General features: G+C 67.5%; 461 protein-coding genes, 14 tRNA genes and 1 CRISPR repeat array (2 of these 476 cut by a window edge). Of the genes, 255 read left to right on the top strand and 220 right to left on the bottom strand.

The genetic code is table 11. The features are described from left to right. A protein-coding gene (locus tag E4P24_RS14425; protein ID WP_188148622.1) for a hypothetical protein crosses the window boundary here: on the top strand, positions 1 to 456 show its 3' portion. It extends 255 nt beyond the left edge of the window; only the last 456 of its 711 coding nucleotides appear in the window; the start codon falls outside the window, past its left edge; its stop codon occupies positions 454 to 456. A gap of 58 nt (positions 457 to 514) precedes the next feature. Then, a complete protein-coding gene (locus E4P24_RS14420) occupies positions 515 to 748 on the top strand; it encodes a hypothetical protein (RefSeq protein WP_004044682.1) in 234 nt (77 codons plus the stop codon). Positions 749 to 829: 81 nt separating this feature from the next. Here the strand turns inward: E4P24_RS14420 and folD are convergent, their stop codons facing one another. The 4 genes from folD to glyA all read right to left on the bottom strand — a co-directional run bounded on the left by folD (position 830) and on the right by glyA (position 4,033). Then, a complete protein-coding gene (gene folD, locus E4P24_RS14415) occupies positions 830 to 1,723 on the bottom strand; it encodes a bifunctional methylenetetrahydrofolate dehydrogenase/methenyltetrahydrofolate cyclohydrolase FolD (protein ID WP_188148621.1) in 894 nt (297 codons plus the stop codon). Positions 1,724 to 1,822: 99 nt separating this feature from the next. Then, positions 1,823 to 2,392 (bottom strand): VIT1/CCC1 transporter family protein, encoded by a 570-nt coding sequence (locus E4P24_RS14410; protein ID WP_004044680.1) that lies wholly within the window; start codon positions 2,390 to 2,392, stop codon positions 1,823 to 1,825. Beyond that, on the bottom strand, positions 2,392 to 2,691 hold the full coding sequence (locus tag E4P24_RS14405; protein ID WP_008605461.1) for a DUF211 domain-containing protein: 300 nt from the start codon (positions 2,689 to 2,691) through the stop codon (positions 2,392 to 2,394). The genes E4P24_RS14410 and E4P24_RS14405 overlap by 1 nt, the downstream gene beginning before the upstream one ends. Before the next feature lie 97 nt (positions 2,692 to 2,788). After that, entirely contained in the window at positions 2,789 to 4,033 is a 1,245-nt protein-coding gene (gene glyA, locus E4P24_RS14400; RefSeq protein WP_188148620.1) for a serine hydroxymethyltransferase, read from the bottom strand. 366 nt (positions 4,034 to 4,399) lie between these two features. Here glyA and tbsP point away from each other — a divergent pair, with 366 nt between their 5' ends. Both tbsP and E4P24_RS14390 read left to right on the top strand, forming a co-directional pair. Further along, positions 4,400 to 5,227: a transcriptional regulator TbsP gene (tbsP, locus tag E4P24_RS14395; protein ID WP_004061260.1), complete on the top strand. Its 828-nt coding sequence runs from the start codon at positions 4,400 to 4,402 to the stop codon at positions 5,225 to 5,227. A gap of 49 nt (positions 5,228 to 5,276) precedes the next feature. Beyond that, entirely contained in the window at positions 5,277 to 6,965 is a 1,689-nt protein-coding gene (locus E4P24_RS14390; RefSeq protein WP_188148619.1) for a YcaO-like family protein, read from the top strand. Between the two features lie 237 nt (positions 6,966 to 7,202). On the opposite strand, the gene E4P24_RS14385 is transcribed toward E4P24_RS14390, so the two are convergent. From E4P24_RS14385 to E4P24_RS14375, 3 genes are all read right to left on the bottom strand, one after another. Further along, on the bottom strand, positions 7,203 to 8,321 hold the full coding sequence (locus E4P24_RS14385; protein WP_188148687.1) for a DUF63 family protein: 1,119 nt from the start codon (positions 8,319 to 8,321) through the stop codon (positions 7,203 to 7,205). 134 nt (positions 8,322 to 8,455) lie between these two features. Next, positions 8,456 to 8,926 carry an Lrp/AsnC family transcriptional regulator gene (locus E4P24_RS14380; RefSeq protein ID WP_004044674.1) on the bottom strand — a complete coding sequence of 157 codons (471 nt, stop codon included), beginning with the start codon at positions 8,924 to 8,926 and terminating at the stop codon, positions 8,456 to 8,458. Positions 8,927 to 9,041: 115 nt separating this feature from the next. Beyond that, positions 9,042 to 9,839: an inositol monophosphatase gene (locus tag E4P24_RS14375; protein WP_188148618.1), complete on the bottom strand. Its 798-nt coding sequence runs from the start codon at positions 9,837 to 9,839 to the stop codon at positions 9,042 to 9,044. A 91-nt stretch (positions 9,840 to 9,930) separates the two neighbouring features. On the opposite strand from E4P24_RS14375, the gene E4P24_RS14370 reads away from it, so the two are divergent. Beyond that, positions 9,931 to 10,200: a hypothetical protein gene (locus E4P24_RS14370; protein ID WP_004044672.1), complete on the top strand. Its 270-nt coding sequence runs from the start codon at positions 9,931 to 9,933 to the stop codon at positions 10,198 to 10,200. Positions 10,201 to 11,044: 844 nt separating this feature from the next. Here E4P24_RS14370 and E4P24_RS14365 read toward each other — a convergent pair. Beyond that, positions 11,045 to 11,128 (bottom strand) — tRNA-Leu (locus tag E4P24_RS14365). Positions 11,129 to 11,259: 131 nt separating this feature from the next. Here E4P24_RS14365 and E4P24_RS14360 point away from each other — a divergent pair. Together E4P24_RS14360 and E4P24_RS14355 are read left to right on the top strand one after the other, a co-directional pair. Beyond that, complete coding sequence (locus E4P24_RS14360) at positions 11,260 to 11,745, top strand: DUF309 domain-containing protein (RefSeq protein ID WP_188148617.1); 486 nt, start codon at positions 11,260 to 11,262, stop codon at positions 11,743 to 11,745. Positions 11,746 to 11,864: 119 nt separating this feature from the next. Further along, positions 11,865 to 12,731 (top strand): succinylglutamate desuccinylase/aspartoacylase family protein, encoded by an 867-nt coding sequence (locus E4P24_RS14355; RefSeq protein ID WP_115861702.1) that lies wholly within the window; start codon positions 11,865 to 11,867, stop codon positions 12,729 to 12,731. Between the two features lie 87 nt (positions 12,732 to 12,818). On the opposite strand, the gene E4P24_RS14350 is transcribed toward E4P24_RS14355, so the two are convergent. Both E4P24_RS14350 and E4P24_RS14345 read right to left on the bottom strand, forming a co-directional pair. After that, the gene (locus tag E4P24_RS14350) at positions 12,819 to 13,268 is read right to left on the bottom strand and encodes a UPF0179 family protein (protein WP_004061267.1); all 450 of its coding nucleotides are present in this window, start codon (positions 13,266 to 13,268) and stop codon (positions 12,819 to 12,821) included. Positions 13,269 to 13,292: 24 nt separating this feature from the next. Next, entirely contained in the window at positions 13,293 to 13,673 is a 381-nt protein-coding gene (locus tag E4P24_RS14345) for a DUF5820 family protein (RefSeq protein ID WP_004061268.1), read from the bottom strand. Between the two features lie 559 nt (positions 13,674 to 14,232). Between E4P24_RS14345 and E4P24_RS14340 the strand changes: the two genes are divergently transcribed. From E4P24_RS14340 to E4P24_RS14315, 6 genes are all read left to right on the top strand, one after another. Then, entirely contained in the window at positions 14,233 to 16,305 is a 2,073-nt protein-coding gene (locus E4P24_RS14340) for a PrkA family serine protein kinase (RefSeq protein WP_006601555.1), read from the top strand. A 2-nt stretch (positions 16,306 to 16,307) separates the two neighbouring features. Further along, on the top strand, positions 16,308 to 18,581 hold the full coding sequence (locus tag E4P24_RS14335) for a PrkA family serine protein kinase (protein WP_049896334.1): 2,274 nt from the start codon (positions 16,308 to 16,310) through the stop codon (positions 18,579 to 18,581). Next, complete coding sequence (locus E4P24_RS14330; protein ID WP_004044665.1) at positions 18,572 to 19,891, top strand: YeaH/YhbH family protein; 1,320 nt, start codon at positions 18,572 to 18,574, stop codon at positions 19,889 to 19,891. Before E4P24_RS14335 ends, E4P24_RS14330 begins: the two co-directional genes overlap by 10 nt. Next, on the top strand, positions 19,888 to 21,897 hold the full coding sequence (locus E4P24_RS14325) for a SpoVR family protein (RefSeq protein WP_188148616.1): 2,010 nt from the start codon (positions 19,888 to 19,890) through the stop codon (positions 21,895 to 21,897). The genes E4P24_RS14330 and E4P24_RS14325 overlap by 4 nt, the downstream gene beginning before the upstream one ends. Before the next feature lie 8 nt (positions 21,898 to 21,905). Continuing rightward, positions 21,906 to 22,454 (top strand): hypothetical protein, encoded by a 549-nt coding sequence (locus tag E4P24_RS14320; protein ID WP_008605649.1) that lies wholly within the window; start codon positions 21,906 to 21,908, stop codon positions 22,452 to 22,454. 104 nt (positions 22,455 to 22,558) lie between these two features. Beyond that, the gene (locus tag E4P24_RS14315) at positions 22,559 to 24,070 is read left to right on the top strand and encodes a DASH family cryptochrome (protein WP_188148615.1); all 1,512 of its coding nucleotides are present in this window, start codon (positions 22,559 to 22,561) and stop codon (positions 24,068 to 24,070) included. Here the strand turns inward: E4P24_RS14315 and E4P24_RS14310 are convergent. Both E4P24_RS14310 and E4P24_RS14305 read right to left on the bottom strand, forming a co-directional pair. After that, positions 24,067 to 24,498, bottom strand: coding sequence for a disulfide bond formation protein B (locus E4P24_RS14310; RefSeq protein ID WP_004061283.1), 432 nt, complete (start codon positions 24,496 to 24,498; stop codon positions 24,067 to 24,069). The two genes, E4P24_RS14315 and E4P24_RS14310, sit on opposite strands and share 4 nt — an antisense overlap. 254 nt (positions 24,499 to 24,752) lie before the next feature. After that, entirely contained in the window at positions 24,753 to 26,129 is a 1,377-nt protein-coding gene (locus tag E4P24_RS14305) for an MgtC/SapB family protein (RefSeq protein ID WP_115802774.1), read from the bottom strand. 187 nt (positions 26,130 to 26,316) lie between these two features. Between E4P24_RS14305 and E4P24_RS14300 the strand changes: the two genes are divergently transcribed. Continuing rightward, positions 26,317 to 26,952, top strand: coding sequence for an RDD family protein (locus tag E4P24_RS14300; protein ID WP_115861704.1), 636 nt, complete (start codon positions 26,317 to 26,319; stop codon positions 26,950 to 26,952). 4 nt (positions 26,953 to 26,956) lie between these two features. Here the strand turns inward: E4P24_RS14300 and E4P24_RS14295 are convergent, their stop codons facing one another. Both E4P24_RS14295 and E4P24_RS14290 read right to left on the bottom strand, forming a co-directional pair. Next, positions 26,957 to 28,609 carry an ATP-binding protein gene (locus E4P24_RS14295; RefSeq protein ID WP_004061289.1) on the bottom strand — a complete coding sequence of 551 codons (1,653 nt, stop codon included), beginning with the start codon at positions 28,607 to 28,609 and terminating at the stop codon, positions 26,957 to 26,959. Between the two features lie 322 nt (positions 28,610 to 28,931). After that, positions 28,932 to 29,285, bottom strand: a complete 354-nt coding sequence (locus E4P24_RS14290) for a winged helix-turn-helix domain-containing protein (RefSeq protein ID WP_004044657.1) — start codon at positions 29,283 to 29,285, stop codon at positions 28,932 to 28,934. A gap of 153 nt (positions 29,286 to 29,438) precedes the next feature. Here E4P24_RS14290 and E4P24_RS14285 point away from each other — a divergent pair, with 153 nt between their 5' ends. Then, positions 29,439 to 30,017 (top strand): response regulator transcription factor, encoded by a 579-nt coding sequence (locus E4P24_RS14285; protein ID WP_004044656.1) that lies wholly within the window; start codon positions 29,439 to 29,441, stop codon positions 30,015 to 30,017. Positions 30,018 to 30,098: 81 nt separating this feature from the next. Here E4P24_RS14285 and E4P24_RS14280 read toward each other — a convergent pair whose 3' ends face one another. The 8 genes from E4P24_RS14280 to E4P24_RS14245 all read right to left on the bottom strand — a co-directional run bounded on the left by E4P24_RS14280 (position 30,099) and on the right by E4P24_RS14245 (position 38,599). After that, entirely contained in the window at positions 30,099 to 30,560 is a 462-nt protein-coding gene (locus E4P24_RS14280) for a hypothetical protein (protein WP_008605297.1), read from the bottom strand. Positions 30,561 to 30,660: 100 nt separating this feature from the next. After that, entirely contained in the window at positions 30,661 to 32,211 is a 1,551-nt protein-coding gene (locus E4P24_RS14275) for a bacterio-opsin activator domain-containing protein (protein WP_115861706.1), read from the bottom strand. A 64-nt stretch (positions 32,212 to 32,275) separates the two neighbouring features. Further along, positions 32,276 to 33,286, bottom strand: a complete 1,011-nt coding sequence (locus tag E4P24_RS14270; RefSeq protein WP_115803311.1) for a HAMP domain-containing sensor histidine kinase — start codon at positions 33,284 to 33,286, stop codon at positions 32,276 to 32,278. Positions 33,287 to 33,487: 201 nt separating this feature from the next. After that, positions 33,488 to 33,961: a DUF3592 domain-containing protein gene (locus E4P24_RS14265; RefSeq protein ID WP_223173937.1), complete on the bottom strand. Its 474-nt coding sequence runs from the start codon at positions 33,959 to 33,961 to the stop codon at positions 33,488 to 33,490. Between the two features lie 292 nt (positions 33,962 to 34,253). Next, a tRNA-Glu gene (locus E4P24_RS14260) sits at positions 34,254 to 34,328 on the bottom strand. Positions 34,329 to 34,414: 86 nt separating this feature from the next. Further along, positions 34,415 to 36,400, bottom strand: coding sequence for a 3-hydroxyacyl-CoA dehydrogenase/enoyl-CoA hydratase family protein (locus E4P24_RS14255; protein WP_188148614.1), 1,986 nt, complete (start codon positions 36,398 to 36,400; stop codon positions 34,415 to 34,417). A gap of 141 nt (positions 36,401 to 36,541) precedes the next feature. After that, positions 36,542 to 37,123, bottom strand: coding sequence for a DNA-3-methyladenine glycosylase (locus E4P24_RS14250; protein ID WP_163489559.1), 582 nt, complete (start codon positions 37,121 to 37,123; stop codon positions 36,542 to 36,544). 114 nt (positions 37,124 to 37,237) lie between these two features. Next, positions 37,238 to 38,599 (bottom strand): RimK/LysX family protein, encoded by a 1,362-nt coding sequence (locus tag E4P24_RS14245; RefSeq protein ID WP_004061299.1) that lies wholly within the window; start codon positions 38,597 to 38,599, stop codon positions 37,238 to 37,240. 131 nt (positions 38,600 to 38,730) lie between these two features. Here E4P24_RS14245 and E4P24_RS14240 point away from each other — a divergent pair, with 131 nt between their 5' ends. The 8 genes from E4P24_RS14240 (at position 38,731) to E4P24_RS14205 (ending at position 44,967) form a co-directional block, all read left to right on the top strand. Next, positions 38,731 to 39,756 carry a succinylglutamate desuccinylase/aspartoacylase family protein gene (locus E4P24_RS14240; RefSeq protein WP_004061300.1) on the top strand — a complete coding sequence of 342 codons (1,026 nt, stop codon included), beginning with the start codon at positions 38,731 to 38,733 and terminating at the stop codon, positions 39,754 to 39,756. A 109-nt stretch (positions 39,757 to 39,865) separates the two neighbouring features. After that, positions 39,866 to 40,261: a succinate dehydrogenase, cytochrome b556 subunit gene (sdhC, locus tag E4P24_RS14235; RefSeq protein ID WP_004043053.1), complete on the top strand. Its 396-nt coding sequence runs from the start codon at positions 39,866 to 39,868 to the stop codon at positions 40,259 to 40,261. Continuing rightward, a complete protein-coding gene (locus E4P24_RS14230; protein WP_004043052.1) occupies positions 40,261 to 40,632 on the top strand; it encodes a succinate dehydrogenase hydrophobic membrane anchor subunit in 372 nt (123 codons plus the stop codon). The genes sdhC and E4P24_RS14230 overlap by 1 nt, the downstream gene beginning before the upstream one ends. Beyond that, positions 40,632 to 41,513 (top strand): succinate dehydrogenase/fumarate reductase iron-sulfur subunit, encoded by an 882-nt coding sequence (locus tag E4P24_RS14225; RefSeq protein WP_004061303.1) that lies wholly within the window; start codon positions 40,632 to 40,634, stop codon positions 41,511 to 41,513. Before E4P24_RS14230 ends, E4P24_RS14225 begins: the two co-directional genes overlap by 1 nt. Positions 41,514 to 41,568: 55 nt before the next feature. After that, the gene (locus E4P24_RS14220; protein ID WP_115802780.1) at positions 41,569 to 43,416 is read left to right on the top strand and encodes an FAD-binding protein; all 1,848 of its coding nucleotides are present in this window, start codon (positions 41,569 to 41,571) and stop codon (positions 43,414 to 43,416) included. A gap of 146 nt (positions 43,417 to 43,562) precedes the next feature. Further along, positions 43,563 to 43,660 (top strand) — tRNA-OTHER (locus E4P24_RS14215). Positions 43,661 to 43,882: 222 nt separating this feature from the next. Then, the gene (locus E4P24_RS14210) at positions 43,883 to 44,101 is read left to right on the top strand and encodes a helix-turn-helix domain-containing protein (RefSeq protein WP_004043049.1); all 219 of its coding nucleotides are present in this window, start codon (positions 43,883 to 43,885) and stop codon (positions 44,099 to 44,101) included. Positions 44,102 to 44,547: 446 nt separating this feature from the next. After that, on the top strand, positions 44,548 to 44,967 hold the full coding sequence (locus E4P24_RS14205; RefSeq protein WP_004061307.1) for a hypothetical protein: 420 nt from the start codon (positions 44,548 to 44,550) through the stop codon (positions 44,965 to 44,967). 32 nt (positions 44,968 to 44,999) lie between these two features. Here E4P24_RS14205 and E4P24_RS14200 read toward each other — a convergent pair. Continuing rightward, positions 45,000 to 45,073: transfer RNA gene (locus tag E4P24_RS14200), tRNA-Thr, on the bottom strand. 11 nt (positions 45,074 to 45,084) lie between these two features. Then, entirely contained in the window at positions 45,085 to 45,621 is a 537-nt protein-coding gene (locus E4P24_RS14195; RefSeq protein WP_004043047.1) for an N-acetyltransferase, read from the bottom strand. 328 nt (positions 45,622 to 45,949) lie between these two features. Here E4P24_RS14195 and E4P24_RS14190 point away from each other — a divergent pair, with 328 nt between their 5' ends. From E4P24_RS14190 to E4P24_RS14175, 4 genes are read left to right on the top strand one after another with little or no spacing between them, the layout of a single operon-like run. Continuing rightward, the gene (locus tag E4P24_RS14190; protein WP_004061308.1) at positions 45,950 to 46,888 is read left to right on the top strand and encodes a branched-chain amino acid ABC transporter permease; all 939 of its coding nucleotides are present in this window, start codon (positions 45,950 to 45,952) and stop codon (positions 46,886 to 46,888) included. Then, entirely contained in the window at positions 46,885 to 48,252 is a 1,368-nt protein-coding gene (locus E4P24_RS14185; protein WP_004061309.1) for a branched-chain amino acid ABC transporter permease, read from the top strand. Before E4P24_RS14190 ends, E4P24_RS14185 begins: the two co-directional genes overlap by 4 nt. Next, positions 48,245 to 49,108 (top strand): ABC transporter ATP-binding protein, encoded by an 864-nt coding sequence (locus E4P24_RS14180; protein ID WP_004061310.1) that lies wholly within the window; start codon positions 48,245 to 48,247, stop codon positions 49,106 to 49,108. Before E4P24_RS14185 ends, E4P24_RS14180 begins: the two co-directional genes overlap by 8 nt. Continuing rightward, positions 49,105 to 49,866 carry an ABC transporter ATP-binding protein gene (locus E4P24_RS14175; protein ID WP_006601538.1) on the top strand — a complete coding sequence of 254 codons (762 nt, stop codon included), beginning with the start codon at positions 49,105 to 49,107 and terminating at the stop codon, positions 49,864 to 49,866. The genes E4P24_RS14180 and E4P24_RS14175 overlap by 4 nt, the downstream gene beginning before the upstream one ends. Before the next feature lie 33 nt (positions 49,867 to 49,899). On the opposite strand, the gene E4P24_RS14170 is transcribed toward E4P24_RS14175, so the two are convergent. Together E4P24_RS14170 and E4P24_RS14165 are read right to left on the bottom strand one after the other, a co-directional pair. Next, a complete protein-coding gene (locus E4P24_RS14170; protein ID WP_188148613.1) occupies positions 49,900 to 51,117 on the bottom strand; it encodes a hypothetical protein in 1,218 nt (405 codons plus the stop codon). A 120-nt stretch (positions 51,118 to 51,237) separates the two neighbouring features. Then, a complete protein-coding gene (locus tag E4P24_RS14165) occupies positions 51,238 to 52,554 on the bottom strand; it encodes an ABC transporter substrate-binding protein (protein WP_115802783.1) in 1,317 nt (438 codons plus the stop codon). Positions 52,555 to 52,740: 186 nt separating this feature from the next. Here E4P24_RS14165 and udk point away from each other — a divergent pair, with 186 nt between their 5' ends. Continuing rightward, positions 52,741 to 53,436, top strand: coding sequence for a uridine kinase (gene udk / locus E4P24_RS14160; protein ID WP_115802784.1), 696 nt, complete (start codon positions 52,741 to 52,743; stop codon positions 53,434 to 53,436). Positions 53,437 to 53,472: 36 nt separating this feature from the next. On the opposite strand, the gene E4P24_RS14155 is transcribed toward udk, so the two are convergent. Then, positions 53,473 to 53,793, bottom strand: coding sequence for a DUF5785 family protein (locus E4P24_RS14155; protein WP_004061318.1), 321 nt, complete (start codon positions 53,791 to 53,793; stop codon positions 53,473 to 53,475). A 134-nt stretch (positions 53,794 to 53,927) separates the two neighbouring features. Between E4P24_RS14155 and E4P24_RS14150 the strand changes: the two genes are divergently transcribed. After that, positions 53,928 to 54,659 carry a GNAT family N-acetyltransferase gene (locus E4P24_RS14150; protein WP_004043038.1) on the top strand — a complete coding sequence of 244 codons (732 nt, stop codon included), beginning with the start codon at positions 53,928 to 53,930 and terminating at the stop codon, positions 54,657 to 54,659. A gap of 198 nt (positions 54,660 to 54,857) precedes the next feature. Here the strand turns inward: E4P24_RS14150 and E4P24_RS14145 are convergent. The 5 genes from E4P24_RS14145 to E4P24_RS14125 form a co-directional block, all read right to left on the bottom strand. Continuing rightward, positions 54,858 to 54,941, bottom strand: a tRNA-Ser gene (locus E4P24_RS14145). Positions 54,942 to 54,987: 46 nt separating this feature from the next. After that, positions 54,988 to 55,743 (bottom strand): hypothetical protein, encoded by a 756-nt coding sequence (locus tag E4P24_RS14140; RefSeq protein ID WP_004061319.1) that lies wholly within the window; start codon positions 55,741 to 55,743, stop codon positions 54,988 to 54,990. Between the two features lie 82 nt (positions 55,744 to 55,825). Then, on the bottom strand, positions 55,826 to 56,461 hold the full coding sequence (locus tag E4P24_RS14135) for a uracil-DNA glycosylase family protein (RefSeq protein WP_115802785.1): 636 nt from the start codon (positions 56,459 to 56,461) through the stop codon (positions 55,826 to 55,828). 217 nt (positions 56,462 to 56,678) lie between these two features. Further along, positions 56,679 to 57,008 carry a hypothetical protein gene (locus E4P24_RS14130; RefSeq protein ID WP_004043035.1) on the bottom strand — a complete coding sequence of 110 codons (330 nt, stop codon included), beginning with the start codon at positions 57,006 to 57,008 and terminating at the stop codon, positions 56,679 to 56,681. Next, complete coding sequence (locus tag E4P24_RS14125) at positions 57,005 to 58,045, bottom strand: Mrp/NBP35 family ATP-binding protein (protein WP_188148612.1); 1,041 nt, start codon at positions 58,043 to 58,045, stop codon at positions 57,005 to 57,007. Before E4P24_RS14125 ends, E4P24_RS14130 begins: the two co-directional genes overlap by 4 nt. A 180-nt stretch (positions 58,046 to 58,225) precedes the next feature. Between E4P24_RS14125 and moaA the strand changes: the two genes are divergently transcribed. The 3 genes from moaA to E4P24_RS14110 all read left to right on the top strand — a co-directional run bounded on the left by moaA (position 58,226) and on the right by E4P24_RS14110 (position 60,882). Further along, complete coding sequence (moaA, locus tag E4P24_RS14120; RefSeq protein WP_008576166.1) at positions 58,226 to 59,188, top strand: GTP 3',8-cyclase MoaA; 963 nt, start codon at positions 58,226 to 58,228, stop codon at positions 59,186 to 59,188. Positions 59,189 to 59,240: 52 nt separating this feature from the next. Continuing rightward, complete coding sequence (locus tag E4P24_RS14115; protein ID WP_188148611.1) at positions 59,241 to 60,158, top strand: universal stress protein; 918 nt, start codon at positions 59,241 to 59,243, stop codon at positions 60,156 to 60,158. A gap of 253 nt (positions 60,159 to 60,411) precedes the next feature. Then, positions 60,412 to 60,882: a zinc ribbon domain-containing protein gene (locus E4P24_RS14110; RefSeq protein ID WP_004061325.1), complete on the top strand. Its 471-nt coding sequence runs from the start codon at positions 60,412 to 60,414 to the stop codon at positions 60,880 to 60,882. A gap of 77 nt (positions 60,883 to 60,959) precedes the next feature. On the opposite strand, the gene E4P24_RS14105 is transcribed toward E4P24_RS14110, so the two are convergent. Beyond that, positions 60,960 to 61,307 carry a co-chaperone YbbN gene (locus E4P24_RS14105; RefSeq protein WP_004043030.1) on the bottom strand — a complete coding sequence of 116 codons (348 nt, stop codon included), beginning with the start codon at positions 61,305 to 61,307 and terminating at the stop codon, positions 60,960 to 60,962. Between the two features lie 206 nt (positions 61,308 to 61,513). On the opposite strand from E4P24_RS14105, the gene E4P24_RS14100 reads away from it, so the two are divergent. The 14 genes from E4P24_RS14100 to E4P24_RS14035 all read left to right on the top strand — a co-directional run bounded on the left by E4P24_RS14100 (position 61,514) and on the right by E4P24_RS14035 (position 68,954). Beyond that, positions 61,514 to 61,598: transfer RNA gene (locus E4P24_RS14100), tRNA-Ser, on the top strand. A 23-nt stretch (positions 61,599 to 61,621) separates the two neighbouring features. Then, positions 61,622 to 62,125: a 30S ribosomal protein S13 gene (locus E4P24_RS14095; protein WP_188148610.1), complete on the top strand. Its 504-nt coding sequence runs from the start codon at positions 61,622 to 61,624 to the stop codon at positions 62,123 to 62,125. Continuing rightward, entirely contained in the window at positions 62,122 to 62,649 is a 528-nt protein-coding gene (locus E4P24_RS14090) for a 30S ribosomal protein S4 (RefSeq protein ID WP_004043028.1), read from the top strand. Before E4P24_RS14095 ends, E4P24_RS14090 begins: the two co-directional genes overlap by 4 nt. Continuing rightward, positions 62,646 to 63,038, top strand: a complete 393-nt coding sequence (locus E4P24_RS14085; RefSeq protein WP_004043027.1) for a 30S ribosomal protein S11 — start codon at positions 62,646 to 62,648, stop codon at positions 63,036 to 63,038. The genes E4P24_RS14090 and E4P24_RS14085 overlap by 4 nt, the downstream gene beginning before the upstream one ends. A 6-nt stretch (positions 63,039 to 63,044) precedes the next feature. After that, on the top strand, positions 63,045 to 63,824 hold the full coding sequence (locus E4P24_RS14080; protein WP_163489555.1) for a DNA-directed RNA polymerase subunit D: 780 nt from the start codon (positions 63,045 to 63,047) through the stop codon (positions 63,822 to 63,824). Positions 63,825 to 63,968: 144 nt separating this feature from the next. Beyond that, positions 63,969 to 64,053: transfer RNA gene (locus tag E4P24_RS14075), tRNA-Leu, on the top strand. A gap of 26 nt (positions 64,054 to 64,079) precedes the next feature. Next, entirely contained in the window at positions 64,080 to 64,430 is a 351-nt protein-coding gene (locus tag E4P24_RS14070; RefSeq protein ID WP_004043025.1) for a 50S ribosomal protein L18e, read from the top strand. Beyond that, positions 64,427 to 64,864: a 50S ribosomal protein L13 gene (locus E4P24_RS14065; RefSeq protein ID WP_004061328.1), complete on the top strand. Its 438-nt coding sequence runs from the start codon at positions 64,427 to 64,429 to the stop codon at positions 64,862 to 64,864. Before E4P24_RS14070 ends, E4P24_RS14065 begins: the two co-directional genes overlap by 4 nt. Beyond that, positions 64,858 to 65,256, top strand: coding sequence for a 30S ribosomal protein S9 (locus E4P24_RS14060; RefSeq protein WP_004043023.1), 399 nt, complete (start codon positions 64,858 to 64,860; stop codon positions 65,254 to 65,256). The genes E4P24_RS14065 and E4P24_RS14060 overlap by 7 nt, the downstream gene beginning before the upstream one ends. A 12-nt stretch (positions 65,257 to 65,268) precedes the next feature. Next, the gene (locus tag E4P24_RS14055) at positions 65,269 to 65,463 is read left to right on the top strand and encodes a DNA-directed RNA polymerase subunit N (protein ID WP_004061330.1); all 195 of its coding nucleotides are present in this window, start codon (positions 65,269 to 65,271) and stop codon (positions 65,461 to 65,463) included. Next, positions 65,460 to 65,636 (top strand): DNA-directed RNA polymerase subunit K, encoded by a 177-nt coding sequence (locus E4P24_RS14050; RefSeq protein ID WP_004043021.1) that lies wholly within the window; start codon positions 65,460 to 65,462, stop codon positions 65,634 to 65,636. Before E4P24_RS14055 ends, E4P24_RS14050 begins: the two co-directional genes overlap by 4 nt. Positions 65,637 to 65,640: 4 nt before the next feature. Continuing rightward, entirely contained in the window at positions 65,641 to 66,840 is a 1,200-nt protein-coding gene (eno, locus tag E4P24_RS14045; RefSeq protein WP_004043020.1) for a phosphopyruvate hydratase, read from the top strand. Beyond that, on the top strand, positions 66,837 to 67,619 hold the full coding sequence (gene rpsB, locus E4P24_RS14040) for a 30S ribosomal protein S2 (RefSeq protein ID WP_004043019.1): 783 nt from the start codon (positions 66,837 to 66,839) through the stop codon (positions 67,617 to 67,619). The genes eno and rpsB overlap by 4 nt, the downstream gene beginning before the upstream one ends. Before the next feature lie 174 nt (positions 67,620 to 67,793). After that, complete coding sequence (locus tag E4P24_RS14035) at positions 67,794 to 68,954, top strand: rhodanese-like domain-containing protein (protein ID WP_188148609.1); 1,161 nt, start codon at positions 67,794 to 67,796, stop codon at positions 68,952 to 68,954. Positions 68,955 to 69,011: 57 nt separating this feature from the next. Here the strand turns inward: E4P24_RS14035 and E4P24_RS14030 are convergent, their stop codons facing one another. Then, positions 69,012 to 69,830 carry a VOC family protein gene (locus E4P24_RS14030; RefSeq protein ID WP_188148608.1) on the bottom strand — a complete coding sequence of 273 codons (819 nt, stop codon included), beginning with the start codon at positions 69,828 to 69,830 and terminating at the stop codon, positions 69,012 to 69,014. A 111-nt stretch (positions 69,831 to 69,941) separates the two neighbouring features. Between E4P24_RS14030 and E4P24_RS14025 the strand changes: the two genes are divergently transcribed. Further along, positions 69,942 to 70,904, top strand: a complete 963-nt coding sequence (locus E4P24_RS14025; protein ID WP_004061336.1) for a zinc-dependent metalloprotease — start codon at positions 69,942 to 69,944, stop codon at positions 70,902 to 70,904. A gap of 11 nt (positions 70,905 to 70,915) precedes the next feature. Here E4P24_RS14025 and E4P24_RS14020 read toward each other — a convergent pair whose 3' ends face one another. Together E4P24_RS14020 and E4P24_RS14015 are read right to left on the bottom strand one after the other, a co-directional pair. Beyond that, on the bottom strand, positions 70,916 to 71,143 hold the full coding sequence (locus tag E4P24_RS14020; protein WP_004043015.1) for a hypothetical protein: 228 nt from the start codon (positions 71,141 to 71,143) through the stop codon (positions 70,916 to 70,918). Between the two features lie 101 nt (positions 71,144 to 71,244). Beyond that, positions 71,245 to 71,829, bottom strand: a complete 585-nt coding sequence (locus tag E4P24_RS14015) for a hypothetical protein (protein WP_115802792.1) — start codon at positions 71,827 to 71,829, stop codon at positions 71,245 to 71,247. 138 nt (positions 71,830 to 71,967) lie between these two features. Between E4P24_RS14015 and E4P24_RS14010 the strand changes: the two genes are divergently transcribed. Beyond that, complete coding sequence (locus tag E4P24_RS14010) at positions 71,968 to 74,622, top strand: AAA domain-containing protein (RefSeq protein ID WP_188148607.1); 2,655 nt, start codon at positions 71,968 to 71,970, stop codon at positions 74,620 to 74,622. Positions 74,623 to 74,668: 46 nt separating this feature from the next. Here the strand turns inward: E4P24_RS14010 and E4P24_RS14005 are convergent, their stop codons facing one another. Further along, entirely contained in the window at positions 74,669 to 77,425 is a 2,757-nt protein-coding gene (locus E4P24_RS14005) for an ATP-dependent helicase (protein WP_188148606.1), read from the bottom strand. Between the two features lie 133 nt (positions 77,426 to 77,558). Here E4P24_RS14005 and E4P24_RS14000 point away from each other — a divergent pair, with 133 nt between their 5' ends. Further along, positions 77,559 to 78,305: an MBL fold metallo-hydrolase gene (locus E4P24_RS14000; RefSeq protein WP_115802795.1), complete on the top strand. Its 747-nt coding sequence runs from the start codon at positions 77,559 to 77,561 to the stop codon at positions 78,303 to 78,305. Positions 78,306 to 78,353: 48 nt separating this feature from the next. On the opposite strand, the gene E4P24_RS13995 is transcribed toward E4P24_RS14000, so the two are convergent. From E4P24_RS13995 to E4P24_RS13985, 3 genes are all read right to left on the bottom strand, one after another. Next, a complete protein-coding gene (locus E4P24_RS13995; protein WP_115861722.1) occupies positions 78,354 to 79,100 on the bottom strand; it encodes an isopentenyl phosphate kinase in 747 nt (248 codons plus the stop codon). Further along, a complete protein-coding gene (mvk, locus tag E4P24_RS13990) occupies positions 79,097 to 80,206 on the bottom strand; it encodes a mevalonate kinase (protein WP_115861723.1) in 1,110 nt (369 codons plus the stop codon). Before mvk ends, E4P24_RS13995 begins: the two co-directional genes overlap by 4 nt. A gap of 159 nt (positions 80,207 to 80,365) precedes the next feature. Then, entirely contained in the window at positions 80,366 to 80,716 is a 351-nt protein-coding gene (locus E4P24_RS13985) for a hypothetical protein (protein WP_004061349.1), read from the bottom strand. A 162-nt stretch (positions 80,717 to 80,878) separates the two neighbouring features. Here E4P24_RS13985 and E4P24_RS13980 point away from each other — a divergent pair, with 162 nt between their 5' ends. From E4P24_RS13980 to E4P24_RS13945, 8 genes are all read left to right on the top strand, one after another. Then, positions 80,879 to 81,943: a M42 family peptidase gene (locus tag E4P24_RS13980; RefSeq protein ID WP_115802799.1), complete on the top strand. Its 1,065-nt coding sequence runs from the start codon at positions 80,879 to 80,881 to the stop codon at positions 81,941 to 81,943. Between the two features lie 116 nt (positions 81,944 to 82,059). Beyond that, entirely contained in the window at positions 82,060 to 82,539 is a 480-nt protein-coding gene (locus tag E4P24_RS13975) for a 50S ribosomal protein L11 (protein WP_004043005.1), read from the top strand. A gap of 305 nt (positions 82,540 to 82,844) precedes the next feature. Beyond that, positions 82,845 to 83,483 (top strand): 50S ribosomal protein L1, encoded by a 639-nt coding sequence (locus E4P24_RS13970; RefSeq protein WP_004043003.1) that lies wholly within the window; start codon positions 82,845 to 82,847, stop codon positions 83,481 to 83,483. Next, on the top strand, positions 83,480 to 84,526 hold the full coding sequence (locus tag E4P24_RS13965) for a 50S ribosomal protein L10 (RefSeq protein ID WP_115802800.1): 1,047 nt from the start codon (positions 83,480 to 83,482) through the stop codon (positions 84,524 to 84,526). Before E4P24_RS13970 ends, E4P24_RS13965 begins: the two co-directional genes overlap by 4 nt. Positions 84,527 to 84,547: 21 nt before the next feature. Beyond that, positions 84,548 to 84,889, top strand: coding sequence for a 50S ribosomal protein P1 (gene rpl12p / locus E4P24_RS13960; RefSeq protein ID WP_004043001.1), 342 nt, complete (start codon positions 84,548 to 84,550; stop codon positions 84,887 to 84,889). Between the two features lie 208 nt (positions 84,890 to 85,097). Continuing rightward, the gene (locus E4P24_RS13955) at positions 85,098 to 86,381 is read left to right on the top strand and encodes a tripartite tricarboxylate transporter permease (RefSeq protein WP_115861727.1); all 1,284 of its coding nucleotides are present in this window, start codon (positions 85,098 to 85,100) and stop codon (positions 86,379 to 86,381) included. 83 nt (positions 86,382 to 86,464) lie between these two features. After that, complete coding sequence (locus E4P24_RS13950) at positions 86,465 to 86,644, top strand: HVO_2753 family zinc finger protein (protein ID WP_004042997.1); 180 nt, start codon at positions 86,465 to 86,467, stop codon at positions 86,642 to 86,644. A gap of 2 nt (positions 86,645 to 86,646) precedes the next feature. Continuing rightward, entirely contained in the window at positions 86,647 to 86,913 is a 267-nt protein-coding gene (locus tag E4P24_RS13945) for an elongation factor 1-beta (protein WP_004042995.1), read from the top strand. A 55-nt stretch (positions 86,914 to 86,968) separates the two neighbouring features. Here E4P24_RS13945 and E4P24_RS13940 read toward each other — a convergent pair whose 3' ends face one another. Both E4P24_RS13940 and E4P24_RS13935 read right to left on the bottom strand, forming a co-directional pair. Then, the gene (locus E4P24_RS13940; RefSeq protein WP_004042994.1) at positions 86,969 to 87,226 is read right to left on the bottom strand and encodes a hypothetical protein; all 258 of its coding nucleotides are present in this window, start codon (positions 87,224 to 87,226) and stop codon (positions 86,969 to 86,971) included. 130 nt (positions 87,227 to 87,356) lie between these two features. Beyond that, positions 87,357 to 88,517, bottom strand: coding sequence for a cystathionine gamma-synthase (locus E4P24_RS13935; protein WP_004061359.1), 1,161 nt, complete (start codon positions 88,515 to 88,517; stop codon positions 87,357 to 87,359). 123 nt (positions 88,518 to 88,640) lie between these two features. Between E4P24_RS13935 and E4P24_RS13930 the strand changes: the two genes are divergently transcribed. From E4P24_RS13930 to E4P24_RS13895, 8 genes are read left to right on the top strand one after another with little or no spacing between them, the layout of a single operon-like run. Then, positions 88,641 to 88,931, top strand: coding sequence for a 50S ribosomal protein L21e (locus E4P24_RS13930; RefSeq protein WP_004061361.1), 291 nt, complete (start codon positions 88,641 to 88,643; stop codon positions 88,929 to 88,931). 3 nt (positions 88,932 to 88,934) lie between these two features. Continuing rightward, positions 88,935 to 89,291 (top strand): RNA polymerase Rpb4 family protein, encoded by a 357-nt coding sequence (locus E4P24_RS13925; RefSeq protein WP_004042989.1) that lies wholly within the window; start codon positions 88,935 to 88,937, stop codon positions 89,289 to 89,291. Between the two features lie 53 nt (positions 89,292 to 89,344). After that, on the top strand, positions 89,345 to 89,938 hold the full coding sequence (locus E4P24_RS13920) for a DUF655 domain-containing protein (RefSeq protein ID WP_004061364.1): 594 nt from the start codon (positions 89,345 to 89,347) through the stop codon (positions 89,936 to 89,938). Positions 89,939 to 89,980: 42 nt separating this feature from the next. Continuing rightward, positions 89,981 to 90,844 carry a 16S ribosomal RNA methyltransferase A gene (locus tag E4P24_RS13915; RefSeq protein WP_115861733.1) on the top strand — a complete coding sequence of 288 codons (864 nt, stop codon included), beginning with the start codon at positions 89,981 to 89,983 and terminating at the stop codon, positions 90,842 to 90,844. A gap of 3 nt (positions 90,845 to 90,847) precedes the next feature. Further along, positions 90,848 to 92,041, top strand: coding sequence for a mechanosensitive ion channel family protein (locus E4P24_RS13910; protein ID WP_115861735.1), 1,194 nt, complete (start codon positions 90,848 to 90,850; stop codon positions 92,039 to 92,041). After that, positions 92,038 to 92,634: a HemK2/MTQ2 family protein methyltransferase gene (locus E4P24_RS13905; protein WP_004061368.1), complete on the top strand. Its 597-nt coding sequence runs from the start codon at positions 92,038 to 92,040 to the stop codon at positions 92,632 to 92,634. The genes E4P24_RS13910 and E4P24_RS13905 overlap by 4 nt, the downstream gene beginning before the upstream one ends. A 59-nt stretch (positions 92,635 to 92,693) precedes the next feature. Beyond that, complete coding sequence (locus E4P24_RS13900; protein WP_006601523.1) at positions 92,694 to 93,704, top strand: vitamin-B12 independent methionine synthase; 1,011 nt, start codon at positions 92,694 to 92,696, stop codon at positions 93,702 to 93,704. After that, a complete protein-coding gene (locus tag E4P24_RS13895; RefSeq protein WP_188148605.1) occupies positions 93,701 to 94,774 on the top strand; it encodes a methionine synthase in 1,074 nt (357 codons plus the stop codon). The genes E4P24_RS13900 and E4P24_RS13895 overlap by 4 nt, the downstream gene beginning before the upstream one ends. A gap of 39 nt (positions 94,775 to 94,813) precedes the next feature. On the opposite strand, the gene E4P24_RS13890 is transcribed toward E4P24_RS13895, so the two are convergent. From E4P24_RS13890 to rpl7ae, 5 genes are all read right to left on the bottom strand, one after another. Further along, positions 94,814 to 95,038 (bottom strand): hypothetical protein, encoded by a 225-nt coding sequence (locus E4P24_RS13890; RefSeq protein WP_115802804.1) that lies wholly within the window; start codon positions 95,036 to 95,038, stop codon positions 94,814 to 94,816. Positions 95,039 to 95,143: 105 nt separating this feature from the next. Next, the gene (gene ndk, locus E4P24_RS13885) at positions 95,144 to 95,608 is read right to left on the bottom strand and encodes a nucleoside-diphosphate kinase (RefSeq protein ID WP_004042970.1); all 465 of its coding nucleotides are present in this window, start codon (positions 95,606 to 95,608) and stop codon (positions 95,144 to 95,146) included. Beyond that, positions 95,609 to 95,809, bottom strand: a complete 201-nt coding sequence (locus tag E4P24_RS13880; protein ID WP_004061377.1) for a 50S ribosomal protein L24e — start codon at positions 95,807 to 95,809, stop codon at positions 95,609 to 95,611. It abuts the gene before it with no gap. Between the two features lie 2 nt (positions 95,810 to 95,811). Then, positions 95,812 to 96,036 carry a 30S ribosomal protein S28e gene (locus tag E4P24_RS13875; protein WP_004042966.1) on the bottom strand — a complete coding sequence of 75 codons (225 nt, stop codon included), beginning with the start codon at positions 96,034 to 96,036 and terminating at the stop codon, positions 95,812 to 95,814. 6 nt (positions 96,037 to 96,042) lie between these two features. Continuing rightward, positions 96,043 to 96,405 carry a 50S ribosomal protein L7Ae gene (rpl7ae, locus tag E4P24_RS13870; protein ID WP_004042964.1) on the bottom strand — a complete coding sequence of 121 codons (363 nt, stop codon included), beginning with the start codon at positions 96,403 to 96,405 and terminating at the stop codon, positions 96,043 to 96,045. A gap of 372 nt (positions 96,406 to 96,777) precedes the next feature. Here rpl7ae and tmcA point away from each other — a divergent pair, with 372 nt between their 5' ends. Together tmcA and E4P24_RS13860 are read left to right on the top strand one after the other, a co-directional pair. Beyond that, complete coding sequence (tmcA, locus tag E4P24_RS13865; RefSeq protein ID WP_188148604.1) at positions 96,778 to 99,042, top strand: tRNA(Met) cytidine acetyltransferase TmcA; 2,265 nt, start codon at positions 96,778 to 96,780, stop codon at positions 99,040 to 99,042. A 78-nt stretch (positions 99,043 to 99,120) separates the two neighbouring features. Beyond that, the gene (locus E4P24_RS13860; protein WP_172795821.1) at positions 99,121 to 99,285 is read left to right on the top strand and encodes a hypothetical protein; all 165 of its coding nucleotides are present in this window, start codon (positions 99,121 to 99,123) and stop codon (positions 99,283 to 99,285) included. A 113-nt stretch (positions 99,286 to 99,398) separates the two neighbouring features. On the opposite strand, the gene E4P24_RS13855 is transcribed toward E4P24_RS13860, so the two are convergent. From E4P24_RS13855 to E4P24_RS13830, 6 genes are all read right to left on the bottom strand, one after another. Beyond that, complete coding sequence (locus E4P24_RS13855) at positions 99,399 to 100,133, bottom strand: GNAT family N-acetyltransferase (RefSeq protein WP_008611747.1); 735 nt, start codon at positions 100,131 to 100,133, stop codon at positions 99,399 to 99,401. 104 nt (positions 100,134 to 100,237) lie between these two features. Further along, positions 100,238 to 100,678 (bottom strand): hypothetical protein, encoded by a 441-nt coding sequence (locus E4P24_RS13850; protein WP_115861741.1) that lies wholly within the window; start codon positions 100,676 to 100,678, stop codon positions 100,238 to 100,240. Between the two features lie 13 nt (positions 100,679 to 100,691). Further along, on the bottom strand, positions 100,692 to 102,356 hold the full coding sequence (locus tag E4P24_RS13845; protein ID WP_008610359.1) for an FAD-dependent monooxygenase: 1,665 nt from the start codon (positions 102,354 to 102,356) through the stop codon (positions 100,692 to 100,694). Further along, the gene (locus E4P24_RS13840) at positions 102,353 to 104,101 is read right to left on the bottom strand and encodes an electron transfer flavoprotein subunit alpha/FixB family protein (protein WP_188148603.1); all 1,749 of its coding nucleotides are present in this window, start codon (positions 104,099 to 104,101) and stop codon (positions 102,353 to 102,355) included. The genes E4P24_RS13845 and E4P24_RS13840 overlap by 4 nt, the downstream gene beginning before the upstream one ends. A gap of 2 nt (positions 104,102 to 104,103) precedes the next feature. Beyond that, positions 104,104 to 104,985: an electron transfer flavoprotein subunit beta/FixA family protein gene (locus tag E4P24_RS13835; RefSeq protein ID WP_188148602.1), complete on the bottom strand. Its 882-nt coding sequence runs from the start codon at positions 104,983 to 104,985 to the stop codon at positions 104,104 to 104,106. A gap of 130 nt (positions 104,986 to 105,115) precedes the next feature. Next, positions 105,116 to 105,445: a ferredoxin family protein gene (locus tag E4P24_RS13830; protein WP_004042948.1), complete on the bottom strand. Its 330-nt coding sequence runs from the start codon at positions 105,443 to 105,445 to the stop codon at positions 105,116 to 105,118. Between the two features lie 167 nt (positions 105,446 to 105,612). Between E4P24_RS13830 and E4P24_RS13825 the strand changes: the two genes are divergently transcribed. Next, the gene (locus E4P24_RS13825) at positions 105,613 to 106,092 is read left to right on the top strand and encodes a DUF456 domain-containing protein (RefSeq protein ID WP_004042946.1); all 480 of its coding nucleotides are present in this window, start codon (positions 105,613 to 105,615) and stop codon (positions 106,090 to 106,092) included. A gap of 30 nt (positions 106,093 to 106,122) precedes the next feature. On the opposite strand, the gene E4P24_RS13820 is transcribed toward E4P24_RS13825, so the two are convergent. The 4 genes from E4P24_RS13820 to E4P24_RS13805 form a co-directional block, all read right to left on the bottom strand. Further along, the gene (locus E4P24_RS13820) at positions 106,123 to 106,782 is read right to left on the bottom strand and encodes a cyclase family protein (protein WP_008605483.1); all 660 of its coding nucleotides are present in this window, start codon (positions 106,780 to 106,782) and stop codon (positions 106,123 to 106,125) included. Positions 106,783 to 106,848: 66 nt separating this feature from the next. Further along, positions 106,849 to 108,561 (bottom strand): glutamate--tRNA ligase, encoded by a 1,713-nt coding sequence (locus E4P24_RS13815; protein WP_188148601.1) that lies wholly within the window; start codon positions 108,559 to 108,561, stop codon positions 106,849 to 106,851. Positions 108,562 to 108,750: 189 nt separating this feature from the next. Next, positions 108,751 to 109,797 (bottom strand): geranylfarnesyl diphosphate synthase, encoded by a 1,047-nt coding sequence (idsA3, locus tag E4P24_RS13810; RefSeq protein WP_188148600.1) that lies wholly within the window; start codon positions 109,795 to 109,797, stop codon positions 108,751 to 108,753. After that, entirely contained in the window at positions 109,797 to 111,149 is a 1,353-nt protein-coding gene (locus E4P24_RS13805) for a ribonuclease J (RefSeq protein ID WP_004061394.1), read from the bottom strand. Before E4P24_RS13805 ends, idsA3 begins: the two co-directional genes overlap by 1 nt. Before the next feature lie 382 nt (positions 111,150 to 111,531). On the opposite strand from E4P24_RS13805, the gene E4P24_RS13800 reads away from it, so the two are divergent. From E4P24_RS13800 to purF, 3 genes are all read left to right on the top strand, one after another. Beyond that, positions 111,532 to 111,762: an LSM domain-containing protein gene (locus E4P24_RS13800; RefSeq protein ID WP_004042938.1), complete on the top strand. Its 231-nt coding sequence runs from the start codon at positions 111,532 to 111,534 to the stop codon at positions 111,760 to 111,762. Next, entirely contained in the window at positions 111,759 to 111,935 is a 177-nt protein-coding gene (locus E4P24_RS13795; RefSeq protein ID WP_004042936.1) for a 50S ribosomal protein L37e, read from the top strand. The genes E4P24_RS13800 and E4P24_RS13795 overlap by 4 nt, the downstream gene beginning before the upstream one ends. Before the next feature lie 377 nt (positions 111,936 to 112,312). Continuing rightward, positions 112,313 to 113,794 carry an amidophosphoribosyltransferase gene (gene purF, locus E4P24_RS13790; RefSeq protein WP_115861747.1) on the top strand — a complete coding sequence of 494 codons (1,482 nt, stop codon included), beginning with the start codon at positions 112,313 to 112,315 and terminating at the stop codon, positions 113,792 to 113,794. A 354-nt stretch (positions 113,795 to 114,148) separates the two neighbouring features. Here the strand turns inward: purF and E4P24_RS13785 are convergent, their stop codons facing one another. Next, positions 114,149 to 114,709 carry a DUF420 domain-containing protein gene (locus E4P24_RS13785; protein WP_004042923.1) on the bottom strand — a complete coding sequence of 187 codons (561 nt, stop codon included), beginning with the start codon at positions 114,707 to 114,709 and terminating at the stop codon, positions 114,149 to 114,151. A 143-nt stretch (positions 114,710 to 114,852) separates the two neighbouring features. Between E4P24_RS13785 and E4P24_RS13780 the strand changes: the two genes are divergently transcribed. The 4 genes from E4P24_RS13780 (at position 114,853) to E4P24_RS13765 (ending at position 118,128) form a co-directional block, all read left to right on the top strand. Then, positions 114,853 to 114,937: transfer RNA gene (locus E4P24_RS13780), tRNA-Leu, on the top strand. A 192-nt stretch (positions 114,938 to 115,129) separates the two neighbouring features. After that, on the top strand, positions 115,130 to 115,651 hold the full coding sequence (locus E4P24_RS13775) for a multiprotein-bridging factor 1 family protein (RefSeq protein WP_004042922.1): 522 nt from the start codon (positions 115,130 to 115,132) through the stop codon (positions 115,649 to 115,651). A 35-nt stretch (positions 115,652 to 115,686) separates the two neighbouring features. Next, on the top strand, positions 115,687 to 116,883 hold the full coding sequence (locus E4P24_RS13770; RefSeq protein ID WP_188148599.1) for a DHHA1 domain-containing protein: 1,197 nt from the start codon (positions 115,687 to 115,689) through the stop codon (positions 116,881 to 116,883). Positions 116,884 to 116,982: 99 nt separating this feature from the next. Next, positions 116,983 to 118,128 carry an acyl-CoA dehydrogenase family protein gene (locus E4P24_RS13765; RefSeq protein ID WP_188148598.1) on the top strand — a complete coding sequence of 382 codons (1,146 nt, stop codon included), beginning with the start codon at positions 116,983 to 116,985 and terminating at the stop codon, positions 118,126 to 118,128. Positions 118,129 to 118,166: 38 nt separating this feature from the next. Here the strand turns inward: E4P24_RS13765 and E4P24_RS13760 are convergent, their stop codons facing one another. Beyond that, positions 118,167 to 118,580: a hypothetical protein gene (locus E4P24_RS13760; protein ID WP_115861749.1), complete on the bottom strand. Its 414-nt coding sequence runs from the start codon at positions 118,578 to 118,580 to the stop codon at positions 118,167 to 118,169. 75 nt (positions 118,581 to 118,655) lie between these two features. On the opposite strand from E4P24_RS13760, the gene E4P24_RS13755 reads away from it, so the two are divergent. From E4P24_RS13755 to E4P24_RS13745, 3 genes are all read left to right on the top strand, one after another. Further along, the gene (locus E4P24_RS13755; protein WP_004042913.1) at positions 118,656 to 119,210 is read left to right on the top strand and encodes an HAD family hydrolase; all 555 of its coding nucleotides are present in this window, start codon (positions 118,656 to 118,658) and stop codon (positions 119,208 to 119,210) included. 209 nt (positions 119,211 to 119,419) lie between these two features. Continuing rightward, positions 119,420 to 119,860 (top strand): hypothetical protein, encoded by a 441-nt coding sequence (locus E4P24_RS13750; RefSeq protein ID WP_188148597.1) that lies wholly within the window; start codon positions 119,420 to 119,422, stop codon positions 119,858 to 119,860. 125 nt (positions 119,861 to 119,985) lie between these two features. Next, positions 119,986 to 120,333 carry a hypothetical protein gene (locus tag E4P24_RS13745; protein ID WP_188148596.1) on the top strand — a complete coding sequence of 116 codons (348 nt, stop codon included), beginning with the start codon at positions 119,986 to 119,988 and terminating at the stop codon, positions 120,331 to 120,333. A 27-nt stretch (positions 120,334 to 120,360) separates the two neighbouring features. On the opposite strand, the gene E4P24_RS13740 is transcribed toward E4P24_RS13745, so the two are convergent. Then, the gene (locus E4P24_RS13740) at positions 120,361 to 121,821 is read right to left on the bottom strand and encodes an RtcB family protein (RefSeq protein WP_115802814.1); all 1,461 of its coding nucleotides are present in this window, start codon (positions 121,819 to 121,821) and stop codon (positions 120,361 to 120,363) included. Between the two features lie 108 nt (positions 121,822 to 121,929). Then, complete coding sequence (locus tag E4P24_RS13735; RefSeq protein ID WP_115802815.1) at positions 121,930 to 122,340, bottom strand: archease; 411 nt, start codon at positions 122,338 to 122,340, stop codon at positions 121,930 to 121,932. Between the two features lie 177 nt (positions 122,341 to 122,517). On the opposite strand from E4P24_RS13735, the gene E4P24_RS13730 reads away from it, so the two are divergent. The 3 genes from E4P24_RS13730 to E4P24_RS13720 all read left to right on the top strand — a co-directional run bounded on the left by E4P24_RS13730 (position 122,518) and on the right by E4P24_RS13720 (position 125,192). Further along, a complete protein-coding gene (locus tag E4P24_RS13730) occupies positions 122,518 to 122,994 on the top strand; it encodes an N-acetyltransferase (protein ID WP_004061415.1) in 477 nt (158 codons plus the stop codon). A 107-nt stretch (positions 122,995 to 123,101) separates the two neighbouring features. Then, complete coding sequence (locus tag E4P24_RS13725; protein ID WP_004061416.1) at positions 123,102 to 124,070, top strand: sugar phosphate isomerase/epimerase; 969 nt, start codon at positions 123,102 to 123,104, stop codon at positions 124,068 to 124,070. 3 nt (positions 124,071 to 124,073) lie between these two features. Further along, positions 124,074 to 125,192 carry a Gfo/Idh/MocA family protein gene (locus E4P24_RS13720; protein ID WP_188148595.1) on the top strand — a complete coding sequence of 373 codons (1,119 nt, stop codon included), beginning with the start codon at positions 124,074 to 124,076 and terminating at the stop codon, positions 125,190 to 125,192. 51 nt (positions 125,193 to 125,243) lie between these two features. Here the strand turns inward: E4P24_RS13720 and E4P24_RS13715 are convergent, their stop codons facing one another. The 3 genes from E4P24_RS13715 to E4P24_RS13705 form a co-directional block, all read right to left on the bottom strand. Further along, positions 125,244 to 126,092 carry a translation initiation factor eIF-2B gene (locus E4P24_RS13715; protein ID WP_004061420.1) on the bottom strand — a complete coding sequence of 283 codons (849 nt, stop codon included), beginning with the start codon at positions 126,090 to 126,092 and terminating at the stop codon, positions 125,244 to 125,246. Between the two features lie 124 nt (positions 126,093 to 126,216). Then, on the bottom strand, positions 126,217 to 126,453 hold the full coding sequence (locus E4P24_RS13710; RefSeq protein WP_006601514.1) for a DUF5822 domain-containing protein: 237 nt from the start codon (positions 126,451 to 126,453) through the stop codon (positions 126,217 to 126,219). A 129-nt stretch (positions 126,454 to 126,582) separates the two neighbouring features. Beyond that, on the bottom strand, positions 126,583 to 127,089 hold the full coding sequence (locus tag E4P24_RS13705) for a type IV pilin (protein ID WP_188148594.1): 507 nt from the start codon (positions 127,087 to 127,089) through the stop codon (positions 126,583 to 126,585). A 159-nt stretch (positions 127,090 to 127,248) separates the two neighbouring features. On the opposite strand from E4P24_RS13705, the gene panB reads away from it, so the two are divergent. Beyond that, positions 127,249 to 128,058 (top strand): 3-methyl-2-oxobutanoate hydroxymethyltransferase, encoded by an 810-nt coding sequence (panB, locus tag E4P24_RS13700; RefSeq protein WP_188148593.1) that lies wholly within the window; start codon positions 127,249 to 127,251, stop codon positions 128,056 to 128,058. Between the two features lie 43 nt (positions 128,059 to 128,101). On the opposite strand, the gene E4P24_RS13695 is transcribed toward panB, so the two are convergent. Continuing rightward, on the bottom strand, positions 128,102 to 128,884 hold the full coding sequence (locus E4P24_RS13695; protein ID WP_115861763.1) for an alpha/beta fold hydrolase: 783 nt from the start codon (positions 128,882 to 128,884) through the stop codon (positions 128,102 to 128,104). Positions 128,885 to 129,135: 251 nt separating this feature from the next. Between E4P24_RS13695 and E4P24_RS13690 the strand changes: the two genes are divergently transcribed. Continuing rightward, a complete protein-coding gene (locus E4P24_RS13690) occupies positions 129,136 to 129,387 on the top strand; it encodes an Hsp20/alpha crystallin family protein (RefSeq protein ID WP_004042888.1) in 252 nt (83 codons plus the stop codon). Next, positions 129,388 to 131,652 carry a CDC48 family AAA ATPase gene (locus tag E4P24_RS13685; RefSeq protein ID WP_004061432.1) on the top strand — a complete coding sequence of 755 codons (2,265 nt, stop codon included), beginning with the start codon at positions 129,388 to 129,390 and terminating at the stop codon, positions 131,650 to 131,652. 285 nt (positions 131,653 to 131,937) lie between these two features. On the opposite strand, the gene bcp is transcribed toward E4P24_RS13685, so the two are convergent. From bcp to priS, 3 genes are read right to left on the bottom strand one after another with little or no spacing between them, the layout of a single operon-like run. Continuing rightward, positions 131,938 to 132,396 (bottom strand): thioredoxin-dependent thiol peroxidase, encoded by a 459-nt coding sequence (gene bcp / locus E4P24_RS13680; protein ID WP_004042885.1) that lies wholly within the window; start codon positions 132,394 to 132,396, stop codon positions 131,938 to 131,940. Positions 132,397 to 132,432: 36 nt separating this feature from the next. Then, positions 132,433 to 133,428, bottom strand: a complete 996-nt coding sequence (locus E4P24_RS13675; protein WP_188148592.1) for a DNA replication protein — start codon at positions 133,426 to 133,428, stop codon at positions 132,433 to 132,435. Then, entirely contained in the window at positions 133,425 to 134,582 is a 1,158-nt protein-coding gene (gene priS, locus E4P24_RS13670) for a DNA primase small subunit PriS (RefSeq protein WP_006601510.1), read from the bottom strand. The genes E4P24_RS13675 and priS overlap by 4 nt, the downstream gene beginning before the upstream one ends. A gap of 125 nt (positions 134,583 to 134,707) precedes the next feature. Here priS and E4P24_RS13665 point away from each other — a divergent pair, with 125 nt between their 5' ends. The 8 genes from E4P24_RS13665 (at position 134,708) to E4P24_RS13630 (ending at position 143,026) form a co-directional block, all read left to right on the top strand. Next, the gene (locus E4P24_RS13665; RefSeq protein ID WP_188148686.1) at positions 134,708 to 135,685 is read left to right on the top strand and encodes an aldo/keto reductase; all 978 of its coding nucleotides are present in this window, start codon (positions 134,708 to 134,710) and stop codon (positions 135,683 to 135,685) included. A 154-nt stretch (positions 135,686 to 135,839) separates the two neighbouring features. Continuing rightward, a complete protein-coding gene (locus E4P24_RS13660; RefSeq protein ID WP_115802824.1) occupies positions 135,840 to 137,390 on the top strand; it encodes a substrate-binding domain-containing protein in 1,551 nt (516 codons plus the stop codon). A 126-nt stretch (positions 137,391 to 137,516) separates the two neighbouring features. After that, positions 137,517 to 138,464, top strand: a complete 948-nt coding sequence (locus E4P24_RS13655; RefSeq protein WP_004061442.1) for a carbohydrate ABC transporter permease — start codon at positions 137,517 to 137,519, stop codon at positions 138,462 to 138,464. 1 nt (position 138,465) lies between these two features. Beyond that, positions 138,466 to 139,425, top strand: coding sequence for a carbohydrate ABC transporter permease (locus E4P24_RS13650; RefSeq protein ID WP_008608161.1), 960 nt, complete (start codon positions 138,466 to 138,468; stop codon positions 139,423 to 139,425). A gap of 2 nt (positions 139,426 to 139,427) precedes the next feature. Then, positions 139,428 to 140,615 carry an ABC transporter ATP-binding protein gene (locus E4P24_RS13645; protein ID WP_006601508.1) on the top strand — a complete coding sequence of 396 codons (1,188 nt, stop codon included), beginning with the start codon at positions 139,428 to 139,430 and terminating at the stop codon, positions 140,613 to 140,615. 115 nt (positions 140,616 to 140,730) lie between these two features. Further along, the gene (locus tag E4P24_RS13640) at positions 140,731 to 140,934 is read left to right on the top strand and encodes a hypothetical protein (RefSeq protein ID WP_004042869.1); all 204 of its coding nucleotides are present in this window, start codon (positions 140,731 to 140,733) and stop codon (positions 140,932 to 140,934) included. Between the two features lie 154 nt (positions 140,935 to 141,088). Next, positions 141,089 to 142,183 (top strand): Gfo/Idh/MocA family protein, encoded by a 1,095-nt coding sequence (locus E4P24_RS13635; protein WP_188148591.1) that lies wholly within the window; start codon positions 141,089 to 141,091, stop codon positions 142,181 to 142,183. 42 nt (positions 142,184 to 142,225) lie between these two features. After that, positions 142,226 to 143,026 (top strand): hypothetical protein, encoded by an 801-nt coding sequence (locus tag E4P24_RS13630; protein ID WP_115891497.1) that lies wholly within the window; start codon positions 142,226 to 142,228, stop codon positions 143,024 to 143,026. A 72-nt stretch (positions 143,027 to 143,098) separates the two neighbouring features. Here the strand turns inward: E4P24_RS13630 and trmB are convergent, their stop codons facing one another. After that, positions 143,099 to 144,160: an HTH-type sugar sensing transcriptional regulator TrmB gene (gene trmB / locus E4P24_RS13625; protein ID WP_004062257.1), complete on the bottom strand. Its 1,062-nt coding sequence runs from the start codon at positions 144,158 to 144,160 to the stop codon at positions 143,099 to 143,101. Between the two features lie 401 nt (positions 144,161 to 144,561). Between trmB and E4P24_RS13620 the strand changes: the two genes are divergently transcribed. Then, positions 144,562 to 145,710, top strand: coding sequence for a mechanosensitive ion channel family protein (locus E4P24_RS13620; protein ID WP_115802826.1), 1,149 nt, complete (start codon positions 144,562 to 144,564; stop codon positions 145,708 to 145,710). A gap of 104 nt (positions 145,711 to 145,814) precedes the next feature. Here E4P24_RS13620 and E4P24_RS13615 read toward each other — a convergent pair whose 3' ends face one another. The 16 genes from E4P24_RS13615 to E4P24_RS13540 all read right to left on the bottom strand — a co-directional run bounded on the left by E4P24_RS13615 (position 145,815) and on the right by E4P24_RS13540 (position 160,730). After that, a complete protein-coding gene (locus E4P24_RS13615) occupies positions 145,815 to 146,222 on the bottom strand; it encodes a universal stress protein (protein ID WP_004042855.1) in 408 nt (135 codons plus the stop codon). An 84-nt stretch (positions 146,223 to 146,306) separates the two neighbouring features. Next, positions 146,307 to 147,686, bottom strand: coding sequence for a bifunctional UDP-sugar hydrolase/5'-nucleotidase (locus E4P24_RS13610; protein WP_115861773.1), 1,380 nt, complete (start codon positions 147,684 to 147,686; stop codon positions 146,307 to 146,309). 127 nt (positions 147,687 to 147,813) lie between these two features. After that, positions 147,814 to 148,026 (bottom strand): dodecin, encoded by a 213-nt coding sequence (locus E4P24_RS13605; RefSeq protein WP_004062268.1) that lies wholly within the window; start codon positions 148,024 to 148,026, stop codon positions 147,814 to 147,816. Positions 148,027 to 148,119: 93 nt separating this feature from the next. Beyond that, entirely contained in the window at positions 148,120 to 148,917 is a 798-nt protein-coding gene (locus E4P24_RS13600) for a winged helix-turn-helix domain-containing protein (RefSeq protein WP_004042849.1), read from the bottom strand. A 100-nt stretch (positions 148,918 to 149,017) separates the two neighbouring features. Then, positions 149,018 to 149,677 carry a hypothetical protein gene (locus E4P24_RS13595; protein WP_006601505.1) on the bottom strand — a complete coding sequence of 220 codons (660 nt, stop codon included), beginning with the start codon at positions 149,675 to 149,677 and terminating at the stop codon, positions 149,018 to 149,020. Further along, positions 149,674 to 150,417: a hypothetical protein gene (locus tag E4P24_RS13590; RefSeq protein ID WP_188148590.1), complete on the bottom strand. Its 744-nt coding sequence runs from the start codon at positions 150,415 to 150,417 to the stop codon at positions 149,674 to 149,676. The genes E4P24_RS13595 and E4P24_RS13590 overlap by 4 nt, the downstream gene beginning before the upstream one ends. A gap of 56 nt (positions 150,418 to 150,473) precedes the next feature. Beyond that, positions 150,474 to 150,818: a hypothetical protein gene (locus tag E4P24_RS13585; RefSeq protein ID WP_013035460.1), complete on the bottom strand. Its 345-nt coding sequence runs from the start codon at positions 150,816 to 150,818 to the stop codon at positions 150,474 to 150,476. 88 nt (positions 150,819 to 150,906) lie between these two features. Continuing rightward, positions 150,907 to 151,155, bottom strand: a complete 249-nt coding sequence (locus E4P24_RS13580; RefSeq protein WP_004042840.1) for a DUF5816 domain-containing protein — start codon at positions 151,153 to 151,155, stop codon at positions 150,907 to 150,909. A 39-nt stretch (positions 151,156 to 151,194) separates the two neighbouring features. After that, positions 151,195 to 151,560: an iron-sulfur cluster assembly accessory protein gene (locus E4P24_RS13575; protein WP_004062279.1), complete on the bottom strand. Its 366-nt coding sequence runs from the start codon at positions 151,558 to 151,560 to the stop codon at positions 151,195 to 151,197. Positions 151,561 to 151,656: 96 nt separating this feature from the next. Continuing rightward, positions 151,657 to 152,937: a histidinol dehydrogenase gene (gene hisD / locus E4P24_RS13570; protein ID WP_188148685.1), complete on the bottom strand. Its 1,281-nt coding sequence runs from the start codon at positions 152,935 to 152,937 to the stop codon at positions 151,657 to 151,659. A 125-nt stretch (positions 152,938 to 153,062) separates the two neighbouring features. Beyond that, positions 153,063 to 154,295, bottom strand: coding sequence for an Nramp family divalent metal transporter (locus E4P24_RS13565; RefSeq protein WP_115802829.1), 1,233 nt, complete (start codon positions 154,293 to 154,295; stop codon positions 153,063 to 153,065). 226 nt (positions 154,296 to 154,521) lie between these two features. Beyond that, a complete protein-coding gene (locus E4P24_RS13560; protein ID WP_188148589.1) occupies positions 154,522 to 155,130 on the bottom strand; it encodes a hypothetical protein in 609 nt (202 codons plus the stop codon). A 71-nt stretch (positions 155,131 to 155,201) separates the two neighbouring features. Next, entirely contained in the window at positions 155,202 to 155,474 is a 273-nt protein-coding gene (locus E4P24_RS13555; RefSeq protein WP_115802831.1) for a hypothetical protein, read from the bottom strand. Positions 155,475 to 155,601: 127 nt separating this feature from the next. Beyond that, the gene (locus E4P24_RS13550) at positions 155,602 to 156,738 is read right to left on the bottom strand and encodes an alanine--glyoxylate aminotransferase family protein (protein ID WP_004062285.1); all 1,137 of its coding nucleotides are present in this window, start codon (positions 156,736 to 156,738) and stop codon (positions 155,602 to 155,604) included. Between the two features lie 165 nt (positions 156,739 to 156,903). Continuing rightward, complete coding sequence (locus E4P24_RS13545; RefSeq protein WP_188148588.1) at positions 156,904 to 160,059, bottom strand: FAD-binding and (Fe-S)-binding domain-containing protein; 3,156 nt, start codon at positions 160,057 to 160,059, stop codon at positions 156,904 to 156,906. Between the two features lie 95 nt (positions 160,060 to 160,154). After that, a complete protein-coding gene (locus E4P24_RS13540) occupies positions 160,155 to 160,730 on the bottom strand; it encodes a flavodoxin domain-containing protein (protein ID WP_188148587.1) in 576 nt (191 codons plus the stop codon). A 148-nt stretch (positions 160,731 to 160,878) separates the two neighbouring features. Between E4P24_RS13540 and thiE the strand changes: the two genes are divergently transcribed. From thiE to E4P24_RS13520, 4 genes are all read left to right on the top strand, one after another. After that, entirely contained in the window at positions 160,879 to 161,511 is a 633-nt protein-coding gene (gene thiE, locus E4P24_RS13535; RefSeq protein ID WP_004062291.1) for a thiamine phosphate synthase, read from the top strand. Further along, positions 161,508 to 162,404 carry a hydroxyethylthiazole kinase gene (thiM, locus tag E4P24_RS13530; protein WP_115802833.1) on the top strand — a complete coding sequence of 299 codons (897 nt, stop codon included), beginning with the start codon at positions 161,508 to 161,510 and terminating at the stop codon, positions 162,402 to 162,404. The genes thiE and thiM overlap by 4 nt, the downstream gene beginning before the upstream one ends. After that, on the top strand, positions 162,405 to 163,244 hold the full coding sequence (gene thiD / locus E4P24_RS13525; RefSeq protein ID WP_115861783.1) for a bifunctional hydroxymethylpyrimidine kinase/phosphomethylpyrimidine kinase: 840 nt from the start codon (positions 162,405 to 162,407) through the stop codon (positions 163,242 to 163,244). Positions 163,245 to 163,335: 91 nt separating this feature from the next. Then, positions 163,336 to 164,133 (top strand): HpcH/HpaI aldolase/citrate lyase family protein, encoded by a 798-nt coding sequence (locus tag E4P24_RS13520; RefSeq protein ID WP_004042805.1) that lies wholly within the window; start codon positions 163,336 to 163,338, stop codon positions 164,131 to 164,133. Positions 164,134 to 164,142: 9 nt separating this feature from the next. Here E4P24_RS13520 and E4P24_RS13515 read toward each other — a convergent pair whose 3' ends face one another. Then, positions 164,143 to 164,889, bottom strand: coding sequence for a class I SAM-dependent methyltransferase (locus tag E4P24_RS13515; protein WP_115861785.1), 747 nt, complete (start codon positions 164,887 to 164,889; stop codon positions 164,143 to 164,145). A gap of 41 nt (positions 164,890 to 164,930) precedes the next feature. Further along, complete coding sequence (locus E4P24_RS13510) at positions 164,931 to 165,815, bottom strand: aldo/keto reductase (RefSeq protein ID WP_188148586.1); 885 nt, start codon at positions 165,813 to 165,815, stop codon at positions 164,931 to 164,933. Positions 165,816 to 165,959: 144 nt separating this feature from the next. On the opposite strand from E4P24_RS13510, the gene E4P24_RS13505 reads away from it, so the two are divergent. From E4P24_RS13505 to E4P24_RS13495, 3 genes are all read left to right on the top strand, one after another. Further along, the gene (locus tag E4P24_RS13505; RefSeq protein WP_004062307.1) at positions 165,960 to 166,949 is read left to right on the top strand and encodes a ring-cleaving dioxygenase; all 990 of its coding nucleotides are present in this window, start codon (positions 165,960 to 165,962) and stop codon (positions 166,947 to 166,949) included. Between the two features lie 162 nt (positions 166,950 to 167,111). Continuing rightward, positions 167,112 to 168,224, top strand: a complete 1,113-nt coding sequence (locus E4P24_RS13500; protein ID WP_188148684.1) for an alanine--glyoxylate aminotransferase family protein — start codon at positions 167,112 to 167,114, stop codon at positions 168,222 to 168,224. 76 nt (positions 168,225 to 168,300) lie between these two features. Next, complete coding sequence (locus tag E4P24_RS13495; protein WP_004042795.1) at positions 168,301 to 168,672, top strand: tautomerase family protein; 372 nt, start codon at positions 168,301 to 168,303, stop codon at positions 168,670 to 168,672. Here the strand turns inward: E4P24_RS13495 and E4P24_RS13490 are convergent. Further along, positions 168,633 to 170,501, bottom strand: a complete 1,869-nt coding sequence (locus E4P24_RS13490; protein WP_115861882.1) for a PAS domain S-box protein — start codon at positions 170,499 to 170,501, stop codon at positions 168,633 to 168,635. The genes E4P24_RS13495 and E4P24_RS13490 overlap by 40 nt on opposite strands. 143 nt (positions 170,502 to 170,644) lie before the next feature. Between E4P24_RS13490 and E4P24_RS13485 the strand changes: the two genes are divergently transcribed. After that, positions 170,645 to 172,003 (top strand): NRAMP family divalent metal transporter, encoded by a 1,359-nt coding sequence (locus E4P24_RS13485; protein ID WP_115802837.1) that lies wholly within the window; start codon positions 170,645 to 170,647, stop codon positions 172,001 to 172,003. Between the two features lie 28 nt (positions 172,004 to 172,031). On the opposite strand, the gene E4P24_RS13480 is transcribed toward E4P24_RS13485, so the two are convergent. Next, positions 172,032 to 172,718, bottom strand: a complete 687-nt coding sequence (locus tag E4P24_RS13480; RefSeq protein WP_006601492.1) for a plastocyanin/azurin family copper-binding protein — start codon at positions 172,716 to 172,718, stop codon at positions 172,032 to 172,034. A gap of 269 nt (positions 172,719 to 172,987) precedes the next feature. Between E4P24_RS13480 and E4P24_RS13475 the strand changes: the two genes are divergently transcribed. The 5 genes from E4P24_RS13475 (at position 172,988) to E4P24_RS13455 (ending at position 177,948) form a co-directional block, all read left to right on the top strand. Then, positions 172,988 to 173,587 carry a hypothetical protein gene (locus E4P24_RS13475; protein ID WP_004042787.1) on the top strand — a complete coding sequence of 200 codons (600 nt, stop codon included), beginning with the start codon at positions 172,988 to 172,990 and terminating at the stop codon, positions 173,585 to 173,587. 14 nt (positions 173,588 to 173,601) lie between these two features. Then, positions 173,602 to 174,255 (top strand): ubiquinol-cytochrome c reductase iron-sulfur subunit, encoded by a 654-nt coding sequence (locus E4P24_RS13470; protein ID WP_004062316.1) that lies wholly within the window; start codon positions 173,602 to 173,604, stop codon positions 174,253 to 174,255. 1 nt (position 174,256) lies between these two features. Further along, a complete protein-coding gene (locus E4P24_RS13465; RefSeq protein ID WP_004042783.1) occupies positions 174,257 to 175,681 on the top strand; it encodes a cytochrome bc complex cytochrome b subunit in 1,425 nt (474 codons plus the stop codon). Positions 175,682 to 175,718: 37 nt separating this feature from the next. Then, entirely contained in the window at positions 175,719 to 176,195 is a 477-nt protein-coding gene (locus tag E4P24_RS13460) for a hypothetical protein (RefSeq protein WP_006601491.1), read from the top strand. A 79-nt stretch (positions 176,196 to 176,274) separates the two neighbouring features. After that, on the top strand, positions 176,275 to 177,948 hold the full coding sequence (locus E4P24_RS13455) for a lipopolysaccharide biosynthesis protein (protein WP_188148585.1): 1,674 nt from the start codon (positions 176,275 to 176,277) through the stop codon (positions 177,946 to 177,948). Positions 177,949 to 178,251: 303 nt separating this feature from the next. Here E4P24_RS13455 and E4P24_RS13450 read toward each other — a convergent pair whose 3' ends face one another. Together E4P24_RS13450 and E4P24_RS13445 are read right to left on the bottom strand one after the other, a co-directional pair. Then, a complete protein-coding gene (locus E4P24_RS13450; RefSeq protein ID WP_006601489.1) occupies positions 178,252 to 178,695 on the bottom strand; it encodes a hypothetical protein in 444 nt (147 codons plus the stop codon). A gap of 42 nt (positions 178,696 to 178,737) precedes the next feature. After that, positions 178,738 to 180,123 carry an NAD(P)/FAD-dependent oxidoreductase gene (locus tag E4P24_RS13445; protein ID WP_006601488.1) on the bottom strand — a complete coding sequence of 462 codons (1,386 nt, stop codon included), beginning with the start codon at positions 180,121 to 180,123 and terminating at the stop codon, positions 178,738 to 178,740. Positions 180,124 to 180,447: 324 nt separating this feature from the next. Between E4P24_RS13445 and E4P24_RS13440 the strand changes: the two genes are divergently transcribed. From E4P24_RS13440 to E4P24_RS13430, 3 genes are all read left to right on the top strand, one after another. Beyond that, the gene (locus tag E4P24_RS13440; RefSeq protein WP_004062324.1) at positions 180,448 to 180,675 is read left to right on the top strand and encodes a hypothetical protein; all 228 of its coding nucleotides are present in this window, start codon (positions 180,448 to 180,450) and stop codon (positions 180,673 to 180,675) included. A gap of 73 nt (positions 180,676 to 180,748) precedes the next feature. After that, positions 180,749 to 181,708: a D-2-hydroxyacid dehydrogenase gene (locus E4P24_RS13435; RefSeq protein WP_004062327.1), complete on the top strand. Its 960-nt coding sequence runs from the start codon at positions 180,749 to 180,751 to the stop codon at positions 181,706 to 181,708. Positions 181,709 to 181,830: 122 nt separating this feature from the next. Continuing rightward, positions 181,831 to 182,091, top strand: a complete 261-nt coding sequence (locus tag E4P24_RS13430; protein ID WP_004062328.1) for a hypothetical protein — start codon at positions 181,831 to 181,833, stop codon at positions 182,089 to 182,091. A 37-nt stretch (positions 182,092 to 182,128) separates the two neighbouring features. Here E4P24_RS13430 and ilvD read toward each other — a convergent pair whose 3' ends face one another. The 3 genes from ilvD to E4P24_RS13415 all read right to left on the bottom strand — a co-directional run bounded on the left by ilvD (position 182,129) and on the right by E4P24_RS13415 (position 185,480). Then, a complete protein-coding gene (gene ilvD / locus E4P24_RS13425) occupies positions 182,129 to 183,883 on the bottom strand; it encodes a dihydroxy-acid dehydratase (RefSeq protein ID WP_115802839.1) in 1,755 nt (584 codons plus the stop codon). A 96-nt stretch (positions 183,884 to 183,979) separates the two neighbouring features. Beyond that, on the bottom strand, positions 183,980 to 184,576 hold the full coding sequence (locus E4P24_RS13420) for a molybdenum cofactor synthesis domain-containing protein (protein WP_188148584.1): 597 nt from the start codon (positions 184,574 to 184,576) through the stop codon (positions 183,980 to 183,982). A gap of 100 nt (positions 184,577 to 184,676) precedes the next feature. Further along, positions 184,677 to 185,480, bottom strand: coding sequence for a winged helix-turn-helix domain-containing protein (locus E4P24_RS13415; RefSeq protein ID WP_115802840.1), 804 nt, complete (start codon positions 185,478 to 185,480; stop codon positions 184,677 to 184,679). Between the two features lie 237 nt (positions 185,481 to 185,717). On the opposite strand from E4P24_RS13415, the gene E4P24_RS13410 reads away from it, so the two are divergent. The 6 genes from E4P24_RS13410 to E4P24_RS13385 all read left to right on the top strand — a co-directional run bounded on the left by E4P24_RS13410 (position 185,718) and on the right by E4P24_RS13385 (position 190,851). Continuing rightward, positions 185,718 to 186,758 (top strand): zinc-binding dehydrogenase, encoded by a 1,041-nt coding sequence (locus E4P24_RS13410; RefSeq protein WP_004042764.1) that lies wholly within the window; start codon positions 185,718 to 185,720, stop codon positions 186,756 to 186,758. Then, positions 186,748 to 187,068 carry a hypothetical protein gene (locus tag E4P24_RS13405; RefSeq protein WP_115861795.1) on the top strand — a complete coding sequence of 107 codons (321 nt, stop codon included), beginning with the start codon at positions 186,748 to 186,750 and terminating at the stop codon, positions 187,066 to 187,068. The genes E4P24_RS13410 and E4P24_RS13405 overlap by 11 nt, the downstream gene beginning before the upstream one ends. 168 nt (positions 187,069 to 187,236) lie before the next feature. Next, entirely contained in the window at positions 187,237 to 187,635 is a 399-nt protein-coding gene (locus tag E4P24_RS13400) for a DUF5802 family protein (protein WP_004062338.1), read from the top strand. Positions 187,636 to 187,731: 96 nt separating this feature from the next. After that, entirely contained in the window at positions 187,732 to 188,661 is a 930-nt protein-coding gene (locus tag E4P24_RS13395; protein ID WP_004062340.1) for a Vms1/Ankzf1 family peptidyl-tRNA hydrolase, read from the top strand. Positions 188,662 to 188,787: 126 nt separating this feature from the next. Beyond that, positions 188,788 to 189,813, top strand: coding sequence for a DUF1611 domain-containing protein (locus E4P24_RS13390; protein ID WP_115802841.1), 1,026 nt, complete (start codon positions 188,788 to 188,790; stop codon positions 189,811 to 189,813). Further along, the gene (locus E4P24_RS13385; protein ID WP_188148583.1) at positions 189,814 to 190,851 is read left to right on the top strand and encodes a dipeptide epimerase; all 1,038 of its coding nucleotides are present in this window, start codon (positions 189,814 to 189,816) and stop codon (positions 190,849 to 190,851) included. A 70-nt stretch (positions 190,852 to 190,921) separates the two neighbouring features. Here E4P24_RS13385 and E4P24_RS13380 read toward each other — a convergent pair whose 3' ends face one another. Together E4P24_RS13380 and E4P24_RS13375 are read right to left on the bottom strand one after the other, a co-directional pair. Further along, on the bottom strand, positions 190,922 to 192,022 hold the full coding sequence (locus E4P24_RS13380) for a hypothetical protein (protein WP_188148582.1): 1,101 nt from the start codon (positions 192,020 to 192,022) through the stop codon (positions 190,922 to 190,924). A gap of 103 nt (positions 192,023 to 192,125) precedes the next feature. Beyond that, complete coding sequence (locus E4P24_RS13375; RefSeq protein WP_115802844.1) at positions 192,126 to 192,956, bottom strand: PspA/IM30 family protein; 831 nt, start codon at positions 192,954 to 192,956, stop codon at positions 192,126 to 192,128. A 54-nt stretch (positions 192,957 to 193,010) separates the two neighbouring features. Between E4P24_RS13375 and E4P24_RS13370 the strand changes: the two genes are divergently transcribed. Both E4P24_RS13370 and E4P24_RS13365 read left to right on the top strand, forming a co-directional pair. Beyond that, positions 193,011 to 193,667 (top strand): dienelactone hydrolase family protein, encoded by a 657-nt coding sequence (locus tag E4P24_RS13370; protein ID WP_006601481.1) that lies wholly within the window; start codon positions 193,011 to 193,013, stop codon positions 193,665 to 193,667. 108 nt (positions 193,668 to 193,775) lie between these two features. Next, a complete protein-coding gene (locus E4P24_RS13365) occupies positions 193,776 to 194,861 on the top strand; it encodes a hypothetical protein (protein WP_188148581.1) in 1,086 nt (361 codons plus the stop codon). Positions 194,862 to 194,915: 54 nt separating this feature from the next. On the opposite strand, the gene E4P24_RS13360 is transcribed toward E4P24_RS13365, so the two are convergent. The 10 genes from E4P24_RS13360 to E4P24_RS13315 all read right to left on the bottom strand — a co-directional run bounded on the left by E4P24_RS13360 (position 194,916) and on the right by E4P24_RS13315 (position 203,335). Further along, positions 194,916 to 195,245 carry a transcription factor S gene (locus E4P24_RS13360; RefSeq protein WP_004062350.1) on the bottom strand — a complete coding sequence of 110 codons (330 nt, stop codon included), beginning with the start codon at positions 195,243 to 195,245 and terminating at the stop codon, positions 194,916 to 194,918. Between the two features lie 84 nt (positions 195,246 to 195,329). After that, positions 195,330 to 195,872 (bottom strand): hypothetical protein, encoded by a 543-nt coding sequence (locus tag E4P24_RS13355; protein ID WP_115861799.1) that lies wholly within the window; start codon positions 195,870 to 195,872, stop codon positions 195,330 to 195,332. Positions 195,873 to 195,887: 15 nt separating this feature from the next. Next, on the bottom strand, positions 195,888 to 196,811 hold the full coding sequence (locus tag E4P24_RS13350) for a hypothetical protein (RefSeq protein ID WP_115802848.1): 924 nt from the start codon (positions 196,809 to 196,811) through the stop codon (positions 195,888 to 195,890). Positions 196,812 to 196,895: 84 nt separating this feature from the next. Then, complete coding sequence (locus E4P24_RS13345) at positions 196,896 to 197,732, bottom strand: hypothetical protein (RefSeq protein ID WP_004062353.1); 837 nt, start codon at positions 197,730 to 197,732, stop codon at positions 196,896 to 196,898. 86 nt (positions 197,733 to 197,818) lie between these two features. Continuing rightward, positions 197,819 to 198,781, bottom strand: coding sequence for a beta-ribofuranosylaminobenzene 5'-phosphate synthase family protein (locus tag E4P24_RS13340; protein ID WP_188148580.1), 963 nt, complete (start codon positions 198,779 to 198,781; stop codon positions 197,819 to 197,821). A 118-nt stretch (positions 198,782 to 198,899) separates the two neighbouring features. Further along, positions 198,900 to 199,634, bottom strand: a complete 735-nt coding sequence (locus tag E4P24_RS13335) for a DUF4397 domain-containing protein (protein ID WP_188148683.1) — start codon at positions 199,632 to 199,634, stop codon at positions 198,900 to 198,902. Between the two features lie 124 nt (positions 199,635 to 199,758). After that, complete coding sequence (locus E4P24_RS13330; protein ID WP_006601476.1) at positions 199,759 to 200,079, bottom strand: NAD-binding protein; 321 nt, start codon at positions 200,077 to 200,079, stop codon at positions 199,759 to 199,761. Further along, entirely contained in the window at positions 200,076 to 200,993 is a 918-nt protein-coding gene (gene guaA, locus E4P24_RS13325) for a glutamine-hydrolyzing GMP synthase (protein WP_004042733.1), read from the bottom strand. The genes E4P24_RS13330 and guaA overlap by 4 nt, the downstream gene beginning before the upstream one ends. Further along, a complete protein-coding gene (gene pyrG / locus E4P24_RS13320) occupies positions 200,993 to 202,642 on the bottom strand; it encodes a glutamine hydrolyzing CTP synthase (protein ID WP_004062357.1) in 1,650 nt (549 codons plus the stop codon). Before pyrG ends, guaA begins: the two co-directional genes overlap by 1 nt. 135 nt (positions 202,643 to 202,777) lie before the next feature. Continuing rightward, a complete protein-coding gene (locus E4P24_RS13315) occupies positions 202,778 to 203,335 on the bottom strand; it encodes a sugar O-acetyltransferase (RefSeq protein ID WP_188148579.1) in 558 nt (185 codons plus the stop codon). An 87-nt stretch (positions 203,336 to 203,422) separates the two neighbouring features. On the opposite strand from E4P24_RS13315, the gene E4P24_RS13310 reads away from it, so the two are divergent. Both E4P24_RS13310 and E4P24_RS13305 read left to right on the top strand, forming a co-directional pair. Beyond that, positions 203,423 to 204,223 carry an aldo/keto reductase gene (locus tag E4P24_RS13310; protein ID WP_115802852.1) on the top strand — a complete coding sequence of 267 codons (801 nt, stop codon included), beginning with the start codon at positions 203,423 to 203,425 and terminating at the stop codon, positions 204,221 to 204,223. Between the two features lie 174 nt (positions 204,224 to 204,397). Beyond that, entirely contained in the window at positions 204,398 to 204,565 is a 168-nt protein-coding gene (locus E4P24_RS13305) for a hypothetical protein (protein ID WP_155821702.1), read from the top strand. A 75-nt stretch (positions 204,566 to 204,640) separates the two neighbouring features. Here E4P24_RS13305 and ppc read toward each other — a convergent pair whose 3' ends face one another. Continuing rightward, positions 204,641 to 207,334 carry a phosphoenolpyruvate carboxylase gene (ppc, locus tag E4P24_RS13300; protein WP_004062362.1) on the bottom strand — a complete coding sequence of 898 codons (2,694 nt, stop codon included), beginning with the start codon at positions 207,332 to 207,334 and terminating at the stop codon, positions 204,641 to 204,643. A 212-nt stretch (positions 207,335 to 207,546) separates the two neighbouring features. Here ppc and E4P24_RS13295 point away from each other — a divergent pair, with 212 nt between their 5' ends. Next, the gene (locus E4P24_RS13295; protein ID WP_004062363.1) at positions 207,547 to 208,392 is read left to right on the top strand and encodes a cytochrome bc1 complex Rieske iron-sulfur protein; all 846 of its coding nucleotides are present in this window, start codon (positions 207,547 to 207,549) and stop codon (positions 208,390 to 208,392) included. Between the two features lie 288 nt (positions 208,393 to 208,680). Here E4P24_RS13295 and samp1 read toward each other — a convergent pair whose 3' ends face one another. Genes samp1 through E4P24_RS13280 form a run of 3 tightly spaced genes read right to left on the bottom strand, consistent with a single transcriptional unit; the run spans position 208,681 to position 211,684 of the window. After that, positions 208,681 to 208,944 carry a ubiquitin-like modifier protein SAMP1 gene (gene samp1, locus E4P24_RS13290; RefSeq protein ID WP_004042720.1) on the bottom strand — a complete coding sequence of 88 codons (264 nt, stop codon included), beginning with the start codon at positions 208,942 to 208,944 and terminating at the stop codon, positions 208,681 to 208,683. A 23-nt stretch (positions 208,945 to 208,967) separates the two neighbouring features. Next, a complete protein-coding gene (locus tag E4P24_RS13285) occupies positions 208,968 to 210,473 on the bottom strand; it encodes a cation:proton antiporter regulatory subunit (RefSeq protein ID WP_188148578.1) in 1,506 nt (501 codons plus the stop codon). After that, entirely contained in the window at positions 210,473 to 211,684 is a 1,212-nt protein-coding gene (locus tag E4P24_RS13280; protein WP_004042717.1) for a potassium channel family protein, read from the bottom strand. Before E4P24_RS13280 ends, E4P24_RS13285 begins: the two co-directional genes overlap by 1 nt. Positions 211,685 to 211,784: 100 nt before the next feature. Here E4P24_RS13280 and E4P24_RS13275 point away from each other — a divergent pair, with 100 nt between their 5' ends. Further along, on the top strand, positions 211,785 to 213,020 hold the full coding sequence (locus E4P24_RS13275) for an NAD-binding protein (protein WP_004062367.1): 1,236 nt from the start codon (positions 211,785 to 211,787) through the stop codon (positions 213,018 to 213,020). A gap of 74 nt (positions 213,021 to 213,094) precedes the next feature. Here E4P24_RS13275 and E4P24_RS13270 read toward each other — a convergent pair whose 3' ends face one another. The 5 genes from E4P24_RS13270 to E4P24_RS13250 form a co-directional block, all read right to left on the bottom strand. Next, entirely contained in the window at positions 213,095 to 214,519 is a 1,425-nt protein-coding gene (locus E4P24_RS13270) for a universal stress protein (RefSeq protein WP_188148577.1), read from the bottom strand. Between the two features lie 9 nt (positions 214,520 to 214,528). Next, a complete protein-coding gene (locus E4P24_RS13265) occupies positions 214,529 to 215,257 on the bottom strand; it encodes a nucleoside phosphorylase (protein ID WP_004042710.1) in 729 nt (242 codons plus the stop codon). 95 nt (positions 215,258 to 215,352) lie between these two features. Further along, positions 215,353 to 215,883, bottom strand: coding sequence for a hypothetical protein (locus E4P24_RS13260; RefSeq protein WP_115802857.1), 531 nt, complete (start codon positions 215,881 to 215,883; stop codon positions 215,353 to 215,355). Positions 215,884 to 215,951: 68 nt separating this feature from the next. Continuing rightward, a complete protein-coding gene (locus E4P24_RS13255) occupies positions 215,952 to 216,869 on the bottom strand; it encodes a carbohydrate kinase family protein (protein WP_004062370.1) in 918 nt (305 codons plus the stop codon). Between the two features lie 120 nt (positions 216,870 to 216,989). Beyond that, positions 216,990 to 217,799 (bottom strand): DUF63 family protein, encoded by an 810-nt coding sequence (locus E4P24_RS13250; protein ID WP_188148576.1) that lies wholly within the window; start codon positions 217,797 to 217,799, stop codon positions 216,990 to 216,992. Between the two features lie 66 nt (positions 217,800 to 217,865). On the opposite strand from E4P24_RS13250, the gene deoC reads away from it, so the two are divergent. Both deoC and E4P24_RS13240 read left to right on the top strand, forming a co-directional pair. Then, a complete protein-coding gene (deoC, locus tag E4P24_RS13245) occupies positions 217,866 to 218,504 on the top strand; it encodes a deoxyribose-phosphate aldolase (protein ID WP_115802859.1) in 639 nt (212 codons plus the stop codon). A gap of 97 nt (positions 218,505 to 218,601) precedes the next feature. After that, positions 218,602 to 219,588, top strand: coding sequence for a calcium/sodium antiporter (locus tag E4P24_RS13240; protein ID WP_115861807.1), 987 nt, complete (start codon positions 218,602 to 218,604; stop codon positions 219,586 to 219,588). A 50-nt stretch (positions 219,589 to 219,638) separates the two neighbouring features. Here E4P24_RS13240 and E4P24_RS13235 read toward each other — a convergent pair whose 3' ends face one another. Together E4P24_RS13235 and E4P24_RS13230 are read right to left on the bottom strand one after the other, a co-directional pair. After that, positions 219,639 to 220,859 carry a PQQ-binding-like beta-propeller repeat protein gene (locus E4P24_RS13235; protein ID WP_115802861.1) on the bottom strand — a complete coding sequence of 407 codons (1,221 nt, stop codon included), beginning with the start codon at positions 220,857 to 220,859 and terminating at the stop codon, positions 219,639 to 219,641. Next, complete coding sequence (locus E4P24_RS13230; RefSeq protein WP_188148682.1) at positions 220,856 to 222,058, bottom strand: PQQ-like beta-propeller repeat protein; 1,203 nt, start codon at positions 222,056 to 222,058, stop codon at positions 220,856 to 220,858. Before E4P24_RS13230 ends, E4P24_RS13235 begins: the two co-directional genes overlap by 4 nt. Before the next feature lie 368 nt (positions 222,059 to 222,426). On the opposite strand from E4P24_RS13230, the gene E4P24_RS13225 reads away from it, so the two are divergent. Continuing rightward, complete coding sequence (locus E4P24_RS13225; RefSeq protein WP_188148575.1) at positions 222,427 to 223,716, top strand: tRNA (N(6)-L-threonylcarbamoyladenosine(37)-C(2))-methylthiotransferase; 1,290 nt, start codon at positions 222,427 to 222,429, stop codon at positions 223,714 to 223,716. A gap of 57 nt (positions 223,717 to 223,773) precedes the next feature. On the opposite strand, the gene E4P24_RS13220 is transcribed toward E4P24_RS13225, so the two are convergent. Then, the gene (locus E4P24_RS13220) at positions 223,774 to 224,223 is read right to left on the bottom strand and encodes a GNAT family N-acetyltransferase (RefSeq protein ID WP_115861813.1); all 450 of its coding nucleotides are present in this window, start codon (positions 224,221 to 224,223) and stop codon (positions 223,774 to 223,776) included. 91 nt (positions 224,224 to 224,314) lie between these two features. Here E4P24_RS13220 and E4P24_RS13215 point away from each other — a divergent pair, with 91 nt between their 5' ends. After that, complete coding sequence (locus E4P24_RS13215) at positions 224,315 to 224,905, top strand: S26 family signal peptidase (protein WP_188148574.1); 591 nt, start codon at positions 224,315 to 224,317, stop codon at positions 224,903 to 224,905. 84 nt (positions 224,906 to 224,989) lie between these two features. On the opposite strand, the gene E4P24_RS13210 is transcribed toward E4P24_RS13215, so the two are convergent. From E4P24_RS13210 to map, 3 genes are all read right to left on the bottom strand, one after another. Further along, positions 224,990 to 225,925 (bottom strand): cation diffusion facilitator family transporter, encoded by a 936-nt coding sequence (locus E4P24_RS13210; protein ID WP_004042686.1) that lies wholly within the window; start codon positions 225,923 to 225,925, stop codon positions 224,990 to 224,992. Positions 225,926 to 226,006: 81 nt separating this feature from the next. Further along, positions 226,007 to 226,576 (bottom strand): HIT domain-containing protein, encoded by a 570-nt coding sequence (locus E4P24_RS13205; RefSeq protein ID WP_115861815.1) that lies wholly within the window; start codon positions 226,574 to 226,576, stop codon positions 226,007 to 226,009. Between the two features lie 80 nt (positions 226,577 to 226,656). Then, positions 226,657 to 227,547, bottom strand: a complete 891-nt coding sequence (map, locus tag E4P24_RS13200) for a type II methionyl aminopeptidase (RefSeq protein WP_013035297.1) — start codon at positions 227,545 to 227,547, stop codon at positions 226,657 to 226,659. 183 nt (positions 227,548 to 227,730) lie between these two features. Here map and E4P24_RS13195 point away from each other — a divergent pair, with 183 nt between their 5' ends. Together E4P24_RS13195 and ppk1 are read left to right on the top strand one after the other, a co-directional pair. Then, a complete protein-coding gene (locus E4P24_RS13195; RefSeq protein ID WP_115802863.1) occupies positions 227,731 to 228,432 on the top strand; it encodes a metallophosphoesterase family protein in 702 nt (233 codons plus the stop codon). Between the two features lie 76 nt (positions 228,433 to 228,508). Continuing rightward, complete coding sequence (gene ppk1 / locus E4P24_RS13190) at positions 228,509 to 230,746, top strand: polyphosphate kinase 1 (protein ID WP_188148573.1); 2,238 nt, start codon at positions 228,509 to 228,511, stop codon at positions 230,744 to 230,746. A gap of 15 nt (positions 230,747 to 230,761) precedes the next feature. Here the strand turns inward: ppk1 and E4P24_RS13185 are convergent, their stop codons facing one another. From E4P24_RS13185 to E4P24_RS13175, 3 genes are all read right to left on the bottom strand, one after another. Next, entirely contained in the window at positions 230,762 to 231,022 is a 261-nt protein-coding gene (locus E4P24_RS13185; protein WP_188148572.1) for a lipoyl domain-containing protein, read from the bottom strand. Positions 231,023 to 231,095: 73 nt separating this feature from the next. Next, positions 231,096 to 232,136 carry an alpha-ketoacid dehydrogenase subunit beta gene (locus tag E4P24_RS13180; RefSeq protein WP_188148571.1) on the bottom strand — a complete coding sequence of 347 codons (1,041 nt, stop codon included), beginning with the start codon at positions 232,134 to 232,136 and terminating at the stop codon, positions 231,096 to 231,098. Continuing rightward, on the bottom strand, positions 232,136 to 233,170 hold the full coding sequence (locus E4P24_RS13175) for a thiamine pyrophosphate-dependent dehydrogenase E1 component subunit alpha (RefSeq protein ID WP_188148681.1): 1,035 nt from the start codon (positions 233,168 to 233,170) through the stop codon (positions 232,136 to 232,138). Before E4P24_RS13175 ends, E4P24_RS13180 begins: the two co-directional genes overlap by 1 nt. A gap of 166 nt (positions 233,171 to 233,336) precedes the next feature. On the opposite strand from E4P24_RS13175, the gene E4P24_RS13170 reads away from it, so the two are divergent. The 3 genes from E4P24_RS13170 to E4P24_RS13160 all read left to right on the top strand — a co-directional run bounded on the left by E4P24_RS13170 (position 233,337) and on the right by E4P24_RS13160 (position 236,683). Beyond that, positions 233,337 to 233,978 carry a dienelactone hydrolase family protein gene (locus tag E4P24_RS13170; RefSeq protein ID WP_188148570.1) on the top strand — a complete coding sequence of 214 codons (642 nt, stop codon included), beginning with the start codon at positions 233,337 to 233,339 and terminating at the stop codon, positions 233,976 to 233,978. 131 nt (positions 233,979 to 234,109) lie between these two features. Continuing rightward, positions 234,110 to 235,921, top strand: coding sequence for a formate/nitrite transporter family protein (locus E4P24_RS13165; RefSeq protein ID WP_188148569.1), 1,812 nt, complete (start codon positions 234,110 to 234,112; stop codon positions 235,919 to 235,921). Between the two features lie 129 nt (positions 235,922 to 236,050). Further along, positions 236,051 to 236,683 carry a DsbA family protein gene (locus E4P24_RS13160; protein WP_188148568.1) on the top strand — a complete coding sequence of 211 codons (633 nt, stop codon included), beginning with the start codon at positions 236,051 to 236,053 and terminating at the stop codon, positions 236,681 to 236,683. Between the two features lie 67 nt (positions 236,684 to 236,750). Here E4P24_RS13160 and E4P24_RS13155 read toward each other — a convergent pair whose 3' ends face one another. The 3 genes from E4P24_RS13155 to E4P24_RS13145 form a co-directional block, all read right to left on the bottom strand. After that, positions 236,751 to 237,179, bottom strand: coding sequence for a hypothetical protein (locus E4P24_RS13155; protein ID WP_188148567.1), 429 nt, complete (start codon positions 237,177 to 237,179; stop codon positions 236,751 to 236,753). Positions 237,180 to 237,248: 69 nt separating this feature from the next. Continuing rightward, positions 237,249 to 238,184: an oxidoreductase gene (locus E4P24_RS13150; RefSeq protein WP_004062390.1), complete on the bottom strand. Its 936-nt coding sequence runs from the start codon at positions 238,182 to 238,184 to the stop codon at positions 237,249 to 237,251. Positions 238,185 to 238,269: 85 nt separating this feature from the next. Then, complete coding sequence (locus E4P24_RS13145; protein ID WP_188148566.1) at positions 238,270 to 239,289, bottom strand: isoaspartyl peptidase/L-asparaginase; 1,020 nt, start codon at positions 239,287 to 239,289, stop codon at positions 238,270 to 238,272. A gap of 118 nt (positions 239,290 to 239,407) precedes the next feature. On the opposite strand from E4P24_RS13145, the gene icd reads away from it, so the two are divergent. Further along, entirely contained in the window at positions 239,408 to 240,667 is a 1,260-nt protein-coding gene (gene icd / locus E4P24_RS13140) for an isocitrate dehydrogenase (NADP(+)) (protein WP_004062392.1), read from the top strand. 114 nt (positions 240,668 to 240,781) lie between these two features. On the opposite strand, the gene E4P24_RS13135 is transcribed toward icd, so the two are convergent. From E4P24_RS13135 to E4P24_RS13125, 3 genes are all read right to left on the bottom strand, one after another. Continuing rightward, positions 240,782 to 241,237: a hypothetical protein gene (locus E4P24_RS13135; RefSeq protein ID WP_008575886.1), complete on the bottom strand. Its 456-nt coding sequence runs from the start codon at positions 241,235 to 241,237 to the stop codon at positions 240,782 to 240,784. Between the two features lie 183 nt (positions 241,238 to 241,420). Then, positions 241,421 to 241,924, bottom strand: a complete 504-nt coding sequence (locus E4P24_RS13130) for a hypothetical protein (RefSeq protein ID WP_115803318.1) — start codon at positions 241,922 to 241,924, stop codon at positions 241,421 to 241,423. Positions 241,925 to 242,168: 244 nt separating this feature from the next. After that, a complete protein-coding gene (locus E4P24_RS13125) occupies positions 242,169 to 242,513 on the bottom strand; it encodes a cupin domain-containing protein (RefSeq protein WP_115861826.1) in 345 nt (114 codons plus the stop codon). A gap of 140 nt (positions 242,514 to 242,653) precedes the next feature. Between E4P24_RS13125 and E4P24_RS13120 the strand changes: the two genes are divergently transcribed. Next, on the top strand, positions 242,654 to 243,193 hold the full coding sequence (locus E4P24_RS13120) for a DUF5817 domain-containing protein (protein WP_008608001.1): 540 nt from the start codon (positions 242,654 to 242,656) through the stop codon (positions 243,191 to 243,193). 50 nt (positions 243,194 to 243,243) lie between these two features. On the opposite strand, the gene E4P24_RS13115 is transcribed toward E4P24_RS13120, so the two are convergent. Together E4P24_RS13115 and hmgA are read right to left on the bottom strand one after the other, a co-directional pair. Continuing rightward, positions 243,244 to 243,393, bottom strand: a complete 150-nt coding sequence (locus tag E4P24_RS13115) for a hypothetical protein (protein ID WP_155821820.1) — start codon at positions 243,391 to 243,393, stop codon at positions 243,244 to 243,246. 211 nt (positions 243,394 to 243,604) lie between these two features. Continuing rightward, the gene (gene hmgA / locus E4P24_RS13110; RefSeq protein WP_188148565.1) at positions 243,605 to 244,816 is read right to left on the bottom strand and encodes a hydroxymethylglutaryl-CoA reductase (NADPH); all 1,212 of its coding nucleotides are present in this window, start codon (positions 244,814 to 244,816) and stop codon (positions 243,605 to 243,607) included. A gap of 151 nt (positions 244,817 to 244,967) precedes the next feature. On the opposite strand from hmgA, the gene E4P24_RS13105 reads away from it, so the two are divergent. The 8 genes from E4P24_RS13105 to E4P24_RS13070 all read left to right on the top strand — a co-directional run bounded on the left by E4P24_RS13105 (position 244,968) and on the right by E4P24_RS13070 (position 254,969). Beyond that, entirely contained in the window at positions 244,968 to 246,602 is a 1,635-nt protein-coding gene (locus tag E4P24_RS13105; RefSeq protein ID WP_115802869.1) for an amidohydrolase, read from the top strand. Positions 246,603 to 246,812: 210 nt separating this feature from the next. Next, the gene (nadA, locus tag E4P24_RS13100; protein WP_004062399.1) at positions 246,813 to 247,970 is read left to right on the top strand and encodes a quinolinate synthase NadA; all 1,158 of its coding nucleotides are present in this window, start codon (positions 246,813 to 246,815) and stop codon (positions 247,968 to 247,970) included. Then, positions 247,967 to 249,574 carry an L-aspartate oxidase gene (locus tag E4P24_RS13095; RefSeq protein WP_188148564.1) on the top strand — a complete coding sequence of 536 codons (1,608 nt, stop codon included), beginning with the start codon at positions 247,967 to 247,969 and terminating at the stop codon, positions 249,572 to 249,574. The genes nadA and E4P24_RS13095 overlap by 4 nt, the downstream gene beginning before the upstream one ends. Next, on the top strand, positions 249,561 to 250,367 hold the full coding sequence (gene nadC / locus E4P24_RS13090; protein WP_008608656.1) for a carboxylating nicotinate-nucleotide diphosphorylase: 807 nt from the start codon (positions 249,561 to 249,563) through the stop codon (positions 250,365 to 250,367). The genes E4P24_RS13095 and nadC overlap by 14 nt, the downstream gene beginning before the upstream one ends. Positions 250,368 to 250,448: 81 nt before the next feature. Next, complete coding sequence (locus E4P24_RS13085) at positions 250,449 to 251,645, top strand: MFS transporter (protein ID WP_188148563.1); 1,197 nt, start codon at positions 250,449 to 250,451, stop codon at positions 251,643 to 251,645. Between the two features lie 99 nt (positions 251,646 to 251,744). Then, on the top strand, positions 251,745 to 252,542 hold the full coding sequence (gene pyrF, locus E4P24_RS13080; RefSeq protein WP_115802873.1) for an orotidine-5'-phosphate decarboxylase: 798 nt from the start codon (positions 251,745 to 251,747) through the stop codon (positions 252,540 to 252,542). A gap of 90 nt (positions 252,543 to 252,632) precedes the next feature. Next, positions 252,633 to 253,223 carry a J domain-containing protein gene (locus E4P24_RS13075; RefSeq protein ID WP_115802874.1) on the top strand — a complete coding sequence of 197 codons (591 nt, stop codon included), beginning with the start codon at positions 252,633 to 252,635 and terminating at the stop codon, positions 253,221 to 253,223. A gap of 141 nt (positions 253,224 to 253,364) precedes the next feature. Then, a complete protein-coding gene (locus tag E4P24_RS13070) occupies positions 253,365 to 254,969 on the top strand; it encodes a GTPBP1 family GTP-binding protein (protein WP_115802875.1) in 1,605 nt (534 codons plus the stop codon). A 44-nt stretch (positions 254,970 to 255,013) separates the two neighbouring features. Here E4P24_RS13070 and E4P24_RS13065 read toward each other — a convergent pair whose 3' ends face one another. The 3 genes from E4P24_RS13065 to E4P24_RS13055 all read right to left on the bottom strand — a co-directional run bounded on the left by E4P24_RS13065 (position 255,014) and on the right by E4P24_RS13055 (position 256,881). Next, positions 255,014 to 255,505: a hypothetical protein gene (locus tag E4P24_RS13065; protein WP_115802876.1), complete on the bottom strand. Its 492-nt coding sequence runs from the start codon at positions 255,503 to 255,505 to the stop codon at positions 255,014 to 255,016. Then, positions 255,502 to 256,434, bottom strand: a complete 933-nt coding sequence (gene mch, locus E4P24_RS13060) for a methenyltetrahydromethanopterin cyclohydrolase (RefSeq protein ID WP_188148562.1) — start codon at positions 256,432 to 256,434, stop codon at positions 255,502 to 255,504. The genes E4P24_RS13065 and mch overlap by 4 nt, the downstream gene beginning before the upstream one ends. A gap of 132 nt (positions 256,435 to 256,566) precedes the next feature. Further along, entirely contained in the window at positions 256,567 to 256,881 is a 315-nt protein-coding gene (locus tag E4P24_RS13055) for an MTH1187 family thiamine-binding protein (RefSeq protein WP_004062408.1), read from the bottom strand. Between the two features lie 103 nt (positions 256,882 to 256,984). On the opposite strand from E4P24_RS13055, the gene E4P24_RS13050 reads away from it, so the two are divergent. The 5 genes from E4P24_RS13050 (at position 256,985) to E4P24_RS13030 (ending at position 259,429) form a co-directional block, all read left to right on the top strand. Beyond that, on the top strand, positions 256,985 to 257,152 hold the full coding sequence (locus E4P24_RS13050; protein WP_155821754.1) for a hypothetical protein: 168 nt from the start codon (positions 256,985 to 256,987) through the stop codon (positions 257,150 to 257,152). Positions 257,153 to 257,244: 92 nt separating this feature from the next. Continuing rightward, positions 257,245 to 258,303, top strand: a complete 1,059-nt coding sequence (locus tag E4P24_RS13045) for a YihY/virulence factor BrkB family protein (RefSeq protein ID WP_115802877.1) — start codon at positions 257,245 to 257,247, stop codon at positions 258,301 to 258,303. A 39-nt stretch (positions 258,304 to 258,342) separates the two neighbouring features. Further along, positions 258,343 to 258,627: a hypothetical protein gene (locus E4P24_RS13040; RefSeq protein WP_006601451.1), complete on the top strand. Its 285-nt coding sequence runs from the start codon at positions 258,343 to 258,345 to the stop codon at positions 258,625 to 258,627. A gap of 76 nt (positions 258,628 to 258,703) precedes the next feature. Next, positions 258,704 to 258,958 (top strand): hypothetical protein, encoded by a 255-nt coding sequence (locus tag E4P24_RS13035; protein WP_188148561.1) that lies wholly within the window; start codon positions 258,704 to 258,706, stop codon positions 258,956 to 258,958. A 180-nt stretch (positions 258,959 to 259,138) separates the two neighbouring features. Further along, positions 259,139 to 259,429 (top strand): hypothetical protein, encoded by a 291-nt coding sequence (locus tag E4P24_RS13030; RefSeq protein ID WP_004062412.1) that lies wholly within the window; start codon positions 259,139 to 259,141, stop codon positions 259,427 to 259,429. Positions 259,430 to 259,970: 541 nt separating this feature from the next. Here the strand turns inward: E4P24_RS13030 and E4P24_RS13025 are convergent. Together E4P24_RS13025 and E4P24_RS13020 are read right to left on the bottom strand one after the other, a co-directional pair. Beyond that, a tRNA-Gly gene (locus tag E4P24_RS13025) sits at positions 259,971 to 260,041 on the bottom strand. A gap of 12 nt (positions 260,042 to 260,053) precedes the next feature. Continuing rightward, positions 260,054 to 260,124, bottom strand: a tRNA-Gly gene (locus E4P24_RS13020). A 289-nt stretch (positions 260,125 to 260,413) separates the two neighbouring features. Here E4P24_RS13020 and E4P24_RS13015 point away from each other — a divergent pair. From E4P24_RS13015 to E4P24_RS12865, 31 genes are all read left to right on the top strand, one after another. Next, a complete protein-coding gene (locus E4P24_RS13015) occupies positions 260,414 to 261,256 on the top strand; it encodes a putative RNA uridine N3 methyltransferase (protein WP_004062413.1) in 843 nt (280 codons plus the stop codon). Between the two features lie 4 nt (positions 261,257 to 261,260). Beyond that, the gene (locus tag E4P24_RS13010) at positions 261,261 to 262,277 is read left to right on the top strand and encodes a 50S ribosomal protein L3 (RefSeq protein ID WP_004062414.1); all 1,017 of its coding nucleotides are present in this window, start codon (positions 261,261 to 261,263) and stop codon (positions 262,275 to 262,277) included. Positions 262,278 to 262,280: 3 nt separating this feature from the next. Next, positions 262,281 to 263,027 (top strand): 50S ribosomal protein L4, encoded by a 747-nt coding sequence (rpl4p, locus tag E4P24_RS13005; RefSeq protein WP_115802880.1) that lies wholly within the window; start codon positions 262,281 to 262,283, stop codon positions 263,025 to 263,027. Next, positions 263,024 to 263,275: a 50S ribosomal protein L23 gene (locus E4P24_RS13000; protein ID WP_004042614.1), complete on the top strand. Its 252-nt coding sequence runs from the start codon at positions 263,024 to 263,026 to the stop codon at positions 263,273 to 263,275. Before rpl4p ends, E4P24_RS13000 begins: the two co-directional genes overlap by 4 nt. Positions 263,276 to 263,277: 2 nt before the next feature. After that, the gene (locus E4P24_RS12995; protein WP_004042612.1) at positions 263,278 to 264,003 is read left to right on the top strand and encodes a 50S ribosomal protein L2; all 726 of its coding nucleotides are present in this window, start codon (positions 263,278 to 263,280) and stop codon (positions 264,001 to 264,003) included. Between the two features lie 2 nt (positions 264,004 to 264,005). Beyond that, positions 264,006 to 264,428: a 30S ribosomal protein S19 gene (locus tag E4P24_RS12990; protein ID WP_004042610.1), complete on the top strand. Its 423-nt coding sequence runs from the start codon at positions 264,006 to 264,008 to the stop codon at positions 264,426 to 264,428. Positions 264,429 to 264,431: 3 nt separating this feature from the next. Beyond that, positions 264,432 to 264,893 (top strand): 50S ribosomal protein L22, encoded by a 462-nt coding sequence (locus E4P24_RS12985; RefSeq protein ID WP_004042608.1) that lies wholly within the window; start codon positions 264,432 to 264,434, stop codon positions 264,891 to 264,893. After that, positions 264,893 to 265,804 carry a 30S ribosomal protein S3 gene (locus tag E4P24_RS12980; RefSeq protein WP_004062416.1) on the top strand — a complete coding sequence of 304 codons (912 nt, stop codon included), beginning with the start codon at positions 264,893 to 264,895 and terminating at the stop codon, positions 265,802 to 265,804. The genes E4P24_RS12985 and E4P24_RS12980 overlap by 1 nt, the downstream gene beginning before the upstream one ends. Beyond that, positions 265,805 to 266,017 carry a 50S ribosomal protein L29 gene (gene rpmC, locus E4P24_RS12975; protein WP_004062417.1) on the top strand — a complete coding sequence of 71 codons (213 nt, stop codon included), beginning with the start codon at positions 265,805 to 265,807 and terminating at the stop codon, positions 266,015 to 266,017. It begins immediately after the preceding gene. Then, complete coding sequence (locus E4P24_RS12970) at positions 266,017 to 266,448, top strand: ribonuclease P protein component 1 (RefSeq protein WP_004042600.1); 432 nt, start codon at positions 266,017 to 266,019, stop codon at positions 266,446 to 266,448. Before rpmC ends, E4P24_RS12970 begins: the two co-directional genes overlap by 1 nt. After that, positions 266,439 to 266,783 (top strand): 30S ribosomal protein S17, encoded by a 345-nt coding sequence (locus tag E4P24_RS12965; protein WP_013035359.1) that lies wholly within the window; start codon positions 266,439 to 266,441, stop codon positions 266,781 to 266,783. Before E4P24_RS12970 ends, E4P24_RS12965 begins: the two co-directional genes overlap by 10 nt. Then, positions 266,783 to 267,181 carry a 50S ribosomal protein L14 gene (locus E4P24_RS12960; RefSeq protein ID WP_004042597.1) on the top strand — a complete coding sequence of 133 codons (399 nt, stop codon included), beginning with the start codon at positions 266,783 to 266,785 and terminating at the stop codon, positions 267,179 to 267,181. Before E4P24_RS12965 ends, E4P24_RS12960 begins: the two co-directional genes overlap by 1 nt. A gap of 1 nt (position 267,182) precedes the next feature. Then, positions 267,183 to 267,539, top strand: a complete 357-nt coding sequence (gene rplX, locus E4P24_RS12955) for a 50S ribosomal protein L24 (RefSeq protein WP_004042593.1) — start codon at positions 267,183 to 267,185, stop codon at positions 267,537 to 267,539. Next, positions 267,536 to 268,279 carry a 30S ribosomal protein S4e gene (locus E4P24_RS12950; protein WP_115802882.1) on the top strand — a complete coding sequence of 248 codons (744 nt, stop codon included), beginning with the start codon at positions 267,536 to 267,538 and terminating at the stop codon, positions 268,277 to 268,279. The genes rplX and E4P24_RS12950 overlap by 4 nt, the downstream gene beginning before the upstream one ends. Beyond that, the gene (locus tag E4P24_RS12945; RefSeq protein ID WP_004042589.1) at positions 268,276 to 268,794 is read left to right on the top strand and encodes a 50S ribosomal protein L5; all 519 of its coding nucleotides are present in this window, start codon (positions 268,276 to 268,278) and stop codon (positions 268,792 to 268,794) included. Before E4P24_RS12950 ends, E4P24_RS12945 begins: the two co-directional genes overlap by 4 nt. After that, positions 268,791 to 268,967 (top strand): 30S ribosomal protein S14, encoded by a 177-nt coding sequence (locus E4P24_RS12940; RefSeq protein WP_004042587.1) that lies wholly within the window; start codon positions 268,791 to 268,793, stop codon positions 268,965 to 268,967. The genes E4P24_RS12945 and E4P24_RS12940 overlap by 4 nt, the downstream gene beginning before the upstream one ends. A 3-nt stretch (positions 268,968 to 268,970) precedes the next feature. Next, positions 268,971 to 269,363, top strand: a complete 393-nt coding sequence (locus E4P24_RS12935) for a 30S ribosomal protein S8 (protein WP_004042581.1) — start codon at positions 268,971 to 268,973, stop codon at positions 269,361 to 269,363. Positions 269,364 to 269,367: 4 nt separating this feature from the next. Further along, on the top strand, positions 269,368 to 269,904 hold the full coding sequence (locus tag E4P24_RS12930; protein WP_004042575.1) for a 50S ribosomal protein L6: 537 nt from the start codon (positions 269,368 to 269,370) through the stop codon (positions 269,902 to 269,904). After that, positions 269,904 to 270,611 (top strand): 50S ribosomal protein L32e, encoded by a 708-nt coding sequence (locus E4P24_RS12925; RefSeq protein WP_004042573.1) that lies wholly within the window; start codon positions 269,904 to 269,906, stop codon positions 270,609 to 270,611. The genes E4P24_RS12930 and E4P24_RS12925 overlap by 1 nt, the downstream gene beginning before the upstream one ends. Further along, positions 270,611 to 271,066 carry a 50S ribosomal protein L19e gene (locus tag E4P24_RS12920; protein ID WP_004042571.1) on the top strand — a complete coding sequence of 152 codons (456 nt, stop codon included), beginning with the start codon at positions 270,611 to 270,613 and terminating at the stop codon, positions 271,064 to 271,066. Before E4P24_RS12925 ends, E4P24_RS12920 begins: the two co-directional genes overlap by 1 nt. Continuing rightward, positions 271,066 to 271,620: a 50S ribosomal protein L18 gene (locus E4P24_RS12915; RefSeq protein WP_004062419.1), complete on the top strand. Its 555-nt coding sequence runs from the start codon at positions 271,066 to 271,068 to the stop codon at positions 271,618 to 271,620. Before E4P24_RS12920 ends, E4P24_RS12915 begins: the two co-directional genes overlap by 1 nt. Beyond that, positions 271,617 to 272,261 (top strand): 30S ribosomal protein S5, encoded by a 645-nt coding sequence (locus E4P24_RS12910; protein WP_008605703.1) that lies wholly within the window; start codon positions 271,617 to 271,619, stop codon positions 272,259 to 272,261. Before E4P24_RS12915 ends, E4P24_RS12910 begins: the two co-directional genes overlap by 4 nt. Then, a complete protein-coding gene (locus E4P24_RS12905) occupies positions 272,261 to 272,725 on the top strand; it encodes a 50S ribosomal protein L30 (protein WP_188148560.1) in 465 nt (154 codons plus the stop codon). The genes E4P24_RS12910 and E4P24_RS12905 overlap by 1 nt, the downstream gene beginning before the upstream one ends. Then, positions 272,722 to 273,219 carry an uL15m family ribosomal protein gene (locus E4P24_RS12900; RefSeq protein ID WP_004042560.1) on the top strand — a complete coding sequence of 166 codons (498 nt, stop codon included), beginning with the start codon at positions 272,722 to 272,724 and terminating at the stop codon, positions 273,217 to 273,219. The genes E4P24_RS12905 and E4P24_RS12900 overlap by 4 nt, the downstream gene beginning before the upstream one ends. Positions 273,220 to 273,222: 3 nt before the next feature. Continuing rightward, positions 273,223 to 274,692 carry a preprotein translocase subunit SecY gene (gene secY, locus E4P24_RS12895; protein ID WP_004062422.1) on the top strand — a complete coding sequence of 490 codons (1,470 nt, stop codon included), beginning with the start codon at positions 273,223 to 273,225 and terminating at the stop codon, positions 274,690 to 274,692. 170 nt (positions 274,693 to 274,862) lie between these two features. Continuing rightward, on the top strand, positions 274,863 to 275,591 hold the full coding sequence (locus E4P24_RS12890; protein WP_188148559.1) for a hypothetical protein: 729 nt from the start codon (positions 274,863 to 274,865) through the stop codon (positions 275,589 to 275,591). 102 nt (positions 275,592 to 275,693) lie between these two features. Beyond that, on the top strand, positions 275,694 to 276,050 hold the full coding sequence (locus E4P24_RS12885; protein WP_008605701.1) for a hypothetical protein: 357 nt from the start codon (positions 275,694 to 275,696) through the stop codon (positions 276,048 to 276,050). Further along, on the top strand, positions 276,047 to 276,988 hold the full coding sequence (locus E4P24_RS12880; RefSeq protein WP_188148558.1) for an alpha/beta fold hydrolase: 942 nt from the start codon (positions 276,047 to 276,049) through the stop codon (positions 276,986 to 276,988). The genes E4P24_RS12885 and E4P24_RS12880 overlap by 4 nt, the downstream gene beginning before the upstream one ends. 69 nt (positions 276,989 to 277,057) lie before the next feature. Further along, complete coding sequence (locus tag E4P24_RS12875; protein WP_004062425.1) at positions 277,058 to 277,549, top strand: hypothetical protein; 492 nt, start codon at positions 277,058 to 277,060, stop codon at positions 277,547 to 277,549. 110 nt (positions 277,550 to 277,659) lie between these two features. Beyond that, positions 277,660 to 278,910 carry a TIGR00300 family protein gene (locus tag E4P24_RS12870; protein ID WP_115802885.1) on the top strand — a complete coding sequence of 417 codons (1,251 nt, stop codon included), beginning with the start codon at positions 277,660 to 277,662 and terminating at the stop codon, positions 278,908 to 278,910. Positions 278,911 to 279,019: 109 nt separating this feature from the next. Further along, positions 279,020 to 279,721, top strand: coding sequence for a hypothetical protein (locus E4P24_RS12865; RefSeq protein ID WP_188148680.1), 702 nt, complete (start codon positions 279,020 to 279,022; stop codon positions 279,719 to 279,721). Between the two features lie 30 nt (positions 279,722 to 279,751). Here E4P24_RS12865 and E4P24_RS12860 read toward each other — a convergent pair whose 3' ends face one another. Both E4P24_RS12860 and E4P24_RS12855 read right to left on the bottom strand, forming a co-directional pair. Continuing rightward, positions 279,752 to 280,153 (bottom strand): universal stress protein, encoded by a 402-nt coding sequence (locus E4P24_RS12860; protein WP_006601445.1) that lies wholly within the window; start codon positions 280,151 to 280,153, stop codon positions 279,752 to 279,754. Positions 280,154 to 280,203: 50 nt separating this feature from the next. After that, positions 280,204 to 280,362 carry a DUF1059 domain-containing protein gene (locus E4P24_RS12855; RefSeq protein WP_158250835.1) on the bottom strand — a complete coding sequence of 53 codons (159 nt, stop codon included), beginning with the start codon at positions 280,360 to 280,362 and terminating at the stop codon, positions 280,204 to 280,206. A gap of 163 nt (positions 280,363 to 280,525) precedes the next feature. On the opposite strand from E4P24_RS12855, the gene E4P24_RS12850 reads away from it, so the two are divergent. From E4P24_RS12850 to E4P24_RS12840, 3 genes are all read left to right on the top strand, one after another. After that, positions 280,526 to 281,533, top strand: coding sequence for a PGF-CTERM sorting domain-containing protein (locus E4P24_RS12850; RefSeq protein ID WP_115891482.1), 1,008 nt, complete (start codon positions 280,526 to 280,528; stop codon positions 281,531 to 281,533). Beyond that, positions 281,521 to 281,886 (top strand): hypothetical protein, encoded by a 366-nt coding sequence (locus E4P24_RS12845; protein WP_004062431.1) that lies wholly within the window; start codon positions 281,521 to 281,523, stop codon positions 281,884 to 281,886. Before E4P24_RS12850 ends, E4P24_RS12845 begins: the two co-directional genes overlap by 13 nt. Positions 281,887 to 281,947: 61 nt before the next feature. Beyond that, on the top strand, positions 281,948 to 283,270 hold the full coding sequence (locus tag E4P24_RS12840) for a phosphoribosylamine--glycine ligase (RefSeq protein ID WP_188148557.1): 1,323 nt from the start codon (positions 281,948 to 281,950) through the stop codon (positions 283,268 to 283,270). Here the strand turns inward: E4P24_RS12840 and E4P24_RS12835 are convergent. Together E4P24_RS12835 and E4P24_RS12830 are read right to left on the bottom strand one after the other, a co-directional pair. Next, positions 283,263 to 284,090 (bottom strand): zinc transporter, encoded by an 828-nt coding sequence (locus E4P24_RS12835; RefSeq protein WP_004062433.1) that lies wholly within the window; start codon positions 284,088 to 284,090, stop codon positions 283,263 to 283,265. The two genes, E4P24_RS12840 and E4P24_RS12835, sit on opposite strands and share 8 nt — an antisense overlap. 75 nt (positions 284,091 to 284,165) lie before the next feature. Further along, on the bottom strand, positions 284,166 to 284,858 hold the full coding sequence (locus tag E4P24_RS12830) for an SDR family NAD(P)-dependent oxidoreductase (RefSeq protein ID WP_188148556.1): 693 nt from the start codon (positions 284,856 to 284,858) through the stop codon (positions 284,166 to 284,168). A 95-nt stretch (positions 284,859 to 284,953) separates the two neighbouring features. On the opposite strand from E4P24_RS12830, the gene E4P24_RS12825 reads away from it, so the two are divergent. Genes E4P24_RS12825 through cruF form a run of 3 tightly spaced genes read left to right on the top strand, consistent with a single transcriptional unit; the run spans position 284,954 to position 288,300 of the window. Next, positions 284,954 to 286,456 carry an NAD(P)/FAD-dependent oxidoreductase gene (locus tag E4P24_RS12825; protein ID WP_004062435.1) on the top strand — a complete coding sequence of 501 codons (1,503 nt, stop codon included), beginning with the start codon at positions 284,954 to 284,956 and terminating at the stop codon, positions 286,454 to 286,456. Beyond that, positions 286,453 to 287,394: a prenyltransferase gene (locus tag E4P24_RS12820; protein WP_188148555.1), complete on the top strand. Its 942-nt coding sequence runs from the start codon at positions 286,453 to 286,455 to the stop codon at positions 287,392 to 287,394. Before E4P24_RS12825 ends, E4P24_RS12820 begins: the two co-directional genes overlap by 4 nt. Before the next feature lie 24 nt (positions 287,395 to 287,418). Continuing rightward, entirely contained in the window at positions 287,419 to 288,300 is an 882-nt protein-coding gene (cruF, locus tag E4P24_RS12815; RefSeq protein ID WP_004062437.1) for a bisanhydrobacterioruberin hydratase, read from the top strand. 53 nt (positions 288,301 to 288,353) lie between these two features. On the opposite strand, the gene E4P24_RS12810 is transcribed toward cruF, so the two are convergent. Continuing rightward, complete coding sequence (locus E4P24_RS12810; RefSeq protein WP_004062438.1) at positions 288,354 to 289,301, bottom strand: DMT family transporter; 948 nt, start codon at positions 289,299 to 289,301, stop codon at positions 288,354 to 288,356. 11 nt (positions 289,302 to 289,312) lie between these two features. Here E4P24_RS12810 and E4P24_RS12805 point away from each other — a divergent pair, with 11 nt between their 5' ends. Next, positions 289,313 to 289,468, top strand: coding sequence for a hypothetical protein (locus E4P24_RS12805; RefSeq protein ID WP_158543170.1), 156 nt, complete (start codon positions 289,313 to 289,315; stop codon positions 289,466 to 289,468). A 4-nt stretch (positions 289,469 to 289,472) separates the two neighbouring features. On the opposite strand, the gene E4P24_RS12800 is transcribed toward E4P24_RS12805, so the two are convergent. From E4P24_RS12800 to E4P24_RS12785, 4 genes are all read right to left on the bottom strand, one after another. Next, positions 289,473 to 290,270 carry a helix-turn-helix domain-containing protein gene (locus tag E4P24_RS12800; protein WP_115802890.1) on the bottom strand — a complete coding sequence of 266 codons (798 nt, stop codon included), beginning with the start codon at positions 290,268 to 290,270 and terminating at the stop codon, positions 289,473 to 289,475. 57 nt (positions 290,271 to 290,327) lie between these two features. Further along, complete coding sequence (locus E4P24_RS12795; protein ID WP_115861850.1) at positions 290,328 to 291,347, bottom strand: phytoene/squalene synthase family protein; 1,020 nt, start codon at positions 291,345 to 291,347, stop codon at positions 290,328 to 290,330. A gap of 168 nt (positions 291,348 to 291,515) precedes the next feature. Beyond that, positions 291,516 to 291,668 (bottom strand): HVO_2523 family zinc finger protein, encoded by a 153-nt coding sequence (locus E4P24_RS12790; RefSeq protein WP_004042510.1) that lies wholly within the window; start codon positions 291,666 to 291,668, stop codon positions 291,516 to 291,518. A 631-nt stretch (positions 291,669 to 292,299) separates the two neighbouring features. Next, positions 292,300 to 292,770, bottom strand: a complete 471-nt coding sequence (locus tag E4P24_RS12785; protein ID WP_004042506.1) for an Lrp/AsnC family transcriptional regulator — start codon at positions 292,768 to 292,770, stop codon at positions 292,300 to 292,302. A gap of 164 nt (positions 292,771 to 292,934) precedes the next feature. Here E4P24_RS12785 and E4P24_RS12780 point away from each other — a divergent pair, with 164 nt between their 5' ends. After that, on the top strand, positions 292,935 to 293,984 hold the full coding sequence (locus tag E4P24_RS12780) for a CNNM domain-containing protein (protein WP_004062441.1): 1,050 nt from the start codon (positions 292,935 to 292,937) through the stop codon (positions 293,982 to 293,984). Between the two features lie 214 nt (positions 293,985 to 294,198). Continuing rightward, a CRISPR array of direct repeats spans positions 294,199 to 295,486; the repeat unit is 30 nt; unit sequence GTTTCAGACGAACCCTTGTGGGGTTGAAGC. Positions 295,487 to 295,543: 57 nt separating this feature from the next. On the opposite strand, the gene E4P24_RS12775 is transcribed toward E4P24_RS12780, so the two are convergent. Further along, positions 295,544 to 295,692 (bottom strand) — tRNA-Met (locus E4P24_RS12775). A 128-nt stretch (positions 295,693 to 295,820) separates the two neighbouring features. On the opposite strand from E4P24_RS12775, the gene E4P24_RS12770 reads away from it, so the two are divergent. After that, positions 295,821 to 296,969 carry a hypothetical protein gene (locus E4P24_RS12770; RefSeq protein ID WP_115802892.1) on the top strand — a complete coding sequence of 383 codons (1,149 nt, stop codon included), beginning with the start codon at positions 295,821 to 295,823 and terminating at the stop codon, positions 296,967 to 296,969. Between the two features lie 33 nt (positions 296,970 to 297,002). Here E4P24_RS12770 and E4P24_RS12765 read toward each other — a convergent pair whose 3' ends face one another. Continuing rightward, positions 297,003 to 297,374, bottom strand: a complete 372-nt coding sequence (locus tag E4P24_RS12765) for a DUF5830 family protein (protein WP_188148554.1) — start codon at positions 297,372 to 297,374, stop codon at positions 297,003 to 297,005. Positions 297,375 to 297,464: 90 nt separating this feature from the next. On the opposite strand from E4P24_RS12765, the gene E4P24_RS12760 reads away from it, so the two are divergent. Continuing rightward, the gene (locus tag E4P24_RS12760) at positions 297,465 to 298,097 is read left to right on the top strand and encodes a TVP38/TMEM64 family protein (RefSeq protein ID WP_115802893.1); all 633 of its coding nucleotides are present in this window, start codon (positions 297,465 to 297,467) and stop codon (positions 298,095 to 298,097) included. A 59-nt stretch (positions 298,098 to 298,156) separates the two neighbouring features. On the opposite strand, the gene gpmI is transcribed toward E4P24_RS12760, so the two are convergent. Next, entirely contained in the window at positions 298,157 to 299,737 is a 1,581-nt protein-coding gene (gene gpmI, locus E4P24_RS12755) for a 2,3-bisphosphoglycerate-independent phosphoglycerate mutase (protein WP_115861852.1), read from the bottom strand. 134 nt (positions 299,738 to 299,871) lie between these two features. Here gpmI and E4P24_RS12750 point away from each other — a divergent pair, with 134 nt between their 5' ends. Both E4P24_RS12750 and E4P24_RS12745 read left to right on the top strand, forming a co-directional pair. After that, positions 299,872 to 300,573 carry a DUF1405 domain-containing protein gene (locus E4P24_RS12750; RefSeq protein ID WP_004042494.1) on the top strand — a complete coding sequence of 234 codons (702 nt, stop codon included), beginning with the start codon at positions 299,872 to 299,874 and terminating at the stop codon, positions 300,571 to 300,573. A 65-nt stretch (positions 300,574 to 300,638) separates the two neighbouring features. Then, a complete protein-coding gene (locus E4P24_RS12745; RefSeq protein WP_004042493.1) occupies positions 300,639 to 301,292 on the top strand; it encodes a metalloregulator ArsR/SmtB family transcription factor in 654 nt (217 codons plus the stop codon). A gap of 3 nt (positions 301,293 to 301,295) precedes the next feature. Here the strand turns inward: E4P24_RS12745 and E4P24_RS12740 are convergent, their stop codons facing one another. Together E4P24_RS12740 and E4P24_RS12735 are read right to left on the bottom strand one after the other, a co-directional pair. Beyond that, on the bottom strand, positions 301,296 to 301,793 hold the full coding sequence (locus E4P24_RS12740; protein ID WP_004042491.1) for a hypothetical protein: 498 nt from the start codon (positions 301,791 to 301,793) through the stop codon (positions 301,296 to 301,298). Positions 301,794 to 301,889: 96 nt separating this feature from the next. After that, positions 301,890 to 302,099 (bottom strand): PLDc N-terminal domain-containing protein, encoded by a 210-nt coding sequence (locus E4P24_RS12735; protein WP_004042489.1) that lies wholly within the window; start codon positions 302,097 to 302,099, stop codon positions 301,890 to 301,892. 255 nt (positions 302,100 to 302,354) lie between these two features. Between E4P24_RS12735 and gatD the strand changes: the two genes are divergently transcribed. After that, on the top strand, positions 302,355 to 303,602 hold the full coding sequence (gatD, locus tag E4P24_RS12730) for a Glu-tRNA(Gln) amidotransferase subunit GatD (protein ID WP_115802895.1): 1,248 nt from the start codon (positions 302,355 to 302,357) through the stop codon (positions 303,600 to 303,602). 4 nt (positions 303,603 to 303,606) lie between these two features. Continuing rightward, a complete protein-coding gene (locus tag E4P24_RS12725; protein ID WP_115891480.1) occupies positions 303,607 to 304,521 on the top strand; it encodes a GNAT family N-acetyltransferase in 915 nt (304 codons plus the stop codon). A gap of 49 nt (positions 304,522 to 304,570) precedes the next feature. On the opposite strand, the gene E4P24_RS12720 is transcribed toward E4P24_RS12725, so the two are convergent. Both E4P24_RS12720 and carA read right to left on the bottom strand, forming a co-directional pair. Further along, a complete protein-coding gene (locus tag E4P24_RS12720) occupies positions 304,571 to 305,608 on the bottom strand; it encodes a PAS domain-containing protein (protein ID WP_115802897.1) in 1,038 nt (345 codons plus the stop codon). A 193-nt stretch (positions 305,609 to 305,801) separates the two neighbouring features. Then, the gene (gene carA, locus E4P24_RS12715) at positions 305,802 to 306,884 is read right to left on the bottom strand and encodes a glutamine-hydrolyzing carbamoyl-phosphate synthase small subunit (protein WP_049921865.1); all 1,083 of its coding nucleotides are present in this window, start codon (positions 306,882 to 306,884) and stop codon (positions 305,802 to 305,804) included. 97 nt (positions 306,885 to 306,981) lie between these two features. On the opposite strand from carA, the gene E4P24_RS12710 reads away from it, so the two are divergent. From E4P24_RS12710 to E4P24_RS12695, 4 genes are all read left to right on the top strand, one after another. Continuing rightward, positions 306,982 to 307,395: an Lrp/AsnC family transcriptional regulator gene (locus E4P24_RS12710; protein WP_004042482.1), complete on the top strand. Its 414-nt coding sequence runs from the start codon at positions 306,982 to 306,984 to the stop codon at positions 307,393 to 307,395. 69 nt (positions 307,396 to 307,464) lie between these two features. Beyond that, on the top strand, positions 307,465 to 308,034 hold the full coding sequence (locus E4P24_RS12705; RefSeq protein ID WP_004062449.1) for an NUDIX domain-containing protein: 570 nt from the start codon (positions 307,465 to 307,467) through the stop codon (positions 308,032 to 308,034). Further along, a complete protein-coding gene (locus E4P24_RS12700) occupies positions 308,021 to 308,440 on the top strand; it encodes a desampylase (RefSeq protein WP_188148553.1) in 420 nt (139 codons plus the stop codon). The genes E4P24_RS12705 and E4P24_RS12700 overlap by 14 nt, the downstream gene beginning before the upstream one ends. A 119-nt stretch (positions 308,441 to 308,559) precedes the next feature. Next, positions 308,560 to 309,258 carry an SDR family NAD(P)-dependent oxidoreductase gene (locus E4P24_RS12695; RefSeq protein WP_115891479.1) on the top strand — a complete coding sequence of 233 codons (699 nt, stop codon included), beginning with the start codon at positions 308,560 to 308,562 and terminating at the stop codon, positions 309,256 to 309,258. A gap of 27 nt (positions 309,259 to 309,285) precedes the next feature. On the opposite strand, the gene kynU is transcribed toward E4P24_RS12695, so the two are convergent. The 8 genes from kynU to E4P24_RS12655 form a co-directional block, all read right to left on the bottom strand. Continuing rightward, positions 309,286 to 310,644 carry a kynureninase gene (gene kynU, locus E4P24_RS12690; protein WP_115861862.1) on the bottom strand — a complete coding sequence of 453 codons (1,359 nt, stop codon included), beginning with the start codon at positions 310,642 to 310,644 and terminating at the stop codon, positions 309,286 to 309,288. Positions 310,645 to 310,698: 54 nt separating this feature from the next. Further along, positions 310,699 to 311,739 (bottom strand): AIR synthase family protein, encoded by a 1,041-nt coding sequence (locus E4P24_RS12685; protein ID WP_188148552.1) that lies wholly within the window; start codon positions 311,737 to 311,739, stop codon positions 310,699 to 310,701. Positions 311,740 to 312,089: 350 nt separating this feature from the next. Further along, the gene (locus E4P24_RS12680; RefSeq protein WP_115802902.1) at positions 312,090 to 313,040 is read right to left on the bottom strand and encodes an alpha/beta fold hydrolase; all 951 of its coding nucleotides are present in this window, start codon (positions 313,038 to 313,040) and stop codon (positions 312,090 to 312,092) included. A gap of 181 nt (positions 313,041 to 313,221) precedes the next feature. Next, on the bottom strand, positions 313,222 to 315,468 hold the full coding sequence (locus tag E4P24_RS12675) for an amino acid permease (protein WP_115802903.1): 2,247 nt from the start codon (positions 315,466 to 315,468) through the stop codon (positions 313,222 to 313,224). Next, positions 315,465 to 315,935 carry a universal stress protein gene (locus tag E4P24_RS12670; protein WP_188148551.1) on the bottom strand — a complete coding sequence of 157 codons (471 nt, stop codon included), beginning with the start codon at positions 315,933 to 315,935 and terminating at the stop codon, positions 315,465 to 315,467. The genes E4P24_RS12675 and E4P24_RS12670 overlap by 4 nt, the downstream gene beginning before the upstream one ends. Before the next feature lie 191 nt (positions 315,936 to 316,126). Next, a complete protein-coding gene (locus tag E4P24_RS12665) occupies positions 316,127 to 316,522 on the bottom strand; it encodes a hypothetical protein (protein ID WP_004042461.1) in 396 nt (131 codons plus the stop codon). Positions 316,523 to 316,613: 91 nt separating this feature from the next. After that, on the bottom strand, positions 316,614 to 317,633 hold the full coding sequence (locus E4P24_RS12660) for a putative sulfate exporter family transporter (protein ID WP_188148550.1): 1,020 nt from the start codon (positions 317,631 to 317,633) through the stop codon (positions 316,614 to 316,616). Next, on the bottom strand, positions 317,630 to 317,776 hold the full coding sequence (locus tag E4P24_RS12655; protein WP_158543169.1) for a hypothetical protein: 147 nt from the start codon (positions 317,774 to 317,776) through the stop codon (positions 317,630 to 317,632). The genes E4P24_RS12660 and E4P24_RS12655 overlap by 4 nt, the downstream gene beginning before the upstream one ends. Before the next feature lie 208 nt (positions 317,777 to 317,984). On the opposite strand from E4P24_RS12655, the gene E4P24_RS12650 reads away from it, so the two are divergent. The 4 genes from E4P24_RS12650 to E4P24_RS12635 all read left to right on the top strand — a co-directional run bounded on the left by E4P24_RS12650 (position 317,985) and on the right by E4P24_RS12635 (position 321,348). Continuing rightward, on the top strand, positions 317,985 to 318,611 hold the full coding sequence (locus E4P24_RS12650) for an adenylate kinase (RefSeq protein WP_004042457.1): 627 nt from the start codon (positions 317,985 to 317,987) through the stop codon (positions 318,609 to 318,611). A gap of 150 nt (positions 318,612 to 318,761) precedes the next feature. Continuing rightward, the gene (locus E4P24_RS12645) at positions 318,762 to 319,679 is read left to right on the top strand and encodes a DUF106 domain-containing protein (RefSeq protein WP_004042456.1); all 918 of its coding nucleotides are present in this window, start codon (positions 318,762 to 318,764) and stop codon (positions 319,677 to 319,679) included. Between the two features lie 218 nt (positions 319,680 to 319,897). Next, positions 319,898 to 320,476, top strand: coding sequence for a (d)CMP kinase (gene cmk / locus E4P24_RS12640; RefSeq protein WP_006601431.1), 579 nt, complete (start codon positions 319,898 to 319,900; stop codon positions 320,474 to 320,476). 2 nt (positions 320,477 to 320,478) lie between these two features. Further along, positions 320,479 to 321,348 carry an RNA-guided pseudouridylation complex pseudouridine synthase subunit Cbf5 gene (locus tag E4P24_RS12635; protein WP_004062460.1) on the top strand — a complete coding sequence of 290 codons (870 nt, stop codon included), beginning with the start codon at positions 320,479 to 320,481 and terminating at the stop codon, positions 321,346 to 321,348. Positions 321,349 to 321,357: 9 nt separating this feature from the next. On the opposite strand, the gene E4P24_RS12630 is transcribed toward E4P24_RS12635, so the two are convergent. Continuing rightward, complete coding sequence (locus E4P24_RS12630; protein WP_004042450.1) at positions 321,358 to 321,642, bottom strand: hypothetical protein; 285 nt, start codon at positions 321,640 to 321,642, stop codon at positions 321,358 to 321,360. A gap of 173 nt (positions 321,643 to 321,815) precedes the next feature. Here E4P24_RS12630 and E4P24_RS12625 point away from each other — a divergent pair. Then, positions 321,816 to 321,886 (top strand) — tRNA-Pro (locus E4P24_RS12625). 452 nt (positions 321,887 to 322,338) lie between these two features. Here E4P24_RS12625 and E4P24_RS12620 read toward each other — a convergent pair. From E4P24_RS12620 to asd, 3 genes are all read right to left on the bottom strand, one after another. Continuing rightward, entirely contained in the window at positions 322,339 to 322,608 is a 270-nt protein-coding gene (locus E4P24_RS12620; RefSeq protein WP_004042445.1) for a hypothetical protein, read from the bottom strand. A gap of 297 nt (positions 322,609 to 322,905) precedes the next feature. Continuing rightward, a complete protein-coding gene (locus E4P24_RS12615; RefSeq protein ID WP_188148549.1) occupies positions 322,906 to 323,427 on the bottom strand; it encodes an HPP family protein in 522 nt (173 codons plus the stop codon). A 111-nt stretch (positions 323,428 to 323,538) separates the two neighbouring features. Continuing rightward, the gene (gene asd, locus E4P24_RS12610) at positions 323,539 to 324,573 is read right to left on the bottom strand and encodes an aspartate-semialdehyde dehydrogenase (protein WP_188148548.1); all 1,035 of its coding nucleotides are present in this window, start codon (positions 324,571 to 324,573) and stop codon (positions 323,539 to 323,541) included. 197 nt (positions 324,574 to 324,770) lie between these two features. Between asd and pccA the strand changes: the two genes are divergently transcribed. Both pccA and E4P24_RS12600 read left to right on the top strand, forming a co-directional pair. After that, positions 324,771 to 326,570, top strand: coding sequence for a propionyl-CoA carboxylase biotin carboxylase/biotin-carboxyl carrier subunit (pccA, locus tag E4P24_RS12605; protein ID WP_115802914.1), 1,800 nt, complete (start codon positions 324,771 to 324,773; stop codon positions 326,568 to 326,570). A gap of 68 nt (positions 326,571 to 326,638) precedes the next feature. Then, on the top strand, positions 326,639 to 327,691 hold the full coding sequence (locus E4P24_RS12600) for a biotin--[acetyl-CoA-carboxylase] ligase (protein ID WP_188148547.1): 1,053 nt from the start codon (positions 326,639 to 326,641) through the stop codon (positions 327,689 to 327,691). Positions 327,692 to 327,747: 56 nt separating this feature from the next. Here E4P24_RS12600 and E4P24_RS12595 read toward each other — a convergent pair whose 3' ends face one another. The 4 genes from E4P24_RS12595 to E4P24_RS12580 all read right to left on the bottom strand — a co-directional run bounded on the left by E4P24_RS12595 (position 327,748) and on the right by E4P24_RS12580 (position 332,005). Continuing rightward, complete coding sequence (locus tag E4P24_RS12595) at positions 327,748 to 328,305, bottom strand: universal stress protein (protein ID WP_188148546.1); 558 nt, start codon at positions 328,303 to 328,305, stop codon at positions 327,748 to 327,750. A 153-nt stretch (positions 328,306 to 328,458) separates the two neighbouring features. After that, positions 328,459 to 329,472: an amidohydrolase family protein gene (locus tag E4P24_RS12590; protein ID WP_115802916.1), complete on the bottom strand. Its 1,014-nt coding sequence runs from the start codon at positions 329,470 to 329,472 to the stop codon at positions 328,459 to 328,461. A gap of 52 nt (positions 329,473 to 329,524) precedes the next feature. Further along, positions 329,525 to 330,748, bottom strand: coding sequence for an HD domain-containing protein (locus tag E4P24_RS12585; RefSeq protein WP_115802917.1), 1,224 nt, complete (start codon positions 330,746 to 330,748; stop codon positions 329,525 to 329,527). A gap of 84 nt (positions 330,749 to 330,832) precedes the next feature. Next, complete coding sequence (locus E4P24_RS12580) at positions 330,833 to 332,005, bottom strand: HD domain-containing protein (protein ID WP_004062504.1); 1,173 nt, start codon at positions 332,003 to 332,005, stop codon at positions 330,833 to 330,835. 126 nt (positions 332,006 to 332,131) lie between these two features. On the opposite strand from E4P24_RS12580, the gene E4P24_RS12575 reads away from it, so the two are divergent. The 7 genes from E4P24_RS12575 to E4P24_RS12545 all read left to right on the top strand — a co-directional run bounded on the left by E4P24_RS12575 (position 332,132) and on the right by E4P24_RS12545 (position 336,913). Then, positions 332,132 to 332,392 carry a hypothetical protein gene (locus tag E4P24_RS12575; protein WP_004062505.1) on the top strand — a complete coding sequence of 87 codons (261 nt, stop codon included), beginning with the start codon at positions 332,132 to 332,134 and terminating at the stop codon, positions 332,390 to 332,392. A gap of 105 nt (positions 332,393 to 332,497) precedes the next feature. Continuing rightward, positions 332,498 to 333,490, top strand: a complete 993-nt coding sequence (gene cofD, locus E4P24_RS12570) for a 2-phospho-L-lactate transferase (RefSeq protein ID WP_188148545.1) — start codon at positions 332,498 to 332,500, stop codon at positions 333,488 to 333,490. Further along, a complete protein-coding gene (locus E4P24_RS12565) occupies positions 333,490 to 334,281 on the top strand; it encodes a tRNA-dihydrouridine synthase (RefSeq protein ID WP_115802921.1) in 792 nt (263 codons plus the stop codon). Before cofD ends, E4P24_RS12565 begins: the two co-directional genes overlap by 1 nt. Continuing rightward, entirely contained in the window at positions 334,281 to 335,141 is an 861-nt protein-coding gene (locus tag E4P24_RS12560) for a triphosphoribosyl-dephospho-CoA synthase (RefSeq protein WP_188148544.1), read from the top strand. Before E4P24_RS12565 ends, E4P24_RS12560 begins: the two co-directional genes overlap by 1 nt. Beyond that, complete coding sequence (locus tag E4P24_RS12555; RefSeq protein WP_188148543.1) at positions 335,138 to 335,836, top strand: DUF447 domain-containing protein; 699 nt, start codon at positions 335,138 to 335,140, stop codon at positions 335,834 to 335,836. The genes E4P24_RS12560 and E4P24_RS12555 overlap by 4 nt, the downstream gene beginning before the upstream one ends. A gap of 24 nt (positions 335,837 to 335,860) precedes the next feature. Continuing rightward, positions 335,861 to 336,049: a 30S ribosomal protein S17e gene (locus E4P24_RS12550; protein ID WP_004042417.1), complete on the top strand. Its 189-nt coding sequence runs from the start codon at positions 335,861 to 335,863 to the stop codon at positions 336,047 to 336,049. A gap of 207 nt (positions 336,050 to 336,256) precedes the next feature. Further along, complete coding sequence (locus tag E4P24_RS12545) at positions 336,257 to 336,913, top strand: glycerophosphodiester phosphodiesterase (RefSeq protein ID WP_004062510.1); 657 nt, start codon at positions 336,257 to 336,259, stop codon at positions 336,911 to 336,913. A gap of 1 nt (position 336,914) precedes the next feature. Here E4P24_RS12545 and E4P24_RS12540 read toward each other — a convergent pair whose 3' ends face one another. The 7 genes from E4P24_RS12540 to E4P24_RS12510 all read right to left on the bottom strand — a co-directional run bounded on the left by E4P24_RS12540 (position 336,915) and on the right by E4P24_RS12510 (position 344,282). Beyond that, positions 336,915 to 337,217, bottom strand: a complete 303-nt coding sequence (locus tag E4P24_RS12540; protein ID WP_188148542.1) for a hypothetical protein — start codon at positions 337,215 to 337,217, stop codon at positions 336,915 to 336,917. Between the two features lie 63 nt (positions 337,218 to 337,280). Next, complete coding sequence (locus E4P24_RS12535; RefSeq protein WP_004042408.1) at positions 337,281 to 337,550, bottom strand: hypothetical protein; 270 nt, start codon at positions 337,548 to 337,550, stop codon at positions 337,281 to 337,283. Next, on the bottom strand, positions 337,547 to 339,091 hold the full coding sequence (locus E4P24_RS12530) for an acyl-CoA carboxylase subunit beta (RefSeq protein WP_004062513.1): 1,545 nt from the start codon (positions 339,089 to 339,091) through the stop codon (positions 337,547 to 337,549). Before E4P24_RS12530 ends, E4P24_RS12535 begins: the two co-directional genes overlap by 4 nt. A gap of 221 nt (positions 339,092 to 339,312) precedes the next feature. Then, positions 339,313 to 340,731, bottom strand: coding sequence for a sodium-dependent transporter (locus E4P24_RS12525; protein WP_004062514.1), 1,419 nt, complete (start codon positions 340,729 to 340,731; stop codon positions 339,313 to 339,315). A 172-nt stretch (positions 340,732 to 340,903) separates the two neighbouring features. Continuing rightward, a complete protein-coding gene (locus E4P24_RS12520) occupies positions 340,904 to 342,241 on the bottom strand; it encodes a sodium-dependent transporter (protein ID WP_006601415.1) in 1,338 nt (445 codons plus the stop codon). Positions 342,242 to 342,500: 259 nt separating this feature from the next. Continuing rightward, positions 342,501 to 343,208, bottom strand: a complete 708-nt coding sequence (locus E4P24_RS12515) for an SDR family oxidoreductase (protein ID WP_188148541.1) — start codon at positions 343,206 to 343,208, stop codon at positions 342,501 to 342,503. A 108-nt stretch (positions 343,209 to 343,316) separates the two neighbouring features. Continuing rightward, positions 343,317 to 344,282 (bottom strand): NADPH:quinone reductase, encoded by a 966-nt coding sequence (locus tag E4P24_RS12510; protein WP_188148540.1) that lies wholly within the window; start codon positions 344,280 to 344,282, stop codon positions 343,317 to 343,319. Positions 344,283 to 344,326: 44 nt separating this feature from the next. Between E4P24_RS12510 and E4P24_RS12505 the strand changes: the two genes are divergently transcribed. The 3 genes from E4P24_RS12505 (at position 344,327) to sucD (ending at position 347,503) form a co-directional block, all read left to right on the top strand. Continuing rightward, positions 344,327 to 345,181 (top strand): hypothetical protein, encoded by an 855-nt coding sequence (locus E4P24_RS12505; protein ID WP_223173930.1) that lies wholly within the window; start codon positions 344,327 to 344,329, stop codon positions 345,179 to 345,181. A 310-nt stretch (positions 345,182 to 345,491) separates the two neighbouring features. Continuing rightward, on the top strand, positions 345,492 to 346,637 hold the full coding sequence (sucC, locus tag E4P24_RS12500) for an ADP-forming succinate--CoA ligase subunit beta (RefSeq protein WP_004042383.1): 1,146 nt from the start codon (positions 345,492 to 345,494) through the stop codon (positions 346,635 to 346,637). After that, the gene (sucD, locus tag E4P24_RS12495) at positions 346,634 to 347,503 is read left to right on the top strand and encodes a succinate--CoA ligase subunit alpha (RefSeq protein ID WP_004062518.1); all 870 of its coding nucleotides are present in this window, start codon (positions 346,634 to 346,636) and stop codon (positions 347,501 to 347,503) included. Before sucC ends, sucD begins: the two co-directional genes overlap by 4 nt. Before the next feature lie 41 nt (positions 347,504 to 347,544). Here the strand turns inward: sucD and E4P24_RS12490 are convergent, their stop codons facing one another. Further along, positions 347,545 to 347,841 (bottom strand): zinc ribbon domain-containing protein, encoded by a 297-nt coding sequence (locus E4P24_RS12490; protein ID WP_188148539.1) that lies wholly within the window; start codon positions 347,839 to 347,841, stop codon positions 347,545 to 347,547. Positions 347,842 to 348,016: 175 nt separating this feature from the next. On the opposite strand from E4P24_RS12490, the gene E4P24_RS12485 reads away from it, so the two are divergent. The 3 genes from E4P24_RS12485 (at position 348,017) to E4P24_RS12475 (ending at position 351,409) form a co-directional block, all read left to right on the top strand. Beyond that, complete coding sequence (locus tag E4P24_RS12485) at positions 348,017 to 350,320, top strand: methyl-accepting chemotaxis protein (protein WP_115802926.1); 2,304 nt, start codon at positions 348,017 to 348,019, stop codon at positions 350,318 to 350,320. A 1-nt stretch (position 350,321) separates the two neighbouring features. After that, positions 350,322 to 350,759 carry a CBS domain-containing protein gene (locus E4P24_RS12480; protein ID WP_115802927.1) on the top strand — a complete coding sequence of 146 codons (438 nt, stop codon included), beginning with the start codon at positions 350,322 to 350,324 and terminating at the stop codon, positions 350,757 to 350,759. Between the two features lie 140 nt (positions 350,760 to 350,899). Next, entirely contained in the window at positions 350,900 to 351,409 is a 510-nt protein-coding gene (locus E4P24_RS12475) for a DUF2062 domain-containing protein (protein WP_115802928.1), read from the top strand. Here the strand turns inward: E4P24_RS12475 and E4P24_RS12470 are convergent, their stop codons facing one another. Next, entirely contained in the window at positions 351,410 to 351,559 is a 150-nt protein-coding gene (locus E4P24_RS12470) for a hypothetical protein (RefSeq protein WP_004042373.1), read from the bottom strand. A gap of 223 nt (positions 351,560 to 351,782) precedes the next feature. Further along, a tRNA-Val gene (locus E4P24_RS12465) sits at positions 351,783 to 351,857 on the bottom strand. Between the two features lie 240 nt (positions 351,858 to 352,097). Here E4P24_RS12465 and trpD point away from each other — a divergent pair. From trpD to trpG, 4 genes are read left to right on the top strand one after another with little or no spacing between them, the layout of a single operon-like run. Then, positions 352,098 to 353,093 carry an anthranilate phosphoribosyltransferase gene (gene trpD, locus E4P24_RS12460; protein ID WP_115802929.1) on the top strand — a complete coding sequence of 332 codons (996 nt, stop codon included), beginning with the start codon at positions 352,098 to 352,100 and terminating at the stop codon, positions 353,091 to 353,093. 1 nt (position 353,094) lies between these two features. Beyond that, a complete protein-coding gene (trpF, locus tag E4P24_RS12455; RefSeq protein WP_188148538.1) occupies positions 353,095 to 353,760 on the top strand; it encodes a phosphoribosylanthranilate isomerase in 666 nt (221 codons plus the stop codon). After that, positions 353,757 to 355,331, top strand: a complete 1,575-nt coding sequence (gene trpE / locus E4P24_RS12450) for an anthranilate synthase component I (protein WP_188148537.1) — start codon at positions 353,757 to 353,759, stop codon at positions 355,329 to 355,331. The genes trpF and trpE overlap by 4 nt, the downstream gene beginning before the upstream one ends. Continuing rightward, positions 355,328 to 355,942, top strand: coding sequence for an anthranilate synthase component II (trpG, locus tag E4P24_RS12445; protein ID WP_004042365.1), 615 nt, complete (start codon positions 355,328 to 355,330; stop codon positions 355,940 to 355,942). Before trpE ends, trpG begins: the two co-directional genes overlap by 4 nt. 97 nt (positions 355,943 to 356,039) lie before the next feature. Here the strand turns inward: trpG and E4P24_RS12440 are convergent, their stop codons facing one another. Further along, positions 356,040 to 356,252, bottom strand: coding sequence for a hypothetical protein (locus tag E4P24_RS12440; RefSeq protein WP_004042362.1), 213 nt, complete (start codon positions 356,250 to 356,252; stop codon positions 356,040 to 356,042). 534 nt (positions 356,253 to 356,786) lie between these two features. Between E4P24_RS12440 and E4P24_RS12435 the strand changes: the two genes are divergently transcribed. From E4P24_RS12435 to E4P24_RS12425, 3 genes are all read left to right on the top strand, one after another. Beyond that, positions 356,787 to 359,888, top strand: a complete 3,102-nt coding sequence (locus E4P24_RS12435; protein ID WP_004062527.1) for an adenosylcobalamin-dependent ribonucleoside-diphosphate reductase — start codon at positions 356,787 to 356,789, stop codon at positions 359,886 to 359,888. A 453-nt stretch (positions 359,889 to 360,341) separates the two neighbouring features. Then, positions 360,342 to 360,770 (top strand): type IV pilin, encoded by a 429-nt coding sequence (locus E4P24_RS12430; protein WP_004042359.1) that lies wholly within the window; start codon positions 360,342 to 360,344, stop codon positions 360,768 to 360,770. Then, on the top strand, positions 360,771 to 361,238 hold the full coding sequence (locus E4P24_RS12425; RefSeq protein WP_188148536.1) for a type IV pilin: 468 nt from the start codon (positions 360,771 to 360,773) through the stop codon (positions 361,236 to 361,238). A gap of 177 nt (positions 361,239 to 361,415) precedes the next feature. Here the strand turns inward: E4P24_RS12425 and E4P24_RS12420 are convergent, their stop codons facing one another. The 4 genes from E4P24_RS12420 to E4P24_RS12405 form a co-directional block, all read right to left on the bottom strand. Beyond that, the gene (locus tag E4P24_RS12420) at positions 361,416 to 361,604 is read right to left on the bottom strand and encodes a hypothetical protein (RefSeq protein WP_004042355.1); all 189 of its coding nucleotides are present in this window, start codon (positions 361,602 to 361,604) and stop codon (positions 361,416 to 361,418) included. Positions 361,605 to 361,657: 53 nt separating this feature from the next. Beyond that, positions 361,658 to 362,218, bottom strand: coding sequence for a DUF1684 domain-containing protein (locus E4P24_RS12415; protein WP_115802935.1), 561 nt, complete (start codon positions 362,216 to 362,218; stop codon positions 361,658 to 361,660). A gap of 60 nt (positions 362,219 to 362,278) precedes the next feature. Next, the gene (locus E4P24_RS12410; protein ID WP_004062530.1) at positions 362,279 to 363,262 is read right to left on the bottom strand and encodes an aldo/keto reductase; all 984 of its coding nucleotides are present in this window, start codon (positions 363,260 to 363,262) and stop codon (positions 362,279 to 362,281) included. A 188-nt stretch (positions 363,263 to 363,450) separates the two neighbouring features. Beyond that, positions 363,451 to 363,717 carry a hypothetical protein gene (locus E4P24_RS12405; protein ID WP_004062531.1) on the bottom strand — a complete coding sequence of 89 codons (267 nt, stop codon included), beginning with the start codon at positions 363,715 to 363,717 and terminating at the stop codon, positions 363,451 to 363,453. A 346-nt stretch (positions 363,718 to 364,063) separates the two neighbouring features. On the opposite strand from E4P24_RS12405, the gene E4P24_RS12400 reads away from it, so the two are divergent. Continuing rightward, positions 364,064 to 364,363, top strand: coding sequence for a hypothetical protein (locus E4P24_RS12400; protein ID WP_004042347.1), 300 nt, complete (start codon positions 364,064 to 364,066; stop codon positions 364,361 to 364,363). Between the two features lie 12 nt (positions 364,364 to 364,375). Here the strand turns inward: E4P24_RS12400 and E4P24_RS12395 are convergent, their stop codons facing one another. The 6 genes from E4P24_RS12395 to E4P24_RS12370 form a co-directional block, all read right to left on the bottom strand. Next, positions 364,376 to 365,311, bottom strand: coding sequence for a DMT family transporter (locus E4P24_RS12395; protein ID WP_004062532.1), 936 nt, complete (start codon positions 365,309 to 365,311; stop codon positions 364,376 to 364,378). A 110-nt stretch (positions 365,312 to 365,421) separates the two neighbouring features. Further along, entirely contained in the window at positions 365,422 to 366,753 is a 1,332-nt protein-coding gene (locus E4P24_RS12390; RefSeq protein WP_188148535.1) for an ABC transporter ATP-binding protein, read from the bottom strand. Further along, complete coding sequence (locus E4P24_RS12385; RefSeq protein ID WP_004062534.1) at positions 366,746 to 367,936, bottom strand: ABC transporter ATP-binding protein; 1,191 nt, start codon at positions 367,934 to 367,936, stop codon at positions 366,746 to 366,748. Before E4P24_RS12385 ends, E4P24_RS12390 begins: the two co-directional genes overlap by 8 nt. A 1-nt stretch (position 367,937) precedes the next feature. Next, complete coding sequence (locus E4P24_RS12380; RefSeq protein ID WP_004062535.1) at positions 367,938 to 369,002, bottom strand: ABC transporter permease; 1,065 nt, start codon at positions 369,000 to 369,002, stop codon at positions 367,938 to 367,940. A gap of 6 nt (positions 369,003 to 369,008) precedes the next feature. Continuing rightward, positions 369,009 to 370,007 carry an ABC transporter permease gene (locus E4P24_RS12375; RefSeq protein ID WP_188148534.1) on the bottom strand — a complete coding sequence of 333 codons (999 nt, stop codon included), beginning with the start codon at positions 370,005 to 370,007 and terminating at the stop codon, positions 369,009 to 369,011. A 3-nt stretch (positions 370,008 to 370,010) separates the two neighbouring features. Then, positions 370,011 to 371,594 (bottom strand): ABC transporter substrate-binding protein, encoded by a 1,584-nt coding sequence (locus E4P24_RS12370; RefSeq protein WP_233506039.1) that lies wholly within the window; start codon positions 371,592 to 371,594, stop codon positions 370,011 to 370,013. Between the two features lie 219 nt (positions 371,595 to 371,813). Here E4P24_RS12370 and E4P24_RS12365 point away from each other — a divergent pair, with 219 nt between their 5' ends. Together E4P24_RS12365 and E4P24_RS12360 are read left to right on the top strand one after the other, a co-directional pair. Next, positions 371,814 to 372,452 carry a hypothetical protein gene (locus E4P24_RS12365; protein WP_004062538.1) on the top strand — a complete coding sequence of 213 codons (639 nt, stop codon included), beginning with the start codon at positions 371,814 to 371,816 and terminating at the stop codon, positions 372,450 to 372,452. A 177-nt stretch (positions 372,453 to 372,629) separates the two neighbouring features. Continuing rightward, positions 372,630 to 373,319: a hypothetical protein gene (locus E4P24_RS12360; protein WP_188148533.1), complete on the top strand. Its 690-nt coding sequence runs from the start codon at positions 372,630 to 372,632 to the stop codon at positions 373,317 to 373,319. Between the two features lie 170 nt (positions 373,320 to 373,489). Here E4P24_RS12360 and E4P24_RS12355 read toward each other — a convergent pair whose 3' ends face one another. Together E4P24_RS12355 and E4P24_RS12350 are read right to left on the bottom strand one after the other, a co-directional pair. Then, positions 373,490 to 375,748: an NADP-dependent malic enzyme gene (locus E4P24_RS12355; protein WP_115802940.1), complete on the bottom strand. Its 2,259-nt coding sequence runs from the start codon at positions 375,746 to 375,748 to the stop codon at positions 373,490 to 373,492. Between the two features lie 131 nt (positions 375,749 to 375,879). Beyond that, on the bottom strand, positions 375,880 to 376,986 hold the full coding sequence (locus E4P24_RS12350) for a Xaa-Pro peptidase family protein (RefSeq protein WP_188148532.1): 1,107 nt from the start codon (positions 376,984 to 376,986) through the stop codon (positions 375,880 to 375,882). Between the two features lie 213 nt (positions 376,987 to 377,199). Here E4P24_RS12350 and E4P24_RS12345 point away from each other — a divergent pair, with 213 nt between their 5' ends. The 5 genes from E4P24_RS12345 (at position 377,200) to E4P24_RS12325 (ending at position 381,090) form a co-directional block, all read left to right on the top strand. Further along, positions 377,200 to 377,991: a COX15/CtaA family protein gene (locus tag E4P24_RS12345; protein WP_188148678.1), complete on the top strand. Its 792-nt coding sequence runs from the start codon at positions 377,200 to 377,202 to the stop codon at positions 377,989 to 377,991. Between the two features lie 278 nt (positions 377,992 to 378,269). Beyond that, positions 378,270 to 379,181 (top strand): basic amino acid ABC transporter substrate-binding protein, encoded by a 912-nt coding sequence (locus E4P24_RS12340; protein WP_115802943.1) that lies wholly within the window; start codon positions 378,270 to 378,272, stop codon positions 379,179 to 379,181. A 43-nt stretch (positions 379,182 to 379,224) separates the two neighbouring features. Next, a complete protein-coding gene (locus E4P24_RS12335) occupies positions 379,225 to 380,055 on the top strand; it encodes an amino acid ABC transporter permease (RefSeq protein WP_004042323.1) in 831 nt (276 codons plus the stop codon). Further along, entirely contained in the window at positions 380,052 to 380,780 is a 729-nt protein-coding gene (locus tag E4P24_RS12330; RefSeq protein WP_004042321.1) for an amino acid ABC transporter ATP-binding protein, read from the top strand. Before E4P24_RS12335 ends, E4P24_RS12330 begins: the two co-directional genes overlap by 4 nt. A gap of 70 nt (positions 380,781 to 380,850) precedes the next feature. Further along, on the top strand, positions 380,851 to 381,090 hold the full coding sequence (locus E4P24_RS12325) for a hypothetical protein (protein ID WP_163489470.1): 240 nt from the start codon (positions 380,851 to 380,853) through the stop codon (positions 381,088 to 381,090). A gap of 36 nt (positions 381,091 to 381,126) precedes the next feature. Here E4P24_RS12325 and E4P24_RS12320 read toward each other — a convergent pair whose 3' ends face one another. The 3 genes from E4P24_RS12320 to E4P24_RS12310 all read right to left on the bottom strand — a co-directional run bounded on the left by E4P24_RS12320 (position 381,127) and on the right by E4P24_RS12310 (position 384,280). Next, complete coding sequence (locus E4P24_RS12320; RefSeq protein ID WP_188148531.1) at positions 381,127 to 382,188, bottom strand: zinc-binding dehydrogenase; 1,062 nt, start codon at positions 382,186 to 382,188, stop codon at positions 381,127 to 381,129. A gap of 88 nt (positions 382,189 to 382,276) precedes the next feature. Next, positions 382,277 to 383,752 carry a replication factor C large subunit gene (locus E4P24_RS12315; RefSeq protein WP_115802946.1) on the bottom strand — a complete coding sequence of 492 codons (1,476 nt, stop codon included), beginning with the start codon at positions 383,750 to 383,752 and terminating at the stop codon, positions 382,277 to 382,279. A 135-nt stretch (positions 383,753 to 383,887) separates the two neighbouring features. Then, on the bottom strand, positions 383,888 to 384,280 hold the full coding sequence (locus E4P24_RS12310; protein WP_115802947.1) for a hypothetical protein: 393 nt from the start codon (positions 384,278 to 384,280) through the stop codon (positions 383,888 to 383,890). A gap of 206 nt (positions 384,281 to 384,486) precedes the next feature. Between E4P24_RS12310 and E4P24_RS12305 the strand changes: the two genes are divergently transcribed. The 3 genes from E4P24_RS12305 (at position 384,487) to E4P24_RS12295 (ending at position 386,535) form a co-directional block, all read left to right on the top strand. After that, on the top strand, positions 384,487 to 385,125 hold the full coding sequence (locus E4P24_RS12305; RefSeq protein WP_188148530.1) for a GNAT family N-acetyltransferase: 639 nt from the start codon (positions 384,487 to 384,489) through the stop codon (positions 385,123 to 385,125). Then, positions 385,122 to 385,769 (top strand): GNAT family N-acetyltransferase, encoded by a 648-nt coding sequence (locus E4P24_RS12300; RefSeq protein WP_008607112.1) that lies wholly within the window; start codon positions 385,122 to 385,124, stop codon positions 385,767 to 385,769. The genes E4P24_RS12305 and E4P24_RS12300 overlap by 4 nt, the downstream gene beginning before the upstream one ends. Before the next feature lie 184 nt (positions 385,770 to 385,953). Further along, the gene (locus E4P24_RS12295) at positions 385,954 to 386,535 is read left to right on the top strand and encodes a hypothetical protein (RefSeq protein ID WP_004062552.1); all 582 of its coding nucleotides are present in this window, start codon (positions 385,954 to 385,956) and stop codon (positions 386,533 to 386,535) included. Between the two features lie 55 nt (positions 386,536 to 386,590). Here E4P24_RS12295 and E4P24_RS12290 read toward each other — a convergent pair whose 3' ends face one another. Together E4P24_RS12290 and E4P24_RS12285 are read right to left on the bottom strand one after the other, a co-directional pair. After that, complete coding sequence (locus E4P24_RS12290) at positions 386,591 to 387,130, bottom strand: GNAT family N-acetyltransferase (protein ID WP_115802950.1); 540 nt, start codon at positions 387,128 to 387,130, stop codon at positions 386,591 to 386,593. An 88-nt stretch (positions 387,131 to 387,218) separates the two neighbouring features. Further along, positions 387,219 to 387,875 (bottom strand): metal-dependent hydrolase, encoded by a 657-nt coding sequence (locus E4P24_RS12285; protein ID WP_115802951.1) that lies wholly within the window; start codon positions 387,873 to 387,875, stop codon positions 387,219 to 387,221. A gap of 140 nt (positions 387,876 to 388,015) precedes the next feature. Between E4P24_RS12285 and E4P24_RS12280 the strand changes: the two genes are divergently transcribed. Together E4P24_RS12280 and E4P24_RS12275 are read left to right on the top strand one after the other, a co-directional pair. Continuing rightward, a complete protein-coding gene (locus E4P24_RS12280; RefSeq protein ID WP_004062555.1) occupies positions 388,016 to 388,723 on the top strand; it encodes a helix-turn-helix domain-containing protein in 708 nt (235 codons plus the stop codon). Positions 388,724 to 388,863: 140 nt separating this feature from the next. Continuing rightward, positions 388,864 to 389,166 (top strand): hypothetical protein, encoded by a 303-nt coding sequence (locus tag E4P24_RS12275; RefSeq protein ID WP_188148529.1) that lies wholly within the window; start codon positions 388,864 to 388,866, stop codon positions 389,164 to 389,166. A 54-nt stretch (positions 389,167 to 389,220) separates the two neighbouring features. On the opposite strand, the gene hmgB is transcribed toward E4P24_RS12275, so the two are convergent. The 5 genes from hmgB to E4P24_RS12250 form a co-directional block, all read right to left on the bottom strand. Then, positions 389,221 to 390,558, bottom strand: coding sequence for a hydroxymethylglutaryl-CoA synthase (gene hmgB / locus E4P24_RS12270; RefSeq protein ID WP_004042308.1), 1,338 nt, complete (start codon positions 390,556 to 390,558; stop codon positions 389,221 to 389,223). Positions 390,559 to 390,620: 62 nt separating this feature from the next. Beyond that, the gene (locus E4P24_RS12265) at positions 390,621 to 393,299 is read right to left on the bottom strand and encodes an Ig-like domain-containing protein (RefSeq protein ID WP_115802952.1); all 2,679 of its coding nucleotides are present in this window, start codon (positions 393,297 to 393,299) and stop codon (positions 390,621 to 390,623) included. A gap of 57 nt (positions 393,300 to 393,356) precedes the next feature. Then, positions 393,357 to 393,944 carry a DUF2150 family protein gene (locus E4P24_RS12260; protein WP_004042306.1) on the bottom strand — a complete coding sequence of 196 codons (588 nt, stop codon included), beginning with the start codon at positions 393,942 to 393,944 and terminating at the stop codon, positions 393,357 to 393,359. A gap of 170 nt (positions 393,945 to 394,114) precedes the next feature. Then, the gene (locus tag E4P24_RS12255; RefSeq protein ID WP_004042305.1) at positions 394,115 to 394,963 is read right to left on the bottom strand and encodes a TatD family hydrolase; all 849 of its coding nucleotides are present in this window, start codon (positions 394,961 to 394,963) and stop codon (positions 394,115 to 394,117) included. Positions 394,964 to 395,069: 106 nt separating this feature from the next. Beyond that, the gene (locus tag E4P24_RS12250; RefSeq protein WP_004042304.1) at positions 395,070 to 395,546 is read right to left on the bottom strand and encodes an NYN domain-containing protein; all 477 of its coding nucleotides are present in this window, start codon (positions 395,544 to 395,546) and stop codon (positions 395,070 to 395,072) included. Positions 395,547 to 395,968: 422 nt separating this feature from the next. On the opposite strand from E4P24_RS12250, the gene E4P24_RS12245 reads away from it, so the two are divergent. Then, positions 395,969 to 396,220 carry a hypothetical protein gene (locus E4P24_RS12245; protein ID WP_004062560.1) on the top strand — a complete coding sequence of 84 codons (252 nt, stop codon included), beginning with the start codon at positions 395,969 to 395,971 and terminating at the stop codon, positions 396,218 to 396,220. Positions 396,221 to 396,340: 120 nt separating this feature from the next. On the opposite strand, the gene tuf is transcribed toward E4P24_RS12245, so the two are convergent. Beyond that, positions 396,341 to 397,603 (bottom strand): translation elongation factor EF-1 subunit alpha, encoded by a 1,263-nt coding sequence (gene tuf, locus E4P24_RS12240; protein WP_115802954.1) that lies wholly within the window; start codon positions 397,601 to 397,603, stop codon positions 396,341 to 396,343. Between the two features lie 412 nt (positions 397,604 to 398,015). Between tuf and E4P24_RS12235 the strand changes: the two genes are divergently transcribed. The 3 genes from E4P24_RS12235 to E4P24_RS12225 all read left to right on the top strand — a co-directional run bounded on the left by E4P24_RS12235 (position 398,016) and on the right by E4P24_RS12225 (position 402,800). Beyond that, positions 398,016 to 398,501, top strand: coding sequence for an Lrp/AsnC family transcriptional regulator (locus tag E4P24_RS12235; RefSeq protein WP_004042301.1), 486 nt, complete (start codon positions 398,016 to 398,018; stop codon positions 398,499 to 398,501). 377 nt (positions 398,502 to 398,878) lie between these two features. Beyond that, the gene (locus E4P24_RS12230) at positions 398,879 to 400,363 is read left to right on the top strand and encodes a proton-conducting transporter membrane subunit (protein ID WP_188148528.1); all 1,485 of its coding nucleotides are present in this window, start codon (positions 398,879 to 398,881) and stop codon (positions 400,361 to 400,363) included. Next, positions 400,353 to 402,800 carry a DUF2309 domain-containing protein gene (locus E4P24_RS12225; RefSeq protein WP_188148527.1) on the top strand — a complete coding sequence of 816 codons (2,448 nt, stop codon included), beginning with the start codon at positions 400,353 to 400,355 and terminating at the stop codon, positions 402,798 to 402,800. Before E4P24_RS12230 ends, E4P24_RS12225 begins: the two co-directional genes overlap by 11 nt. Positions 402,801 to 402,898: 98 nt before the next feature. Here E4P24_RS12225 and E4P24_RS12220 read toward each other — a convergent pair whose 3' ends face one another. Next, positions 402,899 to 403,315, bottom strand: a complete 417-nt coding sequence (locus E4P24_RS12220; RefSeq protein ID WP_004062563.1) for a CopG family ribbon-helix-helix protein — start codon at positions 403,313 to 403,315, stop codon at positions 402,899 to 402,901. 127 nt (positions 403,316 to 403,442) lie between these two features. Between E4P24_RS12220 and E4P24_RS12215 the strand changes: the two genes are divergently transcribed. The 8 genes from E4P24_RS12215 to gcvPB all read left to right on the top strand — a co-directional run bounded on the left by E4P24_RS12215 (position 403,443) and on the right by gcvPB (position 410,463). Further along, a complete protein-coding gene (locus tag E4P24_RS12215) occupies positions 403,443 to 404,099 on the top strand; it encodes an energy-coupling factor ABC transporter permease (protein WP_115802957.1) in 657 nt (218 codons plus the stop codon). Then, on the top strand, positions 404,096 to 404,395 hold the full coding sequence (locus E4P24_RS12210) for a PDGLE domain-containing protein (RefSeq protein ID WP_006601391.1): 300 nt from the start codon (positions 404,096 to 404,098) through the stop codon (positions 404,393 to 404,395). Before E4P24_RS12215 ends, E4P24_RS12210 begins: the two co-directional genes overlap by 4 nt. Continuing rightward, positions 404,392 to 405,204, top strand: a complete 813-nt coding sequence (gene cbiQ / locus E4P24_RS12205; protein ID WP_115802958.1) for a cobalt ECF transporter T component CbiQ — start codon at positions 404,392 to 404,394, stop codon at positions 405,202 to 405,204. Before E4P24_RS12210 ends, cbiQ begins: the two co-directional genes overlap by 4 nt. Next, on the top strand, positions 405,192 to 405,992 hold the full coding sequence (locus tag E4P24_RS12200) for an energy-coupling factor ABC transporter ATP-binding protein (protein WP_006601389.1): 801 nt from the start codon (positions 405,192 to 405,194) through the stop codon (positions 405,990 to 405,992). The genes cbiQ and E4P24_RS12200 overlap by 13 nt, the downstream gene beginning before the upstream one ends. Before the next feature lie 230 nt (positions 405,993 to 406,222). After that, positions 406,223 to 407,314, top strand: a complete 1,092-nt coding sequence (gene gcvT, locus E4P24_RS12195) for a glycine cleavage system aminomethyltransferase GcvT (RefSeq protein ID WP_188148526.1) — start codon at positions 406,223 to 406,225, stop codon at positions 407,312 to 407,314. Positions 407,315 to 407,316: 2 nt separating this feature from the next. After that, complete coding sequence (gene gcvH / locus E4P24_RS12190) at positions 407,317 to 407,697, top strand: glycine cleavage system protein GcvH (protein WP_004062569.1); 381 nt, start codon at positions 407,317 to 407,319, stop codon at positions 407,695 to 407,697. 1 nt (position 407,698) lies between these two features. Beyond that, complete coding sequence (gcvPA, locus tag E4P24_RS12185) at positions 407,699 to 409,042, top strand: aminomethyl-transferring glycine dehydrogenase subunit GcvPA (protein WP_115802961.1); 1,344 nt, start codon at positions 407,699 to 407,701, stop codon at positions 409,040 to 409,042. Next, entirely contained in the window at positions 409,042 to 410,463 is a 1,422-nt protein-coding gene (gene gcvPB, locus E4P24_RS12180) for an aminomethyl-transferring glycine dehydrogenase subunit GcvPB (RefSeq protein WP_115802962.1), read from the top strand. The genes gcvPA and gcvPB overlap by 1 nt, the downstream gene beginning before the upstream one ends. Before the next feature lie 22 nt (positions 410,464 to 410,485). Here the strand turns inward: gcvPB and E4P24_RS12175 are convergent, their stop codons facing one another. The 4 genes from E4P24_RS12175 to E4P24_RS12160 form a co-directional block, all read right to left on the bottom strand. After that, the gene (locus tag E4P24_RS12175; RefSeq protein ID WP_004042289.1) at positions 410,486 to 410,662 is read right to left on the bottom strand and encodes a hypothetical protein; all 177 of its coding nucleotides are present in this window, start codon (positions 410,660 to 410,662) and stop codon (positions 410,486 to 410,488) included. A 175-nt stretch (positions 410,663 to 410,837) separates the two neighbouring features. Then, positions 410,838 to 411,836, bottom strand: a complete 999-nt coding sequence (locus tag E4P24_RS12170; RefSeq protein ID WP_004042288.1) for a metal ABC transporter permease — start codon at positions 411,834 to 411,836, stop codon at positions 410,838 to 410,840. Next, positions 411,833 to 412,702 (bottom strand): metal ABC transporter ATP-binding protein, encoded by an 870-nt coding sequence (locus E4P24_RS12165; RefSeq protein WP_144859274.1) that lies wholly within the window; start codon positions 412,700 to 412,702, stop codon positions 411,833 to 411,835. The genes E4P24_RS12170 and E4P24_RS12165 overlap by 4 nt, the downstream gene beginning before the upstream one ends. Continuing rightward, positions 412,699 to 413,805, bottom strand: coding sequence for a metal ABC transporter substrate-binding protein (locus tag E4P24_RS12160; RefSeq protein WP_188148525.1), 1,107 nt, complete (start codon positions 413,803 to 413,805; stop codon positions 412,699 to 412,701). The genes E4P24_RS12165 and E4P24_RS12160 overlap by 4 nt, the downstream gene beginning before the upstream one ends. A 188-nt stretch (positions 413,806 to 413,993) precedes the next feature. Here E4P24_RS12160 and E4P24_RS12155 point away from each other — a divergent pair, with 188 nt between their 5' ends. From E4P24_RS12155 to E4P24_RS12140, 4 genes are all read left to right on the top strand, one after another. Next, positions 413,994 to 414,233 (top strand): glutathione S-transferase N-terminal domain-containing protein, encoded by a 240-nt coding sequence (locus E4P24_RS12155; protein WP_004062574.1) that lies wholly within the window; start codon positions 413,994 to 413,996, stop codon positions 414,231 to 414,233. Continuing rightward, entirely contained in the window at positions 414,230 to 414,763 is a 534-nt protein-coding gene (locus tag E4P24_RS12150; RefSeq protein WP_004062575.1) for a cob(I)yrinic acid a,c-diamide adenosyltransferase, read from the top strand. Before E4P24_RS12155 ends, E4P24_RS12150 begins: the two co-directional genes overlap by 4 nt. Positions 414,764 to 415,022: 259 nt before the next feature. Further along, positions 415,023 to 415,274, top strand: a complete 252-nt coding sequence (locus E4P24_RS12145) for a hypothetical protein (protein WP_004042283.1) — start codon at positions 415,023 to 415,025, stop codon at positions 415,272 to 415,274. 71 nt (positions 415,275 to 415,345) lie between these two features. Beyond that, positions 415,346 to 415,420, top strand: a tRNA-Val gene (locus tag E4P24_RS12140). Positions 415,421 to 416,337: 917 nt separating this feature from the next. Here E4P24_RS12140 and E4P24_RS12135 read toward each other — a convergent pair. Then, entirely contained in the window at positions 416,338 to 416,625 is a 288-nt protein-coding gene (locus E4P24_RS12135) for a helix-turn-helix domain-containing protein (RefSeq protein ID WP_147298715.1), read from the bottom strand. Between the two features lie 109 nt (positions 416,626 to 416,734). Between E4P24_RS12135 and E4P24_RS12130 the strand changes: the two genes are divergently transcribed. Then, the gene (locus E4P24_RS12130; RefSeq protein WP_147298716.1) at positions 416,735 to 417,556 is read left to right on the top strand and encodes a hypothetical protein; all 822 of its coding nucleotides are present in this window, start codon (positions 416,735 to 416,737) and stop codon (positions 417,554 to 417,556) included. Here E4P24_RS12130 and E4P24_RS12125 read toward each other — a convergent pair. The 3 genes from E4P24_RS12125 to E4P24_RS12115 all read right to left on the bottom strand — a co-directional run bounded on the left by E4P24_RS12125 (position 417,539) and on the right by E4P24_RS12115 (position 420,187). Next, complete coding sequence (locus E4P24_RS12125; protein WP_115802965.1) at positions 417,539 to 419,446, bottom strand: class I SAM-dependent DNA methyltransferase; 1,908 nt, start codon at positions 419,444 to 419,446, stop codon at positions 417,539 to 417,541. The two genes, E4P24_RS12130 and E4P24_RS12125, sit on opposite strands and share 18 nt — an antisense overlap. A gap of 403 nt (positions 419,447 to 419,849) precedes the next feature. Beyond that, complete coding sequence (locus tag E4P24_RS12120; protein WP_013035537.1) at positions 419,850 to 420,038, bottom strand: hypothetical protein; 189 nt, start codon at positions 420,036 to 420,038, stop codon at positions 419,850 to 419,852. Further along, the gene (locus E4P24_RS12115; RefSeq protein ID WP_171810347.1) at positions 420,038 to 420,187 is read right to left on the bottom strand and encodes a hypothetical protein; all 150 of its coding nucleotides are present in this window, start codon (positions 420,185 to 420,187) and stop codon (positions 420,038 to 420,040) included. The genes E4P24_RS12120 and E4P24_RS12115 overlap by 1 nt, the downstream gene beginning before the upstream one ends. Before the next feature lie 499 nt (positions 420,188 to 420,686). On the opposite strand from E4P24_RS12115, the gene E4P24_RS12110 reads away from it, so the two are divergent. After that, a complete protein-coding gene (locus E4P24_RS12110) occupies positions 420,687 to 422,033 on the top strand; it encodes a hypothetical protein (RefSeq protein ID WP_188148524.1) in 1,347 nt (448 codons plus the stop codon). Between the two features lie 83 nt (positions 422,034 to 422,116). On the opposite strand, the gene E4P24_RS12105 is transcribed toward E4P24_RS12110, so the two are convergent. From E4P24_RS12105 to E4P24_RS12080, 6 genes are all read right to left on the bottom strand, one after another. Continuing rightward, on the bottom strand, positions 422,117 to 422,488 hold the full coding sequence (locus E4P24_RS12105; RefSeq protein WP_004042279.1) for a hypothetical protein: 372 nt from the start codon (positions 422,486 to 422,488) through the stop codon (positions 422,117 to 422,119). A gap of 81 nt (positions 422,489 to 422,569) precedes the next feature. Next, positions 422,570 to 423,274, bottom strand: coding sequence for a haloacid dehalogenase type II (locus E4P24_RS12100; protein WP_004062580.1), 705 nt, complete (start codon positions 423,272 to 423,274; stop codon positions 422,570 to 422,572). Positions 423,275 to 423,393: 119 nt separating this feature from the next. Next, positions 423,394 to 425,124 (bottom strand): Ig-like domain-containing protein, encoded by a 1,731-nt coding sequence (locus E4P24_RS12095; protein WP_188148523.1) that lies wholly within the window; start codon positions 425,122 to 425,124, stop codon positions 423,394 to 423,396. A 3-nt stretch (positions 425,125 to 425,127) separates the two neighbouring features. Further along, on the bottom strand, positions 425,128 to 427,299 hold the full coding sequence (locus E4P24_RS12090; RefSeq protein ID WP_188148522.1) for a hypothetical protein: 2,172 nt from the start codon (positions 427,297 to 427,299) through the stop codon (positions 425,128 to 425,130). Positions 427,300 to 427,303: 4 nt separating this feature from the next. Continuing rightward, on the bottom strand, positions 427,304 to 429,430 hold the full coding sequence (locus E4P24_RS12085; RefSeq protein WP_115802971.1) for a type II secretion system F family protein: 2,127 nt from the start codon (positions 429,428 to 429,430) through the stop codon (positions 427,304 to 427,306). Then, positions 429,420 to 431,693 carry a type II/IV secretion system ATPase subunit gene (locus E4P24_RS12080; protein WP_008605598.1) on the bottom strand — a complete coding sequence of 758 codons (2,274 nt, stop codon included), beginning with the start codon at positions 431,691 to 431,693 and terminating at the stop codon, positions 429,420 to 429,422. Before E4P24_RS12080 ends, E4P24_RS12085 begins: the two co-directional genes overlap by 11 nt. Before the next feature lie 387 nt (positions 431,694 to 432,080). Between E4P24_RS12080 and E4P24_RS12075 the strand changes: the two genes are divergently transcribed. After that, positions 432,081 to 433,223, top strand: a complete 1,143-nt coding sequence (locus E4P24_RS12075; protein ID WP_004042273.1) for a CBS domain-containing protein — start codon at positions 432,081 to 432,083, stop codon at positions 433,221 to 433,223. 117 nt (positions 433,224 to 433,340) lie between these two features. Here E4P24_RS12075 and radB read toward each other — a convergent pair whose 3' ends face one another. Next, complete coding sequence (gene radB / locus E4P24_RS12070) at positions 433,341 to 434,030, bottom strand: DNA repair and recombination protein RadB (RefSeq protein WP_004042272.1); 690 nt, start codon at positions 434,028 to 434,030, stop codon at positions 433,341 to 433,343. A gap of 171 nt (positions 434,031 to 434,201) precedes the next feature. On the opposite strand from radB, the gene E4P24_RS12065 reads away from it, so the two are divergent. Then, a complete protein-coding gene (locus tag E4P24_RS12065) occupies positions 434,202 to 434,948 on the top strand; it encodes a hypothetical protein (RefSeq protein ID WP_115802973.1) in 747 nt (248 codons plus the stop codon). A 151-nt stretch (positions 434,949 to 435,099) separates the two neighbouring features. Here E4P24_RS12065 and larC read toward each other — a convergent pair whose 3' ends face one another. Further along, a complete protein-coding gene (gene larC, locus E4P24_RS12060) occupies positions 435,100 to 436,581 on the bottom strand; it encodes a nickel pincer cofactor biosynthesis protein LarC (RefSeq protein WP_188148521.1) in 1,482 nt (493 codons plus the stop codon). A gap of 193 nt (positions 436,582 to 436,774) precedes the next feature. Here larC and E4P24_RS12055 point away from each other — a divergent pair, with 193 nt between their 5' ends. Further along, positions 436,775 to 438,258, top strand: partial view of a CDC48 family AAA ATPase gene (locus tag E4P24_RS12055; protein WP_004042269.1) — the 5' portion only. 748 nt of this gene lie beyond the right edge of the window; only the first 1,484 of its 2,232 coding nucleotides appear in the window; it begins with the start codon at positions 436,775 to 436,777; its stop codon lies off the right edge, out of view.

Raw genomic sequence — 438,258 nt, 5'->3', positions numbered from 1 at the left:
CGCGGGGGCGAACTGCTCCCCCTCGGAGACACCCCGCTCGCGGCCCACGAACTCCTCCACGCGGTCGACGTGGTCGCCCGGTCGAACCGACCCACCGACGACGAACAGCTCTACGTCATCACCCTGCTCCGCCGCGCCGACGAGGGAGCGCGCCCCGACCCCGACGCCGTGCCCGACTCGATGACCGACGCCCGCGGTCTCGCCTACGCCGAGGCCATCGACGCCTACTGTCGCGACCTCTCGACGTGGCTCGACGACAACCCGAACCCCGAGGTCAGGACGACGCTCGAAACCCTCTCGAACCACCGCAAACGCGTCGAGGCGCTCGACGGGGCCGTCTCGCTGTCGGAGTCCGAGGCGCTCGTCGAGGCCGCCCGCGAGATTCACACCGCGCTCGTCGACGACGACCTCGACGCGCTCGCGTCGGCCCGCGACACGCTCGCATCGCTGTTCTGAGGCCGCCGACCGCCGCGTTCACCGAACGTTTTTGCCCCGCGGCGACCCTTCGCAGACGATGACTGCCGGATTCGACATCCACGAGGTTCGCCACCGGGTGAAACTACTCCGCGACGACGGCGACACGATGCTCGTCGAGAACCGCGACGGCGTGGCCTGTCCGGCCTGCGGCGACGACTTCTCGCAACTGCTCATCTCCGACCGAACCGCGCACAGCTTCGACGTGGACGCCGACACCCGATTCTGCGTCCGGCGGGACGGCGACCGACTGCTCGTGGCGACTCACGAGTGAGAAAAATCGGTTTGGCGGGCGTCAGCGCCCGACCGGGAGCCGAATCGGCCTGTGGACGCGGGCTCGCGTTCCGCTCCGAACTCAGGGGAGGTCGACGTCGATGCCCTCGGCCTCGGCGGCCGCCTTCACGGTGTTCCAGAGGAGCATCGCGCGGGTCATCGGGCCGACGCCGCCGGGGACCGGCGTGATGGCGCTGGCCTTCTCCTTCGCGGAGTCGAACTCCACGTCGCCGACGAGTTCGTAGCCCTTCTCGTTGTCCGCGTCGACGCGGTTGACGCCCACGTCGATGACGACGACGCCCTCCGAGAGCATGTCGCCGGTGACGAGTTCGGGGACGCCCGCGGCCGCGACGACGATGTCGGCCTCGCGGGTCTTCGCAGCGAGGTCGTCGGTGCGGGAGTGGCAGACCGTGACCGTGGCGTTGCCGCCCTCGGCCTTCTGGATGAGCAGGTTCGCCATCGGCTTGCCGACGATGTCCGAGCGGCCGACGACGACCACGTCCGCGCCCTCGGTCTCCACGTCGGCGGCGGCGAGGAGCTTCTGGACGCCGTGGGGCGTACAGGGCTTGAAGCGGGCGTCGCCGGCGACGAGGCGGCCCACGTTCTCGGGGTGGAAGCCGTCGACGTCCTTGGCGGGGTCGATGCGGCGGAGGACCGTCCGGTCGTCGACGTGGTCGGGGACGGGCATCTGGACGAGGATGCCGTGGACCTCGTCGTCGTCGTTGAGGTCGTCGACGAGCGAGTACAGCTCGTCGGCGGGCGTCTCGGGGTCGAGTTCGTAGTCGAACGCCTCGATGCCGACCTCCTCGCAGTCGCGCTGTTTCATCGAGACGTACGTCTCGCTGGCGGGGTCGTCGCTCATCAGCACGGTGGCGAGCCCCGGCTTCACGCCGGCCTCGTCGAGCGCGTCGATGGCGTCGGCCAGCCCGTCGCGAATCTCCTCGGCGACGGCGTTGCCGTCGATGATGGTCGTCATTGTCTCAGACAGCGCGCTCCGGGCATTTCAAAGATTCGAATTCGTGCGTATTCTTGGAGACGAGAGAAGCAAAATATACACGTCTGTGGCCATCTGCGGTCACCCGAACAGCAGATTCACGGCGGCCACCGCGACGCCCGCCAGCGCCATCCGCAGGCCGGCGACGTACCACCGCTGTTCCGATATCGACCCCATGTACGCGCCGAACGCAAAGAGGATGGCCGTTCCGAGGCCGACCGAGGCGAGCGTCGCCCACGTCATCGTCAGCAGCGTGCCGACCGCGAGAAACGGGAGGAGCGGGACGACGATGCCGACGAGCGGGCCGAGTCCGCTTGCGGCCGCGTTGATTCCCCGCGCCGCGACCTGGTCGCGTTCGACCGCGGTCCCGCCGAGGTCGGCCAGCATGGCGTCTTCGATGCGCCCGAGTTCGGCCCGCTTTTCAGCGCGCTCTATCTCCCAGACGCTCCAGACGCCGGAGGTCGTCAGCCCCACCGCCGCGCCGACGCCGATTTCGACGACCGTCACCCCGTCCGTGACGCCGGTGAGGTACGCGCCGATGACGAGACCGATGCAGGTCAGCGCGCCGTCGAAGCCGTTCGAGACGAAGTACCGCCGGGAGATGGCGCGGACGCGGTCGTCGCGCAGGAGCGCGCCGAGTCGACCGAACATCACGGCGGTGACGGGTCCTGCGGCTGGTTTCGGTACTCCACCAGCGTCTCGCCGGCGACGACTTCGTCCACCGAGTGGACCGTCCCGCCGAGGTCGCGGACGCGGCGTTCGACCTCGTCGGCGTCGATGGCCTCGCCCTCCACGACGAGCCTGAGGTTCTGCACCTCGCGGTCGGTTTCGAGGAGCGTCGCGTTCACGCCGGCCACGCCGGCCGCGTCCGCGACCTCGCGGGCGACCTCCACCGTCGAGGGGCTGTGCGGTTTCAACACGTCGAGAACGAGCCGACGAATCGGAGCCATATCGGACGGTGATACGGCGGCGCGGCTAATAGTGTTACTCGGGTGAGGGGTTTGAAAAGCCGAACGTCGGGCCGCAGTGGCCGCCTGCGAGCGTCGCTTACTCGTACAGCGGGTTGGCGTCGCAGAGTTCCTGCACGCGCTCGGAGACTTCCGCGAGCACGTCGTCCTCGGGGGCGTCGACGACCTTCACGATGAGTTCGCCGACTTCGCGAATCTCGTCTTCACCGAAGCCGCGGGTGGTGAGCCCGGGCGTGCCGGCGCGGATACCGCTGGGGTTGAACGCCGAGCGCGTCTCGCCGGGGACGGTGTTCGCGTTGAGGACGATGCCCGTCGATTCGAGCGCCTCCTCGGCGGTGCCGCCGGTGAGGTCGGGGTGCGAGTCGCGGAGGTCGACGAGCACGAGGTGCGTGTCGGTGCCGCCGGAGACGACGCTGAGACCGTGGTTTTCGAACGTCTCGGCGAGAGCCTTCGCGTTGTCGACGACCTGCTGGGCGTACTCCTCGAACTCGGGTTCGAGCGCCTCTTTGAAGCCGACGGCCTTGCCGGCGATGTTGTGCATGAGGGGGCCGCCCTGCGCGCCGGGGAAGACGGCGCTGTCGATGTCGGAGGCGTACTCCTCGTCGCACATGATGATGCCGCCGCGACCGGCGCGGATGGTCTTGTGGGTCGAGCCGGTGACGAAGTCCGCGACGCCGACCGGCGAGGGGTGGACGCCGGCCGCGACGAGGCCCGTGATGTGGGCGATGTCGGCGAGGTGGAGCGCGTCAACGTCGTCTGCGACCTCCTGAATCGTCTCCCACTCGACGGCCCGCGGATACGCGGAGTAGCCGGAGACGATGATGTCCGGCTCGAACGCCGCGGCCTTCTCCGCGAGCTGGTCGTAGTCGATGTAGCCGGTTTCGGCGTCGACTTCGTACTGTTCGACGTCGTAGAGCTTGCCCGTGAAGTTCGCGGGGTGACCGTGGCTCAGGTGGCCGCCGTGGGTCAGGTCCAAGGAGAGAATCTTGTCGCCGGGGTCGAGCATGGCGAGGTAGACGCCCATGTTGGCCTGCGTGCCGGAGTGGGGCTGCACGTTGACGTGCTCCGCGCCCCAGAGTTCCTTCGCGCGCTCGACGGCGAGGGTCTCCACGTCGTCGGCGTACTCACAGCCAGCGTAGTAGCGCTTGCCGGGGTAGCCCTCGGCGTACTTGTTCGTCAGCGCGCTCCCTTGGGCTTCGAGGACCGCTTCGCTGACGTGGTTCTCCGAGGCGATCATCGCGAGCGTGTCGCGCTGGCGTTCGACCTCGCCGTCGAGGGCGTCTGCCACGGCGGGGTCGACGTCGCGGACGTGGCTGTAGTCCATACGTAGTATCCGGTCCAATCACGGCATAAATGTGTCCCATTTGGCTACGCCTGCCGGTGTTGTGTTGCACACCCATGTATATTCTGTGGCGTGCTACCGCGAACAGATACACGAACGCGCGAGACCCGCCTCTGTCGTCGTGTCTCCGGGCCGAACAGACGACTCGGGTCAGACCCCGCGGGTGACGACGACGCTCCGACCGAGTCCCTCGGTTCGGAACCGATTTTCCCACCCCACGATAGACGTAAAATTTCTGAAACTAGCAGCTCAATTCGCTCGATACAGCGTTGGTACAACTCGATTTCGAATACGTTCTGCCGGTCGTCTTGCGTTAATATTAAATATATTACCGGCGATATTCAAGCTATGGCTATTCGTTCTAATCTACTCGCTGAGGGGGTAGAAGACATCATCCAGTCCGTCCTCTCCTCGTCGGAAGACGAGGTGTTGGTCGCGAACCCGACCGCCGAGGTCATCGAGGGGCTCGTCGCCGTGGCGACAGACATCGACGGCGACCTCCCGGAAATTCGGCTCGTCGCCGACGAGGGCGTCCTGAAGGACGTGCTCGACGACTTCATCGTCGCCTCGAACGCCGCGAACCTCGTCGCCGACGGCGCGCTCTCGATGCGAACCGCCGCCGACGAAGTCGAGAACACGCTGTTCGTCACGCCGAACTCGGTCGTCGCGCTCGTCGCCGCCGGGGACAAGGTCGCCGGCCTCGTCACCGACGACGAGGCGTTCGTCGAGACGGCGTTCGAAGCTCATCAGGCCCACTGGGAGGACGCTCCCGAGTTCAAGCTCCGGACGCCGCCGCTCGCGCGCGTTCGCGAGACGCTCGGCGAGGACATCAGCGAAGAGACGCTTGCCGACTTCGACGCCGTGCTCGGCTCGCTGTCGTCGGCCCGCGGCGACGGCGACGGCCTCGACGAGGTGACCATCTCGCTGCTCGTCGCCGCCCGCAACGAGGTCCTCCTCTACGATATCTCGAAGTGGGGCGAGGACGTGGGCATCGCCAGCAAGGCGACGTTCTCCCGGACGAAGACGAAGCTCGAAGAGCTCGGCCTCATCGACACCGAGAAAGTTCCTATCGACGTCGGCCGCCCGCGACTCCGCCTGAAGCTCGGCGCGGACGAACTCGTCGCCGCCGGCGCGGACGAACTGGCCGACGAGGCCCAGAAACTGCTCGACGCGTAGCCGACCGCGACCCCCTCGCTTTTTCCCTCCGTCTCCCCTCGTCGCGCGCATGGACATCGGACTCGTCGGGAGCGGCCCCGCCGCCGAGTCGATTCGCGCGGCGTGCGCCGACATCGATGCGACGGTCGCGGAGACGACCCCCGACTCGCTCGGTTCGTTCGACCTCGGATTCGTCGTCGCCGCGGCCGGAAGCGACGCCTTCGACACGGCCGACGAAGCCGCTTCGCGCTGGCTCGCGGTCGAAATCGGCGGCGTCGGCGGACACGCCGTCCCCGACCTCGACGCGGCCGTCTCGGCGTTCGACCCCGAAAGCGCCGACTTCGCGGCCCTCCGGGCGCGGGTCGCGTCTACCACGGAGTCTGAGGGTCGCCCCGGCGGCGACCGTGCGGCCGTTCGACTCGCCGGCGCGGTGGCCGGGCAGCGCGGCATCGCGCTCCTCTCGGGCGACGACGTGGCCGGGACCGTCGTCGAAGTCCCCGGCCCCGAGCGGTCGTTTCTCCCGACTCCGTCGCCGACGGAGCGGGACCGAACTCTCGACCGCGACTTCCGCGCCGTCGAGCTAGACGACGCGCTCGCGCGGGCCGAATCGGCCGTTGACGACCGCGTCGGCATCGTCAGGCAGGTCGGGGAGCGCGAGTCGTTCCCGCTGCCGTACTACGTCGCGCAGACGGCGGACACGACGGTGTACGCCGACGCTCGGGCGGCCGAACTCGCCGGCGGCGCGGCCGCCGGCTGGGACGAGGCCTACATGAAGGCGCTCGGCGAGGCGCTCGAACGCTACTCGGCGGGCGTCTACCGCGCGAGCGAGTTCGCCGTCGCGCCCGCGGCGTCCCGGCCGGCCGCGGTGCCGCCGAGTCGCTTCGTCAGACCCGACTCCTTCCGCGACCCCGACCCCGACGAACCGATTCAGTGGGTCGAAGGCGAGGACCTCGCGACCGGGGCGACCGTCTCGCTCCCGGCGGAGTTCGTCCACTATCCGCCGCCGTCGGAGCGACACAAGCCGTCGATTACGACCGGTCTCGGCCTCGGTAACTCCGGGACCGAGGCGATTCTCTCGGGGCTCTACGAGGTCGTCGAGCGCGACGCGACGATGCTCGCGTGGTACTCGACGTTCGACCCGCTCGGGCTGGACGTGACGGACGAGACGTTCGAGACGCTGGCGGCCCGCGCCCGCTCTGAGTCCCTCGAGGTGACTGCGCTCCTCGTGACGCAGGACGTGGACGTGCCGGTCGTGGCGGTGGCGGTCCACCGCGACGGCGAGTGGCCGAAGTTCGCCATGGGCTCCGGCGCGGACCTCGACGCGAACCGCGCCGCTCGGTCGGCGCTGGCCGAGGCGCTTCAGAACTGGACCGAACTGCGCGGCATGGGGCCAGAGCAGGCAGCGACGCAGGGCGGCGCGATTGCGACCTACGCCGACTTCCCGAAGCCGGCACGGACGTTCGTCTCGCCGGACACGACCATCCCCGCGGACTCGGTCGGTCCCGACGAAACCCCCGAAGGCGCGGCCGAACTCGACGCGGTCGTCTCGGCGGTCACAGACGCCGGTCTCGACGCCTACGCGGCGCGGACCACCCCGCGAGACGTGGCGCGCCTCGGCTTCGAGGCGGTCCGCGTGCTCGTGCCGGCGGCCCAACCGCTGTTTATCGGCGAGCCGTACTTCGCTGACCGCGCCGAGTCGGTGCCGCGAGACCTCGGCTTCGAGCCGCGACTGGACCGCGAGTTCCACCCGTTCCCGTAGCTGGCGGGTCTCGGGGTTCGTGGGCATCGTAGCTGACAGCCGGCACGGGCGGCCGCGCGGCAGGCGGGCCGAATCGAGTCCGCGCGGCGGTGTGCCGGACACCCGCAGGCCGCCGCGCGGCGTGCGTCACAGAATAGCGGCGGTGGCCGCGGCTCGGTACTTGAAGCTTCGTCGGGAGGGGTACGAGGGGTCGGAGCGCGGAAGCGAGCGGCCGGAACAGAGGAGACGGCGGGTCGATTAGACGCCGAACGTCGCGCGGAGCATGTCGCGGCTCCCCGGCCCGAGCCCGACCGCGAGGACGGCGATGAGAAGCAAGATTGCGTAGCGCGGGCTATCCTCGAATATCTGCTCGTCGAACACCCAGACGACGGCCGTCGCGGCCACGAGTTTGACGAGCAGGAACGGCCACGCGTCGCCCGTGACGGCCAGCACCGACTCGGGGAGCGTGGAGGAGGTGAAATCGACGACCGCCTGATTCACCGGGTGCTTCGGGACGAGGTTGTGCCCCGCGCCGAGGTCGGTCATCCAGTTGAGGCCGATGACGTTCGCCACGCCGTCGATGGCGTGGCCCCAGATGACGACGAGGCCGATGTATCCCGTCCCCTCGTTGACTTCGGGGGCGAAGCGCTCGACGAGCCACCACGTCGCCGCGGCGGTGAGCGTCGCGCCGACGAGGATGACGACGAGCACCTGCGGGTAGAACGTCGCGCCCTGCGCGCCGGTGAGACCGGCCCACAGGAGGTAGCCGAGCGTGACCGCGAGCACAGCGAGACCCGCCCCGAACAGGGGTTTCACGTAGTCGTCGACCAGCCCCCGTCGCTCGGCGAGGACGCTCCCGACGACGGCGACGAGGGTGATTGCGAAGACGGTCACGTAGATGACCGGGCTGATGACGAGCGTGTTCAGCGGGTAGGTGATGAGGGCGTCGGCGACGCCGGGGGCGTCGTTGGCGTCCTCGACCACGCGGAACGCGCCGCCGAACAGCATGAACGGGAAGAGGGCGTAGAAGAACCGCGGGCGCTCACCGATGTCGAGGCGGCGGAGGAGGAACACGACGCCCGAGAGGGCGATGACGAGCGTGACCATGTAGCCGACCTCGGAGACGAGCGTGTAGCCGGGGTACGCGACGGGTTCGGCCGCGGCGGTGCACGCCGACGCCGTGTCGAGGTACTGGGTGACGCCGCCCGCGCGAACCGCGCAGACGGCCGAGTTCGCGTCGGCTTGGACGGGTCCCCAGAAGTAGTGCCAGATGAAGCCGTCGTAGACGACGCGAGGGAACGCGAGCGACCCGCCGACGAGGGCGACGAGGATGGCCGCGACGCCGAGCCCCCAGAGGCGCTCGGAGTCGAGACCCATTCGCTCTGCTACCGTTGCCATAGCCGATACCCCGACGGCGGGCCTGTTGAGGGTTCCGGTCTCTCGCACTCCCGGCGCACGCCTCGGCGGGGTGAGTCAGTTCCCGTCGCTGCGAGTCGCCCCCGCGGTGGGGTTCAGTCCTCGTCGTCCGGCTCGCGAATCGGCAACACCGGGTCGTCGTACTCAGTCCCGAGGATGACCATCGTCTGGGACCGCGAGAAGCCGTCGAGTTCGGCGATGTGGTCGAACATGAGCTCGCGCAGGGCGTCGGTGTCCTCGGCGTACACCCGGAGCATCACGTCCCACTCGCCGGTGGTGAGGTTAATCTCTTGGACGCCGTCGATGTCGCGGAGCTGCTGGAGCGCCTCCTTCTCGCGGCCCTGTTTCACCCGGAAGCCGACCAGCGCGGAGGTTCCCAGCCCGACCTGCCGCGGGTCGACGTGGGCGTGGTAGCCCTCGATGACGCCGGCGTCTTCCATCCGGCCGACCCGGTCGTGAACCGTCGCGCTCGACATATCGATTCTGCGGGCGATTTCGCTGAACGGGGTCCGCGCGTCCTCCATCAGAATCCGGAGAATCGCCCGGTCCGTCGCGTCGAGGTCCATGCTATCCTTTCTGATGGGGGGTAACTTCGCACTTGCGGATGGGAATCCGCCCGCGTCGGCGGCGGCGTTCGGCGGCCTCGGCTCGCCGGAATCGGCCGCCCGCTTCGCGCCGGTGCTACCGCCCGTCGATTTCGCGGGCCGCCTCCAGCACCGCGTCGTGGACGTGGCCGTTCGAGGCGACGAGGCCCTCGGAGTCGTGTCGCCACGCGTTGCCGTCGAGGTCGGTGACCGTGCCTCCGGCCATCCGGACGAGGTGCGCGCCGGCGACCGAGTCCCACGGGTTCGCTCGCTTGTTCGTGATGACCCCGTCGAGCGAACCGTCGGCGACGTACGAGAGCACGACCTGCATGCTCCCGTAGCGCCGCAGGTCGCCAAAGCGAGTGACGATGGCGCGGGCCGCGGCGGCGTACTCGTCGCGGGCGTCGTAGTCCCACCAGAACGTCGGACAGACCGTACACGTCTCGGGGTCGTCGCGCTGACTCACCGAGATCTCCTCGCCGTTTCGGGAGGCTGTCTCGTCGTCGGCCGCGTAGCAGTCGTCCAGCGCGGGCAGGTAGTTGGCCGCCGCGACCGGCTCCCCGTCGCGGACGGCGGCGACCGCGGTCGCCCAGACCGGGACGTTGCGGACGAAGTTGTTCGTGCCGTCGATGGGGTCGACGACCCACGCCGGCCCCGACTCGGGAACCGATTTGCGTTCGTCTTCTTCCTCGCCGACGATGGGTTCGTCGGGGAACGCGCCGCGGATTCGCTCGACGACGCGGCGCTGGGCGTCCTTGTCGGCCTGCGTGACCACGTCCGTCTTCCCGCCTTTCGTCTCGACGGCGATGCCGGTTCTGAAGGCGCGCCGCGCGACTGCGCCGCCGTCGCGGGCCGCGCGCTGTGCCCGGTCCGCCCGGGCGTCGAGTTCGTTCATGGGCGTGACAGAACCGGCAGGTGCCTATATCCACCGACCCGGAGGCGACGCGGCCCGGTGGCTTATGTCGATGGGCGGTTTAGCTCGTGGCGTGTCAGACGCTATCGACCTCCCGGCGCGGGTCCGCGAGTCGCTCGCGGACTCGTTCGACGACGCCAGAGCGGCGGTCAGAGCCGGTGACGCCGAAACCGCGCTGGAACACGTCGAGGAAGCGTCTCGGGTGCTCGGCCACAAGGTGCCGCCGAGCCCGCTCAAGGAGAAACTGAAACACGGCGTGGCGGCCGTCGAGCGGACCGCGGCCGACGAACCGCTCGTCGCCTCGGAGTATCTCCGGCTGATGAGTCAGTTGGTGCAGCCGTAATCCGGGCGGAACGTCGCTCCCGTAACGCCGACCCGATGCGTCGCGTCGTCGTGTCGTAAACTGCGCCGCCGCGCGGGACGGCTCGCCCGCTCAGAGGGCGAACAACGGAAAAGCCAGAATCCGCAATTAGAACCCGGACGGAAGACGTTTTCCACAGCCCTCACGACCGTATTCGGCTTGCGCCGACTTCCCGAACTCCGATTCCTCGTGGTCCGGTACTTGGTCTTCCCGCCGCTCGCTCGCAGAGCGGTTACGGGGCTGTTTCGGTTCCTCTTCGGCACTTTGACCTCGTCTTCCTGTTACGAAAGACTCGGTGTTCGCGTCGATTCCATTCCTCCGCACCTTGCGATGCGTACCATCGTCGACGCCTTTCACGTCGCCCGACGGATTCGGTTTGGTCGTCCGGTGCGCCCTTGCGCTTCCGGCAACACTACCGTAGGTCCGATAACATAATGAATGTTTCTGATATTTTCTGAATAGTCGGGGAACGACGATAGTCAGACCGTCCGATAGGTCAGTTGAAGCCGCCGTCAAATGTTGTCATCGGTCGGCTCTCTCCCGGCCATTTTCACCGGAAACGTGGTCTGTTCATGATGAATTGTTCGGGATGTCTCTAGAGACGCGTGGCGTCCCTGCCGCGGCGGCGTGGCCGAACAACTCACCGGAGTAGAAAAGACGGCGTCGGCGGTCGCCCGACCGGGTTTATATGGAACGGCGACCCACCTCGGCGTCCGTGTGCTCGCCCGCGGAAGGTGGACCGCGACTTCACGGCGGCCGCTTACACGCCCGGATTCGAATCCCGCAGGACGCACCCACCGCTCATCGCGTCGTGTTTCGACAGAAGTGCGAGGGGAGGGATTTGAACCCACGGACCCCTACGGGAGCGGATCTTGAGTCCGCCGCTTTTTCCTGACTTAGCTACCCTCGCGCGTACTCAAGTACGACAGGGGGACCGCTAAAACGTTGCGAAACGTCAGACGAGGCCGCCGAACTGCTCGACGACGAGTCCGTGGTGTCGCCACCGATGGAGTTACCGGCCTTCCGGTCGCCCTGACTCACATGGACGAACACACCCGCGACCCGAGCGTCGCCCCGCCGCTCGGTAACCCGACGGGGTGGGACGACGACCTGCGGATGTGGGAGCACGCGACGCTCCGGCGGGCGGTCGAACACGGCGTCCGCCTGTTCAACGCCGGCGACTTCCACGAGAGCCACGACTGCTTCGAAGACGAGTGGTACAACTACGGCGCGGGGACCGCCGAAAGCGCCTTTCTCCACGGGATGGTGCAGGTCGCCGCCGGCGCGTACAAACACTTCGACTTCGAGAACGACGCCGGGATGCGGTCGCTGTTCGAGACGGCGCTGGAGTATCTCAGCGGCGTCCCGAGCGACTTCTACGGCGTCGATGTGGACGACGTGCGCGCGACCCTCCGGGCGGCGCTGGACGACCCGACGGCGCTCCACGGCTGGCAGATAGCCCTCGACGGACACCGCGCGACCGCCTATCCCGCGGACTACGAGTACGTCGAGGAGCTCGACCACTAATCGCGCCAGACCGGGGGTGCCGCAGTTCCGAGGCGACAGTCTCGGCTGACACGTCCGCGGAAGCGGCGCGAACCGGGAGAATCTAAAGGTCCATTAGCGTCCAGTGCTAGGAACCGGCAATGCGAATCTACGAACTCGGTGACGGCACGCCGGAAGTGTCCGTCGTCGGGTCCATCCACGGCGACGAGCCCTGTGGTGCTCGTGCCATCGAGCGATTCGTCGCGGAGGACCCCGACGTCGAACGGCCGGTGAAGCTCATCGTCGCCAACGAAGAGGCGCTGGCGGCCGACGAGCGCTACCTCGACGATGACCTCAACCGGGCGTTCCCCGGCGACCCCAACGCCGAGAGCCACGAACGACGCCTCGCCCACGACCTCGGCCGCGAGGTCCGCGGCACCACGGCCTTCTCGATTCACTCCACCCAGTCGTACGCCGAACCGTTCGCCATCGTGGACGCCGTCGACGCCATCTCCCGGTCGATTCTTCCACGCCTCCCGGTCGACGTGGCCGTCGAGACGAACCACTTCGCGGAGGGCCGCCTCATCGAACACGCCCACACCATCGAGGTCGAAGCCGGCCTCCAGAAGTCCGACGAGGCCGCCGACAACGCCTACTGGCTCATCCGGGCGTTCCTCACCGCGACCAACGTCCTCCCCGCGCCCGCGATTGCGAGCGACGGGGGCAGCGACGGCGGCGCACCCGACGAAACCGAGTCGCAGACCGAAGACGACCGGCTGAAACTCGGCATCCCCGAGGAACACAGCCTCGACGTGTTCCGCCTGCTCGAACGACTCCCCAAGCCGCCGGCCGACCAGTACGAGGTCCACGCGACCAACTTCGAACCCGTCGTCGCCGGCGAGACGTTCGCCCGCGCCGACGCCGAGCAGTTCGTCGCCGACCGCGACTTCTACCCCATTCTCCTTTCGGCGTACGGCTACGCGGACATCTTCGGCTACGCCGGCGAGAAAGTCGGCACGCTCCCGTAGTCGGTCGGTTCTCTCGTTTTCCCCGTCTGTTCGTCGTCCTCCCCGCGAATCAGCGACCGCGTCGGTGGCGCGAACCGCAACGAACGCCTACTCGTCGGCGGGTTCGAATTCGACGAGCGTCAGGTTCCGGTCGAGGTGGCAGTGGTCGTGCGGGGGGTCGCCCAGCACGTCGTGGATGCGGTACTCCTGGTCGAACTCCGCCCCCTCGGGGACGCAGTACTCGTGGCTCGGGCACTCGGTGTGCGGGCAGGGACCTTGCAGGCTGGCCTTGCTCCCGGCGTACGCGCCCTTCGAGGGGACGTTCGCCGTGACCGGGGCCGGTTCGACCTCGACGGCGCGGACGCCCTCGTCGTGGACGGCGCAGTCGAGGACCTGCGTGTTCTCGCGCACGTCGAGGACGCGGTAGCGGACGCCCTCGGTGAGGTTGAGACACTGGCGGCGATACGGACAGCCCTCGCAGGCGCTCGATTCACCGTGGTAGACGAACTCGGTGCCGGGGTCGGTCAGGCGGGCACCGACGAGAGTGACGGAGGTCATAGCGGGGATTCTCCTGCGAGGCGGTTAAGGCTCCCGCCCGGTCAGTTCGTCGAGTTTCTCGAAGTAGTCCTCGCGGGGGACCTGGTAGGCGCTCCGGTAGTCTATCTCGCCGTCGGCAAAGCGCCCGGCGATATCGGTCGCGCCGTCGACGGCCGCCTCGCGGGAGTCGAACTCCTCGACGACGGCCTCGATTTCGGGTTCGAGATAGAGCACCGCGTGCCACGTCTCGGTTCGTATCTGCGTCGCGCCCGGGCGGTTCGCCCGCGACCCGTTCCACACGAACACGGTCGGCATACACTCGGCGGGAAAGGCGCTCTCGTTGAACACGTCCGGGCGAAACGCGAGGATGCGCCGCCCCTCGGGTTCGTCGTTCCAGAGCGTCCACCCGTCGGGCAGGTCGGTCATGGGCGTGCTAGTCCGCCGCGCGTCCTAAGCCTTCCCGCTTCCGTCGCCACCGCCGCTCGGGCTCGACGAGTCGGTCGAGCCGGTCGCCGCGACGCCGGTTCGACGACCGTGGTTCACCTCTCGAACGTGACCGGGCGGCGACGACATGAATCCCAGCCGACCCGATTAACGGGACCGCCAACGGACTGAATCGCTGATTAAATCGCTACACTCCGGGTCGGATTCGGTTGGGAGAGACCGGTACGCATCTGGAAATCCCTGGATTCGAGACAATCAGTTGACCACTTCGGAGAAAGCGTTATATGCTAACGTCTCTCAAACACTATTAGTCTCGGTCCCCGGGCCGAGCGAGCCGTCGCGCATCGCCTGCAAATCGCCGATTCTGTTGCCCGTCGCCGACCCGTCGTGAGCGCGTAGCGGCGGCGACGCACTTCGATTCACCGCCCGCGGTCTGTCGCCGCGGGTCCGTGGCTCTGGGTGTGTCGTCTGCGACCCGCGAACGCGGGCGCGTCGCCCTCGGTCGTCTCCGGACGGCTGGTCCGACGAGGCTCCACGAACAATGACCGGCGAAATTGAAACACTCGCAGACCTGAGCAAGCACTACAAAGACTCCGTGCCCGCGGACCTCCGCGAGGCCAAGAGCTTCGAGTGGTACTTGGAAGAGGTCTACGCCCACCCAAAGATCGCTCGCAACGCCCACCAGCGCGTGGCGGACATGTTCGACTTCTACGGCACCCGTTACGACGAGGACGCGGGCGTCGTGGAGTACCTCATGGCCTCCGAAGACCCCCTTCACGACGGGGAGAACGTCTTCTACGGCCGCGAAGTGCACGAGTCGATACACGAGTTCGTCAACAAGGTGAAATCGGGGGCCCGCGGCCTCGGCCCCGAAAAACGCATCAAACTCCTGTTGGGCCCCGTCGGCTCCGGGAAGTCGCACTTCGACTGGATTGCCCGCCGCTACTTCGAGGACTACACCATGTCCGACGAGGGGCGGATGTACACCTTCCGATGGACGAACCTCGGCGACGTCATCCGCGACCAGGACCCGTCCGACGACGTGGTCAAGTCACCGATGAATCAGGACCCGCTCGTGTTGCTCCCGCAGGAACAGCGCGACGTGGTCATAGAGCAGTTGAACGAGAACCTCGACGCGCCCTACACCATCCGGAACGACCAGGCGTTAGACCCCGCCTCGGAGTTCTACATGGACCGACTGCTGGCCCACTACGACGACGACTTAGAGGAGGTCGTCGAGAACCACATCGAAATCGTCCGGCTCGTCGCCTCCGAGAACAAACGCCAGTGCATCGAGACGTTCGAGCCGAAGGACAAGAAGAACCAAGACGAGACGGAACTCACCGGCGACGTCAACTACTCGAAGCTCGCGGTGTACGGCGAGTCCGACCCGCGGGCGTTCGACTACGCCGGCGCGTTCTGTAACGCGAACCGCGGCATCTTCTCCGGCGAGGAACTGCTGAAGCTCCAGCGAGAGTTCCTCTACGACTTCCTGCACGCCTCGCAGGAACAGACCATCAAGCCGAAGAACAACCCCCGAATCGACATCGACCAAGTCATCGTCGGGCGGACGAACATGCCGGAGTACCGAGAGAAGAAGGGCGACGAGAAGATGGAGGCGTTCAACGACCGGACCAAGCGCATCGACTTCCCGTACGTCCTCGAGTACGAACAGGAGGCCGAAATCTACCGGAAGATGCTCCGGAACGCCGACGTGCCCGACATCCACGTCGAGCCGCACACGCTGGAGATGTCCGGGCTGTTCGGCGTCCTGACGCGCATCGTCGAACCCGACTCCGACACCATCTCGCTCGTCCAGAAGGCGAAGGCCTACAACGGCGAATTGGACGACGGCGACGACGTTGACGTGCGCAAACTCCGCGAGGAGGGCGAGAAGAAAGCCGACATCGCAGAGGGCATGGACGGCGTCTCCGCCCGGTTCATCGGCGACGAAATCGCCGAAGCTATCATGGACGCGACCCACCGCGGCCGGGGCTACCTCTCGCCGCTGTCATCCTTCACCCACCTCGAAGAGAACCTCGAGAACCACGGGTCGATTCCCGAGGAGAACCTCGAACGCTACCACCGCTACCTCGAAATGGTCCGCGAGGAGTACAAAGAGCGCGCCATCGAGGACGTGCGTCACGCGCTCGCCTACGACATCGACGAGATTCGCCGGCAGGGCGAGAAGTACATGGACCACGTCATGGCCTACATCGACGACGCGACGGTCGAAGACGAACTGACGGGTCGCGACCAGGACCCCGACGAGAAGTTCCTCCGCGCGGTCGAAGAGAAGCTCAACATCCCCGAGGACCGCAAGGACGACTTCCGACAGGAGGTCTCCAACTGGGTCTCCCGGCGCGCCCGCGAGGGCACGTCGTTCAATCCGCAGGACAACGACCGCCTCCGCCGCGCCCTCGAACGCAAGCTCTGGGAGGACAAGAAACACAACATCAACTTCTCGGCGCTCGTGAGCGCGAACGAGCTGGACGACGACGAGCGCAACGCGTGGATCGACGCGCTCGTCGACCAGGGCTACTCGCGCGACGGCGCACGGGAGGTGCTCGAGTTCGCCGGTGCGGAGGTGGCGAAGACCGAACTCGAAGGGTGACCATGCGAGACTACATCCGCGAGGCGGACGAGGCGCTCCGCGGCACCTACGAGGAGCCGATGAGCCTCGGCGAGTACGTCGACGCCGCGTTCGAGTCGCCGTCTATCGCCTCCCACGCGTCGAAGTACCTCCTGGAAGCCATCGAGTCGATGGGGACCAGACAGGTGGTCGAACAGGGCGAGGAGAAACAGCGCTACCGCTTTTTCGACGACCCCGCCAACGACGGCGAGCACGCGGTCCTCGGCAACACGGAGGTGCTGAACGCCTTCGTCGACGACCTGCGGACCATCGCCGCCGACCGCGGCAAGGCCGAGAAAATCGTCTGGTTCGACGGCCCGACGGCCACGGGTAAATCCGAGTTGAAACGCTGTCTCATCAACGGCCTCCGGGAGTACTCGAAGACCGACGCGGGGCGGCGCTACACCGTCGAGTGGAACGTCGCCAACGCCGACGACACCCGCGGGCTGTCCTACGGCGGCGAGGTCGACGCCGCCGACGAGGACTGGTACGAGAGCCCGGTCCAGTCGCACCCGCTTTCGGTGTTCCCCGCCGACGTGCGCAAGCGACTGCTGTCCGACCTCAACAGCAGGAACGGCGACCACATCCCCGTCGACGTGGACGAGGACCTCGACCCGTTCTGTCTGGAGGCGTACACCTACCTCGAAGAGGAGTTCCGCCGGGCGGGGAAAACCGACCTCTTCAGCGCCGTCACCGACCCGAAACACCTCCGGGTGAAGAACTACGTCGTCGACGTCGGCCGCGGCGTCGGCGTCCTCCACTCGGAGGACGACGGCTCGCCCAAGGAGCGACTGGTGGGGTCGTGGATGCCGAGCATGCTCCGCGAGCTGAACTCTCGCGGGCGGAAGAACCCGCAGGCGTTCAGCTACGACGGCGTGCTCTCGCAGGGCAACGGCCTCCTCACCATCGTCGAGGACGCCACCCAGCACGCCGACCTGCTCCAGAAGCTCCTGAACGTCCCCGACGAGGGGCACGTCAAACTGGACAAGGGTATCGGGATGGACATCGACACCCAGCTCGTCATCATCTCGAACCCGGACCTCGACGCCGAACTCGACAAGTACGCCGACAGGAACGGCCGCGACCCGCTGAAGGCGCTCAAGCGCCGGCTCAACAAACACGAGTTCCGCTACCTGACGAACCTCTCGCTGGAGGCCGAACTCATCCGCCGCGAACTGACCAACGAGACGAGCGTCTGGACCGACGACCCCGAGGCGATGGCCGACCGCGTCGCCGAGGCCGTCGCACTGGACGTCCGCGAGGGACCGGGCGAGGTCCGTACCCGCGAACTCGCGCCCCACACCGTCGAGGCCGCCGCGCTATACAGCGTCGTAACCCGCCTCGACGACGACGACGTGCCGCGCGACCCGGACCTCGAATTCGACCTCGTGGACAAGGCGCTGTTGTTCGACCGCGGCTACCTGCAAGTCGGTGACCAGCGCCGCGAGGTGTCCGCGTTCGAGTTCGTCGGCGACGCCGAGGGAACCCACGGGATTCCCGTGACGTTCACCCGCGATGTCATCGCTGACTTGCTCCACGACCGCATCGACCGCAGACACCCCGACCTCGACGTGTCGTCGGTGGTGATGCCGACCGACGTGCTCGACGAGATGGTCGCAGAACTCTCGGACGCGCCCGTGTTCTCGCGGGCGGAGTCCTCGGAGTACGAGGGCCGCATCGCGGCCGTCAAATCGTACATCTTCGACCAGCAGGAGGCCGACGTGCTCGACGCGCTCCTCGCGGACAAAGGGGTCGAGCGCGAGACGGTCGAGGAGTACGTCGAACACGTCTACGCGTGGGCGTCCGACGGACAGATAGAGACCGAACGCGGGCCGGTCGACCCCGACCCGCTTCTGATGAAACTGTTCGAGACCGAGCACCTCGGGCGCTTCTCGCCGGACGACTACGAGGGCAACGAGCCCTCCGAGTCGGTCGAGGAGTTCCGAAACGAGAAGGTCATCACCGCGCTCAACCGCTACGCGTGGGAGAACCGCGACGAGGGCTTTACCGTCTCCGACGTGGACCTCACCGAGATTCCGGTCATCCGGACGGTGCTCGAAACCCACGACTGGGAGGACGTGCGCCGGCTGTTTGCCGACCTCGACCCCCGCCAGTGGGACGACCCGCCGGCGAACACCGAGACGGCGCGGGTGAAAGCCCGCACCATCGACGAACTGGTCGACCGCGGTTACACCGCCGCGTCGGCCGAACTGACCAGCCGTGCCGTGATGAAGGAGGTGAGCCACACATGGGACTGAGAGACGACCTCGAACGATTCCGCGAAGTGGGCGAAGAGCGCCGCGAAGACCTCAAGGAGTTCATCTCCTACGGCGACCTCGGCGCGTCCGGGTCGAAAGACATCAAGATACCCATCAAGGTCGTGGACCTGCCGGAGTTCAAGTACGACCGCCTCGACATGGGCGGCGTCGGACAGGGGAAAGGCGGCACGCCCGACGTGGGCCAGCCGCTCGGCCAGCCCGAGCCCGGCGACGGCGAGGGCGAAGACGGCGACCCCGGCGAGGAGGGGGCCGAACACGAGTACTACGAGATGGACCCCGAGCAGTTCGCGGAGGCGTTAGACGAGGAACTCGGCCTCGAACTCGAACCGAAGGGCAAGGAGGTCGTAGAGGAGGTCGAAGGCGACTTCACCGACATCACCCGGAGCGGCCCCCACAGCACCCTCGACTTCGAGCGCCTGTTCAAGGAGGGCCTGAAGCGCAAGCTGGCGATGGACTTCGACGAGGAGTTCGTCCGCGAGGCGATGAAGGTCGAGGGCACCACCGCCCGCGAAGTGTTCGAATGGTGCCGCGAGAACAACATCCTCGTCTCGATGGCGTGGATAGAAGACGAGTGGAGCCGCATCCCGGACGACGAACGCGGGGCGTGGGCCTCCTTCGCGGAGATGGAGGAGAACGTCGAGCGGACGACGGCCATCCAGCGCATCCGCCGGGAAGGGCTCCGCGAGATTCCGTTCCGCCGCGAGGACGAGCGCTACCGCCACCCCGAAGTCATCGAGAAGAAGCAGTCGAACGTCGTGGTCGTCAACATCCGCGACGTGTCGGGGTCGATGCGGGAGACGAAGCGCGAACTCGTCGAGCGCACGTTCACGCCGCTGGACTGGTATCTCACGGGCAAGTACGACCACGCCGAGTTCGTCTACATCGCCCACGACGCCGAGGCGTGGGAGGTCGAACGCGACGAGTTCTTCGGCATCCGCTCGGGCGGCGGGACGCGAATCTCGTCGGCCTACGAGCTGGCCAAGGAGGTCTTAGACGAGCGCTACCCGTGGCGCGAGTGGAACCGCTACGTCTTCGCCGCGGGCGACTCCGAGAACTCCTCGAACGACACGAAAGAGCGGGTCGTCCCGCTCATGCAGGAGATAGACGCGAACCTCCACGCCTACGTGGAGACCCAGCCCGGCGGGACCGCAATCAACGCAACCCACGCCGAGGAGGTCGAACGGAGCCTCGGAGAGCAGGGTAACGTCGTGGTCGCGTACGTCTCGGAGCCCGACGACGTCATCGACGCCATCTACACCATCCTCAGCACGGAGGCGACAGCAGAATGAGTTTCAGACGACACCGCAGAGACGCACAGCGCGAGGCCGCCAGACTCGACGAGCCCGTCCGGGAGGCCGGCGCGCTCGCCAAGAAGCTCGGACTCGACCCCTACCCGGTGAACTACTGGGTGGTCAACTACGACGAGATGAACCAGCTCATCGCCTACGGCGGCTTCCAAGAGCGGTATCCGCACTGGCGGTGGGGGATGACCTACGACCGCCAGCGGAAGACCGACCAGTTCGGCATGGGCAAGGCGTTCGAAATCGTCAACAACGACGACCCCGCGAACGCCTTCCTCCAGGAGTCGAACTCGCTGGCCGACCAGAAGGCCGTCATCACCCACGTCGAGGCGCACTCGGACTTCTTCAAGAACAACCAGTGGTTCGGGCTGTTCTCCGACGAGGGGCAGTTCGCCGCGGCCGCGATGCTCGAACGCCACGCCCAGACCATCGAGCGGTACGTCCAGAACCCCGACATCAGCCGGGACGACGTGGAGAAGTTCATCGACGCCGTGCTCTGTCTGGAAGACACCATCGACCAGCACCGGACCATCCGCGAGGCCGCCGCCGACGAGGACGGCCGCATCCCCGAGGACATCCGCGCCCAGTTGGACAGCCTCGACATCTCCGACGACGTGCGCCGCGAGGTGTTCGACGACGCGTGGCTCGAACAGGTCGAGGAGGCCGAACGCGAGGCCGCGAAGCTCACCGACCCCCGGAAGGACGTGCTCGCGTACGTCCGCGAACACGGCATGCGGTACGACGAGGAGACGGGCAAGGCCGAGGAGATGGAGCCGTGGCAGAAGGACGTCCTCGACATGCTCCGCGAGGAGGCGTACTACTTCGCCGCCCAGAAGATGACGAAGGTGATGAACGAGGGCTGGGCGGCCTACTGGGAGTCGCTCATGATGGGCGACGAGCGCTTCGCGGGCACGGACGAGTTCATCACCTACGCCGACCACCAGTCGCGCGTCCTCGGCTCACCCGGACTCAACCCCTACAAGCTCGGCAAGGAGCTGTGGGAGTACATCGAGAACTCGACGAACCGCGCGGAGGTCGCAGACAAACTCCTGCGCGTGACGGGCGTCACGTGGCGCAACTTCCACGAGACGGTCGACTTCGACGAGGTGCAGGAACACCTCCGGGCGGACCCAGCTATCGACGGCGTCAGCGCCGACTCGCTCGACGAACTGTCCGAACTCGGCCCCGACGACCCGAGAGTCGACCACGAGACGCTCGACAGGGCGCTGTCGGGCGACGACTCGCTCGACCTCGATGCGTACCCGTGGAAGCTCCTCACCTACGAGGGGCTCGCGGAGCGACACTACTCGCTCGTCAAGTCGCAGAACCGCGGGTTCCTCAGCCGGATTCGTCGCTCCGAACTCGAACAGCTCTCGCGGTACATGTTCGACGACGAGGTGTACGACAGCGTCGCGGAGGCCATCGCCGACGTGGACAAGACCGCCGGCTGGGACCGGATGCGCGAGATTCGCGAGAGCCACAACGACGTGACGTTCCTCGACGCGTTCCTCTCCGAGGAGTTCGTCCGCGCGAACCACTACTTCGCCTACGAGTACTCTCAGTCGTCCCAGCAGTTCCGCGTCTCGTCGTCGGAGTACCGCGACGTGAAAAAGAAGCTCCTGTTCCAGTTCACCAACTTCGGGAAACCGACCATCGCGGTGTACGACGGCAACTTCGACAACCGCGGGGAGCTCCTGTTGGGCCACCAGTACAACGGCGTCATCCTCGACATGAAGCAGGCGAAGGGCGTCTTGGAGCGCGTCTACCACCTCTGGGGCCGGCCGGTGAATCTGATGACCATCACGAAGGAGTTCGACGAACACGAGGTCGAAGTCGCCCGGCGACGGGGGCGCGAGCCGACGCCCGAAGAGCGAGCCATCCGGATTCGGTACGACGGCGAGTCGTTCGAGGAACACGACCTCGACCCCGAACTGGAAGCCCGCATCGCCGCCGGCGAGGTCGACTACGACACGAAGCCCGATGACTGGCTCTGAGCGGAGCGATGGACGACGCTGACTCGTCGACTCCGCCCGGAGACGAAGAGCAGGCGGACGACTCGCTCGACGAGGCCGACATCCACGACGTGCTCAGAAACGAGCGGCGACGGCTCGCGCTCGAACGGCTGCGCGACGGTGACGGGCCGGAGTCGGTCGGTGACCTCGCGGAGCACATCGCCGAGATAGAGTCCGGCGAGTCGCCGCCCCCGAAGAACGTTCGCCAGAGCGTCTACATCTCGCTTCACCAGACCCACCTCCCTAAACTCGACTCGCTCCGCATCGTCGCGTACGACTCGCGGGCGAAGACCGTCTCGCTGGGGTCGAGCGCGGCGGAACTCGACTACTTCCTGGACGACGCGGAGCCGACGCAAGCTCCCTTCGCGCTCCTGTCGCTCGCGACCTGTCTGGCTGGACTCGCGCTCCTCGTCGCCGGCTGGATGGGCGTCCCCGTCATCGACCGCGTGGACCCGCGGCTCGTCGCCGGCCTCGCGCTCACCGCCGTCGCCGTCGTCGCCGGCGCGGAGCTCGGATTGCGGACGCGAAGCCGAACGTAGCTCGGAGACACGGTCGCGGTCCGTCCTATTCCACCCGCCCCGATTCCATCAGCCCCGAATCCGCCGTTCGACTCAAGTCACCCCCATCCTAAGCGCCGCCGACGATGTCCGAGTCAACTTCGCTCGCGTGGTTCCGCCGCGACCTCCGCCTGCACGACAACGCGGCGTTCGCGGCCGCCTGCGACGCCGACCGCGTGGTTCCCGTCTACTGCGTGGACCCGCGCGAGTACGGCGACCGACCGTTCGGCGGCCCCGACTCCTTCGACTTCGAGAAGACCGGCGCGCACCGCGCCCGCTTCCGCCTCGAATCGCTGACTGACCTGCGGGCGTCGCTCCGCGACCGGGGGAGCGACCTCGTCGTCCGCGAGGGTCGCCCCGAGTCCGTCCTCCCCGAGGTGGCCGCCGCCGTCGACGCCGACTTCGTGACGGTCCACACGCGCCCGACACCCGAGGAGTCGCGCGTCGAATCGGCGGTCGAAACGGAACTTCGAGACGGCGGCGTCGAACTCCGGCGCTTCTGGGGGCACACGCTCACCCACCTCGACGACCTCCCGATGGCGCTTTCCGACCTCCCGGACACGTACACGACGTTTCGGAAGGCGGTCGAATCGGCCGCCGAAGACGCCGGGACGGGCGATGCAGCAGCCGGCGACGAGCACGCGAGCGACGGCGACCCCGGCGGCCGCGACCCGCTTCCCGAACCGACCGTCCCGCCGCTTCCCGACGACGCGCCCGACGCGGGCGACCTCCCCGCGGTCTCGGACCTCGTCGGAACCGCGGACGCGAACGCCGGCCGCGCTCCCGACGACCGCGGCGTCCTCCCCTTCGACGGCGGCGAGACGGCCGCGCTCGACCGCGTTGAGTCGTACGTCTGGGCGGGCGACCACCTCCGCGAGTACAAGGAGACGCGGAACGGGCTGCTCGGAGCCGACTACTCCTCGAAGTTCTCGCCGTGGCTGAACGAGGGCTGTCTCTCGCCGCGGTACGTCAAGGCCGAGGTGGACCGCTACGAGGCCCGCCGAGTCGAAAACGACTCGACGTACTGGCTCGTCTTCGAACTCCGTTGGCGCGACTTCTTCCAGTTCCAGTTCGCCAAACACGGGAGCGACTGCTTCCGCCGCGCGGGCATCCGCGAGCGGACCGATATCGACTGGCGACGCGACGACGCGCAGTTCGAGCGCTGGGCGGCGGGGAAAACTGGTATCCCTTTCGTCGACGCGAACATGCGAGAACTGAACGCGACGGGCTACATGTCGAACCGCGGGCGACAGAACGCCGCGTCGTTCCTCGCGAACGACCTCCGACTGGACTGGCGACGCGGCGCGGCCTACTTCGAGACGCGACTCGTCGATTACGACCCCGCGTCGAACTACGGCAACTGGGCCTACATCGCGGGCGTCGGCAACGACTCGCGGGACCGCTCGTTCGACGTGCGCTGGCAGGCGACGCGCTACGACGAGGACGCCGAGTACGTGAAGACGTGGCTCCCCCAACTCGACGCGTTACCCGCCGAATACGCTCACGAACCGTGGCAACTCAGCGGGGCCGAACAGGCGTCCTACGGCGTCGAGTTGGGCGTGGACTACCCCGAACCGATGGTCGATTTCTCCGATTAGATGCCCCACGCGTCGTCGGTCTCGCCGCCGACACGGGCCACGGCGACCGCGAGAACCGTCACGAGCGCGAACCCGATGAACGCGAGTCGGGGAATCGTCAGGAGGCCGCCGAGCATCGAATACTGGATGGACGTACACGGGCCGCCGACGGTACAGGTCGCTCCGGGCGCGACTTGCAGGTACGAATGGTAGCCCGAAAGCGCGAGGCCGCCGAGCGAGAGGGGGAGCACCGTCTTCCAGACGTCGGGTCGGTCCTCGACCGCGGCGACCCCGAGCACCACGACGAGCGGGTACATCAGGATGCGCTGGTACCAACAGAGGTCGCAGGGCGTCAGTCCGAGGCCGAGGCTGAAGTAGAGGCTCCCGCTCGTCGCGGCGAGCGCGACGAGCGTTCCCGCGGCGAGCGTGGCGCGCGTCGCGTCCGACACGGTCAGGCGCTCCCGCGACGAGGCGCGCGCCTCGCTCCGCTCGGTCCGTTCGGCTTCGGAGCCGACTGCTGTCGCTCCTCGGGCGGTTCGCCACGGTCTCGTCGAGTCGAGTTGCGTATCATCGCTCGTTGGTCGTGGCGCGACGATAGCCCTCGGCGTACCTCAAGCCATCGGCTCGCCCGGCGAGCCGTCGTCGCTCCGGTCGCACGCCCGCGGCGGTCGCTGGCTGCTCGCGTTGGGGCCGCCAGTCCCGCTCACGGCTGAAAGCCGACGGTAGTGACGATGACGACGCCGACGACGCCGGCGACCACGAGGAGCGCGCTTCGCCGGGCCACCGGCCCGAGAAGCTCCCGGTCGACGCTCGCCGCGAGCGCGACCTTGACCGCGATGCTCGCGGCGGTGCCGGCGAGGACGCCGACGACCGCGGTCGTCCCGCCGATAGTGCCGCCGTCGTAGAGCGTGACGGCGGTCGTAACGACCGAGCCGCTCGACACGAGTCCGCCGAGGAAGCTCGTCACGACGAACCCGGTCGCGCCGAAGTACTCCTGTGCCGCCGCGGAGGCGAGCAACACGAGGAGGAAGAAGACGCCGAATCGGAGGGCGCTTTCGAGGCTGAACGGCGACTCGAACGCCACGTCGAGGTCGACGTTCCACTCGCGGGAGTGCAGCGCGTAGCCCACTCCGGCGAGCGCGACGAGACCGAGTGGAACCCCCACCTCGACCGCGAGTTCCGGGACGAACACGGCGACAAGCGAGAGGTTCCGCAGCGCCATCGCCGCGTCGGCCATCAGAATCGCGGCGGCCGCGAGCGGCCGAATCGACGGGTTTCGACTGGTCCGCCCGGCTATCTCACCGATGACGGCCGTGGAGTTCACCAGCCCGCCGAAAAACCCCGTGATGGCGATGCCGCGCTCGCCGTACCGGCGGATGATGACGTAGTTGACGAAGCCGATTGCGCTCACCGCGACGACGAGCAGCCAGACGGTTCGGGGGCTGACGGCGTCCCACGGACCGACCTGCCCTTCGGGGAGCAACGGGTAGACGACGAACGCGATGATGGCGAACTCGACGGCGCTTCGGACCTCGTCGGTCGTCAGTCGCCGCGCGAATCCGTGGAGTTCTCGCCGCAGAACCAACAGGAGCGACGAGGTGAGCGCGACGACGACCCCCTCGATGACGAAGCCGCTTACGACCGCCGCGCCGACCGCGTAGGCGACCAGAAGCGACGTGGACGTGGTGAGCGAGAGGCTCACGCCGAGGTCGTCTAATCGAGCGGCGCTGTCAGCGGTGCTGTCGTCGTCGCGGCGGGCATCGGACTCGTCGCCGCCTTCGGTTTCGGCGTCGTCCTGCGAGTCGGCTCCGTCGCCCCGCCCGTTCGGCCCGCGGTCGAACAGCCCGCGACTCCCGAGCAACACCGCCTGGACGACCACCAACAGGCCCCCGACCGCCAGAAGGATGTCGCTCCCGACTGCGACGGCGATGCCGCCGAGGAGGCTCGTCAGGGTGAACGTTCGAACGCCGGCGCTCTTTTTCGACCGCTCGCGCTCCAAGCCGAGGAACATCCCTAACGCCGCCGCGACGAACAGGCGGACGATGACGGGGTCGACCTGCGAGGTTAACTCTTCGACCATCACCGAACCCCTGTATCCCCGTGTTCCATGCTATCGTGTGTATTTTAATTGCTATCGTTAAAAACGTGTAAGCTAATTGGATGTGGAGATGGCGGTCGTTCACTCGCCCAACTCCGCTTGCCCCACGCAGTCACGGGGCCGAGGGACACGGACAGCTCTCGGTGGTCGGGTTCGACAGCAGCGCTCAGTGGGCGATTCCACCGACGTGGGCGCACCTCCCGCGCCGGAGAGCACCGTCGTTGACGCGAGCCAGTCCGGGCATCAGTCGAACGCGTCTGGAACGTGGTCGTCTCCCGGCGGCATTTCCGACGGAGAAACACTGCTCTCGGTTGTTTACGCTTTCCAAGCGAAGCACCGTGTAGGCATGGCCGATTCAAACCCTGAGGAGCACTGTGGTATCGGAATCCGAGGCGTCGCGATTGGAATCGATTCGTTCGTGTGGATTGCGCTGCTATTCGTTTCGATTTTGGTCGCAGGAGTGTTCACCGGACAGGTCGAGACAAGCGCACGAGGGCTGAACACGGATTTAGAAGGGGGCTCTGCGTCGATGGCGCTGGGACTGTGGCTCGTTTTGGCGCTCGGCTATCACACCGTCATGGAGTGGCAGTTCGGGAAGACGATCGGGAAGGCGCTCGTGAACATCCGCGTGACGAGTACCGGTGGGGCCGGCCTTACGCTCGGCACCGCCTCGATACGGAACGTGTTACGGCTCGTCGATTGGTTCCCCGGTTTGTACCTCGTCGGCGTCGTCGGGATTGCGGTGTCGGACCGGCAGCAGCGCCTCGGTGACAGGCTGGCGGGGACCACGGTCGTCAGTGCGTGACACGCTACGTGACCCCGTCGTAGAGGCGAATCGTAACGATACTTCCGTCCGGAGTGTTCGGCTGGAACCGAAGCTCGCCCCCCATCTGGGTGACGGCCCAGTTGACGAACCAGAGCCCGATTCCCTGACCGTGTTTGAGTTGCGTCTCGGTCCCAGCAGCGAGAATCTCCTGTTCCCGTTCGGGAAGTCCCGGCCCGTCGTCCGCCACGACGAGTTCAGCCGATGCGTCCGAACGCTCTCGAACCCGGAGTTCGACGGCCGGCGAGTCCTTGTCCGAGTGAATGATTGCGTTTTCGACTAGCTCAGTGAGCACCTGCTGAAGTACCGTTCGGTGAGCGGTGACCGAGACATCGTCGGGGGAGTCAAGCGTTATTTCGGCCGGATTGTCACCGGTTCGGAACTGGTCGGCCACCGATTTCGCAACGCCCGTAAGAGCGACCGATTCCGGTGGTTCGGTACTTGCTGACATGAGTTCCTCGGCCTCTCTGACTTTCTCACTCAGTTCGAGCAGGTCCGTCGTACTGTCTCGGATACCGGTTCGTATCTCTTCGTCATCGACGTGGTCGGCGTAGGCGAGGACGACATCCAAGTCGTTTCGCACGTTGTGACGGAGGATTCGGTTGAGGACTGTGAGCCGCTGTTCACGGGTTCGCCGGTCTGTCACGTCTCGGAAGAGGGCCGTTCTGGCGACCGGGTTGTCCTCCTCATCCGTCGCGGATTCGGTGACCGCGGAGACGCTGTATTGGAACTGTCGGCGGCCCTTCGAGGTCTGGAGTGCGACCGTTCCGGTGGCACCCACGGAGAGGTCCGCCCGTTCGAGCCCGTCGACGACCGAACGAATCGGCGCTCCGATTATCGTCGCTGCCGACCTGTCGAACAACGCCGCGGTCGTCTCGTTCACGTCGAGAACGTGGTCGTCCCAATCGAGGACGAAAATCGCCTCCTGTAAGGTTTCTACCACACGCGTCCGTGCGACGTAATCGGCTTTCGGGAAGCCGGTCATGACGGGATACCGTCGCACGGCAACCGCGAGGAGGACGCCGGCCACGAGCAGGCCAACCGTCGTACTGCCGGGGAGCGTGGCACTGTTCCCCGCGAGGCTGGGCAGGTAGGGCGCTGAAACGCCGCCGGTGAGGATTGCGACGTGTGTGTTCGACACCCTGGCGTGGTTGCCACCGAGGTCAACCAAGAGGTACGTCGCGTACAGGTACAGTGCGAACAGGTACAGGACTTCCGTGCCGATTAGCGAGGCGATCATGTATTCGACGGCCGTCTCCGACGGCCCGACCACGATGGTAAGCCCGCTCAAGAGAACCGGGAGTGCGATTCCGGCGAGCAGCGCGACTCGCTTCCACGTCAGACCGGTTCCACGACCGGTGTAGCTGAGCGCGTACACGACCCAGATACCCGGGATGACCAGTGCGGCCCCGATTTGGCCAAACGACAACAGCGTCGAAAGCACAGCGACGGACGATGCGCCCGGGAGGTCGGACCCGAAGGCGAATACGGCCCACAGCGTCAGCGCAGCGAGGAGCGAGATGAACGGTTCCGCACTGGGTTGCTCCCGAGACTGGAACGCCGTCCATGTGGTCCGGCCAAGGAGAACGACCGCCGCGGCGTTGAGAGCGAGCGCACCTAGTGTCGATTGGAACGCCATTGATTGGGAGTCTCGTGTCAATCTATCGTACAGTATTATGAACTCGGTGATGACGCGTCTCGAACTGCCCGGTGAGCAGTCTCGTTGCGGGTTCACGCGCGGTCGAATCGGACGGATTCCAAGATTCGGTTCGGAAGTGAACTCGCAGTCTGTCTTCGAAGCGAGGCCGATACGCGTTGCGGGACGAGCAGGGAGGGAGAGAGGTGGAGGCCATCCAGTCACCCGTCCGGGGGATGACGGGCAGGTAGGCCGTGTCGCCCGTTGATGATAAGAGGTTTTTCTGCGTTTCTCCGTCTGAAACAGGTGCAAATCGGCTTCTCAGCTACCCCGAGACACTAACCATCGCATCGATGCCGTTCTCGTCGAGGGAGACCGAAAGCGAGGTGGGGACGGCCTCGAACCGCTCTCGATGGTGTCCGTCCTCACAGATGGACATCTCGGTTCGCACGAGCCCTGCGTCGCGAAGGGCGTTGAGGCGGCGGTACGCCGTCGGCCGTGAGACGTCGGCGGCTTCGGCGACATCCCTGCCACACCGGGGTTGCTCGGCGACGGCTTCGTAGACGCGGCGGGTGTACTTGTCACCGAAGAGGTCGAAGAGCTCCGCCGTCGTGAGGTCGTCGGTCTCGGTGCGTTCGAGCGGCTGCTTCGACCTGGATGCTTCGGGGTGGGCGGTCATACGATTGGGGATGGCCCGTGACCTACTGGAGGGATGTGCTAGGAGTGCAGACCGCTCCACGCGGCCGACTCTAGGAGTCCAGACGAGCCTGCGAAGAGAAGGCCATCAGTTATGGGGGCTCAGTCACGACGCCCACGGTAGATAGCGAGACAGATGCCCGGAACTGATGGTGCGGCGGACGTTCGCGCGCTCATCGTGGACGACGAGCGGGAAGTAGCGGACGCGTACGCGTTGCGCTTGCGAGGCTACTGCGAGGTCGAAACCGCATACGGCGGTGAGGAGGCGCTCTCGGTTATCCGCGATTCACCGGTCGACATCGTCCTCTTAGATCGTCATATGCCGGGACTGTCCGGTGACGACGTGTTGACCGAACTCGACGAACGCGACTTCTCTGGCCGTGTCGTCATGGTGACCGCGGTCGACCCCGGAGTGGAAGTCCTGGATATGCCGTTCGACGACTACCTGTGCAAGCCCGTCGACCGGGAGGACGTGCGCGCCGTAATCGACCAGCAGCAACGGATTCTCGCCTACGAGACGCTCGGAGAATTCTTTCGCGTCGAGGCCAAGCGCGCGGTACTCGAAGCGGAACTGAGCCCGGAGCGACGCCGTGAACACGAGGGATACGATGAGACCGCAGCGCGGGCGCGACGGCTCGAACGACGAACGCGGCGGCTGTTGCCGGACGACAGCATTCTCGACCAGTTCGACGAAATCGAGCGCGAAGGCGTCTGACACTCGTCTGTTCCCGCGGAGCCCCTCTCTACGGACCCGCGTGCTGACCCCAGAGACTGAACAGACGCCACAGAGACGACGTCACATCGGCAGGTTCGCAAACGTAACCACGAGTCCGATGAGGACGAACCCAACAGACGTAACGATTCCGTACCAGACAACGCCAATTCCGAGGGCCAGTCGGGGACTCTGCCCATCCCCGGTGGGCGTCCGATGGCAACGTTCTGGCAGGACCCGGAGAACGACGAGCGCGAGGGTACTCGGGAAGAGGAGATTGACAGCGAGAACACCACCAACGATGCCGACGGCATCACCCCCCGTTACCGTCCCCGTTCCCGCGGTGAGTAACATCACGACGAGATACGAGAGAGACTGCGCCGCGAGTAGCACGCTCCCGATTAGCGGATAGTTCACGACGAGCCGGTTGGTCGGCCACCGGAACAGTTCACGGAGCCGTGTAATGGCCAGAAGCGGGGACCAAAACAGGAGAGTAACGACTGTGAAGCCGGCGACGACGCTTAGTGCTGCTCGGACCATACCCATCCACGTGCGCTTGCGACTGTATCTTTCCGGGCTGTGTTTCCATCGCTGAAGCACGAACGGACCAATATCGCACGGCTCAGACGGATGACAGCAGAGGCGTTCAACGCGTCTCGGAGGACCGCGAACTCTCGTTGAGATACGCGTCGAGGAGCTTCCGTTGTCCCGCTCGGAGGTGGTAGAGGAGCGTCGAGCCGGTGATATCGAGGGAGGCAGCGACTTCTTCGGCTGTGCTTCCACGGGGTGATTCGAAGTAGTCCGCGAAGTACGCGGTCTGAAGTGCGGTTCGTTGTCGCTCCGTCAAGGCGTCGTGCAACGCGTCTCTGAATTCACGAGCGGTGGTCACGGAGCGCTCTCGTTCCTCTTTGGCGACGAACTCCATGTTGTAGTCGCGGCTGACCGCGTCTGCGATACGCCGCACGTCGCCGTCTGGTGGCAGCTCTACGACGATTCGGCCGGTACCACTGTCGAAGTTCGCACGGCGAACAGTCCCACCGAGAGACGAGATGGCGAGCAACGGAGTGGACCCCCTGACGGTGAGTTCCACGGACCCCCCCGACTCAGACTCGCGAATGGCTCTCAAATCGTCGATACCGGCGATGTCAGCGGCAGCCCCCTCGACCGCCTGCATAGTCGAGCCCTCGACCGAGACGAAACAAAGTAGTGCGTCATCTCCGTGCGGTACGACTCCCTCCAGTCGCAACGTCGAATCCAGAGCCTTACTCAATCGAGATACGACCGACCCGTCACCAACTTCGAAGGTGAGCTCCGCGACGCTATCTGAGAGCAGTAGATTCCGGTTCCGAGCGGCGGTGACCGCGAAGCCGGCGACATCACCTAACGTCTCGAAACTGGTGTACGCTCGGTCCGAGAACGCCTCGGTTCCGCTGGCGTAGATGCCGACCACACCGTGTACGTTCGAGCCGTACACGAGCGGAACCGCGAGCGCTGATTGGACGCCGTCCGCAAATCCGGCGGTTCCGACCGACTCCGGGACTTGAGAGTCATCGACGAGCGGTTGCGCCGCTTGCAGACGCCCGGTCTCTACCGCACGCTCTTCCAGCGTCGTGGTCGTCTCGTCGTCGAGCGCGTCGCGGACGGCTGCAACGGTCTCGCCGGTGTCGCCAGCGGCGGCGTGAAGGACGAGACTGTCGCTCCCGATTTCGCGCTCACCGACCCAGGCGAACTCGTAAATATCCGTCTCTCCGAGGCTGCGGCAGATGGTCTCGGCGATTTCCGCGCGAGACGTTGCTCCGACGAGTTCTGTGAGGATTTCCGAAAGCACGGTTTCGATGACGGCCGTCCGCTTGTGCTCGATCCGCAGTTTCTCGACCGACTGCTCGTGGCGTCTCCGCTCCGTCACATCTTCGACGTAGATGGCGACCCCGTCGTCAGTAGACGCGACGGAGACGCCGAGCCAGCGTTCCAACTCGGGATAGTACTCCTCAAAGGACGTTTCCGTAATGGAACTCCCCTCGAATGCGAGCAGCAGCGAATCCTCGACGGACCGGGGGAACACCTCGGCGAGTGGGGCACCGACTACGTCTCCCGCGGCACCGATGCGCGACCGCGCGACCTCGTTGATATCGTTCACGGTCCCATCCGCCGAGACGGCGAGGACGCCGACGGGTGCGTGCCGGAGTCGGTCATCCATAGTTAGTGACTGCGTTCGTCCGACAATGGTCTATTGGTTCCGAGCCCCGCCTCGGACATCAGTGTTAGAACCATACCTCAACGCGCGTCCCGCCGTTCGCTGCGGTCGTGAGGGTCAGCTCCCATCCGTGTGCGACGACGATTCGCTCGACAATTGCGAGACCGAGGCCGGTCCCCCCCTCCCGAGTCGAGTATCCCGGTTCGAAGACGACCGCTCGCTCACCCGCGGGAATGCCCGGCCCGTCATCTGCGACGTAGAAGCCGTTTTCCAACGCGCCTACTGTGACGGTCACCGCGCGCGCCGAGTTCGCCGCCCGACTGCTCGTGGAGTCGCTCCCCGCGCTGTCATCGGACAGTGTCTGGTCGGCCGTGGCACCATGTTCCACGGCGTTCCGGAACAGATTCTCGAACAGTCGTTGGACGCGTCCAGAGTCGGCCGTCGCAGTCGGGAGTGTGTCCGCCACATCCAGCGTGGCGTACTCGGTATCGACGGATTGCCACGCATCCTTCGCGGCGGCTTCTATCGAGACGTTGCCGGTCGGGTCCAACACGGTTCGGTCCCGCGAGATAGTCAGTACGTCGCGGATGATACGTTCCATTCGCTCGTGCGCGTCGGCTACTGCGTCGAAGTGCTCGGTGTCACCTGTCTCCCGTGCTGCTCGGAGGTGGGCCTTGGCGACGTCCAGCGGGTTACGGAGGTCGTGGCTGATCACACTGCTCACGGGGTCTACGGCCGGGGTGCCCGCGATACCGGGGAACTCGTTCGCGTCTCGAAACACAACGTAGCCGGTGTCACCGTCAGAAGAGAGTATCCGAGCGAAGAACGGCCCACCCGAACCGCCCCCGTCGAGGTACATCCCGACACTGTCGCCACGAATGAGGTGCGTGACCGGGTTCTCGTCACCGGTCGAGTTGACGAGACTGAATCGCTCGAATATCGCCGTTACGGGCGTTTCGGGCGAGGGACTCTCGAACACCGACTCGAAAGCCCCGTTCGTTGCAGTGATACGAGGCTCGCCGTTCGTCACGGCGTAGGCGACGACTGGCACCCGAAATTCGTCGAGCGGGATTGCCATGGAGGTTCCGTCTGTCATCGATTCCCTACGCTCCTGCACCGTTCCAGACGCGGTTTCTCCCGACCGATGGGGGTTGGGTTGACCCATCGACGGAGAGCGTTCAGGAACCCGTGCATGCGTCATCGTTGGACTGTGGATACGTATAGTGTTTCCCGCCCGTTCTGACACAGAAACGCGGTAGCCGGATAATCTGCCAGACCCTCAGTTTCGAAGGACCGAAACGAGCGTGCCAAGCACGAGAGCAGCACCAAACCCGGTTATGTAGAGCGGCTTAGTGCTGCTCTCATGTATCAGGAACGCGTCACCGGGGGAATTCGATGGTACGTAGGCGGTCACGGTCGCTCCTTGCTCGTAACCCCCTAACTGCGATTGAGCGTCTTCCTTCGTCTCGAATTCGCGCGAAACACCTCCGGGATACATATGTGTTGACGTATAGCGTTCGCCTTCGTAGGTGTATCTGAAAGTCGCTTGCGGTCTGTAATCGTCCGTCCCTCGTCGCTGGTTGACCTGTTCGATTGCGGTCGAAACGACAGTCGCGTCAACCGTCTCCGTGGCGTCCAACGCCGAAGATTGGGCCAAGTAACTGTACCCCCCGTACCCCATAACGCCCAGTCCTAAGATAAGGAGGAGTGCGACCCCGAGCGGTCCAGATGGGCCATTGAACTTGAATTCCATGTCCGAGGGCATGAGATGTTGAACGGTAAATGGGTAATCAGTGTTTCGCGTCCTGTAACACCGGAGCGAGCCCACCGTTCGACTGTGAGTTCAGCGGGGCTCTCATGAACGCCTCCCCCAGCGGCCGTACCTGCGGTTCCGGGTGAACCCGGCGAATCTACTTGGCGGGACAAAACGGCTAATCGCAAGACTGCGTCGGGTTCGTCGAGTCGAGTGAATCGGCTTGGCCTGAAACATTGGCTATCACGGTCGGATTCACGGCTCGAAAACGCAAGACGGCGGGAGAATGGGATGCTCGGTAGGGGATTTGAACCCCTGTCCTCGGCTCGAAAGGCCAAGATGATTGGCCGGACTACACCAACCGAGCGTCTGCATTCACGAGTGGTCGTTGGACTATTTTAAGCGTTGCGTTCCATCGTGGGTGAGTGAGAGGAACCCACCCACGACGGCCGGTTACTCGCCCGTGAACTCGGGGTCGCGGTCGCTCGTGAAGGCGGCGACGCCCTCCATCAAGTCCGAGGTGGTGAACAGCAGACCGAACGCCTGCGCTTCGACTTCCAGTCCCGAATCAGTGTCTTCCCAGCCGTTGTGCATGGCGCGCTTGGTGTAGCGCTGGGCGACCGGCGGACCCTGTGCGAACCGCTTCGCGTACTCGAAGGCCCGTTCTTCGAAGTCGTCGTCGTTCTCGACGACCTCGTTGACGAAGCCGTAGTCGGCCATCGTGTCGGCGTCGTAGCGGTCGGCGCTGAAGATAATCTCCTTCGCGCGGCCGGTGCCGACGATGCGCTGGAGGCGGACCGTGCCGCCCCAGCCGGGAAGGAGGCCGAGGTCGTGCTCGGGCTGGCCGAGTTCGGAGCGCTCCGTGGCGATGCGGAGGTCGGCGCACATTGCGAGTTCCATCCCGCCGCCGAGACAGAAGCCGTCGATGCCGGCGACGACCGGCTTGTCGAGTTCCTCGAGCTTTCCGAACGTCTGTTGGCCCTTCCGCGAGATTTCGACGCCCTCGACGGGGTCGCCGCCGCCCGCGGCGATGCTGGTCACGTCGGCACCGGCGGAGAACGCGCGGTCGCCGGCTCCCGTGAGGAGCACGGTTCGAACCTCGTCGTCGTCGGCACACAGGTCGATTGCCTCCGAGAGTTCGTCCATCAGTTCGACGCTGATGGTGTTGAGTCGGTGCGGCCGGTCGAGGGTGATGTGGCCGACACCGTCGCGCACCTCGACGGCGATGGCGTCGAACGCGGGAGCGTCGCCGGATTCGTCCTCGCCGCCGTCGCCGTAGAAGCCCTCGTCCGACTGGGCGAGGTCGCGGAGGTACTCGACGGCTTCGTAGCGCGCTTCGCCGGTCTCGTCGTGGAGTTCGTCGAGGGCGTCGACGAGGGCGGCGATGCCGGCGCTGTCGGCCATCTTCGCCGGGCCGTCGGGGAAGCGCCCGCCGAGTTTGACCGCGCGGTCGATGGCGGCCGGGTCGGCCACGTCGTTGCCGACGAGACCGGCGACCTCGTTCGCCATGACGCCGAGGAGTCGGTTCTTGACCGCTTCGCTCCCCTCGTCGTGGGCGATTTCAGCGCCCGCGCCGTCCTCGTAGTCGTAGAAGCCCGCACCGGTCTTCTGGCCGAGGTCGCCTTCTTCGACCTTCTCCGAGAGGAGCGGACACGGTTCGTAGGCGTCGCCGAGCACCTCGTGCATGTATTCGAGGACGTGGTAGCCCACGTCGATGCCGACGTAGTCGGCGAGTTCGAAGCTCCCCATCGGGAGGCCCATGTCGTACTTCGTCGTGGAGTCGACTTCGGCCATCGTCGCGTCGCCGGCGTGGACAATCCACGCCGCCTCGTTCATCAGCGGGACGAGGATGCGGTTCACGATGAAGCCGGGGCTGTCCTTGCGGACGCGGACGGGCGTCTTGCCCATCGACTCGGCGAGGTCTTCGACGAGGTCGAGCGTCTCGTCGGCGGTGTGCGCGCCGGAGATGACCTCGACGAGGTCCATGCGGACCGGGGGGTTGAAAAAGTGCATCCCGCAGAAGCGCTCGGGGCGCTCCGTGACCTCGGAGAGTTCGGTGATGGAGAGACTGGAGGTGTTGGTGGCGAACACCGCGTGGTCGGGGGCGTACTCCTCCAACTCGGCGTACACCTCCTTTTTGATGGCCATCTTCTCGGGGACGGCCTCGATGACCACGTCGGCGTCGGTGACGGCCTCGCCGAGGTCCACCGCGGTCGAGACGCGGGCGAGCGCGGCGTCGGCGTCGTCCTGCGACAGTCGGTCCTTCTCGGCGAGTTTGTTCAGCGACCACTCGATTTTGTCGTAGCCCTGCTGGACGAACTCGTCTTCGATGTCGCGCAGGACGACGTCGTAGCCGGCGAGGGCCGCGACCTCCGCGATGCCGTGGCCCATGTTGCCCGCTCCGAGCACGGTGATACTGTCGACGTCATCTACGTTCATGGAAGAACGTTACACTGCGTCGCGGTTTCAACGTTTCCCTCGCGTGAAATGTAAACTCAGATTGTGTTTATTCGATTGGCGGTCTACGTGGGTGCAGTCTATCGATTACTCGGACTAGACTCCGTTTCCACCCTGTCGAAGTTAGTCCACGCACCGCCAGAGATACCGACTGGCGTAGCTTCGATAGGGTGCCCATCGCTCGGCGCGCTCGCGCATCTCGCCGCGGGAGACGGCGTCCTGTTCGAACCCGAAGACGTGTTCCATCCCGCGACGAATCCCGAGGTCCTCGACCGGGAACACGTCCTCGCGGGCGAGCACGAAGATGAGGAACATCTTGGCGGTCCAGTCACCGACGCCGCGAATCTCGGTGAGCGCCGAGACGACCTCGCCGTCGTCCATCTCTCGTAACGACTCGGCCGACAGGCCGTCTCGGAACGCGTCGGCGACGTTGCGGACGTAGCCGACCTTCTGGTTCGAGAGGCCGCAGTCGCGCAGGACGTCCTCGTCGGCGGCCAGTATCCCCTCGGGCGTGACCTCGACGCGGTCGAACAGGCGGTCCCGAATCGTCGCCGCCGCGGTCGTCGAGAGCTGTTGGTTGACAATCGAGACGACCAGTCGCTCGAAGGGGTCGTCGGCGGGGTCGAGCGAGAGCGGGCCGTGTTCGTCGACCACATCGCCGAGGTGCGGGTCCGCACGGAGTTCGCGGTAGGCGTCGTCGCTCATCGACTCGTGGTTGGGTCGTCGGGGAGAAAAGTGCGCGTGTCTCGGGTGCTCGGATGCGGTCGCCCGTCGTTCGACGGCGGTGACCGCGCTGGTGGCCCGGTGTGGCGGGCCGACTTACTCTTCGAGGAGCTCTTCTTCCTCGTCGTCGCTGTCGTTTCGGTCGGCGTTGGCGCGGCGGCGCACGTCGACGCGGTAGTGTTCGAGGATGTCGCGGCCGAGCAGCAGCGGGTAGTCCATGTGCGAGCGGTCCTCGACGCTGGCGGTCACGGTGTGCTGGGTGCCGCCGATACCGATGACGAGGTCGACTACGGGGCGGGCCTTCCCGCTCTTGAGGCTCCCGGACTTCACGCGCGTCATGCTCTTGATGGGCCCCGCGCCGATTTCGGCGGCGAGGCTCGTGTCGATGCTCGTCCGGGTCGCGCCGGTGTCGGACTTCGCGAGGGTCTGCTGGGAGCCGCTGGTCCCGTTGACGACGACCTCCTCGATGTAGCCGATGAGGGGCGCTTCGCCGTCGATGATGGGCGACTCGTTGGGGGCACACGAGGGGACGGAGTCGTCGAGCGTCGCCGACAGCTCCTCGACGCGCGTCTCGTCGACCTCGCCGCCCGCGCGCTCGATTGCGAGCTTCGCGATGTGCGGCGCGGGGCTCTTGCCCGTCGCCTGATAGAGGCCCTTGAAGCCGGCCGTCGGGTTGGCTTCGAGGACGAACCAGCCGTCGTCGCCCTCGACGAGGTCGACGCCGACGTAGTCCATCTCCATCACTTCGGCAGCGTAGAGCGCCGTCTCCTTGGCCTCATCGGGCATCTCGTCGGTCGCGTCGAGCACGTCGCCGCCGAGGGCGACGTTGGTCCGCCAGTCGCCCTCCGGGGCGTAGCGGTACATCGCGCCGACGATGTCGCCGTCGACGATGTACACGCGCAGGTCGCGGTGGCGGTCGCCGTCGCGGTCGATGAGCTTCTGGAGGAACGCCTGCCGGTTGCCGACCTTCGGGTTGACGGGCTCTGTCAGGTCGACCTTCCACGTCCCGCCGCCGTGGGTGCCGATGGCGGACTTGTAGACGCCCACGTCGCCGAAGCGTTCGCGGCCCTTGTTGAGCCGGTCGTTCGAGAGCGCGAGCAGCGCGTCGGGTACCTGGATGTTCCAGTTGGCGAGCGTCGCGGCCGTGGCGAACTTGTGGATGGCCGCGAGAACCGCGTCCGGCTCGTTGAGCATCGGTCGGATGCGGTTGAACGTCGTCGCCAGCCCGAGCAGTTCGGCGGGTTCCTCGGTGTTCGACAGGAGCAGTCGGTTCGCGATGATGTCCACCTCAGGCTCGACTGTCACCTCGCCGTCTTCGATGCTGACCGCCGCGTTCTCTCGACGGAGCCACACCGGCTCGTGACCGAGGTCTTCGACCGCATTGAGGATTGCCTTCGTCTCCTTACTGTTGTGCAGAGAAAGCACGCCGACACGCACGGCGTCGTCTGTGGTGGACATACTCAGTTGATATCCTCCCGGTTTCAAAGACATGACGGTCGAGAGTTGGAGGCCTTCGGTTCGCAGCCGCGAGGACGGCGTCGGGCGGTCCGTCGCGACCGTTTATAACCCCGGCCCTCCCATCGCATCACATGGCCGACAACGAGGCCTTCACCTACAACGGCGGGAAGGTCGAGCCGGGCGAGACACAGGACATCCGGTACGGCATCTCCGAGACGTATCTCGGGGACCCGGTTCGCATCCCCGTCACCATCATCAACGGGGAGCAGCCGGGGCCGACCGTGTTCCTCTCCGCCGCCGCCCACGGCGACGAACTGAACGGTATCGAGGTCGTCCGCGAGGTGGCCTACGAGTGGGACCTCGCGGACCTCGCGGGCACGCTCGTCTGCATGCCGGTGATGAACGTCCCGGCCTTTCTCGCCCAACAGCGGTATCTCCCCATCTACGACCGCGACCTGAACCGGTCGTTTCCGGGCTCCGAGACCTCGACGGGGGCCAAGCGGATGGCCCACCGCATCTACCAGAACTTCATCGCGCCCTGCGACCTCGGCATCGACTTCCATACCTCGACGCGGGGGCGGACCAACATGCTCCACGTCCGCGCCGATATGTCCGACCCCGCGGTCGCGCGCCTCGCCAACGCCTTCGGCTCGCACGTCATCATCGACAGCTCCGGGTCCAGCGGGATGCTCCGAACCGAGTCGTCCGCGAACGGGACGCCGGCCATCACCGTCGAGATGGGCGAGGCCCACCGCTTCCAGCGCGAACTCATCGACGAGGCGCTGGCGGGCGTCGAGAGCGTCTTCGCCGAGTACGGCCTCCGAGGAACCTCGACGGTCAACTGGCCGGGCTGGCGCACCGTCATCTCCGACGAAAACGAGAAGACGTGGCTCCGCGCCGACGCGGGCGGCATCGTCGACATGCACCACGACCGCGGCGCGCTCGTCCACGAGGGCGACCGCATCTGCACGATTACGAACCCGTTCAAGGACGACAACGTGACGGTCGTCGCCCCCTTCACGGGCCTGCTCGTCGGCGTCCTCGAAAACCCGGTCGTCTACCCCGGCAACCCGCTTTGCCACCTCGTCGAACTCAAAGACAAGGTGCGGCGCGTCGTCGAGCGCGAGCAGTCCGGCTCCCCCGAAACGACGCGCTGAGACCGTTCGGCTCGACCCGAGACGCCCGGGGGCGGCGATTTTTGCCGACCCTCACGAAACTCCATACACGTAAGTTCTATACCCTCCCCTTCCCGACACTCACAAGAGCATGAGTCAGTCTTACAATCGGGGCCTCATCGAGGACTTCAGCAGATGGCGGGAGTTCTCGGCCGGCATGTGGGCCTGGATATTCCACAAGTTCACCGGCTGGGTGCTTGTGGGCTATCTCTTCACCCACATCGCCGTGTTGTCGACGGCCCTCTCGGGCGCGACGGCGTACACGAACACGATTCAGGCGCTGGAGAGCCTCCTGGTCGTGCGTATTCTCGAAGTCGGGCTGCTCGCGGTGGCGGTGTTCCACATCCTCAACGGACTGCGGCTGCTGTTCGTCGACCTGGGCGTCGGGCTGGAAGCACAGGACAAGAGCTTCTACGCGTCGCTCATCCTCACGGGTGTCATCGTCGTTGCGAGCGTCCCCACGTTCCTCTCGGGGGTGAGCATCTAATGGCAGAACGATACACGTCCTTCGAGCCCGGCGGCCGGCGGTGGCTCTGGCAGCGGCTGACCGCCGCCTTCCTCGTCGTGGTGCTGGCGTTCCACTTCTTCCTGCTCCACTTCGTCAACCACGCCGACGAAGTGACGTTCGCCCTCTCGCAGGCGCGCATGGAGCAGCTGACGTACTTCTCGCTGATGATCCTGTTCCTCGTCACCGCGACGTTCCACGGGGTCAACGGCGTCTACAACGCCCTCGTCAACCAGGGTCTCTCTGGAACCCGGAAGACGGCGGTCAAGGCGATTCTCGGTCTCGCGAGCGTCCTGCTCATCGTGCAGGGCGTCCGCACGGCCCTCGAGTGGGCCGGAGGTGTTCCCATCTAATGAGCACGCAAGTTCCCGAAACTGTCGAGGAGGAATCGGCCACGGAGACGGCGTCCGCCGGCAAGCAGAAGCGCGACGCCAAAAAGCGCGAGCGCGCCGAGCGCGTCCAAGAGCAGCGCGAGGCCGAGGCGGCCGAGAAAGCGCGCTCCGCGGACGACACCTACCACCTCAAGGTCTTCCGCTACGACCCCGAGGTGCCGGAGAAACAGGAGCCCCGCTTCGACGACTTCCACGTCCCGTACAAACAGGGCATGACGATTCTCGACGCGCTCATGTGGGCACGGGACCACTACGACTCCTCGCTTACCTTCCGGCACTCCTGCCGGCAGGCAATCTGTGGGTCCGACGCGCTGTTCGTCAACGGGTCGCAGCGACTCGGCTGTAAGACCCAACTGTCGGACCTCTCGGAGCCGATTCGGGTCGAACCGCTCCCGCACTCCGACGTGGTCAAAGACCTCGTCGTCGACATGGAGCACTTCTACGACCAGATGGAGTCGGTCGAGCCGTACTTCCAGACGAACTCGCTTCCGGACGGCGAACTCGACGAGCAGCGCCAGACGCGCGAGAACCGCGAGAAGGTCAAGATGTCCACCCGCTGCATCTGGTGTAGCGCGTGTATGTCCTCGTGTAACATCGCCGCCGGCGACAACGAGTATCTCGGTCCCGCGGCCATCAACAAGGCCTACCGCTTCGCCATGGACGAACGCGAAGGCGAGGACATGAAGCAGCGCCGCCTCGAAATCCTCGAACAGGAACACGGCGTCTGGCGCTGTCAGACCCAGTTCTCCTGTACCGAGGTGTGCCCGAAGGACATCCCCCTCACGGAGCACATCCAGGAGCTCAAGCGCGAGGCGATTAAGAACAACCTGAAGTTCTGGTGAACTTCCCGGTGAAACCCTGAAGTTCGACCAACCCTACGACACACCCAAACACACCATGTACGAACACGACGTTATCGTAGTCGGCGCGGGCGGGGCGGGCCTGCGCGCGGCGATTGCGGCACACGAGGAAGGGGCCGACGTGGCCATCGTGTCGAAGCTCCATCCGGTCCGAAGTCACACGGGCGCGGCGGAGGGCGGCATCAACGCCGCGCTCCGCGAAGGCGACTCGTGGGAGGACCACGCGTACGACACGATGAAGGGCTCGGACTATCTGGCCGACGCGCCGGCGGCCGAGACCCTCTGTAAGGACAGCCCGAAAGAGACCATCCAGCTCGAACACTGGGGAATGGCGTTCTCCCGCGACGACGACGGTCGCGTCAGCCAGCGACCGTTCGGCGGGCTCTCGTTCCCGCGGACCACCTACGCGGGCGCGGAGACGGGCCACCAGCTGCTCCACACGATGTACGAGCAGCTCGTCAAGCGCGGCATCAAGGTGTACGACGAGTGGCACGTCACCCGACTGGCCGTCACCGACGAGGAGAAGCCGGAGGACCGAACCTGTCACGGCATCGTCGCCTACGACGTCCAGACCGGCCAGGTCGAGGGCTTCCGCGCCCGCAACGGCGTCATCCTCGCCACCGGCGGTCTCGGACAGGTCTACGACCACACGACGAACGCGGTCGCCAACACCGGCGACGGCGTCGCAATGGCCTACCGCGCGGGCGCGCCGATGGAGGACATGGAGTTCATCCAGTTCCACCCGACGACGCTCCCCTCGACGGGCGTCCTCATCACCGAGGGCGTCCGCGGCGAGGGCGGTATCCTCTACAACGAAAACGGCGAGCGCTTCATGTTCGAGTACGGCTACGCGAACAACCTCGGCGAACTCGCCTCCCGCGACGTGGTCTCCCGGGCCGAACTGACGGAGGTCAACGAGGGCCGCGGCATCGAAGACGAGTACGTCCACCTCGATATGCGCCACCTCGGCGAGGAGCGCATCATCGACCGCCTCGAGAACATCGTCCACCTCTCGGAGGACTTCGAGGGCGTCAACCCCCTCGAAGCGCCGATGCCGGTCAAGCCCGGCCAGCACTACGCGATGGGCGGCATCGAGACCGACGAGAACGGCGAGACGTGCATCTCCGGCCTCTACGCGGCCGGCGAGTGCGCCTGCGCCTCCGTCCACGGCGGCAACCGCCTCGGCGGCAACGCGCTCCCCGAACTCATCGTCTTCGGCAAGCGCGCCGGCCACCACGCCGCGGGCAAGGACATGGAGGAGGCCCAAATCACGACCGGCAAGGAAGGCGAGTACGAACTCGGTGAAGTCGATTCGCCGGTCGAACTCGGTGAAGCCGGTATCGGTGAAGACGCCGTCGCGGACGGCGGGACGGCGGCGGACGCCGGCGCGTCCGTCTCCGGGGCCGACCTCGTCCAGCGCGCCGTCGAAGACGAGCGCGAGACCATCGACACCCTCCTGGAGCGCGAAGACGGCATCCAGCAGGCCGAGATTCGCGAGCGCGTCCAGAAGTCGATGACGCGCAACGTGAACGTCTTCCGCGAGGAGTCGGCCCTCAAGGACGCGCTCCGCGACATCCGCGAGGCGCGCGAACTCTACCAGCAGGTGTTCGTGGGCGACAAGTCGCGGACGTTCAACACGGACCTCCTCCAGACGCTGGAGATGCGCAACATCCTCGACATCGCGGAAGCCATCACGCTCGGCGCACTCGCGCGCAACGAGTTCCGCGGAGCCCACTGGCGCAAGGAGTACCAAGAGCGCCGCGACGAGGAGTGGCTCAAGCACACGATGCTCTCGTGGAACGACGGCCGCCCGGAACTCTGGTACAAGCCGGTCATCCTCGAAGGCGAGAACAAGACGTACGAGCCGAAGACGCGGAGCTACTGACCCGACTGCGCCCCGTCCGAGTCGCGACCAATCTCTTTCGTCGCCGCTTTCGAGCGGTGCATCGCATGGAACCCAACGCCCCACAGCCGAGGGCTTCGGCCGAATCCACCAACGCCTATTTGCCCGCTCGACCCCTACGCGCGACCGGAAGGGTGGCTCAGTGGTAGAGCACACCGGCACAGGCCCTCGCGGTCGGTCCGGTGGTTTTCAATGGCTTCGCGTGGTTCGACTCCCGCCCCTTCCGTCGCTTCGGGACGGCGTCCTCCGAGAACCCGAGACGAGCGTCCTTCGACGACAGTCGAAGTTAGCGCCGTCGAACGCCGCAGCGAATCGGATATACGTTCGTGATGGATGCGACGATTCTCCAGAATTCGTGACGTTCGCGGCCTCACTCCCGACCACCGAACTTCGACGATTGTTGTAAGAGAGTTTTATTATCGTCGAAGCAAAGAGGATGACAACGACCATGCAACAGACGGTTCCGACCATCGAAGTCCCCGGCGAACTCGAATCGCCCTCGGCCAAGCTCGTGTACCTCTATCTCACCACGCACGACGGCGCGTCCATCTCCGACTTGCAGAACGGGTTGGAGATGAAGAAAATCGCCCTTTACAGCATCCTCAGCACGCTCTCGAAGCGCGGCTTCGTCCGACAGGACGCCGAACACTACCACGTCGCTCAGTGACGGCCCGGCGAGTCAGTGATTTCTCGGTGAGCGCGCCGCCCGCACCTGCGCGCCGTCGCGGACCATATCCTCGCAGTTCGGGCAAACGCGCGGGTTCTCCATGCCATCGGGAGTGAATACTCGGGCGTATGCGGGCGTCACGAACGAACCACAGTTCTGACATTCCGGCATGGTAGCTAGTATCCTCCATGAATATCACATAAGTTTTCTCCCTATACGAGTGCGAGAAGCAGGCCGGCGACGAGGAGCGCGAAGATGAGAAGCGACACGGCGAGCATGAATTGGTCGGAGCCGTTCATACCGAACATGACGTTCCCGATAAAGATAAAATTCCGTCTCGACGCCGCGGCCCGTCGCTCTCGGCGGTGTTGTCTAATTTTCGGCCGCGATAACGAGGGGGGTAGAACTAAATTCCTCGCACCCGTCGGTCCCCTAACGGTCCCCCAATGGAGTTCGTGTACGCGCTGTCTGGGTTGTTCGCCGGGCTCTTTCTCGGAGCGGTGGCAGTCGTCACTGCGCTCACGTACACGCCCTACGGCGCGTCGCTGTTCGACACCGCGATAACGGCGCTGACCGGCGTCACGCTCCAACTGGGCAATCTGCTTTTCATCTCGGCGCTCACGGCCCTCGCGTTCGAGGGGCTGGCGATGGGCGGGATTCGGTATCCGGTCGTCGTCCCCGCGGCGTTCGCGTACGTGCTGACCCACGTCACGGTCTACTACTCGTGTATCCGAATCACCGACCTCCAGTCGGAGCCGCTCGATCCCGACGTTATCATCAAGCATAACCCGTTCCGCGCGCTCGTCCTCGGCGTTCCGGGGTCGTTGCTCCTCATCCGGGTTCGGTCTCCCACTCGACGGAACTGACGACGGTCCGGAAAACGTGAGTAAACGGCGAGAGCCAGGAGTGGGATTTGAACCCACGAAGTCTCGATTACAAGTCGAGTGCATGAACCGCCCATGCTCTCCTGGCGCGTCTGTCGATTACCCGTCCTCCTTTGAGTGTGTATCGCTTCGCATCGATTTCTCCAGTTCGACGCGGTGGGGCCGATAGCCGTGTCGCCGGTAGAACCGACGGGCGGCCTCGTTGTCCGCCAGCACGTCCAACGCGACGGCGTCGACGCCGGCGTCGGCCAGCGCGTCCTCCGCCGCCGCCAGCAACCGCGTTCCGACGCCGGCGTCTCGGTACGCCGGGCGGACGAACAGATTCCGAACCATTCCGCGAGTCGCGTCCTGTTCGTACGCTCCCGCCTCGATGTCGAACATGACGAACCCGACGAGGCCGTCGGCGTCCGCGTCCTCTGCGCTGCTTCCGACCTCCGTGCCGCCATTGCTCACATCGCCCTCGCGGGCGACGAGGACGCCGTCGGCGGCGACGTGTCGAGCCAGCGCCTCCCGTATCGGTGTTCGGTTGGCCTCGGCTCGGAGGTGCGAGCCGGACGCCCGCTGGTCCGCGGCGAGTTCGACCCACAGCTCGACGAGGTCGTCGAGCTCGGAAAACGCCGCCGAACTGACGCGCATGGTCCCTGTCGGGACTCTACCCGCTTTTAAGTGTCGACGATTCGGACCGAATTCGAGTAATCGAGGTCCTGCGGGGTGTCAAGCGGGGTCAGTAAAGACGACCGATGAAGAAAGATTTATCTATGTTTATCGTCCGCACATATCATGAGGATAGTTATCAATGGGTATTGCCGAAACCTACTCCCGTGGAAGGCGGTTCGCCATCGAGCGTCCGTTCGCGCTCGTCTTGGCGGTCATCGTAGTCGTACTACTCGGTGACTTACTTCGCGGGTTAGCAACGGGGCAGACGCAGTTTGCCGACATTGGCACGCTCGTCTGGGATGGTCTGATGCGGGGGCTCGTAATCGGCCTCGCGGGCATCGGGTTGTCGATGACGTACAGCATTCTAAACTTCGCTAACTTCTCCCACGGCGACTACATCACGGCCGGGGCGTTCTCGGGGTGGGCGACGACGTACCTCATCGCCGGGTTGGGACGCGCCGATATCGGCGCGCTCCTGCTCGTCGGGGCCGGGGGGTCGGTCTACGGCGGGACGCTCGGCATCGGGATGCTCTCGACGCCGCTCGCGGTCGTCGCCGGCATCGTCGTCTCCGGCGGCTTCGCCATCGCGCTGTCGCTCGCGGTCGACCGCACCATCTTCAAACCGATTCGAAACGAGGACGGTATCACGCTTCTCATCACGAGCGTCGGCGTCGCGTTCGCGCTTCGCTACCTGATGCAGTTCGTCTTCGGCTCCGACGTGCGCGGCACGACCGCCCAACCGCCCTCGCTGTCGCTGTACTTCATCGACGGCACGGTGTTCATCAACGCCCACGACATCACGCTCCTCGTGGTCGCGTCGGCGCTGATGCTCGGCGTCCACGTGCTCTTACAGCGGACGAAACTCGGCAAGGCGATGCGCGCGATGGCCGACAACAAGGACCTCGCGCTCATCACCGGCATCTCGACCGAGCGCGTCGTCCGCGCGACGTGGATTATCGGCGGCGGACTGACCGGCGTCGCGGGCTACATGTTCATCCTCTGGAAAGGGACCCTCGGGTTCAACGACGGGTGGCTGCTGTTGCTTCTCATCTTCGCCGCGGTCATCCTCGGCGGCATCGGCTCCATCTACGGGGCCATCGCCGGCGGCCTCGTCATCGGGCTGACGGCGTCGATGTCGGTGCTGTGGATTCCCTCGGCGTTCTCGCGGGCCGCCGCCTTCGTCGTCATGATCGTCATTCTCCTCGTGAAACCGTCCGGGCTGTTCAGCGGGAGGGCGACCGCATGAGCGTCCGCGACGACTTCACCGCCCGCATCCCGGGCGGCGACGCGGGCCTCATCGTGTTGATTCTCCTCGGGACGTACCTCGCGTACGTCCTTGCGGGGCTCGTCCTCGGGTACACGCTCCGCGGACAGCTCAACTCCATCGCGACGCTGACGTTCTACATCGGCGTCTTCGCCATGCTGTCGCTCGCGCTCAACCTCCATTGGGGGTACACCGGGCTGTTCAACATCGGCATCGTCGGCTTCATGGCCGTCGGCGTCTACGTCACGGCAATCGTGACGAAGCCGACGTACGTCGCCGGCGGCGCGGCGCAGGTCGGCGGCCTCGGCCTCCCGCTTTGGGTCGGTATCCTCGCCGGGATGCTCGCGGCCGCGCTCTTGGGACTCGTGGTCGCGCTCCCAGCGCTCCGGTTGCGGGCCGACTACTTGGCCATCGTCACCATCGCCATGTCGGAAATCGTCCGGTTCAGCTTCCTCTCGGGCGAACTCCAGCAGTTCCAGCTGTTCGGCAACCGCGTCGGCTTCGGCGGCGGGTCGGGGCTCATCCTCGACTTCGCCCCGCCGCTGGAGGCGCTGCTTCGCGGCCTCGGCCTCTGGAACGCCTATCTCGGCTTCGTCGACGCCTCACAAGTGCTGATTCCGACGAACCCCAAACCCGTCGTCGACGGTCTCGTCTACGGGCTGTTGCTGCTCGGGTTCGTCGCGGCGTTCTACTGGCTGCTCAAGCGCACCGGCGAGTCGCCGTTCGGTCGCGTGCTGAAGGCCATCCGCGAGGACGAGGACGTGGCCAACGCCCTCGGCAAGAACACCGACCGGTTCAAAATCAAGTCGTTCATGCTCGGCTGCGCGCTCATGGGGCTCGCCGGCATCCTCTGGCTCGTCCCGCAGGGCGCGGTGACGCCGAACTTCTTCCGGCCGCGCGTGACGTTCTTCGTCTGGATTGCGCTCATCATCGGCGGGGCCGGCTCGAACACGGGGAGCGTCCTCGGCGGGGCCGTCTTCGCCGCGGTGCTCTACCAGGGGCCGCGGTACTTCCAGAACCTCGTGACGGCGGTGTTCCCCAACTTCGACTCGCCGTCCGGCTTCGGACAGGCCATCTCGCCGCTCATCTCGCAGTTCGACCCCGTGCCGTTCCTCCTGTACACGGTCGACAGCATCCGACAGCTCCAGTTGGTCGTGATGGGCCTCGTGCTCATCTGGCTGATGCACAACCGGCCGGAGGGGATGCTCGGCTACCGCAAGGAGACGGCGTCGGTCATCCCGCTGTCGCGGCCGCAGTCGATGGCCGCGGACGGCGGCGACGACGACTCGGTCCGCACCGACGGCGGCGTCGACGCCGCGGCCGAAGGAGGTGAGACCGATGAGTGACGCCGCCGACCAGCCCGTCGAAGACGTGGCGAACAAGGTCGACGAGGGCGCGCTCGGCGCGTTCGCCTCCGGCGTCGACACGTCGGTCGACTACCCGCTTCAGGTCGAGGGACTGGAGAAGTCCTTCGGCGGCATCACCGCCGTCGACGGCGCGACCTTCGAGGTGGAGTCCGGAACGCTCACGGGACTTATCGGGCCGAACGGGGCCGGCAAGTCGACGACGTTCAACCTCATCACGGGCATGCTCAAGCCCGACGCCGGCACGGTCACGTTCAACGGCGAGGACATCACCGGCGAGGAACCCCACCAAATCGCCAACCGCGGGATGGTCCGGACGTTCCAAATCGCCCGCGAACTGAGCGAGATGACCGTCCTCGAAAACATGATGCTCGCGCCGAAACACCAGCGCGGCGAGGCGCTGTGGCGCTCGGTCATGCCGGGCGTCCGCGACGACGTCCGCGAACAGGAAGCGGAACTGCTCGAACGCGTCTGGGAGGTGCTCGACTTCTTCGACATCGCCCACATCGCAGAGGAGTACGCGGGCAACCTCTCCGGCGGGCAGCGCAAACTGCTCGAGATGGCGCGGGCGCTCCTGACCGACCCCGACATGCTGCTGTTGGACGAGCCGTTCGCCGGGGTCAACCCGACGCTGGAGAAGAAGTTGCTCGAACACGTACACGAACTCCGCGAGCAGGGCTACACGTTCCTGCTCGTCGAACACGACATGGACCTCATCATGGACAACTGTGAACACGTCATCGTCCTCCACCAGGGCTCGGTACTCACGGAGGGGACGCCCGACGAGATTCGGAGCAACGAAGAGGTCATCGAGGCCTACCTCGGAGGCAACGTATGAGCGTCGACGCCAACACCGACGCGACGAGCGGCGCGGGCGTCGAGGGCCGCGACGACGTGCTCTTGCGCGTCCGCGACCTCGACGCCGGCTACGGCGACCTCCAGATTCTCACCGACGTCGACATGGACGTGTTCGACGGCGAGTACGTCACCATCGTCGGACCGAACGGGGCCGGCAAATCGACGACGATGAAGTCCGTCTTCGGCCTGACCGCCCACATGGGCGGCACCGTCCGGTTCAAAGACGAGGACATCACCGGCCGCCGACCCGAGGACATCATCCACGTCGGCATCGGCTACGTCCCGCAGAACGACAACATCTTCCCGACGCTGACGGTCGAAGAGAACCTCGAGATGGGCGCGTACATCCTCGACGAGGTGCCGCAGGACGCCATGGAGGCGGTCTACGAGCGGTTCCCCATCCTCAGAGAGCGGAAAGACCAGAAGGCCGGCACCATGTCCGGCGGCCAACAGCAGATGCTCGCGATGGGTCGCGCGCTCATGCTCGACCCCGACCTCCTGCTCTTAGACGAGCCGTCGGCGGGGCTCGCGCCCGACCTCGTCGAGGAGATGTTCGACAAAATCGACGAAATCAACGAGGCCGGCACGGCCATCCTGATGGTCGAACAGAACGCCAAGGAGGCGCTCCGGCGCTGTGACCGCGGCTACGTCCTCGCCAACGGACAGAACCGCTACATGGACTCCGGGACGGCGCTCCTCGACGACGAGCAGGTCCGACAGGACTTCCTCGGCGGCTAGTCCGTCTCGGCGGGCCACGCTCTTTTTCGGCGCTCATTCGCAGACGTACTGGAACGACTCGACTGAGAGACCGGAATCTCCACCGTCACCGTCGCCGCCTTCGTCCCCGTCGCCGCCACCGTCACCGCCTGAACTCCCACTGAGCGTCACCGTCGTGTTCGTGTTCCAGCAGTAGCACGCCGCGTAGGCGACTGTTTCGGACGCCGTGGCCGTTTCGATAGTGAGTTCGTACACGTCGCCGATAGGGACCCCGAATCCGACGGTCGACTCGCCGGGCGGGACAGTCCGGGCCGTCTCCGAGACGACCGCGTCACCAGAGCGAGTCCCATCCACGTCGTCACTGTCGGCGCCCGCGCCGTCGGGCCGAACGAGCGTCAGCGTCAGGTCGCGCTCCGCCTCGCTCTCGTTTTCGACGTGAACCGAGACCGTCTTGGGCCAACCGGAGCCGACCCGGAGCGAGCCATCTGCCGCGACGAGCACCGCGAGGGTCGGCCACCCCCATTTCTCCGGGATGTCCCACTCGTGGGTCGCGGTGCGGCCGTCTTCGGTCTCCACGACGACCTCGTAGGTCCCGTGGGACGCCACGAGCGGCGGCGTCGAAACCTCGCGGTCGGTCGCCGCGTCGAAGGTGCGTTCGAAAACGCGCCCCCCGTCGTGGTCGATGGCGACGGTGAGCCGAGTGTCGGCGTCGCTCCGGTTCCGAATCGTCGCCCCCGGCGGCGCGAAGATGTCCGCCGCGCCCGGAACGGTGTACGGGAGGTCGGCGTCGTCGAGTACCGGCGTCACGCGCTGCCGCGCTTCGAGGTCGGCGTCGGACGTGACGACGAGTTCGAGGCGGCGCGCCTCGTTCGTGACCGTCCACCCGTAGTCGAGCATCGTCCCCGTTTCGAGTTCCGTGACGACGCGGTAGCTGCCGTCGCCGACGAGGTCGTTCGCGACGTTCCGGCCGTATCCGGGTCCGGCCCCGACGTCGAGCGACCCGTCGAAGTGTGTCTCGTCGCCGTCGGTCACTCGGACCGACAGCGTGTGCGGTTCGTCGTCCTCGTTGACGACTGAGAGGCCGACGCCGGGGTTCGGCTTCGGTCCCGACGTGTTCGTCTCGGTCGTCGAATCGGCCGTCGAGTCGGTCGTTGTCGTGGTCGTCCGTGGGTTCGTTGGGGTCTCGACTGACTCGTCCGAGTCGGTGAGACAGCCGGCTGCGAGCCCGAGTGCCGAACAGGCGACCGTCGAGAGGAGGGCGCGGCGCTTCATCGACGCATAGCTGTCAGCGGTCGTATGAGTGTCTTGTGTCGGCCGAGTCGTGCGCGACAGCCGAGCGCGGCCGCTCGCGTCGGCGGCGACGAAGAAAAAATCGGGTCTGTCGGGTCGGTCTTAGCTATCCGGGCCGGAGAGCGCCGTCTCGATGACGGAGGAGTACGACGACTCGCCGATGTTGAACGCGACCTGGTTGTACACTTCGCCGTCGAACGAGTCGCTGAACACGCTCGCGAAGCGCTCCGAGAGCTGCTGGCCGTAGTCGTTGTTGACGTACAGCGTCGAGACCGAACTGGCTTCGAGGCGCTCGGCCATGACCTGCGCCATGACGCGGCCCTGCAAGAAGTCCGAAGGCGCGGTCCGGAAGATGAAGTCGTTGTCGTCGAGGTTCGAGACGGACAGCGCCGTCGAGGACGGCGAGCAGCCGACGATTTCGTTCGGGATGAACGCCTGCTGCGAGACGGGGACGTTCACGCCGGACGACGCGGACCCACAGACGGACGGAACGCCCGCGGAGACGAGCGACTGCGCGGCGGAGACACCGGCGTCCGGGGACGTCTGGGTGTCTTCGATTTGGGCGTTGACCGAGAGTCCGGCCGGGTTGGCGTCGTTGACCTGCATGACCGGAATCTGACCGGCCTGAATCATCGGCGCACCGACGGCCGCGAGGTCGCCGGTCTCGGGCAGGAGGATACCGATCGACATCTCGCGGTCGGAACCGCCGGGGCCGCTGTCGGCCGCCGGTCCGGAGCCGTCAGGACTGTCGCCTTCGAAGCTCTGGACGTCCTCTTGGCTCGTCGCGTTGTTGTCGGCGTCGAACGTCCAGATGGCGTACGCGGCTTCCGCCGGGTCGCCGTTCTCGTCGAAGTTGACGGACGACGACGCGCCCTGGTAGTCGATGTCTTCGCCGTTCGCGGCGGCCTCGACGCCCTCGACGAGGTTGTCGGGGCCGACGGTCATCCCGCCGGGGTTCGCCATCCGCCGCATCTGGTCTTTGATGGCCGGCCCGGAGTTTTCCCCCGCGGCGGCGTTCGCGAGAAGCTGAATCGCGACCGAGTCGTACGTCTGCGACGTGAAGACGCCCGGCGCAGCGTCGTACTCGTCTTCGAACAGTTGATTGAACGTGTCTTGGTTCGGGCCGCCCGCTGCGGGTGCCGTCCCGGTCACGTTCGCCATGTCGTTGCCGACCTGCCCGGGCATCGACCCGGAGCGCATCCCGTCGGGAACGAGTATCTCCTCGCTCCCGTCGGACGCGCTGTAATAGTCGCGGAACAGCTGAATACCGCTTTCGGGGTAGCCGATGACGACGAGCCCTTCGGGGCCGCCGCCACCGCCACCGCCGCCACCGATGCATCCGGATAAGCCAGTCAAGCCTGCCGCGCCCGCGGCTCCCACTCCCTTGAGGAAGTCGCGGCGTACGATATCACGTACCATGTGAAAGCCAATGGCAACTCCCGCTTATAAAACTTACTTCCTGCGTTTGAAAAGCCATGATAATTGCGACCGACGGCGGCGCGAGAATCGGTTGTGTGAAACTGCCTGTCAATGTGTTTTATATACTCGTCAGTCGAAGCCGGCGAACCGCTGCGTTCAAACCCGTTCGCGGGCGTCTTTGGGACAATGACCATCCCGTCGTTCGTCATCGGTATCGCCGGGGGCAGCGGTGCCGGAAAGACGACCGTGGCTCGACTCATCACGGAGAACGTCGGTGAGTCCGTGACCCGGATTCCGATTGACAACTACTACAAAGACCAGAGTCACCTCGATATGGCCGAACGCGAGCAGTTGAACTACGACCACCCCTCCGCGTTCGAGTGGGACCTGCTGTACGAACAGCTCTCGGAGCTCATGGAGGGACGGGCGGTCGAGATGCCGCAGTACGACTTCGAGATTCACAACCGAAAGTCCGAGCGTGAGACCGTCGAGCCGACCGACGTCATCATTCTCGAAGGGATTCTCGCGCTCTACGACGAGGACGTAAACGAGATGCTCGACCTTCGGCTCTACGTCGAGACCGACGCCGACGTTCGCATCCTCCGGCGCATCCAGCGCGACGCCATCGACCGCGGGCGCGACCTCCAGGGCGTCATCGACCAGTACCTCTCGACGGTCAAGCCGATGCACGAGCAGTTCATCGAACCGACGAAGAAACACGCCGACCTCATCATCCCCGAAGGGGCAAACAGCGTCGCCGTCACGCTGCTCGAAGAGAAGGTGCAAGCCGAAGTCGAGGGCGACGAGACGCGCACCTGGGAGCGCGACGCTATCGAGCGGGAAGTCCAAGAGCGGACCTCGTTCCGCGGGTCCGGAAACTAACTCGCCGTCGCGGGTCGAACGTTCGAGCTTCGAAGACTACGCTTTCTTGCCGGTGACGAACTGGTCTGCGCCCTCGTAGAACCAGAAGTCGTTTTCGCGCATCGCCTTGCCGACGGCCTTGTGTAGTTCGACGAAGTCGCCGAACTCCTCGCCTTCGACGTGTTCGAAGATGTCCGAAAGCGAGACGACGCGCTCGGAGTCGAGTCGGATGGGGTGGTCGCCGTACTCCTCGACGAACGCCGCTTTGTTCAGCGGGAAGTCCTCGTCTTCGTCGACCTTCTTCGCGATGACCGCCTGGCCGTACTTGCGTCCGCCTTCGCTCCCCTCTTCGCCGTCCGGGTCGTGTGGCCAATCCATACCCGAGTGTTGGCAGGCCGATTCAAAGCCGTTACGCATCTGTTGATATCTGTCATGCGGAACGCCGCGTGGTCACGGTGTTTGCTACCGATGAACAAGAAATATACGCGTGGCACGCCATGGTTCTTGGAGTCATGCGAGCGACCGAGCGCCCGACGTTCGAATCCGAGGCGAGCAAGGTTATCTACGAGTACGTCGAGCGGCACGGCACCGCCAAGCGAAACGTCCTCCTCGACGTCGCGCCCGTGCCGTCCGACGAGTTCCGAACCGAACTCGACCGACTGAAATCGCGCGGCTACCTCGAAGAAGACGGCGGCACGCTCCAGTTGGCGCTCGACGTAGGCACCATCGAGGAACACGACACCGACGCCGGCATCGTCACTATCCGGCCCGGCCGTCAACGCGATTTCGAGGGCCTCATCGACGCGATTCGAGACGTGACCTCCGAGGAGACGTACGTCGTCGCCGAGACCATCGCCGAACAACTCCTCTACGACGAGGCGGTCACGCGCCACAACCGCGTCGAGTCCCGCGTGTTCTTCGTCGCGACGCTCGGCGAGGAGGTCGTCGGCTGGACGCACCTCGACCTCCCGCAGGTGTCGCGCATCCGCGAGACCGCCCAGCAGACCGTCGGCGTCAAGGAGGACTACCGCGGGGCGGGCATCGGCAGCCTCCTGTTGCGCCGCGGCCTCGACTGGGCCGAAGCCAACGGCTTCCGGAAAGTGTACAACAGCGTCCCGATGACGAACGACCGCGCGCTGGAGTTCCTCGGCGACCACGACTGGGAGACCGAAGCGATTCGCAGAGACCACTACACCATCGGTGACGAACACGTCGACGAGGTGATGATGGCGTACCGGTTCTGAACGGGTCGAGGGCTGTGGGTCGCTTTTTCGGGGTCGTTGGTGTCGCTTGGAGTGGATGCGGTGGGACTGGGAGTTGAACCTCACTCGCTCCGCTCACGTCGTTCGCTCCGCTCCCTGCTTCAAATCCCAGTCCGTCTCCGATGTCCACTCACAGAGCCGCGCAGATGCCACTGCGCGGCGTAGGGTTCGTGGAAAATGCGGTGGGACTGGGATTTGAACCCAGGATTCCGTGAGGAAACCTGCTTTCAAGGCAGGCGCGTTAGGCCACTCCGCCATCCCACCTTCACACGGGGATTTTGAGTCGGATACCTAAGAGTTGTCGCTTCGCTCAGTCGCGGACGAGTTCCAGCACGCCGTCGGTCGACTCGACCCGGAGTCCCTTCTCGAAGACGAACGTCGTCGTGTGCTCGGGGACGAGCCGCTCGGATTCGACCCGCGACCGGAGCATCGGCACGACCGTGGCGAGGTCCGCGCCGGTTTCGAGGACCGGAAGCATCGGGACGTAGTCGAGGCCGTGACCCGCGTCGTCGGCGCGGCGAGCGAGCGTCTCGACTTCCGGCTCCGCGTAGGCGTCGGTGAAGTCGATGGGGTCGAGGAAGCCCGAGAAGTAGACGCGGCCCTCCGTCGAGGGGCCGAGGACGACCGGCGTGCTCCGGAGCTTCATCGCCGCGCTGTCGAGGTGCGTGCGGCCGAGCAGCGGCGCGATGGGTCGAACGACTGCCGCCGAGTGGACCTCCTCCTCGTTGAGCAGATGCGAGACGGTGTTACCCGCGCGGGCGGAGAACGTCGAGCCGACCTGCGGTTCGAACCGCGCGTCGTCGGTGCCGCCGAGGGCGTCGGCGACGACGCTCCGAATCTCGGCTTCCGAGTCGTGGTCCCCGGCGAACTCGTCGGGGAGGTCGTCCTCGGCGCGGTAGTTGACGAGGAGGTCGCCGCCCGACCGCTCGACGGCGATACAGACGTCTTTGAGCATCGCGGCGTAGAGGTCCGCGGCTTCGGCCTCCGAGAGCGGACTCGTCTCCGCGAGTTCCGAAAGCACCAGTCCCGGCCGCGGCGGTTCGGCGAGTACGGCGATGACCGTCATACCCTCCCCTCGCGCCGGGGAACCCTTGAACCCGCCGCTTGCGGGACGCGGCCCCGGACGCGACGGGAATCGTCCGCCCGACTCAGCGACTCTGCCGTCCCTTCGTCTGCCGGTAGTCCCGGCCGAACACGGACTCGCGGACGTGTTCGACGAACGCCTCGGCGTCGGCGTCGGTCAGGCGCTCCGGCTCCTTCATCGGGACGAGTTCGAAGCCGCGGCCGCGGATGGTCGTCGCGTGTTCCGCGTCGACGTCGAAGCTGTCGGCCGCGCGCGTGGTGTAATCGAACGCGAGCGCCTCCAGCGCGGCCTGTCCGACGGGGACGATGATGTGCGGGTTTATCATCCGAATCTCCGCGTTCAGGTAGGGCTCGCAGGTCGCAACCTCGTCGTCGCTCGGCCCGCGGTCGGGGTGTCGACAGCGCGTGAGATACGTGAAAAAGACGTTCTGCACGTCCGGCTCGTCGGCGTCCGGCTCGGACCGGACGAAGCCGAGGTCGCCGAGGATGCGCTGGACGCGCCGTCCGGCCTCGTCGCCGGTAAAGGGCACGCCGGTCCGCTCGGCGGCCGCGGTCGGAGCCTCGCCGACGAACAGGAACTCCGCGCCCACGTCGCCGTAGCCGTGGACGACCTGCTCGCGCGTCTCGCAGAGCGCCGAGCAGTTCGTGCAGTCGGTGTCCATCGAGAAGGGGTTCCGGAACTGGCGTTGGTGTGCGTCCACACCCTCGAATTCGGCTCCGGAACCAAAACCCGCCCGGTCCGCGCAGGTTCAGCGCTCCCCGGCTTTCAGTCCGTGGTGAAAGTGAACACGAAGTGGACTGGCAAGTGAGTCCCCGGAGACGACGCTAGCGGTCGAATCGCGGACTCGAAGAAAGCGGAAGTGAACGTCCGGAGGCGGACGCCGGGCGGAGTGTTGGAGAGACGTGGTCTCGGACGGCTCAGCGGTCGATGCCGCCCTGCGCCTTGATGTCCATGATGTGGCGGACGTTCAGGTAAATCTCCTCGGGCGAGGTGTCGCCGTCGGGGTCGTAGAGGTCGCTGACGCGGTAGAGGATGGCCGACACCTGCCGGCTCTCGGAGGACTCGCCGTAGATGTCGTCGGCGATTTCGCGGAGGAACGCGACGCGCTCGGGGTCCGCGGGGAAGTCGGCGTCGGAGTCCGGGGCCATCTCCCAGTCGACCTCCTCGGCATCGCCGTCGGTGTCCGCCCCGGCGTCAGCGTCGGTGTCCACGTCCGCGTCAGCGTCGGGTCGCCCGTCGTCGCTCATCGCTCGCTGACGGTCCGTCGCTGGACGACACCGACCATGTCGGCGATGTTCTCGGTCATCACGCGGAACGCGTCGGCCGTCTCGTCGTCGTCTTCGAGGACGATGGGCTTGCCGCCGTCGCCGCCCTCGCGGACGGCCGGGTCGAGCGGGAGCGCCCCGAGGAACGGCAGGTCGTTCGAGGCGGCGAACTCGCGGCCGCCGCCCGCGCCGAAGATGTCGTGGCGGTTGCCGCAGTCGGGACACCGGAACGTGCTCATGTTCTCGACGATGCCGAGGACGTTCGTGTCGTGCTTGCCGAACATCCGGAGGCCCTTGTTGGCGTCGTCGAGGGCGACGTTCTGCGGGGTCGTGACGATGACCGCGCCCGTGAGCGGGAGCGTCTGGAGGATTGATAGCTGGGTGTCGCCCGTGCCCGGCGGCAGGTCGAGCACGAGGTAGTCGAGGCTGCCCCACTCCACGTCCTCGACGAGTTGGGTGAGCAGCTGGTGGACCATCGGGCCGCGCCAGATGACCGGGTCGTCGTCTCCGACGAGGAACGCCATCGACATGAGCTTCATCCCGTACTTCTCGGGCGGGACGATGGTCTGGTCTTGGGTCGCCTGCGGCGCTTCCTCGGCGGCGACCATCCGCGGGACGTTCGGCCCGTAGATGTCGGCGTCGAACAGGCCGACGCGCGCGCCGAGCTTCGAGAGGCCGGCCGCGAGGTTCACGGCGACCGTCGATTTGCCGACGCCGCCCTTCCCGGAGGCGACGGCGATGATGTTCTTCACGCCGGGGAGCACCTCCTCGTCGGGGTCGCGGTCGGTCGGCACTTTGGCGGTGAGGTCGACCTCCAGCCCGTCCTCGGCGAGCACCTCGCGGATTCGGCGGCCGATGTCCGTCTCCGCCGGGGAGTACGGCGCACCGAGCGCGAGCGAGATACGGACGGTGTCGCCGTCCACCTCGACGGCGTTCACCAGTCCGAGCGAGACGACGTCGTCTCCGAGGTCGGGGTCCTCGACCGCACGCAAGCGGTCGCGTACGTCGGCTTCGTCCATGTCCGTCACTCCGGCGGTGCGGCCGATAAGGGTTTTGTAAGGTCTCGTCGCGCGGTGACGGTCGCAGGCGACGACCCGACCGACACCGGCTTCGAGACGCCGAGAGCGTAACGGATTCCAGTTACCACGCCACGGTCATCGACAGCGAATTTATCAACGTACGCTCCCAGGATTCGGTATATGGTGCTGGTGGACGACTTCGGCCGCGAGGTAACCGGCGTTCGAATCTCTCTGACCGACCGGTGTAACTTCGACTGCGTCTACTGCCACAACGAGGGGCTGGGCGACACCCGCGGGCCGATGGACGCCTCGGACGAGGAGATGAGCGCCGACGACGTGGTCCGGTTTCTCGAAGTCGTCGAGGAGTACGGCGTCGAGAAGGTGAAGTTCACCGGCGGCGAGCCGATGCTCCGCGCGGACCTCGAAGAGATTATCCGGCGGACGCCGGACTCGATGGAGACCTCGCTCACCACCAACGGGACGTTCCTCGGCGACCGCGCCGAGGACCTCGTCGCGGCCGGCCTCGACCGGGTGAACGTCTCGCAGGACGCCCTCGACCCCGAGGCGTTCGCGCAAATCACGAAGTCCGGCGCGTACGACAAGGTGATGGAGGGCGTCAAGGCCGCCGTCGACGCCGGCCTCACGCCCGTGAAGCTCAACATGGTCGTGTTCACGAAGACCGCGGGCCACGTCGAGGAGATGGTCGAGTACGTCGCAGAAAACCCGGGGTTACAGCTCCAACTCATCCAGTACATGCCCGAACTGACGGGCAAGCCGGAGTGGAACATCGACATCGAGCGCGTCCACCGGTGGCTGACCGACCTCGCCGACGAGGTGGAGGTCCGCGATATGCACCACCGCCGCCGCTACTACGTCGGCGAGGGCATGGTCGAAATCGTCGACCCCGTCGAGAACCCCGAGTTCTGCGCCAACTGCCATCGCGTGCGCGTGACGCACGAAGGATACCTGAAGGGCTGTCTCAACCGCAACGACGACCTACGCCCGATGGGCGAGATGACCCGCGAGGACATCCGCGAGACGTTCGAAGCGGTCGTCGAAAACCGCGTGCCGTACTACGGCGAGTACCTCGTCCGCGACGGCGACGACGGCTGGACGATAAACGAAGAGTACATCGGGGCCTGAGAACGCCCCTCCGACGCGCGAGTTTTTCTCCTCCGACGACCTCTCGGGGCGCATGACTGTCACCGTCGAGCGAGTGGTTCTCGCGACGGACGGAAGCGCCTCCGCGGCGACCGCCGCGGCCCACGCGCTGTTTCTCGCCCGCGTCCTCGACGCGTCGCTCCACGCCGTCTCCGCGACCGGCACGCCGCAGTCCTCCGCGACCGAGACGACCGAAACCGAAACCGAAACCGCCGGAGCGTCCGCCAGCGCCGCCTTCGAAGCGGAGGAAGCCGTCGGCGCGGTCACGCGTCGGGCGCTCCTCGCGGGCGTTCGTCTGACTTCGGAAGTCGTCGGCGGGCCGGCCGCGACAGCGGTCGAACGCGTCGTCGGTGACGGCGACCTCCTCGTCCTCGGCCGCCACGGCCGCTCGGGTCCCGGTCGGTTCCTCGTCGGGTCGGTCGCGGAGCGCGTCCTCGACGCGCCGCCGGTTCCGACGCTCGTCGTCCCGTCGGCATCACCCCGGCCGACGTACCGGCGGGTGGCGCTCCTCGCCGCCGACGGAGCGCCGTCCGCGTCGGCCGAGACGCTGGCTCGTCGCATCGCTGCGGCGACCCGCGGGGTTCTCGAACCGCTCGCGGTCGTCGACGAGCGCGGTGCCGAAACCGCGTCGCGCGAGGCGTGCAGGACGCTCGAAAACGAGGCGAGAGCCCGCGTGAACGCCGTCGCCGCCGCGGCCGCGAGAGACGCAGTCGAGTCAGGCGGAACCGTCCGAACCGGCGTCCCCGCGACCGAGCTGCTGGCGCACGTCAAACGGACGGGAGCCGACGCGGTCGTCCTCGGCGTCGGTGGGGACGACGAGGCTCGGCTTGCGGGGTACCGTGCCGCCGGAACCGTCGCCGGTCGCGTCGTCCGCCACGCCGAGGTTCCGACACTCGTCGTCCCACCGAGCGTGGGCGACGGCGAGACTTCCGGGCCGCGCGGGCGACGATGAAACGCCGAATCCGTTTGTAGTTCTGTTCAATTTATACGTGCGCACCACGAACCGTCGCGTGTTGCTCGGGCGTGCGGGCGGCCGCAACGGACCGCCCGAACCTCCACAAGCCGACCCGTCGAATCCGTTTACTGCTCCCCGGCCGCTGCATCGCACGCGAACTGGCTTCGGCTTCCGACCCCGACCCCGACCGCGACTCCACCGACGCTTTACGAACGGAACTCTCATGAGCGAATCCCAATCGAGTCCACGTATGTCCGCACTCACGAAACTCCGCCCCTGGCTCGCCGCGATACTCGGCCTCGTCATCACGGGTCTCGGGCATCTGTATCTACGACGCTGGCGGCGGGCCGCGTTCTGGGTGCTTCTCACGTTCGCGGTGTCCGCGCTGTTCGTTCCGGCGGAGGCGTTCGACCCGCTGACAGGCGGTGCGGTCATCCCGCCGTCGGAGTTCGCCGCGGTGCTCAGGGAACTGGTCCCTATCCTCGTGGTGAGTTTCGCGAGCGTCCTCGACGCCTTCTTCCTCGGCTTGCGGCAGGCCGCGGCGCGGGCGGACCGCTCCGCCGTCGAAGACGCCGAGGAGTCGGCGGCCACCGTCACCGACCCCGTCGCCGACCCCGACGCGGCCACCGTTACGTGCCCCGAATGCGGTCGCGAGGTCGACGCCGACATCGACTTCTGCCACTGGTGTACGACCCCTCTCGACGACCCGGCCGACCGCTGAGATGCCACCGCGGGGTCGAAAGAGTGCCCCCGTCCGAACCCCCGACGGAGTCCACGCCGAACTGACGCGACCCGACCTTACCGCTCTTTCTCGACGAAGTCGACGACCGCCTGCGCCCCTTGGAAGCCGTCGGCGAGGCGGTCGACGAGTTCGCCGTCTTCGAACAGGAGGAGCGTCGGGACGCTCCGAATCGTGTACCGCTCTGCGACCGACATATCCGTCTGCGGGTTCAGCATCGCGACGACCACGTCGGTTGCTTTCGAGACGTTGCCGAGGACGGGTTCGATGCTCTGACACAGCGTACAGCCCTTCGTGTAGATGTCGAGGAGGACGCGGTCGTGTTCGGCCACGAGGGCGTCGAGTTCCTCGACGGTGTCGATTCGAACGGGCTTCGTCGGCGCGGTCGCGGACTCTGTCGAACTCATTGACGGGAATACGTAACCAGAGTTCTTATGATTTTGGAGAGGTGGTGTACCATACCACGATTCGGCGGCGAGCGGCGGTGACTCGGGCTGTCACGCGAGGTCCCTTTCGTGATATTTAAGTAATGCCCCCGTCTCGTAACGGATGCAATCGATGTAGGGGAATGTCGTCCCCGAGTCCGGAAGGGCGAAACTAACACGACCGAAGTGTTGCGGTAGCCAAGCCTGGCCCAAGGCGCTGGGTTGCTAACTCAGTGGCGTCAAGCCCCCGGGGTTCGAATCCCCGCCGCAACGCTCACAACACGACTTCCAAAGTCATGAGTGCAGAAGAACCACAGGACGGCTCTCCGGAGGAGGAAGAGGACCTCCGTTACTTCATCCGAATTGGTCAGACCGACCTTGACGGAACGAAGACGGTAGAGCGCAGTCTGACGGACATGAAGGGTATCGGCAAGCGCACAGCGCGCATCATCGCCGACGCCGCGGGAGTGGACCGAACGGCGCTGTTCGGTAAGCTCCCCGAAGGCGAGATCGACTCCGTTGTCGATGTCGTCGAGAACTTCGAGGACCACGCCCCCGAGTGGATGGCAAACCGACGGAAGGACTTCTTCTCCGGTGACACCGATCACATCACGGGTTCGGACCTCGAAGAGAAGCGGCGGCATGATATCAACCGCATGAAGATGATCAGCTCCTACAAGGGCGTTCGACACCAGCGCGGCCAGAAGGTTCGCGGCCAGCGGACGAAGTCCACTGGACGTACCGAAGGCACCATCGGTGTCAACGTCGAGGAGATCAAGGAGGCGCAGGCTGAAGAATGACGACGGGTAACAACACCAAGTTCTACGAGACCCCGAACCACCCGTTCCAGGGCGAGCGCATCGCACAGGAATCGGACCTCCTCTCTCGGTACGGTCTCAAGAACAAGGAAGAGCTCTGGCGCGCGCAGTCCGAACTGCGCAACCTCCGCCGCGAGGCGCGACGCCTCCTCGGCGAGGCCCAGGGCGACGTCGAAGAAGCCGAGTCGCTCGGTGCCGAGTTCATGGCGCGCATGCGCCGCTACGGCATCCTCTCTGCGGAGGACGACATCTCCCAGACGCTGCGTCTCGACGTGACCGACATCCTCGAACGTCGGTTCCAGACGGTCGCCTACCGCAAGGGGCTCGCACAGACGCCCCAGCAGGCCCGTCAGTTCATCGTCCACGGTCACGTGACCGTCGACGGTGCGCGGACGACCGTCCCCTCCCGCAAGGTCGAGGTCGACGAAGAGGACACCGTGGCGTTCGACGAGACGTCGAAGCTCGCGGACGAACTGCACCCTGAGCGCGCGGAGGCCCAAGAATGAGCGAATCCGAAACCGGTGACAAGTGGGGCATCGCCCACGTTCACGCATCGTTCAACAACACGCTCATCACGGTGACTGACATCACGGGCGCCGAGACGATCGTCAAGTCGTCCGGTGGTTCCGTCGTCAAGCAGAACCGTGACGAGGCATCTCCGTACGCGGCCATGCAGATGGCAGAGAGCGTCGCCGACCAGATCAAGGCGGCCGGTATCGCCGGTCTGCACGTCCGCGTTCGCGGTCCCGGTGGCAACGGTAACAAGAGCCCCGGACCCGGCGCACAGGCAACGATTCGCGCCCTCGCTCGCGCCGGTCTCGAGATCGGTCGCATCGAGGACGTGACGCCGATTCCGCACGACGGAACTCGCGCGCCGAAAAACAGCCGACTCTAACACACCATGGTAAACGACTTCCAGGTCGAGTTCATCGAACGCGAAGACCGACGCGCCCGTTTCGTCGCGCGCGGTCTGACCCCGGCGCTAGCCAACGGCATTCGCCGGGCGATGGTCGCCGACGTGCCGACGTTCTCCATCGACACCGTTCGGTTCGTGGAGAACACCTCGGTCATGTTCGACGAGATGATCGGGCTTCGTCTCGGTCTGGTTCCGTTGACCACGCCTCTCGACGACTTCGAACCCGGTGACACCGTCACCGTCGCGCTCGAAGTCGACGGGCCGGCAACCGCCTACTCCGGGGATATCGAATCCGCGGACGACATGGTCGTCCCGGCGGACGAGAACATCCCCATCATCGAGCTGAAGGAGGGCCAGCGCCTCGAGTTCGAGGCCGACGCCGTCCTCGGCTACGGAAAAGACCACGCCAAGAACCAAGGCGGGGTCGCCGTCGGCTACCGACACCTCCAGCGCGTGGAGGTCGTCGGCGACGCCGGCGAGTTCGATGAACAGGAACCGAACATCCTCCGCGGCGTCATCGAAGAGGCCGCGGCGGAGCACGCCGAGGGGGACGCCGAAGACGGCAACCTCGTCGCGACGGAAACGTTCGGGAACGACCTGACGGAGCGGTACCCCGGTAAAGAGGTCGAAGTACACGACGTGCCCGGAGCGTTCGTCTTCAGTGTGGAGACGGACGGGTCGTTCGACGTCGACGAGCTCGTGACGCGCGCCGTCGCCTCCTTGGGTGACCGCGCGGCCGAACTCGAAGAGAAGGTCGCACTGTAAGAATGAACACTGCCCCGTCCCAACACCGGCGTTCGCCCGCCCCACGAGGGGTCACAACCACCGATAGCGTGGCGTGTGACCCCCTCACGGCGGCGGGTCGGACCGAAGGTGTTTTTACGGGGCATGAAGTACAGCGGAATGCTTGCAGGGATAGCCAAGTCTGGCCAACGGCGCAGCGTTCAGGGCGCTGTCTCATAGGAGTCCGCAGGTTCAAATCCTGCTCCCTGCACTCCGCTTTCTCTCTGGAGGTAGACAATGAGTAAGACGAACCCGAGACTCAACAGTCTCATCGCCGAGCTGAAGGCGGTCTCGCGTGAGTCCGGTGCCAACGTCTGGCAGGATGTCGCGGACCGTCTCGAAAAGCCACGGCGCACCCACGCGGAAGTCAACCTTGGTCGTATCGAACGATACGCTCAGGAAGACGAGACCGTCGTCGTGCCCGGCAAGGTGCTGGGTAGCGGTGTGCTGCAGAAGAACGTCACAGTCGCGGCCGTGGACTTCTCGTCCACCGCTCGAAAGAAGATCGAGCAGGTCGGCGACACCGTGACGCTAGAACAACTCGCTGAACAGAACCCCGACGGGTCCAACGTACGGGTGATCCGATGAGCCTCGCAGAATTCGACGCAGACGTCGTCGTCGACGCTCGAAACTGCATCGTCGGCCGCGTCGCCTCGGAGGTCGCACAGCGCGCCCTCGCAGGCGAGACGGTCGCCGTCGTCAACGCGGAAGACGCCGTCATCACGGGCTCGGAAGAGGACGTGATGGCCAAGTACAGAAAGCGCGTCGAAGTCGGTTCGGACCAGGGTCCGTACTACCCGAAGCGTCCCGATCGCATCTTCAAGCGTGCCATCCGCGGCATGCTTCCGTACAAGAAGCCCCGCGGCCGCGAGGCGCTCTCGAACGTCCGCGTCTACGTCGGCAATCCGTACGACGAAGACGGCGAGATGCTCGAAGACACCTCGCTGGACCGCCTTTCGAACATCAAGTTCATCTCGCTCGGAGAGGTCTCCGAGAAGCTGGGTGCTAACGTCACATGGTAACGAACACGTCCGGTAAGAAGAAGACCGCAATCGCCCGCGCCACCGTGCGTGAAGGCGAGGGTCGAGTCCGAATCAACTCCCAGCCGGTCGAGCTGGTCGAGCCGGAGATGGCCCGCCTCAAGATGCTGGAGCCGTTCCGCATCGCAGGCGAGGACCTCCGCTCGCAGGTCGACATCGACGTGCGCGTCAACGGCGGCGGCGTGGCCGGTCAGGCCGACGCAGTCCGCACCGCGCTCGCTCGTGGGCTGGTGCAGTACCTGAACGACGCGGAGCTTCGCGACGCGTACATGGAGTTCGACCGCTCGCTTCTGGTCAACGACGTTCGCCAGTCCGAACCCAAGAAGTGGGGCGGACCGGGCGCGCGCGCTCGTTACCAGAAGTCCTACCGCTGAGGTGATCTAACCATGATGATTCCCGTCCGGTGTTTCACCTGCGGCACAGTGATCGGCGAACACTGGGACGAGTTCAAAGCCCGTGCTCGCGAGGGAGACGAGGACCCCGCTGACGTCCTCGACGACCTCGGGGTCACGCGTGCCTGCTGCCGGCGGATGATGGTGTCGCACAAGGACCTCGTGGACGTCGTATCCCCCTACCAATGATGCAACGGTACAACCGATACGAGAAGGCACGCATCCTCGGCGCGCGAGCGCTGCAGGTCTCCTACGGGGCCCCGGTTCTCGTCGATTCGGAACAGACAGAACCGATATTAATCGCCGCTGAGGAGTACGACGCAGGTGTACTTCCGTTCACCGTCAAACGAGAGGGTAAGTGACAACATGACTCGAATCACATCCGTAGCTCTGCGCCGCGTGCTCGACTCCCGTGGAAACCCGACGGTCGAAGCCGACGTGCTCACCGAATCCGGTGGGTTCGGTCGCGCTGCGGCCCCGAGCGGGGCATCCACCGGCGAGTACGAGGCGATCGAACTGCCGCCGACCGAAGCAATCGCCGCCGCGCGGCGACACGCCGTTCCCCGACTCGTGGACGAGGTCCACGCGGGCAACCAGCGCGAGGTCGACGCGACGCTCCGCGCCGCCGACGGTTCCGAGAACTTCTCGGAAATCGGCGCGAACAGCGCGGTCGCCATCTCGATGGCGGCGGCCAAGGCCGGTGCCGACGTGCTCGGTGCGCCCCTGTACCAGCATCTCGGCGGCGCGTTCCGCGGCGACAACTTCCCGACGCCGCTCGGGAACGTCATCGGTGGCGGTGAACACGCCAAGGAAGCGACGAACATCCAGGAGTTCCTCGCCGCGCCGGTCGGCGCGCCGAGCGTCTCCGAAGCCGTCTTCGCCAACGCGAAGGTCCACGCCCGCGCGTCCGAGATTCTCGACGAGCGCGGCGTACCCGCCGCGAAGGGCGACGAGGGTGCGTGGGCACCGCCGGTCTCCGACGCCGAGGCGTTCGAAATCATGGGCGAAGCGGTCTCCGACGTCGAGGACGAACTCGGCTTCGAGATCGGCTTCGGTCTCGACATCGCCGCCTCGGAGATGTTCGAAGACGGCGTCTACCACTACGGTGACGAGACGAAGACGACCGACGAGCAGATCGACTACGTCGCCGAGATGGTCGACGAGTACGACCTCGTCTACGTCGAAGACCCCCTCGACGAGAACGACTACGAGGGCTTCGCGGAACTCACAGAGCGCGTGGGCGACCGCACGCTCATCTGCGGTGACGACCTGTTCGTCACCAACGTCGACCGTCTGCAGGACGGCATCGACGTGGGCGCCGCGAACTCCATCCTCATCAAGCCGAACCAGATCGGGACGCTGACCGACGCGTTCGACGCCGTCGAACTGGCCTCCCGAAACGGGATGGACGCCGTCATCTCTCACCGCTCCGGTGAGACGGAAGACGCGACCATCGCACACCTCGCCGTCGCAACCGACGCGCCGTTCATCAAGACTGGCACGGTGCAGGGCGAGCGAACCGCCAAACTGAACGAACTCATCCGCATCGCGGACGACGCAGTATGAGCGACAACGAAAACGACGCGGTGGAGGTCGCAGACGAGGAACCCGAGACGGAGACCGAAGCGGTCGCCGAGACGGAACCCGCCGAGGCCGCCACCGAAGACGAGACAGCAGAGACCGCCGAGGCGGCCGACGACGCCGCCGAGGCCGAAGAAGCAGAGCCGGAACCGGCCTTCGACGAGGACGTCATGCCCGACGAAGACGCCGACCTGCTCATCCCGGTCGAGGACTACCTGGCCGCCGGTGTCCACATCGGTACCCAGCAGAAGACCAAGGACATGGTCCGGTTCATCCACCGTGTCCGCGACGACGGGCTCTACGTGCTCGACGTCAGCCAGACTGACTCGCGAATCCGCACCGCCGCGGACTTCCTCGCGAATTACAGTCCGGAGCAGATTCTGGTCACGTCCTCCCGCCAGTACGGTCGCTTCCCGGCCGAGAAGTTCGCCGACGCCGTCGGCGCTCGCGCCCGCACGGGCCGCTTCATTCCGGGTACACTGACGAACCCGGACTACGCCGGCTACATCGAACCCGACGTGGTCGTCGTCACCGACCCGATTGGTGACGCGCAGGCCGTCAAGGAGGCCATCACGGTCGGCATCCCGGTCATCGCGATGTGCGACTCCAACAACCAGACGTCGAACGTCGACCTCGTCGTCCCGACGAACAACAAGGGTCGACGCGCGCTGTCGGTCGTCTACTGGCTGCTGGCCAACGAGACGCTCGACCGCCGCGGCTCCGACACCGTCTACGCCCTCGAAGACTTCGAGGCCGAACTGTAGTTCGGGACGACCTTCCGATTCGACTTTTCTGACGCTCGCCCGGTGAGCGGCGGCGTTGTCGCTCAGTTCGGTGCAGCCACGACGCCGCCGACGCGAGTCGAGTCGACGCCACGCGAGACCGCGGCCCCGCATCCGCCACAAACGGTTTTGTGCGCCGTTCCCATAGCTAAACACATGAGCAAACTCCTTCACCAGCTCACCGTGGGCGAACTCGCAGACAGGGTGGACGCGGGAGAGTCGTTCACCGTGGTCGACACGCGGCCGCCCGAGAGCTTCGAGTCGTGGCACATCGAGGGCGCGGTCAACGTCCCTTTCCACCCCGTCGACGGACTCGGCGGCGACTGGGACTGGGACCGCGTCGGCGACCTCGCCGCGGAGGGGCCGGTCGTCGCCATCTGCGGGAAAGGGCTGTCTTCGACGTCGTTCGGGTTCGAACTGGCCGAACGCGGCTACGACGACGTGGAGGTCGTCAAAGGCGGCATGGAAGACTGGAGCAAGCTGTACGAGGTAGTCGAACTCGACACCGGCGACGACGATCTGTTCGTCGCGCAGGTCCAGCGCCGCGCAAAGGGCTGTCTCGGCTACGTCGTCGGCTCGCGGTCGGCCCGCGAGGCGGTCGTCGTGGACGCCACCCGGCAGATTCACGAGTTCGAACTCGTCGCCGCCGACGCCGGGATGACGGTCGCTGGTGTGCTCGACACGCACGTCCACGCCGACCACGTCTCGGGCGGGCGAGCCCTCGCTGACCGCCTCGGCGTGCCGTACTACCTCGGGGCGGAGGCGACCGACCGCGATGTCGAGTACGAGTTCACCGCGCTGGACGACGGGGAGACGCTGGCCGTCGGCGACTACGATATCGAGGCGATGCACGCGCCGGGGCACACCTCGGATATGACGAACTACCTCGTCGACGGTCGGTTCCTCCTCACCGGCGACACGCTGTTCGTCGAATCGGTCGGCCGGACGGAACTCCAGTTCGGTGATTCGGACGCCGCGACGGGGGCGGAACTCCTCTACGAGACGCTTCACGACACGCTGTTGTCGCTGCCCGACGAGACGCGCGTCCTCCCCGGCCACGTCTCCGTCGGGGCGGACGGGCGCTACGGCGTCGCCGCGCCGGGCGAACTCGTGAGCGCGACGCTCGGCGACCTGCGCGAGGGACTCGACGTGCTGTCGATGGACGAGTCGGCGTTCGTTGCCCGCGTCACCGAGGACACGCCCGAGAAGCCCGCGAACTACGAGCGCGTCATCGACATCAACACCGGGCGGGCCTCGGTCGGCGGCGAGGAGGAGGCGACCGAACTCGAACTCGGACCGAACAACTGCGCCGCCTGAGCCGACCGTCCGGCATCGGTCGGTGATTCGAGGCTTTTCAGGACGGAATCGGTCGGTTCAGGACAGTTCGACCGCGCCTAACCGACCGTCGAACAGGTCGTGGTCGAACCACGCCATGCGCCGGTCGCTGTATCGAATCTCGGGACCGAGCGACAGCGCGGTGCGCGCGCGGTCGAGGTCGGTGACGCCGACGAGGAACGCACACGGCCCCTCTCCGACCTCGTCGATGCGCGCGTCGAGCGCGCCGTCGCCGGGTTCGCACAGGGCGAGCGGCGTGCCCGGAAGCGTGGCGAACTCGGGAAACGGGCCGTTGATATCGACCGGCGAGGGGTACCGGTGTCGCCGGGCGAACAGCGCCGCGGTCGCCTCGCGGTCGCGGGTGGCGACGACGACGGTCTGGAGGCCGCGAAGCGACGCGTTCGGCGCGGCCTCCGGGACGCGGTAGCCCCGCGGGGTGCGGTCGTGAATGAAAAAGGGGAGTCGCTGGTCCGACCCCTCGAAACACATGTCCCACTCGACGAGGCGGCCGCCCGGTCGGGCGCGAGAGGCCTCGTGGGGGCCGTCGACGGGGAGGCCGGCGTCGATGGCGGTCTTGGCGCTGGCGGCGGCGTCGTCGGTCTCCAGACACCACGCCGCGGGGCCGGCGTCGGCAGCGAGGTAGTCGGGCCAGAAGCCGGCGTCCGTGGCGTCGGTCCCGAGCGTCGGCGCGATGAGTTCGAGGTACGATCCGTCGGGGAACGGCACGACGGCCATGTGGGTCGTCCCGGTCCCGTGTTCGCCGCCGTACGTCGGCGTCAGTCCGACCTCGCTCGCGGCCGCCCGGAGTTCGTACAGTTCGGTCCCACCGAACGCGACGTGGTCGATGGTTCGGTCCATACGCCTTCCACGTTCGACTCGGTATAGTGCTTAGGGGCGGTCCTGTCTGCGAGTTAGCGAGTCGGACTCCCCCGACCGAAGCGTTTTGCGTCCGGCCCACCACGATACGGTATGAACCTCTTTCGGAGCGTCAGAGCGGTCGCGGACGCTTCGGCAACCGGCTCCGGAACCATCGACTGGGACGCCGTCGCCGAGGCCGCGAAGTCCGCGACCGACCCCGGCTCGCTCGACCTCACGGACGCCGAGCGCGCGGGCTACGCGGCAGACGTTCGCGACGCGCGCGACCGCCTCGCGGCCGTCGCCGAGGTGGAGTTCGACGTGCCCGAGGTCGTCGAAGTCCAGAACCGACACCACTGGATAGACGCGAACGTGGCGACGTTCCGCCGGGTGATGGTCCCGTTCGAGGAACACGGCCCCACCGTGCTCCCCGGGTTCACGCGCGCCGTCAACACCGGGTCGTTCGCCTTCGTCCTCTCGTTTCTCGGCAACAACGTCCTCGGCCAGTACGACCCGCTGCTCCTCGCCGACGGCGACGACGACCACGGACTGTACTTCGTCCACCCGAACATCCGCCGGGTCGCCGACAGCCTCGACGTGGACTACCCGCGGTTCCGCCGCTGGATTGCCTTCCACGAGGTGTCGCACGCCGCGGAGTTCGGCGCGGCCCCGTGGCTTTCGACGCATCTCGAATCGCGGATGCAACGCGGGGTCGACGCCCTCGTCGACGGCGACCTCGACCGCGACGCCTTCCGCGAACTCGACACGGCGATGACCGCCGTCGAGGGCTACGCGGAACTGCTGATGGACCGGGCGTTCGACGACGACTACGAGGACCTCCGCCGGAAGCTCGACGAGCGTCGGCAGGGCGGCGGCCCGGTCGCCAAACTCGCGCGTCGGCTCCTCGGACTCGGCCTCAAGCGCCGGCAGTACGAACGCGGCGCTCGCTTCTTCGAGCACGTCGCCGACGAGCGCGGCGTCGCCGCCGCGTCGCGGGTGTGGGACCATCCGGAGAACTTACCGACCGACGCGGAACTGGACGCGCCCGAGCGATGGGTCGCCCGGGTGTCGCCCTGAGGGCGGCGTCGCTACCGGCGGTTCACCGCGGTGAACTCGCGGCTCCACCGCCGCAGATACCACGTGAGGAGCCCCCCGATGACCACCCCACAGAGCAGCGCGACTGCGGCCTGAACGAGCGTCGCCCCCGCCTGCACGGCGACGAGCGCGGCCGACGCGCCGACCAGCAGGATGAAGCCGATTTTGAGTCGGTTGTTGGCGAGTCGCGTCTCCTCGTCGCTCATGCTCGAACCGACCATCGTCCCTCCGAAGTCGCGCCGTGCGGGGAGTGTCGCGACCGCCCGCCGAGCCTATCGTCCATATCCGTGTATTGGATGCCGAGGGTTTGAAACCGAGGTTCTCACTGGAAGCCGCGGTCGACGCCGTCGGACTCGATGAGGTCGTCGAGGTCCGACGAGAGCAGTTCGTCGGCGTCCGTGAACTCCTCCGTGAGGTCGTCGAGGCGGTCGGGCCGGGCGTCGAACTCGTAGTCCATCGGGCCGAACGCCGGACTGTCGAGCGCCTCCATCACGTCGGTGAAGAAGTCGTCGGCGGTGGTCGGCGCGTCGGCGTGGACCTTCACGGTCTCTTCGAGCCGCCGCGCCATCGACTCGGCCTGCGACTCGTCTTCGGGCGGGTTCTGGACGGCGAACCGGCCGGGGGTGGCCTCGCCGTCGCCGTCGTCGCGCCGACGCGGGAACAGCGGGTCGAGGTCGTCGTCGATGCGGCGGGCGACGCGAGCGCCGACGCCGCGGACCTCGTAGGGGTTCTTCGCGTACGTCTTCAGCTGGTAGACGCCGGCGTCGGGGTGGGCGAGAAAGAGGTCCTCGCCGAGGCTTCGGCGGCGATTCCCCGCGACGGCCCGCCACGCGTCGGGGTCGCGGTCGCGGTCGCGGCCCGCGTCGACGACCTCCGAGAGGATGTCCTGCCAATCTCTGACGCGCATGGATGTGCGTACCGCGCGGGAGAGAAAGAGCGTGACGGTCGCGGGGGGTTCGGGCGCGCCCCGCCCCGTCGCGGGCGCACGTCCGGTCCCCGGGTTCCACCGACGGCTATTTGCCCGCGCCTCACCGACGGTTTCGACGTGAACCTTCGCGGTCCGCTCGTCGAGGTCGGCGAGCCGCGCGACGTCGAAACGAAGTACGGCGAGCGCTCGCTGGCGGAGGTGACGCTCCGCCCCGAGCGCGGGACCGGAGAGCCAGTCACCGTCACCCTCTGGGGGAAGTGGACCCACGCCGCCGAACACGCCGAGCCGGGCATGGACATCCTCGTCACCGACGCCGAGGAGTCGGAGTACCGCGGCGAGACGACGTACTCGACGGGCTCCGAGTCGTTCGTCGTCGTCGAACCCGACTTCCTCGTCGACGTGACCGACATCCGCTCGTGGGTGCAGTGCTCGCGGATGTACTACCTGAACAAGCTCTCGGGCATCCCGCTGAACTACCCGGTGGTGAAGGGGACCATCGTCCACGACGTGTTCGGCGACCTCCTCCGCGGCCGCGACCTCGACTCGTCCATCGACGAGCGCATCGACGAGCGCGGCCTCGAACTCGGCCTGCTCGGCCGCGAGGTAGACGAAGTCGCGGACGAGGTGCGCCGCAACGCCGCCGCCATCGAGGGGTGGCTCTCGCAGGGCGTCCTCACCGACGAAGACGAGTGGCGCTCGGAGTACACCCTCATCTCACCGACGTTCGGCATCAAAGGCCGCGCCGACGCCCTCCGCCGGGGGTCGCCCGTCGAACTCAAGACCGGCAAGAACCTCAACCGCGACCCGCGGTTTCAGGACAAGATTCAGGCCGCCTCCTACGCGCTCATCCTCGACGAGCGGGGCGTCCCGGTCGACACGGGGACGCTCCTCTACACGAAGAACACGACGCTCGACCGCACCGAGGAGTCCGGCGACCTCTCGCCGGCGAAGGACTTCTCCATCGGCCGCGGCCTGCTCGAATTCGTCGTCCGCACCCGCAACGAAATCGCGGCGATGGAACACGACGCGTCGGTGCCGACCGGCTACGAGGTGAACTCGAAGTGCGAGTACTGCTTCGAGAAAGACACCTGCATGGTCGTCTCCGGCAGGCTCGACCAGGAGTCGAAAGCCGGCGCAGTCGGGAAACCGGTGCCCGAAGACGAACGCGACTACTTCGACCGGTTCTACCGCGCCGTCGAGGAGGAGCGCCGGTCGGTCCACAACGAGTACCGCAAACTCTGGGACCAGAGCGCCGAGGAGCGCGCGGACGACGACCGGGCGCTCATCGGCCTCGAACCCCTCGGCCAGACCGAGCGCGCCGACGGCACGTGGGAACTCCGGGCGAAGCAGACCGACGACGCGGTGTCGAAGCTCCGCGCCGGCGACGTGGCGCTCGCCAGCGACGGCCACCCCGTCGAGGGGCACGCCGAACTCGCGCGCATCGTCGAACTCGGCGACGAAATCGTCGTCACGACCGACGAACCCGTGCCGCTCCGCCGCCTCGACGTGTACCCGTCCGAACTCACCGTCGACCGCCTGCTCACCGCCCTCCACGACGCGGTGCTCAAGGGCTCGCCCGACCGCAAGGACGTGCTGTTCGGCCGCCGCGACCCCGACGTTTCGGACCGCTCTGCGGGCCGCACGTTCATCGACAACAACGACGCCCAGGACGACGCGGTGCGCCTCGCGGTCGACGCCGACGACCTCGCGCTCATCCACGGGCCGCCGGGGACGGGCAAGACCTACACCATCGCCCGGACCATCCGCGCGCTCGTCGAAGACGGCAACCGCGTCCTGCTGTCGGCCTTCACGAACCGCGCGGTCGACAACGCGCTCGAAGCCCTGCGCGACCAAGGATTCGAAGACATCGTCCGCGTCGGAACCGAATCGGGCGTCCGAGAGGACATGCAGGACGTGCGCCTCTCGCGGAGCGGCGACCCGAACGCGCTCGCCGCCGCCCTCCGCGACGCGCCGGTCGTCGCCGCGACCACCGCCTCCTGCGGGTCGCGCGTGATGCGCGAGCAGTCGTTCGACGCCGCGCTCGTCGACGAGGCGTCGCAGATAACCGAACCGGGGACGCTCGCCGCGGTCAACCTCGCGGACCGGTTCGTCCTCGTCGGCGACCACAAACAGCTTCCGCCGGTCGTCCGCGCCGAAAACGACCTCCAGACATCGCTCTTCCAGCGACTCATCGAGACGTACCCCGACGCCTCGGTCATGCTCGACCGCCAGTACCGCATGTCCCAGCGGATTCAGGCCTTTGCCTCGAAGGAGTTCTACGACGGCGCGCTCCGCCCGGCGACGGGCGCGGTCGCCGCCCAGCATCTCCGAGACCTCGGCGTCGACACCGCGGACCTCCCCGCCGAACTCGCGGACCAAGTCGCCTTCGTCGACCCGGGCGGCCGGCGCGTCGGCAACACCAACCCCACGGAGGCCGACCGCGTGGCCGAGGTCGTCGCCGCCTACGAGGCCGCCGGCGTCGATATCGACGACATCGGCGTCATCGCTCCGTTCCGGGCGCAGGTCGCGGAAATCTCCCGCCGAACCGACGCCACCGTCGACACGGTCGACCGATTCCAGGGCTCCTCGAAGGAGGTCATCGTCGTCTCGTTCGTCGCCACCGGCGAGTTGGACGGCCCGCTGTTCGAGGACCACCGCCGCATCAACGTCGCGCTGACGCGGGCGAAGAAGGCGCTGTGTCTCGTCGGCGACGCCGACGCGCTCGAATCCGACCCGTTCTACGACCGGATGCTCGCGTGGGCGCGGCGGTAGGCGTCTCCGCGGCGCACCGACCGTCGAACCGCTATCCTATCAGTTGTCAGTTCACGTCGATGCCGAGGTCCGCTTGGTCGTCACCGATTTCGGCCTTGACGCGCTCGTGGAACTCCCGGAGCGCCGCGCTCTCGTCTTCGGCGAGGACCACGTCGCTCGCGGTCAGCGTGGCGAGGCCGAACGCCCGCGGCGTCGGCGACGAGACCTGCTGGCCGACCACGTCCACGTCGCCCGCCCGAATCGCCGCTATCGCGTCCTCGATGGCGGCGAGGTTCAGTTTGTCTTCGAGAATCTCGCGGTAGGTCTCCTCCATCACGGCGAACTCGTCGAGGTCCTGCGCGAACGACAGCAGCATCTCGGAGGAGACCTGCTGTTGGGCGGCGGACTTCTCGTAGCCCTTGTAGCGCTTGAGAATCATGAGCGAGCGCGTCGCGTTGATGCGGAAGTAGCGCTTCAGGAGGTCGGTCCCGTCGAGGGCGGCCCGCAGGTCGGCTTCGACTGCCTCGGGGTCGAGGTCGCGGAGGACGCCCGCGAGGTCGACTTTGCGGTTGAGCGGCATCGACAGCGAGAAGCCGTTGTCGGCGACGGCGACCTGCACGTTCGCGTTCGTCCGGCGGGCGGCGTGGTACGCGAGGAGCCGCGAGAGGCCGTCGTTGAACCGCCGGCCGTAGGTGCAGTGGACGTAGAACTGTCGGCGGTAGGCCTCGCGGTCGAGTTCGGTCTCCACGACGAGCCTGTCGGGCGTCGCCACGCTCTCGGGGCCGGCGTATCTGACCTGCTCGTCGAACATCCGGGTGACGGCGCGGACGCTGTTCTCGTCGAGCGGGAACTCCCGGAGCCACGACCTGACGGCGGGCGCGCCGCCGGCGTCGAGTCGGTCGACGAGGTCGGCCTGAAACGCCGCGAGTTCGCGGCCGAGGTCGTACGAAAGCGGCAGGCGCTCGGAGAACCACGAGGGGACCGTCGGCCGCTGTGAGGTGCGGTCCACGTACACCTTCGACCCGCGGCGGTAGCGGTAGGCGAAGTGGTCGCCGCCGAGGACGAACACGTCGCCTTTCTCCAGCGTGTCGAGGTAGCCCTCGTCGAGCGTGCCGACCCACTGGTCGGCCCCGCGGACCAGCACGTCGCAGGTGAAGGAGTCGGGAATCGTGCCGATGTTGGTCATGTAGATGACGCGGGCCATCCGGCCGCGTTTGCCGATGAGGGGTTCGCCCACGGGATACTCCTCGTAGTGGTGTTCGCCGTCCGGCGGGTCGTTGGTGTCCCGCCAGATTTTCGCGTAGACGTTCTTGTCTTCGAGGCCGTCGTAGTCGGCGGTGAGATAGCGGAACAGGCGCTCGAAGTCGTCGTCCGAGAAGTTCCGGTACGGGTAGGCCCGCCGGAGCGTCTCGCGGAGTTCCGACTCGGGGCGAATCGCGTTGATTGCCATCCCGTACACCTGCTGGGCGGCCACGTCGAAGGCGTTCTCGGGGATGAACACCCGGTCGACGAACCCTGACTCGGCCTTCGAGAGCATCACCGCGCACTCGACGAGTTCGTCTCTGTCGAGAGCGATGACGCGGCCCTCGACCGTCTGGCCGAGCTGGTGGCCCGCGCGGCCGACCCGCTGGAGGAGCGCGGCGACCGACTTGGGCGAGCCGACCTGCACCACGAGGTCGATGTGGGGCATGTCGATGCCGAGTTCGAGGCTCGTGGAGGTGGTGACGACGCGCAACTCGCCCGCCTTCAGCTTCGATTCTATCTCCTGTCTGCGCTCTTTCGAGAGGCTCCCGTGGTGACAGCCGGAGTTCGACTCGTCGATGTCGTCGAACTCCTCACGGAGGTTGTGGAGGACGCGCTCCGCGCCCGACCGCGTGTTGGTGAACACGAGCGTGTTCGTGTGCGAGGCCACGAGGTCGTGCAGGCGGTCGTAAAACCGGCTCTGGACCTCGCTTCGGGGCGTCCGAATCAGGTCGTCTGTCGGACACTCCAGTCGCACGTCGAAGTCGCGGACGAACCGCGTGTCCACGAGTTCGTAGTCGCGGGGCTCGCCGTCCTCGCGGCCGACGAGGAACTCCGCGACCGTGTCGAGCGGTTCGACGGTGGCCGAACAGCCGATGCGCGTCGGCGACGACGTGGCGAGGTCCTCCAGTCGCTCCAGCGACACCGACAGGTGGGTGCCGCGTTTGTTCTCCGCGAGGCTGTGAATCTCGTCGACGACGACGTACTCGACGGTTCGGAGCTTCTCTTTGAACTTCGGTGAGTTGAGCAGAATCGCCAGCGTCTCGGGCGTCGTGTTGAGGATGTGCGGCGTCTCCGAGAGCATCTTCTGGCGGTCCGCCGAGGAGGTGTCGCCGTGCCGGATGGCGTGTCTGATGTCCACGGTCTCGCCGCGGTCGGCGGCGATGTCGGCGATGCCCGACAGCGGCTCGGTCAGGTTCCGGTGGATGTCGTTGGCGAGCGACTTCAGCGGCGAGACGTAGAGGCAGTACACCGAGTTGTCGAGGCCGTCGGGGGATTCGCGCTCCCGGCGGAACAGCTCGTTGATGATGGCCGTGAAGGAGGCGAGCGTCTTGCCCGACCCCGTCGGCGCGCAGATGAGGGCGTTGTCGCCGTCGTGGATGCGCGGGATGGCCCCGCGCTGTGGCGGGGTGAAAAAGCCGCCGTTGCCGGGGACGAACTCCCCGAATCGGTCGACCCACCACTCCTGCACGGCGGGCTCCAACAGGTCGAGCACGTCCTCGTCGGCGACCGACACCGACTCGGGGTCGAACTCGTAGTCGCCGCCTCTCGACGCGAGAAGCGAGCGGCCGCGCCGGGTCATTACCTCGGGGTTAGCCTGCGCGGGTATGAGGGTTGTGCCTGTCCCCGCGGTGGTCGGACCCGCCGCCGGGAACGAGGATTGACTCGTTTATGCGAGCACAAGGACTAACGCCGCCGCCGTGGTAGCTCTGCGCATGCGCGTCACGTTCCTCGGAACCGGTAGTGCGATGCCAGTCACCGGCCGCGCCCAGACCGGGCTCCTCCTCGAATCGGACGGTAACGCCCTCCTCGTGGACTGCGGGTCGGGCGTCCTCGCCCGACTGGCCGAGACGGAAGTCGGCTACGAGGGCGTCTCGTCGGTCCTCCTCACGCACCACCACCTCGACCACGTCTCGGACCTCATGGCGCTCGTGAAAGCCCGGTGGCTCGCCGGCGCTGACAGCCTCGAAATCGTCGGCCCGGAGGGGACCGAGAAACTCGTCGAGGGGCTGTTCGACGTCCACGACTACCTCCGAGGCCGCCTCGACATCCAGATTCGGGAGGTCGGCCCGACCGAGTTCGGCATCGCCGGCTTCGACGTGATGGGGTTCGAAGTCCGCCACTCGATGCCGACGCTCGCCTACCGCTTCAGCAACGAGCGCGGCGAGGCCGACTTCGTCTTCTCGGGGGACACCGAGGCGTTCTCCGCCCTCGGCGACTTCGCCGACGGCGCGAGCGTCCTCGCGCACGACTGCTCGTTCCCGGACGACGTGGACGTGTCGAACCACCCGACGCCGTCGCAGGTGGGCGAGGCGCTCGCCGGGCGGGACATCGACTCGGTCTACCTGACGCATCTCTACCCGCACGCCGACCGCGTCACCGACGACCTCCGGGCGAGCGTGAGCGAACAGTTCGACGGCGAGGTCCGGGTCGCAGAAGACGGGCTGGTCGTCGAACTCTGAGTCTGAGTCTGAGTCTGACTCCGAGTCTGAATCCGATCCCGACTCCTCTCACTCTCCGCGGATGACGGTTCCCGGCGACTCGCCGGCGACGAACGCCGACAGTCCCTCGGGGCCGAAGACGTGCGCCGGCGCGCCGAGCGCGAGCAGTTTTCGCACCTTCGCGGCCATCCCGCCGGTCACGTCGGTTGAGTCCGACCCGCCGAGCGCGTCGGCCGCGTCCGCGAACGCCGTAATCTCGGGAATCACGTCGCCGTCGGCGTCGAGCACGCCGGGGACGGTCGAACAGAGGCCGACGCGGTCCGCGCCGAGGCCGGACGCGAGCGACACCACGAGGTCGTCGCCGCTGACGATGGTCGCGCCCTTGCCCGCGTGCGAGATGACATCTCCGTGGAGGACCGGGACGAAGCCCTCGTCGAGCATCGTCTCGGTCGCCGCGAGCGGAAGCGACAGCGAGCCGTCGGCCTCGCGCGCGCCGGCCGAAAGCGGGTGGACCGGCAGGGCCGCGACGCCGCGCTCTTCGAGGGCGTCGAGGACGGCGTCGTTGAGGCGCTTCATCGCGTCGTGGATGGCGCGCACGCCGCGGGCGTCGTGGCTCCCGGACTCCGAGGAGACGCCGTGTTCGGCGGCGTGGTGGTGGCCGAAGCTCCCGCCGCCGTGGACGACGACGACGCGGCCCGATTCAGCGAGGGTCGCAACCGCGTCCGCGGCGGCCGCCAGTCCCGCCTCGTCGACCGTCTCCGGTTCGTCCTTGTCGGTGACGACGCTCCCGCCGAGTTTGAGGACGACGAGGCTCACGACGAGTCCGCCCCCGTCTCCGTCCCGTTCCCGTCGTCGGGGTCGCGCTCGCGCTCGGCCTCGCCCTCGGCGTCCGCATCCGCGTCCGGCGGCACCTCGACTCTGACGCCCTCGGTGGCGAGTTCGGCGCGGAAGGCGTCCTCGCAACCGGGGGTGAACCGGAGCGCGGTCTGCGTCTCGGGCGTCGGGTCCAAGGAGACGATACAGCCGCCGCCGCCCGCGCCGGTCAGTTTCGCGCCGTACGCGCCGGCCTCGCGGGCGGCCCACACCATCGAATCGAGCGAGCGCGAGGAGACGCCGAGGGCTTCCAAGAGGCCGTGATTGAAGTCCATGAAGCGGCCGAGTTCGGAGAGGAGTTCTTCGGGCGGGTCGTCGGCGTCGGGGTCCGCCTCGGCCAGCAGTTCCTCGCCCCGGCGGACGATGTCACCGACGGTCGAGACGGTGTCGGCGGCGAAGTCGTACTCCTCGCGGAGCGCGCGGACGCCGGAGACGAGCGCGCCGGTGTCGCCCGCGCCGCCGTCGAAGCCGATGACGAACGGGAGGGGCGGCGCGTCGATGGTCCGGCAGTCGTCGCCCTCGACGCGGACGGCCCCGCCCATCGCGGAGCAGAAGGTGTCGGCGCGGGAGGCCTGTCCGTCTTGGACCTCGTGTTCGGCCTGGTAGGCGCGTTCCGCGAGTTCGCGCGGTTCGAGTTCGACGCCGAGTTCGCGGGTCGCGGCGTCGATGCCGGCGACGACGACCGCCGCGGAGGAGCCGAGGCCGGCCCCCAGCGGGATGTCGCTTTCGACGGTGATGTCGAAGCCGGCGTCGGGCGCGTCGGCGGCGGCGCGGGCCTGGTCGACCGCGGCGTCGATGTAGCCCATCGCGGCCTCCACGAGCGGTGCCGGAACGTCCACGTCGGGTCGGTCGCCGGTCGAGCCGCGGTACTCGACGGTGAAGCCGTTGAGACTCAGGTCCTCGGCGCGGACGCGGACGTGGTCGTCGTCGCGGGCGGAGACGGTGACGGTCGCCCGGCGCTCGACCGCGCAGGGGACCGCCGGCTCGCCGTAGACGACTGCGTGCTCCCCGAACAGATACACCTTGCCGGGAGCGCTCGAAACGGTCATACCCCGGAGTTGCTACGGGATTCGCTTAAGGGTATCCGACTGCGGTCGAACCCGGCCGCGGGCGTCGAGGGGAGCAGTCGGTGGAAACGGTCGGGAGAACCGGTCAGTGGAAACGCTCGGTGGAAACGGCCGCGGAAAAACGGTGTTCGGGATGCCGGCTCAGGCGTCGACTTCGACTTCGTCGCGCTCCTCGTCGTCGGCGTCGTCGAGGTCGGCCAGTTCGTCGAGGTCGTCGTCGCCGCGGATGTAGCGGACCGCTGCCGCGATGCCGACGAGCAGAACCAGCCCGACGAGAAGCCCCAGTCCGGGGCGGCCGCCCGACTCGGCGTCGTCGGCCTCGTCGAACTCGTCGCTTTCGTCGGCGTCGAACTCGGCGTCGTAGTCGTCGTGCGATTCGTCGTCGGCGTCGGTGAGGGCGTCGACGCCCTTGGAGAGGAGCGGCGCGCTGTTGGTCGGACTGAACTCGAAGCCGTCGTGCAGGTGAACCTCGAAGAGGGTGAAGTCGGCCATACTCATCAGTACGCTCACAAGATGGATATGCCTTGTGGCGACGGACTGATGGGGCCGTCTCGGGCCGCCGCGGGACGCTGCGAGCCACGACGCCCTGCTCGGCTTCCGGTGTGGTGTGCTGGAGTCGCTGTGTTCTTGTTTCGCCGCCCCCGAACGTCCCGTATGGACGACGACCGACGCGCCTTCCTCGAAGACCTGCTCACCACACCCAGTCCGTCCGGCTACGAGGTCGCCGGCCAGCGCGTGTGGGTGGACTACGTCTCGCAGTTCGCCGACGACGTGACGGTCGACGACTACGGCAACGCCGTCGCGGTCCACGAGGGCACCGGCGAGGGCCCCGAAATCGCCTTCACCGGCCACGCGGACCAAATCGGCTACATCGTCCGCGACATCGACGACGACGGCTTCGTCCGCATCGGCCCCATCGGCGGCGCGGACCGCACCGTCTCGAAGGGCCAGCACGTGACGGTCCACGGCGACGACGGCGACGTGGCGGGCGTCATCGGTCAGACCGCCATCCACCTCCGCGACGTGGGCAGCGAGGAGTACGACGACCTCGAAGAGCAGTTCGTCGACATCGGCGCGACGAGCAAGGGCGACGCGAAGGACCACGTCGAAGTGGGCGACCCCGTGACGGTCGAAGCGCGGGTCCGCGACCTCGCGGGCGACCGCGTCGCGGCCAACGGGATGGACAACCGCGTGGGCACGTGGTCGGCCGCCGAGGGACTGCGCGCCGCCGTCGAGGCCGACGTGGATGCGACGGTGTACGCCGTCAGCACCGTCCAGGAGGAAGTCGGCGTGCAGGGCGCGAAGATGGTCGGCTACGACCTCGACCCCGACGCGATGGTCGCCGTCGACGTGACCCACGCCACGGACAACCCCGACGTGCCCGGCAAGCGCAAAGGGCCGGTCGAACTCGGTGAGGGACCGGTCGTCTCCCGCGGGAGCGCGAACCACCCGAACGTCGTCGCGCTCGCCCGCGACGCGGCCGGAGAGGCTGACATCGGCGTGCAGTTGCAGGCCGCCGGCATCCGCACGGGCACCGACGCGGACGCCTTCTACACGAGTCGCTCCGGCATCCCCTCGCTCAACGTCGGCATCCCGAACCGCTACATGCACACGCCCGTGGAGGTCGTCTCCACGAGCGACCTCGACGACGTGGCCGAACTCCTCGGGTCGATGGCCGCGCTCGCGGGCGACGTGGAGTCGTTCGGCGTCGAACTGTGAGCGTCCCCGTCGACCCGTCGGCTGGCGGGCGGTGACTCCGCCACCTGTGCGTAGTTGTCGCACACGCCTCCGGCCGAAAGAAAACCGTTAAAAGTCGCCACACGGTTTTTCCACGTATGGCTGGAACTATCGAAGTACTCGTTCCCGGCGGGAAGGCGAACCCCGGTCCGCCGCTCGGCCCGGAACTCGGCCCGACCCCCGTCGACGTGCAGGACGTCGTCAACGACATCAACGACCAGACGGCTGCCTTCGACGGCATGGAAGTCCCCGTCACCGTCGAGTACGACGACGACGGCTCGTTCAGCATCGAAGTCGGCGTCCCGCCGACGGCGGCGCTCATCAAGGACGAAGTCGGATTCGACACCGGCAGCGGCGAACCCCAGGAGAACTTCGTCGCCGACATGTCCATCGAACAGCTGAAGAAGGTCGCAGAGCAGAAGTCCTCTGACCTGCTCTCGTACGACCTCAAGAACGCCTCGAAGGAAGTCGCCGGGACGTGTGCGTCCCTCGGCGTCACCATCGAGGGCGAAGACGCCCGCACGTTCAAACAGCGCATCGACGGCGGCGACTTCGACGACTACTTCGACGACGAGTAATCGTCTCGGAACCGTCTCGGCGGTTCGAACCGCCCTTTCCGTCGGGCCGAGTCGACTCGGCCCGCTTTCTTCTCTCCACCGACCCGATTCGACCCGGAGCGGCCCGACCGTCGACGACCTCACATCGCTCGCGTGCTCGCCAGCCCGCATGTGTGGCTGTGGCACGCGAAACCCCCGAATTCGAGGGTTTCGGCTCCCGTAGTTCGACGGACTTAAGTTGAGCCTACTCGTCCTGCCGGACGAGGCAGGCAGTAGCCTGTTTCACTGACCCGTAGGAGCAATCCTGCGTACTACGGAGGTGAATAATGGCAGACACAATAGTTGACGCAGTCTCTCGCGCTCTCGACGAGGCACCCGGGCGGAACTTCCGCGAAACGGTTGACCTCGCCGTGAACTTGCGAGACTTAGATCTTAACGACCCGTCGAAGCGTGTCGACGAGAGCATCGTGCTCCCGTCTGGCACCGGCCAGGACACCCAGATTGTGGTGTTCGCGACCGGTGAAACCGCGCTCCGCGCAGAGGATGCCGCCGACGAAGTTCTCGGGCCCGATGAGCTCGAAGACTTCGGCGACGACACCGATGCGGCGAAAGACCTTGCCGACGAGACCGACTTCTTCGTTGCCGAGGCTGGACTGATGCAGGACATCGGTCGCTACCTCGGTACCGTGCTCGGTCCCCGTGGTAAGATGCCGACCCCGCTTCAGCCCGACGACGACGTCGTCGAGACGGTGAACCGGATGAAGAACACGGTGCAGCTCCGCTCGCGTGACCGTCGGACGTTCCACACGCGCGTCGGCGCAGACGACATGACGCCCGACGAAATCGCGGAGAACATCGACGTCATCGTCCGTCGTCTCGAAGCGACGCTCGAAAAGGGCCCGCTCAACATCGATTCCGTCTACGTGAAGACGACGATGGGGCCGTCCGTGGAGGTGCCCGCATGAGCGAATCCGAGGTTCGGCAGACCGAGGTCATCCCGCAGTGGAAGCGTGAAGAGGTCGACGAGCTCGTCGACTTCATCGAATCCTACGAATCCGTCGGCGTCGTCGGCGTCGCGGGCATTCCGAGCCGCCAGCTTCAGTCCATGCGCCGCGAGCTTCACGGCTCGGCCGCCGTGCGCATGAGCCGGAACACGCTCGTGAACCGCGCGCTCGACGAAGTCAACGACGGCTTCGAGGAGCTCAAGGAGTACATCGCCGGGCAGGTCGCCCTCATCGGCACGAACGACAACCCGTTCGCCCTGTTCAAGGAGCTCGAGGCGTCGAAGACGCCCGCGCCCATCAACGCCGGTGAAGTCGCCCCGAACGACATCGTCATCCCCGAGGGTGACACCGGTGTCGACCCGGGTCCGTTCGTCGGCGAACTCCAGCAGGTCGGGGCGTCCGCCCGCATCATGGACGGCTCGATCAAGGTGACGGAAGACTCCAACGTCCTCTCCGAGGGCGAGGAAGTCTCCGAGGAACTCGCGAACGTCCTGGCGGAACTCGGCATCGAGCCCAAGGAGGTCGGTCTCGACCTCCGCGGCGTCTTCTCCGAAGGCGTCCTGTTCGAGCCCGACGAACTCGCCATCGACGTGGACGAGTACCGCGCCGACATCCAGTCGGCCGTCTCCGCCGCGACGAACCTCTCTGTCAACGCGGTCTACCCGACCGCCCAGACCGCGCCGACGCTCATCGCCAAGGCGACGAGCGAGGCCAAGGCCGTCGGTCTGTTCGCCAACATCGAGAGCCCGGACTTCATGCCCGAGCTCATCTCGAAGGCGGACGCCCAGCTTCGGGCGCTCGCGGCGAACATCGACGACGAAGAGGCGCTTCCCGAGGAACTCCGCGGCGTGTCCGCGGCTGACACGGGTGCCGCCGAGGAAGAAGAATCGACTGACGAAGAAGCAGCGGACGCCGACGAGGCAGACGCCGCCGAAGACGACGACGCCGCCGACGACGACGGCGACGACGAAGACGCTGGCGACGCCCTCGGCTCCCTGTTCTAACAACACACAAGGTACACAACAATGGAATACGTCTACGCTGCGCTCATCCTGAACGAGTCGGACGAAGAGGTCAACGAAGAGAACATCACCGCGGTCCTCGAGGCCGCCGGTGTCGATGTCGAAGAATCCCGTGTCAAGGCGCTCGTCGCCGCGCTCGAGGACGTCGACATCGAAGAGGCCATCGAGACGGCCGCCGCTGCCCCCGCGCCCGCTGCGGGCGGTTCCGCCGGTGGCGAGGTCGAGGCCGCTGACGACGACGACGAGGAAGACGCCGAAGAAGAGGCCGCTGACGAAGGCGGCGACGACGACGGCGACGACGACGAAGAAGCCGACGGCGAGGGCCTCGGCGCGCTCTTCGGCTAAACTCTCGCGAGACCCCGCCGCACCCGCGGCGACGCTCGCTTCGAAACTCCGATTTCTTTCGATGGAACCCGCAAGCGGCGGCTCCGTCCGTCTCCCGACTCGGATACTGACCGCGCCGGCAGCGCCAGCATCGCCGTCGGCGTCGGTGGCGACGAGGGCGCGCTGCGGCGCGTAGCTTCATACCCGAAGCCGCGGCCACTCCGCCTCGATGCTCCTCATCGGCGGCGCGGCCGTCACCCACCTCGGCCGAGTGGCGACGCTCGCGTCGTCCGCCGCGGCCGACCCGACGACCGCGGCCCTCCTCGGCGTGGTCGCCGGCGTCTGCCTCGGAACCTGCTCGGGGTTGGTCCCCGGTCTCCACGCCAACGCCTTTGCCCTACTTCTCGCCGGAGTCGCCTCGGAGTTCCCCGGTCCACCGGTCGCAGTCGCGGCGGCCGTCCTCGCCGCGTCGACCGTCCACACGTTCCTCGACGTGGTGCCGGCGTTGACGCTCGGCGTGCCCGACGCCGCGCTCGCGCCGGGCGCGTTGCCGGCGCACGAACTCGTCCTCGGCGGGCGCGGGCGGGAGGCGCTTCGGCTGTCGGCGCTCGGCAGCGGTGCGGCGCTCTGTCTGGCGGTGCCGGTCGCGGTGCCGCTCACGGAGGTGCTGGTCGAGGGCTACCCCGTCGTCCGCGACCACCTGTGGCTGGTTCTGGTCGGCGTCGCCGCCGCGCTCGTCTGGACCGAACCGAGCCGGCGGGCGAAGCTGGCGGCCTGCGTGACCATCGCCGCCTCGACGGGACTCGGACTCGCAGTCCTCGACCGGCCGTTCGGGGGGCCGCTCCCCGTCGGCGGCGTGTTGGCCCCGCTTTTGGCCGGGCTGTTCGGCGTCCCGGTCCTCTTGGCGGCGCGGCGGGGCTCCGGCGTGCCGCCGCAGGGCGACGCCGCGCTCGCAACGTCGCCGGGGTCGGTCGCGCGGAGCGTCGCCGCTGGGACCGGCGGCGGGGCGTTCGTCGGCTATCTGCCCGGCGTCTCCGCGGGGGTCGCCGGCACGCTCGCGTTGGCCGTTCTCCCCGGCCGCGACCCCGACGAATCGACGCGGGCCTACGTCACCGCGACCAGCGCCGCCACGACGGCGACGACGGTGTTCGCGCTGTTCGCGCTCGCCGGCCTGGGAACGCCCAGAACGGGCGCGCTCGTCGCGCTCACCGAAGCGGAACTCCCGACGGGACTCGGTCTCGCAGTGCCGGTGACGGTGGTCTCGGGGCTCTGCGGGGCGGGGTTGGTGCCGGTCGTCGGTGACCGGGCGCTCGCGGTCGTCGGACGGCTCGACCAGCGCCGACTCGTCGCCGCCGTCTGCGCCCTGCTCGTCGCGCTCTCGTGGGCGTTCGCGGGGGGCGGCGGCGTCGCCGTCCTCGTCGTCGCCGCGGTCGTCGGGCACCTCCCCGTCCGGTTCGGCTGTCGGCGCGTCCACCTGATGTGCGTCCTCATGGGACCGTTGGCGCTCGGGTGAGCCGTGTCCACGCGGGCCATGGATTTCCCCCGCAGGAACCCGGAAAGACAACGGTTAAAAGTCGCGCGCCGGTTTATGAGCGTATGAGCGAGTCCGAACAGCGACACGCGCACCAGTGTGTGTCCTGTGGCATCAACATCGCCGGCATGAGCGCGGCGACGTTCAAGTGCCCCGACTGCGGCCAGGAGATTTCGCGTTGCTCCAAGTGCCGCAAGCAGAGCAACCTCTACGAGTGTCCCGACTGCGGCTTCATGGGTCCATAATCATGGGAAAAGTAGCTGCTAAAATCAAGGTCATGCCGAACAGCCCCGAACTCGACCTCGACAGCCTCGAGGACGCGCTCGAAGACTCCCTGCCCGAGGGTGCGAAAATCAAGGGCTTCGAACGCGACGACGTCGCGTTCGGACTCGTCGCCCTCCTGCCGACCGTCATCGTCCCCGACGACGCCGGCGGCACCGAGGCCGTCGAGGAAGCGTTCATCGAAGTCGAAGGCGTCGAGAGCGTCTCCGTCGAGAACGTCGGCCGTATCTGAACGGACGACCGACCTTTTTCGCAGGCAAGTCCCGGAGCGACCGCGTCGCCCGTCGTCAGCGGCGCTCCATGAAGTAGACGCCGAGGACGACGCCGAACGTGAGCCCGAGCATCACGCCGATGGGTAGCGAGTTGCCGATGACGCCCGCGACGCCGCCGAGGAGGAACCCGAGAGACAGCCCGATACCGAACTGCTCGGCGCTGTGGCTCGACCCCTCGTGGTCGTCGGAATCGACCGTCACGCTGTCGGTCGGTTCGGCGTAGCTCTGTCGCTGTGCGGACTCCGCGCTCAGGGAGACTGACTCCTGGGACATACCTCACTATTCATCGTGCTATTCAATAACCCTTACTCGCGTTCCCAATCTGCGGCAACGACTGGTCGACCACTGGTGCGTGAGGGTGCGCGAGGGCGGGCGCGTGCGGACGAGTCGCGGGGTCCGAGCCTCAGAACGCCGCGTCGAACGCCCGCTGGAGGTCGGCCTTCATGTCGTCGATGTGCTCGATGCCGACCGAGACGCGGATGAGGCCGTCGGTGAGGCCCGCTTCGAGGCGCTCCTCGCGGGGGATGGCCGCGTGGGTCATCGCCGCGGGCTGTTCGATGAGGCTCTCGACGCCGCCGAGGCTCTCGGCGAGCGTGAACACCTCGGTCTCCTCGACGACGGTCGAGGCCTGTTCGAGCGAGCCGTCGAGTTCGAACGAGAGCATCCCGCCGAAGTCGTCCATCTGCTCGGCCGCGAGGTCGTGTTGCGGGTGGGAGTCCAGTCCGGGGTAGAACACCTCGGAGACCGCCTCGTGGTCGTCGAGCCACGCGGCGAGGTCGCGGGCGTTGTCGCAGTGGCGGTCCATCCGAACCGGAAGCGTCTTCGTCCCGCGGAGGACGAGGAAGCAGTCGAACGGCGAGGGCGTCGCGCCGACGGAGTTCTGGTAGAAGCCGAGTTCCTCGTCGAGTTCCTCGTCGTCGGTGACGAGCGCGCCGCCGACGACGTCGGAGTGGCCGCCGAGGTACTTTGTCAGCGAGTGCGAGACGATGTCCGCGCCGTGGTCGAGCGGGCGCTGGAGGTACGGCGTGGCGAAGGTGTTGTCGACGGCGCAGAGCGCGTCGACCTCGTGGGCGATGTCGGCGAGCGCGCCGATGTCGTTGACGCGCATGAGGGGATTCGTCGGCGTCTCGACCCACACGAGTTCGGTCTCCTCGCTGACGGCGTCGCGGACGGCGTCGTGGTCGGTGGTGTCGACGAAGTCGAATTCGAGGTCGTACTTCTCGTACACCTGCGTGAAGATGCGGTGGGTGCCGCCGTAGACGTCGTTGCCGGCGACGACGTGGTCGCCCGCTTCGAGGAGGTTGAGCGCGGTGTTTATCGAGCCCATCCCCGAGGCGAAGGCGCGGCCGTACGAGCCGTGTTCGAGCGCCGCGAGGTTCGATTCCAGGTCGGTTCGCGTCGGGTTCCCGGTGCGGGAGTACTCGTAGCCGCGGTGGTCGCCCGGCCCGTCTTGGGCGTACGTCGAGTTCGCGTAGATGGGCGTCATGAGCGCCCCCGTCTCCTCGTCGGGCTCCTGTCCCGCGTGGATGGCGCGCGTCTCGATGCGCCGCTCGTCTTCGGACATACGAGAAGCGCCGCGCCGACTCGGGTTAAGTCCGTCCCTCCCGCGCGACCACGCGGGAGACACACACGCGCGGTTCGTAACGTGCAATTTATAATGGCGACGCAAGTATTCGTTCTCACGACTATGCCGAGCTCCAACGGTCCGATGAAGGGGACGCGAGGAAAGCTCTCGAACAAGCCGCGCGAGCGCGGCACTTCGCCGCCGCAGCGCGCCATCGCGGAATTCGAGGAGGGCCAGAAGGTCCACCTCAACATCGACCCGAGCGTTCGCGAGGGTCGCTTCCACCCGCGCTTCAACGGTCTCACCGGTGAAGTCACCGGGAAGCAGGGCCGCGCGTTCAAGGTCCAGATCAACGACGGCGGCAAAGAGAAGACGGTCATCGTCCGTCCCGCTCACCTGCGCGCCCAGCAGTAAGCGATGACCATCTTCAAAGAAAAGCTCGACGAGGAGTATCTGACGACCTCCGAGGTCAAGGAACTGCTCGCCGAGGTTGAGGCGGAACGCGCCGCCGACGAAGAGCGCGAGATGCGCTACGAACTGGCCCGTGCGATAGAACACGTCAACCGGTTCGCCCACCTCGACCCCGAGGAATCTCGCGAACTCGTCGAGGAGCTCGCCGAGCTCGAGAAGGTCGACGGTCCGACCGCCATCAAAATCGCGGACCTCCTCCCGCAGTCGCGCGACGAACTCCGCGCGGTGTTCGCCCAGCAGCGCTACGCGCTCTCGGGCGACGAACTCGACGAAATCCTCAACGTCGTCGCGAAGTACGTCTGACCGCGTGACAGCGCGGCCAACTATTTAAATATCGGCTCGCCGTAACTACTGGTATGACACGTACGGAGAGCGGTGACGCCGACGCCACGACCGAGTACGTCGTCGTACTCGACGTACTCCGCCACGGGCGTCAGGGAGACGACCGACGGCGCTTCGACGCGGCACCCATCGCGTACGCGCTCGGAGAGTCCGACTTCCGTCTCCTCGAGCTGACCCTCGTCGAAGACGCCGACGTGAGCATCGGCGACCGACTGGTCGTCTCCCCGGTCGCCGACCGCGAGCTGATTCAGTCCGTCGAAGAACTCTCGTACGGCGACCTCTCGAACACGGCGACGGCCGAAGTCGACTACGTCGTCGAGGACATCGTCGAGGCCGACGAACGGCGGTTCGTCGACTTCTACAACGACGCACAGCCCATCACGCTGCGGCTCCACCAGCTCAACTTGCTGCCCGGCATCGGTAAGAAGCTCCGCGACAAGATTCTCGAATCGCGGAAGCGACAGGGACCGTTCGAGTCGTTCGAGGACCTCGAAGCACGCGTCTCGGGGCTCCACCGCCCGAAGGAGGTCATCGTCGAGCGCATCCTCGACGAACTCCGCGACAACGACGTGAAGTACAAGACGTTCGTCGGACGCGACGGACAGTAGCGGAACGGGACTTTTACCCGCTCCCGCACGATACCTCTCCCAATGACGAGCGACGGCAGCGAACAGGTCCGCGAGGTCGCCGCGCGCGACCCGGACGCCCTCATCCGGCGGGCGGGCGCTCGCGGGAACCCGGACCACGACCAGCACTTCCTCGTCGACGACCGCGTCGTCGACCGCATCCCGACGTATCTCCCCGAGGAGGCGGACCGCTCGCACGTCCTCGAAATCGGCGGCGGGCCGGGCGTCCTCACGGACCGACTGCTCGGCGTGGCCGACCGCGTGACCGTCGTCGAACAGGACCGGACGTTCGCCGCGCACCTGCGCCGCGAGTTCGCTGACGAGGTCGAATCGGACCGGCTCACCGTCGTCGAGGGCGACGCGCTCGACGTCGACCTCCCCGAGTTCACCGCGTGCGTCTCGAACCTCCCGTACGGCATCTCCTCGGAGATCTCGTTCCGCCTGCTCCCCCGAGGCAAGCCGCTCGTGTTGATGTTCCAAAAGGAGTTCGGCGAGCGGATGGCCGCCGAGGCGGGCACCTCGGAGTACGGCCGCCTCTCGGTGAGCACCCAACACTACGGCGAAGTCGAACTCTGCGAGCACGTCCCCCGCGAGGCGTTCGACCCCAAGCCCGCGGTCCAGAGCGTCGTCGTCCGCATCACGCCGCGCGAGCCGGAGTACGAGGTCGACGACGAGGCGTTCTTCCTCGACCTCGTGAAGGCGCTGTTTACCCAGCGGCGAAAGACCATCAGAAACGGCATCCGCAACACGGCGCACATCTCCGGACTGTCGGACCCCGAAGCGGTCGTCGAGGCCGCCGACGAGGACGTGCTCCGAAAACGCGCCGGCAACATGGCACCCGCCGAGTTCGCCGAACTCGCGCAACTCGCCGCGTCGGTCGGCCGCTAATCCATGACGCTCCCCGCACTCGCCGCGGTGCTCTTCCGCCTCGCCTCGACGGCAACCCCCCTCCAGAGCGGTACGGTTCTCGACATCGCGTCGCTGTTCCCGACGTTCGAACTCCGCGTCGCCGCGAGCGTCCTCGTGACCGTCGCGGTCGTCGCCGTCTGGCGGCTCGGCGCTCGGCTCCACGACAAGGAACTCGAGGCCGTCTCGATGCCGGTGTGGCATCTCTCGGTGACCGTGCTTCGACTCGTCGTCGTCGCCGGCGGCGGGGGGTTCGTCTTCGCGCTCTGGTCGCTGTCGGGCGACATCGGCACGATTTCGGCGCAGTACGACCTCGGCAGAGAGACGTTCGTCCGCATCGCGCTGTCGGCGGCGTTCGTCGTCGGCGCGTACGTCCTCACGAGCGTCCTCGGCCGGTTCATCGGTGAAATCGCGAGCACGCGCCCGGAGATTTCGGACCACCAGCGCGAAATCATCTACCGCATCGCGCAGGTGACGACCTACCTCACCACGCTCGCGGTCATCCTCGGTATCTGGCGGGCCGACCTCGGCGGCTTCCTCGTCGGCGCTGGCTTCCTCGGCATCGTGGTCGGGATGGCCGCGAGACAGACCCTCGGGTCGCTCATCGCGGGCTTCGTCATCATGTTCTCCCGACCGTTCGAAATCGGTGACTGGGTCGAAGTCGGCGACCACGAGGGAATCGTCACCGAAATCACGGTCGTGAACACGCGTATCCAGACGTTCGACGGCGAGTTCGTGATGATTCCGAACGACGTGGTGAGTTCGGAGAGCCTCGTCAACCGGAGCCGAAAGGGGCGGCTCCGCCTCGACATCGAGGTCGGCGTCGACTACGACGCCGACATCGACCACGCCGCAGAGGTGGCGCAGGCGGCCGTCGAAGACCTCGACGAGGTGCTGTCGGTACCGAAGCCGCAGGTCGTCGCAAAGCGGTTCGGGGACTCGGCGGTCGTCCTCGGGGTGCGCCCGTGGATAGACCGCCCGAGCGCTCGGCGGTGGTGGCGCGCGCGCACCGCGACCATCTCGGCCGTCAGCGAGGCGTTCGACGAGGAGGGAATCGCGATCCCGTTCCCGCAGCGCGCGCTGTCCGAGCGCGACCCTTCGGGTCCGATTTCGCTCACGGACCAGCGACCCGAGGCGAGCCCCGAGGCCGACGGCGGCGTCGAGGGAGGCGACGAATGACCGACCTCGCCGAGCGCCGCGGGATGAACACCTCGGTCTATCAGCCCGCGGAGGACTCCGGGCTACTCGCGCAGGCCGCGGTCGGGCGCGTCTCGGGACGCGTCCTCGAAGTCGGGACTGGCTCGGGCTGGGTCGCAGAACAACTCGCGACGAAAACCGACGCTGACGTGGTCGCGAGCGACCTCAACCCCCACGCTTGCCGGCAGGCGGCCGAGCGCGCCGCCGCCCTCCGCGAGGAGGGCCACCGCGGGTTCGAGGTCGTCCGCGGGAGCCTCGTCGAACCGTTCCGCGACGACGCCTTCGACGCGGTGGCGTTCAACCCGCCGTACCTCCCCGAGGACCTCGAAGCCGCGCGCGACGACTGGATGGAGGTCGCGCTCACCGGCGGCGAGGACGGCCGCGAAATCATCGACCCCTTCCTCGACACCGTCGGGCGCGTGCTCAAACCCGGCGGCACCGTGTTCCTCCTCGTGAGTAGCTTCACCGGCTACGACGAGGTGCTCGCGCGCGCCGAGGCGAACGGCTTCGGCCACGAGGTCGTCGTTCAGGAGTCGTACCCCTACGAGACGCTCACGGTGCTCGCGTTGGAATAACTAATGCGCATATGTTGATACAGGAAATATTATACACCGTCATTTCTTAGCGAGAGGTGATGACTGAACTCGTCTCGACGACACCGGGACTGTATCCCCTCCCGGATTGGGCGAAACAGGAGCTTTCGGACCTCAAGGGCCACCAGAAACACGACCTCATCTCCGGTAACGAGGGCGGCGACATCGTGGGCGCGTACGACCGCGCCCGCGAGGAGGTCGTCTCCGAACAGACCGACGCCGGCCTCGACCGCGTCGTCGAGGGGCAACTCCGCTGGGACGACATGCTCGCGCACCCGCTGACGGTCCACGAGAACGTCGAGACCGGCGGCATCGTCCGCTACTACGACAACAACAACTTCTACCGCGACCCGCAGGTCAGCGGCGAACTCACCTTCTCCGGCGACGTCGCGGCCGAACTCGACGCCACCGCCGACCTCCTCGGCGGCGACGAGTCGCTGCAGGCGGTCCTCCCCGGCCCGTACTCGCTTTCGGACCTCGCGACCGACGAGCACTACGGCGACGAGGCGGAGTTCCTCGACGCCGTGAGCGAGTTCCTCGCGGGCGAGGTCGACGCCTTCCCCGACCACGAGACGCTGTTCCTCCTCGAACCCTCGCTCGTGTTCTCGCCGCCGGGCGAGGACGTCGACGAGCGCGTTCCCGAGGCCATCTCGGCCGTCTCCGACGCGACCGACGCCGACGTGGTCGTCCACACCTACTGGGGTGCGCTCGACGAGAAGGTCTACGCGCACCTCATGGACGCCGACGTGGACGCCATCGGCTTCGACTTCGTCGCCGGCGACCGCGACCAGACGCTCTACAACGTCAACGAGTACGGCACGAAAGACGACATCGCCCTGGGCCTCGTCGACGGCCAGAACACGCTGGTCGAAGACCCCGAGACGGTCCGCGAGCGCGTCGAGTGGACCCTCGACAACGTCCAGAGCCAGACGTTCGACACCGCCTACGTGACCTCCAACACCGAACTGTTCTACCTGCCGGAGAACCGCGCGACGGAGAAACTCGCCGCCCTCGCGGCCGCCACCGAGGACGAACTGGAGGTGGAAGCATGAGCCGCGACGCCGAGAACCGCGAGCAGTTCCGCCCCGAAGCCCACGACACCGAGCACTTCCTGCTCACCACCGTCGTCGGCTCCTACCCCAAGCCCAAGTGGCTCAACCGCGCCAACGACCTCGCGGAGGACCCCGACTCCAAGTTCACCCAAGAGCACCTCCACGAGGCTCACGACGACGCCTGTCGCGTCATCACCCGCGAACACGAGCGCTCCGGCCTCGACACCGTCGTCGACGGCGAGATGCGCCGCGAGGAGATGGTCGAGTACTTCGCCCACCGCATCCCCGGCTACGAGTTCAACGGCCCGGTGAAGGTGTGGGGCCACAACTACTTCGACAAGCCCTCCGTCGTCGGCGAGGTCGAGTACGACGAGCCGTGGCTGGTCGACGAGTTCGAGTTCACGAGCGACGTGGCCGCCAAGCCCGTCAAGGTGCCCATCACGGGCCCGTACACGCTGGCGAGCTGGTCGTTCAACGAGCACTACGACTCCGAGGCGGACCTCGCGTACGCGCTGGCCGACCTCGTCAACGAGGAGATCGAACAGCTCGTCGAGGCGGGCGCGACCTACATCCAAATCGACGAGCCCGCGCTGGCGACGACGCCGGACGACCACGCCATCGTCGGCGAGTGTCTCGAACGCATCGTCGCGGGCGTCCCCGACGAGGTCCGCATCGGCCTCCACGTCTGTTACGGCGACTACTCGCGCATCTACCCCGAACTCAACGACTATCCCATCGACGAGTTCGACGTGGAGCTCTGCAACGGCGGCTACGAGCAGATTGACGTGTTCACCGACCCCGAGTTCGAGCCGGACCTCGCGCTCGGCGTCGTGGACGTCCACACCGCCGAAGTCGAGACCGTCGAGGAGATTAAGGAGAACATCAAGCAGGGCCTGAAGGTCGTCCCGCCGGAGAAGCTCACCGTCTCGCCCGACTGCGGCGTGAAGCTCCTCCCCCGCGAGGTCGCCTACCAGAAGATGGAGAACATGGTCAAGGCCGCCCGCGAGGTCGAAGCCGAACTCGACGCCGGCGAAATCGACCTCGACGCGCCCGTCCCGCAGGCCGACTGAGCGACCGCCGCCGCGTTCGCGTTCGTTCTTTTTCGTCCGTCACGACCCGCGACCCCAGAGCCGCGGGCCTTCACCGCGTTCGGTCGCGCCCCAGCGGACGGCGAACACCGCCGCGAGCGCGAGGGCCACGGGTTCCATCTCGACCGTGTGACACGCGGTTCGCCGGGAGGCGAGAAAACCGTTGTTCGCCGCGCGGTGGACGGTCAGGCCGCGGTGAGGGTCGGCCTCGTCCGGCCTCGCGTGGCTGGTGGTAGTATTCCGCACACCCCGTCGCAGACGACGCGATGTCCGACAGCTGGAGCGCGGACGAGAGGGGAGACGTGGCCGTCGCTCCTCTCGGAAGAAAGCGTGAGAACCGCGAGACGAGACTTACTCGTAGAGCCAGGTCTCGTCGACGCGCTCGTAGTCGACGAGTTCGTCCTCGTCGAAGAAGAGCGCGATTTCGCGCTCGTTCGCGCCCTCGTCCTCGTGGTCGGAGCCGTGGATGACGTTCCGGCCGAGGTCGAGACCGTAGTCGCCGCGGATGGTGCCGGGGGCGGACTCTGCGGGGTCCGTCTCGCCCATCATGCGGCGGACCTGTCGCGTCGCGTCCTGCCCTTCCCAGACCATCGCGAAGACGGGACCGGACGTGATGAAGTCGACGAGACCCTCGAAGAAGGGCTTGCCCTCGTGCTCGCCGTAGTGGTCGTGGGCGAGTTCCTCGTCGATTTGCATGAACTTGCCGGCGACCATCTTGAGACCGCGGTCCTCGAAGCGGGAGACGATGTCTCCGATGAGGCCGCGCTGGACGCCGTCGGGCTTGACCATCACGAAGGTGCGCTCTGCGTCGGACATCTAGTTGTCCTCCGCCTTGCCGCTCGCGCGGCGGCCGGCCTCCGTCCACTCGAGGTCGCGGGCCTCGCGGCCGAGGAAGTAGTTCTTCTCGGCCTTCGAGTCCTTGAAGTGGAGGATGGTGCCGTCGGTCTTGACGTACATCGTGCCCGTGCCGGGCTCGATTTCCTCACCGCTGTAGTCGCACGTGCGCTTTTCGACCATTGTTACTGCCCTCCGATGGAGTCGGCGTCACGCTGAGTCTCGCGGAGCTGGAGGATGTCGCCCTCGCGGACGGGACCCAGCACGTTTCGCGTGATGATACGGCCCTGGTTGGAGCCTTCGCGGATGCGGCACTTGACCTGCATGGCCTCGCCGTGCATCCCAGTCTTTCCAACGACTTCGATGACTTCGGCAGGCGTCGAGTCGCTGGCTTGTTCGTCCGCGCTCATGGTCGGTTATCGAAGGTCCTCGACCTTAGTCGCGATGTCCTCGACATCGTCGGACGCGTCGCCGGCGTCGACGATGGCGGCCGCGGCACTGCCGACTTCGAGGCCGGCGGCGTGGCCGATGTCGTCCTGCGTCTCGACGAAGATGAACGGAATGCCCTTCTCGTCGGCGAGTTCGGGCAGGTGCATGACGATTTCCTCGGGGGAAACGTCTTCCGCGATGAGGACGAGCTGGGCGTTGCCCCGCTCGATGGACTTGGTCGTTTCGTTGGTTCCTTTCTTCACGATACCAGTATCTCGGGCGACCTCGAGCGCCTCGACGGCGCTGTCAGCGAGGTCGGCCGGTACGTCGAAGTCTACGTAGACAGCCATTGTTGTTCACCTATATCCTGCTCGCGGGCTCGACTCCCTCGCCGGTATCACACCGGTCGGTCGGTCGCGACCGGTCAACGATATCCCTACGGCGAGGAGGTTCATCAACCCCGGACAGGCTGTAACCATCCTTTGCTCCGGCCCCCATAAAAGCGCTTTCAAAATCGTAGCGCCGTGCGACGCGTCCGCACGACCCGCGAATCGCCCGATTTCTCGTCGACGGGACTGTCGAAATATCCGTGTCGGTTGGTCACTCGACCCATCATGTGCTGGGCGTGACGCCCGACTGGAACCGCCGCTTCACCGACCGACGGACGAGGTCGCTCGCAGCCGACCGAAGGAGGTGAATAGCCGCGCCGACGTATCCATCCCATGACCGAACTCGGCGACGACCCCGATGTCGAGGCGCTCGCCGCCGCCCGCCGCGAGGAGGCGCTGGCGACGAACCAGCGACGCCTCCTCGTCCTCGCCGGCGACCGCGACGCCGGCATCGACGCCGCCTTCGACGCGGTCCGCGGGGCCGACGTGCCCGACGACGAGGTGACGTTCGCCACCGCCCGCGAGGGGTTTCGCTTCCACCGCGTTGAGCCGAAGCGCGCCTCGTCGCTCCTCGGGACGACCCGGACGCTCGTCGTCCTCGACGCCCACGAGGAGTTCTCGGCGAACGCGCTCGGCCGCGTCGCCGGCGCGGTCGACGGCGGCGGCCTGCTCGTTTTGCTCACCCCCTCGCTCGACGACTGGCCGACTCGCCGCGACTCGTTCGACGAGCGACTGGCCGTCCCGCCCTTTTCCGTCGCGGACGTGACCGGTCGCTTCCGCGGCCGACTCGTCTCGACGCTCCGGGACCACCCCGGCGTCGCGCTCGTCGACCTCGATTCGGGGACCGTCGAACGCGACGGCGCGTACCGACAGGGAATCAGCTTCGACGCCGCCCCGCCGCGGGTGCCGACGGAGAAAGACCGCCGATTCCCGCGGCGCGCCTACGAGGACTGCCTCACCGCCGACCAGTCCGAGGCGCTCGCCGCGCTCGAAGCCCTGACGGAACCGGGGACCGCCGTCGTCGTTGAGGCCGACCGCGGCCGCGGGAAGTCGAGCGCGGCGGGCCTCGCCGCGGGGAGCCTCGCCGCCGAGGGCAAAGACGTGGTCGTGACCGCGCCCGGCGAGCGGAACGCCGCCGAGGTGTTCGCCCGCGCCGAGCGACTTCTTTCCGAACTCGGCGCGCTCCGCGGCGGCGGCGCGGACGACTTCGACATCGCGGCCGACCGCGGCGGGCGGGTCCGTTACGTCCCGCCGACAGAAGCCGGCGACGCGGCGGCCGACGCCGACGCGCTCGTCGTGGACGAGGCCGCGGCCCTCCCCGTCGGGCTCCTCGAATCGTTCCTCGCCGCGCCCGCGGTCGCCTTCTGTACGACCGTCCGCGGCTACGAGGGCGCGGGCCGCGGCTTCGCCGTCCGCTTCCGCGACCGTCTCGACGACGCGGACCGCGAGGTGACCGACGCGCGCCTCGACGACCCGATTCGCTACGCCGCCGGCGACCCCGTCGAGTCGTGGACGTTCCGCGCGCTCCTCCTCGACGCCCGCCCGCCGGTCGACCAGCTCGTCACGGACGCGACGCCTGAGACCGTCTCCTACCGGGCGCTTTCGCCCGACGACCTACTGGCTGACGAACACCTGCTCCGCGAGGCGTTCGGCCTGCTCGTCCTCGCCCACTACCGGACCGAACCGGACGACCTCGCCCGCCTCCTCGACGCCCCGAACCTGACGCTCCGGGCGCTCACCCACGAGGGCCGGGTCGTCTCGGTCGCGCTCCTCGCCCGCGAGGGCGGCCTCGACGCCGACACCCGCCGGCAGATGTACGACGGCGGCCGCATCCGCGGGAACATGCTCCCCGACGTGTTCACGAGCCAACTCCGCGACGAGGGCGCGGGCGTCCCCGTCGGCTACCGCGTGATGCGCATCGCCACCCACCACGCGGTCCGGTCGTCCGGCCTCGGCTCGCGGCTCCTCACGGAGCTACGCGACGAGTTCGCGGACGACGCGGACTACCTCGGCGTCGGCTTCGGCGCGACCCCCGAGCTCCTCTCGTTTTGGTGCGACAACGGCTACGGCACGGTCCACCTCTCGACCACCAGAAACGACACCAGCGGCGAGTACTCGGCGCTCATGATGCGCCCGCTGTCGTCCGCCGGCCGCGACCTCCGCGACCGCCACGCGAACTGGTTCCTCGGCCGCGTCGGCGACGTGCTCGGAGACGCCCTCTCGGACCTCGACGCCGACGTGGCGCGGGCCGCCCTCGCCGCCGTCGATAGCTCCCTCTCGCCCGACCTCTCCGAGTACGAGTGGCGCGTCGTCGTGGGCGCGTCCTACGGCCCGGGGCTCTACACGACCGCGCCCGGCGCGTTCCGCCGTCTCGGACTCGCGCACCTCACGAACCCCGAACGCGCGTCGCTCACCCCCCGAGAGGAGCGACTGGTGGTCCGCAAGGTCCTCCAGACGCATCCGTGGGACGCCGTCGCGGACGAACTCGACTTCCACTCGACCGCGGGCGCGATGCGCGCGCTCGGCGACGCCTACGAACCGCTCGTGGACGAGTACGGCACCGACGCGGCACGCGAGGAACGCGAGCGATTCCGGTGAGACCCGCCCGGGGAGCGGCCGCGTCTCAGTCGCTCGCCCGCCGACACACCGATGGTCGTCGGAGCCGACGCTCTCCGTATGGCCGAGTGCAGCGAACCCGACTGCGAGAACGTCGCGGCGGTCAGGCTCTACGTGCCGTGGGACGCCGACAGGAACGTCTGTACGGCTCACGCGAGAGCGCTCGTTCAGCAGGACGGCGTCGTCGCTGAACCCCTCGACGGGGCCGAAGACGACTGGTCGTAAGCCGGTCGGGTGGTCGCGCGACCGGTCGTGGGCGGGACCCGCGAAGCCGACGCGTCGCTGGCGAGCGCGACGACGCGCAGAAAATCAGGGTCGGAGACGGAGCGAATCCGCGCTCACCGGAGCGAGACGGCCATCATCACTTCGTCGACGTAGTCGCCGTCTATCTTGTAGTGGCCGTCGCGGACGGCTTCGGTCTCCCAGCCGTGGCCTTCGAGGAACGCGATTGCCTCCTCGTTGGTCGCCGGGACGCTGTTGTAGAGCTTCTCGAAGCCGCGCTCGCGCGCCCAGTCGACGCCGCGGTCGAGGAGTTTGCTCCCGATGCCGTGGCCGCGGAACTCCGGGCGCGTACCGACGGTCAGGACGGCGGTGTGGCTCAGTTTCTCCGCCTCGGGCAGGTCGAGGTGGACCCAGCCGGCGAGTTCGTCGCCGACCGTGGCGACGAACACCATCCGGGAACTGACCTCGTTGTGTCGGAGGACGACTTCCTCGTGGTCGAGCAGGTCCGCGACCGTCTCGGCCTCGATGTACCGGCCCTCGTCCGCGACCTCGTGAATGGCGTTGACGAGGCTCTCTAAGTCGACGTTCTGGGCCATCCGAATCGTCACGTCGAGGTCACCGAGTTCGACCGTCTCCGCCTCGCCGGGCGCGTAGGCCACCTCGACGTGGTTGCCCACCTTTCGGATGTAGCCGTCGCGTCGCAGGACGGTCAGGTGCGCCCCCAGCGCCGCCGGCTCGAAGTTGAGCGCCCGCCGTACCTCGTCCTCGCGGACGGTCCCGTGACGCTCGATGTACTCGTAGATGTCTTTGCGGTCTTTGTGTCCGAAGTTGAGACTGTCAGTTACTTCCATGGTACACAATCACACTCATGATTTATAATTGTTGTTCGTGTTTGACCCGCCGACAGTCGGCTTCGCCGACGGGTGAAACGAGGACCGCGGGGCGCGGGCCGCCCTCAGCGCCGCGCGGGGACGCAGGTCAGCAGTTGGGCGGTGTCGACCACGTCGTGGGTCCGGAGCAGGACTTCGGCGGCCTCGCGGACCGTGAAGTCCGCGTCGAGGTCGACGCCGTAGCATCGCGCGTACATGGCCAGCCAGTCGTTCATCGCCCGGTGGAGCAGTTCGAACTCCTCGCCGGTAAACGAGACCTGCCGGTCGCCCGTCCGCGCGCTGACGTAGAGCGACACCGCCGGGCCGACGCCGTCGCGGGCACATTCGAGCGCGCGCCGGTCCGCGGCCGACGACGGCGGCGGCTCGAACGACTCCCGGGCCTCTCGGGCCTCGGCGGCGAGGGCTCTGGCGCGCTCCCCGAACCGAACGTCTTCGGGGTGGCGCTCCGCGGCCCCGCGGCCGTCAGCGACGGGGCGGGACTCCGATTGGGTCACGTCGCGACTCATGGGCTCACCTCGGTCATCCCCACTTGAACTCGACGCCCTTGTCGCCGCGCGGGTGGCTCCAGTCGGTGTCGGCGACGACGGCGCAGGTGCCGCACTCGACGCAGGGTTGGGTGTCGAGGCTGACGACGCGCTCCTCGGAGCCGTTGGTGCGGACGACCTCCTCGCGGTAACAGCCGCCGCCGAAATCGACCGCCGAGACCGGACAGGCCGCCACCGCGGCCCCGCTCGCCTCGTAGGACTCGTCGCGAAGCGTGATGTGCGGGTTGCCGATGTCGGTGTCGTAGGTCAGCCCGCCGATGCGGGCTTCGAGGTCCGGCGGCGTCACCGAACTCGTCTCGCGCACCCGCGTCCCCAACTCCTCGGCGATGACCGTCGGGAGCGTGACGTAGGGCGTCCGCGTGTCCGGCATCAAAGCCGACAGCGTCGGGACGTTGTAGAGGCGTTCGAGCCGCCCCGAGAGCGCCCTGATGCCGGCGCGTCCGACCGCCGAGGTGAGCACGGTGTCGACCACGTCGGTCACGCCGTCGTCCTCGGCGACGCCGCGGAGCAGTTCGTAGCCGCGGGGCCGGAGCTTCTTCATCACGCCCTCGCTCCGGAGTTTGCGGGCGTATCGCGTCCCCGCCTTCTCCGGTTCGTTGCGCGACTTGGCCTGCGCGTACGACTCCGCCGCGAGCGCCCCGGCGGTGACGGCGTGGTTCATGCCCTTGATGATGGGCCCCTGCGCCTGCATCTGGCCGGCGGCGTCGCCGACGAGGAGCAGGCGGCCGAAGTGCGGTTCGCGCAGGGCGACCTTCTTGGAGTCGGGCACGAGCTTCGCGCTGTACTCCAGTTCGGTGTAGTCGTCACCGAGCCACTGCGCGAGCAACGGATGGGTCAAGAGCCCGTCCAGTAGCTCGTGCGGTTCGGCCCGTTCCGCGACGAGGCTGTCGAGGTGGAACACCGTCCCGAGCGACAGCGTGTCGCGGTTCGTGTAGAGGAAGCCGCCGCCGCGGACGCCCTCGAACAGGTCGCCCGAGAACAGGTGCGCCGCGCCCTCGTCTTCGGCCACGTCGAACCGGTCGGCGATGGCGGCTTCCGGCATGTCGACGACGGCCTTGACGCCTTGGAACCACTCGTCTGGCTCGTCCCAGTCCATCAGGCCCGCGTCGCGGGCGAGTTCGGAGTTCACCCCGTCGGCCGCGACGATGATATCGGCGGTTATCGGGTCGAGTTCGTCCAGCGTGACGCCGACGATGCGGCCCTCCTCGCGGAGCAGGCCGTTGACGTGGACGCCCGTCAGGAGGCCGCCGCCGGTCTCGCGGGTCCGCTCGTGGACACGGGCTTCGAGCCACGAGTCCATCTTCCGCCGGAGGACCGAGTCGGACCACTCGGTGTCGTGTTCGTGGAGGTCCGTGAGGTCGAACGACTCCACCTTGTCGCCGGCGATGTTGTGGATGCGGTACTTCGTGATGGGCCGCTCGGCGGCCGCCTCGCGGAACCCCGGAAAGAGGTCGTCGATGGTGTACGGCGCGGACTCCTCGGCGTAGATGAGCCCGCCCGAGACGTTCTTCGACCCGGCCTCGACGCCGCGTTCGAGGACGAGCGTCTCGATGCCGTAGTTGGCGAACGTCGCGGCCGCCGCCGCGCCGCCGGGACCCGCCCCGACGACGAGCGCCTCGTAGTGTTCGTAGTCGCTCATCGCGACTCACCCCGGTCGTCCGCGGCCGCGCCAGCGCCAGCGCCATCGTCGGGCGTTCCGGCCGGCGGCGTCGATGCCGCGCGCCCCCCGTCGCTCGCCACCGCCGCCTCGAACCGGCCCTCCTTGAGCGCCGTCGTCAGCCTCGGCAACACCTCGAACAGGTCGCCCTCGATGAAGTAGTCCGAGAAGTCGCGGATGCGGGCGTCGGGGTCGGTGTTGACGGCGACGATGGTGTCCGACTCGTCCATGCCAACCTTGTGCTGAACCGCGCCGGAGATACCCGCCGCGATGTAGAGTTTCGGCGCGACGACCTGCCCCGTCTCGCCTATCTGTCTGTCCTCGTGGGTGTACTGCTCGACGTGGCCGTCGAAGTTGAACGACCCCGTGACGATGCCGCGGGTGACGCCCACCTCGGCGTCCTCGAACTGGTCGACGAGGTCCAAGGCGAGTTCGATGCCCTTCGTCGGGTCGTCGCCGATGCCGCGGCCGACCGCGACGATGACCTCGTGGCCGGTCAGGTCGATACCCTCGTCCAGTCGGTCGTAGTCGGTGACGGTGACGCGGAACCAGTCGTCGTCGAGCGGGGCGTCGTGTTCGACGACGAGGCCCTCGCGCTCGGCGTCGGGTTCGGGCAGGTCGAAGCTCCCCGGGATGACCGACGCGCCCTGCGGGTGGAACTCCCGCGTCGGGTTGTCGATACAGAGGATGGTCGAGTACTCGAAGCCGGAGAAGTCCGGGCGCTTCATGTGCAGGACGCGCTGGAACTCCTTTTTCTCTCCGGCGACGCCGGTCTTGACCGGGTTCGAGATGACCTCCTCTGTGATGTAGAGCCCCGAGCAGTCGCTGGCGAGGCCGGAGTCGAGTTCGGCCTGCACGAGCGCCGAGAGGTCCCGGCCGTTGTTCGTCGCCGGGAACAGCACGTACCGCGGCTTGTCGTAGTCGCGCCACGGTTCGTCGCGGCCGTCCGTGACCTCGAAGTTCTGGTGGGTGGCTCCCGCGCGGGCCATGTCGCAGAATATCTCGGTGTACGGCTTGTGCTGGAAGCGTTCGAGTCTGGCGTCCTCGCGGACGACGACCACGTCCGCGCCGTAGGCGATGACGTCCTCGACGTGGTTCGACACGTCGGCGCCGATGAGGACCGCGACGACCCGCTCGTCGGTCGTGTAGTCGTCGTTGTAGGTGTCCATCAGTTCGCGGGCCTTCCCGAGCATCTCCTTGGACACGTCTACGAGTTCGCCCGCCTGCGTCTCGCAGTAGACCCACATGTCGCGGTAGGTTCCCCCGTGGAGCGACCGGACGTGACGCTTGTCGCGGGTCGGGTGGTCGAGGTCCGGGTGGCGCTCCTCGGGTGTCCGGTCGTCCACCTCGACTTCCGTGTCCTCCTCGTCGCTTCCCTTCACGGAGTCGATGCGGTTTCTGATGAGTCGCTTCACCGGGTCGCGGTTCTCGCCCGCCTCCTCGTGTTCGAGGAGCGATTCGAGCTCCGAGACCTCCTCGACGCTCTGGAGGGCGTTTCCGACCTCCGCGGTGCTCATCGACGCGAGGTCCAGCCCGTCGGCGTCGGCCGGCTCCTCGTCCTCGGAGAACTTCTCGATGCGGCTCTCGATGAGCGCAACGGCCGGCGCGCGGTTCTGCCCGCGGTGTTCGGCCTGCAGAATCTCCTCTAACTCGCCGAGGTCGTCGATGTCTTTGATAGCCGGACCGAGCTCCGAAATCTCGTAGTCGCCGGGGTCGAAGTCGGTCACGCTCAGTCACCCCCCGCGGCCGCGGCGTCCCCGTCGCCGTCGCCCACCGCCGACTGCATCGCGGTCAGCACGTCCTGCATGGCTCCCGCGTCGTCGGGATCGACCATCGTCGCCTCCCGCTCCGCCGGGGCCTTCGGAATCGGGTCGACCGACGAGACGATGGTCGGCGAGCCGTCGAGACCGATGTAGTCCGGGTCGACGTTGATGTCGGCGTGGTCCCGCACCGTCAGGTGCGCCTCGTAGTTCTCGGCGCGCGCTCGGGTCTCCTCGCGGAGGTCCTTCAGCGTCAGGCGCTCGCCCGCCGTTCGATACGACGGCTCGAACTCGGGGTCCGCGACGACGAACGCCGGAAGCTCCGTCTCCACGGTCTCTATCTCTTCGATGTCGCCTTCGACCAGTCGCTTGGCGCGCAGGGTCCCCGCCTCCTCGTCGATGTCGAGGGAGATGACGTGCGTGACGAGCGGCATGTCGAGACACCAGTTCGTCTGCGGGCCGGTGTGGCCCGTCTCCCCGTCCGCGGTCTTGAACCCGGCGAACACCACGTCCGGTTCGCCGAGCGTCTCGATGCCCGCGCTGAGCGTGATGGCCGTCGCCCACGTGTCGGCGGCCGCCATCTCGCGGTCCGAGACGAGGTGGAGGTCGTCGGCGTACACCGTCTCCATCGCCTCCTGTAACACCTCCTTGTACCCCGGCGGCCCCATGCTCATCACGCTCACTCGCCCGCCGTGTCGAACCCGCGTCTGGAGCGCCGCCTCCAGCGCGAAGCGGTCGTTCGGATTCATCACTGTGGGCGTCTTCCCCCGTTCGAGATGCCCGTCCTCGTCGAACGATACCTGGCCCTCCCGGAAGTCGGGCACGCCTTTGGTAAGTACCACCATGTGCATTGAGAACACTCTCCAGTTAATGCTAGCTCATATTCATAATAATCTTTTGTACTAGGTGATTGGAACGTCTGCGCCGCTCAGCGGCGTCGTTCTCGGCGGGGCTACCCGCAAAAAATCGGGGTTTCTTCCCTCAGATGCGTCCCGCTCGCCCGGGGTCGACGTCGATGGCGTCGACCGGGCAGACGTCGACACAGAGCATGCAGTCGATGCACTGGTCTTCGTGGGTCGGTTCGGCCTTGATGTCGGACTCCGGGTGCCCCGGCGTGTCGACCCACGTGAACACGTCCACGGGGCAGTCCTCCAGACACGCCCCGTCGGCGAGACAGATGTCGAAGTCCACCGCGACGTGCGTGCCGTGGATGCCGTGTTTCTCCGGCGGGTCGACCGGTCCCCAGACGGCCACGCCGTTTTCCTCGCCGACCTTCTCCCTGTTTGCCTCGAACTGCGGGTCGATAGCCATGACTCTTAGTGACATATTCCGGTAGAGGCAATAAACTATCCCCCGAACGGGCAGAAAGCGGGCGACTCGTCGCATGAGTCGGTACCTCGACCCCCGCCGCGGCCGCGTCGGGGCCGCCACGCGCCCACTCGGTGGGGTGAATAGCCCCCGGCCCGAACCACCCCGGTATGGACGTGTTCCTCTGGGTCGCGCTCGCCCTCTTGGTCCTCGGCGTCGTCGGGAGCGTACTCCCGCTGCTTCCCGGTGCGCTCCTGTCCGTAGTCGGCGTGGTCGTCTACTGGGTGTCGACCGGCTTCTCGGAGCCCGGTCCCATCGCGTTCGTCGGGCTCACTCTCGTCGGCCTCGTCGCGCTCGTCACCGACTACGCCGGCGGGATGGTCGCCGCGCGGTTCGGCGGCGCGTCGACCCGAACCTCGATTGTCGCCGGCGTCGTCGGCTTCCTGCTCATGTTCCTCATCGGCCCGCTCGGCATCTTCGTCGGCGTCGCTGGCACCGTCTTCGCCCTCGAATACGTCGACCATCAGGACGCGGAAGAGAGCGGTCGGCGCGCCCTCGTCGCCACCGTCGGCGTCCTCGCCACCGCGGCGGTGCAGGCGCTGTTGACGTTCTCGATGCTCGTCGGGTTCGTCCTGACCGTGGTGCTCTGAGCGCAGGCCGGTTTTCGCGTTCCCGCCGACTCACCGCTCGTCTCGCCGCCGAATCAGCCCCGTCTCCGCGTCGGCGACGACCCGCGCGGGCGCGCCGTCGGCGTCCACCCGAAGCGGCATGACGTACAGGTCGAACGTCCGGTCGGTCGGGAGCGCGTCCAACCCGCAGAGGTTCTCGACGACGAGGAGTCCCGCCCCGAGAATCGCGTGGTGGGCGGGCACGCCGTCGCCGCCGGTCGGGTCCGGGCTGAGCGCGTCGATACCGACCGAGAGCCCGCGGTCCGCGCAGGCGCGCGCCGTCTCGGGCGCGAGCGCCGGGTGGTCGGCCATGCGTTCGGTCCCCCACTCGTCTTCCCAGCCGGTTCGGAACACGAGAAAATCCACGCGCGGTTCGAGGCGTTCGGGAATCGCGTCCGGGCCGATTCGACCGCGGGGTCCCGCGTCTCGACAGTCGATTGCGCGAGCGGTGAACCGGAGGTCGTCGGCCGGGAAGTCGTCGAGCGTCGCGCCGTCCGGCTCGGTGTGCGCGGGGGCATCAACGTGCGTGCCCGCGTGGGTTCCGAGTTCGAGCCGCGAGACGCGATAGCCGTCGGTCTCGAAGTCGGCGTGCGACTCGACTGCGACCGGCGGGTCGCCGGGGTACGTCGGCATCCCTGTTTCGACGCGGCGGGTGAGGTCGAGGAGGGTCATACGGCTCCTTAGGCGGGGGTGGGTAAAACGAGTGTTCGTGTCGAAAGCGACTGTCCGTCGCTCGACCTACTTGTGCGCGAAGTAGACGACCGTCTCGTCGTCGCCGCGGTCGTCCACGCGGACGAAGCCGACGCGCTCGAACTGGACGAGTGCGTCCTCGGGCACGTCACCGAAATCGGGTTCAGCGACGCCCGTCACGTCGCCGTCCATGGTGCGCATGCGGACCGGGACGCCGTCGGTCGGTGCCCAGTGAATCACGTCTACGTCGCCCTCGCGGACCACGTCGAGGGCGTCGCCGGTGGCGACGAGCGAGTCGCCCTCGCGGCGGACCGCGCCGAAGCCCTTCAGCCAGACGCGCTCGCCCTCGGCGGGCACGTCGCCCGATTCGAGGAGGACGCTGTCGCCGACGGGGATGTCGCGGGTGCCGCGCTCCTCGAAACTCGGGTGGAGCGGCGGGTGGGCGCTGTCGGGGCCGCCCTCGACGGCGAACGCCTCCCCGTCCCGAACGAGGAAGTAGCGGTCCGTGTCGTCGTCGACGAGGTCGCGGTTGTTCGCGTAGACGGTCGACATCGAGAGGTCGACATTCGAGGTGGAGGTGCCGAGGCCGACCATCGCGTCCACGATGGCCTGCCCGCGGATGCCGCGGCGGCGGAGGCTCTTGATGGTCGGCACGCGCGGGTCGTCCCAGCCCTCGACCTCGCCCGCGTCGATGCGTTCCTTGATGCTCGACGTGGACATCTTCACGTCGTAGGCGTCGACCTGCACGTGGCCCCAGTGGACGACCTCGGGGTAGTCCCAGCCGAAGTAGTCGTAGACGAACTGCTGGCGCTTCGCGGAGTCCTGGAGGTCGATGCCGCGGATGATGTGGGTGACGCCCGTGAGGTGGTCGTCGACGCCGGACTGGAAGTCGAGCATCGGCCACGCGCGGTAGTCGGCCGCCTCCTCGCGGGGGTGCGGCGTGTCTATCATGCGGAAGGCGACCCAGTCGCGCAGCGCGGGGTTCTTGTGCTCGATGTCGGTCTTGACGCGGAGAACCATCTCGCCCGAACTGTACTCGCCTGCGACCATGTCCTCGAACTCCTCGCGGGTCGTCTCGGGGTCCTTGTCGCGGTGCGGACAGGGCTTTCCGTCGTTCTTCAGGTTCGAGAACTCCTCGCCCGAACACGAGCAGGTGTACGCGCCGCCCATCTCGATGAGTTCGCGGGCGTGGTCGTAGTACGTCTCTACCCGGTCGGACGCGCGAATCACGTCGTCGGGCTCGAACCCGAGGTAGTCGATGTCGTCGAGGATGGCGTCGTACGCCGTCAGGTCCGGTCGCTTCGTCTCCGGGTCGGTGTCGTCGAACCGAACGATAAACGAGCCGTCGTACATCTCCTTGTACGTCCCGATGACCGCGGGCATGCGGGCGTGGCCGAGGTGCCACGGGCCGTTGGGGTTCGGTGCGGCGCGCATGCGGACCTCGTCGTACGCCTCGACGTTCGGAAGGTCGGGGAGCAGCGAGTCGTCCGCCTCTTCTTCGGCTTCCATCTCGGCGAGTTCCTCGGGCGCGAGCTCTTCGAGTCGCTCGCGCTTTTCGCCCGCCGAGAGCTGATTCACTTCGGCGACGACGGGGCCGATGAGGCCCGGAATCTCGCCGCCGTGCTGTCGGAAGTCGGGGTTTTCGCCCATCAGCGGGCCCATAATCGCGCCCACGTCGGCGTCGCTGTCGTGTTTCACCGCGTTGAGAAGCGCGTGCTTCTCGGCCTCTCGCTCGATGCGCTCTCGAAGCTCGTCGTCCATTACCGTTCGCTTCCGCGGCGCGCCTAAAAACAGGCCCGGATTGCGGGGAAGGGTCCTCGCGCGGGCAGGGGTACGGTACATGTTAGCATTTCAGATCAGATATGAGTTGCGGCGGGGCTCGGTGGCGGACGGTCGAAAGAAAAGCCCGCACGACAGCGGTTCGCTGTGGGCTCGGGGTGCGCCGCGCGCTCAGTAGCCGCGGGTGATGAGGTAGTCCGCGATGTCGCACAGCAGGTCGCGGGCCTCGTTGTCCGGGAGGACGTCGAGCCGCGATTTGGCCTGTTCGGTGAGGTCTTCGGCCATCTCGCGGGCGTAGTCGATGCTGCCCGCCTCGTTCAGTTCGGCGACGGCGGCCTCGACGGCGTCTTCGGTGAGTTCCTCGGCCGTCTCGGCGTCGACGAGGTCGTCCACGTCGATGCCCTGCTGGCGCGCGTGAAGCGAGATGATGGTCTCTTTGTTCTCCACGAGGTCCGAGCCGCGCTGTTTGCCGAGCTGGTCGGACGGCACGGTCAGGTCGAGCACGTCGTCTTGAATCTGGAACGCGCTGCCGGACGCGATGCCGTACTGGTAGAGCGCCTCGACGACCTCGTCGTCGGCGCCCATGACGACCGCCGGAACGGCGGCCGCGGTCCCGTAGAGCACCGCCGTCTTCAGTTCGACCATCTGGAGGTACTCGTCGGGGAGCACCTCGGTGCGGCGCTCGAACTCGATGTCGAGCGCCTGCCCCTCGCAAATCTGCGTGCAGGTGGTCGCGAGCCGGCGGACGGCTTCGAGGCCGTCGGCGGGGTCCGCGCCCGTCTTCGTCAGGAGTTCGAACGCCTTGGCGTACAGCGTGTCGCCGGCGAGGATGGCGGTCGAGTTGTCGTACTCCTTGTGAACCGCCGGGACGCCGCGACGGAGGTCGTCGTCGTCCATGATGTCGTCGTGGATGAGCGTGAACGACTGGATGACCTCGATGCTCACGGCGGCGACCATCACGTCGATGGGGTCGCCCTCGAGCGTCGGGAACGCCCGGTAGTCCTCCGACATCGGTTCGACGTCCGCGAGGGACTCCGCGGTCAGGAGGGAGACGGTCGGCCGGAGGCGTTTGCCGCCGGCTTTCAGGAGGTACCGTGAGGCCTCGTAGAGCCGTTCGGGCTCGGCCATCGGTACGTCCTCGTCGAGCGCGTCGTTGACGAGTTCGCGCCGCTCGCGAATCGCCTCGAGCACCCGCTTTTCCGTCGCGTCGGGAGTCATCACTCCACCAGCTGAATCATGTTGCCGTTCCGCGTGACGTGGAGGTCGCGACCGAGGGCGTAGCCCTGACTCTCCGCGAGGTCCACGTACGGAGCGAAGCCTTTCAGGTTCTGGTGAGCCGGGATGACGTGCTGGGGCTGGAGCGCCTGGAGCATCTCGTAGTGGCCCTCCTCTCGGAGGTGGCCCGAGACGTGAATCTCGTCGTAGATGCGCGCGCCCTGCATGCGCAGGAGGCGTTCGGACTGGTAGCGCTGGCCCTCGTTCGTCGGCTCCGGGATGACCCGCGCCGAGAAGATGACCTTGTCGCCGTCGTCAATCTCGTACGGCGTCTCGCCGCGGCCCATGCGGGTGAGCATCGCGCGCGGCTCGCCCTGGTGGCCCGTGACGATGGGCAGGTAGTTCTCCTTGCCCTCCTTCATGATTCGCTTGAAGGTGCGGTCGACGGACTTGCGGTGGCCGTACATCCCGAGGTCGTCGGGGAGGTCGACGAAGCCGAGGCGCTCGGCCGTGCCGGAGTACTTCTCCATCGAGCGGCCGAGGAGGACCGGCTGGCGGCCGATATCCTTGGCGAACTCGACGAGCGAGGAGACCCGGGAGATGTGCGACGAGAACGTCGTCGCGACAATGCCGCCGTCGTAGTCCTCGACGGAGGTCATCACGTCTTTGAGGTGGCGGCGCGCGACGGACTCGGAGGGCGTGCGGCCCTTCCGGCCGGCGTTCGTACAGTCTTCGATGTACGCGAGCACGCCGTTGCCCTCGCGGCCGATTTCGCGGAAGCGCTTCATGTCGATGGGGTCTTCGAGGACCGGCGAGTGGTCCATGCGCTTGTCGAGGCCGTAGACGATTGCGCCCTCGGGCGTGTGGATGACCGGGTTGATGGCGTCGATGATGGAGTGGGTGACGTGGACGAATTCGAGTTCGACCTGTCCGGAGTCGCCGATGGACATCGTCGACCCGGCTTCCATCTTGACGAGGTCGTTGTTGACGTTGAACTTGTTCTCGCCTTCGATCTGCTGTTTCACCAGTTCGATGGTGAAGGGCGTGGCGACGACGGGGGCGTCGTAGCGGTGGGCGAGCTTGGAGATGGCCCCGATGTGGTCGAGGTGGCCGTGCGTGGGGACGATGGCCTGCACGTCTCCTTCGAGGTCGCTCATGACCCGGTCGTCCGGGATAGCGCCCATGTCGATGAGGTCGAGGCTGTGCATCTTTTCGGTCTCGACGTTGTCGTGGATGAGGACCTGCGACAGGTTGAGACCCATGTCGAAGACGACGACGTCGTCTCCGGCACGGACGGCCGTCATCTGACGGCCGACTTCTTCGTATCCGCCTATGGTTGCGATTTCGATTTCCATGGTTTGTGTGTCTCGATATTCCGAGCATCGAAAGCCACGATGTGGCGAAGGTGCTCACGGAAAGACGGGTGTCTGGGGGCCACCGGCCCCGGCGTCTTGCAGCTCGTCGGTCGAATGACCCCGCGTACGAGACGGCCCGAACCGGTCGATTTGGGCGCGCCCGCACTTACCCGCGGGTTTCTGGTACTGAGTTCTACTCGCGGGGGTACTAAAAACTACGTGGGTTCATCGCGCCCGCACGCCCGGGGTCGTGAGAGAACGTCTCACGTGAGACGAGGATTCTCCCCGTTCGGCGACGATTTCGACCCGGACGGTCGGATTCGACGCGACTCCGCACTGTCGGTCCGGCACATTTAAGACAACTACGAGACGGATTTGATGCATGAGCGGCCGACCTCTCGACGTCCTCGAAGCGTCACTCGACGAGCCGGTGACGGTTCTCCTCAAGGACGGAAACGCGTACTTCGGCGTCCTCGCTGGTTACGACCAGCACATGAACGTCGTACTCGAAGAAGCGCTGGACGAAGACACCGTGCCCGGGGATATCGAACTCGAGCAAGTCCAAGACACAACCATTATACGCGGCGATAACGTCGTCACCATCAAAGCATGACGGGTGCAGGAACCCCCAGCCAAGGAAAGAAGAACAAGACGACGCACGTCAAGTGCCGTCGCTGCGGCGAGAAGTCCTACCACGTGAAGAAGAAGGTCTGCTCGTCTTGCGGCTTCGGTAAGTCGAAGAAGCGTCGGAGCTACGCCTGGCAGTCGAAGTCCGGCGACAACTAACGACTCTCGACGGTCTCCGACCGTCTCTGTCTTCTCTCTCGCCGTCTGCGGCGAGAACGAACCCGCGTTCCTGACTCCCGGTTCGTCTTCGACCCCGTGACACTCGCTAGCACCGAGTACGGCGTCCCACCCCCGACCTGCGTGCAGTTCTCGCCACTTTCCTGACAACAGCTACCGCCCCGAGCCGACGCTGTCGCCGCGGCCGACGAGACCAGCCACGGGTGCGTCGCTTCCGTTCTCGTCGGGTTACGCGCCGGCTCGTAGTCGCCCTCCCGATCCGTAAACATATGCACTAACGTGGATATTTATCGGTTGGGGACCCCGTCGTTACTGCATAAGGACGGGTTTTTTACCCCCTCGACTCTCTATCATCTTCCATGGTAACTGGGCGGGACGACTCCCACCACCACATCGGCGGACCGACCGAGAAGTGCGGTGTCGTCGGCGTCGCACTCGGCGGTCGAGACGCCGCACGGCCCCTCTACTACTCGCTGTACGCCCTCCAGCACCGGGGCCAAGAGTCCGCAGGCATCGTCACCCACGACGGGTTCCAACAGCACAGTCACGTCCAGATGGGTCTCGTCGGCGACGCGTTCGGTGCCGACGACCTCGACGGCCTGAAGGGCGAAGCCGGCATCGGCCACGTCCGCTACCCAACCGCGGGCGACGTGTCGAAGTCGTGCGCCCAGCCGTTCGCCGTCTCGTTCAAGTCGGGCTCGCTCGGTCTCGCGCACAACGGCAACCTCGTCAACGCCGACGAACTCCGCGACGAACTGGAGAACTTCGGCCACGCCTTCACCTCCACGGGCGACACCGAGGTCATCGCCCACGACCTCGCGCGCAACCTCCTCGAAGAGGACCTCGTCCGCGCCGTCAAGCGAACGATGGAGCGCATCCACGGCTCGTACGCGCTCACCATCATGCACGACGAGACGGTCCTCGGCGTGCGCGACCCCGAGGGGAATCGGCCGCTCTGCATCGGGAAAGTCGACGACGGGTACGTGCTCGCCTCCGAGTCGGCCGCCATCGACACGCTCGACGGCGAACTCGTCCGCGACGTGAAGCCGGGCGAACTCGTCGTCCTCGAACCCGACGGCTCCGGCTTCGACTCGTATCAACTGGTCGAACGCGACAACACGGCCCACTGCTTTTTCGAGCACATCTACTTCGCCCGCCCGGACTCCGTGATGAACGACACGCTCGTCTACGAGGCCCGCCGGGGACTCGGTCGGAAGCTCTGGGACGAAAACGGCGTCGACACCGACGTGGTCATGCCCGTCCCCGACTCGGGCCGCGCGTTCGCCTCCGGCTACGCCGAGGCCGCACAGGAAGACGACGCGACCGTCGAGTTCGCTGAGGGGCTGATGAAGAACCGCTACGTCGGCCGGACGTTCATCATGCCGACCCAAGACGAGCGCGAGCGCGCCGTGCGCCTGAAGCTCAACCCCATCAAGAGCACCGTCGAGGGGAAGTCCGTCACGCTCATCGACGACAGCATCGTCCGCGGGACGACCTCGAATCAGCTCGTGCAACTCTTGTACGACGCCGGCGCGACCGAGGTCCACATGCGCATCGGCGCGCCGCCCATCGTCGCGCCCTGTTACATGGGCATCAACATGGCCACCCGCGAGGAGCTCATCGCCTCGGACAAGTCAGTCGAGGATGTCCGCGACACCATCGACGCCGACAGCCTCGGTTACCTCTCTATCGACTCCGTGGCCGAAGTGCTCGAAAAGTCCCAAAGCGACCTCTGTCTCGGCTGTGTCACCGGCGAGTACCCCTACGACATCGACGGCGAGGAAACCGACCGCGACGTGAGTCGCCCCGTCGTCGGCGCCGAAGCGCCGCTGAGCGACTGAGTCTCACCGACGCCCGTCCGACCTGCCGACCCGTCCGACCCGCCGACCTCTCGACACAGAAGACAGTCACCGAGAGCCGCGATAGCATAGTCAACGCGGCCTTTCTTTTCTCTCGCGCCCGTCGTTCGGACCGTACTCCGACTCGCCGAGAACCGGGTTGCGAGCGGAGTACGGAGTGCGAATCGACGGGGCGGACGCCGCGGGAGGGCTCGCACGCCCCGTCTCTGTGACCTGCCGGTCGCACCACGTACTACCGCCCGTCCGAACTAACGGCCCTCGGGCCGCGCGCTCCGCCGCGGGCGTCGGACGGGTACTCCCTTGGAACGCCCGAGCGACGGCGCTCGCCGTCCCTCCTCAGTAGATGACGTAGAGGAGGACGTAGACGACGTTTCCGAGGACGAACGAGACGAGCCACAGCGAGGCCGCGACGCGGCCGAACCGAGCGTGTTCGGTTCCGAAGACTTCGGTTATCGGTCGCGTCAGTGCCAACAGCAGGACGTAGTAGACGACGGGGACGCAGACGATAGCCAGAAGGATGTGAATCGCCAGCGTCGGGAGGTAGACGAACTGATAGACCGCGTCGGGGCCGGGGAACTCGGCGGTCCCCTGAACGACGACCTTGTAGAGATAGAGGACGAGGAACGTCGCAAACAGGAGGAACGAGGCGAGCATCATGCGCCGGTGGCGCTCGATGTCGCCGCGGCGGACGAACCGGACGCCGGCGAGGATGGTGACGATGGCGACGGTGCTGATGACCGCGTTGACGTGCGGAATCGCGTTCAGCGCGGCCGCCGGCGCGGTCGGAATCGCGGCGCGGGGAATCGCGCCGAGCGCCGCGCCGAAGACGAGCGCGAGCGACAGTACCGAGAGGAGAGCGGTCAGTCCGCGGACGTGGTCGCGTGCTCGGAACTCCATGGGCGTACTCCGGGGCCGCGAGGCCAAAATCGTTCGGTCGCCCGACCGCGGTACGACGCCTGCAAACGCCCGACATTGCCGAGTCGAAAGGAAAGTCATTTAAATTACCGCGGGGTAACGGAGAGTGCAGCAAGACACAGCGAGCGTGGGTAGCCAAGCCAGGCCAACGGCGCAGCGTTGAGGGCGCTGTCCTGTAGAGGTCCGCCGGTTCAAATCCGGTCCCACGCATCGCAAGATGCAGGTGACGTCCCTACACGGACATCACCCACGCACAATCCTTCCACGAAACTACACCCCGAGAGGCATCCTTCTCCGGGTTTTTTCGGTGTTCACCGGCCAGTGGCCGTGCAACCGTCGACCTCGGTCTCGGCCGCATCCCCGTGCCGCGAGTTTAAAAGGGTCGAACGAGTAACACGCGGCATGGCCAAGTACTCGACGAACCGGGGCGGTGGCGGCGGCGACGGCGACAGTTGCGAACTCTGCGGCCGAAGCACCGCGAAGCTCCGGCGTGCGAACGTGGCCGGCGCGGACCTGTTGGTCTGTCCGGACTGCGCGCCGCACGGCGAGAACCGCCACGCGGACCGAAAAAGCGGGTCGAGCGACGCCTCTCGCGACGGTTCTTCGGGGAACCGCAAGAAGCGCGCCGCCCAGCGCACCGCCAAGCTGTACGACAGCGCGAAAGGCGACTCCAAACACTGGGAGGAAAAAGGGACGAACTACGAGAAAGACCGGCTTCCCTACCTCGTCTCCGGCTACGGCGGCGTCGTCGAGTCCGCCCGGCAGGACGCCGGGCTCCAACTCGCTGAACTCGCGGACGAACTCGACCTCGACGAGAAGCAACTGCTCGCCATCGAGCAGGGCCGCGCCACGCGGGCGAACGTCGGGGGGTCGGCCATCCGTGCCCTCGAAGAGCGCCTCGACGTGACCCTCGTCGACGAGTAGCACGATTTTTCTCGGTCGGGCGTCTCGACGCGCACATGTCCGACTCACTCGCACCCGACTCCCCGACGGTCCGGGCGTTCGACGCGACGGTGACGCGCGTCGACGGTCGGTCGGTCGTCCTCGACGAGACGTACTTCTATCCAGAAGGCGGCGGCCAGCCCGCCGACCGGGGCGTTCTCGGCGGCGTCGACGTCGAACACGTCCGCACGAACGCCGACGGCGCGGTCGTCCACGACCTCGCGGCCGACCCCGACTTCGCCGCTGGCGACGAGGTGACGGGCGTCGTCGACGACGACTTCCGGACGTACTGCATGCGGGCGCACACCGCGAGTCACGTTCTCTACGGCGCGGGTCGCCGCACCTTCGACGACCTCGGCTACGGCGGCTTCGACATCTCCGCGGAGAAGGTCCGCGTCGACTTCGAGACCTCGACCGAGGTCGACGACGACGCGCTCGTCGAACTGGAGCGCCTCGTCAACCGGGCGGTGTGGGACAACCGCGAGGTGTCGTGGGAGGAGATTCCCGTCGCGGAGGCCCGCGACCGCGAGGAAATCGCGTTCAACGTCAAGACCGAGGAAGGCGTCTTCTCCGAGTCCGAAACCGTCCGAGTCGTCTCCATCGACGGCTGGGACTGGGCGGCCTGCGGCGGCACGCACGTCTCGAACACCGTCGAAATCGGGCCGGTCGAGGTGCTCGGCCGGTCGAACCCCGGCGAGGGTCTCACCCGCGTCGAGTTCGCGGTCGGGCCGTCGGCCGTCGACCGCCGCGCCGCGGTCCGCGGGTCCGCCTACGAGGCCGCCCGAGCGCTCGGGACGAACCTCGACGGCCTCGGAGAGTCAGCCGCCGCAGTCGCGGCCGCGCGCGAAGAACTGGAGTCCGAACTCGCGGACCTCAAGTCCGAGGTACTGCGCTCCCGACTCGCGGACTTCGAGACGGTCGAACGCGACGGGCTGACGTGGAACGTCGGTGCAGTCTCGGGCTTCGACGCGAACGAGGTCGGGGAGGCCGCCAAAGAGGCCCGCGACGGAGCGGCCGTAGACGTGTTCGTCGCCGTCGGCGAATCGGACGCGCCGTTCGTCGTCGTCGCCAGCGCCGGCGACGCGGCCGCCGGGGAGGTCGTCGCCGAGGTGACAGACGAGTTCGGCGGCGGTGGCGGCGGCGGGCCGACGTTCGCGCAGGGCGGCGGTCTCGGCGCGCCGGCCGACGAGGTTCTCGCGTACCTACGCGACTGAGTGGAGTCCCGCACAGCGACCGAGACTGTGGCGTGCTGACGCCCGACGGACGACCGGCGGTTCAATCATCTTTTTCAATGATGGTCCGTACTCATCACCATGGAAACCGTAGGGTCTGCCACGGGTCTGACCGACGAGCAACGGGCCATCCGCGACGTGGTCCACGAGTTCGCCGTCGAGGAGATTCGCCCGACTGCGCGCGAGGCCGACGAGACGGAGGCGTTCCCGGAGGACGTGTGGGACGGCCTCGCTGACCTCGACCTGACCGGGCTGACCGTCCCCGAGGAGTACGGCGGGTTCGGTGCCGACCGCGCCACCTACGCCGTCGTCAACGAGGAGGTCGCCTACGGCCAACTCGCCGTCGCCACCGCGCTCTCCGTGCACTGTCTCGCCACCGAGTGCATCGCCGAGTTCGCGACCGACGAACAGAAGGAAACGTGGCTCCCCGAGATGGTCCGCGGCCGACCGGTCGGCATGTTCGGCCTCTCCGAACCGGACGCGGGGTCAAACCCCGCCGAGATGTCGACGGTCGCCCGGCGCGAGGGTGACGAGTACGTCATCAACGGCAAAAAGCAGTGGATAACGAACGGCCAGCGCGGCGGCGTCTGCATCCTCTTCGCCAAGACCGACCCCGACGACCCCTCGTCGGTCACGCAGTTCCTCGTTCCGGAGTCGGCCGGCTACGAGGTCGGCAAGAAAGAGGAGAAACTCGGCCTCCGCGCGTCCGACACGACGGCGCTGCTCTTCGACGACGTGCGCATTCCTGCGGAAAACCGACTCACTGAGGAGGGCAAGGGCCTCTCTGCGGCCTTCCGCATTCTGACCGGCGGTCGCATCGGCATCGCCTCGCAGGCCGTGGGACTCGCGCAGGCCGCGCTCGACGACGCTATCGACTACGCGAACGAGCGCGAGCAGTTCGACAAGCCCATCTCGAAGATTCAGGCGGTTCGCCACAAAATCGCGGACATGGGCACGCAGGTCCACGCTTCGCGGATGCTCGTCCGCGAGGCCGCCCGCGTCGCCGACGCCGGCGACGACCCGCGGACCGCGGCGTCCATCGCGAAGTACTTCGCCAGCGAGGCCGCGGTCGACGTGACCAACGAGGCCGTGCAGGTCCACGGCGGCTACGGCTACACCACCGACTTCGACGTGGAGCGGTACTACCGCGACTCGAAGATTACGACCATCTACGAGGGAACCAGCGAGATTCAAAAAGAGATTATCGCGCGGTCGCTCCTCGACTGAACGGGCGAGCAGACCTCTTTTTCAGCCGGTCGAGTCGCTCACGGACTCCGGGCGAGCGTCGGCAGCCTTCGCTCGCGGACCACGTCGACGGCGGCGACGCCCGCGAGGAGGAGACAGCCGACGAGCGTCACCCACGCGCCGGCCGCCGAGACGAACGTCTCGTCCCACAGCTGGATGAACCGCAGGACTGCGACGGTCCCGACGACGCCGACGACGAGTTCCGCGCGTCGGGAGCGCCGTCCGGCGAGCGCGGCCACGGAGAGCAAAACGACGGTCGGGAGGAGGACGATACCGTGGACGAGTTCCAGCCCGTTTCCCATGCCGCCGTAGTAGACGTCTATGACCGGCCCCTCGTGGGCCGGGTCGACCTGTATCCACGGGAGGAAGACGCCGGCCGCGACGACGAGCGACGGGAGGATCGGCGCGAGGCGGTCGCGGAGCGCGGATGCCATGCGGGAAGCGACGCCGGGGTCCCGTATAGGCCTTCGCCCGAAGCGTCTTTTCCCCGCGGTGCCCTACTGCGGGCAATGACGCTCCCCGACCTCTCGGCGTTCGACGCGGTCGTCTACGACCTCGACGGGACGCTCGTCGACCTCCGCGTCGACTGGAACGACGCCGCCAGCGACGCCGCGGCCGTCCTACGGAACGCCGGCGTCGACGCCGACTCGCTGGACCTCTGGAAGATGCTCGACGCGGCCGACGACGCCGGCGTCCGCGACGACCTAGAGCGAGAGCTCGCGGCCCACGAACGGGAGGGCGCGTGGCTCTCCGACCGCCTTCCCCTCGCGGACCACCTCGCCGATGACGGCGTCCCCTCCGGCGTCTGCTCGCTCAACGCCGAGGACGCCTGCCGGGTCGCGCTCGACGTGCACGACCTTTCGGACCACGTCGACGCCGTCGTCGGCCGCGACAGCGTGGCGACGCGCAAGCCCGACCCGGAGCCGTTGCTCACGACGCTCGAACGCATGGCGGTCGACCCCGACTCGGCCGTGTTCGTCGGCGACTCGGCCCGCGACGAGGTGACGGCCGACCGCGCCGGCGTCGCCTTCAGATACGTCGACGGCGGTCCCACCGGCGTTTGAGCGAGGGTCGAAGGAACTGGACTGGTCTGAACAGAGCAGAAGCTACGACGGGAGCAAACAGGCGGCACGGTCGCTCCGCCGGGCGGCGTGCCGCGCTCCCGCGTTGCGCCCGGCGGCGATGCTCAACGCACGGGGGCGCTGGCCGCGGAATCCGTGATAAATCTCCGCACCGGCGCGGCCGTTAAGCCCGCGGAGTCCTACGCTCACCCATGGGATTCTCCGTCTCGTACTACTGTCCGCACTGCGGCGCGGTCGTCGAACTCGAACGCGACGTCTATCTGGCCGACAAGTCGGTGACGCCGTACCCGCTCGAAGGATGGGCGTACGCCGACCCGTCAGACGACTTCGAAGACGCCGAGGGCGTCCGGTTCGTCTGCGGCGAGGGCGCGGATGAGAACGCGGGTGCGAGTGAGGGCGACTCACCCCTGTCGTGGACCGGCGACGTGGTCGACGCCGACGACGTCGAACAGCCCGGAGTGGCGTCGCCCTGCGGCCGCGAGTTCTACCTTTCGTTCGTCAGATACGAGGACGGCCGCGAGGTCGAAGCCGTCCCCGAGAGCGACTACGTCGTCATCGGCGGACGCGGCCCCTCGGGGCCGCCCGGCCCGCGAGGACCGGACGCGGGGCCGCGCGGTCCCGGCGGGTTCTGAGTCCGCGTCCGCGACTCGCACACGCTCGGTCGCCCGGCCATCTCGTCGCTTGACGGCGAGACCATCCACGTCGTGCGAGCAGGTCTCATCTCGTATTCAATAGCTCACGCGTCGATTACTCACGTATGATACCCGTTCAGTCCTCGTTCGGTCTCGGCGACGCGCTGTTCTTCGCGCCGTTCGTCGCCCTCGCCGTCGTCATCTTCGCGTTCGCCGGCGCGGTTGTCTACCTCGAACACAGAAAAGAGATGGCGCTCATCGAGCGCGGCCACTACGACGAGGGCGACCGCGACTCGCGGGCGTGGATTCTCGGCGGCGGCCTGCTCGTCCTCGCCATCGGTCTCGGGAGCGTCGTCTCGGCGCTCCTCTCGGGCGGCGCGGTCGGTGACGGCGTGACCGCGGTGTTCGTCGGTCTCGCGGCGCTCGCGTACTACTTCTACAAGCGCCGCGCGGTCGGGACGACCGTCGCCTGAGCCGCGAAACGCGGTCGGGTCGGGGACTCAGCCCTTGATGTTGCAGACGGGGAACGTCCGCGCGACCTTGTCGCCGATGCCCAACTCGTCGGAGACGCGGACGACCTCGTCGACGTCCTTGTAGACGCCCGGCGCTTCTTCTGCGACCGTCGCGCCCGACTGGGCTTTCACGTATATCTTCTCCTGCTCGCGGAGTTCGTCCTGCACCGTCTCGCCCCAGTACTCCTGTTTCGCCTTCGTTCGGCTCATGAGCCGGCCCGCGCCGTGGGCCGTCGAGCCGAAGGTGAGGTCGAGCGACTGGTCGCCGCCGCGGAGGACGTAGCTCCCCGCGCCCATGCTCCCGGGGATGATGACCGGCTGGCCCACGTCGGCGTAGGCGGGCGGGAGTTCGGGCCGGCCCGCGGGGAACGCCCGCGTCGCACCCTTTCGGTGGACGTAGAGTTCGCGCTCCTCGCCGTCTACCATGTGGACCTCCTTCTTGGCGATGTTGTGCGCCACGTCGTACAACAGGCGCATCTCCATGTCGCGCCAGTCGCGGTCGAACACGTCCGCGAACACCTCGCGCGTGCGGTGCATGATGAGCTGTCGGTTCACCCACGCGAAGTTGATGGCGGCGCACATCGCGCCGTAGTACTCCTCTGCGAGTTCGGAGCCGGCGGGCGCGGCCGCGAGCTCCTTGTCCGGCAGGTCGTCGAGCAGGTCGGCGTGTTCTTGCTCGATGCGCCGGAGGTAGTCGGTGCAGGTCTGGTGGCCGAGTCCGCGGGAGCCACAGTGGATGAGGACGACGATTTGGTCGGCTTCGAGGCCGAACGACTCGGCCACGTCGTCGCGGTAGACGTCCGTGACGCGCTGGACTTCGAGGAAGTGGTTTCCGGAGCCGAGACTGCCGATTTGGTTGCGGCCGCGGTCTTTCGCCTTCTGGGAGACGAACTCGGGACGGGCGTCGTCGCGGAAGCCTTCGTCCTCGCAGTGGGCGAGGTCGTCGTCCGTGGCGTAACCGGCGTCGACCGCCCAGCGCATCCCGCGGGCGAGGATGTCCTCGATGGTCTCGGCGTCGCCCTTGACGACGCCGCCGCCGCCGAGTCCCGAGGGGACGGCCTCGAACAGGGCGTCGACGAGTTCCTCCTCGTGGCCCTGGAGGTCCTCGTAGGTGAGGTTCGTCGTCATCATGCGGACGCCGCAGTTGATGTCGTAGCCGACCGCGCCGGGGGAGATACAGCCGTCCGCGGTGTCGGTCGCGCCGACGCCGCCGACGGGGAAGCCGTAGCCCTGGTGGCCGTCGGGCATGCAGATGGCGTGGTTGGTGATACCCGGCAGGTGCGTCGCGTTCCGCAGCTGTTCGAGCGTCTTGTCGTCGCCGATGTGGTCGAGCAGCGCCTCGGAGGCCAGCACCCGCGCGGGGGCGTTCATCTCGCCCTCCTGCGGAATCTCCCAGACGTGCTCGCGAACTCGTCGCAGTTCGATGTCGCCGAACTCGCGTGTTTCCATACGCGGACAATCGACGCGGCGACTCAATAGGATTCCGTCACGCCGCGAGCGCCCGCGACGAGCGGCGCGCGGCGCGACCGTCGGCGCGACGGAGACGAAGCCGACAGCTCACACGTCGAAGACGACGTACGCCTCCCAGCCGGCGTCGGTCGCTTCCAGTCGCATCTCGGAGTAGGTGACTGCTTTCACGTCGCGGGCGTCCACGTCGGAGAAGGGGACGCCCCGCGCGGACGCCTCGACGACCCACTCGTCGCCCTCCCGCCGGACGGTCGCCTCGTGGGCCGCGGGGAGGACGCCCCGCACGTCGCGCTCGTAGATGAGTTGGTCGAGGTAGTCGAACAACAACGCCTCGCGGCCCTCCGCGCGGACGGTGAACGAAAATCGGTCGCCCGTCTCGGCGGGGTCGTCGCACATGGCGGCGGTGAGTCCGTCGGCGACGGCGGCGAAGACGGCACCGAGGCTCTCGCCGTCGGCCGCGACGGCCACGTCGGCGGTGTGGTCGCGGAGCGTGAATCCCATACCGGAGGGACGGACGCGGCCGACCCTCGTCCTTTCGGTCGGCGGCGAGCGCGCGCCTCGAACCCCGTCGTCCGCGGGCGATTCGTGTCGAACGACTATCCAATCTGACGGCGGCGGCCTCAACCACGCGTTCTGACGGACGGTGGAGTTATATTCTCGCTCCGGCTACGACGGGACGTGAGCGTCAACGTGGAGATGCGGGTCGACGCCCCCGGCCAGCGCGAGTACGCCGAGGCGGCCTGGGACCTGAAAGAGCGGATTCGGGTCGAGGAGGGCCTCCTCAAGCAGCGACGGGGCTTTTTCATGGACGCCTACCGGCGGTCGAACACGTATCTCCTCTACGAGAACGACGCGCTCGTCGCGTTCGCCTCCACGCGGCGCGACGGCTACATCCTCTTTCTGGCGGTCTCGCCCGACGCCCGCGGCGAGGGCTACGGCAAGCGCCTCGTCGCCGAGGTCGCGGACGAACATCCGGTCGTGACCTGCCACGCCCGGACGACGAACACGAACGCCCTCGATTTCTACGAGCGGATGGGCTTCGAGGTCCGCCGCCGCATCGAGAACTACTACGAGGACGGCGGGGCCGCGTTCTACCTCCGACTCGGCGAGGAAGCAGGCCTCAGAGAGAAGCTCTCGGAGTTCCTCCGCCGGTAACGACCGACACCGTCGCGTTCGACGCCGATTCGAGAGCGCCAGCGCCCTCCTCGCTCCCCTTGCGCGTATCCTTAATTTTTATTCACTTCCTAGTATATGTGGTTGATATGTACATCGGAGTGCTCACCGTCCCGCTCGGAGACGAACCCCTCGACGACGCGCTCGACTATCTGTCGGGCATCGGCGTCGACGGCGTCGAACTCGCCGTCGGCGGCTGGCCCGGCGAGGACCACGTCGACCGGAGCGCCGTCCTCGCGGACGACGACGCGCAGGCCGACCTCCTCGATTCGGTCGAGAGCCGGGACCTGCAAATCAGCGCGCTCGCGACGCACAACAACCCGCTGCATCCCGTCGAGGAGACGGCCGCCGAGGCCGACACCGAACTCCGCGAGGCAATCGAACTCGCGGACGCCCTCGACGCGAACACCGTCACCTGTTTCTCGGGACTCCCCGCCGGCGGCCCGAACGACGAGGTGCCGAACTGGATTACCGCACCGTGGCCGACCGAGCACGCCGACGCCCACGACTACCAGTGGGAGGTCGCCGTCGACTACTGGTCCGACCTCGCCGCGTTCGCGGACGACCACGGCGTCGACATCGCCATCGAGATGCACCCGAACATGCTCGTCTACGAGCCGACGGGGATGCTGAAGCTCCGCGAGGCGACCAACGAGCGCATCGGCGCGAACTTCGACCCCTCGCACCTCTACTGGCAGGACATCTCCATCACCGACGCGATTCGGTTCCTCGGCGAGGCGGACGCCATCCACCACTTCCACGCGAAGGACACGAAGGTGTACGAGTCCGAGTCCCGAATCAAGGGCGTCCTCGACACGACCTCCTACGCGGACACCGCCGACCGCTCGTGGCTGTTCCGCTCTATCGGCTACGGCCACGACGAGGGCCACTGGAAGGACGTTGTCTCGACGCTTCGGATGGTCGGCTACGAGGGCGCGCTCTCCATCGAACACGAGGACGCGCTCACGTCGTCCACGGAGGGACTCGAAAAGGCCGTCGACGTGCTCTCGCGCGCCGTCTTCGAAACGCAACCCGGCGACGCCTACTGGGCGGAGTAATTCATGACTGAACCACTCAAAATCGGCGTCCTCGGCTACCGCTTCATGGGCAAGGCGCACTCCAACGCGCTCGCCCGCCTGCCGATGTTCTTCCCCGACGCGCCCGACGTGGAGCGCTCGGTCATCGTCGGCCGCGACGAGGAGGCGCTTTCCGACGCGGCGGAGCGCTTCGGCTTCGAATCGACCGCGACCGACTGGCGCGACGTGGTCGACGACGTGGACGTGTTCTACAACCTCGGCCCGAACCACCTCCACGCCGAACCCTCCATCGCCGCGCTCGAAGCCGGTGCCAGCGTCTTCTGCGAGAAGCCGCTCGCGCCGACGCTCGACGAGGCCGAGGCGATGCGCGACGCCGCCCGCGCGGCCGACGGCGTCGCCGGCTGTGCGTTCAACTACCGCTTCGTGCCCGCCATCCGGTACGCCAAGCGACTCATCGAGAGCGGCGAACTCGGCGAGATTCGACACGTTCGCGGGCGCTACTTGCAGGATTGGCTCGTCGACGCCGACGCGCCGTGGACGTGGCGCATGGACGAAGACGCCGCCGGCTCCGGCGCGCTCGGTGACCTCGGCGCGCACACCATCGACCTCGTTCGGTTCCTCGTCGGTGACCGCGCCGGCGACATCGACCGCATCTCGGGGCATCTCCAGACGTTCGTCGACGAGCGGCCCGTCCCCGGCGAGGACGAGTACCGGCCCGTGACCGTCGACGACGCCTACACCGCGCAGGCCGAGTTCGAAAACGGCGCGGTCGGGAGCTTCGAGGCCTCGCGCTTCGCAGACGGCCACAAGAACGACCACACCATCGAGATTCACGGCTCCGAGGGCAGCCTTCAGTTCTCGCTCGAACGCCTCAACGAACTGGAGGTGAAAACCGGCGACGCCCGCGGCTACGAGACGGTGCTCGTCACCGACGAGGACGACCCCTACCTCGACCACTGGTGGCCGCCGGGCCACGTCCTCGGCTGGGAACACACGTTCGTCCACGAGAACTACGAGTTCCTGTCGGCGGTCGCCGGCGGCGGCGACTTCTCGCCGTCGTTCGAGGACGGCTACGAGGTCCAGTCGATTCTCGACGCCATCGAGCGCTCCGACGCGGCCGGCGAGTGGGTCAGCCTCGGCTGACGGGTCGAACGGCGAGAAGTCGAATCGGGCCGCGGGCGACGCGCCGCCCGCTCAGAACTCGATGACGCCCTCGTCGGTGATGACCTCGTCGATGAGGTCGACCGGCGTGGCGTCGTAGGCGGGGTTCTCCAGTTCGATGCCCTCGACGGGTTCGAGCATGACCTCGCTGGGCGAGCGAATCTCGTTTTCGAAGCGGAAGCCGCCGTCGACGACTTTCGCGCCCGAACCGACGACCGTGACCGGCACGCCGACCTCGTTGGCGGCGGCGACGAGCGGGAACGTCCCGATGCGGTTGTAGAGCGTCTCCTCGACGATGCAGTCCATGCCGATGATGACGCGGTCGCACCTCGGGAGGAACATCCCGGACGCGCCGTCGACCATCAGGTGCGGCTCGACGTCGTCGATGGCGGCGAGTTCGCGCGCGAACTTCCGGCCGAGGAAGCGCGGGCGGGCCTCCGTCACGTAGGCGGTGAGCTCCGCGCCGTCGGCGACGGCGAGTTCGACGGCCTCCATGACCGTCGAGGAGTAGTCGTGGGTGAGGAACGTCTGGCCGTCTTCGATGGTCGCGGCCGCCTGTTGGGCCGCGTGGCGCTTGCCCGTCTCGACGGTCTCGACCACGCGGTCGATGGTCGACAGGGTGAGCTCCCGCGCCTCGTCGAGGTCGTCCGCCTCGCCTTGGACGCTGTGAAGCACGTCCTGGAGGGCGTTGTACAGCGACGCGTGCGACGGGTTCGCCCGCTTGAGCGCGCCGACGTTGCGTTCGAGGTCGCGTTCGAACTCCTCGACGGTCGCGTAGTCGCGCTCGGTCAGTTCCGCGAGCGCCCGCGTGGCCTTGACGGCGACGACCGAGGAGCTGTGCGTCTGCATCTCGCGAATCTCCTCGATGGTCTCGTCTATCATACGAGAACGTCGCCGTATCGTGTGAAAGAGTTTCCGGGAGCGAGCGCCGCCGCGGTCGCCGTCGCCACCGTGGGCGCGCCCCCGCGTTTGCCCGCAGTCGCCCGCAGTCGCCCGCTGCTCGGCCTCAGTCTTCCGCGTCGATGTCGGTGTCCAACTCCGCTTCGGGGGGCGTCCCGCCGTCGCCCGCGTTGGTCCGCTTGGCGTAGACGAACAGGGCGACGGCGGTCAGGAACCAGATAACTGCGCCGACGCGAACCGCGAACTCGGCTCGCGCGCCCCACGTCTGGAGGCCGGCGTTAATCGAGAGGACCGCGACGATGGGCGAGCCGACGAGAATCGTCGTGACGAACGTCATCTGCATGACCCACCCGTAATCGACGCCGTCCGGATTCGAGCGCTCGACTGGTTGCACGGGTAGCAGTATCACGGCGACGGCTAATGCGTGCCGGTTCGCGCTCGCGGAGCGCGCCCGACTCGCGACCCCGGGCGCTCAGCAGGCGGCGTTCGTCGCGGTCGGCTCGGTCGGAATCTCGTAGTCGACGAGGACGCTCGACGACCCGCCTTCGTGTTCGATGACGACGCGGTAGCGCTGGCCCGCCTCGCAGATGGGCCGGAGCGCGCTGTCGGAGCCGGCACCGTCGATGTGGGCGTACTCGCCGGCGGGACCGACCTGCTCGTCGCCGGTCCACACGTCCTCCCACGCGATGCGGTTGTTGGCGTCGTCGACGACGAACACCTGACTGCCGTCTTCGATGCTCCCGAACTCGTGGGTGATGTTGATGTACGCACCGTTCGCGCCGTTGTCGACGCCGTCGGGGTGGTAGTCCACGTCGAACGACACCTGCGGTTGCGGCTCGGAGAGCACGTCTTCGAACCCCATCACCATCATCCCGACCATCGCGGCGAGGAGGACGACGATGACGACGAGAAGCGAGACGCCGACGACCGGGGAGATGCCGCGGGACGAGCGGCGCTCGGAGGGTGCTAAAGCGGGCATGCGTCGTTCGGACAGGCGCGCCCTCCTAAGTAAAGTGTTACTTCAATCGCAGGTCGGGGCGACCGGCGCGGGACGGCGCGGACCGCCGCGACTCCCGGCGACTCGCGGTCGGCGGCGCGCAAGGGTGACGCTGATAACCCGGACGCGCGAACGGCACGCATGGTCACGGTACGGTCCATTCGGGCGAAGGCTGGTAGCGAGCCCATCACGATGCTCACGGCGTACGACGCGCCGACCGCGGGCGTCGTCGACGAAGCTGGCATCGACATCGTCCTCGTCGGCGACAGCATGGGTAACACGGCGCTCGGCTACGACTCGACGCTCCCGGTGACCGTCGAGGACGTGGCGAGCCGAACCGCCGCGGTGGCGCGCGCGACCGACGACGCCCTCGTCGTCGCTGATATGCCCTTCCTCTCGGTCGGCGTGGACGAGGCGTCGAGCGTCGAGCACTGCGGCCGGATGCTCAAGGAGGCCGACGCCGACGCGGTCAAACTGGAGTGCGGTCCCCACACCGTCGAGTTGACCGAACGCCTCGTCCGACTCGGCATCCCCGTGATGGCCCACCTCGGGCTGACGCCCCAGCGCGTCAAGGAGGTCGGCTACGGCAGGCAGGGCACGGACCGCGACGACGCACAGGAGATTCTCGACCTCGCGAAGGCCCACGCCGAGGCGGGCGCGTTCTCGCTCGTCCTCGAACACGTCCCGGCGAACCTCGCGAAACAGGTCACAGAGGCCATCGACATCCCGACAATCGGCATCGGCGCGGGCCCCGACTGCGACGGGCAGGTGCTCGTCGTCGACGACGTGGTCGGCATGAGCGACCGCACCCCGCCCTTCGCGGCGCAGTTCGGCGACGTGAAATCGGAGATGGAGAAGGCGGTCGGCGCGTACCGGGACGCCGTCGAGGCCGGCGAGTTCCCGGCGGACGAACACAGCCACGTCGAAGACGACCTCGACGAACTGTACTGAGCGCGCGACCCCGAGACCCGCGCTCGCGCCCGGTTGCGACGACTTACGCCACGCGGCGGTCGAGGAACGTTTTCACGGCCTCGTTGAACGCCGCCGGCCGTTCGAGCATCGCGAGGTGCGCGGCGTCTTCGACGGTCCCGAGTTCGCCGTCGGGCATCGTCTCCGCGAGGTACTCGTGGTACGACGGCGGCGTCAGGCGGTCGTACTCGCCGACGAGCGCGAGCGTCGGCACCGAAATCTCGCTCACCTCGTCGCGCACGTCGAACGTGTGACACGACAGGAAGTCTCGGCGGGTGACCGCCTGTCCGGCGTCGTACATCGCTTCTTTGGAGCCCTCGACGAGGCGCTCGTCGTCGGCGTGGAACAGTTTGTCCTCGCCGTGGAGGAAGGAGACGGCGCGGTCGAAGTCGTTTTCGAGCCAGTCCAACAGGTCCGAGAGCACGGCGAGTTTCGCGCCCGTGCCCGCGAGGACGAGCGCGTCGAGGTCGAGGTCGCGTTCGAGCGCGAGCGTCAGCGCGACCGCGCCGCCGAGCGAGTTGCCGACGAGGACGCTCGCGTCGGTCTCCTCGGCCACGGCGACCACGTCGTCGACGTAGGCCGACAGCGTCTCGTAGCCGGCGTCGGCGTCTACGTCGTCGCTGTCGCCGTGGCCGCTCAGGTCCAGTGCGGCGACCGGGTAGTCGCTCGCGAGGCGGAACTGGCCGCGCCAGACGCCGTGTGCGCCGCCGCTGCCGTGGACGCAGAGGAGCGTCGGTCCCTCGCCCCCCGCGTCGCGGTGTCGATAGGCTGTCTCCCGTCCGTGGTGGTCCACCGAAGCCGTCTCCATACCTCGAAACTGGTCGCCGCGAGCCAATAAACCCCCACGCCGGCACCGAGTTTCGGCGGCGGAGCAAGTCGGTCGACCGGGCGGCCCGCTGCCGAGGCCACTAGTTTGACGTTACTCCGCCGCGAACTACTCGGTGAGGCGTGGCGACTGTGAACCGCAATTCAACCGAAATGCGGCATATCGGTGTCGTCACCCGATTCGTTGGAGAAAGACTTATATACTCAAAACGCTAACCTTGGGTTAGACTTACCATGAGCATGCAACAGTTCGCCGGCGGGAACGAGCGGTTCATTCGCCGGTACGAATACGAAGACAGCTGGGTCATCGCGGCCGACGTGGGTCTCTCGGAAGACGAGGTCGACGTGGACATCGTCGGGTCGACCGCCATCGTCGTGGCCGACACCGGCGACCGCGTGACCGAGACTGAGTTCGAACTCCCCGCCGGCGGCGACGCCGACGTGGCGGTTCGAAACGGCGTGCTCACCATCACCCTCACCAAGTAAATGAAACTCATCGTCAAACCCCTCAAACAGAAGGACGCCGGCCGCGGGCTCGCCGCCATCGACCGAGCCGCGGCCGCGGAACTCGACCTCGAAGGCGGGGATTTCATCCGCATCGACGGTCCGAACGACGGGACCGCCATCGCCCGCGTCTGGCCCGGCTACCCCGAAGACCAGGGGACGGGAATCATCCGCATCGACGGCCGCCTCCGCCAGCAGGCCGGCGTCGGCATCGACGAGCGCGTGGACGTGGAGAAAGCGGACGTGAAGCCCGCACAGCGCGTCACCATCGCGCTCCCGCAGAACCTCCGCATCGGCGGCAACATCGGGACCTACATCCGCGACAAGCTCTCGGGCCAGCCGGTCGCACAGGGCCAGAGCGTCCAGCTCCCGCTCGGCTTCGGCTTCATGAGCGCGTCGAACCAGTCGGTCCCCATCAAAATCGCGTCGACGGACCCCGACGGGACCGTCGTCGTCACCGACAACACCGAGTTCCAGGTGAGCCAGAAGCCCGCCGAGCAGATTTCGGAGTCCGCGCCGGGCGACGACGGCGGCCCTTCCGTCACCTACGAGGACATCGGCGGCCTCGACAAGGAACTCGAACAGGTCCGGGAGATGATCGAACTCCCGATGCGCCACCCCGAACTGTTCAAGCGCCTCGGCATCGAGCCGCCGAAAGGCGTCCTCCTGCACGGCCCGCCGGGCACGGGGAAGACCCTCATCGCCAAGGCCGTCGCCAACGAAATCGACGCCTCGTTCCACACCATCTCCGGCCCGGAGATTATGTCGAAGTACTACGGGGAGTCCGAAGAGCAGCTCCGGGAAATCTTCGAGGAGGCGACGGAGAACTCGCCCGCCATCGTCTTCATCGACGAGATAGACTCCATCGCGCCCAAGCGCAGCGAGGCCGGCGGTGACGTGGAGCGCCGCGTCGTCGCCCAGCTGCTGTCGCTCATGGACGGCCTCGACGAGCGCGGCGAGGTTGTCGTCATCGGCGCGACGAACCGCGTGGACGCCATCGACAACGCGCTCCGCCGCGGCGGCCGCTTCGACCGCGAAATCGAAATCGGCGTCCCGGACCGCGACGGCCGCAAGGAAATCATGCAGGTCCACACGCGGAACATGCCGCTGACCGACGACGTGGACCTCGACGAATACGCCGACAGCACCCACGGCTTCGTCGGGGCCGACCTCGAATCGCTGGCCAAGGAGTCGGCGATGCACGCCCTGCGGCGCATCCGCCCGCAGCTCGACCTCGACGCCGAGGAGATAGACGCCGAGGTGCTCGAAGGCCTCAAAGTCACGGAAGACGACTTCAAGCAGGCGCTCAAGAGCATCGAACCCTCCGCGCTCCGCGAGGTGTTCGTCGAGGTGCCCGACGTGACGTGGGAGGACGTTGGCGGACTCGAACCAACCAAAGAGCGCCTCCGCGAGACCATCCAGTGGCCCCTCGAATACCCCGAGGTGTTCCAGCAGATGGACATGGACGCCGCCAAGGGCGTCCTGATGTACGGCCCGCCGGGCACGGGGAAGACCCTGCTGGCGAAGGCCGTCGCCAACGAGGCGGAGTCGAACTTCATCTCCATCAAGGGCCCCGAACTCCTGAACAAGTTCGTCGGCGAGTCCGAAAAGGGCGTCCGCGAGGTGTTCAAGAAGGCCCGCGAGAACGCCCCGACGGTGGTGTTCTTCGACGAAATCGACTCCATCGCGACCGAGCGCGGCCGCGACTCGTCGAGTTCGGGCGTCACCGAGCGCGTCGTCTCCCAACTGCTCACCGAACTCGACGGTCTCGAAGCGCTCGAAGACGTGGTCGTCATCGCGACGACCAACCGGCCGGACCTCATCGACTCGGCGCTCCTGCGCCCCGGTCGCCTCGACCGCCACGTCCACGTGCCCGTGCCCGACGAGGACGCCCGCCGCGCCATCCTCGACGTGCACACCCGCGAAAAGCCGCTCGCGGACGACGTGGACCTCGATAAAATCGCGTCGAAGACCGACGGCTACGTCGGTGCCGACCTCGAAGCGCTCGCCCGCGAGGCGTCGATGAACGCCTCCCGCGAGTTCATCCGGAGCGTCGAGAAAGAGGAAATCGGCGAGAGCGTCGGCAACGTCCGCGTGACGATGGACCACTTCGAGGACGCCCTCGACGAAATCGGCGCGAGCGTCACCGACGACGTGCGCCGCCGCTACGAGGAAATCGAAGAGCGCTTCCAGAAGAGCGAGGTCGAACGCGACCGCGAGACGGAAGTCGGTCGCACCTTCCAGTAAGCGCCTCGTAACGCCCGCTCAGACGTATTTTTCCGAACGCGTTCCAGCCACCGAGCGATGGCGACTGTTCGCCCACCATCCGCCCGACTCAGAGGCGCGACCGTCACGTTCATATCACTCCCAACTGCTACGTAGTGGTACGCGGTTCTCGGGATACGAAATAATCAACGAGTTCTGCGTTTATTTCACCGGAAATGCGGTGTGTCTCCCGTCGTTTGTAAAGAATATACTCGGTCGGTAGTTGTCAGTTCGACGCGAGGGGGCGCGGAGTGGCCGGCCGCCCGCTCAGCCGTCGAGGTCGGCGAGGATTTCGTCGGCGTGGCCGTCGGGCGAGACGCCCTCGTAGACCCGTTCGACGGTCCCGTCGGGGCCGACGAGGTAGGAGTTGCGGAACACGCCGTCGAACGTCTTGCCGAACATGTTCTTCTCGCCGTAGGAGTCGTACGCCGCGGAGACGCTGCCGTCTTCGTCCGACAGGAGCGTGAAGGGGAGGTCGTACTTCTCGGCGAACGAATCGAGGTCCGACACGGGGTCGTCGCTGATGCCGAGGACCGTCGCGTCGCGGTCTTCGAACTCGTCCCACGAGTCGCGGAAGCCGCAGGCCTCGGTGGTACAGCCCGGCGTGTCGGCGCGCGGGTAGAAGTAAACCACGACGTGTTCGCCGCGGAAGTCGGACAGTGAAACGAGGTCGCCGTGCTGGTCGGGCAGTTCGAAGTCGGGGGCGTCGTCGCCGGGTTCGAGCATGGCCACCTGTTCAGGCGGCGGAAAGAAGGGTCTTTCTCAGTCGAGTCGCTCGGCCGCGCCGCGCTCGACCAGCGGGTCGGCGTTGGCCGCCGGGAGCGTCACCACGTCCTCGGTGGCGAGGTCGTACTCGCGCTCGTCGACGCCGAGGATGGTCCCCACGTCGGCGGTGATGCGCACCGTCTCGCGCTCGTCGGCGAGGCCGGAAAGCGGGTCGTCCGCGGACGGTTCCACCGTGTCGGTGTCGCCCGCCGGCGGGGCCGCGGTCTCCGGGTCGGGGTCGTCCGGCGGAATCGCGGGGTCGGAATCCGCAGAGCCGGAGTTCGCAGCGTCGGAGTCCGAAGGCCCGGACTCACCGGAGACCGCGGCGGCCTCGGTGGCCGGTCGGTCGGCGTCCGGTTGGGGCGTCGATTGCGCGTTCGAGGCGTCGCCGCCGGTTCCGCCGCCCATCGCGTCCGCGAGCACGTCGCCCGCGGCCGAGTCGCCGGTGACGGCCTCGGGAGCGCTGGCGTCGGTTCCGGGGCCGGTCGGCGCGGTCTCCGGGTCGGGTTCGTCCGGCGGAATCGCGGGCCCGGAATCCCCGGGCGCGTCCGGCTCCGCGGTCGTCACGTCGGTCGCCGCAACGTCTCCCCGCGGGGAGTCGGCGGCCGACACGTCTTCGAGCGCGGACAGCACCGTCCCGCGGTTCTCCTCGATGCGGGCGACGAGGTCGTCGAACAGCCGCTTTTCCTCGCGGGTCAGCCCGTCCGTCTCGGAGGTCATCCCCGCGGCCGCGAAGCTCGCGGCCTTGACGACCTTGCCGACGCGGCGCTCGTAGATGGAGGTGACGACCTCCTCGGCCGTCTCGATTTCGTCCGTGAGCCGCCGAATCTCCGGCGAGTAGTGGGTGCCGAGCTGTTCGGCCTTCCGTTCGCGCGTCGCCTTCTGCTCGGCGATGAACCCCGCGACGTCCTCGTAAAACGACTCGCGGAGGTGCTGTAAGCTGTCTTTCTGTCGCTCCGTCCGAAGCACGCTCCTGAGGTCGTCCACGTTCATTCTGTCACCTTCTCGGCTCGACCGCGAGTCATGAGAAACACGCCGAGGCTCTCGTCTACCGACTGCACGCCGGAGTCGAGTGTAAAGCTATCGCCGTCGAACTCGACCGCGCCGGGGTCGGTCACGTTCACGCTGATGTCGCGGCCGCGGAAGCGGTCCGGGACCGCATCGGAGAGGGGGTCGAAGCCGTCGATATCGTCGCGGTCGAGCGGTTCGACGACGAGCCCCGACCCGCCGTGGAGGCTCTTGGGGAGGCGAATCAGCCGCTTCGTGTCGGTCGTCACGGGTTCGTCTATCGGTGAGGTCTGGTCCTCGACGGTCTCGTGTGCGAGCGCCTCGACGAGCGTCCGGACGCCGGGGCCGCCGGCCTCGACGTTGCCCTCGCGGACGGCGTCGGGGTTGTTGCGGAACGCGCCGAGAATCGTCTTCGCGCGCCCGTCGCCGATGCCGTCGAGTTCCTTCAGCCGCGAGAGCGCGGCGTCTTCTTCCATCTCCAACAGCGCGTCCACGAAGTCGAGGAGTCGCCGGTGGGTCCGCCGCCCCCATCCGCCCTCGGTTCGGAGGACGCGCTGGGTCGTCGTTCCGTGCTGTCGCGTCTCGATGAGCGCGTCGAAGTCGAGGTCGATGGCGCGGATGTAGTCCACGATTTCGCGGCGGGCCTCGCTGTCGAGGCCGCGGACCGACTCGTCGCGCACGTGGACGTGGTAGCCGCGGCCGCCGGAGAACACCGCCTGCATCTCCTCGAAGTCGAAGTCGTCTTCGAGGAGGTCGAGGAGGTCCAACAGGGCCTCCTTCCCGGCGTCGAGCATATCGGCGTAGCCCGTCGTCTCGGGGTCGATACCGGGGAGATGGTCCGCGTCGATGTCGAAGACGAGGTCCGCCTCGCGCCAGCCCTTGTCGTCCATCGACCCCGCTCCGGGGTCCGCAAACCGGGCCGACGAGAAGTAGACGTGTCGAGGGGCGCTGCGGGCGAGGTAGTCCGAGAGGTCCCCGAGGTCGAGCAGCGACTGGTGGCGGTGCATCCGCGTGCCGCCGGCCGACCACGGGATGACGCCCCACTCTCGCTCGCCCGGCGCGGGCGGGAGCGGAACGTCGGTGCTCCGGTAGTAGTCACCGAAGCGACCTTCGAGGTACTCGCGTGTGCGCCCGTCCATACACCTCGGGTTCCGGAGGCGAGGGTAAAGCGATTACGTCTCCGCGCCTCCGTGATCGTTTCTCTCACTACCGTATTGTGAGTATGCTTATCATTGTCGTTCGTGTATGAACCGGTGTGACCGACATGGAGTACACCTACCTCGGCGACACCGGACTCGAAGTCTCGCGGCTCTGTCTGGGCTGTATGAACTTCGGTTCCAGCGCGGAGTGGATGATGAACGACAGGCAGGCGAGCCTCGACCTGCTCGACAGCGCGCTCGACGCGGGTATCAACTTCCTCGACACGGCGAACGCCTACTCCCGCGGGGAGTCGGAGGAAATCGTCGGCGAGGCCATCGCCGAGCGCGACCGCGAGGAACTCGCCATCGCGACGAAAGTCTACTTTCCGATGGGCGACGGGCCGAACAAATCGGGGCTCTCGCGCAAGCACATCATCGACCAGGCGCACGCGAGCCTCGACCGCCTCGGCACCGACTACATCGACCTCTACCAGATTCACCGCTGGGACGACGGCGTCCCCATCGAGGAGACGCTGTCGGCGCTCGACCACCTCGTCGAGGAGGGGCTGGTCCGCTACGTCGGCGCGTCCACGATGTCGTCGTACCAGTTCACGAAGGCGCTGTACACCGCCGACGTGGAGAACCTCGAACGCTTCGCCTGCATGCAACCGGAGTACAACGCGGTCGACCGCCACGAGGAGGCGAACCTGCTTCCGGTGTGCGAGGGCGAAGGCGTCGGCGTCGTCCCGTGGTCGCCGCTCGCGGGCGGCTTCCTCACGGGCAAGTACGAGCGCGACGCCGAGGTGCCGGCGGGCACGCGCGCGAACTCGGACGAGTACACGTCGAACCGCTTTACCGACGGGAACTGGGCCGTCCTCGACGCGATTCGCGCCATCGCCGACGAAAAGGGGGCGACGCCCGCGCAGGTGTCGCTCGCGTGGCTGCTCCACAAGCCCGTCGTGGACGCGCCCATCATCGGCCCGCGGCGACTCGACCACCTCGAAGAGAACGTCGGCGCGCTCGACGTGGCCCTGAGCGACGACGATATCGAGCGAATCGAGGCCTCGAAGACGCCGCGGTGGCCCGCGCCGGGAAAGGACTAAGTTTTCAGCCCATAATTATAATATACGATTGTTACAATCATTGGGTTGATTGAATTTCGGGGCGCAGATACTATTATCAAGTAGTTTACTACAACACCGGTAGTGGCCAGCACCAAAACTATAAATAATCACTAATTGTAGAATACAGACTGTAATGGTTGATGCTGACTCACGCAAGGGCAAGCGTACTGGCGTCTCTCGACGTAGTTTTGTGAAGGCGGCCGGCGCATCGGGCGTCGCCGTCGGGCTGGCTGGCTGCGTCAGTACGGGTGGCGGTGACGACAACGGCGGCGGGAACGGCGAGACCGACGCCGACACCGACACGCCGATTAACACCGAGGAGACCACAGAAGAGATCACGCTTCAGTGGGCCGCCGACACCCGCGTCGCGGAAGCGGAAGCGGAAGTCGTGCAGGCCCTTCGGGACGCCGGCCTCCCGGAGAACATCTCCATCGACATCCTCGCGGGGTCGCAGGTGACGGACAACCGGCAGGCGCAGTACCAGCAGTGGCTCTCCGGCGGTCGCTCGGAGCCGACGCTGCTCATGATGGACAGCGGGTGGACGATTCCGTTCATCGCCCGCAACCAACTGCAGAACCTCTCGCAGTCGCTCCCGTCGGAACTGACCTCGACCATCGAAGAGGAGTACTTCGAGGCCAGCGTCTCGACGGCGACGGGGCCGAACGGCGACCTCTACGGACAGCCGCTGTTCCCCGACTTCCCGACGATTCAGTACCGAAAGGACCTGCTTCGAAACGCCGGCTACACCGACGACGACTTCTCGACGTGGGCGACCGAGTCGATGTCGTGGGAGGAGTTCTCGCGAATCACGCGGGAGGCGCTCGACGCCAACGAGGACATCGAGAACGGCTTTACGTTCCAGGCGGACGTCTACGAGGGCCTGTCGTGCTGTGACTTCAACGAGTTCATGACCTCGTACGGCGGCGCGTACTTCGGCGGCCGCGAGAACCTGTTCGGCCCCATCGGCGACCGCCCCATCACGGTCGAAGAAGAGCCGGTCATCAACGCGATTCGGATGGTCCGGACGCTCATTCACGGCGAGGACGACGAGTACGCCCTCGACGGCATCACGGGCGGTATCTCGCCCGAGGCGGTCCTCCAGTGGACCGAAGACCCGTCCCGACAGCCCTTCACGACGGGCAACGCGGTCATGCACCGCAACTGGCCGTACTCCATCGTCATCAACGGCGCGGAGCCCTCGGACGAAAACGACCAGACCGGCTTCGGCGAGGACCTCGGCGTCATGCCGATTCCGTACGGCGTCACCGCCGACGAGGCCCAGTACGAGGGCACCGGCGGCCCCGTCGCCGCCCTCGGCGGTTGGCACATGACGATGAACCCCAACTCTTCGGACGAACAGAAGCAGGCCGCGGTGCAGGTGCTTCGGACGATGCAGACCGAGCAGTTCCAGCTCGATATGTTCCGCATCATCGGCTGGATTCCGCCGCGCCCATCGCTTCTCGACTCCGACCAGGCCGCCGAGGTGCCCATCATCGGCCGCTACCTCGACGCCCTGAAGGTCGCCGGCGAGAACGCGATTCCGCGCCCGGTCTCCGTCGTCTGGCCGCAGCAGTCCGGCCGCATCGCCCAGGAGGTCAACGCCACGTTCGCCCAGGAGAAATCCCCCGAACAGGCGATGTCCGACCTCGCATCACAGCTCGAACAGATCGAGCAGAACGCGTAGAGCAACGTCTTTACCGAGACGTAACAAACATACACGTTATCATTTGACATGGCTACCGAACAACAATCAGGGGAGACACTTTCCGACACCCGGAGAAGCGGCCCGTACGCCTCGGCCGTCAACTGGATGGAGTCGCTTTCCGAGACGCAGTTCGCGTACCTGCTTTTGACGCCCGCGCTCGTCCTCTTGGGGGTTATCGCCGTCTACCCGCTGGTCTCGACGTTCAGCATGTCGCTGTTCGCAGACCAGTTGACCGGGAGCGCGCGGCTCGGCGAGTTCGTCGGACTGCAGAACTACGTCGACCTGTTCTCCGGCGCGCGCAACTACGCGCTGCCGTCGCAGTTCCTCCCGACGTTCACCTCGGAGTTCCCCTTCGTCACGAACATCTACGCCAGCGCGCTCGCGGTGACGCTCATCTTCACCGTGTTCAGCGTGCTGTTCGAAACGCTCATCGGCTTCGGTCAGGCGCTCATCTTAGACCAGGACTTCCGCGGGCGGCGGTGGGTCCGCGTCGCCATCATCATCCCGTGGGCCGTGCCCATCGTCATCCAGGGGATGATTTGGTATCTGATGTTCCAGCCGAACATCGGCTTCCTCGTCGGCACGAGCGAGAACCCGGCGCTGTTGAACCAACTCGGGCTCATCGGCACGACGCCGCTTCGGAACACCGCCGACGCGCTGTTCCTCATCATCGTGGCCGACGTGTGGAAGACCTCGGCGTTCATGGCGCTTCTCATCCTCGCGGGGATGCAGAGCATCGACCGGTCGTTGTACGACGTGGCGAAGGTCGCCGGCGCGTCGCGCTGGCAGCAGTTCAAGCTCATCACCTTCCCGCTCATCCTGCCGACGGTGCTCGTGGCGATGCTGTTCCGCACCATCGACGCGATGCGCGTCTACGGCATCATCCAGACCATGGCCGGCTGTCAGACGGTCCCGTCTTTGTCGTGTCTCGTCGTCACGACGTTCAACACGCCGCTGTACGGGACCTCTGCGACCGTGGCGTTCGTCACCGCGGGCATCATCGCCGTCGTGGTCTCGGTGTACATCGTGAACTTCGCCAGCGAGGGAATCTGAGATGGCTAGTGAAACTCCGGGAGCCGGCATCGGCTCCGACGACCCCGAGACGAAGCGCGGGCCGCTCGGCCGCTGGGTCGACTCGGCCATCAAGAACCCCGACCGGGTCTACCGCGCGATGTTCTACGTCGCGATGCTGTTCTTCCTCGTCACGACGCTGTTCCCGTTCTACTGGCTGCTCGTGCTCGCGCTCACGCCGAACAACCTCATCGCCAACATGGGGCTCGTGCCGAACGGGTTCAACCCCGAGGTGTTCATCGCGATGTTCGAACGGGTGCCGTTCCACGTCTACATGTTCAACAGCTTCGTGCTGGGCATCACGACCACCGTGCTCGTGTTGCTCATCGCCAGCCTCGCGGGGTACGTCTTCGGCCGCCTCCGCTTCCCCGGGAAGGGCGTGCTGATGCTCGGCATCCTCGCCATCAGCTACTTCCCGCCGGCGGCGTTCCTCATCCCGCTTTTCGAGCTGTTCACCGGGAACACGGCGATTAGCATCGGGATGGTGACGATATCGACGCCGGACCTGTTCAACACGCCGGCACCGATGGTGTTCCCGTTCAGCGCGCTGTTCCTGCCGCTGTCGATATTCATCCTCACGACCTTCTACGGGCAGATTCCCGACGGGTTGGAGGATGCGGCGCGGGTGGAGGGAACGACCCGACTGGGCGCGCTGTTCCGCGTCATCGTGCCGCTTTCGGCACCCGGCGTGGCGACCGCGGGCGTCCTCACGTTCATCAGCGTCTACAACGAGTTCTTCTTCTCGTTCCTGATGAACAACGGCGAGGCCGACTCGTGGGCCCCCATCGTCGCGGGTATCCTGAAGTATCAGGGGCAGTTCGACACCCCGTACAACCTGATGGCCGCCGCCTCAATCGTGGGGGTCTTACCCGTGGCAATCCTTGTCATCATCGCACAGGAACGCATCGTGAGTGGACTGACCGCAGGAGCGCTGAAGGAGTAATCATGGGAGACGTAACACTCGAACACGTAAGCAAGCACTACGACGACGTAACGGCGGTCGACGACATGAACCTCGACATCGACGACGGAGAATTCATCTGTCTCGTCGGTCCGTCGGGGTGCGGCAAGTCGACGACCATGGAGATGATAGCGGGCCTCACCATCCCCTCGGAGGGGAAGGTGTTCATCGGCGACCGCGAGGTGACGAACCTCCCGCCGAAGGACCGCGGGGTGGCGATGGTGTTCCAGAACATCGCGCTGTTCCCCCACATGGACGTCTACGACAACATCTCCTTCGGGCTCCGCCTCCGCAACTACGACAAGGAGGAAATCGAGCGCCGCGTCGAGCGCGCCGCCGAAATCGTCCAGTTGCAGGGGATGCTCGAACGCATGCCCGACGAGATGTCCGGCGGCCAGCGCCAGCGCGTCGCCATCGCCCGCGCCATCGTCCGCAACCCCGGCGTCTTCCTGATGGACGAACCGCTCGCGAACCTCGACGCGAAGCTCCGGGTCCACATGCGGACCGAGCTCCAGCGCCTCCACAAGGAGTTGGACACGACCATCATCTACGTCACCCACGACCAGGCGGAGGCGATGACGATGTCCGACCGCATCGCCGTCATCGACTCCGGCCAACTCCAGCAAATCGACCCGCCGCTCGTCTGTTACAACGAGCCGGCGAACCTGTTCGTCGCGGGCTTCATCGGCTCGCCGTCGATGAACTTCCTCGACGGCGAGGTCGCGGCCGACGGCTTCTCGTCGACCAACATCGACGTGGAGTTCGACCCCGCGGACCTCGGCGTCGAACCGGGGACGGACGTCACGATGGGCATCCGCCCGGAAGACGTCTACCTCGTCGACGAGGAGTCGCTCGTGTCGAACCCGAGCCACCGCATCGACGCCGTGACCGACGTGCTCGAACCGATGGGCGACGAAATATTCGTCTACCTGAAGCTCTCGGAGTCGGCCGAGACGGACCTCGAAGACACGAGCGGCGTCGCCAACGACCAACTGCTGATGAGCGTCGCCCCCGACACCGACATCGCGGAGGACGAAGACGTGACGGTCGTCCTCGACCGCTCGCGCGTCCACCTCTTCGACACGGCGACGGGCGAGGCCATCAGCCACGGCATCGAGACGCCCGTCCAGACGAGCGGCGCGCCCGGCACGGAAGCCGAAAGCGACGACTGACGCGGCCGTAACGCGGCCCGCTCCCGGGGCTCCCGGGTTCGTCGCCGTCCCGCCTCCGACTCGCACAGCCCGCACAACGCGCACCGAACCAACCCACAGCACACTCACCCACACAATGGTCAACGAACTCGGCCTGTTCTACCTCGGCGGGATGACCGTCCTGTTTTTCTTCTGGGCCTACGGCATCGTCTCGTTCCTGCTCGACCTGAAGAACAAGTTCATCCCGAAGGGCAAGCAGTACCTCCGCGGGCGACGCCGCCTCAAGGAAGAAAAACGCCGCGAGGAAGAACGCAAGGAGCGAGAAGAACAGCTCTACTGACCCGAACCGACCCGTGTTGCTCGCCTCACCCCGCCTCTATTGCGTGCCACCCGACACAGTGAAAACGCTCTCTGAACGGGGTCTCGCGGTCGATTCTGGCAAATCAGCCCAAAGAACGTGAAACTTAACACCACCAGTAGTTAATCATCGAATCATGAGTACCGAATCATCCGTCCGGGTCGGCATCGTCGGCCTCGGCAACATCGGACACCACCACGCGGACCGCCTCGTCGACCTCGGCGCGACCCTCGTCGGCGGCCTCGACATTCAGGCGGACGCCCGTCGCCGCTTCGCGGAGAAGTACGACGTGAACACCTACGAGGAGAAGTCGGAACTGTTCGAGGAAGTCGACGCGGTCATCATCACCACGCCGAACCGCTTCCACGAGGAGTACGCCGTCGCCGCGCTCGACGCCGGCCTCGACGTGCTGCTCGAAAAGCCGCTGGCGCACTCGCTCGAATCCGCCGAGCGAATCGCCGCGGCGGCCGAAGACGCCGACGGCTTCTGCATGGTCGGCTTCAACAACCGCTTTGCCAACCCCGTCGAGGTCGTCCGCCACCACTACGAGGAGGGCCGCTTCGGGGACGTGACCCACGTCGAGGCCAACTACGTCCGCCGCCGCGGCATCCCCGGCCGCGGGTCGTGGTTCACCTCGAAGGAAATCGCCGGCGGCGGGTCGCTCATCGACATCGGCGTCCACGCCATCGACCTCGCGCTCTACTTCCTCGACTTCCCCGAGGTCGTCGAGGTCTCCGGCGTCACCCGCTCGGAGTTCGGTGACCGCGACGACTACACCTTCGTCGAGATGTGGGGCGAGGACGTGGGCCCGGAGGCCTTCGACGTGGACGACTCCGCGAGCGCCTTCATCCGCACCGACGAGGGGACGACCATCTCCCTCGAAGTCGCGTGGGCGACGAACCGCCCGACCAACGACGAGTTCTTCCTCCGCGGCACGGAGGGCGGCGTCCGCTTCGACCGCGCGAGCCACGACCTCCAGTTCTACGAGGACGGCGTCGGCGGCGGCAACCACCTCTCGACGACGGACGTGGAGACGCAGGACAACGACACCCACAAGACCGAACAGGAGGCGTTCCTCGCGGCCGTCGCCGAGGGCGAACACCCCGGCCGCAACACGGTCGAACAGGGTCTCGCCGTCCAGCGCGTCATCGACGCCATCTACCGCTCGTCGGAGACGGGCGAGGCGGTCCGCCTCGACGCGGCCGAGACCGAGACGCCCCCGGCGAACTGACCACCGCGAACGCACACCCCTCACAGCCCCACTGTTCACACCATGTCCGTCATCGACTCACTCAGGCGACCGGAACACACCGGCGAGAACCGCTGTCTCCCGTGTACCGCCGTCAACGTCGCACTCGTCGTCGTCGTCGGTCTCGCGGTCAGCGTGCTCTCGCCGGTCGCCGGTCTCCTCGTCCTCGTCGGCGGCGCGCTGTCGGTGTACCTCCGGGGCTACGTCGTCCCCGGTACGCCCTCGTTCGCGCCGCGGTTGGTCGCGGCGGCCGGCCTCGCCGGCGTCTTCGACCACGGCGGCGAAGGGTCGACCTCGGACCGCCGCTCGGAGTCGCTCGACGCCGACGTCGACCCCGACGCGATGCTGTCGGCGCTCCTGAACGCGGGCGTCCTCGTCGAAGAAGCAGACGGCCTGTTCCTCACTGACGACGCCCGCGAGGAGTGGGAGTCGACGATGGCGACGCTCCGGAAGACCACCGACGAGGAACTCGCCGAGGCGGTCGCCAACGCGGTCCCGTTCGAGGCGACCGTCGACGCCGAGTTCGACGGCATCTCGCTGGACGGCCCCTCGATGTCCGTGTGGATTTCCCGGCCGCAGGCCATCGCGGACGTGGCGACGCTCTACGCGGTCGTCGAGCGCGGGGTCGACCCGACGGTCGCGCTCGCGGCCACGGAGCCGATGCGGATGTTCGTCGAGGTCTGTCCGGACTGCGGCGGCCCGGTCGAGGAGACGACGACGCGCAACTGCTGCGGCGGCACCGCGGGGCTGTACGACTCGCCGGACCACGAGGTGCTCGGCTGTGCGGACTGCGGCGCGGTGGTCTACGAGTTCCCCGACGAGTAGCCGGTGGCCGGCGAGGCGAGGGGGCCCGAAAAGCTGCGTGCGGCGATGCGTGCGGTGACTGACGCTGCGAGTTCAGACGATTTCGTCGCGGTTCGGAACCTCGTCGCGGCCGAGCAGAATCTCCTGTCCTTCCACGTCTTCGAGCGCGGCGACCAGCCCGCCGACCTCGACGACGCCCTCCTCGGTCTCGATGTGGAGCGACGCGACCTCCTCCGTGTCCTCGAACGCCGTCTCGATGACGCGGCCTTCGACCACGATGGGGTCGCCCGTCTCGATGTCGCGGCCGGAGACGGAGGCGTAGAAGTCGCCGTCTATCTCGCGGATGTCCTTGACGGCCCGGCGGATAGAGGCGTAGCGCCGCGGGAACGGCCGGCGCTTGCCGTTGGCGACGATGGTCTCGGCGGTGCTCCAGAGGACGGTCCCGAAGAACCCGCTGACGAGGAAGCCGAGCGCGGAGCGGTTGAAGATGACGCCGTAGCGGTCGCGGTCGTCGCGGAGGGCGTCCTGGGTCGCGTAGATGGAGTACTCGCCGTCAGCGACCGCGAGGACGGGCGAGGTGATGCCGCGGCGGGCGCGGGCGATGGTCGCCACGTCGAGGTAGTTGAACTCCTCGGGGTCGGGCGCGCGGGAGGCGGGCGTCACGAGCAGGTCGATGCTGACGCCGCTGTCGATGGCCGCCGCGAGGTCGTCGCGGAAGCGACGGAGCAGGTCGGGCGTCAACGAGAGCACGAGTTCGTACTCCGCGGCCTCGATAATCTCCTCGATGTAGCGGAGGATGGTCGACCGCGACTTGACGAGCGAGACGGCCTCGGTGTCGCGGGCGGGGGCGGTGTAGCGCGCCTCCAGTTCCTCGATGAGTTCCTCCAGCGAGGTCTTGACGTTCGCGAAGGCGTCGTCGGGGTCGACGGCGACGATTTTCATCGGGCGCGACTCGCGGAGTTCGACGAGGCCGCGGTCCGACAGGCTTCGGACCGTGTCGTACACCCGCGGCTGGGGGATGCTGGTTCGGTCCGCGATTTCGCTCGCCGTCAACTGTCCGTGTTCGAGAACGGCCAGATACGCGTCTATCTCGTACTCGCCGAGGTTGAAGCGCTCACCGACTCGCTCCATGGTGAGCCGCAGTTCGTCAGCCATGCTCGTGACGTGTACGGCATCACCTAAATCATTTACTGAAATCCGAGTAGCACGAAATTCCGAAAACAAGTGGCACAACTGATGGCAGGGCGGCCGGCGAGCGTCGCGGAACGGCGGGACGGCAGGGCGACGGGTGGAGCAGAGCGGAGCGGGGCGGAGCGAGTCGAATCAGGCGAAGCGGGACGAAGCGGGACGAAGCGGGACAAACGGGACGAAGCGGGACGAAGCGGGACAAACGGGACGAAGCGGGACGAAGCGGGACAAACGGGACGAAGCGCGGCGAGGCGGGCGGTCGTCGCGTCGGCCGTGCGGATACTGCGACGGCCCGACACGTAGCCGTTCACCGCGACCGAACCCCCGGAGTAACAACCCTTTTTTCGCCGCTCCCCGTTGCGGGTTCCATGCACGGAGTCGAGGGGGTTGCCGACGCGTCGGCCGCGGTCGGCGGGGTATCGACTGCGGGGAGCCACCTCGCGGTCGCCCCGCTCCAGTCGACGGCGCTCACGCCGCCGCCGTTCGTGCCGGACTACTTCCTGTTTCCGGGGTGGCGCATCGCCGTCGCCCTCGTCATCGTCGCCCTATCGGTCGGGCTCTCGAAGTACATCGTCCGCCTGCTCGGCCGGCCGGTCGCCCGACAGTTCCGCCGGCAGAGCGTCGCCCAGACGGTGCTCCGAATCGTCCGCCTCTCTATCGTCCTCGTCGGCGTCGGCGTCGGCGCGAACGTCCTCGGCCTCGAACTCGGCGACATCGTCCTCTCGGTGACGGTGTTTTCGGCGGTGCTCGGTATCGTTCTCGCGCCCATCGTCGGGAGCATCATCAACGGGGTGTTCGTCCTCTCGGACCAGCCGTTCGAAATCGGCGACATGATAGAACTCGACGACGGCACGAAGGGCTTCATCGACGAGATTACCCTGAGCTACACGAAGATATTCACCCTCGACAACACCTTTCTCGTGATGTCGAACTCGAACATCCGCGACCGCGACGTCATCAACTACTCCGCGGAAGACGAGCGGACCCGTCTGTCGCTCGACGTGCTCGTCACCTACGAGTCCGACATCGACGCCGCCCGCGACCTCGTCGAGCGCGCCGCCCGCGACTGCGACGCGGTGGTCGAAGGCGGCCCCGACATCCGCATCGGGAGCGCCCGCTACCCGGCGAAGCCGACCGCCTACATCAACTCCTACGCCGACAACGGCGTCCTCCTGCGCCTCCGCTACTGGGCGCTGAAACCGTACAAAATCGGCCGCATCCAGTCGGAGGTCCAGACGCGGCTCTGGACGCTCGTCGAGGAGTCCGACGCGACCGTCGAGTTCGCCTACCCGCACACGCACCTCGTCTTCGACGAGACCAGCGGGAGCCTCCACGTCACCGGCGACGAGGCCGCGAACCGGCGTCACGCCACCGCGTCGCCGGCTCCGGGAGCGCCCGTCCAGTCGGTCTCCGACGGGGAGGGCGGCGAAGCCCCGGTCGATGCGGCTGATTCGGCCGACGCGACCGACGCCCCGGACTCGGCGGACGCGGAGTCAGCGGACACCGCCGAGAACTGACGGGGAACGGCGAACGCAGTCGAAGCTGGTCGCATCGAAAACGGGGAAACCCGAACTCGAATCCGAGTCCGAACTCGAACCGAACCGGTCCGTGCGCCGCCGGCTCAGTCGTCGGCGCGGACGGTGATGACCGTGCAGTCGAGCTTTTCGCGGAGGAACACGTCGATGTCGGGGTCGTCGAGGAACCGGCGGAGCATCCGCCGCCAGCGGCTCGCCTGTTTCGACCCGATGACGACGATGTCGGCCTCCTCGGCGGCGACCTCTTCGAGAATCGTCTCCTCGACGAGGAATCCCCGACGGACGACGTAGCGCGCGCGGACGAGCGGCCCGAACTCGGCTTCGACTGCCCGCTTGAGTTCGGTCCGCGTCACGCCGCGGTTCGACTGGTAGAGGTCGACGTGGAGGACCGTCAGCTCGGCGTCGCGCTCGCGCGAGACGCGGACGGCCTCTTCGAGCGTCGCCCGGGAGTGCTTCGAGAGCGGGTACCGAACCGGGACCACGACCCGTGTCATACTCCGAGACCACTCGCCGGGCGTGCGTGAACCTTTCCCTCTCCGACGGCCGCGTCGCCGTTGCTCACGCTCTTTCCGTCTCCGTCAGTCGTCGGCGCGGGTGGCCGACCGGCGCTCGATGCGCCCCTCGACGGCGGCGTCGAAGCCGACCTCGCGGGCGTAGCGCGCCAGCGCGTCGTGTTGAATCTCGAACTCGCCGCCCCGGTGGGCCTGCGTGATGGCCGGGAACTCCTGTGTGCTGTGGAGCAGGTAGTCGCTCGTGGCGACGGTGTAGCGCGCCTCCGGGTCGAGTGGCTCGCCGCCGACGAACGCCTCGACGACCTCGTTTCGGTCGTCGTCCCAGACGATGCGCGCGCCGCTGACGTGGGCGTGCCACCAGTCCGGTTCCCCGAAGCCCATCTCGGCACCGCGGGCGGCTCCGAACGCCGCTAAGAGCTCCGTGCCGGTCACGTCGGCGACGACGAGGTGCTCCTCGAAGGGGACGAGGCTCACGAGGTCGGCGTGGGTTATCTCGGGGCCGACGGGCGGGCCGGAGCGGATGCCGCCGCTGTTCTGGAGTCCCACGTCCGCGCCGGTCGCCCAGCGGTAGGCGTCGGCGATGGCGTTGCCGACGCGGCACTCGCCGGCCGCGACGGTCTCCTCGGCGCGGTCCATCGGGCGGTCGATGCGGCAGAGCACCTCGTCGAGTCCGGCGGCGTCGACCCGGCCCTCCAGCGCCGCGACGAGTTCCGCGTCGGGCCGGTACTCGGCGGTCCGGTGACGGACCGTCTCGATTCGGTCGGCGGCGACGCGGACCTCCCAGACGACGTGGCCGTTCGCGCCGGGGCGGACGATTGGCACGCCGTCGACCACGTCGTCGCGCTCGGCGTGGACGTGGCCGCCGAGGACGAGGTCCACGTCGCACCGGGCGACCAGTTCGTCGTCGCCGCTCCCGAGGTGCGAGAGCGCGACGACGAGGTCCGCGCCGTCGTCCCTGAGGGCGTCGGCCGCGGCCGAGGCGGCCGGGTAGGGGTCCGCGAAGTCGAGGTCGGTCGCCTCGGGGTTGATGGTGCCGGTCGCGGGGTCGGTGACGCCGAAGAAGCCGAGCGTCAGCCCGTCCACCTCGCGGGTCGTTCGCGGGACGCTCCCCTCGGCGGCGGCGAACCGACCGCCGTCCTCGCCGCGGACGTTGCTCGTGACCCACGTCGGCCGGCTCGCGGCGACGAGTTCCCGGGTCCGGCTCGGCCCGTAGTCGAAGTCGTGGTTGCCGAACGTTTCGAGGTCGGCGTCCACGGCGTCGTAGAAGTCGAGCGCCTGCCCGCCGCGCTCGACGAGCGAGAGGACGCCCGGCGCGGTGTTGTCGCCGGAGCCGACCACGAGGGTGTCGTCGCCGTCGAGGGCGCGGACACAGCCCGCGAGGCGGCCGGCGCGCTCGGAGTCGTCGAAGACGTTCTCGATGTCGGAGTAGTGGAGGAGCCGAGGCATTCGCTTCTCGAATGTGGCGGCGCGGGCGGATAAGAAGCCGTCGGGACGACCCGCGGGCGGGTAAGACGGCGCGGAACCGGCGCGAACCGGGGCAGCCGCCAGCGCCTCGACGCGGGCGAGTTCGCCGCTACTCGTCGTCTTTCGCTTCGAGTTCGAACGCGACTTCGACTTCGGCTTGGTACTCTCGCGTCTCGACGGACGCGAGTTCGACGCCGAGTTCCTTTACTTCGACCCAGTGGACGCCCGCGAGCGTCTCCTCCGCGCGGTTAATCGCGTCGTCGACGGCGGCGTCGAAACTCTCTGCACTCCGACCGACGAGGGTGATTTTCTTGAACACCATCTCGTCGGACCCTTCGTCGTACTATCACAAATAATCGTCCCCGATTCGGCGGCGGTGGGCGGGCGGGTCATCTCGCATCGCGCTGTCGCGGGCTCACTCGTCGGGCCGATACGGGCGCGCGGTCTCGGCGCGCGCCGCGACGAGTCTGCGACCCCACGCCACGGCCGAGGGCTCGTAGCTCACGACTAGCGCCTCCGGAGCGCCCATGTGGTCGTAGACGACGAGCGTGACGGAGGCCGTCGTCGGTCGGTCCATGACCACGACGCCGAACGTCGGGTCCTCGTCGACCGCGGCCACGCGGACGCCGGCGTCGACCATGGCGTCGAGGTCGTCGGGATAGCGGTTCGAGAGCCAGTCGAGCGACTCCGCGGAGAGGACGAGCGTGACGCTGTCGCCGAGCCGGGTGAGCTGCTCGCGCGCCTCGGGCCAGTTACTGAACAGAAACGGGCCGTTGAAGCCGGCGAGCTCCGTCACCTCGTTGATATCGAAATCGAGCGGTGCGCGCCGTTCCATCTCCGAGAGGTCGCCGGTACAGACGACCGCCTCGCGGAACAGCGAGGGCGGCGGCTCGACCGACTCGGGGAGGTGGTCGAGCACGGGTACCGCGCCGAGCACGTTCGCCATCGCCCGAATCGCTTCGTCGTGTGTCTCCAGCGCGACTCGACCCGCGCTCGTGGCGACGAACCTGCCGTTCGACCGCTCGACGAGGCCGAGCCCGACGAGTCGCTCGACGCCGCGGTCGACGGTGGACCGAGAGACCGAGAGCGTGCGGACCAGTTCGGCCTTCGAAAGTGACTCCGTCGAGAGCGCTTGGAGAATCTGCCGGCGACGGCCGACCGTCTCGAACGCGTCGGCGGCGTCCTCGTCTCCATCACCGATCCAACTCGACATCGGTGTGAACGTCTCAGTCCGTGTACAAATGTATATCGGGATTCGAGAGAAATCGCCTGCTGTCGGCTGATTCTGACGGCCTGCTCCCCGCCGGTTCGTGTCAGCGAGACGCCGTTTCGAACCGCCGCTGCAACGCGCCGACCACGTCCGAGAGGTGGGCGGTCCCCCAGACGGCGACGATGACGCCGCCGACGGCGTCGAACACGAGGTCCAAGAGCGTGTCGTCGAGACCGTACTGCGTCAGCACCGACGCGGTGCCGGCGAGCGAGGCGACCCCGGAGATGGCGAACTCGATGACCTCCCAGAAGACGCCGAACGCGAGGACGAAAAGCAGGATGAAGACGAACATGAACCGCGGCGGCAGGTAGATGTCCGCCGTGTGCTCGTCGACCGCGCGGACGGTCGCGTAGCCGGCGGCCGCGACGACCGACGACGACAGCGCGTGCGTGAGATGGTCCCACCACCAGACGCCCGCGTAGAAACTGGTCTCCGAACCGGGGAAGCCGACCGTCCCGAGCGCGTGGAGGAACGCCGCGGAGGATATCCAGAGCGTCAGCCCGGCGTCCATCGGGATGCGGTAGTCGCGTTCGAGTATCGCCGGCAGATAGGTCACGCCGAGACCGACGAGCGCGTTGACGACGATGCCGAGGTTCCCGCGGTCGAGGCCGATGAAGACGAGACCGACGAGGACGACCTGCATCGCCCGCGAGAGTTGGGACTGCCGTCGCTCGTCGATACGGAGGTGCGAGCGAATCTTCACGGCGACTCACCTCCCTCCGGCGCGCGGGAATCGCCGTCCGTCTCCGCCGCGTCCGACAGCCCGGCTACCTCCGCCGCCTCCGACTCCTCGGCCATCTCCGCCACCTCTTCGGGGAGTCGCTCGCGCGACCCGGCCCGGCGGCGGAAGTAGTACTCGAACAGCAATCCGGCGACGAGTCCGGCGACGGTGGCGGCGACGAAGTCCCACATCAGCCCCGCCTCGACGACGTGCTCGGGCCGCCCGTTCAACAGCAGGCGCGTCCCGAGGTAGAGGTCCGAGAGCCACTGGACGACCGCCCAGACGCCCGCGGCGGCCATCGTGGCGATGACGACGAAGAAGACGGCGAAGGAGTGGTTCATCCGGACCGGCGTGAACACGTCGAGTTCGACGGCGACGATGAGCGCGATGGCGGCCACCGCGAGATACGTCGACACGCGCCCGGTGAACGTCACGCCGCCGATGGTCTGGCCCCGGACGAGAACGCGGGCGACGAGCGGGAGCGAGGCGAGCGCGACGACCTCCCACGGAAGCATCGCTCGCGGTTCGCGGAAGGCGACGGCCGGGACGACGGTGACCGCGGCCACGACGGCCGCGAACCCGCCCCAGACGAGGTCGCCGCCGGTGACGACGCTCCCGACGGCGACGGCGACGAGGAAGCCGACGAACAGCCACGCGAGCGCCGCGTTGAGCCGTCTGCTCCGGACGAATCGCGCCAACTCCGTCTGTGCGGCCTGCGACATGCTCGTCCGTTAGCGACGGGCTGAGAAAACGTTTGGGCGAAACCGCCCCGTTTCGATTACGTGTTCGTGCCGTGAACGACCTCGTAGTCGTTCCCACCACCGTTCGACACGCCGATGATTGCCCACTCGTATGGAAGGTCGATACCGCGAAGCCGCTCTCGAAGCGCGCTGATGTGGTCGTCCCACGTCACGAAGCAGCGGAACCGATACGGTGTCTCGGTGCCGCCGTCTGCGAGCACCGGACGGCATTCGGTCGCTTCGCGCGAACTCAGTGCGGTCACGTGGACCGTACGCCACTTGCGTTCGGCCAGCATATCGGGTCCGTCCCCCGAGACGGAGTAGCCGAGCCGGCCGAATATCGACCGAGCCTCCTGAACAGGAGGCATCGAAGCCTGGGCCATGCACGTCTACGTACACCCGCACTCCTGATAAAGATTGTCACGATATACCATACCAATAATTGACGAACGGTCGCGCCGAGACGCCCGGCTACTCGTGAGCGGCGTCCCACTCCTCGGGTTTGCGGACGTTCCCGCAGTTGTTGCACTCGATGCGGGCCATCGTGTCCATCGCGGTGTCGAACGAGTCGCAGTTGCCGCAGAGGTAGCCCCATCGGTTCTCGGCGTCCTCGGTCGAATAGACGACGTAGAACGGTCCCTTCGAGCCGCGTTCGGGCTCGTCGGTGGCGACGAAGACGGTCTTACCGCTCGATACGGTCTGGGTCTGGAGTTCGGCCATGCCACCGATTCGCGCGCGGGTGGCTTAAGAAATTGGTCCCTACGTCCGGAACGACTCGCCGCAGCCGCAGCTGCTCTCGGCGTTCGGGTTGTTGACGTGGAAGCCCGCGCCTTGCAGGCCGCCCTCGAAGTCGAGGGTCGAACCGCCGATGTAGTTCATGCTCGCGGGGTCGACGAACACGCGGAGGCCGTGCTGTTCGACGACCGTGTCGTCGTCTTCCGGTTCGTTGTCGAAGCGCATCCCGTAGGACAGTCCGGCGCAGCCGCCCTGCTGGACGAACAGCCGGAGTCCGGCCACGTCGGTGTCCATCGACTCCCCTTCGAGGAGGGAGACGGCTTCGTCCGCGGCCGCGGGCGTGACCGTGACCGCCACATCGCCGCCGCCACTCGCGGATTCCGTGCTCATACGTCCCACTATACTGTGGGAACGGATAACTGTGGCGCAGGCGGAACTTCGCGCGCCGCCCCGGTAGGCTGTGGCTACCCGGTGGAACGCCTCAGTTCACTCTTCGAACCGCTCGCGGACGCTCTGGGCGTGGGCGTCGAGGCCCTCCGCCTCCGCGAGCGTCGTAATCGTCTCGGAAAGCTCCGACAGCCCGTCGCGGTCGAGGCGCTGGACCGTCGTCGAGCGGACGAAGTGGTCCACCGAGAGGCCGCCCTGTCGCTTCGCGCCGCCGCCGGTCGGGAGGACGTGGTTCGTCCCGGAGGCGTAGTCGCCGGCCGCGACGGGCGTGTACGGCCCGAGGAAGACGCTCCCCGCGGAGTCGATGCGGTCCAACAGCGCCTCGTCGTCGTCGGCCTGAATCGTCAGGTGCTCGGCGGCGTACTCCTCGGCGAACAGCACCGCCTCGGACATCGACCGCGCGAGGAGGACGCCCGACGCGTCGCCTTCGAGCGCAGCCTCGATGGTCTCCGCGCGCTCGCGCTCGCCCGCCTGTCGCTCGACCTCCGCGACGACATCGGCGGCGAGGTCGGCGTCGTCGGTGACGGCGACGACCGACGCGTTCGGGTCGTGTTCGGCCTGCGCGACGAGGTCGGCGGCGACGAACCGCGCCTCGGCCGTCTCGTCGGCCACGACGAGCACCTCGGAGGGACCGGCGAGGAAGTCGATGTCAACGTCGCCGCGGACCTCGGCCTTCGCCGCGGTGACCCACTTGTTGCCCGGGCCGACGACCTTCTGGACGGCCTTCACCGTCTCCGTGCCGTAGGCGAGCGCGGCGATGCCCTGCGCGCCGCCGACCGAGTAGACCGCGTCCGCGCCCGCGACGTGCATCGCGGCGAGCGTGACGGGGTTCATCGGCTCCGCGGGCGGCGTGGCGACCGCGACGTGTTCGACGCCCGCGACCTTCGCGGGGATGACGCCCATGAGGACGCTCGACGGGTAGGCGGCGGTGCCGCCGGGGGCGTAGACGCCCACCCGGTCGAGCGGCCGGTAGCGACGCCCGAGTTCGCGGGTGCCGTCGTCACCGAACTCCTCGCGCCAGTCAGCGGGGACCTGTTTTTCGTGGAACGCGCGGACGTTCGCCGCGGCGGCCTCGATGGCCTCGCGCACGTCGTCGTCGAGTTCGTCGTAGGCGCGCTCGGCGGCGTCGGTCACGTCGATGTTGCCGACCTGGACGCCGTCGAACTCGTTTGAGAACTCCCGGACCGCAACGTCGCCCTCTCGGCGGACGCGCTCGACGATGTCGCGCACGTCGGACTGGGCCTCCCCGACGCCGGCGTCCCGCTCGAAGAAGGCGCGGCGGGCGTCGGTGCCGAGGTCGGCCAGTTCGCGAACCTCGATGTTCATACCCCGGCTTTGCGGCCGGCGCGAAAAGTCGTTGCGGAAGCGGTGGGGCCGGCGGTCGGCGGCCGTCCGGTCCTCCGGACAGTCGCGGAGCTAATCCGACGTTCGGCCGCCCCGCCCGGTCACCCGAGGAGCGTCGAGTACAGGAGCCAGCCGTTCAGGGCCACGATAACGGCGATGGCGACGCCGAGGACGCCGGTCGTGGTCGCCCGGTTGCGGAAGTTTCCCATCAGCGACGCCTCGTGGGTGAACCAGAGGAGCGGAATCAGGACGAACGGGAGCTCGAAGCTCAGCGCGACCTGCGAGGCGACGAGCACCGACGTGGGGTCGAAGCCCGCGGCGACGATGAGGAGACTCGGCACGAGCGTGACCGACCGCCGGAGCCAGACGTTGATGTCGAGGTCCAGAAAGCCGTCCATGACGGTCTGGCCGGCCATCGTCGCCACGAGGGACGACGAGAGCCCGGCGGCGATGAGCGCGACGCCGAACGCGAGGCTCGCGTTCGCCCCGAAGACGCCGCTGAGGGTGACGTACGCCTCTTCGAGCGTCTCGATGCCCGTCCCCTGAAGCGCGGCGGCGGCGACGATGAGCATCGCGGCGTTCACGAACATCGCGCCGAAGAGCGCGACGACGGTATCGAGGCGCTCCAGCCGGAAGTGGCGGCGGTGGACGGCCTCGGTGTCGCCGTCCGACTCGATGAGCCGGTCGCGGCGGTCCTGTACGATGTACGGGTGGAGATAGACGCTGTGCGGCATCACGGTCGCGCCGAGGATGCCGATGGCGACGTACAGCGCCGAGGCGTTCGGGACGGTCGGGACGAGGCCGGAGGCGACGGTCGAAGCGGTCGGTCTCGCCAGCGCCATCTCGAAGACGAACGCGAGGGCGATGACGCCGACGAGCGACATGATGGTGAGTTCGACCCAGCGGAACCCCCGTTTGTGTGCGGTCCGAACGCCGAGCAGGGCGAACGAGCTCACCGCCGCGAGGACGGCTCCGGCCCACAGCGGCAGGGAGAAAACGAGGCTGAACCCGATGGCGGCCCCGATGATTTCGGCCATGTCGGTGGCGACCATCGCCAGTTCCGCGGCGGCCCACAGGAGCACGACGACGGGCCCCGAAAAGCGCTCCCGGCAGAGCTGTGCCACGCCCTTCCCGGTGGCGATGCCGAGTTTGGCGGCGAGCACCTGAATCCCCATCGCCATGACGCTGGCGAGGACGATGACCCACAGCAGGGCGGGGCCGAACTTCGCGCCGCCCGAGATGTTTGTCGCCCAGTTACCGGGGTCCATGTAGGCGACGCTGATGATAAAACCGGGGCCGAGATACGAGAGCAGTTCGCGGAGCGAGGGGCGCATCCCCTACCGACACCTCAGTTCTTCACATACGCAAACGCTTGTATTTGCCATGTCTAAATAATAATTTCACCTGTCAAGTAAAACTGCTATCGGTCGTTTCAGACGCGAACCACAGTCACGGTGTCAGTCGGAAGCGTGACGGCCGGCCCACCAGTGACCGAAGACTATCGCGCGACGGGAACGGCGGGTGAGTTCGTCGCTCAGTCCCGCGCCGCGGCCTCTCCGACTACGCCACGTCGCGCTGTTCAGTGTACGTCAGCGTCCGGTTGTCCGTCTCGATGGTCGTCTGGACCGTAATCCAGCCGTCCGCCTGCTGGACCGCGAACGCCTCCGAGTACGACAGTTCGACGCGCTTCGTCGTCGTGTACGACTCGCCGGCCGCGAGGTCACCGACCGCTTGGGTCCCGCGCCAGACCTCGTCGTCCGGGTCGGTGTCGTTGCCGACGAAGATGCGACTGTACACGGTGACGCCGGAGCTATCGGTGTCCTGTTGGTTCGTTATCGTGCTCGTCACGTCGCGGCAGGTCTGTCCGCACTCCTCGATGTCGTCGACGACGACGCCGAACGGCGGCCTCGATTGGGTCTCGGTCGCGTCACCGTCGCCGCTATCGCCGTCGCCATCGCTGTCGTTGCTCCCGGTGTCGTTCCCGCCGGTGTCATTGCTGTCCCCCCCGCCGCCGTCGGGCGACGCGGTCGTCTGCGTGGGGAACGCTCCGTCGGAGCCGTCGGCGGAGGTCGTGTCAGCGAACGGTCCGACTCCCGCCAGGAACGCGGCGGCGACACCGGCCGTGAGCAGGGCCAGCACTGTCGCGGCGACGAAAACTGTGCGTCTCATAACTGAGTTGGGACCTCATATTGGGCGGCTGTCATCTGCCACGTCGCTCGATAGCGTCGGGTCACACTTAGTTACGCACCCGAAACGTCGTTCGCGCGGTCGCTCAGCGAGCCCCCGAGCGACCCGTCGAGGGCCCCGCTCAGGAAGTCGCTCACGAGGTCGTGGACGCCTGAGACGAACTCGGGGACCGGGTCGGGGAGTTCGCCGGGCGGCCCCCGCTGGCCGGCCTCGGACGCGGGGGACGATTCGCGCGCGGTGTCGTTCGGTGCGGCGGCGGCGACGCCCGCGGTCGTGACGAGGACGGCGAGCAAGACGCCGACGAGGGAGAGTCTGCGTCGGTTCATGGTGAGTCGCTCCGGTCGCCACTCGCGGGTCGATGCTCATGAAAAGCGGACACCGTGGCGGGCGTTTTGCGTCGGTTTCGCTGAGTTTCGACGCGGTTCACGGCGAATTGCCGCCGGTTCGGAGCCGTTACTGGTTCAGCGCTTCGCGCATGGCGGCGAAGCCGGCTTCGGGGTCCACGTCCGCACCCTGCGCTTCGAGCGCCTCACCGAGGGCGGTCAGAAGGAACGAGACGTTCTCCGGCCGCGCCGAGTGGCCCATGCAGCCGACGCGGAAGATGTCGCCCGCGAGCGCGCCGAGGCCGCCGGCGATTTCGAGGTCGTAGTGGTCGAGCACGTAGTCGATTGCCGCGCCGGCGTCCACGCCGTCGGGGACGAGCACCGCGTTGAGGCTCGGCAGCCAGTACTCGTCTTCGGGGTTGAGACCGAGGCCCATCGCCTCGACGCCGGCTTTCAGCGCGCCCGCGACCCTGCGGTGGCGCGCCCACCGCTCCTCGATGCCTTCCTCCGCGACCAGTCGGAGCGCCTCGCGGATGGCGTAGACGTTGGTGATGGGCGCGGTGTGGTGGTACGAGCGGTCGTCGCCCCAGTAGCCCTCCAACAGCGACAGGTCGAGATACCACGAGCGGGGCGGCTCCTCCCGCGAGAGCACCTTGTCCATCGCGCGGTCGTTGAGCGTCAGCGGGCTCGCGCCCGGCGGGCACGACAGGCACTTCTGCGGGCCGGAGTAGGCCACGTCGATGCCCCAGTCGTCGACTTCGAGTTCGACCCCGCCGAGCGAGGTGACGGTGTCGGCGACGACGAGCGCGTCGTGGTCGTGGGCGATGCTCGTCAGTTCGGGGACGCTCGGCTGTTTCACGCCCGTCGAGGTCTCGGCGTGGACGAACCCGAACACGTCCGGCTGGTGCTCGTCGAAGGCGTCCTGTACGTCCGCGGAGTCGAGCGGCTCGCCCCACGGCGCGTCGACGTGGACGACCTCGCCGCCGGCGCGTTCGGCCATCGACTCCATGCGCCCGCCGAAGTAGCCGTTCGTCGGGACGAGCATCGTGTCACCCGGTTCGACGAGGTTGCCGATGGCCGCCTCCATCGACGCCGACCCGGTCCCCGAGACCGGAATCGTCCACTTGTTGTCGGTGCGGAACGTGTAGCGCATGAGCTCCTGCACCTCGTTCATGACCTCGATAAACGACGGGTCGAGGTGGCCGACGAGCGGCGTAGACATCGCGCGGAGGACGCGCGGGTGAACGTCGCTCGGGCCGGGGCCCATCAGCGTGCGATTCGGCGGGGTGAGTTCGCCGACATCGGGTGCATCGGACATGGTCTGCCTTCACCTGCCACGCAAACCGGCAAAAGGGATGTGATTGCGGAACGCCGCGAGACGGATACCGTCCCGACCCGCGGGAACCCGACGACCGCGCCGACGCGCGCCCGCTCAGCCCGACAGCGCCTGCGCGACCTTCTCTATCGGGTGCGGGGGTCGCCGCGCCGCGTCGTCCCTGTCTTCGAGTTGCGTCCGACACGACGCGCCGGGAGCGACCACCTCGTCTCCCTGACTGTCGTCGACCTGCTCGAACAGGATGTCTCCCATTGCCTTCGAGAGGTCGTAGTGTTCGGCCTCGTAGCCGAAGCTCCCGGCCATGCCGCAGCAGCTCGAATCGAGTGGGTCGACCGCGTAACCGACCCGCCGGAGGACGCCCACCGCGTGGTGGTCCTTGTTCAGCGCCTTCTGGTTGCAGTGGCCGTGGTAGGTGAGAGACCCGAGCGTACCGCCGTCAGCGACCGCGGAGGCGACGGGTCCGGCCGCGTCGTCGCCGTCGGCCGAGCGCCCGCGAATCGGGAGGTTCTCGTCCAGCCGGTGGGCGTCGAGGAACTCCATGACGCCGGAGGCGGCCGCGGCGACCGGGGCGACCGCGTCGTCCGGCAGGAGGTCGGCGTACTCGTCTTGGAACATCACCGCGTCCGAGGGCTCGACGAAGACGACCGACCAGCCGGTTTCCACCGACGGGCGGAGCGTCTCGACGTTGTGACCCGCGCGCCGTCGAGCGAGGTCGAGGAAGCCGCCGGAGTAGGCGGCCCGGCCGCTCGGTTCGACGCCCTCCGCGAGTCGGACGTGGACGCCGGCGGCCTCCAGCACGCGAACCGCGGCCTTCCCGATTTCGGGCGTGACGTAGTTCGTGTAGGTGTCGGGAAACAGGAGGACGCGGTGGTCGGCCTCGCTCGCCGGGACGCGGGGCCGTCGCCCGTCCATCCACGATTCGAGCGTGTCGCGGGTGAACGAGGGGAGCGCCCGGTCGGCGGCGACGCCCGCGAGTCGCTCCATCGCGGCCCGCGCGCCCGGGAGTTCGGCCGCCCAGTTCGAGACGGGCGCGAGCGCGCTGCCGACGCCGGCCAGCCGGTCGATGTTGGCGAACAGGCGCTCGCGGAGCGACGCGCCCGCCTCGGCGTGGTGGGCGTGTTTCACCTCGGCTTTGAGCTTCGCCAAGTCGACGCCGGTCGGACAGTCGTTCTGACAGCCCTTACAGCCGACGCAGAGGCCGAGCACCTCCTCTTGGAAGCGGTCGGAGTGGATCTCGTCGTCCGAGAGGTCGCCTGAGATGGCCGCCCGGAGCATGTTCGCCCGCCCGCGGGTCGTCTCGGCTTCGTCCTTCGAGGCGCGGTAGGTCGGACACATCGTCTCCGACCCGGTCTGCCGGCAGGTACCGCAGCCGTTACAGAGTTCGACGAGGTGCGAGAAGCCGTTCTCGTCCGAGAAGTCGAGCGTCGTCGCTGGCTCGATGGACCGGTAGGCCGCGCCGTACCGGAGGTTCTCGCGCATGTCCGCGCCCACGCCGCGGTCGCTGTCCGGGCCGAGGTCGTCGGGTCCGTCGCGGTAAACGACGTTGCCGGGGTTCATGCGCCACTCGGGGTCGAAGGCGGTCTTCAGCTCCTTGAACGCGCCCCAGAGTTCGGGACCGTACATCTTCGGGTTCCACTCGGTCCGGGCCATCCCATCCCCGTGCTCGCCCGAAAAGGCCCCGCGGTGGTCCAACACGAGGTCGGTCACGTCGTCGGTGATGGCGCGCATCGTCTCGATGCCTGCGCCGTCTTTCAGATTCAGGATGGGGCGGATGTGGAGCGTCCCCGCGCCGGCGTGGGCGAAGTACGCGGCCGACGTGCCGTGGTCCTCTAACACGTCTTCGAACGACTGGACGTACTCCGCCAACTCCTCGGGCGGGACGCTCGCGTCCTCGATGAACGGGTAGGGCTTCGGGTCGCCCGGCAGCGACATGAGAAGCGGTATCGCCGCCTTGCGAAGTTTCCAGAGGTCGGCCTGCGCCGCGGGCGTGTACGCCTCGATGGCTTCGAACGCGCCGCCGTCGTTGGCGTCACCCGCCGCCGACCCGGGGTCGCCGTCTCGCAGGAAGTGGTCGTTCGCCTCGCGAATCACGGCCTCGAAGTCGTCGTGCAGTTCCGAATCGAACTCCAGCATCAGGGTCGCCGCCGTCCCGTCGGGAATCTCCTCGACGTACTGGGCGTACTCGCTGGACTCGGCGGCCATCCGCAACACCTCGTCGTCCATGAGTTCGACCGCGCTGGCGTCGAAGTCGAGCGCGTCGGGGACCGCGGCCATCGCCTCGACGAGGTCGTCGTAGGCGTAGAGGACGAGCGCCGTCTCCTCGGGAACCGTCACGAGCGACACGGTGGCCTCGACGACGACGCCGAGGGTTCCCTCCGCGCCGACGAACAGTTTGGAGAGGTTGACGACCGTCTCGCCGTCGTCGGTTTCGGAGACGGCCTTGTGGAGGTTGTAGCCCGACACCGACCGCTTGAGGCTCGGATACCGGCGCTCGATTTCCTCCTCGTGGTCCTCGACGAGGCCGAGAACGGTCCGGTAGAGGTCGGCCTCGCGGTCGTCCTTGCCGACGATGCGGTCCCACTCGTCGCTCCCGACGACCACGTCGCGGGTGTGGACGACCGACCCGTCCGCGAGGACGACCCGCAACTCCTCGGTGTAAGCGTCGGTGATGCCGTAGCGGACCGAGTGCGCGCCCGTGGAGTTGTTGCCGATGCCGCCGCCGACGGTCGCGCGATTCGAGGAAGCGGGGTCCGGCGCGAACTTGAGGCCGTGGTCCGCGAGGCGGTCGTCGAGGTCGTCCTGCACCACGCCGGGTTGGACCCGCGCCCGCCGCGCGTCGGGGTCCACGCGGACGATTTCGTCCATGTACTTCGAGCAGTCGACGACGACACAGCCGGGGCCGACGGTCTGTCCCGCCAGCGACGACCCCGCCCCGCGCGGGAGCACGGGCACGTCGTGTTCGGCCGCCGTCCGCACCGCGGCGCGCACGTCGTCTTCGTCGCGGGGGATGACCACGCCCGCCGGGCGCGCCCGGTAAATCGAGCCGTCGGTCGCGTACAACACCTGCGCGTACTCGTCGAATCGCACCTCGCCGGAGACGACGTCCCGGAGGTCGGCGGCGAGGTCGGCGTGTTCGGCCACGTCCGCCACGTCGTAGTCGCGCGACTCCTGAAATCGTTGGAAGTCCCCCCGTCTCTCGCCGTCCGTCTCCGCCGTGATTCGTGTCGCCCGTGAAGGGCCGTCACCAGACATTATCATCTATAATCGTTCAGGATAGCAAAAACCTGTGTGTGGCTCGCCACGTTTGCCCGAAGCGGTAGTCGTTCGCGGCGGGTCAGCCCGCCCGCTCAGACCGCCGCACCTCCCGCGGCGGTGCCCGCCGTCGACTCCACGTACTCGACGAAGTCGGCGGCGAACGACTCGACTTCGTCCCAGTCGGTGTACTCGTAGTCCCGCGAGGCGTCCGTGTCGCCGGTCGCGTCCGCGGCGATGCGCTTCATCACCAGCCGGGTGAGAAAGCCGTACTCGGAGTACCGAAGCGCCCCGCCGAACGCGGCCATCCGCTCGGGGTGCCAGCCGCTCTCTTCGACGAACTCGTCGATGTACGTCGCGACTTCGGCGCGGGCGTCCGCGTCGTCGAGCGCCGACGACAGCGACACCTGGAAGAAGCCGTTGGGCCGCGCCTCGATGTCGTCGCGGTGCTCGCGGACGAACCCGTACACCGACTTCGAGTGCGCGCCGAGGTGAACCGACGACCCGACGAGCACCGCGTCGGCGTCGACGAGCGCCTCGGCGGCGGCGTCGTCGGTGACCGACTCGGTCCGCACGTCGTGTCCGTGGGCCGCCAGCGCCACCGCGATGCGCCCGGCTATCTTCTCGGTCTGTCCCTCCTTGCTCCCGTACGCGACGAGTATCGTCCCCATACAGCTCACCGCGTACCTGTTGGCTCGCTCACACCATAACGGCGGTCGACAGCTCTCAGCCGCCGGGAATCCGGCCGGACGACGCCCGGAGGAGGAACTATTTTGCCCGTCGCCGCATCACTCCAAAATACAACTCATGAATACTTCGATGGGAACCTATCTGGTCACGCAGTCGGACCGCTCCGGCGGGCGGTCGACGCCGGACGTGGTGCGGGCCGCGGTCGACGGCGGCATCGATGTCGTGCAACTCAGGGAGAAGCACGCGAGCGCCCGCGACCGCTACGAGGTCGGCCGCGAGCTTCGCGCCGTGACGGCCGACGCGGGCGTCCCGCTCGTCGTCAACGACCGGGTCGACATCGCGGCCGCAATCGACGCCGACGGCGTCCACCTCGGCGACGACGACGTGCCCGTCTCGGTCGCGCGCGAACAGCTCGGCGAGGGCGCAATCGTCGGCCGGTCGGTCTCGACCGTCGCGGGTGCGAGAGCCGCCGAGGAGGCCGGCGCGGACTACCTCGGCGTCGGCGCGGTGTTCGCCACCGACACGAAGGAGACGAACCCGGAGCAGTCCGAAATCGGGACCGAGCGCGTCTCCGCCATCGCGGACGCCGTCTCGACTCCGTTCGTCGGTATCGGCGGCGTCACGCCCGACAACGCCGCCGACGTGGTCGCCGCCGGAGCCGACGGCGTCGCGGTCGTGTCGGCCATCACCGCCGCTGACGACCCCGCCGACGCGACCCGCCACCTCGCTGATTCGGTCGCAGCCGGGAGGAACCGCCGATGAGCGGACGCGACGGCTCGGACGGCGCGGGTGGGTCGGGCGGGTCGGACGACGCGACCGGTGCGGGCGGCGTCCCCGACGTGGCGCTGGACGAAGCGCTCGCCGCCGTCGCGGGCGAACAACCGCTCATCAACTCGGTCACGAACGACGTGACGGTCAACGACGTGGCGAACGTCACGCTCTACTGGGGCGGCCTGCCGGTCATGTCCGACGACGAGCGCGAGGTCGGCGACATGGTCGGAATTGCGGACGGCTGTCTGCTCAACATGGGGACCGTGAGCGAGTCGGGCGAGGCGACGATGCTGACCGCCGGCCGAGCCGCGAACGACCACGGCGTTCCCCTCGTCGTCGACCCCGTGGGCGTCGGCGCGACCCCGACGCGCGACCGGGTCGCGGACCGCCTCGTCACCGACCTCGACGTGGACGTGCTCAACGGCAACTACGGCGAAATCTCCGCGCTCGCCGGCGACGACGCCGAGGTCCGCGGCGTCGAGTCGGTCGGGGAGTACGCCGAAATCGCCGCCGCGGCCGTCGAGTGCGCCCGGAAGACCGGCGCGGTCGTCGTCGCCTCCGGCGAGACCGACATCGTCGCCACCGAGGAGGCAGCTTTCGAGGTCGACACCGGCCACTCGATGATGGGCGCGGTCGTCGGCACCGGCTGTATGCTCGGCGCGACGCTCGCCGTGTTCGGGGCCGCCCTCGACGACCCGCTTGCGGCGGTGCTCTCCGGGACCGCGGCGTACGGACTCGCGGGCGAACTCGCCGCCGAGGGCGCGTTCGGGGACTACCGCGGCCCGGCGAGCTACAAAATCGCCTTCCTCGACGCGGTCGCGGGACTCGCGGACGCCTCGACGCCAGACATCGCCGACCGAATCGACCGAATCGAGGTGCGGTAGATGCCGGGAACCGCGCCCGACCCGCAGACGCCGCCGTACGCCCTCACCATCGCCTCCAGCGACTCCGGCGGCGGCGCGGGTATCCAGGCCGACCTGAAGACGATGACCCGACTCGGCGTCTACGGCGGGTCGGTCATCGTGGCCGCGACCGCCCAGAACACCCGCGGCGTCGAGGGGTCGCACGTCCTCCCGACCGAGTCGATTCGCGCCCAGTACGAGGCCGTCGCCGACGACTTCGACATCGCCGCCGTGAAAATCGGGATGCTGGCGACGGCCGAGGCCGTCGAGACGGTCGCCGGCTGCCTCGTCGACTACGACGGCCCGGTCGTCCTCGACCCCGTGATGGTCGCCACCTCCGGCGACCGACTGCTGGCCGAGGACGCCGTCGACGCCTACGACGCCCTGTTCGCGCAGGCGACGCTCGCGACCCCGAACGCCGACGAGGCCGAGGCGCTGACGGGCGTGTTTCCCGACTCCCCGGCGGCCGTCTCGGACGCGGCCGACTGGTTCTTCGAGCGGGGTGCCGACGCCGTGCTCCTGAAGGGCGGCCACGTCGCCACCGACGGCGACACCGTGGTCGACACGCTCGTCACGTCGACGGAGACGACGACGTTCGTCAACCCGCGCATCGACGCGACGGCGACCCACGGCTCCGGGTGTACCCTTTCGAGCGCCGTCGCCGCCCGCCTCGCCCGCGGCGACGACCTCACAGACGCGGTCCGGCACGGCATCGAGTTCACGCGTGCGACCCTCGCTGAACCCGCCGACGTGGGCGAGGGCGCGGGGAGCGTGAACCACCTCGTCGGCGTCGGCGACGGCTGGACGCCCGACGAGTCGTAAGGGACGACCAACGACCGGCGACCAACGACCGGCGACGCGGCTCTCCGACGCTCGCCACGCCCCTTTTCTGGCTACGTGTCGTACCACGAACATGGTAGCGACACCATCATCGAACGCGCTCCGCGCCCGAATCGAGGCCGGCGGCGTCGCGCTCGGCGTCCTCGACAACGCCTACTGCCCGACGCTCGTGGAGTTCTACGGCGAACTCGGTCTCGACTTCGTCTGGCTCGACCTCGAACACGGCGGCCCCAGCCCGCTCGACTCGGGCGCGATGGAAGACCTCCTCCGCGCGGCGGAACGAACCGGCATCGAGCCGCTGGTTCGGCTCCCGACGACCGACCCCGAGTTCGTCCGGAAGGCCCTCGACCTCGGCGTCAGGAACGTCTTCCTCCCGCGCGTTGAGTCGGCCGAGGAGGTGCGCAAGGCGGTTCGGTCGGCCCGCTTTACCTACGGCGACGGCCCCGGCGACCGCGGCCTCGCGTCGCCGCGCGCCCGCCGCTGGGGACTCGCAGACGACTACGTTGCAGGTGAGGACCGCGAGACGCTCGTCGGCGTGACCATCGAGACCGCCGAGTCGCTTGCGGACCTCGACGCGATTCTCGACGTGCCCGAACTGGGCTTCGTCTTCATCGGGCCGTTCGACCTCTCGGTGGCGCTCGGCCACCCCGGCGAGATAGACCACCCGGACGTGCAGGAGGCGGTCGAGCGCATCCGCTCGGCCGCGGTCGATGCGGGCGTCCCCGTCGGCGGCCTCGGCTTCGGCATGGACGACGTGAACGAGAAGGCGGAAAACGGCTATCAGCTCATCAATCTCGGCAGTACCACGGGCGCGCTCAAGGGCGTCGTCGACGGCTGGTTCGACGCCGTGACGTTCGACCGCGAGGAGTAGCGGCCGCGCCTACTCTGTCGCGTCCGTCCGCGAGTCGGACAGCCGCATCGCCACGCTGTACATCTCGCCCGCGGACTCCGATTCGACCGCGTCGGCGACGCGGTCAGCCTCGCCCGCGAGCCACCCGCCCATCTCCCCGGGGACTTCAGCCGCCAGCGACTCCGCAACCGACGCGTGCGCCTCGACGTGGCTTTCGGACCACGGGACCGGGTCGAGCAGGGTCAGTTCGCGGTCGAAGCGCCAGCCGTGTCCCGAAAAGAGCGCCCCGAGCGCGTCGGCCGGATAGAACGTCAGCGCGGGTCGCCCGCGGGCCAACTGGCTCGCCGCGTTTTCGAGCGCGAACAGCTCCCGAATCGCGGCGTCGTCGGGGAGCGGTTCGTAGTCGTCGACGACGAGGTGACAGCCGGGCGCGGCGACCCGCGTCAGCTCGCGCGCGACGGCGGCGACCGACGCTGGACCGACGAGGTTGAACAGCCCGTGAGCGGTGACGATACCGACCGAATCGTCTGCGAGCGGGAGGCTTCGAACATCCGCCTCCAGCACTGCGGTCCTCGCTCGGTCCGTCGGCGACGGGGCCACGCGGTCGCGGACGATTGTCGCGTGCTCGGGGTCGTTGGTGACGGCGTAGACCTGTTTTGCGCCCGCGTCGAGGAGTCCGGCGGTGGCGTTGCCGGTCCCCGCGCCGGCCTCCAGACAGACCGCGCCCCGGACCGGCCGGTCGTCGAGGGCGGCCGTGACGGTCGTTGGAACGTCCATTTGCGGCGGATGGAATCCGAGGCGGGAGTCGTCTCGCCTCGCTAGTGGTGCAGTTGCTCCGGCACCGGGCTCTCGTCGTGGCGGAGGCGCTCGACGAGCGACCGCTGGGCCGTCTCGTCCATGCCGTTGTACCGCGTCGCGGCGTCGAGAACCATCGCAACGAGCTTCGGGTCGCCCGGCGTGACGACGCTCGTGAGGCCCTGCGCGGCCGCGAAGTCGAACCGCTCCGCGATTTCGTTCGGGGTGTCGACCGGCTCGTACCAGTTGGAGAACGGTCGGTCGGCCTCGGGCAGTTCGTCGGTGTCGGGCCACGGGCCGCGGGCGAACGCCTTGATGCCGAGCGTGCCGATGCCGGCCTCTTCGGCCGCCTCGAAGACGCCCTCGTAGTCGTGTTCGTCGTCGCCCTTACCGACGACGACGGGGTTCAGCGGGAACATCAGGGTTTCGAGGTCGTCGATGCGGTCGATGGCATCGCGGATGAGTCCGGGATTCCCGTGGCTCGTCAGGCCGATGTGGCCGATTTTCCCCTCGTCTTTCGCCTCGCGGAAGGCCGCGAGCGCGCCGTCGTCGGCGGTGATTTCGTCCAGTTCGGACTCGTATTCGAGGCCGTGGACCTGATAGAGGTCGATGTAGTCGACGCCGAGGCGGTCGAACGAGCGGTCGAGTTTCCGTTTCGCGCCCTCGTAGCTCCGCTCTTGGGTCTTACAGCCGAGGAAGATGTCCTCGCGGTGCTGGCGGAGCTTCGGCCCCAGTTTGAGCTCCGCGTCGCCGTAGGTCGGGGCCACGTCGAAGTGGTTGACGCCCTTCGAGAGGACGTGTTCGACCATCTGGTTCGCGCCCTCCTGTTCGAGCCAGTTGAGCGCGATAGCGCCGAACGTCGCGATGCTACTCTCGTGGCCGGTGTCGCCGAGTGCGCGTGTCTGCATACGTCGAACGTCACCGTCGATGGTCAAAAACGTGTGTCTCACCGATTCGACTGCCGGGTCCGTGCGAGCGGCGATGACGCCGCCCCGACCCGGTAACACTCGCGTCAGCGGATACTCAAGTCCTTGCGGCCCGTAGGACCGCCTATGGCAGAACCCACGCCGACACCCGGCATCCACCACGTCACCTGCATCGCGGGCGACCCGCAGGAGAACCTCGACTTCTGGGTCGAGACGCTCGGACTCCGCCTCGCCAAGCGCTCCATCAATCAGGACGACCCCAGCACGTACCACTTCTTCTTCACGGACGCGGAGGGGACGCCCGGCACGAGCATGACGTTCTTCCCGTGGGAGAACCTCTCGCGCGGGAAGGTCGGCACCGGGCAGGTCTCGCGGACCGCGTTCCGCGTGCCCGAGGGGAGCCTCGACTACTGGGAGGACCGATTCGACGAGTACGGCGTCGACTACGACGACCGAGTCGAGCGATTCGGTGAAACGGTCCTCCCCTTCAGCGACCCCGACGGTCTCCCGGTCGAACTGGTCGAAGTCGAGATTCCCGGCGACGACCCGACCGTCCCGTGGACCGAGTTCGTCCCAGAAGACGTTGCGATTCGCGGCTTCCACTCCGTGACGCTCTGGCTGGCCGACCCCCAGCCCACCGAAGACCTCCTCGAAACGATGGGCTTCGAGCGCGTCGGCACCGAGGAGGCGCAGGGCGACACCCCCGGCGACGAGCGGACGCGGTTCGCCGCGACCGGGAGCGTCGGGAAGTACGTGGACGTGCTGCCGACCATCGAGAGCAGCCGACAGGGCCTCGGCACGGTCCACCACGTCGCCTTCCAGACGCCGACCGACGAGGACCAAGAGGCGATGCGCAAGGCCGTCCAGTCGAAGGGCCTGCGCCCGACCGCCCAAATCAACCGCCACTGGTTCCGGTCGGTCTACTTCCGCGAGTTCGGCGGCGTCCTGTTCGAACTCGCCACGAGCGACCCGGGCTACACCGCCGACGAACCCCTCGACGACCTCGGCGGCCGCCTCGTCCTCCCCGGCGAGTTCGAAGGTCGGCGCGAGCAGATAGAAGCCGGCCTGACCGACGTGACGGTCCCGCGGGCCGAGTCGGCCGAAGCCGACGACTGAGCGCGGACCCGCCGCGCTCCGCGGGGGTTCTCCATCCGTCCATCCGTCGTCTGCCGGCCCGTATTGTCCCGTGTTAACACCGCCTGAGCAACTGCGACGAGTGTCGCAATCACAAGTACCATCATCGCCCACGACGCAGTGACCCGTATTCAGGTGGATGACGTGACGGAAAAACGCGAATACACGGACGACTATCAGGACAAGACGCTGTACATCCCCGGTCCGACCGAGGTGCGCGAGGACGTCATCGCGGAGATGTGCCAGCCGATGTTCGGCCACCGCATGGACCGCATGACCGACCTCTATACGACCATCGTCGAGGACACGAAGGAGTTCCTCGGCACGGACAACGACGTGATGATTCTCACGGGGTCGGGCACCGAAATCTGGGAGTCGTCGACGCTCAACCTCGTCGACGAGAACATCCTCGTGCCGACCTGCGGGAGCTTCAGCGAGCGCCACGCCAACGTCGCGGAGCGCCTCGGCAAGAACGTCGACCGCATCGAGTACGAGTGGGGGCAGGCCATCAAGCCCGAGGACATCCGCGAGGCGCTGGAGTCCAGCGACAAGCAGTACGACGTGGTCGCCACCGTGATGAACGAGAGTTCGACCGGCGTCCGCAACCCCATCGAGGAAATCGGTGACGTGGTCGCCGAGTACCCCGACACCTACTTCGTCGTCGACGCGGTGTCAGCCCTCGGCGGCGACTACGTCGACATCGACGAGCACAACATCGACGTCATCTTCGCCTCGTCGCAGAAGGCGTTCGCCATGCCCCCGGGGCTGGCCATCTGCACCGTCAGCGACGAGGCCTACGAGCGCGAACTGTCGAAGGACTCCGCGTCGTGGTACGGCGGTTTCCAGCGCGCCCTCGACTACTACGACCGCAAGGGCCAGACCCACTCGACGCCCGCGATTCCCATCATGCTCGCGTATCGCAAGCAGATGAAACACATGCTCGAAGAGGGCCACGAGGGCCGCGACAAGCGCCACCGCGAGATGGCCGAGTACACCCGCGAGTGGGCCTACGAGCACTTCGACATGTTCCCCGAGGAGGGCTACGAGTCCCAGACCGTCGCCTGCATCGAGAACACGCAGGGCATCGACGTCGCCGCCACTATCGAGAAGGTCAACGAGGAGTACGACATGGCGTTCTCGAACGGCTACGGCTCCGCGCTCGGGGAGAAGACGTTCCGCATCGGCCACATGGGCGAACACGACGTGGAGTCCATCAAGGCGCTGACCGACGCCATCGAAGACGTGGCGGACCTGTAAGCCGCGACTCGCCGCACGTCTCGACGCCTCCCACGGGGGTTCTTTTGCGCCGCGGGCGTATCGGACGCACACGCAGATGCCGCATCTCCAGTTCGACCTCGACTTCGAGGTCACGGCGCGCGAGGCGGACCAGTTCGCGACCGAGATGGCCGAGTTGTACGCCGAACGGATGGACGCCGACACCGACTACGCCGCCGTCAGCGTCCGCGAGGCCCGGGCGATTCACCTCGGCCGGGCGACCGGAGACAAGACCGTCGTCTTGCAGGCCGACATCCGGGCGGGCCGGACGGCGGACCGGAAGCGCGACCTCGCCCTCGCGGTCATCGAGGCCGTCACCGAGCGGTTCGGCGTGCCGGAGTCGAACCAGAAGGTCGTCTTCACCGAACACGAGGGGAGCCAGATGATGGGTTACGACCGCGTCGGGGACGACTGGTCCGAGTCGGACTGACCGCCGTCGACGAGTCGGAGTTCGACCGCGAAGACGGAGCCGCTGGGGTCGTTGTCCTCGACCCACACGTCGCCGCCGTACTTCTCGACGAGCGACTGCACGAGGTACAGTCCGAGTCCGGTCCCCCGACTCTCCAGCCCCTTTTCGTCCTTGGCGAAGATGGCGTCTTTCCGCTCGTCCGGGACGCCGCGGCCGTCGTCGGCGACGCGGACGACGACGCGGTCTTCGCGCTCGGCGTGCGTGACGGACACGTCGACAGTCGGCTCGTCTTCGTCGGTGTGCTGGATGGCGTTCATCAGGAGATTTCGGAAGACGGAGCCGAGCATGTCGTCGGCGAGCACCGTGACCGGGGGCACCTCGCCGTCGACCGCCACGTTCGCGTCCGGTGCCATGTCGCGGACCGACGCGAGCTCCGCGTCCAGCACCCCCCGGAGGGGAACCGGCTTGGTCTCGACCCCTCGGGTGCTCATCATCTCGGCCATGTCGCGGGCCGTCTTCGTCAGTTCGACCGCGTGGTTCGCGCGCCTCCGGACGATTTCGACGTACTCCCGCGCGTCGCCGTCGTCGACGTACTCAGCGAGCAGTTCCGCGTAGGCGGTCACTAACTGCAGGTCGTTGCGAACGTCGTGGCGGACGACCTGATTCAGGACCCCGAGCTCGTCGCGCTGCGTTTCGAGGAGGCGATTCTGTTCGCGGAGCTCCGCTTCGTAGCGCTTCCGCGTCGTGATGTCCCGGGCGACGCTCAACACGACCGTCTCCCCCCGGTAGGTCACGAGGCTCGAACTGATTTCGACGGGTATCTCTCGACCGTCTTTCGCCCGGTGGACCGTTTCGAACACCTGCGTCCCGTCGGTCGGCATCTGGGTGACGAGCGCCGACGCCTCGTCGTCGCTGAGTCCCGCGTCGATGTCGTGGACCGTCATCGAGAGGAGTTCGTCCCGCGAGTAGCCCAGCAGCTCCACCGCGGTCTCGTTCACCGCGAGGATGTGGCTGTCGATGTCGATGACCCAGACGGTGTCGTTCATCCCGTCGATGAGCTCCTGGTACTCCTCGCGGGCGCGCTTCAGTTTCTGCTCTCGCTCCTGTCGTTCGGTGACGTCCCTCGATACGCCGATGACGCCGACGACCTCACCGGCCATCCGAAGCGGCGCGAAGCGATAGCTCAGTATCCGCGATTCGCCGTCCGGCGTGACGAGTTCGGTCTCCCCTTCGAGGGAGTCTGTCTCGCCGTCCAAGAGTCGCTGATACGGGTCGCCCGGGCGTTCCTCGCGAATCGTCTCGACGAGGCGGCTCCGCTCGCCTTCGAGTTCGGCGGGCGTCGCCCCGTAGAGTCCGGCGAGGAAGTCGCTCACGAGTATGAACCGCCCATCGCGGTCGTACAGGCACGCCCCCTCGAGTATCTGTTCGAAGACGCGTTCGTAGACGAGCGACGGGTCGACCGGTCGCCGGCCGGACGCCGCGACCGCCCGCTCGACTCGGGCGGCCACCTCGTCGTACCCCTCCGGCCCTCGGACCCGGACGTAGTCGGTGACGCCGGCGTCGAGGGCGTCGCTCGCCGTCACCTCGCAGTCCCCGCCGGCGACGACGAGAAACGGCAGCGCGGCGTCTCGCTTCCGAACCGCGGCGAGGAACTCGAGCGCGTCGGTCGCTCCCACGTCGTCCGCCGAGACGACGCAGTCGAAACCGGCGTCGGCATCGGCGTCGTCGAGCAGTGTCAGCCCCGCAGCCGCGGTTCGAACCTCGTCGATGTCGACCCGTGGTAGCCGCCGACGGACGGCCTCGGTGACCGCCGCCGCGACGCCCGAGTCAGCGGCGACGAGGAGTCTCATTGTGCCGACACCATCGTTCATTACCTATGTTTGTCGCGAACATCGGATAAAACGTCGCGTGCCACCTCCCGCGACGCGGGGAATTACTCGGTTGTAACACCCAGTAACAACACTTTTGTGACGACCGCCGAGACCACGACGGCATGAACGAACCCAGACTCGACGTATCGGCGGTGACGGGCGGCGACTGGCGGGGATATCTCTCGGAGATGGGGCCGTCGTGGGTCGCCGGCGCCGTGGCGGCGGGGCCGGCGACGATGGCGACCGTGCTCACCGCGGGCGCGACGTTCGGCTACGCGATGCTGTGGGTCGTCGTGCTCTCGGCGGTGCTCGGGGCGTCGGCGCAGTATCTCTCGATGCGGCTCGGCCTGCTCACGGAGGACGGCATCGTCTCGGTCGTGGAACGCGAGTTGGGCGACGGCTGGGCGTGGGCGCTCGTCGCCGACGCGGTGCTGGCCGCGGGGCTGGCCCAGTTGGTCATCATGCAGGGCCTCGCGAACGTGAGCGCGACGATAACCGGCGTCGACGCCCGCGTCTGGGGCGTCGTGTGGGCGGTCGTCCTCGCCGCCGGCCTCGCCGGGCGCGGCTACCGCTTCGTCGAACTCCTCGCGAAGGGACTCGTGGCGGCCGTCGTCGTCGCGTTTCTCGCGTCGCTGGTGTTGGTTCCCATCGACCCGGCGGCCGCGGCCGGCGGGCTCGTCCCGCGCGTCCCGTCCGGCGTCGACGGCGCGCTCGTCGCCGCCGGCATCCTCGGCGGCGCGGTCCACATCACGCTCATCACGATGCACTCGTACACGATGCGCGCCCGCGGCTGGACGACCCGCGACTACGGGCTGGCGACGTTCGACGTGGGCGCGTCGATGCTCGTCGCCTTCGGCGTTTACAGCCTCGCCATCTTCCTCGTCGCCGCGAGCGTCCTCCACAGCCCCGAGGTGGCCGCGGGCGACCTCACGGCGGTGGCGGCCGCGCAGGCGCTCGGCCCGATTGCGGGCGCGAACGCCAAGTGGCTGTTCCTGCTCGGCCTCTTGGGCGCGGCCGTCTCCACGCTCGGCGGCAACACCGTCGTCCCGCCGTTCCTCGTCGCCGACAAACTCGGCTGGGGGACGGACCTCTCGGACGGCCGCTACCGCGCGCTCCTCGCCGGCGTGGCGCTGTTCTCCGGCGTCGGCGCGTTCCTCGGCGGGGCCTTTTTCCCGCTTCTCGTGTTGGTGCTGGCGTTCGGCCTCGTCGGCACGCCGTTCGCCATCGCCGTCGTGCTCGTCTTACTCAACGGCGACGCGGTCTCGGAGCCGAACTCGACGCCGGCGAACCTCGGCGGCGTCGTCCTGTTCGCGGTCACGACGGTTCTCGCCGCGAACTTCGTCCGCTCGCGGGCGCTTTCCGACCTCGGCGACCCGCTTTCCGTCTTCGTCGTCGTCTTCGCCGCGGCGATGGGAGCGGCGACGCTCGGCCTGCTCGGGAAGTTCGTCCGCGAGACGGTCGGGCGACCGACCGCGGCCTGACCTGAATCCGAACCACGGGCGACCCGGCTTACTCGCTGTAACGGCCCGACGCCCGGTCGTACTTGGAGACCATCGCGACGACGGCGGTCCCGAGCCCGCCCGCCGCGGCCCAGAACTGCCACGGGAGCGACCCCGAGGACCCGCCGCTCGGGACGTAGGGATACGACAGCGACCCCGCCTCGACGATGTCTCCCGACCCGGGCATGAGACCGGACCCCGGCTCGTTCGGAATCGCGCCCTCCTCGGCCGGCCCGCCGGGGTCGCCGCAGACGACCCGACCGACCATCCCGAGCTGCTTGTGCGGGCTACAAAAGTAGTCGTAGGTGCCCTCGACTTCGAAGGTGTACGAGAAGCTCGCGCCGGTCTCCCCCAAGAGGCCGCTGTCGAAACCGGACGCGTCCGCCGGGATGCGCTGTTCGGCCTGATTCGACTCGGCGTAGGCCGTCGCGGAGTGGTCGCCGCTTTCGAGGACCCACTCGACGGTGTCGCCGGGGTCGACGTGCAGTCCGACGGGGTCGAAATAGTACTCCCCGTCTTCTGTCACCATCTGGATAGTATGGGTGGTCGAACCGCCGCCGCCCGAACCGCCGCCGGCGTCTGTACCGCCGCCGGACTCGGCGGTCGAGTTCTCGTTCGACGCCCCGGTGACGCCCGTCGACGCTCCGAGGACGGCGACTCCACCCGCGATATTTTTCATGAACGTTCGTCTGTTCATAATGGTGTTTGAGTTCGTATTACCGCTGATACTGCCTACTATCTGACCGTTCGTCTACTATCTTGTAGTTCTGTTGGTTCTCGAACATTCCGAAACAGAAAGACAAATAACCGCTCGTCTGAACGCTTACGTGGCATCGTCGCTCCCGCGAATCCGCGGTCGGCCCACAGTCGTGGGAGCGTCAATCCGGCAGTAACGATTAGGTAAGACTATTGGTACATTCATGAAATTCGTGGTGAATCCGACCCGACGTTCGGCGGTGAGAACCGATGCGGCGTGAAACCGCAGTCATCCTGCTCCTCATCGCGGTCGTACTGCTCCCGATGTGGTACGTCGCGCTGACGAGCGGGACCGAAGGCGGGGGTATCGGCGTCGGCACCGGCGCGGAGCCGGTCGCCGTCAACACCTCGTCCGACCTCCAGCCCGCGAGCGGCTACCTCCCCGGCCCGGTCGAAGTCGGCGTCAATCAGGCCGGCGTCGTCGCGTGGGTCGCGCTGCTCGGGATGGTCGGCGTGATGGTCGGGACAAAGCGGTTCCTCGACCGCATCAGCCACCTCGGCGACTCCGTCGTCGCCGACGGCGGCCACGCGACCGTCTCCGTCCCCCCGTACATGGAGACCGAGTCCCGGCGCATTCTCGACTACGTCCCGGCCGTGTCGTCGCGGACCGGACTGCTCGTCGTGGCGCTCCTCTCGTGGGTGGACGTGTCGTTCGCCGCCCTCCTCGCGCTGGAGGGACTCGGCCCGGCGCGGACGCAGTTCCTCGGCACCTACGCCGGGATGCTGTTCCTCTCGCTCGCGCTGACCGTCCTCGCGTACACGGCGTACTTCGTCCCGAGCATCACCGTCGCAGAGACCAGAGACCACTGACCACCCGCACGGATATGAGCAAACGCACCACCGACACCGACACTGAGACCGACACCGACACAGACGCCCCGGACATCCCGCAGAGCGACGACGAACTGACGCGGCGAAACATGGCGAAGCTCCTCGCCGGCATCGGCGGCGCGGCCGCCATCGGAAGCTTCGGCGTCGACTACGCGGCCGGGCTTCCCGGTAGCCTCGACACCGGAAGCGAGACGCTCTACGTCGAGGGAACCCGCCTCGTCGACAGGGACGGCAACCCCCTGACCGCCGCCGACGCGCTCTCGACCGACGAGTTCGACAAGATGGACGTCTTTCCGGAGAAGGAAGGCGGCGGCGCGCTCGTCACCAAGCGCGCGACCACGCTCCTGCTTCGCTTCCCCGAAGACGAGTACGAAGCGCCCACGAACATCGAGGGGACGGCCAAGGGCTACGTGGCCTACTCGAAGGTCTGTACCCACGAGGGCTGTCTCGTCGCCGGCGACCAGGGCTCCGAGCTTCGGTGTCCCTGTCACGGGAGCCTCTACGACCCGACGAAGGGCGCGTCCGTGACCGGCGGCCCGGCCTCGCGATCGCTCCCGCAGCTTCCCCTCGGCATCGCTGACGACGAGGACGGGACGCTCCTGCTCGCAACGGGGCCGTTCGAGGGGCCGATAGGGACGGAGGAATGAGATGACGGGGACAGCACCGAACGACGGCTCCGGCGACGACCGACCCGACGCGCGGTCGGACGGCGGCGAGGCGGGCGGCGACCTCCCGGAGACCGACCTGACGGTCCGGACCCACGAGGCGTACCCCAGAAACGCCCTGTTCGACTGGCTGGACCAGCGGCTCGAACTGGACCACACGCTCCTCGGCAAGGCGTTCCCGGAGGACGACTACGGCTCGTTCCTCCTCGGCGAAATCGCGCTTTTCACCTTCGTCATCCTCGGGCTGACGGGGACGTTCCTCGGCCTCCTGTACAATCCGGCGGTCAACAGCGTCACCTACGAGGGCAACGCGCTCCAGTACGCCGGCACGGAGGTTCCAGCGGCGTTCGCGAGCGTCCTGCACATCACCTACGACACCACCTTCGGGATGTTCGCACGCATGATGCACCACTGGGCGGCGTACCTCTTTATCGCCGCAATCGCCCTGCACATGTTCCGCGTCTTCTTCACGGGCGCGTACCGCAACCCCCACGAGCCGAACTGGTTCATCGGGAGCACCCTCCTCCTGTTCGCCCTCGTGGAGGGCTTTTTCGGCTACGCGCTCCCCTACGACAACTTCAGCAAGACCGCGACGACCATCGGCTTCCAGATGACCGGCACGATTCCCGGCGTCGGCTCGTTCTTGCAGTCGCTCGTCTTCGGCGGGGCGTTCCCGGCGGGAGCCGACCAGGTCATCCCGCGGATGTTCTTCCTCCACGTCTTTCTCATCCCGGCCGCGCTGGTCGGCGCTATCGTCCTCCACATGGCCGTGTTGATGCGGCAGAAACACACCGAACACGCGCCGAGCTCCCGCGGCGAGGGCCGCCCCGACGGCGATGACGACAGCGTCGTCGTCGGTATGCCGCTTTTCCCCCAGCAGTTCCTCGTTTCGACTATCGTCTTCCTCCTGACGGCCGCGACCGTCGCCTTCCTCGCGGGCTTCTTCCCGGTTCAGCGCATCGCCGCCATCGGCCCGGCGACGCCCACGTCGACGCCCTCGCACGTCGGCCCGGACTGGTTCTTCATGTGGGTGTTCGGCTCGCTGAAGATGATGCCCTCGTGGCTCGGCGAGTGGGGCCGGTTCGCCGGCGGCGTCGTCGTCCCCTCGCTCATCATCGGCGTGATGATGATTTGGCCGCTCCTCGATAACCCCGAACACCCGGTCCACTTCACCGCCGACCCGCTCGACCGACCGCTCCAGACGGCCCTCGGCGTCGCGGCCGTCATGCTCATCATCGTCCTCTCTATCGACGGGATGCGGGCCACCGTCGCCGCCGTGTTGGGCGTCTCCGACGCCGTCCTCTACCCGTGGCTCGTCGCGCTGACCGTGGGGATGCCGCTTTTCGACTTCGCCGTCGTCTACTGGCTCCTCAAACGTCGCAAGCGCCGACTCGGCACCGCCGGCTGACGCACAGGCTCGCGACCCGCCGACCCCGACTTCGACTATGAACGTTCCACTCTCGCCCCGCGCGTTCCGCCTCGTCGACGCCGGCTCGAAGCTCGTCGGCCTCGTGGCGATAGCCGCCGCGCTCAACGGGGCCGCGGCCCCGCACTCGCTCGCCGTCGGCCTCGCGGGCTTCGTCGTCGGCGTCGGGACCGCGTTTCTCTCGCCCCGCGAGGCCCCACCCGACGACGACCGCGGAGACGACGCCGCCCCGGCAGCCGACCCCCCCGACGACCTCCCCCGACGACCGCTCACGAGTCTCGCAAAGCGCCTGTGGCGCAGTCGGCTGGCTCGGCTGGGCGGCGCGCTCTGGCTCTCGGCGTTCGGCGTCGCGGCCGCCGGCGTCGCCCTCCGGGCCGCCGGCTCGTACCGCCTCGCGGCGACGCTGTTCGGGCTCTCCGGCCCCCTCGGACTGGTCGGCATCCTCGGCATCGTCGCCGGCGGTGGCTGGCTCGCGCTCGCCTCGCGTCGGGACTGACCGCGGTTCCGCGCGGTGGTGACTCGCGGGCGAATCAGGCGACTTATTTTCGACCTCGACAAGCGACAGAGACGCGACAGTGCCCTCCGATACACCCGACGCCGACGGTTCCGACGACCGGAGTCCCGACGCCGACATCTCCGACACCGATATCCCCGACGCCGACATCTCCGCCGCCAATATCTCTGACGCCGCGCCCGACGCCGACATCCCCGACGACGAGCGCGAGGCGCTGTTGACCATCGGGCACGGCGCGGTCGTCGCCTCCGGCGGGCAGTCGCTCCAGCGGGCGCTGACGACGGCGACCGAGTACGTGCTCGCGCAGGGCCTCGGCCCGGTCGCCTACGGCGTCTACGCGTTCGCGTGGCGCATCTCGCAACTCCTGTTTCGCCTCGTGAACTTCGGGTCGGTCGGGACGCTCCAGCGGTATCTCTCCGCGGACGACGACGACCCCGAGCGACGGGGGCGAGTGGTGGCACTGGCGTATCTCACGACTCTCGCGGTCGGGCTCGGACTCGCCGGCGGGTTGGTACTCACGAGCGGGCGGCTCAACGACGCGACGGTCTCGCACCCCGACTTCCCGCCGACGATACACCTGTTCGCGGCGCTGGTCGTCCTCGTCGGCGTGGTGCGGATTCACGCCGGCGTCCTCAGAGCCGTGCAGTCGGCCCGCGGCGAGGCGCTTTTCAATCGCGTCCTCCGCCCGGCGGTCAAGCTGGTCGGTGCCGTGGGTGCGATGGCGCTCGGGTACTCGCTGGTCGGCGTCGCCGCCGCGTTCGTCGTCGGCATGGCCGGACTCGCGGTACTCGGCTTTCCGATGGTCGTCTCGGCGAGCGGCATCCGACCGTCCGTCGGCGGCCTGCGCTCCGAGGCCCGGCGGTTCTACAACCACTCCGCGCCCATCGCGCTGAGCAGCCTCGGCAAGGTGTTCCAGAACCGCGTCGACGTGATGCTCGTCGGCTTCCTCCTGACCGCGACGGCGGCGGGCGTCTACAACGTCGTGCTCGTGTTGGTGACGCTGGCGTGGATTCCGCTCCTCTCGTTTAACATGCTCCTGCCGCCGGTCGCGTCGGGACTCTACGCGGACGACGAGATGGAGACGCTCAACGCGGTGTACACGGCGGTGACGCGGCTCATCGTCACCTGCGTCGTTCCGATTCTCGCCGTGCTCGCGGTGTACGGGCGGTCGATTCTCTCCGCGTTCGGGCCGAACTTCGCGGCGGGCTACGTCCCGCTCGTCATCTACCTCGGCGGCGTGTTAGTCGGCAGCGCCGTCGGCGCGACGGGGTGGCTGCTCATGATGACCGACCACCAGTACGCCCGGATGGCGCTCGACTGGCTTCTGGCCGTCCTCAACACGCTCCTCACGTTCGCGTTCGTCCGGGCGTTCGGCCTCGCCGGCGCGGCGCTGGGCACGGCCGTCGCCATCGCCGTCCAGAACTCGGTTCAGGTCGTCCTCCTGCGGCGCTTCGAGGGGCTGTGGCCCATCGACGCGACGTTTCTCAAACCCCTCGGCGCGGGCGTCGCCGCGGCCGGCGTCATGTTCCTCGTCCGCGAGACGCTGGTCGGAGCCGGGACCGGCGGACTCGTCGTCGCCGGCGCGGCGCTGGGTCTGGTGACGTACGTGGGCGCGCTCGTCGCCCTCGGCGTCAACGACCGCGACCGGCTCGTGGTGACGGCGTTGGCCGCCCGCTACCGCCGGGCGATACTCGTGGCTCTCGGTGGACGGTCCGGTACGTTCGGGGACCGATAGCGGTCGCTCGCGGGGGTTCTGATTCGTCACACTCGCGGGTCGGACTGGGGACCGCCGACAATCAGCGACGCCGCTCGCCGAGTGAAGATGTCGCCCAGAACACTAACGGCCGGTCTCATCCCGAGGCGGCGTGCCGCGTCGACCGGGAAACCCTCGTGCCGGGCGGTCCGTCTTTCGGGCGCGGACGTTCCGAAGTACGCCGGCGTCAGCCGGCCAGTAGCTGTCGCGCACCCGGGTTCGCCGTGCTGTCATCGCTCCCGAAGCGGGAACACTCGGCCGGGGACTTGAGGTACGCACCCGACCCTAGCGCGCCGGGGGTAAAACGAGTTCCGACCGGCGGGCGTCGTCGCCGGCGAAGAAGACGGCCCGAAGCCGGACGACCTGCCCGTCGACGCGGACGTAGTAGAGACGGTCTTCGGACCGGTCGACCGACGGGAGCGCGTCGAGGTCCGCGCGGAGGGCGTCGTAGTCGCTCAGACAGTCGGTGACGCTGGACTCGCGCGGGTGGCCCTCGGCGGCCGCCTCGACCACCTTCAGCACCCACGGGCTGTTTGCGACCCGCGGGTCGGCGGCGTCGACGACGGTCGCCCCGTCCGGGGCGTTCCCGACCAGTTCCGCCCGGAGGAAGATTTCGGCGGACGAACAGCCTCGAAGCGACGAACAGCCCGCGAGCGCGCCGGTCAGTCCGACGCCGACGGCGACGGCTCCGCGGCGGAGCAGCTGACGCCGAGAGGGTCGACCGGCCATCGACTAACAGAGCTTCGGAGAAACCGATAACTCTTCCGTCGGCTACAACGCGTACTCGTCTTCGCGCAGTTGGACGTACTTGCCCTTGCGGTACTTCACTTTCGTTCGCTGGTACTGCGTGGCGAGTTTGGCGGCGCTGAACCCGGCGCTGAGCTTCGCGGCCCCGAACGCCTTGTAGCCCTCGTCCTTTTCGAGGAGTTTCCGGGCCGCCTTGAACGTCTTGTCCCACTGGGCGGGGCCGTAGTCGTGGACGATTTCGGCCATGGCGACGTTGCGGAGAATCTCGTCGCCGATGGCCTCCTTCCAGCGCTCGTTGTAGTCGCTCAGGTCGCCCTCGGCGGCGAGTTCGCCGGCGATGGCCCCCGTCCGGACGGCGACGTGGTCGCCGCCCTCGTGGAAGGCGGAGGTCGCGCCCATCGCGCCGCCCGTGACGGCGATGCCGGCTTCCGCGGGCGAGTCGATGGGTCGCGTCGAGGAGATGGCGTACGTCTCGGTCCCCTTCGTCTTCCCGCGGTCCTCGACGAGCGGGAAGTCCTCGTCGATGTCGTACTCGTCGCCGTACTCCTGTTCGAGGAGGCGGCGGACGTACTCGCGGCCCTGCGGGATGCGCTCGTCGTCCTCGCGGAGGAGGTTGTACGCATCGCGGTCGTCGACCTCGTCGATATCGAGGCCGATTGGCATCGTGAGACCGACCCGGCAGACGTTGTCGTCGTTCGGGAACACCCACGGGTACGCCGTGTGGCCGGGCATGTAGCCCCACCAGAACTTGATTGCGCCGTCGACCTCGTCGAACAGTTCCGGCGGGAACTCGCGGTGCTCCTGATAGGCGATGTGGTTCGCCTCGGTGGACGACAGCCGGTCCGTGATGGGGAACGGAAGCAGGTCGTCGAGCACCTTGTTCGTGACCGTCCGCTGGGGGCCGTCGGCGAGGACGACGAACTCCGCGCCCACGTCCTCGCCGTTGGCGAGGCGGACGACGTGGCGGGGGTCGTCGCCCGCGGCGTCGAGGTCGGTCTCCACGTCGCGCACGGAGGCTTTCACGCGGTACTCCGCGCCGGCGTCTTCGGCGCGACTGCGGAGCCAGTCGTCGAACTTCGCGCGGTGGAAGGTGTAGCCGAACTCGTCGTACGAGGAGTCGATACCGGTGCTTCGAAGCGTCAGCGACTCGTTCGGCCCGATGAACTCCGCGCGGTCGAGGATATCGAGCACGATGTCGTCGGGGAACTCGTCGGGGTGGATGCCCATGATGTCCACCCAGTAGTCGAGGATACCGGCCGCGTCCGTCGAATCGGGCCCGAGGCCCGGTCGGTCTGCTCGGGGGACGCCCTTTTCGAGGACCACGGCGGAGGCCCCGGCCGAGGCCGCGGCGTGTGCCGCCGACGTGCCGGCCGGACCGCCGCCGATGATGGCGACATCTACGCGTTCCATACCGTTACAGCACTTTGCTCGGGTATTAAACCCCCTGAACCGACGCGGCGTCCGACGGTTTCGAGACCGCGCGCCCGAGCGCCGCTCGCCCCGTTTTCCGGCGCGTGGCGCGACCGCGACACCGACGCGCCGCCGCTCGGCCACGCTCCGAGAACGACGCCCCGACGGCCTCCGCACCGCGCCCGACGGTACGAACAGGGATAATTTCGAGAGGACGAACATCCCGGTAGTTGCTATCGATTTTGTCGGAGAATACCAACTAAATACCGCGTCTGATAACCAGAGACGGAGGTTTATAGCGGAGACCGCGGTAGCTCCGAGTCAATGACCGCAGACGAGCCGGACGAATCGCGAGAGCCCGTCGTGTTCCGCGACGAGACGGGCGACCTCGTCTTCGTCGACGGCGGCCCCGCCCCACAGGGGTATGCGCCCGTTGCGTGGAAACTCGGTGAAGACGGTTCCCGGTTCGTCGTCGACCCGACGGTCGATGCGGTCGCGGTCACCCGAACGATTTCGAAACGTCGCCCGCGGCGGCGCGAGCCCATCGAGTGAGCGGCCCCCTCCCGCCCCGCTCTGCCCCGCCCGAATCGGACAGATTCATCACCGCCTTCGAGAATCATCGAGCATGTCCGACCCAGATATCGCGGTGCTTCGGCAGAAGATTCACGGCCTGTCTGCCGAGGCGTACGCCGAAACGCTCCGCGAGCGCCTCCCCGACCGCGAGGTCGCCCTCGCAACGACGCCCGCCGAGGAGCGCGACCTCCTCTCTCGCGTCCAAGTCGCGACCGGGTTCGACGTGAGCGAAGCCGACCTCGACGCCGCCGAGAACCTCGACCTGTTCGCCTGCGTGTTCGCCGGCACGGGCCACCTCCCCATCGAGGCGTTCGAGGCCCGCGACGTGGCCGTCACCAACGCCTCCGGCGTCCACGGCCCGAACATCGCCGAGCAGGTTCTCGGCAGCCTCCTCTACTTCGCCCGCCGCTTCCACGTCGCGGAGCGACAGAAGGAGGCGAACGTCTGGCAGTCGTACCCGACGGTCGAACTGCAAGGCTCGACGGTCGCCGTCGTCGGCCTCGGCGCGCTCGGTGAGGCCGTCGTCGACCGGCTCGACCCGTTCGGCGTCGAGACCGTCGGCGTGCGCTACTCGCCGGAGAAGGGCGGCCCGACCGACGAGGTCGTCGGCTTCGACGACGAACAGGGCCTCCACGACGCCTTCGCGCGCGCCGACTACGTCGTCATCGCGTGCCCGCTGACCGACGCCACCCGCGGCCTCGTCGACGCCGACGCGTTCGCCTCGATGGCTCCCGACACCGTCCTCGTCAACGTCGGCCGCGGTCCGGTCGTCGATACCGACGCGCTCGTCTCCCAACTCCGGAGCAACGGTATCCGCGGGGCCGCGCTCGACGTGACCGACCCCGAACCGCTCCCCGCGGACCACCCGCTTTGGGAGTTCGAGAACGTCCTCATCACGCCCCACAACGCCGGCCACACCCCGAAGTACTGGGAGCGCATGGCCGACATCATCGCCGAAAACCTCGACAAACTGGACGCCGGCGACGACGACCTGCGGAACCGCGTGGCCTAAGCGGAGTCGACCCGGCGACCCCGCGGGCGCGGAGTCGGTGACATCGCAGATGCGGAGTCGGTGACGCCGCGACCGGATTCCGCACCGAAACTGTCAACTCGATAGCTGCTGTCGACTGCGCCGTGCAGTTCTCCTCGTGGCGGTGGAACCGAATCATCGCGTTCTTCGGCGGCGCTGGACTCCTCTTTTTGGTTCCGTGGTCGGGGCTCTCGCCCGTCCTCCCGGACTGGACGATAGACGTGCTTCGGTCCGTCCCGCTCGGCCTGTGCGTCTACGGGTTCACCGAACAGCCGCGAAACGTGATTGCGATGGTTCCGGCCGGAACCGCGCTCGGAGTCGGGATTCTCGCCCTGTACCGAGCGTTCGGATCCGGCCTGTTCTGACGGCGGACGGCGGCGTCCGCGTCGCGGCGACTCGCCGTTATTCGTCGCGCGTGAGCGCCGGGTTCGTCACCGCGCCGTTCGCGGCGGAGCCGAAGTCGCGGGCGTACTTCGCCAGCACGCCGGAGGTGTACGCCGGCGGCTTGGGTTCCCAGTCTTCCTTCCGCGCGTCGAGTTCCTCGTCAGAGAGGTCCACGGAGAGTTCGCGGTTCGGGATGTCGACGGTCACCTCGTCGCCGTCTTCGAGGAGACCGATGGGGCCGCCCTCGGCCGCCTCGGGAGCGACGTGGCCCACCATCGGGCCGCGCGTCGCGCCGGAGAACCGACCGTCGGTGAGGAGCGCCACGTCGTCCTCGTGGCCCTGTCCGACCACGGCGGCGGTGACGCCGAGCATCTCGCGCATGCCGGGGCCGCCGCGCGGTCCCTCGTTTCGGATGGCGATGACGTCGCCTTCCTCGATGTGGCCCTCCTGCACGTAGCGCATCGCGTCCTCCTCGTTCTCGAAGACGCGGGCGGGACCGGTGTGGTGGAAGGCGTCGTCGCCGGTCACCTTCAGCACCGCGCCGTCGGGCGCGAGGTTGCCGGTGAGAATCTTGATTGCGCCCTCGTCCTGATACGGCTCGTCGACCGTGTAGAGGAAGTCCGCTTCGAGGCCGTCGTCGTCCGGGAGGTCGAGGTGGTCGAGCTCCTCGGCGATGGTGCGGCCGGTGACGGTCATCGCGTCGCCGTGGAACAGGCCGGCCTCGACGAGACGGCGGATGACGACCGGGATGCCGCCGATTTCGTGGAGGTCGTTCATGACGCGCGTGCCGCCGGGCTGGAGGTTGGCGATCTTCGGCGTGCGCCGGGAAATCTCGTTGAACTCCTCGATATCGAGGTCGACGCCGGCCTCGGCGGCCAGCGCGAGCAGGTGGAGCACGGCGTTGGTCGACCCGCCGGTGGCGACCTGGAGCGTGATGGCGTTCTCGAAGGACTTCTTCGTGAGGATGTCGGAGGGGCGGCGGTCGTTTTCGACGCAGTCGAGGACGACCTCGCCGGCGCGGCGGGCGTTCTCGTAGCGCTCGTCGGACTCGGCGGGCGCGGAGGCCGACCCGAGGGGGGCCATCCCGAGCGCCTCGGAGATGGAGGCCATCGTGTTGGCGGTGAACATCCCGCCGCAGGAGCCCGCGCCGGGGCAGGCGTGGCGTTCGAGGTCGTCGAGTTCGTCGGCGCTCATGTCGCCTTCGGCGTAGGTGCCGACGCCCTCGAAGACGTTCTGGACGGTCACCTCGCGTCCCTCGTGTTGGCCGGGCATGATGGAGCCGCCGTAGAGGAAGACGGAGGGAAGGTCCGTTCGGATGGCGGCCATCATCATGCCGGGGAGGTTCTTGTCGCAGCCGGCGACGGTGACGAGCGCGTCCATGCGCTCGCCGAAGGAGACGAGTTCGACGGAGTCGGCGATGACCTCGCGGGAGATGAGCGAGGCCTTCATGCCTTCAGTCCCCATTGAGATGGCGTCGGAGATGGTGACGGTCCCGAACTCGATGGGCATCCCGCCCGCGGCGTCGATGCCCTCGATGGCGGCGTCGGCAACGTCGTCGAGGTGGACGTTACACGGGGTGATGTCGGCGGCGGGGTTCGGCACGCCGACCATCGGCGACGAGAAGTCCTCGTCGTCGAAGCCCATGGCGCGGAACATCGCACGGTGCGGGGCCTTGTCTGGACCCTCCGTGACCTCCGTGCTGCGGAGGTTCGGGTCCTTACCGCTGGAGAACACGTCGTCCGGGTCCTCCTCGCGTGGGGACTGCTGGCTCATATCTCTTCGGAGCGCGTGCGCGAACTTAAATGGCCGCGACTGGGCAGACGTTGCAGTCGGATTCGCCCGACGACCCCCGATTCTGTGGGCGTTTTCCTACTCCGCGTCGCGCCGCGCCAGTCCGGTGAGATGCGGCGCTTCCGGGACGATTATCTCCGCGGTCCCGAGTCGGGCGGCGTTCTCGCTCCCCGGCAGACAGAACGTCGGCATCCCGTCGACGACGCCCGCGGTGGCTCGGGTGCCGACGACCTTGGTTCCGATGTCGTCGTACGAGAGCCGCCGGAACAGTTCACCGAAGCCGGGAAGCGTCTTCTCGAACAACTGCGTCGCCGCCTCGACGGTTCGGTCGTCGGGCGTGACGCCCGTTCCGCCGGTCGTGACCGTCACGTCGACGTCGCCGCGGTCGGCCATCCGCGCGACCGCGGTCTGTATCTCGTCGTAGTCGTCGTCGACGACCCGACGGACCGACACCGAGTGGCCCGCCTCGTGGAGCAGTTCCGCTATCGCGTCGCCCGCGGGGTCGTCGTCAACGTCGCGGGTCGAGGAAATCGTCAGCACCGCCGCTTCGAGGTCGTCGACGTCGTGGTGGTGATGGTCGTGGCTGTGGCCGTGGTCGTCGTCGCCGTCCCCCTCGCCGTGGTGCTGGTCGCGGCCGTGGTCGTCGGCCCCGTGGTGCTGGTCGTGGTCGCTCACGGCCGCGGCTTCGTCGTCTGGCGATAAAATTCCCGCGTCGCCCGGCGGTCGTCTGTCTGCGGCCGCCGGTTCACGGACACCCCGCTTCGGAGGGCGCGGCTCACCCGTCGTCTGTGACTTCGTCGAGCGAGTCGAGCGTCAGGCGGTCCGCGTTCTCGCGGAGCGCTTCGAACTGCGCTGTGGCCCACTGGACGGCGGCTTCGGTGTCGTTGCGGGCGACTCCGCCGACGCCCGTGTCGGTGTAGACGACGAGTCCCGCCTCCGCTTCGGTCACCCAGAGGCCGAACCGGAACGGGACCTCCCCGCGGTAGAGCGTCACCGAGTCGTGTCGGAGCTGGTCTGCGATGACCGCGTGCGAGTCCGGGGCGGCGGCGAGCCGGTCGAACAGCTCGTCGGCGATAACCATCTCGACGACCGTCCCGCCCTCGGTGGCGGTCTCGTAGAACGGGCGAAGTTGGCCGACGAGCGCGACCGGGGCGACGCCGTAGACTCGCTCCGCGTCCTCGACGCTCGAAAACAGCTCCTGAATCGCGCTGTCCGGGATGTCCGGCGTCGACGTGTGGACCGTCGCGCCCGTCAGGAACGCGGGGTCGAGCGGCGCGTCGGCCGGCAGCATCGACAGGAGGTCCCGCGCCGCGCGGACGCCGCGGAGCGAGTCGAGACACTCGTCGTACGCGCCGAGCGCGCACCGGCCGACGCAGGTCAGCCGATACCGACCCTCGGCGCGCTCGGCGAGGCCGGCGTCGAGCAGTTCGCGGACGACGCGGTCGACCGTCGACCGCGAGGTGTCGAGGTCGTCCGCGAGGCCGCGCTTGTCTCGCGGTCGCTCCGCGAGCGCCCGGATGAACGACGACCGCCTCACGAGGAGGTGCGAAAGCTGTGCTGAAGTCTCGTCTCCGTTCACGTACCTGATACTCCTTCCAACGAGTCGGACGGCTGTCGACCACCACCTGTACGGGTCGCCGGTGTAGATGTCGGCGCGCGTGACTGTCGAACTCGACTGTGTTGGGAACCCTGTGCCGTATATATCTTCGCACCGATATGATTTGAATCCACGAGAGTTCGTCGGTTGTCGAACAAGAGGAAAGACGATTGGCGTAAAAACACACTTTAGTTCCTGCCCATCCTCGGTCGGGTCGAGATGAAAGCGGTCCAATTCACGGAACACGGCGACCGAGGCGTCCTCGAATACGGCGACTTCCCGGAGCCGGAGGTCGACCCCGACGAGGTCCTCGTCGACGTGAAGGCGGCGTCGCTCAACCACCTCGACATCTGGACGCGACGGGGGCTTCCGGGCGTCGAGTTGGAGATGCCGCACATCCCCGGCAGCGACATGGCCGGCGTCGTCACCGAGGTCGGCGAGCGCGTGACCCGGTTCGAGGCGGGCGACCGCGTCGCACTCATCGCGGGCGTCGCCGGCGGCGGCGACGAGTTCTCCCGGAAGGGCGACCCGACGCTCGCGCCGGACTTCCACATCATCGGTGAACACGTCCGCGGCGTCCACGCCGAGTTTGCGGCGATTCCCGAGGAGAACCTCGTGCCCGTCCCCGAGGGCGTGCCGTGGGAGGTCGCCGGCTCCGCGTCGCTCGTCTTCCAGACCGCGTGGCGGATGCTCGTCGACCGCGGCGAACTCCGCCCCGGCGAGAAAGTGCTCGTCCTCGGCGCGTCCGGCGGCGTCGGCCACGCGGCCGTCCAAATCGCCGACTACGCGGGCGCTGAGGTGTACGCCACCGCCTCCACCGACGAGAAACTGGAGTACGCCGAGGAGTGCGGCGCGGACCACGTCATCAACTACGAGGAAGACGACTTCTCGAAGGAGATTCAGACGCTCACGGACGGCCGCGGCGTCGACATGGTCGTCGACCACATCGGCGAGGCCACCTACAAGCAGTCGCTCAAGAGCCTCGTCAAGGGCGGCCGCGTCGTCACCTGCGGAGCGACCACCGGCCCCGACCCGGGCGCGGGGCTCAACTACATCTTCTGGAACCAGCTTTCGGTCATCGGCTCGACGATGGCGACGCCCGGCGAGGCCGACGAGGTGCTCGACCTCGTCTGGGACGGCACCTTCGAACCCCGCATCCGCGAGACGCTCCCCATGAGCGAAATCGACCGCGCGCACGAACTCATCGAGGAGCGACAGGGCTTTGGCAAGGTGGTCGTAATCCCAGACAGTGAGCTCTGACACCACGGCTCGGGAGGACGCGACCGCCGAGTCCGACACCTACGTCCACCGGCCGGACGGCCCCGCGGTCGGCGGCGACGGCTCGGAGCCGGAAGCGACCGGCTTCGGAAGTCGCGGCTGGGTGCTCGTCGGCGTCGTCGCGCTCTGTTTCCTCGTCATCCCCGGCGCGGTGTACCTCGTGCCGTCGCTGCCGGCGATGGCCGGCCTACCGTACCTCGCGGCCATGCTGGCCCTGCCGATGCTCCCGGCGCTCGCGCTCGGCCTCGTCGCCGTCTGGTCGATGACCGCGGCGACCCGCGGCGACGAGTAAGACCCCCGTAACCGGCCCGTTTTCGCGACCGGCTCTCTCCCACGCGAGCCGCGTTCTCGTCTGCCGATGCCGACTGCCGTCCCCGAGTCTCGGCGGTGGAATTGCGTGTCGATATAAATGGTTCCGACAAGGCTTATCACTGTTCGTGGTTGACATTCACACGCACAGATGTTCGAACGCTTCTCCAGCAGTTACTTCCTCGGTCGGTTGTACGTCGAACCGTACGACGGGGCCGAGGCGGCGATTCACCGAACGGAACACGAGCGACTCAACGAGTGCGTCTACACGGACGGCCGCGGCGTCGAGCGAGTCGATTACCCGCTCGTGATGAAACTCGACACGGCCCACTTCCCGGTCGTCGGCGACGACGGCGTTCCCTCGGGGACGCTCGCGCTCCCCCGAGACGCCGTGGACTCCGACGCGCTCCCGGACGACCGACCGGTGCTTCTCGCCGACGCCCCGCGAGCCGCCGAGTTGCTCCGGTACGCCGGCTACGACCCCGACGACCTCGCACCCGGCGGCCCCGGCGGCTCCGGCCCCGACCGACCCGACGACAGGCTGGCCTGAGTCGCTCCGCCGCCGTCGTCGCGCTGGCGGAACGCCCGCCGCGCGCCCCGTCCCCGCGTCCGAACGCTCAAGTGGTCGGCCCGCACGCGTCCGTGTATGCTGGACGAGTTGTTGGGTCGAGCCGAACTCAAAGCGCGCATCGCCGAGTTGGAAGACGAACGCGACGCGTTAGCCGGGCGTCTGGAGGGCGAGTCCGAGCGGCGAGCGGAGGCGGCCCGCGCGCGACAGGAAGCCGAGGCGGAGGTCAACCGCCTCGAAGACCGCATCACCGAACTCGAAGACCGCGTGGAGCGCCTCTCGGGCGACGACGACTCGCTGGACTTCCGCGGGACCGAGGACCTCCGCGGCGACCGCCTCCGCGAGGTGCTGTCGCGCCTCGACTCGCTTTCGACCGACGAGGAGGGCGCGCTCACCGCCGCCGTCTCCGACGACCGCTCGCTCCCCGCGGCCGCCGAGTCCGCGTTCGGCGGCCGCGCCCCGCTCGTCCGCCGGGCCGCGCCCTGCGTCGCGCTCACCGACGACGCCGGAGTAGTGAGCGTCGCGCTCTCGCCGCCCCGCCAGCCCGACGACTTCGACCGCTGGAGCGACGGATTCGACCTCGACCCGGCGTGGTTCCACCCGACCGAGACCACCGCCGTCGCGCTCGTCCGCGGCGACCTGTTCGCCCTCGGCCGCTACGAGGACGGCGACCTCGAATTCGTCGAGGGCTTCGAGAGCGACGTGAAGTCCGCCCACTCGAAAGGCGGGTTCTCGCAGGGGCGGTTCGAGCGCATCCGCGAGGGCCAAATCGACGACCACATCGACCGCTGTCACGAGGCGCTCGACGAGTTCCTCGGCGGCGGGTCCGGCGCGGGCGAGAGAGCCGGCGACGACGCCGACCTCGTCGTGCTCGGCGAGCGAACCGTCCTCGGTGAGTTCCGCGACCGAGCCGCGCTGACCGCGACCGTCGACGCCAGCGGCGACCCCGAGACGGCGCTCACGGAGGCGTCCAGAGAGTTCTGGACCACGCGGCTCTACCGGCTCTGAGCCGGCGGCGACGCCGCGGATGTTCTCCAGAGAATACCCGAAGACACGCGGACGACTCGGCGGCGCGACCCGGCAGCCGCCGCCGAATCGCCTCCCCTTTTAGGGTGGCACGTAGTGACACCCTGTATGAACGACCCACAGCGAGTCGCCGTCCTCGCACACGAGAAGTTCCCCGACCGAGCGAAGACCGCCACGGGCGTCCTGAAGTACGCCGACTACGACGTGGTGGCCGTCCTCGACCGCGACAACCCCGGCACCTCCGCCGCCGACCACCGCCGCGACCTCCCGGACGTGCCCGTCGTCGCCTCGATGGCCGACGCGCCCGACGCCGACGCCCTCCTCGTCGGCATCTCGCCCATCGGCGGCGCGTTCGACGAGACGTGGCGCGACGACGTTCGCACCGCCCTCGAACGCGGCTGTGACCTCATCTCCGGCCTCCACTACTTCCTCGCCGAAGACGAGGAGTTCGCCCGCCTCGCCGACGAACACGGCTGCGACATCAACGACGTTCGCAAGCCCCACGACGACCTCGGCGTCGCGCAGGGGAAATCCGCCGACGTGGACGCCGAAGTCGTCCTCACGGTCGGCACCGACTGCTCGGTCGGCAAGATGACCGCGACGCTCGAACTCGTCGAGGCCGCCCGCGAGCGCGGCATCGACGCGGGCTTTATCCCGACCGGCCAGACCGGCATCATGATTGCGGGCTGGGGCAACCCCGTCGACCGCGTCGTCAGCGACTTCACCGCCGGCGCGGTCGAGGAGATGATTCTGGAGAAAGGCGACGAACACGACGTGCTGTTCGTCGAGGGCCAGGGGAGCATCGTCCACCCGGCGTACTCCGCGGTCACCTGCGGCATCCTCCACGGGTCGATGGCCGACAAGCTCGTGCTCTGTCACGAGGCCACCCGCGAGGCGATTCACGGCTACGAGGAGTTCGCCCTGCCCGACCTCTCGGAGTACGTCTCGCTGTACGAGAACCTCGCGGACCCTGTCCACGAGGCCGACGTGGTCGCCGGGATGCTCAACACCTCCCACGTCGACGACGACGTGGAGGCGGCCGAGGCCGTCGACGCCTTCGCGGACGAACTCGGCGTCCCCGCGGTCGACCCCGTCCGCTTCGGCTCGGCCGACCTCATCGACGAGGTGTTCTAGATGCTCGCGACCGAGTTCGAACGCGTCTCGATGTCGCTCGCGGAGCCGTTCGGCATCGCCCGCGGCGTCCAGACCGAGGCCGAGAACGTCGTCGTCCGCATCGAGGACGAAGGGGGCATGACGGGCGTCGGCGCGGCCGCCCCGTCGTCGCACTACGGCGAGACCGCCGACACCGTCGAGGCCGTGCTTCCCGACCTGCTCTCGGTGGTCGAGGCGGTCGGCGACGCCCACGCCATCGATCGCATCGAGCGCGAGATGGCCGAGACGGTCCGCCGCAACCCGGCCGCGCGGACCGCCGTGAGCATCGCGCTGCACGACCTCGCGGCCAAGCGCCTCGGCGTCCCGCTGTACCGCCTCTGGGGGCTCGACCCCTCGCGGACGCCCACCTCGTCGTACACCGTCGGTCTCGACGACCTCGACACGATGCGCGAGAAGACCGCGGAGGCCTACGAGGCCGGCTACGACGTGCTCAAGGTCAAACTCGGCACCGACCGCGACAGAGCTATCATCGAGGCCGTCCGCGACGAGGCTCCCGGCGTGACCATCCGCGTCGACGCCAACGAGGCGTGGACGCCCCGCGAGGCCGTCGAGATGACCGAGTTCCTCGCAGACCACGGCGTCGAGTTCGTCGAACAGCCGGTCCCCGCCGAGGACCACGAGGGCCTGAAGTTCGTCTACGACCGCGGCGCGCTCCCCATCGCGGCCGACGAGTCCTGCATCGCCGCCGCCGACATCCCGCGCATCGCTGACCGCGTCGATATCGCGAACCTCAAGCTGATGAAGTGCGGCGGCCTCACGGAGGCGAAACGCGCCATCCACGCCGCCCGCGCCCACGGGCTGGAGGTCATGCTCGGCTGCATGATAGAGTCGAACGCCGCCATCGCGGCGGGCTGTCACCTCGCGCCGCTGCTCGACTACGCCGACCTCGACGGCTCGCTCCTCCTCGCGGACGACCCCTACGAGGGCGTCCCGATGCCGAACGGCGAAATCGACCTCGACGCGCTCGACCGACCGGGAACCGGCGCGCAGCGTCGGTAAGGCGGGCGCGGTGACGCAGATGCGGTAACGCGGCGACACCCACCGACGCCGATTCGGGACTCGGTCCCCGTCAGGACTCCCAGTCGAGGTCGTCTTCGCGGGTCTCCGACCGGAGCACGAACGGCCCGATGGAGAGCGTCCGTTTTGCGACCGTCGAGATGCGGAGGACCGCGGACGCGAGCACCGCGAAGGGCGAAAGCGAGACGGCCACCACGAACGCCACGGTGAGAAGCAGGTTCGACACGCCGAGCGTCGCGCCCGTAATCGTCGTCGGGTCGTCGAGAAAGAGAATCGCGCCGATGCTCGCCACGAGCGCGGGGACCGCCGCGTAGAACATCGTCCGCGAGAGGTCGACCAGTTCCCACCGGAAGTAGAGCGTCTTGACGTGCTCGCGGGCGGGGCCGAACAGTTCGAGCGCGTCGCGGAGCTCCGACAGCGCGGTCTTCGTCTCCGCCGAGAGGTCGGCGTCGTGGACGCGGCGGAGCCGCGCCGCCTGATAGATTTTCCACGAGTAGTTGAGGTCCAGCGCCGCCGACAGCACCGCGAACGTCCCGAACTGCCGGCCCTCCAGCCGCCCGGCGACCGCCTCGGCGTTCGACTCGACCTCCCTTGCGAACTCGCGGACGCGGGTCGTCGGGTCGCTATCGGCGTCGCTCGCGGCCGCGTCGTCGCTCTCGCCGGCGTCCCCGTTCCCACCCGCATCGAGCGTGTCTTCGACCGCCCGCGCCCGCGACGCGATGCCCTCGGCCAGCGCGCGCAGGAACGCCGACGGCTCCGGCGGCGCGACCGGCGCGTCCAGCAGGTCGGCCACGTCCTCGCGGAAGCGCATCGACCCCTCCATCCGGTCGCGCTGGTCGCCCAGCGGGCCGAGTTCCCGCGAGAGCACGAGCTGATTGATGGTGACGACGAGCGTGACGCCAGTGATAATCGCGGTGAGAAGCCCCTGCGCGAGCGTCTCGATTGGGTCCGACGACTCGACGGCGACCCGGAGCGAGGTCGGGTCCAGTTGGCCGAGGACGACGACGCTACCAAAGACGACGACGAGCGGGGCCGCGGCGACGACGCGGCGGTCCGCGTCGAGGAGGGCGCGGAGCTTCGCGCGGCTCGTCGTCCCGCGCTCTCGCATCGTGTCGTCGGGCTCGCCGGCCGACGGCCCGCCGGTGTTCGACATGACCGAAGCTATCGCGGGGTGGGGTCAAGTGCGTACTGGCGGGCGAGTCGCGGGAGCGGGTGGGCCGCGGGGGACTGCACGGCGTCGGTTCGGGCGGGCGCGCTCAGGAGGACGAGGAGTCGTCTTCGTTCTTCAGCTCTTCGAGTTCGGCTTCGACCTCTTCGTCGGCCACGTCGGTTTCGACATCCACGTCGGCGTCGCTCGCGCTCGCGCTCTCGCTCGACGACGACCCGGAGGACTTGCCCATCTCGGCCTTGAGCGTCTCCAGTTCGGTGTCGACTTCGGCGCTGGTGCGGCCGGCTTCGAGTTCGCGCTCGATGGAGTCCTTGTCCGACAGCGCGTCGTCGAACGCGCCGGAGTCCATGAGTTCGTCCATCGCGGCCGAGCGGGCCTCCATCTCGTCGGTCTGCTCCTCGGCGCGTTCGAGCGCGCGCCCCACGTCGGCCATCTCGTCGCCGACGCCGGTCATCGCCTCGGAGACGCGGCTCGACGCCTCGGCGGCCTCGTAGCGGGCCTTCATCGTCTCCTTTTTCGTGCGGAACTCCTCGATGCGGCTCTGGAGCTCGTCCTTCTTGTTGACGAGTTGGTCCTGCGTCTCCTGCAAGCTGGCGATTTGCGTCTCCAGCTCCTCGATTTGGCTCATCTTGGCCTGCTTCTTTTCGAGCGCCTTGCGGGCGAGGTCCTCGCGGTCCTGCTGGACGGCCTCGCGGGCTTGGTCGTTGTGCTTTTCGACGTTCTCTTCGAGGCGACGCTTCTGTATCTCCAGTCGCTTCTTCTGGGTGGTCAGGTCGGCGATACCCTGTTTGACCTGTTGTAGCTCGTCGCGCATCTTCTCGTAGGAGTAGTCGAGCGTCTCCGTCGGGTCCTCCGCACGGTTGAGGAGGGAGTTTATCTTCGACCGGATGACGTACGACGTGCGAGAGAGAATTCCCATACTCCATTACTACGCGACGTTCGGCTTAAAACCTCACCAGCGCAACCTGTCCCTATGACCGAGACGATTCTCGTGCCCGGCGGCCGCGACGTGCGGGCGACCCTCGACCGCGCCCGCGGCGACGGTATCGACGACGCGGACGAGACTGGCGATACCGCCGACGCGGCGGCCGGACGCGACGCGGTCGTCATCGCCTGCCCGCCCCATCCGCAACAGCAGGGTCACCGCGGCGACGCCCGCCTCGTCGCCGTCAGCGACGCGCTCACCGCCCGCGGCGTGGACTGCCTCCGGTTTGACTACGGCGCGTGGGACGAGGGCTACGGCGAGCGCGCCGACACCCTTCGGGCGGTCGAGTGGGCCGCGGAGCGCTACGACCGCGTGGGCCTGTTCGGCTTCTCGTTCGGCGGCGCGATGGCGCTCCTCGCGGCCGCCGAGGGGGCTGACGTGGGAGCCGTCTCCGCGCTCGGCCCCGCCGGGCGACTCGCCGACGACCTCGACGCGGTCGCCGCCTTCGACCGCATCCCCGTCCCCGTGCAGGTCGTCTACGGCACCCGCGACGACATCGCTGACTGGAAGCCCGTCGTCGAGCGCGCCCGCGAGTACCACCAGCCGGTCGTCGAGTTCGCGGCCGACCACTTCTTCGTCGGGCAGGAGGACAAGGTCGCGGCCGCCGTCGCTGACTTCCTCGTATCGAACCTCGGCGTCGAGTGAGAACGGAAGCGAGCGACCGGGTCGCCGCCGCCGTCAGCGACCTGCGACGAACCGCCCGACGAAAATTCGACCGAACGACATTTTTGGCTCGGCTCCGAAGCCGGGATTATGGTCCCTCGCAAGCGACTCGCCGCCGTCGTCGCCCTTCTCCTCGTCGGCATCGCGCTGAGCCAGTCGTTCGCCGTCGCCACCTCCACCTCGTCGCTCGAATCGACGTACGAAGCCGAGGAAGTGACCGCCGACTCGCCGCCCGGCCTCGTCGCCTCCTACGACGCCGACGTGGTCAACCTCGCCGCGACGGTGAACGAGACGCCGCAACTCCGCGAACCGGTCGCCACCGCCGCCCGGACCGGCCGGTACGACGGCGACATCGAACCCGAGGCGTACATGACTCTCTCGGACGTGAACGAAGACGCCGATTTCGCGGTCTACGACGGCCGGTACTATCGGTTCTCGCTGAACGTCTCGGGCGACCCGGTTCGCGCGACCATCGAACTCGACCCGACCGACTGGGAGACCGTCGCCGCCGGGGCGTCGTCGCCCGCCGCGAACGCCAGCGCCGACGTGCGCGAAGCCATCGACGGCGGCACCGTCACCAACAGCACGTTCGTCGTGCCCGGCGTCTACGAGCGCGGCGGCGCGCACTACCTCGTCCACCCGGCGAACGAGGGCGAGATTCTCGGGAACTTCCTCGCCCTCGTCGGCGGGTTCCTGTTCAACCCCATCGGCTGGGCGTACACCGTCGCGGGCCTCGGCCTCCTCGGCGCGTTCCGGGTTCGACGCCGCGCCCGCCCGCTGGACCGCCGAACCGCCGTCCTGGTCGTCCCCGGCACGCTCGTCGCCATGTGGCTGGGGACGACGCTCACCAACTCGGGGTCGCTCGGCATGCGCTACGTCCTCATCCCCGGCATCGGCGTCGTGACCGCCTTCGGCCTGTTCGCCGGCTTCTGCATCCGTCGCGGGTCGTGGAAGTCGCTCGTCGGCTGGAGCGTCGCGCTCGCCGCCGTCGTCGTCGCGGCCGACGCCGTCGCAATCGGCCTCGTCGGCACGATTTTCGGCACGCTCGGACTCGTCGTCGGCTGGTTCGGGAGCCTGTTGCTCGTCCCCTACGGCTACGCGCTCGCGAGCGATTCGGAAGACGAGCGTGAGGAGGGGCCGGGTGCGGTGACGGCCGAGGAGTTGGGAGACGGGTGATTCGGCTCTCGGGACTTGGTTCCTGAGCGGGGAGAAAGAGGGGTTGTCAGTCTCTCAGTTGTACTCCCGCCACCGATACCCGCACTCCTGACATTTAAAGAATCGCGTCGGCGGTTCGTCGGCCGACCCGGTCTGCTTGATGGTGTACCACGCCTTCGTGTGGCCGCACTCGTCGCAGTGAACGTCTTTCGCGGTCGGCTTGCCCTCGAACTCAGCGCCCTCTTCGGTCTCGATGAGTTCGTCGCCCGACTGCGCCTCGGTGGAGACGAACTCCGCCGCGAGTTCTTCGTCGCGCTCGGCGGTCCCCCCGCAGTCGTCGTTCGTGCAGGTCATCGCGCCGTTCTGGCTCACCATCATCGAACCGCACTCGTCGCAGAACTGCATACCCGCCGGTAGCGGACCGAGGGCAAAGAAGCTGTCACTCCGCGCCGTCGGGAGAGTCAGAGCCGGCCCGCCGCGCGACCGCCGTCAGTCGTCTCGCTCGACCATCGGGCAGTTCCGCACCCGGAAGTGGTCGCTGTCTTCGAGTTCGACGATAGTCGTCCCCTCGTGGTGGCACGCGAGTTCCGGCGGCGCGGCGAAGTGCTCGCAGCGCTGGCAGAACTCGGTCTTGGGGACGACGTGGTCCGCGACGCCCTCGCCGTCGTCGACCGGGGTGGCCTCGGCGCCGACGCCGACGCCCTCCGCTTCCACGTCGTCGCCGCCCTCGACGAGCGACGTCCACACGTCGTCGCGGTCGAGTTCTCCGACTTCGACCGACTCGAACAGTTCGTCCACGTCGTCGCCCTGGTCGGAGACGTGCGAGCGGGTGCGACGCTCGGCCACGCGGCCCGCGAGGTCCGAAAGCGGGGCCGAATCGTCGTCGCGGCCGTCACGGTCCTCCCCCGGGGTGTTCTCGGCGTCGGAGGCGTCGTCTGTCGGGTCGGAGCGCTCGGGTCGTCCGTCGTCGCGGTCACCGAGGGTGAACGGCTCGTCTCTCGCCGCGTCGTCCGTGTCGTTGTCGTCGGTCATCGTCCTCGTGGGGTGTCAGTCGTCACCGTGTTCGCTCCCCGCCGCAGCGCCCTGCTGGGGCGACTCCTCCTCTCGGGGAGCGGCGGGTCGGTCGCGGTCGGTCGCGCCGCCGGTCGCGGGGTCGTCGTCGACCACGCCGGTGGGCGCCTCGTCGAGCAGGTCTTCGACCGCGTCGGTCGCGCGGGCCGAATCGGCCGACTCCAGCGCGGGGGGGCGACCGGTGTGGAGCGTCGCCGAGCCGAAGAAGCCGGGCGACGACGACAGGTCGCGGAAGGGGGTCCGACACGACGGACACCGGGGCTCGGAGAGCAGGTCCAGGTGGACGGTCTCGCCGCAGTCTTCGCACCGGGCTTTCTTCTCTCCGGTCGCGTTCGCAGTCCGGAGGAGTTCCGAGAGCGCCGTCCGTTCGCGCTCGGCGGCTTCGAGGTCCGCCGCCCTCGCGCGGAGGTCCAACAGCGTCCGCGCGACCGTCCGAAGGTTCTCGTCGACCGTCGCGGTCGTCTCGTCGAGATAGGTGAGAATCTCCTCGAAGTTCTCGAAGCCGGCGTCGACCCGCTCGTCGAGGTCGGCCATGCGGTTTCGGGTCGCGTGCACGTCGTCGGCCAGTCGGTCGAGTTCGGCGTCCAACTCCGGGTGCGCGTGGTCGCGCGGCGCTTTCTCGTCGGTCTCGCGTTTGACCTGCACGACGCGCGTCCGCACGTCGGATATTTTCTCGTCCAGTTCGCCTTCGAGCGCCTCGACGCGCCCTTCGACCCCGTCGAGGCGTTCGGGGACCGTCGCGTCGCCGTCGAGCGATTCGCCCGCGTCGCTCACGGCGAGCCGGTAGGTCCCGAGGGCCCGCGCGAGCACCGTCTCCGGGTCGACGCCCTCCTCGTCGGCGCGCGCTTCGACCCACGTGCGGAGGTCGTCTGGGAGCGACGCCCGGTCTTCCCCTTGCATCTTCGTCCCCTCTTTGTCCCTGTGGACTTAAGAACTATCCCCGAATTCTCGACAGTTCATCGCGTCCCCGTCGCGGCGGGTCGCTCAGCGAATCTTCCGCACGTCGCTCACGTCGAGGCCGCTTTCGTTGATTTCGGTCTCGAACTGCACGATGTTCTCGCTCTCCAGTCGGGCGAGCACGCCGCGGAACTCTTGGACGACCATCGTCCGCGCGCGCTTCGACCCGCCGGACTCCCACTCGAACAGCAGCGTCCCGCCGGTCGCGCCCTTGAGGACGCCGAGTTCGGTCTTCGAGAGCGCTTCGGTGCTCACGAGCACGAGGATGAGTCCGCCCCACTGGTAGGAGGCCTTCTCCAGCCCCTTGATGACCATGGCGATGTCCGACCACGTCATCTCGTCGGACTGGCTCGCCACGAGGTCGGTCAGGGAGTCGATGACGACGAGGTTGCCGGCGGCGTGTTCGCTCAGGGTGCTCCCCAGCGCGCCCAACACGGATTCGCGGTTGTGTCGGTGGCCGAGGTCCTCTAACTTCGTCGGCTGGCCGAGATACCACTCGCGCGGAATCGGGCTGAGCTGGAAGTACTCCGGCGAGAGGTCGTGAAACTCGATGTGTTCGACCGCGGACTCGACGACCTCGTCGTCCATCGTGTACCCCATCTCGCGGCGCAGGTACTCCTCGCCGGCGGTAAACGAGACGTAGTGTATCTCCGGCGGCGGCGTCGCGGTGTCCGCGAGCGAGCCGTAGTGGAGGTCGAACAGCTCCTCGTCGGTGTGCGAGAGGGCGTTCATCGTCGCGCTCGTGTAGAGGAACTCCCGAGCGCCCGCGCCGGACTCCCCCGCGAGGAGCACGACGTTCCCCGGGGGTGCGCCGCCGCCGATGATGCTGTCGAGGCGGGGGACGCCGAAGGGGATTTGAGACATACCGAAGCCGACTCGGCCGCGTCGGTTAGGCGTTTCGGGGAGCGCGACCCGGATGCCGCCGCCCTGCCGCCTGTCGCGCCGCCCCGTCACTCGACGCTCGCGCCGCGGTTCCGCCCGCGGGCGACCGAGACGGTGCCCTCGATGTCGGCGTCGGACAGCGCGGCGCGCCCCGCCTCGACCGCCTCGTCGACGTGGTCGGCGTCGGTCACGCCGTAGACGGTCGGCCCCCACGACGACTGGCCCGCGCCGTAGACGACGGGCGACTCCGACAGCGACGAGACGAGCGCACCGACCGGCGGCCGGTAGACGCCGCCTTGCTCGTCGGCGTACCACGTCCCGTTGAGCCGGCCGACGGACTCGACGGCCTCGCCGAAGCGTTCGGCGGACCCCTCGGCGAGCGCCGGGAGGAGTCGCCGGGTGACGATGCCGGCGATTCGGTCGCCGGTCTGGGCGTCCGCGCGCTCGACGACGGAGCGCATGCTCGACTCCTCGGCCGCGCCGTTGCGGCCGGGGTCGGCGTCGGGGACGACGAGCAGGAACCGCCAGCGGTCGGGCACCTGGTGTCGGGCGGCGACCGCCGGCACCGACCACGAGCCGTCTTCCGGTCTGTCGGTGGTGAAGCGCGCGGTCGGGTGGCCCGCGTCGAGGACGGCCCCGCCGGCTTCGAACGTGGCGACGCCGACTCCGGAGCGCCCGCCGCGACCCATCTCGGGGGCGAGTCGGCGTACGTCGGCCTCGCGGTCGGTGGCGGCCGCGACCGACCGCAACACCGCGAGCGCGAGCTGCGTCCCGCTGCCGAGGCCGGCGTGTCGCGGCAGGGTACGCTCGACCGACACGTCGACGCCGTCGACGCCGAGGAGGTCGACCGCCTGCTCGGCGTACTCGCGGGCGGCGGGGTGGCGACACCGAACGTCGGCGGCGGGCTCGGCGGCGACGACTACCCGCGGCTCGTCGAGCGCGACGCCGACGCCGCCGTAGAGGCGGTCGCGGGCGAGGCTCAGATTGAGGAAACCGAAGTGGATGCGCGCGCCGGTCGAGACCCGAACCATGTCACCGGCTATCGGCGGGGACGCCAAAAGGGGGTTTCGACCATGGCAACGCGGGCCGGAGTCACCCGCCGCAGTCGGGCGGTTTCGACTCTCGCGGCGGGCGGCGACCGGTATCGACTCAGCCCACGCGACAGACGTCGCCGCCGGACGGTGGCTTGGGCTTGCGAGCGGGCGAGACGGCGTCCACCACGGGCAGAACGCTGAAGCCGGGCGACCCGCCGGTGGCGAACCCGATGGCGAACACCGAGATGGTCCGGCCGCCGGGGAGCGTCGTCCCGGGGAGGTCGAGCACGACCGCCCCGTTCGACGACAGGACGACCCGGAGGTCGTACGTCCCGGCGGGCACCGTCTCGTACTGCGAAACGTCACCGAACGCCAGTCCCGAGAACAGCGTCGGGCCGTCTTTGACGACGATGTCGACCTCGGGCGCGTCGGGCGAGAAGTGCACGACGCGGACGCTGGCCTTGCCGTACGGTGCCGGGCGGTTCGTGTCCGTGAGCACGACGGGCGTGATAGCGTCGAGCACGTCCGTCGCCGCGACGGTGTAATCGCGGTTGCGCCGGAGCGTGACCTCGGCGTCGATGACCACCGTCGAGGCGTCGCCCGCCGGCGTCACCTCGACCTGATACGTCCCCGCGGGGACGGTGAAGTAGTCGGAGAGCACGCCGAACGGGACGCCCTGCAAGCCGGGGAAGGGGTCGCCGTTCACGTACACGTCTACGGGGGGCGCGTCGGGCGAGAAGTGGCCGACTCGGAACCGCGCGTCACCCGCGGCGACGCCGCCGGGGCGTGCCGCCGCGGTCGTCGCGCCGCCTGCGAGCAGGAGGCCGGTTGCGCCGAGGCTCTTCAGCATCGTTCGTCGGGAGAGGGACGACATCTGCAACCATCATGAAGGACCGTGACGATATCAATATTTGCACAACTAGAATATTGAAAGAAAGTCTGCGCACCGAGACGGTCTGGGATTCCTGACCGTCTCAGACGAGTTCTTCGGCGACCACGTCGACCGCGAGCAGGTTCGGGTCGATGGCGAGGTCGGCCTGTCCCTTGGCGAACTCCGGAAGGGTGTCGTAGGCGTAGGTCACGACGCGCACGTCGGGGTTCTGCTCTTTGGCCACCGCGATGGCCGTCGCGTCGTCCATGTCGGTGAGCACGAGCAGGTCGGCGTCCTCGATGCCGGCCTCGCCGAGGGAGTCGGCGGAGGCGATGCCGGCGACGCGGACGACCGTCGCGCCCTCGTCTTCGAGCGCTTCACCGAGTCCGTCGGGGTCCGCCCCCGCGACGACTGCCGTCGTCATTCGTACTCGATGGTCGCCGGCGGTTTGTGGGTCACGTCGTAGACGACGCGGGCGACGTTCTCGTTCGTCCCGGTGATGCGCGACTGGATGCGCTGGAGGGTGTCCCACGGCAGTTCCTGCGCGCGGGCGGTCATGCCGTCGCGCGACTCCACGGAGCGCACGGAGACGATCCAGCCGTGGACGCGGTTGTCACCCTTGACGCCGGTGCCCTTGCCGATGACGGCGGCGAACGCCTGCCACGGGTCGTGCTTTTCGGTCTCGTCTTCGACGACGTGACACGCGTCGCGGGCGACCTGCACCTTCTCGGGCGTGACTTCGCCGAGGACGCGGACCGCCAGCCCCGGCCCCGGGAACGGCATCCGCTCGGCGATGATGGATTCGAGGCCGAGCGCGCGGGCGACCTCGCGGACCTCGTCTTTGTAGAGGTCGCGGACGGGTTCGACGATGCCCTCGAAGTCCACCACGTCCGGCAGGCCGCCGACGTTGTGGTGGGACTTGATGTTGCCCTCGGACTCGATGCGGTCGGGGTAGATGGTCCCCTGCACGAGGTACTGGGCGTCGGTCTCTTTGGCCTCGCGCTCGAACTCGCGGATGAACTGCTCGCCGATGACCTTGCGCTTTTCCTCGGGGTCGACGACGCCTTCGAGGGCGTCAAAGAATCGGTCCCGGGCGTCGACGACGCGGAGGCTCTCCATGAAGGAGAACGTGTCCGCAATCTGCTCGGTCTCGCCTTTGCGCATCAGGCCGGTGTCGACGTAGACCGGGGTGAGTTGCTCGCCGACGGCCTCGTAGGCGAGCGTCGCGGCGACGGAGGAGTCCACGCCGCCCGAGAGGGCGATGATGGCGTGTTCGTCGCCGATTTGGTCGCGAATCGATGCGGTCGCGTCTTCGATGAATTCGTCTACGTTTACCATTATGCTGTCACCTCTTCGTTGCCGAGTTCGCGCGCGTCGAGGTCGCCGAGGACCGCGCGGAGGAAGCCGAGGAACGGCGGGCTCGCGCGGTCGGGTCGGGAGCGGAACTCGGGGTGGAACTGCGTCCCGAAGAAGAACGGGTGGTCGGTCAGTTCGAGAATCTCCATGCGGTTTTCGGCGCGGCCGGAGAAGCGGAGCCCCTCGGATTCGAGTTCGTCGATGAGTTCGGGGTTCACCTCGTAGCGGTGACGATGGCGCTCCGTACAGGAGGTGTCGCCGTACACCGCCTCCGCGAGCGTTCCGGCGTCGATGTCGGTGTCGTGCGCGCCGAGGCGCATCGTGCCGCCCATCTCGTCGACCTCGTACTGCTCCGGCAGGAGGTCGATGACCGGGTAGGGCGTCTCGGGGTCGAGTTCGGCCGAGTGGGCCTCCTCGTGGCCGAGGACGTTCCGGGCCTGCTCGACGACGGCCATCTGGAAGCCCAGACACAGTCCGAGGAAGGGCACGTCGTTCTCGCGGGCGTAGCGGATGGCCTCGATTTTGCCGCCGGTTCCGCGGGAGCCGAAGCCGCCGGGGACGACGACGCCGTCGGCGTCCTTCAGGCGCTCTTCGTGCTTGTCGAGCATCTCGTCGGAGTCGACCCAGAGGATGTTCACGTCGACGCCGCACTCGATGCCCGCGTGCTTGAGCGCCTCGTGGATGGACATGTAGGCGTCTTCGAGGGCGTACTTGCCGACGAGCGCGATGTCGACCGAGCCGGTTCGGTCGGCCGTGACGAGTTCGCGCCAGCGGTTGTCGCGCTCTGCCTTCGGTAGCGCCTCGTCGGCGATGCCGAGGCGCTCCATGACGTACTCGTCGAGGCCCTCCTCTTCGACCATCAGCGGGACGTGGTAGATGTCCGGCACGTCGGGGTTGGAGAACACGGCGGCGTCCGGCACGTCGCAGAACTGCGCGATTTTGGTCTTCGTCGCCGGTTCGAGTTTGTCGTCGGCGCGGCCGACGAGGATGTCGGGCTGGAGGCCGATGCTCCGAAGCTCCTTGACGGAGTGCTGAGTGGGCTTCGTCTTCTGCTCGCCGTTCTTCGAGTAGGGGACGAGCGTGACGTGGGTGAAAAGCACGTCGCCGTCTTCCTCCTCGGAGGCGAACTGGCGGAGCGATTCGAGGAACGGCATCGACTCGATGTCGCCGACGGTGCCGCCGACCTCGACGATACACACGTCGGTGCCCTCGGCAGCCTCGCGGATGCGGCGCTTGATGTCCTCCGTGACGTGCGGGATAATCTGGACCGTCTTCCCGAGGTAGTCGCCGTCGCGCTCCTTCTGGATGACGTGCTGGTAGGTCTTGCCCGTCGTGATGTTGTGGTCGGCGGTCATGTCGACGCCCAGGAACCGCTCGTAGTTCCCGAGGTCGAGGTCGACTTCCGCGCCGTCTTTCAGGACGTACACCTCCCCGTGCTCGTAGGGGTTCATGGTCCCGGCGTCGACGTTCAGGTACGGGTCTATCTTGACCGCGGTGACGTCGAACCCGGCGTTCTTCAGGAGTCGGCCGGTGCTCGCGGCCGTGATACCCTTCCCGAGGCCGGACATGACACCCCCGGTTACGAAAATGAACTTGCGCCCCATCTCTGGGTCGTATTCGTCCGTCGGCATACTGACCGTGTGCGAGCGTACTTCAAAACCATTTCGGAGGGAACATCGTGTGCCAGAGCACCGCACGCACCCGAATCCGAGAGAATCGCGCGACGGCGACGCGGCGGCGACGCCGACGCGACGGCGCGCGCCCGGTCAGTCCAGCCGTTTAATGACTCGCGCCGGGTTGCCGACGACGACCACCGAGTCGGGCACGTCCTCCGTGACGACCGCGCCCGAGGCGACCACCGCGTCGTCACCGATGGTGACGCCGGGGTTGACGACCGCGCGGCCGCCGAGCCACGCGTTGTCACCGATTGTCACCGGCTCGCCCGACTCAGGGCCTTTGATTCGCTCCGCGGCGTCGACCGGGTGGGTCGCGGTGTAGACGTGGACGCCCGGCCCGAGTTGGCAGTTGTCTCCGATGGTGATGGGACACACGTCGAGGAAGACGCAGTCGAAGTTGGCGAAGAACTCCTCGCCGACGCGGACGTTGTAGCCGTAATCGCAGCGGAACGGCGGCTCGATTTCGAACGACTCGCCGACCGCCCCGAACAGCTCCCGAATCAGCTCCTCGCGGCGCTCGATTCGGGTCTCGTCGGTGTCGTTGAACCGGCGCGTGAGCCGGCGCGCGCGCTTTCGCTCCGCGACGAGTTCCGGGTCGCTCGCGTCGTACGAGTCGCCCGCGAGCATCTTCTCCTTCTCGGAGGGCATACCCCAACCACTGGCGGGCCGGTGGTAAGTGTATCCACGGCTTCCGCAACCGCAGGATTTGACTCGTCAGCCCGCAATCGTTCGCCCATGAAGGACTTCCCGCGACTCGGCTTCGGGACGTACAAGCTCGAAGACCGCGACGAGTGCGTCGAGGCCGTCAAGACCGCCCTCGACGTTGGCTACCGCCACGTCGACACGGCCCAGATGTACCACAACGAGGAGTACGTCGGTGAGGGCCTCGCCGAATCCGACGTGGACGTCGACGACGTGTTCGTGGCGACGAAGCTCGACACCGACAACCTCGGCTACGACGACGTGCTGGAGACGGCCCGCGAGTCCGCCGACAAGCTCGGCGTCGACACCATCGACCTGCTGTACGTCCACTGGCCAATCGACAGCTACGACGAAGACGAGACGCTCGCGGCCCTCGACGAACTCGTCGAAGACGGCGTCATCGGCCACGTCGGCCTGAGCAACTTCCGACCCGACCAGCTCGAATCGGCCATCGAGACGCTCGACGCGCCGGTGTTCGCTCATCAGGTCGAGATGCACCCGATGCTCCAGCAGACCGAACTCCGCGAGGTCGCCGCCGAACACGACCACCGGCTGGTCGCCTACTCGCCCATCGCGCGCAATCAGGTCGCTGACGAGGAGGTCATCGTCGACATCGCCGGGAAGCACGACGCCTCGCCCGCGCAGGTCGCCCTCGCGTGGCTCATCGAGAAGGGCGCGACGCCCATCCCGAAGGCCGCCTCGCCCGACCACATCCGCGACAACTTCGCCGCGCTTGACCTCGACCTCGACGACGAGGACGTGGCCGCCATCGACGACCTCGATTCGACCCACCGCATCGTCGACTTCGAGGAAGCGCCGTGGAATCACGCCTGAGCTGAGCCGGTCCGCACCCGGCGGACGTCGGTGCCGACGAAACCCTCGTTTTCGCCGCGTTCGACCGCCCTGTGCCTCGTATTCGTTGCCACCGGCAGCCGCGGCTGAGTGGGACGTGCGACCCCGACACAAACAGGGTGAACATATATGATGGACTCGCCCGTACCGTCGAATATGGCAACGGTGGTGGTGGTGTGCCCACACTGCGGACAGCAAGTGGAATCGAGATACGAGGGCGACGCCGACTTCGACGGCGTCAGACAGCGGTTGAAAAGCGAGTATCGCGTCGCGCGGCAGACCTGTCCGGTCTGTTCGAACCCGTACGACCTCCGTCGGGCCTAGTCGGTCCCGGCGGCGCGGCGACGGTGACGGGGTCGACCTCGGCGGGTGGCCGAGGGCGTCGGCGTCGCGGTCGCGTTATCCCGTGTTCTTCATCCCGGCGGCGATGCCTTTGACGGTGAGCCGCAGGGTCCGTTCTTCCTCGTCGGTCCGGTGGGTCTGCGACAGCAGGTGGGTCTGCAACAGGTTCAGCGGGTCGACGTAGGGGTTGCGGCGGCGGAGGCTCTCTTCGAGCCACTCGCGCTTCAGGAGGCTGCTGCGCTCGCTGATGTCGAGCATGAGGTCCGCGGCGTCCTCGTACTCCTCGGTGAGCCGGGTGAAGAACTCCTCGCGGAGCTCCTCGTCGGCGAGGTTCGCGTACTCCGTGGCGATTTCGAGGTCGGTGCGCGCCAGCGCCATCGCGGCGTTGTCGAACGTGCTGCGGAAGAACGCCCACTCGTCGTACATCTCGCGGAGGTCGTCCATGTCGCCGCCGTCTTCGAGGAAGGCGTTGACGCCGGCGGCCAGCGAGTACCAGCCGGGGAGGATACACCGCGACTGGGTCCACGAGAACACCCACGGGATGGCCCGCAGGTCCTCGACGCTGCGCTCGTCGGAGCGGGAGGCCGGCCGGGAGCCGAGGTTGAGTTCCTCGATGACGGTGATGGGCGTCGCCTGCTCGAAGTAGGAGACGAAGCCGTCGGATTCGAGGAGGTCGCGGTACTCCTCGCGCGCGGCGGCCGCCATGGTGTCCATGGCGTCGACCCAGCGGTCGGGGACTTCCTCCTCGGGCGTCCGAATCGCTTGCAGGCGGGCGCGAATCTGGGCGTTGAGCATCTGTTCGAGGTTCCGCTCCGCGATGCGCGGGTTGGCGTACTTCTCGGCGATGGCCTCGCCCTGTTCGGTGAACTTAATCTGCCCCGTGACGGTCTCGTTCGGGAGCGCGAGCATGGCCTCGTTCATCGGGCCGCCGCCGCGGGAGATGGAGCCGCCGCGGCCGTGGAACAGCCGCATCGTCACGTCGAAGTCGTCGCAGATGTCCGCGAGGCGGCGCTGGTTCTTGTAGAGGTCCCAGTTGGCCGCGAGGAAGCCGTTTTCCTTGTTGGAGTCGGAGTAGCCCAGCATGATTTCCTGGACGTCGTTGCGGGCGGCGAGCGCCGTCCCGTAGGCCTCGTTCTCGAACAGCGTGCCCATGATGCGGCGCGCGCCGTTGAGCGCCGACTCGGTTTCGAGGAGCGGGACCACGTCGATGCCGCAGTGGTCGGGCAGGGAGACGACGCCCGCCTGGTCGGCGAGGAACAGCACTTCGAGGACGTGCGACGGCTCCTCGGTCATCGAGATGCAGTAGGTGTCGATAGCGCCGACGCCGTACTCGCGCTGCCACTCGCCGAGCTTGCGGAAGCGGCGGAGGACGCGCTCGGCCGTCTCGGACACGTCGCCGGGGTCTTCGAGGTCGACGACCGGCTCCTCCTGGAGAATCGCGTCCGTGAGGAGTTCGACGCGCTCCTGTTCGGAACTGCCGTAGTAGTCGAGACCCTCGTGGGCCAGCGCCTCGTGGACGGCCTCGGTGTGGTTCTCCTGGTGGTCCCGGAGGTCGAGGCTGGCGAGGGTGAAGCCGAACGTGTCGACCTGTCGCATCAGGGGCTCGACGTACACGTCCGCGACCTGCTCCGCGCCGGTCCGCCGGAGGCTGGCGTCGACGACCTCGAGGTCGGCCATGAGTTCGCTCGCGTCGGCGTAGCCGTTCGGGCGGACGTCCTCGACGCGGCGGAGCCGCTCGCGCATCAGCTTGAGCTTCTGGCGGTACGGCTCGTTGGGGTAGCGCTCGTCGGCCTCCTCGGCGACGACGGGGAGGTGTTCGCGGTCGGCCTTCAGCGAGCGTTCGAGCTCGTGTCCGGGGTCGATTCGCGTCGCGTCCTGGCTCAGCACACCGGAGAGACGCTTGAGCGCGTCGCTGTACTTTTCGAGGGCGACGCTTCGCTGGCGTTCGAGCGTGTCTTCGGTCACCTCGGGCGTGACGAAGGGGTTGCCGTCGCGGTCGGAGCCGGCCCACGACCGGAACTCGAACAGCTTCGGCACGTCGAGGCCGGGGTACTCGGCGCGGAGCTCCTCTTCGAGTTCCTCGTACACCTCGCCGACCACGTCGAACAGCGTGTTTTCGAGGTACCACTGGACGTTTCGGGCCTCGTCGGTCGGCTCCGGGCGGCGGTCGCGGACCTGCGAGGTCTGCCAGAGGCTCGTCACCTCGGCGACGACGTGCCGCCACTCCTGGTCGTGTTCGAGGTCGGTGAGGCGGCGCTCGTCGAGCGTCTCCAGCCGGTTGGCGATGGAGCGGAGCTTCGACTTCACCGTCTTCCGGCGGGCCTCGGTCGGGTGGGCCGTAAAGGTCGGCTCGATGAGCACGTCTTCGAGGACCCGTCCCAGAAGCTCCTCGTCGACCTCCTCGTCGTCCAGCGCGTCGAGCGTGTCGAGGATGCCGTCTTCGAGCGTCCCCTCCTGTGACGCCTCGCGGATGACGCGAACGCGCTCGCGCTCCTCGGCGAGGTTGATGAGTTCGAAGTAGGTCGTGAACGCGCGGGCGACGACGCTCTCGCGCTCCGGTTCGAGGTCGCCGACCACGTCGTAGAGCCGCTCGCGCGACCCGGACTCGCCCTTCCGGTAGGCGATGGCCGCCTGTCGAAGCTCTTCGACCGTCTCGAACGACGCCGTCGACGTCTGCGCTTCGAGCACGTCCCCGAGCAGCGCCCCCAGCTCGCGAACGTCTTGCCGCACGTCTCTGGTGTGCAATCGCATCCTACTCGAATACGAGTACCACATTCTAAAAGGCCACGAGTAACGCCGAAAATTTGCCCGGAGACGATTCCTCAACGAACGTTTCTAATGGTTCGTCCAGTTTTTCACTCGGTCGCTCGGCCGGCCGCACCCCCTCGCGGGCGGCCGGTTCGTCGTGCGCACTAACACGGTTGATTCGTCACGCTTTTACTGGCTGGGTCGAAGGTGAGTGTATGAGCGATAGCGACAAGTACCCCGCCGATTCGGGTCGCCGTCGGTTCGTCAAGGGCGTCGTCGGGGGAGCGGCGCTCGCGGGCGTGGGAACGACAGGCGCGGCCGCCGTCAACAGCGCAACGTCGTCCACCGGGTCCGGTGGCGGTCCGACGCAGGCGTACGCCATCGAGAACACCGGCGGTCCCGCACCGCGCGGTATGCCACAGATTCCGATTGAAATCGACGACGAGGGCTACATCAGAGGCGTCTGGCCCGAGGTTCAGACCGTCACCCAGAACGGTGTGGAAGTCGAACTCGCCATCACCGAGGACTACCAGGGAACCGGCGTCACCTACTCGCAGGACTGGTTCCAGTACTGCGGCGTGCAGTCCTACGAGGCACTCTCTCCGTCGTTCGAGTCTGACAACTACTTCCGCTCGGACAACGGGGCCTACGACTGGCAGTCCGAGACGTACAGCGCCGGCGACCGCCTGAACGTCAACGACTTCGACGAGTACGAGTCGTGGGGCAACGGCATCGGACAGTCCGGTCTCGGACAGCCCGCGACCGGTACCTGGCGCTCTCAGGACACCGAGGACACGATTCCGATTCAGGTGCTCCGTTCGACGCGCATCGAGGAGGCCGCACAGGACAACGAGTGGCTCGCCGCCTCGACGGACCAGGGCGTCATCGCGTGGCTCAACAAGTGTACGCACTTCTGCTGTGTCCCCGGCTACAAGCAGGCGGCCAGCTCCGCCACGTTCGGCGGCGAAGACGGCGTCTACTGCCAGTGTCACCAGTCCGTCTACGACCCCTTCTCCATCGTCGAGACGCTGTTTACGGCGCTGCCGCGCCCGAGCGAGTAACTCGGACTCGAAACTCGCCTTCCCGCTTCGCGACCGACCGCGACGCGTCTCTCCGTTCCGTTCTCTCTCGCGTTATCGCGTCCCGTCCCGCTGTTCTATCTCACCCAGTTCTCTCCCGTCCCGCTGTTCTATCTCACCCAGTTCTCTCCCGTCCCGCTGTTCTACTCCCGCCCTTCCATCTCGTGCCGTCGTCCCCCGTCCCGCGTACTGACGGACCGGCCGCTCGCGGGTCGTCCGTCAGGCTTCGAGAACCGATGACCGTCGCCGCGTCGGGGCGACGACCGCGCGCTAGCCGCCGCTGACCGGCGGGAACAGCGCGAGTTCGTCGCCGGCGGCGGTCGCCTCGCCGAGCGCGGCCGCCTCGCCGTTCCGGAGGACGTTGATGTGGTCGTACAGTTCGCCGTCGTCACCGAACACCCGCGATTCGAGCGCCGGATGCGCCCCGACGAGGGCGTCGAGCGCGTCGCCGACGGTCGCGTCGCCGTCGACGTCGACCCGAACGGTGCGCGAGCCGGCGACTTCCGCGAGGTCGGCGAACAGCTTCCACTCCATACTCCCGTCTCGTCGCCCGGCGCTCATGAGGATTGCGCCCCGGACGACCGCGAGGCCTCGCCGTCGGACCCGCCGGTGTCGGCTCCGTCGTCGTCGCCGCCGTCGGTGCGGCCCGTGTCGGTCGTCGCCCGGCGTTCGACCTTCCGGAGCACCTCCGGCCGGCCGACGACGTAGAGCGTGTCGCCGGCCGCCAGTTCGCGTCCCCGGCCGGGAATCGCGTCCACCGGGCGGTTCGAAGACCGGATGGCGACGACCGTGGTGTCCACGTCCGACACCGTCAGTCCGTCGAGGTCGGCACCGGGTGCGACGGTCGTGACCGCCATCGTCTCGTCGGCGTTCCGCAGGAGCGACGCGAACTCGCGGTCCACGTGGGGGTCCGCGGGGAGCGTCACGAGCCGGTAGGTCTCGCCGCTCGCCAGCCGGTCGGCGTCCTCCGCGTCGAGGGCGACGGTCGCCACGTCGTCGGCGACGCCGCGGAGTTCGCCGAAGGCGACGCGGGTCGGTTCGGCCGGCGCGTCGGTGTCGGTGCCGCCGTCCGACAGCGAACCGGGGTCGGGGCCGCCGCCGGCCGTCTCGGTCACGTCGGCGGAGTCGGACGATTCGGTCGCGTCGGCCGCGCTCGCGATGGCGTCGGCTGCCGGGTCGTCGTCGGCCGCGTCCGGCTTCGGAACCGACCAGACCTGCACGGGGTCGCCGGCGGCCGCGCCGGAGCCGGGGTCGCCGCGAATCGCGACCGCGACGGTGCCGGGCGCGAGCGTCGGCCCGAGGCCGGCCGCGCGACTGCCGAGCGCGAGGTACGACACCTCGCTCCCGCCGGCCTCGAACTCCACGTCGACGTGGCCGACGCCGTGGTCGTCTTTGATGCGCGTCGCGAGTCGGTCGCGGAGTTCGGCCTCGCCGAGCCGTCGGGGGAACAGCAGCGTCTTCCCGCTCAGCTGGGTCTTGACGCTCTCGGCGACCGGGTCGTAGCCCTCGATGTCGCCGATATCATCGGGGAGCGTCACCGACGTGACGCGGCCGACGGTCCGGACGAGTCGGCTCACGTCGGCGTCGAGTTCCTTCGCGCCCGCGACGGCGAACACGTCGGTCGCGAGTCGGTCGCCGGCGACCCGGCCGACCGGGGCGATGAGCGCCCCGCCGGCGAGCGACGCGACGTTGAAAACCACGGTGTCCAGCTGAAACACCTCGGTTTCGGTGCCGGTTGTGAACGCGCCGAACAGCCCGATAGTGTTCAGGTAGAGCGCGACGACCGCGCCGCCGAACAGCACCGCCAGCGCCCGCGGGATTATCTCGCGGGTGTACCAGCGGTAGAGAAGCGAGGCGACCGCCGACACGACGAACGCGCCGACGACGAGGCCGACGAGGCGGAGCGCCTGCAAGACGAGTGAGTCGTCGGCCGGCGGAATCGACACCTGTCCGGCGGCGGCCGGCGACCCTCCGACCGCCGCGAACAGGTCGGCGGCGGGCGCGACCGAAACGGCGGTGCCCGCGCCGGCGGCCGAAGCGAACGCGGAGAGCAGCGCCGACATCACGCCACCGCCTCCTCGAAGCCGGTCAGGTCGGTTCTCGACCCGACCGCGTAGAGCGTGTCGCCGGCGGAGACCGCTTGGTCCCCTCGCGGCGCAATCGTCCAGTTTCCGCCGTGCCGGACCGCGAGGACGGCCACGCCGTAGGCGTCGCGGACGCCCGCCTCGCCGAGTGTCACGCCGTCGAGCGGGCTCTCGGACCGAACCGAGAGCCGAGAGAAGCGCTTGCCGGCGCGGCGGAGCAGTGAGACGAGTTCGAACTCCCGACGGACGCCGCGGGAGGTGACGACGAACCGCTCCACGTCGCTCGTGAGGAGCGGTTCGACCTGCCCCCGGTCGACCGCGAGCGTGACGCGACCCTCGCCGCCGACGGCCGTGGGGGCGCGCGGCGCGGCCTTCGGGGCGTCCGCGTCGTCGTCATCGTCGTCGGGTTCGCTCGGGACCTCCGCGACGGAGTCGACTCCGGCGACGGTCGCGGAGACCGTGCCGCCGTCGGTGACGACGACCACGTCGTCGCCCTGCGCGAGCCCCGTCGGCACGAGCGCCGTCACCGACACCGCGCGCTTGCCCGCCGGGAGGCGCTTCGAGAGGCCGCCGACCGGGGCCGCGGCGGTGACGGTGGCGCGGGCCCGCTCGTCGAGTCTGACCTCGACGGCTGCGAGGTCGAACTCGTTTTGCAGGCGGTCGGCAAACCGCGATTCGAGTTCCACGAGCGGGATGTCGGCGGGGAACGTCCACTCGCCGTTGCGGATGCCGGTGCGGATGTCGAGCGGAACCGGCGGGTAACCCTCGATGTCACCGACCTCGCCGGTGACGGTGACGCTGACCTGCCCGCGGCCGCCGACGAGTTCGACCACGTCGGTCGACAGCGACCGCTCGGTGAGCTTGCGCAGCGACATCTTCCGCGGGATGTCGTTGGCGAAGGCGTCGCCGCGGTTGTGGGCGTACAACGACCCCATCAGGACGACCAACAGCGCGACCGTCAGCCTGACCTGGCTCTCCGACTGCGTAATCGTCGGGTCGGCCAGCGCCATGAGGCCGCCGCTCGCGCCCGCGATGGCGACGCTGAGGACGACGACGGCGAGGCCCGGCACGGTGACGCCGGTGACGTAGCGGAAGCCGAAGCCGAGGAGCCACGCGACGGCGGCCGGGACGAGGCCCGTGAGGACGCCGAAGTACAGCCCGTAGACGACTTCGACGGGGAGTGAAGCCATGCGCCGGTACACTCACCGACGCGATAAAGACGTGACGACGCACCCGTGACGGGCCGATACCCGACCGCTTTTGGCCTCGGACGCCAGAACTGCGAGAGACATGGCTTCGGTACGCGAGTGGGTCGGTGCCCGCGCGACCATCGGGACGGTGTTCGTCGCCGCCGTCCTGTCGGTCGCCATCGGCATCCTCAACATCAGTTCCCCGGTCGCCGGCGGCGTGCTGGCACCCTACATCCCCGACGCGGTCCGCATCACCGCCGGCTTCACCGGGACGCTGACGGGCTTTCTGCTCCTCGCGAGCGTCTTCGGGCTCCGCCGCCGCTACCGCGCCGCGTGGTACTCGACCGCGGTGTTGCTCCCGGTGACCGCCGCGCAGGGGCTCATCCAGTCGCCCGAGCGGGCGGCCCCGCTCGTCGGCCTCTCGCTTATCAGCCTCGCGCTGTTGGTGTTCAATCACAGGGCGTTCGACCGCGACCTCGACCTGACGGCGACGCAGCTGTCGGCGCTGCTCGCCATCGCGGGCGCACAGACCTACACGACCGCCGGCGCGTGGGCGCTCAGAGAGCAGTTCAACGGCATCGACACGCTGTTCGACGCGTTTTATTTCGGCGTCGTCACCGGTAGCACGGTCGGCTACGGCGACATCTACCCGCAGACCGCCATCGCCAGGCTGTTCGGCATCTCGGCGCTCCTCATCACGGTGGCGACGTTCGCCGTGGCGCTCGGTGTCCTGCTCACGCCCGCAATCGAAGCGCGACTCACCAAAGCACTCGGACGCATGACCGAATCACAACTCGACATCCTGGAGAACCACGTCCTCGTCCTCGGCTACGGGGAACTGACCGAACCGATTCTCGAAGAGCTCGGCGACCGCGCCCGCGTCGTCATCGTCACGCCCGACGAGGGGCGCGCCAAGCGCCTCACCGACCGCGGCTACGACGTGGTCACCGACGACCCGAGCGACGAGGAGGCGCTCCAGCGGACCCGCGTCGACGCCGCCCGCTCGGTCGTCGTCGCCACGAACAACGACGCCGAAGACGCGCTGGCCATCCTCACGGCGCGACAGCTCAACCCCGACGTGCACATCGTCGCGGCGGCGACCCAGCGGGAAAACGAGCGGAAACTGCGCCGCGCCGGGGCCAACACCGTCATCAGCCCCGCGGCGCTCGGCGGCCACTTCCTCGCGGAGTCCGCCGTCGGCGGGAGCGGCCTCGAAACCATCGAGGAACGGCTGCTCGACGAACAGCCCACCGAGCCGGCCGAAGACGGAACGGGCGAGGCGGACGACCCCGGAACGGGCGAGGCAGACGACCCCGGAACGGACGACCGTAACTGACGACCCCGGCGACGCCGGTCGCAACCGCGAGCCGATTCCGACGCCGGCTGCTCCGCGTCGCTCTCTCTCGGCGCTCAGTGCCCGCGGTCGAACACCGCCACGTCGCAGTCTATCTCGCGGATGCGCTCGAACGTCGGCGGCGAGATGAACCGCGAGGCGGGCGAGCGGTCGCCGCTGGAGCCGAGCACCACGAGGTCGTAGGAGGCGGCGTTGGAGGCGATAAACGCCGTCACCTCCGAGCGGGCGACCCGCGTCTCGATGTTCCCGTCGGCCGTCTCGACCAGATTGGCGAGCTTCGACTCCGCGGGCCGGCGTTCGACCTCCGAGGAGATGCACGTCGTGACGCTCACGCTCCCCGTCTTCCCGGCGAGACGCGTCGCGAAGTCTATCATCGCGTGGGCGGCGTCGCCGGGGCGCGCGACGAGGACGAGAACGCGCCGCCAGCGGTAGGTCTCGCCGGTCGAGCGAAACGCCACGGTGTCGTACGAGCCGCCGAACAGGCCGCGGATGTAGTCCGAAAGCAGGCCGCGGTCCTCCTCGTAGGGCGTCACCACGAGGTCGGAGTTGGTGTTCGCCGCGGCCTCGGTGGTCGCCGTCAGCGGGTCGCCGCGCGCGACGGCGATTTCCACGGGGACGCCCAACTGGGTCCGTAGGTTGTGGGCGCAGGATTCGAGGCGCTCGACCGACGCGTCGGCGTCGGCGTCGAGTTCGCCGTCGGCCGTGGTGTCCGGGGTCGCGTCGCTCTCGTCGGCCGGCGTCGCCGGGAGCACGTCGAGGAGGACGACTTTCCCGGCGCTGTGGGCGGTGGCGAGCCGGGCGGCGAAAAAGGCCGTCTGGGTCGCCGTCTCGCCGCGCATCGGGACGAGGACGTGGTCGTCGCCGCGGACGGTTCCGTAGAGGTACTCCGCGCGGCGCTCGTAGAACTGCTCGCGCCAGACGGTGAATGCGATGGCGATGACGACGCTGGCGAAGAAGATGCTCACCACGTACTCCTCGGGGTTCACGTTGCCCGTGACGAGCGTCAACAGCGCCGTCGAAAACGCGGACGGCGCTTCCACGTCTAACGCCCACGTCGTCGCGCCCGCGAGGAAGATGGCGAGCGCCGCCGCCGACGGGTGGACGAGCGCGGTCCCGGTCGGGCCGTACGCCCAGCCGGTGAAGCCGACCGCGACGAGGCCGCAGAGCGCGCCGACCGTGAGGGCGACGACGAACTTCACGGGCGAGGCGTACCGCCCCTCGGGGTCGGAAAACAGCGTGTACGACCCGGACGCGAGCGGCGGGAACAGCAGGAACGACAGCGTGCTGACCGAGTTGGAGATGAGCGTCACCACCGCGATGAGCACGGGGATGATGAGGAGAATCGAGAGATGCAGCAGGTTGTTCGTGTTCTCTATCCAGCGGCCGAACGCCACCATCTCGCGCCGCTCTATCCGGCGAATCCGGTCGCGGAGCGCGCCGACGCGTGCGACCGCGCGGGCCGCGAGATGGCGAGGGTCCACGGCTGTCGTCTACGCGAGGTCGGCAACGGCGTCGAGCGAGATGGAGATGGCGCGCTCGACGTTGTTCTTCGCCTTCTCGGGGAGTTCCTCGTCCGAGTCGGCTCCCTTCTGCGTGCCGGCGACGAGGTTGCCGTCGACCGTGCAGATAGCGCCGGCGCGGAGCCCCCGACGGCGGGCGAGCGAGAACACCGTCGCGGCCTCCATCTCGATGGCGAGCAGGCCGGCGTCGTTCCAGTCTTCGACGTACTCGTCGGACTCGTTGTAGAACGCGTCGTCGGAGACGATGGGGCCGACGTGGACGTCCTCGTCGTTGGCTTCGGCCGAGTCGACGAGCGAGGTGAGCACGTCGTAGTCGGGGACGGCCGGGTACACCTCGGACTCGTAGCGCTTCGAGGTTCCTTCCTCCTTGGCCGCGCCCGTGGCGACGATCATATCACCGACTTCGATGTCCGCTTGCAGCGCGCCGATGGTGCCGACGCGGATGAACGTCTCCACGCCGACGCGGGCGAGTTCCTCGATGGCGATGGCGGCCGACGGGCAGCCGATGCCGGTCGAGGAGATGGTGAGCGGGACGCCCTCGTACTCGGCGTTGACGACCTTGTACTCGCGGTTCTGCGCGACTTCCTCGACGTTCTCGCACTGCTTTGCGATGCGGTCGACGCGCCCGGGGTCGCCCGGGATGAGCGCGATGTCGTTCACGTCGCCTTCTTCGACGAGGAGGTGGGGCTGTTTCGCCATGTACCGACCCACTCGGGTCGCGGGCAAAAACGACGCGGTTCGACCGGGGGGCACGGACCCGCGGTCCGTCGGCCGGGCTTCCGACCGAGCCGCCGTCACGCGAACCCGGTGAAAATCGCCGGCGCGAGGACCAGTAGCGTCGCCCCGAACACGAGCGAGGAGCGGAGCCACTGCCCGCGGACCGCCGTCGCGCGCTCCTCGTAGATGCGCCGGCCGGCGCGGGGGAAGATGAACCGGGCGAACGCGACGTAGATGAACGCCACGACGACCGCGGTCGCGACGAGGTGCGAGGGGAGGTCGATGCCGATGCCGGCGACGCCGAGGTCCGGCGCGACGGCGTCGGTGACGAGGTAGACGACCGCGTAGAGGACGCCGGCGAGCGCGCCAGCGGCGTGGTGGGCGACGTTCGCGTCGCCGAAGCTCACCTCGTCGGGCGTCGTTCGGCGGACGACCGCCGCGGCGACGTACGCGGGGGTGAAGCCGTCGTCCTGCCGCCACATCGGGATGGCCATCACGACGGCGGCCGCGGCGCCGACGACCGCGCCGAGAAGCAGTCGCCCGGCGACTGCGCCGAGGCTCGACACGGCGTCGAGGGCGGCGACAGCGGCCGGGAGGTGGTCGAACATCGTACCGACGAATGGCTGGTGAGGATAAAACTGGTTGGGTCGGAGCCGAGCGGCGTGGACGCGGCGGCTCAGCCCTCGACAAGGTCGTCCAGCCGCCGCCAACTGAGTTGCGTCCGCGCGCCCGGTTCGGCCGCGGTGAGCGCGCCGCAGGCGTTGGCGACCGCCAGCGCCCGCTCGTAGGTCGCCCCGTCGAGGCGGGCCGCGATGAAGCCCGAGGCGAAGGCGTCGCCCGCGCCGGTCGTGTCAACCGCGTCGATAGGGTAGCCCGGGTGGACGTGTCGGTCGTCGCCGTCTCTGACCTCCGCGCCGCGCGGGCCGTGTTTGAGGACGAGCGTCGTCTGCGCGAGCGCCTCGGCCACGTCTGAGACGGGGTCTGCGGCGGCGTCTCGTCCGCGCTGAACCGCCGCTTCACCGAGCGCGGTGGCGGCCTCGCGGTCGTTGAGAAAGACGTAGTCCACCTCGCGGAGCGCGTCGGCGTAGCCCCGGTCGCCGACGCGCCGCCCGGGGTCGAAGCTGACGGTCGTCTCGACCTCGTGGGCCCGTCTGGCGAGCGTCGCGGCCGTCTCGGGCGACTGGCTCGTCAGGTGGAGGTGGTCGGCGGCCGCGAGCGGGTCGGTCGGGAGGTCGGTCGCCTCGAACGCCTCGTTGACGCCGGGCGACCCGAGGACGAACACCTCGCCCGCGGCGTCGACGACGATGTACTTGACCGTGGTCGGGCCGCCGTCGACGCTGACGACGTGGCGGCAGTCGACGCCCTTCGAGGCGAGTTCGGCGACGGCGGCGTGGCCGTGTTCGTCGTCGCCGACGCTCCCGAGGAGCGCGGCGGGCACGTCGAGGCCGACGAGGCCGCTGGCGACGTTGGCGGCGCTGCCGCCGCCCGCGCCGACCCGCGACTCGACGGTCGCCTCGCCGTCGGGCTCCGGCAGGGCGTCCACGCGGAGGGTGACGTCCCAGTTGACGTGGCCGGCGCAGATGACACGGGACATGCGTCCGCGTAGGTCGGGTCGCCGGTGGGATAACTCTCCCGGGTCGGGCGACTACGGAGCGCGGCGCAACAGCGGGCATGCGGAGGCCGGTAGGCGGGCGGCCCAAACAGGGTCGCGGCCTCAGCCGGCGATGGCGAACAACAGGAGGTTGTGGACGCCGGGGCCGAGGCCGACGGCGGCGACGAGGCCCAACAGGAGCGACCCCTCGGTCGGGTCCTCGCGGACGTAGTCGGCGAGGAGGGCGACCACGAAGCCGGCGACGGCGAGTTTCACGAGGACGAACAGCCAGCCGACGCCGATGACCTCCGCGGTCGGGAGCGCCGCGGCGGCGTCGAGGATGACGCGCGACAGCGGCGTCCGCTCGCCGAAGCCGAGCACGTCGACGCCGACGGCGGTCGACAGCGCGTCGAGGGCGTGCCCGAAGAGTGCGAGGAGGCCGAGCGACCCCGCGGCGGCCGCCTCGGGCGCGAGTCGCGTCACGACCCGCCACGTCAGCGGGGTGACGACGAGCGCGGCGACGAGGGCGAGACCGGGCCAGGCGACCGAGAGCGTCCCGGCGGCGAGGCCGGCGAAGAGCGCGAAGCCGGCGAGGCCGGCGGCGACGAGCAGACCGGGAGCCGCGAGCGTCGGCGGCGAAACGAGGTCGGTCGCGTCGAGCGCGAGCCACGTCGCGCCGGCGACGACGGCCACGGAGAGATAGACCGCGGGCGTGCCGGCGAGCGGTTCGACCGCGGGCGGGAGCGCGCCGACGACGTAGAGCACGTGGAGCGCCGACCCCGACACCATCCACGGGACGAGCGCGAGGACGTGCGCGGGCGTGACCGTCGGGCGCGTTCGAGTCAGTCCGACGCCGACGCCGACGAGTCCCGCGACGAGGGCGACGAGGTAGGGGAGCGGCGGGAGCGCGAACCCCTCGGGGAGGATGGCCATGCAGGAGGCGCGGCGGGGCGGCGTGAAAGCCTTACGTTCTTTAGCCTCGGGTCGCCTCGACAGGGTATGAACCGAGCCGACCTCGCCGCCCGCATCGACCACACGGTCCTCGGACCCGAGACGACGATGGCCGACGTGGAGGCCGTCCTCGACGCCGCCGCCGAGTGGGGGATGAACGCCTGCATCCCGCCGTGCTACGTCGCCGAAGCGAGCGAGTACGCCCCGGACGTGTTGCTGGCGACGGTCGTCGGCTTCCCCCACGGTCAGCACACGACGACGGCCAAGCGCGAGGAGGCCGTCGACGCGTGGCAGGCCGGCGCGGACGAACTGGACATGGTCATCAACGTCGGTCGGCTCAAAGCCGGCGACGACGAACTCGTGACCGAGGACATCTCGGAGGTCGTCGCCGCCGTCCCGGTTCCCGTGAAAGTCATCATCGAGACGGCGCTTCTCACCGAGGCAGAGAAACACCGCGCCTGCGAGGCGGCCGCCGAGGCCGACGCCGCTTTCGTCAAGACCTCCACCGGCTTCGCCGACGGCGGCGCGACCGTCGAGGACGTGGCGCTCATGGCCGAGTACCTGCCCGTCAAGGCCTCCGGCGGCGTCGGCTCCTACGACGAGGCGGTCGCCATGTTCGAAGCCGGCGCGGAGCGCATCGGCGCGTCGTCGGGCGTCGACATCGTCTCCGGCGCGCCCGAGGAGTAGGTCGGCGGTCTCGCGGTCTCGCGGTCTCGCGGTCGTCGATAGATTGTGAACGCCGCGCGCCCAACATTGATTATCCGACTCCCGGGAACTCAGTACCATGCTCAGAGGCGGACCCGTCGTTCAAATCGGCGTCATTCTCGTGTCAGTGCTCGGGCTCTGGGTCGGCGCGCGGCTGTTGGTCGACGCCGCCGTTCGGTCGGCTCGGCGGTTCGGCCTCTCGGAGCTCACCATCGGGCTGACAATCGTCGCAATCGGGACCTCGACGCCGGAGCTCTCGGTCGCGGTCGACGCCGCGTACAAGGGGTTGGGCGACATCGCGGTCGCCAACGTCCTCGGCTCGAACATCTACAACGTGGCGTTCGTGTTGGGCGTCATCTCGCTGTTCCGGGTGATTCCGGTCGCGGAGTCGCTCGTCTCCCGCGACGGCGTCGCCCTGCTGGCGAGCACGCTCCTCGGCGGACTGGTTCTGTTCGACCTCCGGGTGACGAGGCTCGAAGGCGCGCTCTTAGTCGCGGCGTTCGTCGCCTACACGGCGTACCTGCTCCGTGGCACCCAGACTGAGGCCGATGGAGCAACTGAGCAATCGGCCGACCAGTCGCTCGGAGACGGCGGCGTGACCCGCCCGATAACCGACCGAATCGACTTCCCCGGGCGGGACGCCGTGTTCCTCGCGGGCGGGTTGGCGCTGGTGGTTGTGAGCGGCGACTACATGGTGCTCGCCGCCTCGGAGCTGGCCCGCGGGGCCGGCGTCTCCGAGTGGGTCATCGGCGGCACAATCGTCGCGGCGGGGACGTCGACGCCGGAGTTCGCCGTCTCGCTCGTCGCGCTCCGACGGGGGAGTCTCGGCGTCTCGGTGGGCAACGTCGTCGGGAGCAACATCCTCAACATCACGGGTATCGTCGGCGTCGCGGCGGTCGCTCGCCCGCTCGCGGTGAGCGCCTCGGCGCTCGGGACGTTCGCGTGGCTCGTCGCGGTCACTCTCCTCATAGTCGCCGCGCTCTGGACCGGGAGGGTTCTCTCCCGGGTGGAAGGTGCCTTCTTCGCGACCTCCGAGGTCACGCGGTGGATACTGGGGCTCATCTGAGGGTCGCGGTCTCCCGAGACGACCCTGTCGAGCGCCCCCGAATCGCTCTGTTACCCGGCCCGCAACGCGACGAGTCGCCGTGGTCCGTCGTCGCCGCCGGATTCGACGACGAACAGCGCGTCGCCCGCCGGCGTCGGACCGGTCAAGGCGCGCCCCGCGAGGTCGTAGCGCCAGCGGACGCCCCCGACGCGAATGTCGTCGAGGCCGACGCCGCCCCCCGTGTCGTAGGCGACGACGCCGCCGTCGTCGCTCGTATCCGAGACGAAGACGGTGTCGCCGGCACCCGCCGGCGGGGCAAAGAAATCGTCGCCGGCCGCCCACGAGGGGGAGCCGGAACGTTTGTCGAAGGCGTCGAGGCCGGCCCCGTCGGTCGAAAAGATTCGCCGGGGGCCGACGACGAGCGAGCCGTGGGGCGAGGGGTCTTCTTGGTGCCAGGCCACCGCACCGGCGCGGAGGCCGCCGCTGAGTCGGGCGACGCCCGCGCCGAAGAAGCCCGCGAACACGTCGCCCGACCCGGCGACTGCGAGCGCCTGCACGCCGCCGGGGAGTTTGGTTCGCCACGTTCCGGTCAGGCCGCGCTTGACGCCCTCGTCGCGGAACGTGACCACCTCGCCGCCCTCCGTGCCGGCGACGACGGTGTCGTTCCGGGCCGCGAGGGACCGAACCGGGCCGAACACCTCCTCGCGCCACTCGACGCTCCCGTCGCTGGCGCGGACGCGGTAGAGGTTCCCCGCGGTGTCAGCGGTGTAGAGACAGTCGCGGTCCGGTTCGGGTCGGACGACCGGAGCCCAGACGCTCGACTCGGTCGGCGCGTGCCACGCTTCTTCGCCGTCGTGGGTGTACGCGAGCACGCCGGTTCTGGCCCCGGAATGGCCGACGTAGACGCGCTCCGAACCGACCGTCACAGACGAGCGAAAGACGCTCTGAGTGTCGCTTTCGACCGACCACAGCTCGGTGCCATCGGCGGCCGAAAACGCCCGGAGGCGCTCGCTGGTCGCGAGATACACCGTCTCGTCGAACACGACCGGGCGCGCCAGTTCGAGGCCGTTCACCTCGATGCCCCACGACTCGCTCGGCTTCGACGCCGGGCCGGTCGCACGGGGGTTGTAGCCCGTCCCTTCGGGGGAGAAGTACGGATGTTGCCAGTCGGTCCGCCCGTCGCCCGTGGAGCCCTCATCGCCGCCGACACAGCCCGCGAGACCGACGGCTGCGCCGGTTCCGAGAGTCCCGAGGAACGCCCGTCTCGATAGTCTCGCGTCGGGGTTCGTCACGACTCCGACCCGCCGGCGTCCGCGGTCGTTCCCGCGCTCGACTCGTCGGCGTCGGCGTCGGCGACGACAGTTATGCTCGGCAGGCCGTCGTCGCGGACGAGCGGGCAGAGCACCCGGCGGTCGGTCGCGGCCAGCGAGTGGCCGACGTTACGACCGAGCGAAATCGACCAGCGCTCGCGGTCACCGAACAGGCCACCGTCGCCGGTTCGGTTCAGGGCGACGAGGTCGCCGCGTCCCGTGCCGACGTAGACCGTGTCGCCGACGACGCTCGCGGCGGAGACGGTCTCTTCGGGGTCGTAGCGCCACCGCTCCTCGCCGGTCGCGCTGTCGAGCGCCCGGAGCGACCCGCGGACGGCGTAGAGGCGCTCGCCGTCGAACGCGAGGCGTTCGTGGACGCCGCGGTCGTCCTCCCAGACCACGTCGCCGCTGCGCCGTTCGAGCGCGGCGATGCGGTCCCAACCGGCGAGGTACACCCGCTCGTCGCCGACGACCGGCGCGACGGTTTCGACCGTCTCGGTCGGAGCCTGCCAGCGGGCACGTCCGTCAGTTCCGAGGCAGTAGAGCCGCTGGCCCTCGGTGACCACGAAAATCGAGTGGAGGTTGACCGCGAGGGGTCGCCGGACCGCGCCGAACAGCGACCGCGTCCATTTGACCTCGGCGGCGTCGATATCGACCGCGCAGACGCGCTCGTCGTCGAGGCCGAGAAACAGCGTCTCGCGGTCGTTGGAGAACGCCGGCGGCGTCCGCGGGCGGCCGGGGAGTTCGATAGTTCGGAACAGCCGACCGGTCCGGGCGCGGTAGAGCGCGAGTCGGTTCGGGCCGTGGACCGTCACACCGAGCGAGTAGGCGATTCCGTCGAGGACGACCGGCGCGGTCCACTCCTCGCCCTGTGCGGTCCACAACTCCTCGCCGGCGGCCGGGTCGAGCGCCCGTATCGGGTCGCTGGGCGTGTAAGCCACCCCGTCGGCGGCGACTGGCTCGGTCGAGCCCATCCCGAAGTCGGGTTCGTACTCGATAGTCGGCTCGGAGATGGCCGTTCCGTCGCGGAGGAACGCGGTGTTCGCGTCGTCGTGGGCGTAGGTCCGCCAGCCGTCTTCGAAGCGGACGCCCTCGGGGAAGTCGTCGTCAGTCTGTCCCTCGTCGCCGCCCAGGCATCCGGCGACCCCGGCGACCGCGCCCGCTCCGAGCAGGCGAAGCACGCCGCGGCGGGTGCTGGTGCCGGTGGCGGCCGAAGCCGACTCCCGAGCGCCGGCCGAAGCCGGGTCGTCGGTCCCGGCCGAGTCGCTGGCGGAGGGCGAATCGGGTGGTGTCCTGCGGGAACGCATCGACCGAAACGTCATAGCACAGTGACAAGTACTTTTTCGCCGGGCGCGGTGGCGAGGGTGCGAGTGGGAAGCGGGAGGTGAGAGGCGGAAAAAGCGGAGGGAAGACTGTGGATGCGGCGATGACGCTCAGGAGGGAGCGCGCAGACGACCCCCGAGAGGCGCTATCACGGGTCGCGGACGCCGGCAGTCTCGGGGGAGACCGCGGCGTTTTTGCCCGCTGACCCGGTACGTGGGATAACCGAATGGCCCGATACCACATCGAGACATACGGCTGCACCTCGAACCGCGGCGAGAGCCGCGCCATCGAGAGCGCGCTCCGCGACGCCGGCCACTACCGCGTCGACGGGCCCGAGGAGGCCGATGTCGCCATCATGAACACCTGTACGGTCGTGGAGAAGACGGAGCGGAACATGCTCCGTCGGGCCAAAGAGCTGGCGGCGGAGACGGCGGACCTCATCATCACGGGCTGTATGGCGCTCGCGCAGGGCAACGACTTCCGTGAGGAGGGCATCGACGCCCAGATTCTCCACTGGGACGACGTGCCGGCCGCCGTCACCAACGGCGAGTGTCCGACCCCCGGCCCCGGCGTCGAACCCGTCTTGGACGGCGTCGTCGGCATCCTGCCCATCGCCCGCGGCTGTATGTCGAACTGCTCGTACTGCATCACGAAGTTCGCCACCGGCCGGGTCGATTCCCCGTCGGTCGAGGAGAACGTCGAGAAGGCGCGGGCGCTCGTCCACGCCGGCGCGAAGGAACTCCGCATCACGGGCCAGGACACCGGCGTCTACGGCTGGGACAACGGCGACCGGAAGCTCCCCGAGCTACTGGACCGCATCTGCACCGAAATCGACGGCGAGTTCCGCGTCCGCGTCGGCATGGCCAACCCCGGCGGCGTCCACGGCATCCGCGAGGAACTCGCCGCGGTGTTCGCCCGACACGACAAGCTCTACAACTTCATCCACGCGCCCGTGCAGTCGGGCTCCGACGAGGTGCTCGAACACATGCGCCGCCAGCACCGCGTCGACAAGTTCAGAGAAATCGTCGAGACGTTCGACCGCGAACTCGACTACTGGACGCTCTCGACCGACTTCATCGTCGGCTACCCGACCGAGACCGACGCGGACCACGAGCGGTCGATGGAGCTGCTCCGCGAGGTTCGCCCCGAGAAGGTCAACGTCACGCGCTTCTCGAAGCGCCCCGGCACCGACGCCGCCGACCTGAAGGGCCTCGGCGGGACGCTCAAGAAGGAGCGTTCCAAGGAGATGTCCGAGGCGAAGATGGACATCGTCGCCGCCGCGTACGACGAGATGGTCGGCACGGAGCGCGACGTGCTCGTCGTCGAGGAGGGTACCGGCGACTCCGTGAAATGCCGCGACGAGGCCTACCGCCAGATAATCGTCCAGAACGCCACCGAACACGGCCTCGAACCCGGCGACTTCGCCCGCGTGACGGTGACCGCCCACCAGACCGTCTACGCCTTCGCCGAACCGGTCGAGGCACAGCCCGAACCGCGGGAGCCCACCGCCGCCTGAGCGGGCGGTTGCGCGCCGAAGACGCGTCGCCCCGCCGATTCACACTCCGCTCGGTTCTCAGTTCTCGTCGCGCCCGCGGACGCCGCCCTCGCCCACTCGGAGAAACATCCCTTTCGACGCCGGCGCGGTCGGTTCGAACCCCCAGCGCTCGTAGTAGCCGTCCACGTCGGCGAGGAGATTCACGAACGCCGACGGCGGGGCCTCGTGGTCGAGGTAGTCCACGAGCGCGTCCATCACGCGGGTGCCGAGCCCACGGCCCTGATGGTCGGGGTGGACCGCTACGTCGACGACCTGAAAGACGGTACCGCCGTCGCCGACGAGCCGACCCATACCGACTATCTCGTCGCCGGTCGCCCCCTCGAAGACGACGCGCACGCCGAAAATCGTGTTCGGAACGCCGCGCTCGGCGGCCGCGAGAGACCGGGGAGGCATCCCCGCGGCGTCGCGGAGGGAAACGTACGTCTCGGGGGCGGGAAACTCGGGGACGAGGTGGTAGTCGTCGTTCACGACTCGACCGTCGCGCCACCCGGCCCTAACGGTTTCTCTCACGCCGACGCCGGCAACAAGATTGATAGCGACGCGACGGCTGACAGCACCCGTGTCCGACGACAGTCAATCGGAGGCCCGAGCGTTCGCCAGAGACGCGCTCTCGACGGTCGCGGTCGTCGTCGCGGTCGGCGCGGTGCTGTTCGCGGTGAGCGGCGTGTGGCCCCCGATGGTCGCCGTCGAGAGCGGGAGCATGCAACCGACTCTCGAACGCGGCGACCTCGTCGTCGTGACCGCGGAGGGTCGCTACGGCGGCCCCGCGGCCGACGACTACGGCGTGGTCACGGCCAACGCGAGCGAGGGCTACGGCCGGCTCGACGGCCCGGGCGATGTCGTCGTCTACGACACGCCGTCGCGCGACGGCTCGCCCATCATCCACCGCGCGGTCTTCTGGGTCGAGGACGGAGAGAACTGGTACGACCGGGCCAACGCGTCTTACGTCGACGACGCGGACTCCTGTGCGGAACTCCTGTACTGCCCCGCGCCGCACGCCGGCTACGTCACCCGCGGCGACGACAACGACTACTACGACCAGGCGCGGGGCATCGCCCCGCCCGTCCGACCCGACTGGGTGCGGGCGAAAGGCCAGTTCCACGTGCCGTATCTCGGGGAGCTACGGCTGGAAGTCCAGAAGCTGCTTTGAACCCCCAGCGGTCGTCAGCATCCGTTAGTGGCAGTTAGTGGCCGTCAGCGGTCGTCAGCGTCCGTTAGTGGCAGTTAGTGGCCGTCAGCGGTCGTCGCCGCCGTCGGGCGAGAACATGGTGTAGCGCTCCGTCTCGTCGTCTTCCTTCCACTCCCCGAGTTCCTTCGGGTCGATGTGGACGAACACGTCGTCGACCTCGTCGATGTTCCGAATCGCCTGCACGACCCACGTCTCGATGTCGTGAGCCTCGGCAATCGTCATGTCGCCTTCGACCTCGATGTGGAGGCTCACGTCGATTTCGGGGCCGACGTAGTGGGCGACCACGTCGTGTGCGCCGTACACGTCGGGGTGCGACAGGGCGGTCTGGACGATGAGCGCCCGGAGATACTCCGGCGGGGCGGCCCCGACGAGGTAGTTCACGTTGTCGCGGACGATTTCGTAGCCGGTGTAGACGATGCCGATGGAGACGACCATGGCGGCCAGCGGGTCCAAGATGGGGTAGCCGAACTGCCCGCCGACCACGCCGACGAGCGCCGCGCCGGCGGTGAGGATGTCGTTTCGGTTGTCGACGCCGGCGGCGACGAGCGCCGGCGAGTTCTGCTCGCGGCCGACCGAGTAGCAGTAGCGGTAGAGGACGTACTTGGCCGCCGCCGCGACGACGAGGACGACGACGCCGAGCGTCCCCGCGTCTCCGCCGTAAGTCCCCGCGAGGATGCTGGACGTGCTCTGCCAGAGAATCGCCCCGCCGGCGGCGAAGATGCCGACCGCGACGAAAAGCGAGATGAACGGCTCGATACGCTCGTGGCCGTGGGGGTGTTCCCAGTCCGGCGGCTTCGTCGTCAGATAGAGGCCGCCGAGGATGATGGTGCTGTAAACCGCGTCCGCGAGGCTGTTGACCGCCTCGGACCCGAGGGCCAGGCTCCCGGTCGTCCACCACACGCCGGCCTTCCCGGCGACGAGAAGCACGTTCGCCGCGAGGACGACGAATCCGACCCGACGGATGGCCCGTTTCCGCTCCATTACCGTGGCTTTCGGGAGAGGGGTTCAAATGCGCTTCGGGCCGGAGCGGGCTATTAGATGCACTCGACGTGAGTTTTAGAGTCAGTCTAATTCGAAGCGAACCGCGTCGTCGTCGCCGTCGACGAGTGCCCCGTCGAGGCCGGCGAACGCTTCGTGAAGCTGGTCGTAGGAGTCGTCGAGGGCCTGCACGAGCACTTTCGTGTCGGAGATGACCGGCATGAAGTTGGTGTCGCCGTTCCACCGCGGGACGACGTGGGTGTGGAGGTGGTCGTCGATGGAGCCGCCGGCGGCCGAGCCGCCGAGGTTCTCGCCCGCGTTACAGCCGTCGGGGTCGAAGGCGGCGTCCAACGCGGCGAGCGTCTTCGATTTGAGCCGGGCGTGGTCGAGGAGTTCCGCGTCCGAGAGGGCGGCGAACTCGCCGGTGTGGCGGTGCGGGATGACCATGACGTGCCCCGGCGCGTAGGGGTAGTTGTTCAGGAGGACGAACGAGTGCGGCGAGCGGGCGACGATTTTGCTCTCTCTGTCGTCGTCGCGCTCGGGGAGCGCACAGAAGGGACAGCGGTCGTCGTCGTCCGGGTCGTCGGCGTCGGCGTCTTGGTCGTCGTCGCGGGCGACCCAGTCGATGCGCCACGGGGCGAACAGTTGGTCCATGGCGGCTCAATGGACCCGGACGGGCAAGCCGTTTCGGTCTCGGGGCGGTCGGTGCTGGCTCCGACCCCGGTTCCGTCCGACTATCGCGTGAGGTTCTCGTAGCCGTCTTCGGTGACGATGATGGTGTCTTCGGCCTGCCCGACCATCGCGCCGTCTTCCTCTTTCAGCACGGGGTAGCCGCGGAGGATACCCTGCTGTTCGAGCCGGCGAATCGCCATCTCTGAGCGACCGCCCTCGAACCAGCGGGCCGCGAAGGGGAGCAGTTTGTACTCCTCGCGCACCTCGTCGAGCAGTTTGCGCGACATGCGGTCGCGGACCGAGCGGTCGTTGACGAGGCTGTAAATCTCGTTTTTCGACCCCTCGGTGACCTTGCCCGTGCCGTCGGTGGCGAACGGTTCGATGGCGACCACGTCACCGACTTCGAGTTCGACGCCGCGCTCTGCGCCGCGGTTCGGGATGGTCGGGTCGGTGTGGGCGTCCCACTGCTCGACGCCGTGGCCCGAGAGGTTGAGGACGGGCGTGTAGCCGTAGCCGCGAATCACGTCCTCGATTTCCGCGCCGATTTTCCCGGTGTGCGCGCCCGCTTCGACCATGTCGAGGGCGGCGTCGAGCGCCTCCTCGGCGGACTCGACGAGTTCGTCGTTGCCCGAGAGGTCGACTGTCACCGCGGAGTCTGCGATGTAGCCGTCGACGTGGACGCCGACGTCCAGACAGACCATGTCCTCGCCGAACACGGTGTCGTCGTCGCGGCCGGGGCTGGCGTGCGACGCCTCCTCGTTGATACTGATGTTGACCGGGAACGCACAGCCGTCTGCGAGTTCGCGGATGCGCGCTTCGGCGTGTTCGGCGACTTCGAGGTGGGTGACGCCGGGTTCGACCATCTCGGCCGACTCGTCCAACACCGTGCGGAGGACCTCCCCTGCCTCTCGATACTTCTCGACCGTCTCGTCGTCGAGGGGTCCGATGCTCATGGCCGCGACTTCGCGGCCGCGCCGGAAAGCGATTGCGGGATGGCCGGCGACAGAGGGCGGGTCGTCGCCGGCGGCTCGCGCGGCGTGCGTGAGACTCACAGCCATGTCTATATAGCACAACAGTCCGAAACTAGCAACCCTTTCTTAGGTAGCCGTCTTCAGGCAGAGGAGAGAACGTTTCCAATGAGTGTTCCGTCCTTCCACCCCGACGTCGCCGAGCACCACCTTCGAGTCGACATCGACGACTGGGACGACGTGTACGTCGTCGGCGACGTACACGGCTGTCTGCCGGCGCTCGAACGCCTCGTCGACCGGCTCGACCCCTCCGAGGACGACCTCGTCGTCTTCGTCGGCGACCTCGTGCGGAAGGGCCCCGACAGCAAGGGCGTCGTGGACTACGTCCGCGAGCGCGACAACTTCCTGACCGTCCGCGGCAACAACGAAGAAAAGCTCATCCGCGGCACGAAGGAGCTAGACGCGCTGACCGACGACGACCTCGAATGGATTTCGAACCTCCCGGTCGCCATCACGTGGGAGGACGCCATCGTCGTCCACGGCGGCGTCCACCCCGAAAAGCCGCTTTCCGAACACAGCGTCGACGAACTCGAAAACACCCGAGCGATGAACCCCGGCGACAGCTACGACGGCCCGTTCTGGTTCGAGTACTACGAGGGGCCACAGCGCGTCTTCTTCGGCCACACCGTGATGGCCCACCCCGCCGTCTTCGAGCACGCGATGGGCCTCGACACGGGCGCGGTCTACGGCGGCGCGCTGACGGCCTACGACCTCCACGCCGACGAACTCGTCGCCGTCGACTCCGAGGTCACCCACGAGTCCCGCAAGGACTCGAAGATTCTCGAACCCCGCCAGCCCGCGCTGGTCTGAGCCCCCGAGGCGACGGTGGCGGCGACGACGGAGGCGGCGAACTAAAGGCCGCCGCCGAACCATCTTCTCTCAGCATATGTCCGACGACGAGCCTCGCGGCGGCGACTCGCAGGGCCGACACGCCGGTCAGTCGACCGCGCCGGTCCGCGCCCGCGAGCGCGACGGAGACGCGCCGGAGCCGGCCGACGCCGACCTCGCAGACCCCGCGCTGTATCTCAACCGCGAACTCAGCGAACTCGCCTTCCACGAGCGCGTCCTCCACGAGGCGATAGACGACCGCAACCCGCTTTTCGAGCGCGTCAAGTTCCTCTCGATTCTCACCTCGAACCTCGACGAGTTCTTCATGAAGCGCGTCGGCGGGCTGAAACAGCAGATGGCCGCCGGCGTGAGCGAACTCTCGCCCGACGGCCGGACGCCGAGCCAGCAGTGGTCGCTCGTCCTCGACCGCGCCCGCGACCTGCTCGACCGACAGTCCGCCTGCTTCCACGACCTCGTCCGCCCCGCGCTCACCGACGCCGGCATCGACATCGTCGGCTACGACGACCTCGCGCCCGACGAGCGGGCGGCCCTCCGCGACTACTTCGAGGCGTCGGTCCTGCCGACGCTGACGCCCCTGACGTTCGAGCCGGCCCATCCGTTCCCGTTCATCTCGAACCTCTCGCTGTCGCTCGCGGTCCGCACGACCGAGGGCCCGGAGGAGCCGACGAAGTTCTCGCGGGTCAAAGTCCCCGGCAACCGCCCGCGACTCGTCAACGTGGACGAGCGCGTCGGCGACGCGGGAGGGAGGGCGGACGACGACGGCCCCGCGGGACCCGTCAGGTTCGTCCCGCTCGTGGCCGTCATCGAGCGCAACATCGACCTGCTGTTCCCGAACGTCGAGGTCGTCGACACCTCCGCGTTCAGGGTGACGCGGAACGCCGAGGTCCGCCGCAACGAGGAGGTCGCAGAGGGGCTCATCGCCACGATAGAGGACGTGCTCCGCCAGCGCCGATTCGCCACGGTGGTCCGCTTGGAGGTCCAGTCGGGCGCGCCCGAGGCCGTCCGCGACCTGCTCGCAGAACAGCTCGGCGTGGACGACCGCGAGGTGTTCGAGCGCGACCTGCCGCTGGACTACGGCGCGCTCGCGTCGCTTTTCGACCTCGACCGGCCGGAACTCGAAGTCGCGCCGTGGACGCCCCAGCCCCACCCGCGGTTCGCCGGCCGCTCCGCCGACGACCCCGACTCGGTGTTCGCCGAAATCGCCCGGAAGGACGTGCTCGTCCACCACCCGTACCACTCGTTTACGGGCACGGTGGGGACGTTCCTCGCGGCGGCCGCGGCCGACCCCGACGTGCTGGCCATCAAAGCCACCATCTACCGGACCGCGCCCGATTCCGAGGTCATCGAGACGCTCATCGAGGCCGCCAAGAACGGCAAGCAGGTCGCGGTGATGGTCGAACTCAAAGCGCGGTTCGACGAGGAGAACAACCTCCGGTGGGTCCGTCGCCTCGAAGAGGAAGGCATCCACGTCGCTTACGGCACTATCGGGCTGAAGACGCACACGAAGACCGCGCTCGTCGTCCGCGAGGAGGGCGACGAGGTGCGACTGTACTCCCACGTCGCCACCGGCAACTACCACTCCCAGACCGCGAAGCTCTACACCGACCTCGGGCTGTTCACCGCCGACCCCGACATCGGCCACGACCTCGTTCGCCTGTTCAACTTCTTCACCGGCCACTCGCGGCAGGAGACGTACCGGAAACTGCTGGTCGCGCCGACGAACCTCCGCGAGGAGATGACCCGGCTCGTCCGCCGGGAGGCCGACCACGCCCGCGCCGGCCGCGACGCCCGCATCGTCGCCAAGATGAACGCGCTCGAAGACCCCGCGATGGTCCGCGAACTGTACGAGGCGTCGATGGCCGGCGTCGACATCGACCTCGTGGTCCGCGGTATCTGTCGGCTCAGACCCGGCATCGAGGGGCTCTCGGAGCACGTCTCGGTGTCGAGCGTCGTCGGCCGGTTCCTCGAACACTCGCGTATCTTCTACTTCGAGAACGGGGGCGAGCCGGACTACTACGTCGGCTCCGCCGACTGGATGACCCGCAACCTCGACCGCCGGGTCGAGGCCGTCGCGCCCGTCGAAGACCCCGAGCACCGCGCCGAACTCGACGCCGTCCTCGACGCGCTCCTGTCGGACAACCGCCGGCGCTGGGTGATGGACAGCGACGGCCGGTACGAACAGCGCCGACCCGGTGACGGCGAACCGGTCCGCGAGGCCCACCGAGAGCTGATGGACCGGGCGCTCGGCGCGGCGTACCGCGCCGGCGACGACTGAAGAAAAAAGCCCGATTCAGGCGCTCGGTTGCACCCGCGCGAGCACGTCGCCGCGGTCGAAGTCGCCACCCTCGGCGACGAGTATCTCCGTGACCGTCCCCGCGGTCGGCGCGGTCACGTCGATGCTCACCTTCTCGACCTGTATCTCGCAGAGCGTCTCGCCCTCGTCGACCGCAGACCCCTCGTGGACGAACCAGTTGGCGAGGTAGCCCTCGGCCACGTCGTCGGCGTCGTCGGGCCACGAGTCCGCCGAGTTCACGTCGAGGGCGTCGCTCATCGTCCGCCTCCGTCTCTGTCTTCGCTTCCGCTTCCGGCCTCGATTCCGTCTCCGTCTGCTTCGGGCGCTCGTCTCATTCGTGGAGTTCGCGGACGGCCGCCGCGATGTCGTCGGTGCCGGGGTTGACCTCGTCTTCCAGCGGGCGGGCGTAGGGAATCGGCACGTCGGGGATGGCCAGCCGCTTGACCGCCGAGAGGTCGTCCAGCGCGCCCTCGGCGGCCCGCGCGATTATCTCGCCCGTCACGCCGAACGACCGGTAGTCCTCGTCGACGACGAGGAGCTTCCCGGTCTTGCGGACCGAGTCGAGCACCGTGTCGGTGTCGAGGGGGACGAGCGTCCGGAGGTCGATGACCTCGGCGTCGATGCCGTCGTCGTCGAGCTGTTCCGCGGCCTCCATCGCCCGGTGGACGTGCAGGCCGAGGGTGACGACGGTCACGTCGTCGCCGGGGCGCTTCACGTCGGCCTCGCCGAACGGAATCGCGTAGTCCTCCTCGGGGACGCCGGTCTTCGGCCCCGAGGGCGACGGCATCCAGCCGAGACCCATGAGACGCTTGTGGAACATGTAGACGACCGGGTCGTCGTCGCGGATGGCGGTGTGCATCAACCCCTTGGCGTCGTAGGCCGTCGAGGGGACGACGACTTTCATCCCCGGCAGGTGGGCGAAGGTCCCGTAGAGCGTCTGGGAGTGCTGGCCGGCGTCGTTGTAGGTGCCGCCGACGGCCGTGGTCAGCACCATCGGCACGGAGAACGAGCCGCCGCTCATGTAGGTGTTCTTCGCCATGTTGTTGTATATCTGGTCCATGGCGACGCCGAAGAAGTCGACGAACATCAGTTCGGCAATCGGGCGCATCCCGGCCTGTGCGGCCCCGACGGCCGCGCCGAGGTAGGCCGTCTCGCTGATGGGCACGTCCATCACGCGGTCGCGGCCGAACTCGTCCAAGAGGCCGGTCGTACTGGAGAAGATGCCGCCGTAGTCGGCCACGTCCTCGCCCATGTAGAACACGTCGTCGTTCTCGCGCATCTCCCACGCGATGGCCTCGACCATCGCCCGACTCATGGTCAGTTCGCGGTCCGTCTCGGTCGCCTCCGTGTAGTCTCGTGATTCGGTCGCCATCAGTTGTCACCTCCCGTCTCGCCGGCGTCGCCCGGCGCGTCTGCCGCGGCCCCGCCGTCTGTCGCCGCCTGCGCCGGCGGGTTCGTGAACACGTTCTCGTACGCCTCCGCCGGCTCGGGCTCGGGCTGTTCTTTCGCCCACGAAATCGCCGCCTCGACCCGCTCGTGGGCGCGCTCCCGCATCTCGTCGATGTCGTCGTCGGTCACGCCGTGCGAGCGGAGGTCCGCGGCGAGTCGCTCGATGGAGTCGCGCTGTTTCGCGCGGTCGATGTCGGCCTCGGGGCGATAGCCCTCCGCGTCGCCCATGAAGTGGCCCATCCGGCGGTGGACCTGTACCTCGATGAGCGTCGGCCCATTGCCGTCGCGGGCGCGCATCACGGCCTCGCCCGCGGCCTCGTACACCGCCATCGCGTCGTCGGAGTCGACGCGGACGCCCGGCAGGTCGAAGCCGTCGGCGCGCTGTGCGCCGTTCTGTACGTCGGTCACGCGGTCTTTCGGCATGCTGATGGCCCAGTCGTTGTCCTCGACGACGAAGACGACCGGGAGGTCGTGGACCGCCGCGAGGTTCAGCGATTCGAGGAAGCCGCCCTGATCGATAGCGCCCTCGCCGAGGAAGGCGACGGCCACGGCGTCCGTGTTCCGCTTTTTTGCGGCCATCGCCGCGCCGACCGCCGGCGGACAGCCCTGCGCGATGATGCCCGAACACGCGAAGTTCACGTCGGGGTCGAACAGGTGCATGTGACCGCCCTTCCCGCGGCACAGCCCCGTCTTCCGCCCGAAAATCTCGGCCGTCATGCGCTTGAGGTCGACGCCCTTTGCGATGGCGATGTGGTGCGGTCGGTGCGGCGCGGTCACCGTGTCGTCGTCGCGGAGGTGGATACACACGCCCGCCCCGGACGCCTCGTGGCCGGCCGCGAGATGCAGTTCGCCGGGTATCGGCCCCGCCGAGATGTCGAACGCCGGCTGTTTCCCGACGAGGTACTCGTCCACCAGTCGCTCCTCGTAGTGCCGAGCGGTCACCATCTGCTCGTACATCGTCCGTAGGTCGGTAACACTCACCATGGTTGGCGTTCGGGTGTACTCCCGTAGAACTATTAACATTAATTGTGTAATTCATGACCATCAGAACGAGCGGACTGCGAATTCACGCGAATCGACGGGTCGAGACAGGCCTAAGCCGCAGTCCGACGTATCGTATCGTATGAGCGACACGACGCCGAATCTCGTCTCGATAGCCGTCGGCGACGCGGTGCTGGAGGGTGACCTTCGGATTCCGGACGGCGCGTCGGGGCTCGTGGTGTTCGCCCACGGCAGCGGGAGCAGTCGGAAGAGCCCGCGGAACAACTTCGTCGCCGAGGTCATCCGCGACCGCGAGGTCGGGACGCTGCTTTTCGACCTGCTCACAGAGGCGGAAGACGAGCAGTACGAGACGCGGTTCGACATCCCGCTTCTGAGGGAGCGACTGCTCGGCGCGACCGAGTGGCTCCGCGGCCGCGACGACACCGCCGACCTCGACTGCGGCTACTTCGGGTCGAGCACCGGCGCGGCGGCGGCGCTCCTCGCGGCGGCCGACCTCGGTGACGACGCGGGCGCGGTCGTCTCTCGCGGCGGGCGCGTCGACCTCGCGGAGTCGCGGCTCGGTGACGTGACCGCCCCGACGCTGTTCGTCGTCGGCGGTGCCGACGAGCCGGTGTTGAGGCTGAACCGCGACGCGTTCGCGGAACTCGACTGCGAGAAGTCGCTGGAGGTCGTCGCCGGCGCGGGCCATCTGTTCGAGGGACCGGGCGAACTGGACGCGGTGGCCGACCTCGCCGCCGACTGGTTCGAGACGCACCTCGGGTGAGCGCGTCACTCACCGGTGTCGAAACCGCGGCCGCAGAGCATAGATGACTACCCACCTCCGACGCGGCCGAACTGTTGCAGACAGCCTGAACCGGTACGTTTAGAACGGTTTGTTCGAAAACCACCGCACCAATGACAGACCCCGAGTCGACGGAGCTCGACGAATCCGTTCGCGAGGCCGTCGAACGGTCACGAAGCGGTGCGCCGGCGGTCGGTTCGGTGGTTCGCGACCGATTTTCGTCCGACGAGGTGTTCCAGCGCATCGTCGCGGCCGCGGACGAGGAGATAACCTCCGGCGCGCGGGAGCTGTTCTTCAGCGCCCTCGCCGCGGGGTTCGCGATTACGATTACGTTCCTCCTCTACGTCTCGATGAAAGCGTCCACCGGCGGCGAACCGGTGTTAAGCGCGATGCTCTACCCGCTCGGGTTCATCTACATCATCATCGGGGGCTATCAGCTCTACACCGAGAACACGCTCCCGCCGGTCGCGCTGACGCTGGAGCGGTTGGCCAGTATTCCCGCGCTCTTGCGTAACTGGGTCGTCGTCCTCGCGGGGAACCTCTTCGGCGGGACGCTCGGTGCGGCCGCCCTCGCCTTCGGCGGCGTTCTCTCGCCGGAGGCCGCGAACGCGGCGCTCGAACTCGCTCAGAAAGGCGTCGAGACGCCGTGGTGGAGTCTCTTCTTCAAGGCCGCGTTCGCCGGCCTCATCGTCGCCGGCGTCGTCTGGGTCACTTTCGCCGCCCGCGACACTATCTCTCGTCTCGCCGTCGTCTACCTCGCGTTCCTCGCGGTTCCGCTGGGTGGGCTCTTCCACGTCGTCGTCTCCTACACCGAGATGGTCTACCTCGTGATGAACGGCCAGCTGGCGTTCTCCGTCGGCCTGACCGAGTTCGTCGTCCCCGTGCTCTTGGGCAACACCTTCGGCGGCGTCGTCCTCGTCACCGTCGTCAACTACTTCCAGACGACGGAAAACCGGTTAGAATCCGCACGTTTCGAGGGTGCGAAACGCCAGCTTTCGATTCGTGAGTGGGCGCTGGGCGGACTCGCCGGTCGGTCGTACGTCCCGCTCATCGAGACCGAAGAGGGAACGGACGACCACACGGACTCCTACCGGGTCGTCGTCCCCATCGCGAACCCGCGGACCGAGTCGCACGTCGTCGAACTCGCCTGTGCGCTCGCGAAGTCGAAAGAAGACGCCATCGTCGATATCGTCCACGTGGTGCAAGTTCCCTCGCGCGTCTCGCAACGCTACGGTGCCGCACAGAACCAACGGATTATCGCACACTCCAACGAACAGCTCGAAGACGCCCGCGAACGCGTCGCCGGCTACGACATCGAAGCCCAGACGTCAACGGTCGTCTCACACCGCTCGTTCGAGGAGATATTCACCGTCGCCAGCCGCAAAGACGCCGACCTCGTCGTCATGGGTTGGAGCAACGACCGAATCTGGTCGGGAGGGCGTGCAGAACGGACGATGAGCGAGTTGACGAGTCGCCTGCCCTGTGATTTCCTCGTCCTCAACGACCGGAACTACGACACCAGTCGACTCCTCTTGCCGACGGTCGATAGCCCCCACTCGGCGCTCAGCGCCGAGGTCGCGAAATCCCTCCGCTCGGTCGTCGGGTCGGAGGTGACGCTCCTCCACGTCGTCGACGGTCCGGACGAGCGCGAACGGGGCGAGGCGTTCCTCTCCGACTGGGCGACCGAACACGACCTTCAGGACGCGACGCGAATCGTCGACGACACCGGCGACATCGAACGAGCCATCGCGGACCGGGCCGACAGCCACTCGATGGTGTTGATGGGCGCGACCGAACGGGGGCTCCTCACTCGACTCCTGACCGACTCGTTGCACCTCGACGTGGTCAACGACACCGACCACTCGGTTCTCTTGGTGGAGCGCGCCACCGAACGAAGCCTCAGACAGCGTCTGTTCGGACGCTGAGTCGGTCGGATTCCCTCCTCGCGGGCGCTTCCGCCCTGCTCTCAGTCGCGACGATATCAGTCGCGACGGTATCCGAACGTGTCGCCAGCGACCGCGTCGTTTTTGTAACCGTAGAAAAGACAAATACGCATGAGTTCAGACGCCGACCAGACGATAACGGTCTACTCGGACTACGTGTGTCCCTTCTGTTATCTCGGAAGACAGTCCCTGTCGCAGTATCAGGAGACGAGAGACGAGGAGCTCGATATCGACTGGCACCCGTTCGACCTGCGGAGTCAGAAGCGTCGGCCCGATGGAAGCATCGACTTCTCGGTCGACGACGGCAAAGGCGAAGACTACTACGAGCAAGCGAAGCAGGGGGTCCGTCGGTTACAAGAACGGTACGACGTCGAGATGACGCTTGACCTCGGGACCGACGTTGACTCGCTGCCGGCGCAAATCGTCTCGTACTACCTGAAGGGACACGCCGACTACGAGACGTGGCTCGCGTTCGACGAGTCGGTCTTCGAGGCGCTCTGGCAGGACGGCAAAGACATCGGCGACGAGGCGGTGCTCGTCGAACTCGCCGAATCGGTGGGCATCGACGGCGAGGAAGTCGCGTCCGCGCTCGACGACGAAACGCTTCGGGCCGAAGTGCGCGAACGATTCAGTGAGGCCCAGCAGCACGGCGTCACCGGTGTCCCAACCTTCGCGTACGAGGGCTACGCCGCGCGAGGAGCGGTGCCGCCGGAGCAGCTAGAGCGACTCGTCGAGGGAGTGTAGACACCGAACGCGCGACGAACGGGACCGACAGCGCTCGACGAGTCGTCACGCCCGCCGGCGAGTCGATTCACCCGGCGGTGGTCGTTTCGAGCATCCGGCGGAGCGCGACTTCCATCTCCTCGAACTCCGAGAGTTCGAGTTCGTCGGTGGTGACGATGACGCCGCGGTCGCCGCCCACGACGCGGCCGACGAAGCCGTCCGAGAAGACGCGCAGGGTGAACTCGTACTCGCCGAAGTCGGAGGTCGCGCCGGTCGCGCCGGCGTTGTAGGTCTCTCGCGGGCCGAATCCGGTGCGCTCGCTCTCGACGAGTCCGGCGCTCGCTGCGCGCGCCGCGGCCTCGTCGCCGTCGTGGAGGTCCCGTCGGACGTACAGCACGTCGAAGTCGTCGCGGGTGAAGTGGACGACGCTCCGCAGGGAGTCCCCGAGGGTCGTTCGGCAGGTGGAGACGAGAGCGTCGGCGACGCTCCGGGTGATTGTCGGCGTTGATTCGGTCACGGGAGTAGATAGCACGCCGCAGTATTTGGCCGTCTCGCCTCCCGGCGCTCGTCCGAGACAGGTGGTGAATCAGGCCAGCCGGAACCGCGTGTCGGTGAGCTCCTCCGACACGTCCCAGAGCCGGGCGGCGGTCTCGGGGTCTCTGGCGCGGTCGCTCGGCTCCGCGATGCCGGGGGTGCCGCGCATGCCGAACAGCCCCTGCGGGCCGACGTACTCCCCGCTTTCGACGGCCGGCGACGTGGCGGCGTACAGGAGCGGGAGCGCGCCCATCTCGGCCGACTGGGCGAATATCGCGTTGCCGAGCTTGCTCATCCAGTACCGGAGCGTCGACCCGGAGGCCTCGGGGCCGCGGAACTGGAGGTTCGTGGCCGCGTACCCCGGGTGCGCGCCCACGCTCAGCACGTCGTCGATGCCCGCGGCGGTCAGCCGGCGGTCGAGTTCGAACGCGAAAAGCAGGTTCGAGAGCTTGCTCTGGGCGTAGGCGTCCCACTCGTCGTAGTCGCGTTCGCCTTGCAGGTCGTCGAACTCCATCCGACCGCGCTCGTGGAGGCCGCTCGACATCGTGACGAGCCGCGTCTCGCCGGGCGTGTCGCGGAGCGTCGGGAACAGGCGGGCGCTCAGGGCGAAGTGGCCGAGGTGGTTGACGCCGAACTGCGTCTCGAAGCCCTGTGCGGTCTCTCGCCGGGGAATCGCCATCACGCCGGCGTTGTTGCAGAGGACGTGCAGCGACCCGTGTTCGGCGGCGAACTCGTCGGCGAACTGTCGGACCGAGTCGAGGTCTGCGAGGTCGAGTTCCGAGAGCGTCAGCGAGGCCGCCGGCACCGACTCGCGGATGTCGGCCATCGCGTCCGCGCCGCGGTCGAGGCTTCGGCAGGCCATGACGACGTGCGCGCCCTTCTCCGCGAAGGCGCGCGTCGCCTCGAAGCCGAGGCCGCTGTTCGCGCCGGTGACGACGACGGTCTTCCCGGAGAGGTCGGGAACGTCGGCCGCGGTCCAATCGCTCATGAGAGATTCAACGGCCTGAATCGAGTAAACCGTGGCGGCGACGGCCAGCGCGACCGGAACGCGGTCGCCGCCGGCCGCGACGACCTCAGTTCGACGCGGTGCTGGTCTGCATCCCGTCGGAGTTGTACGCCGAGCCGAAGCCCTCGTCGTCGAGGAGGATGATTCCCGCCGACGACCCGGTGAGTTCGCCGAACTCCGCGATGGCGAGGTCGGCCGCGGTCTGGGCGTCGCAGCCGCGCTCGAGGTGGCCGACGGCGCGGCGCGCGAGCGTCACGCGCGCGATGTCTTCGCCCGCTCCCGTGGTCGACGCGCCGCCGGCCGGGGAGGCGTAGAAGCCCGAGCCGATTTGCGGCACGTCGCCGACGCGACCCGCGAGAGCGAACCAGCGGCCGCCGGTCGAGGTCGCGGAGGCGAACATCTCGCCGTCGGTGGCGACCGCCCCGACCGTGTCGTGACCGGGAAGGCGAGCGTTGCGAGCCGAGCGGTCACTGCCTGCCGAGGTCTCCTCGGAATTGTCGTGACCGGGAAGGCGAGCGTTGCGAGCCGAGCGGTCACCGCTTGCTGAGGTTCCCTCGTTCGTCGGGAGGTAGCCGTCTCCCGCCTCGGCCGTCGGGTCGCTCGTGCTACCGCCGAATCGGTCGGCCAGCCACGCGAGGTGTTCGCTGGGCGAGCCATCGGGGGCGTCCGCGTTCGCCCAGCGCTCGCGGGTCTCGTCGGTGAAGAGGTCGACGCCGGTCTCGACGCCCGCGTCGGCGGCGAACTCGACCGCCGGCTCGCCCGTCAGGAGGACGTGCGGGGTGTCTTCGAGGACCGCCCGCGCGACGGAGACGGCGTGTTCGACGCCCTCCATTCCGGCGGCTGCGCCGACTTGGCGGTCGCTCAGCATGACGCCCGCGTCGGTGCGGACGACGCCGTCGGACTGGACCGCGCCGCCGACGCCGGCGTTGAACCGGCGGTCGGATTCGAGGACGCGGACCGCGGTCTCGACCGCCGAAAGCGGGTCGGACTCGCTCGCGCCCGCGTCGGCCGCGTCGTCCAAGACGGCCTGTCTGGGCTCCGGTTCGCCGGGGATGCCGCCGGCCCCGCCGTGAAGGATAATTCGCATACGCGAGTGTCTCCCGAGCGCGGGTGTAAACGTATCGACCGCCGAATGGAGCGATATTTGCAGTTCGCCGTCGATAACGGCAGGACTTTTACACCGCACTGGAAAACCCAAAATGTTCATGAGCTACGACCAGATTGAGGTTCCGGACGACGGCGAGAAAATCACGGTCGACGAGGAGACGGGCGAGCTCTCCGTCCCCGACAATCCGATTATTCCGATCATCCACGGCGACGGAATCGGAACGGACGTCGGCCCCGCCGCACAGAAGGTCCTCGACGCCGCCGCCGAAGCGACCGGCCGCTCTGTCTCTTGGATGCGCGTCTACGCCGGTTCGTCCGCCCGCGACAAGTACGACGAGAACCTCCCGGAAGACACGGTAAGCGCCATTCGCAACCACCGCGTCGCCATCAAGGGCCCGCTCACGACGCCCGTCGGTGCGGGCTTCCGCTCGCTCAACGTCGCGCTCCGCAAGAAGCTCGACCTCTACGCGAACGTCCGCCCGACCTACCACCTCGACGGCGTCCCGTCGCCCGTCAAGAACCCCTCGGCGATGGACATGGTCACGTTCCGCGAGAACACCGAGGACGTGTACGCCGGCATCGAGTGGGAAGCCGGTACCGACGAGGTCCAGCAGGTCAAGGAGTTCGTCGAAGAGGAGATGGGCGCGGACGGCGTCATCCACGACGGCCCCGTCGGCATCGGCATCAAGCCCATCACCGAGTTCGGGACGAAGCGCCTCGTCCGCGAGGCCATCGAGTACGCCCTCGAAAACGACCGCGACTCCGTCACCCTCGTCCACAAGGGTAACATCATGAAGTTCACCGAGGGCGCGTTCCGCGACTGGGGCTACGAACTCGCAGAAGAGGAGTTCGACGACGTCACCATCACGGAAGACGAGCTCTGGGAGGAGTACGACGGCGAGAAGCCCGAGGACAAGGTCGTCGTCAAGGACCGCATCGCGGACAACATGCTCCAGCAGCTCCTGACCCGCACCGCCGACTACGACGTCATCGCCACGATGAACCTCAACGGCGACTACATGTCCGACGCCGCCGGCGCGCAGATTGGCGGCCTCGGCATCGCCCCCGGTGCGAACTTCGGTGAGGGCCTCTGTCTCGCAGAGCCCGTCCACGGCTCCGCACCCAAGTACGCCGGCGAGGACAAGGTCAACCCGACCGCGATGATTCTCTCCGGCCGTCTCATGTTCGAGTACATGGGCTGGAAGGACGCCGGTAAGCTCATCCGCGACGCCGTCGAGAAGACCATCTCGGACGGCGACGTGACCTACGACCTCGAACGCCAGATCGAGGGCGGCAACAAGCTCGCCACGAGCGAGTACGCCGACAAGGTCGTCGAGAACATCAAAGAGTTAGCTTAAGCCAACTCTTTGAGCAGCCAGAAATCTTCGATTTCTGGATACATTCACGAACTCGCGTAAGCGCTCACACAACTTCTCTCTCGCGGCACCGACGCCGCACTCGTTTCGCGCCGCTTACAGTCGGTTCGGGTCCCGCCAGCGACGAATCCGGTTCCACAGCGGTCTGACGACGCCGAAGACGACCGCGCCGGCGGTGTCGGCGACGATATCGACGGCCGTGTCTTCCAGGTAGACCGAGCGGGGCCACTCGACCCAAAAGCCGGTGAAGAGCCGCTCGTACACCTCGAACCACGTCCCGATCGCGGCGACGGCCATCGGGAGGACGACGAGGAGCGCGAGCCGCGAGTGGAGCAGGCGGGGATTGAGGACGTAGAGAATCGCCGCGACGCCGAACCCGGAGGCGGCGTGGACGAGAATGTCCCACCACCAGATGCGCGTGTAGAGAAACAGCGCCATGCTCGTGAAGTGCGTCACGGTGACGACGCTCCCGAACACGGCGACGGCAGCCATCTCTCGGGGGCGTTCTTCCCAGCCGGCCAACACCGTCTCGTTCAGCGTTCGTCTCAGCATGCGCGGGTCGGTAGACGGGGCGGTAGGCGGGGCGGGTCGACTGCGGTGGCGGAGTGCTGTGCCGTATCTCCTGCGAGCGGACGCATAGACGAGAGATAGGACATCATCGATATGTACGTTATCTCGACGGAGCAACACGTTTGGGGTTAAATTAACCCCGCCGACGGGGGCATCGCGGTCGAGTCAGCGGTTCGAGCGGCGGTCGTCGTCCGGCGTCTCGCCGCCGTCCGAGCGGACGTGAGTTGAGCGCGGCGGCGAGTCGCCGCGGCGGGCGTCCGCCTGCCCCCGCGACCAGAAGATACCTTCGATGAAGGCGAAAAAGCCGAGGCCGCCGGCCACGTTGACCACGAGGTCTATCGCGGTGTCTTCGGCGTAGTAGGCCATCGACCAGCCCCACCAGAAGTCCTTGAACAGGTACTCGTACACCTCGAACCCCGCGCCGATGGCGAGGAGAGTGGCCGCGACGACCGCCGGGGCGCGAGCGCCGCGGAACGTCTGCGGGAACACGAGGAACAACACGCCCGCGACGCCGAAGCCCGAAAGGGAGTGGGTGAGCACGTCCCACCACCAGATGCGCGTGTAGATGTCGTACGCGAGCCCGCCGAAGTGGAGCGCGCTGACGACCGCGGCCCAGACGCCGACGAACGCCCACAGCCACGGCTCGCGCGCGAGCTTCGAGTGGCTCATCGTTGCCCGCTGCTCGACGTGCTGACCGGGGTGTTCGGCGCGCCGTACGCTGTCCATGGTGAGAGTACGCGTTGGGAGGGCATAGTTAGGGACTACCGTCTACTGAGTGATGACACGGGTTTGATAAATGCTTTCTCCTTACACGTCGCGGCTGAGCCGACCCAAGCCACTCGTTCGAGAGGCTCTAACTCCCCCGAAACGCACCGCACGGAGAGTTTAGTCCGGGTGGCGGTTCGCGCTCGACTCAGTCCAGCCACGGCGGGTTGGCCCGCGGCGGCGAGAACACGTCGATGCCGACGACGGTCTCGTCGCCGCGGTTCTCCGCGCCGTGGGGTTCGCCGCCCGCGAGCGAGTAGGAATCGCCGGGGCCGACGACGAGTTCCTCGCCCTCGTCCCCGACGAGGAACGTCAGTTCGCCGGCGACGATGTAGCCGACCTGCTCGTGGGGGTGGTCGTGAACCGGGACCGCCGCGCCGGGTTCGATGCGGAAGTGCTGGACGTTCAGCTCCTCGCCGCCCGCGAGAAGCGAGAGGAACACGTCGTCGGCCGCCTCGGCGGACGGCGCGTCGTCGACAGAAACTCGGTCCATGGTGACACGCCACGGGGAGCGAAGATAAATCCGCCGGGGAGACGCCGCCGGGGAGACTCCGCGGGGGTCGGCACCGCGTCGGGGTCCGCGGTCGCTCGCGCTCCCGAACGTTCAAATCCGCCGCCGCGGAACACCGACGTATGTACGCGGTCGTGGGGTGTACGGACTGCGCGAACATGTGGCTGCTTTCGGACCCCGACGGGTCGAAGACGGCGACGTGTCCGCGGTGCGGCAGGCGACACCAGACGAAGAAGCTCCGGCGCTTCTTCGAGTCCGACGACAGGGACGCCGCGCGACAGGCGCGGTCGGCGCTGTTGGCGAAGAAACACGGCGACAGCGAGGCGTTCGCGCAGGTCGACCACGTCTCGGAACTCGACCGGCGAGTCGAGGAGTCGGGCGTCGACGACCGCGAGTACCTCGAAGGCTCGGGGCTCGACGCCGACGAGGTGTTCGAGGCTGGCGAGGCCGCCGCGCGGGGGCGGGACTCGTCGTCGGGGTCGCCCGACCGCCTGACGGTCGTCCGCGAGGCGATACGGGACGGCGACCGGCCGACCGAAGAGGAAATCGTCGCGGCCGCGGTCGAACGGGGCGTCCCGGCGGACCGCGCCCGCGATCTGCTCGACAAACTCCGGCGGCGCGGCGAAGTGTCCGAGTCGCGGGGGCGACACCGACTGGTCTGAGATTCGGCGCGGGCGAGCGACCGGCCAGCGGGTCCGCGAGCGCGAGCACCTCAGAGCGCGCCGAGGAGCTTCGCCACGGTCAGCGCGGAGGCGACGACGCCGAGCGCCAGTTTCACCAGCCTGAGCGCGAGCGCCACCCGCCGCGCGTCGTCGTACTCGTCGGGCGATTCGGGGTCGGTACCGCGTGTGAAGAGTGGCATGGGAGGGGATGGGGTGTGGACACGCCCGCGGGTGCTCCCCGACGGACGCATTTTCATCGTTTCCGCGGAAACGGAATAAACGCGACCCACGGGTGCGGAGTGAAAGTGAAAGTAAACAGAGAGCTGCGAATACGCAGGTATAGTCCGAGAACGGGCTGAGAAACGCAGTTCAACTGTGTCCGGTGCCGGCGAAACTGAAACCGGATTCGAGTTACCGACCGAGTTCGGCGTGGGCGCTGGAGAGGTGCCGCGAGGCGAGCGCGGAGAGAAGGGAGAGTTCGCCCGCGAGGGAGCCGACGGCGATGCATTCCGCGAGGGCGTCGGCGTTGGAGCCGGCGGGGTCGCCGCCGCCGCTGACGCCGAGGATATCGAGGCCCTCGGACTGCGTCGGGAGTTTCGTGCCGCCGCCGACGGTGCCGACTTCGAGGGAGGCGATGGAGACCGAGACGTAGAGGTCGCCGTCCTGCACCTCGGCGGTCGTGATGGCGTTCGACCCCTCGACGACCTGCGCCTCGTCCTGCCCGGTGGCGAGGAACATCGCGGCGACGACGTTGGCGACGTGGGCGTTGAACCCGAGGCTCGCGGCCTTCGCGGAGCCGACCAGGTTCTTGCGTGTGTTGAGTTCCGCGACCGCTTCGGGCGTGGTGTGCAAGCGTTCTTCGACGACCTCGCGCGGGATTCGAACGTCGGCGGTGACGCTCCGGCCGCGCCCCTCGACGGCGTTGATGGCGGCGGGCTTCTTGTCGGAACAGAGGTTGCCCGAGAGGGCGACGAGCGAGGCGGCCGTCTCGTCTTCGACGACGCCGCAAGCGGCCTCGGTGGCGATGGTTGCCATGTTCATCCCCATCGCGTCCTTGGTGTCGTAGCGGAACCGCAGGTACACGGAGTTGCCGACGACGTACGGCGTCACGTCGAGGAGTTCGCCGTGGTTCGTCGTCTCCTCCGCGGCCTCCTTCAGCGCCGCGAAGTTGTCGCGGGTCCACGAGACGAGCGCCTCGGCCTCGGCAACGTCGGCGACGCGGAACACCGGCGCGCGGGTCATCCCGGACTTGAGGACGCGGGCGGTCGCGCCGCCGGCGCTGTTGATGACCGAGCAGCCGCGGTTGACCGACGCGAGGAGCGCGCCCTCGGTGGTCGCGAGGGGGAGGTACTTCTCGCCGGCGACGGAGCCGCCGTCGACGCTGACGGGGCCGGCGACGCCCATCGGCACCTGAATCGCGCCGACCATGTTCTCGATGGCCGACTCGGCGGCCTCCGCGGGGAAGCCGTAGTTCCCGACCGCGTCGAGCGACGCGCCGGACTGCTCTTCGACGAGCAACCGGCGCGCCTCGGCGGCGGTGTCGGCGTCGGCGTGCGCTTCGAGCTCGTGGAGGCGGAGGTCGCCCTCCCGAACGCGGTCTGCGAGGGACGCGGCGTCTGTCATGCTCCGACGTTTCCCGCGCCGGCCCTAACGCGTTCCGGTTCTTCCAACGGCCGCCACCGACCCGGCCGGCGTCACCCGCGACGACCGACCGCCGCTCGGCCACCCCGCCGCCTCCCGAACCGTTTTGCCCTCCCGCGTCGGGGTCGAACGTATGACCGCGGCAGCGGACCTCGTACTGACGAACGCGGAGGTACACACCCTCGGGTCGCCCGACGAGACGCACGAAGCCGTCGCCGTCCGCGACGGCGAGGTCGTCCGCGTCGGCCGCGCGTTCGACGTGGAACTGCTCGCCGGCGTCGAGACGCGGGTCGTCGACTGCGGCGGCCGCGTCGTCCTCCCCGGCTTCATCGACGCCCACACGCACCTCCCGATGGTCGGCCGCTCGCTCGTCCACGCCGACCTCTCCGCCGCCGACTCCCCGGCGGAGGCGGTCGAACTGCTCCGCGAGCGCGCCGCCGAGGTCGAATCCGACGACGAGACCGGCGACGAGGCCGGCTGGGTGCTCGGCTACGGCTACGACGAGAGCACGTGGGACGACTCGAGATACCTCACCCGCGACGACCTCGACGCCGTCTCCGAGTCGCGTCCCGTCGTGGCCTTCCGCGAGGACCTCCACACCGCCGGCGTCAACTCGGTCGTCCTCGACCGCCACGCCGACGAGATGCCCGATTCGGGCGTCCAGACCGCCGGAGACGGAGACGGCGGTGACGGCGCTGACGGCGGCGATGGCGACACCGCCGGCGAACCGACGGGCGTCGTCGTCGAGGGCGCGGTCGACGTGCTTCGCGAGGCGACCGAACCGGGCCGCGAGGAGATGGCGGACCTCGTCCGCGCGGCGCAGTCGTACGCGACCGCCCGCGGCGTCACCGGCGTCCACGACATGGTCCGGGGCTCCCGCGCGCCCGAGGTCTACCGCGACCTCGACGAGGCCGGCGAACTTGCGCTCCGCGTCCGCATCAACTACTGGTCCGACCACCTCGACGCGCTCCGCGAGGTCGGCCTGCGGACGAACCACGGGGGCGGGAGCCGCGGCGGCCTCGTCACCGTCGGGGCGATAAAGACGTTCACCGACGGGAGCTTCGGCGGGCGGACCGCGAAGCTCACCGAGCCCTACGCCGACGCCGCGGCGGACCCCGACGCGACCGACGAGGAGACGGGCCAGTGGGTCGTCGCCCCCGAGGACCTCCGCGACCTCGTCGCCGACGCCGACGAATCGGGCTATCAACTCACCGCACACGCCATCGGTGACGCGGCCGTCGACGCGGTGCTCGACGCGTACGCGGAGACCGACGACCCCGGCGCGGCCCGCCATCGGGTCGAACACGTCGAACTCGCGTCCGACGAGGCAATCGAGCGGTTCGCCGAGTCGGGCGTCGTCGCCTCGGTCCAGCCGAACTTCCTGAAGTGGGCCGACGAGGGCGGCCTCTACGACGCGCGCCTCGGGGAGCGGCGCCTGCGGACCAACCGCTACCGCGACCTGCTCGACGCCGGCGTGGACCTCGCGTTCGGGAGCGACTGCATGCCGCTCGGGCCGCTGCTCGGCGTCGACCTCGCCACCGACCACCCGAACCCAGACCAGTCGCTCACCGTCACCGAGGCGCTTCGGGCGTACACCGCCGGGGCGGCCTACGCCGGCTTCGACGAGGACCGACTGGGGACCGTCGCGGTCGGGAACGCCGCCGACCTCGTCGTCCTCGACGAGTCGCCGTGGGAGGCCGACTCGATTCGCGATATCGCGGTCTCGATGACCATCGTGGACGGTCGCGTCGTCTTCGAACGCGACTGAACGAGTAATCGCCACCGACGGCGGCGTATCTTTGAACAAAATTGTTCTTCGGACGGGCAACGACTGTATTCGGCTTCTAATGTCCCATCGGGCGTATTTACCACCAGCGAATCGATAGTGTAGAGAATTTTTACTGATGAGTAGCGAGTATTGAAGAAAAATATTTTTCAATAAGGCCCACTGATTGGACTGCTACCGTGGTGACCAATCGTGGTTGAATTACAGTCGGTCGGGTTCGAGTCGGAGCTCAGCCTGTTCAAATACGACACGCTCGAACAGCTACCGGAGAGCCACCGCGACCTCGACGAGGCCGCCCGCTCCCGGCGAATCGCCGCCGCCCGCGAGGCATTGGGTGACCGGGTTATCGTCCTCGGACACAACTACCAGCGACGCGAAATCGTCGAGCACGCGGACTTCGTCGGCGACTCCTACGAACTCTCGAAGCGCGCCGCCGAGTCGGACGCCGACTACGTCGTCTTCGCCGGCGTGACGTTCATGGCCGAGAGCGCGGACATCATCACCGACGACGACCAGACGGTGATTCTCCCGTCGATGGAGGCGTCGTGTCCGATGGCCGGGATGGCCGAGGCCGTGCAGGTCGACTCCGCGTGGGAGACGCTCGTCGAAGAGAGCGGCGGCAAGGACATCGTCCCCGTGACGTACATGAACTCCTACGCCGACCTGAAGGCGTTTTGCGCCTCTCACGGCGGGCTCATCTGCACCTCCTCGAACGCCGCCGACGCCTTCGAGTGGGCGTTCGAGCGCGGCGACGCCGTGCTGTTCCTGCCCGACAAACACCTCGGGCGCAACACGGCCGACGACCTCGGCATCGACGAGGTGGTCGAGTGGGACCCGTGGGCCGGCGACGTGACCGAGTCGATGGGCGCTGCCGACGAGCTGGACCCCGACATCCCGGAGCTCGGCGACGCCGAAGTCATCCTCTGGGACGGCTACTGTCAGGTCCACGAACGCTTCCGCGTCGACCACGTCGAAGAAGCGCAGGCCGACGGCGCGAAGGTCGTCGTCCACCCCGAGTGCCGCCCGAGCGTCGTCGCGGCCGCCGACGAGGTCGGCTCCACGAGCCACATCTGCGACGTCGTCGCGAACGCCGACCCCGGCGAGACGTGGGCCATCGGCACCGAGGTTCACCTCGCGCGACACCTCGCGCGCTGGCATCCCGAGGTCGACGTGCGCCCCCTCTGCGGCGACGCCTGCATGGACTGCAACGCCATGCGACAGGTCGACCCGAATTACCTGACGTGGGTGCTCGAAGAGCTCGCCGCGGGCCGCGAACCCAACGTCGTCGAGGTCGCGCCCGAGGAGAAAGAACTCGCCGCGGTCGCGCTCGACCGCATGCTCGAACTATGAAGGCCGACGTGCTCGTCGTCGGCTCCGGCATCGCCGGCTGCGCCGCCGCCCTCGCCGCCGCCCGCGAGGGGGCCGACGTGCTCGTCGTCACGAAGGCGACCGAACCCGAGGACGCCGCGTCCGACTGGGCGCAGGGCGGCATCGCCGTCACCCAGTCCGCGCCCGCGGAGTTCGCCGCCGACATCCGCCGGGCGAGCGACGGCACCGCCGACCCCGAGGCGGTCGAGACGCTCGTCTCCGAGTCCCGCGCCGTCGTCGAGGACGTGCTGTTGGACACGCTCGGCGTCGCGTTCGACGCGGTGGGCGAGGGCACTGACGCCGACGCCGAAGCTAATGCCGACACCAACTCCTTCGACCTCGCCCGCGAGGCGGGCCACTCCAGCCGCCGCATCCTCCACGTCGACGCCAGCACCGGCGCGCACGTCCTTCGGCCGTTCCTGAAGCACCTCTCGGCCCGCGACGGCGTGCGAATCGTGGAGGACGCGATGGCCCTCGACTTCCTGACCGAGGAGGGGACCGTCCGCGGCGCGACCGTCCTCGCGGACGGCGAGGTCGAACCGGTGTTCGCCGGGGCGACGGTCCTCGCCACCGGCGGCATCGGGGACTGTTACGCCCGGTCGACCAACCCCGCGGGCGCGACCGGCGACGGCGTGGCGATGGCCGCGCTCGCCGGCGCGACCGTCTCGGACATGCAGTACGTCCAGTTCCACCCGACGGCGTACGACCCTCGGACTGACCAACGGGCCGACGACGACGCGCAACCGTTCCTCGTCAGCGAGGCCGTTCGCGGCGAGGGAGCGGTCCTGCGCGACGCCGACGGCCGCCGCTTCATGCCCGACGTGCACGAAGACGCCGAACTCGCCCCCCGAGACGTGGTCGCCCGCGCCGTCTCCCGCGCCCGCGACCGGTCCGGCCGCGTCGTCCTCGACGTGTCCGACCTCGACTTCCGCGATGAGTTCCCCGACCTCGCGGCGCTCTGCGACGACCGCGGCGTCGACCTCGACGCCGGCATCCCGGTCGCGCCGAGCGAGCACTTCCTCTGCGGCGGCGTCGCCGTCGACGACCGCGGGAGGGCCTCCCTCCCTCGGCTGTTCGCCGCCGGCGAGTGCGCCCGCACCGGCGTCCACGGCGCGAACCGACTCGCCTCGACCAGCCTGCTCGAAGGCCTCGTCTGGGGCGTCCGCGCCGGCGAAACGGCGGCCGACCGGGGTCGCGACGAGGCCGAGACCGTCGAGTACGCGCCGCCGCGCGACTCCGACCCGGCGCTCCCCGACGCCTTCGCGGACGCGAAGTTCGACCGCCTCGGGCGGACGATGGACGAGCTCGTCGGCATCGAGCGCACGCCCGACGGCCTCGACACCGCCCGAGCGCGACTCCGTCGCCTGAAGGGCGAGGTCGACGCCTACGCCCGCACCCGCGTCTCGCGGTCCGTCTACGAACTCCGGAACGCCTGCGTCTCGTCGCTCCTCGTCGCCCGCGCGGCCGCCGACGCGCCATCGGCCGGCTGTCACTCGCTCGTCGACCCGGACGGACGCGATGGGGGCGACGGAAGCGACGGAAGCGACGACGCCGGACGGGGGGTGACGCCGAGTGCTGACGACTGAGACGGTCGAGCGCTGGCTGGCCGAGGACGTCGGCCACCGCGACGTGACGAACGACGTGCCCGGCGACACCACCGGGCGACTCGTGGCCAAAGAGCCGGCGGTCGCCGCCGGTCTCGACGCCGCCGTCGCCGTCTTCGACTCCCTCGGCGTCGAGGCCGAGAAAGCGGTCGCGGCCGGCGACGCGGTCGAATCGGGCGACGAAGTCCTGCGGGTCGACGGCGACGCCCGGAACGTCCTCCGCGGCGAGCGCGTCGCCGCCAACGTCGTCGGCCACGCCTCCGGCGTCGCCACCACGACCCGCGAGGCCGTCGCCGCCGCCCGCGAGGTTTCCGATTCGGTTCGGGTCGCCGCGACCCGCAAGACCACCCCCGGCCTCCGCGGCGTCGAAAAGCGCGCCGTCGTCGCCGGCGGCGGCGACACCCACCGCCTCACGCTCTCGGGGATGGTGATGGTCAAGGACAACCACATCGCCGAACTCGGGTTGGAGGCGGCCGTCCGCCGCTTCGCCGCGCGCAAGTCGTTCGCGACGAAACTCGAAGTCGAAGTCGAGACGCCCGAGATGGGCGAGCGCGCCGCGGCCGCCGGGGCCGATATCGTCCTGTTCGACAACCTCCCGCCCGAGGCGGTCCGCGAGGGCGTCTCCCGACTCCCCGAAGGCGTCATCTCGGAGGCCAGCGGGGACATCACGCTAGAGACGCTCCCCGCCTACGCCGACACCGGCGTCGACGTGGTGTCGATGGGGTGGCTCACCCACAGCGCGCCGAGTTCCGACTTCTCCTTCCGGACCGGGTGAACAGCGGGCGTTTCGCTCGACCCGGACACCGCCGCCGGTCGAATCCACACGTTCTTTGCGTCGTGTCGAGACCATGGGACGATGACTTCGTGGCCCGTCACCGCCCGGCTGCGCTCTCCGGTCGCGAAGTACTACGCCTACAAGACGACCGAGTTCGTCTCGTTCACGACTGCCATCTGGATTCTGTTCGTCCGCTCGCGGGGCCTCTCGTTCGCTGAAGTGGGCGCGCTCAACAGCGTCTGGTGGCTCGCGCTCGTCGCGGCCGAGATACCGACCGGCTACCTCGGCGACCGACTGGGCCGCCGGAGCGCGATGGCCCTCGGCACGGCCGTCATCGCCGTCTCGACCGCGGCGATGGGGCTGTCCGAGACGTTTCTCCAACTCGCGGTCGTCTACGGCGCGTGGGCGGTCGGCCAGACGTTCCGGTCCGGCAGCGACGACGCGTGGCTCTACGACCTCTTGGCCGAGACCGACGAGACCCACGAGTTCGCCGCCGTCCGCGGGCGCGCCACCGGCGTCGGCCTCGCAATCGGCGCGGTGACGACCCTCGCCGGGGGCCTCCTCGCCGACGCGACGAACTACGCGGTCCCCTTCTTCGCCACCGCCGCGGTGACGGCGCTGGGCGTCCCGATTCTGCTGTCGGTCCCCGAGACGGGCGCGACCGGCGGCGACTTCACGCCGCGGACGGCGCTTCGGGTCATCCGCGAGAAGCTCTCGCGCCCGCCGCTCCGCGGCTTCGTCGCCTACTTCGCGCTCCTGTTCGGCGTCGCCAACATGGTGTACATCTTCGACCAGCCGATTCTCCGCGACGTGGCGCTCGACCTCGGCGTCCCCGCGACGGCGACGAACACCGCCGTCAGCGCCTCCTACGCGCTGTTCTCGCTCGTCGCGGCCGCGGCGACGTTCCGCGCCGGCTGGGTCGAATCCCGCGTCGGCGTCCGCCGGTGGTTCCTCGCCTCGCCGCTCGTGCTCGCGGTCGCCTACGCGTCGGTCCCGCTTTTCGGGCCGCTGGCCTTCCCCGCGTTCGCGGTCGTCCGCGGCGTCACGAACGTCTCGTCCGTCCTCGGGAACCAGTACGTCAACGACCGGGTGGACTCGGTCGGGCGCGCGACCGTCCTCTCGGCCGCCGGGATGCTCTACTCGCTCGCTGTCGTCCCGTTCGAACTCGCCGGCGGGGTCGTCGCCGACGCCCTCTCGCCGGCCGGCGCGCTCGCCCTCTTCGGCGGGGTGCTCGTCGTCGGCGCGGGCTTGCTCTGGACGGTCGAGCGACCCGTCTGAGGGTTCGGGGTGGGGCGGCCAGCGCGCTCGGTGCGCGGGAGGCCCGCCGCCCACGCCGAAGGGAAAACCCCTTACTGTCGGTCGTCGCACTCGCGGGCAATGGGCTTCTTCGACGACCTCCGCGACCGCATCGAGGCGACAGACAGCGTCGTCTCGGTCGGTCTCGACGCCGACATCCACCGCATCCCCGAGCATCTCCTCGACAAGGACCTGCCGCGTTGGGCGTTCAACCGCCGCATCATCGACGCGACCCACGAGCACGCCGCGGCGTTCAAGCCGAACGCGGCGTTCTACGAGGACGAAGACGGCTGGCGCTCCCTGCGGGAAACTATCGCCTACGCCCACGGGAAGGGCGTGCCGGTCCTGCTGGACGCCAAGCGCGCCGACATCGGCAACACGACCCGCAAGTACGCCGACCTGCTCGACGACGCCGACGCCATCACGGTCAACCCCTACATGGGCCGCGACTCCATCCAGCCGTTCCTCTCGCGGGAAGACAAGGGCGTGTTCGTCCTCTGTCGCACCTCGAACCCCGGCGGCTCCGACCTCCAGTCGCTCGAACTCGACACGGGCGAACCCCTCTACGAGCGCGTCGCGGCGCTCTGCGACCTCTGGAACGAACACGGAAACGTCGGCCTCGTCGTCGGCGCGACCGGTCCCGACGAACTGGAACACCTCCGCGAGCAGGTGCCCGACCTGCCGTTTCTCGTCCCCGGCGTGGGGGCGCAGGGCGGCGACGCCGAGGCCGCCGTCGAGTTCGGCCTCGCGGACGGCGTCGGTCTCGTGAACTCCTCGCGCGGCATCATCTTCGCCGGCGAGGACGACGGTGAGGACTTCGACAAGGCCGCCGGACAGGCCGCAAAGCGCCTCAAAAAGCGGCTGAACCAGTACCGCTGAGGCGACGCAAGCGGTCGATTTTCCCGGCCGAATCGTCCGGCGGTCGCCGCCCGGCGAGACGTTTACCACCGTGCGACCCTAACTGCGCCCGTGGACCGAGACCGACTCGTCATGGGGCTCGCGGCGGTGTTCGCGGGTATCACCATGCTCCTCGTCGTGTTGGCGTTCGCCTACCGACAGCTCTTGTTGCTGTTCGTCGCCGTCCCCTTCGGCGCGACGACGTACTTCATGTACGCCCACGTCAGCGGCCGCCTCCACGAGCGGTTCCGCCGGACGCGCGTCCGCGCCGACGCCGGACGCGGCGGGTTCGGTTTCCGGTCGGAGCGACGGCGAGGCGACCGCCGGGAGACCGGTGGCTTCGGCGCGGGTCCCCGCGACGACCCACAAGAGGGTCCGCGTGCCGGGCGGTTCGGCCCTAACGCCGGTCCCGACGGCGGATTCGACGGCGACCGCCGGCGGCGACAGCGAACCCGCGGTGACGGGCCGAGCGTCCGCCCGCCGCGGCGCGGCATGAGCCGACAACAAGCCCTCGACACGCTCGACCTCGACGGCGACGCCTCCGCGGACGACGTGAAAGCGGCCTACCGCGAGCGGGTCAAAGAGACCCATCCGGACTCGAAGACCGGCGACGAGGAGGCGTTCAAACAGGTCAACCGGGCCTACGAGCGCCTGACCGACTGACTTCGTCTCGGTTTCTCTCGCAGTCGACCGCCACGCGTCTCGTCGGGCGCGTCCGCGTCGCTTCCGTCTCGGTTGTGGTACAATCTCATGGCAATCGCTACCGCGGAAAGCGTTTTCACGGTCGGTTTCCTACCCGCTTCCATGAGCGCGGATCGGGCTCTCTTGGACGAGGCCCTCGAGCGCGGTGAGGAAGAAGGCGGAAACGTCGAGTTCAAAGAACGCCTCACCCGCGCCGTTCACCTGTCCGACGGCCGGATGGAGTCGCTCGCGGCTCAACTCAGACACCGAGTGCTCTCCGGCGACGGCGTGGCGACCTACGTGGTCGGCGTCACCGACGACGGCGGCATCGCCGGCATCCCACCGGACGACTTCTCCGAGACCATGGACGTGCTGTCGCTTCTGGCCGAAGAGGCCGGGGCGCACATCGAAGACGTGGAGACGTGGGGCGTCGGTGACTCGGCCGAACGCGGCCTCGTCGGCGTCGCGACCATCCGCGAGGGCGCGATGCTCGACGTCGACGACGACCACATCGTCGTCGGCACCGCGGGGCACGTCGACCACGGCAAATCGACGCTCGTCGGGTCGCTCGTGACCGGACAGGCCGACAACGGCAACGGAAGCACGCGGTCGTTCCTCGACGTCCAACCCCACGAGGTCGAACGCGGCCTGTCGGCGGACCTCTCGTACGCCGTCTACGGCTTTTCCGACGACGGGCCGGTCCACATGCGCAATCCCCACCGGAAGTCCGACCGGGCGCAAATCGTCCAGGAGGCCGACCGACTGGTCTCGTTCGTCGATACCGTGGGCCACGAGCCGTGGCTCCGGACGACGATTCGCGGCCTCGTCGGCCAGCGCCTCGACTACGGCCTGCTCGTCGTCGCCGCCGACGACGGCCCGACGCGGACGACCCGCGAACACCTCGGCATCCTGCTCGCCATGGAACTGCCGACGGTCGTCGCCATCACGAAGGTCGACGCCGTCTCCGAGGAGCGCGCCGCCGAGGTCGAACGCGAGGTCGAGCGACTCCTCCGCGACGTTGGTCGGACGCCCCTGAGCGTCGAGCGCCACGGCGTCGAGGCCGCCGTCGAGGAGATAAGCGAGTCGGTCGTCCCGCTGTTCCCGACGAGCGCGGTGACGATGGACGGTCTCGACGACCTCGACCAGTTGTTCGAGTCGCTCCCGAAGCGCAGCGCCGCCGAGGGCGACTTCAAGATGTACATCGACCGGACCTACTCGGTCACGGGCGTCGGCGCGGTCGCCTCGGGCACGGTCAACTCCGGGGCTGTCGAGGCCGGCGACGAACTCCTCTTGGGGCCGATGTCGGACGGCGAGTTCCGCGAGGTCGAGGTCCGCTCCATCGAGATGCACTACCACCGGGTCGACCGGGCCAACGCCGGCCGCATCGTCGGCATCGCGCTCAAGGGCGTCCGCGAGTCCGAAATCGAACGCGGGATGGTGCTCCTCCCGGCCGACGCGGAGCCGACGGCGGTCCGCGAGTTCGAAGCCGACGTGATGGTGCTCAACCACCCGACGCGGATTCAGGAGGGCTACGAGCCGGTCGTCCACCTCGAAACCATCTCCGAGGCGGCCGTCTTCCACCCCGACGGCGGACGACTCCTGCCGGGCGACACCGGCACGACTCGCGTGGAGTTCAAATTCCGTTCGTACTTCGTCGAGGAGGGCCAGCGATTCGTCTTCCGCGAGGGGCGGTCGAAGGGCGTCGGAACCGTGACGAAAGTCGACTAGAAACAGAGACGAGTCCCGGCGGCCGCTTCGACGCCGGCGACCGGTCAGGCCGAGTGCTCGACCGCGACGTAGCCGTCCGATGTTCTCGCCGCCGCGTCGAACAGCACCGCCCAGTCGAGGAGGCGGGCGACTCTGTCGCGCCAGCGCGACTCCCACCCCTCCGGGTCGCGGTGGCGCTCCCAGTTCGGCACGGTCGGCTCGAACGCCTCGAACACCGCGTCCGCCGACTTCGGTTCGTCGTCGAGGGCGTCGAGCGCCTCGCGCGCGCCGAAGACGTTCTCCTCGAACGCGCGCCGCAGGTCGTCTGGGTCGGGGTCGTCGCGGACGCGCTCGAAGCCGCGGCTCACCTCGCGGGCGAGCCCGAGCGACTGACAGAACACGAGCCAGTCGCGTCCCTCGTCGGGCGTCACGTCGAGTCGGGTCGCCACTCGGCCGCAGCAGTCGTCTTCGGAGCCCGGAATCAGCGGAACGGCGCGGTGGGCGTCCCACAGCCGGTCGAGGGCGTCCGGCGCGGGCGGGACCGGCTTGCGCCTCACAGCCCGAACGAGTCGGCGAGCACGTCCTCGTCGGTCTCGCCGAGGGTGTACGTCGGGCCGTCGACCACGTCGACCGTGACCTGCGCCGGGCCGAACACGTCGGGGTCGACCGCGCCGAAGTCCCAGTCGGCGTCCTCGAACAGCTGTTCGAACGGGACGCCGTAGTCCGGGCCGGCCGTGGAAATCGCGCGGTCGAACTCGTCGAAGTCCTCGCTGACGGTGACGTGGACGCGCCCGCCGTAGGCGACGGCGTCGTTCGTCCGGCCCATGGCGACGCTCTCGTCGTAGCTGACGGGCGCGAGCGGGGCGGAGCCGTTGATAGAGAGGACGTTCGTCGGGTCGTAGCCCGCTTCGAAGAGGTTGAACACGGCGAGTTCGGCGGCGCGGGCCGCGCCCGTGACGCTCCCGACGAGCGAGCCGGTCGCGTAGGTCGGCAGGAAGACGGCGCTCGGTTCGAGGCCGGTCGTCTCCGCGACGTGTTCCGCGACTTCGTCGGTCGGGAGGTCGATGCTCTCGACGGCGAGGACCGTCAGGTCGAACTCGTCGTAGTAGCCGAGGTGGTGGAACTCCTCTTCCTCGCCGACCAGCGCGCGCGCCGGGCCGGAGCCGAGGCCGTCGAAGTCGTCGAAGGTGAGCTCCCAGCCGGCCTTCTGCGAACAGAGCAGGGCCAGCGCGGGGCGGTCGGTGGAGAGTTCGACGTGCGGACGGGGCGTGCCGGCGACCTCGCCCATCCGCGTCTGTACCGTGGCGAGACCCGCGGTCTGAATCTCCGCGAGGAGCATCCCCGCTTCGACACCGCCGTCGGCGTCGACGCCGAAGTCGATGACCGTCACACCCGAGTCGAGTTCGTAGCCCTCGATGCCGAGCTCTCCGGCGAAGTCGAGTGCCTCGTCGACCAGTTCGATGGCCATCCGATTGATGCTGTCCATGCGAGGCGATTGCGCGCCTTCGGCTAAAGGGTTTGTCAGTCACCCACTGCTGCGGGTCGCGTGGACGTGTCTCGTGTCTCGAACGCCGGACCCGCGCGGCGGGTCCGCGGGCCGTGACCGTGAGCCGCGACGCTACTCGCGGTCGCTTCTCGCTTCCCGTCCGAGATGGGCTTCGACGGCGTCGACCTTGTCGGCGGCCGTCTGGTCTTTCGTGCGCTTGTCGTCTATCTTCAGGAACGTGCTCACGCGGTCGCCGTCGACCGCCTTGTGGGCCGCGCCGACCGCCGCGAGCAGTTCGTCGATGTCGTCGGCCTCGATGACCGTCCCCATCGGGTTCGTCTCGTAAGACACCTCGAAGTCGTCGAGGGCCGCGACGGCCTTGGCGACCTCGCCCGACATGCTCCCTTCGACGACCGGTGCGACGCTCAACATGGCGATGACTGTCATGGCCGAACCAACGCGCCACGCGGTAGTAAAACGGGGTGACCTGTCGGCCGAATCGACGACGGAACCGACGAGGCTATCCCCTCGAACAGCCACAGATTCCGATATGTTCCAGAGCGAACTCACTCGGATGGCGCTCGTCGCGGGAGCGAACGTCGCCGGCGGGGTGACTCTCGGCTCGGCCATCGGCGGAGCGGTCGGCTACGCGGTGGAGTGGACCGTGACGGGTGCCGTGTTGGGGCTGGCGGTCGCCGTCTTCGCCGCCCGTCGGTAGCTCCCACCGCCGAGGGCCGCCACCACCGACAGCCGCCACCGCTGACCCGACCGCGCAGCGCGCTTTTCTCGTCTGCCGACGTATCAGCGCCCATGAATCCGCGCATGACGAGAGCGCTCACGCTCGGCCGGGCTATCGTGTACGAGGTGCGCACCGAGCGGCTCACCTTCATGGCGGGAAGCATCGCCTACGGGGCGTTCGTCTCGCTGTTACCGCTGTTTCTGCTCGTCCTTGCAGCCGTCTCCGCCACCGGCGACAGCGGTCTCCGCGAGGGCGTCATCGCCGTCATCCAGTCCGTCCTGACCCCCGGCGCGGGCGACGTTATCGTCGCCGAACTGGAGTCGTCGACCCAACTGGCGAGCCTCTCCGTCGTCGGGGCGCTCGTGTTGGTGTGGGGGACGCTCCGCATCTTCCGCGGTCTCGACACCGCCTTCTCGGACATCTACGAGTCGGAGGCGGCCAACACCTTCGCCGACCAGCTTTCGGACGGCATCGTCGTGCTCGTCACCGTCTCGCTCGCCGTCGTCGCCGGCGCGCTCATCGAGTCCGCGCTCCCGGCGCTCGACGGCGCACTCGGCTGGGTCGTCTACCGCGGCCTCCTCGTCGCCGTCCTGTTCGTGACGTTCTACCCGATGTACTACATCTTCCCCGACGAGGACGTGACCTCCCTCGAAGTCGTTCCCGGAACGCTCGTCGCCGCCGTCGGGCTGACGACGTTCGAGTCGCTGTTCCGGCTCTACGTCGAGTTCAGTAGCCGCGCCCCCGAGTCGAGCGTCGTCGCCGGCATCCTCGTCCTCCTGACGTGGCTCTACTTCAGCGGGCTCGTCATCCTCCTCGGCGCGGCCGTCAACGCGGTGCTGTCGAACCGCTCGCGCGACGTGAACGTCCGCCCGCTGTTCGGCGGCGTCCCCCTCGATTCGCAGACCGATGCGGTGACTCGCGGCGAGGTGACCGCGGCCATCGAACGACTCGACCGCCTCGTTGCGGCCGCTCCCGACGAGGACCTGACGCTCCGCGTCGGCGACGAGTCCGTCACGCTCCCCCGCCCAGAGCGGGTCGTCACCGACACCGAGACCAGCCGTTTCCTCCCGGAGGGACCCGTCAGACTGGAACTCAGATGGTCCTCGTGGCCTGACAGTCACGAGGAGTGACGACGGGCGTTTATGCGACTGGCGTGCGTATGCGACACTATGGCAATAAAGACACCTGCGCGACCGACCGAGCCGGCGCAACCGCTCGACGGCGAACGAGCGCGGTGGGAGGCCGTCGAGACGACCGCCGAGACGGCGTCTCGAGCGGTTCGACCGCCGACCGTCGTCGAACATCAGCGACTGCCCGAGAAGGACTTCGGCGAGGCGCGACTCGTCTGGCGCTGCGACGACTGCGGCGAACTCGGCTCGCTGACGGCGTTCCCGTCGGCGTGTCCCGACTGCGGCGCGGGTCGCGAGGCGCTGTTCTACTTCACCGAAGACTGACCCGCTTCCCTCGGTCGACGGCGGCCGGCCATCGGCCGACCGCGACCGTTTTCCCGCCGGGCGACGACCGCCGGGTATGTATCTCTCTCACCCCGTCCGCCGGATGCGCGACGACCCGCTCGACGACGCGGTCGCGGCACTCCGCGTCGAACCCGCCGACGACGACGCCCGCGCCGCGCTCGAATCCCGCGTCGAGTCCCTCGGCGGCAGCCTCGAACGCGAACTCCAGTTCGGCGGCATCGTAGTCTCGCTCGCTGAGTCGGCCGTCTCCGACCTCTGCGAACTCGACGGTATCGAGCGAATCGAGACGATCGATACGCTCGGGTACTGATTCTTCGCCCACGCGTGCGGGGCCGGCGTCCCTCGAGGCGAGTGGTGTCAACCCTTTAGTGTGTTCTCTGCGGAGGTGGCGTATGGTCCCTCTCCCTTCCCGCGCCGCTCCATCCGGATTCGGCGTACTGCTCGCCGGCTTCGCGACTGTGATTCCCCTCGCGGTGTTCCCGACGGAACCGTGAGCGTGCTCGCCGACTTCGGGGGCGTTCCCCTGCTCGTCGCGTACCTGTTGCTCCTCGCAGGCACGGCCATCCAGCACCGGCGCGGGAAACTCTCCGGCACGCGGGCGGTTCTCCTCGTCGGGATGTGTCTCACGTGGCTCTCGTACGCCCTCTTACAGGTGACGCAGTCCGGGACCGTGCCGACGGGAACGCCGCTCAACTACGCCCTCGACGCGCTCGCCGTCGTCGTCCTCGTCGTCGGCGTGGCCGCGATGGGCTGGTGGTGGCGGGCGCGGGACGAAGCGTGAGTTTTCGGGACGCGTCGGTGACTGAGTCGAGTTCAGAGAGAAGTGCGTCGGCTGGGAGTTCACCGAACACTGTGGGGTGAACTCAGGAGCACCGGCGAGGCCAGCGGCCGAGTCGGTGAGACGGGATTTGAACCTCAGTCGCTCTGCTCACTCCGTTCGCGTCGCTCCCTGATTCAAACCCCAGCGTCCAGCATTCACAACTCACAGTCCGAGCGACACGCACAGCGGTCGCTCGGAAGGTAGGTTCGTTGTAGAAGTGCGTCGGCTGGGATTTGAACTCCACTCGCTCACTCGCGTTCGCTCGCTAGTTCAAATCTCAGCGTCCCGCACGCAGCCTCGCAAGACCGAGAGACACAGAGGTCTCTCGGAGGTTTGTGTTCGGCAGAAGTGCGTCGGCTGGGATTTGAACCGAACCCAGACGTGCTCGCTCACTTCGTTCGCTGTGCGCGACTGGTCGGGTTCAGAATCCCTCTTGGCCGCACTTCTTCACTCCACGGAAACTCGGAGTCCGGCGACTCCTCGTTTGGTTCCGTTCAGAAAGTGCGTCGGCTGGGATTTGAACCCAGGTTGTGACCATGGCAAGGTCACGTGATACCACTACACTACCGACGCATGTGGTGGAAGTGCGCTGGCTGGGATTTGAACCCAGGTTGTGACCATGGCAAGGTCACGTGATACCACTACACTACCAGCGCAGTCCGTGTGTATCGTGGCGTGCTGCTGCGTTACTCGATAGTGTCGGGTTGATAAATAAGACTTGCGAAACGGGGGAGAAATCGGGCGACGGCGCGCCACCTGCTACCACGTGAGATTCGCCTTCGACGACCTGTCGCCGGCCGTGTAATTATGTACCACGCGACGTTCGCCAATCCCCCGCAAACTGGGTCGTGGGACGCTCTATCACCCCAGAATGGATTCGCTACTCTTTTAGGTAGGCCCCCGGTAGAAACGCCACAGTCTAGACGAGACGAGGATGAACCCGGCATGAAACTCAGCGTACTCGTGCCGTCCTCACTCGTCCGGGAAGCCGAAGACAAACGCGAGGCAACTCGCAAACTCGGCTACGTCGCCCGCGCGGCGGCGGTCTTCCGGGCGAACGAACTCGTCGTCTTCCCCGACGAAGACGGCGAGAACAACTGGGGCGGCGAGTTCGTCGAAACCGTACTTCGGTACGCCGCGACGCCCCCCTACCTCCGCAAAGAGGTCTGGGGCAAGCGCGACGAACTCCGCTACGCTGGTATCCTGCCGCCCGTTCTCGTCGCGTCTACGACCGCGGACGACTCCGACGAGTCGCCCGCGTTGCGAGAAGGAATCGTGACCGAGGTCGGACCTGACGACCGCGTTCGGGTCAATTGCGGAATGCAACACCCGATCTCCCTGTTCGTCCCTCCCGGGATGGACCTCACAGAGGGAGAGCGCGTCGCTGTCAGGATCTCTTCGCGAGAACCGGTCCGTGCGCGGATCGTCGACGAGCCCCTCCCGGGCTTCGACGTATCCCGCATGGACCTCACAGAAGCACTCGGCAGGCCGGATGCGGGCGTGCGAATCGCCACGTCTCGCTATGGCGAACCGCTGTCGGTCCCCACATTGGGCGACTTGACGGCCCGCATCACCGATGCCGGCGGCATGACCGTCGTCTTCGGGTCGCCGGGCCGTGGGCTTCCGGACATGCTCGGGATGCCTCCCGAGGATGTTGCAGACGTCGAACCTTCCGTTGGTCCGGGGTTCGACCTCTGGCTCAATACGATTCCGCGACAGGGCAGCGAGGTCGTGCGAACGGAGGAAGCGATGTTCGCCTCCCTCGCCTCCCTGACACTCACGGAGTGAATCCATGCCACAACCAAGCAGACCACGAAAAGGCTCGATGGGCTTCAGCCCGCGCAAGCGAGCAGTCAAGGAGGTTCCACGCATCAAGTCGTGGCCGTCCGACGACGGCTCCCCAGCGCTGCAGGGCTTCGCCGGTTACAAGGCCGGTATGACCCACGTGATGATGGTCAACGACGAGGCAGACTCCCCCCGCGAAGGAATGGAGGAGTCCGTCCCGGTGACCGTCGTCGAGACGCCGCCGATGCGCGCCGTCGCCCTTCGCGCCTACGAGCAGACGCCGTACGGTATGAAGCCGCAGACCGAGGTCTGGGCGGGCGAGTTCCACGACGAACTCGACCGCGTCCTCGACCTGCCGGCAGAAGACACGTTCGACTCGGACGCCGACGCGCTTCGCGAGGCCGTCGAGGCCGGCGAAGTCGATGACCTTCGCGTCATCACGCACACGGTGCCCTCCGAGCTCGCGAACGTGCCCAAGAAGAAGCCCGACGTGATGGAGACTCGCGTCGGCGGCGGCTCCATGGTGGAGCGCGCCGACTTCGCCCTCGACCTCGTTGCCGAGGGCGGCGAACACGAGATGTCCGACGTGTTCCGCGCCGGCGAGTACCTCGACGCCGCGGGTGTCACGAAGGGTAAGGGTACGCAGGGTCCCGTCAAGCGATGGGGCGTCCAGAAGCGTAAGGGCAAGCACGCCCGCCAGGGCTGGAGACGCCGTATTGGCAACCTCGGCCCCTGGAACCCGTCCCGTGTCCGCTCTACGGTTCCGCAGCTCGGTCAGACCGGTTACCACCAGCGCACCGAGCTCAACAAGCGCCTCATCGACCTCGGTGAGGGCGACGACGCCTCCGTCGAAGGTGGCTTCGTCAACTACGGCGAGGTCGACGGCTCGTACGCGCTCATCAAGGGCTCGCTGCCGGGCCCCAACAAGCGCCTCCTGCGGTTCCGCCCGGCCATCCGGCCGAACGACCAGCCGCGCCTCGACCCCGAGGTGCGCTACGTCTCTACCGCATCGAACCAGGGTTAAACCATGCAGGCAACTATCCGAGACCTGAACGGCGACGACGCGGGCAGCATCGACCTGCCCGAGGTCTTCGAGACGGCTTACCGTCCGGACCTCATCAAGCGTGCCGTCATCGCCGCGCAGGCAAACCGAAAACAGCCGTACGGTGCCGACCCCTACGCCGGACTTCGAACCCCGGCAGAGTCCATGGGCAGCGGCCGTGGGATGTCCCACGACCCACGCCAGAACGGCGTCGCCCGACGCGTCCCGCACGCCGTCTCCGGCCGTCGCGCTCACCCGCCGAAGGCCGAGAAGGACCAGGGGAAGGAGATCAACACGAAGGAGCGTAAGCTCGCCGTCCGCTCGGCGCTCGCCGCCACGACGGACCCCGAGCTGGTCGCCGAGCGCGGTCACCGCTTCGACGACGACGTCGAGCTCCCCCTCGTCGTCTCCGACGACTTCGAGGACCTCGTCAAGACGCAGGAGGTCGTCGACCTCCTGCAGTCGCTCGGCGTCTACGACGACATCGAGCGCTCCGAGGAGAACAAGAAGGTCAAGAGCGGCCAGGGCAAGCTCCGCGGTCGCAAGTACACCCGTCCGAAGTCCATCCTCTTCGTGACGGCCGACGAGCCCTCGAAGGCGGCTCGCAACCTCGCCGGCGTCGACGTCGCCACCGCGGCGAACGTCTCCGCCGAGGACCTCGCGCCCGGCACCCACGCCGGTCGCCTCACGCTGTTCACCGAGAGCGCGCTCGAGGAGGTCGCAGAACGATGAGCATCATCGAACACCCGCTGGTCACGGAAAAGGCGATGAACCAGATGGACTTCGACAACAAGCTCCAGTTCATCGTCCACATCGACTCGACGAAGTCCGACGTCAAGTCGGAAGTCGAGTCGCGCTACGACGTGACCGTCGAGAAGGTCAACACGCAGGTCACGATGAAAGGCAAAAAGAAAGCAACAGTTCGTCTCTCTGAAGACGACGACGCGCAGGAAGTCGCGTCGCGTATCGGGGTGTTCTAACCATGGGACGCCGAATTCAGGGCCAGCGTCGCGGTCGCGGTACGTCCACGTTCCGGGCACCGTCGCACCGCTACAAGGCCGAACTGTCGCACAAGAAGTCCGAAGACAAAGACACCATCTCGGGGACGGTCGTCGGCATCGAGCACGACCCCGCACGCAGTGCGCCCATCGCCCTCGTCGAGTTCGAGGACGAACAGCGCATGATTCTCGCGCCCGAGGGCATCAGCGTCGGCGAAGAGCTTCAGATCGGCGTCTCCGCCGAGATCAAGCCCGGCAACACGCTGCCGCTCGCCGAGATTCCCGAGGGTGTTCCCGTCTGTAACGTCGAGCACCAGCCCGGCGACGGCGGGAAGTTCGCCCGCGCCTCCGGCGTGAGCGCGCAGCTGCTCTCGCACGACCGCAAGGTCGCTATCGTGAAGCTCCCGTCGGGCGAGGTCAAGCGCCTCAACCCCAACTGCCGAGCCACCATCGGCGTCGTCGCCGGTGGCGGCCGCACGGAGAAGCCGTTCGTCAAGGCAGGGAAGAAGTACCACAAGATGAAAGCGCGCGGTATCAAGTGGCCGCGCGTGCGTGGTGTTGCTATGAACGCCGTCGACCACCCGTTCGGTGGCGGCGGCCGGCAGCACCCCGGTCAGCCGAAGTCCGTCTCGCGGAACGCTCCGCCGGGCCGGAAGGTCGGTGACATCGCCTCCAAACGCACCGGTCGCGGTGGCAAGGGAGGTAAGTAACCATGAGTACGCAATACCGCACCGGCCGCGAAGGTGAGTTCACCTACCGCGGCTACACGCTCGACGAGCTGCAGGAGATGGAGCTCGACGAGGTCGCGGAACTGCTCCCCGCTCGTCAGCGGCGAACCATCACCCGAGGCCTGTCGGCCGAGCACGAGAAGCTGCTCGCGAAGGCTCAGGACAAGACGGAAGAGGAGACGGCCAACGCGCCCATTCGAACGCACCTGCGCGACATGCCGATTCTCCCCGAATTCGTCGGTCTCACCTTCGCCGTCTACACCGGTCAGGAGTTCGAACGCACCCAGATTCAGCCCGAGATGATCGGTCACTACCTGGGCGAGTTCCAGCTGACCCGTAGCTCGGTCGAGCACGGTCAGGCCGGTATCGGCGCGACCCGGTCTTCGAAGTTCGTGCCCCTCAAGTAAACCATGGGAATCAACTACAGCGTCGAGGCCGACCCGGACACCACGGCCAAGGGTATGCTCCGGGACCGGCCCATCAGCATCAAGCACAGCAAGGCCATCTCCCGCGCCATCAAGGGGATGCCCGTCGCCGACGCAGAGGAGTACCTCGAAGCCGTCATCGACGGCGAGCGGTCGGTTCCGTTCAAGCAGCACAACTCCGGCGTCGGTCACCGAAGCGACATCGACGGCTGGGACGCGGGACGGTACCCCGAGAAGGCGTCCAAGGCGTTCCTCGAACTCCTCGAAAACGTTCGCAACAACGCGACCGAACAGGGGTTCGACGGACCGGCCATGGAGATCAAGCACGTCGCCGCCCACAAGGTCGGCGAGCGTCAGGGTCGCAAGCCCCGCGCCTTCGGTCGGGCGGACCCGTGGAACACCCCAATCTGTGACGTCGAACTCATCATCGAAGAGGTCGAGGAATAATGGCTGACGAACACCAATTCATCGAGAACGGACTGCAGCGGTCCCAAATCGACGAGTTCTTCGCAGAAGAGCTCGGTCGAGCGGGCTACGGCGGCATGGACGTCGCCAAGACGCCGATGGGCACGCAGATCGTGCTCAAGGCCGAAAAGCCCGGGATGGTCATCGGGAAAGGCGGGAAGAACATCCGTAAGGTCACCCGCGAACTCGAAGAGCGGTTCAACCTCGACGACCCCCAGATCGACGTGCAGGAAGTCGACGAACCGGACCTCAACGCCCGGATCGTCGCCGACCGCCTCGCCAACGCGCTCGAGCGCGGTTGGTACTTCCGTAAGGCGGGCCACACGACCATCGACCGCATCATGGACGCCGGCGCACTCGGTGCCGAAATCGTCCTCTCCGGGAAGGTCACGGGCGCTCGCTCCCGCGTCGAGAAGTTCAACCGCGGCTACATCAAGCACAACGGCGAGCCCGCACAGGAGATCGTCGACGAGGGTCAGGGCGTCGCAGTCATGAAGCTCGGTACCATCGGCGTGACGGTCAAAATCATCCCGCCGGGTGCGCGACTCCCCGACGACTTCGAAGTCGAGGAAGACGCCAACCCCGACGCGGTCGAACAGATCGAAGAGACCGAAAGCGTCGAGGACCTCCTCGAAGAGGAGCCGGAAGAGGTTCCGGACGTCTCCGAGGACGCCGACGCCGACGCCGAGACGGACGCCGTCGACGAAGACGTCGTCGAGGAAGCGGCCGTCGAAGCCGTCGAAGAGGAAGTCGTCGACGATGCCGACGACGAGGAAGCGGTCGAGGAAGTCGTCGACGACGACGAAGAACTCGACGAAGACGTCGCCGAAGAGGCGGCCGACCTCGTCGCGGAGATGGAAGACGAAGACGACGACGAAACGGAGGAAGAATAAATGGCGATCCTCTACACCGAAGAGATTCGCGACATGACGCCCGCAGAGCGCACCGCCGAGCTCGAAGAGCTCGAAACGGAGCTGCTCAACGCGAAGGCCGTGCAGGCCGCGGGTGGCGCGCCGGAGAACCCCGGCCGCGTCTCTGAACTGAAAAAGACCATCGCCCGAATCAAGACGATTCAGGGCGAAGAAGGCGACCTCGACGAAGAATAATGCCACTGACACCCGAGACCCTCACGCGACACGAACTCAACGGCCTCCACGTGGAGGTCGTCGACGCGGCGAACCCCGACCTCGTCGGAATAGCCGGTCGCATCGTCGTCGAGACGATGCACACGTTCATGGTCGACGACGGGTCTCGGGTGCGGCAGGTGCCAAAGCGAGGGGCGACCTTCGAATTTGCGATTCCGCGTACAGATGAAGCCGCCGACGCTGCGAAGGCGTCGGGGACCGCGTCCAAACTTCGGTCGGATACTACTGGCGGATTTGATGCCAGTCAGTCTGATCGGCTCGCCGACTCATCATCGGCGGCTTCCCCCTCGGGGAATTGCGAGGGCGTGGCCTACGTTACGGTGGATGGCGCACAACTGCTCTCACGACCCGCCCTGCGCACCGAAACTACTGGTGACTCGAAATGGCGATAGGACTTGACGTTCCAATGCCTCCGGAACCTGACGATTCCGAGGCTTACGACTACGAAAAATGTCCGTTCTACGGCTCGCTCTCCGTCCGGGGTCAGACCCTGGAGGGGACGGTCGTCTCGACGGACATGGCAAAGACCGTCATCGTCGAGCGGGAGTACGACGTATTCGTTCCGAAGTACGACCGCTACATGAAGCGACGTTCCCGCATCCCGGCACACGTGCCGGGCGTGCTCGACGACGTCGCTGTCGGTGACGAAGTAACGATTGCGGAGACCCGACCTCTCTCGAAGACGAAATCTCACGTCGTCGTCGAGATTATGGGAGGTGACGAGTGATGGAAGCGCTCAAAGCGGACATCACCAAGGGTGTCGCCCGTGGCTCGCTGGTCACGTGCGCCGACAACACCGGCGCTCGTGAACTGAAGATTATCAGCGTCGCGGGTTACTCCGGCACGAAGAACCGCCACCCCAAGGCAGGCATCGGGGACAAGGTGACCGTCTCGGTCACCAAAGGTACCCCCGAGATGCGCCGCCAGGTGCTCGAAGCGGTCATCGTCCGCCAGCGGAAATCCATCCGCCGGCCCGATGGCACGCGTGTGAAGTTCGAGGACAACGCCGCCGTCATCATCGACGAGATGGAAGAGCCTCGCGGGACCGAAATCAAGGGTCCCGTCGCACGCGAAGTCGCCGAGCGCTTCGGGAGTATCGCATCGACGGCTACGATGATTGTATAGTATGACTCGACAACCGCGCAAACAGCGAACCCAGATTCGCGACGCGCCGCTCCACGAGCGGCAAAAGCAGGTCCGCGCACCGCTGTCGGCCGACCTCCGCGAGGAGTACGGCAGCCGTAACGTCCGCGTCAACGCGGGCGACACGGTCGAGGTGCTCCGCGGCGACTTCGCCGGCGAAGAAAGCGAAGTCACCGAGGTCGACCTCACCGACGCCGTCATCTACGTTGACGGTGTCGTCGTTGAGAAAGCCGACGGCGAGGAGGTCCCACGCCCCCTTCAGGCCAGTAACGTCCGCGTGACGGAACTGGACCTCGAAGACGACGTGCGCGAGGCCCGACTCAAGGAGGATAACGAATGACTCGACACCAGAAGCGACTGTCCGTACCGAAGTCCTGGCCGGTCGAGCGCAAGACAGGCACGTTCACGGTCAAGGCCGGAGCGGGTCCGCACGGCGAGGCGGGGGTTCCCCTCATCATCGTCCTGCGCGACGTGCTCGGCTACGTTGACTCGAAGAAGGAGGCCCAGTACGCCCTCAACCACCAGAGCATTCTGGTCAACGGCGACGTGGCCTCCGACGTCCGCCGTCCCATCGGGATGTTCGACATCCTGGCGTTCGTCCAGCGAGAGGAGTACTACCGCGTCTTCCCCGACGAGGGAGGCCGCCTGGCGCTGACGCCCATCGACGCCGACTCGGCATCCAGCCGTCTCGGCAAGATTGTGAACAAGACGCAGGTCAGCGGTGGCGACTTCCAGCTGACGCTCCACGACGGAGCGACCCTCGTCGTCGAGGACGCCTCGGAGTACAGCGGCAAGGACTCCATCGTCGTCGACAACGAGACGAAGGATGTCGTCGCGCACTTCCCCTACGAGGAAGGCGCGCTCGTCACGGCCGTCAACGGCCAGCACGCCGGCGAAATCGGCGAGGTCACCGAGATCATCGTCACGCCCGGCAGCGGAAACAACTCCGTTGTCGTCGAGACCGAAGACGGCGAGTTCGAGACGGTCGAACAGTACGTCGTCGTCATCGACGAGAACTTCACGGGTTCGGACGACGAGTCCGAAGCACGTCAGGCTGCTGACGGCGGTGATGACGAATGAGCGAGGCTGACTTCCACGAGATGCGCGACCCGCGCATCGAGAAGGTCGTCGTCCACATGGGCGTCGGCGAAGGTGGTCGCGAACTCGCCAAGGCCGAAGACATCCTCGAAGAGATCACCGGTCAGGAGAGCGTTCGCACGATCTCCGGCCGCGCCTCACAGGACTTCGGCGTTCGCCGCGGCGAACCCGTCGGCGCGAAGGTCACTCTTCGCGGTGACACCGCCGTCGAGTTCCTCGAAACCGCACTCCCCATCGCGGACCTCTCCGTCTCGTCGTTCGACGAGACCGGCAACTTCGGCTTCGGCGTCGAAGAGCACACGGAGTTCCCGAGCCAGGAGTACGACCCGCAGATCGGTATCTACGGGCTGGACGTGACGGTCAACCTCGTCCGCCCCGGCTACCGAGTGAAAAAGCGCGACAAGCGTTCCCGTCAGATTCCGTCGTCCCACCGGATGACCGTCGAGGACGCCGTCGCGTTCATCGAGTCCACGTTCGACGTGGAGGTTGAAGAATGAGCGATAGCGAAACAGAACAGACGGGCGAGCACGCGTCCCGCCGCACCGGCCAGGAGAACGAGTGCCGGCGCTGCGGTCGAAAGCAGGGACTTGTCAGCAAGTACGACATCAACCTGTGCCGCCAGTGCTTCCGAGAGATCGCCCGCGAGATGGGATTCAAGAAGTACCGATAAGCAATGGCTGACAACGACCCACTCAGTAGCGCGCTCTCCGGTGTGGACAACGCCGAGAGCGTCGGACACCTGTCCCACGAGATCCAGCCCGCCTCCAACATCATCGGCTCCGTCCTCGAGGTCTTCTACGACCGCGGGTACATCGACGGCTTCGAGTTCGTCGACGACGGCAAGGCCGGTCTGTTCGAGGTTGAACTGAAAGGCGCAATCAACGATTGTGGCGTCGTCAAGCCCCGGTATTCCGCCGGAGCCGACGACTTCGAGAAATGGGAGAAGCGATTCCTCCCCGCCCGTGACTACGGCGCGCTCATCGTCACGACGAGCCACGGCGTCATGAGCCACTACGAGGCCCGCGAGAAGGGCATCGGTGGCCAGATCATCGCCTACGTCTACTAGTACAATGAGCCGAATAGAAATCGAAATCCCGGACGAGGTATCCGCCGAGGTCAAGAACCTCGAGCTCACCATCGAGGGCCCCAACGGAAGCGTCACCAAGCGCCTCTGGTACCCGAACGTCTCGGTCTCCGCCGAAGACGGCGCTGTCGTCATCGAGAGCGACGTCGAGAACGCGAAGACCAACGCGACCATCGGTACCTTCGAGAGCCACGTGAACAACATGCTTCACGGCGCGACCGAGGGGTGGGAGTACAAGATGGAAGTCCACTACGCTCACTTCCCGATGCAGGTCAGCGTGGAAGGCAGCGACGTGGTCATCAAGAACTTCCTCGGCGAGAAGTCCCCGCGACGAGCGCAGATTCGCGGCGACACGGACGTACAGGTCGACGGCGAAGAACTCACCCTGACGGGCTCCAACAAGGAGGACGTCGGGCAGACCGCCGCCGACATCGAACAACTCACCCGCGTCAAGGACAAGGACACTCGCGTGTTCACCGACGGCGTGTACATCACCCAGAAACCGCAGACTGGTGATGCCTAATGTCGGAAGAAATCACCGAACTCGAAGACATCAGCGGCGTCGGCCCGTCGAAGGCCGACGCGCTCCGCGAAGCCGGCTTCGAGAGCGTCGACGACGTACAGGCCGCGAGCCAGTCCGAACTGGCCGAGGTCGACGGCATCGGGAACGCGCTCGCCGCGCGTATCAAAGCCGACGTCGGTGGCCTCGAGGTCTCCGACGAGGCCGAGGCCGAAGTCGAAGACGAGTCCGAAGCCGAGCCTGAGGAAGAGGAAGCCGAAGCAGTCGAGACGGAGCTTCAGCCCCGCGGTCACGCGGACAAGAAGCCCCAGCTCGACGACGAAACCGCGGAAGCCCTGGCGCAGAAGCGCCGCGAGGGCAAGCCGCAGTTCAACCGGCAGGACTACCACAAGAAGAAGCGCACGCCCACGTCGTGGCGTCGCCCCCGTGGTGGTCTCTCCAAACAGCGTATCGGCATCAAGGGCAAGGGCGCCAAGGTCGAGGCGGGCTACCGCACGCCGAAGGCCGCCCGCGGCCTTCACCCGTCGGGCTTCGAGGAGGTCCGCGTGTTCAACACGGACGACCTCGAAGGCATCGACGGCGATACGCAGGCAGTTCGCATCGCCTCCTCGGTCGGCGCGCGCAAGCGCGAGCGCATCGAGGAAGCGTGTGAGGACCGCGAGATTCGCGTCCTCAACCCCACCTACGTCGAAGTCGAGGTGGATAACTGATGACGGACCTCAAAGCGCAGAAGCGAATGGCGGCCGACGTCCTCGACGTCGGCAAAAGCCGAGTGTGGTTCGACCCCGAAGAACAGGCCGAAATCGCGGAGGCCATCACGCGCGAAGACATCCGTGAACTCGTCGACGAGGGCACGATTCGCGCCAAGGACGCCAAGGGCAACTCGAAAGGTCGCGCACGCGAGCGCGCCGCCAAGCGTTCCTACGGTCACCGCAAGGGTGCCGGCTCCCGCAAGGGCCGTTCCGGCGCTCGACAGAACAAGAAGGACGCATGGGTCAGCCGAATCCGCGCCCAGCGCCGTCGCCTGAAGGAGCTTCGCGAGGACGGAACGCTCGACCGTTCCCAGTACCGCACGCTCTACAACAAGGCGTCCGGTGGCGAATTCGATAGCGTGGACCGGCTCGAAGCATACATTCAGAACAACTACCAGGTGGAGATTCAATAATGGCGACCGGACCACGATACAAGGTTCCGATGCGGCGTCGCCGCGAAGTCCGGACCGATTACCATCAAAGGTTGCGCCTGCTGAAATCGGGCAAGCCCCGCCTCGTTGCTCGCGTGAGCAACAAGCACGTCAGGGCGCAGCTGGTCACTCCGGGCCCGCAGGGCGACGAGACCCACGCTGCAGCGACCTCTGCCGACCTCGACGAGTACGGCTGGGAAGCCCCCACGGGCAACCTCCCGAGCGCGTACCTCACGGGGTATCTGGCAGGTAAGCGGGCGCTGGCCGCCGGCGTCGAGGAAGCGGTCCTCGACATCGGCCTCAACACGGCCACGCCCGGAAACAAGGTCTTCGCGGTGCAGGAGGGTGCTATCGACGCTGGCCTCGAAATCCCCCACAACGATGCAGTACTCGCTGACTGGGACCGCAACCGCGGTGTCCACATCGCCGAGTACGCAGAGCAGCTCGACGAGCCGCTCTACAGTGGAGAGTTCGATGCCACGAACCTCCCCGACCACTTCGACGAAGTGCTCGGGAACCTTCAGGAGGACGAATGAGCAGCAATAACAACGGCTGGGAGCCGCGAACGCGGCTCGGCCGCATGGTGCAGAACGGCGACGTCACGTCGATGGACCAGGCGCTCGAGACGGGACTTCCGCTCAAGGAACCCCAGCTCGTCGACCAGCTCCTTCCCGGACTGGACGACGAGGTGCTCGACATCAACATGGTCCAGCGCATGACCGACTCCGGCCGCCGGGTGAAGTTCCGGTGTGTCGTCGCAGTCGGGAACCGTGACGGCTACCTCGGCTACGCTGAGGCCCGCGACGACCAGGTCGGCGGTGCCATCCAGAAAGCCATCGAGGTGGCGAAACTGAACATCATCAAGGTAGACCGCGGCTCGGGGTCGTGGGAAGACCGCGCAGGCGGCCTCAACTCCCTCTCGCGCAAGGCAGAGGGGAAGGCCGGCTCCGTGACGGTCCGTATTATCCCCGCCCCGCAGGGTCTCGGCCTCGCGGCCGCAGAGACCGTCCGGAACATCCTCGAACTCGCCGGCGTCCAGGACGCCTGGACCAAGAGCGACGGGAACACCCGGACCACGGTCAACCTCGCGAAGGCGACCTACAACGCACTCAAGAACGCGTCGCAGTCCCGTACTCCGCAGCGCGCTCGTGAAGTCCGTCAGGAGGTGCGCGAATAATGCAGGCTATCGTTCAGCTTCGCGGTGAGGTCAACATCGCACAGGACGTCCGCGACACGCTCACGATGCTCAACATCCACCGCGTGAATCACGCGACGTTCGTGCCCGAGACCGACGCCTACCGCGGGATGATTTCGAAGGTCAACGACTTTGTCGCGCACGGCGAGCCGAGCGTCGACGTCGTCGAGACCCTCATCAGCACGCGCGCCGAGCCCGAGGAGGGCGACGGCGACATCACCGACGAGTGGGTCTCCGAGAACACCGACTACGACGACGTGGCTGCGCTCGCGCAGGCCATCGTCGGCGAGGAGACGACGCTGCGAGAGCAGGGCGTCTCCCCCGTGCTTCGTCTGCACCCGCCGCGCGGCGGCCACCGCGGACAGAAGCACGTCACCAAGGAAGGCGGCCAGCTCGGTAAGCACAGCACCGAACAGATCGACGAACTCCTGGAGGACATGCGATGACGTCCAAGAAGCGACGCCAACGCGGTTCCCGCACGCACAGCGGCGGTACGCACAAGAACCGACGCGGTGCCGGTCACCGCGGCGGTCGCGGCCGCGCCGGACGCGACAAACACGAGTTCCACAACTACGAGCCGCTCGGCAAGCACGGCTTCAAGCGACCGGACGTCCTGCAGGACGACGTCGCTGAAGTCAAGGTCCAGAAGCTCGACGAGGACGCGGCGCTCCTCGCGGCCGACGGAGTCGCCGAGAAGGACGGCGACACCTACGTCATCGACGCCCGCGACGTGGCCGAGGACGGCTGGGAAGCGGACGTCGTGAAGGTGCTCGGCGGCGGGCAGGTTCGCAACGAACTGCACGTCGTCGCCGACGCCTTCACGGCCGGTGCCGTCGAACTCATCGAAGAGGCCGGCGGCGACGCCGAACTCTCCGAACGCGCGGAAGAAGCGGCTGAAGCCGAGGAATCGGCCGACGCCGACGAAGACGACGAGGAATAAATCATGGGATGGAAGGACGCCGCCGAACCAGTGCTTTCGCGGATGCCCGCAGTCGCCCGACCGGAGGGACACGTTCCGTTCCGCCGGAAGCTCGGGTGGACCGGCGGCATTCTCGTCTTGTACTTCTTCCTGACGAACGTGACGCTGTTCGGCCTCGACGCCGCGACCGCGAACGACCTGTTCGGTCAGTTCCGGTCCATCTTGGCCGGCCAGCAGGGTTCGGTGCTCCAGCTGGGCATCGGTCCCATCGTCACCGCGAGCATCGTTCTACAACTGCTCGGCGGTGCTGACCTGCTCGGGCTCGACACGGACAACAACCCGCGCGATCAGGTCCTCTATCAGGGACTGCAGAAGCTGCTCGTCGGGGTCATGATCTGCCTGACGGGCCTGCCGATGGTGTTCGCCGGCAACTTCCTGCCGGCCGACCAGGCCGTAGCGACATCGCTCGGTATCGGCACGGTCGGCGTGAAGGGACTCATCTTCGCGCAGATCGCCGTCGGTGGCGTCCTCATCCTCTTCATGGACGAGATCGTCAGCAAGTGGGGCGTCGGATCCGGGGTCGGCCTGTTCATTATCGCCGGCGTCAGCCAACAGCTCGTCGGCGGGCTGTTCAGCTGGCAGGGCCTCGGCGGCACGTCGGGCTTCTTCGCGACGTGGATCGGCATCATCACCGGTGCCATCGAACTACCGGCCTCGCCGACCGACCTGCTGTCGACGGTCTTCCTCGGTCAGGGACAGCTGCTCGCGCTCATCACGACGTTGCTTATCTTCGGCATCGTCGTCTACGCCGAGAGCGTCCGCGTCGAGATTCCCCTCTCGCACGCCCGCGTGAAGGGTGCCCGCGGCCGCTTCCCGGTGAAGCTCATCTATGCGAGCGTCCTGCCGATGATCCTCGTTCGCGCCCTGCAAGCGAACATCCAGTTCCTCGGGCGCTTCCTCAACTCCTCGTGGGTCGGCATGCCAGCGTGGCTCGGCCAGTACACGAGCGGACAGGTCACAGGTGGCCTGTTCTACTATCTCGCGCCCATCCAGTCGCGGTCCGACTGGATGTGGTTCCTCGGACTCACGTCGGCCGACCCGCTCGATATCGCCATCCGCGTGCTCATCGACCTGATCTTCATGATCGTCGGTGGCGCGGTGTTCGCGATATTCTGGGTCGAGACGACGGGAATGGGTCCGGAATCGACCGCGCAGCAGATTCAGAACTCCGGGATGCAGATTCCCGGGTTCCGCCGTAACCCGCAGGTCATCGAGAAGGTCATGGAGCGGTACATCCCGCAGGTGACCGTCATCGGTGGCGCGCTCGTCGGCCTGCTCGCCGTCATGGCGAACATGCTCGGCACCATCGGCGCAGTCTCCGGGACGGGGCTGCTCCTTACGGTCTCCATCACGTACAAGCTGTACGAGGAGATCGCGGAGGAACAGCTCATGGAGATGCACCCGATGATGCGCAACATGTTCGGCTCCGAGTAGCGAGCCGAGCCCCGACGCGCTCGACTGCCGCCGCACACCCGCGGCGAACGTCACTTCCACTTCACTTCATTTCTGCCGCGCTCGACCGGATAGCGGCGCGTTCGTCTCGGACCGCCCGACTCGCCGGATAATCCGGCCACTTTTGACTCCCGCCGGCGGAACAGCGGGGTATGCACGAGGGGCGACTCGCGGTCGACATCGAGACGGCAAGCCCGAACGGTCAGCCGAGCGACTTCCGAAACACCGACGACTTCGAGTTGGTCGCCGTCGGTCTCGGCCACCGCGCCGGCGACGACGCTCCCGTCGACGTCGAGGTGCTCCTCCGCGACGGCGACTGGTCGCTCGACCACACCGCCGACCTCCTCCGGCGGGTCGTCGAGTGGTGCGAGGCCCGCGGCGCGGGCGGCGAGGGCGTCGTCACCTACAACGGCGAGTACTTCGACGAACACCACCTCCGCGCGTGGGCCGACCGCGTCGCCGACGCCGGCGTCTGGGCGGACGCGCCGCGTCGAATCGACGCGCTGTTCGCGGACCACGTCGACCTCGGGACGCTCGCCGCCGAGGCGTACCCGGAGGCGGTCCGGCCGAACCGCGACATCCCGGCGCTGTGGAAGGCGTGCAAGGAGGCGGGCGTCGACCAGCCGACCGTCTGGTACGACGACTACGACCTCCCGGCGGGCTACCTCGACCGCCTCGGCGTCGAGGCCGACCACGTCAAGGGCGCGCACGTCGGCGAGGCGCTGGGCGAGGCGTACGTCGAGGACGTCGTCGCGGAACTCGACCACACGCGGACGCACGCCGAACTCACTCGACTCCTCGTCGACTACGCCGCCGGCGACATCGAGCCGCTGTTTTCGCTCCACGACGCGCTTCGCCGGGCCGACGCGAGCGCGGACTGACCCGGTTCGTCCCCGTCGAGCCGACGCGACGCCGTCGGTCGGACCCGCGCGTCGTTCTGTCTCGCGGCAAACGTTTAGCCGCCGGCAGTCGTATCGCGTGGTATGAACGACCTCGAACCGGCGACCGCCGTCGAGGAGGCGCTCCGCGGCAACGGCATCAGCGTCGAATCGGTCTCGCTCGACGACGCCGTCTCGCTGACGTATCTCACGGCGTTCCCGGACGTCGAACCCGATCACGGCGAAGTGGGCCGCGCGGTCACGGCCTTCCTCGAACTCGCCCGCGACGACGAGTTCGAACCGAGAACCGTCGAGGCGACGGTGCTCCGAAGCGAGGGCGACGTGCAGGCGACGTGGACGCTCGAAGCCGACTGGATTCGCGCGTACAACGATTACGCGCTCGACGACGAGGAGTTGTCCCAGCGCGTCCTCGACAGCCTCTACGAGGAGGGCGACGCGTGAGCGCGTGGCGACACCGCGGCGAGCCGCCCGCCGCGCGCGGCCCGCGTCGGCCCTCGCACTTCGAGTACTCGCGCGTCGCGCTGACGTTCGACAGCGAGGGGTCGAACTGCGCGGGCTGGCTCTACCGTCCCGACGGCGTCGAGTCGCCGCCGGTGGTCGTCATGGCCGGCGAGCTCGCGGCGGAGCGTCGCTTCGGCCTCCGCCCCTACGCCGAGCGGCTGGCCGAGGCGGGCTACGCGGCGTTCCTCTTCGACTATCGCAACACCGGCGACTCCGACGGCGAGCCCCGGAACCTCGTCGACCCCGACTCGCAGATTGCCGACTGGCACGCGGCGCTCTCCGGCCTCCGCGGGCGCGACGAAATAGACTTCCGGTCGCTCGTCCTCTGGGGCGCGGGCCTCTCCGGCGGCTACGCGCTCCGAGCGGCGGCCGAGGACGGTCGCGTCGCCGCCGTCGTCGCCCAGAACCCGATGCTCGACGGGACGGCCGTCACGCGGGGCCGCGGCGTCAAAGGCACGCTCGCCGCACTCGCAGCCGGCGTCCGCGACAGACTCCAGTCGCGGTTCCTCGGCCCGTATCGCGTCCCGGTCGTCGGCGACGGCTCGTCGATGGCCGTCTTCGAGGACCCCGGCGTGCGAGCCGCCTACCGCGACCTCGTGCCGCCGGGAAGCGCGTGGCGCGACGAGACGCCCGCTCGGCTGTTCCTCTCGTTACTTCGCTACCGAGCGCTTCCCGACCCGGACGCGGTCACCTGCCCGACGCTCCTCGTTTCGGGAACTCGCGACGACCTCGCGCCCGCCGACGCGGTCGCCGCCCTCGCGGACGAACTTCCGGACGCGACGCTCGTCGAACTCCCCGCGGGTCACTTCGACCACTACGACCGGGCGTTCGAACAGACGTTCGGCCATCTCCTGTCGTTCCTCCGAACGGTTCGCTGACGGAAGCCGTCAATCCGTTGAACGCTCGCGCGAACCATTATGACCTCGGCAGGCCTATACCACACAGAAATGTCCACATCCACCCGTCTCGTCTCGTTGTTCCTCGCCGTCGCGCTCGTCACGGTGGCCGCGTCCGCGCCGGTGGTCGCACAGGAGTCGGAGGCGCCGAGCGACGCCGACACACAACGGCTCCTCGAAGAGGGGGTCGCGCTGTACAACGACAACGTCGAAGAGTTAGACGTCTCGTTCGCCCGGAGTCTCGTCGCGGGGCGAACGGTGAACGTCTACGTCGAAGACGGGGGCGAGACTCGGGTGTTCTCCGCGTCGGTGCGAGACGATATGCGAATCGAGGACCTGTCGACCGGCCCCGACAGCGAGGCGTCGACCCGAATCACGACGGACCGAGAGACGCTCGAAACCATCGCCGAGTCGCCCGAGCCGATGTCCGAGGTGCGAAGCGCCCTCTCCGACGACCGCATCCGCGTCAACGGCGAGCGGGGCCACCCCGTCGACCAGGTCGTCTGGACCGTCGCCAACACGTTCAAGAGCTTCTTCCTCTGAGCCCGACCCGAACTGGACGCAACTGGACGCCGACCGACCCCGGCTTTTCTCAGCGTCGCCCCGTCCGCGCGTCCGTAACCCACTTTGCCGCCTTCCCCCTCTCTCCGTCGATGACGTTCACGCGCACGGTCGAACTCGACGGCCACATCATCGACTCGGGGATGATGCAACGGGCCATGGGCATCGTGATGGACCTCGGCGGCGACTTCGACGTCGAGCAGTTCGACGTCGGCCGGCAGAAAGACGAGCCCTCCTACTGCCGGATGTCGGTGTCCGCGGACGACCGCGAGACGCTCCAGGAGATACTGCACGAACTCCACCAAATCGGCGCGAACCTCACGGACCCCGTCGACGCCCGCGTCGAGGCCTCGCCGGCCGACCGGGTCGTCCCCGTGGGCTTTTACTCGACGACGAACCACCCGACCGACGTTCGGTATCAAGGCGAGTGGCTCCCGGTCGAGGACATCGAGATGGATTGTGCGATAGTCATCGAGGAGACCGACGACGGCCCGCGGGCCTCCACGAAGGTCCTCAACGGCATCGAGGAGGGCGACCTCGTCGTCACCGACGAGGCGGGGATTCGCGTCAAGCCGCCGGAGCGCCCCCGCGACGCCTCCGGTCCCTTCGGATTCATGCAGGGCGGCGTCTCCTCGGAGCGCCCCTCGGAGTCGCTCATCGGAGAGGTTGCCGAGGCGCTCCGCGAAACCAAAGCCGACGGCGGAAACGTCCTCGTCGTCGCCGGGCCGGCGCTCATCCACTCCGGCGGCGGCGACGCCCTCGCCGAACTCGTCCGCGAGGGCTACGTGGACATGATTTCGGCCGGCAACGGCTTCGCCACCCACGACATCGAACGCGGGCTGTACGGCACCTCCCTCGGGATGGACATGGAGACGATGGAACACCCCCGGAAGGGCCACAAACACCACATCTACACCATCAGCGAGGTCATCCGAGCCGGCGGCATCGCCGAGGCCGTCGAGGAGGGACTCATCGAATCGGGCGTGATGTACGAGTGCGTGAAACACGACGTGCCGTACGTCCTCGCGGGGTCGATTCGGGACGACGGCCCGCTGCCGGACACCATCACCGACACCATCGAGGCGCAAAACGCCATCCGCGAGCAGGCCCACCGCGCCGACATGGTGCTGATGCTCTCGACGCTCCTGCACTCTGTCGCCGTCGGCAACTGCCTGCCGTCGACGGCGAAGACCGTCTGCGTGGACATCAACCCCGCGACCGTCACGCAACTGCTCGACCGCGGCTCCTCGCAGGCCATCGGGATGGTCACGGACATCGGGACGTTCGTGCCGACGCTCGCCGAGAAGGTGCTCGAAGCCGACGACGACAACGACGACAACTGACCGGGTCGTCCCTGCCCGTTCCGCCGCGCCGCCGCGTCGCGCCGTCTGACGTGTCTATTATGACCCCGGGTGGTCTCTCGTGTCCTGTATGCAACCCAAAGCAGCGCGAGTGCTCCTCGCCGCGGTCATGGTTCTCCTCGCCGGGTGCGGGGGCGGCGTCGGCGGCGACGCCACGGCCGCGACCGAACCGACGACAGACGCGACAGACGCGACGACGACCGCCGACGGCGAGTCGGCCAACCAGAGCGGCAACGCCGCCGAACGCACCTCAGTCACGTTCAACGAAACGTGGGACCAGCGGTACCGGGCCGGGCAGTACTACCGCTACGATATCGAGAGTCGGGGCATCGACGGCACCGCGACCTACGAGTGGGAGGTCGTCTCCGCGACCGACGACGAGGTGACGGTTCGGACGAAACTGGTCACGCCCAACGGGACGACCGAACAGACCGTGACCGCGCCGCCGGACGAGGTGTACGGCGAACTCGCCGGGACGCCGTCGGGGTCGGTCGCCACCATCGGATTCGACTCGCCGTACTACAACGGCGTCGACGGCGAGACCCTCAGCGTCGGCGACAGCTGGGAGTCCTCGGGCCCCAACGGGACCGTCAGCTTCGAAGTCGAAGCGCTATCGACCTACGCCGGCTTAGAGTGTGCGGCGTTCGTCGTCCGGACGAACGGGAGCGTCTTCTGGGAGAGTTGCGTCACCCCGGAGAGCCCGCTGCCGGGCTACGTGGCGTTCTACGAGGAGGAAGGCGACGACACGCCGGCGTTCGAGATGGAACTCGTCGAGTACCGGGCCGGCGACTGAGCCGGCCGCGGCCAGTCTCGGGCGCGCCACTCAGACTGTTTCGAGCGGGACGACCGCCATCGGGATGTTCGAGTGTAACAGCACGTCCTGTGCCGTGCTCCCGAAGACGATTTTCGAGGTCGGATTTCGCTTTCGGATGCCGATGACGATTTCGTCGGCGTCGTGTTCGTCGGCGCACTGGAGGACGTCGTCGGCGGCGTCGTTGCCGCGGATGTACTGGTGGGTCTCTACGTCCACGAGGTCACCGAGTCGGGAGACGACGACGTTCAGCGCGTCTTCGCCGTCGCGGACGTCCTCGCTGTCGGTGTCGTCGCCGCCGGGGTGGGAGTTGACGACGTGGACCACGTCGCCGGCGTCGATGCGCCGCGAGAGGTAGTCGCAGACTTCGGCGCTCGTGTGGACCGAGTTCGTCCCGATAACGTATGTTGCCATGTCCCATATCGCTACGCCGTCCTATAAAAATCCACGCCCGACCGCGCTCGTCAGGCCTGCTTCATCATCGCCAGCACGTCGTCTCTCGTCATCTCTTTTCCGTGTTCGTCGTGGGCGTGTTCCTGAATCACTTTCACCACCTCGTTTCTGTTCTCGGATGTCACGCTGAACCCGCACGAACACGTCGCCTGCTGCATCGCCTTCGACATAGCGGTACAGATACGCGCTCCGAGGGCAAAGCGTGTGTTCACACTCATCATGATACTCTCGGTGGCGGGGCGGTTCCCGCGGCCGCGGCGTCTCCGTCGCGTCGCCCGCGCCGTCACCCTGTCGGGGACAAAACATTTACCCAATCGTAAATGTCAGTCGGGTATGGAAAGAAACGCCCTCCTTACCGCCGGAGCGGTCGGCGTCGTCGTCGTGGCGCTCGTCGCCGCCGCCGTCGTTCCGGGGGTCATCGCGGACCCCACCGACGACGGGCCCGTCCGTCCCGGTCCGGTGGACGTCGCCGGCGTCTCCATCGCGGCCGGGGAGGCGACGGGGGAGACGGTCACCCTCGAAATCGAGACACGAATCGACCACCGAGGCAATCCCACGCAGAACGTGAGCGTCCTCGTCCGCGCCGTCGACGCCGAGTCGGGGCTGTTGACGACGACGCAGGAACTCGACGTGGGGACGCTCTCGAAGGACGGTGAGACGGCGGCGACGACCAACCTCACGGTCCCCCGCGAGGGCGGCTACGACGTCGAGGTCGTCCTATACAGCGACGACGAGCGGGTCGACGAGGCGCGAAAGAGCGTCCGCGGCGTCTCGGCTATCAAGCCGCCGTACCTCCAGTCGACCACCTCGTTCACCGACAGCGAGGCGCTTCCGCCCGTCTCCTTCGCCATCGCGGAGACCGGCGAGGACCGGACGACGCTCGACCTGACGGCGACGCTGACGAACGCCGGCGACGACCCGGCCGAGGACCTCTCGGTGCTGTTCGTCCTCCGGCAGGCCGAGTCCAACATCGTGGCCTCTCGGACGACGGTCGACGCGGGGACCATCGAGGCCGGGCGAACCGAGACGGTGGACGCGTCGGCGAGCGTCCCGAACGACTACAACTACTACATCGACGCCGTGTTGCTGCGCGACGGGGTCGTCATCGACACCGCCCGCGGCGCGGCGAACCTGAACCCAACGAGGACGATTAGCGTGAACCAGACCAGAGAAGACGTGGAACTCCGCGTCGAAGACTTCGAAAGCGACGGCGGCGACGCACCGCGGGAAACCGCGTACGAACCGACTGAGACCTCCTCATCAGCACCCGGATTCGGCCCGCTCGTGGCGGTCGTGGGGCTGCTCGCGGCCGTCCTCGTCGCCCGGAGGTGGTCGAAATGAGCGAGCGCGACGACTCGACGACTGCCGACGAAGCCGACATCGAGACGATGGTATCGACCGACTCGACGCCAGAGCCGACCGAGAGTACCGAGGACGCGATAGACGACGAGGAAACCGAGAACCGCGAGTTCGCGGAGCGGATGCGCCGCTTCCTCGACTACGCCGTCCTCGCGGGACTGCTGTTGCTCGCGCTTATCGCGGCGTTGCAGTTCTACCTCAACGCCAGCCAGACTATCACGACGTGGGTGAATCCCGAGTACCGCGCGCCGTTCCAGATGGCGTTTAACCTCGTGTTGCTCCTCGGAGCGGCGCTCGGCGTCTCCGTCCAACTTCGCCGGCTGACGAGCGACTGAGCGGCCCGCGCTACCTCTCACCACGCACACAGTTTTCAGGCCGCCGCCCGAGTCGAGAGATATGAACTTCCTCTTCGTGTCGGCGGACGCCGCGCTCATCACCGACCTCGCGTGGCAGGTCCGCAGAGAGGGCCACGACGTGCGGTACTACATCGAGGCCGAGCGCGACAGGGAAATCGGAGACGGCTTCGTCCCGAAGACCGACGACTGGCGCGCGGAGGTCGAGTGGGCCGACGTCATCGTCTTCGACGACATCTGGGTCGGCTCGGACATCGGCACCGGCGCGCTCGCTCAGGAGCTCCGCGAGGAGGGCCACGCCGTGGTCGGCGGGACGCCGAACACCGACCGCCTCGAAGAGGACCGCGGCTACGCGATGGACGTGCTCGAAGAACACGGCGTCAACACGGTCGAACAGCGCGTCTTCCGCGACTTCGACGAGGGAATCGAGTACGTCCGGCGGAACCGCGCCCCCTACGTCATCAAGCCGCTCGGCGAGGTGCAGAACGTCAAGCGCCTCCTCTACGTCGGCAACGAGGACGACGGCAGCGACGTGGTCGAGGTGCTCCGCGCGTACAAGCAGGCGTGGGGCCACCGGATGAAGGGTTTTCAGCTCCAGCGGAAGGTCGAAGGCGTCGAAATCGCCGTCTGCGGCTTCTTCGACGGGGAGACGTTCGTCGACTCGGTGAACTTCAACTTCGAGCACAAGAAGCTGTTTCCGGGCAACATCGGCCCCTCGACCGGCGAGATGGGCACGTCGATGTTCTGGGCCGGGCGGAACCGACTGTTCGAGGAGACGCTGGGACGGCTCGAACCGTGGCTCGCCGAGGAAGGCTACGTCGGGAGCATCGACATCAACTGCATCGTCAACGAACACGGCATCTATCCGCTGGAGTTCACCCCGCGGTTCGGCTACCCGACGATTACGCTCCAAGAGGAGTCCTTCGAGTCGTCGACCGCGCAGTTCTTCTCCGACCTCGCCCACGGCAACGACCCCGAGCTGTCGGTCCACGGCGGCTACCAAATCGCGGTCCGCATCGTCCTGCCGCCGTTCCCCTTTACCGACGAGCAGACCTACGACGAGAACTCGCGGAACGCGGCGGTCGTCTTCGAGACCGACAGCCGCGAGGGCGTCCACATCGAGGACGCGAAACTCGTCGACGGGCAGTGGCGCGCCGCCGGCGAAAGCGGCATCCCGCTGGTCGTCACCGGGAAGGGCGAGACGATGCAGGAGGCGAGAAAACAGGCGTATGACCGCGTCGACGACATCGTCATCCCGAACCTGTACTACCGCGACGACATCGGCGAGCGCTGGATAGCCGGCGACGGCGACCGACTGCTCGCGTGGGGCTACCTCGGGCCGGCGAGCGAACGAGAGATTAGTTGAGCACCAGCCACGCGGCGAAGACGGCGAGGCCGCCGACGCCGGTGCTCAGCGCGGCGTGGACCCGGAGGCGGTCGAGAATCGCGTGGGCGTGGCCGTCTTCGACCGACAGCAGTTCGTGAATCTCGCTGCCGATTTCGCAGCGCGGGAGGAAGTCCATGGCGACGTGGAGGAACACACCCGAGGCGAAGCCGAAGACGACTCCGCGGAAGGCGTCGGTCGCGGGGAGCGACACCGCGCTGGAGATGATGGCGGCGATACCGAGGCCCGCCGCGGGGAGGAGCAACGGCGCGACCGATTCGCCCCGACCCGAGAGCCGCCGAGCGGCCGCGTACCCGGCCGGTCCCTTGTGCGAGACGATGGCGAGGCCGAGGCCGACGCCCACGTCGATGTTCCCGTAGACGATACCGATAATCGCGCCCGCGGAGACGGCGTGCGCCGAGAGTTCGGTCACGGTGCGGTCCACGGGGAACTCCATGTGGGCGAAGCGGTGGCCGACGGTGTGGGCGGCGAAGCCCGCGAGGATGCCGAAGGCGATGCCGAAGCCGCCGAACTGGGGGTGATGGCCGAGCGCCTGCGGGACCAGAAACACCGCGGCGCTCGTCACCATCGCGCCGCTGGCGAGGCCGTAGCCCCAGACGAGGCCCTCGGCGTGCTCGGCCCGACTCCACGCGCCGAGGGGGGCGGCGAGCGCCATCGCGCCGAAGGCGGCCCACGAGACGACGAGGAGGTTCCACGCCTCGACGCTCGCGGCGTACGCGGAGAGCGCGACGAGTGCCGCGACGCTCCCCGCGCCGATGGCCGTCGCCGTCGAACGGTTCATATTGTGAACGAACCGATTGGGATTAATAAGGGGCGCGGTTCCGGCGGAACAGGTGGGTCGAAACGGCGGGAGGACTCAGCGCGTCGCCCGTTTCCACGCCTTGAGGTCCGCGATGTCGCCGTCGAACTCGGCGGGGTCGGCGTCGGTCGCCGCCCAGACGAACAGGTCGGCCACGTCGTCGGGGTCGCGGCCCTGCCCGCCGGTGAGGTCGGTGGCGACGAGGCCGGGGTCGACGACCGTCACGGTCCGGCCGCAGTCGGCGGCGAACTGCCGGACGAGCGCCTCGGCGGCCGCCTTGGAGACGGCGTACGCGCCCATCCCCGGTTTCGCCTCGCGGGCGATGGAGCCGGAGGGGACGAGGATGCGCCCGTCGTCGGCCATGTGCGGCAGCGCCTCTTTGACCGCCGCGAAGACGCCGCGGACGTTGGTCCGGAGGGTGTCGTCGAACGCCGCGTACGAGTCCTCGGGCGCGGGCATCTCGCCGGGCGTCCCGTGGGCGACGGCGGCGTTGGCGACGAGTACGTCGATGCGTCCGCCGGCGCGGGCCGCCGTCTCCATCAGGCGCTCCATGTCGAGTTCGTCGCGCACGTCGGCGCGGACCGCGCTGGCGCTGCCGCCGTCGCGTTCGATATCGTCGACGACCGACTGGAGGGCGTCGCCGTCGCGGGCGCAGGCGACGACCGTCACGCCGGCGCGACCGAGGGCGCGCGCGACCGCCGCGCCGATGCCGGAACTCGCACCCGTGACCACCGCGGTGGTGTCGTTCATGCGGGGCCGTAGGGAGGGACCGAGCCTAAAGCTACCCCCCGACGGCGGTCGATTCGGTCAGTCGATTTATGCCCTCAACGTCCGTACGAACGGACATGAATTCTGTCTCGGCCCTCGACTCTCTCGCCGGCGAGTCCGTCGTCGTCGTCGGCGGCGGCTTCGGCGGCCTCTCGACGGCGTGCTATCTCGCGGACGCCGGTGCCGACGTGACGTTGTTGGAGAAGAACGAACAGCTCGGCGGCCGAGCCAGCACGCTCGAACGCGACGGCTTCCGGTTCGATATGGGGCCGTCGTGGTATCTCATGCCCGACGTGTTCGAGCGCTTCTTCGCCTACTTCGGCAAGCGGCCCGAGGACTACTACGAACTGACGCGGCTGGACCCCCACTACCGCATCTTCTTCAAGGACGGCGACCGCGTCGATATGCTCCCCGACATCGCGGCCAACAAGGCCACCTTCGAGTCCTACGAACCCGGCGCGGGCGACAGGCTCGACGACTACCTCCGGAAGGCAGAGCGGAACTACCGAATCGGGATGGAACACTTCGTCTACACCGACCGCCCGGCCCTCACCGACTACATCGACCTCGACGTGTTTCGGTACTCGTGGGGGCTGTCGCTCGTCGGCTCGATGCAGGACCACGTCGAGAACTACTTCGACCACCCGAAGCTCCAGCAGATAATGCAGTACACGCTGGTGTTCCTCGGCGGCGCGCCGAACAACACCCCGGCGCTCTACAACCTCATGAGCCACGTCGACTTCAACATGGGCGTCTACTACCCCGACGGCGGCCTCGCGGGCGTCGTCGACGCCATCGTCGACCTCGCCGGGGAGTTGGGCGTCGAGTTCCACACCGACTCGCCCGTGGCCGAAATCGCCGGTCGCCGCGGCGGGTTCGCCGTCCGCACCGAAGACGGCCGCGAGTTCCTCTGCGACCAGGTCGTCTCCGACGCCGACTACGCCCACACCGAACAGGAACTCCTCCCGGAGAAGAAGCGCCAGTACGACGCCGACTACTGGGACTCCCGAACGTACGCCCCCTCGGCGTTCCTGCTCTACCTCGGCGTCGAGGGCGACGTGGACGAACTCGCCCACCACACGCTCGTCCTCCCCACCGACTGGGACGACCACTTCGAGACGATATTCGACGACCCGGCGTGGCCCGACGACCCCGCGTACTACCTCTGTGTGCCGTCGAAGACCGACGACTCGGTCGCACCCGAGGGTCACAGCAATCTGTTCGCGCTCGTCCCCATCGCGGCCGGGTTGGAGGACACGCCGGAACGCCGCGAGCGCTACCGCGACCTCGTCCTCGACGACATCGCCGAGAACACCGGCGTCGACCTCCGCGACAGAATCGTCGTCGAGGAGACGTTCTGCGTGAACGACTTCAAGGAGCGCTACAACAGCACGCAGGGCACGGCGCTCGGCCTCGCGCACACGCTGTTCCAGACGGCGCTGCTCCGCCCGCCCCACGGCTCCGACGCGGTCGACGGCCTCTACTTCACCGGCTCGTTCACCACGCCGGGCATCGGCGTCCCGATGTGTCTCATCAGCGGCCAGCTCACCGCCGAGGAGATGGCCGACGACGCGAGGTGAGCGCCGACATGGACGCAGGGACCGAGGCCGGTGAAGGCGGTAAGGACCGCGAGGACCGCGAGGGTGGCGCACCCGGCGGTAGCGGACCCGAGAACGGCGGGCTCCGCGACCGCCTCGTCTACCTCGCGGTCCTCTCGCGACCCCGCTTCTGGCTCTACCTCGCCGGCCCCGTCGTCGTCGGCGTCGCGGCCGCCGCGAGCACCCCCGCCGACCTGTTCGGCCGCCAGTCGGTCGCCCTGTTCGCGTACTTCCTCGTCCCCGCGAACGTCTTTCTCTACGGCGTCAACGACGTGTTCGACGCCGACGTGGACGAGGCGAACCCGAAGAAGGACGACCGCGAGGCCCGCTGGCGCGGCGACCCGGTGAACACCGCCGTCGTCGCCGCGAGCGGCCTGCTCGGACTCGGCCTGTTCGCCCTCGTCCCGCGGGTCGCGTGGCCGTGGCTGGCCGCGCACTTCTTCCTCGCCGTCGAGTACAGCGCGCCGCCGCTTCGGTTCAAGACGACGCCGCTTCTCGACTCGGTGTCGAACGGGCTGTACGTCCTGCCGGGCGTCGCCGCCTACGCGGCCGTCTCGGGGTCGAACCCCCCGATGCTCGCCGTGGCGGGCGCGTGGCTGTGGACGATGGGGATGCACACGTTCTCCGCGATTCCGGACATCGAACCCGACCGCGAGGCCGGTATTCGGACGACCGCGACGGCCCTCGGCGAGCGCCGGACCTACTGGTACTGCGCCGCGACGTGGGCGCTCGCCGCCGTCGCCTTCGCCGCGGTCGACCTCCGTCTCGGCGCGCTGTTGGCGGCCTATCCGGTCGTCGTCTTCGGCATCGTCGCCGCCGGCGTCGACGTGGACCGGGCGTACTGGTGGTACCCCGTCATCAACACCGTCGTCGGCATGCTCATCACCCTCGGGGCGCTCTGGAGGCTCGTCAATGGGTAACGGCGAGTCCCCGGAGGTGCGCCCGTGAGCGCGAGCGACCTGCGAGCGCGGCTCCCTTCTAGCCGCCGCGACGCCGAAGACGCGCTCGACCGGCTGGTGCGCGACAACCGCTTTACCATCTCGGTGTTCTTCCCGCTGAACGGCGCGGTGCTCCTCGTCGCCAGCGCGATGGGTTGGCTCCCCGACCCGCTGGCGTTCAACGCGTTTCTCATCCTCCTCGGGACGCTCGTGATGCGCTCGCCGCTCATCGTGGGCGTCCTCCCACTCGTGACGCGTCGGGCGGCCCTCGGCGTCGGCGCGCTCACCGCCTACGCCTACGCCATCGAGTACACCGGCGTCACCACGGGCTGGCCGTACGGCTGGTTCCACTACGGCGTCGACCTCGGGCCGACGGTCGCCGGCGTCCCCGTCGGGCTGCCGGTGTTTTTCATCCCGCTCGTGATGAACGCCTACCTGCTGTGTCTGCTGTTGCTGGGCGACCGCGCCCGCAACGGGGCCGTCCGCCTCGGCGTCGTCACCGCGGCCGTCCTCGCCATGGACGTGGTGCTCGACCCCGGCGCGGTCGCGCTCGGCTTCTGGGAGTACTACCGCCTCGGCGACGACGCACTGTTGTTCTACGGCGTCCCGCTTTCGAACTACGCCGGCTGGGTCGTCAGCGCGACCGTCGCCGTCGTCGCGCTCGACCGGTCGTTCGACCGCGAGGCGCTTCTCGCCCGCCTCGACCGCACGGAGTTCATGCTCGACGACCTCGTGAGCTTCGTCATCCTCTGGGGCGGCATCAACGCGTGGTTCGGCAACTGGATTCCCGTCGCGGTCGCGGCGCTGTTCGGCGTCGGACTGCTCAAAACGGACCGGTTCGACTCGCGGCTCCTCCGGCTTCCGCGGCGGTTGCCGTGGCGTTCCTGAGTGCCCGGTAGTCGCTCGCGGGAGTTGGAGTCGCGTGACCCTGCTTCGACTCCTCAGTCCGACTCGACGCCGCGACGCCGGCCACGGTAGACGGCCCCGAGTCGTTTCCACTTGAGCAGGCCGAAGCCGAGCAGGATGAGCCCGAAGCCGAGAAGCGTGGTCGGGGTCACGGGCTCCGTGAACAGGAGCCAACTGTACACCGTCCCGAAGCCGGCGACGGCGTAGGTGACGAGGTTGAGTTCGACCGAGCCGAGCCGCGGGAGCAGCGAGAAGTACAGCAGGTAACTGACCGCGCTCGCGAAGACGCCGAGGTAGACGAGGCCGCCGATGCCAGCCAGCGACACGTCGACCTGCGCCAGCGACTCCGTCGGACTCGCGGCGCTGGCGAGGTGGGTCGCGGCGGCCCCGACGACCATCGCCCACGCGGTCTGGGCGGCGAACGGCAGGTCGGTCTCGATTCGTTGGGTGAGCACGCCGCCGAGCGCGAACGCCGCCGCGGCGAGCACCAGTATCGCCTGTCCCGTCGCGTTCGCTCCGAGGAGGTTCGCCGGCTCCGGGTCGGTGACGACGACGAGTCCGAGGAAGCCGACGGCGACGCCGAGCAGTTCGACCGGGCCGAACCGCTCGTCGGGAAGCCACAGCTTCGCGAAGCCGACGGTCAGTATCGGAATCAACCCCGCGAGCACCGACGCGACCGCGCTCGGGACGCTCTGCTGACCGATGTTTTGGAGGGCGCTATACCCCGCGAGCGACAGGAGTCCGGCCGCGGCGACGACCGCCCAATCGCGTCTCGTCCGGGGTCGCCAGTAGTCGGCGCGCCACGCCGCGTACGGCAACAGGAGCGCCGCGCCGATGTCGAGTCGGAGCGCGGCGTACAGAACCGGCGGGAACGATTCCAGCCCGAGCGTCACCGCGGGGTACGCTCCGCCCCACAGCGCCGCCAAGACGACGAACAGGGCGACGCTCCGAGAGCGACCGGCGGGAAGCGACTCACCGACCATGGCGCGTGAAGATGGGAGACAGCGGGGTCGCGGGCGTGAGCGAGTCGGCGGTCTGTGGGTGCGTCTCTGGTGTCGGCTTCGGTCCGTCGGCGGTCGAGAGCGGTGCGTCGGCGTGTGCGCTCATCACCGAGACCTACGCCGGCGACCCCGGAGAACCGGAGGGTTAGGATGCTAACCCCCGCCGTCGGGTCGCGCGTTCGTCGAATTGGGGTCGGAGCTGGAATCGGAGTCGGGGTCGGAGCTGGAATCGGAGTCGGGGTCGGAATCGAACCCATCGAGGCCGGCGAGCGCGGAGACGGCGGCCCCGAGGAGTTTTCGCTCAGCGCGGCGGAGCGTCTTCGAGATGGCCACGTCGGAGACGCCGCAGCGGTCACCGAGAGAGGCGAGCGATTCGCTCCGCGGCGTCTCGTAGTAGCCGTGTTCGACCGCGGTTCGGAGCACTCGCGCCTCCGTGTCGGTGAGTCGGTCGCAGCCGTCGAGGAGCGTCGCGGCCTCGTGGAAGTGTCGGAAGACGTCGGTCGGAATCGAGTCGTCGAGCGGCGTCTGCTCGACGACGGCGAGTTCGTAGCGACGGTCGAGCGAGTCGAGGGTGGCGGCCGCGGCGTCGGCGTCGGCGAACCCGAGATGCCACCGCTCCCAGCCGTCTCTGTCGCGGAGCGGGCCGATGACCGCGCCGCCGTTGGCGAGGACCGTTTCGATGGCGACCGTCTCTTCGAGCACCACGTGGGCGGTCGCGTGCGAGCCGCGCTTCCGCTTGAGTTCGAAATAGCTGACGCCGTCGGCGTCTCTGAGCGCCCGGATGCCGGACTCCAACTGCGACCGCCCGGGCGACGAGGCTTCGACCCAGAGGTCACACCGACCCGTCTCGGGCGAGAGATTCCAGTACGGCGTGGTAAGCGTCACGTCGTGCGCGGCGGTCACCCGTCCCAGTGGACAGTCTAACCGGGTGTCGAGGGTGACGCGGTACATGGAGAGGACTCCGTCGGCCACCCAGTAAACCGTTTCACTCGCGGAGAAATTACGCCGTCAGTCCGAGCCCCAGCGGCTCAGCGACCGAAGCCACCCCGAGACGCGCCCGCTCCGCCGCGAGTGGTCGACCGGCGTCGAACCGGGGCCGAACTCCGCGTCGAGTTCGTCGTCGTCGGGGTACGGGACGACGCTGACGGCCTTGAACACGGCGACGGGGTCGCGCCAGACGGCCCAGTACGCCGCGGTCTTCGCGAGGAGCGTGAGCTTCCGGCCGAAGCCGAGTTCGGGCGTCGTCGTGAGGGTGTCGTAGTCGAGCTTTCGAATCGACCGGTGGTGGTCGGCGTACAGCACCGCCGACAGCAACACCGGGAACTGGCAGTCCGCCGGGAGGTACTCGATGCCGGCGACGCCGTCGCGGTACAGCGACTCCGTGCGGCGGAGTTCGTCGCGCATCACGTCGGCGACGCGCTCGTCGAAGTCGAGGTCGAGAATCTGTTCGGTGTCGACGCCGTGGCGGTCCAGCGTCGTCTGCGGGAGGTAGACCCGGTCGCGCTCGACCACGTCTTCGCCCACGTCGCGGAGGAAGTTCGACATCTGGAACGCCTGCCCGAGCGCCGTCGCGTGCGGGAGCGCCGCCTCGGGGTCGTCGGGCCGCATGACGGCGGTCATCATCCGGCCGACCGCCGAGGCCGACCCGTCCATGTACGTCTCTAACTCCGCGTACGTCTCGTAGCGGTCCTTCTCGATGTCCGACTCCATCGCGTCGATGAAGACGTTCACGTCGTCGGGGTCGATACCGTAGCGCGCTCTGAGTTCGGCAAACGCCGACAGGACGGGGTCGTCGGTCTCGACCACGCCGAGCGCCTCGGCGCGGAGGCGTTCGAGCCGGTCGCGCTGTTGTGCCGGCGGCGCGGTCTCCTCGGCGTCGACGACCTCGTCGGCGACGCGGAAAAACGCGTACAGGACGTACGTGGCGTGTCTGACGCGCTCCGGAAGGAGCCGCGTCGCGAAGTAAAACGTCTTTCCCGTCCGCTGTTGGATGTCTTTTCCCGCCTCGACCTGTGATTCGTTGAGCATCGTTTCGTGTGCGTGGGCGCGTCCGACTCGGGACCAACTGAACTGACCGGGGAGGACGGCCGTTTGTTAGGCCGCCGCCGACATAACGCTTCGTGCCGTCGTGAAATCAACCCGCGAATCCCCCGACTTCGCGGCGGTTCCATCTCAGGCGGCTTCTGTCAGTTTTCGTTACCAGAACGTGTCGCTGCAATCGTAGACGACCCCGTGTTCCGGGCAGACGTACTTGCAGTGGCGGTGGTCCATCGACGTGCCGCAGAAGGGGCAGGGTCTGCCCTTCGGGGATTCGATAGCGCACGCGTTCCGTCCGGCGTCGTCGTCCATACGAGGTTTCGTAGGACGCGACCGACATATCCCTTACTGCCGTCGGCAGCGTCACTCGGAGATTTCCCCGGGCTCGTTCGATTCCGTCCAGTTCGGTCCAGTTCGGTCCGGTCCGGTTCGGCTCGGGCCGACTCGGTCCACCCCGGTGCCGGCAGCCTCGGACAGCCGACGACACCGCTGCACTCGGCGCGGCGGAGGCCCCACCCGAAGTAGTCGCTCGGACGGCGACTCTCGACCGGCGGGCGCGTCGCTCACGGGTCACAAACGGGGGTAGAGAACGAACAACCGAGGCGTGGACGCCGTCGGAAGCGAACGACCGGGGGCGGTCGTCCGGTGAAACCACGTAGCGTACCACGCGGCGAGTGCGGGGACCTCGACCGCGCGATGCTGTTGCAGCTGCGTCTACCCGTTGTCGGAGCGCGTTGAACCGCTCTGGTGGTGATGGTGATGGTGGTGGTGGGGGGCATTCGGTCGGCGAGAGACCGACGCGAACGGGAGGGTCTCTGACAACGGCGATTACCAGTTCGTTATCACCTATCAAAGCTGTACCGGTGGTTCGGGAACCGCGTCACCGGAGACGAAACGAGGCGAACTCCCCCGTGAGACGGCGTGTCGCCGCTCGTGCAGTCGGTCACTCGTCGCCATCCCCGAACTTCGCGTACGGGCTCCGGTGGGTGTTCCGAATCAGGTCCTCGTCGGAGACGCGGAGGCCCAGTTCGTCTAACTCCTCGCCGATGCGGCTGAGGTCGTCGCCGTCGACGCCGATGGCCCGGACCATGACGTTCCGCTCGCCGGTCATCACCTCCTGTACTTCGACGACGCCCGGAACCGCGGCGGCGGCCTCGGCCAGTTCCTCGCGCTCCGGAATCGGTGCCGTACAGACGATAAGTGTGTACAGCTGGTAGCCCGCCCGCTCGTAGTCCACGTCGGCGTGATAGCCGCGGAGCACCCCGTCGGCTTCGAGCCGCTGGATGCGGTTCCGGACGGTGCTCGCCGAGGCGTCGAGCGAGTCTGCGATGTCGGTCGACGACGTGCGGCGCGCCTCCGCCTGCAACGTGTACAGTATCCGCCTGTCCAGCGCGTCGAGTTCTCGACTCGTCATTCACGTGGTCGTCTGTCGGCCGCGACATTAACCTTCCCGACAAGATTATCAGAACAGCAGTTTTCCTCAATTTATAACCGACTCCCGACAACTGGTTACATATATATTCGGACGACCGATGCTTTCTAACCGGTCGCGCTCGAACGGACGGGACACCGACACAGATGAACCCAACAGAGATCGGTATACGACTCGTCGCGGGGGTACTCCTCATCCTCGCGAACGGTTTCTTCGTGGCCATCGAGTTCGCGCTGACGCGCGCCCGACAGTTCACCGAGTCCGAGTTCGTCGACGGCGACTCTCGGCTCGAACGCGCCTGGGAGATGACCCAAGAGCTCGAACTGTATCTCACGACCTGTCAGGTCGGAATTACGGCGTCGAGCATCGCCGTCGGTATCGTCGCCGAGCCCGCCCTGGCGGCGCTGTTCGAGCCGCTGTTCGCCGGCACGACGCTCGCGACCATCGGGGCCGGCGCGCTCATCGCCTACCTGATTATCAACCTCCTGCACCTCACCCACGGCGAGCAGACGCCGACGTACCTCGGCGTCGAGCGCTCCCGGATGGTCTGTCGCTACGGCGCGACGCCGCTGCACTGGTTCTACGTCGCCATCTCGCCGCTCATCAAGTTCGGCGACTGGGTCGCCAAGTGGACGCTCAAGCTCTTCGGCATCGAGATGACGGGCGCGTGGCTCGAAACCGAGACCGACGTCATCGAGTCCCGCGGCCAACTCCGCGAGCGCCTGCACTCGCTGCTTCAGGAGGGCGAACTCCCCGAGGAGCGCCGCGACGAGGTGCTCAACGCGCTCGACGTGGACGAACTCTCCATCAGCGAAATCATGATTCCCAGTTCCGACATCGTCGCGCTCTCGACGACCGCGACGCCCGGCGAGAACTTCGAGCGGATTCGGAACACCCCGCACACCCGCTTCCCGCTCGTCGGTGAGTCGCTCACCGACTTCCGCGGCGTCGTCTACGCGCCCTCCATCATCGACAACTTCGAGGCGCTCCGCGCCGGCGAGCGCTCGTTCGACGAGATTGCCGCGCCGACGATGACGCTCGCCGCCGACACGAACGTCAGCGACGCGTTCGACCAGTTCCAAGCCGAGGACCAGGAACTCGCGCTCGTCCTGCGGGACGGCGAGGTCGTCGGCCTCCTCACCGCGACCGACGCCCTCGAAGCGGTCATGGGCGAACTCGACGACCCGCTCGACTAGCGCTCTCGACGCTCCCCCTCGAATTTTTTCGGCGTGCGGCCGCGCCCCGCGGACGAACCGACCGCGTGACGACTGCCCGAGTGGTTCTCGACACCGCCAGTGACGACCCGACGTTTTCGTCGACCCCCCGGGGGTTTCGGGTGAATTGAGGGTCGACGGAAACACTCTTTTGAATTCGGGTGATACACGTCATTGTACCCGTGAATTCGGGATGGTTTCAGACGAACCCTTGTGGGGTTGAAGCCTGACCCATGTCACCAGCACAAACACCCTACGAGCATCGTTTCAGACGAACCCTTGTGGGGTTGAAGCGACTGGCCGCCCGGTCAAAGCCAACGACCACCTCGTCGTTTCAGACGAACCCTTGTGGGGTTGAAGCGAGGACGTTGGTCGCGGGCGGCATCAGTCGTCACCCGTTTCAGACGAACCCTTGTGGGGTTGAAGCTTGCGCAGGTGCGTCGCCCCGGTCGCGGTCGCGTCGACGAACAGCGTTTCAGACGAACCCTTGTGGGGTTGAAGCGTTTGGGACCTCTTGCGGACTCGTGACGCGACTGGTTTCAGACGAACCCTTGTGGGGTTGAAGCACACAAAGTCCGAATCCACCGCTGGAGTGTGCGGGTGTTTCAGACGAACCCTTGTGGGGTTGAAGCTAAGAAGGTGTCGAGATCGTTCCAACCACCCCATGAGTTTCAGACGAACCCTTGTGGGGTTGAAGCATACCAAACTAAGATAGTAGCGGTAAGTAGACTGTTTCAGACGAACCCTTGTGGGGTTGAAGCACGCACGAGGTCGGAGTACGTGATGCGCTCGTAGGGTTTCAGACGAACCCTTGTGGGGTTGAAGCGCTGGAACTCGCGGCGGGACACGTCGGGGAACGTCAGTTTCAGACGAACCCTTGTGGGGTTGAAGCAGCTCGTCGACGGTCGGTCCGGTCGCCTCCGAGTGTTTCAGACGAACCCTTGTGGGGTTGAAGCGCATGGCTTGCGTGGTGTTTAGTCATCATCTGTCTGTGTTTCAGACGAACCCTTGTGGGGTTGAAGCTTCGAGCGCACCGGCTATCCCGTCCAGGTCGTTATCGTTTCAGACGAACCCTTGTGGGGTTGAAGCACCCTTTTGATGGGTGCGGGGGTATCCGTGTCCGGGCGTTTCAGACGAACCCTTGTGGGGTTGAAGCGAAATGTTGAGGTTGAGGCGGGCGAGACGGTCGAGTTTCAGACGAACCCTTGTGGGGTTGAAGCGAGCTTCCGCATCGAGTCCACCGCCGTTGGCGTCGGTTTCAGACGAACCCTTGTGGGGTTGAAGCTTGGAACTCGGCCGGGCAGTCCTCGACGCACTGCCGGGTTTCAGACGAACCCTTGTGGGGTTGAAGCTCGGCCGGGTGTTGGTTAAGACCGACGAGAATCACTTGTTTCAGACGAACCCTTGTGGGGTTGAAGCTCGAAGTCGATGACTGCCTTGACGAGTTGTTGCTGGTTTCAGACGAACCCGTATCGAAGTGAAGAATCAGGAGACGGCATTGCGATGCCCGTATTAGTCAATCACGTACTGAAATCGAAGAATGCCCGGGGTGGGCTCCGAACCCACGATCTCCGCATGTCCCAGGTGCGAGGCCGGCATGACCTCGCGGGGGGCGGAGGCTTCCAAGGCGTTCCGCACCGATTGTGAAACCCTATGAGTGCGGCGCTATGTCCAGCTAAGCCACCCGGGCTCAACTTCCCGTTGTGTGCTGGTTGTATTTAAGCTTCTCATCTCCGACGACCGCGGGACGGGTCACCACGGCACTCGATTCGAGTCATCACCCGCGGATTTATGTCCCAACACCGGGTGCACACACGCATGAGCCAACCGGAGATCGTCCAGTCCGTCCTCGGAGAGGAAGACGTGGTGACCCGCGTCCACCTCGGGGGCGAGGACGAACTGTTTGTAACTCCGACGCGGACGCTCGTCTATCGGGCCGAAGGCCTCCTCTCGGACGAGTCCGTCGACGAGTTCTCGCACGCTGCCGAGCAACTGTCCGTCAAGGAGGGGCGACGAAAAGCGAAGATATCGCTGGACTACGGTCTCGACGGAAGCGAGACGTTCTCGCTGTCCGCGAAGCGACTCGACGACGCGCTCCAGCCCATCGTCGAGGGCGTCCTCTCGGCCGCCGGCGTGACCGACGAAGACGGCGAGCGTCTGGTTCAGGCGTTCCGGTTCAGCGAACTCACGTTCGTTATCACCGACGCCCGCGTCGTCCGGCACATCGGGAGCGCGGTCTGGGACGAGGACTACGAGGCGTACCGCTTCGCTGACGTGACCGACCTCGAATTCGAGTCGGGAAGCGTCGCCACGACGGTCGTACTCACCGTCGACGGCCGCCAAGAGCGGTTCAAGATTCCCAACGAACAGGCGCGACTCGTTCGCGAGAAACTCGCGCGGGCGCTGTGTGACTACCACGGCGTCGGCAGCCTCGAAGAGTTCCGCGTCCAGATGGAACAGGCACAGGCGGCCGCCGAGGGCGCCGACACGGAGCGCGACAACACCGACTTCGGTGCGGGGCCGGACCCGCTGAGCGCGAACCCCGGCGAGCTATCCGACGAGCCGGCGAACGCCACTCGCTCCGAGGACGCCGCGCCCGCCGAGCCGACCCAGCAGGCCGCTCGGAACCAGTCCACCGGGTCCGCCGAGGCTGCCGCCGCGACCGGCGCGGTGGCGGAAGCGAAGGCGGCCGAGGCCGCGACGACCCAGTCGGCCGCCGAGTCGCCGGCCGCCGAGCAGTCGTCCGGCAACGTCGCCGGCGCCGACGACCTCGGATTCGAAGGGTCGGGCTTCGAATCGGCCGCCGAGTCCGAGGCGGGCGATACCGCCACCGCGGACGCTGACTACGCCGCTCTCGCTGCCGAAGTCGAGTCGCTCCGCGAGGTCGTCGAGGCCCAAAGCGAGCAGATTCGCCACCAGCAGGAGCTGGTCGAACAGCTCATCGAAGAACTCCGCCGCGGGCGGTAACGCGGTCGCGCGACCGGCGACGACCGCGGCGACCTACTCCCGCCCGAGTACTTTTCTCACACACGACGAGCCGAACGGCCCGAGTTCGCCGGAGTCGAACCGCACGAAGTGGCCCGTCGAGATGGACGCGCCGCAGCGGCGGCAGTCGAAGTCGCCCTCGCGTTGGACGACCTGACTCTCGAACCGAACGAACGTGCCGCCGCGGTTGTGACGGATGCGGCCGCCCTCGCGCTCGATGATGCCGCGAAGCTCCGCCGCGTCGAGGATGTCGCGGGTGAGCGTCGGGTCCGTGGTGACCGTCTCGATGCGGTCGACGACCTCGGCGAGGGAGAGTTCGTCGGCTTCGAGGTGCGCGAGGAGGTTGAGCGCGAGTTCGACGCGCTCGTCGCGTGTGGGCTCGGTCACGGTTCGGGAGCCAATCGAACGGGGGCGGGCTAAAGCCCTCCGAAGCACAAAGCGTTTGGTCGCGGCGCGACAACCGACTCCAGAGCTTCCGTGCCCCGTCCGCGTCTCGCCGCCGGCCTCGCGCTCGCGGCCGTCATCGCCGGTCTCCTGTTCGCGTCGCCAGACGCCGTCATCGCACACGCGACGTGGGTCGCCGCCGACCCCGTGCGACTCGTCGTCGTCGTGAGCGCGCTCGCGCTCGTGCGCCCGCTTCTCGCGTGGCCGACGACGCTCCTCGCGCTCGTCGTCGGCTACGGGCTCGGGCCGGTCGGCGTGCCGTTCGCGCTGGCACTTATCGTCCTCACGAGCGTCCCGCCGTTCCTCTTCGCGCGGCGCTACCGCGGGGCGACCAGATTTGCCGGCGTCGGCGAGCGAACCGTCGAACAGACGGGGTCGGTGAAGGGCGTGGCCGCGAGCCGTCTGCTGCCGGTTCCCTCCGACGTGGTGTCGGTGGCGGCGGGCGTCGCCAACGTCCGACTCGGCGCGTTCGCGCTCGGGACCGCCGCCGGGGAGCTTCCGTGGGCCGTCGCGGGCGTCGTCGCCGGCGCGTCCGTCGAGACGCTCACGACGGACTCGCTCGCTGCGGCCGTCCGCCCGGAGTTCGTCGTCCTCGCCGCTATCGCAGGCGTGTCGATGCTCGTCCCGACCGCGTACCGCCGCTACTGGGGCGAGTCCGGCGCGTAGGAAAACAGCGACGGAGAAAGAAAACGCGAGAATCGGTGCGCGAGCGGCGGCGTCTTATTCTAATCTAACAGCGACTCGCCGGTCATCGCGGACGGCTGGTCGACGCCGACGAGTTCGAGGATTGTCGGCGCGATGTCGCACAGCGAGCCGCCCTCGCGGACGGTCCGGCCGCCCGAAAGCGGGTGGTCGGGGTCGACTTCGTCCTGCTCGGCCTCGGCGTCGTTCTCCGCGGCCGCCTCGTCGTCGCGGTCGGCCGCGAGGTAGACGAACGGGACGGGGTTGAACGTGTGGGCCGTGTGCGGGTCGTCTTCGGTGCCCATGTCGTCGGCGTTGCCGTGGTCGGCGGTGATACAGACGTGGCCGCCGCGGGCGCGGACGCTTTCGACGAGCCGCCCGAGCTGTTCGTCGACGGCCTCGACGGCGTCGATGGCGGCCTCGTAGTCGCCGGTGTGGCCGACCATGTCGGGGTTGGCGTAGTTGAGCACCATCACGTTCGGGTCGTCGGACTCGATGATGTCGATGGCCGTGTCGGTGAGCTCCACCGCGGACATCTCGGGCTGGAGGTCGTAGGTCGGCACGTCGGGGCTCTCGACGATGTTCCGAATCTCGCCGTCGAACTCGACCTCGCGGCCGCCGTTGAGGAAGTAGGTGACGTGGGGGTACTTCTCGGACTCCGCCATCCGAAGCTGCGTCATGTCCGCCCCGGCGAGCACCTCCCCGAGCGTGTCCTCGGGCTGTTCCGGCGGGTAGGCCACGGACACGTCGAACGTCTTGTCGTACTGCGTCATCGTCGTCATGAGAAGCTCCGGCGGCGTCGTCTCGAACTCCCAGACGGGCTCGATGTCGCAGAGCATCCGCACGAGCTGTCGCGCGCGGTCGGCGCGGAAGTTGAAGAAGACGACCGAGTCGCCGTCTTCGAGCGCGGGCGCGTCGTCGACGACGGTCGGCTCGACGAACTCGTCGGTGTCGCCGCGGTCGTACGACTCGGTGACGGCGTCGACGGCCGTCTCGGCGGTCCACTCGGCCTCCCGCTCGACGATGGCGTCGTAGGCGCGCTTGGTGCGTTCCCAGTTCTGGTCGCGGTCCATCGCGTAGTAGCGCCCGGAGACGGTGGCGACCCCGCCGGTTCCCTGCTCGTCGGCGACGGCTTCGAGGTCGGAGAGGTATTCCTCGCCGCCGGTGGGGCTGGTGTCGCGGCCGTCGGTGAAGACGTGGGTGACGGCCTCGACGCCGCGGTCGGCGGCGAGTTCGATGAGCGCGTGGAGGTGCTGTTGGTCGGAGTGGACGCCGCCGTCGGAGACGAGGCCCATGAGGTGGACGCGCCCGTCGTGTTCGTCGGCGTGGTCGTAGGCGGCCGTGATGGCGTCGTTCTCGTAGAACGAGCCGTCGTCGATGCTGTCGCCGATGCGGGTGTACGCCTGCTTGACGACGCGGCCGGCCCCGATGTTGAGGTGGCCGACCTCGCTGTTGCCCATCTGGCCGTCCGGGAGACCGACGCGCCGGCCGTCGACGATGAGCGTCCCGAACGCGCCCGCGTCGCGGTAGCGGTCGAAGTTCGGCGTGTCCGCCGCCTTGATTGCGTCGCGGCGGTCGTGGTCGCCGAGTCCCCACCCGTCGAGGATGATGAGTGCTGCGTCCATACGTCGCCGTTCGGCGCGCCGGGCTAACTGTCCTTTGCTCCCGACATGGGGTGACAACGTGTCGCGTACGGAGCCATCGACCCCGGGGTGTCGCCCCGACGGTCTTTTCTTTCGGCGCGCCGTCCGACTCGGCGATGGGTCTGCGCGATTTCGACCTCGACGCGGCGGTCGACGACTGGACGGAGTACTACCTCGGAAACGGCCCGAGCCTCGTCGTCTTCCTCGTCCTCAACGCCGCCGCGTTCCTCGTCGGGGTGAGCTTCTACGTCCACTCCGACCCCGCGCTGTCGGACCTGCCGACGTTTCTCTACCCGCTTTTCGGTGACTCGCCGGCCGCCCTCGCGCTGATGACGCTGTCGGCCGCGACGCTGCTTCCGAACCTCGGTCGCCGCGTCGCCGACGCACCCGTCAACCGACCGCTCGCGTACCTCCACACGCTCGCGTTCGTCTGGCTCGTCAAATACGGCGTCTGGACGGTCGTCGCGCTCAACCTCCGCCCCGACCTCTACGTCGGCTTCTCCGGGGCCGCGCTGTGGGACTACTGGGGCATCATGCTCACTCACGCGGGCTTTCTCGCGCTCGCGCTCGTCGTGCCGCGGTACGGCGCGACCACGAAGGGCGCACTCGGGTTCGCCCTCACGCTCGCGCTCGTCAACGACGTGTTCGACTACGGCCTCGGCTACTACCCGCCGCTGAAGTACGAGGCGGGGGCGCTCCTCGCGGGCATCACCGTCGCCCTCTCGTTTCTCGCGGTGTTCCTCGCGTCGCGGGCGTTCGACCGCCTCCCGGACGCCACGGAGACCGCCCGTGAACGCCCCGCGAGTCACAATCGCTAATCGCACGACGGCGCGGAGTATCACATGAGTCAGGCTTTTCCCCACCGGCAGTCTATGACCTCGTAATGGACTCCGCGGTACTGCTCGACCTACTCGGGAACGAAAACCGCCGGCGCATCCTGCGGTTGCTCTCGCACAAACCGTGCTACGTCACCGAGATAAGCGAGTACCTCGGCGTCAGCCCCAAGGCCGTCATCGACCACCTCCGAAAGCTGGAGGACGCGGGGCTCATCGAGTCGCGCACCGACGACCAACGGCGCAAGTACTTCCACATCTCGCGGAACCTCCGCTTGGAGGTGAACGTCTCGCCGTACGGCTTCGGCGCGAAGAGCGCCTACCCGCCGAGTCCGAGCCTCGACATGGCCGGGCGCTGTCCGCACGTGACGCTCGAAGTTGAGAACGCCGGCACCGACGACGTCTCCGAGTTGGCGCGCGAACTCGGGAAACTGGAGGAGCTCGACAACGAACTCTCCTTGGCTCAGCGGTGGGTGCAGGGCCGCATCACCGACGTGCTCGACCGCCTCAACGACCGCCTCGGCGTCGACGCCGACAGCCGCTTTTACGCGGAGATTCTGGCCGCGCTCGCCAACGGGTCGAACACCGTCCGCGGCATCGCAAAGGAACTCAACGCGGACCCCGCGGTCGTCGACAGCGCGCTCCACCACCTCGCCGAAGGCGGCCTCGTCGCCCACAACGGCGACCGCTGGCGAATCGACTGACGCTTACAGCTCCTGGGTCAGCCCGTTTCTGAGGTCGCGGCCGAAGTAGTGACCGACCAGCCCCGCGAGCCCGCCGCTCGCCGCGCCGACGCCCGCGATAGCGACGCCGTAGTCCGCGAGCAGTTGGACCGCGAAGGGCGCGAACACGGCGAACAGCGTCGAGAGGACGAACGCGAGGCCCGCCGCGATTGCACCGGCGAGGACGACCTCCGTGTAGTATCGCTTCGAGCCGACGACGCCGAGGACGAAGCCGGCGGCGGCGATGCCGACGAACCGGCCGATGAAGCCGACGAGGGGAATCGCGCCGCCGACGAGCAGTCCGCCGATGGAGAGCAGGAGCGCCGCGAGGAACACGCGCGGGGAGAACAGCCCGCCGAGGCGACCGCCGCCGCCGGACGAGGCGGAACGCTCCGCCTGCGTCGCCTCGTCGCGCTCGCGGTTCACCCCGGAGAGCAGGTCGTCGACGGACTGCTCAGACTCCCGTTGGTCCGACCGTTGCATGCGTACAGGGTCGCGGGCGAGCCTGATGGCTCTTGTGCCGGTGAGTCGATCGCGGTGAGTGTTCCGGCGCGCGACGGTGCACCGGTCGTCTCGGTCCTACGCGTTGCGGCCGAGGATGAAGTACAACACGAGTCCCAGAAGGGGCGCGAGGAAGACGACGACGGCCCAGAGGAACGCCGGGTGACTGCTGTTTTGCCGCGCGTCGCTGTACGTCCACACTACCATCCCGAGGAACAGGAGGAAAAACAGCAGGCCGATTACGAGCGCGCCTGCACCGCCCGACTGGAGGAGTATCGTGGGGAGCATACGCTGGCCGACGGACGGTCGGGTAAAATGTCTTGTGTTCGTTATGTCGTGGGAGCTAACATCACCTCTGTCACGCTCGTGGGTCGGGTATGAATCTGTGATAATCGTGGCCAGCGATCGCACCGAACGGTGAGCATAGCGAACCGTTCGGCATTTTTGGTCCAGATTTTTGCTCCGAGCGGGTCGCTACGCGACCCCGAGGAGGAAAAAGGTGGAATGGTGGGTTTGAAGTCTGCCCCCGCGGTATCCCGCGATATGAACGCAGGGGACCGCGTCCGCGTCACCCGCGCGGACGTCACGAACGAAGGCGTGCTCATGCCGTCTTCCACCGAGGACCACCTCGTCGTCAAACTCGACGGCGGGTACAACGTCGGCATCGCCCGCGAGGGGGCCGACGTGGACGTGCTCGAAACCGACGTGTACGACATCGAAGACGCGCAGTCCGAGGGCGACGGCACCTCCGAAATCGAGTTCGACGACGACCTGCCGACGATCTCGCTCATCTCGACCGGCGGGACCATCGCCTCGACGGTCGACTACCGCACGGGCGCGGTGACCGCGCAGTTCGACGCCGAGGACGTGCTTCGGGCCGTCCCCGACCTCGCGGGGCGGGCGAACTACCGCGGCCGCGTCGTCGCCAACATCCTCTCGGAGAACATGACGACCGACGTGTGGGTCGACCTCGCCGAGGCCGTCGCCGAGGAAATCGAGGCCGGAGCCGACGGCGTCGTCGTCATGCACGGCACCGACACGATGCAGTTCTCCGCGTCGGCGATGTCGTTCATGCTCGACACGCCCGTTCCCATCGTCTTCACGGGCAGTCAGCGCTCGGCGGACCGCCCCTCCTCCGACAACGTGATGAACGCCGTCTGCGCCGTCGAGGCCGCGAAGGCCGACGCCGCCGAGGTGATGGTTTGTATGCACGCCTCGGAGTCAGACGACGTCTGCGCGCTCCACGAGGGGACGCGCGTCCGCAAGAACCACACCTCCCGGCGCGACGCGTTCGAGACCGTCGGCGCGAAGCCGCTCGGCGAGGTCGACTACGAGGCCGAGGAGGTCACGTTCCGCCGCGACTACACCCCCCGCGGCGAGGCCGACCTCGCGCTCCACGCCGACATCGAGTCCGAGGTGGAACTCGTGAAGTTCACGCCGGGGATGGACCCCGCGGCGCTCGACTACCTCGACGAGAAAGCCGGCGTCGTCATCGAAGGGACGGGCCTCGGCCACGTCCACACCGACCTCATCCCGCGGTTCGAGGAACTCGTCGAGGGCGGCACGGTCGTCGCCATGACCTCGCAGTGTCTCGAAGGCCGCGTCTGCGACCGCGTCTACGACACCGGGCGCGACCTGCTCGACGCCGGCGTCGTCGAGGCGGGCGACACGCTCCCCGGCACGGCGAAGGTGAAGCTCATGTGGGCGCTCGCCAACGTCGCGGACCCGACCGACGCGATGGGTCGGAACCTCGAAGGCGAACTGACCCAGCGCTCGGTCCCGTGGGAGTGAACTGATGGAGATTCGACCCGCCCGACCCGAGGACTACGACGCGGTCGCCGCGTTCACCCGCGACACGTGGGCCGACCGCGGCGGGTCGGACTACATCCCCGACATCTACCACGACTGGATTTCCCCCGGCGAGTTAGCGCAGGCGACGCTCCTCGTCGACATGGGCGAGGAGACGCCCTCCGACGACGTGGCCGCCATCGCGCAGGTCGTCATGCTGTCGGAGTACGAGGGGTGGGCGCAGGGTATGCGCGTCGCGCCCGACTACCGCGAACAGGGTCTCGCGACCCGACTGTCGCACGCGCTTCTCGACTGGGCGCGCGAGCGCGGCGCGCGGCGTGTCCGCAACATGGTCTACTCGTGGAACGTCCCGAGCCTCGCCAACGCCCGCACGGTCGGGTTCGACCCCGGCATCGAGTTCCGCTGGGCGACGCCCGACCCGGACGCGACCGCCGACCCGGCGGCAGCCATCCGCGACGACGCCGACGCCGCGTGGACCTACTGGACCGGGAGCGAGGCGCGAACCGCGCTGTCAGGGCTCGCGCTCGACCCCGTCGAGACGTGGGCGCTCTCCGAGTTGACCCGCGACCGCCTCCACGACGCCGCGGCCGACGACCGACTGTTCGTCGTCGGGGACGACCGCGCGACCGGATTCACCTATCGCAACCGGACCTACTCGCGCGAACGCGACGACGAGGGCGAGGGCGAGGAGACGTGGGCCGAGTACGCGGTCGCCGCGTGGGACGACGCGTCGGCCTGCGAGTCGCTGTTGGACGCGATTCGACGCGACGCCGCTTCGGTCGGCGCGGACCGGACGCGCGTCCTGTTCCCCGAGCGCATCGACTGGATTACCGACGCCGCACTCGCTCGGAGCGACCTCGCCGAGGAGCCGACGTTCGTCATGGAAGCCGACCTCTCCTGACGGGCGCGCAAGTGCGCGCTTTCGACGACCGTCGACCGCCGACCGTCGGTCAGTTCCAGTCGACGCCGCGGACTTCGAAGCGCGCCCCGCCGAGCTCCGAGTCGCCCACGTCGAACTGCCAGCCGTGCAGGTCAGCGATTCGCCGCGCCGTCGAGAGATGCGTGGCGTCGTAATCGACGCCGAGCAGCTGGTTCGAATCCGCGGTCACCGCCGCGAGCTCTTCCGGTGACGGGCGGGGGCCGTCGTCGTCGACGTAGAAGCCGTCGGCTGTCGTCCCGACGACGACGCTGGACGACGAACCGGACGACGCGTTCCGCTCGTAGCAGTTCGTGAGCACCGCGACCAGAAACAGGCCGAACAGGTGGGTGTCGGCCGAGAGCGACCCGTCGCCGACGACCCGGAGCGAAGCGTCGTCCGCGCCATCGGGCGACGCGAGGGCCCGTGCTTGCGCGACGTGCGGGCGGAACTCCACCGCCCCGAGGTCGAGCGTGCTCGGTTGCCCGGCGACGGCGATGCCCCACTCGACGAGCGAATCGATGCGCGAGAGGCTTTCGGAGAGCGTCACCGCGGCGTCGCCGTCGACCGCGGCGAGTCGCTCGACGGACGCGGTGGCCGACGCGAGCTGGGCTTTGAGTTCCGAGGCGAGCACGCTGACGAGCGCCGCGAGGTGCTCGTTTTTCTCGTTGACCTGCAGCTCCGCGAGCCGCCTGTCGGTGATGTCGAAGTGGGAGACGAGCGCGAAGCTCCCGTGCCTCGGCGTGTCTATCGGGACGACCCGGAGCGCGAACCACCGGTAGACTGCGGGCGAGTGACACGGATACTCGGCGGTAAAGAGGTCGCGGTCACCCCTGAGAACCGCGCGGATGCCGTCGGCGACGACGCCGGCAATTTCGTCGGTCTCGCGGGCCGCGTCGCACACTGCAAGGTAGTTGACACCCGTCGAATCGGGGTCGCCCGCGTAGTCGTTCGCGTCGGCGAACGCCCGCCACGACCGGTTCGTGTAGACGATGTCGCCGCGGCTGTCGAGGAGCGCAATCGTCGCCGGGAACTCCTCGAAGCCGCGTTCGATGAGCGATACGTCGTCCATCACAGAGCGTACGCTGGGAACCCGTTTGACAGTTTCTACCACGGCGGGGAACGACGAACCGCCCGCTCGCGGCGCGAGATATTCGAAAAGCGGTGTTCGGCCGCCGGCGGTCGTGGTGCAGTCGACCGGGCGTCTGGAATCGGGTCAGTCGCGGTTGCGATTGTGGTCGCGGTCGCAGTCGCGGCCGCGGTGGTCAGTCCGAGGCGACGGCTCGGGGCTTATGCTCGTTTCCCTCCGTACCCGCCATGGCGAGCACGTCGTCGAAGAAGCCGAGCGAGTCGTGGGGGCCGGGGTGGGCTTCGGGGTGGTACTGGCGCGTGATGACGCTCAGTTCCTCGCTGGCGAGGCCCTCGGCGGTGTCGTCGTTGACGTTGACCTGCGTCACGTCGAGTTTGTCGCCGGGGTCGGCGACGGTGTAGCCGTGATTTTGGGTCGTCATGACGACCTTGCCGGTCTGGAGGTCGCGGACGGGCTGGTTGACGCCGCGGTGGCCGAAGGCCATCTTTTCCGTGGTGCCGCCGAGCGCGCTGGCGACGATTTGCTGGCCGAGGCAGATGCCCGCCAGCGGGACCTCGCCGGCGAACTCCTCGACGAGGTCGTGCGTCGCGGTGTAGTTCTCGGGGTCGCCGGGGCCGTTCGAGATGAACAGCACGTCGGGGTCGAGCGCGGACACGTCCTCGGCGTCCGCGTCGTAGGGGAGCACGTGCACCGTCGCGCCGCGGTCGACGAGGGAGTCCACGATGGACCCCTTCGCGCCGCAGTCGACGAGCGCGACGGTGGTGTCGCCGTCGCCCTCGAACGTCGTCAGTTCGGTCGTGGTGACCTGCGCGCCGATGTCGACGTGCTCGCTCATGCCCTTACACTGCGCGAGTTCCTCCTTCGCGTCCTCCGGCGTCACGTCCTCGCCGACGGCGATGCCGACCTTCATCGCGCCCTCCTCGCGGATGGACGTGACGAGGTCGCGCGTGTCGAGGTGGTCGACCGCCGGGACGCCCTCGTCTGCGAGCCACTCGACGACCTCCTCGGTGAACTCGCGTGCGACGGCCGCCCGAGGGTGGACCCGGTCGGACTCGAATCGCTCGGCTCGGACGCCGTAGTTCCCGATGAGGGGGTACGAGAAGGTGAGGACTTGTTCTTCGTACGAAGGGTCGGTCAGACTCTCTTCGTATCCCGTATATGCGGTTGTGAACACCAGTTCACCGCGTGTGCGCCCCGGAACACGGCCACGCGCTTCGACCACGCGTCCGTCTTCCAGCGCCAGATAGGCGTCCGACATTACGAGAAACGAACGGAACACGGGTGCATAAGTGTTACTTTCGAAGTCGAGTTACGAAATTCGTAATCGGTAAGTCGCTGGGGTGGGCACGTGGTGTATGGACGAGCTTGACCGACGCATTCTCGATATCCTTCGACGGGACGCTCGGACCCCCAACACGGAGATTGCGGCCGAGGTCGGGACCTCCGAGGGGACCGTCAGAAACCGCGTCGAGCGGTTGGTCGAGGAGGGCGTCATCGAGCGCTTTACGATTTCGACCCGCACGGGGAACCTGAAGGCGATGATAGAGGTGACCGTCGCGGTCGACGTGGACACCAACGACGTGTCCGAGCTGATGGCCGACTGGAAGGACGTGGACTTCGTCTGGCAGGTCTCCGGCGAGGAGGACATCGTCCTCGTCGTCGACGCCGCCGACACCCGCGCCGTCAACGACCTCATCACCCGCGCCCGCGAGCACGACGACGTGAAAAGCACGAAAACCCGCCTGATTCTCGACGAGCGCCTCGGCTGACGCCGCGCCGCCGCGTGGTCCGCGATTCGCATCGAAGCTTAGTTGACCCCCGACTCCGACGGAAGGCACATGAGCAACGCAGCGGCCGACGAGGCTACTGAACTCCACAAGAACGCAGCGCAGGACGTCATCGCCGTCGACTCCGACGACAACGCGGAGGGGACGGTCAACCGACTCGACGCCCACACGGGCGACGGCATCCGCCACCGCGCCTTCACCTGCCTCGTGTTCAACGAGGAGGGCCAGATTCTCCTCGCCCAGCGCGCCCCCAACAAGCGCCTGTGGGACACTTCCTGGGACGGCACCGTCGCCTCCCACCCCGTCGAGGGACAGACCCAAGAGGAAGCCACCCGAGAGCGCCTCGAAGAGGAACTCGGCATCTCGCCCGACCAGTACTCCGACCTCCGCGTCACGGACAAGTTCGAGTACAAGCGCTACTACGAGAGCGCCGGCCTCGAATGGGAGGTCTGTGCCGTCCTGAAGGTCACGCTCGAAGACACCTCCCTCGACCCCGACGAAGAGGAAATCGCGGGCATGCTCTGGGCGGACTACGAGCACCTCCACGACAACCCCGAGTGGTACCGCCAACTGCGTCTCTGCCCGTGGTTCGAAATCGCCATGCGCCGTGACTTCGAGTAGGCTCTCGCTCGCAGCCGACGCGCGAGCGGCGATGCTCTCGCACGCCCGCGAGGGTGCCGCCGCCGACCCGCCCGCGGAGGTCTGCGGCGTCCTCGCCGGCGACGGCGACGCGCGCACCGTCACCGCCGTCCACCCCGTTTCGAACGTCGCCGCCGAGCCGCGGGTCGCCTACGAACTCGACCCCGAGGAGACGGTTTCGATTCTCGAAGCGGTCGAGGCCGCCGGCGACGACGCGGTCGGCTTCTACCACTCGCATCCCGAGTCAGACCCGGTCCCGAGCGCGACCGACCGGGAACGGGCCTCGTGGCCGGGCTACGTCTATCTCATCTGCTCGCCCGACGGCCGACTGTCCGCCCACGAGTGGACCGGCGACGAGTTCCGCGAACTCTCCGTCGCCGTCGAGTGACTCGGTCCTCGGCCAGTCGCCGCCGAGTGACCTGCCGACCCTCCGACCGGTCGCCCGCGCTCGACCCGCGCCCGACACGCTTCGGTGAGAATATCCTTTCTCAGTTCGCAGACGCAGCCATGGAACCCGACCGCTACGACGACCTCGACGGACAGGTCGCGCTCGTCACCGGCGCGAACCGCGGCATCGGCCGCCAGATAGCCGCCAACCTCCGCGACCGCGGCGCGACGGTGTACGCGGGCTCCCGAAGCGTGACGAACGAGACGCCCGAGGGCACCGAACGCGTCCTCCTCGACGTGACCCAAGAGGGCGACATCGAGGAGGTCGTCGACGGCATCTTCGCCGACCAGAACCGCCTCGACGTCCTCGTCAACAACGCCGGCGTCGGCGGCGAGGGCGAGGACATCGTCGCCGAACCGACCGAGCGAATCGACCGCACGCTCGGCGTCAACCTCCGCGGGCCGATGCTCCTGTGCAAGCACGCCGTTCCCCTGCTCCTCCAGACCGACGGCGGCCGCGTCGTCAACGTCTCTTCGGGCATGGGCGCGCTCGGTGAGGAGCAGTCCGGCGGGTCGCCCGCGTATCGAATCTCGAAAACCGGCCTCAACGGCCTCACGGCCTACCTCGACGGCCAGTACGGCGACGACGGCCTCATCGCCAACTCGGTGTGTCCCGGCTGGGTCCGCACCGACATGGGCGGCGAGGAGGCGAACCGACCGGTCGAGAAGGGCGCGGAGACGCCGACGTGGCTCGCCACGTTCAAGCCCGGCGCGCCCTCGGGGAAGTTCTGGCGCGACAAGGAAGTCATCGACTGGTAAGCGACCGACACCCCGCCGGCGCGCCCCTCACGTCACGCCGCCGCGCTGCCTCTCGAACGCCTCGTATTCCCCGTCGTCCAGAATCTCGCGGAAGTGCTCGACCGCCCGGTACACGTCCTCGAAGCCGACGTACGCCGGCGCGGGAGCCACGCGGACGACGTTGGGCCGGCGGAAGTCGACGACGACGCCGCGCTCCTTGAGCGCGAGGCTGACGCGGTAGGCCTCGGGGTGTTCGACCGCGACGTGGCCGCCGCGGGCCGCGGGGTCACGCGGCGTGCCGACCTCGCACTCGGGCAGTCGCTCGTCCACGAGGTCGATGAGGTAGTCCGTGAGCGCCAGCGACTTCTCGCGGAGGGCGGTCACGCCGCCGGCGTCCTCGACGATGTCGAGCGCGCCGTCGAGGGGGGCCGCGGACAAAACCGGGACCGTCCCGGACTGGAACGCGCCGGCCGACTGCGCCGGCTGGTAGGTCATCGCCATGTCGAACTGCGTCTCCTTGTCGTTGCCCCACCAGCCGGCGAGCGCGGGCGTGACGCCGAAGTGGCGCTCGTTGACGTAGAGGCCGGCGATGGAGCCGGGGCCGGCGTTGAGATACTTGTAGTGACACCAGACGGCGAAGTCAACGCCGACCTCGGAGAGGCTGTGGGGGACCGCGCCGACCGAGTGCGCGAGGTCGAAGCCGGCCAGCGCGCCGGCCTCGTGCGCCGCCTCGGTGAGCGTCTCGATGTCGAACAGCTGACCGCTCCGGTAGAGGACCGAGGGGAGAAACACCATCCCCACGTCGTCGTCGACGGCGTCGAGCACGTCCTCGGTCTCGATGGTCCGCCCGTCGCGGCTCTCGACCACGCGGAGCGCCTCGTCGGGGTCGCGGCCGGCCGCCCGGAGTTGCGCGCGAATCGCGTAGTGGTCCGTCGGGAAGTCGAGGTCGTCGACGACGATTTTCTCGCCGCGGGCGGGGTCGTAGAACGTCCCGACGAGCGCGTGGATGTTGACCGTCGTGGAGTTGGCGACGACGACCTCCTCGGGCTTTGCGCCGACGAGCGGGGCGAGTCGGTCGCCCAGTCGCTCGCCGTAGCTGAACCACTCGGGGTCGGCGTCGGTCCACCCGCGGATGGCGAGGTCGCGCCACTCGTCGACGACGCGGTCGAGCGCCGCCTCCGCGTCGACCGAGAGCGGGCCGAGCGAGTTGCCGTCCAGATACAGTTCGCCGTCGGGGACGAAAAAGCGGTCGCGGAGGTCCGAAAGCGGGTCCGCCGCGTCCATCTCGCGGGCGGCGTCGACGGCGGGGTCGCTGGAGTCGCTGGGGTCGTCGGGGTCGCTGGAGTCACCGAGTTCGTCGGAGTCGCCGGAGTCACCGAGTTCGTCGGGGTCGCCGGAGTCAGTCATACGCGACCTGAAGCGCCCGCGCGACAAGTAGTGCGAGGGCCGAGGCGGCGCCCCTTATTCGTCGGCGTCCGACTCGTCGGCCTCGCGGGCGAGTCGCTCGTAGGCGGCCCACGAGGGGTCCACGTCGGGGTGTTCGATGCGCTCGCCGTCGACGACGACGCCCTCGCCCGCGACGACGGTGCCGGCGACGCCGACGGGGGTGCCGCGGGCGTCGAGCGCGGCGACCACGTCGTCCGTGACCGAGGGGTCCGTGGCGACGACGAGCGACCCGGCGGTGGTCGAGCGCCACGGGTCGATGCCGAGGTACTCGCAGGTCTCGCGGACGCCGGGACGGAACGGGACGCTCGACTCGTCGATTTCGAGTTGGACGCCGGCGCTCCCGGCGACTTCGTTGAGCGCGCCGTGGACGCCGCACTCGGTGGCGTCGTGCATGGCGTGGACGCCGCGGCCGCCGGCGGCCGAGACGGTCATCGCGTCGCGGACGGCGTCGGTCTCGTCGAGTCGGTCCTGCGCCGCGGCGAGCACGTCGGCGTCGAGGTCGGAAAAGGCGTCGGGAAACAGCGTCGTCAGGAGGCCGGTGGCCTCGACGCCCGGCCCCTTCGTCACGAGCACGTCGTCGCCGGGTTTCGCGCCGTCCGGGCGGACCACGTCGTCGTGGTCGCCGACGGCGAGGGCGGTCGCGCCGCCGACCCACGGGTACGAACAGCCGGCGTAGCGGGCGGTGTGGCCGGTGACGATGCTGACGCCGAGGTCGTCGGCCTCATCGTGCATCGCTTCCCAGAGTTCAGCGAACTGGTCGTCGGTCATCTCGGGCGGGAGCGTAAAGGAGACGGCGAGATGCGAGGGGTCCAGCCCGGAGACGGCGATGTCCGAGAGGACGATGTCGATGGCGAACCGGCCCGCGCGCTCGAAGCCGAGGGCGGGGAGCACGGAGACGGGGTCGGTCGCGATGGCGACCGCGGTGCCGTCGATATCGAGGAGACCGAAGTCGACGCCGTGGGTCGGGCCGAGCGCCACGTCGTCGCGGGCCGCGCCCAACCGCGGGTAGATGTACTCGTCGAAGAACTCGCGGTCGACCTTTCCGAGGTCGGTCATACGCGTCCTCCGGGGGCCGCGAGTAAGAACGTACTCATCCGTCGCCGGCGGGGCCGGGACGGATTGCGGTTTCGGTCTCGGTTTCGGTCTCGACGCGGGTCGCGCTCGCCCGGTTGGTCGGCGCGGTCGCTCGCCGGTCGAAAGGTGGGACGGTCCCCCGTCCCTGCTCATGAAGAGACGCGGAGACGGTTCGAAGGGGCATGGAAAGTCCCACCACCGGACTGCTCCCGCGTCGGTTCGACCTGAACGCCGGACGTACAAGAACCTCGCTAAGTTCCCTCGATGGACCTATATAGCTCCATCGAGGATGCGGAGAATATAGCCGCTTTAGAAACATCGCCTTCCGGCGGTCAGACCGGTCGGTGGCCCGCCTCGTCGGGGGTGTTGTTCGGGGTCCGCCACGCGTCGTCGAGGTGTTCGACGACCGCGCGGGCGACGGCGACCGGCTCCTCGTGGTGGACCCAGTGGGTCGCCTCCTCGAACGTCTTGAGGTGGCCGTCGTCGCAGAACGCGAGGCTCTCGCGCGCCATCTTCGGCCGGAGGAACCGGTCGCGGTTTCCCCAGACGACGAGCGTCGGCACCTCGACCGTCTCGGCTCGGGGGCGCGGGCGCTCGCGGACAACCGCCCGGTACCAGTCCACCATCGAACCGTAGGCCCCGGGCACCGACCACGCGGCGCGGTAGCGGTCGAGGTCGGCCGCCGAGAACGTGCCGGGGAGCGCGGAGCCGGTCATCGCCCGCTCCAAAACGGCCCAGTCGCCGACGGGGGCGACGAGCTCGGGGAGCTTCGGCAGTTGGAAGAACAGGACGTACCAGCTCCGAAGCTGTTGGCCCGGGTCGCGTCTGAGGTGTCGGGCGAGCACCGTCGGATGCGGGAGGTTCATCGCGGTGAGCGAGCGCACCCGGTCCGGGTGGTGCAGCGCGGTCCACCACGCCACCGCGCCCCCCCAGTCGTGGCCGACGACGTGGGCCGTCTCGTGACCGAGCGCGTCCGCGACGCCGACCACGTCGCCGGCGAGTTCGTCGATGCTGTACCACTCGACGCCCGGGGGACGGTCGCTCAGGTTGTAGCCGCGCTGGTCGAGCGCGACGACCCGGTAGCCCGCCTCCGAGAGCGGGCGGAGGTAGTCCGCCCACGCGTACCAACACTCCGGGAAGCCGTGGAGGAGGACGACAAGTTCGCCGTCTTCCGGCCCGGCTTCGACCGCGTGGAGCGTGACTTCGCCCGCGTCGATGCGGCGGCTCGTCGCCTCGACGGACAGCTCCACGTCGTCCCACGACAGCCCCGATTGCTTCGCCATACCCCTCGCTACGGCGGCGAGAGACAAATGTACCGCGGCGACTGGCGACCGCCGTCGTCCGCGGTCCGCGAGAAGCGAGTCGGTTCCGCGGGGCTGACGGGACGGCGAAGGGCGGTGAGAGGGGTGCGGAACGGGGCGAGTCGGATCGGGGCGCGAGCGGGTCGGAGCGGGTCGGAGCGGACTACCCGAACAGGCGCTTTCTGATGCTCCGAGCGCGACTCTGTTCGGCCATGAGCACCGAACACTCCACGTCGTCGACGACGTCCATGACGACGGTTCCGCCGACGAGCCGCGAGAGGAGGCCGCGTTCCGTCGCGCCGACGACGAGCAGCGACGCGTCGGTCGCGTGGGACTCGATGGCCGCCTCGACGTCGCCGGTCTCGACGGTGAGCGTGGCGTCCCCGAGGTCGCGTTCGTCGGCCCACTCCCGGAGGAAACGCTCGCCCTCGGCCGCGTCGTCGGCGACGTGCAGGAGTTCGATTTCCGCGTCGCAGAACTCGCGGAGGACCGAGGCGATGGACGCCGAGAGGTCGGAGTCCGGGCCGCCGGCGGTCGGCACGAGTACGTGCGAGGGGTCGAAGCCGCGGTCCTTCAGCACCAACACGTCGTAGGGGAGCGCGTTGGTCATCTCCTCGACCGCGCTCTCGGCGCGGCCGGGCGACCCGTGGCTGTCGGGGCCCCAGCCCATGACGACGAGGTCGGCGTTGTACGTCTCCGCCGCGTCGAACACCTCCTCGAACGACCGGTGGGAGAGGACGGTGTGGGTCTCGATGTCCACGTCGAGTTCGTCGGCGTCGACGCGGGCCTGTTCGAGCAGGCGGTCGGCCTCGGCGAAGTCGTACTCCTCGCGGGCCGATTCGAGGGCGGTCTGGTCCGGCACTTTCACGATATGGACGCCGACGAGCGTCCCGCCGTTTGCCTTGGCGACCGCGCCGCCGAGCGACACGAGGTCGCGCTCGCTTTCGGGGTTCGAAAGCGGGACCATGACGCGGTAGCCGCCGTCGGGCTGGACCGTCGAGGCCGCCGACACCGCGGCGTCGGGCATCTCGCTCGACCGAGAGAGCACGTACCGCGAGAGGATGCCCCGCTTGTCGGTGCGCTCGCGGGCGTAGAACAGGTACCAGACGATACCGAAGACGACGAACAGCACCGACAGCCCGATTTCGATGGGGTCGAGGAAGGCGATGAGTCCGAAGGAGAACACCGCACCGAGAATCGGCGTAATCGGGTAGAGCGGAACCGTGAACTCGGGGTCGTAGTCGGGCGCGTCTGACTCGCGCATCACGATGAGCGCGAGGTTGAGAAGCCCGTAGACGATGAGGTGGAGTGCGCTCCCGGCCTTCGCCAGCACCTTGATGTCGTCGACGGCGACGAGCGAGAAGACGATGATGAAGCCCGTGACCGCGATGGAGCGGTACGGCGTCGCGAACCGCGGGTGAATCTCGTTGAGCCACGCCGTGACGAGTTTGTCGCGGCCCATGGCGAAGTTGATGCGCGACGACGCGAGGATGGAGGCGTTCGCGCTCGACGCGGTGGCGAGGAGGCCGCCGAAGATGATGAGTCCCGCCCCGAGCCCGCCGAGGCCGAGCGCGGACTCGAACGAGAGTTGCGCGACCTCGACGACGGGGTCGGCACCGGCGGCCGACAGCTCCTGCCACGGCTTGACCGACGCCATGACGATCATCAGGATGGCGTACATCGTCGTGACGATGACGACCGAGCCGACGACCGCGAGCGGGAGGTTGCGGCCGGGGTTCTTTATCTCCTCGGCGACGGTTGTGATTTTCGCGAAGCCGAGGAAGGAGACGAAGACGAGCGCCGTGCCGGGGAGCACCGCGCCGTAGCCGCCGAGTTCGCTCGGCGCGAACGGGCGGAGCGTCGTGAGGTCGGCTTCGAGGAAGCCGAGTATCGAGAAGGCGGTCAGGATGACGACGAGCGTGATGACGATGACGACCTGGAGCGCGCCGGTCTCCTTCGCGCCGACGTAGTTGACGCCGATGAACAGGAGGCCGGCGAGTATCGCGGCCACCTGCACCGCAGACAGGGAGACGACGCCGAGACTCACCGCCGGTATCGACACGACGCTGACGAGGAAGTCACCGAAGCCGATGACGTAGAACGCCGAGGCGAACGCCAGCCCCATCCAGTTTCCCATGCCCGCGATGGAGCCGAAAAGCGGGCCGAGGGCGTGGTTGACGTAGTAGTAGCTCCCGCCGGCTTTCGGCATCGCGGTGCCGAGTTCGGACGCCGACAGCGCCGTGAAAAGCGAGATGACGCCGCCGACGACGAACGAGAGCGCGACGGCCGGGCCGGCGATGCCGTACGCCTCGCGGGGGAGGACGAAGATGCCCGCACCGATCATCGTTCCGACGCCGATGGTGAGCGCGGCGACGGGTCCGAGGTCTTTGGCGAGTTCCTCGTCGGTCATGTTTCACCCCCGGCGTCGCCGTCGTCGTCCGCTCCGGCCGGCAAAACGACCACGGGGCGGTCGCTGTGCCGGACCAGTTGGTCGCGGACCGCGCCCGAAAACAGGTCCCACCACGAGCGACCGCCGCGCGGGGTGAAGACGATTGCCGTTGCGTCGGCCTCGGCGGCGGCTTCGAGGATGGCGTCGCCGACATCGGTCGCAAACCGGAGGTCGGTGTGGAGGTCGATGCCGGCGTCGTCCGCGGCGCGGCGGGCGACATCGAACAGTTCGTCGGCGACCTCCTCGCGTTGTTCGACGCTGGCTTTGTCCGGCGCGCCGCCCGCCTTCTCGATGACGTGGACGACGGAGGCCCGACCGCCGGCCGCGGCGATGTGCGGGAACGCCGCGGCGCAGGTGAGCTCGGCGTCGTCCGCGTTCGCAATCGGCAGCAGGGGACGCGAGAACAGCGGTTCGACGTGTTCAGTCATCTGTCGAACCCACGGGAGTGGTGTGACAAAAGCGGTTCCGCCCGGCGGAACGGGATTGTGCGGGGACGACTGCGCCCGATTCACAACGTGACCGTCGGGAATTCATGTGCCGGGATTGTGCGCCAATCGGTTTAGAAGTTCGCAAACCGGGGTACGGTGTCGGGCGAATCGACGCGGGAGAGACGGAGGCCTCAGACGGCGGTGACCCACGCCCGGTAGCCCTCGTCGCGGCCGTAGACCGCCTGAAAGACGCGGTCCGCGAAGCCGGCGAGGCGGTTGGCGTCCGAGCGGGCGGTGATGCGGACGTTCGTCCCCTCGGCCTCCTCGGGGCTCTCCAACTGGTCGATGCGGAACTCGGGGAACTCCGAGAGCAGTCCCTTGAGCCGGTCGAGTTCGGCTTCGGTCACGTCCATGTTGAACGTCTGGTCGGCGAACTGAATCCACGGGCCGGGCCCCTCGCCGTCGATGTCGTCGAGGCGCTCGGCTTCGATGGTGAGAAAGGCGCTGCCGCGGTCGCGGTGCGCCGACACGGCGTCGGCGAAGAGCTTCCGGCGCTCGCGGGCGGTGTCGGCCTCGAATCGAGTCATGCGGGTCGATACAGCCGCGCGGTACAAAAGCGACCCGCGTCGGGGCGGGTGCGGCGTCAGTCGGACGGCGACCGAGACGGCCGCCGGCGCATCAGAACAGCGCGAGGACAGCGGCGAGCGCGAGCGCGCTGACGGTCAGTAGTTGCACGCCGAGGACGGCGAGCGGGGCCGCGCCCGTCCGCCGCATCGCGTCGAGTCGAACGTCGAGGCCGAGGCCGACGAACGCGAGCGCGAACAGGGCGTCGCTGGCGGTGCCGACGGTGGCGAGCGTCGCGTCCGAGAGCAGGCCGAGGTTGGCGACGGCGGCGACGGCGACGAAGCCGACGAGGAACCGGGGAACGCCGTCGAAGACGGCGCACAGGCCGGTCGCGGCCTCCTCGGCGCGCCCGGCGTAACGGACCGCGTAGGCGACGGCGACGAAGCCGAGCATGGAGTTGCGCGCGAGTTTGGTGACGGTCGCCCAGCGGCCCGCCACCTCGGAGTGGGCGAAGCCCGCCGCGGTGACGGGGCCGGTGCTGAACATGCTCAGGCCGGCCCAGATGCCGAACTGGCGGCCGGACAGCGGGAGCAGGTCGCCGGCGATGGGGAACGCGGCGAGCGTGAGCGCGTCGAACAGGAGGACCGCGGCGACGACGTGGGCGAGCGACTCGCCGTCGGCGTCGATGGTGCCGGCGATGGCGGTGGCCGCGGAGACGCCGCAGACGCTCGCGCCCGCGGCGAGGAGCGACCCGGTCTTGTCGGCGAGGCCGAACACGCGCCCGGCGACGGCCTCGACGAGGAGCACGCCCGCGGCGACGGTGACGACGACGAGCGCGACGAGCACCGGCCCCGAGGCGACGAGTTCGTCGACGGCGATGCGAGCGCCGAGCAGGACGATACCCGTTTCGAGGAGGAGTTTCTGCGTGTCGACGCCGGGGCGCGCCCAGTCGGGGACGCCGACCGTGTTGGCGACGGCGGCCCCGAACAGCACGCCGAGCAGGAGCGCGTTGACGCCGGGGACGAAGCCGGCGACGAGCGCCGCCGCCCCCGCGAGAGCGACGAGGACGCCGACGCCGGGGGCGAGTCGCGCGAGCCGACCGATGCCGGCGTCCGAACCCTCCCCGGCGCTCACGGCCCGAGCGCCGCGAGGACGGTCACGACGACGAATCCGAGGGCGGTCGCGCGCCAGCCGCGTTCGAGCGTACACCACAGTCTGTACGCGCGCTCGACGGCGGTCGCGCCGAGCGCGTCGCGCATGAGGGACGAATCGCGCATTTGCCGGAGTCACGAGGGCCGCGCCGTTGAACGTGTCGCTTCCGTCTTCGAAATCGGCAACAAATACCCCGAACACTGCGGTGAGGCGGCCGAGCGAGCGATAGGACGACGAACAAGGAGCAACATTTTCTTGTTCCTCTGACCATCGTCGTCGCAGAACTCAGTACGTATCTTCAACACTATATGCTCTCGCCGGATGGGGTCAGATATGGCAAAGCGCATCCTCTTGCTCGGAGCGCCGGGCGCAGGTAAGGGCACACAGTCGAAGCGACTCGCCGAGACCTACGGCGTCGAACACGTCACTACCGGCGACGCGCTGCGCGCGAACAAGGACATGGAGACCGAGTACGGGACGCCCCGCTCGTTCATGGAGAAGGGCGAACTCGTCCCCGACGCGGTCGTCAACGAAATCGTCGAGGCCGCGCTGGAAGACGCCGACGGCTACGTCCTCGACGGCTACCCGCGGAACCTCTCGCAGGCGGAGTACCTCACCGAAATCACCGACCTCGACGCGGTCATCTACCTGAACGTCGCCGAGTCCGAACTCGTCGAGCGCCTCACCGGCCGCCGCGTCTGCGACGACTGCGGCACGAACTTCCACGTGAAGTTCAACCAGCCCGAAGAGGAGGGCGTCTGCGACGACTGCGGCGGCGAACTCGTCCAGCGCGACGACGACACCGAAGAGACCGTCCGCGAGCGCCTGTCGGTGTTCGAGGAGAACACCGAGCCGGTCATCGAGCACTACCGCGACGAGGGCGTCCTCGTCGAGGTCGACGGCGAACAGACCCCCGACGAGGTCTTCGAGGACATCCAGTCCGTCGTCGACGACGCGTAAACGCGGACTCGACGCGCGAACCGCCTCATCGACGCAGTTCGGCGCGACGTTTTTCACCGACGAAACGGGAGCGCCAGCGTCGCCGCCGACGCACTCGCTGTCGTCCGCAGAGTAAAACCTTGATAACAGCCGGTTGCTAAAGAGCCGGTAATGGCACGAATCGAATCTCGGGTGCGCGACCTCGTCGGCTCCGACGCCGACATGCGCGCCGCCGTCGAAACCGTCCTCGACCGGGCGGACGACGGAGAAGTCGAGTGGGCCGACGTCCGCGACGAGCTCACGAGCGGCCAGTGGGGTCGCCTCATCGAGAAGGGTATCCTCGTCGACGGCGACGAGGGGTTCCGGCTCGCCGACGCGGGGGAGACCCGCGCCGGCCTCGAAGACGACACGTCCGGCTCCGGCGGCTCGTCGTCCTCGTCGACCGACGTCGACACCGGCGACTCGTCGTGGTCGAAGTACGACAAGGGCGCGGCCGTCGTCACCGTCGGCCTGTTCCTCGGCTACTCCGTCTCCGAGGTTCGGAACGTCATCGGCGGCGTGATGGACGCGGCGCTCGGCCCGCTGGCCGAGATGCTCCCGTTCTACGCCGTCGTGATGGTCCTCGCGCTCGCGACCGGCCTCTACTCCACGCTCTTGCAGGCGAACCTCATGGACATGGAGAAGATGGGCAAGTACCAAGAGCGGATGAAGGACATCCAACAGCGACAGAAGGACGCCAAGGAGCGCGGCGACGACGCGGAGCTCGAAAAGATTCAAGAAGAGCAGATGGAGGCGATGGGCGACCAGATGGGCATGTTCAAAGAGCAGTTCCGGCCGATGGTCTGGATCATGTTCCTCACCATCCCGGTGTTCCTCTGGATGTACTGGGCCATCGGCGTCGGTGGCGGCTCCGACCCGCACATCGTCACCGAGAACATCGTGCTCCCGCTCGTCGGCTCCGTCGGGTGGAAGCAGGGCGTCCTCGGGCCGATGCAGGCGTGGATTGTCTGGTACTTCCTCTGCTCGATGGGCTTCACCCAGATCATCCGCAAGAGCCTGAACATCGACATGTCGCCGTCGGCGTCGTAAGCCAACTGGGCGACAGTCGACCCGGGCGATTCGAGTCGAATCGACCCGCTTCGAGGCAACCTCGTTTCTCTCTCCGTTCCGACCCTCGCCAGCCGCGCATCAGCCGCCGGATGCTCCCTCGGTGCGCCGCCGCGAGGCTCCGCCCGAACCCGTGAGAACCCTCCGCAGGGGTCGTCGGCAACGATAACACCTTTTAGCCGACCGCACCCAGCATGGATATGTTACTGACCGTCTCCGGACCACCGGGCAGCGGAAAGAGTACGACCGCCGCCGCGCTCGCCGAGGCGTTCGACCTCGAACACATAAGCGGCGGGGACATCTTCCGCGAGCTCGCCGCCGAGCGCGACATGACCGCCGTCGAGTTCAACAAACTCGCCGAGGAGGACGACCAAATCGACCGCGACCTCGACCGCCGCCTCCGCGACATCGCGCTCGACCGCGACGACGTGCTCCTCGAATCCCGCCTCGCCGGCTGGCTCGCCGGCGACGCCGCAGACCTCCGTTTCTGGCTCGACGCCCCCGTCGACGTCCGCGCCGAGCGTATCGCCGACCGCGAGGGCAAGCCCGTGGACGTCGCCCGCGAGGAGACGACGACCCGCGAGGCGAGCGAGGCCAAGCGGTACGACGCCTACTACGACATCGACATCACTGACCTCTCTATCTACGATATCGCGCTCAACACCGCCCGCTGGGGTCCCGACGAAGTGACCGCCGTCTGCATCGCCGCGGTCGACTCCTACGATCCCGAGGCCGACGAGGGCAAATACCCGGTCGACGGCGTCCGCTACGACTTCTGACCATGCTCCGAGACCCGCCCGAACACCGCAGCGTCGCCGACCTGCTCTCGTTCGGCGTCGTCAACCTCGACAAGCCGCCGGGGCCGTCGGCCCACCAGGTCACCGGCTGGGTCCGCGACATGGCCGACGTCGACCGCGCCGCCCACTCGGGGACGCTCGACCCGAAGGTGACCGGCTGTCTCCCCACGCTCCTCGGCGACGCGACCCGCATGGCGCAGGTGTTCCTCGAAGGCTCGAAGGAGTACGTCTCCGTGCTCGAACTCCACGGCCCCGCGCCGGCCGACATCGACTCGACCGTCGCCGAGTTCGAATCGAAGCTCTACCAGAAGCCCCCGCGGAAGTCCGCCGTCTCGCGCCGCCTCCGCGTCCGCGAAATCCACGACCTCGACCTCCTCGAAGTGAAAGACAGACAGGCGCTCCTGCGCATCCGCTGTGAGTCGGGCACGTACATCCGAAAGCTGTGTCACGACCTCGGCCTCGCGCTCGGCACCGGCGGCCACATGGGCCACCTGCGCCGGACCGCGACCGACCCCTTCGACGACGCGGACCTCGCGACGCTCCACGACCTCAAAGACGCCCTCGCGTTCGCCGCGGAGGGCGACGAGTCGTGGCTGCGCGACGTGGTCTCGCCCGCCGAGCGAGCGCTGTCGCACCTCCCGTCCGTGACCATCGCCAACAGCGCGGCCCGCGAGGTCGCCAACGGCGCGCCCGTCTACGCCCCCGGCGTCTTCGACGTCGACGCCGACGCCGCCCGCGGCGACCTCGTCGCCTGTTTCACCGACGACGGTTCGGCCGTCTGTCTGGGCGAACTCGTCGGCGACGCCGACGCCGACTCCGGCGAGGTCGTCTCGCTGGAAGCCGTGTTAGTCTGAAGCGAGATACTACTTTCTCCGGCGCTTTTTGTCCGCGTCCGCGAGCGTCTCCGCCTGCTCGTTGACCGACGCGACCTCCCGTTTGGCGTCCGATTTGTCGAGGTCGTAGACGTAGCGCCACGACGCCAGCGGGTAGCCGTGCGACTCCTCGGAGCGGTCCGCCGACGGTTCGGACTCGCTCCCGCGGCGTATCGACCACCACCGAACGGCCGCGACGCCCAACGCGACGAAGACGAGGAGCATCGCGACGAACGGGAGGAGTCCGAGCGGGAGGCTCTGGAGGGGCAGAGTCATACACCGTTGTTGCCCGCGGAGAGACAAAAGCGTACTCGCGGGGCAGCGTCGACGAGCCGGAGGGGTTCGAACCGCACGACGACGGTGCGATACCGTGGCACGCCAGCGCCTCGCGTCGCCGCGACGAAACGAAGGGCTTAACCGCGAGACACGCATCGGTTTGAATGCACCCCGGGACCGTGGGGTAGTGGTATCCTCTGCCGATGGGGTCGGTAGGACCTGAGTTCGACTCTCAGCGGTCCCATACCACCTTTTTACTTCGTCAACTGTCGCTCTCTGAGCGACAGTCTCCTCGCAAAAAGCTGGACCAAAAACGTCCCGCGAGGGCTCGCTTCGCTCGCCTCGCGGTGCAGTACCTGAGTGCGGTGGTGGTTCGTTCACGTATCGACTGAGTGGCTCGGATGGCAACGGGACGGCCGACCGCACCACCCGACGCTCCTCTCCCGTAGAACAGATACGAAAACGCCAGAAACGCCAGCACCGACCCGACGAACACGGCGGAGACGCCGCCGCCGAGCGCCGGACCAAGGACGAGAAACGCGCTCCGTTGCCACTCCTCGACGAACTCGACCATATCCTTTTCAGCCATACAACAGCTCTCGTCGGAGAAAAACCTCGTAGCGACTACGAGACCAACAGCTCGAATCCTCGTCACTCACGGGCAACAGCCGCAAAAAATCGGTCGAGAACCGCTATTCAGGTCGAGACGGCATCGCAGGTCCAGCCGGGGTCGCTCCCCGTCCGCCGGATGAGGTCCGCGCGGCACGCCGGACAGTAGTCGGGGACCGTCGTTTCGCCCCGCGGGACATAGACGCCACCGCCGCATTCCACGCACGCATCGGCGACGACTGTGGTGCAGTCCGCACACAGATTGAAGTCGTCAACCGTGAGGTCGCGCAGCACTTCGAGCTTTTTGTCCAGGATGTACTCGTCGATAACCGCCTGACAGCTGTGGCACGGCTTCATAGCGATACAGCGTGTCAATTGAGACCATGCCACATATACCTGTCGTCGCCGGTGTCTCTTGACGCGGAATATCGGCCGAGGGGGACCGTCTCCGAGTACGGATACTGTCACGAGTACGCGCGAGCGACGCTAGCGCGCCCGGTGCGAACGTGTTTCACAGAATTCATAAGTAACTCGGTGACGAGTTAGTATTTGCTGCTGTCAGAGGCACATCGGGGTGGCGAACGGAATCAGTCACCCACCACACACCCATTCTCCCGCATCTACCGGTTCGCGTACCGCTCCGAGGACCGAAGTTCAGCTCCTCGCGCCCATGTCGGCGGGGTCGTCTCCGTACATCTCGGTGAGCATCGCGTCCGCCACCTGATGTGCCCCTACGAGAATCACGACGCTCCCGACGATGGTCGCGACCGACTGCGGCGTCGAGAGCAGGCCGAGCGAGACGATGAGCGTCGTCGCGCACGCCGGCGGGTGGACCGCGTCGAGTTCGACCATCCCCCAACTCGTCGCGGCAACCGAGATGGCACCGCTCGTGACGAGCCGCAACGTGTCCGTCGATGCGACCGACAGTGACGGGCTAATCGTCACGCCGGAGGCGATGAGCGCGTAGGCCGCGAAGCCGACGGCGGCACCGACGGCGTGGCCGCCGACGATGCGAGTCGAGCGGGGCCGCGTGCCGCGCCGCCGAAACGCCAGCGCGAACGCCGTGGGGCCGAGGCTCGGAAAGACGAACGGCTGGCCGGTGGCCCACGCGACGCCGCCGAGCGCGGCGACGAGCAGGCCGGCGGAGAGCCCCGTTTCGAGGCCGCGACGAGACATGCGACACGCTCTGTCGGCGTCGGGGGAAAACGCTGTCTAATTCGAGCGGGAACGGCGTCGGCGGCGACGCCGAGCGCCGGCCCGGAAGCGACGCCGACGGGCGAGGAGAGCCTAAATCCAGCCCTCTTGGGCGAGCAGTTCGCCGTTGAGGACCGACGCGCCGGCCGCGCCGCGAATCGTGTTGTGCGCGAGGCAGTTGTACTTCACGCCGTGGTCGGTCGACTGGATGCCGCCGGCCGAAATCTGCATCCCGTCGCCGCGGTCGCGGTCGAGGCGGGGCTGCGGGCGGAACTTGTCCTCGAAGACGTGGATGAGCTGTTCGGGCGCGCTCGGGAGGTCGACGCCGGGGTACTCGCGCATCGCGGCGGCGACGTCCTCGGGGGAGGCGTCGTCGGCGAGGTCCGCGAAGACGCTTTCGAGGTGGCCGTCGAGCGTCGGAATGCGGTTACACGAGGCGTTGACCTCCGCGCCGTGGAGCGCGACCTCCGCGCCGTCGAACGAGCCCAGAAGCTTGCGGGACTCCGTCTCCATCTTCTCGTCTTCGCCGCCGATGTGCGGGATGGCGTTGTCGATAATCTCCATCGAGGTGACGCCGTCGTAGCCCGCGCCGGAGACGGCTTGGAGGGTCGTGACGTCGACGCGTTCGAGGCCGAACTGGTCGAGCGCGGCGAGCGTCGGGACCATCGTGATGGTCGAGCAGTTCGGGTTCTTCACGAGCGCGCCGTCCCAGCCGCGCTCGTCGCGCTGGACCTCGATGAGGTCGAGGTGCTCCGGATTTATCTCCGGAATCGTGAGCGGCACGTCGGGGGCCATGCGGTCGTTCGAGGAGTTCGAGGAGACGACGTAGCCCGCTTCGAGGAACGCGGGTTCGACCTCGGCGGCGACCGACGACGGGAGCGACGAAAACAGGAGGTCGATGTCGTCGGGCACGGCCGCGGGGTCGGTGCTGCCGACTTCCATCGCGGCCACGTCGTCCGGGATGGGCGTGTTGACGCGCCACTTCGCGGCCTCGTCGTATCGCTTGCCCGCGCTCTCTTCGCTCGCGGTCAGCGCCGCGAGTTCGAACGTCGGGTGGTCGTCGAGAAGCTGGATGAATCGCTGTCCGACTGCGCCGGTTGCACCGAGGATGCCGACTCGTACTGCCATTACCCGTGTCGTAGTGTGGCACACGCATAAGGCCGTTTGGATTTGAACCAGTATTCGCGGCGTATAGTGCCAGAGAACTGTAATCTCGGCCGTTCCTTCACGGTCGAACACGTAAATCGTCGTCTGTCGAATCGGCCACCGACGTGCGTTGGGAAAATCGATAGAATAACGTGCGGTTCCCTGAAAGACTACCGCAAATGTTCAGCAAGGTTCTCGTCGCCAACCGAGGCGAGATCGCGGTGCGCGTCATGCGCGCCTGCGAGGAGTTAGGAGTCCGAACCGTCGCCGTCTACAGCGAGGCGGACAAACACGGCGGGCACGTGCGGTACGCCGACGAGGCGTACAACATCGGTCCCGCCCGCGCGGCCGATTCCTACCTCGACCACGAGTCGGTCATCGAGGCCGCGCGAAAGGCCGACGCCGACGCCATCCACCCCGGCTACGGCTTCCTCGCGGAGAACGCCACGTTCGCCCGGAAAGTCGAGGAGTCCGAGTTCACGTGGGTCGGCCCGTCGGCCGACGCGATGGAGCGCCTCGGCGAGAAGACGAAGGCCCGCGCGCTCATGCAGGACGCCGACGTGCCGGTCGTCCCCGGGACGACCGAGCCCGCCGACTCCGCCGCGGACGTGAAGGCCGTCGCCGACGAGTTCGGCTACCCGGTCGCCATCAAGGCCGAGGGCGGCGGCGGCGGCCGCGGCCTGAAGGTCGTCCACTCCGAGGACGAGGTCGACGAGCAGTTCGAGACGGCCAAGCGCGAGGGCGAGGCGTACTTCGATAACGCCTCCGTCTACGTCGAGAAATACCTCGAAGCGCCGCGCCACATCGAGGTGCAGATTCTCGCCGACGAGCACGGCAACGTCCGCCACCTCGGCGAGCGCGACTGCTCGCTCCAGCGCCGCCACCAGAAGGTCATCGAGGAGGCCCCGTCGCCGGCGCTGTCCGACGACCTCCGCGAGCGCATCGGCGAGGCCGCCCGCCGCGGCGTCCGCGCCGCCGACTACACCAACGCCGGCACCGTGGAGTTCCTCGTCGAAGACGGCGAGTTCTACTTCATGGAGGTCAACACGCGCATCCAGGTCGAACACACCGTCACCGAGGAAGTGACGGGCCTCGACGTGGTGAAGTGGCAACTGCGCGTCGCCGCCGGCGAGGAACTCGACTTCTCGCAGGACGACGTGGACATCGAGGGCCACTCGATGGAGTTCCGCATCAACGCCGAGGCCCCCGAAAAGGAGTTCGCGCCCGCGACGGGCACGCTCGCGACCTACGACCCGCCGGGCGGCATCGGCGTCCGCATGGACGACGCCGTCCGCCAGGGCGACGAAATCGGCGGCGACTACGACTCGATGATTGCCAAACTCATCGTCACCGCCTCGGACCGCGAGGAGGTCCTCGCCCGCGCCGAGCGCGCGCTCGCCGAGTTCGACATCGAGGGGCTCCGCACGGTCATCCCGTTCCACCGCCTGATGCTCACCGACGAGGCGTTCCGCGAGGGGAGCCACACGACGAAGTACCTCGACGAGGTGCTCGACCCCGACCGCATCCAGGCCGCCGTCGAGCGCTGGTCGCCCGAGGCCGCCGCCGACGATGACGACGACGACGAGGTCACGGAACGCACCTTCACCGTCGAGGTCAACGGCAAGCGCTTCGAGGTCAGCCTCGAAGAGCGCGGCGCGCCCGCCATCCCGGTCGGTGACGCCTCGGCGGGCGGCTCGAACTCCTCCGGCCCGCGCAAGCGCCGCGACGACGGCGACGACGACTCCCAGCAGATTATCGAGGGCGACGGCGAGTCCGTCACCGCCGAGATGCAGGGGACCATCCTCTCGGTCGAAGTCGCGGAGGGCGACGAGGTCGAACCCGGCGACACCGTCTGCATCCTCGAAGCCATGAAGATGGAAAACGACGTGGTCGCCGAGCGCGGCGGCACCGTCTCGCAGGTGCTCGTCTCCGAGGGCGACAGCGTCGACATGGGCGACGTGCTGCTCGTCCTCGAATAGTCGGCTCGGAGCGTCGAACCCAACGCTGAACCGCGAACCTCTTTTCCCGTGCGCCGGTACCGACCACCATGAGCGACACGCGACGCACCCTCCTCGACGCACTCGCTGCGGGCCCCGTCTCCGGGCCCGACCTCGCCGACCGACTGGGCGTCTCCCGCGCCGCCGTCTGGAAGCACGTCGAAGCGCTCCGCGACGAGGGGTTCGGCGTCGAGAGCGCCGGCGACGGCTACGTCGTCACCGACGTGCCGGAGTACGGCGGCCCGGCAATCGAGTACGGCCTCGACGCCGACTACGACGTGGAGTTCCACGAGACGCTCGACTCCTCGAACGACCGCGCCCGCGACCTCGCCGCCGAGGGCGCGAGCGACGTGGTCGTCGTCGCCCGCCAGCAGACCGCCAGCCGAGGCAGGAAAAATCGGGAGTGGTCCGCGCCCGACGGCGGCGTCTGGATGAGCCTGCTCGTCCGCCCCGACGAACCGCCGGCGTACGCCCCGCTGTACACGCTGGCGATGGCCGTCGCCGTCTGCGACGCGGCGCGCGAGGCCGGGGTGGATGCGAAAATCAAGTGGCCGAACGACGTTATCGTGAGCGAAGCGAACGATAACTCGTCGGGCGCATCAGCGTCCGACGGCGCTATCGTGAACGAAGTGATTGATAACTCATCTGACTCGGCAGAGTCAGATGTAGCCGACACGCCAGACAACCGCGGCTACCGAAAGCTCTGCGGCATCCTCACCGAGATGGAAGGCGAGGCCGACCGCGTCTCGTGGCTCGTCATCGGCCCCGGAATCAACGTCAACCTCGACCCCGCGGACCTCCCCGAAGGCGCGACGAGCGTCGCCGCCGAGGCCGCCCCCATCGAGCGCCGCGCGTTCGTCCAGCGAGTGCTCGAACGGTTCGACGAACTGCGCGACGACCTCGACACCGTCCTCCCGGCGTGGCGCGAACGGGCGGACACGCTCGGCAGGCGGGTCCGCGTCCACACCGCGAGCGGCGTCGTCGAAGGCGACGCAATCGACGTCGAACACCCCGGCACGCTCGTCGTCCGAACTAACGAAGGAGACACACGAGTCCACGCCGGCGACTGCGAACACCTGCGCCCGGCCGACGGCGGGCGCTGAGACCGCGACCGAACCCCGCGTACCCCTGTTTCTACTGTTCCGCTACTCTCGTTTCGCTACTCTCCGCCGTCGGCGGTCGCCGTCGAGTCGGCGGCCGCGTCCGCCTCGGCCTCCGCGGGCGTCTCCGGCGCGGTCTCGCCCGGCACCTCGACGGCGTGCTCGTCAGCGTCGTCGCCGCCCTCGATGCGAACGGTCAGGACGGGGACTTTCGACGCGCGGACGACCTTTTCAGCGACCGAGCCGAGGAGGAGGCGGTCGATACCGCCGCGGCCGTGGGTCCCCATCACGATGAGGTCGCACTCGCCGCGCTCGGCGAACTCGACGATTTCGCGGCTCGGCGTCCCTTCGAGGACGTGCGTCTCGACGGGGACGCCCTGCGACTCGGCCGCGCGCTCGACTTTGTCGAGCGCCGATTCGGCGTCGGCGCGCAGCATGTCGTCGAGCCCCTCCCACGACGATTCCATCGGAAGCCCCGCGAAGCTCCCCGCGTTCACCACGTACACACCGTGGAGTTCCGCACCGTGGACGGCCGCTAACGCCGCCGCGTGGACCGCGACGCGCTCGGAGCCGGCGGAACCGTCGATGGGAACGATGATTCGGTCGTACAATACCATGACACTTGATAACATATTCTCGGGGTCGGTAATAACCCTTTGCTACGGGAGGAGTACTGCGAGAATAGGTCGGCGTTCGTGAGCGTTTCGCGGCCCAACGGCCGACGGTCGCGGGTCGGCGGTCGCGAGCCGGCGATGCGTCCGCCGCCCGACTCAGAGATACACGTCTTTCACGTCCGCCTGTCCGGCGCGGCGGACGACGGCGCGGACCACGTCCTCGACGCCCGCGAGGTTGTCCGTGTCGCCGTCGAGGACCAGCAGCTTGGCGTCGCGCCCCTCCTCGACGAGGCCGTAGTTCAGCCCGGCGATGTCGGCCCCGTTGACGGTCGCCATGCGGAGGACTTCGGCGGCCGACACGTCCGCCAACTTGGAGGTGAACTCCATCTCGCGGAACATCGAGGGGCTGTTGAGCATCACGTTGTCCGTGCCGAGCGCGACGGTGGTGCGGTCAACCAGTTCGCGAATCGGCGCGACGCCCGCGTCGGTGACGAGGTTCGACCGCGGGCAGATGACGATGGGAATCTCGCTGTCCTCGACGCGCTCGAGGTGGAGCGCCTCGGGGTGGACCATGTGGACGAGGAAGTCCGGGTCGAGGTCCAGCGCGGCGTTGATGTCGTGGGCGTCGCGCTCGCCCGCGTGGATGCCGAACAGCTTTCCGGCGGCCTCGGTCGCGTTCCGAAGCGCGCCGAACTCGCCGTCCCGCGCGCCCGACGCGCCGAAGCCGTCTGCGATTTCCATCGCGTCCGCCGTCTCGCGCCCGAAGACGACCGCCTCGATGTCGCGGCCGTCGAGCGCCCGCCGGATGACGTCGACGCCCTCGACGCCGCCCTCGCGGAACTCCAGACAGGCCGCCGTCCCGCCGGCCTCCATCATGCGGAGCGACCGGTGCATCGCGGCGGCTTTCTCTTCGGTGCTGGCCGCGCGGAGGAGCCGGTGTTTCAGCCCGTCCGGCGGCGCGACGAGATCGTCGAGCGACAGCCCCTCGCCGGCCTCCTTGGCGATGGAGTCACCGAGGTGGGTGTGGGCGTTGACGAACGCGGGCAGGATGATGTCCGTCGACTCGGTCGCCGTCTCCTCGACTGCGGTTATCGTGCCCTCTTCGACGACGACCCGCCCCTCGACCGGGTCGAAGTCGCGGCCGCGGAGTATCGTACCCTCGAGTTGCATCGCTCTCGACTGCGTCTCGGCGGTGCTTGAACCTCCCGTCTCGGGACGGCGGCTACTCGAACTCGTCGAGCGTCGCGTTGAGGCCGCTTCTGACCTCGGCGACGAGCGCGCCGTCCGCGTCGAGGCCGAGCACGTCGGCGGCCGCGCGGCCGACGCGCTCCGTCTCCTCGCGCGGGGCGTAGACGCCGAGTCGCCACTGCTGTTCCTGTGCGGTCCGAAGCGCCTGCACGAGCGGCGACTCGCGCTCCAACTGCCGCATCTCGCCGTTGACCATCACCCGCGACGACGACTCGGTCATCGACGGGCGCGAGGGCACGTCGAGGATGACGGACTCGGGCGACACGTCGGCGGCGGCGGCGATGTCCCGCTCGAACGCCGCGAGCGTGTCGTGTTCGGCGTCGATAATCGAGTCGGGGACGTTCGGCAGCTCCGCCCAGACGGCCCGCTTGTAGAGGTCGCGGGTGGCCAGCCGCTCGGCGAAGGCGCTCGTCGAGTCGGTGAGGCGGAGCGCGACGAGCAGGTCGGGGTCGTCCATCCGGCGAAGCTCCTCGGCGTCGATGTCGGGCTCGTCGAGCAGTCGCTCCGACGCGCGACGGAGCATCGCCTTCGAGATGCGCGCGACGTGGTGCTGGTAGACGGTCGGGTTCATGAGCGCGCGGGCGAGAAGCAGCGACTCGGCGGTCTGAACGTTCCCCTCCGCGAGGACCAACTCGCCGTCGACGAACGTCAGCTCTCGAATCAGGCGCTCGTGGTCGATAGTGCCGTAGGGGACGCCGGTGTGGTGGGCGTCGCGGACGAGGTAGTCCATCCGGTCGACGTCCAACTCCCCGGAGACGAGTTGACCGAACTCGCCGTCGCCCTCGACCAAGGCGGCGACGCGTTCGGGGTCCAGCCCCTCGTCCTCCAGCGTCTCACCGACGGTCCCGCGGGCGACGAGTCCCTCCACGTCGTCGTGGTACTTGCCGGTGTGGCGATGGGTCACGTCCTCGATGTTGTGGCTGTACGGGCCGTGGCCGACGTCGTGGAGGAGCGCCGCGGCCTCGACGTGGGCGGCGGCGTCGCCCTCGATGCCGAGATGCGAGAGGGCGCGGGAGGCGAGGTGGTAGACGCCGAGGCTGTGTTCGAACCGCGTGTGGTTCGCGGAAGGGTAGACCAGCTGGACGGTTCCCAACTGCTTGATGTGCCGGAGGCGCTGCATCTCCGGCGTATCGAGGAGGGCTTCGGCCGCGCCCTCGACCTCGATGTGGTCGTGGACGCTGTCCTTGATGGTCGTCATTGTGGGTGAATCGGCCGCCATCGGTGAAAAAGGGTCGGTGGGATAGAGTGGGGTGGGCTGGGGTGGGGCGGTATGCCTCCGCTCTCAGGCGGGCGTCGTCACGCGAACCGGAAGTCCGAGGGCGTCCACGGCGGCCGCGGCCACCTCGTCGCGGACTGCTTCGGGCGCGTAGACGCCGAGTCGCCACTGCGTCCGCTCGGCCGACCGGAGCGCGCCCACGAGTTCGGAGGCGTCTTCGAGGCGTCGGACGACGCCGTTGACGACGACGCGCGACCGGGACTCCTTGATTCGCGGCCGCGACGGGGCGTCCACGATGACCGACTCGGGCGGCACGTCGGCGGCGTCGGCGATGTCCCGCTCGGCCGCCCGCGTCCCCTCGAAACCGAGTTCGACCACGTCGGTCGGCACGGCGTCGATTGGTGCCCAGACGGCCCGCTTGTAGAGGTCGCGGCGCTCGATTCGGCGGCCGAGGTCGGGCACGCGCTCGCCGAGGGCGACGAGCAGGTCGTGGTCGGCCATCCGGACGAACTCCTCGATGGGCACGCCGTCGTCGACGAGGCGCTCGGAGGCGCGTTCGAGCATCGCGCCCGCGATGCGGGAGACGTGGTGGCGGTAGACGGTCGCGTTCATCAGCGCCCGGGCGAGAAGCAGGGATTCCGCCGTCTGGACGTTCCCCTCGGCCAACACGAGTTCGCCGTCCCGGTACCGGAGTTCGCGGACGAGGCGGCCGTGGTCGATAGTGCCGTAGGGGACGCCGGTGTGGTGGGCGTCGCGGACGAGGTAGTCCATCCGGTCGACGTCCAACTCCCCGGAGACCAACTGCCCGAGGCCGCCCGCGCCGTCGACCATGTCGGCGACGCGGTCCGGGTCGAGACCGTGGTCGGTCAGCACGTCTCCGACCGCGGTCCCGTCGAGCAGGTGGTGAATCTCGTCGTGGTCGCGGCCGGTCCGCCGGCGGATGAGGTCCTCGGTCTGGTGGCCGTAGGGGCCGTGGCCGATGTCGTGGAGGAGCGCGGCGGCGCGGACGTGGGCGGCGCGGTCGCCGTCGACGCCGAGATGCGAGAGGGCGCGGGAGGCGAGGTGGTAGACGCCGAGGCTGTGTTCGAACCGCGTGTGGCTCGCGGAGGGGTAGACGAGTCGAACCGTCGAGAGCTGTTTGATGTGTCGAAGCCGCTGGAACGCGGGCGTATCGACCAGTTCGGCGGCCACGGGGTCGAGCGAGATGTAGTCGTGGACGCTGTCCTTGACGGCGGTCATAGCGGGTGTTGTGCGAGAGGCATCAAATAGCCGAGCATTCGCGTCGTCGGAGGGTCGAAAGGCGGGGACGACTCGGAAGCCGCTGCGCCCACAAACCGTTTCACGCGGGGGCGACGATGCGGGACTATGAGTCTCCGCTCGGCCCTCGGAAGCGCCCTCGGTTACGCTCTTCTCGGCCTCGCGTGCCTGTTCGTGGTCTTCGCGGGGTACTGGGCCGCCGTGAGCGCCCTGACCGGCGCGACCGCCGGGCGCGCGATGTTCGTCGTCTTCGGCCTCGGCGCGGCCGTGACGACCGGTTTTTTCGGCTACTTCGTCAGGAAGGCGGTCGCCGGACAGGTGATGCCGTCGGAGTTCGACGTGTCGGTGGCCTATCGCGGCGGTCGCTGACGAGGGTTTCGCCGGTCTCCGCGGCCGTCCCGCGCTCGTCGTCCGCGACCGGCCGGCGTCTCCGGTGAAGGAACTTTCAAACGGGCACTCGCCGTACGGCGCACCATGGTTACGTTTCTCGCCGGGGGGACGGGCACCCCCAAACTCCTCGACGGGGCCGCCGGGGTGTTCGACCCCGCCGAGACGACCGTCGTCGCCAACACCGGCGACGACGTGGAACTCGGCGGCCACCTCGTCTGTCCCGACGTGGACACCGTCCTCTTCGCCGGCGGCGGCGTCCTCGACACCGACCGCTGGTGGGGAATCGCCGGCGACACCACCGCGACCGACGACGAACTCCACCGCCTCGCCGACGCGGCCGGCCTCGAATCCGGCCCGCGATACCTCCCCGAGTCGGCCCAGACGGCCGGCCGCGACATCGCCCGCTGGCGGCGCTTCTCCGGCGTCGCGGCGTTCATGGAAATCGGCGACCGCGACCGCGCGGTCCACATCACCCGCACCTCGCTGCTCGACGAGGGCGACACACTCACCGAAGTCACTCAGACCCTCGCCGCCACCTTCGACCTCGACGTGTCGCTCCTTCCGATGAGCGACGACCCCGTGGCCACCCTGATTCACACCGACGAGGGGACGATGCACTTCCAAGAGTACTGGGTCCACCGCCGCGCCGACCCCGCCGTCCGCGACGTGGAGTTCCGCGGCGCTGACGACGCCACAATCACCGACGCGGTCGCCGACGCCCTCGAAGAGCCCGTCGTCGTCGGCCCTTCGAACCCCGTCACGAGCATCGGGCCGATGCTCGCCATCGACGGCTTCGCGGACGCCCTCGACGACACGCCGGTCGTCGCCGTCTCGCCGTTCGTGGAGGACACCGTGTTCTCCGGCCCCGCCGCGGACCTCATGGCGGGCGTCGGCTACGAGCCGTCGACTGCGGGCGTCGCCGCGGCCTACCCCTTCGCCGACGCGTTCGTCCTCGACACGGACGACGGGACCGACCTCGACCGCCCGGTCGTCAGGACCGACACCCGAATCGACGGTCCCGACGACGCCGAGCGCGTCGCCCGCGCCGTTTCCGAGGCGCTCGCGGAGGTGTCGTGATGTTCGCCCCGCGGGTCGCCGTTGCGAGCCTCAGCGGCGAGTCCGACGCCGCGTGGGCCGACGCCGCGGTCCCCCACGTCGGCGCGGCGTTTCTCGGCGGCGTCGCCCTCGACGAGCCCGCACAGGCGGCGGCCCGCGACCTCGTCGCCCGCGGACGCTCGGAGTTCCTCGCCGACGACCCGGTCGGCTTCGTCGCCGCCCAACTGGATTCCCTCGACGAGTTCGGCGGGGAAGACCGGTTCGTCGCCGTCAACGTCAGAGCGACCTCGCCCGACCCGATTCGGGCGGTCGCCGCCGTCTGCGCCGACCGCGGCGCGGGCGTGGAGATAAACGCCCACTGCCGACAGGACGAACTCTGCGCCGTCGGCTGCGGCGAGACGCTCCTGCGAGATTCCGACCGGCTGGCCGCGTACGTCGCCGCGGCCGCCGAGTCGGGCGCATCCGTCGGCGCGAAAGTCCGCGCCGAAATCGACGGCGTTGACCTCCCGAATCTCGCGGCCACCCTCGCCGACGCGGGGGCCGACTGGCTCCACGTCGACGCGATGGACTCCGAGGCCGTGATTGCCGACGTGGCCGCCGCCGCGCCCGACCTCTTTCTCGTCGCCAACAACGGCGTCCGCGGCCGCGAGACGGCGACCGAGTACCTCGACTACGGGGCCGACGCCGTGAGCGTCGGGCGGCCGAGCGACAATCCGCGGGTCCTCTGCCGGGTCCGAACCGCCGTGGACGACTGGTTCGCCGGCCGCGAGGACGCCGCCGAGTCGGGCGACGAAAGCGAGGTGTCCGCCTGATGGTCGCGCCCGTCTCCGACCGCGGGTTCGGCCCCGCGCGGCACGCCGAACTCGCGCTCCTGCTCGAAGTCGCCGGGACGCCCAAACCGGGGAACGTCGACCGCCGACGCGACCTCTCGGACCTGCACTTCGAACAGTTCCTGACCGGGGCGGTCGGCTCCGCGGCCGGCCTCGAACTGGCCGAATCGGGCGCGCCGGTCGGCGAGGCGTTCGAGGAGGCGGTCGCCGGCATGAGCCGACAGGGCGGCGGCAACACCCAGTTCGGCTGTCTCCTGCTTCTCGTCCCGCTCGTCCGGGCGGCGGCCGACGACGACCGCGACCTCTCGCCCGCCGGCGCGACCGCCGTGGCCGAGTCGACCACCGTCGCCGACGCGGTCGGGTTCTACCGCGCGTTCGAACACGTCGACGTGGCCGTCGGCGACGTGCCCGACGACGCCCCGGACCTCGACGTTCGGCGCGGCGGCGACGCGGCCGAGGCGCTCCGAGACCGCGGATGCACGCTGTACGACGTGATGGGCCTGAGCGCCGAGCGCGACGCCAACGCCCGCGAGTGGACCGGCGGCTTCGCCCGAACGTTCCGCGCGGCCGAGACCATCCTCGATGACGACGGCCCCGTCACCGACCGCGTCGCCCGCGCGTTTCTCGACCTCCTCGCGGAGGAGCCGGACACGCTCGTCGCCACGAACCACGGCGAAGCCGTCGCCCGCGACGTGATGGCCCGCGCGGCCGACGTCTCCGACCTCGACGAGGCCGAGGAGCTGGCCGAGGCGTTCGTCGCCGAGGGAATCAACCCCGGGACGACCGCCGACATCGTCTGCGCGGCGACGTTCGTCGCGCTGGAGCGGGGGGTGCCGCTGTGAGCGACGAGCGCGAGCCCGAATCCGAACCGGAATCCGCGACCGACTGGCCGGTCGAACTCCGCGGCGTCACCGAGACGGTCGTCGCCACGCTCGGGCCGAACGACCGGTGGAACTTCGCGGCGCTCGGCGTCCACGCGCCGGCGGCCGACGGCGATGACGACGGCGCGTCTTCCGGGTCGTCCGGGTCGTCCGGGTCGCATCTCCCCGCCACCGCCACGACGTGGGGCAACACCCGAACTCGCCGGAACTTCCACCGGCAGGGCGGCGGAGTCGTCCAGTTCGTCTCCGACCCGCAGGCGTTCGTCGAGGCCGCGATGACTATCTACGAGCGTGACTCGCCGGTCCTCGACTCGGCGGACGCGTGGGCCGAAGTCGAGGCGACGCCGGTCGATTCGGGCGAGGACGGCGGGACCGAGTGGGAATCGTGGGAGCTCCGGCCCGTCGATGCCGCGGTCGAGCGGACCCGGCCGTTCACCATCAACCGCGGCTTCGGCGCGGTCATCGACGCGACGGTTGCGGCCTCGCGGCTCGACGTGCCCGCCTTCGACACCGACGACCTGTTGGCCCGACTCGACTACTTCGCCGAGACGGTCGAGAAATGCGGCGGGAAACGAGAGCGCGAGGCGTTCGCGCGAATCGACGAGTTGACGGGCTGGCGCGAGCGGGCGGCCGCGAGACGGAACGAATCGTTTTAGTGTTCGTCCGGGGAATCTTCCGACATGGCAATCAAGCCCAAGTACGTCAAGCAGCTTGGTAACATCCTGCTGGAGCGATACCCGCAGGCGTTCAACACGGACTTCGAGACGAACAAGGACAGCGTCGAGGAACTGACCACGGTCGAGTCGAAGGGCGTCCGCAACCGCATCGCCGGCTACATCACGCGCAAGAAGGGCGGCCAGGGCGCGTAAGTTCGAGTCAGTCGATTCTCTCTGCGAACCATCTTCTCCAGCCCGCGCGGAGCGGCCGCGCCGGTTCGTGCGCGACGAGCGCGTGCGACGGGCGCGCGACCCCCGCGCGGCTCGGTCCCCAGTCCACTATACCCGAACGAACCGCTCCCGAGCGCTTTCGACCGGTCCGGAGGAAGCGTTTAGGCCGCCCTCCCGCGACGTACCGACATGCGCGTCATCGGTCACCGCGGCTGCCCCGCCCTCGCCCCCGAGAACACGCTCGCCGCCTTCGACGCGGCCGCGACGCGACTCGACTGGGTCGAACTCGACGTCCGACGCTGCGGCTCCGGCGAACTCGTCGTCTTCCACGACGAGACGCTCGACCGCGTGACCGGCGCGCCCGGCCGCGTCGCCGAGGCGACTCTCGCGGAGTTGCAGGCACTCACAATCGACGACTCCGACGAGTCGATTCCGACGCTCGCCGCGGTGTTCGACGCCCTGCCGGACCGCGTTTCGGTCAACGTCGAACTGAAAGAACGCGGCCTCGTAGACGACCTCGCCGCCGTCGTCGGCGGCGCGGAACACGAGATACTCGTCTCGTCGTTCGACGCCGAGGCGCTCCGCGAGGTGCGCGAGGCGACCGCGCTCCCGGTCGCGTTCCTCTTCGCGTCCGACTGGGCGGAGTCGCTGTCGGTCGCCGCCGACCTCGACTGCGCGGCCGTCCACCCGCACTACGACCTGCTCTCGTCGGCGCGGGTCGAGGAAGCGCACGACCGCGGCTTCGAGGTCAACGCGTGGACGGTCCCCGACCGCGAGATAGTTCGGCGGCTCCGGGAGTGCGGCGTCGACGGCGTCGTCGTCGACGACCCGGCGCTCGCGGAGTGAGCTACCGAATCCGACGCTCGCCGCGGAACGCCTGAAACGCCGTCTGGTCCCGTCGCACGCCGAGTGCGAACGAGACGAGCGCGACGACGACGCAGACACCGACAACGGCGGTCGGGAGAACCCCGTCCGGGAGGTAGCCGTTCGCCGTCCCGAGTTCGACGCAGGTCCCGGCGAAGACGGCGGCGAGCGCCGCGGAGACGAAGTCGGGTTCCCCCTCGTCGGCGTAGTGTGCCGCGACAGCGACGGCGGCGAAGCCGGCGAGAACGGCGTTGAGAAACAGCCAGCCGAGCGCGGTTTGGACCATGTTGGCCCGGTTGACGTCGGACGAGAATGTGAATGTTCTGTCGTAAATCCGCAGGCCCCCGATTCAGAACCGGTCGACGCGGCCCGAGGCGGCCCACGCGTCGGTCGGCGCGCCGGAGGGGACGCGGTGGCCACAGCCCGTGACCGATTCGAGACGGCCGGCGTACCGCCAGCGCTCCTCGTTCCACGTCTCCTCGCCGTCCCCTGCGGCCGCGGCGGCCGCGGCGACCGACTGGTCGTGGAGGTGCGCGCCGACGGCGGCGGCGATGGCCGCGGCCTCCTCGGCGTCGGCGTCGTCCGGAATCGACAGCCCCGACAGCAGTTCGCCGCTCATAGCGGGATGTTGCCGTGTTTCTTGTCGGGTTGGGACTTGCGCTTGGAGTTCAGCATCCGGAGGTCGGAGATGAGGCGCTCGCGGGTCTCGCCGGGTTCGATAACGTCGTCGATGAAGCCGCGGTCCGCGGCGGTGTAGGGGTTGGCGAACTCCTCGCGGTACTCCTCGATGAGTTCGTCGCGGCGGGCGTCGGGGTCGTCCGCGGCCTCGAGTTCGTCGCGGTAGAGGATGTTGACCGCGCCCTGCGGGCCCATCACGGCGATTTCGGCGGTCGGCCACGCGTAGTTCACGTCCGCGCCGAGGTGCTTCGAGGCCATCACGTCGTACGCGCCGCCGTAGGCCTTGCGCGTGATGACGGTCATGAGGGGGACCGTCGCCTCGGAGTAGGCGTACAGGAGTTTCGCGCCGTGGCGGATGATGCCGTTGTGCTCCTGGTCCGTGCCGGGCAGGAAGCCGGGCACGTCCACGAACGAGAGGATGGGGATGTTGAACGAGTCGCAAAAGCGGATGAAGCGCGCGCCCTTCTCCGATGCCTCGATGTTGAGGGTACCGGCGTTCACGCGGGGCTGGTTGGCGACGATGCCGACCGAGTGACCGTCGAGGCGACCGAAGCCGACGACGATGTTCTTGGCGAAGTCCTCCTGGACGCCGAAGAAGGAGCCCTCGTCGAGGACGCCGTCGAGCACGTCGTGGATGTCGTAGGGCTTGCGCGGCTGGTCGGGCACGACCCCGGCGAGGTCGTCGTCGACGCGCTCGGGGTCGTCCCACGGCTCGACGCGCGGCGGGTCCTCGACGTTGTTCTGCGGGAGGTACGAAAGCAGGTGGCGGATGTCGTCGAGCGCCTGCTCTTCGGTGTCGGTGGCGAAGTGGGCGACCCCGCTCGTCGAGGTGTGGGTCGTCGCGCCGCCGAGTTCGTCGAAGGTGACCTCCTCGCCCGTGACCGTCTTGATGACGTCCGGGCCGGTGATGAACATGTGGCTCGTGTCGCGGACCATGAAGGTGAAGTCCGTCAGCGCGGGGGAGTACACCGCGCCGCCCGCGCAGGGGCCCATGATGGCCGAAATCTGCGGGATGACGCCCGACGCCTCGGTGTTTCGGCGGAAGATTTCGCCGAAGCCGCCGAGCGACTGGACGCCCTCCTGAATCCGCGCGCCGGCGGAGTCGTTGAGGCCGACGACGGGCGCGCCGACCTCCATCGCCTTGTCCATCACCTTACAGACCTTCTCGGCGAACACCTCACCGAGCGAGCCGCCGAAAACGGTGAAGTCGTGGGCGAAGACGAAGACGGTTCGGCCGTCGACCTCGCCGTAGCCGGTGATGACGCCGTCGCCGGGGAGCTTCGTCTCCTCCATCCCGAACTTGTGGTTGCGGTGGGTTCGGAACTGGTCGAACTCCCGGAAGGTGCCGTCGTCGAGGAAGTAGTCGATGCGCTCGCGGGCGGTCATCTTGCCCTTGTCGTGCTGCGAGGCGATTCGGTCCTCGCCGCCGCCCTTCAGGGCTTTCTCGCGCTTCTCGCGGAGTTCGTCGATCCGGTCTTCCATCGTCATGCCAGACCACCTTCGCTCATTGACTCGTCGGTCCGCAGTCCTCGGTCAAAGGAGTTCCGCAATCCGGCAACCCTTACTTCGACAGTTGTCGAATAATAGGTGGAACAATCATCATGGTTGGTGGCGCGAACGCGGGTCGCTTCTCGGAACGGGTCGGCGGAAAACGAAGGGTTCGGAGGCGAGTTATCGCCCGAATGCGGCGGGCTGGTCGCCGTTTAGACGACCGAATCGGGCTGTCGAAGGCCGAAGAAGGCGGCGGCGGACCCGACGACGGCGACGCCGACGGTCGGCCAGAAGCCGATGGTCGTGTCCACGCCGAAGTGCGTGAGGAGCGTGAAGACGAGGAACAGCGGGAGGACGACGCCGACGGCGAAGAGCCACGGCGTGCCGAGGGACTTCGAGAACTCGCCCGCGCCGGCGGCGAACTCTTCGAGCGCCTCGCGGCCCATGACCCAGCCGACGAACAGGAGGAACGCCGCGAGCCCGGCGGTCAGGAGGACGTTCACGAGCGGCCCGGCGACGAAGCCGAAGATGCCCGGGTTGAACGCGCAGACGCCCCCGGTGACGGCGACGAACGCGGTCATCCCGGAAACGGCGCGTCGGCGTGAGACGCCGTACTCGTCGACGAGGAACGCGACGGGGATTTCGAGCATGCTGATGGAGCTCGACAGCGCCGCGAGCGTCACGACGCCGAAGAACGCGGTGGCGATGAGCGTCCCCGCGGGGAGTTGCGAGAACGCCCCGGCGAGACCGACGAACAGCGCGCCCGGCCCGGTGCCGGTCTCGGTCGGGTTGATTCCCTGCGAGAACAGAAGCGGGAAGACGACGAGGCCGGTGATGACGCCGACGCTCGTGTTGAGGACCGCGATGGCGCTCCCGTCGAAGGGAAGCGAGCGGTCCTCACCGAGGTACGAGGAGTACGTTATCATCGTGCCCGCGCCGAGCGAGAGGGTAAACAGCGCCTGTCCGGCGGCGGGACCGAGAATGGCGAAGAAGTTCTCGGTGATGACCGAGGGGTCGAATCGGAGGAAGAAGGCGTAGCCCGCGGCCGCGTTGGGCTGGGTCGCGGCCCAGCCGGCGAGGCCGACGAGGAGAACGAGCACGGCGGGCATCATGACTTTCGTGCCGAGTTCGATGCCCTTGCGGACGCCCGCGAAGACGATGAGCGCGGTCAAACCGAGGAACAGGAGGTGGTAGAGCGCCGCGTCGACGCCGGCGGAGACGCCGCCGAAGTACTGCCCCGGATTCGTGAAGTACGCGGGGTTGCCGCCGGCGAGCGCGGCCGCGCTTTCGAGGAGATAGCGGATAATCCACCCGCCGACGACGCTGTAAAACGAGAGCAGCGAGATGCCGGTGACGACCGAGAACGCGCCGACGATACCCCATTTTTTCGACCCGGAGAGGTCACGGAGCGCGCCGACCGGCGACTTCTTCGCGCGGCGGCCGATGACGAACTCGCCGAGCAGTCCGGGGACGCCGACGAGGAGGACGATGCCGAGATATACGACGAGGAACGCGCTGCCGCCGTTTTCGGCGGTCTGCCACGGGAACCGCCAGATGTTCCCGAGGCCGACCGCGCTGCCGACGGCCGCGAGGATGAACCCGAGCCGTGTTGCCCATGTTTCTCGTGTCATTGCCACCCATTGACAGCCCACCGGTAAAAGGGCTTTCGAACCGACGATACGTCATCGGAGAAATTTAACGGTTTTGAGTGGTCTACGCGTGAAAATTGCCGTCGAATAGTCGAGGAAGACGCGTCGCTACCGACGATTCCTAACCGCTCGAAAAGCGGGAGCGTTCGCCGCCTCAGAGGGGCGGGACGATGGCCGGGCTCTCGCCGAGGAACAGCGTCTGGAGGCCGAGGGCGAGCGTCGCCACGACGGCGACGATGACGAGCGTGCGGGCGAGCCAGAGCCACGTCAGCCCGACGCCCTCTCCGAGTCCGCTGCCCTTCATCAGTTCGTCGATGGCGGGCGCGCCGTAGACCCACGCCGCGAAGACGAGGATGCCGAGGACCGAAAGCGGGAGGAGCAGCTGGTAGGCGAGCGTGTCGAACCAGCCGAGCCACGCGGAGTCGATAGCCGACGGGACGCCGAGCAGGAAGATGGTCCCGCCGAGGCCGATGGCCATCTGCGGGCGGGACACGTCGTAGTTGTCGATGGCCCACGAGACGACGACTTCGAGCAGGCTGATGGCCGACGAGAGCGCCGCGATGAGCACGACCGCGAAGAAGACGAAGCCGATTATCTGGCCGCCGGGGATGTCACCGAACGCGCCGGCGACGCTGATGAACACCGCGCCCGCGCCGCTCGTGTTGGGGTCGATGCCCTGCGCGAACAGGAGCGGGAGGACGACGAGGCCGGCGAGGATGCCGACGAAGCTGTTCAGGAAGACGATGGTGATGCCGTCGCCGAACAGGCTCTGGTCGCCGTCGATGTAGGAGGCGTAGGTAATCATCGCGCCCATGCCGAGCGACAGCGAGAAGAACGCCTGCCCGACGGCGAAGGGGACGATTTCAGCGAAGTTCTCCGACAGCGCGTTGAAGTCGGGCGAGAGGAAGTACGCGTAGCCCGCCGACGCGCCGGGGAGCGTGAAGGCGAAGACGGCGAGCGCGGCGAGGATGACGACGATGCTCGGCACCATGAGCTTCGTCGCCTTCTCGATGCCGTCTTCGATGCCGGCGGCGACGATGCCGACGACGAGCGTCATAAAGACGGCGTGGAGCGCGAGCGCCTCCATGCCGGCGGACACCTGACCGAAGTACTCCGCGGGGGCGGCGAAGTACGCGCCGGTCAGACTGCCGCCGATGTACCGGAGGACCCAGCCGCCGACGACGCTGTAGTACGACAGAATCCAGAAGCCGGTGAACAGGCCGATAGCGCCGACGACGCGCCACTCCTTGTAGCCGAGTTTCTCGAAGGCGCTGATGGTGTTCAGGTTGGCTTTGCGTCCGATGACGAACTCGGCGAGGATGGCCGGGAGGCCGATGCCGAGCGCCGCGACGATGTAGACGATCAGGAAGGAGGCACCGCCGAACTGGGCGGTCTTGAACGGGAACTGCCAGATGTTCCCGAGGCCGACCGCGCTGCCGACGGCCGCGAGGATGAACCCTGCCCTGGTTGCCCACGTTTCACGTTCGGTCATGTCTATCACCCTGTTGCCGATGTGGGGTGATAAATGACGCGGTATGCCGTCGCATATCGGAGCAAAATTCGACACAATTCTCTAACCAACTATAATATATGGTTCGTTCGTCCGAATTCGCCCCCCGAATAGCCTCATTTTTCTAACGAGTGTCGTGTTCGTGAATCACTTGCGTACCGTGTAAAAATTCGTGCGCACCGAAACGAATGTCATCCCTTATCGTGGCGAATGTTGCCACGAATCAGAGAGAGGAGTCGGGTCAGGCCTCGCCGTACACCGGGACGGCCGCGCCGCTCGTCACGGGCGTCGCGTCCGAACAGAGCGCGAGGACGGTCCGGGCGATTTCCGCGGGCTTCACCCACGAGTCGAAGTCGGCGTCGGCCATCATCTCGCGGTTCATCGGCGTGTCGATGACGCTCGGCATCACCGCGTTCGCGCGCACGACCCCGCGGTTCTCCTCGGCGATGGTTTCGGTGAGTAGACGGACGCCCGCTTTCGAGGCACGGTAGATTCCGTCTCCCTCGCCGCCCTCCAGCGACGAGCGGGCCGAGACGCTCACGACGGAGCCCTCGGTCTCCCGGAGGTGCGGAATCGCGTGTTTCGACGCGAGGAACATCGTCTTGAGGTTCACGTCGAACAGGAAGTCGAAGGTGTCGGCGTCGGTCTCGTCGACCGGCGTCCCGCCGCGCCACGTCCCGGCGATGTTGGCGAGGTGGTCGAGGCGGCCGAAGTCGGAGACGACCTCGTCGACGACGCGCGCCACGTCGTCCTCGTCGGTGAAATCGCCCTCGTAGAACCGCGCTCCTTCGGTCTCGAAAAAGTCGTCTTCGTCGTCGGGTTCGACCACGTCCGCGGCCGCGACCGACGCGCCCGCCTCGTGGAACGCGCGAGCGATTGCGCCGCCGAGTGCGCCGCTCGCACCGGTCACGAGAGCGACGGTTCCGTCGAAATCGAATGTCACGTCCATGTCCGTGCGGTACGTGCGCACGGGACATAATTCGGTCGCGGCTGTGCGCCCGCCGGCGACCGGGCGCGGTGATGGGCTGCGTCCTCACTTTCCGCGTCGGCGGCCGCGTCAGGGCGTGATGACCAGTTTGCCGAGGACGCTGTCTTCCATGACGGCGCGGTGGGCCTCGGCGGCCTCGTCGAGGTCGTAGGTCCGCGCCACGTCGATTTCGAACTCGCCCGCGCCCATCTGGCCGGCGAGTTCCCGCAGGGGCGCAGAGAGGTCGGGCGTGTTGAACATGCTCATCATCGTCAGCGAGAGGTCCTTCCCCCGGGCCGACGACGACAGGTCGAAGCCGACTTCGGGGTCGTTCTCGCCGATGCCGACGACGCGACCGCCGTGGGCGGCCACGTCGGCGTCGAACTGGAGGTAGTCGTCCAGCCGGTGGTCGAGCGTCAGGTCCACGCCGTCGCCAGTCGCCGCGGCAACGACGGCGTCCGCGAGGTCGTCGCGGTCGTAGTCGAGAACCACGTCCGCGCCGAGTTCGGCCACGCGGTCGTGGTAGTCGGGCGCGGCGGTGGCGATGACGCGAGCGCCGGACGCGGCGGCGAGTTGGACCGCGGCGTGGCCGACGCCGCCGGAGCCGCCGTGAATCAGCACCGTGTCTCCGAGTTGCATCCCGCCGTGGTCGACGAGGGCGCGCCACGCGGTGACGCCGGCGACGCCCGCGCCGCCGGCCGCGACGAGGTCCACGTCGTCCGAGAGGACCGCGAGCCGGTCGGTCGGGACCGCCGCGAACTCGGCGTAGCCGCCGTAGTGGTCCTTGCCGATGCCGGTGCCGACGACGTGGTCGCCCTCCGCGAAGACCTCCACGTCGGCCCCGACCGCCGCGACCGTCCCGGCCACGTCGACGCCGGGAATCATCGGCATCGCGAACGGCTGGTACGACCCCTCGCGGAAGTACGTGTCCACGGGGTTGACGCCCGCGGCCGCGACTTCGACGAGGACCTCGCCCGCGGCCGGCTCGGGCGTCTTGATGTCGTCTACCTGAAGCACGTCGCGTCCGCCGTGGTCGTGGAATCTGACAGCGCGCATAGATACACAGAAGTTCTTATCCTATTACGTATTTTCCCTACACCATGGACCGAAACCTCGCGCCGTGGCAGAAACGAGACGGTCCAATGTACCTCTCTGAGAAACGACTCTTGAACCGGCTAGTAGAGCGTGGGGTTTCCACGCCCGAGGACCTCGCGGAGGACCGGTTTCGAGAGAACGTAATTCGGCTTCAATGCCGCTTGCTCGCCCGTGTAGGGGCAGTCGTGGAAGTCGCTGAAGATACATTCGAAGCGACCGCATCTGGCGAGGCCATCTTCACCGAGGAGGGTTGTTCTCCCTGGTTCTCTGGGGAAGATCTCGTCGTCGATGAGGAACTCTGTGTCTCTGACTGGCGTCTCACCGACTTTTCGAAGCTGGACCCGACAGACATCAAGCAGGTTAATCTGCAGTTCTTCGAAGACCCAGAGAACGACTATCGAATCCTCGATGAGTCGCCAGCATATACCCGACGAAAGATTCTCGGAGCCACCGATTGGAAACTAAATCGCTTGCTCCGCGAGTCTCCACGGACAGAGTCACTCTCACAGCAGTGCGCGCATTGGATGCGTGCGTTCGCTGGGATTCACACGTTTCCGGATGCGAACCACCGAACAGGAATGGCTTCCTTGTACGGTTTACTGAAGCAGAACGATGTCGATTTCCCTGACGAGGAGTGGCCCGGAAATCACATCGAGCGTGCCGTACTGCATTCCAAGATAATTCGTGGCCTCCATTCGAATGTGAAATACAATTCTCTGTGGCTGAAAGACGAGCTATACGTTAGTTGGCATCGCTATTTCAGAAATTTCCTCTTGGACTGCGAGAATCGCCTGCCGATGAAGCCGACGCTCGAACAGCTACGAAGCGTGATCAACCACGGCCGGGAGAACGGGTTTTAGCTCAGTCTTTGTCCTCGGTGACCTCACCGGGTGAACCCATCGCCACGTATTTATCGTGGTTTCTCTCGATGTTCTCGCTGATTAGATCCAGCGTATCTGGGTTCATCTCTGTGTACCATAGAGGGTTGCATATATCCAAAAGTGTTTTCCTATCCAGAGCGTCGAGTTCATCTGCCTCTACGTGTGCTACTCAGACCTCATAGACCGCATATATGCAAAACGAGTGAGCTATGAGGAGAGTCTGACACCGTCGACCCTGAACGTAGATGAATGGGATTTAAGCGCGTGCCTTTCCCTCCCACGCATGGTAATGAAGCTTCACGAATACCAGGCGAAGGACATCTTCGCAGAGGCTGGGATTCCGGTGCCAGAGTCCCGTCTCGCGTCGTCGGTAGAGGAGGTCATGGAGGCGGTCGAGGAGATCGGATACCCCGCCGCCATCAAGGCGCAGGTACACGTCGGTGGGCGTGGCAAGGCCGGTGGCATCAAAATCGCCACGGACGAGGACGAGGCGCGACAGGCCGCAGAGGACATCCTCGGGATGGACCTCAAGGGCTACACGGTCGACCGAGTGCTCGTCGAGGCCGGCGTCGACTTCGAGAACGAACTGTACGTCGGCGTCACGATGGACCGAAGCGAGGGCAAGCCCGTCGCGATGGTCTCGACGGAGGGTGGCGTCAACATCGAGGAAGTCGCAGAGGAGAACCCGGACGCAATCGCCCGCGAACACATCGACCCCGCGTTCGGCCTGCACCCCTATCAGGCCCGCAAGGTCGTCTTCGAGGCGGGCATCCCCCGCGACGTGGCCTTCGACGTGGCCTCGTTCCTCACGACGCTGTACGACCTCTACGAGTCGAACGACGCCTCGGACATCGAAATCAACCCCGTCATGATTACGTCCGACCGCGACATCGTCGCCGCGGACGCCGTCATGAACATCGACGACGACGCCCTGTTCCGCCACGACGACCTCGCGGCGATGGAAGAGGACGCCTACGAGAACGACCTCGAAGCCAAGGCCGGCGAGTACGGCTTCGACTACGTCCGCCTGTCGGGTAACGTCGGCATCATCGGCAACGGTGCCGGGCTCGTCATGACGACGCTCGACCTCGTGGACTACTTCGGCGGCGAACCCGCCAACTTCCTCGACATCGGCGGCGGCGCGAAGGCCGAGCGCGTGGCGAACGCGCTGGACATGGTGTTCTCCGACGAGAACGTCGACTCCGTCGTGTTCAACATCTTCGGCGGCATCACCCGCGGCGACGAGGTCGCCAAGGGTATCAACGAGGCGCTGGAGAGCTTCGACGAGATTCCCAAGCCGGTCGTCGTCCGCCTCGCGGGCACGAACGCCGAGGAGGGGATGGAGATTCTGAACACGGACCTCGTACAGGTCGAAGGGACGCTGGAGGACGCCGTCCAGCGTGCCGTCGAGAACGCACAGGAGGTGTCCCAATGAGCATTTTCGTCGACGACGACACGCGAGTGGTTGTACAGGGTATCACGGGTGGCGAAGGCAAGTTCCACACCCGGCAGATGGTCGAATACGGCACGAACGTCGTCGCCGGGACCTCCCCCGGAAAGGGCGGGCAGGACGTCGACGGCATCCCCGTCTACGACACCGTCGAAGAGGCGGTCGACGAGGAAGACGCCAACGCCTCGGTCGTGTTCGTCCCGCCGGCGTTCGCCGGCGACGCCATCTTCGAGGCGCTCGACACGGACCTCGACCTCGTCGTCGCCATCACCGAGGGCGTCCCGACGCAGGACATGGCCAAGGTCAACAAGCGCCTGTCTGAGACCGACACGCGCCTCATCGGCCCCAACTGTCCGGGCATCATCACGCCCGGCGAGGCCAAACTCGGCATCCTCCCCGGCAACATCTTCGAGGAGGGTAACGTCGGCCTCGTCTCTCGCTCCGGCACGCTCACCTACCAAGTCGTCTCGAACCTGACCGAGCGCGGCATCGGCCAGACCACCGCCATCGGCATCGGCGGCGACCCCATCATCGGCACGTCGTTCGTCGACGCCCTCGAAGCGTTCGAGAACGACCCCGACACGCACGCCGTCGTCATGTGCGGCGAAATCGGCGGCGAAGACGAAGAGCAGGCCGCGAAGTACATCGCGGAGAACATGGACACGCCCGTCGCCGGCTTCATCGCCGGCCGCACGGCACCGCCGGGCAAGCGCATGGGTCACGCCGGCGCTATCGTCTCCGGGTCGGGCACGGGCACCGCTGAGTCCAAGATTTCCGCCCTCAACGACGCGGGCGTCCCCGTCGGTGACACTCCTAACGAGGTCGCCGACCACATCGAAGACTTCCTCTAACTTCGCCCGAAGCGGCTTTCGGTTTTGTCGTCTTTTTTGCGCTATCGCAACCCAGCCCCGCACGGCCCACAGCGCCCGCCGTCGGTCGCGGTCGGCGCGCCGCACTCCCGGCAGACCGCCGTCCGCCGACGCGACCGCTCCCCTGCGGACCGCAGGAACGCCGTCGGGTCGAGCGCCGTCCCGGTCGGCCCGTCGCCCTCGTCGACGACCCTGTCGAGGACGCGCTCGACGAGGGCGTCCTCGCGCATGGCGTCGAGCAGTCTGACGAAGCCGACGAACAGCAGCGACGGCGCGACGATGCAGAAGCCCGCCACGAGCAGGCGGAACTCGGTTTCCATGTAGGTTGTTAGCGCCCAACAGGCGTATGGCTGACGCTTGGTTCGGGGCGGTCTGGCCCACCCGGCCCGTGTTCTGCGCTCGTCGGTGGCTTTTCGACCGTCGCCGCGACGGTCTATTATCTCGTTTGATACTCTGACGCGCGGATTTATACATCGCATTCGGGTCGGTACGGTAATGGCCGAGAATCTCGTTTTGGAGGTCGAATCACGGCTTCCTGATGCGATTACGGAGAGCTACACGCGGCGACTCGTCGCCGCGATGCTGCTCGTTTCAGTCCTCGTCGCCGGCGTCGGAATCGTCCAGTATCAACAGACGGCGTCCACGATAGACGCGGACGCCCGCGCCGACCTACTCACCGAGGCCGAACGCGAGGCCTTGCAGGTGAACACCTGGTTCGACGAGCGCGAACGTCTCGTGGGCATCGTCGCCGACGACCCCTCCGCCGGCAGCACCCTCGACGGGCGCTCCTCGGCGACGCTGACGGCCGCGAAAGAGGACATGCCCGCGGACGTGGCCGCGCTCCACTTCGTCAACACCGAGACGACGGCGGTCATCGGCTCGTCCGAGGAGGGCGCGGTCGGGACGACGCTGTTCGAAGACGGGTCGCTTCCGCTCCCCGCGAGCGCCGACCTCTCGGACGACGGCGTCGAACGAACGACCGTCTACGTCGAAGACGGCGTCGCCTACATGGGCTTCGTCGCGCCGCTCCCGTCCATCGAACCCCGCGCAATCGTCCTCGTCGCCGAGGCGTCCTCGCTCGGGGCCGCGCTCGACGGGAACCACATCGACGGCGGCTTCACCCAACTCGTGACGACCGACGGAAACGTCCTCTACGACGGGGGCGGCGGCCGGTCGAACGTCGCCTATCCCGCCGCCGAGGCGTCCGAACTCGACGCCGCCTTCGCCGGCGAGACGGGCGTCACCCGCCTCGCCCCCGTCGAGGGCCTCGTCTCCTCGCCGCACGTCGTCGCGCACGTCCCCGTCTCCGGCGGCGTGCTCCTCCTGCACGCCCCCGCGAGCAGCGTCTTCGCGCTCTCCCGAAGCGTCGGTCTCGGGATTGCGACGCTGCTCGCACTCTCGGTCCTCGGATTCGTCGTCTTCGCGCTCATCATCCGCGGGAACACCGCGCGCCCGCTCGTCGACCTCGCGTCGACCGTCTCCGCGCTCCGCGACGGCGACCTCGACGTGGCACTCGAAACCGACCGCACCGACGAGTTCGGACAGGTCGTCCGCGGCATCGACAACCTCCGGGACGACCTCCGCGACCAGCGCGCCGACGCTCGCGTTTACAGCGAGGCGATGACCCGCGCGGCCGACGGCGACCTGCGCGTCCGCCTCCCGACCGACTCCGAGAGCCGCGACATGGCGACCGTCGCCGCCGCGTACAACGAGATGATGGACGATATCGAACAGACCGTCGGCACGGTCAAGACCTTCGGCGAGGACGTGGCGACGCTCGCGGACCGCGTGGCCGACCGCGCCGACGACGTGTCCGCCGCGAGCGAGGAGGTGTCGGCGTCGGTCCAGCAGATTTCCGAGGGCGCGAGCGAGCAGACCGACAGTCTCGTCGCCGCCGCCGACGAGATAAACGACCTCTCGGCGTCCATCCAGCAGATTGCCTCGTCGGCCGACGAACTCGTCCGACTCACCGAGGAGGCCGAGGCCCGCTCGCTCGACGGTCAGACCGCCGCCACCGACGCCCTCGACGACATCGACGCCGTGCGCGCCGAGACGGAGGCGACCGTCAGCGAGGTCCGCGAACTCGACGACCGCCTCGCCCAAATCGAGGAAATCGTCGAGGTCATCACCGACATCGCGGAGCAGACCGACATCCTCGCGCTCAACGCGAACATCGAGGCCGCCCGCGCCGGCGAGGCCGGCGAGGGGTTCGCCGTCGTCTCCAATGAGGTCAAACAGCTCGCACAGGAGACGAAATCCTCGGCGGGCGACATCGAGTCGCTCGTCACCGAAATCGAGGCCCAGCGCGACGCCGTCGTCTCCCGCATCGAGCGCATGCAGGCGCAGGTCGAAGAGAGCGCAACCTCGGTCGACGAGGCGCTGTCCTCCTTCGACGGCATCGTCGAGCGCGTCGAGGAGACGACCGCGAGCGTCCACGAGATTTCCGACGCCACGGGCAGTCAGGCCGACTCCTCCCAAGAGGTGCTCTCGATGACCGACGAAATCGCGGGCATCTCCGAGGAAACCGCCGCGGAGGCCGAGAACGTCTCCGCGACCGCCCAAGAACAGAGCGCCGCGCTCGTCGACGTCAACGGGGACGTGCGCGAACTCTCGTCGCACGTGAGTCACCTCGACGACCTCCTCGACGCGTTCGAGGTCGACGACGGCGGCGACGTGGCCGCGACCGTCGACGACGTGCTCGGCGACGAGGCGGACGCGGAGGCGGCCACCGACGCGGACCGGGGTCGTCCCGCACCCGAGTCGAACCCCGACCGAGAACCCTCGCCCGCGGACGACTGAGATGCGCGTCGACGACATCATGACCGAGGAGGTGGCGACCGTCGAACTGGGGTCGAGCGTCGCGGACTGCGCGCAGACCATGCTCCGCGAGGGCGCGGGGAGCGTCGTCGTGATGGCCGACGGCGGTCCGGCGGGCATCGTCACCGAATCGGACGCGCTCCGCGCCGGCGTGGCGAGCGGGAAGCCGCTTTCTGCGGTCCCGACCCGCGCGGTCATGTCGAGTCCCATCAAGTGGATTCGGCCGGACTCCACGACGCGCGTGGCCGCCGAGCAGATGCGCGAAAACCGGGTGAAAAAGCTCGTCGTCGTCGACGGCTCGGAGATGGTCGGCATCGTGACCGCCACGGACATCGCCTTCCACCTCTCGGACGTGGCCCGCGGCGTCGGCCAGATGATAGAACTCAAGGACAAGTGGGAGTCGGACCGCCGATTCCGCTGACCGCCGCCCGTCGCCCGCCAGTATCCGGTCGCCGGTCGCCGGTCGCCGGTCGCCGGTCGCCGGTCGTCCCACGGCAACCGCTATTACTACCCACCCCCGGCGAAGCGTTGATAACGCCGTCTCGCATCTAGTCACGTCGAGTGTACGACCGTCTCGCGTCGATTCGTCCCCGCGTCAGGTCCGGCCTCGAACGAGCGTTCGCGGCGGACCACACACCTCACGAGGTGGCCGCCAGCTTCGCGTTCGGCGTCTTCTTCGTGGCCATGCCGACCGCAGGGACCGCCCTCGCGCTGTTCGCCCTCATCGGCTACTTCGTCGAGCGGGCGAGCCGACTCGCGCTCGTCGCCACGCTCGTCGTGTTCAACCCGCCCGTCAAGTGGGCGGTCTACGGCGCGAGCTTCTGGCTCGGCTCGCATCTGCTCGGGCCGGTTTCGGGAGCCTCGGTCGCAGACGTGTCGCTCAGTTCCGGCCTCGATATCCTCCTCCGACAGCTCGTCGGCAACACGATTCTCGCCGCCGTCCTCGCCGTCGTCGGCTACGCGGTGACGCTCCAACTGGCGCGTCTGCACCACCGGCGACAGCGGTCGGCGTCGCCGGCGGGAGCCGCCGAGAGTCGAAGCGACGACGCCCGACCCGACGTGCCGTCGTGACTACCGCTGTGACTGTTCCTCTCTGCCCTCCTCGAACGCCCGGAGCGACTGGACGAGCTTGTAGCCCAGATAGACGAGCGCGAGCGGGATGAGGAGCAACAGCGCCAAGATAACGAGTTCGGGGCCGCCGGGAATTTGCAGGAGGGCCATGGGCGGGGTTCGCGGGCGGGCGGCATAGTGGTTGGTGGTGCGGGAGGCCGTCTGTTCGATTGGATGCTGTGGTGTGCTGTGTCGGGTGACACGCTCGCTTCGCTCGCGTGAACCACACTCGCTCACTGCGTTCGCTCGCTGGTTCAAATCTGCCCGGAACCACGTACACGACGCCGACGCGAGAGACACAGAGGTCTCTCGCGGCCGTGGCGTCGGAGAGAAGTGGGTTGGGGCAGATTTGAACTGCCGGCCTCCTCCATGTCAAGGAGGTGTCATAACCAGACTAGACCACCAACCCGGTTACGGTGCTTCCCGCGTCCGTTCGGACGCATCTCTCCGTTGTCCGGGGTTACAATTTAAGCTTTCGAATCGGACTACGTGCGGCGATTCGGGTCACAGCGCGGTCCCGCCGTCCGAGGCGGTCGATTCGACCCGCGCGCCGACCGGCCGATGCCGGCGATTTTCGCCAGCCCGACACGCTTAAGCCGATGTACGAATTTGTACATCGTAACCCGAAGAAGTACATCGGTGATTACCAATGCAGGATTATATCGAACGTGTGACCGGCGGTGCGGACCTGACTGTCGAGGAGGCGCGCGACGCCGCGCGGGCGGTCTTCGAGGACGCGACCGAGGCGCAAATCGGCGCGCTCCTCGCCGCGCTCCGGGCGAAAGGTGAGACCGAGGCCGAAATCGCGGGGTTCGCGCAGGGGATGCGCGACGCCGCCCTGACCATCGAGCCCGACCGCGGCCCGCTCGTCGACACCTGCGGCACCGGCGGCGACGACTACAACACCATCAACGTCTCGACCACGAGCGCGCTCGTCGCGGCCGGCGCGGGCGCGGCGGTGGCCAAGCACGGCAACTACTCCGTCTCTTCGTCTTCTGGGAGCGCCGACGTGCTGGAGGTCGCCGGCGTGAACGTCGAGGCCGAGCCCGAGTCCGTCGAGGCGTGCATCGAGGACAACGGCGTCGGCTTCATGCTCGCACCCGTGTTCCATCCCGCGATGAAGGCCGTCATCGGCCCGCGGAAGGAACTCGGCATGCGGACGGTCTTCAACGTCCTCGGCCCGTTGACGAACCCCGCCGGGGCCGACGCGCAGGTCCTCGGCGTCTACGACGCCGACCTCGTCCCCGTCATCGCCGAGTCGCTGTCGCACATGCCCGTCGAGCGCGCCCTCGTCGTCCACGGCTCCGGCATGGACGAAATCGCGCTCCACGACGCGACCACGGTCGCCGAAATCGACGGCGACGAAATCACCGAGTACACCCTCACGCCCGCCGACCTCGGCCTCGAACGGGCCCCCATCGAGGCGGTCGCCGGCGGCACGCCGCAGGAGAACGCCGACGACCTCGAAGGCATCCTCACCGGCGACGTGACCGGGCCGAAGCGCGACCTCATCCTCGCCAACGCCGGCGCGGCAATCTACGTCGCCGGCCTCGCGGACTCGCTGGAGGGGGGCGTCGAAGTCGCCCGCGACGCCATCGACTCCGGTGCCGCGAAAGCCAAACTCGACGCGCTCCGGGAGGCGTGAGATGACCCGCGTCAAAGTGTGCGGCGTCACCGACGAAACCGACCTCGCCGCCGTCGACGCGGCCGGTGCCGACGCGGTCGGTGCCATCTGCGACGTGCCCGTGGACACGCCCCGCGAGATTCCCCGCGAGCGCGCCCGCGAACTGTTCACCGCCGCGCCGCCGTTCCTCACGACCACTCTCGTGACGATGCCCGACTCCGTCGACCACGCCCGCGACCTCGCCCGCGAGGTCGGCCCAGACGTGCTCCAACTCCACGGCGACTTCGCGGCCGACGACCTCGACTCGCTCCGCGCGACGGGCGTCGGCGTCGTCCCGGTCGTCGACGCGACCGACCTCGCCCGCGCACGCGACCTCGCGCCCGTCGTCGACGCTATCCTCGTCGACACGCCCTCCGACTCGGGCGCGGGCGGCACCGGCGAGACCCACGACTGGGACGCCTCGCGCGACCTCGTCGCGGCGGTCGACGCGCCCGTAATTCTCGCGGGCGGCCTGACGCCAGACAACGTCGTCGAGGCGGTTCGAACCGTCGAACCTTACGGCGTCGACGTCGCGAGCGGCGTCGAGGCCTCCGGCGGGGTCAAGGACCACGACGCGGTCCGCGCGTTCGTCGCCGCGGCGAAGACGGCTCGCGGAGCGGTCGACGACCACGAGGAGGTCGTCGCGTGACGGCCCCCGACACCGACCGCGAGGGGTTCGTCTCCCTCGCCGGCGACGCGGACGGACCGGTCGTGACCCACCTCGTGGCCGACCTCGACGTGTCCGTGGACCCGCTGGCCGCGTACACGACGCTCGCGGACCGCAGCGACTACGGCTTCCTCCTGGAGAGCGCCGAGAAGGTCTCCTCGAGCAACCCGCAGGGCGCGTTCTCCGCGCCCGCGACGGCCGCCGACTCCCACGCGCGCTTCTCGTTCGTCGGCTACGACCCCGAAGCGGTCGTGACGGTCGGTCCCGACGGCGTCGACGTGACCGACCTCGGCGGCCCCGCCGCGGAGTTCGTCGGCGCGGGCGACGGCGACGTGCTCGACTCCCTGCGCGGCGCGCTCCCCGACCTCCCGCGCGTCAACTTCCCCGAGACGGACCGCCAGACGCTCACCGGCGGGCTGGTCGGCTTCCTCGCCTACGAGGCCGTCTACGACCTCTGGCTCGACGAGGTCGGCCGCGAGCGCCCCGACACGGACGACCCGGACGCCGAGTTCGTCCTCACGACCCGGACCCTCTCGTTCGACCACCGCGAGGACGCCGTCCGCCTCGTCTGTACCCCCGTCGTCTCGCCCGACGACGACCCCGGCGAGGTGTACGACAGCGTCGTCGCCGAGGCCGAGCGCGTCGCGGAAAAGCTCCGCGCGGCGGACGACCCCGCCCCCGGCGGCTTCGAGCGGACCGGCGAGGACGCCGGCTCCCGCGAGGAGTACGAGGCCGCGGTCAGGAAGACGAAAGAACACGTCCGCGACGGCGACATCTATCAGGGCGTCATCTCGCGCACCCGGAAGCTCCGCGGGCAGGTCGACCCGGTCGGTCTGTACGCCTCGCTGCGCGAGGTGAACCCCTCGCCGTACATGTACCTGCTCCGGCACGGCGACCGGCGCGTCGTCGGCGCGAGCCCCGAAACGCTCGTCTCCGTCAGGGGCGACCGCGTCGTCGTCAACCCCATCGCGGGGACGTGCCAGCGCGGGTCCGGCCCGGTCGAGGACCGCCGCCTCGCCGGCGAACTCCTCGCGGACGCGAAAGAGCGCGCCGAGCACACGATGCTCGTCGACCTCGGCCGCAACGACGTGCGCCGGGTCTCGACGCCCGGGAGCGTCCGCGTCGAGGACTTCATGAGCATCATCAAGTACAGCCACGTCCAGCACATCGAATCGACCGTCTCGGGGACGCTCGACCCCGATTCGGACGCCTTCGACGCCACGCGAGCGACGTTCCCCGCGGGGACGCTCACCGGCGCGCCGAAGGTCCGCGCGATGGAGATTATCGACGACCTCGAAGCCGAGCCCCGTGGCGTCTACGGCGGCGGCGTCGGCTACTACTCGTGGACCGGCGACGCCGACGTGGCAATCGTCATCCGAACCGCGACGGTCGACTCCGACGGCGCGGACGACGCCATCACCGTCCGCGCGGGTGCCGGCATCGTCGCAGACTCCGACCCGACCGCGGAGTACGAGGAGACGGAACAGAAGATGGGCGGGGTGCTCGACGCCGTCCGCCGCATCGAGTACGGGACCGAGGAGGCGTCGCAATGATTCGGCTCGTCGTCGTCGACAACTTCGATTCGTTCACGTACAACCTCGTGGAGTACTTCTCCGAGCAGACCGTCGAGGGCGAACCGCTCGACATCGAGGTGCGCAAGAACACCGCGTCGCTCGACGAGATACGCGACCTCGACCCCGACGCCATCGTCATCTCGCCGGGGCCGGGCCACCCGAAAAACGACCGCGACGTGGGCGTGACGAACGACGTGCTCACGGAGCTGTCGACCGAGATTCCGACCCTCGGCGTCTGTCTCGGCCTCGAAGCCGCGGTGTACGCCTACGGCGGCACCATCGGCCACGCGCCGGAGCCGATTCACGGGAAGGCGTTCCCCGTCGACCACGACGGCGCGGGCGTCTTCGCCGGCCTCGAAGACGGCTTCCCGGCCGGGCGCTACCACTCGCTCGTCGCCACGGACGTCCCCGACTGCTTCGACGTCTCGGCGACGACCGACCACGACGGCGAGGCGCTGGTGATGGGCGTCCGCCACCGCGACTACCCCATCGAGTGCGTCCAGTTCCACCCCGAGAGCGTGCTCACGGGGTCGGGACACGGCGTCGTCAGAAACTTCCTCACGGCGGTCGCCGGCTTCGACGTGGCCTGAGTCGGGTCGGGTCGGGTCGGGTCAGACGCGACGGGCGAGACGTGCGCCGCGCCCGAGACCACTCCGTGTCGGCCGCGGCGACGGCCGCGCGCTCGGATTACAGGACGTTGATGCCGAAAAACGAGAGCAACAGCAGCGCGCCCACGACGATGGCGGCGATAGTGACCAGTCGCCACGCGATTTTGAGGAACAGCCGGCCGACGAGGATGACGACGGCGACGGCCGCGAGCACCACGAGCATCTGACCGAGCGGCCCGGACAGCAGGCCGCCGAGCTGTAACGGGGTGAGCGCGAGGGGAGTCAGTACCATACCCCGATATGACACCCGTAGAGCGGATAAGCTTGTGGGCGGTCTCGTCGCGCGGTTCCGGTGTGGTTTTCCCGCCGAAACGACCGATTTCGGCACCCCTGAGCGACTGCGAAATTCGAACATACGAATTCTGATAGTTGTGTGGCTGTCGACTGTCCGGGATTCCTTTATATCCTCTCCGGTGATGCGAGACAGTTCACCATGTGACGGGTTCAGACGCCCTGGCTCCCCCCTCACGTTCTACTGGATATCACCGCCAAGTCTTGCGATTTTTGCGTCACAATTTCACTTCCACTCCGCTCTACCTACGGTTATGTGGTTTCCGTCCGTCGTATGAATCCGTGCAGTTCGGACCCGGTCGTCGGCCGTCGTCGTAATTGAACTAATTATGATACGTTCGGCGGTCGAACCTCCGAGTTCGAAGCCCTTAACCAACCACGCAACACACACCAATATCGTCACCAATGAGCGGAATTTCCGGACACTATCGACGCGACCTCGCTCGAACGCGGCTCGGGCGGGAGGGACAGTAAGATGAGCGACGCGAACCTCTCGACGGACGAACTCGTGCTGCCGGTCAAGCGGACCGAAGGCGAGACCCTCGAAGCGCGGATGACGGGCAACGCCTACAACAACATTCTCCCCGCCCGCTACCTCCGCAAGGACGCCGACGGCGACCTCGTCGAGACGCAGGAGGACCTGTTCCCCCGCGTCGCGAAGAACATCGCGCTCGCGGAAGCCGTCTTCGAGGCCGAAAAACGCGACATCGAACTCACGGTCACGCCCGACCTCATCAAGCCGGACCACCCGCGCCGCGACGAACTCGCCGCGGAGGTCTTCGGCAAGGGCGTCACGGCCGACGACGACGAGGCCGAGACGACGCTTTCGGTCTACAACGTCAACAAGTTCGCCTACGACACCCTCGTCCCCGAACTCCCCGAGGAGGTACGCGAGGTCGTCGTCGAGAAGCGCGAGACGTTCGAGGAGCTGATGGAACAGCTCTCCTTCATGCCGAACTCGCCGACGCTCATGAACGCCGGCGACGAACTCCAGCAGCTCTCGGCCTGTTTCGTCGACTCACCCGCCGACGACATCACGGACATCCACCAGACGGCCAAGGAGGCCGCCGAGGTGTTCCAGTCCGGCGGCGGCATGGGCTACGCCTTCTGGAAGCTCCGCCCCTACGGCGACGCGGTCGGCTCGACCGGCGGCATCGCCTCCGGCCCCATCACGTTCATGCGGACGTTCGACCAGATGTGCGAGACCATCGCGCAGGGCGGCGCGCGCCGCGGCGCGCAGATGGGCGTCATGCGCGTCAGCCACCCCGACGTCATCCAGTTCCTCCACGCGAAGAACAAGGACGTGTCGCTCGCGCACACGCTCCGCCTGAACGACCCCGACGACTTCACCCACACCAAGTTCGTCGACGCGCTCGACGAGGCGCGCGAACTCATCGACGAGGACGGCCGCGTCCCCAAGCACCTCCGCAACGCCGTCGAGGGCCACCTCTCGAACTTCAACATCTCCGTCGGCATCACCGACGGCTTCATGGAGGCGCTGTACAACGACGAGGAGTTCGTCTTCACGAACCCCCGCACCGAAGAGCCGCACGTCGCCACGCCCCAGACGAAGGAAATCTACGACATGTTCGGTCTCGGCGAGTACGTCGAGGTCGGCGAGGTGCTTTCGGTCCCCGCGAAGGAACTCTGGGACCAGATTATCGAGGGCGCGTGGGAGAACGGCGAACCCGGCGTCGTCTACCTCGAACGCGCGAACAAGGAGCACTCCTTCGACGTCGAGAAACACCCCGACCACCAGATTCTCGCCACCAACCCCTGCGGCGAACAGCCGCTGGAGGAGTACGAGGCGTGTAACCTCGGTCACATCAACCTCTCGACGCTCGTCGCGGAGGATTCGCCCGACTGGCGCGTCTGGTACGACGCCCACGGCGACGAGTACGACTCGCTGGAGGCCGCGACGGAGGCGTTCCTCGAAGACGCCGTCGACTGGGAGGAGTTCAACCACCGCATCGAAAGCGGCACGCGCTTCCTCGAAAACGTCGTCACGATGTCGGACTTCCCGGTCGAGAAAATCGAGGAGAAGGTCCGCGAACTCCGCAAAATCGGGCTCGGCATCATGGGTCTCGCTCAGCTGTACATCCAGCTCGGCGTCCGCTACGGCTCCGACGAGGGCAACGAAATCGCCCAGCAGCTCATGACCCACATCAACCACGGGTCCAAGCGGGCGTCCCACGAACTCGCCGAAGAACGCGGCCCGTTCGAAGCGTGGGAGGACTCGAAGTACGCGAACCCGACCGAGTACCGCGAGTGGTTCGAACACCACACCGGCGAGTCCGCTGACGACTGGGAAGACGGCTACCCCATCCGCAACCACAACACGACGACCATCGCCCCGACGGGCACCACGTCGATGGTGTCGAACACCACCGGCGGCTGTGAGCCCATCTACAACGTCGCCTACTACAAGAACGTCTCCGACGACGTGCAGGGCGACGAGATGCTCGTCGAGTTCGACGACTACTTCCTCCGCGTGCTGGAGGCCAACGACATCGACGTCGAGGCCGTAAAGGAGGAGGCACAAGAGCAGATGGCGAGCAACCAGTTCGACGGCCTCTCCTCGCTGTCGACGGTTCCGGACGCCATCTCCGAACTGTTCGTCGTGACCTCGGACCTCGCGGGTATCGAGCACGCGGGCGTCCAGTGCGCCCTCCAGAGCGGCGTCGACTCCGCCATCTCGAAGACCTGTAACTTCCCGAACAGCGCCTCGAAAGAGGACATGGACGAGGTCTACCGCTACATCTACGACCACGGCGGCAAGGGCGTCACCGTCTACCGCGACGGCACCCGCTCGAAGCAGGTGCTCACCACGCGCGCGAAGAACACCGAGTTCTCCGACGACGAGGAGGCCGCCGAGGCCATCGTCTCGCAGATTCGCGACGTGTTCGGCGACGTGGAGGCGTTCCTCGACTCCGAGGAGGTCTCGGACCTCATCGGCAGCGAACTCGAACTCGCCTTCGCCGACTCCCCGAGCGACGTGGGCAAGAAGCGCCCCCGTCCGGACGTGCTGTACGGCGTCACCCAGCGCATCGACACCGGCTACGGGAAGCTCTACGTCAACATCAACGAGGACGAACACGGCGAGCCGTTCGAGCTGTTCGCCAACATCGGCAACTCCGGCGGCTTCACCGCCTCCTTCACCGAGGCGCTCGCCAAGACCGTCTCGACGTCGCTCCGCTCGGGCGTCGACCCCGAGGAGATTGCGAACGAACTCAAGGGTATCCGGAGCCCGAAGGTCGCCTGGGACAAAGGAGAGCAGATTAACTCCATCCCGGACGCCATCGGGACCGCGATGCGGCGGTATCTCGACGGCGACATCGACAAGGGCTACCCGCAACAGCAGAACCTGACCGAGGTCGAAGCCGAGGCCGCCGCGGCCGAGGACGCCAACGCGGACACCGACGGCGGCGTCGCCGTCGACGACGGGTCCGACAACGACGCCGTCGCGGACCTGCTCGCGGCGGGCGAGAGCCCCGAGTGTCCCGAGTGCGGCGAGATGGACCTCTACTACTCCGAAGGCTGTAAGACCTGCCAGAACTGCGGCTGGTCCGAGTGCTGAACGCGAGGTAGTACCCCGTCGCAGTCGCGGTCTCGTCACGTTCGTTCCGCGTTTTTCTTTTGTGTCTCCGCTCCGCGAGTTCGTACTATCTCGTCTCTCGTCGCCGTGTTCGACGCGGTCGTGAACGGGGACAGCCGGGGTCGTGACCGACCGGTAAGCACGGCGACGAACACGGGATAGAAAAGAAACCTCCGAGAACGTGTCAGATGTTCTTTAAAATTCTCTCTCGAAGGGAGTGGTTAGGGACTTAAACACAATATAAACACTATATTAATGCCCGAATTCGAGGGCGAAATTGACCATTAATCTGGTACGTAGATTTAAGTTATCCCGGGGATACGAGTCGGGTGGACACACCGCGACGGGTGCCGGGCAGGGATGCTGGTCGCGCAGCGACGACCGCGCCACCGGCGTCTTCGGCGAGCGATACCGTCCGGGTGTCGGACATAACGCATGCAACTCAAACATCTCTTCACGGAAGACCGTGCAGTCAGTCCCGTCATCGGGGTTATCCTGATGGTGGCGATTACAGTGATTCTCGCGGCCGTCATCGGGACGTTCGTCCTCGGCCTCGGGGACCAAGTCAGCGAAACGTCGCCGCAGGCGAGCTTTAGCTTCGATTACGACGGCACCGACAACTTGACGATCACCCACGAGAGTGGCGAACAGATTGCCGCGAACCAAGTCACGATAACCGGTAACTTCTCCAATTCCGGTAATAACTGGACCAGTTACGGTGGCTCCGACCCGATCACTGCAGGTGGGTCCGCCGTTGTAAACAACTCCGGTGGATTCGCTGACGGCGACACCGTTCGCGTCGTCTGGAACTCGCAGAGTGGCAGTACGTCCTCTACGCTCCAGCAGTGGACCTACAACGGATAGATGAATTTCAAACACCTCCTCGCGGAAGACGACGCGGTGTCGCCGGTCATCGGCGTCATCCTCATGGTCGCGATTACCGTCATCCTCGCGGCCGTCATCGGGACGTTCGTCCTCGGCCTCGGGGACCAGGTCGGCGACACTGCTCCGCAGGCGAGCTTCGGCTTCGACTACAACGGCACCGCCCTCACAGTCACCCACGAGAGCGGTTCGTCCATTGACGCCGGGCAGGTCAACATCACCTCCTCGGTTGCCCTGAACGACTCCGCGGGTCAACTCGCAGGGGCGAGCGGGACGACCGAGACCTGGGAATCGATAACCTCGGATTCGGAGATTACCGCCGGGAGCCAAGCGACGGTTGTCGAGCAGAACGCCGACGACCTCTCGACCGCGACTGTTCGAGTCATCTGGACCTCCGAGAGTGGCAGTAACTCCGCCACCCTCCAGAGCTGGTCCGGCCCCGACGCCTGAACGCGACACAGCCTTCGCGGCATCGTTTTCTTCCGACTGGCCGACCCACCGAGCCGCGGCTGATTCGACTCCTGCGGCGCGCGTCCGGCCGCGTCGCTGACACCCGATCAGACGGACAAACTACGTCGTCGCGAGAACAGCCGATTCTTCGCCGTTACAACGGGGAACGCGCCGGTCTCAGACCGGGCGGCCGTCCTCGGACGTGCCGACCATCCACGTTCCGAGGGTGAGCGCGCCGGCACCGACGACGAGTGCGTAGGACATCACCTGCGCGGAGTTCGGCAGCATTCCCGGCAGCATAGCGAGCGTCCCGACGATCATCAGCACCATCCCGATGACGGCTTTCTTCGAACTGAGCAGTCCCATGTCGGTCTCTCCGGAAGCGTCCGATATGGAACTTGCGCTTTTGATTCGCCGGGTTACTCGTAGTCCCGTTCGCCAGCAGGAACGACCACGTCGAGCCAGTTCTCCTCCGGCGGAAGCGGACATTCGAAGGTCTCGGTGAACGCGCAAAACGGGTTGTACGCGAGGTTGAAGTCGACGACGACCTCCTCCAACTCGTCGAGGGGCGCGTCGGGCGTGAGTTCCATGTACCGACCGCCGTTGTAGGTCTGCTGTCCCGTCGTCTTGTCGCGGAAGGGGACGAACAGCGTCGGCGAGTCGTCGTGTTCCTGACGATACGCGCCGAGGGTGAGGTCGGTGTCGCGGAGTTCGAAGTGGAACGTGGCGACGCGGAGATACCGGACCTCGCCGTCGGTCGAGGTGTCCATCGTCACCGGCTCGGGGTCGGCGTGCGTCTCGACCGACGCGGTCACGCGGTAGTCGGGGTCGGGGTCGAAGTAGTCGAGGCCGTCGAAGTCGTCCCGTTCCTCCGGCGGAATCGGTGACTGCGGGTGCGACCCGAAGAAGTCGTCTTTCTCCTCGCGCTTCGCCCGGAGCTCGGAGACGTAGGCGTCGGCGTCGAACGCGTCGTCGGTCATACGCGCCGATACCCGCCGACGACACCTACACCTGACGGTTCGGGGCCGCTTCCGAAGCTGTTACGCGGACAAGTGACGCTTGGCGACCGAGATGCGTTCGAACTGGTCGGGCGTGAGGTCGATGTCCGCGGCCACGACGTTCTCGCCGAGCTGGTCGACCGTTCGCGCGCCGACAATCGGCGCGGTGACCTGCGGGTGATGCATGAGCCACGCGAGGCTGACCTGCGCGGGCGACGCGCCGACCGCCTCGGCGACCTCCTCGACCTGTTCGAGCGCGTCGAAGTTCGCCGGCGTGAGATACGAGTCGGCGAATCGCTGGTCGTTCGCCGCTCGGGAGTCCGCGGGCGGGCGCTCGTCGCGGGCGTACTTGCCCGTGAGGAAGCCGCCGGCCAGCGGCGACCACGGGACGATGCCGATGTCGTAGTCGGCGCACATATCGAGGTAGTTCCCCTCTATCTCGCGGTTGACGGCGTTGTACCGCGGCTGGGCGACTTTGAACGGCTCGTAGCCGCGCTTGTCGGCGAGTTCGTTCGCCTTGACGACCTTCCAGGCGTTGGGTTCGAGCGTCGAGGTGCCGAGGTAGTTCACCTTCCCGTCGCGGACGAACCCGTCGAGCGTCCGCATGAACTCCTCGACCGGCGTCTCGTCGTCCCACCGATGGATGTACAGCAGGTCGACGTAGTCGGTGCCGAGCCGGTCGAGAATGCGGTCTATCTGGCGGCGGAGGTGCTTCCGGTTGAGCCCGCGGCCGTTGGCGTCCTCGCGGGTGGGCCAGAAAACCTTGGACGCGACGACGAACTCCTCGCGGTCGCGCTCGGCCAGCCACTCGCCGATGTACGTCTCGCTGGCACCGTCGCCGTACATATCGGCGGTGTCGATGAAGTTCCCGCCGGCGGCGGCGTAGGCGTCGAGCAGCTCGTGGGCGCGGTCGCGTCCGACCTCGACCGCGCCGTCGTCGTTCTGCCGACCGAACCGCCACGTCCCGAACGCGAGCTCGGAGACCGTCGTTCCGGTCCGTCCCAGTGGAACCATCGAAAGCGACATACTGACTCCGAAGACCGGACCGCGGTAAAGCGACTCGGTTCCCGATGGTCGAACGTGAGGGACATCCGGCAGTGGCCGGATGGCCGCACAGAGCCCGAGAGACGGGAAACGAGAGGACGGCCGCGGAGATGGAGGGAAAACGCAGTTCGTTGTCGTAAACCACGACCCGCGCCGGTGTACGACCGCGTCTACGAACGGGCGTAGTTGTGGCCGATGACGAGCGCGAGCGCGTTGACTGCGAGAAGCGCTCCGAAGACGGTGAACTCGCTGGCTTCGAGGCCGCCGAACAGCAAGGGAAGATACAGGAACGGGAGGGCGACTGCGGCCCAGAAGCCGACGAACCGAAGCGGTGCGGCGACGAGTTCGAAGCCGAGGCGGAGCGGCCGTTCTTCCGTTACGACCTCGCGGAGTTGGGAGAGGCGTTCACGGGGGACCGTGGATGGGGAGTTCGACATTGGTTGGGGGGCACCTACGACTACAACATGGAGCGGAGGGGTCATAATTAGGTGCGAGAATTCGACTCGTTTCATACTCGTTTACCCACGACTATCCGGTAAATGTGAAGTTTCATCGATAGACGAGCGGCCGCCTAATACTTCATAACCTCGCCTAACTCTTTTATTCACGGAATAGTCACGCGTTCTTGAACGGTCGTCGAACCCTGAATTTCCGCGGGTTTTCTCCGGTTCGAACGCGGCGCTCGATACGGTCGGGAGCCCGACACGTCGCCCGCGGTCCGACGGATGGTTCGGTCGGCGTCGCTCCCGCAGGGATTTAGCCCGCGGGCGCAACTGTCGGGGTATGCCCGACCTCAATCGCGTCGCAAAGCGCATGTACAACATCCACCCGAACGCTATGCGCCTCGTCGTCGGCGAGGAGATAGACGGCACGTTCACGCTGGAGAGCGCGGAGTTCTTCCAGACCGACTTTCAGGCCGAAGGCGGACTCGACGGCGACGACGCAGTCTATCGGTTCGCGACGACGGAGCACAACGACGCGGTCGTCGTCGGTCGACAGCGTCCCGGCGAAGACGGCTGGACGATGATCGGAGAAGTGGAGACGGTCGAGCGGGTTGACGCGACGGACGCGACGGACGCGTAGCCGCGCGCCCACTCAGTCGGTCGCGCGGGCACCGTCACCGAATCGATAGCGGAGTTCGCGCCGAATCGCCCCGCGCTTCAGGAGGACGAACCCGAGGAAGATGAGGGCGAACCCGCCGACCGTGGACGGTGTCGGAACCTCGCTCAGGAACGCCCAGCCGGAGAGCGCCGCGAAGACGGGGGCGACGTACGAGACGAGGTTGATTTCGATGGGACCGAGGCGGGCGAGCAGGTCGAAGTAGATGAGGAAGCCGAGCGCGCTCGCCGCGAGTGAGAGATACGCGAGCGCCGCGACCGACTGGACGTTAAGGACGACCGCCCCGGGGCGCTCGCCGAGGCCGAGGGACGCGACGTGCATCAGACCCGCGCCGAGGAGCATCGACCACGCCTCCATCGTCTCGATAGGCAGCTCCGAGTCGACCCGACGTGTCAGGACGGAGCCGAGGGCGAAGGCCGCGGCCGCGCCGAAGATGAGGAGTTTCGCGACCGTACCGCCGGCGAGGAGGTTGCTCGGGTCGAGTTCCGAGAGGACCGCGACGCCGACGAGTCCGAGGAGGAGGCCGACGACGCCGAGGGGGGTGAGTCGCTCGCTCGGAAGCAGGAGTCGCGCGAATCCGGTCGTGAGCACCGGACTGAGGCTCACGATGACGGCGGCGGCGGCGCTCGTCACGGTGGGGTCGGTCTCGCCGATAAACAGGAGCGCGTGGTACGCGGCGATAAGGAACACCGCGCCGATGGCGACTTCGGTCCACTCGGCTCTGCCGCGCGGGAGCGGCGAGTCGGTGGCGTACAGCGCGTAGGCGAGCATCACGACCCCCGCCACGTCGTACCGGAGCGCCGCGAACAGCACCGGCGGGAAGAACTCCAGCCCGGCTTTGATCGCCATGAACGCGGACCCCCAGACGGCGGCGAGGACGACGAACAGACCGACGTTTCGATACCGTGTCACAGCGATGGTGCGCCCGGTAGGGGCCTGAACGTTTCGTTACGGGGCGGTTTCGCCGGTGCCGCGAGGGCGGCGTCGGCCGAGGCCAGCACTCGTCGCCCGCTGGACCCGAGTCAGTCGTCGGCCTCGGCGGCCGTGCCGGCGTTCGTCTCGACGACTATCACCTCGTCCGAACCCTCGTAGAGGTGGCAGGCCGCGGGATGCGGCACGTCACCGACGCCGGGGCGTCGCGTCTCACAGGGGCTCTCGAAGCGGTCCCGAAGCGTCTCGCTGGCGCGGTCGACCTCGCCCTCCGCGAGGTGGCCGAGCGCCGTGTCGACGACGCTCGCGACCTCGTCGTGGAGCTCGTCGTCGACGTGTCGCGCGCGCGCCTCCTCGATGAACGCCTCCGGGTCCTCCCGGTCGGGGTCGGCAGCGTCCCAGATATGGTCTTGGTTCACGTCACCGACCGCGAGAGCGTCCCGAAGGTCCATCACGGCGCGGTAACTCCCCTGTTCGATGGCGAGGTCGTCAGGGGGGATGACCTCCGGACACCGAGTCCGGAAGCGACAGCCGGACGGCGGGTTTCGCGGCGACGGCACGTCACCCGGCAGCGCCTCGACCCGTCGGCCGTGTTCGGCCGTGGAGGGTCGGGGAACGCTCTCCAACAGCGCCTTCGTGTAGGGGTGTTTCGGAGACTCGAACAGGTCGTCGGTCGGACCGAGTTCGACGATGTTGCCGAGGTACATCACGGCGACGCGGTCGCAGATGTGGCGGACGACCGAGAGGTCGTGGGCGATAAACAGATACGTCAGCCCGAACTCCTCCTGCAAATCGTCGAGCAGGTTCAACACCTGCGCCTGCACGGACACGTCGAGCGCCGACACCGGTTCGTCGAGGACGATGAACTCCGGTTCGAGCGCGAGCGCGCGAGCGATGCCGACGCGCTGGCGCTGGCCGCCGGAGAACTCGTGGGGGTAGCGGTCGAAGTGGTTCGCGGAGAGGCCGACCCGCTCTAACAGGTCCGTGACCCTGTCGCGCCGCCACTCGCGTTTGGACTCGCCGTCGGCGGACTCGGGAATCCCGTGAATCTTCAGCGGTTCGGCGACGATGTCGCCGACGGTCATCCGCGGATCGAGACTCGAAAACGGGTCCTGGAAGACGATTTGGGCGTCCCGGCGGAACGCCTTGAGTTCGTCGTCGTCCATCTCGAAGACGTTCTTTCCGTCGAACGTGACCGCGCCGCCGGTCGCCTCGCGGAGTCGGAGCAGCGTCTCTCCGGTCGTGGACTTCCCACAGCCGGATTCGCCGACGAGGCCGAGCGTCTCGCCGCGTTCGACCTCGAAGGAGATGCCGTCGACGGCCTTGACGCTCGTCGGGTCGCGCCCGAGGAGGCTGTCGACGAACGAGTCCTGTTCGAAGTAGTACTTCTGGAGGTCCCGAACCGCGAGGAGCGGCTCAGTCATCGGCGCTCACCTCCCCGGCCGCCTCGCCCCCGTCGACCGAATCGACGGCGTCGGCGGGGTCGTACTCCTGTTCGGCGAGGACGCACCGGACGCTGTGTCGGCCGTCCAGTTCGTACTCTGGGATGCGGGTCAGGCAGTCGGTCATGGCTTTGGGACACCGGTCGGCGAAGTAACACGCGTCGGGCATCTCCGAGTCGAGCAGGCTCGGCACGTTGCCCGAGATGGGTTCGAGGCGGCCCGAGGGGTCGTCCACGTCCGGAATCGACCCCAACAGTCCCTGCGTGTACGGGTGGACGGGGTCGTCGAAGATGTCGGCGAGCGGGCCGCGCTCGACGACCTCGCCGGCGTACATGACGCCGACGCGATCGCACATCCGGGCGATGACGCCCAAGTCGTGGGTTATCATCAGGATGCTCATCCCCTCCTGTTCCTGCAAGTCGCGCAGGAGGTTGAGAATCTGCGCCTGAATTGTCACGTCGAGCGCGGTGGTCGGCTCGTCGGCGATGAGTACGTCCGGTTCGCCGGCGAGCGCCTGCGCAATCATCGCGCGCTGGAGCATCCCGCCGGAGAACTGGTGGGGGTACTCCTCGGCGCGGTCCTCGGGGTCGGGGATGCCGACTTGGTCGAGCAGTTCGACCGCGCGGTCCATGCTCTCGTCGTCGACGTAGCTCTTCGAGGGGAGAAGCGAGTCCACGAGGAGCGAGCCGAGGCCGTAGCCCTGCGTCCGCGAGCGCGTGCTGCGCGGGTTCGACCGGGCGCGGCGCTGGACCTCGACCGCCTCGGCTATCTGCTCGCCGACGGTTATCGAGGGGTTGAAGCTGCTCATCGGGTCCTGAAACACCATGCTGAACGACGGGCCGCGGAGCGACCGGCGGACGCCCTCCGGGAGCCGTCGGATGTCCACGAGGTCGCCGTCGACGGCGTCCGGTTTCGACTCGCGGAACTCCTCGGCGAGGTCGGCGTTGCGGTACCATATCTCGCCTTGCGTCACGCGGCCGGGCGACTCGATGAGGTCGATGACCGACAGCGCGGTCACGGACTTGCCGGAGCCGGACTCGCCGACGATGCCGAATATCTCGCCGTCTTCGACGTCGAACGAGACGTGTTCGACCGCGTTGACCTGCCCCTCCTCGGTGAAAAACCGGGTGGAGAGGTCGCGGACGCTGAGAATCGTGTCGGCCATCTCAGACGCCCCCCTCCCCTTCGATGCCGGGGTCGAGCGCGTCTCTGAGCCAGTCGCCGACGAGGTTCAGCCCGATGACCGTCACGACGATGGCGAGGCCGGGCATCGTCGAAATCCACCACGCGGTGGACTGGTACTGCCGGCCGAGGGCGATGTCGAAGCCCCACGACACGTCGGCCCCGGAGAAGCCGAGGAACGACAGCGCCGATTCGAGCAGGATGATGGCGGCCACCTGAATCGTCGCCAACACGAGGATTGGCGTGATGGCGTTCGGGAGGACGTGTCTGAGCACCGTCCGCCCGTCGCTCGCGCCGAGCGCCTTCGCGGCCTTCACATACTCCTCCTCGCGGATGGAGAGCGCCTCGCCGCGGGCGACGCGGGCGAACCACACCCAGTTGACGAGCGCGACGACGACGATGACCGTCCCCGGGAGGACGACCGTCTCCGGCATGCCCGTCGGTAACCCGACCGCCGAGCGGAACGCCGGGGCGATTCCGGTGGCGACGAACGGGTCGGGGATTGGCGCTTGCGCCTGCCCCCAGACGCCGACGAGGGCGATTGCGAGGACGAGCGAGGGGAACGCGAGCATGATGTCCGCGCTCCGCATCAGCACGTCGTCAACGCGCCCGCGATAGAACCCCGCCGACAGCCCGACGAGGACGCCGATGAGCGCCGCGAGCGACGTGCCGAACAAGCCGACGAGGATGGACGTTCTCGCGCCGTAGATGATGCGCGAGAGGATGTCTCGCCCGTTGCCGTCGGTGCCGAGCGGGTGGGCGAGCGTCGCGTTCGTGTAGACGGTCTGCGTCTCGGTGACGACCTGCCCGTCTTCGATGACGACGCTCCCGTTTTCCATCTGCGTCACCTCTCTGGTCTCCGTCGTGCTGAAGCCGAGCGGCGGTTGCCGGGCGTTGTCGAGGTCCTGTTGAGACGGGCTATACGGCGAGATAAACGGGGCAAAGATGGCCATCGCCACCATGAGGACGACGACGACGATGCCGAGTTTCGCGAGGAGACTCCGTCTGAGTTCCCGGCGAAGGTTTCTGCGTGTGCGTTCCGATATCATAGAGCGTTAATCGTAGGCCACCTGCGGGTTGACGTAGGCGTACAGGGCGTCAACGAGGATGTTCACGAGGACGAACCCGACCGCGACGACGATGAGCGAGCCCTGTAAGACCGGCCAGTCGCGGGCGTTGATGCTGTTGATGATGAGCGACCCGAGTCCCGGCCACGCGAAGACGGCCTCCGTGATGACGGCCCCACCGATGAGGGTGCCGAGTTGGAGTCCGATGACGGTGATGACCGGGATGAGCGTGTTCCGAAGCGCGTGCTTGTAGCGGACCAGCGTCTCCGGGAGCCCCTTCGCCCGCGTCGCGCGGACGTAGGTCTGTCCGAGTTGGTCGAGCATTCCGCTGCGGGTGAGCCGCGTGATGAGCGCGGTGAAGTACGTCCCGAGCGTGATTGCGGGAAGCGTGATATGCCACAGCCACGTCCCGAAGCCGCGTATCGCCGCGCCCACGTCGCCGCCGGCGAGAAGCACCGCGATGCCGTCGAGGCCGATGGGGCGCTGACTGGTCGGGAACGCGTCCAACTGCACCGCGAGCACGAGGATGAGCATCACGCCCAGCCAGAAGTTCGGCGTGCTGATGCCGACCAGCGAGAACACGGTCGCGCCGTAGTCCGCCGGCTCGTGACGCCGCGTGGCAGAGAGGACGCCGAGCGGAATCGCGATGACGACGGCGACGACTGTCGCCGCGATGGCGAGTTCCAGCGTCGCCGGGAGTCTCGCCACGATGCGGGCCGAGACCGGCGTCCGGGTGACGAGCGACAGGCCGAGGTCACCGAACGGGATGCCCGAGATGAACTCCCAGTACTGCACGTACAGGGGCTCGTTCAGCCCGAGTTCGGCGATGACCTGCGCTCTGACCTCCGGGTCGACGTCGGGCGGCAACAGCACGTTCGCCGGGTCCCCCGGCGAGATGAACCGGAGGCCGAAGACGACCGTGATGACCCCCCAGATGACGAACAGCCCCTGGAGCGAGCGTTTGATGAGGAACCTCGACAGCGACATCGACTACTGCTGGCTCATCGCGTACGCGTCGATGCGCTCGTCGGAGCGGGCCTCCCACGCGATGGCGTCGTTGACGCCGTAGACGCTGTACTGCTGGTTCAGGAATATCCACGGGCACTGCTCGTGGGCCATCGCGTTCGCCTCTTGGAGCGTCGCTTCGCGCTCCTCGCCGGACTGGTTGCCGGCCTGTTCGAGCAGCGCGTCGAACTCCTCGTTTTGCCACGTCGTGAGCGTCCCGTCGGAGGAGAGAAGCGCCTCCATGACGAGGCCGCCGTCGAACGTCGCCTCGCCCCAGCCGATGAGGAACCACGGCGGGCGGGCCTCGATACTGCCCGCGAGCAGTTCGTCGACGAGCGACCCGAAGTCGCGCTGGCGGACCGTCGCCGTGACGTTCGGGAGTTCGTCGATGTAGCCCGCGACCGCCTGCGCGACTTCGAGGTCCTTCAGGTAGCGACCGACCGGCGTGTGAAGCTCGATTTCCGCGCCGGCGTAGCCGGAGTCTTCGACCAACTGCTCGGCTTGGTCCGGGTCGTACGGGTAGGGGTCGAGGTCGGGGTTGTGCCCGACGAACTCGGGGAGGGTTGGCTGGCCCGTCTGCGTGCCGAAGCCCTCAAGCACGTTCTGGACGATACTTTCGAGGTCGATTGCGTAGTTCATCGCCTGCCGGAACTCCATCGAGTCGAACGGTTCGACGTCGTAGCGCATCCCGTTGTAGATGATGCGGGTCGACGGGGACGCGGCGACGCGGGCGTTGTCGGAGTTAGTGACGCGCTGGACCTCCTGCGGCGGGACGTTGACGATGAGGTCCGTCTCGCCCTGCAAGAGTTGGTTGACGCGCGTGCTGGCCTCGGACGCGGCGCGGAAGGTGAGCGTGTCGACCGCCGCGGGCTCCCGCCAGTAGTCCTCGTACGCCGTGAGGACGACCTCCTCGTCTTCGGTGTACGAGTCGAGTTGGAACGGCCCCGTACCGTTCATGTGCTGACTGATGTACGCCTTGTCGTTCTCCTCGACCCACGACCGCTGCATCACGTCGAGGTAGGTCGCGAACTCGGAGAACACGATGGGGTTGAGAGACGCGTTGTTGACCCTGACGGCGTTCTCGCCCTCGATGACCTCCGCGCCGGAGACGCCGGCGAGTTGGTCGCTCTGCGGGCTGGCGAAGCCGACCTCCTCGTCGACGACGCGGTTGATGCTGTACGCGACGTCCTCGGGGGTGAGTTCGTCGCCGTTGTGGAACGTGACGCCCTCGCGGAGGTCGAAGCGGACCGCGTTCTCCCCGTCGATGCGCTCGTAGTTCGTCGCGAGCGCGGTCTGAATCGACCCCGCCGCGTCGCGGGTCAACACGCCCTCGTACGCGTGGAGGACGACGATATCCGTCGACGTCTCGCGGTGGTCCTGGGGGTCGAGGCCGGAGGGCATCTGACCCTGCGTGATAGTCACGTCGAACGAACCGCTGTCCTCGGTCGTCGTCGTCTCGGCGGTCTCCGTCTCGTCTCCGCCGGTCGTCGTCTCCGCGGTCTCCGACTCCTCCCCGCCGTTACCGGTACAGCCCGCGAGCGCCGCTGCCGCCGCCGCGCTGCCTGCCAACTTAATGTATGAACGTCGACTAGTATGCGAAGTGTTGTCAGCCATCGAAGGCACATTGAGTTGACCGTTCTTATATCCATTGCCTGTGCCCCGGCTTCGTATAGCGTTCTGAGAATATATTACAGATAGTTATCCCACTGAGGCATCGACTTCTGACACGGGCGCATCGCACCTCAGATACGGGGTACGTTTATTACGCCCCATCTCCGAAACGTTCGTATGGCCGTGACCGGCCGTCCCACACTTCGGGACTTGTTCGACGAGTCGCCGACGCCTCACATCGCACACCCGCCGCGCACGCATCAACGGCACTTCTACGTCGCGACGGACGGGTCGTATCGCCCGAACGGCGGTGGACTCGGTGCGGTGATAGAGACCCGCGACGGCGAGCGAGTCGCCCGTATCGCACTCCCTGACGTGCCGCCGGACAACAACGTCTCGGAGTATCGCGCACTTCACCTCGGACTGGACGTGCTCGCCCATCGCGCGCCCCCCGGCGCTCGGGTCGGCGTCCTCGTCGACCACGACGACCTCGCCGCGAACGTCAACAACGCCGTCCTCGCCGGCGACCACCCCGACTGGAAGTCACCGAAGCGAATCGTCGTCCCCGCCGGCAGCGAACACCACTGGCGGGGGATTCAGGCCCGTATCGCCGGCTTCGGAGAGCTTCGCGCCGCGCGAATCGACAGCCGAGAGAACCCCGCGCACCCGCTGGCGAACGCGCCGAACGAGTACGAACACGTCAACCGGCGGGCAGACCGCTGCGTGCTCCCCGACCCCCCGGAGTTCGAAGCCGACTCCGGCACCGACGTGAGCTACCTCCCGCCCTCGCGGTTCGAAGGGCGCGCGAGCGACTGAACGCAGGCCGTCGTCGACGACCCCACGTTCGCCCCGTCCATCGAGTGGGCCGCCGAGCGCGAGCAGTCCCACCGGGGCGGCGCCGTTCCGGGCCGCTACCGTCGGGCTACCGTCCCCTCTCCGGCCGGTCACTCCTCCATCAAAAAGTTGACAACACGGAGCGACGACGCCGGACGTATGGACCCCGCGGAGACCGTCGGCGCGTTCGACCCTCGGAGACGCGGGCTCTCGCCGCTCGGTGCGACCGCGCGCCGCCACGCGCGCCGACTGGTCATCACCGCCCTCTTGACGACCGTCGTCGTCGTCGTCGCCGTCCGCGACCCGGGGCTCCTCTCACCGACCGCCGGTGTTTCGACAACTGTCGTCGGCGTCGGCGGCCCGACCTTCCTCGTCCGGCTCGAACTGGGCGCGCTCGCCGGCGCTCTCGCCGCCGGCGTCTCGCTCGTCGCCCTCGTCGACCGCGACCCGGCGGTCGACCTCCGCGCCGCCTCGGGGTGGCTCGCGCTCGCCGCCGCGGGCTTCCTCGTCGGAACCGTCGCCGCGCGGCAGCTCGCGCCGGGCCTCGTCGACGTACTGGTCGAGTGGGGCCGCGTAGCCGCCGATTCCCGACAGTCGACGCTCGAACTCGAACTGTTCTTCCCGGTCGCGGTCGGCGGCGGCGCGGCCGTCGCCCCGCTTCTGCTCGGATTACGCCGCGCCGGCGCGCTCTCGCGGCGACTCGCCGGGCGGACGAGAGGGCTGTCGCTCCTCTGTCTCGTCGCCTTCGCCGCGTGCTTCTCGCCGCCGGATTCGACGACGTTCGCGCTCTACGCGGCCCCGCCGGCGGTCGGGCTGGGCGTCGCCGTCGCGTGGGCCGAGTTCGGGTGAGCATTTCGCTGAAAAAAGCAGAACCGGAGTCGTCAGCTACTCTTCTTCCTGCGCGTCCACGACTGCCGTCATCGCCAGGTCGCACGACCACCTTTTTTCGGTTCGGGTTCGCTCCGCTCACCCTCTCCGCAAAAAGCTGGACCAAAAAGGCCCTCGCTCCGCTCGGGAACTTACTCCTCTTCCTGCGCGTCCACGACCGCCGTCGCCGCCAAGTTCACGATGTCTTTGACCTCGTCGCCGCGCTGGAGGACGTGGACGGGTTTGTCCATGCCGACGAGCATCGGGCCGATGGCCTCCGCGCCGCCGAGGCGCTGGAGCAGTTTGTAGCCGATGTTGCCCGCTTCGAGGTTCGGGAACACGAGGACGTTCGCGGGGCCGTCGAGCTCAGCGAAGTCGTAGGTTCCTTCGAGGATGTCCTCGACGAGGGCGGTGTCGGCCTGCATCTCGCCGTCGACCGGGAAGTCGACCTCGGGGTCGTCCTGCAGGAGCGCCGCGGCGTCGCGGGGCTTGCGCGTCCCCTCGTTCGTGACGCTGCCGAAGTTGGAGTACGAGAGGAGCGCCGCGCGGGGTTCGACGTTGAACTGACGGGCGAGGTCCGCGGTGTGCTTCGTAATCTCCGCGAGAACCTCCTCGTCGGGGTCGAGGTTGACCGTCGTGTCGGCGCAGAAGACGACGCGGTTCTTGAACGTCATCATGTAGACGCCGGCGGCGTAGTCGGCGTCGTCGGCCGTGCCGATAATCTGGAGCGGCGGGCGCAGCGCCGACGGGTAGTGGTGCGTGAGACCCGTCAGCATCGCGTCCGCGTCACCGACTTCGACCATCACGCTGGCGAAGTAGTTCGAGTCGCGGCGGACGAGCTCCTCGGCCTCGGAGTTCGTGACGCCCTTCCGCTGTCGAAGCTCGTAGAGACGGTCGACGTAGTGGTCCCACTCGCCGTCGCGGGGGTTGGCGATAGTCGGGTCGAAGTCGAGACCCAGCTCTTCGGCCTTGCGCAGAATCGTCGTCGTCTCTCCGACGAGGATGGGTTCGGCGATGCCCTCCTCCTGCATCTGGTAGGCGGCGCGAATCATCTTCTCGTCTTCGCCCTCCGCGAGGGCGACCCGCTTTGGGTTCGACTTCGCCTTGTTGAGGACGACGCGCATCATCTCGCGGGACTTCCCGAGGCGGGCTTCGAGGCGCTCGCGGTACGCGTTCATGTCGAGGCGCTCGCGGGCCGCGCCGGAGGTCATCGCCGCCTGCGCGACCGCGGGGGCGACTTCGAACAGCACGCGGGGGTCCAGCGGCTTGGGGATGACGTAGTCGGCACCGAACTGGAGCGGGTGGTCGCCGTAGGCCTTGACGACCGCGTCGGGCACGTCCTGGCGGGCGAGTTCGGCGAGCGCCTCGGCGGCGGCGCGCTTCATCGCCTCGTTAATCTCGGTCGCGCGCACGTCGAGCGCGCCGCGGAAGATGAAGGGGAACCCGAGAACGTTGTTCACCTGATTCGGGTAGTCGGAGCGCCCGGTGGCCATGATAACCGTGTCGTCGCGGGCCTCCTTCGCGTCCTCGTAGGTGATTTCGGGGTCCGGGTTCGCCATGGCGAAGATGACCGGGTTGTCGGCCATCGACCGCACCATCTCCTGACTGACGATGCCGCCGACCGAGAGCCCCGCGAGCACGTCCGCACCCTCCATCGCGTCCGACAGCGAGCCCTCGTCGACCGGCTTGGCGAACTCGGCTTTGTACTTGTTCACGTCGCCGTCCTCGACGCGCGACTCGGTGATGATGCCCGAGGAGTCGCACATCGTGATGTTCTCCTTTTTCGCGCCGAGGGAGACGTAGAACCGCGCCGTCGCGAGCGCGGACGCGCCCGCCCCCGAAAAGACGATGTCGAGTTCGTCGAGGTCCTTGTCCACGATGTCGGCGGCGTTCAAAAGCGCCGCCCCGGAGATGATGGCCGTGCCGTGTTGGTCGTCGTGGAACACGGGGATATCCATCTGTTCCCGGAGCTGTCGTTCGATTTCGAAACACTCCGGGGCCTTGATGTCCTCTAAGTTGATGCCGCCGAACGTCGGCTCCATCGCCTTCGTCGCCGCCACGAAGTCGTCCACGTCGGCGATGTCGAGTTCGACGTCGAACACGTCGATGTCGGCGAAGCGCTTGAACAGCACGCCCTTACCCTCCATCACCGGTTTCGACGCCTGCGCCCCGATGTCCCCCAGCCCGAGGACGGCGGAGCCGTTGGAGACGACGCCGACGAGGTTGCCCTTCGCGGTGTACTCGTAGGCGGCGTCTTCGTCCTCCGCGATGTCGAGACACGGCGCGGCCACGCCCGGCGAGTACGCCAGACTCAGGTCGCGCTGTGTGTTCGTCGGCTTCGTCGTCGCTATCTCGATTTTTCCGGGCGGGTCCTGTCTGTGATATTCCCGTGAGTCGTCGTCCAGTCCCATGACCCACACGTCCTCACGCAGGGGGCAAAAAGCTATTCAACAACGTCGAATTTTGACTTCGACAATAGTCGAATCTCCGGCGGACGGCGGCGAGGTCGCGGCGACGAATCGACGCCGCTCCGCTCGAAAAATTACTCCGGTTCGATGTGAAGAATTTCCGGCCGTTCGAGTTCGACCGTCTCGTCGGCGTCGGTCACGGTCCGTGTCGGCCAGCGGCCGGTCATGGTCAGCGGCTCGACGCCCTCGTCAGTGACGAGCGCGGTTCCCTCGCTCTTTGCGCCCTGAATGGTCGGGTTGTAGGCGTAGCCCATCGGCGCGTGGACCTCGTCGTCGGCGTCGGGCGTGGCGAACCACTCGCGGCCGGCGAACCCGGCCGCGCCGCCTTGATGGTGGTTCAGCCACTCCTCGGACTCGCCAACCGAGTCGTAGGCGTCGCGGATGGCGTCGAACACGTCGCCCGCGGTGCCGCCCTCCACGGCGGCCTTTCGGGTCGCCGCCAGCGCCTCCGTCTCGACCTGCATCGCCCCCTCGTGGCGGGTTTCGAGCCACTCGGGCGCGTCGAACGCGACGGTCCGCGTGCAACTCGCGTAGAGGCCGCCGCGCTGGGCCGTCACCGAGACGAGCGCGTAGTCACCGAGTTCCTCCTGTTTGGGCGTGTAGTGGCGGTAGTTCTGGGCGCGTCGTCCGCCCCCGACGAGCACGACCGGCGCTTCGATGCCCATCGCGCTGAGCGTGACCTTCAGACCGGAGGCGACCTCGTGTTCGGTGTCGCCCGGCGCGAGTTCGCGGCAGACCCGCTCGACCGCGCTCGCCGCGTCGCGGCCGAGTTCGCGGTAGGCCTCGATGTCGGCGTCCGAAAGCGGCTGGCGGACGGCCGCGGCGTCGACGTCCTCGAAGCCGGGCACGTCGAAGTCGGCGGCGGCGGGGGTCGGTGAGACCGACTCGACGCCGGACGCCAGCGAGCCCTCGTACCACTGGAAGCGGTGGACGCGGACGTCCTCGTGGGGCAGTTCCTCGTGGAGCAGGCGGGTCGCTTCGATGTTGTCCGTCACGACGTGGAACTCTTCGCCATCGTAGCCGGCGGCGGCGACGCCCAACGGCGAGTCGCGGTCGACGACGTTGTCGCCGCCGAGGAGCCACGCGAAGGAGTTCGGTCGGGCGAACCAGACCGCTTCGAGGTCACGGTCTGCGAGATACGCGTCGAGTCGGTCCGCTCGGGAGTCGAGTCGCTCGTCCATGTTCGCGCGTCCAACCGAACCGACTTGAATGGGACGGCTCGGACAAGTGGGACGAACCCCCTCAGAGCCGTTCGGAGCCGACCGGTGCCGGCCGCGGGACTGCGTTCCGGGATGACATCTTCGAGGACCATACCGACGAAATATAAGTTCGCTCGGTCCCGACCCACGCGTATGACACCTCGGCTTCGCCGCCTCCTCGCGGGGGCCGCCGCGATGACCGGCGTCCTGATGGTCCTCGGCGTGTACACCGCCGCCGCGGGCGCGGGTCTCACCTGCGCCGGGCGCTGGCCGTTCTGCGACGGCTTCCTCGGCCTGTTCCCGGCCAACTGGGGCAGCTTCCTCGAATGGTTCCACCGCCTCGTCGCCATGCTCACCGGCTTTCTCATCCTCGGGACGACCGTGCAGGCGTGGCGCGAAGGCGTCGCAAAAGGGGTCCGCTACGCGCTCGTCGTCGCCACGGTCATCCTCCCGTTCCAAATCGTCCTCGGGGCGCTCACCGTCACCGAGTACGAGTGGGTCATCCTCACCGCCCACTACGTGGTCGCGACCTCCATCTTCACCGCCGTCGTCGCCGCCGCCGCGTGGGGACTCGTCGACCGCGGCGTCCCCCGCATCGCCGACGCGGTCAGGCTCGCGCTCGTCGGCGCGCCCGTCATGCTCGTCCTCGCGCCCCACGCGTTCGTCTCCTTCGGCCCGACGACGCAGGCCGTCTACTACGTCGTCGGCCTCGCCACCTACGCCGCGCTCCTCGCCGTCACGCTCTGGGCGAACGCCGCCCACGGCCCGCGGGCGGACGCCTACGGCCGGCTCAGGTTCGTCACCGCGCCCGCGAGCGTCGTGGTCGTCGCGCTCCTCATCGCCGGCCGGCAGGTGTACGGCCCGGTGCTCGAACTCGCCCACCTCGGCGGAACCGTCCTCGCGCTCGTCCTCGTCGTCGGCGCGGCGGTCCTCGTCCGCGGCGGCCTCCCCGTGCCGCAGGCTGGCGAGCTGAACGACGCCGACTGACGACGGGCATCGGCGCGGCTCACTGCTCCTCGCAGTCACTCTTTGGGCAGCTCGGTTGGTTCCGTCGGCAACGATTCCGCCGTCTACCCCAGCAGAGACAACATCTCACGTGATAGTTGTAGATTAATCCGAGAAGACGATAGTGTGGTGAAGATGTTTCAGTTAGACATATATCTCACCCATCCACACAATTTCCGGATATTTTTCGTCAATATCGACACGAATTGAGGAGCGGACCGAAGAAGTGTTATATGGTGCTGTGCTACCTGAGGGCTGTTATGGAACGTCGCACCTTTCTGAAGGGCTCCGCCGGAGCCGCGGCCGCGTTCACGCTGGCCGGCTGTCTCGGCGGCGGCGAAGGCGAGAGCGAATCGACCGAGACGACCTCGACGACCGAGGCCGAAACCACCGACTCGACCGACTCGACCGAAACTACCGAATCCGGCGAGGCGAGCGAGCTGCCCGAGACGATTACTATCGGTTCGGACATTCCGTACCGTCCGTTCGAGTACGAGACGACCGAAGGCGACCTCACCGGGTTCGACGTCGACATCGCAGAGGCCGTCTTCGATGGTCAACTCGGCATCGACTACGAGTTCAAGCCGACGAGCTTCGACTCCATCATCCCCTCGCTGAACAACAACAACTTCCGCATCATCATGTCCGCGATGACCATCAACGACCAACGCGCGCAGGAGGTCGACTTCTCGGACCCCTACTTCACCGCGTACCAGACGGTCATCGTCCGGCAGGACAGCGACATCCAGTCCAGAGAGGACCTCCGCGGGACGACCGTCGGCGTCCAGAAGGGCACCACCGGCGCCGACGCCGCCCTGGAGTTACAGGAGGAGTTCGACGGCGAACTGGAACTCAACCAGTACGACCAGGTCACCGGCGCGTTCCAGGCCCTCGTCAACGGGCAGGTCGTCGCCGTCATCAACGACAACACCGTCAACGCGGAGTTCGTCAACAACCAAGGCGAAGGGGAGGTCCGCTTCCTTCAGGGCGAGGGCGCGGCCGCCGAGTCCGGCGAGAACGCCCCCGATTACCTCACGCTCACCGTCGAGAACTACGGCATCGCGTTCCGTCAGGACGACGACGAGTTCCGCCAGCGGGTGAACGAGGCGCTCGCCGCTATCAAGGAGAACGGGACGTACGACGAGATATACGCCGAGTACTTCGAGGGCTGAACGCGGCCCCCTTTTTTATCGACTGACAGAGACACTCGAACTCATGGCAGACACATACTCAGGGGCGACCGCCGAGGACGGTGACCACGGGAGCGGCGGGTTCATCGACGACACGAGCCTGAAGTGGCTCGGCGTGGGGCTGTCGAGTCTGTTCGCGCTCGCCGTCTTGGCGCTCGTCGCTTACATCGTCGCCACGCAGGTCGACTTCGCGCTGATGCGGACCATCCTTCCGCAGTTCGTTGATGCGTACCTCTTGGTGCTCCAAATCGTCGTCATCGGCGGTATCCTCTCGGTGACCGCCGGCGTGTTCGTCGGCCTCGCGCGCGTCTCGAAGACGGCGATAACGAACGGCATCGCGACGGCGTACGTCCAGTTCTTCCGCGGGACGCCGCTTCTGTTCCAGATATTCGTCATCTACTTCGGCATCCCGACGCTGTGGCCGGGGACGTTCCCGGTACAGAACTGGGGGTTCCCGACGGCCATCATCGCGCTGACGCTGAACCACGCCGCCTACGTCGGCGAGGCGGTCCGCGGCGGTATCGGGGCCGTCCCCGACGGGCAGATGGAGGCGGCCCGGTCGCTCGGCATGGGCTACATCCAGGGGATGCGCGAGGTGGTCGTCCCGCAGGCGTGGCGCAACGCCCTCGCGGCCATCGGTAACGACCAGGTCATCCTCGTGAAGGACACCTCACTGCTCACCATCATCGCCATCCCCGAACTGATGCAGGCGTTCCGGAGCGTCAACAGCGCGACGTTCGACCCGTGGACGCCGCTCGTCCTCGTCGCCATCGCGTACCTCTCGATAACGCTGCCGCTGATGCGACTCGTGACCTACTTGGAGGAGCGCTCGGATTGGGGAGGTGACCGCCGATGAGTCTGCTCGAATTCGACGAGGTGAACAAGTACTTCGGCGACACGCACGTCCTGAAAGACGTCGACCTGAACGTCGAAGAGGGCGAAGTGTGCGTCGTCATCGGCCCCTCGGGGTCCGGAAAGTCGACGCTGCTTCGCTGTGCGAACCGCCTCGAAGAGATTCAGGGCGGCGAGATTCGCCTCGAAGGCCAGTCCATCTCCGCGGCCGACGCTGACATCAACCGCCTGCGCCAGCGCATCGGCATGGTGTTCCAGAGCTTCAACCTCTTTCCCCACAAGACGGCGCGGGAGAACGTGACGCTCGCACCCACGAAGGTGAAAGGGCTCAAGAAAGGAGACGCCGAGCGCCGCGCCGACGAACTGCTCGACCGCGTCGGCCTCGGCGCGCAGTCGAACTCCTACCCGAACCAACTGTCCGGCGGCCAGCAACAGCGCGTCGCCATCGCCCGCGCGCTCGCCATGGACCCCCACGTGATGCTGTTCGACGAGGTCACGAGCGCGCTCGACCCCGAACTCGTCGGGGAGGTGCTCGACGTGATGCACGACCTCGCCGACGAGGGCATGACGATGCTCGTCGTCACCCACGAGATGGGCTTCGCCCGCGAGGTGGGCGACCGCATCGTCCTCATGGCCGACGGCGAAGTCGTCGAGGACTCGCCGCCCGAGGTGTTCTTCGAGAACCCGAAGACCGACCGCGGCAAGCAGTTCCTCTCGAAACTGCTCTGAGCCGAGGTAGCCGGGCACACACCCGGAATCTTCCAACAAGCTTATCCCCCGAAACGCCGCTTCCTGCGGCATGAACTGCGCTCCCCGCGAATTCAGTCACGAACCGCCCGATTGCGAACACACCAAGGCCGTTCTCTTCTGTCAGACCTGCGGTCGCGCCGCCGATATCGACGAGTGGCCCGAACGGACGCGCGACGGCCGGACGGTCCGACTCGACTGCCCGGACTGCGGCGAGGTCGTCTGGCGCGGGCTGGACGACGGCGCGGCAGACGACCCCGAACAGGACCGAGTTCCGACGCCGACGCCCTGAACAGGGCCCCGGCCCGCGAGAACGAGACTGCTGATTTTACGGAACCATCACTTCGACGCCGACGGTGTCGTAGTCGGTCATCGCGGCCAGTCGCTCGGGCACCTCGTCGAGCGAGACGGTTTTCGTCACGAGCGACCCGGGGTCGACCGCGTCCGACGCGAGCAGCGAGAGCAGGTCGTCCGCACTCGTCGGCGGCATCCCGCGCGCGCCGAGGAACGACACCTCGTGTCGCGTCATCCAGTCGGTCGGCAGCGACACGTTCCCCTTTTCGGCCTCGGTCGTCAGCCCGACCTGTACGTGCGAACCCCGCGGCCGGACCGAACGAACCGAGTTCCGGCAGGTCTCCGCGACGCCGAGCGCGTCGAGCGAGACGTGCGCCCCGCCGTCGGTCAGTCCGCGGATGGCGTCAACCGGGTCCTCCGCGGAGCCGTCGACGACGGCGTCAGCGCCGAGGTCGGCCGCGGCGTCGAGCGCGGACTCGCGCACGTCGACCGCGACGGCGCGCGCGCCGAGGACGTTCGCCACCTGAATCGTCGAGAGGCCGACGCCGCCGCAGCCGTGGACGGCGACCCACTGGCCGGCGCGGAGGCCGGCGCGGGCGTCGAGGGCGTTGTACGCCGTCATGAATCGGCAGCCGAGCGCGGCCACGTCGGTCGGAGAGACGCTCTCGGGGAGTCGAATCGCGTTGTAATCGGCGGACGGGAGATGTACTAACTCCGCGAACGCGCCCTGCGCGGCGGGTTCGAAGCCGAGGGCGTGGGGGTGGTCGCCCGTACAGACGTTGCCGTGGCCGGTCTGGCAGTAGCCGCACGAACCGCAGGCGAGATTGAAGGGTAAGGCGACGCGGTCGCCCTCCCGAATCGTCTCGACGCGGTCGCCGGCCTCGACGACGCGGCCGGCGGGCTCGTGGCCGAGAATCTGCCCGGACGGGACCGCGTCGTCGGCCCACTCGCCGTGCCCCATCCACGAGTGCCAGTCGCTCCGGCAGATACCGCAGGCCTCGACTTCGACGACGACGCCGTCGGCGTCGCACGTCGGGTCGGGTACTTCCGTCACGTCGAGCGGTTCACCGTGTTCGCGGAGGACTGCGGCTCTCATACGCGCGGTTCGTCGGGCGGCCCCAAAAAGCTCCGCGTGGCGTCAATCCCGCCTGTCGTGCAGCGGACAAAATGCGGCGCAGTCCCGTTCAGAAGAAGTCGTCGAGGCCGGACTGCCCGTCGTCGGTCGAGGCGTCGGTGTCGTCGCTTTCGGCCGACTCGTCGGCGTCGGCGTCGCGGTCGAGTACGTCGTCCGTTCCGTCGTCTGCTCCGTTACCATCGTCGCCGTCGGCCGCGGCGTCGTCGTCGACGGATACGCCTTCCATGCCGGCGAACGCACCGGCGGCGTGTTCCTCGACCAGTTCCTCGCGGAGTTCGCCGGCATCCTCGACGATTGACTGGACCTTGTTCGTCGTCTCGCCGCTCCCGGTGACGAAGGAGACGTGCGACTCGTCGAACTCGTAGTAGGCGGCCATGGCGACGGTCAGTTCGCGGGGCTTGCAGTGGTGGGTGATGGCCGAGAGGTACGGCAGGACCTCGCGGCGGGCGGTCGCCATGCTGAAGCCACCCTGTGCCGCGATTTTCCGGACGACGGTGTCGCGGGTCTTGTCGCGGGTCGAGCGGTAGGGCGCGCCGCCGTAGCGGGTCCACCCGCCGCGGGTTCGGTCGCGGGAGGCCGCGACGCCGGCGGCGAGGTTGTCGGTCGCGTAGCGCCAATAAGAGTAGTTCTGCGTGGCGCGCACGCGGCCGAGCCAGCGGTCGGCGTTGGCGAGGAAGTCGTAGGCGCGGGCGAGTTCGTCGGGTTCGTAGACGAGCGACACCTTGTCCTCGACCCACTTCGTGAGGTCGTCGGGCGTCTCGTCCACGTCGTAGGCGGTGTACAGCGCGTCCTGCGCGGACTCCTCTTTGAGGACGGCGTCGAGGAACTCGAACAGGCCGACAGAGCGGTCGCGGTCGCCCATGACCACGTCCTCTTCGGTGATTTTCTCGCGCCCCTCGGCGATGGCTTGGAGGTCGTTGACGGCCGAGCGCAGGTCGCCGCTGTTCATCTCGGCGATGCGGTCGAGCGCGTCGGACTCGAACTCCAGTCCCTCCTTGCGGCAGATGTCGCGGAGGACGGGGACGATAGAGCGGGCGGACACGTCGCGGAACTCGATTTCCTGACAGGCGTTCCGGAGCCCGCGGCTCATGTCGTAGAACTCGTTGGCGATGAGGACGATGGGCTGGCTCGACGACTTGACGAGGCGGGTGACGGCGCTGGCCCCGCCGCGGTCGTAGTTGCCGTGGATGTTGTCGGCCTCGTCGAGGATGACCAACTGCCGGGTGGACGTGCCCGCGGAGGAACCGGCGAGCGTCGCGTTCTTCGCGGCGCGGCCGGCGAAGCGTTCGATGACGTCGCCGGTCCGCTGGTCCGACGCGTTCAACTCGACCGTCTCCCAGCCCATGTCGGCGGCGAGCGCGTGGGCCGCGGAGGTCTTTCCGATGCCCGGGCTCCCGTGGACGACGACGGCCTCCCGGTGGTCGTCCCACGTCTTGGCCCACTCCGCGAGGGCGTCGCGGGCCTTGTTGTTGCCGCGGACCTCGGAGAGCGTCGATGGGCGGTACTTCTCCGTCCAGTCTACCATTACCGGAAGGAGGACCGAGGCGCGTTTAGTGGTTGCGGAGCGCCGCGCGCCGGCCGGACGCCCACCGGAAGCGCCCGAACTACCGGGGCGGCTCACCGGCTCAGACGCCCCACCGCGCCGTCTTACCGCGCCGTCTCACCACGCCGACCGCCGCGCCCGGTTCCGGGCGTCGACGAGCGACCAACCGAGCGCCGCCAGCGTGGCGAGGCAGACGACGAAAAGCGCCACGACGACGCCGACCCGCCCGACGCCGGCGTAGTAGCCGGCACTGTCGATGACGCCGGCGAAAAGCAGGCCGAAGGCGACGAGACTGAGCGGCCGCGCCCACAACTGTCTCCGAACGAGACCCATGCCCGTCGCCAGAAGCGACACCCCGGTCAGCCCCCCCAACACGAGCGACGCGAACAGCGAAAACGGGTCGGTCCGCGGTTCCATCACCGGACCGCCGTCGACGGTCAACACCCAGATGGCCAGCGTCACGGCTCCCGTGACGAGCGCGTAGCCGCCCACCGTTCGCTCCCAGTCCATCTCGTTGCACTCCGTTCCCGTCCTCGCTAGACGCGCTCCCGCCACAAATACGCATCTCCGGGTTCTCGCGCGGGAGAACGTGTGTGCGCTCGGAACGTGTTCGAATCCGACGGGTTCGAGAGCGGCGACCGCCCCGGGCGTGTTCCACGCAAGCATATGTCAATGTTCAGAAAACTTATTAGCGCCCTCCGAGTGGACTCCGTTCCATGTTCCCCGACGAAATCGTCACCCCGCGGCTCAGGCTCCGCGCCCTGTCGCGGGCGGTCGTCGACCCGTTGGACGCCTACGAACACTTCGCCGCCTCGCGGTCGGACACCATCGAAGAGGAGACGAAGTTCGTCACGTGGGGCCCCCACGAGACGCCCAAGGAGACGCTGGAGTTCCTCGAACGGGCCGAAGAAGGCCACGAGTCCGCGGAAAACGCCGTCTACGCCGTCATCCCCCGCGACGGCGAGGACGGCGCGGGCGAGTTCGCCGGCACCGCCGGGTTCAACCCCGAGTGGGACAAGCGCCGGGCCGTCTTCGGGATGTGGCTCCGCAAGGAGTTCTGGGGCCGCGGCTACTCCGGCGAGCGGGCGGCCGCGTTCTTCGCCGCGGTCTTCGACGTGCTCGACCTCGACGTGGCGCTCGCGTACGCCATGCCCGAAAACGAGGCGTCGTGTCGAGCAATCGAGAAGTACACCGACCGCTTCGGCGGGGGAGAAGACGGCCTGTTTCCCAACGAGACCGTCGACGCCGGCGGCACCCCGCGCGACGTTCGCGGCTGGTCCGTGACCCGCGAACAGTGGGAGGCCGCCACCGGCGGCGACTACGACGCCGAGTTCCGCTGGGAGGGCCGCGAGTGAGCGACCTCTACCCCGCGGTCGTCGAGACGCCGCGGCTTCGATTGGTCGCCCGCCGCCCGAAACACATCGGCGTCCACGAGGCGTACGAACTCTGTTCGGCCCCCGAGATGGACGACGTGACGCGGCACATGCCGTGGTCGCGCCACGAGACGCCAAAGGTGACGAAGGAGTTTCTCGACCGCGGGGAGTCGAGTTGGACCGACGCCGAGAGCGCCGACTACGCGATTATCCCGCGCGAGAGCGAGGACGGCGCGGGCGAGATTGCGGGGTTCGGCGGACTCCACACGGAGTGGGACCGCCGCGTCGGAGAACTCGGCTTGTGGCTCCGCCCGCGCGACTGGGGCCGCGGTTACTCGGGCGAGCGCGCCGCGGCGCTGGCGGCGCTCGCGTTCGACGTACTCGACCTCGACGTCGTCTCGGTGTCGCACGTCGCGGACAACGAGAAATCGAAACGCGCTATCGAGAAGTACATGGCGGCGCTCGGTGGCGACCGCGACGGCCGCGAGCGAAACAGCATCGTCATCGACGGCGAGCCGGCCGACGAACTCCGATACAGCGTCGCCCGCGAGGACTGGCTGGCGACGACCGGCGGCGACTACGACGCCGAGTTCCGCTGGAGCCTCGACCCCGACGACGTTCGCTGAGCCGCCTCGATTCGCCGCCGGGGACTGCACCGAGGACCGAGCCGGCGACGACGCGGCCGCCCTCCAGACCGCCGTGAGCGCGGGTCGCGGTGTGGACGCCTCGTCTCGTCACATCGTACCGCGAGACGACCACTCACGGCGGCCACGAGACATTTACGGGAGAACGACAATCGGTTTCGACACGATGTCAACGACACCTGAATCGACGCCCGGTTCCACACCATCGACGCTTCGGTCGGTCGGCAGCGGCGGCGTCGCCGGTCTCGGGGCGGCCCTGTTCGGCTACCTCGTGACCTACCTTTTGACCTCCTCGACTATCGAGAACTCGACGGCCAGTCAGGTGCTCGAAGCCCTCGGCTCCGACGTCTCGACGTGGAAGGTCGTCGGTTGGGTGTTCATGAGCGCCCACGGCGTGACGACCCGGTTCCCCGGCCTGTTCGGAACGACCTCCAGCGCGAACCTCATCGAAGGCGTCGAGGCGTTCTCGCCGGTGCTCTACGTCGTGCCCGTGGTCGCGCTGCTCGCTGCGGGCGCGCTCGCGGCCGTCGTCGGCGGCGCGTCCTCGACGCGGGAGGGCGCGCTGGCCGGCGCGGGAACCACGGTCGGCTACCTCGTCTTCGCGCTCGCCGGTATCGCACTTTTCACCGTCTCCGTCGGCGACGCGGCCGTCAGCCCCGACCCGGTCACGTCAGCGCTCCTCGCGGGCGTCGCATACCCCGCCGTTCTCGGCACCGTCGGCGGCGTCGCGGCCACGGCGCTCCGGTAGTCACGGACGCCCGCCCGTTCGGTTCTCCGTTCTCCGGTCCCGCACGTGTTCCGGCTCAGAGGTCGCGCGCGACCAGTTCGCCCCAGTGGTCGAAGCCGTAGCGCTCGTAGAACGCTCGCGCCCGACCGTTCGCCTCGTCCACGTCGAGGACGATTCGGTCCAAGGGGAGGTCCTGCGAGCGCGCGTGGGCCAACACAGCGTCCATGAGTTCGTCGGCGGCGCCCGAGCCGCGGTAGTCGGCGTCGAGAAACAGTTCGTTGAGGACGGCGGCGTCCCAGATGAACGTCATCTCCTCGGGGAGCGCGAAGGCGTAGCCGACGAGCGTCGCGTCCTCGCTCTTGCCGCTCTGTTCGCCGTCCGACACCGCTTCGGCGACGACGACGCAGCCGGGGTCGTCGGTCGCACAGCGCTCGACCCACGAGAGATATCGCTCGCGGTAGTCGTCCGTGAGTTTCGCCTCGTACGTGGAAAGCTTGTCGTCGCCGCCGGTCCCCGCGCCGAGACCGAGTTCGAATCCGCGTTTCAGTTCCCAGAACGCGGCCGCATCGCCCGGTTCGTACGGCCGCACCTCGACGCCGTCCGGTGTCTCGCTCATGCACGCGGATGGGTCGCCGTCGGTTATGAACGCTCGGAGTCGCGGCCGCGTTCCCGGCTCGCCCCAATTCGGTCGTCGGCTCGCCCCGTCACTCAGCCGGTTCGCCCGCCGGCCCGCGAAGCCGCTCCGACAGGAGCCGTCCGCCGACCACGCCCGCGCCGAGCACGACGAGCATCAGTTCCGTCCCCGACGAGGCGAGGGGGGCCACCCGCTCGACGGTTTCGGGCTCCGCGCCCGGCGACGGGTCGACCACGGTGCTGTAATGGAGCGTCTCCGTCGTCGGCGGCGGCGACGCGGGCCGTAGCTCGACGAACGTCTGGACGAACCCGCGCGTGCTCGACCACTCGGCGCGCCCGCTAATCGAGTAGAACGCGTCGTGAAGCGGGTAGAAGGCGTTGACGCCGTTGGTGAACAGGTCGGGGAAGATGCCGCCGCAGAGGAGCGCGGCGACGCCGACCCACGCGACTGCGACCCCCCGAGCGCCCCAGCGACCGCGAATCGCGGAGCGTTCGGGGTCCCGCATCCGCGTGTCGTAGGCCACGAGCGCGGCGAGGACGAGCGGGAGCAACAGCGTGTGGAGGAGCGCGCGGTGACTGCCGGGCAGGAGCGTGCTGGTGAACGAGTCGAGGTCGGGGACCGCGGCGGCGACGAGCGCGACGCCGACCGACCGGGCGTCGAACCAGCGACCGAGGAGGCCGGCACCGACGAGTCCGCCGACGGCGACGTGGACGAGGGTCGATGGCATACCGCGTAGTGGTCGGCCGACGACCTTCAGAGTTCCCACGGGGTTCGTCACGCGACGACTACCACTTTCGACATCCTTTTGCGGGATACTCACGCAGGTTGTCCCATGACTCACTCGTCGGACGGGCCGAGGTGTTCGCGATGACCGCGGCACCGCGCGACGACCTCGCCCGCCGCATCGCGGGCGAGATTACCCTCTCGGACGACCCCGGCGCGACGCTCCGGAAGTGGCGGACCGACTTCGACATCTCCCAGACGGCGCTCGCCGAGCAGTTGGACGTGTCGTCGTCGGTCGTCTCCGACTACGAGAGCGGCCGCCGCGAGAGCCCCGGTATCGGCGTCATCCGCCGGATGGTCGAAGCGCTCCTCGACATCGACGAGGCCCGCGGCGGCAGTCGCATCCGGCAGTACGCCCGCGTCCTCTCGGCCGGCTTCGAGAGCGACATCGTCCAGGACCTCCGGGAGTACCCCACGTCGATTCCGCTCGATAGCTTCTACGACGCCATCGGCGCGACCCCCATCGTCGACGGCGACCAAGACCGCATCAGCGGCCACACCGTCATCAACAGCATTCAGGCAATCACGCGGCTCTCCTCCGAGGAGTTCTACCGGCTCTACGGGCAGTCGACGAGTCGGGCGCTCGTGTTCACCGGCGTCACCCGCGGCGAGTCGCCGCTCGTCGCCATGCGCGTCGTCACGCCGACGCCGAACGCCGTCGTCCTCCACGGCCTCTCGGAGGACGACCTCTGGGAGCACGCGCCCGCGCTCGCCACCATCGACGGCTTCGCCCTCGCCGTGACCGACCGCGACTTAGACGAGATGCTCGAAGACCTGCGGAAGCTCCCCTGAGAACGCCGTAGTACCCGTACCCGTTTTCGGTCCGTCTGACCCGGTTCGTTCGATTCGTTTCGCTCCCCTTCGGTTCGCATTTCCAGAGTGTCCGCCTGAGGGCGAAAAAAGCCGAAGGGCGGCCGCGACGATGTCCGACCATGGACATTCGCGCCCTCCAATCGCACCTCGAAACGGCGTTCGAGTACCCGGTCACGACCGAGCGCGTGCTGGAACGCGCCGGCGACGTCGAGGTGACCGCGCCGAACGTCGACGACGCGGAGACCGTCGAGACCATCCTCGCCCCGCTCGGCACCGAGACCTACGAGTCGGCCGCCGACCTGTACAACACGATACTCGGGAGCGTGAGCGACGACTACATCGGCAGAAAGTTCTACGACGACCGAGGGGCGGACCCGGCGGATTCGTGGTCGAGACTGCCCGACCAGGCTCGGTCGTTCTGACGACCCAGCGCGAACGCGGGCGCTCGCCCGTCGCTCGGCCGTGCGGTCGGTCTGTTATTCGACGTATTCGTAGCGGCGCTCGTTCATCCGCCCCCAGCCCGTGAAGACGAACTCGGCTTCGGGTTGGGTGAACTCCTCGACCTCGATTTCCTTTTCGTGGTTGTGCACGTCGTGGATGAGCTCGTAGTCGTCGAAGGAAATCTCGGTGCGGGCCGCGAGCTGGTCGTCCACGTCCACGGCCTCGATTTCGTCGAGCCACGTCTCTTGGACCCGCTCGGCGTGAATCTCGGCCTGCGCGCCGGAGCCGTACGAGCCGACGAGCAGCTGCTTGCCGGTCATATCTTTACCTTCGTCCGCGGCGGCCTTCAGAGCCGACAGTCGGGCGATGTGGACCGAGCCGGTGTACCAGTTGCCGACGCGGCTGGAGATGTCGAGCGTCGGCTCGATGACGCGACCGTACCAGTCGCGGTACTGCTCGGTCGTCTTCAGTTCGTCCATGTAGCCGCGGATGGCCTCCTCGTAGTCGTCCCACGTCTCGAAGTCCTCCTCGCGGGGCTGGCGGCCGATTTCGCTTTCGAGGTCGTCTTCGATGTCGGTGTCGCGGGTCATGTGGCGGAAGCCCAGAAGCGCCGCCTTCCGGACCATGCCGGGGAACGGCGTGTGGAACGGGATGTACTCGAACAGGTCGGGGTGGGTGCGACCCGCGACGCTCTCGTAGTCTTCGAGCGCCTCGCGCATCCGAGCGAGATACACCTGCATGGAGCGCTTGCCGTCCACCGAGGGGAACTGCTGGTTCGGCTTGAGGAAGTCCGTCTCGTCCATGCTGCCGTAGCCCTGCTCGGTCGAGAGTTCGACGAGGTCCGGGTCCTCGTCGATGAGCATCGCGACCGCGCCCGCGCCCTGCGTCGCCTCGCCGGGGTCGCCGCGCTCGTAGAGGGCGGTGTCGGTTGCGATGACGAGCGCCGCGCGCCCGCGGTTGCGACCCGCCTTAATCCAGTTGTAGGCGTCGTCGAGGCTCTGGGTGCCGGCGATGCAGGCGAACTTGCGCTCGCCCTTGTTGGCGTGGCGGAAGTCGCCGTCGTACACCTGTTCGAGACAGCCGGCGATGTACGTCGACACCGGTTTGGAGTTGTCGAACGCCGACTCTGTCGCCACGTCGATGCGGCCGATGTCCGCGGGCGTGAGGCCCTTTCGGTCCATCAGTTTCTTGGCGGCGTTCGCCCCCATCGTGACGATGTCCTCGTACACGTCCGGGAACGACGACGTGTGGAGACCCAGCCCCTTCGTGTACTTCTCCGGGTCTTCGCCCTTCACCGGCGCGAAGGTGTTGGGGAGGTCTAACACGAGTTTGCCCGTCCAAATCTCCATGGCGTCGATGCCGACGGAAGTCATGGTCGATGTTACAGAACCGAGGGATAAGGTTTTGTCGATGGGGAGTTACGTCGGTTGTCGAACTACGGGCCGTTCCCGTCCGCGACGTCGTCGACGGTCTGGATATCGACGACGGCACCGGTGTCGTCGTACACCAGTATTCCGACCCGATAGTCGGTCTGTGCGCCGTCCCGCCGCTCGATGATGTCGACGTTGTTACGGCTCCGGTCGGTACGTTGGGTCGTGGTCGTCGCCCCGTTGCCGTTGAGATTGAGCGCCACCAGTTCGACCCGGCTGAAGTCGCCGGACGACACGTCGTAGTCGGCGCGGTACCAGACCTCGTTTCTCCTGGTGTTTGTCCGGTCTTCGACGTCGAACGCGTCGATGGACGCGCTACTTCCGAGCGACAGGTCGGCGTTGCCGTTCCGGTTCCGCGCGTCGGCCACGTCGGTCACGGTCCGTGAGCTCTCGACGTATTCGCCGTTCGGCCCGTCGTAAATCACGTCAATCGTGACCTCGAACGTCTGTCTGACTCCGTATCCGGGCTGGAACCGAACGCTGCCGCGCGATGTCGACTGCTGTGCGAAGCCCGAAGCGGAGCCCTCCGTCGAATCGGCCCTGACCTCGACGCGCTCGAACGACGCGTTCGTGTCCCCGATGTCGTAGGAGACGACGAAGTCGGGGTTGTTCGTTTGGATGTCGGTGAGGTCGTCGACACGCATCGAGACGGACGGAGACGGCGTGCCGTCCGTGTCCGTGACGGTCACGGTCGTCGTTCTCCTACTCGTCGCCCCGTCGTCGTCGGTCACCGTTAGTTCGACGGTCACGTCGGTGTCGCCCGAGACGCTGTCGGGCGCGTTGAACGTCGGCCGCGCGGAACTGGGGTTCGACAGGCTCGCCTGCCCCGTCGGGTCGTCGGTGATGGACCAACTGTAACTGGTAATCGACCCGTCGCTGTCCGAACTCCCGGAGCCGTCGAGCTGTATCGACTCGCCTTCGGGGACGCTGTACGGCCCCGTCGTCCGAGGGGTCGGCGGGGCGTTCACGCCGCCTTCCGGCTGAGCGTTGGCTTCGAACGAGAACGTCTTGGCATCGACGAGGCCCGACGGGAGGCGGTAGGTCACGCGAACGGAGAGCCACTCGCCGGTCATGTCGACGTTCGTGCCGCCGAAGCCACCTGTATCGTAAAACTCGTACACGTAGAACCGCGCGGACTCGCCGCTGCCGACGACGGGGTTCGACCCGCCGATGTCACCGCTCTCGTCGATGTCGATTGCGAGCCCGTCTTCGGGCACGTCGACGAACTCGTTCTGGGTAATCTGGTAGTCGACGAGGGCGTCGCCGCTCGGTGACTCGACGTACAACTCCGTCTCGCCGGGGTCGTCGTCCCCGCCGTCGACCCGGTCTGAGAGTCCATCGATGCTGTCGTCGTGCGGGTTCACCACGACGCTCAGGAGTTCGACGGAGTCGGAGCCGACGTTCCGTAGCGAGAACTCGACGCCACCCGGCGTCGAGAAGCTATCGTCGCCGTCGCGGGCGACCGCGTCGTTCTCGTAGAGCAGGCCGCCGACGCCGCCGCTCTCGGCGGCCTCCCCGCTCGACACGCTGACTTCGACACCCGCGTCCTGTCGCGTGCTCGGAGTGAACGTCGCGTCGTCGAAGCTGCCGAGCACCTCGGCGGTTCCCGCCGACTCACCCGTCACCGTCACGCGGATTCGACCCTCGGAATCGGTCGTCGGTCCCTCCGGGTCGATTGAGACCGAACCACCGCTCGCAGAGAAGTTCACCGAGACCCCGGAGACGGGGTTGTTGTATCGGTCCCGAACTTCGAAGGTGAGCGTCTCGGTGTCTCCCGACCCGATGCTTCGAGGCGAGGCTCCGTCGACGACCGTCAGGTAATACGCGGCCGGTTCGTCGACGCCCGACCCCACTTCGACCGCTCCGACGCGGAGGTCGTACGTCACGCTGTCGCCACCTTCCTCCCCTTGCATCTCGATTTCGACCCTGTCGCCGGAACGGTCCACGCTGTGGACGTAGTCGTCGTTCCCCTCTGCGAGAAGCTCACGCCACGCGTCCTCGGACAGCTCCGTCGGCACGGAGATGGTCACGTTCCCCGACGCGTCCCTAGTCACCGGAACGGTCCGCGTCGCGGGGCTGACCGCCTGCGCGTCGACGGTCGCGGAGCCGACGCCGTTTTCGGAGTAGTCGCCTTGGAGGAGAACGAGCGAAATCGTCCGGCCGTTGATGAGTGATTGTCCGTCGTTGAGCGTCCCCTCGTACCCGGTGTCGAACCGATTGTACGAGACGGTGTTTTCGTACACGGTCGTCGGGGCCGACTGCAAAACGTTGTAGTCCGGCCGGTATTCGAGCGATTTGGTCTCGTACGAGAGGCCGCCGTTAACGTAGTCGCTCGTCTCGGCTTCCGTCGTCTCGACGTTCGTGACGGTGAGACTGCCGAGTTCACGCGTCTGCAACGTACCCGAGACGGGGCCGGGGTTGACGAACAGCGTCCGACTCGGATACCGCGTTCCGAGAGAGACCGTCGACGGACGGGGGGTCGTCTCCGACGAGCTTTCGATGATGGCACCGCGAAGCGATTCGAACTGGTCGTGAACCTCCTGGTTGTGTAGGAACTCGACCTGTTCGTTCTGATTCGGGACGACGGTCGCTTGGTACATCGACATCGAGATGATGATGATACCGAACAGCAGCACTGCGCCGATTTGGACAGTGACCGCTCTCTCGTCCCCCCGAAAGTCCATATGACGTGAAGATATCCGAAACGGGAAAAAGACTCCTACAAAAGCGAGAGGCCGGATTCAGTCTTCTTCTTCGACGACTTCGGGCTCCGAGAGGCCACTCTGGAGGCTGTCGAGACCGTTGACCCACTCGGTGACGAGCCCGAATTCGAGTTCGTCGAGCACCTCGATGTCGAGGTCCTCGCCGTCGATGACGCGGGTGCCGACCTGGACGATGTAGCCGAGCGCGCTGTCGAGGTCGTCGGCGGCCTCGGCGTCCGCGGCGGCGCGGATGTAGGCGTCCATGTCGTCTTCGAGTTCGGCGGGGCCGGCGACGATGAACTCCTCGGCGGCGAAGAAGGCGCACGAGAGGCTCGTCTGGACGCTCCCGACGAGGATTTCGGCCTCCTCGTTCTCCGTCTCGAACTCGGGTTCGGCCATGACGATGTCGTGGACGGTCGACAGCTCGTCGAGCGCCTCTTCTTCGCCCAGCGTGTCGTCGTCGTAGGCGGTCAGAATCTTGGCGATGGCGATGGCCGCGTCGTTCTGGATGTTCATCAGGAGACGGCCGGTCTCCTCGCTTTCGAGGTCCAGGTCCTCTTCTTCGACGCGCGTCAACCAGTTCTGCCAGCGTTCCGGCGAGTAGTATCGTTCCTCGGCCTCGGTCATACCTACAACCTCCCGTGCCGGACTCAAATGCCTTTCTTATCCTGCCTGTAACCGTGTGAGACGACGACGTGGAAGGAGACGGCGCGATTCGGCTCGTGCGTCGGTTTCGGCGGCCGGTCCGGCTCCCGCGTCAGTCGGTCCGCCTCACCCGCCTCTCGTTCTCCCCCCGGCTATCGGTCGAGCGTCGCTTCGGTGTCGATGCCGTAGACCGACGCGGGCGTCTCGACGTGCGCGTTCCTGACGGCGTCGTCGCGGCCCGCGTCGAGGAGCCAGTCGACGCGCCGGGGGACGGTCTTCGGACCCATCACCGCGCCGGGGCGGTCGGGGTCGTCGATGAAGTCGGTCTCCATGAAAAACGGGTCGCCCCGCTCGGCGGCGTCTTCGAGGCGGTCCTTGTCGCTCATGACGCTCGGCGTGCCGCCGGTCAGGTGGCCCTGCGCGTAGTGTTTGACCACGCGCTCGCCGGGGACGCCGCGCTCGTCGGCCCACTCGGCCACGTCCGAGAGGTCGGTGGTCGACTCGGTGTGGAGCTGGAGCGCGCAGTCGCAGTCGGCGGCGAGGTCGAGACCGTGTCTGAGGACGGCGTTCGAGGCCTCCCAGACGGCGTCGGTGACCTCGTAGTGCGGGCGGCCGGACTTGAGCGCGAGCGCGTCGCCCTCGCGGACGAACTCGGCGGCGGTGTCGAGACCGGCGCACATCAGGTCGCGGGCGGCCTCGGGGTCGTAGCCGCGGTCGTCGACGAGCTTCGAGACGAGACCGGGGTGGACGCCGAGGACCGGCCACGCGCGCCCGGGGAGAAGCTCGGAGGCCTCGCGGACGACCTCGACCGTCGTCTCGAAGACCGGTCGGAAGTCCTCGCCGGTCTCGACCTCGTGGCCGAGGAGCCACGAGGGCTTGTTGACGACGAGGAGGTGCGTGCCGCCGCTCCGGGCGAAATCCTTCACCGCCTCCAGCCCGCGCCCGTGGTCCGGGTCGAGGTGGAGATGGTTGTCCACGACCGGCGTGTCGAACTCCTGCATGGACGTGTGGTCGGCCGGGGGAGGAAAAAGCGAACCGTTCGCGGTCGGTGCGGCGTCGGGTTGGGTCGGAGAGGGCAGGTCGCCGCCGACTCAGTCGTCTCCCGACTCAGTTGTCGTCGGCGGCGGACTCGTCGAGCGTCATCGCGTGGGTCGCCGCGTTCTGAAGCGCGTCCGAGCGGCCGTAGCTCCCCGGCGCGATGGCGACCGTCCGCAGGCCGTAGGCGTTGGCCGTCTCCAAGGCGGGCTTGAAGTCGGTGTCCCGCGAGGCGACCGCGATAACGTCGGCGCGGTCCTCGACGGCGTAGCGCGTGAGGTCGACCGCGAGCTTCACGTCCACGTCGCCGCTCGTGACGACGACCTCGAACCCGCGCGCTTCCGCGGCCTGAATCAGCCCCGGCGTGGCGTGCTCGTCGAGGTAGAGCCGCGCCGCGCTCAACTGCCCGCCGAGCGAGCGACCCGCCGCCCGGATGTCGTCTAAGTCCACGTCGAACTCGTCGCGGAGGACGTTCGGCCCGTCCACGAAGAGCGCCACTCGGCCCGAGGGAAGCCCGTCGGGGCCGACCAATCGCCGCAGGAGGTCCATACACCACCTCGCCCGGTTTCGGGTTTATAAATTTCGAGGGAGCCTCGCGGGCCAACCCCGTCGCGTCGGCGGCGCGGGCCACTAATGAGGCCGGATATATCAAGCCATTCGGTTAATTGGCTCCACCGCCTAGGATGACTGCGCCCCGTCCCCGATTCGAGAGGCCGTACTTACGCGATGCATTCGTTTCGACGACCCAACCGCGCTCGACAGCGTGGCCGCGTCGCGTCACGTCCCACGCCGGTCGCAACCCAACCGCCGGCGCACGGCGCGTCGAATCGACCACCGGACGCGGGCCATTCTCGGAAAACCGATAGACGGCGAGCGGACAGTCCCGCCCGAGCGACAATCCTGAGACGGTTTATAATGATTTACCAAACGTGATGGCAGGTTTTATGTGTCTCATTAACATATAATCGAGCATGTCCCAGACAGCGTCCAAAAATAGCCCGGATACATTTACAATCGTAAATGAGGTAAACGACCACGGTGCGGCGACGCTCCGCGGCGACAACGGCTCGACGTACCACGTCACTTCCTACGAGAACAGCAGCTTCCGCGACTACCTCGCGAACCACCACGCCGGCGACCGCGTCCGGATGGATATCGTCAGGGCGGGCGTCCGCGCGAACGTCTGGCGGGTGTCGGCGCTCTACCCCGGCGCTGACGAGTGACGCCGGACACGACGAACGCTCGCGCGCCGCGTGCGACCGTCGGTCGCGCCGACCGTCCCCGAGGACGGCGCGGTCGCTGTCGCGGCGGCGACGCGGAAAATCCGAGGTCGGGACCGGGCGCTACTCGTTGACTTCGAGCACTTTACCGGCCGCGATTGTCTGTCCCATGTCGCGGATGGCGAAGCTCCCGAGTTCGGCGATTTCTGAGGACGGCTCGATGCTGAGCGGCTTCTGCGGACGTAGCGTGACGACGGCGGCGTCGCCGGCCTTGATGAAGTCCGGCTCCTCTTCTGCGACCTCGCCCGACGCGGGGTCGAGCTTCTGGTCAAGCGACTCGAACGTGCAGGCGACCTGCGCGGTGTGCGCGTGGATGACCGGCGTGTAGCCCGCCGTGATGACCGAGGGGTGTTGCATCACGACGATTTGCGCCGTGAACGTCTTTGCGACCGACGGCGGGTCGTCGGCCGGGCCGCAGACGTCGCCGCGGCGGATGTCGTCTTTGCCGACGCCGCGGACGTTGAAGCCGACGTTGTCGCCGGGGCCGGCCTCCGGGACCTCCTCGTGGTGCATCTCGATGGTCTTCACTTCGCCACCCGCATCAGAGGGCATGAACCGGACGTTGTCGCCGGTCCTAAGCATCCCTGTCTCGACGCGACCGACCGGGACCGTCCCGATGCCGGAGATGGTGTACACGTCCTGAATCGGGACGCGAAGCGGGGCGTCGGTCGGCGGCGACGGCTCCGGGAGGTTGTTCAGCGACTCCAGGACGGTCGGCCCGCCGAACCACGTCATGTTCTCCGAGGGTTCGGCGATGTTGTCGCCCTCGAACGCCGAGATGGGGATGAAGCCCGCGTCGTCGGAGTTGAACCGCACCTGCTGGAGGAGCTGTTGGACCTCCTCTTTGACCTGTTTGTAGGAGTCTTCGCTGTAATCGACGACGTCCATCTTGTTGACCGCGATGATGAGTTCCTCGATGCCGAGGGTCCGGGCGAGGAAGACGTGCTCGCGGGTCTGCGGCGCGACACCGTCGTCGGCGGCGACGACGAGAATCGCGTGGTCGGCCTGCGACGCGCCCGTAATCATGTTCTTCACGAAGTCGCGGTGACCGGGCGTGTCGACGATGGTGAAGTAGTACTTCTCCGTGTCGAAGCGCTGGTGGGCGATGTCGATGGTGACGCCGCGTTCGCGCTCCTCGGCGAGATTGTCCATCACGTAGGCGAACTCGAAACCCGACTTCCCCTTGGACGCCGCCTCCTCGCGGTGCTGTTCGATGATGTGTTCCGGGACGCTACCTGTCTCGAACAGGAGCCGGCCGACGAGCGTGGATTTCCCGTGGTCGACGTGTCCGATGATGGCTAAGTTCTGGTGTGGTTTGTCTGCCATGGCTATCAGGGCGGTGTCGCCCAGTTTGGTAGAATATGACACCCAAAGGTAAATCCGTTTTCCCGGCGAGAAACGCGTCTCGCGCCGGTTCGAACGGGTCGCTGAAACGGGTTGTCAGGAAACACGAAAACTCAGGAACGCCGTCACGTTACGACGCCGTCGGGCGAACCGAGCGGAGAATCGAAGCGGTAGCAGACGGCTCAGAACCCGCACATCGTCGCGGCCATGTCGGCGAAGGTGGCCGTGCGGCGAACGGACTGCTCGTGAGCGTCGGACGTACCGGTGTTAGAATTTACAACAATCATAGTAACTAATTCTATCGTTTGGGTAATAAATCTGCCGCCGAGGGCGAGCCGCGACGGGTGTCGCGCGATATCAAAGGCTAAAGTGTCCTCCTCGCGGAGGGAGTGGTATGTCCGGCGAGGATATCGACGACGTCGACAGGGCGATTCTGTACGCACTCCAGGAGGACGCCCGGAACATGTCGTCCGGCGACATCGCAAAGCGAACGGGAACCTCGGACAGCACCGTCCGCAAGCGCATCCAGCGGCTCGAATCCGAGGGCGTGGTCAAGGGATACAGCGCGAGCGTCGACTATCAGAAGTCGGGCTATCCGCTCCGAATGCTGCTGTACTGCACCGCTTCGATTCCCAAGCGGGGCGAACTCGTCCCCGAGATTCTGAAGATGGATGGCGTCGTGGCGGTCCAGGAGTTAGTCACCGGCGAACAGAACCTCCTCGTGACCGCCGTCTGCGAGACGGACGATGACATCACGGCCATCGCACAGGAACTCCTCGACATGGGCGTCACCGTCGCCGACGAGGTTCTCGTCCGCACGCACGAGACGACGCCGTTCGGCGAGTTCGATGCCGAGCGGCACGCCGAGAACGACTCCTGAACGGGCGCGCGCTCGATATCCTCCGACGAACGAAGCGTTCACGAACCGCTCGCTGAGACCGACGAGCGACCGCAGTCGCCGGTCGCCGCGGCGAGGCGACACCGACCGGGCCGGCGCACGGATTCGGTTGCTCACGCCGCGTTATCGTGCTTCAGGCCGCGAACAAGCTGTTCTACGCGGGTTTAGCTCGTCAGAGTCGACAGTCTTTGACGCTCCGCACCCGCGAAACCATAATGTTCTATAATGGCTAATTTGCGAACGATTTGTGAATGTAGGTAGATTTAATAGACAATCTGTTCTCGGATAGGCGTAAGGACGACCAATATCGGACGCCGAGTGCGTTTCGGTGACCGGTCTGGTCAACGACGAACCGAACGATGTCAGGACACAGCCCGAAACCGACGGTCGGAGCACTCCCGGACGCGACGGCGGATTCGCCGTTCGCGCCCGTCGCACTAACGCGGCTCGTGTGGGCGCTGTTCGCCGCGAGCGTCGCCGTGCTCTTCGCCCGACTCCGACTCGGCGGCGCGTGGGAGGTCCCCGGCGTCGTCGCCGTCGACGGCCTGACCGTGCTGCTGTGGGTGGTCGTGACGTTCTTCAGCGGTATCGTCCACAGCTACTCGCGCCGCTACATGGCAGGCTCCGTCCACGAGACGAAGTTCTTCGCCGCCGTGTTCGGCTTCACGGTCGCCGTGATGGCCCTCGTCGCGGCCGACCATGTCGCGCTGTTCTGGCTGTGCTGGCTGGCGATGGGACTCCTCATGGCGAAACTCATCGGCATCATCGACGGCTGGCCGCAGGCGCGGGCCGCCTCGAGCGTCGCCCGCAGGTACTTCCTCGCAAGCAGCGCGTTCCTCGGCGTCGCGCTCGCGGCGCTGTGGCAGGCGACCGGCGCGACGACGGTCTCCGGCATCGCCGCGAACGCCGACGGACTCGGCGGCCCGGTGTGGCTCGTCGCCTGTGTCGCGCTCGTGCTCGCGGCGATGATGCAGTCCGCGCTCGTCCCGTTCCACGGCTGGCTCCTCTCGTCGATGACCGCGCCGACGCCCGCCTCGGCGCTGATGCACGCCGGGTTCGTCAACGCCGGCGGCATCCTGCTGCTCCGGTTCGCGCCGGTCGTGACCCTCGACGCCACGCTCATGCTCGGAATCGTGACTGTCGGCGCGACGAGCGCCCTCGTCGGAAAACTGCTCAAGAACGTCCAGCCGGACGTCAAGAGCGAACTCGGCTGCTCGACCATCGGCCAGATGGGCTTCATGATTATGCAGGCCGGGCTCGGCTTCTTCGGGGCCGCCATCACCCACCTCATCCTGCACGGCTTCTACAAGGCGTACCACTTCCTCAGCGCGGGCGGCGCGGTCGAACGGACCGCCCCGACCGACCACGAGGACCACGAGACCGGGGCCGTTGGTTCCGCGGTCATCGTGGCGACCGGACTGGCCGGCGGCGCGCTGTTCGCGGCGCTCACCGGGAAGGGCACGCACCTCGACAGCGGGCTCCTGCTCGTGGCGTTCGTCGTGCTCACCACGCTGCACGCGGCTCGCAACGTCGTCGCACACGCCGCGCTCCCGGCGACGGCCCGCTACGGCGCGGTGCCGCTGGTCTTCCTGCCGGCCATCGCCGTGTACGCCCTCGTCTATCAGGGAATTTCGAGCGTGCTGTCCGGGCTGCCGGTCGTCGAGGCCCCCGCCGAGCTGAGCGCGCTCCACGCGCTCGTCGCCGGCGTCTTCCTCGTGACTTACGTCGCGATAGAACTCGGCGTCCACGAACGCAGCCGGCGTCTCTACGTCGCGCTGTTGAACGCGAGCCAGCCCGCGTCCAGCACCATGCTGACCGCCACGGAGGACTACAATGAGTACTGAACACGCCATCGAAGACAGCATCGACAAAGCCGCGACGACCGTCGGCTCGGTCTGGCCGGTTCACTCGTTCGTCACGGCCAACCCGCTTTCGGGGTTCGAAGATATGCCGTTCAGCGAGGCGGTCACGCAGGCCGCGGACCTCGTCGGCGGCCGCGGCTACCCGAGTCCCGAGACGTTCGAAGCGGCCCTCGAAGGGGGGCGAATCGACCCCGCGGCGCTCGACGCGGAACTGGCCGACCGCGGCTACGACGGCGACCCCGAAGCCCTACTGGAGCGCATGGACGCCGGCGTCGAGTCCGCGGGCGCGGGCGACGACGCCGAGACTGACGCCGCCGACACGGACGCCGCGCGGGTCGACCGCGTGCTGACGAAGTGGCTGTCGGCGTTCCTCGACGAGGGTCAAGCCCACTGGCCGATGCCGGACCGCGAAGACGGGTTCTACAACGCCTTCCGGTCGATGGCCGCGTACGACGGCCAAATCCCCGACGACGGCGTCGTCTCCGACCTGCCCGAGTCGCCGGTCGAGACCATCGAGGCCGCGGTCGCGTCGTATCCCGAAAGCCAATGGGTGCCGATATTCGAGGAGCAGCTCGCCGCGCTCCCCGGCTGGACCGGCTTCATCAAGCAACGCGCCGCCGACGGCGGCGAGTGGCAGTCCGCGCACCCGATTTCGCTCGACGGCTACCTCGCGGCCCGCCTCGCGCTCCTCGACGCGTTCGGCGTCGACATCGCGCCGTCGACCGGGTCGAAGAGCGACGAGGCCGAGGCGGCCGACGAACTCGCCGATGCGTTCCTGAGCGCGTGGGAGGCGAGCTACCGCGACGAGGTTGTCGACCGCGTCGCCGCCGAGAGCGAGGCGCTCGACACCAGCGACGCCACGGGCCGCCCGGACGCGCAACTGGTGTTCTGTATCGACACGCGCTCGGAGGTCATCCGCCGGCACATCGAGGCGACCGGCGACTACGAGACCCACGGTTACGCCGGCTTCTTCGGCATCCCGATGGAGTACCGGGGGTACGACGCCGAGGTAGCGGTCGACGCCTGCCCGCCGATTGTCGACCCGCAGCACCGCGTCACCGAGGTCCCGACCGACAGGGACACCGAGGCGACCCGCGACCGTTGGTCGCGCCTCCGCGAGGCCGCGGGCGAGGCCATCGAGTCGCTGAAGACCAACCCCGCCACCGCCTTCGGCTTCGTCGAGAGCGCGGGGAGCGGATACGGGCTGGCTCTCGCGGCCCGCACGCTCGTCCCCGGTCGCGTCTCCGACCTGCTCGGAACCGCCGACGACGCGGTCCCCGACAACCACGAGTTCTGCGACCAAGTGGTCCACCACCAGCACTCGTACGCGGGCGACCTCCCGGTGGGGCTGACCGACGACGAGAAAGTCGAGTACGCCGCGAACGTCTTCGGGCTGATGGGTTGGGAGGAGTTCGGTCGCCTCGTCGTGTTCACCGGTCACGCCAGCGAGACGGCCAACAACCCCTACGATTCGAGTCTGGACTGCGGGGCCTGCGCCGGTCACCCCGGCGGCCCGAACGCCCGCGTCCTCGCGGCCATCTGTAACGACGAGACGGTCAAAGCCGAACTCCGCGACCGCGGGTTCGACATCCCCGAGGACACGGTGTTCGTCGCCGGCGAGCACAACACGACGACCGACGAAATCGAACTGTACGACGGCGACGTACCCGAGAGCCACGCCGAGGACCTCGACCAGTTGCGCGCGGACCTCGCGGTCGCCCGCGAGCACGCGGCCGCCGAGCGCGCCGAGACGATGGGAGCCGGCGGCTCCGCGGCCGTCAGCGAGACGGAGCGCCGCGCCGCCGACTGGGCCGAGACGCGTCCCGAATGGGGGCTGGCCGGCAACGCCGGCTTCGTCATCGGCCCCCGCGAACTGACGAGCGACCTCGACCTCGACGGCCGCGCGTTCCTCCACTCCTACGACCACGCGACGGACCCCGACGGCGACGCGCTCGAAGCGATTCTCACGGGGCCGATGGTCGTCACCCAGTGGATTAACGCGCAGTACTACTTCTCGACGGTCGACAACGCCGTCTACGGCAGCGGGTCGAAAGTGACCCAAAACCCCGTCGGCAACGTCGGCGTCTATCAGGGCAACGGCGGCGACCTGATGACCGGCCTCCCGCTCCAGTCGCTGATGGCCGCCGACGACAGACCGTACCACCAGCCGCTCCGCCTCTCGACGATTATCCACGCGCCGGTCGACCGCGTCACCGACGTGCTGGCCGACCACGCGGAACTGACCGAACTGCTCGACAACGACTGGCTCTCGCTGACGGTCGTCGACCCGACGCAGGACCACCGCGCGTTCCACTACGAAGAAGAACTGACGTGGACGCCGGCGTCCGAACGGGTCGAATCGAACCCCGAACCGGAGGCGCCGGACACGCCGGCGGCGACCGCCGTCGCGGACGACTAAGCGCTCCGAACTCGTCCCGAACGCGCTCTCGGTCGGGCGCTGTGGCTGTCACCCGAAGTTCCTTGGAAGGCCGTCAAAAATCGCTCACGGCTCGTCCGCTACCGGTCCGCTTCGACGACGGCGAGTTTGACCTGGTGGACGCCCTTCAGCGGCCGAATCCGCGAGAGCAACTCCTCGATTCGCTCGCCCGTCCCGTCGACGGCGATGGATTCCAGACAGAGGTGGTCGCCGAGATGGACGTGATGGACCGCGATGATGGTCTCGGTGAAGTCGTGTTGCAGTTCGGTCATCTCGTCGCTCACGCCGCTGTGGTCGTGCTCGTAGAGGACGACTACGGTTCCGCTGAGACTCCCGGAGAGCCCCGTCTGCTGATTGAACTCCGTGACGAACGCGCGAAGCGCGTCTCTGGTCGCTTCCGAGCGGCTGTCGTACTCGCCGGCGGCGACCACGTCGTCGAGTTCGGAGAGCAGACTCGGCGGGAGCGTGACGCTCATCCGGTCGACGTCCTGGCTCATAATCTCGACTTTTCCCAGCAGCCGTTTAGTCGTTGGCAGTAACGCTTTCGAATCGACACCATATCGGCCAGTATTACGATTTGGAAGAAAAGTATTATTGCTTGACCGAATCACACGTGTGATACGAATGCACATTCCGGACGGCTTCCTCGACCCCTGGGTGGCGGGTCTCTTCTGGCTCGGCTCCGGCATCGTAATCGGTATCGCGGTCAGACGCGCCCGCGGCGAACTCGGTGACGAACGGACGCCGCTTCTCGGCGTCGTTGCGGCAGGTATCTTCGCCGCGCAGATGCTGAACTGGCCGATTCCGGGCGGGACGAGCGCTCATTTCGTCGGCGGGGCGTTCGCGGGTATCCTCCTCGGACCGTATCTCGGCGTCCTCGCGATGAGTGCCGTCGTGACGATACAGGCGCTCGTGTTCGGTGACGGCGGCATCATCGCGCTCGGTGCGAACCTCTTTGCGATGGCCGTCGTCGACGTCCTCGTCGGGTACGCCCTCTTCCGGGCGCTCCGAGGGGTTCACGAAACCGGCGCTGCGTTCGTCGCCGGGTGGGGAGCGATTACCGTCTCGGCGCTGGTCGTCGGCGTCGGCATCGGCCTCTCGTCGGCGTTCGCCTACGAACTGAGCGTGACCGTGCTGATAATGGTCGTCGGCCACGCGCTCTTGGGGCTCGTCGAGGGCGCGATTACGGCCGCGGTCTACGGCTACGTCGCGGACGCTCGGCCGGACCTCGTCCTCGGGCGACTCGACGACGACTCGCTTTCCCCGGAGGTGGGCCTGTGAACGCGCTCGTGTCTGACTCCTGGGGTCGGCGGGCGCTCATCGGGCTGCTCGTGCTCGTCGTCTTGGCTCCCGTGTTCGGCTGGGCGTCCGGCGCAGTCGGGTACGCCGAACCGCTCGAAAACGCCGCCGAAGAGACCGGGGCGGCCGACGCGGCCGACCCCGTCAGTCCCGGACTGCTGCCGGACTACTCCGTCCCGGGGCTCAGTTCGCCGCTCGGAACGCTCGTCTCGGCGGTCGTCGGGACGGGGGTCACGCTGGCGGTCGGAGTCGGAGTCGGTCGCCTCCTCGAACAGTGACCGGCGTCGTCGGCCGCTCGGTCGAATCCATCACGGGGGCGCTTCGGTCCGTGTTCACGGCCGAGCAGGTGGCCTCGTCCGACGGGTTCCTCCAGCGACGGGACCCTCGCGTCTCCCTGTGTTCGGTCGCTGGCCTCGCGCTGGCGGTGATGATTACGCGAACCGTCGCGGTCACCCTCTGTTTCGGCGTCGTGACCGCCCTCTTGGCGCGGCTGTCGGCGGTTCCGCTCCGACAGTTGCTCGCGCGCTCGGCGGTCGTGCCGCTCGTCTCCGCCGGTATCGTCGTTCCCCAAGCCGTACTGCTCCCCGGGGACGCGCTCGTGCGGGCGTTCGGGTTCGCCGTCACTGACGCCGGCGTCGCGTACGTCGTGCTGTTCACGCTCCGCGTCGGCGTCGGCGTCGCGCTCCTGTCGCTCATCGTGATGACGACGCCGTTCTCGTCGGTGGTCGCGGCCATGCGGGAACTGCGCGTCCCGGTCGCGCTCGTCTGGGTCGTCGCCGTCACCTATCGCTACCTGTTCCTGTTTTTCGACGAGTTACAGCGACTCGTGCTCGCGCGGAACAGTCGCACGACCGGACAGTCGAGCCTCCGCGACGGGTGGCGCGATGCGAAGCGGCTCGTCGGAACGTTCCTGTTGCGGACGCTCGACCGCGGCGAACGGGTCGGCCGCGGGATGCGGGCCCGCGGCGGTTCCCGACCGCCGTCACCGTACAGCCGGTCGCGGGACGTCGACGAGGGCGACTACGCGCTGGTCGCGCTCGCCGTCGTGGCCGTCGCCGGCTCGGGGGTGATTCGATGGGGCCTGTAATCGAAGCCCGGGGACTGACACACGAGTACCCGGACGGAACGACGGCGCTCCGAGACGTGACGGTCACAATCGAGGCGGGAGAGCGAGTTGCCGTCATCGGTGCGAACGGGTCGGGAAAGAGCACGCTGCAACTCGTGCTCGGCGGCCTCGTCGAGCCGACGGCCGGAACGGTCGAGTACTTCGGTGAGACGGCGGACGCCGAAGCCGTCAGGGACCGCCTCGGCGTGCTCCTCCAAGACCCCGACGACTACCTGTTCAATACGACCGTCCGCGAGGACATCGAATACGGGCCGGCCCAGCTCGGGATGTCGCGGCAGGCGGCGACACAGCGGGTCGCACACCTCGCGGCCGAACTCGGGTTAGAGAGCCTGTTGGACCGCCCCCCGTTCCGTCTGTCGGGGGGCGAGAAACAGCGGGCGGCGGTCGCGAGCGTCCTCGCGTTCGAGCCGGCGGTGCTCCTTCTCGACGAGCCGTTCGGCGCTGTCGACGCCGGCTACCGAGAACGCATTTTGGAACTGGTGACCGGCCACGAGGGGACCGTGGTGCTGTTCACGCCGTCTGTGGACGCCGTGCCCGAGATTGCCGACCGAGTACTCGTCGTCGGGCAGGACGGGTCGATAGCCGCGGACGGCCCCGTTCGAGACGTGCTGACAGACACCTCCCTGCTGAGAGACAACGGTCTCCGGCCGCCGGCGACGGTGCAGTTGTTCGAGGGGATACTCGACGTTGACGACGTTCCGCTGACCGTCTCGGAGGCACGAGCCCACCTGCTGGACCAAACGCGGTAGCGAACTGTCCCCCGACGCACGCGCAGCGCGCCGAATTCGGTATCGCACTAATCGGTTTATCACGTCCACCGCGGTCCCGATCAGCGCCGCGTTCGGGCGGCAGATTTCGCCATGTGGTTGCGGGTTCGTGGTGTTTTACCCCGATTTGTCCCCCGTATTCATACAAGATACTGAACAGACCGAGCGAACAGATACCAAAGCATTACTTATCGCAGTTCGCAGGGGCGTGTATGGGCCTTCGCAAGCCGCCGTTGTACGACGTCCACGCGGACGCCGGGGCGACGTTCACCGAGTTCGGCGGATGGGACATGCCTGTGGAGTACGACTCCATCAAGGCCGAACACGCGGCCGTCCGCGAGTCGGTCGGCATCTTCGACGTTTCGCACATGAGCGAAATCGAGGTGTCCGGCCCGGACGCGGCCGCGCTGATGCAACGCCTGACGACGAACGACGTGACGGCCCTCGAACCGGGTGACTCGCAGTACTCGGCCATCGTGAACGACGAGGGCGTCATCGTCGACGACACCGTCGTCTACCGACTCCCCGACCGCGACGAGCGGGTCTATCTCTTCGTCCCGAACGCCGGCCACGACGAGGAGATGTACGACCGATGGACCTCGTTCCGCGACGACTGGGACCTCGACGCCACCGTCGAGGACGTGACGGAGGACTGGGCGATGTTCGCGGTACAGGGCCCCGACGCCCTCGATTCGGTCACCGACGCCGCGCCCGACGCGGCCCTCGGGGACCTCTCGAAGTTCCAGGCGACGTTCGCCGACGTGGCGGGCGTCGAGTGCTGGGTGGCCCGGACGGGCTACACCGGCGAGGACGGCTTCGAGCTCCTCTGTCCGTGGGCCGACGCCGAGACCGTCTGGGCGGCGCTCGAGGCGACCCCCTGCGGGCTCGGCTCCCGCGACACGCTCCGACTGGAGATGGGCTACCTGCTTTCGGGACAGGACTTCGACCCCGAGACGGAGCCCCGGACCCCCTACGAGGCCGGCATCGGCTTCGTCGTCGACCTCGACACCGAGTTCGTGGGGCGCGACGCCCTCGAACGACAGCGCGAGGCCGGCGTCGACGAGACGTTCGTCGGCTTCGCCCTCCTCGACCGCGGCGTCCCGCGCCACGGCTACGACATCGCCAATTCGGACGGCGAGGTCATCGGCGTCGTGACGAGCGGGACGATGAGCCCGACGCTGTCGGAGCCCATCGGTCTCGGCTACGTCCCCGTCGAGTACGCCGACGACGAGACCGAGGTTTCGGTGCTCGTCCGCGGCCGCGAGAAGCGCGCAGTGATCGTGACACCCCCCTTCATCAACTGACAATGTTCGAAATCCCTGACGACCGGAAGTATCTGGAATCGCACGAATGGACCACCACCGAGGGCGACGCCGTCCGCATCGGCATCTCCGACTTCGCACAGGACGAACTGGGCGACGTCGTCTTCGTCGAACTCCCCGCCGAGGGCGACGAACTCGCCGCGGGCGAGGAGTTCGGCGTGGTCGAGAGCATCAAGGCCGTCTCGGACCTCTACGCCCCCATCTCGGGCACGGTCACGGCCGTCAACGAGGAGCTGTTCGACGCCCCGGAACTCCTCAACGACGACCCCTACGGCGACGGCTGGATGCTCGAAGTCGAGCCGGCCGACGAAAGCGAGTTCGACGACCTCCTCGCCCCCGAGGAGTACCGCGAGCAGACGGAGTGAGATGACGGCTGGAAACGGACGGCGGGCCGGAAGCCCGTACGCCCCACACACCGACGCCGACGAGGAAGCGATGCTGGACGCCGTCGGCGTCGACAGCGTCGAAGCGCTCTTCGACATCCCCGAGGAAATCCGATTCGACGGCGAGTTCGGCGTCTCCGGCGCCGACGAACGCGAACTCAGGAACGCCATGGCCGACCTGTTTTCGCGCAACGAGGAGCTGACGGAGTTCCTCGGCCGCGGCCACCACGCCCACTACGTGCCGGCGCTGGTCGACGACCTCTCGCGGCGCTCGGAGTTCCTCACCTCCTACACGCAGTACCAGCCCGAAATCGCGCAGGGCTTCTTGCAGGTGCTGTTCGAGTACCAGTCGATGCTGGTCGAACTGACCGGCCTCCCGGTCGCCAACTGCTCGATGTACGACGCCGCGACGGCGCTCGCCGAGGCCGCGCTCCTCGCGAACCGCCTCCGCCGCGGCGCGAGCGGCCACCGCGTGCTCGTTCCCGAGCACCTCCACGAGGGTCGCCTCGGCGTCCTCGAGAACTACCTCGACGGCGCTGAGATGGAAATCGGCGAGTACCCGATGGCCGACGGCGCGGTCGACGTGGAGGCGCTCGCGGACCTCGTCGACGACGAGACCGCGATGGTGTACGCCGAGACCCCGACGGTCCGCGGCGTCATCGAGGAGCGACTCACCGACATCGGCGACCTCGCCCACGACAACGACGCGCTGTTCTGTCTCGGCAGCGACCTCGTGGCGCTCGCGCTGCTCGAAGAGCCCGCGAGCGTCGGTGCCGACGTGGTCGTCGGCGAGGCCGGCGCGCTCGGCATCGGCACGGCCTACGGCATGGGCCTCGGCATCTTCGCCACCCGCGAGGAGTACCTCCGGCAGGTCCCGGGCCGCCTCGTCGGCGTCTCCGAGGACAGCGCGGATATGCGGGCGTTCACGCTGACGCTCCAGACCCGCGAACAGCACATCCGCAAGGAGCGCGCGACCTCGAACATCTGTACGAATCAGGCGTGGGTCGCGCTCCGAACGGCCATGCACATGGCGTGGCTCGGCCCCGACCGCCTCGTCGACCTCGCGACGCAGGCCGTCACCGACGCGCGCGACCTCGCCGCCCGGCTGGACGACCTCTCGGGCGTCAAAGCGCCGCTGTACGACCGCCACCACTTCCGCGAGTTCGTCGTCCGGACGGACCAGCCCGCGCCCGCCATCACGAACGACCTCGCGGGCCGCGGCTTCGCGGTCCACGCCCTCGACGACCACCACTTGCAGGTCTGTATCACCGACGCGAACGCCGACGCCGCGGACGGACTGGTCGCGGCCTTCGAGGAGGTCATCTGATGAACTTCGACCAAGCCCGATTCAGCCGCGACGACGAGTACGAACCGCTCCTGTCCGAAAAGGACAGCACCACCGTCGAGGTCGATTCGGAGGGCGTCCTCCCCGACGACCTGACCCGCGACGAACTGACGCTGCCGGCGCTGTCGGAGCCGCAACTGGCGCGGCACTACACGCGCCTGTCGCAGATGAACTACAGCGTCGAACTCGGGCCGTACCCGCTCGGGTCGTGTACGATGAAGTACAACCCCTCGTTCACGGAGGACGTGGCGGCGGACCCCAACGCCGGGGTTCACCCCGACCGCTCCGACCGGACGATTCAGGGAACGCTCGGCCTCCTGCACGGCCTCCAGGAGTACCTCGCCGATATCGGCGGGATGGACGCCGTGACGCTCCAGCCCCCGGCGGGTGCCGCGGGCGAGTTCACGGGCATCCTCGTCGCCAAGGCGTACCACGAGTCGCGCGGCGACGACCGCTCGGAGATTATCATCCCCTCGTCGGCCCACGGGACGAACTTCGCGTCGGCCGCGATGGCCGGCTACGACGTGGTCGAACTCCCCTCCGACGACGACGGCCGCGTCGACATGGAGGCGTTGGACGCCGCCGTCTCCTCGGAGACGGCCGCGCTCATGCTCACCAACCCCAACACGCTGGGGCTGTTCGAGCGCGACATCGTCGATATCGCTGAGCTGGTCCACGACGCGGGCGGCCTGCTGTACTACGACGGCGCGAACCTCAACGCGCTGCTCGGCCGCGCCCGCCCCGGCGACATGGGCTTCGACATCATGCACTACAACGTCCACAAGACGTTCGCCACGCCGCACGGCGGCGGCGGCCCCGGTGCCGGCCCGGTCGGCGTGGTCGACGAACTCGCGGAGTTCCTCCCGAGCCCGATGGTCCGCGAGACGGCCGCCGGCTACGAGCAGTACGAACCCGAGTCCTCTATCGGCAAGGTCCACGGCTTCGCCGGCAACTGGCTCGTGCTCGTGAAGGCGTACGCCTACATCGCCCGCCTCGGTGACGCGGGCCTCGCGGACGCCAGCGCGAAGGCCGTCCTCAACGCCAACTACCTCGCCTCACAGCTAGACCTCGACGTGCCGTACGGGCCGTTCCACCACGAGTTCGCGGCGACCTCGGGCGACCGCGACGCCGCCGACGTGGCGAAGCGCATGCTCGACTACGGCGTCCACCCGCCGACGACGAAGTGGCCCGAACTCGTCTCGCAGGCGATGCTCACGGAGCCGACGGAAGTCGAAGACAAGGCGTCGCTCGACGACCTCGCGCACGCCTTCAACGCGGCGTACGCCGACTCCGACGAGGCGCTCGAAACCGCGCCCTCGAAGACCAGCGCCCGCCGCATCGACCAAGTGTCGGCCGCGCGGAACCCGCGGCTCTCGTGGCGGGCGCTCGGCGACGACGAATAACGAGAAAAGCCTTTTTTCGCGGTTACGCTTCGGCCTTCGCGTACGTCTCGATGTCGTCCGTGATGTGGATGTAACCGTAGTCGCACTCCGTGCAGTGCCACTTCGTCTTCGTGCCGAGGTGAATCTCCATGCTGGCGGCGAGGTAGAACGTGTCGTTGCCGCAGGCCGGGCACTCGCGTTCGATTTCGAGGTCGCTCATGGGGTCGAATCCGTGGTAGTCGTTGTTGAAGATATTGGTTCGCGGACGCTGTGGAAGAGGAAATAAATCGAATATCGCGATAGCAAATCGGGATTGTGGTCGAATTCCACGTCAGTCCGCGTGCGACGACCGTCTACCGAGCGCAGACAGGAGAGAGTGCAGTCGAGTCCCGCGGCTACGCCTCGCGGGAGTCGATGCTCCCCAGTTCGGGGGTCGCGTCCGCTCCGGCGCGCGCCTGTACCTTGCCGATGGCGACGGCGACGACGTAGATGCCGACCGCGACGAGGACGATGACGCCGCCGGCGGTCGCCTCGCCGTAGTAGGACGCGCCGATGCCGAGGAGCACGGCGAGTTCGGCCAGCACGACGGAGACGAGAAGCGACTCGGAGAAGCTTCGGGAGACCTGCGCCGCGCCCGCGACGGGGACGACGAGCATGGCGGCGACGAGGATGACGCCCATGATTTGCATCGCGCCGACGACGACCAGCGCGGTCAGCATGACCATCACGCGGTTGTACCACGTGACCGAGATACCCGAGACGGCGGCGGCCGTCTCGTCGAACGTCACGTAGAGCAGTTGGTTGCGCGTGAGCGCGACGGTGCCGACGATGACGGCGAACAGCACGAGCAGGATGGCGGCGTTCTCCGCCGAGACGGTCGAGAGGTTGCCGAAGAGGTACTGGTTGATGCCGACCGCGAGGCCGCCCGCGTTGAGGCTGATGAGGACGGTCCCCAGCGCGAACCCCGTCGAGAGCACGATAGCCATCGACACGTCGTTGTAGGCGTCGGTCGCCTCCGAGATGAGTTCGATGAGGAGCGCCGCGATGACGGCGACGACGACGGCGGTCAGATACGGCGAGACGCCGAGGCTGAACACGCCGTTGAGAAAGAGGCCGACGGCGACCCCGGCGAAGGCGGTGTGGGCGAGCGCGTCGCCGATGAGCGCGAGCTGTCTGTGGACGAGGAACGTCCCGATGAGGGGGGCCATCACGCCGATACAGAGGCCGACGAGGATGGCGCGGTGCATGAACCGGTAGTCGAGGAAGCCGAGGCCGGTCGCGTCGCCGACGGCGAAAAGCAGGTCGGACCACAGCGCGAGAAGCCAGTAGAGAGGCGCGAGGGCAGCGTCTAACGGCCCCGCCTGCAACGCGGCGACCAGTTCGACGGGTATCACGGGCGACCACCGCCCGAACCGCCTGTACCGCTCGAACTGCCCGAACCGCCCGCGAAGGAGGCCGCCGTCCCGAACGCCCGCGCGAGCGCGTCGCTGTCGACGAACTCGTCGGTCGGGCCGTCGAAGTAGACCTCGCGGTTGAGACAGACGACGCGCCGGGCGTGGTCGGTGACTGCGCCGAGGTCGTGTTCGATGAGGAGAATCGTGATGCCCTCCTCGTTGAGCGATTCGAGCAGGTCGTAGAAGGCGTCGACCGACTCGACGTCGACGCCGACGGTCGGCTCGTCCAAGACGAGCAGGTCGGCCTCGCCGGCGAGCGCGCGGGCGATGAAGGCGCGCTGGCGCTGGCCGCCCGAGAGCTTCGTCACCCGGCGGTCCGCGAAGTCGGACATCCCGACCGTGGCGAGCGCCTCGTCGACGATGCGGTGGTCTTCGGCCGAGAGCCGGCCGAAGCCGACGTGGGGGAACCGACCCATCTTCACGACCTCGCGGACGGTGATGGGCATCTCCTTGGAGGCGCTGGCGTGCTGGGCGACGTAGCCGATGCGCGCGCCGTCGTCGAAGGCGTGGGCGGGCTCGCCGAACAGCCGCGCGGCCCCCTCGTCGGGCCGGAGCAGGCCGAGGATGAGCTTCATCAGCGTCGATTTGCCCGACCCGTTCGGCCCGACGATGGCGACGTACTCGCCGGGGTCGATGCGGAGCGAGATGTCTTCCACGACGGGCGTCGCGGTGTAGCCGAACTCGACGTCTGCGAGTTCGACGAGGGGGTCGGACGAGCCGCCGGCGTCTCGGCTCGCGTCGTCGGAGACGCCGGCGTCGGTGGACTCGGCAGACTCCGCGGATTCGCCGTTGCGGAGGGCGCTCATTCGAAGTTCCTCCATTCGTCGGCCCAGCCGTCGCCGCCGACCTCCTCGGGCGACTTGTTGCCGAGGACGACCTCGAACGTCGGCATGTTGATGTTGTCGGCGATTTCCTCGTAGCCCCAGTCGTTTGCGACCCAGTCCTCGCGGACGCCCGCGTACGGGGTGACGGGGAAGTACGCCTCGACGGGGGTCTCGGCGATGAGCTGTTTCGCCGGGCGGCGCGTCTCGAAGACGCCCGCGCCGATGTACCGGATGTCGTTGTCCTCGATGACGCGCTTCGCCTCGGTGATGTCCGAGGGCTTCACGTCGCCGCTGGCGGCGAGGTTGACGACGAGCGGGCGCATCTCGACGCCGTAGCGGACGCCGATGTACTGGAAGGCGTTGTGGGCCGCCAACTGGACGACCTTGCGCGACGCCCGGTCGAAGATGTCCTGGTAGTCCCGGTCGATGCGGTCGAGTACGTCGGTTTTGTACGCGTCGGCGTTGTCGCGGAGCGTCTCTTCGTGTTCGGGGGCGAGTTCGACCAGCCCCTCGGTGATGTTGTCGACGGCGGTCTTGGCGCGCCGCGGGTCGAGCCAGAAGTGGGGGTCCTTCCCGCGACCCTCGCCGACGCCCTCCTCGTCGCGGTCGAGACTCGCCGCGAGTTCCACGAGTTCGACGCCCTCGCGGACGTTGATGAGTTGAGTGTCCACGTCGTCGTCTTTCAGCGTCTGGATGGCGCGGTCGGCCCACGGCTGGAAGTCCTTCCCGACGTGGACGAACGCGTCGGCCTCGATGATGTCGCGCGTGACGCTCGCGTCCGGTTCCCAGCCGTGGCCGTGGAGCCCCGTCGGGATGAGGTTCTTGAGCGTGACTGGCGTGTCGGCCGCGACCTTGCGCGCGAAGTCGTAGAAGCTGAAGAACGAGGCGACCACGACAGGGCCGTCTTCGGACTCGGACCCGCCGGAGGCGTCGTTCGAGTCGGTGTTCGAGCCGTCGCTTCCGCTTCCCGCGCCGCCACCGCCGCCGAGACAGCCCGCGAGACCGGCCGTCAACAGACCGGAACCGGCCGCGACGACCGACCGCCGAGAGAGTTTGGGGTCGGACGAATCTGTGTTCGTGTTCATCACTATGTGAAATAGATACAAGCTACCATATAGATTTGTTGCTCTAAGGTTGAATTTTGATGTGTCTAAAAAATTCGAGTGGCGAGCCGTAACGGCTCACAGGGCACCGACGGCACGACGGTCGAGGCGCGGCGGTCGGACCGACCGGCGTGCAAATCTCTTTGGGTCGGCGCGTCCAACGGCGGGACATGGGAATCGAACTCTACGCGCTCGACGGCTGTCCGTACTGCGAGAAAGTCCACGACGCGCTCTCGGAGGCGGGCGTCGACTACGAGACGCAGTGGGTCGACGCGCTGCACTCGGAGCGAAACGAGGTCAAGCGCGTGAGCGGCCAGCGCGGCGTCCCGGTGCTCGTCGACGGCGACCGCGGCGTGACGATGTCCGAGAGCGAGAACATCCTCCGGTACGTCGACCAGACGCTGGCATGAAGATATACACCGGCCGCGGCGACGAGGGGATGACCGACCTGCGGGACATGACCCGCGTGTCGAAGACGAGCCACCGAATCGAGGCGTACGGAACGGTCGACGAGGTGAACGCGCTCATCGGGACGGTCCGTCCGACCGGTCACGACGACGTGGACGACGTACTCGAAGCCGTCCAGAACCACCTCCACATCGTGCAGGCCGACCTCGCGAACCCCGACCCCGACGAGGGCGACCCGCAGATAGCCGCCGACCACGTGGACGAACTCGAAGCGTGGATCGACGAGGCCGACGAGGAACTCGACCCGCTCACGTCGTTTATCCTCCCCGGCGGGAGCGAGACGGGGGCCAAACTCCACCACGCCCGCGCGGTGTCGCGGCGGGCCGAGCGCCGCGCCGTCTCGCTGGCGGCCGAAGAACCCGTCAACGAGGAAGTCGTCGCGTACCTCAACCGCCTCTCCGACGCGCTGTTCGTCTTCGCGCGACTGGTCAACAAGCGCGACGGGGTACCCGAGGAGTCACCGACGTACTGAGTCCGAGCGGCCGCCGCACCGGCCGGTGTCGGCGCGGTCGCTCGCGAGGATAATGGGACCAGGACGGACGAATCGTGCCCACGGTATCGCCGTCCCGGAAGGGGCCAGACGCTAACTGGGACCGACCACGAAGCGTGGCCTGCGTTCCCAGTTTTAGGTATGCCTAAGAATCACTAAAGTGTATCGCTCTTTCTCAGACATATGACTCTCGGTATCGTGTAACATAATCGTTTTCTCGTCGGCGGGACTATCCGGAGGTATGAACCGACATTTCACCGACGCGCGGTACTACTTCCGACGGGGGTTCGAGCACCTGTACGCCGGACTCGACGAAGAGACGGCACCGCTCCGTCGCCGCCTCATGGCGGCGCTCGGGCGCGAAGTCGAAGACGAGGAAGAACCTGCGCCGCAGACGCCGCGGGAACGCGTCGAGTACGGGGCGCGCCGGGCGGCGACGCGGAGTCGGCGGGTCGCCGGGCGGGTTCGGCGTCGCGTGCGGCGACCCGAGTAGGTGTGTCTGCGCCCCGAATCGGGGCACAACGTAAGTCTTAATTGGCGGCGCGGGAAATCGAAATCGTAGCCGGGTTGGTGGTCTAGCCAGGTTATGACGGCTCCTTCACACGGAGCAGGCCGGCGGTTCGAATCCGCCCCAACCCACTTTCTGGTACCTCGCAACGACGAGCGACAGCGAGGAGTCCGTGGTACCGAAAGTGGTGACGGCGGATTCGAAGCAGGGAGCGAACGGAGTGAGCGACCGAGGTTCGAATCCGCCCTGACCGATCACTCACTGTGTTCGTGCCGAGTACCCCAGGCGGCGGTATCGTGGTGTTCTCCCTTGTTCCCAACACACCAAGCAGGCGGTCGGTGCTGTCCTACTTGCCTTAACGATGCGAGAAGTGGAGGTGCTGCCCGACCACAAAGAACTATCCGTGTAAATCGAAACGGAATCGGTGTCCTCGCGCCAGACTCCGCGCCCAGGAGACGAGTGACGACGGAGACGGCCACTGCGTCATCGAGCACGTTGCCAACCAGATGGGATTCTCCGAGGAAGGTTTGGTTTCTTGCTACCAGATAGTTCTGTCCCGACTCCGGAAATGCCTCGACACCGACGATATCGAAGACTTGCTTAAAATTGGGGGGGAATAGACAGCTTCTCGTATTATAATAAGTAGCGGGCTACCCGGTGAGATACTCCGCGATACACATCGAGTTCGACTGTAAGCGGTTTACCGCATCAAGGGGTTGGAACACAACCGAGTGAGACAGAAAAAACAGAAACGTGATGCAGTAAAGCGCAGAGAGCAACACAGCAGAGTAAAATACGGCCAAGAGTTTCGCTTCTCAATCATTACGAGATATGGGTGAACTGAGATAAGATGCTGTCGACGGAGCAGTCTGACGATTGTAGCGCGACTAAGTCGGTCGATATAGACACAAATTGATGGACAACGAACGTGGCGTCTTTGTTGAAATCAGCAGTAACACCTTTCTCTTGTAATCCTGAACAGACTGCTGCGTCCCATTCACCATCACCCAGAACAGACTGGATATACAATACTATCCTATATTTCTATTCATTCAGCCACCGATTCAACCTCCATGTCCTCAAGATTCAATTGGAGCTGAGCTATCCGGGCAGAATATCGAAGTCCGTCATCTTCATCATACGCTTTCTCAAGAAGGTTTGCCGATACTAACGTCTCTAACGATTTATATATCGACTCACGCCGGTACGTCTCAAACTTTCGTTGGTATATTTCGTGCGCCTGTTTACTACTCATCGGCCCTCTTGCAATTACTAATGACATAAGCCGTCGTCGGGTTGGGTTGGAGAGAGCAGAACAAACGTCCTCGATGTTCACAACCGGGTGTTGCGTTTAACGGGAAAATATGTTCGTTGCTCACTTAGGCAACTAGTTTCCAAAATTAGAAACATACCCGTTTCAACCAAGAGTGGAAACGAACAAAGGAATGTACGACCGAGATGAGCTTGGCAGTATTCTTGAGGGTATAAAAACTGACTTTGAGTCTGCTATCAGAGATCCGGACGAGAATCCAAGCTATTCTTTGATACGGAGTGAAAAGCTTATTGGACGTATTCATTCTTACATAATTGACCAGCTGGTGGATAACGGAGTGAATCCACAATATATCCACGAAGATTCCCATCCTAGTGACACATCTGCCACCGTATATGGATTTCCGAAGACAAAAAGCCAGGATATACTAGTTCATAGCTATGAGGAGGATGGCCCTGTTGTTGGTCCGCGAATGGCAATTAACGTTCGTAGCCAACTGAGCTCAATTGGCAAAAATTTTGACACGATTTTTGAGCGAATCTATGCCGAGTCACTTAATCTCCATAACCGATTCCCATATCTCCCTCTCGGGTACTTTTTCCTACTCCCAAAAAGGGGGTACGACTCATCAGCAAAACAGAAAAATATTGTCGAGCGTTCGGAGAATTTTGATATTCAAAAATTTATAAGCAGTTACTCGTCTCTTAGCGGTCGTGAAACTCCAGAGGATGAAAAGTGGAAATACGAAGCGATGTGCCTACTTATTGTTGATTTCGAGCAATCACCTCCCCGAATCATGGACGACATTGATGAGTTTGTTGAACAGGGACTTGTCACGCCGGAATTTGCTGAAATATATGGTTCTAATGTAATCTCTGTCGAGAACTTCTTCGAGAAGCTACTAAGCGATTATAAAAGACGGTACTCACAAATTCACGACTTTGACAAGAAAGCCGATACAGACGACTCGAAATCTTCAATTACTGACTTCTAAACTCAGACCATATTTTTTGATAAGGTACTGATCAATCTCCTTTTGGTCTGATAGGGATATCAGTTCATCTTTCTCCGATGAGGAGAATTCGGGAACAGAAAACTTCCTAATGAAATTCTTTTGATAGCATTGAAAGTCGCCTTGAATCTCTTTACTCGTGTTGCGGATATAGTAATCCATCACTTTCGAATTCAGAATTCGCTCAAGTATCTCAATATCAACCGTTTTTGGGAAAACAGCATAGCCATTCGCGAACAACGAATACTCCGTCTCATGATGGAGGAATTTCGGTCCACTGCTATATGTTGGTGTATAAAGCCTCTCACCGATATACTCTAACCCCTGTTCCCGACCATATTTATACCATGGCTCGTAATCGACACCATCGCCTTTCTCACGAGTTGCGAGTTCGTCGCGGGCTGCCTCAAGATACTCGTACGTCCCCGGGAATTCCTCTTTCAATTCATCTTCAGGGATTATAGTTGTCTCCACCTGCTTGCCGTCCCCAGCAAGTGTCCGTTGAATTTGCTTTTTATAGGGGACGATAATCCGTTTTGCGTTGTGTTTCAAGTCAGAGGAAGCTTCAATTGTAGATATTTTCACGAGTTCTTCTGTAATCTCTTTCTCGATTCTATATGTTTCTCCTTCGTATGTTATCGTGAAATACTCACTATCAAGGTCGACCGCATCTACGATGTACACGCTATCTTTGAGCGTTGCAATTCCCGTATGGATTCCAGAGACTTCATCCAGAGGCCGGAAGGACTCTATCTTCCGAATATTTCCAAACTCATCTTCATCTAACAACCTCCACTTTTCCGAATCAATAGAAGAATATTTTATATCGATGAAATCTCGGTCGGGGAGATTGTTGAGGTCATCAACGGAGTCAACCTTAATATAATCAAAGCTACTTTTGCTGCTTTTGGAGAATATGGAAATCGCAGTGTATGTTAATGCGTCATCAAATAACAAGGTGTCTCCGAAATCGACTATTTCGGACACATATTTGCCAGTTTGTAAATACTCTCGGAGGTCTTCTCCCGTCAGTGTTGTAAAGTAATTCAGTGGAAGTATATATCCGACTTTTCCTCCTTCATTAATCAGCTCAATACCTAACTCGATGAAGGGAATATATGTGTTGAAATTCCCTGATTGGACTGTGTCATATTGGTCTAAAACATGTTCTTTTGTTTTTTTATCCATCGTTTGGATATTAATATATGGCGGGTTTCCAACTATAACGTCAAATCCGCCATCATTAGCAATCTCAGGGAAGGCATCATTCCAATCCTGTCGGAGCGCATCGGCTTGGATAATATTGAAGTCATTATTATCCACAAGTTCCCCGTTCTCTGCTGCTAAGAGCGATAACGCAATTTTAGTTTCTCGAACGTTATTCTCCAGAATATCGGAGCCATACACGTTCTCACGTATGATGGTTTTAATTGACTTCTCGGTTATCTGGCGAAGACGAGTGGTAGCCTGAACCAAGAATGCACCTGCACCACAGGCACAGTCACAGACTGTGTCGTCGCCATGAATTGTTTGCTCAAGGATATAGTTTATAACCTTCTCAGGTGTGTAATATACACCGTTAATCTCGCGTTCTTCCTCCTCAACAGCTAGTTCGAATACTCTCAATACCGAATTGAGCGAAATACTCTCGGGCGTCCTACCGAATAGAATATGAACGATCTTGGAAATATCTTGGTCAGTGGCCAATGATGTGACATTATTGAGGAACTCTGAGCGGGAATAATCCACACCAACATTATCAAGATAAAACGTCACCAAATTTGCCTCCAGTTCCTCAAGCGCATACTGCTCCAAAACCCTCAACACATCATCTTTATCCATCGAATTCACATTTTGAGCTTCTGCCGACATAGACAAAGGTACCTTGGCTATGATTTACGAAGTAATCGTATTAACCCTCTGGTCGAAAGCGGTCAGCAGATGCCAAACGCCATACTCGTTAGTTTCCGTTCTTTGAGATACCGTTCGTCGGCGGCTTCGGGTTTCATTCGTCGGCTCATTGATTGCCTCTGAAGCGGACTCACGTCAGGAGGTACTGCCGAGGATGGCCACGTCTTCACCACTTCGTGCCGCGCCGTCCTACGACCCATTGTGGGCCATAATCGCTGAACTGCGCGGGCAGGAGTATGTTCGAACCCGCCCCACTGATCGTCTCATATCTCGCATGCTTAGCGAGCGAGACACCCGTGGAGTTGAAGGACACGATAGTCAAACCTCAAAAAACAAAAACGGAAAACCGTCGCCAGCCGAGCGCCTACGCGATATCGTCCAGTGAGACGGCGCTGCCGCGGTCGACCGTAATCCACGACGTGGTCAACTCCTCCGATTTCGGGGAGAACACGGTCAGTTCGGTCGGGTTCTCCGGGTCGTCGTAGATGCATTCGAGGTCGAACACGGGCGCATCCGCCAATTCGTCGGAACTGTGAGGTGCGGCCGTGCTCATCAGATGGAGACGTCCGTCTTGCAGCTCGCACACAGCGCGTCGCCGACCGCCTCCTTCGGGACCGAGGTCCCGCATCGGGGACACCGCGAACGGGTGCGCGAGTACTCCGTGTACGGTGCAATCCGCGAATTCTCGGTGGATTCGCTCATACACAGCCCAATACGGTACAGATACAAGAAGTTTTGGATATAATGTATGCAATATCTCTGATTCGACCCCGAATGTAACGCCAACTGTACCTACGGTTCGTACTACTCAACTTAACTGGACAATCGGTACCCGTATGAGAAGTCTACCCTAGAGCTCCCGAGTAGTTCAGAGACAGCCAGCGATTCGACACCGTCCCGGTTTCGAAACGCTCAGTCGGCCGCGTCACTCAAACTGTCAGGACGTTCGAATAAACGAGAAGCTACCCCGTTAGCATTGGCGACAAACTCGATTTTCTGACAGTTAACGCGTAGCGTCTCGCGTGAAACATCGTGTTTCGTGAACTGTTGCGGAAAAATCGGTCGAGAGGCCACCAGTATCGGAATCAGAGGCGGACTAACCGTCTACACCGTCAGGTAAGTTGACAGCCAACGCGCGAAACTATTGAAACTATCTCGTCAGCTTTTGCCGGCGGCGTCGGTAGATTGTCATCGCAGACACATGAGCACACGAACACGTATCGCCGGCGTCCTCGTCGTCGTCGCCCTCGTCGCGGCGGCGTCGGGGACCGGTCTGGCGGCGGTCGATACACAGCAGGCACAGGTACAAGAACAGACGCAGACGCAGACACAGTACTGCACGTATCCGAGCAACGGTACGTATGAGTCGTTCGGGGTGAGCAATCTCTCCGCGCCGTCCGGCGTCGAAGCCGGTGAGCCGGTGACGGTGTCGGCCGATATCACCAATCCGAACGACGTGCCGATGATTCAGTGCGTCGAGTTCCGACTCGAAGGTGACGTGGTTGAACGGACCGGCTGGGCGCTGAACCCCAACGAGACCGAGACCATCGAGTTCGACGTCAACACGACGGACCTCGAAGACGGGACGTACATCCACGGCGTCGAGACGCGCGACTTCGGCGAGCTGGCGACGCTCACCGTGGGCGAACAGCCCGAGCCCGAACCCGAGGAGCCGACCGCGACGCTCCGGTTCGACGACCAAGAGTCCGACGGCACGAACGTGACCGTCGCGAGCGCCAACCTCTCCGACGGCGGCTACATCGCCATCCTCGATGAGAACGGTTCCGTGGTCGGCGCGACCGACTACCTCGACTCCGGCCCGCAGGAGAACGTCACCGTATCCCTCCTCGAACCGCTGAACGAGAGTGCCAACTTGACCGCGCAGGCGCACCTCGATACCAACGGCAACCAGACGCTCGACTTCCTCACCTCCAACGGGACCGAGGACGGTCCGTACACGATGAACGACACGCCCGTCACCGACGACGCAGTCGTGACCGTCAGCGAGGAGCCGACGAACGGAACCGACGAGCCGACCGCGACGCTCCAGTTCGACGACCAGGAGTCCGACGGCAGTAACGTGACCGTCACGAGCGCGAACCTCTCCGACGGTGGCTACATCGCCATCCTCGACGAGAATGGCTCGGTCGTCGGCGCGACCGACTACCTCGACTCCGGCCCACAGGAGAACGTTACCGTGCCGCTCCTCGAACCGCTGAGCGAGAACGAGAGCGTGAACCTCACGGCGCAGGCGCATCTCGACACCAACGACAACCAGACGCTCGACTTCCTCACCTCCAACGGAACTGAAGACGGCCCGTACACGGTCAACGGCACGCCCGTCACCGACGACGCAGTCGTGACTATCGGTGAGGAACCGACGACGGAGGAACCAACGACCACTGACGACGATACGGAGACAACGACCACTGACGACGATACGGAGACAACGACCACTGACGACGATACGGAGACAACGACCACTGACGACGACACGGAGACAGCACCGCCGACCGAGACACCCATCCATAACGAAACGGAGAGCTGAACCGCCGACTACCGGCCGACTCGGACCCACCACCGGGTCGGCTCGGAGCTATTTTCACACGGCGAGCGCCGGCCCGACCGAAGTCAGCGACCGAGCGCCGCGAGCAGGCCGTCGGGAACGCTGAGGAACCCGAACCAGACCAACAGCACCACGAGTACGGTGTAGCCGACCGAGATGGCGAAATCCTTGGTGAACCGCCGAGCGGTGTACGGATGTGCCTCCGCCGAGACTGCGTCGACCGCGCCCTTGTGAAGCAGGACGAACCCGATGACGTTCGTCAGCCAGTAGCCCGCGACGACGCCCGGAAGGAACCAGCTTCTGGAGATGAGGCTCACCGCGACGCCGAACGCGTAGGCCAGCGGGAGGTTGACCACGAGGTCGTTCCACCACGAAAGCGGAGATAGAACGAACCCGATAGCGGCCAGAATGCCGCCTTTCACGCGCCGCCGTTCCATCCGGATAGATGTGCGGCCAGCGGTAATAGTATTGTGAGCATATGCCACGCGCCGTCTCGGGCGCGGCGGGAGCCGCGAGCGTCAGTCCGCCGCGCTCGGACCGCCGCCGGCGAGCGCCTCGACGAGCGTCGTGAGGTCGGAGACGGCGAGGTCGGGCTCCGGCCCGAACGGTTCCCACGGCGACGCTTTCCGGTCGACCCAGACGCCCTGCATTCCGGCGTGTTGCGCCCCCATCACGTCGAACCAGCCGGCGGTCGCGTGGGCGATTTCGTCGATGGGCGTCCCGGTCCGGGCGGCCGCGTGGCGGTAGATTTCCGCGTCGGGTTTGAACACTCCGACCTCGTCGGCGCTGACGACGCCGTCGAGGAGGTCGCGGATGTCGGCGTGGTCGACCATCGAATCGAGCATCTCGGGGTTCCCGTTGGAGACGACGTAGCAGTCGTAGCCGGCGTCGCGGAGGCGACCGACCGCGTCGCGCACGTCGTCGAACACGTCGAGTTCGTGGTACACCGAGAGAATCGCGTCGCGCTCGCTCGCGGAGACGGACACGTCGTGGGCCTCCAGCGCGTACTGGAGCGCCGCGCGGTTGACCTCGTAGAAGGGTTCGTACTCGTCGACGTGGTTGCCGACGAACGTGTATTCGAGCGACCGCGACCGCCACAGCTTCGAGACGGGTTCGGGGTCGTCGACGCGCTCGGCGAGCGCTTTCTCGGCGGCGTCGACATCCACGAGCGTGCTGTACGAGTCGAACGTGACCGTCGAGACGCGGTCGGGGTCGAACGACATACGCGACCCTACGGCGACGCGGATGTTAACGATACGGCGGTCGCGCGGACGCGACGAGAAAAAAGACCGAAGAATGGGTTGGCGCGCCTGACGAGCGCGACGGGCGGGTGGCGGCCGACTCAGTCGCCTCCCCCCCCGTCCTCCCAGAGGGTCACGAGGATGACCACGTCCTGCATATCGAACGCGGGACTGTGCGTGTCGGTCGTTCCGAGTTCGAACAGGAAGATGGCCTGGTTGCTGTCGAGTTCCATCGTCTTCCCGTCGTCGCTGATGTAGGGTGCGACGAACTCGGCGGCGTCGTCCTGTCCGTTGTAGCCCCGTATCCTCGGGACCCGGTCGCCGTCGCGGAGGACCGCGACCTGTCGGTGGTCGACCGACGAGTCGGCGGTGACGTAGCCGTCGGTGGCGGCGATGATGGCGAGCGAGTCACCGGCGTCGCCAGTCACGCTGAACGAGTGGGACCGGCGGTCGTTCACGTCGTCCCAGTCCGCGGAGTGGTGCTGCTCGCCGTCGACGACGAAGGTGACGGAGACGGGAACGGGACCCCGCCCGTCCGTGATGGCGCTGCCGAGCAGTTCGAAATCGCCCGTGAAGGCGTCCGACGGGACGACCTCGCCGTCGTCGATGTCGAAGTCGTCTTCGGGCTCCGGCGTCGACGCGGTGGTGTTTCGGACCTCGTAGCTCTCGCCCATCCCGCGGACTTCCAGCGGGATGGTGACCGTCGCGCCGGGGCCGGACGCCCCGTCGAGGGTGACGGTGACGGTGTCGCCTTCGATTTCGGTCACGTCGTCGGGCGCGGTGTACGTGAAGCTCGCGCGGCCGGACTCGTCGGTGACGGCGGTCGCCCCGGCGGTCGGGGCGACGGTGCCGCCGAGCGGGGTCGACGGGCTGACGGTCAGCGTCGCGCCCGCGGCGGGCGCGCCGTAGCGGTCGAACGCGCGGACGACGAGCGTCTCGCGGCCGCCCGAGGGGACTGCGGCGTCCTCGCCTTCGACCGCGACCGCGTAGGCGGCGGGGTCGGGTTCGACGGCCTCGCCGACGCCGAGACGGGCGACGCGGAAGTCGTAGCGGACGCCCGCGTCGAGTTCGATAGTGACGACCGCGTGGTCGCCGCTGGCGACGTGGGAGACGACTCGCGCGTGGGGTTCCTCGGCCATGAGGTCGACCCACGCGTCCTCAGAGAGGTAGGTCGGCACCGAGATACGCACCGGGTCGGTGGCGCTGTACACCGGCAGCGACTCGGAGCGCACGGAGACGGGAGCGAGCGCCACGGTGTCGCCGGCGGTCGTGTGACCGTCGAGGTCGCCCTCGAAGAACACGAGCGTGACGGTCGTGCCGCGGACGAGCGACTGGCGGTGGACGACGGGGGTCCCGTCGGTTTCGAGGTACGAGACGCCGCTTTCGAGCACCATCCGCGCCTCGTCGCGCTCGGCGTAGTCGGCCTCGTAGACGATGGCTCCGGTCTCGTAGGTGCGGGTCGTGCCGTCCCAGAACACCGCTTCGGGACCGACCGCGGAGACGCCCGTGACCGTCACGGCATCCGCGCCGTCGACCCGGAACGTCCCGACGCTGTCGGGCGGCGAGACCACGAGATACCGCTCGGGGTACGACACGTCCGAGTCGACCGCGACGCGGCTGCCGGCCTCGACGCCGGAGGCGCGGAACACCTGCGAGTCGAGCGACGCGAGGTCCGTCGAGACGCTGGCGCTGTGGTCGGCTTCGTCGCCGGCGGTCCAGACGGGCGTGCCCGCGAGTTGGACCACCGCGATGACCGACACGACCAGCCCGAACGCGAAGACTAACCCGAGGATTTCCGAGACGCCGCGGGAGTCGAGAGAGAGGCGAGACATGGCTCAGACCTCCACTTCGGGCGCGTTCAGTTCTGGCGTGTCCTCGTCTTCGATAGAGGAGTCGGGCAGGTGGATGCGGACCGCCGCGGTGATGACCACGTCGTCCTCGGCTGAGATGGCGGCCTCGCGGCCGCTGACCATCCCGCCGTCGGAGGTTATCACCACGTCCGTCTTGGTCGAGGCGATGTTCGCGCCGACGACGAAGACGTTGCCCTCGGCGTCGACGACGATGTCGCCGTCGCCGAGCATGACCACGCCGTTGAGATTGACCCCGCCGCGCGCGGAGACGACGTCGAGCGCGCCGTTGTCCTTGACCCCCGAGAGGCCGGCCCCGGCGAGGTCGACGCCGTCCGTGCCGTCGATTCGGATGTCGCCCTTCCCGCTGATGTCGGCGCTCCGGGCGCTGACGAAGCCGTTCATCGAGACGATACGGAGGCTGTTGCTGTCCTGTGCGACCGTCACCCCGGCGTTGTCGAGGTCGATGTCGCCGCCGGCCTCGATGGAGAGGCTGGCTTTGCTTCCCTGCGTGACCGACGCGCCGGAGAGGTCGATTTCGTCGCCCGCAACTACGGTGATGTCCTGGCCCGACACCGAGGTGACGCTCACGCCGACCGCGGCCAGCGAGCCGCTTCCGGCGTCGATGTCGATTCGGCTGTTCGAGCCGGTGGCGACGGTGTCGACGTGGAGCGAGACTCCGTCGCCCGCGAGGGTGACGTCGCGGTCGGAGACGATGGTCCCGGTGCTCGGCGGGACGACGAGCCGGTCGGTTCCGGCGTCGTATGTCACGTCGCCGCCCGTGCCGGTGTCGTTGACGCGGTAGTCAGCGCCGTCGAACTCGCCGTTTCCGTCGACATCGGCGTAGACGAATCCGGGGTCGTCGACGGCGGCCACGAGCCCGCGGAGCGGGTCGGTGACGCCGCCCTCGCGGAGCTGTACGTCGAAGGTCACGCGGTCGACGGTCGCGCCCGCGGCGTCCTCGACGACCACGTCGAACGCGTCGTTGACGACGCCGTCGACGCTTCCGGTCGCGGTGTAGACGAACGTCGCGCGGCCGTCCGAATCGGTGACGGTCGAGACGGTGCCGGTGTCACGTGCGACGATGCGCCCGCTTTCGGCGGTCAGGCCGGGGCTGGCCGTGACGACCGCGTTGGGGACGGGGTTGTTCTGCGCGTCGCGGACCTCGACGACGGCCCGGTGGCTCGCACCCGGCGGGACGACGGCGTTGTCGCCCTCGACGTCGACGATGTAGGCGGGCGCTTGGAGCGCGCCGGGGGTGTCGATGCCGACCCGCGAGAGCCGCAGGTCGTAGGTCTTGCCGGGTTCGAGTTCGACCGTCAGGGTGTTGGAATCGGTGCCGGTCGCGTAGGCGATAGAGCGGACGTTGGGTTCGTCGGCCAGCAGGTCGCGCCACGCGTCTTCGGAGAGCCGGGTGGGGACCGAGATGGTGATGGGCGCGCCCGCGTCGGTGACGGTGATGTAGTCGGTGCCGGCGCTCAGGGGGACGACGCCGAAGGTGGTCGCCTCGCTCGTCGCGGTGTCGATGTCGCCTTCGAGGAAGACGAGCGACACCTTGGTGCCGTCGACGAGCGACTGGGTCGCGCCGACCTCGCTACCTGCGTAGGCGGTGTACTGCGCGGTCCCCTCGTGGACGAGCGACGGTTCGCTCTGGAGGTACCGGTAGTCGGGGCGGTAGACGAACTGCTGGGTGTCGAACGCGTGCTCGGAGCCGTCCCAGTAGCTGCCGGTCTCGCCGGTCGCGACCGCGCCGGAGATGCGGGCCGTCGCGGGGTCGGTCGTCCGGAGGCTGCCGGAGCCGGCGGCGGGCGAGACGAACAGCGCGCGGGTCGGGTAGTCGACGCCGGCGTCGAGGGTCGCGCGGGTCTGCCGGCCGTCGACCGCCTTCGAGACGCTCTCGTCGAACGCGGCGAAGTCGGTCTCGGCGGCCGTGAGGTGTTCGAACTCGGTCTGTTGGTTCCACGCGGGGACCGCCGAGACCTGCACCATCGCGACGAGCGAGACGACGAGCGCGAACGCGAGCATCGTGCCGAGGATGGCCGAGGCTCCGCGGCGGTCACCGCGGAGGTGCGAACCGCGGCGGGCCGCGCCCGCGACGAACCCGCGCAGTGCGTGCCTGCGGGGCGATTTCGTGTGTTTGGGGGAAGTGTTGTGAGTCATGGCCTTACACCAGTGCGAAGGCGACGAGCGCCAGCGCGGACAGTCCGAGGGCGTACTTCAGCCCGCTGAGGGCGCTGTTGTCGGCCAGTTTTCCGGCGAGGAGCCCACTGCCGACCGCCTGAATCAGCGCGGAGTGGAAGAACACCACGTGGAAGTTCGCCAGCGGCACCGACGAGATGCCGATGGGGAGCGACTGTCCGTTCGACGCCGTCGTGGGCACGGACATCTCGGCGAGGGGGCCGAGGTAGCTCGCGCCGAGCATCAGGATGACGAACAGGTAGACGAAGTACCCGATGACGACGATGGCGATGTACGAGCCCATCGCGCGACGGCGGGACTTCTCCAGTTTGTAGCGGTTGCGGGTGTCCTCCGCGGCGACGCTGAGGACGCGCGAGAGGTCGCCGCTGGTGCGGCCGCCGCTGGCGATGAGCCGGATGACCCGCGAGAGCTGCGGGACGTTGAGCCGGGTGGCGAACGCCATGAGCGCCGCGTGGGCGTCGTGGTTCCAGCGGATGTCGTTGCGGAGCGCGCGGAGTTCGTCCGCGAGCGCGCCGGTCGACCAGCGGGAGACGAGCGCGAGCGACTCGACCAGCGAGATACCCATCTGGTTGGCGCTCGACAGCAGGTTCAGCGTGTCGGGGAAGCGCCGTTCGAGCGTGCGCTCGCGGCGGGTCCGAAGCTCGTGGAACACCGTCAGGGGGACCGCCACGATGGCGAACGGGAGGACGACGTACCAGACCGTCGTGTTGTACGGGTTCGCGAGCATGGCGTCGAGGGTCGGCGTCGCGAGGCCGAGCGCGTAGACGGCGACGACCGACAGGAGCGCGAGGGGAACCGTGGCGACCGCCGAGAGGTACGGCTGGCGGCGCATGATGTCCAGCGGGTCACCGATGAGCGTCCGAAGCTCGTACACCGCGTTTTCGAGGCGGTAGTCGTCGAGTCGCTCGTCGACGAAGCCGCCGTCGGAGGCGATGTCGTCGCTCCCCCAGCGGGCTTCGCGGGCGCGCTGGATTTCGCGGCGCATCGCGCCGAGGAAGTCGACCGCGACCGTCCGAAGCTCTTCGAGGACGGTCACGTCGTGTTTCGTCCGGACCGTGTCCTGCGTGTACGGCGAGGAGAGCACGTCCACGAGGAGCAGGAACAGCCCCATCCCCAGCGGGAAGATGAGGTAGTTCAGCGCGTACAGCTGGACGAGCGTGTCGCCGCCGAGGAAGCTGATGACCATCAGGGTGACGATGAGCAGGAGCGGCGCGGCGACGAACGCGGCGACGAACACCTCCGAGAGCATCGACAGCGTCTCGATGAAGTCCTCCTGTTCGTCGCGGGCCTCTTCGAGGTACGTCGCGGACTCGCGGTCGAGGAAGGCGGTCACGTCGCCGCCGGAGTCGAGGACCGAAAGCAGGTCGTCGAGGAACTGCTCGAAGTTAATCGAGGGCGTCAGGTTCCGCGAGTTGCGGAGCGCCGTGAACAGGTCGTTACCGAACAGGTCCATGTCGCGGGCGATCATCTCGAACTCGCGGGACACCTCGCCGTAGTCGGGCGCGTCGGCGACGGAGCGGATGACTTCGAGGAAGCTCATCCCGCCGTGGCTGAGCGCGTACATGTAGACGATGGCGTGCGGGAGCAGGATGTCGATGCTGCGGCCGCGCATCTCGGCGCGGCTCTTGGGGAGGTAGTACCGGGCGTAGTAGGTCCCGGCGGCCGCTACCCCGCCGACGAGGGCGACGAGGGCCGCGCCGAGGATGGGCACCTTGTAGGGGGCAAGCGGGGCGACGTACCCCGCCGCGACGCCGAGGCTCACGGGGCTCGACGCGTTCGCCAGCACGCCCGTGCGGGCGAGGACGAACGTGAGCGCGAGGCCGACGAGCGAGCCGAACGCCGCGGTGACGAGCGCCAGCTTCATCGACTGGGTGAGATACAGGTCGTAGGTCGTGCCCACGCGGGTCTGGTTCAGCCAGCGCTGGAGGTCGCGGTGGCCCGCCGGGTGGCGCTTGAAGTACGTGCGGACGTAGCCGTAGCGCTGGCGCAGTCGTTCGACCTCCTCGGGCGACTCGTCGAAGTGTTCGCGCGGGAAGTACTGCTCGACCTCGTAGTCGGGCAGGGGGACCGAAGTCGACGAGTCAGCGGGCATCGTCGGCCTCCCGGTCGTCGTCGGTCACGGTCTCGTCAGCGTCGTCGGGGTCGTCGGGCGACGCGTCCGAGGCGTCCGCGACGACAGCGGAATCGGCTTCCGCGTCGTCTGCGCCGGCGTCGGCGTCGTCACCGACGACTTCCCAGTCGGTCCCGACATCGTCGGGGTCATCGGATTCGTCGGCGGCGTCGGGGGTGGCGGCTTCGCTTTCGTCGGCGGCGGGGGCGGCCTCCGCCTCGGCGGCGTCAGCCACCTCATCGTCGTCGGCATCGTCGTCCGAGTCGCCGTCCGCGTCGTCGTCTAACTCGATGTCGAACAGGTCCGCGAGCAGACGTTCGGTTTCGGGCGAGACCTCGATTTCGTCGTCGAAGTCGTCGGCCGCGGCGTCGTTTTCGCCCGCCGCGGGGTCGTCGCTCTCGTCGGCCTCGCCGTTTTCGTCGACGGAGACCAGCGAGGTCTCGGCGTAGACGTGCGCGAGGAGGCCTTCGCGGTCGCGCTCGAAGCGGCGAATCACGGCCGAGACGGTCAGGTAGTCGTCGACGCCCGAGGCGGCGATGTACCGGAGCACGTCGGCGCGAACGTCGAGTTCGTATTTGAGGTCGGCTTTCGTCCAGCCGCGCTCGGCGGCGATTTCGTCGAGGACGACCGAGTCACCGACGCGCTCGTGAGCGTCGTTCTCGGGGTTGCGCTTGAACACGTCGCGGAGTTCGACCTCGCCGTCGTCGTGGACGCCGGCGATTTCGGTGACGGCGATGTTCCGGCGGGTCCGGTCGCCGTCGAGGTGAATCTGCTTTTGGACCGAGATGATGTCGAGGTCCGACAGCATCTGGGCGGGCACGCCGAGGGGTTCGTTGCGCATGCGGTGGACCACGCCCTCCGAGGAGTCGGCGTGGAACGTCGTGTACGCGGTGTGGCCCGTGGCGATGGAGTGGAAGAACGTCAGGGCGACGCGCTCTTCCGTGCGAATCTCACCGACCAGCAGGTACTCGGGGCGCTGTCGGAGCGCGGCCTGCAAGAGCGCGTACATCGACACCTCGCCGCGGCCGTCCGCCGTGAACGTGTCGCGGGTGACGGACTGAATCCAGTTGTCGTGCGGGAGGGTGATTTCGCGGGTGTCCTCGATGGAGACGACCTTCGCGTGGCCGGGGACGAAAAAGGACACCGCGTTCATCGAGGTGGTCTTCCCGGAGCCCGTGCCGCCCGCGAAGATGAGCGAGCGGTTGTTCTCGATGGCGAGCCAGAAGTACGCCATCTGCTCGACGCTGAAGGTGTTCCAGCGCACGAGGTCGACCGGCGACAGCGGCACGTCCGAGAACTTCCGGATGGTGAAGTTCGACCCGCGGGTGGCCACGTCGGAGCCGAGAGTCAACTGGACGCGGGAGCCGTCCGGGAGGCTCGCGTCCACGAGCGGGTCGGAGACGGTCACTTGCTTGCCCGCGCGTTGCGCGAGGCGGATGGTGAACGACGAGAGGTCGCCGTCGTCGAAGACGACGTTCGTCGGCACGTCCCGGTAGACGCTGTGGAAGACGTAGACGGGCACGTCGTCGCCGTCACAGGAGATGTCTTCGATGCCGGGGTCGCGCATCACGGGGTCGATGCGGCCGAAGTGGATGAAGTCCCGAAGCAGGAAGTAAAACAGCTTCCAGAGCGACCCGTCTTCGACCGTCGCCGCGTGTTCGGAGATGATCTCGCGGGCCTCGTCGTCGAACACGTCCTCGCGGTCGCCGTCGGCGTCGAGGTCGCGGTACAGCAGGCTGTTGCGCAGAATCTTCGTCAGGTCGTCGCGCACGAAGTCCTCGAAGTCGTCGAGGCGCGGTTCGCTCACGTGGTACCGGTGTTCGCGCTTCTCGTGGTCGTACAGGATGGAGACGAACGCGAAGGGCTTGTTCACCCAGTAGTGTTCGACGGTCTCGACGCCCTCGAGGAACGAGAAGTCGAAGAACTGGTCTTCGATGAACGCTTCGGAGGGAGCCGGCGCGAACGCCGTCTCGTCGACTTCAGCGAAGAACGCCTTCACTTCGCGGAGGACGGCCTCCCGGAGCGTCTCCGGGCGGTCGTCGTCCGCCGATTCGTCGACAGCGAGGTCTTCGACGGGGCCGTATTCGATGCGGTCCGACGCGGGGACCGGGAGTTCACTCGCGCGGGCGGCCATCGCCTCCGGCCCGGTCGTGGGGACCAGTTCGGCGGTGCCGGCACCGTCTGCTCGGAACGATTCTTCGCCATCGAGGCGGTCAGTTTGGGAGTTCTTGTCAGGAGACGCCATTCTCTGGAAATACTGAACGGTAGGAACGGCTGTAAGTATGGAGCGACTAGATGTCCGAATTCGGCCGGTTAGGCCGGGACTACCGCTGAATTCGGGGAACTAACTGGTTCGATTTCGGCGGGGCGAGACCGGCTGTCGCCCCCGAGATGACCCGACGACGGCTGGCAATCGAATGACAGTACTGCTCCTCGCGGCCGACAGCACCGGCCGACGCGTCGGCAAGAAACGGTGATATTCATCGAGAGAGGTGTTACCAATGGTCATAGGCCGTCTGCCGGCGGAATTCGCTCCTTCAGCCCCGTCGTGGCCTTGCGATTTCGGTCCTTCCTAGCGGATGGAAACGGGACGAACCTTCAAGAGACGAGGCGTTGTATGTAAGGATGTATTATGGATATTGCTGATATCGCCACTCCTGATTTCATCGAGGTCGACGTTAACGAGCGATTAGGCAAAGTCCGCTCCATCTTCGAGCGGGAAAACCCTAAGGGCATCATCGTTCAGGACGACGGCGAGTACGCGGGCGTCATCGGTGAGAAGCAGCTCATCAACTCGCACGTCGAAGACAACACCAAAGCGGCCGCGCTGACGAAGGCCGTCCCCAAGATAGACCGTCACGAGAACGTGCGCGAGGTCGCGCGCATGCTCGTCGAGGGCGACACGAAGGTCGCGCCGGTCTACGAGGGCGAAAAACAGTACGGCATCATCACGCAGGACGCCATCCTCGAAGCCGTGCTCGACAACCTCGACGCGCTGACCGTCGAGCAGATTTACACCGACGACGTGGTCACCGTCGGCGAGCGCGACCACCTCGGGCAGGCCATCAACCGCCTCCGCGAACACGGCGTCTCGCGGCTGCCGGTCGTCAACGACGAGGGCCGCCTCGAAGGTATCCTGACCACCTACGACCTCGTCGAGTTCATGGTGCGCGACGAGGGTCGGCAGGGCAAACAGGACCGCCGCGGCGACACCGACCGGATGCTCGACCTCCCGGTCTACGACCTGATGACCAGCCCGGCGCGCACGGCGACGCCCGACGAGAGCGTCCGCGACGCGGTCGCGCGCATGCTGGAACACGACATCGCCGGGCTGGTCGTCACGCCCGCCGACGACGACGGCGAGGTGCTCGGCGTCGTGACGAAGACCGACGTGCTCCGCGCGCTCACCTACACCGAAGAAGAGCAGATGGACGTGCAGGTCACGAACATCGGCCTCATCGAGACGCTGAGCCGCGCCGACATCAACTCGGCTATCACCGAGGTCGCGGACAAGTACCAGCGGATGAGCGTGCTCCACGCCCACGTCCGCTTCCACGAGCACAAAGAGAAGCTCCGCGGCACGCCGCTCATCCAGTGCCAGATTCGGCTCCGCACGAGCCACGGGCAACTGGCGGGCAGCGGCGAGGGCTACGGCGCAGAACACGCGTTCCACGTCGCGCTCGACAAGCTCGAACGCAACGTGCTCGAAGTCAAGGGCTTCGAGGCCGACGAGCGCTACCGCGGCCAGCTGCTTCGCAAGCTCAACGAGCTGTAAGCCGTAGCCTCGCCGGCACTCACCGGCGCGCCCGAACGGGAACGAGAACGGGAACGGAAATCGAAGACAGGAGCGGGATTCGGCCGGGTCGTCTCCCCGGCCGCGTCGACCCTTTTTCTACACGTCAGTCGCGGAGAGCCCGCGGTCAGTTATCTTAAATGTCGCCGTCTCCCCGGCGGGTTTCGCGCGGTGTTTCTCCAGCGTCGCCCGGCGGTTGCCGCCGCGGAAGCGGTCGAGGCGGACGACGGTCCCCGTCCAGTGTTCGAGGGTGTGGCCGCCGAGCGCGCGCGTCCGGTCGGAGTCGGGGTCGGCGTACACCTGGTTCGTCAGGACGACCGCGAGGTCGTGTTTGCGCGCGAGCGACAGCAGGTGGGTGACCTGCCGGGCCACCCGGCGCAGCGCCTCGCCGCCGTCGCCCTCGGCGGTTCGTTCGAGCCGGTAGAACCCGGTCGCGGAGTCGAGGACGATGAGGTCGGCGCTGGCGGCGAACTCCTCGGCGTCGCGGACGGCCTGCTCTTGGTCCTCGAAGTCGTACGCCTCGCTTATCATCAGCCGCGAGGTCACAGACTCCACGTCCTCGGGGGCGACCGCCTCCGCGAGCTGTTGGAAGCGGTCGACCGACAGGCCCTCGGTGTCGATGTAGACGACGGTGCCGCCCGCGGCGGCGACCCGGACCGCCGCCGAGAGCGCGACGTTCGTCTTGCCGGCCGCGGAGGGACCGTACACCTGCGTGACGGTGCCGCGTTCGAACCCGCCGTCGAGGAGGTCGTCGAGCGCGTCACAGCCGGTGGAGACTGACTCTGTCACGTCAGGAGGTGAGTGCCACCGGCCGAAAAAGACCCCGGTCCACCCCGGTCGTCGCCGGGCCGCCGCCGGCGCGTTCCGGCATCGCGCGGTCACCGAGTCGACGCCGGCTCCCGACCGCCGCGAGCGCCTCGCGCACAACGCTTTATTCGTCGCCGTCGCCAAGAGGCCCCCGTGATAGTCGTCGCCACCGCGGACTTCGACCTCTACCACGAGGCCGTGTCCGAACTCCGGAGCCGAGGTGTCACGTTTACGACCGTCGAGCCGGGCGACTCGCTTCCCGAGCGGGCGCGCGTCCTCCTCACCGGCCCGGACGACGACCTCGACGGCACGGGCTCCGACGGGAACGTGACCCGCGTGACCGCCACGGGCGACGACGTGCGCCGGGCCGTCGACGAGGCGCTCGCCAGCCTCCGCGGCGACGGCGGACAGACCGTCGTCGGCGTCGACCCCGGAACGAGACCGGGCATCGCGGTCCTCTCGGGCGAGACGGTCGTCGCCGCGTTCCACGTCCCGCTTGCGGACGCCGTCGACGTCATCCGAGAGGAGACCGACGACGCGGTCGACCCCGTGGTCCGCATCGGCGACGGCGCGCGCTTACAGGGCGCGAAGCTCATCAACGAACTCGACGGCGTCGCGGTCGAACTCGTCGACGAGACCGGGACGACGCCGTACCTCGGCAGCGGCGCGCGCGGCATGGGCGACGTGCTCGCCGCGGTGAACATCGCCCGCCGGGACGGCGAGCGCATCGAGTCCCGCGAGATAGAGCCGACCGAGGGCGAACTGACGCGCATCAAGGCGCGCTCCCGGGAGGCATCCGAAGACAACCGCACCATCGACGAGGACCTCGCGCGGCGCGTCGCCGGCGGCGAACTGAGCATCGACGAGGCGCTGGACGAACACCGCTCGCGCGAGGAATGAGCGTCCGCGGCGGCGGTTTCGACGCCGTTAACGGCCGCCTAACGGTCCGCTACGAGACCCAGAGAGTCCCCTGAGAGTTCGAGTGGTCGGCGGAAAAGAATGCTGTTAACCCGACTCTCGGTTTATGAGGCGCGCCGCGTCGGGTTCATAGCTACGTTCCACCGGCTTCTGACGCCACCGCGTCGACGGCGCGGCGCATGATTTCACGGACGGGAACCCCGGTCTCGTTCGCCACCGCGAGCGCGTCGTCGTACTCGGCGCTTCGGTCGTAGACGACGCCGTCGGCGTCGCTGGCGACCTTCACGCTCACCTCGTAGTCGTCGCCGTCGATGTCGAGCGTCGCCGTCTCGAACTCGCGGCGGGCGGTCCAGCGGTGGCCCGCGCCGTGCTCGCGGATGCCGAGCGTGCCGGTCTCGACCGCGAGGCGGTACGCGACGCGCTCGGCGTCTTCCGGCTTGACGACGACCTTGACGAGGTGGCCGGGGCGGGACTTCTTCATCGTCGTCGGGACGATGGTCACGTCGCGCGCGCCGGCGTCTTTCAGGGTCGCTTGGAGGCCGCCGAGGACTTCGGGCGGCGCGTCGTCGAGGTTCGTTTCGAGGACGGTAATCTCGTCGCGGACGAGCCGCGAGCCGCCGTCGCCGACGACCGCGCGGAGGACGTTCGGGTGGTCGGGGAACTCCCAGCCGCCGGCCCCGTAGCCCGACGACTCGACCGACATCGACGGGAGCGTCTCGACGCCCTCGGCGAGGTGCGCGAGGATGGCCGCGCCCGTGGGGGTGAGCAGTTCGGCCTCGACGGGGCCGCCGCGGACCGACCAGTCGGCCGCCGCGGTGATGTTGACCACGGCGGGCGCGGGGACCGGGTAGGTTCCGTGGCTCATCTCGGTTTCGCCGCCGCCGACGGCGACCGGACCGGTGACGACGCGGTCGACGCCGAGGTCGTCGAGGAGGAGACAGACCCCGACCACGTCGGCGACGGCGTCGTCCGCGCCGACCTCGTGGAAGTGCGTCGCGTCGAGGTTCGTGCCGTGGACCTCGGCCTCGGCCTCGCCGAGCACGCGGAAGATGGCCGTCGCGTCCGCGACGACGCCCGGCGGGAGATTCATCGACTCGACGAGGTCGACGACCTCGGGGTAGGTCCGGTGCGGGCCGTGACCCTCGGCGTGGGCGTGGTCGTCGTGGGAGTGGTGGTGTTTGTGGTCGTCGTGAGAATGCGGGTGACTGTGGTCGTGGCCCTGCGACTGTCCGTGGCTGTCGTCGCCGTCGTGGTGAGTCTGCTCCTCGTCGTGAGCGTGGTCGTGGTGGTGGTACTGGTGCTGATGGCTGTGTTCGGCGTCGTCGCCGTCGCCACCGTCGTCGGAGTCTGCTCCGTCGTCGCCGTCGGCGCGCAGGCGTCGGTGGTCGTCGCCGTGACCCTCGCCGCGGGGGTCGCCCCCGTCGGCCTCCGCGAGGAGCACGTCCACCTTGGTCGCGAGGATACCGTTTTTGTCGACCTCGTGGACGCGGTAGGTCACGTCGAGGGCGTCTTCGACGGGCGAGAGGACCGACGGGTCAGCGCCGGCGGCGACGAGCGCGCCGAGGAGCATATCGCCGCTGGCACCCATCCGGCCGTCGAACGCGAGGAGTCGCATGCGTAAACCGTGGTGTTCGAGCGTAAAAACGCCAGCCATCGACGCGCCGTTCCCTGTCCAGTCGGCAGGGATTAGTAGCCGCCCGCCCTACGGTGTGCTAGGCTGTAACCACGAGAGGACGCTGCCTCGGGCCGACCGGGGAAGGACTTATCCGATGGCCTCTCACAGGTATCAGCATCCCCGCGAGGTAATCATGAACGAAGTCCAACTCGAAGTGGCGAAAGCGTACCCGAACGACTCGGGGCGCGGTATCGCCCGTCTTGATCCGGACACCTTGCTCCATCTCAAGCTCTCGCCGGGAGACATCATCGAGATCGAGGGAGGAAAAACGACCGCCGCGAAGGTGTGGCGGGCAGACCGGCAGGACTGGAACACGGATACGGTCCGCATCGACGGGTTCACGCGGCAGAACGCCGACGTGGGCATCGGTGAACGGGTCACTATCCGCAAAGCAGAGGCTACGAAGGCCGACAAACTCGTGCTCGCGCCGCCGGAGGAGGCGAGCGTGCAGTTCGGGTCCGACGCGGCCGGCATGGTCAAACGGCAGATTCTCAAGCGACCCGTGGTCGAACGCGACATCGTCCCGGTGATGTCGAGTACGAACCATCCGTTTATGCGGTCGCCCGGACAGGCGATTCCGCTCATCGCCGTCGAGACGAAACCCGAGGGCGTCGTCCTCGTCACCGAGGACACCGACGTGGAGCTCCGCGAGGAGCCCATCTCCGGCTTCGAGAAGGCCGGCGGCGGCATCACCTACGAGGACATCGGCGGGCTGACCAACGAGATTCAGCGCGTCCGCGAGATGGTCGAACTGCCGATGAAACACCCCCAGATATTCAAGAAGCTGGGCATCGAGCCCCCGCAGGGGGTGTTGCTCCACGGGCCGCCGGGCACCGGGAAGACGCTTCTCGCCCGCGCGGTCGCCAACGAGACCTCGGCGAGTTTCTTCTCTATCGCAGGGCCGGAAATCATCTCGAAGTACTACGGCGAGTCCGAACAACAGCTCCGCGAGATATTCGAGGACGCCAAAGAGGAGTCCCCGAGCATCATCTTCATCGACGAGCTCGACTCCATCGCGCCCAAGCGCGAGGACGTGACCGGCGAGGTCGAACGCCGGGTCGTCGCCCAACTGCTGACGATGATGGACGGGCTGGAAGCCCGCGGACAGGTCATCGTCATCGCGGCGACGAACCGCGTCGACTCGGTGGACCCCGCGCTCCGCCGTCCCGGTCGGTTCGACCGCGAAATCGAAATCGGTGTTCCGGACGAGGAGGGTCGCAAGGAGATCCTCCAGATTCACACCCGCGGGATGCCGCTTTCGGACGACGTGGACCTCGACGACCTCGCCGACGACACCCACGGCTTCGTCGGCGCGGACATCGAGGCGCTGACCAAGGAGGCCGCGATGAAGGCGCTGCGGCGCTACCTCCCCGAAATCGACCTCGACAGGGAGGACATCCCACCGAGTCTCATCGACCGCATGGTCGTCAAGAACGACGACTTCGGCGGCGCGCTCGGCGAGGTCGAACCCTCGGCGATGCGCGAGGTGCTCGTCGAGATTCCGAAGGTGACGTGGAACGACGTGGGCGGGCTCGAAGGGCCCAAACAGAAGGTCCAAGAGAGCGTCGAGTGGCCGCTGACGACCCCCGAGAAGTTCCAGCGGATGGGTATCGAGGC

The organism is Haloferax sp. AS1 (assembly GCF_014530665.1).
GTDB classification, from domain to species: domain Archaea; phylum Halobacteriota; class Halobacteria; order Halobacteriales; family Haloferacaceae; genus Haloferax; species Haloferax volcanii.
Note: the sequence above shows the minus strand (reverse complement) of the source record. Positions and strands in the feature narration are given on the sequence as shown.

Bases quoted from the DNA above. Each gene is read 5' to 3' on its own strand.
- E4P24_RS14420 (WP_004044682.1), top strand. From the start codon at position 515: ATGACTGCCGGATTCGACATCCACGAGGTTCGCCACCGGGTGAAACTA.
- folD (WP_188148621.1), bottom strand. From the start codon at position 1,723: ATGACGACCATCATCGACGGCAACGCCGTCGCCGAGGAGATTCGCGAC.
- E4P24_RS14410 (WP_004044680.1), bottom strand. From the start codon at position 2,392: ATGTTCGGTCGACTCGGCGCGCTCCTGCGCGACGACCGCGTCCGCGCC.
- E4P24_RS14405 (WP_008605461.1), bottom strand. From the start codon at position 2,691: ATGGCTCCGATTCGTCGGCTCGTTCTCGACGTGTTGAAACCGCACAGC.
- glyA (WP_188148620.1), bottom strand. From the start codon at position 4,033: ATGGACTACAGCCACGTCCGCGACGTCGACCCCGCCGTGGCAGACGCC.
- tbsP (WP_004061260.1), top strand. From the start codon at position 4,400: ATGGCTATTCGTTCTAATCTACTCGCTGAGGGGGTAGAAGACATCATC.
- E4P24_RS14390 (WP_188148619.1), top strand. From the start codon at position 5,277: ATGGACATCGGACTCGTCGGGAGCGGCCCCGCCGCCGAGTCGATTCGC.
- E4P24_RS14385 (WP_188148687.1), bottom strand. From the start codon at position 8,321: ATGGGTCTCGACTCCGAGCGCCTCTGGGGGCTCGGCGTCGCGGCCATC.
- E4P24_RS14380 (WP_004044674.1), bottom strand. From the start codon at position 8,926: ATGGACCTCGACGCGACGGACCGGGCGATTCTCCGGATTCTGATGGAG.
- E4P24_RS14375 (WP_188148618.1), bottom strand. From the start codon at position 9,839: ATGAACGAACTCGACGCCCGGGCGGACCGGGCACAGCGCGCGGCCCGC.
- E4P24_RS14360 (WP_188148617.1), top strand. From the start codon at position 11,260: ATGGACGAACACACCCGCGACCCGAGCGTCGCCCCGCCGCTCGGTAAC.
- E4P24_RS14355 (WP_115861702.1), top strand. From the start codon at position 11,865: ATGCGAATCTACGAACTCGGTGACGGCACGCCGGAAGTGTCCGTCGTC.
- E4P24_RS14350 (WP_004061267.1), bottom strand. From the start codon at position 13,268: ATGACCTCCGTCACTCTCGTCGGTGCCCGCCTGACCGACCCCGGCACC.
- E4P24_RS14345 (WP_004061268.1), bottom strand. From the start codon at position 13,673: ATGACCGACCTGCCCGACGGGTGGACGCTCTGGAACGACGAACCCGAG.
- E4P24_RS14340 (WP_006601555.1), top strand. From the start codon at position 14,233: ATGACCGGCGAAATTGAAACACTCGCAGACCTGAGCAAGCACTACAAA.
- E4P24_RS14335 (WP_049896334.1), top strand. From the start codon at position 16,308: ATGCGAGACTACATCCGCGAGGCGGACGAGGCGCTCCGCGGCACCTAC.
- E4P24_RS14330 (WP_004044665.1), top strand. From the start codon at position 18,572: ATGGGACTGAGAGACGACCTCGAACGATTCCGCGAAGTGGGCGAAGAG.
- E4P24_RS14325 (WP_188148616.1), top strand. From the start codon at position 19,888: ATGAGTTTCAGACGACACCGCAGAGACGCACAGCGCGAGGCCGCCAGA.
- E4P24_RS14320 (WP_008605649.1), top strand. From the start codon at position 21,906: ATGGACGACGCTGACTCGTCGACTCCGCCCGGAGACGAAGAGCAGGCG.
- E4P24_RS14315 (WP_188148615.1), top strand. From the start codon at position 22,559: ATGTCCGAGTCAACTTCGCTCGCGTGGTTCCGCCGCGACCTCCGCCTG.
- E4P24_RS14305 (WP_115802774.1), bottom strand. From the start codon at position 26,129: ATGGTCGAAGAGTTAACCTCGCAGGTCGACCCCGTCATCGTCCGCCTG.
- E4P24_RS14295 (WP_004061289.1), bottom strand. From the start codon at position 28,609: ATGGCGTTCCAATCGACACTAGGTGCGCTCGCTCTCAACGCCGCGGCG.
- E4P24_RS14290 (WP_004044657.1), bottom strand. From the start codon at position 29,285: ATGACCGCCCACCCCGAAGCATCCAGGTCGAAGCAGCCGCTCGAACGC.
- E4P24_RS14285 (WP_004044656.1), top strand. From the start codon at position 29,439: ATGCCCGGAACTGATGGTGCGGCGGACGTTCGCGCGCTCATCGTGGAC.
- E4P24_RS14280 (WP_008605297.1), bottom strand. From the start codon at position 30,560: ATGGGTATGGTCCGAGCAGCACTAAGCGTCGTCGCCGGCTTCACAGTC.
- E4P24_RS14275 (WP_115861706.1), bottom strand. From the start codon at position 32,211: ATGGATGACCGACTCCGGCACGCACCCGTCGGCGTCCTCGCCGTCTCG.
- E4P24_RS14270 (WP_115803311.1), bottom strand. From the start codon at position 33,286: ATGGCAATCCCGCTCGACGAATTTCGGGTGCCAGTCGTCGCCTACGCC.
- E4P24_RS14265 (WP_223173937.1), bottom strand. From the start codon at position 33,961: ATGGAATTCAAGTTCAATGGCCCATCTGGACCGCTCGGGGTCGCACTC.
- E4P24_RS14255 (WP_188148614.1), bottom strand. From the start codon at position 36,400: ATGAACGTAGATGACGTCGACAGTATCACCGTGCTCGGAGCGGGCAAC.
- E4P24_RS14250 (WP_163489559.1), bottom strand. From the start codon at position 37,123: ATGAGCGACGACGCCTACCGCGAACTCCGTGCGGACCCGCACCTCGGC.
- E4P24_RS14245 (WP_004061299.1), bottom strand. From the start codon at position 38,599: ATGTCCACCACAGACGACGCCGTGCGTGTCGGCGTGCTTTCTCTGCAC.
- E4P24_RS14240 (WP_004061300.1), top strand. From the start codon at position 38,731: ATGGCCGACAACGAGGCCTTCACCTACAACGGCGGGAAGGTCGAGCCG.
- sdhC (WP_004043053.1), top strand. From the start codon at position 39,866: ATGAGTCAGTCTTACAATCGGGGCCTCATCGAGGACTTCAGCAGATGG.
- E4P24_RS14230 (WP_004043052.1), top strand. From the start codon at position 40,261: ATGGCAGAACGATACACGTCCTTCGAGCCCGGCGGCCGGCGGTGGCTC.
- E4P24_RS14225 (WP_004061303.1), top strand. From the start codon at position 40,632: ATGAGCACGCAAGTTCCCGAAACTGTCGAGGAGGAATCGGCCACGGAG.
- E4P24_RS14220 (WP_115802780.1), top strand. From the start codon at position 41,569: ATGTACGAACACGACGTTATCGTAGTCGGCGCGGGCGGGGCGGGCCTG.
- E4P24_RS14210 (WP_004043049.1), top strand. From the start codon at position 43,883: ATGCAACAGACGGTTCCGACCATCGAAGTCCCCGGCGAACTCGAATCG.
- E4P24_RS14205 (WP_004061307.1), top strand. From the start codon at position 44,548: ATGGAGTTCGTGTACGCGCTGTCTGGGTTGTTCGCCGGGCTCTTTCTC.
- E4P24_RS14195 (WP_004043047.1), bottom strand. From the start codon at position 45,621: ATGCGCGTCAGTTCGGCGGCGTTTTCCGAGCTCGACGACCTCGTCGAG.
- E4P24_RS14190 (WP_004061308.1), top strand. From the start codon at position 45,950: ATGCGGGGGCTCGTAATCGGCCTCGCGGGCATCGGGTTGTCGATGACG.
- E4P24_RS14185 (WP_004061309.1), top strand. From the start codon at position 46,885: ATGAGCGTCCGCGACGACTTCACCGCCCGCATCCCGGGCGGCGACGCG.
- E4P24_RS14180 (WP_004061310.1), top strand. From the start codon at position 48,245: ATGAGTGACGCCGCCGACCAGCCCGTCGAAGACGTGGCGAACAAGGTC.
- E4P24_RS14175 (WP_006601538.1), top strand. From the start codon at position 49,105: ATGAGCGTCGACGCCAACACCGACGCGACGAGCGGCGCGGGCGTCGAG.
- E4P24_RS14170 (WP_188148613.1), bottom strand. From the start codon at position 51,117: ATGAAGCGCCGCGCCCTCCTCTCGACGGTCGCCTGTTCGGCACTCGGG.
- E4P24_RS14165 (WP_115802783.1), bottom strand. From the start codon at position 52,554: ATGGTACGTGATATCGTACGCCGCGACTTCCTCAAGGGAGTGGGAGCC.
- udk (WP_115802784.1), top strand. From the start codon at position 52,741: ATGACCATCCCGTCGTTCGTCATCGGTATCGCCGGGGGCAGCGGTGCC.
- E4P24_RS14155 (WP_004061318.1), bottom strand. From the start codon at position 53,793: ATGGATTGGCCACACGACCCGGACGGCGAAGAGGGGAGCGAAGGCGGA.
- E4P24_RS14150 (WP_004043038.1), top strand. From the start codon at position 53,928: ATGCGAGCGACCGAGCGCCCGACGTTCGAATCCGAGGCGAGCAAGGTT.
- E4P24_RS14140 (WP_004061319.1), bottom strand. From the start codon at position 55,743: ATGACGGTCATCGCCGTACTCGCCGAACCGCCGCGGCCGGGACTGGTG.
- E4P24_RS14130 (WP_004043035.1), bottom strand. From the start codon at position 57,008: ATGAGCGACGACGGGCGACCCGACGCTGACGCGGACGTGGACACCGAC.
- E4P24_RS14125 (WP_188148612.1), bottom strand. From the start codon at position 58,045: ATGGACGAAGCCGACGTACGCGACCGCTTGCGTGCGGTCGAGGACCCC.
- moaA (WP_008576166.1), top strand. From the start codon at position 58,226: ATGGTGCTGGTGGACGACTTCGGCCGCGAGGTAACCGGCGTTCGAATC.
- E4P24_RS14115 (WP_188148611.1), top strand. From the start codon at position 59,241: ATGACTGTCACCGTCGAGCGAGTGGTTCTCGCGACGGACGGAAGCGCC.
- E4P24_RS14110 (WP_004061325.1), top strand. From the start codon at position 60,412: ATGTCCGCACTCACGAAACTCCGCCCCTGGCTCGCCGCGATACTCGGC.
- E4P24_RS14105 (WP_004043030.1), bottom strand. From the start codon at position 61,307: ATGAGTTCGACAGAGTCCGCGACCGCGCCGACGAAGCCCGTTCGAATC.
- E4P24_RS14095 (WP_188148610.1), top strand. From the start codon at position 61,622: ATGAGTGCAGAAGAACCACAGGACGGCTCTCCGGAGGAGGAAGAGGAC.
- E4P24_RS14090 (WP_004043028.1), top strand. From the start codon at position 62,122: ATGACGACGGGTAACAACACCAAGTTCTACGAGACCCCGAACCACCCG.
- E4P24_RS14085 (WP_004043027.1), top strand. From the start codon at position 62,646: ATGAGCGAATCCGAAACCGGTGACAAGTGGGGCATCGCCCACGTTCAC.
- E4P24_RS14080 (WP_163489555.1), top strand. From the start codon at position 63,045: ATGGTAAACGACTTCCAGGTCGAGTTCATCGAACGCGAAGACCGACGC.
- E4P24_RS14070 (WP_004043025.1), top strand. From the start codon at position 64,080: ATGAGTAAGACGAACCCGAGACTCAACAGTCTCATCGCCGAGCTGAAG.
- E4P24_RS14065 (WP_004061328.1), top strand. From the start codon at position 64,427: ATGAGCCTCGCAGAATTCGACGCAGACGTCGTCGTCGACGCTCGAAAC.
- E4P24_RS14060 (WP_004043023.1), top strand. From the start codon at position 64,858: ATGGTAACGAACACGTCCGGTAAGAAGAAGACCGCAATCGCCCGCGCC.
- E4P24_RS14055 (WP_004061330.1), top strand. From the start codon at position 65,269: ATGATGATTCCCGTCCGGTGTTTCACCTGCGGCACAGTGATCGGCGAA.
- E4P24_RS14050 (WP_004043021.1), top strand. From the start codon at position 65,460: ATGATGCAACGGTACAACCGATACGAGAAGGCACGCATCCTCGGCGCG.
- eno (WP_004043020.1), top strand. From the start codon at position 65,641: ATGACTCGAATCACATCCGTAGCTCTGCGCCGCGTGCTCGACTCCCGT.
- rpsB (WP_004043019.1), top strand. From the start codon at position 66,837: ATGAGCGACAACGAAAACGACGCGGTGGAGGTCGCAGACGAGGAACCC.
- E4P24_RS14035 (WP_188148609.1), top strand. From the start codon at position 67,794: ATGAGCAAACTCCTTCACCAGCTCACCGTGGGCGAACTCGCAGACAGG.
- E4P24_RS14030 (WP_188148608.1), bottom strand. From the start codon at position 69,830: ATGGACCGAACCATCGACCACGTCGCGTTCGGTGGGACCGAACTGTAC.
- E4P24_RS14025 (WP_004061336.1), top strand. From the start codon at position 69,942: ATGAACCTCTTTCGGAGCGTCAGAGCGGTCGCGGACGCTTCGGCAACC.
- E4P24_RS14020 (WP_004043015.1), bottom strand. From the start codon at position 71,143: ATGGTCGGTTCGAGCATGAGCGACGAGGAGACGCGACTCGCCAACAAC.
- E4P24_RS14015 (WP_115802792.1), bottom strand. From the start codon at position 71,829: ATGCGCGTCAGAGATTGGCAGGACATCCTCTCGGAGGTCGTCGACGCG.
- E4P24_RS14005 (WP_188148606.1), bottom strand. From the start codon at position 77,425: ATGACCCGGCGCGGCCGCTCGCTTCTCGCGTCGAGAGGCGGCGACTAC.
- E4P24_RS14000 (WP_115802795.1), top strand. From the start codon at position 77,559: ATGCGCGTCACGTTCCTCGGAACCGGTAGTGCGATGCCAGTCACCGGC.
- mvk (WP_115861723.1), bottom strand. From the start codon at position 80,206: ATGACCGTTTCGAGCGCTCCCGGCAAGGTGTATCTGTTCGGGGAGCAC.
- E4P24_RS13985 (WP_004061349.1), bottom strand. From the start codon at position 80,716: ATGGCCGACTTCACCCTCTTCGAGGTTCACCTGCACGACGGCTTCGAG.
- E4P24_RS13980 (WP_115802799.1), top strand. From the start codon at position 80,879: ATGGACGACGACCGACGCGCCTTCCTCGAAGACCTGCTCACCACACCC.
- E4P24_RS13975 (WP_004043005.1), top strand. From the start codon at position 82,060: ATGGCTGGAACTATCGAAGTACTCGTTCCCGGCGGGAAGGCGAACCCC.
- E4P24_RS13970 (WP_004043003.1), top strand. From the start codon at position 82,845: ATGGCAGACACAATAGTTGACGCAGTCTCTCGCGCTCTCGACGAGGCA.
- E4P24_RS13965 (WP_115802800.1), top strand. From the start codon at position 83,480: ATGAGCGAATCCGAGGTTCGGCAGACCGAGGTCATCCCGCAGTGGAAG.
- rpl12p (WP_004043001.1), top strand. From the start codon at position 84,548: ATGGAATACGTCTACGCTGCGCTCATCCTGAACGAGTCGGACGAAGAG.
- E4P24_RS13955 (WP_115861727.1), top strand. From the start codon at position 85,098: ATGCTCCTCATCGGCGGCGCGGCCGTCACCCACCTCGGCCGAGTGGCG.
- E4P24_RS13950 (WP_004042997.1), top strand. From the start codon at position 86,465: ATGAGCGAGTCCGAACAGCGACACGCGCACCAGTGTGTGTCCTGTGGC.
- E4P24_RS13945 (WP_004042995.1), top strand. From the start codon at position 86,647: ATGGGAAAAGTAGCTGCTAAAATCAAGGTCATGCCGAACAGCCCCGAA.
- E4P24_RS13940 (WP_004042994.1), bottom strand. From the start codon at position 87,226: ATGTCCCAGGAGTCAGTCTCCCTGAGCGCGGAGTCCGCACAGCGACAG.
- E4P24_RS13935 (WP_004061359.1), bottom strand. From the start codon at position 88,517: ATGTCCGAAGACGAGCGGCGCATCGAGACGCGCGCCATCCACGCGGGA.
- E4P24_RS13930 (WP_004061361.1), top strand. From the start codon at position 88,641: ATGCCGAGCTCCAACGGTCCGATGAAGGGGACGCGAGGAAAGCTCTCG.
- E4P24_RS13925 (WP_004042989.1), top strand. From the start codon at position 88,935: ATGACCATCTTCAAAGAAAAGCTCGACGAGGAGTATCTGACGACCTCC.
- E4P24_RS13920 (WP_004061364.1), top strand. From the start codon at position 89,345: ATGACACGTACGGAGAGCGGTGACGCCGACGCCACGACCGAGTACGTC.
- E4P24_RS13915 (WP_115861733.1), top strand. From the start codon at position 89,981: ATGACGAGCGACGGCAGCGAACAGGTCCGCGAGGTCGCCGCGCGCGAC.
- E4P24_RS13910 (WP_115861735.1), top strand. From the start codon at position 90,848: ATGACGCTCCCCGCACTCGCCGCGGTGCTCTTCCGCCTCGCCTCGACG.
- E4P24_RS13905 (WP_004061368.1), top strand. From the start codon at position 92,038: ATGACCGACCTCGCCGAGCGCCGCGGGATGAACACCTCGGTCTATCAG.
- E4P24_RS13900 (WP_006601523.1), top strand. From the start codon at position 92,694: ATGACTGAACTCGTCTCGACGACACCGGGACTGTATCCCCTCCCGGAT.
- E4P24_RS13895 (WP_188148605.1), top strand. From the start codon at position 93,701: ATGAGCCGCGACGCCGAGAACCGCGAGCAGTTCCGCCCCGAAGCCCAC.
- ndk (WP_004042970.1), bottom strand. From the start codon at position 95,608: ATGTCCGACGCAGAGCGCACCTTCGTGATGGTCAAGCCCGACGGCGTC.
- E4P24_RS13880 (WP_004061377.1), bottom strand. From the start codon at position 95,809: ATGGTCGAAAAGCGCACGTGCGACTACAGCGGTGAGGAAATCGAGCCC.
- E4P24_RS13875 (WP_004042966.1), bottom strand. From the start codon at position 96,036: ATGAGCGCGGACGAACAAGCCAGCGACTCGACGCCTGCCGAAGTCATC.
- rpl7ae (WP_004042964.1), bottom strand. From the start codon at position 96,405: ATGGCTGTCTACGTAGACTTCGACGTACCGGCCGACCTCGCTGACAGC.
- tmcA (WP_188148604.1), top strand. From the start codon at position 96,778: ATGACCGAACTCGGCGACGACCCCGATGTCGAGGCGCTCGCCGCCGCC.
- E4P24_RS13860 (WP_172795821.1), top strand. From the start codon at position 99,121: ATGGCCGAGTGCAGCGAACCCGACTGCGAGAACGTCGCGGCGGTCAGG.
- E4P24_RS13855 (WP_008611747.1), bottom strand. From the start codon at position 100,133: ATGGAAGTAACTGACAGTCTCAACTTCGGACACAAAGACCGCAAAGAC.
- E4P24_RS13850 (WP_115861741.1), bottom strand. From the start codon at position 100,678: ATGAGTCGCGACGTGACCCAATCGGAGTCCCGCCCCGTCGCTGACGGC.
- E4P24_RS13845 (WP_008610359.1), bottom strand. From the start codon at position 102,356: ATGAGCGACTACGAACACTACGAGGCGCTCGTCGTCGGGGCGGGTCCC.
- E4P24_RS13835 (WP_188148602.1), bottom strand. From the start codon at position 104,985: ATGCACATGGTGGTACTTACCAAAGGCGTGCCCGACTTCCGGGAGGGC.
- E4P24_RS13830 (WP_004042948.1), bottom strand. From the start codon at position 105,445: ATGGCTATCGACCCGCAGTTCGAGGCAAACAGGGAGAAGGTCGGCGAG.
- E4P24_RS13825 (WP_004042946.1), top strand. From the start codon at position 105,613: ATGGACGTGTTCCTCTGGGTCGCGCTCGCCCTCTTGGTCCTCGGCGTC.
- E4P24_RS13820 (WP_008605483.1), bottom strand. From the start codon at position 106,782: ATGACCCTCCTCGACCTCACCCGCCGCGTCGAAACAGGGATGCCGACG.
- E4P24_RS13815 (WP_188148601.1), bottom strand. From the start codon at position 108,561: ATGGACGACGAGCTTCGAGAGCGCATCGAGCGAGAGGCCGAGAAGCAC.
- idsA3 (WP_188148600.1), bottom strand. From the start codon at position 109,797: ATGACTCCCGACGCGACGGAAAAGCGGGTGCTCGAGGCGATTCGCGAG.
- E4P24_RS13805 (WP_004061394.1), bottom strand. From the start codon at position 111,149: ATGGAAATCGAAATCGCAACCATAGGCGGATACGAAGAAGTCGGCCGT.
- E4P24_RS13800 (WP_004042938.1), top strand. From the start codon at position 111,532: ATGAGCGGCCGACCTCTCGACGTCCTCGAAGCGTCACTCGACGAGCCG.
- E4P24_RS13795 (WP_004042936.1), top strand. From the start codon at position 111,759: ATGACGGGTGCAGGAACCCCCAGCCAAGGAAAGAAGAACAAGACGACG.
- purF (WP_115861747.1), top strand. From the start codon at position 112,313: ATGGTAACTGGGCGGGACGACTCCCACCACCACATCGGCGGACCGACC.
- E4P24_RS13785 (WP_004042923.1), bottom strand. From the start codon at position 114,709: ATGGAGTTCCGAGCACGCGACCACGTCCGCGGACTGACCGCTCTCCTC.
- E4P24_RS13775 (WP_004042922.1), top strand. From the start codon at position 115,130: ATGGCCAAGTACTCGACGAACCGGGGCGGTGGCGGCGGCGACGGCGAC.
- E4P24_RS13770 (WP_188148599.1), top strand. From the start codon at position 115,687: ATGTCCGACTCACTCGCACCCGACTCCCCGACGGTCCGGGCGTTCGAC.
- E4P24_RS13765 (WP_188148598.1), top strand. From the start codon at position 116,983: ATGGAAACCGTAGGGTCTGCCACGGGTCTGACCGACGAGCAACGGGCC.
- E4P24_RS13760 (WP_115861749.1), bottom strand. From the start codon at position 118,580: ATGGCATCCGCGCTCCGCGACCGCCTCGCGCCGATCCTCCCGTCGCTC.
- E4P24_RS13755 (WP_004042913.1), top strand. From the start codon at position 118,656: ATGACGCTCCCCGACCTCTCGGCGTTCGACGCGGTCGTCTACGACCTC.
- E4P24_RS13750 (WP_188148597.1), top strand. From the start codon at position 119,420: ATGGGATTCTCCGTCTCGTACTACTGTCCGCACTGCGGCGCGGTCGTC.
- E4P24_RS13745 (WP_188148596.1), top strand. From the start codon at position 119,986: ATGATACCCGTTCAGTCCTCGTTCGGTCTCGGCGACGCGCTGTTCTTC.
- E4P24_RS13740 (WP_115802814.1), bottom strand. From the start codon at position 121,821: ATGGAAACACGCGAGTTCGGCGACATCGAACTGCGACGAGTTCGCGAG.
- E4P24_RS13735 (WP_115802815.1), bottom strand. From the start codon at position 122,340: ATGGGATTCACGCTCCGCGACCACACCGCCGACGTGGCCGTCGCGGCC.
- E4P24_RS13725 (WP_004061416.1), top strand. From the start codon at position 123,102: ATGTACATCGGAGTGCTCACCGTCCCGCTCGGAGACGAACCCCTCGAC.
- E4P24_RS13720 (WP_188148595.1), top strand. From the start codon at position 124,074: ATGACTGAACCACTCAAAATCGGCGTCCTCGGCTACCGCTTCATGGGC.
- E4P24_RS13715 (WP_004061420.1), bottom strand. From the start codon at position 126,092: ATGATAGACGAGACCATCGAGGAGATTCGCGAGATGCAGACGCACAGC.
- E4P24_RS13710 (WP_006601514.1), bottom strand. From the start codon at position 126,453: ATGCAGATGACGTTCGTCACGACGATTCTCGTCGGCTCGCCCATCGTC.
- E4P24_RS13705 (WP_188148594.1), bottom strand. From the start codon at position 127,089: ATGCCCGCTTTAGCACCCTCCGAGCGCCGCTCGTCCCGCGGCATCTCC.
- panB (WP_188148593.1), top strand. From the start codon at position 127,249: ATGGTCACGGTACGGTCCATTCGGGCGAAGGCTGGTAGCGAGCCCATC.
- E4P24_RS13695 (WP_115861763.1), bottom strand. From the start codon at position 128,884: ATGGAGACGGCTTCGGTGGACCACCACGGACGGGAGACAGCCTATCGA.
- E4P24_RS13690 (WP_004042888.1), top strand. From the start codon at position 129,136: ATGAGCATGCAACAGTTCGCCGGCGGGAACGAGCGGTTCATTCGCCGG.
- E4P24_RS13685 (WP_004061432.1), top strand. From the start codon at position 129,388: ATGAAACTCATCGTCAAACCCCTCAAACAGAAGGACGCCGGCCGCGGG.
- bcp (WP_004042885.1), bottom strand. From the start codon at position 132,396: ATGCTCGAACCCGGCGACGACGCCCCCGACTTCGAACTGCCCGACCAG.
- E4P24_RS13675 (WP_188148592.1), bottom strand. From the start codon at position 133,428: ATGAACGTGGACGACCTCAGGAGCGTGCTTCGGACGGAGCGACAGAAA.
- priS (WP_006601510.1), bottom strand. From the start codon at position 134,582: ATGGACGGGCGCACACGCGAGTACCTCGAAGGTCGCTTCGGTGACTAC.
- E4P24_RS13665 (WP_188148686.1), top strand. From the start codon at position 134,708: ATGGAGTACACCTACCTCGGCGACACCGGACTCGAAGTCTCGCGGCTC.
- E4P24_RS13660 (WP_115802824.1), top strand. From the start codon at position 135,840: ATGGTTGATGCTGACTCACGCAAGGGCAAGCGTACTGGCGTCTCTCGA.
- E4P24_RS13655 (WP_004061442.1), top strand. From the start codon at position 137,517: ATGGAGTCGCTTTCCGAGACGCAGTTCGCGTACCTGCTTTTGACGCCC.
- E4P24_RS13650 (WP_008608161.1), top strand. From the start codon at position 138,466: ATGGCTAGTGAAACTCCGGGAGCCGGCATCGGCTCCGACGACCCCGAG.
- E4P24_RS13645 (WP_006601508.1), top strand. From the start codon at position 139,428: ATGGGAGACGTAACACTCGAACACGTAAGCAAGCACTACGACGACGTA.
- E4P24_RS13640 (WP_004042869.1), top strand. From the start codon at position 140,731: ATGGTCAACGAACTCGGCCTGTTCTACCTCGGCGGGATGACCGTCCTG.
- E4P24_RS13635 (WP_188148591.1), top strand. From the start codon at position 141,089: ATGAGTACCGAATCATCCGTCCGGGTCGGCATCGTCGGCCTCGGCAAC.
- E4P24_RS13630 (WP_115891497.1), top strand. From the start codon at position 142,226: ATGTCCGTCATCGACTCACTCAGGCGACCGGAACACACCGGCGAGAAC.
- trmB (WP_004062257.1), bottom strand. From the start codon at position 144,160: ATGGCTGACGAACTGCGGCTCACCATGGAGCGAGTCGGTGAGCGCTTC.
- E4P24_RS13620 (WP_115802826.1), top strand. From the start codon at position 144,562: ATGCACGGAGTCGAGGGGGTTGCCGACGCGTCGGCCGCGGTCGGCGGG.
- E4P24_RS13615 (WP_004042855.1), bottom strand. From the start codon at position 146,222: ATGACACGGGTCGTGGTCCCGGTTCGGTACCCGCTCTCGAAGCACTCC.
- E4P24_RS13610 (WP_115861773.1), bottom strand. From the start codon at position 147,686: ATGCCTCGGCTCCTCCACTACTCCGACATCGAGAACGTCTTCGACGAC.
- E4P24_RS13605 (WP_004062268.1), bottom strand. From the start codon at position 148,026: ATGGTGTTCAAGAAAATCACCCTCGTCGGTCGGAGTGCAGAGAGTTTC.
- E4P24_RS13600 (WP_004042849.1), bottom strand. From the start codon at position 148,917: ATGTCGAGTTGGATCGGTGATGGAGACGAGGACGCCGCCGACGCGTTC.
- E4P24_RS13590 (WP_188148590.1), bottom strand. From the start codon at position 150,417: ATGTCGCAGGCCGCACAGACGGAGTTGGCGCGATTCGTCCGGAGCAGA.
- E4P24_RS13585 (WP_013035460.1), bottom strand. From the start codon at position 150,818: ATGGCCCAGGCTTCGATGCCTCCTGTTCAGGAGGCTCGGTCGATATTC.
- E4P24_RS13580 (WP_004042840.1), bottom strand. From the start codon at position 151,155: ATGGCCGAACTCCAGACCCAGACCGTATCGAGCGGTAAGACCGTCTTC.
- E4P24_RS13575 (WP_004062279.1), bottom strand. From the start codon at position 151,560: ATGAGCACGGAATCCGCGAGTGGCGGCGGCGATGTGGCGGTCACGGTC.
- E4P24_RS13565 (WP_115802829.1), bottom strand. From the start codon at position 154,295: ATGCGCCCCTCGCTCCGCGAACTGCTCTCGTATCTCGGCCCCGGTTTT.
- E4P24_RS13560 (WP_188148589.1), bottom strand. From the start codon at position 155,130: ATGAGACGCACAGTTTTCGTCGCCGCGACAGTGCTGGCCCTGCTCACG.
- E4P24_RS13555 (WP_115802831.1), bottom strand. From the start codon at position 155,474: ATGAACCGACGCAGACTCTCCCTCGTCGGCGTCTTGCTCGCCGTCCTC.
- E4P24_RS13550 (WP_004062285.1), bottom strand. From the start codon at position 156,738: ATGGGCCCCGGCCCGAGCGACGTTCACCCGCGCGTCCTCCGCGCGATG.
- E4P24_RS13545 (WP_188148588.1), bottom strand. From the start codon at position 160,059: ATGTCTGGTGACGGCCCTTCACGGGCGACACGAATCACGGCGGAGACG.
- E4P24_RS13540 (WP_188148587.1), bottom strand. From the start codon at position 160,730: ATGGGGACGATACTCGTCGCGTACGGGAGCAAGGAGGGACAGACCGAG.
- thiE (WP_004062291.1), top strand. From the start codon at position 160,879: ATGGGAACCTATCTGGTCACGCAGTCGGACCGCTCCGGCGGGCGGTCG.
- thiM (WP_115802833.1), top strand. From the start codon at position 161,508: ATGAGCGGACGCGACGGCTCGGACGGCGCGGGTGGGTCGGGCGGGTCG.
- thiD (WP_115861783.1), top strand. From the start codon at position 162,405: ATGCCGGGAACCGCGCCCGACCCGCAGACGCCGCCGTACGCCCTCACC.
- E4P24_RS13520 (WP_004042805.1), top strand. From the start codon at position 163,336: ATGGTAGCGACACCATCATCGAACGCGCTCCGCGCCCGAATCGAGGCC.
- E4P24_RS13515 (WP_115861785.1), bottom strand. From the start codon at position 164,889: ATGGACGTTCCAACGACCGTCACGGCCGCCCTCGACGACCGGCCGGTC.
- E4P24_RS13510 (WP_188148586.1), bottom strand. From the start codon at position 165,815: ATGCAGACACGCGCACTCGGCGACACCGGCCACGAGAGTAGCATCGCG.
- E4P24_RS13505 (WP_004062307.1), top strand. From the start codon at position 165,960: ATGGCAGAACCCACGCCGACACCCGGCATCCACCACGTCACCTGCATC.
- E4P24_RS13495 (WP_004042795.1), top strand. From the start codon at position 168,301: ATGCCGCATCTCCAGTTCGACCTCGACTTCGAGGTCACGGCGCGCGAG.
- E4P24_RS13490 (WP_115861882.1), bottom strand. From the start codon at position 170,501: ATGAGACTCCTCGTCGCCGCTGACTCGGGCGTCGCGGCGGCGGTCACC.
- E4P24_RS13485 (WP_115802837.1), top strand. From the start codon at position 170,645: ATGAACGAACCCAGACTCGACGTATCGGCGGTGACGGGCGGCGACTGG.
- E4P24_RS13480 (WP_006601492.1), bottom strand. From the start codon at position 172,718: ATGAACAGACGAACGTTCATGAAAAATATCGCGGGTGGAGTCGCCGTC.
- E4P24_RS13475 (WP_004042787.1), top strand. From the start codon at position 172,988: ATGCGGCGTGAAACCGCAGTCATCCTGCTCCTCATCGCGGTCGTACTG.
- E4P24_RS13470 (WP_004062316.1), top strand. From the start codon at position 173,602: ATGAGCAAACGCACCACCGACACCGACACTGAGACCGACACCGACACA.
- E4P24_RS13465 (WP_004042783.1), top strand. From the start codon at position 174,257: ATGACGGGGACAGCACCGAACGACGGCTCCGGCGACGACCGACCCGAC.
- E4P24_RS13460 (WP_006601491.1), top strand. From the start codon at position 175,719: ATGAACGTTCCACTCTCGCCCCGCGCGTTCCGCCTCGTCGACGCCGGC.
- E4P24_RS13450 (WP_006601489.1), bottom strand. From the start codon at position 178,695: ATGGCCGGTCGACCCTCTCGGCGTCAGCTGCTCCGCCGCGGAGCCGTC.
- E4P24_RS13445 (WP_006601488.1), bottom strand. From the start codon at position 180,123: ATGGAACGCGTAGATGTCGCCATCATCGGCGGCGGTCCGGCCGGCACG.
- E4P24_RS13440 (WP_004062324.1), top strand. From the start codon at position 180,448: ATGACCGCAGACGAGCCGGACGAATCGCGAGAGCCCGTCGTGTTCCGC.
- E4P24_RS13435 (WP_004062327.1), top strand. From the start codon at position 180,749: ATGTCCGACCCAGATATCGCGGTGCTTCGGCAGAAGATTCACGGCCTG.
- ilvD (WP_115802839.1), bottom strand. From the start codon at position 183,883: ATGAGCCAGCAGTCCCCACGCGAGGAGGACCCGGACGACGTGTTCTCC.
- E4P24_RS13410 (WP_004042764.1), top strand. From the start codon at position 185,718: ATGAAAGCGGTCCAATTCACGGAACACGGCGACCGAGGCGTCCTCGAA.
- E4P24_RS13400 (WP_004062338.1), top strand. From the start codon at position 187,237: ATGTTCGAACGCTTCTCCAGCAGTTACTTCCTCGGTCGGTTGTACGTC.
- E4P24_RS13395 (WP_004062340.1), top strand. From the start codon at position 187,732: ATGCTGGACGAGTTGTTGGGTCGAGCCGAACTCAAAGCGCGCATCGCC.
- E4P24_RS13390 (WP_115802841.1), top strand. From the start codon at position 188,788: ATGAACGACCCACAGCGAGTCGCCGTCCTCGCACACGAGAAGTTCCCC.
- E4P24_RS13385 (WP_188148583.1), top strand. From the start codon at position 189,814: ATGCTCGCGACCGAGTTCGAACGCGTCTCGATGTCGCTCGCGGAGCCG.
- E4P24_RS13380 (WP_188148582.1), bottom strand. From the start codon at position 192,022: ATGTCGAACACCGGCGGGCCGTCGGCCGGCGAGCCCGACGACACGATG.
- E4P24_RS13375 (WP_115802844.1), bottom strand. From the start codon at position 192,956: ATGGGAATTCTCTCTCGCACGTCGTACGTCATCCGGTCGAAGATAAAC.
- E4P24_RS13370 (WP_006601481.1), top strand. From the start codon at position 193,011: ATGACCGAGACGATTCTCGTGCCCGGCGGCCGCGACGTGCGGGCGACC.
- E4P24_RS13365 (WP_188148581.1), top strand. From the start codon at position 193,776: ATGGTCCCTCGCAAGCGACTCGCCGCCGTCGTCGCCCTTCTCCTCGTC.
- E4P24_RS13360 (WP_004062350.1), bottom strand. From the start codon at position 195,245: ATGCAGTTCTGCGACGAGTGCGGTTCGATGATGGTGAGCCAGAACGGC.
- E4P24_RS13355 (WP_115861799.1), bottom strand. From the start codon at position 195,872: ATGACCGACGACAACGACACGGACGACGCGGCGAGAGACGAGCCGTTC.
- E4P24_RS13350 (WP_115802848.1), bottom strand. From the start codon at position 196,811: ATGCAAGGGGAAGACCGGGCGTCGCTCCCAGACGACCTCCGCACGTGG.
- E4P24_RS13345 (WP_004062353.1), bottom strand. From the start codon at position 197,732: ATGTCTCAAATCCCCTTCGGCGTCCCCCGCCTCGACAGCATCATCGGC.
- E4P24_RS13340 (WP_188148580.1), bottom strand. From the start codon at position 198,781: ATGGTTCGGGTCTCGACCGGCGCGCGCATCCACTTCGGTTTCCTCAAT.
- E4P24_RS13335 (WP_188148683.1), bottom strand. From the start codon at position 199,634: ATGCTGAAGAGCCTCGGCGCAACCGGCCTCCTGCTCGCAGGCGGCGCG.
- E4P24_RS13330 (WP_006601476.1), bottom strand. From the start codon at position 200,079: ATGACGACGGCAGTCGTCGCGGGGGCGGACCCCGACGGACTCGGTGAA.
- guaA (WP_004042733.1), bottom strand. From the start codon at position 200,993: ATGGTAAACGTAGACGAATTCATCGAAGACGCGACCGCATCGATTCGC.
- pyrG (WP_004062357.1), bottom strand. From the start codon at position 202,642: ATGCCGACGGACGAATACGACCCAGAGATGGGGCGCAAGTTCATTTTC.
- E4P24_RS13315 (WP_188148579.1), bottom strand. From the start codon at position 203,335: ATGCCCTCCGAGAAGGAGAAGATGCTCGCGGGCGACTCGTACGACGCG.
- E4P24_RS13310 (WP_115802852.1), top strand. From the start codon at position 203,423: ATGAAGGACTTCCCGCGACTCGGCTTCGGGACGTACAAGCTCGAAGAC.
- E4P24_RS13305 (WP_155821702.1), top strand. From the start codon at position 204,398: ATGGCAACGGTGGTGGTGGTGTGCCCACACTGCGGACAGCAAGTGGAA.
- ppc (WP_004062362.1), bottom strand. From the start codon at position 207,334: ATGCGATTGCACACCAGAGACGTGCGGCAAGACGTTCGCGAGCTGGGG.
- E4P24_RS13295 (WP_004062363.1), top strand. From the start codon at position 207,547: ATGAGCGATAGCGACAAGTACCCCGCCGATTCGGGTCGCCGTCGGTTC.
- samp1 (WP_004042720.1), bottom strand. From the start codon at position 208,944: ATGGAGTGGAAGCTGTTCGCCGACCTCGCGGAAGTCGCCGGCTCGCGC.
- E4P24_RS13285 (WP_188148578.1), bottom strand. From the start codon at position 210,473: ATGTCGGCGCTGCTCTCCGCGTTCGCTTCGGCCGCCGGCGCGGGCACC.
- E4P24_RS13280 (WP_004042717.1), bottom strand. From the start codon at position 211,684: ATGGCTTCACTCCCCGTCGAAGTCGTCTACGGGCTGTACTTCGGCGTC.
- E4P24_RS13275 (WP_004062367.1), top strand. From the start codon at position 211,785: ATGGCTTCGGTACGCGAGTGGGTCGGTGCCCGCGCGACCATCGGGACG.
- E4P24_RS13265 (WP_004042710.1), bottom strand. From the start codon at position 215,257: ATGGCGAAACAGCCCCACCTCCTCGTCGAAGAAGGCGACGTGAACGAC.
- E4P24_RS13260 (WP_115802857.1), bottom strand. From the start codon at position 215,883: ATGTTCGACCACCTCCCGGCCGCTGTCGCCGCCCTCGACGCCGTGTCG.
- E4P24_RS13255 (WP_004062370.1), bottom strand. From the start codon at position 216,869: ATGTCCCGTGTCATCTGCGCCGGCCACGTCAACTGGGACGTCACCCTC.
- E4P24_RS13250 (WP_188148576.1), bottom strand. From the start codon at position 217,799: ATGGCCATCCTCCCCGAGGGGTTCGCGCTCCCGCCGCTCCCCTACCTC.
- deoC (WP_115802859.1), top strand. From the start codon at position 217,866: ATGAACCGAGCCGACCTCGCCGCCCGCATCGACCACACGGTCCTCGGA.
- E4P24_RS13240 (WP_115861807.1), top strand. From the start codon at position 218,602: ATGCTCAGAGGCGGACCCGTCGTTCAAATCGGCGTCATTCTCGTGTCA.
- E4P24_RS13225 (WP_188148575.1), top strand. From the start codon at position 222,427: ATGGCCCGATACCACATCGAGACATACGGCTGCACCTCGAACCGCGGC.
- E4P24_RS13210 (WP_004042686.1), bottom strand. From the start codon at position 225,925: ATGGAGCGGAAACGGGCCATCCGTCGGGTCGGATTCGTCGTCCTCGCG.
- E4P24_RS13205 (WP_115861815.1), bottom strand. From the start codon at position 226,576: ATGGACCAACTGTTCGCCCCGTGGCGCATCGACTGGGTCGCCCGCGAC.
- map (WP_013035297.1), bottom strand. From the start codon at position 227,547: ATGAGCATCGGACCCCTCGACGACGAGACGGTCGAGAAGTATCGAGAG.
- E4P24_RS13195 (WP_115802863.1), top strand. From the start codon at position 227,731: ATGAGTGTTCCGTCCTTCCACCCCGACGTCGCCGAGCACCACCTTCGA.
- ppk1 (WP_188148573.1), top strand. From the start codon at position 228,509: ATGTCCGACGACGAGCCTCGCGGCGGCGACTCGCAGGGCCGACACGCC.
- E4P24_RS13185 (WP_188148572.1), bottom strand. From the start codon at position 231,022: ATGAGCGACGCCCTCGACGTGAACTCGGCGGACTCGTGGCCCGACGAC.
- E4P24_RS13180 (WP_188148571.1), bottom strand. From the start codon at position 232,136: ATGGCGACCGAATCACGAGACTACACGGAGGCGACCGAGACGGACCGC.
- E4P24_RS13175 (WP_188148681.1), bottom strand. From the start codon at position 233,170: ATGTACGAGCAGATGGTGACCGCTCGGCACTACGAGGAGCGACTGGTG.
- E4P24_RS13170 (WP_188148570.1), top strand. From the start codon at position 233,337: ATGAGCGACACGACGCCGAATCTCGTCTCGATAGCCGTCGGCGACGCG.
- E4P24_RS13165 (WP_188148569.1), top strand. From the start codon at position 234,110: ATGACAGACCCCGAGTCGACGGAGCTCGACGAATCCGTTCGCGAGGCC.
- E4P24_RS13160 (WP_188148568.1), top strand. From the start codon at position 236,051: ATGAGTTCAGACGCCGACCAGACGATAACGGTCTACTCGGACTACGTG.
- E4P24_RS13150 (WP_004062390.1), bottom strand. From the start codon at position 238,184: ATGAGCGATTGGACCGCGGCCGACGTTCCCGACCTCTCCGGGAAGACC.
- E4P24_RS13145 (WP_188148566.1), bottom strand. From the start codon at position 239,289: ATGCGAATTATCCTTCACGGCGGGGCCGGCGGCATCCCCGGCGAACCG.
- icd (WP_004062392.1), top strand. From the start codon at position 239,408: ATGAGCTACGACCAGATTGAGGTTCCGGACGACGGCGAGAAAATCACG.
- E4P24_RS13135 (WP_008575886.1), bottom strand. From the start codon at position 241,237: ATGCTGAGACGAACGCTGAACGAGACGGTGTTGGCCGGCTGGGAAGAA.
- E4P24_RS13130 (WP_115803318.1), bottom strand. From the start codon at position 241,924: ATGAGCCACTCGAAGCTCGCGCGCGAGCCGTGGCTGTGGGCGTTCGTC.
- E4P24_RS13125 (WP_115861826.1), bottom strand. From the start codon at position 242,513: ATGGACCGAGTTTCTGTCGACGACGCGCCGTCCGCCGAGGCGGCCGAC.
- E4P24_RS13120 (WP_008608001.1), top strand. From the start codon at position 242,654: ATGTACGCGGTCGTGGGGTGTACGGACTGCGCGAACATGTGGCTGCTT.
- E4P24_RS13115 (WP_155821820.1), bottom strand. From the start codon at position 243,393: ATGCCACTCTTCACACGCGGTACCGACCCCGAATCGCCCGACGAGTAC.
- hmgA (WP_188148565.1), bottom strand. From the start codon at position 244,816: ATGACAGACGCCGCGTCCCTCGCAGACCGCGTTCGGGAGGGCGACCTC.
- E4P24_RS13105 (WP_115802869.1), top strand. From the start codon at position 244,968: ATGACCGCGGCAGCGGACCTCGTACTGACGAACGCGGAGGTACACACC.
- E4P24_RS13095 (WP_188148564.1), top strand. From the start codon at position 247,967: ATGAAGGCCGACGTGCTCGTCGTCGGCTCCGGCATCGCCGGCTGCGCC.
- E4P24_RS13085 (WP_188148563.1), top strand. From the start codon at position 250,449: ATGACTTCGTGGCCCGTCACCGCCCGGCTGCGCTCTCCGGTCGCGAAG.
- pyrF (WP_115802873.1), top strand. From the start codon at position 251,745: ATGGGCTTCTTCGACGACCTCCGCGACCGCATCGAGGCGACAGACAGC.
- E4P24_RS13070 (WP_115802875.1), top strand. From the start codon at position 253,365: ATGAGCGCGGATCGGGCTCTCTTGGACGAGGCCCTCGAGCGCGGTGAG.
- mch (WP_188148562.1), bottom strand. From the start codon at position 256,434: ATGGACAGCATCAATCGGATGGCCATCGAACTGGTCGACGAGGCACTC.
- E4P24_RS13055 (WP_004062408.1), bottom strand. From the start codon at position 256,881: ATGACAGTCATCGCCATGTTGAGCGTCGCACCGGTCGTCGAAGGGAGC.
- E4P24_RS13050 (WP_155821754.1), top strand. From the start codon at position 256,985: ATGTTCCAGAGCGAACTCACTCGGATGGCGCTCGTCGCGGGAGCGAAC.
- E4P24_RS13045 (WP_115802877.1), top strand. From the start codon at position 257,245: ATGAATCCGCGCATGACGAGAGCGCTCACGCTCGGCCGGGCTATCGTG.
- E4P24_RS13040 (WP_006601451.1), top strand. From the start codon at position 258,343: ATGGCAATAAAGACACCTGCGCGACCGACCGAGCCGGCGCAACCGCTC.
- E4P24_RS13035 (WP_188148561.1), top strand. From the start codon at position 258,704: ATGTATCTCTCTCACCCCGTCCGCCGGATGCGCGACGACCCGCTCGAC.
- E4P24_RS13015 (WP_004062413.1), top strand. From the start codon at position 260,414: ATGAAACTCAGCGTACTCGTGCCGTCCTCACTCGTCCGGGAAGCCGAA.
- E4P24_RS13010 (WP_004062414.1), top strand. From the start codon at position 261,261: ATGCCACAACCAAGCAGACCACGAAAAGGCTCGATGGGCTTCAGCCCG.
- rpl4p (WP_115802880.1), top strand. From the start codon at position 262,281: ATGCAGGCAACTATCCGAGACCTGAACGGCGACGACGCGGGCAGCATC.
- E4P24_RS13000 (WP_004042614.1), top strand. From the start codon at position 263,024: ATGAGCATCATCGAACACCCGCTGGTCACGGAAAAGGCGATGAACCAG.
- E4P24_RS12995 (WP_004042612.1), top strand. From the start codon at position 263,278: ATGGGACGCCGAATTCAGGGCCAGCGTCGCGGTCGCGGTACGTCCACG.
- E4P24_RS12990 (WP_004042610.1), top strand. From the start codon at position 264,006: ATGAGTACGCAATACCGCACCGGCCGCGAAGGTGAGTTCACCTACCGC.
- E4P24_RS12985 (WP_004042608.1), top strand. From the start codon at position 264,432: ATGGGAATCAACTACAGCGTCGAGGCCGACCCGGACACCACGGCCAAG.
- E4P24_RS12980 (WP_004062416.1), top strand. From the start codon at position 264,893: ATGGCTGACGAACACCAATTCATCGAGAACGGACTGCAGCGGTCCCAA.
- rpmC (WP_004062417.1), top strand. From the start codon at position 265,805: ATGGCGATCCTCTACACCGAAGAGATTCGCGACATGACGCCCGCAGAG.
- E4P24_RS12970 (WP_004042600.1), top strand. From the start codon at position 266,017: ATGCCACTGACACCCGAGACCCTCACGCGACACGAACTCAACGGCCTC.
- E4P24_RS12965 (WP_013035359.1), top strand. From the start codon at position 266,439: ATGGCGATAGGACTTGACGTTCCAATGCCTCCGGAACCTGACGATTCC.
- E4P24_RS12960 (WP_004042597.1), top strand. From the start codon at position 266,783: ATGGAAGCGCTCAAAGCGGACATCACCAAGGGTGTCGCCCGTGGCTCG.
- rplX (WP_004042593.1), top strand. From the start codon at position 267,183: ATGACTCGACAACCGCGCAAACAGCGAACCCAGATTCGCGACGCGCCG.
- E4P24_RS12950 (WP_115802882.1), top strand. From the start codon at position 267,536: ATGACTCGACACCAGAAGCGACTGTCCGTACCGAAGTCCTGGCCGGTC.
- E4P24_RS12945 (WP_004042589.1), top strand. From the start codon at position 268,276: ATGAGCGAGGCTGACTTCCACGAGATGCGCGACCCGCGCATCGAGAAG.
- E4P24_RS12940 (WP_004042587.1), top strand. From the start codon at position 268,791: ATGAGCGATAGCGAAACAGAACAGACGGGCGAGCACGCGTCCCGCCGC.
- E4P24_RS12935 (WP_004042581.1), top strand. From the start codon at position 268,971: ATGGCTGACAACGACCCACTCAGTAGCGCGCTCTCCGGTGTGGACAAC.
- E4P24_RS12930 (WP_004042575.1), top strand. From the start codon at position 269,368: ATGAGCCGAATAGAAATCGAAATCCCGGACGAGGTATCCGCCGAGGTC.
- E4P24_RS12925 (WP_004042573.1), top strand. From the start codon at position 269,904: ATGTCGGAAGAAATCACCGAACTCGAAGACATCAGCGGCGTCGGCCCG.
- E4P24_RS12920 (WP_004042571.1), top strand. From the start codon at position 270,611: ATGACGGACCTCAAAGCGCAGAAGCGAATGGCGGCCGACGTCCTCGAC.
- E4P24_RS12915 (WP_004062419.1), top strand. From the start codon at position 271,066: ATGGCGACCGGACCACGATACAAGGTTCCGATGCGGCGTCGCCGCGAA.
- E4P24_RS12910 (WP_008605703.1), top strand. From the start codon at position 271,617: ATGAGCAGCAATAACAACGGCTGGGAGCCGCGAACGCGGCTCGGCCGC.
- E4P24_RS12905 (WP_188148560.1), top strand. From the start codon at position 272,261: ATGCAGGCTATCGTTCAGCTTCGCGGTGAGGTCAACATCGCACAGGAC.
- E4P24_RS12900 (WP_004042560.1), top strand. From the start codon at position 272,722: ATGACGTCCAAGAAGCGACGCCAACGCGGTTCCCGCACGCACAGCGGC.
- secY (WP_004062422.1), top strand. From the start codon at position 273,223: ATGGGATGGAAGGACGCCGCCGAACCAGTGCTTTCGCGGATGCCCGCA.
- E4P24_RS12890 (WP_188148559.1), top strand. From the start codon at position 274,863: ATGCACGAGGGGCGACTCGCGGTCGACATCGAGACGGCAAGCCCGAAC.
- E4P24_RS12885 (WP_008605701.1), top strand. From the start codon at position 275,694: ATGAACGACCTCGAACCGGCGACCGCCGTCGAGGAGGCGCTCCGCGGC.
- E4P24_RS12875 (WP_004062425.1), top strand. From the start codon at position 277,058: ATGTCCACATCCACCCGTCTCGTCTCGTTGTTCCTCGCCGTCGCGCTC.
- E4P24_RS12870 (WP_115802885.1), top strand. From the start codon at position 277,660: ATGACGTTCACGCGCACGGTCGAACTCGACGGCCACATCATCGACTCG.
- E4P24_RS12860 (WP_006601445.1), bottom strand. From the start codon at position 280,153: ATGGCAACATACGTTATCGGGACGAACTCGGTCCACACGAGCGCCGAA.
- E4P24_RS12855 (WP_158250835.1), bottom strand. From the start codon at position 280,362: ATGTCGAAGGCGATGCAGCAGGCGACGTGTTCGTGCGGGTTCAGCGTG.
- E4P24_RS12850 (WP_115891482.1), top strand. From the start codon at position 280,526: ATGGAAAGAAACGCCCTCCTTACCGCCGGAGCGGTCGGCGTCGTCGTC.
- E4P24_RS12840 (WP_188148557.1), top strand. From the start codon at position 281,948: ATGAACTTCCTCTTCGTGTCGGCGGACGCCGCGCTCATCACCGACCTC.
- E4P24_RS12835 (WP_004062433.1), bottom strand. From the start codon at position 284,090: ATGAACCGTTCGACGGCGACGGCCATCGGCGCGGGGAGCGTCGCGGCA.
- E4P24_RS12830 (WP_188148556.1), bottom strand. From the start codon at position 284,858: ATGAACGACACCACCGCGGTGGTCACGGGTGCGAGTTCCGGCATCGGC.
- E4P24_RS12825 (WP_004062435.1), top strand. From the start codon at position 284,954: ATGAATTCTGTCTCGGCCCTCGACTCTCTCGCCGGCGAGTCCGTCGTC.
- E4P24_RS12810 (WP_004062438.1), bottom strand. From the start codon at position 289,301: ATGGTCGGTGAGTCGCTTCCCGCCGGTCGCTCTCGGAGCGTCGCCCTG.
- E4P24_RS12805 (WP_158543170.1), top strand. From the start codon at position 289,313: ATGGGAGACAGCGGGGTCGCGGGCGTGAGCGAGTCGGCGGTCTGTGGG.
- E4P24_RS12800 (WP_115802890.1), bottom strand. From the start codon at position 290,270: ATGTACCGCGTCACCCTCGACACCCGGTTAGACTGTCCACTGGGACGG.
- E4P24_RS12795 (WP_115861850.1), bottom strand. From the start codon at position 291,347: ATGCTCAACGAATCACAGGTCGAGGCGGGAAAAGACATCCAACAGCGG.
- E4P24_RS12790 (WP_004042510.1), bottom strand. From the start codon at position 291,668: ATGGACGACGACGCCGGACGGAACGCGTGCGCTATCGAATCCCCGAAG.
- E4P24_RS12785 (WP_004042506.1), bottom strand. From the start codon at position 292,770: ATGACGAGTCGAGAACTCGACGCGCTGGACAGGCGGATACTGTACACG.
- E4P24_RS12780 (WP_004062441.1), top strand. From the start codon at position 292,935: ATGAACCCAACAGAGATCGGTATACGACTCGTCGCGGGGGTACTCCTC.
- E4P24_RS12770 (WP_115802892.1), top strand. From the start codon at position 295,821: ATGAGCCAACCGGAGATCGTCCAGTCCGTCCTCGGAGAGGAAGACGTG.
- gpmI (WP_115861852.1), bottom strand. From the start codon at position 299,737: ATGGACGCAGCACTCATCATCCTCGACGGGTGGGGACTCGGCGACCAC.
- E4P24_RS12750 (WP_004042494.1), top strand. From the start codon at position 299,872: ATGGGTCTGCGCGATTTCGACCTCGACGCGGCGGTCGACGACTGGACG.
- E4P24_RS12745 (WP_004042493.1), top strand. From the start codon at position 300,639: ATGGACTCCGCGGTACTGCTCGACCTACTCGGGAACGAAAACCGCCGG.
- E4P24_RS12740 (WP_004042491.1), bottom strand. From the start codon at position 301,793: ATGCAACGGTCGGACCAACGGGAGTCTGAGCAGTCCGTCGACGACCTG.
- E4P24_RS12735 (WP_004042489.1), bottom strand. From the start codon at position 302,099: ATGCTCCCCACGATACTCCTCCAGTCGGGCGGTGCAGGCGCGCTCGTA.
- gatD (WP_115802895.1), top strand. From the start codon at position 302,355: ATGAACGCAGGGGACCGCGTCCGCGTCACCCGCGCGGACGTCACGAAC.
- E4P24_RS12725 (WP_115891480.1), top strand. From the start codon at position 303,607: ATGGAGATTCGACCCGCCCGACCCGAGGACTACGACGCGGTCGCCGCG.
- E4P24_RS12720 (WP_115802897.1), bottom strand. From the start codon at position 305,608: ATGGACGACGTATCGCTCATCGAACGCGGCTTCGAGGAGTTCCCGGCG.
- carA (WP_049921865.1), bottom strand. From the start codon at position 306,884: ATGTCGGACGCCTATCTGGCGCTGGAAGACGGACGCGTGGTCGAAGCG.
- E4P24_RS12710 (WP_004042482.1), top strand. From the start codon at position 306,982: ATGGACGAGCTTGACCGACGCATTCTCGATATCCTTCGACGGGACGCT.
- E4P24_RS12705 (WP_004062449.1), top strand. From the start codon at position 307,465: ATGAGCAACGCAGCGGCCGACGAGGCTACTGAACTCCACAAGAACGCA.
- E4P24_RS12695 (WP_115891479.1), top strand. From the start codon at position 308,560: ATGGAACCCGACCGCTACGACGACCTCGACGGACAGGTCGCGCTCGTC.
- kynU (WP_115861862.1), bottom strand. From the start codon at position 310,644: ATGACTGACTCCGGCGACCCCGACGAACTCGGTGACTCCGGCGACTCC.
- E4P24_RS12685 (WP_188148552.1), bottom strand. From the start codon at position 311,739: ATGACCGACCTCGGAAAGGTCGACCGCGAGTTCTTCGACGAGTACATC.
- E4P24_RS12680 (WP_115802902.1), bottom strand. From the start codon at position 313,040: ATGGCGAAGCAATCGGGGCTGTCGTGGGACGACGTGGAGCTGTCCGTC.
- E4P24_RS12675 (WP_115802903.1), bottom strand. From the start codon at position 315,468: ATGACCGACGAGGAACTCGCCAAAGACCTCGGACCCGTCGCCGCGCTC.
- E4P24_RS12670 (WP_188148551.1), bottom strand. From the start codon at position 315,935: ATGACTGAACACGTCGAACCGCTGTTCTCGCGTCCCCTGCTGCCGATT.
- E4P24_RS12665 (WP_004042461.1), bottom strand. From the start codon at position 316,522: ATGACTCGATTCGAGGCCGACACCGCCCGCGAGCGCCGGAAGCTCTTC.
- E4P24_RS12655 (WP_158543169.1), bottom strand. From the start codon at position 317,776: ATGCGCGATTCGTCCCTCATGCGCGACGCGCTCGGCGCGACCGCCGTC.
- E4P24_RS12650 (WP_004042457.1), top strand. From the start codon at position 317,985: ATGGCAAAGCGCATCCTCTTGCTCGGAGCGCCGGGCGCAGGTAAGGGC.
- E4P24_RS12645 (WP_004042456.1), top strand. From the start codon at position 318,762: ATGGCACGAATCGAATCTCGGGTGCGCGACCTCGTCGGCTCCGACGCC.
- cmk (WP_006601431.1), top strand. From the start codon at position 319,898: ATGTTACTGACCGTCTCCGGACCACCGGGCAGCGGAAAGAGTACGACC.
- E4P24_RS12635 (WP_004062460.1), top strand. From the start codon at position 320,479: ATGCTCCGAGACCCGCCCGAACACCGCAGCGTCGCCGACCTGCTCTCG.
- E4P24_RS12630 (WP_004042450.1), bottom strand. From the start codon at position 321,642: ATGACTCTGCCCCTCCAGAGCCTCCCGCTCGGACTCCTCCCGTTCGTC.
- E4P24_RS12620 (WP_004042445.1), bottom strand. From the start codon at position 322,608: ATGAAGCCGTGCCACAGCTGTCAGGCGGTTATCGACGAGTACATCCTG.
- E4P24_RS12615 (WP_188148549.1), bottom strand. From the start codon at position 323,427: ATGTCTCGTCGCGGCCTCGAAACGGGGCTCTCCGCCGGCCTGCTCGTC.
- asd (WP_188148548.1), bottom strand. From the start codon at position 324,573: ATGGCAGTACGAGTCGGCATCCTCGGTGCAACCGGCGCAGTCGGACAG.
- pccA (WP_115802914.1), top strand. From the start codon at position 324,771: ATGTTCAGCAAGGTTCTCGTCGCCAACCGAGGCGAGATCGCGGTGCGC.
- E4P24_RS12600 (WP_188148547.1), top strand. From the start codon at position 326,639: ATGAGCGACACGCGACGCACCCTCCTCGACGCACTCGCTGCGGGCCCC.
- E4P24_RS12595 (WP_188148546.1), bottom strand. From the start codon at position 328,305: ATGGTATTGTACGACCGAATCATCGTTCCCATCGACGGTTCCGCCGGC.
- E4P24_RS12590 (WP_115802916.1), bottom strand. From the start codon at position 329,472: ATGCAACTCGAGGGTACGATACTCCGCGGCCGCGACTTCGACCCGGTC.
- E4P24_RS12585 (WP_115802917.1), bottom strand. From the start codon at position 330,748: ATGACGACCATCAAGGACAGCGTCCACGACCACATCGAGGTCGAGGGC.
- E4P24_RS12580 (WP_004062504.1), bottom strand. From the start codon at position 332,005: ATGACCGCCGTCAAGGACAGCGTCCACGACTACATCTCGCTCGACCCC.
- E4P24_RS12575 (WP_004062505.1), top strand. From the start codon at position 332,132: ATGAGTCTCCGCTCGGCCCTCGGAAGCGCCCTCGGTTACGCTCTTCTC.
- cofD (WP_188148545.1), top strand. From the start codon at position 332,498: ATGGTTACGTTTCTCGCCGGGGGGACGGGCACCCCCAAACTCCTCGAC.
- E4P24_RS12565 (WP_115802921.1), top strand. From the start codon at position 333,490: ATGTTCGCCCCGCGGGTCGCCGTTGCGAGCCTCAGCGGCGAGTCCGAC.
- E4P24_RS12560 (WP_188148544.1), top strand. From the start codon at position 334,281: ATGGTCGCGCCCGTCTCCGACCGCGGGTTCGGCCCCGCGCGGCACGCC.
- E4P24_RS12550 (WP_004042417.1), top strand. From the start codon at position 335,861: ATGGCAATCAAGCCCAAGTACGTCAAGCAGCTTGGTAACATCCTGCTG.
- E4P24_RS12545 (WP_004062510.1), top strand. From the start codon at position 336,257: ATGCGCGTCATCGGTCACCGCGGCTGCCCCGCCCTCGCCCCCGAGAAC.
- E4P24_RS12540 (WP_188148542.1), bottom strand. From the start codon at position 337,217: ATGGTCCAAACCGCGCTCGGCTGGCTGTTTCTCAACGCCGTTCTCGCC.
- E4P24_RS12535 (WP_004042408.1), bottom strand. From the start codon at position 337,550: ATGAGCGGCGAACTGCTGTCGGGGCTGTCGATTCCGGACGACGCCGAC.
- E4P24_RS12530 (WP_004062513.1), bottom strand. From the start codon at position 339,091: ATGGAAGACCGGATCGACGAACTCCGCGAGAAGCGCGAGAAAGCCCTG.
- E4P24_RS12525 (WP_004062514.1), bottom strand. From the start codon at position 340,731: ATGACACGAGAAACATGGGCAACACGGCTCGGGTTCATCCTCGCGGCC.
- E4P24_RS12520 (WP_006601415.1), bottom strand. From the start codon at position 342,241: ATGACCGAACGTGAAACGTGGGCAACCAGGGCAGGGTTCATCCTCGCG.
- E4P24_RS12515 (WP_188148541.1), bottom strand. From the start codon at position 343,208: ATGGACGTGACATTCGATTTCGACGGAACCGTCGCTCTCGTGACCGGT.
- E4P24_RS12510 (WP_188148540.1), bottom strand. From the start codon at position 344,282: ATGCGCGCTGTCAGATTCCACGACCACGGCGGACGCGACGTGCTTCAG.
- E4P24_RS12505 (WP_223173930.1), top strand. From the start codon at position 344,327: ATGGACCGAAACCTCGCGCCGTGGCAGAAACGAGACGGTCCAATGTAC.
- sucC (WP_004042383.1), top strand. From the start codon at position 345,492: ATGAAGCTTCACGAATACCAGGCGAAGGACATCTTCGCAGAGGCTGGG.
- sucD (WP_004062518.1), top strand. From the start codon at position 346,634: ATGAGCATTTTCGTCGACGACGACACGCGAGTGGTTGTACAGGGTATC.
- E4P24_RS12490 (WP_188148539.1), bottom strand. From the start codon at position 347,841: ATGGAAACCGAGTTCCGCCTGCTCGTGGCGGGCTTCTGCATCGTCGCG.
- E4P24_RS12485 (WP_115802926.1), top strand. From the start codon at position 348,017: ATGGCCGAGAATCTCGTTTTGGAGGTCGAATCACGGCTTCCTGATGCG.
- E4P24_RS12480 (WP_115802927.1), top strand. From the start codon at position 350,322: ATGCGCGTCGACGACATCATGACCGAGGAGGTGGCGACCGTCGAACTG.
- E4P24_RS12470 (WP_004042373.1), bottom strand. From the start codon at position 351,559: ATGGCCCTCCTGCAAATTCCCGGCGGCCCCGAACTCGTTATCTTGGCG.
- trpD (WP_115802929.1), top strand. From the start codon at position 352,098: ATGCAGGATTATATCGAACGTGTGACCGGCGGTGCGGACCTGACTGTC.
- trpF (WP_188148538.1), top strand. From the start codon at position 353,095: ATGACCCGCGTCAAAGTGTGCGGCGTCACCGACGAAACCGACCTCGCC.
- trpG (WP_004042365.1), top strand. From the start codon at position 355,328: ATGATTCGGCTCGTCGTCGTCGACAACTTCGATTCGTTCACGTACAAC.
- E4P24_RS12440 (WP_004042362.1), bottom strand. From the start codon at position 356,252: ATGGTACTGACTCCCCTCGCGCTCACCCCGTTACAGCTCGGCGGCCTG.
- E4P24_RS12435 (WP_004062527.1), top strand. From the start codon at position 356,787: ATGAGCGACGCGAACCTCTCGACGGACGAACTCGTGCTGCCGGTCAAG.
- E4P24_RS12430 (WP_004042359.1), top strand. From the start codon at position 360,342: ATGCAACTCAAACATCTCTTCACGGAAGACCGTGCAGTCAGTCCCGTC.
- E4P24_RS12425 (WP_188148536.1), top strand. From the start codon at position 360,771: ATGAATTTCAAACACCTCCTCGCGGAAGACGACGCGGTGTCGCCGGTC.
- E4P24_RS12420 (WP_004042355.1), bottom strand. From the start codon at position 361,604: ATGGGACTGCTCAGTTCGAAGAAAGCCGTCATCGGGATGGTGCTGATG.
- E4P24_RS12415 (WP_115802935.1), bottom strand. From the start codon at position 362,218: ATGACCGACGACGCGTTCGACGCCGACGCCTACGTCTCCGAGCTCCGG.
- E4P24_RS12410 (WP_004062530.1), bottom strand. From the start codon at position 363,262: ATGTCGCTTTCGATGGTTCCACTGGGACGGACCGGAACGACGGTCTCC.
- E4P24_RS12405 (WP_004062531.1), bottom strand. From the start codon at position 363,717: ATGTCGAACTCCCCATCCACGGTCCCCCGTGAACGCCTCTCCCAACTC.
- E4P24_RS12400 (WP_004042347.1), top strand. From the start codon at position 364,064: ATGCCCGACCTCAATCGCGTCGCAAAGCGCATGTACAACATCCACCCG.
- E4P24_RS12390 (WP_188148535.1), bottom strand. From the start codon at position 366,753: ATGACTGAGCCGCTCCTCGCGGTTCGGGACCTCCAGAAGTACTACTTC.
- E4P24_RS12385 (WP_004062534.1), bottom strand. From the start codon at position 367,936: ATGGCCGACACGATTCTCAGCGTCCGCGACCTCTCCACCCGGTTTTTC.
- E4P24_RS12380 (WP_004062535.1), bottom strand. From the start codon at position 369,002: ATGATATCGGAACGCACACGCAGAAACCTTCGCCGGGAACTCAGACGG.
- E4P24_RS12375 (WP_188148534.1), bottom strand. From the start codon at position 370,007: ATGTCGCTGTCGAGGTTCCTCATCAAACGCTCGCTCCAGGGGCTGTTC.
- E4P24_RS12365 (WP_004062538.1), top strand. From the start codon at position 371,814: ATGGCCGTGACCGGCCGTCCCACACTTCGGGACTTGTTCGACGAGTCG.
- E4P24_RS12360 (WP_188148533.1), top strand. From the start codon at position 372,630: ATGGACCCCGCGGAGACCGTCGGCGCGTTCGACCCTCGGAGACGCGGG.
- E4P24_RS12355 (WP_115802940.1), bottom strand. From the start codon at position 375,748: ATGGGACTGGACGACGACTCACGGGAATATCACAGACAGGACCCGCCC.
- E4P24_RS12350 (WP_188148532.1), bottom strand. From the start codon at position 376,986: ATGGACGAGCGACTCGACTCCCGAGCGGACCGACTCGACGCGTATCTC.
- E4P24_RS12345 (WP_188148678.1), top strand. From the start codon at position 377,200: ATGACCGGCGTCCTGATGGTCCTCGGCGTGTACACCGCCGCCGCGGGC.
- E4P24_RS12340 (WP_115802943.1), top strand. From the start codon at position 378,270: ATGGAACGTCGCACCTTTCTGAAGGGCTCCGCCGGAGCCGCGGCCGCG.
- E4P24_RS12335 (WP_004042323.1), top strand. From the start codon at position 379,225: ATGGCAGACACATACTCAGGGGCGACCGCCGAGGACGGTGACCACGGG.
- E4P24_RS12330 (WP_004042321.1), top strand. From the start codon at position 380,052: ATGAGTCTGCTCGAATTCGACGAGGTGAACAAGTACTTCGGCGACACG.
- E4P24_RS12325 (WP_163489470.1), top strand. From the start codon at position 380,851: ATGAACTGCGCTCCCCGCGAATTCAGTCACGAACCGCCCGATTGCGAA.
- E4P24_RS12320 (WP_188148531.1), bottom strand. From the start codon at position 382,188: ATGAGAGCCGCAGTCCTCCGCGAACACGGTGAACCGCTCGACGTGACG.
- E4P24_RS12315 (WP_115802946.1), bottom strand. From the start codon at position 383,752: ATGGTAGACTGGACGGAGAAGTACCGCCCATCGACGCTCTCCGAGGTC.
- E4P24_RS12310 (WP_115802947.1), bottom strand. From the start codon at position 384,280: ATGGACTGGGAGCGAACGGTGGGCGGCTACGCGCTCGTCACGGGAGCC.
- E4P24_RS12305 (WP_188148530.1), top strand. From the start codon at position 384,487: ATGTTCCCCGACGAAATCGTCACCCCGCGGCTCAGGCTCCGCGCCCTG.
- E4P24_RS12295 (WP_004062552.1), top strand. From the start codon at position 385,954: ATGTCAACGACACCTGAATCGACGCCCGGTTCCACACCATCGACGCTT.
- E4P24_RS12290 (WP_115802950.1), bottom strand. From the start codon at position 387,130: ATGAGCGAGACACCGGACGGCGTCGAGGTGCGGCCGTACGAACCGGGC.
- E4P24_RS12285 (WP_115802951.1), bottom strand. From the start codon at position 387,875: ATGCCATCGACCCTCGTCCACGTCGCCGTCGGCGGACTCGTCGGTGCC.
- E4P24_RS12280 (WP_004062555.1), top strand. From the start codon at position 388,016: ATGACCGCGGCACCGCGCGACGACCTCGCCCGCCGCATCGCGGGCGAG.
- E4P24_RS12275 (WP_188148529.1), top strand. From the start codon at position 388,864: ATGGACATTCGCGCCCTCCAATCGCACCTCGAAACGGCGTTCGAGTAC.
- hmgB (WP_004042308.1), bottom strand. From the start codon at position 390,558: ATGACTTCCGTCGGCATCGACGCCATGGAGATTTGGACGGGCAAACTC.
- E4P24_RS12265 (WP_115802952.1), bottom strand. From the start codon at position 393,299: ATGGACTTTCGGGGGGACGAGAGAGCGGTCACTGTCCAAATCGGCGCA.
- E4P24_RS12260 (WP_004042306.1), bottom strand. From the start codon at position 393,944: ATGACCGAGGCCGAGGAACGATACTACTCGCCGGAACGCTGGCAGAAC.
- E4P24_RS12255 (WP_004042305.1), bottom strand. From the start codon at position 394,963: ATGCAGGAGTTCGACACGCCGGTCGTGGACAACCATCTCCACCTCGAC.
- E4P24_RS12250 (WP_004042304.1), bottom strand. From the start codon at position 395,546: ATGGACCTCCTGCGGCGATTGGTCGGCCCCGACGGGCTTCCCTCGGGC.
- E4P24_RS12245 (WP_004062560.1), top strand. From the start codon at position 395,969: ATGTCCCAGACAGCGTCCAAAAATAGCCCGGATACATTTACAATCGTA.
- tuf (WP_115802954.1), bottom strand. From the start codon at position 397,603: ATGGCAGACAAACCACACCAGAACTTAGCCATCATCGGACACGTCGAC.
- E4P24_RS12235 (WP_004042301.1), top strand. From the start codon at position 398,016: ATGTCCGGCGAGGATATCGACGACGTCGACAGGGCGATTCTGTACGCA.
- E4P24_RS12230 (WP_188148528.1), top strand. From the start codon at position 398,879: ATGTCAGGACACAGCCCGAAACCGACGGTCGGAGCACTCCCGGACGCG.
- E4P24_RS12225 (WP_188148527.1), top strand. From the start codon at position 400,353: ATGAGTACTGAACACGCCATCGAAGACAGCATCGACAAAGCCGCGACG.
- E4P24_RS12220 (WP_004062563.1), bottom strand. From the start codon at position 403,315: ATGAGCCAGGACGTCGACCGGATGAGCGTCACGCTCCCGCCGAGTCTG.
- E4P24_RS12215 (WP_115802957.1), top strand. From the start codon at position 403,443: ATGCACATTCCGGACGGCTTCCTCGACCCCTGGGTGGCGGGTCTCTTC.
- E4P24_RS12200 (WP_006601389.1), top strand. From the start codon at position 405,192: ATGGGGCCTGTAATCGAAGCCCGGGGACTGACACACGAGTACCCGGAC.
- gcvT (WP_188148526.1), top strand. From the start codon at position 406,223: ATGGGCCTTCGCAAGCCGCCGTTGTACGACGTCCACGCGGACGCCGGG.
- gcvH (WP_004062569.1), top strand. From the start codon at position 407,317: ATGTTCGAAATCCCTGACGACCGGAAGTATCTGGAATCGCACGAATGG.
- gcvPA (WP_115802961.1), top strand. From the start codon at position 407,699: ATGACGGCTGGAAACGGACGGCGGGCCGGAAGCCCGTACGCCCCACAC.
- gcvPB (WP_115802962.1), top strand. From the start codon at position 409,042: ATGAACTTCGACCAAGCCCGATTCAGCCGCGACGACGAGTACGAACCG.
- E4P24_RS12175 (WP_004042289.1), bottom strand. From the start codon at position 410,662: ATGAGCGACCTCGAAATCGAACGCGAGTGCCCGGCCTGCGGCAACGAC.
- E4P24_RS12165 (WP_144859274.1), bottom strand. From the start codon at position 412,702: ATGAGCGCCCTCCGCAACGGCGAATCCGCGGAGTCTGCCGAGTCCACC.
- E4P24_RS12160 (WP_188148525.1), bottom strand. From the start codon at position 413,805: ATGAACACGAACACAGATTCGTCCGACCCCAAACTCTCTCGGCGGTCG.
- E4P24_RS12155 (WP_004062574.1), top strand. From the start codon at position 413,994: ATGGGAATCGAACTCTACGCGCTCGACGGCTGTCCGTACTGCGAGAAA.
- E4P24_RS12150 (WP_004062575.1), top strand. From the start codon at position 414,230: ATGAAGATATACACCGGCCGCGGCGACGAGGGGATGACCGACCTGCGG.
- E4P24_RS12145 (WP_004042283.1), top strand. From the start codon at position 415,023: ATGAACCGACATTTCACCGACGCGCGGTACTACTTCCGACGGGGGTTC.
- E4P24_RS12130 (WP_147298716.1), top strand. From the start codon at position 416,735: ATGTACGACCGAGATGAGCTTGGCAGTATTCTTGAGGGTATAAAAACT.
- E4P24_RS12125 (WP_115802965.1), bottom strand. From the start codon at position 419,446: ATGTCGGCAGAAGCTCAAAATGTGAATTCGATGGATAAAGATGATGTG.
- E4P24_RS12120 (WP_013035537.1), bottom strand. From the start codon at position 420,038: ATGAGCACGGCCGCACCTCACAGTTCCGACGAATTGGCGGATGCGCCC.
- E4P24_RS12115 (WP_171810347.1), bottom strand. From the start codon at position 420,187: ATGAGCGAATCCACCGAGAATTCGCGGATTGCACCGTACACGGAGTAC.
- E4P24_RS12110 (WP_188148524.1), top strand. From the start codon at position 420,687: ATGAGCACACGAACACGTATCGCCGGCGTCCTCGTCGTCGTCGCCCTC.
- E4P24_RS12105 (WP_004042279.1), bottom strand. From the start codon at position 422,488: ATGGAACGGCGGCGCGTGAAAGGCGGCATTCTGGCCGCTATCGGGTTC.
- E4P24_RS12100 (WP_004062580.1), bottom strand. From the start codon at position 423,274: ATGTCGTTCGACCCCGACCGCGTCTCGACGGTCACGTTCGACTCGTAC.
- E4P24_RS12095 (WP_188148523.1), bottom strand. From the start codon at position 425,124: ATGTCTCGCCTCTCTCTCGACTCCCGCGGCGTCTCGGAAATCCTCGGG.
- E4P24_RS12090 (WP_188148522.1), bottom strand. From the start codon at position 427,299: ATGACTCACAACACTTCCCCCAAACACACGAAATCGCCCCGCAGGCAC.
- E4P24_RS12085 (WP_115802971.1), bottom strand. From the start codon at position 429,430: ATGCCCGCTGACTCGTCGACTTCGGTCCCCCTGCCCGACTACGAGGTC.
- E4P24_RS12080 (WP_008605598.1), bottom strand. From the start codon at position 431,693: ATGGCGTCTCCTGACAAGAACTCCCAAACTGACCGCCTCGATGGCGAA.
- E4P24_RS12075 (WP_004042273.1), top strand. From the start codon at position 432,081: ATGGATATTGCTGATATCGCCACTCCTGATTTCATCGAGGTCGACGTT.
- larC (WP_188148521.1), bottom strand. From the start codon at position 436,581: ATGCGACTCCTCGCGTTCGACGGCCGGATGGGTGCCAGCGGCGATATG.